This is a genomic window from Thiobacillus thioparus DSM 505 (assembly GCF_000373385.1).
GTDB classification, from domain to species: domain Bacteria; phylum Pseudomonadota; class Gammaproteobacteria; order Burkholderiales; family Thiobacillaceae; genus Thiobacillus; species Thiobacillus thioparus.
Map to the genome: position 1 here is coordinate 339,718 of NZ_KB891316.1, position 453,877 is coordinate 793,594.

Genomic DNA, 453,877 nt, shown 5'->3' on the forward strand with positions numbered 1-453,877 from the left:
ACATCAAGATCAAGGATGCCAACGTCTGTGCGACCCGCTGCACGGCCCAGCAATGCGTGGTCTGCTGCCCGGCCGGTTGCTGGAGCAGAGAGTCGGGACGCGTCAGCCTGATCACCGACGGCTGTCTCGAGTGTGGTACCTGCCGTATCATCTGCGACGAGTTCCACAATGTCGACTGGGATTATCCCCGCGGCGGTTTTGGTATCCTCTACAAGTTCGGATAAGGCGTTGCAGCCAGAAAAAATAATGAACCAGCCTCACCCGGCAAACAGCACGACCCGAGCGCTCGCCCTCGGCGCCCTAGGCGTCGTCTTCGGCGACATCGGCACCAGTCCGCTCTACACCATGAAGGAAGTCTTCAGCGGGCATCACCTGGCACTCAGCCAGGACAACATTCTAGGCATCCTCTCCCTGATTTTCTGGGAACTTATTCTGGTCGTTTCCGTGAAGTACGTCGGTATCATGATGCGTGCCGACAACAAGGGCGAGGGCGGAATCCTGGCCTTGCTCGCTCTCGTTCAGGGACAAGCCCCGCTGGCATCGCGTAGCCGCTGGATCCTGATGTCATTGGGCTTCCTGGGCGCCTCGTTTTTCTTCGGTGACAGCCTGATCACCCCGGCCATTTCCGTACTCTCCGCCATCGAGGGCCTGGAGATGGGGACGCCCGCGTTGCACCCCTTCATCGTGCCGCTTGCGCTAGGCATCCTCATCGGACTGTTCGTCATTCAGCGTCAAGGAACCAACACGATAGGCAAGTTGTTCGGCCCGGTCATGCTGGCCTGGTTCGGGGTGCTGGGCGTGCTCGGAACGCTCAGCATCCTCCAGCATCCCCAGGTTCTCGCCGCCCTGCTGCCCATCCACGCCGTACATTTCTTCGCCGCACACGGTACGGCGAGTTTCTTCATCCTTGGTGCGGTCGTCCTGGCGATTACCGGCGCGGAAGCCTTGTATGCGGATATGGGGCATTTTGGCCGCCGCCCCATCCAGTTGGTCTGGTTCGCCTATGTCCTGCCGGCGCTGGTGCTCAACTACTTCGGCCAGGGCGCACTGCTGCTCGCCAACCCGGAGGCACTCCGCAACCCGTTTTATCTGCTCGCGCCGGAATGGGCGCTCTACCCCATGATCGGCCTGGCCACCGCGGCGACCGTGATCGCCTCCCAGGCCGTCATCTCGGGCGCGTTCTCGGTGACCCGCCAGGTCATCCAGATGGGCTATGCGCCGCGCCTGATCATTCGCCACACTTCCGCCACCGAAGTGGGTCAGATCTATATCCCCTTTGTGAACTGGGCCTTGGCGGTCGGCATCGCCCTGCTGGTATTGGTCTTCCGGAGTTCGAGCAACCTGGCCGCCGCCTACGGCATCGCCGTAACCGGCACCTTCGCCATCAGCACCATCCTGATGTTCATGGTCATGCGCGTGCGCTGGGATCTCGGTCTCGGTGTAACCTTGGCCGGCCTGATGGTCTTTCTCACCATCGACCTTGCTTTTTTCGGCGCCAATGCAGTCAAGATACCGGACGGCGGCTGGTTCCCTCTGGCAGCTGCCCTGCTGGTTTTTACCCTGCTGGTGACCTGGAAGAGCGGCCGTGAGATTGTGCTGGAGCGCTTGCGGGAAACTGCGCAGCCACTCGCCCCTTTCGTGGAAATGCTTCTGGCGCATCCACCGGTTCGTGTGCCGGGAACCGCCGTATTCATGACTGCCGATGCGAACGGGGCACCCTCAGCCCTGCTGCACAACCTCAAGCACAACAAGGTGCTGCACGAACGTGTGGTGATCCTGAATGTGCGCTATGCCGAAGTGCCGTATGTCCCTGCCGACAGACGGCTGGAGATGTCACAACTGGCCGAGGACTTCTACCACGTCGTCATCCGCTACGGGTTCATGGATGACATCGACATTCCCAAGGCCTTGTCGAAATGCCCCTGTGGCATGCAGTTTGATCTGATGGATACCACTTTCTTCTTCAGCCGGGAGAACCTGATCCCCACGCGAGGCGAGGGCATGATGCTCTGGCGCGAACATCTTTTCGCGACCATGGCACGCAACGCTGCCAGCCCCATGACCTTTTTCCAGATCCCCGCCAACCGGGTGGTCGAACTCGGTGCCCAGCTTGAGATATGATCGACACCGCGACTACTTTGGATAGCTGTTCAAATTTCTGAGCAGCCGCCAGCGTCGGCCAGCCTTGGCTCCACCTTCACCGCGTAGCCGATTCCGACAGTGCGCGGTACATCGCGCTGCCGGCGGGGCTGGCGCGCATGAATCTCGCCGTGTTCAGCTTCCACACCAGACCGGTGCCGGAATCCGGGTCACCATCCTGGCCGTGCTGGAGTATACGATCAGGCGATCCGCTGCAATCTGCATATCATCACCCTCATCCTGCTGGACGCCGTCGCGGTCATCGTGCTGCAGTACATGCGCCTCAAGCTGAAGAAGAAACTGCTGCGCCAAGGAAAGTCCGTTGACTGAAAAGGCAGTGGTGAAGCAGCCCGTAGAGAAGGCACCTCAAGCTGGCCGATTGTTCGACAGGCTGTTTTCGGTGAAATAACTGATGCGGGTGCGCGGGTCGAGGTAGGCGATCACCGCCACATCCAGTTCCGCAGGACGCAGGGTTTTGACCACGGAGAGTTCGGGCGCTTCGCGCATGTCCAGCCATAAGGCTTCTTCCTTGGGCACATCGGGATCGTAGATCAATAACGAAGGGTGCAAGAGCCGGCCCGGATTGACGCTCATGATCAGGCCAATCTGGCCATTGTTCAACTGCACGACGCTACCGGGCGGATAGATCCCCATGCAGCGAACGAACAGCTGCAGCAAGACCGGATCGTATTTGCCCGGTTCCTTCTTGAACATGAAGGCAATGGCCTCGGCTGGCGTCATGGACTCCGCCGGGTTGATACGGTTGCAGTAATGGTCGAAGGCATTGGCAATGCAGGCAATACGGGGCAGCCGCCCGATCTGCCCGCCCGCGAGTCTGCCCGGATAGCCACTGCCGTCGAGCAGTTCATGGTGCATGGCAATGACGTTCAGTGCGGCGACAGGCATGCCGGGCAGGCGTTGCGCCATGTCGATGCCATACGCCACGTGCTGCTGGTAGAAGCTGAGCTCGGCTTTCGTCCAGGGGCCTTTATTCAGAAGAATCTGGCTGGGTATCTTTTCCCTGCCGATATCGTGCAGTAGCGTGCCGAGTCCCAGCGTGCGCATTTCCTCGACACCCAGTTGCGCTTCCTTTGCCAGCACCAGCGACAGCATCGTGACATTGAGGGCATGGTAGTACGCGTTTTCGTCCCCTGCCTTGGTATTCACCAGATGGAGCGCAACGTCCTTGTCTGCCAGCATCGAGTCCACCATGTCCGATACCAGTGTCTGCGCTTGCTGGACCGATTCATCCGGGCGGGAAAAGAGGTTGCGCAACAACGACTTGACGGTTGAGGCTCCGGTAGCGAACTGTCGTTCGCAGCGCCCGAGTGCCTCGCGTTGGCGCGAAAGCTGCTCCCGCCGTTTCCTTTTTTCTGCCCACATCGCTTCCATTTCCGGATCTGGCGGCAATGGGGGCGGCGGCAAGGCACTCGCTTTGGGCGCCGGCAAAGGGGGGAAATCACTTTTGCTGCTGTCGTAGAACACATGCGAAATCCCGAGGGAACGCAACTGCTGCAATTGTTTTTCGCTGCGAATCTTGAAGCTGCTGAAAAGAAAAGGATGATCCGTCCAGGAATCCAGCCGGATGTACAACCCCACTCTTATCTGCTCGATGCCTATGCGTTGTTCCAGCTCGTTCATTGGTCAAACGATCCTGCAGCCTGTTCGCCTGTCACCCTCTGCATCCACGATCATGAAGGGCAGACGAAGCCATCAGCCTGCGGCCTCCACCATCAATCGCTTCATCTCGGCCACCGCCTCCTTCCAGCCGACGAACAGCGCCTGCGCCACGATCGCGTGGCCGATGTTGAGTTCGTGTATGCCGGGCAGTGCAGCGATAGGCTGGACATTGTGATAGGTGAGACCATGGCCGGCGTTCACCGTCAGCCCGATGCTGCGGCCATAGGCAACGGCCATGCGAATGCGCTCGAATTCGGCGATGCGCGCTTCGTCGGTCTCCGCGTCGGCATAATGCCCGGTATGAATTTCGACCACCGGCGCGCCGGCCGCATGGGCCGCGTCAAGCTGGGCGAAATCGGCGTCGATGAACAGTGAGACACGGATACCCGCATCGCCGAGCCGTTTGCAGGCAGCAGCCATTTTCTGCATCTGGCCCTTGACGTCGAGCCCGCCTTCGGTCGTGAGTTCCTCGCGCTTTTCCGGCACCAGGCAGACGTCCTGCGGCCGGGTAGCGACGGCGATCGCGAGCATCTCCTCGGTCACCGCCATCTCCAGATTCATCTTGGTTTTCAATACCTGGCGCAGAATCGCCACGTCGGCATCCTGGATGTGGCGGCGGTCTTCGCGCAGGTGCAGCGTGATCGAATCGGCGCCGGCGGTTTCGGCCGCGAGCGCCGCCTCGACCGGGCTGGGGTAGCGGGTCTTGCGCGCCTGGCGCAGGGTGGCGATATGGTCGATGTTGACGCCGAGGAAGATGCTCATTGTGTCAGTTCGGTGAGTTCGCGTAACAGCTGGCGAGTATAAAGCGGCTTCGCGCCCAGCGTATGGTTGATCAGGGTGCGCATCAGCGCCTTGGCCTCGACCAGTGTCGCCGGCCGCTCGAAGCGGTCAGTGGCCAGGTCGATCAGGGTCTGGCCGGACACCGGGCAGCCCGGCTGTCCGCTCGCCTGCAGGGCGCCACGCTCGGGTTGAAACACATAGCGCACCTGCGCCTGCACCGGTGCACCGCTGTCGGCATCGACGTCGAAGGTGGCGCCATAGCCGATTTCGCTCAGCAGGTTTTTTTCGAAGCGCCGCAATATGCGCTCCAAGTAAGTGGCACGTTCGTAATCGGATCTGCCGGCCTCGCCGGCCAGTTGCTCGAGGGTGGCGACATAGCGGTCATACAGCGTCTCGTGCGCATCACCGCGTGCAAGCAGGCGCAGCAGCAATTCGTTGAGATAAAAGCCGCACATCAGCGCGCGCCCCTGCGGCGCCAGCAAGCCGCCCTGCCATTCTGCGGCATGCAGGGTTCTCAGTTCGGACTTGCCGAACCACGACAATAGCAGCGGGGTGAAGGGCTGCATCAGCCCGCGCAGGGTCGAAGTCGGGCGCCGGGCGCCGCGCGCAATCAGTGCCACCCGCCCGTGGTCGCGCGTGAACACTTCCGCCACCACGCTGGTTTCCTTGAAAGGATACGTGTGGAGGACGAAACCGGGTTCGTTGTTGACGCGCGCGTCTGCGGACATCGCCCACTCAATCCAGTCCGAGCGATTTCAGCATCCGCACGTCGTCGGCCCAGCCGCCCTTGACCTTGACCCAGACCTCCAGATACACCTTGCTGTCGAAGGCACGCTCCATATCGAGGCGTGCCTGGGTGGAGATGGTTTTGAGCTTTTCGCCGCCCTTGCCGATGACGATGGCCTTGTGGCTGTCGCGGTCGACCAGGATGGTGGCGAAGATGCGGCGCAAGTTGCCTTCCTCCTCGAACTTGTCGATGGTCACGGCGACCCCATAGGGAATTTCCTCGCCGCACAGGCGGAACACTTTCTCGCGGATCAATTCCGCCGCCAGCTGGCGCTCGGTCTGGTCGGTGACATCGTCCTCGTCGAACAGCGGCGGATTCTCCGGCAGATGGGATTGCAGCGTCTTCAGCAGTTCGTCCAGATTGCTGCCCTGCTTGGCCGACACCGGCACGATCTCGGTGAACGCGTGCGCGGCGGCCGCTTCCTGCAGAGATGCCATCAGCTCGGCTCGGTCCTTGACATGATCGATCTTGTTCACCACCAGGATCAGCGGGCGATCCTTGGGCAGCAGGTCCATCACCTGGCGATCCTCTTTCTTCAGCCGTCCCGCCTCCACCAGCATCATCACCACGTCGGTATCCGACAGCGTTTCGCGCACCCGCTTGTTCATCGCACGATTCATGGTGCCGGCATGGCGGGTCTGGAACCCCGGGGTGTCGACGAACACGAATTGCGCTTCATCGGTGGTGTGGATGCCCATTACGCGGTGGCGCGTGGTCTGCGCCTTGCGTGAGGTGATGCTGATCTTCTGACCGACGATACGGTTGAGCAACGTCGATTTGCCGACGTTGGGACGCCCGACAATGGCGATGAGGCCGCATTTGAATTCACTCATGTCGCATGCCTTTTCATTTCTGTAATGCGGTGCACGCCTGGCGGGCGGCTTCTTGTTCAGCCGCGCGGCGGCTTTTGCCGATGCCGCGTGTGCTGAGCACGGGCTTGGCCAGCACGCACTCGACGATAAAACTCTGGTCATGCGCTTCGCCCTGGGTACCGATCAGGCGGTAGTCCGGCAGCGGAAGCCGTCGTGACTGAAGTATTTCCTGTAGCTCGGTCTTGGGGTCCTTGCCCGAGGCCCGAGGATCGATTCTTGCCACCAGCGGATCGAACAATCCACGCACCACGCGTTGCGCAGCCTCGAATCCGGCATCGAGGAAAATGGCGCCAAACAGCGATTCCAGCGCGTCGGCAAGGATCGAAGGACGACGAAAGCCGCCGCTCTTGAGTTCGCCTTCGCCCAGGCGCAGGCTTTCGCCCAGTTTCAGGGTGGCGGCAATGTCTGCCAGCGTTTCCTGCCGCACCAGGTTGGCGCGCAGGCGTGACAGGCTGCCTTCCGGCAACTCGGGAAACGCATCGTACAAGGCCCGGGCGACCGTGCAGTTCAATACCGAATCGCCGAGGAATTCGAGCCGCTCATTGTTGAGCGCACCGTAGCTGCGGTGCGTCAGCGCCTGGGTCAGAAGATCGGAGCGGACAAAGGTATAACCCAGCACCTGTTGCAGGCGCTGGTTCAGCAAGGCGTTATTCAACCTCGACCGGGGCCGCGTTTGGGTCGGAACTGGCACTGAAATCGACCACCAGACTGACATTGCCGACAAGCTTGGTACGGAAGGTGTAGTCGGTGGAAATGACCGGAACGGCTCCGTGACGATCGATGGCGATGTCTTCGGGCTTGACCACGGTCACATACCCGACATTGGCGCGCCGTGCGAAGTCACTACGGATATCGGCATTGCTCTTGGATTTGAGGTCGGATTCCTGCCCCATCGTGGCGAGGATCTTCTTCACCGAGAAATACTCGATATAGGCCGGCACCAGTTTCATCGCCAGCATGGCTACCATAACCAGCACGACGGCGACGAACAGGAAGCCGAACATGGTCAGTCCGCGTTGTTTGGATTTCATGGCGCGCGTGCGATACATGTTCTCTCCTTATCGAATGGTGGTGCCGATGCGGCCGAATTCGTCGAAATTCATCCAGATGAAGAAGGCCTTGCCGACGATGTTCCTGTCCGGGACAAATCCCCAGTAGCGGCTGTCGTTGCTGGCATCGCGATTGTCGCCCATCATGAAATACTGCCCCTGCGGCACCTTGCAGACGAAGCCTTCGCCCTCGGCATTGTATGAGCAGTTCTCGCGGTAGGGGAAGTCCACCACCTGGGTCGGATAGACCGAAGGCTTGTCCGGCTCCGTCATCATGGTGTGGTCGGCGCCGTTGAGACGCTCCTTGTACACCATCGCGGTAATGTAATTCAGGCCATTGCCCACATAGTTGTAGGTGCCGGTATTGGTAGCGGGAACGGGCTTGCCGTTGATGGTGAGCTTCTTGTTGCGATACTCGACCACGTCGCCCGGCACGCCGATCACGCGCTTGATGTAGTCGAGGCTGGGGTCGCCCGGATAGCGGAACACCATGACGTCGCCGTGTTTGGGATCGTTCAGTTCGACGATTTTCTTGTTGATGACCGGCAGGCGGATGCCGTAGGTGAATTTGTTGACCAGGATGAAGTCGCCGACCAGCAGCGTGGGCATCATCGAGCCGGACGGAATCTTGAACGGTTCGACCAGGAACGAGCGCAACGCGAACACGACGAGGATGACGGGGAAGAAGCTCTTGGCGTATTCCACCAGCAGCGGTTCCTTGGCATCCCGGTCGCGGCCGCGTTTGAGCAGCAGCAGGTCGAGCAGCCAGATGCCGCCGGTGACGACGAGCGCAACGAAAAGAATGAGGGCAAAGTTCATGTTGAGGAGTCCACTGCTTATTTATCGGAGACCTGGAGGATCGCAAGGAAGGCTTCCTGCGGGATTTCGACGTTGCCGACCTGTTTCATGCGGCGCTTGCCGGCCTTCTGCTTTTCCAGCAGTTTCTTCTTGCGCGTGATGTCGCCGCCATAGCATTTGGCCAGCACGTTCTTGCGCAGCGCCTTGACGTTCTCGCGCGCGATGATGTTGGCGCCGATCGCCGCCTGCACCGCCACGTCGAACATCTGGCGCGGAATCAGCTCGCGCATCTTGGAAGCGAGTTCGCGACCGCGATAGACGCTGCTGGCGCGGTGCACGATCAAGGACAACGCATCGACCTTCTCGTTGTTGACGAGGATGTCGAGCTTGACCAGATCGCCCGCACGATATTCCTTGAATTCGTAGTCGAGCGAGGCATAGCCGCGGCTGGTGGATTTCAGCTTGTCGAAGAAATCCATTACCACTTCGTTCATCGGCAGGTCGTAGCGCAGCATCACCTGGCGGCCGTGGTACTGCATGTCGAGCTGCATGCCGCGTTTCTGGTTGCACAGGGTGATCACGTTGCCGACGAACTCTTCCGGCACGAAGATCGTCGCGGTGATGATGGGCTCGCGGATTTCCTCGATCTTCGACAGCTCAGGCAGCTTGAACGGGTTCTCGACGTTGATCAGGGTGCCGTCCTTCATCAGCACTTCGTACACCACCGTCGGCGCGGTGGTGATGAGGTCCATGTCGTACTCGCGTTCGAGCCGCTCCTGCACGATGTCCATGTGCAGCAGGCCAAGAAAACCGCAGCGGAAGCCGAATCCAAGCGCCTGCGACACCTCGGGCTCGAACTGCAGCGCGGCATCGTTCAGCTGCAGCTTGGTCAGTGCGTCGCGCAGCGCCTCGAAGTCGTGGGATTCGACCGGATATAGGCCGGCGAACACCTGAGACTGCACCTTCTTGAAGCCCGGCAGCGGTTCACGGGCGGGACGGTCGAGCAGGGTGATGGTGTCGCCCACTTGGGCGGACTTGAGTTCCTTGATGCCGGCGATCACGAAACCGACTTCGCCCGCCGAAAGCTGGGGCCTGTCGACCGACTTGGGCGTGAACACGCCGACGTGCTCTGTCAGATGTTGCGCACCGCTCGCCATGAAGCGGATCTTGTCCTTGGGTTTCAACACGCCGTCGACCACGCGCACCAGCATCACTACGCCGACGTAGTTGTCGAACCACGAATCGATGATCAGCGCCTTCAGCGGCGCGGATTCGTCACCGCGCGGCGGCGGCACCTGCTTCACCACCACTTCGAGGATTTCGGGAATGCCGATGCCGGTCTTGGCCGAGGCGCGCACCGCATCGCTCGCATCCAGCCCGACGATATCCTCGATCTCTTCTGCCACCCGGTCGGGATCGGCCGCCGGCAGGTCGATCTTGTTCAGCACCGGAATGACCTCGACGCCGAGATCGATCGCGGTGTAGCAATTGGCTACCGTCTGCGCTTCCACGCCCTGCGAAGCGTCGACCACCAGCAGCGCCCCCTCGCAGGCGGACAGCGAGCGGCTGACTTCGTAGGAGAAGTCGACGTGGCCGGGAGTGTCGATCAGGTTCAGGCGATAGGTCTGGCCGTCCTGCGCCTTGTAGGTGAGCGCGGCAGTCTGCGCCTTGATGGTGATGCCGCGCTCCTTTTCCAGATCCATCGAATCGAGCACCTGCGCCTCCATCTCGCGCTCGGACAGCCCGCCGCAAAACTGGATCAGACGGTCGGCCAGCGTGGACTTGCCGTGGTCGATGTGGGCGATGATGGAAAAATTGCGGATCAGATTCTGGGACACAACAAAACGGGCACGCTTCCGTGCCCGATCAGGGATTCGATAAGACCCCGGATTTTAACGGATTTCAAGGATTGAAGCGCAGCCATTCCTGAAACGCGGGCAGATTGAGTTGGTGGCGGCAAATCTCGGTGTCGCCGTCAAACAACAGCGGAACCTCCCAGCCGTATTCTGCCTTGAGTGCCGGATCGGCATCCACATCCACGGGGGCCAGGACGTGCCCCGTTTCTGCGAGAAGGGCATGAACCTCGGTCGCCAGTTCCTCGCAGAGCGGGCAACCTTTCCGCGTATAGAGCGTGAGCGCCTTACCCACCCGAAATCTTCAAGGGGATGTAGAGCGAATCGTCGCCGCGCCGCACCAGGATCGCCGCACTTTTGCCGGCTGGGATCGTGGCAATGGCCTTGCGATAAACCGCCACGCTGGTGATCTTGGTGTTGTTGACCGCCAGAATGACGTCTCCCGTCCGAATGCCGGCACGTGCCGCATCGCCCGTTGCATCCGCAACCAGCACGCCATAGTCGAGGTCGAGCGCCCGCCGCTGATCCGCACCCAGTTCGGTCAGGACGAGCCCGCCGCGCAAAATAGCCTTGCCGTCATTGCTGGCCTGCTGGCTTTCAATGGGCAATTCGCCCAGTACCACGTTCAATTGCTGGACTTTACCCTTGCGCCAGACTTGCAGCGGGATCTTGGTGCCCGGCTTGGCCATGCCGACGATGCGCGGCAGGTCGCTGGAATTCTCCACGGTCTTGCCATTGAACTCCAGGATGACATCGGCCGCCTGGAGCCCCGCTTTCTGCGCCGGACTGTCTTCCTGAACCTGCGACACCAGCGCCCCACGCGGACGATCCAGGCCGAAGGAGTCGGCCAGATCGGCGGTCACTTCCTGGATCACCACGCCCAGCCAGCCGCGCGACACCTTGCCGCCGCTTTTCAGCTGAGCCGCCGCTTCCATCGCCACATCGATCGGGATCGCGAACGATACGCCCTGATAGCCGCCGCTGCGGCTGTAAATCTGCGAATTGATGCCGACCACTTCCCCCTTCATATTGAACAGGGGCCCGCCTGAATTACCGGGATTGATCGGTACGTCGGTCTGGATGAACGGGACGTAGGTCTCCGACGGCAGCGAGCGCCCCTTGGCGGAAACGATGCCTGCGGTGACCGAGTTCTCGAAACCGAAGGGCGAACCGATGGCTGCAACCGCCTCGCCCACCCGCAGTTTGGTGGGGTCGCCCAGTTTGACGACAGGCAGATTGTTGGCAGTGATCTTGATGACAGCCACATCGGTACGCGCGTCCGCCCCTACCACCTTGGCCGTGAAGGTTCGTTTGTCAATGAGCTTGACCACCACTTCATCCGCGCCTTTGACCACATGTGCATTGGTCAGGATGTAGCCATCGTTGCTGACGATGAAACCCGAGCCTTCGCCGCGCGCCGGAATCTCCTGCATGGGGCCGGGGCCTTGTCCGCCTCCCTGCCCTCCGGGCATACCCGGCATGCCCGGGAAGAAGCGGCGGAAGAATTCCTGCATGCCTTCGTCATCAAACTCTTGGCCACGCTTCACCATCTTGGTGGTGCTGATATTGACCACGGCCGGTCCCTCTTTCTCGACCAGATCGGCCACATCCATCACGTCCTTCGCCAATGCAGGTACCGACACGGCAAACACCAGCGCGATTGCCGCCAAAGCATTTTTTATCATGACTGTCCTTTCATTACTTGAAACGGAATTCGGTTTTCGCGTCTGAGCACCACCGGACGGGCCGTCCGGCCGCCACGCGCCAGTAGCCAGCCCACCGCCCCTCCGATCAGCATGCCGGCAAGCGCCGCGCCGTCACCGGGCTGGACGGCCTGCGCCAGCAGCGCACCCCCCAGCATCAGCCCCAATGGCAGGCCATAGGCGCGCATTGCGCTCTTGAGTACGCTGCCATGAGCAATCCCGATCACCACGCGATCTCCGGGTGCCAGGGCCAGATCGCAATCGACCAGGAAATTCCGGGGCTTGCGCTGGAACAGCTCGGCGATGCGTCGCGACGAACACCCTTGTCCGCCGCAGGTACCGCACCCCGACGGCTCGACGGCCTGCACCCAGACGCCATCGGATGCGGTGTGGATGACTTCAGCTGTTTGCTCCAGCATGACCGGCCTTACTTCCGGGTTGCCGAATTGCCGGTTTCGATGAGTGCCATGTTCGGCACTTCACCCAGCGTCGTCACGATGTAGCCATCCACCTCGCGGGCATAGATACCGATCGCGCCTTCAGCCGACAGGCCATGCAGGCTTTGCACCTGCGGATTCGCCGGCTCGACAAACATCGATAACACGCTCAATCCGTCCGAAAAAACCAGATGTGTGACCGGCGCCCGTTTGCCGGGCAGCACACGTACCGCTTCCTGTACCTGTTCGTATCCGGGTGGCGGGGTCACGTTCCAGTCGTTCATGACAGGTTTGCCCGGCTGTATTTTCTGGACGATCTTTCCTGCCATGTCATTGCGGATGTCCGGAGCCTTGCCGATCTGGATTTCCGAGAACACGAGGATCGAGATCACGTTGCCGCTATCGTTGACGATGCGCGCCTTGAGCGGCAAGCCTGTCCGGGTGTCCAGCCAGAAGTTGTAGGTATATCGGTATCCGTCGCGCGGCGCCAGCGTCACCACCTGGCAGGTGCGCCCTGCTACGCGCTCGATTCCGCCCAGCTTCGCCTCGTAGAAATCGAGCAGGCTTGCCGGTTGCGCAGGCAGCAAGGCCGGGAAGAAACGGCGCAGTGCATTGCGCTCCAGCCGAACGTGCTTGCCATCCGGCAAATGGCAGTACACATCGTTATTGATGCGCATGAACTGGCGCGAGGTGCCATCCATGACTTCGACTTTTTCCTGTTCGCCGTTCGTATCGGCACGGTGCTGCACACGCAATACCTCGACGTGCTCGCCATGGTGATAGACATAGATACCGCTGTAATTCTGCTGTTTGGCCGCTGCGGCCGCCCGATTGAGCCAATCGGCCGCAGCATCGGCACGCGCCCCGCCGGACAGCAAAACCAGTCCTGCGAACCCTGCAACCAGCCAACCCTGCCGCCATCCAGCCAGCGACCGCATCAGCGCGGCTCCACCGCTACGGCCACCGCCGGCTGGTAAGGGGAAACCACCGTCATCGGGGCGAATTCCTGATGCGCCACCAGATAAGGCGCAAACCGGGCGTCTTCGCTTGACGGTTCCGACGACAGCGAGGCTTGCTGAAATCCGGGGGCTGTTGCCATGGGTAGCGTGGCCGGCTCTTCCGACATCATCCGGGTGAGTGAAATCGCGCCCCACACCGCGAGCGAAGCAAACGAGGCCACGGCAACCCGTTGCGGCCACACGCTTCGGCGCGGCGCAAGCACGGTCGGCTCGGCAGACAATTGCGCCGAGAAACGTGCCATGAAGTCCTCCTGTGCCGGGGCTTCACCTCGCATCAGATCGCCGATCAGATGATAATCTGACCAACTTTGCCGCAACTCGCCGTCGCGCTTCAGGGCCGTGAGGCAGGCCTCCGTTTCGGCACGCTCCGTCTCGCCATCAAGCGCGGCTGAAAGCAACAGACGCCAGTCGTCGTCGGCCTGTTCACTCTGGGGATGGGTTTTAAGAAGTGCTGACATGGTTACCACCTTTTGTCCTGACTGGTGCCCAGCATCGGGCGTATCTTTTCGGCTATGGCCTCGCGCGCGCGGAATATCCGCGAGCGAACGGTACCGATCGGGCAATCCATCATCTGCGCGATTTCCTCGTAGCTCATGCCCTCGATCTCGCGCAGTGTGATGGCTGTCCTCAATTCCTCGGGCAACGCATCGACTGCCTCATTGACCGCTTTGGCGATCTGTTTGGTCTGGAGTTCCGCTTCCGGCGTCGCAATATCGCGCAACAGGTCGCCGTCCTCGTAATTCTCCGCATCTTCCGCCTGTACATCGCTCGATACCGGCATGCGCTTGTGCGCGACCAGGTAATTCTTGGCGGTATTCACGGCAATGCGGTACAGCCAGGTGTAAAAGGCACTCTCGCCCCGGAATCCAGGCAGCGCGCGATAGGCCTTGATAAAAGCTTCCTGCGTAATATCTTCCACCTCCGCAGCATCCCGCACCATGCGCGACAACAGCCGCCCGAGCTTGCGGTGATACTTGCTCACCAATAGCTCGAAAGCGCGCTTGTCGCCCTGCTGGGCGCGTTCGACCAACACCTGATCCAGTTCGCGGTCCGACATATCTCCCTGCTGCTTTTTGTTTGTGTTGAAAGTATACGTGACCGCACCTTCCGGAACGTGTGAGCGGTTCCAGGCAAAAAAGTTCATCCCGAGCAGGGTTATTCGGACACGGCCCAAGCCTGCTATCATCCCCCGACCACCATGCACAGACACGACGTCCTCATCCTCGGCAGCGGCCTCGCCGCGCTGACCACCGCGCTCAAGCTTGCCGACCAGCGCCGCGTCGCCATTGTCACCAAGCGCCAGATGACCGACGGCGCCAGCGACTGGGCGCAGGGCGGGATCGCCGCCGCGGTCGACAGCGGCGACTCGGTCGAGGCGCACGTCCACGACACCCTGGTCGCCGGGGCCGGGCTGTGCGACGAGGCGGTCACCCGGCTGGTAGCCAGCCGGGCGCGCGAGATGATTGCCTGGCTGACTGCCAACGGCGTCGCCTTCACCCCCGACCCGCAAACGCCGGGCGGCCTGCACCTCACCCGTGAGGGTGGACATTCCAAACGCCGGGTCGTGCACGCGGCGGACGCCACGGGACACGCGGTACAGACCAGCCTGCTCGACCGGGTGCGTGCCCATCCCAACATCGACACCTTCGAGCAGCACGTCGCCATCGACCTCATCACCGGCAAGCGCGCCGGCGGTCAGGAACGGCAGATCCATGGCGCCTATGCGCTGAACAAGGGCACCGGCGAGGTCGAAACCTTCGCCGCCGGGCACACCGTACTCGCCACCGGTGGCGCCGGCAAGGTCTACCTCTATACAACCAACCCCGATACCTCGACCGGCGACGGGATCGCCATGGCCTGGCGCGCCGGCTGCCGCGTGGCCAATCTGGAGTTCGTGCAGTTCCACCCGACCTGTTTGTACCACCCGCACGCCAAATCCTTTCTCATTTCCGAGGCAGTGCGTGGCGAAGGCGGCCGCCTGCTGCTGCCCGATGGCAGCCGCTTCATGCAGCTTCATGACGAGCGCGCCGAACTCGCGCCACGCGACGTGGTCGCCCGCGCAATCGACTTCGAGATGAAAAAACGGGGCGTCGACTGCGTCTACCTCGACATCAGCCACAAGCCGGCCGACTTCGTGCGCGAGCATTTTCCGACGATCTACGGCCGCTGCCTGGAACTTGGCATCGACATCACGCGCCAGCCGATCCCGGTGGTGCCGGCCGCACACTACACCTGCGGCGGCGTCATCACCGACATGCATGCGCGCACCGACCTGTGCAACCTGCATGCTGTCGGCGAGGTCACCTTCACCGGGCTGCACGGCGCCAATCGCCTGGCGTCCAATTCGCTGCTGGAGTGCCTGGTATTCGGCCATGCCGCCGCCGCCGACATCCTGGCTACGCCGCCCGCCCCTTCGCTCAGCCTGCCGCCCTGGGACGCATCGCGCGTCACCGACCCCGACGAGGAGGTCGTGATCTCGCACAACTGGGACGAACTGCGGCGCTTCATGTGGGACTACGTGGGCATCGTGCGTACCAACAAGCGGCTGGCGCGCGCGTCGCACCGGATTCGCCTGCTGCGCGCCGAAATCGACGAGTTTTACCGGAACTTCCGGGTTTCCAACGACCTGATCGAACTGCGCAATCTGGTGCAGAGCGCAGACCTCATCATCCGCTCGGCCCAGTTGCGACAGGAAAGCCGCGGCCTGCATTTCAGCCGCGACTATCCGGAAATCCTGCCGATCGCCGGCAATACCGTCCTCAACCCGCGTCCGGGAACCCTGTGCCCGAGCGTGTGCGGCGTGCCCAGCGAAGCGACATCCTGAGGCGGCGCAAGCTGTCAGCGTCCGCGCTGTCGGACAACAGCGTCAGGGCATGCACGCGACGGTCGGCGGTACGGTAGCGCAACACGATCAACCCGCTCGAAACAAAACTGTCGTCCAGCACCTTGACGTCGCCCCACTCGGCCCGACCATCCAGGCATTGCAGACGGCCGTCTGCCGCAATACGCAGACTCGTCATCGGTGAGGCTCGCTTCCAACCCCATACGCCCAGGCCAGTCACGGCACTCCCCAGCACAAACGCAACGCCTGCGGGGATGTCCGTCAGAAGCAGGGCAAGCCCTGCCAGCGTGGCCATGCCCAGCAGTAACAGCCCCAGTCGGCGCGAGGGTTTGAGTTCAATCTCGTGCATCAGCGTGTACACTTTTGGCCTTCATGACATCCCTCTTTGACTGGAACGCATCGTGATCGATTCCTGGAAAAACTTTCTGCAATCCCAAGGCGCGCTAATCGCAGACAGCACGGTTCTGCATTATGGCGACCCGGCGGCAGAACGCGCCGCTGCCGCTGGCGGCACCATTGTCGCGGATTTGTCGCAACTCGGCGTCATCGCTTTCCGCGGCGACGAAGCCGCCAGTTTCCTGCAAAGCCAACTCACCAACGACGTTCGCGGCCTGCAGGCCGACGCCGCCCAGTGGAACGGCTATTGCAGCCCCAAAGGACGCCTGCTCGGAAATTTTCTGGTATGGCGGCAGGGTGAGGATTACTGCCTGCAACTATCGGGCGACATCTTGCCCAGCGTGTTGAAGCGGCTGTCCATGTTCATCATGCGCGCCAAGGTACAAGGACGGGACGCCAGCGATGAAAACGTCCGATTGGTCGTCGCCGGCAAGCGGGCGGCGGCAATGGTGAGTACCACGATGGGCGTCCTCCCGAATACCACCATGCATACCGCCACCGGAGAGACCGGCCAGGTCATCCGCGTCGGCGACGACAAATTCGTCCTGTCGATCCCCCCCGAACGCGCCGCCACGGTCTGGCAGGGATTGCGCGAAGCGGCCACCCCGGTCGGCGCTCCGGTATGGGACTGGCTACGGCTCAACGCCGGCATTCCGATGATCGTTGCCGCCACTCAGGAGCAGTTCGTCCCGCAAATGGTCAATTTCGAGGTCATCGGCGGCGTCAGCTTCCAGAAAGGCTGCTACCCCGGCCAGGAAATCGTCGCCCGCAGCCAGTATCTGGGCAAACTCAAGCGCCGTATGTTCCTTGCGCACGTGGATGCCGAAGCCGCACCTGGCGACAATCTGTACAGCGCCGATATCGAGGGTCAGGCCACCGGCACGGTAGTCAATGCAGCACCGGCACCGGCTGGCGGCTTCGATGTGCTGGCCGTGGCCCAGGTCGAAAGCGCAGCTACCCAAACCCTGCACCTCAAAGCGGGCGACGGTGCCGCCCTGACTCTGAAACCCTTGCCCTACGCGCTACCCGAATAGGTGAAGCACGCCTATGTCTACTACCGAATCGATCCTGTACAGGCCGGCTTGGCCGCGCGCCGGATCGATGCGCTGCTGGACGCGCTGGCCCGGTATTGCAGCCAGCGGCCTCGTCGGTTGAGACGCTGCGACGATCCTACGACGTGGATGGAGATCTACGAAGACATTGCGGATTTTGCGGCGTTTTCCGCCGCGCTGGACAGGGCCGTGCTTGACCTGGACTGTGCCGGGACCACTGTGGGCGAACGCCACCTGGAGTGTTTCTCGGCGTTCGATCCAGCCTCATAGACCTCATGAAAAAGCCGGGCAAGCCCGGCTTTTTCACAATAGACGAAACACAAACGCCTACCTCTTCACCATCACCTTTTCCACCCAGCCTTCGCCATCCTGGCCTTGGACGGAAATAAATCCGCCCTGGTCATGGCCGGTATAGATGACCTCTTCACCTCGCGCGAGAGTCGCGACCACTTTGGAGGTTTTCTTGGGCTGGGCGTAGACCTTCAGTCCGGCAATTTTTCCGGTTACCGTGTCGCCTTCCTCGAACACGATGCCAGCCTTGGTCGGCTGGCCGGATTTGCCCTTGAGATTGATCTCCTGGCGGGCCATCTCCGGATTGTTGCGGATGGAGCGCACGATGTTGTTCCAGTTGTCCAGGTAGCTGGCCGCGATGACCTTTCCTTCCGGCGTATTGGTGTAGGCGCCGAGCCCACCGGCCGCGCCGCCGCCGACCAGCAGCCCGCCCACGCTCCAGTCCGTTTTCTCGGCATTGCCGGTGGCCGAAGCGAGCTGCAGCGAAGAACGCGAATCCGAGAGGATCATGGTGGTTTGCGCCGACTTGAACTTGAGGCCGGCCGCGACCAGGCCCGCCACGGCGCCCAACACGCCAAGGCCGCCCAGTGCGCCACCCACGCCGCCCGAATCCTTGCTGGAGAATACTGCATCGGGGGTCAGCACGTAGTCGGCCGTGACCATCTGGCCTTTACCCATGTTGGAACCCTTGCGCAGTTCGCCGGACTCGGCCAGTTGACGCTCCTGCATCAGGTTCTGCATGGCGCGACCCCGCTCCACCAGAACAAAGCAGTTGGATTGCTGCACCATCATGCGAATCAGGCCGGTCGGCGATTGCAGGCCGTATTGGAGCAGATGGGAAATCACGGCATCCTGCGGCTCGACCACGGCCAGCGTGCCGTAGGGCTTGTCGCATTTTTCAAGTTCCTTGGCTTCCCCTTGTGCCCCGTCCGGCCCCGCAGAGCCGGACGGTTGACCGGCCTCTTTTTTATCGCCACCCCCCAGTTTGAAGTCGAACAGGCCAGCATAGACCGGATTGATCGCCTGCGTCAGAAACAAGCCGGTAACGAATGCGCGTGCCATGGCTGTCATTGTTATCTCCCTTGATTGATTTAAAAAGATTATATCCATTTCAAGTGTCATCCAGACGCGTACAAAACGCCTTGGTTTCCATCGTTCACGTTCTATAAACAAGGCACGCACACCACAAGGAGGTCATCATGCTGGATATCAACAAAATGGTGGAACAAGAACATTCGGGCCCAACGGTCCGCGGTTATCTCATCGACCTGGAACCCTGGACGGAAGAACAGGCGATCGAGCGGGCACACCGGGATGGGCTGGAGTTGACCGACGGCCATTTGGCCATCATTCGCTATCTGCGCGACTGTTACGCCGATCATGGCGGCACCATCAATGCGCGCATGCTGGCGCATTCGTTGGAAGAGGAATTTGCAGGCCAGGGCGGACACAAGTTCCTGTACAACCTGTTTCCGCTTGGACCGATCGCCCAGGCCAGTCACTATGCCGGCCTGCCGATGCCGCCTGGCACCCGCGATCCCTCATTTGGTACGACGCACTAAGCCCTAGTCGGTTTCTTCCACTGGAACCCGCGCAGCCAGCGCGCACAGCAGTTCATAACTGCTGGTGCCTGCGGCTGCGGCTACCGTATCCACGGGTAAACCTTCGCCCCACAGCACGACCGGGCTCCCCACGCCGGCTTCGGGGCATTCGCCCAGATCGACGCACAGCATGTCCATCGACACCCGGCCCAGTGTCCGGCTGAGGCGTCCATCGACAAGAGCCGGCGTACCGGTCAGTGCATGACGCGGATACCCATCCGCATAGCCGCAGGCGACCACGCCCACCCGCATGGGACGGTCGGCACGAAACAACTGCCCATATCCCACGCCCTCGCCCGCTTGCAGGGTCTGCACGCTGATGATTTCCGACTGCAGGGTCATGGCCGGCCTCAAGCCCAATTGCTCGGCCGACACGTCGGCAAACGGCGACGCACCATAGAGCATCAGTCCCGGGCGCGCCCAGGCGCCGAGGGTCTGCGGATAACGCAACAGCGCAGCCGAATTGGCGCTGCTCCATGGCAGGCCGTAGGCCGACAGTTCGCGCAGGAAAGGGTGCAGCTGCCAGTCCACGCCGACCGTTTCATCCGCTTGGGCAAAGTGCGTCATCAGGGTAATGCCGGCCACCGCGCTCAGGCTTCTCGTCCGTGCGACGATGGCGGCATGATCGGCCAGCGGAAATCCCAGCCGGTGCATGCCGCTGTCGAATTTGAGGAAAACCTGAAGAGGCCGCGCGGGCGGTTGCTGCTGCAGCCAGTCGAGATGGGCGGGATGATGCAACACCGGCCACAGATCCAGGTCGGCGCAGGTGGCGATTTCGTCCGCGCCGAACATGCCCTCGAGCAGCAGGATGGGCTGGTCGACCCCCATCAATCTCAGGTTGGCTGCCTCTTCCAGTGTCAGCACGGCAAAGCCGTCGGCAGCCGCCAATGCGCGCCGTGCACGCGACAGCCCGTGACCGTAGGCATTGGCCTTGACCACTGCAAACACGCGCGCTGTACCGGCATGACTGCGTGCCACACGCAGGTTGTGCGCCATCGCGCCGATGGAGATTCGCGCCTGGATGGGCCGCATCGGTTTAGTAAGAGCCCGGCTGCGCCAGCGTTTCGAAGCGCGTGTATTCGCCGAGGAAGGCCAGTCGCACCGTGCCGATGGGGCCGTTACGCTGCTTGCTGATGATGATTTCCGCCGTGCCCTTGTCCTGGGTATCGGGGTTGTAGACCTCGTCGCGATAGATGAACAGGATGACGTCGGCATCCTGTTCGATGGCGCCCGATTCGCGCAGATCGGACATCACCGGGCGCTTGTTGGGACGTTGCTCCAAGCTCCGGTTCAACTGCGACAGCGCGATCACCGGCACATGCAACTCCTTCGCCAGCCCCTTCAGCGCGCGCGAGATTTCGGATATTTCGGTGGCGCGGTTCTCGCCGGTACCGCTGCCCGCCATCAGTTGCAGATAGTCGATCACGATCAGACCGAGCTTGCCGCACTGACGCATCAGCCGGCGTGCGCGTGCGCGCAGTTCGAGCACGTTGAGTCCTGGCGACTCGTCGATGAACACCGGTGCCTCGTTGAGCTTGCCGAGCGCGTAGGTGAGGCGCTGCCAGTCGTCCTCGCCCAGTTTGCCGGTGCGCAGCCGGTGCTGGTCGAGCTTGCCGACCGAACCGATCATCCGCATCACCAGCTGGGCACCGCCCATTTCCATCGAGAACACCGCCACCGGCAGGCCGGTGTCGAGCGCGACGTTTTCGGCGATATTGATCGAGAAGGCGGTCTTGCCCATCGACGGTCGTCCGGCGACGATGACAAGGTCGCCCGGCTGCAGGCCGGAGGTCTTCTGGTCGAGGTCGTGAAAACCAGTCGGCACACCGGTGACGCCAGAATCGTTGTCGCGGTGATAGAGCTCGTCGATACGCTCGACCACTTCCTTCAGCAAGGGTTTGATTTCGGTGAATCCCGCCTGCCCGCGGCTGCCGGACTCGGCGATCTCGAACACCTTGGCTTCGGCTTCGTCGAGCAGTTGCGAGGCGCTGCGCCCGGCAGGCGAATAGGCGGTGTCGGCGATTCCGGTCGCCACCTCGGCGAGCCGCCGCATTACCGAGCGCTCGCGCACGATTTCGGCATAACGGCGGATGTTGGCAGCCGACGGTGTGTTACTTGCCAGCGCGACGATGTAGGCGAGCCCGCCGACGTTTTCGAGCTGTCCCATGGACTGCAGCGCCTCGGACACCGTCACGGCATCGGCCGGGCGATTCTCGGCGATCTGCCGCACGATCGCGCGCAGGATCTGGCGATGATCCTGGCGGTAGAAATCGCTTTCCGATACCACGTCGCCGATGCGGTCCCATGCGCTGTTGTCGAGCAACAGGCCGCCCAGCACCGCCTGCTCGGCTTCCAGCGAGTGCGGCGGCAGACGCATCTGCGCCAGTTGGGGATCGGAATTTGCGGTCAGGGAGTGGATGGCGGCCATGGCAGGATTCTAGTCTTCAGCCTCGGACCCACCAAGGGAAAAGCTGTGGATAAGGCGTGGACAGCCGGGTATGTCCTGAGGACAAATAAAAAAGGGAGCCGAGGGCTCCCTTTCCGGGAATGGCCGGCGGATTACTGTTCGCCGACCACCACCACCGTGATGTTGGCGGTGACGTCATGGTGCAGACCCAGCACCACCGGGTATTCGCCAATGGCCTTGAACGGGCCTTCGGGCAGGCGGATTTCCGCCTTGACCACGTCGTGGCCCTGCGCTTTCAGCGCATCGGCGATATCGGCGTTGGTCACGGAGCCGAACAGGCGGCCATCGACGCCGGCCTTATGGCTGACCGTCACGCTGGCGCCTTCCAGTTTTTCGCCGCGGCGCTGGGCATCGGCCAGCTTTTCGGCGGCCACACGTTCCAGTTCGGCCTTCTGTGCGGCAAACGCTTCCATGCTGGCCTGCGTGGCGCGTCGCGCACGGCCGGTGGGAATCAGAAAGTTGCGGGCGTAGCCGTCTTTCACCTTGACCACGTCACCCAGATTGCCCAGGTTGACGACTTTGTCCATCAGAATCACTTGCATGGTCGTCTCCTCAATGCAGATCGGTGTAAGGCATGAGCGCCAGGAAGCGCGCACGCTTGATCGCCGTACCCAGCTGGCGCTGATAGTGCGCCTTGGTGCCGGTGATGCGGGCCGGGATGATGCGGCCGTTCTCGGCGATGAACTCCTTCAGCACTTCGATGTCCTTGTAATCGACTTCGACCACTTTTTCAGCAGTGAAGCGGCAGAACTTGCGACGCTTGAAGAGACCGCGATTGCCGCTGTCGCGGCGCTTGTTGGCGAACTTGCCGCCGGATTTTCCACCCATGGGACGTGCCATGATTTATTCCTTTTCGATTCGATTCAATATCAAGATCAGTTGCCGGCTGTTCATGCTGCGTCGGTTCAACGCGCCTTCTAGTTTCACCTGCGTTCCTACCACCAGCTGAGCCAGTTGGCTTGCAAGCGATCCACTCGCTTGCACCGTCAACTCGCATTCCACCTGCCGGGCCTGGGATGCCACCGCCTGACTGCTGCGATGCAGAATCACCGCTTCCGCTATCGGTACGCCAGCCGGGCTGTAACGCACAAGATCAACCTGGATGAGGACTCCACTGATGACCAGCCGGTTCACTCACTCAAGCTGCCGCGGGCTGTTCGACTGCGGCTTCCGGCTTGGCGCCTTCTGCCTTGGCGCTGTCCAGCATGTCACGCGATTTTTCTTCCTTCATCATCGGTGAAGCCGTGGTCACGGCATCGTCGCGCTTGATGGTCAGATGGCGCAGCACGGCGTCGTTGAACTTGAAGCCATGCTCGAGTTCTTCCAGCGTTTCCTGGTCGCACTCGATGTTCATTAGCACGTAGTGGGCCTTATGGACCTTCTGGATCGGGTAGGCCATCTGGCGGCGGCCCCAGTCTTCCAGGCGGTGGACGCTGCCGCCGCGCGTGGTGATGTTGCCCTTGTAGCGTTCGATCATGGCGGGCACCTGCTCGCTCTGATCGGGATGGACGATAAATACGATTTCGTAATGCCGCATCAAGTTTCCTTTCGGTTCAGCCCCCCGCTGCGGTGCGGTGGAGCAAGGTGGTAAAGTCAAAAGAACAATCCCCGGCAAACCGGGGACTGCAAATCATACGCTTTTTGCCTGGCAAATCAAGCCTCGGCCGCACGCGGCGGCCTGGTCAGATCACGCAATCGACGTAATAGCGGGGCTTGCCGTCGACCACGTCCTCGACCAGACCGTGCACATCGGTTTCGAAGCCGGGGAATTTCTCGTTGAATTCGCGGGTGAACTGCAGATAGCGCACGATGGTGCCGTTGAAGCGCTCGCCCGGGATCAGCAGCGGAATCCCCGGCGGGTAGGGCGTGACCAGCATGGCGGTGATACGGCCTTCAAGCTTGTCGATCTCGACGCGCTCGATCTCGCGGTGCGCCATCTTGGCGAAGGCGTCCGCAGGCTTCATCGCCGGGGCCATTTCAGACAAATACATCTCGGTCGTCAGACGCGCCACGTCCTTGGCCTTGTAGATGGTGTGGATCTGGTCACACAGGTCCTTGAGCCCGGTTTTCTCGTAGCGCGGATGCTTTTCGATGAACTCGGGCAGCACGCGCCACAGCGGCTGGTTTTCGTCGTAGTCGGCCTTGAACTGTTGCAGCGCGGTCACCAGGGTATTCCAGCGACCCTTGGTGATGCCGATGGTGAACATGATGAAGAAGGAATACAGCCCGGTCTTTTCCACGATGACGCCGTGCTCGGCCAGATACTTGGTGACGATCGCCGCCGGGATGCCCCAGTCGGCAAATGCGCCGTCCACATCCAGGCCGGGCGTGATGACGGTGGCCTTGATCGGATCGAGCATGTTGAAGCCGGGCGCGATCTTGCCGAACTCGTGCCAGCGCGCGCCGGTTTCGAGCATCCAGTCTTCGCGATCGCCCACGTCCTCTTCGGCCAGCTTCTGCGGTCCCCAGACCTTGAACCACCAGGAGTCGCCGAATTCCTCGTCGACCTTGCGCATGGCACGGCGGAAATCCAGTGCCTCGCGGATGGATTCCTCCACCAGCGCCGGGCCGCCGGGCGGCTCCATCATCGCCGCCGCCACGTCGCACGAGGCGATGATGGCGTATTGCGGCGAGGTCGAGGTGTGCATCAGATAGGCTTCATTGAAACGATGGAAGTCGAGCTTGCGCGTCTCCGAGTCCTGCACCAGGATCTGCGAAGCCTGGCTCAGGCCCGCCAACAGCTTGTGCGTGGATTGCGTGGCGAACACCAGCGCATCCTTCGCCCGCGGCCGGTTCTTGCCGATGGCGTGCATGCCGCGATAAAAGTCGTGAAAGGTCGCATGCGGCAGCCAGGCTTCGTCGAAGTGCAGGGTATCGATGTAGTCGCCCAGCAGTTCCTTGATCATGTCGACGTTATAGAGGATGCCGTCGTAGGTCGACTGGGTGATGGTGAGAATGCGCGGTTTGCGCTTCACATCCTTGGCGAACGGATGCGCGGCGATTTTCTTTTCGATATTCTCGGGACGAAACTCGTCCAGCGGGATCGGCCCGATGATGCCGTAGTGGTTGCGAGTCGGCGTCAGGAAGATCGGGATCGCGCCGCACATCATGATGGCGTGCAGGATGGACTTGTGGCAGTTGCGGTCGACCACGACGATGTCGCCCGGCGCAACCGTGGCGTGCCACACCATCTTGTTGGACGACGAGGTGCCGTTGGTGACGAAGAACAGGTGGTCGCAATTGAAGATGCGTGCCGCGTTGCGCTCAGACGCCCCCACCGGCCCGGTGTGATCGAGCAGTTGGCCGAGTTCGTCGACCGCATTGCAGACGTCGGCACGCAGCAGGTTTTCACCAAAGAACTGGTGGAACATCTGGCCGATCGGCGACTTCAGGAAAGCCACGCCACCCGAGTGCCCGGGGCAGTGCCAGGAATACGAGCCATCCGCCGCGTAATGCGTCAGCGCGCGGAAGAACGGCGGCACCAGGGAATCGAGATAGGCGCGCGCCTCGCGGCCAATGTAGCGCGCAAGGAACTCCGGCGTGTCTTCCAGCATGTGGATGAAACCGTTGAGTTCGCGCAGGATGTCGTTCGGGATATGGCGTGCGGTGCGGGTTTCGCCGTGCAGGAAAATCGGGATCTCGGCATTGCGGAAGCGCACTTCCTCGACGAATCCGCGGAGCTTTTGCAGTGCCTTGCTCGTATCCTCGTCGCTACCGGCAAGTTCCTCGTCATCGATCGACAGTACAAAGGCCGACGCGCGGGCCTGCTGCTGGGCAAACGAAGTCAGGTCGCCATAGTTGGTGACGCCGAGTACCTCCATGCCTTCCTTTTCGATCGCCTCGGCCAGGGTGCGGATACCCAGTCCCGATGCGTTTTCGGAACGGAAATCTTCGTCGATGATGACAATGGGAAAGCGAAAACGCATGGCGACTCCTCAGGGAGGGGCGGGAGAAAAACGCGGATTGTACGTCGCGTGCGCGGCAGCCGGATGAATTTTTGCGCGCGGGCTGAAATGGCGGCGCCGGTCAGATCTTGGGGAGCGTGACCCCAACCTGGCCCTGGTATTTGCCGCCGCGGTCCTTGTACGAGGTTTCGCACACCTCATCGGACTCGAGGAACAGCATCTGGGCCACGCCTTCGTTGGCGTAGATTCGCGCGGGCAGCGGCGTGGTGTTGGAAAACTCCAGCGTCACATGGCCTTCCCATTCGGGTTCCAGCGGCGTCACGTTGACGATGATGCCGCAACGCGCGTAGGTGCTTTTGCCCAAACAGATCGTCAGCACGCTGCGCGGGATACGGAAGTACTCCACCGTCCGCGCCAGCGCGAACGAGTTCGGGGGGATGATGCACGAATCGCCCTTGACCTCGACGAACGAGTTCGGATCGAACGCCTTCGGGTCGACGATCGTGGTGTTGATATCGGTGAACAGCTTGAATTCGCTGGCGCATCGCACGTCGTATCCGTAGCTCGACGTACCGTACGACACGATGGATCGGCCACCGGCCTGTTTGATCTGTCCCGGCTCGAACGGTTCGATCATGCCATGCTCAGCCGCCATGCGACGGATCCATCGGTCGGACTTGATGCTCATCAGGTATTGGAAATGACAATGTTGGGGAACTTGGCGGAGTGATCCACCGCGGTTTCGCCAATCTTAACAGCAACGCGACGCGCGATCTGTTTGTAGATCTCGGTCACGCGGCCATTCGGATCGGACACCACCGACGGCTTGCCGGAGTCGGTGTCGGCGCGGATCGCACCATCCAGCGGCAGCGCGCCGAGGAATTCCACGCTGTAGTCCTTGCACATCCGCTCGCCGCCGCCTTCGCCGAAGATGCGCTCTTCGTGGCCGCAGTTCGAGCAGATGTGCAGGCTCATGTTCTCGACCACGCCGATGATGGGGATGCCGACCTTCTCGAACATCTTCAGCCCCTTGCGCGCGTCGATCAGCGCGATGTCCTGCGGCGTGGTGACGATCACCGCGCCGGTCACCGGCACGCGCTGCGCCAGCGTCAGCTGGATGTCGCCGGTGCCGGGCGGGAGGTCGACCACGAGATAGTCGAGGTCACTCCAGTTGGTGTTGTTGAGCAGCTGCTCCAGCGCCTGCGTGACCATCGGGCCACGCCAGACCATGGGCGTTTCGACGTCGATCAGGAAGCCGATGGACATCGCCTGGATACCGTGACCAATCAGCGGCTCGAGGTTCTTGCCGTCGTTGGACTCGGGCTTGTCGGTGATGCCCAGCATGGTCGGCTGCGACGGGCCGTAGATGTCAGCGTCCAACATGCCGACGCGCGCGCCTTCGGCAGACAGTGCCAGCGCCAGGTTAACGGCGGTGGTGGACTTGCCGACGCCGCCCTTACCAGAGGCCACAGCGATGATGTTCTTGACGTTGGGGATCAGTTTGACGCCGCGCTGCACGCTGTGCGACACGATCTTGAAGCTGACGTTGGCGGTAGCGGCGGTGACACCGTCGATGGATTTGAGCTTGTCTTCGATCTGCTGCTTGATGACCGGCAACTGGCTCTGCGCCGGGTAGCTCAGCAGGATGTCGACCGACACGGCACCACCGTCGATCTTGATGTTGCGGGCGGATTTGGTCGAGACGTAATCCTTATGGGTGTTGGGGTCGACCAACTCTTTCAGTGCGGTCTGCACCTGAAGTTCAGAAACGGCCATGTGTGCTCCAGAGGATTAAATTAGCAATCGCTCATTTTAACGAATTCTGTCGCTTTGGGTGAACGGGAACGCAGAAAGGACGCGGGATTCCCTGCAATCTGCAGGGATATACGGAATGCACAGGCAAGCGCGGAGCTTGTCCGGCCAACCACGGAAAACCGCTAGCGCGGCTCGGCGTAATGCGCGACCAGCACGGCTTCGGGCACCCGCAAACGAATCGCTGCGGCCAGCTCGCTGATCGCCCCCGGGCGCGGGCGCAGGGACACCCACAGCAGGTTGAGTTTCAGGTTGAGATCAGCGAACACCACATCCTGATGCAGCGCCAGTACCGCCTGAATTTCGCGCGATGCCCGTTCGATCTCGACTCGAGGGCGACTGCGCAAACGCGGGATCAACATCATAAAATCGGTCAGCCGCTTGCCGGCAAGATCGCGCGTGGGCGCAATCTGCCACAAAGGCTGGCCCGGCCCGGGTCCGGAAAATGTCGTCAGCGTGGTTGAAGCATGGATTCGTATCTTCATCACGCCTCCGTCATTCCGGGTCAGGGCTTCAGCAGGAAGTCCGGTGCCGCGTCCCGCCGACCGCACAGACGGGGGGCGCGTTGCCGCACATGACGCGCATCTCTGTGCAGATAACGTTCGAGTTCCTCGAGCGCCAGACGGTAAACCTCGCGCTTGAAGTCGACCACCGCTTCCATCGGCACCCAGTATTCGTTCCAGCGCCAGGCATCGAATTCCGGATGGCTGCTGGCGCGCAGCGAGACATCGCAGTCGCGTCCGGTCAATCGCAGCAAAAACCAGATCTGCTTCTGGCCGCGATACAGACCCCGGCTGTCGCGCCGCGTCCAGTGGGGAGGCACGTCGTAGCGCAACCATTCGCGCGTGCGGCCCAGGATACGCACATGCGCCGGCAGCAAGCCCACTTCCTCTTCCAGTTCCCGGAACATGGCCTGTTCCGGCGTCTCCCCTGCGTTGATGCCGCCCTGGGGAAACTGCCAGGCGTGCTGATTGACGCGCTTGCCCCAGAAGACCTGGTTGCTCGCGTTGCACAATATAATGCCTACGTTCGGGCGGTACCCTTCTCGGTCGATCATGGCCGCCACCATCAATAAAGTTCGATTAACTGCATTCTTTCATACCCGCCGAAAATTGCAAACCTTCCATGATTCGAAGCCTGCTGTTAAGCATTGTTTTAATTGGAATTTTGAGCGGATGCTCCAATTTGATGTCGGCCGCTCCGCCCGACCGGGTGCTGGCGGGAATCCATGAATTCGGCGCCACGGCGCTCGCCTACACACCGGACGGCCGGCAATTCATCAGTGGTGGCTTCCACGGCGAGTTGCGGATGTGGGATGCGGCCACGCTGCACCCGCTCGGCGAGTATCGCGGACATCGGCGGGCGGTACGCGCGATTCTGCCGCTGGCCTCAGGCGACTTTGTCAGCGGGGGAGACGATGGCCGCCTGATCCTGTGGCAAGACAGACACATCAAGCGGCATGTCCAGGGGGGGAAGGTAACCGCGCTGGCCCTATTCCAAGGCCAGGTGGTGAGCGGTCAGCGCGATGGCCGCTTGCGTGTCTGGTCTGCGGACACGCTCCAGCCTGTGCGGGAAATTCAGTTATCCGACGATGTCGTCGCGCTGACGGCGCATGGCACCCAGCTGGCCGTCGGCCTCGATCACGCCATCCTGCTCCTCGATGCGGATTACAAAATACGACGGACGATCCGCACGCCGCATACCCCACACGATCTGCAATTCAGTCCGGATGGCCGCATCCTGGCGGCAGGCACCTGGTTCCGGCTGCTCGAATGGGACGTCGCCAGTGGAGAAGCGCGCAGTATTCCGACCGAGCACAATGGTTTGCTGACCTCGATCGCCTTCAGCCCCGATGGCCGCTATCTGGCCACCCTGGGGCGCCATACCGACTCCGCCATCCGCATCGTCGACACCACGGATTTCAGGGTCGTGCGGCGCTACCAGGCCCATGAATTGTGCGGCGCCGTCATCCGCTTCAGCCCCGACGGACAGACCCTGGCTTCCGGCTCGGATGACGAAAGCGTCCGGCTGTATCGCTTCAATCGCCCCGCCTATTCAAGCAACGGCGCTATCCCCTCGGCCCACTGAAAATCACGCGCAAAACCGCGCAGATCGAGGCCGTAGCGCTTGGACAGATCAGCCAGTTGCGGCCGCATCGCTTCAAGCCGGGCCGCAGCGCCCGGGTCGGCAAAGGCAAACACGATGACGTTGGTCTTGTTCTGGACAGAAATCCAGCCGACCTCGCCGTCGAATGCTCGCGTCAGCCGCGCGAAATACTCGGCAAATTCGCTGTCGCGCCCCCACAGATTCACCACCAGAATGCCACCCGGCCTCAACACACGGCGGCAGGCGGCATAAAACGTCTGTGTCGCCAGCGCCTCGACCTGATTGCCGGCATCGAAACCGTCGAGCAGGATGACGTCCGCGCTGCCGGGATGCTGGCGCACATACAAGGCGCCATCGGCTTCCACCACGCTGAGCGTGGCATCGTCAGGCGGCAATTCGAAGTGCGTACGCGCGGCAGCGACCACCCGCGGATCGATTTCCACTGCGGTGACATGTGTCTGCGGCCGCTGCTTGCGGATGAACTTGGCGAGCGAACCGCCGCCCAGGCCGATCATCAGCACGTCCTGCGGCATCGGGTTGAACATCAGGAACCCCATCATTGCACGCGTGTACGCCAGTTCCAGGTCCCACGGCCGGTTCACCCGCATCGCGCTCTGGATCGCGCGACTGCCCAGGTGCAGCACGCGCATGCCGCGTTCCTCGGTCACTTCCAGTCCCTCGTCGCCTGCCCGGCGTTTACCAAACTTCAAGCGCATGGCCACCCCATCCAAAAATCGAGCGCGAAAGATTACTCGTCTGCACGCTAAAATGCGCGTTTTCGTCCCGATTATTCCACCATGCGCGCCACCCAGTTCTTCATTTCCACCACCAAGGAAGCCCCGTCCGAGGCCGAACTCGTCAGCCACAAGCTGATGCTGCGCGCCGGCCTCATCAAGCGCCTGGGATCGGGGCTGTATACCTGGATGCCGCTGGGCCTGCGCGTGCTGCGCCGGGTGGAGGCCGTGGTGCGCGAGGAAATGAACCGCGCCGGCGCGATCGAACTGCTGATGCCGGCGGTGCAGCCTGCCGAACTGTGGGAGGAAACCGGACGCTGGGCGGTGTTCGGCCCGCAGATGCTGAAGATCAAGGACCGCCACCAGCGCGACTTCTGCTTCGGCCCCACCCACGAGGAAGTCATCACCGACGTCGCGCGCCGCGAGATCAAGAGCTACCGGCAATTGCCGGTCAACTTCTACCAGATCCAGATGAAGTTCCGCGACGAGATCCGCCCGCGTTTCGGCGTCATGCGCGCGCGCGAATTCCTGATGAAGGACGCCTACTCCTTCCACGCCAACAAGGATAGCCTGGCTGCTACCTACCAGACGATGTACGACGCCTACACGCGGATTTTCAGCCGGCTGGGACTGACCTTCCGCCCCGTGGCAGCCGACACCGGCGCCATTGGCGGCTCGGCCTCGCACGAATTCCACGTGCTGGCCGATTCCGGCGAAGACCTGATCGCCTACTGCCCGGATTCCGGCTACGCGGCCAACGTCGAACTGGCCGAGGCGCTTGCCCCGACGACCCCGCGCGCCGCATCGCAGGAAACGCTGCGCGAAGTGGATACGCCGAAACAAACCACCTGCGAGGACGTCGCCGCTCTGCTCGACATCCCGCTTTCCCGCACCGTGAAGCTCATCGCGGTCATGGTGGGCGAGCAGCTGGTCGTCCTGCTGCTGCGCGGCGACCACATGCTGAACGAGGTCAAGCTCGGCAAGCTCGAAGGCATGGCGGACTTCCGGCTGGCGAACGAAGCCGAAATCCGTGCCGTCTTCGACTGTCCGCCCGGCTTCCTCGGGCCGGTCGGGCTCGACCGCGCCAAAATCAGGGTCATCGCCGACCGCACGGTCGCGGCGATGAGCGATTTCGTATGCGGCGCCAACAAGCCCAAATTCCACCTCGCCGGGGTCAATTTTGGCCGCGACCTGCAGGAACCGGATGTTGTGGCCGATATACGGAATGTCGTCTCCGGCGACCCCAGTCCGGACGGCAAGGGCACGCTCGCGCTGTGCCGCGGTATCGAGGTCGGCCATGTGTTCCAGCTCGGCAGCAAGTATTCGCAGGCGATGAATGCCACCTACCTGGACGAAGCCGGCAAGGCACAGGTCATGGAAATGGGGTGCTACGGCATCGGCGTGTCACGCATCGTGGCCTCGGCCATCGAGCAGCACCACGACGAGAAAGGCATCATCTGGCCGAAGGCGATGGCACCGTTCTTGCTGGTGATCGTGGCGATCGGCTACGGCAAGAGCGAGGTGGTTAAAACCGCTGCCGATACGTTGTATGCTGAACTTTTTGCTGCCGGGTTCGACGTGCTGCTGGACGACCGCGACGAACGCCCCGGCGTGATGTTTGCCGATGCCGAGCTGATCGGCATCCCGCACCGCATCACGGTGGGCGAGCGCGGGCTGAAGGATGGCGTGATCGAATACCAGCCGCGCCGCGCCGCGCCGGGGCAGAGTGGCGAAGCGCAAAAAATCGCGCTCGCCGATGCAAGGGAATTTTTGACAGGACTGCTGGAACGCTGACATGAAGAAAACGAGGCACATCGGCCTGCTGATCGCCACTTTGCTGCTTGCCCAGCCCGCGTTTGCGGGCGGCCAGCTCGAAGAAGCGATGTCGGCCAATGTGCGCTCGTCGCTGCAGCGCGCCCTGGCGGACACGCCGGTCACCCGCACTGCATTCCGCAATCCGGCAGACGGTGCCGCCTGGCTGAAGGAAATGTCGCGCCGGCTGGCCAAGCGCATGCCCGACGAGGACGAACGGCTCGAATTCCTGACCACCCTGCACTGGGAGGCTTCGCGCGCCGGCGTCGACCCGCAATTGATGCTGGGGCTGATCCAGGTGGAAAGCGGTTTCCGCAAATATGCCGTGTCGCCGGTCGGTGCGCGCGGCTACACGCAGGTCATGCCCTTCTGGATCAAGACCATCGGCAACCCCAACCACAACCTGTTCCAGCTCCGCACCAATTTGAGATACGGCGCGCTGATCCTGCGTTACTACATCGACATCGAACACGGCGACCTGTTCCGTGCGCTGGGCCGCTACAACGGCAGCCTGGGCCAGCCGGAGTATCCGACGCTTGTCGTCAACGCCTGGAAACACAACTGGGATTACACCCCTCGCACCCAATCGGCCGACAATCGTGCCGACTCCGACTCGCGCAGCTGACGCCCCTTGCAGGGACATGCCGCACGCCAAAAACGCCTAGCCTGAAACTCCCGTTTCAGGCACGCCTTGCCCCGCGTGCCCTGTCCGCTGACGAAATTTCAACCGGCCGTCACGCCATCGACACTTTTCAACCGTTTCCTCCCCGGCCTCCTGCGCCGCATACCTTGTCAAACAAGGCGTTCGGAGCGTTTCTTCGCCTGGCACAAGCCATGCAGGATGTCCGCCACAGGCTAAATGCCTGCAATCACAACAACGGAGGCGACCATGGACATGACAATGCAATTGTCCCGTACGGTTAAGGGACAGGAAGAAATCTTCAACCTCGGCCATACCTTGCGGCCCCGACATCGACAAATCCTGTTCAGTGTGGGAAATGGCATTTCGTTTGGCGAACTCTGCAAGAAGATGCCCCACTGCGCCGAGTTGGAAGCGATGGTGAACGACTTGCTGCAAAGCGGGTTCATCCAGGCCCTACGCAACATGGCATCGCCTTCGCAGCCCGCGCCGGCCGCCTCCCGCAGCCCGGCTCCCGCAGCGGCCGCACCTGCGCAATCCGCCGCCAATCTGGAAAGCACCCGCACCTATGCGATGGAATTCCTGGCCGCCCTGGTGGGAACCAAGTCCCCGGCCTACCGGAAAATGAGCGAAGTACAGGATCTGGCCGGTTTCAACGCCGTCCTGCCGATGTGCTACAAGGTGATCGCTGCGGTGGCGTCGCCGCACCAGGCGGCTGAAATGGAAGCCGAAATCGCCCGGCGCATGATCTGACACGGCTGGTCCAGTCACGGCCACGGATGCACCAGGCCGGGACAGCCTGGTTCGATGCTTAGCGCGACAGGACGATCAGCGGCTTTGGCTGGCAATCCGCGACCACGACGGTACCGGATCCGCCTGGTATCGCACTCACCACGCCATCGAACGGCGCTTTCAACTCGGCATCCGCCAGATTTTTCTGCGCGATCACCCGGCGCGCCTGGGCAGCCGACAGCGCGGCCTGGGCTCGCGCGTAGCGCAATTCGGCGGCCTCCAGTTCGCTGGTCGACGACACCGTCCGGTCGTACAGCTCCTGCGCCCGTCCCTGTTCGCGCTTGGCATCGGCCTCATCGGCCTGCGCACGCGCATGGTCCGCTGTGGCTTCCTCAAGGCGCGCCTGCAGGATAGTCCTGTCCAGACGCAGCAGGACGGCGCCTTTCTTCACGCGCTGGCCGGGCTTGACCAGCACCGATTCCACCACGCCGGACACGCGGGTGGTGAGTTCAACCTTGTCTGCGGCCCATAGCGGGTTTGTACCCAGCAGGCTCAATCCGGCTAGTGCAATGGCCGCCATGCGCTGATTCATTTTCGTGCTCCCTCAACAGGCGGCAGATTGCCACCGGACAATGCCTGTAACCGCGTCAGCGCCAGCGCCAGTCGATATTCCACTTGCTTGCGGCGTATCTGCGCCATCTGGGTTTCCGCCATGCTGGTGCCCAGATTGGTTTTCAGTTCCAGTTCGTATTCCGCACGCGCACGTTCCAGCGCCCAGTCGCGATACTCGATCTGCTTGTCGGCCGCCGCGCGACTGCTGCCGCGCAGCCATTCGATTTCCTGCAGGGTTGCGAGCAGGGTGCCGGACAGGTCGAACTTGAGTTTTTCCAACTCGGCGGCTGTCCGTTCCTTTTGCGCCAGCTCACGCGCAATCCGGGCATCCACGCGTCCCCCTTGATACAGCGGGATCGTGAACACCAGGCCGGCGCTGGCCTCGTCGCGTGTGACCGACTCCCGGCTGTAGCCGCCGCCGATGACTTCGGCATCAAGCGTCGGATTGCGCTCCGCACGTATCGCCGCCAGCCGCGCTTCCGACGCCGACAATTGGGCACGCAGGGCAAGGATGCGAGGGTTCTTCGCCATGACCCAGGGCAGCAGGGTTTCGTAGTCCGGCACTGGGCGGGCATTACCCTTGAGCTCGGGCTCGATCAGTTCTTCAGGCAGTGTGTCGGGGCGATAGATGGCCTGGGCAAGCCGCTGCCGCGCGCTGCGCATGCGCTGCTCGCTGGCGTTTCTGCGCTCCCGGATATCCTGGTACTCGGTTTCCAGTTTCAACAGGCTGGGCTGACTGATCTGCCCCACCTTGAAGCGGTCCTTGGCGTTGTCCCACGCGACGTAGGCGACCGCCATGAATTCATTGTCGGCAGCATACTGCCGGTCGGCCATCAGCACATCGAAGTAACGCGCCATGATGTCGATGCGGCGCAGGCTTTCCACGGTGTAGAGCGCCTCCTGCCGGGCCGTGACCTCATCATCCGCCGCGGCGATGGCCTGGCTGCTGCGGCCGAAATCGAACAACGGCTTGCGCGCCACGATGCGGCCGATGTTGTCGGGCTTCCAGTCGCCACCCGGCTGACGTCCCGTGCGCAGACTGCCGTCCAGAGACAGGCTGAAATCCTGGCGGCTGTCTGCTTCTTCGCGGTTGGCACGCGCCAAGGCCAGTTCGCTTTCCGCGACCCGTCGATCGGGATGGGGTGCGGCTACGCTTGCCAGCGCCTCATCCAGCGTCAGTGGTTCTGCGGACGCCGTGGTGGACAACGTCCATGCCAGCAACGCGACCCACGCCGCGCGCCTCATTTGCCTTGCTTGTATTTGGTGAAGGGTTCGCTCGCGTAGACACCGTCGGCCACATATTTCCCGAGCAGCAGGAACTCGGCCTTGTCCTTGGTGGGGCCGACATAGCGCGTAACCAGCTTGCCGTCGAGGTCGATGAACAGCATCGTCGGCGTGGCGCGCACGCGGTTGGCGAGCGCGAATGCCTTTTCGGTGGTTTGCTTGCCCTGGAAGTCGGTCATCTGCGTATCGCCATTGACGTCGATCGGATACAGCAGGAACTGTGCACGATAGGCATCCTGGACGTCGGACTGGTTGAGGATGGTGCTTCTCATGCGTTCGCAAAATGGACAGTCGTCCATTTCAAAGAACAGGAATATGCCTTTCTTGCCCTGCTCACGGGCGGTCTGGAGTTCGGCATGAAAATCGCCGAACTTGGGCTGGAAGAAATGGCTGAGGGGGTCGCGTGTCTCCGCCCTGGCGGATACGGCAAATACCATCAGGAACGCGATGAATAGTCGACGCATGGTGTCTCCTCGTTATGCAGTGGCTTATTTTTTGGTGCGTGCACTTTTCTTGGCAATGAAGCTTTCCACCGATTCACGGGTAATCGCGCCCACTTGCTGGGCAACCATTTTACCGTCCGGGTTGTATAGATAGGTAGTCGGCAAACCCTGTACCGGTCCGATCTGGCTGGCCACCTGGGCATTACCTAGCACGATCGGGTAATCGACCAGTAGTCCGTCCGCGAAATCGGTCACCTGCTTGGCATTGCGATAATCCATGGCGATGCCGATGACGACGAGGTTGTTCTTTTTTTCGCCGTGCAGCGCGATCAGGTCTGGAATTTCCTCCTGACAAGGCGGACACCAGGTTGCCCAGAAATTCACCAGTACCCACTTGCCCTTGTAGCCGTCCAGCGTATGGGTCTTGCCGTCGGTATCGGTCAGCTTGAATCCGCCCGCCTGGGCCCAGGAGGCGAACAGCGCCAGCAACAGCCCGGCCAGCCATATCGGATAAAATCGTCCACCTTGTAATGTCTGCATTGGTTTTACCATCATGAATGAATTCGCCACGAATAAATTTCGCACTGAGAAAGACTCGCTGGGCGAAGTCCCGGTTCCCGGGGATGCCTGGTACGGCGCACAAACAGCGCGCGCCGTCGCCAATTTTCCCATTTCCGGACGCCGGCCGGATAAGGATTTCGTACTAGCCCATGTGCGAATCAAGCTCGCCGCCGCCCACGCCAACTGCCAGCCGGGCTGGTTGTCCGAGCAAAAGCGCGACGCCATCGCCGCCGCCTGCGAGAAAATCCTCGGCGGCGAGCATCTCGACCAGTTCGTCGTCGACCGTTTCCAGGCCGGCGCCGGCACCAGCCACAACATGAACAGCAACGAGGTCATCGCCAACCTCGCGAATGTGGCCCTGCGCGGCGAGAAAGGTGCCTACAAGCCGGTCAACCCCAACGACGACGTCAACATGGGGCAGTCGACCAACGACACCATTCCGACGGCGATCCGTCTGGCCGTGCTGGCCAAGCTGCCGCGCCTGACCGCTGCGGCGCACAGTATGGCCGCCGAATTCAGCCGCTTGGCCGAACGCGAGAGGGACACCGTAAAGTCGGGCCGAACCCACCTGCAGGACGCGGTGCCGACCACGCTGGGGCAGGAGTTTGCCGGCTACGCCTGGACGCTCTCGCGTTGCGCATCGGCGCTCGACGCCGTGCGCCCGGCACTGTGTGAGACCGGTCTCGGCGGCTCCGCCGCCGGCACCGGCCTCAACACTTCGCCCGATTACCCGGCGCGCGTCGCCGCCGAACTGGCGAAACTCACTGGCGAGCCGATCCGCGTCGGCCAGCTGGTCGCGCAGATGCAGTCGATGAACGACCTCGCGCGCCTGTCGGGCGAGATCCGCAATCTGGCGCTCGAACTCACCCGCATCTCCAACGACCTGCGCCTGCTCGCCTCCGGTCCACGTACCGGCCTCGGCGAAATCCAGCTGCCGCCGGTGCAACCAGGCTCCAGCATCATGCCCGGCAAGGTCAACCCGGTGATGTTCGAAATGCTGAACCAGGTGTGCTTCCAGGTGCTGGGGCAGGACGCCGCGGTGTCCTACATGGTGCAGGCCGGGCAGATGGAACTCAACGTGATGATGCCGGCGCTCGGCAGCGCGCTGTTCGACGCCATGGACTGGCTGACCAATGCGATGAACGCCGCCACCGAAAAGAACCTCAAGGGCATCGTCGTCAACCGCGAACGCTGCGCCTTCTTCATCCACCAGAGCGTCGCGCTCGCCACCCTGCTCAACACCCGGATCGGCTACAACCAGTCTGGCGAAGTCGCCAAGGAATCTGAAAAGTCCGGCCGCCCGGTGCGCGACATCGTCGCCGAGCGCGGATTGATGAGCGCCGCCGATTTCGATGCGCTGGTGCTGCAAGCGGCACACGGCGTGGGTAGCGGCGGTGGCGGCGGCTGATGCCGCACTGATGCGATAATCACACCCTTTAGCCGACACCTGCACATCATGGCGATCCAGTGGTTCCCCGGTCACATGACCACCGCGCGCAAGAAAGCCGCGGAGACGATGGCGCAGATCGACGTGGTGGTCGAGGTGCTCGACGCGCGCCTGCCGGAGGCCGGCAGCAACCCGATGATTCACGAGTTGCGTGCGCATCGCCAGCGGGCCTGCCTCAAGCTGTTGAACAAGGCCGATCTGGCCGACCCGGAGGCGACACGTGCCTGGCTGGAGTATTTCAATAGACAGCCGAACGTGCTCGCGGTAGCGATCTCAGCCAAGAAAGCCAGCGATGTCGCGAAGCTCGCCGGGCTGGCACAGAAGCTGGCGCCGCACCGCGACGATGCCTTCAAGCCTTTGCGGCTGATGATCATGGGCATTCCCAACGTCGGCAAATCGACGCTGATGAACACCTGGGTCAAGCGCAAGGTGGCGGCGGTGGGTGACGAGCCGGCCGTGACCAAGTCGCAGCAGCGCATCAACCTCTCGCCGCGCCTGATCCTGGTCGACACGCCGGGGATGACGTGGCCGAAGATCGAGCACGATGCCGACGGCTTCATGCTGGCGGCCAGCCATGCGATCGGCCGCAATGCGGTGATCGACGAGGAGGTGGCGGTGTTTCTGGCGGGGATACTGCTGGAACGCTACCCGGCCCTGCTGAAGGCCCGCTACGGCTTCGCGCTGGAGGGACTCGACGCAACCGGCGTGCTGGAGGCAGTGGCGAAAAAACGCGGCTGCCTTCTGAAAGGGCGCAGTGGCGAACTCGATCTGGAAAAAGCCGCGATGATCCTGCTGACCGATTACCGCAGCGGCACGCTCGGCCGCATCAGCCTGGAGACGCCGGCATCGCGGCAAGCAATGCTGGCGGCGGCCAAACCCCAGAAAGCCGCAGCCTCCTCCCCCGATACCGCTGCGTAATCAATCGTCCGCCGGCCAGACCAATGCATCGACCCAGCAAACGGTCTGCTGCCGGCCATGCACGGCGGCCACCGGCAGCGCTTCGCCTGCCGCCCACCGCCTCAGTGCATGCCGTTTGCCTGCCCCTGTAATCACGAACCACACGCGCCGACTGCGATTCAACCGTGCCACAGAGAGGCTCACCCGATCGGGCGGCGGTTTCGGCGCATCATGCACCGCCAGCACATCCGCGCTTTCTGACGCCGTTCCCCAGTCATGGCCGGGGAACAGGCTGGCAGTATGGCCGTCTTCTCCCATACCGAGCAGCACCACATCGAAATCGCCCACGCCCTTCAGCCAGTCGGCATAGAGGGAAGCGGCCTCGGGAGCGCCACGCTCGGACGGAATCGGACGGCGGTTTGACGGCGGAATGCGCGACGCGGCAAGCCAGGCCATTTCAGCCGTCACGCTGTTCCGCTCGGGATGATCCAAGGGTTGGCAGCGCTCGTCCCCATACCACACCTGCCATTGCGCATTGCCCACGTGCCGATCCGCCAGCGCACGATACAGGGCAAGCGGTGTGCTGCCGCCCGCCAGCACCAGGTGAAAGACCCCACGCGCGGCAATGGTCGCCTCGGCTTCGGCGCATAGTGCGTCGGCCAGCGCGGCCACCAGGCCGTCGACATCATCGAATACCCGCCATTCAGGCAGCGTCATAGCTCGTTGCGCCAGGTCTGGTCATCGCTGTCGAACAGCCGGTTTGCCTCGGCCGGCCCCCAGGAACCGGCTGAATAGGTCGGGATGAACTCGCGCTCGACCGTCCAGTTCTGGAGGATGGGGTCGACCACCCGCCACGCCCACTCGACTTCGTCGAAGCGGATGAACAGTGAGCGGTCCCCCTCGATCACGTCGAGCAGCAGGGTCTCGTAGGCATCGAGCGTCTGTTCGTCGGTCTTGAGGAAACTTGCGTTCATCTGCATCACGCGCGTGTCCATGTCGAGGCCCGGCTGCTTGACGTGGATCTCCATGCGCATCGACTCCTCGGGCTGGATCGACAGCAACACCCAGTTGGGCGCAACCGACTCGAGCGGCGTCTCCCGGAACAGCTGCTGCGGCGGGTGGCGGAAGCGGATCGCGATCATCGAGGTCTGTTTCGCCAGTCTTTTTCCGGTACGCAGATAAAACGGCACGCCACGCCAGCGCCAGTTGTCGATGTAGAACTTGGCCGCGACAAAAGTTTCGGTAATCGAGTTGGACTCGACACCCGCTTCCTGCTGATAGCCCATGGCCGGCTGGCCGTCGATGTTGCCACGCGCATATTGCGCCCGCACCGCGTGGGCATGGACCGCACGCTTGGCGATCGGCCGGATCGAACGCAGCACCTTGACCTTCTCGTCGCGTAGCGCATCGGCCTCGAGCGCGGGCGGCGGCTCCATCGCAACGACGGTGAGCAGCTGCATCAGGTGGTTCTGCAGCATGTCGCGCAGCGCCCCCGCATGGTCGTAGTAGTCGGCGCGTTGTTCGATGCCGATCGACTCGGCCACCGTGATCTGCACGTGGTCGATGAAATTGCGGTTCCACAGCGGCTCGATCAGCGTGTTGGCGAAGCGGAAAACCAGCAGGTTCTGCACCGTTTCCTTGCCGAGGAAATGGTCGATACGATAGACCTGCTCTTCGTCGAAATGCTGGTGCAACAGGCGATTCAGCATCTGCGCCGATTCAAGATCCTCGCCGAAGGGTTTTTCGATCACCACCCGGTTCATTCCCCGCGGCTTGTTGAGCCCGACGGCTTCAAGGTTCTGGATCACCGCGCTGAATTCGGCCGGCTTGATCGCCAGATAGAACACCGTGCTCGAACAGGCAGACTCCGGCGGCAGACGATCCGCCAGCGCACGGAAAGACTCGACATCGTTGAGATCGCCCTTGTGATAGGCGAAGCGCGCAAGAAAGCGCTCGAATACCGGCGTATCGAGCGAGCCCTTGATCTTGTCCTTGAGGACTTCACGCATGTATTCGCGCCAGTTTTCCGTCGTCCAGTCGCGCCGCGAAAAGGCGATGATGGTGAGCGACTCGGCCAGCCGCGCCGCTGCCTCGAGGTGATACAGCGCGGGCAGCAGCTTGTTCGAGGCGAGGTTGCCGGTCGCGCCGAAGATGACGAACGAACACGGCAGGTTGTCCAGGCTCGCGTTATGGGCCAGGTTCATCTCAGCCTTCCTTCACCGCATGACCGCCGAACCCCTGGCGCATTTTCGCCAGCATTTTCGCGGCGTAATCGTTCTTGCCCTGGCTGGCAAAACGCATCATCAGGGACAGCGTCATCACCGGCGTGGGGATGCCTTGCTCCACCGATTCCAGCGCAGTCCAGCGGCCCTCGCCCGAATCGGCGACAAAGGGCTCGATCGATTCCAGTGCCTGATCTTTCGCCAGGAAGTCTGCCGACAGGTCCAGCAGCCAGGAGCGCACCACGCTGCCGTGCCGCCACAGCTCGGCGATTTCACCGACATCAAGATCGAAGCCCGGCTTGTTCTTCATCAGCGCGAAGCCTTCGGCGAAGGCCTGCATCATGCCGTACTCGATACCGTTGTGAACCATCTTGACGAAGTGGCCGGAGCCGACCGGGCCGGTGTGCAGCCAGCCCTCCGCCGGGGTGGGCGCGAGTGCTTCCATGTAGGGTTTGAGGCGCGCGGCGGCAGCATCGCTGCCACCAAACATGATGCAGTAGCCGTTCTCCAGACCCCACACGCCGCCGGACACGCCGGCGTCGGCGAATTCGATCGCCTGTTTCGCCAACCGCTCCGCGTGACGCAGATCGTCCTTGTAATAGGCATTGGCCCCGTCGACCACGAGATCGCCTGGCGACAGCAAGGGGATGAGGGTATCCAGCGCCGTCTCGGTGGCCTCGCCCGCCGGCAGCATCAGCCAGACGATGCGTGGCGCCTGCAAGGCAGCCACCATGTCCTGGAGGGAAGCGCAGGCGAGATGCCCGGTTTCGGTTGCAATGGATTCGCTCACGTCATGGCTGCGATTGGTGACAGCTATCTTGATCCCTTTGCGGGCCAGGCGCCGCGCCATGTTGCCGCCCATGCGGCCGAGTCCGACGATTCCGAATTCCATACTTGACTCCTCATTCATTAGAGTTGGTGGAGAGTTGGTGGCTTGCATGGTGCATCAATCGCGCCAGCGCAATCGCATGATAGGACGCCTGAATGAAGAACAAGTTGCCGAACTGCGCGCCTTGCCGGTGCACGATGCACCCAATCAGGTCAGCAGGCCGGGGAACAGTTTGCCGAGTCCGTCCGCGATCATCTCGACCGAAATCGCCGCGATGATCAGCCCCATCAAGCGGGTGACGACATGAATCCCGGTTTTTCCCAGCCGCCGTGAAATCACGGGTGCGGCACGAAATGACAGCCAGACCGACAGCGCAACCAGTCCGATCGGGATCAGCAGGGCCGTCTGATGCAGCACTTCGCCCTTGGCAGCGGAAGCCGCCACGATCACGTGGGTGATCGCACCCGGTCCGGCCAGCAGGGGAATGCCCAGCGGCACCACGCCCACTGCATCCCGCTCCTCGGCCTCGACCGCTTCATCCTGAGTTTGCCGCTGCGGACTGACGCGCGCCTGCACCATCGACAGGGCCAGCAACAGCAGCAGCAAACCACCCGCCACGGCGAACGCAGCAAGACGAATGCTAAAAAACATAAGCAACGGCTCGCCCAAAAACGCGAACAGTGTCAGCACCCCCAACACAGTCAATGCGGCGATCCGAGCCGCTGCGTTGCTCTGCGCAAGCGTGTAGCCCTGGGTGGCCAGAAGAAACATCGGGATCACGCCGACCGGATCGACGATGGCAAACAGCGCAAGTGCGGCCTTGGCGAGTTCGAGGATGTCCATGGCATGCATCATAGCTGCATGATGCCATGGCGGATTTCTAAGATCGGCGGAATACCAGGTCCCACACTCCATGTCCCAAGCGAATGCCGCGCTGTTCGAACTTGGTCAGCGGACGGGTATCGGGACGCGGCGCGTAGCCTGCCACGGTGTTGGCAAGTAGCGGCTCGGCCGAAAGCACCGCGAGCATCTGTTCGGCGTAATCCTGCCAGTCGGTCGCCAGGTGAATATAGCCGCCAGGGCGGAGGCGGCTGGCGAGCAGTCGTGCCAATGACGGCTGGATCAGGCGCCGCTTGTGGTGGCGCTTCTTGTGCCAGGGGTCGGGGAAAAAGATGTGGATGCCGGCAAGGCTGTCGGGCGCCAGCATGTGGGTCAGCACCTCGACGGCATCGTGCTGGATAACGCGCACGTTGGCGAGGCCGCGTTCGCCGACCTGCTTCAGCAGTGCACCGACGCCCGGCGTGTGGACTTCCACGCCGAGGTAATCGTTTTCGGGATGGGCAGCGGCAATCTCGGCCAGTCCTTCGCCCATGCCAAAACCGATCTCCAGGACGCGGGGGACCGACCGGCCGAACACGGCATCGAGATCGAGTACGCCTGGCTGGTAAGGCAGCATGAACCGTGGCCCGATCTCGGCCAGCGCACGCGCCTGGCCGGAGCCGACGCGTCCGGCGCGCAACACATAGGAACGGATGCGCGGATGCGCGCCGGTATCGATCGCCATGCTTATTTGTTGCCCGCGCTTTTATTTCCGGTAATGAGGCCGCTGGTCGGCGAACTCGGGCTGGCCTGATAGACCTTCTTCGGCATGCGGCCTGCCAGGTAGGCCTCGCGCCCGGCCTCCACCGCCTTCTTCATCGCCGACGCCATCAGCACCGGATTGCCCGCACCCGCAATCGCGGTGTTCATCAGCACGGCGTCGCAGCCGAGCTCCATCGCGATGGTGGCATCGCTGGCTGTGCCCACGCCGGCGTCGACGATCACCGGCACCGAAAGCCGGTCGATGATGATCTGCAGATTCCACGGATTGAGGATGCCCATGCCGGAGCCGATCAGGCTCGCCAGCGGCATCACCGCGACGCAGCCGATGTCTTCGAGCTGCCTGGCGGCGATCGGGTCGTCCGAGGTGTAGACCATCACCTGGAAGCCGTCCTTCACCAGCACCTCGGCGGCCTTGATCGTTTCAGCCACGTTGGGATAGAGCGATTCGGCGTCGCCCAGCACTTCGAGCTTGACCAGGCTGTGGCCGTCCAGTAGTTCGCGCGCCAGACGCAGGGTGCGGATCGCGTCGTCCGCCGTATAGCAGCCGGCGGTGTTGGGCAGGTAGGTGTATTTCGACGGCGGCAGTGCGTCCAGCAGGCTGGGCTGGCTGGCATCCTGGCCGATGTTGGTGCGGCGGATCGCGACGGTGACGATCTGCGCGCCTGAGGCCTCGACCGCGAGACGCGTCTGTTCGAAATCCTTGTATTTTCCGGTGCCGACCAGCAGGCGGGAGGCATAGGATTGTCCGGCAATGACGAGAGGTTCCATAGGTTCAGCCAAGAGTAAAGCGCAAGAGGTGAAGGGTACGTGTGAAGCGTGATGAAAGAAGGGTGTCTTCTGACGCCCCTCTCCCGGCATCAGCCGCCGCCAACCGCGACGACGATTTCCAGGCGATCGCCGCTGGCAAGCCGGGTGTCGGCATGCTGGCTGCGCGGGACGATCTCGCCGTTTTTTTCGATGGCAATGCGTTTCCCCGCCAGGTCCAATGATTCGACCAGTTGGCTCAGGGTAAGCGGAGCGGGAAAGCTGCGGGATTCGCCGTTGATGAGCAGTTCAATCACAAATCGCTTCTTCTATCGGAGGCATGCAAGTTTCAGTATCATGCCGAATTCTACCCTGAAGGGTACCGATACCGCGCGGGCGTCGTATAGTGGCATTACCTGAGCTTCCCAAGCTCATGAGGAGGGTTCGATTCCCTTCGCCCGCTCCAGATATGGCTTGCCGCCGATTGATTGGGGTCACTCCTGATAGTGTTAAGGCCGTGAATACCAAGCCCGTCCCGCCCTCCCCCGACGCCTTGCTGCACGAGGTCGATGCGCGCATGACGCAGGCGCTGGACAATTTCTTCCAGCGCAGCCGCATCGCGATTCAGGACACCATCTTCCGGGTGTTGGCCGAACGGATGGACACCCCGCACATCGCCACGGGACAAACCTGCCTCGACCTGCTCAACGCCAGTCCGGAAGCCCTGTCCGCCGCGTTTGCCGACCAGTTCCGCCGTCACCTCGCCCGGCCCGAGACGTTTCCCAGCCACCATGGCGATCCTGCGCCCGAACTGCAACTGGTGGACGACGACACGCTCAAGCGCCAGCTGGCTGAAGAGAAACTCGCAGCCGACATGACCGAAACCCTGCGCGCCGACATGCTGCCGCTGTTCCGCCGCATCCAGGCCGTGCAACGGGCCAAGTTGGAAAACAACACGAACCTGAATCATCCCGATGTCTACGGCCCGCTTCCGGTCATTCGCGCCCTCTCGCGCGCACTCGACTCGCAGGGCATGAGTCCGGCTTGCGGCACCTTTTTGCTCGGATGCGTACGCGCGCCACTGCTCGATACGCTGAAACACACCTACACGGCGCTCAACCAATTCCTGAGCGTGGCCGATCTTCCCGACCTTCCGGTGCCGGACGTCCCCCGCCCGCCCCCGCCCCGACGAAGCGATCCCGACGCAGGGCACGATGTGCTGGCGCATATCCGATCCGCTTCATCTGCCACCGGAGGCCTCGGCCCGGCAAGCGGAGGGGTGTCAACAGGCCTGTTCCCGGCGGCCTCGCCGCACAGCCTGGTCGACAGCCTGACTGACTGGCGCGCCTTTCCTCCCGACCTCGTAAGCGCCAACGCCGAGACGCCAGCCCTGGTCCTACGACAACTGCAGCAGAATGCACGCCAGGCCGGCACCGGCGCGTTCGATCTCGCCATACTGGATGCCTTGGCTGGTCTGTTCGAGTTCATCCTCGACGATCCCGCCGTCTCGCCGCGCTACAAGGCTGAAATCGCGCACCTGCAGATCCCGGCCCTCAGGGTGGCGCTCATTTCGCCTGAGTTTTTCAGCGACGACCAGCACCCGGCACGCCAGCTTATCGACCTGATGGGCCAGTTTTCCCGGCGCTTTCCCGAAGGCGACGCAACGCACCACAACGCGCTCGAGCAAATCCATACCGCCTGTGCCACCGTTCTCGACGATGCCGATCACCCGAACGAGGCCTTTGCCCGGGCACACAGCGCACTCGCCGCCTGGCTGGCGGGCGAAAATATGCGCACAGAAGCCGCACTGAATGCTGAAGTGGCGCATCTGGAGCAGATCGAGCGGCAGGAACTGGGCACGCTGCTGGCTCTGGAAAACCTGAACGACCTGACCGAGCGTTATCCTGCCCCGGAATCCGTCCTGCGGCGGCTGGAAAACGCCTGGGTTCCGCATATGACCTCTCTATATGTGGCCGAATCCGGCGAAGGCCCCGACTGGCGGGCAGCCTGCCAGACCCTGCTGAACCTCTTCCTCAGCCTGCAACCCCCCGACAGCGACGCCACACGGGAAGCCCGACTGCAATCGATCCCGGCCATCAACGCCGCATTGCGGCAGGGCCTCCTGGCCCAGGGGGCCGAACCGGCGCAATTGAAAGATTTTTTCAGCGCCATTACCGCCACCCAGGAATGCTGGATCCGCCCTGCCCTGGGACACCGCGAAGCACGGGTCAGCACGTTTACCCCGCAGCGCATTTCGCCGGCGCAAATCGAATCATTTGCCAACCAGGCACCGGGCTCGCAGGAAAACGATCCCGCCCTGCGGCAGGCGCAGCAATTGATCGAGGGAGACTGGGTGGATTTCGACCCGCCCTACGAGGGTCTTGCGACCGCCCGCGTGGCCTGGGTCGGCGTACGCGGCTATCTGCTGTTTTGCGACAGTGAAGGCGAACAACGCTTTTCGCTGGATTGCGAGGGACTCGCAACTGAAATCCGTACCGGACGGGCACGCATTCCAGAGCAGTCACTAACCCGAAATGCCATGCTACGCCTCAAGGATAGTTTGGCGACCGGCCTCTCCTAATATTTCTGCTTCGACTACACTCAAGTTTTGTTCAGCTTGGTCGATAGGTCAGTTATGCGGTTGTGTGTCGATTTTTCGGCGCAATCGCCGACCACCGAACAGGGCAAACCCGCCGCGAGGCAGGGACGCAAAGTTACCGGTCTCGCCAGCTACATCCGGCGGACGAGATAGCGGGGCCGCCGGCAGTACTCCTGTCACGCGTATACCCTCCGTTCAGGCCGGCCAGCCGCCGATACCGCGAGGTGATCCCCATGGAGCGCGAGATGCCAGACAAATCAGTCGTAGTTAACCTCAATCAATTCGAGCGATCGCGTCGGGCGCAGGTCTCCGCCGAGACCTTGTCCGTTCTGCACGGCTGCCGCGACTTGCTGATCGAAGGTGCGACCCGTGTGCTGACCCGGCAGACCGAGGCCATGGAAAACACCCTGCTGGCAATGGCCGACCGCTCGCCTTTGCTGGACACGCGCAACACGTACTACGGTGCCCAGGGCATTCTCAACAAGCAGGCCAACGAGTTACTGAGCGCCTGCAAGGACGCCTACTGCCAGAGCTTCAGCGATTTTGCGCTCAACCGCGAGAAAACGACGGGCAGCGAATTGCTCGAACTGTCCCTGGTGGACGACCAGGATTTCGAAATCACGCTGGCGGTCGATAAAGCCACCTCGCGACTGCGCTTCAACTGCGCCGAGGAACTGGTTGCACTGGACGCCCGTATTGCCCATCTGCTGGGCCGCAGCGACCTGGCCGAGAACGACAATCCGCTTGGCCCGCGTGCGCTGTGCGAAGCGATGCTCGACGGCATCACCCGCATGCAACTGGAGCAGGACGTTCGGATCGTTCTGCTGAACCAGTTCGACCTGGTACTCACCACCGAACTCGCCCACATCTACCAGACCATCAACCGCCATCTGATCGACCGCGGCATCCTGCCGGACCTGAAGGTCGGCGCGAAAAACCGGGCACAAGGCTCAGGCTCAGGCTCCGCCCAGCACAGCACGCCCTCTGCCGGTACGGGTCCTGCCATGCAGGGACAAACCGGCGGCGACATGTTCAGGCTGTTCGAGCAGCTCGCGCACGGCGGCGCTCCGGCCACGGGCGGATATGCCGGTGGTTCCGGTACCAGCAGTGGCGGTACGCCGGCCGGGCTTGCCGGCTTCAGCCTGCTCGATTCGCTCAGCCAACTTCAATCCGGTGCCCTCATGCTGCCTGGGGGCGGACGCTTCGAACTGCCCCTCCTGGAAGCCGCCAACGTCAGCAACGTGCTGCGCAGCTTGCAGCAAAGTCCGGTCATGCAGGCAGCCAGCCCGCTCGATGCGGTGCTGGTGGACGCCGTGGCCATGCTGTTCGACGTGGTTTTTGACGAAGCCTCCATCCCCGATCGCCTCAAGGCGCAAATCGCGCGCCTGCAGATTCCGGTGCTGAAGGCGGCGATGCTGGACCGCAATTTCTTCTCGCAGTCGAATCATCCTGTGCGCCGCATGCTGGATGCGATCGCCACGCTTTCCGTGCACCTGCCCGACAACGAGACGGGCAATGCCCGTCTCGATGCCATTTCGAAAGTGGTCAGCCGGGTACTGGACAGTTTCGAGCAGGACATTGCCGTATTCGAATCCGCTGCCGCAGAGCTGGAGGCCATGGCCTCCAGCCTGGAAGAAACGCTCGAGGAGACGGTGGATGTCAGCTTGCAACCGGATATCGCCCAGATCAAGCAAAGCGAACGCGCCGAACTCGCGCCGGTCATCGTGCATGATTTCATCAATCGTGCACTCAAGGACCAGCAGGCAGGCGACGCGGTACGCGAATTCCTGCGCCGCGACTGGGCGCAGTTGCTTACCCAGGACTACATCAGCGAAGGCGAGCAGGGCGCGCATTTCAACAGCCATGTCGAAACCATGCGCGAACTGGTCTGGAGCGTGCAGCCCAAGGCGGACATGGATGCACGCCTGATGCTGGTGCGCATTCTGCCCGGGTTGCTGAAGCGCCTGCGTGAAGGTACGGCAGAAATCGACCTGCCGCAGAAGCTTTCCGATCGCTTCTTTGCCACCCTGGTCATCCTGCACGCCAACGCGGTGCGGCCCAATTCCCAACCGGTTCCGCTGCCCGACATCACACCCGAAGAAATCGAGGCGCTGGCCCCTGCGCCTGACGTCCCGGAAGCCGCCCCAGTGGTGGCAGCCGAAGCCGAGCCAGCCACGCCTGAAGTGGAAGACGAATTCACCCAGCGCGCGCGCCCTGAACAAGGGCGACTGGGTGGAATTCCACTACGACGACGGCACGTTCCGCTGGGCGCGGCTGGGCTGGGTCAGCAGCATCAAGAACACCTACCTGTTCTCGGATCAGGACGGCATGAACAGCTTTTCCATCGGCCTGCATCGCCTGGCCGACAAGCTGCGCCGCGGCGAGGCCGTGCTGGTCGAACGCAAATCGATCACCGAATCGGCGTTCGGCAAGCTGATGAACCTGTTCCGCCAGAAACTCGGCCACGCCTGAGCAGGCAACTGACATGCGGGCCGCGAGGCGCCATCTCGTGGGCTTCGCACATGCCCTCATCCGCCGTCCCTTCGCCACGGCTTGTGACCTAAAGGGTGCTACCCTGCCGGGGTGAAAAAATCATTTGCGTCCCGCATCATCCACTGGCAGCTGCACCATGGCCGCCATACCCTGCCATGGCAGGGCACACGCGATCCCTACCGTATCTGGCTGTCTGAAATCATGCTGCAGCAGACCCAGGTTGCCACGGTCATCCCCTATTTCGAGCGTTTTATCGCCTGTTTTCCCGATCTGCCGGCCCTGGCCGCCGCCCCGCAAGACGACGTGCTCGCGTTGTGGAGCGGGCTTGGCTATTACAGCCGCGCACGCAATCTGCACGCCGCGGCACGCGCCGTCATGGCCCGACATGACGGGACATTTCCGGCCCGGCCCGACGCCATCGCGCAACTGCCGGGGGTAGGACGCTCGACTGCCGCCGCCATTGCAGCGCTGGCATTCAGCCAGCCCTGCGCCATTCTCGATGGCAACGTCAAGCGCGTACTGGCACGCCATGGCGGCATCGCAGGCTGGCCAAGCGACAAAAAAGTCGAGTCGGCATTATGGACGCTGGCCGAATCGCTGCTGCCGGACAGGGCCATCGAGGCCTACACCCAGGGCATGATGGATCTCGGCGCGCTCGTCTGTACCCGCAGCCAGCCAGACTGTGCAGCCTGTCCGGTCAACGTCGACTGCATCGCCCATACGCAAGGCCGCGCCCACGAATTGCCGGCACCACGTCCCAAAAAAACGCTGCCAGAAAAGCAGGTGCAGATGCTGCTGCTGCTCGACCGCGGCGAACTCATGCTTGAAAAGCGTCCCTCGCAGGGTATTTGGGGCGGCTTGTGGAGCCTGCCCGAGTTGCCCCTCGACGTCGATGCCGCCGGCCACTGCCACGAGCGCTTCGGCTTCACCGCGTTGGCCAGGCAGGCGCTCCCGCGGTTCACGCACAGCTTCACTCACTTCAACTGCACATCCAGCCGGTTCGGCTCCAACTGGCGCCGCGCCCCGACACGCCGCCCGGCCAGATCTGGCTCCCGCTGGCTGATGCCCTGGATGCCGCGCTGCCCGCCCCGGTACGCACGCTGGTCAGGCAACTCGACCGCCAATGAATCCTCTGATTGCTGCCCGTGCGGCATTTGCCATGCTATAAAGCGGCAACCCAAATAACAACTTTCTGACGCCCAGTGGCTCAAGCGTATTTCTTTTTCTGGCGGCTGATGTTGCTGACATGTCTGTTCAGCCCGTTTGCCGCATCGGCTGGAATCATCGTCAATCCCGACGTTGAAGGCCACAGCATCAGCATCACCTCCCTGCGCAACATTTACACCCTGCGCCAGACGCTGTGGCCCAACCACCAACCCATCGTGGTTTTCGTCCTGCCGGATGACCATCCAGCGCATGTGGCCTTTGCCAAGGAAAAACTCGGCCTTTATCCCTATCGTCTGCGCCAAACCTGGGACCGGATGAGCTTCAGCGGAATGGCCGGTGCGCCGATTCAGGTAAAAGACGAGAACGAAATGCGGGCACGCGTTCGGGCCACACCGGGCGCAATCGGTTATACAAGTAAGGACATGGTTTATGACGGCATCAAGACGCTTAGGCTGGAATATCCTGCTGTTGGGCAGCCTGCTGGCCGTGTCGCCCGTCTGTTGGGCCGACGAACTGGCCGGTCCCCGCTACCAGATCCAGGGGTTCGCCGCCCAGGGCCTGATCGGCAGTACCAATAACCGTTTCTTCGGCGACAGCCGGAATGGTGTCAGTACCGAATTCACCGAAGCCGGCCTCCATGGGACCTGGCAGGCGCTCGACGCGGTGCGGCTGTCCGGCCAGATACTGTATCGGCGTGCGGGCGAAAGCGATCAGGATGGTCTGCGCGTGGATTATGTCCAGGCGGACTGGCAGTTTTACCAGACCGAAGTCAGCCAGCTCGGACTCAAGTTCGGCAAGGTCAAGCTCCCCTACGGCCTGTATAACGAAACGCGCGACGTACCGTTCACGCGTTCCGGCATCCTGTTGCCCCAATCGGTCTATGTCGACAATAGCCGCGACTTGCTGCTCGCCGCGCCCGGAGCCTTCCTGCACGGTGCCAGCGTGCAGGAATACGGCGCGTTCGACTTCCTGCTGGGTTGGGTGCGCCCCAATTTCGACAGCCCCTCAGTCGATTACAGTTTTCTCGGCAACACGCGGCCGGGCAAGCTGGAAGGCAAAGGCGCGCTCGGCGCCCGCCTGCGCTGGGATCTGCCAACCGATACCACGTTGATGCTGACGTATGCCAATGCCCGGGCCGAGTATGCGCCCGGCAGCAGCGACACGCTGGCAGCAGGCAAGGTGCAGTTCCGCAATATCCTCTTCACGGTCCAACAACGCCTCGATACCGTCACATTGACGGCCGAGTACGGCGAACCCCGCTTCGATACCGCTGGCTTCGGCCCGTTCCTGCCCAACAGCCACCGAGTCATCCAGGCGGGGTATCTCCAGGGCGAATGGCGTTTCCTGCCGGCCTGGGAACTGATGCTGCGCCATGACATCTTCTACCGGGACAAGCACGACAAGGACGGCCATCTGTTTGCCGCCGCCACCGGTCTACCGGCCCACAGCATGTTTGCCCGCGACACGACACTGGGACTGCGCTGGGACACCACGCCCAACCTGATGCTGCGTGCGGAATTCCACCATGTCGATGGTACCGGCTGGCTGCCGGGCCCGGACAACCCCGTCTTTCTCGGCCGCGAACAACGCTGGAACATGTGGCTCCTGCAGGCTGCCTACCGGTTCTAGGCCACATGCGATCGCCCGCCTTTCTCAGCCTGAAATGGAAGCTGCTGTTGCCGCTCACGCTGGCCATGGCAATTGGCACGATGGCGCTCACCTGGATCAACGACGCCAACCTGCGCCGCGAAGTCCAGCAGACACGCCTCGACAGCGCAACCCGCAACGAGGCGCTGCTACGCTTCCTGATCCAACAGAACGAACGCCAACTGGTGGATGCCGGATCGGCACTGGCCGATTTTCTGGTAGCCAGCCATGGCGGGCCACCCGATCTGAATGCCGGCTTCGCCCTGCAGCCTTACTGGGACCAACTCAGCCTCAATCAGGGGTTCGAAAGCCTGCGCCTGTACGACGCCGGTCAACGGCTGCTGACCGGTTTCGGCAGCACGCCGGCGCCCGACGCGCTGATCGCCTCCAGGCTCAGGGAAGTGCTCTCGAACGAACATCCGGCCAGCGGCCTGTACTGTGCCGAAAGCTGCCTGTTTTACGGCATGGCGCCGGTGCTGCGCCAGGGCCGTACCGCCGGCGTGGTGGTGATATCGATGGATCTCTCCAGCCTGCTGAGCACGTTTGGCCAGAGCAGCGGACACGATCTGGCGGTCGCTGTCGATCGCCAGCAGAAAACCACGCTGATCGCCGCCACCACCCCGGACATCCGGACGATGGTGGACAAGGCGGATTTCGTTCCCTATCCGCAACAGCCACAGCTCGAATCGGCGCTGACCCACAGCAAAGGCAAGGCCTATGTGTGGCAAAAGCTGAAGCCCCTTGCGAGCACGCCCGACACCCCGTATTTCATCGCGCGCAAGGACGTAACCGATGCCGAGCGCGCCATCCGGCAATCCTTCCTCACCAATCTGGTCACAGGGCTGACCGTTTTCATCCTTGCCGAAGGCGTGCTGCTGGTTTCGCTCGCCTGGCTGATGCGGCGGATGAACCGGGTCAGCACCGGCCTGCCATTGCTGGGCGACGGCCGCTGGCGCGACGCCCGCCAGCATCTGCAGTTCCGCGACATCATACCGGGCGACGAACTCTCCACCCTGGAGAAAGCTGCGCTCACGCTCGCCAGCCAGCTCGAATCGCTCGACGCCGCCGCACTCAACCAGCAGAACGATCTTGCCAAGCTGGTCGATACCCTGTCGCACGAACGCGACTTCATCTCCGGCCTGCTGGACACGGCGCAGGCGCTGATCCTGACCCAGGATCGCCACGGCGTGATCCGCATGGCCAACCATTACGTGGAAACCCTGACCGGCCTCACCGAGCAGCAGTTGATCGGGCAGGATTACTTCAAGCAGATGATCGCGCCGCAGGAAAGCCGCGACTGGCGTTCGCGACTCCTCGTCCATTTCCTCAACGACCCCGCGCCGCTGCGATTCGAGGCGCTGCTCGCCACCCCCGACGGCCTGCGCAATATCACCTGGGTGCATTCGCTGATCGGCCAGAAAGGCGACAGCGAACCCCTGATCCTGTCGGTGGGACTGGACCTGACCGAACTCAAGAGCGCGCAGGCGCGTGCCAGCTATCTGTCCGACTACGACACGCTGACCGGACTTTACAATCGCCAGGGCTTCCAGCGGCGACTGGCCCACGCCCTGACCGAACTGAAGAGCGGCGCCCTCCTGCTGATCGACCTGGATGATTTCAAGGCGATCAACGACCTGGCCGGTCACAGCGCCGGCGATGCCGTGATCCAGAACATGGCCGAACGCCTGCGCGAACTCCAGCCGGCGCCCAAGCTGGCCGCGCGACTGGGCGGCGACGAATTTGCCCTGTATTTCTAACCCTTGCCGGACGCCCAGTTGCTGCAGACTGCACGTTTCCTATGCAAGGGCGACCGCGACCAGCACATCGCCACCGCCTGCGTCGGCATCGCCGTAGTCCAGCCCGACTGCACCACGGAAAGCCTGCTGGGCCATGCCGATCTGGCGCTATCCCAGGCGCGTGCCAAAGGCCGTTCCAACTGGCATCTCTACAATCCCGGGGACGGCACCCGCGAAAGCCTGCTGGACCGCACGTCGCAGCTTGCGCTGATCACCGACGCGCTGCATGACAACCGGCTGGCGTTGTTCCTCCAGCCCATTATGTCGATCCAGGCCGGACGGGCCGTGCACTATGAGGCGCTGCTGCGAGTCCGGACGCCGGACGGCCAGATTCTGCCGCCCGCCCCGCTGATCGCTGCTGCAGAAGCCTCGGGGTTGATCCGGGAGATCGACCAATGGGTACTGCAGCATGCCATCTCGCTGATCGCGAGCCAGCCCGGTCTGCATCTCGCGGTCAACCTGTCCGCCCGCAGCCTCGACAACCCTGAATTGCCCGCCCAACTTCAGGCCATGCTGGAACAACAAGGCGTCCAGCCGCACCAGTTGATCCTGGAAATCACCGAAACGGCGACCCTCAACCAGATGACGCATGCCGAGATCCTGCTCACCGGCATTCGCGCGCTCGGCTGCAAGCTGGCGCTGGACGATTTCGGCGTTGGTTTTTCCACCTTCCAGTATTTGAAACATCTGCCGGTGGATTTTGTCAAAATCGACGGCTCGTTCATTCGCACGCTTGATCACAGCGAGGATGACCGCCTGTTCGTGAAAGCCCTGGTCGAAGCCATACACGGCTATGGCAAGCTGGCGATTGCGGAATACGTCGAGACCGAGGCCATTCTTCGGTGGGTAACGGAACTTGGCGTGGACTATGCCCAAGGCTATCACTTCGGCCGGCCGCAACCGGCCGAATCGGTACTTCCGCTCAAGCCTGGCTGATTGTGAACAGGGTGCTATACCTAACATTCCCATGTGCCGCACCAGGAGGTTGCCATGAATACACGGCTCGATTCGTCCAGCACCGCCGTCTTCGATCTCGACGGTTTCCTGATCGACCCCGCCATGTGGACTGAAAGTCTGGCCGACCGTATCGCCCAAACCGACGGCATCGGCCCCCTCAGCAAGGCACAGTTTGCCCTGCTGCAGGCCTTGCGAAGCGAGTTTTCCAAGTTCAACAACGTCACCGCGCTCAGCCATGTCTGCCACCTCGTCGGGCAAGAGGCCGACTGCATGCAACACCTGTTCCCCACCCCCCGCGAGGCCTGGCGCCTGGCGGGGCTCCCCAACCCGGGCGAGGAAGCCAAAACCTATCTTTGAAGCCGCCCGGCCGGGCGGCCTGTCCGGTAACATCCGCTGCGCGCCGGGTGCTTTTCGCCGCCCGGAATCCGGTAAGATTGGCGTTTTCCATTCGTTAGAGAATTTTCACCATGTCCATGGCCGACCGCGACGGCGTCATCTGGTACGACGGCAAGCTCGTCCCCTGGCGCGACGCCACCACCCACGTCCTGACCCACACCCTGCACTACGGCATGGGCGTCTTCGAGGGAGTGCGCGCCTACAAGGCCGAGCAGGGCACCGCGATCTTCCGCCTGCAGGAGCACACCGACCGTCTGTTCCGCTCCGCCCACATCCTCGGCATGAAGCTGCCGTTCGACAAGGCCACGATTTCAGAGGCACAGCGCACCGTCGTGCGCGAGAACAGGCTCGAATCCGGCTATCTGCGCCCGATGGCATTTTTCGGCTCTGAGGCCATGGGCATCTCGGCCAAGAACCTGTCGGTGCACGTCATCGTCGCCGCCTGGCCGTGGGGCGCGTATCTGGGCCAGGAAGCGCTGGAACGCGGTATCCGCGTGAAGACCAGTTCGTTCTCGCGCCACCACGTCAACATCACCATGTGCAAGGCCAAGGCCAACGGCAACTACATGAACTCCATCCTCGCGCACAAGGAAGCCGAAACCGACGGCTACGACGAGGCGCTGCTACTCGACGTCGACGGCTTCGTCGCCGAAGGCTCGGGCGAGAATTTCTTCATGGTCCGCAACGGCAAGCTCTACACGCCCGATCTGACAGCCGCCCTGGAGGGCATCACGCGCGACACCATCGTGCAACTGGCTGGCGAAATCGGCCTGCAGGTGATCGAGAAGCGCATCACGCGCGACGAGGTCTACTGCGCCGACGAGGCCTTCTTCACCGGCACCGCCGCCGAAGTCACGCCGATCCGCGAACTCGACAACCGCACCATCGGCGAAGGAACCCGCGGCCCCATCACCGCACGCTTGCAGGCGATGTATTTCGACTGCGTGCATGGCCGTGCCGACGCCCATGCCGACTGGCTCAGCCCGGTCTGAGCGTGCACGATATGAGCGAACGGCACGACAATACCCAGCGCGTCATCGAAATCACCGAAAGCGACCTGCCGCTGCATTGCCCGATGCCGCAGCAGAGCGACTGGAGTGCCCACCCGCGCGTCTACCTGCCCATCGAAGCGCGTGGCGATGCGCTGTGTCCCTATTGCGGCACGCTCTATCGCCTGAAAGGCAAACCCAGCGGCAGTCATCACTAGCTCTGTCGTCCCCGGCCCGGGGCGGCAGGTCCTGATTCGAGAACCATGCCCGGATCCACGTTTCCCACTCCCGAAGCCGTCGAGGCCGCGTTCTACGCGGCTTTCGAGACCCGTTCGCTCGACGCCATGATGGCGGTCTGGGCCAGCGACGACAGCATCGCCTGCATCCATCCCATGGCCGCGCCGCTGAATGGGCGGACCGCCGTGGCGGCCGGCTGGCGCAGCATGTTCGAGGCCGCTGGTCAGTTCAGTGTACGGGTGGAAGTCGCCCACCAAATACGCGAAACTTCGCAGGTCGTCCGCATCGTTCGCGAATACCTCGTCATCGGCCAGGAGACCGAACCGCGCCCGCCCATACTCGCGACCAATGTCTACCGCAAGGAAGCCGACGGCGGCTGGCGCATGGTGCTGCACCACGCCTCGCCGCTCCAGGTGGGTGGCACACCGCCCTCACGCACGCCGCCCGTGGTCCTGCATTAAGAAGGATCGGCGGCGATTTGGCTAAACCCCGCGCCATGTCCTTTCCGGAAAACATGGCTTATCGCGCCCCTGTCTGGCTGCCAGGCGGCCACCTGCAAACCATCTACAGCAGCCTGTTCATCCATGTTCCGCCGATAGTCTACCGGCGCGAGCGACTGGAACTGCCGGACGGCGATTTTCTCGATTTCGACTGGGTGGACGGCCAGGCCGGTGCACCGGCAGTAGTGCTGTTCCATGGCCTGGAAGGCAGTGCCGACAGCCACTACGCACGCGACCTCATGGCCCATGCCCGAACACGCGGCTGGCATGGCGTGGTGGCGCATTTCCGCGGCTGCTCGGGCGTGGACAACCGCCTGCCGCGCGCCTATTTTGCCGGCGACAGTAAGGACATCGAACGCATGCTGCGTCACGTCAAATCCTTGCATGCCCATGCCCCGGTTTACGCCGTCGGTGTTTCGCTCGGCGGCAACGCGCTGCTGAAATGGCTGGGCGAACAGGGCGAAGCGGCACGTACGCTGGTCGAACGTGCCGCCGGCGTTTCCGCGCCGCTCGATCTCACTGCAGCCGGCCGCACGCTTGATCGTGGCTTCAATCGCCGTGTCTACACCGCTCGCTTTCTCGTCACCCTGAAGCAGAAGGCCCTGCGCAAGGCCGCAGGCTTTCCCGGCGTCCTGGATGCGAAAGCGATTGCAGCTGCCACCACCTTCCGCGCATTCGACACGCTGGTCACAGCCCGGCTGCATGGCTTTCGCGATGCCGACGACTACTGGCTGAAGGTGTCTTCCAAACCCCTGCTGCACGCCATCGCCATCCCCACGCTCGTCATCAACGCGCGAAACGACCCATTCCTGCCTGCCAGGGCATTGCCGTCGCCTGACGAAGTCTCTCCTGCAGTCACGCTCGAACAACCTGCCACCGGCGGCCACGTCGCCTTCCCTTCCGGTCCGTTCCCGGGCAACCTCGACTGGCTTCCGCGCCGATTGATGCAGCATTTCGACACACAGCCCGGGTAAAATCGGTCCATCTGAAAACAGGGAGCGTGTTGTGGAATACCCCAAGGAAATCTTCAAGGCCTATGACATCCGCGGTATCGTCGGCACGACCTTCACGCCGGAAATCGTCGAGGCCATCGGCCACGCCATCGGTTCCGAAGCGGTCGCACGCAGCCAGACCGAAATCTGCATCGGCCGCGATGGCCGCCTGTCCGGCCCCGATCTCGCCGCAGCCCTGGCGCGCGGCATCCGCAAGGCCGGCATCGGCGTCGTCGACCTCGGCATGGTCGCCACGCCGATGACCTATTTCGCTGCCTATCAACTGGGAACGAACAGCGCAGTGATGGTCACCGGCAGCCACAACCCGCCCGACTACAACGGCCTGAAAATGGTGCTCGGCGGCGAGACACTGTCGGGCGAGGCCATCCAGAAGCTGCGCGAGCGGCTGGTGAACAACGATCTCGCACACGGCGACGGCGGCTACCGCCAGCACGACATCGCCGGAGAATATCTCACACGCATCGTCTCCGACGTCAAGCTCACGCGCCCGATGAAGATCATCATCGACTGCGGCAACGGCGTGCCCGGCGCATTTGCACCCAAGCTCTATCGCGACATGGGTTGCCAGGTGGAGGAACTGTTCTGCGAAGTCGACGGCAACTTTCCCAACCATCATCCCGATCCCTCGCAGCCCAAGAACCTGCAGGATCTGATCGCTGCGCTGAAGACCAGCGACGCCGAAATCGGGCTGGCCTTTGACGGCGACGGCGACCGCCTCGGCGTGGTCACCAAGGACGGCAGCATCATCTTCCCCGACCGCCAGCTGATGCTGTTCGCCGACGACGTGCTCAGCCGCAACCCGGGTGCCGAGATCATTTTCGACGTGAAGTCGACGCGCAACCTGTTCAGCTGGATCCGCGAACGCGGCGGTCGTCCGCTGCTGTGGAAGACCGGCCATAGCTTCATCAAGGCGAAGATGAAGGAAACCGGCGCGCTGCTGGCCGGCGAAATGTCCGGCCACGTGTTCTTCAAGGAGCGCTGGTTCGGCTTCGACGACGGGCTCTACGCCGGTGCGCGCCTGCTCGAATATTTGAGCAAACAGGCCGACATCAATGCCACCCTGCACAGCCTGCCCGACACGGTGAACACACCCGAACTCAACATCAAGATGGCCGAAGGCGAGCATTACACGCTGATGGATACGCTGCAGAAAACCGCGCGCTTCCCCGATGCCAAGGAAGTCATCACGCTCGACGGCCTGCGCGTGGAGTACGCCGACGGCTTCGGCCTCGCGCGCCCGTCGAACACCACGCCTGTGATCGTGTTGCGCTTCGAAGCCGACAATGCCGCTGCACTGGAACGGATTCAGGCCGACTTTCGCCGCGTGATCCATCAATCCGCGCCCAACCTCGCACTGCCGTTTTGAGCGCCCATCCTTGACTCATCCGGGCGAACCGCCGCGCAGCTTGCATGTCATCGGCGGCAAGCACCTGGGCGGCGCAGAACGTTTCTTCATCCGGCTGGTGAACGCGCTGGCGCGCCATGGCCAGCCCGTTGCCGCGGTCACCGTGGCCGGTGGCGAAATCGCCCGCGCCATCGACCCTGCGGTACGCCACTATCACGCGCCGATGCTGGGAGTATGGGATGTGTACTCGCGCTGGAAGATCAATCGCGTCATCGCGGACTTCCAGCCCGACGTGGTGCAGACCTATATGGGACGCGCCACACGCATCGTGCATCTGCCTGCCAACCGGCTGCCGGTACACCTGGCCAGGCTGGGCGGCTTCTACAACCTCAAGGGCTATCGCCATGCCCACGCCTGGGTCGGCAACACGCACGGCATTCACGACTACCTGACCGCGCATGGGCTGCCTGCCGACCGCGTGCATTGCATCGGCAATTTCGTCGACACACCGGAACGCCTGTCGGCCGCTGCGCTCGATGCGCTGCGCCACCAGCTCGGGCTCGATGGCTGCCGCATCCTGCTCGGCCTCGGCCGGCTGCATCCCAACAAAGGCTGGAGCGATCTGCTGCATGCCTTCGCCAGGCTGCCGGCCGAAGCCGACGACGGCATGCCGCTGCATCTGCTGATGGTGGGCGACGGACCGCTGCGCAAGGAACTGGAAGCCTTGTCGGGGCAACTCGGGATCGCTGCGCGCGTGCGCTGGATCGGCTGGAAGAACGACCCGGCGCCGTATTACCAGCTGGCCGATGTATTCATCTGCGCGTCGGTACACGAACCGCTCGGCAACGTCATCCTGGAGGCCTGGGCGAACCGTGCCCTGATCGTCGCCACGCGCGCGCAAGGTCCGCTGGAGCTGATGCAGGATGACGTCAACGGCCTGCTGGCCCCGCTGGCCGATGCGGCAGGGCTGGCCGACGTGTTGCGCACCGCACTGGCGCTCGATGCCGGTCACAAGGCCCGGCTGATCGAGGCGGGCCATGCCGACGTGACGCGCCATTATTCCGAAGCGGCGATCCTGTCGGACTACACCGCACTCTATGCAGGCCTGGTGGATCAGTCGACCGGAAGCGGCGCCGGCCGGTGCAGCAGGTAGCCCTGCACGAAATCCACGCCCATTTTTTTCAAACAGGCCAGTTCGGCTTCGGTCTCGACCTGCTCGGCGATGGTCTGCTTGCCCAACTCATGCCCCAGCGTGTGCATGGCCTTGACGATGGCAAGCTTTTCGCGGTCGTGGTCCATGCCGCGCACGAAATCCCCATCGATCTTGAGAGAGGCCACAGGCAATCGCTTCAGGTAGCCGAACGACGACTGCCCTTTGCCGAAGTCGTCCAGCGCGAACTGGATGCCTCGCGACTTCAGTGCCAGGATCAATTTCTCGCATGAATCGAGGCTGTCGATGGCGGCGGTTTCGGTCACCTCGAAACTGATCCGCGCAGGGTCGAAGTGATACTGGCCGATTTCGTCGAGTACGAATTCGGCCGTACCCGGATCGCTGAGACTGCGCCCTGACAGGTTGATCGCATAACTGGCCTCGTCTTGGGGATGCGTGTCGAGGTAGGCGAAGAAATTGCGGATCACCCAGCGATCGAAGCTGGGCGCCAGCCCGTAACGTTCGGCTGCCGGCAGGAACTCACCCGGCGAGATGATCGCACCGTCCTCGCCGCGCAGGCGCAGCAGGATTTCATAATGCTGCGTCGCGGCGTCCGGCGACAGGGCGACCTTCTGCTGGCGATACAGGACGAACCGGTGTGCCTCGAATGCCTTGGTGATCGCGCCCACCCACTGCATCTCGTCGTTGATCTTCTGCAGGGCCGGGTGGGTTTTTTCATAGACCTGGATCGCGTTGCCGCCCAGCGACTTGGCGTGGTAGCAGGCCGTGTCGGCCTGCGCCAGGATCTCGCCGATGTCGACCATGCCGCCATGCAATTCGGTTACCCCGAAGCTCACCCCGAGGCGAAACACTTTGTCGTCCCATTCGAAACGGAAGCGGCCGATTTCGTCGCGCAACCCCTGTATGTGATCCATCGCTGCGGGCAAAGCGGTGTCGACGAACAGCAGGCCGAATTCATCGCCTCCCAGTCGTGCCAGGTAATGATTCCTGCCTTCCGCACGCTGCGCCATGATGGCCGTCAGGCGTTGCAGCAAGGCGTCGCCCGCACGATGGCCGCAAGTATCGTTGACCAGCTTGAATCGATCCAGGTCGATGTAGCAGAAAATGCAATGCCGTGCCTCCTGCTGCACGCTCAGCAAGGCCTCAGTCAGCTTGTCCTCCATCATGCGGCGATTCCACAGACCGGTGAGCGGATCGCGCTCGGCCTGCCAGGCCAGCCGTTGCATCAGACTGCGGCGTTCGCTCTCGTCCTGGAACACCAGCACGCCGCCCTGCACCTTGCCGTCGCTGGAACGGATCGGCGCGGCGGTATCGCTGATCGCAATCCTTGCGCCATCCTGGCGGCGTATGACCGTATGATTGCCCAGCTCGACCACCGTATTGCGCCGCAGCGCCTGTTCGAGCGGATTCGCCACAAGCGCCCCACTCTGTTCATTGGCCAACGGCAGCACCTCGGATATCTGTCGCCCCCGCGCATCGGTGCTGCTGAAGCCGGTCAGCTCTTCCGCCCTTGGGTTGAGGAACTCGATCCGCCCTTTCGCATCGGTGACGACCACGGCATCCGCAATGGATTCGATCGTCACGCGCAGGCGTTCCTTTTCGACCAGCAAGTCGTCATGCTCACGTCCCAGCGCAGCGATCAGTCGGCTGACATGATCGGCCATGCGATTGAACATCAGCTGGGTATCGCGCACCTCCGGCGGCGAACCGTATACCAGACTGGCGCGCGCGCTGAAATCGCCATTCTCGATCGCCCGTGCCGCCGTGCGCAGGGCATACAGGCCGCGCAGATTGACCTGCAGCAGCCAGCGCAGCAACAGCATGACGCCGATCAGGCTACCGGCTGCCAGCACGGTGAAGCGCACCGCCAGGATCCACAAGCCCTGGATGGTCGGCGCATCATCCAGTGCAACCGAAACCATACCGTAAGATGCGCCGCCGACGACGAGTTCGGATTGCGCGCGGGGCGCACGGATATCCACCAGCGCGGCGAACCAGGCTGGATAAGGGTGCAGCTCAGACGGCGCGCCCGCCTCGAACGTGACCTGGTGGGTAGCGAAGCGCACATCCAGGGCATGGAAACGATCCACTCGCGCATGGATCGCCTGCTCAATCGCGGGATAATCGCGCAACAGCGCCTGATCCTGGATCGCCGTCATGATCGCGCCCAGTTCGCGTTCCGCACCCACATCGAGTTGTTGCTGGGCGCGCTCCGTAAGCGGTAGGCCCAGCACGGCCAGCGCCACCAGATACATGACGAGCACCAACACGAACACCGTGCCCAGGATGCGCATATGCAGGCTGTAATGCGTGTTGCGCATCGACTGCGGATCACTCATTCAGCGGTACCCGCGTATGCTGGAAGAACGCACGGTAGTCGGCATAATCACGATCGTCCGCCGCGACAAATCCCCGTACCTTGGCCAGCCCGAGCGACCGGGCCGACTGTTGCAACACACGCAGCCCCGCCGGGTCGCCCACCATGTTGACGAAAGCCTGCCTGACCTTCTCGCCGTCCGCCATGCTGATCCGCGGCGACGCCATCACGGCAAGGTCGAAATAGGGTTTCGATTCGGCCAGCACCCGATATTTCAGCTGGCGGCGCCGGGCGAAATCGGCCATGACCTGATCGCTGACTCCGGCGGCGGCGACCTGGCCCGATTCCAGCTGCCCTATCGCCGCTTCCTGATTGCCGGAAAACAGCGGCGTGACATTGATCTCCGCGCGCAGCAGCGCGTCCATCGGCAGGTAGTAGCCGGTGAGGCCATAGGGATTCGAGAACGCCACCGGCTTGCCGGCCAGTTCGTGCAGCGTGGTGATCGGCGAGTTGTCGAGCACCACCACCTGTCCACGGATTCCCCGCGTGTCTTGCCGGGCCAGCACACGCCAGCCCATCTTGTTTCGCTTCGGCGTAAACAGATGGTTGGTGTAGGCAAAATCCAGCTTCCCCGCGACCACGCGGTCGGTGGTTTCATTCGCGGTGCGCCCTATGTGCAATTCCAGCGGCACGCCCGAACGCGTCGAGACGTACGTCAGGATGGGGTTCCAGTACGCCGCAGTTGCTTGCAGGCTCCGGTGGTTGAGCACGCCGAAAGCATACGGTGCTGGCGGCGCAGCCTGGCATGCTGTGCCCAGCAGCAAGGCCAGGCACATCCCTGTTCTCCTCATGTTGTCTCCCATGATTTATTATTCGAACGGCAATTGTTATTGCGTGGCGAGCGCAACTTCGAGCCAGGCAATAACAAAACGGGGGCGAGATGCATGGCCCCCCACAATGACGGACAAAGCCTGCCGATCTTGAATCCGCGTGCCATCCACATGGACACGCCCTAGAATCACGACTGTCCCCGCTGTTGGAGTTCACCATCAACTGCCTGCTTTTCACCGATTCCAAAGCCCAGCCCATCGCATTCGACGACATCAGCGACCATGTCGGACACTCGGACCGGTTTATCTGGGTCGAACTGAAATCGCCCGACAGCCAAACCATCACCCGCCTTGGCCAGGAACTCGGCCTGCATGCCCTGGCGCTGGAAGACGCGATTTCCACGCACCAGCGCCCCAAGCTGGAAGAATACGATGGCCACATTTTCATCGCGGTGCGCACAGCCCAGCTATGGGAAGCGCGTCTGGAACTCGGCGAAACGCATTTGTTCGTGGGCAGGAATTATGTCGTCGCCATCCGCCACGACAGCGGCGGCGGCTACCAGCGCGTGAGCGACCGGCTACAGCGTCTTCCCAACGGGCTCAAGGCGGCCACGCCTTACGCGCTGTATCTAGTGCTCGATCTTATCGTCGACCAGTTCAGGCCGGTCATCGAAGGCATGCAGGAACGCTTCCATTCGCTGGAAAGCCAGTTGATGGGCGGTGTCGAGTCGGGGCGCGACATGCTGGAACAGCTGTACGAGATGAAACGCGACCTCACCGCGCTGCGCGACGCCACCGAGCCGATGCAGGAGATCTCGCAGAACCTCGTTCGCCTGCATCCGGAGTTGTCCACCAAGGAACTCAAGGCGTATTACCGCGACATCCATGACCACGCGGTGCGGGTGTCGGCCGCCATCGATCGCCTGCGCGCCTCGACGTCCGATGCCATGCAGTTCCACCTCGCCTCGCTGTCGGTGAAGCAGAACGAGTCGGTGCAGAAACTGGCTGGCTGGGGCGCGCTGCTCGCCTTGCCCACCGTGGTATTCAGTCTCTACGGCATGAATTTCGTCAACATGCCCGAATTGAAATGGCCATGGGCCTATCCGGCCCTGCTGGCGCTGACCGGTGCAGCCGTCCTCGTGCTGTATCGACGACTCAAACAGCGCGGCTGGATCTAGGGCACCACACCGGCGTCTTACTTCCACTCGGCATGCGCATAACGGACGCGCGTACCGGCCTGTTCATCCTGTTCCAACCAGACCACGTGCAGCCCGCCTGTGGCATCCAGTGTGACGGCCGGGTCGGACTGCACGCCAGGTCCAGCCGCACCCGGGATCGCCACATTGTCGCCGAATGCCGTACCGTCCCAGTCGGCCAGCCATACGTCCGGAGTGCCGTCGCGCGCATCGTCCCACAATGCCAGCAGCCGCCCGTCGGCACTGCCGACGATCTGCGCATGCCATTGCGCCATGTTGTCGCCGAAGCTGTCCTGCACCTTGAGGTTGGGGCCGAAGCGGCGCGCGCCCGGGTCGAATGCCGCATAGACGTCATAGCCAGACAGGAAGTCGCGCTTGTCGAGCCAGACCGCAACGATGCCCAGCGCCCCCCAGGCCGTCAGCGTCGGCCGCATCGCGCCCGTGCCCGCGCCCAGCCCCAGGGATTGGCCCAACCCGGCGCCCTTCGGCAGGTCGCTCAGGCGAACCGGTGGCGAAAAACTGCGGCCATCGCTGCTGTGGCTGGTCAGCGGCACCGTGTGGTGATCGCGGCGATCCTCCCACGCCACGGTCACGCTGCCGTCGCCCGCCACGGCCAGCGCGGGCCACCCCTGTTCGTCAGTCGGCATGGCCGCCTCGACCGGCTGCGCAGGTTCCGTCCGTAGCGTGCCAGCCGTCACGTCCAGCCGGGACACGACGATGCGCCGGAACCGCCCGGCCTGTTCTGCCCAGGCAGCGTACAGCGTGCCAGCTCCCGCTGCCAGCGTGACCTGGCCCGCTTCGGCAGTCGACAAGTTCAATGTCGCGCCGCCGGGCAGCAGCCGTGCATGAACCTTGCCCGCCTCTTCCCAGGCCGCCACGAAGCGCCCGCCGTCCAATGCGACCACGACCGGCTCATAGCACTCGGTCTGGCTCAGTTGGATTTCCGGCTGGAAACCTGCTGCAGTCGCCAGCTTCATCGCCAGATAGCATTGCGGGTTGCCACTACGGTTGTCTTCCCACACCACACCGACAGTCGTGCCCGATACCGCCACGTTGTGGCGGTTGGCCGATTCCATATGGGGGTAGATTTTCGCGCCGCGCACCGAGTTGACGGTCAGCGGCTCGCTCCACTGCCAGGCTGCATGCGCGCTGCCCGCCAGGACAGCCAGCAGCAGGAGCGCCGACCTCACGACTTGCCGTCCAGGAACTGCAGCAGGGTCTTCTGCTTGTAATAGCCGCCGCGCACGTAGCGGTCGAAATCGCGGAAATCCTGCACGGTCTTGAAACCAGGGACCTGCATGATCTTGTCGCCTTGCGGTGTCATGTAGACGAACAGCGGCGTGGCAAACGCCTGCAGGCGCGCGCCCAGTTCGGCCTCGGTGATGCGTTCGCCGGAGGGCAGCGTCAGCCGCTTGCCCGATTCGGCGTCGACATACACCAGTTCATAGTTGTCGCTGTAGAGTTTTTTCAGCGCCGCGTCGGAAAAGGTCGTCTTGTTGGTGTGTTCGCACCAGGCGCAGCCATAGCGCCCAAAATAGAGGAATATCGGCTTGCCGCTCGTGTGCGCCGCCTTCAGGCCGGCATCGAAGCCGACAAACGGGTAGCCCGGGGGCGGGTCGGCCAGTACCGCAGTCGCCCATAAACAGCCTGCCGCCAACACCATCCTGATCAGCTTCATCCCGCTCTCCTTTATCTTCATTCCCTGCATTCTGATAAATTCGGGGACTCGCGCAACCCTCTTTTATGACCACATGACTCACGATCCCGTCCGCATCGGCCTGGTTTCCATCAGCGACCGCGCCAGCAGCGGCGTCTACGAAGACAAGGGCCTGCCCGCACTCGAAGCCTGGTTCGGCGACGTGCTGCTCAATCCCGTCGAATTCGTCACCCGGCTGATTCCCGACGAGCAGGCGCTGATCGAGGCGACGCTGATCGAACTGGCCGATGCCGAAACGTGTTCGCTCATCCTCACCACTGGCGGCACCGGACCCGCGCCACGCGACGTCACGCCAGAAGCCACGCTCGCCGTGGCGCACAAGGTGCTGCCCGGCTTCGGCGAAGCGATGCGCGCGGTGTCGCTGAAGTATGTACCGACCGCGATTCTGTCGCGCCAGGTCGGCGTCACGCGCGGCGGCAGCCTGATCCTCAACCTGCCGGGGCAACCCAAGGCGATCAAGGAAACGCTCGACGGCATCTTCGCCGCCGTGCCCTATTGCATCGATCTCATCGGCGGGCCGTATCTCGAAACCCGGGCGGGGACGATCGACGTATTCCGTCCCAAGTCGGCCCTGAGGCTATCGGTATGACAACCGTACTCGATTCGCTGATGCGCGCCCTGCACGACCTGTTCCAGCCGCGGGTGCTGTGGGTGGTGATCTGGCCGATGCTGGCGGCCGGTCTGCTCTGGCTGGTGCTGGCCGTGACGTTCTGGACCACCTTTTCCGGCTGGATCGCGCTGGGGCTCGGCAAGCTCGGCATCCAGGCTTGGCTGACCGGTCTCGAGCCGGTATGGATCGCCAACGGCATCCAGGCACTGCTGCATGTGCTGTTTTACGTCCCCCTGGTCTATCTCACCGCCCTCGTCATCACCGCCTTGTTCGGCATGACCGCGCTGATCCGCATCGTGGCCGAACGCCATTACCCGGAACTCAAGCGCGAAAACGGCGGCAGCTTCGTCGGCAGCCTGTGGAATGCGCTGATCGCGATGATCGTATTCATCGTCCTGTGGATCGTGACACTGCCGCTATGGCTCATCGGCGTCGGCGTGCTCGTACCCTTCGCGGCCGCGGCCTATCTGAACCAGCGCCTGTTCCGCTACGACGCGATCGCCGAACATGCGAGCGCAGCCGAAATGGCGGTACTGTTCAAGAACGCGCGCGGCGGCTGGTGGGGATTGGGGGTACTGACCGGGCTGGTGCAGTTCGTTCCCTTGCTGAACCTGCTGGGCCCAGTCTTCGCTGCGCTGGCCTTCATCCATTACGGTCTGGCACGGCTGACGCAGCAGCGCCAGTCCTAGGGTGACGCGAAGCGCCGTTTGAAGCCTTCGTCGAGGTTGATTTCATGCGCCGTCATGGCGCCGATCACGCATTGGCCGAGACTGGGCGGCATCACCAGCCGGCCCGCGGCATCCATCAGCCGACCCGCCATGATCTCCGCCTCGTGGCGCGGCATCCGCGGCGGCCGCTCCGGTTCGGCATAGCCCTGCGGGTAAATCGGCCGGCCCTCGGCGTCGTACTTGTCGGTCGCCCCCAGCGTATGCAACAGCTCGTGCGCGATCACGATGTTATTCTGCTGCGTCTGTCGGGGATCGGCGAAGGCATGCACCACGCCGATCAGGCCTTTCTGCAATCCCAGCGAATGCGCCAGCGCGACGCCATCCTGCGGCGCGTGATACAGCACGAACAGCTTGATTCTGCCCAGTTGTGGCAGCCATTCGCCCGATTGCCGATACACCCACCACCGCAGTTTCAGGCTCCACCACACCGTTTTCAGCGCATTATGGTCGTGCGGTGGCGCTGGCGGTTGTTCATGCAGCTCCGGCAGCAGGCTGATCTGCACGGCCGGCGACTGTTTCACACCATAGCGCGCGGTCTCGCGTTCCAGAAAAGTGCCGATGTCGTCGAAATCGCTCGCCTTGAGCGCACGGATCATGCCCTCCGCCTGCGCCGAGCCGTCGCCGTTGATCGGGATGACGGCTACGTCCAACGGCCCGCCCCAGGCCCGCACCCTAGTCTGCTCCAACCAGGTCAGGCCGACTGCGGCAGCAAGAATACCCAGCAGGATGAGAATGCGAATTCGGCGAAACGTCATGGCACGGTCAACAGGTAGGAAGGCCTACCCTTAACGACGAAACGCCGACCCGCTTGAATCGGAATCAAGGCGGGGCGGCGGCGGGCATGGCGACAGGTGCAGCTTCGGCCTTGGGCTTTGCGTCAGCGCCCAGATTCAGCTTGCTCCCCACCAGTTTCTCCTTGGCGGTTTGCTTGATGGGTTCGGATACGCTCACGCGGCTGGCGTCGAGTCCCAGCTTGACCAGCGCATCGTGCATGACTTGGCCGCGCGCCTGCGCAAGTTTGAGCAGGGCTTCGTCGGCGATCTTCGCCTGCCTGGTCAGCCGTTCCAGCAGTTCGGCGTGGAAAGCGGAAATGGGACCCGTGTCGCGGGTCTTGAAGCGGCGCGCAAGGCGCTCGACCATTTCGCTTTCCAACACCCGCGCGGCGGCACCCGCATTCTTGTCCCGGAAACTGGTACGCAGTTTCTGGTAGTCCTCCTTGCCGGCGCTTGCCGCGTAGCGGTCTTCCAGCCAGGTCTGGATCTTGTAGTTGTTGACGTCGACCGGGCCGGGCGCCTCGCCCGGGGCAAGCTTGATGCCCGCGACAGCAACGGCTTCCATGCGCATCTCCTGTTCCTGCAGGGCACGCCGGTCGGCCTCGGGATCGTAGCCGGGCGCCAGGCTGAGCGTCAGCGCGGGGCGCTTGGCCAGGGCTTCGGCCAACGTCTTGAGCTTCTCCTGCTCGGGCGGCATGAGCGCGCTGCTGCCGGGGTCGAAGTTGACGGCCTCCATCTTCTCGGCACTGATCCCCATGAGCTTGCCGAGTGCACGGAAAGGGGCCGTGACAAGCTTGGTCAACACATTGACGATAGCCTTCCAGATGATCTTGCCGTAGCTGAACTGCGGGTCGTCGAGGCTGCCCGACACCGGCAGGTCGAGATCGATGACGCCGTTGCTGTCTTCCAGCAAGGCGATGGCGAGATCGAGCGGCAGATGCAGCGCATCGGGGCTGTCGACGCGTTCGCCCAGCTTGAGCTTGTTGACGACGAACTTGTTCTCGCCGGCCAGTTGGCGATCCTTGATCTTGTATTCGAGATCGACCGAGAGCCTGCCGGAATCGATGCGGCGGCCAGCGAACTTGCCCGAATACGGAGTCAGCCGCGTCATTTCTAGGTTGCGGAAAGCCAGCGTGAGATCGGTGAAGTCGGTCGCCCGGAACGGCTGGATCGAGCCGCGCACACGGGCCGACCCGTAGTCGTCCACCTTGCCGTCGAGTTCGACCTGCGCGGTGGTAGCCGGGTCGGTCGAGAGACCGGTCACGACACCGCCGAGATCGTGCATGCGGGTGCCGAACTGCGGCGTCAGCGAGAGATCCGCGAACTCCGCATTGGCGCCGACGATGCGCAGGCGCTCGATGGCCAGCGGGAATGCAGCCGCCGGCTGCGCGGACGGCGCTGGCTTGCCGGTTGCGACGACAGGTGGCTTGTCCGACGACCGCAGGATGCGCTGCAGGTTGATCGTCTTGTCCTCGAAAATGATCACCTTGCCGAACGGGTTCAGCGCCACCAGTTCGTTCATGTGCAGCCGATTGGGGCCGAGCCTGAAATCGAGGCTGCCAGACGACAGTTTCTTCCAGCCGAGGAAGGCATCCCCAGTGTCTTCTTCCGTGATGGCCAGATCGTCCACCGCAAATCCGCCGCGGAAATCCAGCTTCACGCCCCGCTTCGTCTGCGCAAACGCCAGTTTGCCGTGCGTCGATGCCGTGCCCGAACGCAGATTGAGTCGGGCGAACTGGTTGACGTAGGGCGCGAAGGGTTTCAGCGACAGCGCCGTGAGCTTGACGTCCAGTTGACCCGACGCCCGGCCCGGGACGACCGTGCCGCTGGCATCGAAACGGCCACCCTGCTTAAGCGCAAAACCGGCCTCCAGCGGCACTGCCTTGTCCAGGTCCAGGCTGAGATCTTTCAGGGTGACGAAACCCTTGGCAACATCGAGCTTGACCGGCGCAGCGGGCAACTGGTCGACGATGTCAACTTCGAGATCGGCCAGGCTGAGGCGCGCGAGTTGCACGACCACGGGCGAAACGTTTGCAGTGCCTGGCCTGGCCGGGGTAGCGGCAGGTGCGCCGGGCGCTTTTTTTAGAATATCGGCCCAGTTGAGGTTTTTTTTCTTATCCAGCGTGACGGTGGCCTTGGCGCCATTCAGCTCCAGCGCCTCGATGTCGATGCGATTTTCCGCCAGTTTCATGCCCGCGTTGACCAGCGCCGCGTGCCGCAACTCCGCCACCTGCTGCGACCCCGACTGCACCCGGACCGGGCCCAGCGCGGCGTTCACCGGACCGACGTCGATGGCGGTCCTGGCGCCCACTTCGCCTGTCAGCGCCGCGGTCAGGCCGAAGCCCTCGGCCGTCACGACCAGCGGCGTGGCAAAACCCTGATCAGTGAAACGCGACGTCCAGTCGGCCAGTTTGATTTCGCGCACGCCGATTTTCCAGGACACCATCGGTTCGGCTGTCTTGGGAGAGGCTGGTTGGGGCGGGGCCGCCCCTTGTTCTGCACCGAACAGTGTTTGCCAGTCCAGCATCCCCTTGACGTCCCGCGTCGCAGCCAGTTTGGCGCCGGTGAGATTCACGCTCGCGACATCGAGCGTACGCGTGGCCAGATCGAAATTCGCGTTGCCGACCCGCGCCTCGGCCAGCTGCAGCACTGGCTCGCCGCCGTCGCGCGGCGCCAGCGCCAGGTTCTGCACGATCAGGTTGGCGCCGTTGATCCGCACCCAGGGCACGTCTTCGCCCGCCTTGTCGCGCACCAGGGCAAAGCGGTAGCGCAGACCGGCCGCCAAGGTGCCGGAGGGCAGTTCGAAATTGCGCGGACCCTTGATCACCCGCAGCAGTTTGGCCAGCTGCACGCCCTCCAAGCCCAGTTCGCCGCTTGACGCGACAGGGTTCAGGCCGACGTCGCCTTTCCATTTGAGGGTACCGCCCTGCGCCGGCAATTTGGCGGCGATCAGGTAATCTCCGCGATCCTCGGGCAGGGTCGAAAGCCCGTCGAGTTCGATGCCAAGGGGCTCCAATACGGCGTTGAACGGCTTGCCTGCACGGTTCGCGTCGGTATAGACGATGTGGCCATCGTCGATCCGGATGTGGTCGATCAGTACCCGCGCGATCGTATCGGACGGCGGTGTCTTGTCTTCATTGAGCTTGGCGATCAGTGCCGCCCAGTTCAGCGTACCGCCGGGGCGCACCTCGACGGTGGCGTGAGGCTGATCGAGCTCGATATCCCGGATGCGCCAGGCCCAGCGGAACAGCCCGGTGGTATCGAGGTTGACATACAGCCGCTCGAAACTCGCCAGCGGCGCGCCGTTCTGCTCGGCCAGCTTGAGGTCGTCCACCGTGGCTTCCAGCGTGAGAGGATTGAACTTGACGTGGCGTACGCTCAGTTGGCTGGCGAGCTTGTTCTCGCCGATCCAGGGCAGCAGCTTCTGCGCCAGCGGGTCGATCAGGAAGAACCCGAAGATCAGATACAGCCCGAACAGCCCGGCCACGATCAGGAACGGCAGGCTCAAGGCGATTTTGACGATGCGTCCCCACATGCTGCCTCCCCTGGCTTATTTCGTTTGCATGGCCTCGCGGATCACCCGGAAGATTTCCCGGAAGGCCTTGGGCGGCTTGTTGTGCGCGGCCTCGTCGCGCGCATTGCGGATCAGCTGCCGCAGATGCGTGGCATCGGTATCCGGATGGTTGTTGAGAAACAGCGTCAGCGCCTCGTTGTCGGCAATGAGCTTCTCGCGCCACTTCTCGGCTTGGTGCAGCTTGGCGTTTTCCGCCGCGGACACGCCGTTGAAGGCGTCGATCTGCGCCTGGATCGGCGCCGGGTCGACCGACCGCATCAGCTTGCCGATATATTGCTTCTGCCGGCGCAGCGCGCCGTTCTGGGTGATCTTGCGGCAGTCGGCGACGGCGACGCGCAGGTCTTCCGGCAATTCGATGCGCTTGAACTGGGCATCGGGGAGCTTGACCAGGATTTCGCCCAGCGCTTGCAGGGCTTCGACTTCGCGTTTTTGTTGGCTTTTGCTGGGACCGTCGTAGACGTCGTCAGGGTCGAATTCCAGCTCGGCATCAGGGTCGATCAGGCGCACGGTGAGACTTTCGGTTACTGTTATTATCGCCATTGTAGTTTCTGCCCAGACAAAACGTGCCGAATCAATACAACAGCCGACCCGACTTGCGTCCCACTTCCCTTTTATAGCCCGACATGTCCCGCTCCCAATTCAGCTATACCCGCGACCAGCTCATGGCCCTCTCCCGGATCGTCATCGAGCATGCTGCCAAGCAGGGCGCCACTGCCGCCGACACCGAAATCTCCGAGGGCGTCGGCCAGAGCGTCAGCGTACGCCAGGGTGAAATCGAAACCATCGAATACAACAAGGACAAGGGCGCCGGCGTCACCGTCTATATCGGCCAGCGGCGCGGCCATGCCTCGACTTCGGACCTGTCGGAAGCCGCGCTGAAAAGCGCGGTGGAAAAAGCGCTGACCATCGCCCGCTACACCGCAGAGGACGAAGCAGCCGGCCTGCCCGACGCCGACCGGCTGGCGAAGGACATGCCCGACCTCGACCTCTACCACCCGTGGGCGCTTACCGTGGAAGAGGCCGCCGAGCGTGCCCAGGCCTGCGAAGCGGCGGCACTGGCGGTGGACAAGCGGCTGACCAACTCCGAAGGCGCCGGTGTCAGCCTGCACACCTCGCAGTTCATCTACGCGAACAGCCTCGGCTTCTGCAATGGTTATGCCGGTTCGCGCCACGGCATGTCGGTCGCCGTGATCGGCGAGGACAAGGGCGGCATGCAGCGCGATTACTGGTACACCAGTGCCCGCAATGCAAACGACCTGGACTCCGCCGAAACCGTCGGCCGCATCGCCGGCACCCGCACCGTGCGCCGGCTCAACGGCCGCAAGCTCGACACCCGCACCTGTCCGGTGCTGTTCGAGGCGCCGATCGCCACCGGCCTGATCGGCAACTTCGTCGCCGCCGTGTCGGGTGGCAGCCTGTACCGCAAGTCGTCGTTCCTGCTCGACAGCCTGGGGCAGCCGGTATTCGCCCCGCTGGTGAACATCCGCGAGCAGCCCCTTATTCCTGGCGGCCTTGGCAGCGCGCCCTTCGACAGCGAAGGCGTCGCCTGTCTCGACCGCGACGTCGTCAGGGACGGCGTGCTGCAGGGCTATTTCCTGTCGACCTACTCGGCGAAGAAACTCGGCATGAAAACCACCGGCAACGCCGGCGGCAGCCACAACCTGATCGTCACGCCAGGCGAGCACGACCTCGACGGCCTGCTCAAGCAGATGGGCACGGGGCTGATGGTCACCGAACTGCTCGGCCACGGCGCCAACATGGTCACCGGCGACTACTCGCGCGGCGCCGCCGGCTTCTGGGTGGAAAACGGCGAGATCCAGTATCCGGTCGAGGAAATCACCATCGCCGGCAACCTGGCCGCGATGTTCAAGGGCATCGTCGCCATCGGCAAGGACATCGAGCGACGCAGTTCCAAGCAGGTCGGCTCCATCCTGATCGACCACATGACGGTGGCCGGCAACTAAATGTTGGCAACCCGGCGCTATGTCCTGGCGCTGTTCGCCGTTCTCCTTCTCGCCTCGTGCGGCCGCGCGCCCACGCTGCCCAGGCTCAGCCCGCACGACGTCATCCTCGCCTTCGGCGACAGCCTGACCCACGGTACCGGTGCCAGCGAGGAGACAGCCTATCCTGCCGTGCTGGCGTCGCTGACCGGCCACACGGTCATCAACGCCGGCGTGCCCGGCGACACCACGGCCACCGGGCTGCAGCGCCTGCCCGCCGTGCTGGCCGAGCACAAGCCGCGCCTGGTGCTGCTGTGCCTGGGCGGCAACGACATGCTGCACCAGCAGCCTGCCGCCACGACCGAGAACAACCTGCGCCTGCTGGTGCAGACCATCCGCGCCAGCGGTGCCGAGGTCGTGCTGATCGGCGTGCCCGAACCCAGGCTGTTCGGCGGCGCGCCGCATTTCTACGCCCGCGTCGCCAAGGACATGAAGCTGCCGCTGGAACAGGACGCGTTCAACGAGGTGCTGAAGGACGCCCGCCTCAAGTCCGACCCCATCCACGCCAACGCCGCCGGCTACCGCGTAGTCGCCCAACGACTGGATGAATTCCTCAAGGAAGCCGGCGCGTTGTGAAGCCCCTGCTCGCCCTGGCCTGCCTGATCGACGCATTGACCGAACGAGTCGGCCGCCTTGTCATCTGGCTGGTGCTCGTCGCCACGCTGATTTCGGCCGGCAACGCACTCGCCCGTTATCTGCTTGGCGAAAGCTCGAACGCCTGGCTGGAAATCCAGTGGTACCTGTTCGGCGCGATGTTCCTGCTGGCCGCGGGCTACACGCTGAAGCACAACGGCCATGTGCGCATCGACATTTTCTACAATCGCCTGGGACCGCGCGGACAGGCCTGGATCGACCTCGTCGGCGGACTGCTGTTCCTGTTGCCGATGGCACTGCTGCTCATGTGGCTGGCGTGGCCGATGGCCCATGAGGCCTGGGTCACGCACGAAATGTCGCCCGACGCCGGCGGCTTGGTGCGCTGGCCGGTCAAGCTGTTGTTGCCCGCCGGATTCGCCCTGCTCGCGCTGCAGGGAATCGCCGAGATCATCAAGCGCATCGGCGTGCTCTCGGGCCATCTCGTGTTGCCCCACGAGGCTCCGGAGGAAGAAGTCTGATGGACGGTGCGGTCGTGGGCGATATGGCACCGCTGATGTTCCTCGGCCTGGTGGCCTTCCTGCTGCTGGGCTATCCGGTGGCGTTCGCGCTCGCGGCCAACGGCCTACTGTTCGCCGGCGTCGGCATTGCTGCCGGACTGTTCGACGTCTCGCTGCTGCAGGCGCTACCCGAGCGCGTCTACGGCATCGTCGCCAACCCCACGCTCCTGGCCATCCCTTTCTTCGCCTTCATGGGCCTGGTTCTCGAACGCTCCGGCATGGCCGAGGACCTGCTCGACACCATCGGCCAGCTGTTCGGATCCTTGCGCGGCGGCCTCGCCTACGCGGTGATCCTGGTCGGCGCGCTGCTCGCGGCCACCACTGGCGTCGTCGCCGCGTCGGTGATCGCGATGGGCCTGATCTCGATGCCGGTGATGCTGCGCTACGACTACGACAAGCGGCTGGCCGCCGGCGTCATCGCCGCCTCGGGCACGCTGGCACAGATCATTCCGCCCTCCTTGGTCCTGATCGTCCTGGCCGACCAGCTCGGCGCCCCGGTCGGCGCCATGTACAAGGGCGCCCTGCTGCCTGGCATGGCGCTGGTCGGCCTGTATCTACTTTACGTTCTGGGCGTGACGCTGGTGAGACCGCACGCCGCCCCCGCCATGCCGGCCAGCGCGCGCACCCTGCACGGCATGGCCCTCATGCTGCGCGTGCTCACCACACTGGTGCCACCGCTGGTGCTGATCTTCCTGGTGCTTGGCACCATCTTCCTCGGCGTCGCCACCCCTACCGAGGGCGGCGCCATGGGCGCGGCCGGCGCACTGCTGCTGGCGCTGGCACGCGGGCGGCTCTCCCGCCTGCAGCTGACGCAGGCGATGGACAGCACGACCAAGCTCACCACTTTCGTCATCTTCATCCTCATCGGCTCGACCATCTTCACCCTGGTGTTCCGCGGGCTCGACGGCGACGTCTGGGTCGAGCACCTCTTCAGCCGACTGCCTGGCGGCGTGCTCGGCTTCCTCGTCACGGTCAACCTGCTGGTCTTCGTGCTGGCGTTTTTTCTCGATTTCTTCGAGATCGCCTTCATCGTGGTGCCGTTGGTCGGCCCCATCGCCTACAAGCTTGGCATCGACCCGATCTGGTTCGGCGTCATGCTCGCGGTCAACATGCAGACTGCCTTCATGCACCCGCCCTTCGGCTTCGCCCTGTTCTACCTGAAGAGCGTCGCCCCCAAAGCGGTCCGCACGGCCGACATCTACTGGGGCGCGATTCCTTTCCTCCTGATCCAGCTCGTCATGGTCGTCGTGGTACTGGGCTTTCCGCAGGTCGTATTGCGCGATGCGCCGCCGGACGCCAGCAGCGTCAGGGAAGTCCCCCTGAATGTCGATCCAGACACGGGCTTCCTGCCTGCCGAGTGGCGCTGACCCGGAAACGTGAGAAAATGAGCGGCTTCGCGCAGCGCTGTCGCCTGTGCGTCCCTCGCAACCTCACATTCCAGGACTGAATCATGAGCGAACTCATCATCGAAGACATCGTCGCCGGCAGCGGCGACACCGCCAGCGCCGGCCAGTACGTGTCGGTGCACTACACCGGCTGGCTCACCAACGGCCAGAAATTCGACTCCAGCGTCGACCGCAACGATCCGTTCGAATTCAAGCTCGGCATGGGCCAGGTCATCCCCGGCTGGGACCAGGGCGTGGCCGGCATGCAAGTGGGCGGCAAGCGCAAGCTCACCATTCCGCCGGAACTGGCCTACGGCTCGCGCGGGGCCGGCGGCGTGATTCCGCCGAACGCCACCCTGGTGTTCGAAGTGGAACTGCTGGGCGTCAACTGAATCTTTCTTATCCGCCTATTTCGCGGATAAACACGCCATGACCCACGCCCTGTTCTCCCACCGCAAGCACTGGGCGGCCCGCTTCGGCACCGCCCCCTTCCTGCCGATGTCGCGCGCCGAGATGGCCGCGCTCGGCTGGGATGCGTGCGACGTGATTCTCGTCACCGGCGACGCCTACATCGACCATCCCAGCTTCGGCATGGCGCTGGTCGGGCGGCTGCTGGAGGCGCAGGGCTACCGCGTCGGCATCATCAGCCAGCCCGACTGGCACTCGGCCGACGCCTTCCGTGCGCTGGGTCAGCCGACGCTGTATTTCGGCGTCACGGCGGGCAACATGGACTCGATGGTCAACCGCTACACCTCCGACCGCAAGATCCGCTCCGACGACGCCTACACGGCCAACGCCGAGCCCAACAAGCGCCCCGACCGCGCCGTGACCGTGTATGCCCAGCGCTGCCGCGAGGCGTATCCCGGCACCCCGGTGATCATCGGCTCGATCGAGGCCAGCCTGCGCCGCATCGCGCACTACGACTACTGGTCGGACACCGTGCGCCGCTCGGTGCTGCCGGATTCGAAGGCGGATCTTTTGATCTTCGGCAACGCCGAACGCGCGCTGCTCGACGTCACCCACCGCCTCGCCAAGGGCGAAAAGATCGGCGACATCCGCGACGTGCGCGGCACCGGCTTCATGGTGGCGCACGACTGGAAGCCGCCCACGCCGGAGGCGGGGATCGAAGGCGACTCAAACTGGATCGAGGTGCTCTCGACCGAGCTCGACACCCCCGGCGCCATCGACGCCCACGTCGACCCCTACGCGATGACGCCCACCGGGCCCACCGCGCAGACGCCTGAAGGTACGGCGCCGGTGCGCATCGTCCCCAAGGCCGAGCGGCTCGCGGCGAAGCAGGAAGTGCGCGCGCGCACCGTGATCCGCCTGCCCGATTACGACCAGGTGAAGAACAACCCGGTGCTGTACGCCCATGCCTCGCGCGTGTTCCACCTCGAATCCAACCCCGGCAATGCGCGCGCCATGCGGCAGGCGCACGGCGAGCGCGACGTCTGGCTCAACCCGCCGCCAATCCCGCTTTCCACATCGGAGATGGACGCGGTGTACGACCTGCCCTACGCGCGCGCGCCGCACCCGAGTTACGGCGACGCCAAGATCCCCGCGTGGGAGATGATCCGCTTCTCGGTCAACATCATGCGCGGCTGCTTCGGCGGCTGCACCTTCTGCTCGATCACCGAGCACGAGGGCCGCATCATCCAGAGCCGCTCCGAGGATTCGGTCATCAAGGAAATCGAGGCGATCCGCGACAAGACGCCAGGGTTTACGGGCGTCATATCCGACCTCGGCGGGCCGACCGCCAACATGTACCGCATGGCGTGCAAGTCGAAGAAGATCGAGCACGCCTGCCGCAAGCTGTCGTGCGTGTTCCCCGACATCTGCGACAACCTCAACACCGACCACACGCCGCTGATCCACATGTACCGCCGCGCGCGTGCGCTGCCCGGCATCAAGAAGATCCTCATCAGTTCGGGCCTGCGCTACGACCTCGCGGTGCGCTCGCCCGAATACGTCAAGGAACTGGTGCAGCATCACGTCGGCGGCTATCTGAAGATCGCGCCCGAGCACACCGAGGCCGGCCCGCTGTCGAAAATGATGAAGCCCGGCATGGGCGCCTACGACCGCTTCAAGGAGATGTTCGAGGCGGCCTCGAAGGCAGTCGGCAAGAAGCAGTACCTGATCCCCTATTTCATCGCCGCCCATCCCGGCACCACCGACGAGGACATGCTCAATTTGGCCTTATGGCTGAAGAAACACGACTTCCGCCTCGACCAGGTGCAGACCTTCCTGCCGACCCCGATGGCGCTGGCGACCGCGATGTACCACACCGAGAGGAACCCGCTGAAGAAAGTGCTCGGCGGCAAGGCCGAGACGGTGTCTGTCGTCAAACAGGGCCGCACGCGGCGCCTGCACAAGGCCTTTCTGCGCTACCACGACGCGGACAACTGGCCGCTGCTGCGCGAAGCCCTGAAGGAAATGGGCCGCGAAGACCTCATCGGAAACAGCAAGAAACACCTCATTCCGCTTTACCAGCCCGCCGGCACCGGCAAGCAGCCGGAAGGCACGCGCACCCCGCGCGCCGAAGGCGGCCGCGCCAAGCCGGCATCCGGCAAACCCGGTTCACCCAAGCCCCATGCGGCCAAACCCGCGCCAGCCAAAGCGGGCACGAATAAATCCGGCGCCATCAAACCGACATCGGGCAAGCCCGCCTCCGCCAGCCGCGGCCGTCCGCCCCGCAAGGGGACTCCGACTTCCAGCGGGCTAAAGCCCGGGGAAGATCGTATGCCGCAAGTGCCCAAGCACCCTCTCAGTCAGCGCCGCGGCGGCGGCAAATCCCGCTAGCGTTTCCACTTGTAACTTGCACCTTGTAACCTGCATCTCGCCATGACCCCCAGCGACATCCTCCGCGCCAAGCTCAACCTCGAAACCGCCCAGCTCGCCTGGCCCGAACTCGAACGCCACTTCGCGCGCGGCGATGTCATCAAGGTCGCCCCCAGCATGGATCTGGTCGACGCCGCCCTGCACGTCGCCGAGAACAATGCCGCGACCGTGCAGGCATGGCTGACAGAAGGCCGCATCGCCCGCGCCGAGCTCAGCGACGCCGAGGACTGGCACGCACGCCAGCCGATGTTCTGGGCAGTGGTGGTGGCGCCGTGGGTGCTGGTACAGGAAGTGCTGAAGGAGCTGGATTCCTAGGTCAGCGTGTCGTCGACCGGGCGGCCGCTCAGGCCAGGTGTCTTGATTTTCAGTCCCGGAGCGCTTGCCAACCGGGATGCTGGAAATAGCGCCCATAAGCGTTCAGCGCCTGCAGGACCCCGACCGCACCGTCGTGGCGAGGACTCGCGGTTTTCCCTTCCATCACCTCGGCACCGGCCACCAGGTCTGCGAGCACAAGGTGGAGCGTGGCGTCGGCTTTCGGCTCCAGCTTGCAGTGCTCGACCGCATAGGCCACCTTCTGCTTGATCGTCGCCGCCAGCGCCGGGTACGCAGCATTGTCGAATTGATTCTTGCGGATCAACGGCACAGCCTTGGCCATCGCCTGGTTAAATCGCTCATGGCCTGGCGCAGCGGCGCGTCGGTTGCCCATTTCTTCCCTGCATTGAGCTCGAGCTTCTGCACGCCGGCGCTGCCATGGGGGTGACGGTGATCGGCGTTCGATGTGTTAATGGGAAATCCGGTTCTCAGTCTTTTCACATCCCCCGAGTCTTACAAATCTTCAGTCTTGTGGGTATCGGAAAACGACTAACCCGTCCAGGTTGGCTTCCCGGGTCAGAAAATAAGCTGCTGGTTGGTTGTATCCAATAATTGCAGTTATCCGCTTGGGCCTTGACTTCGGAACCAGCCATCCCTCGATTGCCAAGAAGCCAAAACAGATTACTTTCGTATGCGTCGCCAGCCCAGTACAACACCGCTGAACGACAACATCGCGCCGAAGAGGCATAGTGCAATCGCCACAATATCCCACACCGGACGATGCCGAGTCAGGAAAGGAAAATCGAGCCGGTGCAAGCCATTGAACAGCCAGCGATAAAGACGGCTATTGTTGTCCGCATAACCGGCGATGCGGCCACTGGCCGGGTCAAGATAAAAACTGGTGTCGTCCGTATCGTCGAAATCGACTCGCAAAACCGGAAGCACGGGATCGTCGTCGTGATGACGGTAGTAATAAAAATCGCCTTCGGATATCCATGTACTGCCAATGACAGGGAGATTGGGGCGAAGCCGTTTCGCTGCGGCAAGCAACCGTTCTCGAGAAAATGTCGTCGACGAAAAGTCAGCCGCCGACACGAGGATGCTTCGTTCGCTGCCTTGCCGATACAGGCGCAAATAGCCTTGGCCGGAAAATCTCAGCCATTCGATCTCGACAATCGGTTTAGACTGTCGCGCTAACAACGTTGCTGGCGCCAGTGACAATTCTGTTCTTCCCAGCTCGCCACCGGAAATGGCCATGCGGTCCGCGTGTGTAATACCGCCACGGTCAAACAGGTGGAAAGGATTGACGGAAAGCCAACCGCTGAACAGCCATGTCAGCGAGAACAACGCCGCGCCGAGGCCAAGGAAATGGTGCCAACGCTGCCAGCCGCGATACGGTGTGACGCGATTGCGTGAATAGCGTTTCCGCCAACGAATACGAAGCCAGCCGACACTGGCGCCTGTCAGTGCCAGCGCGAAGGCGATACCTGAAGTCCACATTACGACTTGTCGCCAGGGTTCGCGCAGCATGCGCAAAGGCGTGAAATAAATCCAGTGGATCACCGAACCAAGCCAGTTCCATGCACGCTCGGACCGACCGGTATCGCGCACGACTTCGCCGGTACGCGACGATACGTACACTATGCTGCCAATGGCATCGTTCAGTTCAATGCGATACAGCGGCCGATGGGCATCGAGACCACCCAGGCTCCATTGATCGATATCGATCTTGTTGATTGCCTTGACTGCTCCGCCGCGCATTGCCTGCGCGGCATGCATAGCTTCTGCAGCGACGACCTCGGAACGCAGTTTTCCGTTGTCGGCCCAAACTACAAAGGGACGGTCTGTCTTCATGAACAGATAGCCGGGGCGAGCAGCGTTGAGAGATGCGAAGTTGACCAGACGCACCGAGTCCGGCGCGCCGGGTTCTCCCACAGCCTGCCATGCGGTTGCAGCATCGACCTTGATCTGCTCTGCCGCCAGCGGCATGAGTGCGGCACGGCGTTCCGCATCGTCGAGATGCGGATACGCCACGTACATCATCACAACGCCGGAAACAAACCATAGCAGCACCATGGCGCCAATGGCGATGCCTAGCCACCGATGCGTCAGATACAAGATGCGCCGCAGGGACATACTTTAGAATTTGAACTCGGCCGTCAATTCCACATGACGCGGATCGCCAAGACTAACTTGCGTAGAGGTATAGGCCGTGGTCGCATATACGCGATCACCAAGGTTGCGCACGATAGCGCGGAACGTGGTGTTTCGACCCTTATGCCATGCCACACTCGCGTCCACTACCGTGTAGGCGGGCAGCGCCTGCGTATTGCCATTGTCGGCATAGCTCTTGCCGACATAGCGTGCGCCGATGCCGCTTTGCCACGCGCGCTTATCGTAGTTCAGCCACAGGTTGGCAACCTGGTTGGCGACATTCGGCGGTCGCTTGCCCGCGAACGAAGTTCCCGTGCCATCGGTCAATTCGTCGAATTGCGCATCCAACAAGGCGACGTTGCCATCGATACGCCAGCCCTTGCCGACAACGAAGCTGGTGGAGAATTCCGCGCCCTTCGATGATTGGCTGCCCCCTTGAATCGACAGCGCCAGATTGTTCGGATCTCGGGTGATAATGTCGTCCTTCTTGATGTGATAGAACGCCGTCGTCCATTCGCCGCGACCACCCGCGAAGCTCTGTTTGAGTCCAGCTTCGACTTGCCTGCCTTTCGTCAGCTCAAAACGACTGTTTGCCAAGCTGATCGAAAGCAGACTGCCGATTGGGTCGCTACCCGTGCTGGCCTGCGCATAGATCGAAGTGTTCGGCGTCAACCGGTAGGTAAGGCCGAGGCGCACCGCGGTGCTGTCGAGGTCGGTATCGAAACTGGCGCCGGTGCTGGAGGTAATACGCGTGTAATCGTAATTGTCGTAACGCACTCCCGCGAGCAGCAGCAGGCGTTCGGTCATATCGTAGGCATCTTCGGCGTAGAACGCCAGGCCGCGCGTATGCGAACTGAAATTCGGTATGGCGGGGATCCCTTGGGGGGCAAAACTGCCCGAGTCGAAATTTTGCAACGGCACCGAATCACTGCCGCCAAAACCGTTGCTGTAGTGGTGAAAATCAAACTCTGAAATTTCCCAACCGGCGACGAAGCGATTGCCCTTGGTCTTATAGGCGGCCTCAAGACGGTTCGCGACCTGTTGTTGCCAATGGCGGATTTCGCCGAAGCTGGCTCGGTCGACCTGATTGGTCAGTGAGTTATACGCGTACTCTTCGGCGTCGCGCCAGTGTCGCTTTGCGGTGAAATAGGTCACTTCGTCGCGCACTGTCAGATTTGACGCGGCTTCCCAAGTAACACGGCCGAGCAAGCGGTCATCGACGTATCTGATCTTGGCATCTCCGACATTGTAGTTGCGTCTGCGGATCGAGTCGTCGATAGCGCCATTGATTAGCGGCATACCCCAGTATCGAGTAGGGTTCTGGTCGGCATGGTCCAGCTGCACTTCGATGCGCAGATCGCTGCGCGGATCAAGGCGAAAACTGGTCATGAGTTTGTTGGCTTTCGAATCGCCACGATCGATGAAACCATCGCTGCCCTCCGTATAAGCGTCGATACGAAAAGCACCGGCTGACCCAAGCGCACCGGTACCGCCCAAACCGACGCGGTAGGTATTGCCCTCACCAATGCCGATCAGCGCCTCCCCCGTCGATTCGGCGAGCGGCGCCTTGCGGATGGCATTGATGGTGGCACCGGTCGCGCCGGTGCCATAGAGAATGGAGCCCGGCCCACGCAATACTTCGATGCGCCCATAACCCCAGGTGTTAGATGGATCGGTCACGGTGCCGGCACCGACCATCATTTGGCGACCATCAAGCAAAACGGCGACCGAGTTGTTACCGGTAAAGCCACGCGCCGAATAGGCAACACCGCCATCGCCTTGCGTGGCAATGTCCGTGAGGCCGGTGGTCCGGGTGATGGCATCGCGCACACTGAAATCGCCGCGTTCGCGCATGGTTTCCTCGTCAACACTTTCCACGCTGGCTGGTGTATCACGCGTGCTTAGCTTGAGGCGACTACCGGTGGACGATGGTGCATTGAGGTCCAGGTTGGGTTGTTCGCGGTCGCCATCGACCTCGATCGTCGGCAATACTGTATCGCTGGCGTAGGTATTGAATGTGAACAGAATTGCTGACGCAATTGTGGCGCGTTTCAAATGGTAATACATGGATCGCTCTCCCTATTTCCAGTATGCGTCCCCGCATCCGGTAATTTATGAATATGGAAACGCGTTGGGGAAAAACGCAAGCAATGAGAAGTGCCCCATCGTTACATCCCCGCAACGCTTCCAAACCGGCAGACGCTGGCAATGAAGTGATTGTTTGCGTCAATCGCCAATCATCAATTATTCGATTACGGTTTTCAAAGACTTAATGTCAATAATTTATATAGCGAATGACTATGGACCAACCTTTTTATCCCTAGGGAATCCCTGAACAAGTTCCCTACGTTTTAGAGTTCTGACTTCATCATCTACGCGTGTTACCGATGAAGCAGCCAAGCCTTGCCGCCACCGACTTTGCGAAGAAATCCAAACAGAGCGGCGCGGGAAGTTTCTGTTGGAGATGGAAGCCGTCGTGCCGTGGTCAAGGCTGCAGACAGTCATCGAACCCGTTTACCCAAGGCCGGCAATGACTGGCGTCTCTACGAGCTGTCGACCATACTGCGCATCCACTTTATGCAGCAGTGGTTCTACTCCGACGCCACCATGGGAAAAACCCTGCACGACGCCCTCATTACTGCCCCGCCGTCGACCAAGAGCCGGGATGGCCAGCGCGATCCCGAGATGAACCACACGAAGAAGGACAACCAATGACATGTCGGCATGAAAGCGTACATCGGCGTCGACGATCGAAGCGGGCTGGGGCATACCGTCATCAGCACCGCCAAGACATCCGACATGCCGCAGTTCGGCGATTTACTGCATGGCGACGAGGAACGTCTCAGTGCCGACCGGGGTCAGGCTATCCACAGATCCATGCGCGACTTGAAGAGAACCTGATCGAGGACCGAGTAGCCCGCAAGGCCAAGCCTAGCAAGTCGCGAATGCCTGGACGCGCGGACTCAACCATGCGATTGCCAGGCTGCGTGCGATAGGCGAGCATCCGTTCCGGATTCTGAAGCGGCAGTTCGGCTATACGGAGCTTTGCTATCGCAGACTGGCGAAGAGCACTGAGCAACTCGTCACGTTGTTTGCGCTGGGCAACTTGCATCAGGCGAGACGGGCGTTACTGGCGATGGGATGAATCCGCCTGCGATTTGGCGGTTTGCTCCGAAAAAGAGCAATCTGCGAGGAAGGCGGGCGATGATGCGCACGCAAACCTCGTGTCCACTGGTGGAACCGCTCGTTCGCCGGACCGCAGGTTCGGGATCGGCACTTGTTCAGGGTTTCCCTTACGGGTAATACCGTGAGCCTCAAGCTTTCATGGGCCCGTTCGCGGAAACAAAAAAGCCCGCAGTTGCGGGCTTTTTTCTGGCCCTCAAACCGTTCAGGCGGCCAGGCTGTCCTTCACCCGCATCAGGCGCGCACGCGCTTCAGTCGCGACATTGTGCACAGCGGTGTTGCTCACCAGCTTCACCATGATGCCGGGGTCGAGGAAAGACACGGTCACCTTGCCGTCTTCTTCCTCGCGCACGACGACGTTGCAGGGCAGCAGCATGCCGACGTCGGGTTCTGCGGTGATGGCCTGGTGCGCCAGCGGCGGATTGCAGGCGCCGAGGATGCGGTAGGGACGGCCGTCGACGTTGAGCTTGGCCTTCATGGTGGCCTGCACGTCGATGTCGGTGAGCACGCCGAAGCCTTCGGTCTTGAGGGCGGCGGTGACCTTGTCGACGGCTGCGTTGAAAGGACCGCTGATGGTGGTTTCGAATCCGTATTCGCTCATGGGGTTGCTCCAGATGGGTAGGGTTTCAATGGCAGGTATTTTACCTGTCGTCCTCCGCTGACGGCAGAAACGCCAACAAGTTTCACGGCTCCAGCGATTGCTGTTCCATCTTCCACCATAAACGGTACACCGGATCGGACCACAGCGACTTGATATAAGCGACCACGTCCTGCATGTCCTGCTCCGAGAGCTTGCCTTTCCAGGCCGGCATCTTGCCCTGTCCCTGCGGGCTGCCGTCGCGGATCACTTCCAGCAGGGCTGCGGTGGGGTGGTGCCAGGCATGCGCGCTGTCGTCCAGTGGCGGCGGCGGGAACATGCCTTCGGCATCGCGCACGCGCCAGTCGCCCGGCTGTCCCTTGCCCCCGACACCGTGACATTCCATGCAGTGCTTTTCATAGACTGCCTTGCCGCGCGCCACCTGGGTGGTATCCAGCTTGCGATCGAGCGGCGCGGCCTCCGCATCCGCCGCGCCGGACGAACCGGAAGGGGCGTCGTCACAACCGGTCAGCGCCAGCCCGGCCAGCAGGGATGCAAGGATTTGCAGCTTCAAATTTCTCATAGATCCTCCTCCAATCCCACGATGGACCGAACGGCACCGCTCAAGTTTCATGGCGACAGCACGCCATCCAGCATCTGCCGCATATGAAGCCAGTGCGATCCTTCCCAGTACACGCGGCCGCACATGTCGCAGAGGCTGAAACGATCGTAATGCATCCGCACCCTGGGCGGCAGCCGGTCCACCACGCTGGCCTTGTCGACCGGACGCAGCGGCACATTGCAATGCAGGCACAGGGCGAATGGCCGCGCGCTGCGTGCCAGGTCGAGCCGTTCGACAATCTCCTGCAACTGAGCTTCCGGTTTCAGCGCATGCACGTAGCAGCCGTGCGTCACCGCGCGGCGCTTCAGCAGTTCGCGATCGCGCGTCAGTACGATGCGGCCGTCCTGCTCGCATATCGCCACGATGGCGTCGTCGTGGATGTGGTTGTCGTACAAGGTGTCGAATCCCAGCATGCGCAGCATGCGGGCCAGTCCGCCGAGATGCGCATCGGCGACGAAACGGGGAGTACGCAAAGGATACTCGCGCACCCGCACACGGGGTGCCACGTCCATCGCCTCGAAGCGCGGATACGCCTCCACCCGGTCGCCGTCCTGCAGCAATCGGCCGAAGCCGACCGATTCGCCATTCACCAGGATCAGCTCCACTTCAGTGTGCGGCACGCCCAGCGCCTCGATCATGTGCTTGGTCGTGGCAGCCTCCGCGCACGGCACGGTGAACGCCTGCCTGCGCCGCGCCGGCGCCAGGAAGTCGTTCAGTTCCTCATGGAAGCGGAAGGTGGCGGTCACCATAGGCCACTATTTTCACCTTTTGCGGCTGCCCGTAAAACCTGTTCTCCCAGCCCGACCGATGCCCCCAATGCAAAAACGCCACCTGGGCGGTGGCGTTTTTCGGTTCCATCAACGATCAGTGCGGGACCTTGATGGGCTTGCCTGTTTTGGAGGGGGCAGTGATGAACGATCCGACAGGAACCACAACCTGTTTGGGTTTCTTGGGTTTCTTGGCTTCCTTGTTTCCGCGTAACTGGCCTTTTGCCATGATGATGCTCCTTGCAACGTCTTCAGAAAACCGTGCCGCCTCAACGGCAACACAGCACAGACCGATCATAGGCGCTTGCGCAGGAAAACCTAGCGTTATCTTGCAACCCCGGACTCGCATGCCAGATAAGCCTGGGCGAACCCCGCAAACGCCGCCACTTCACGCGCCTGCCAGGCAGTGTCGCGCCCCAGTGCGCCGGCCAGCAAGGCCGCCACATTAGGCGCAGCCTCGATGCTGGCGCGCGCGTCGAGCAGCAATGCGCGGGTACGCCGCGCCAGCACGTCCTGCACGCTGCGCGCCATTTCGTGACGGGCCGCCCATTCCACTTCGGCACCGATATAGGGCAGCCTCGGATGCAAACGAGCCGCCCACTCCGGTCGTGTCTGCGCCAGCGCCAGTATCGCAGCAGCATCCGAACCATAGGCACGCAACGGGGCCGGCGCGGGATCGGGGGTAGCACCGTGCAGGAGCAGGTCCGCCGTCCGGCCGGGACGGTCAGGCAACTGCGCGACACGCGCGGCAAGGTCGACGGCCTGCTCGGCCATCTCGCGATAAGTCGTCCACTTGCCGCCGGTGATGCTGACCAGACCGGATTCCTCGCGCAACAGGTGGTCGCGTGCCAGTGCCGCAGTGTTGTGTCCACTGCCGACGCGCACCAGCGGACGCAACCCGGCGTACACGCTCAGCACGTCCTTTCTCTGCGGCACGTCCTGCAGGTAGCGTCCGGCGTGTTCGAGCAGGAAATCGATCTCTGCCGGCTGCGCGCGGGGCTCGGCCGTTGCATCGTCGACCGGCACGTCGGTGGTACCGACCAGCAGGCGGTCCTGCCAGGGAATGATGAAGAGCACGCGGTCGTCGTCGGTGCGCGGCACCATGAGCGCATTGCGCCCGGGCAGGAAGCGCCGATCCAGCACGATGTGCGCCCCCTGGCTGGGCACCACCCACGCGGCGGTTCCGGGTTCGGCCATGCGGCGGATCGAATCGCAGAATACCCCGGTCGCGTTGACGACCACGCGCGCAGGCATCTCGTGCTCCGTGCCGGTCTCGCGATCGCGCGCCACCACGCCGCTCACCGGCGTGCCCGGCCCGCTGGTGCGCAGCAAACCCACTACCGTGCAATAGTTGACGAGCGTGGCGCCGTGGTCCCAGGCACTTTGCGCCAGACAGACCGCGAGGCGGGCGTCGTCGAACTGGCCGTCGTGATACAGCACGCCGCCGCGCAAGCCGCTGGCGCGCAGCGTCGGCAGCTCGCGGCGGGTCTCGGCCGCGCTGAGCCGCCGCGAGCGCCCCAGGCGGGCGCGCCCGGCCAGGCGTTCGTAGAGCCCCAGGCCGAAGCCGTAGTACAGACTTTCGCCGCGCTTGTAAGCCGGGATGATGAAGGGCTGCTCGCTGGACAGATGCGGGGCGTTGGCCAGCACACGGGTGCGTTCGCGCAGCGCGCCCATGACCAGCTTGATGTTGCCCTGGCGCAGGTAGCGCACGCCGCCGTGCAGCAGCTTGGTACTGCGGCTGGAGGTGGCCTGGGCAAAATCGTCGCGTTCCAGCAGCAGCGTGTCGTAGCCGCGCGTGGCAGCGTCGAGCGCGATGCCGAGGCCGGTGGCGCCGCCGCCGATCACGATCATGTCCCAGGGCGTGCGCCGCGCCGCGAGACGCCCGATCGCCTCATCCCGGTTCATGGCTCGGCCCAGCCCTTGGAACGCTCCACCGCGCGCGCCCAGTTTCCGCGCAGCTCGGCGACCTGATCGCGCCCCATGGCCGGCTCGAACACGCGCTCGACCTGCCATTGCGCGGCGACCTCGTCCAGCCCGCCCCAGTAGCCCACCGCCAGGCCGGCCAGGTAGGCCGCCCCCAGCGCCGTCGTTTCGGTGACCATCGGACGCAGCACCGGCACCCCCAGCAGGTCGGCCTGGAACTGCATGAGCGCATTGTTGGCGGTGGCGCCGCCGTCTACCCGCAGCTCGCCGAGGGCGAGACCGGAATCAGCCTGCATCGCGGCGATCAGGTCGCTCACCTGGTAGGCAATCGATTCCAGCGCGGCACGCGCCAGATGGCCGGCCGTGGTGCCGCGCGTGATGCCATGGATGGACCCGCGCGCGTATGGGTCCCAGTGCGGCGCGCCGAGGCCGACGAACGCCGGCACCAGATAGATCCCGCCATTGTCCGGCACGCTCGCCGCCAGTGCTTCCACCTCGGAGGCGTGGCGGATGATGCCCAGCCCGTCGCGCAGCCATTGCACCACTGCGCCGGCGATGAAGATGCTGCCTTCGAGTGCATAACTCGGGCGGCCCGCGATGCGCCACGCCGTGGTGGTGATCAGGCGGTTGCGCGAGGGAATCGGCGTGTCGCCGGTGTTCATCAGCATGAAGCAGCCGGTGCCGTAGGTATTCTTGACCATGCCGCGCTGCGTGCAGGCCTGGCCGAGCAATGCGGCGTGCTGGTCGCCCGCCATTCCCGCGATGGGGATGCACCCCGCGCCCAGCAGATCGGTGTCGCCGTACACGTCGCTGGAGTCGCGCACCTCGGGCAGCATGGCGCGCGGCACCCGCATGCATGCCAGCAGCTCGTCGTCCCATGCCTGCTGCGCGATGTCGAACAGCAATGTGCGCGAGGCATTGGTCGCGTCGGTGACATGCAGCGTACCGCCGCTGAGCTTCCACAACAGCCAGCTGTCGATGGTGCCGAACGCCAGTTCACCCGCCTCGGCGCGGCGCCGCGCATCGGGCACGTTGTCGAGTATCCAGCGCAGCTTGGTGCCCGAGAGGTAAGCGTCGAGCACCAGCCCCGTCTTGCGCTGGAACAGCGCTTCGTGACCCGCCGCGCGCAGTTCGTCGCACAGGCCCGCGGTGCGCCGGTCCTGCCACACGATGGCACGGTACACCGGCTGTCCGGTGCGCCGGTCCCACACGACCGTGGTCTCGCGCTGGTTGGTGATGCCGATGGCGACGATGTCGCGCCCCGACAAGCCGGCCTGTGTAATCGCCTCGGCGGCGACGCCAAGCTGCGTCGACCAGATCTCGTTGGGGTCGTGCTCGACCCAGCCCGGCTGCAGGAAGATCTGCCGGAACTCTTTTTGCGCGATGGATTTGATCTGGCCTGCATGATCGAACACGATCGCGCGGGAACTCGTGGTGCCCTGGTCGAGCGCGAGCACGTATTGCATGTTCACCTCCGGTTGTGAGCCGTGAGCCACTCTTGTTGTCGTCAAACGATATTCGCGGTGTCGTTCAGCACTACGAAGACGGATTGATACAGCGCCTATCGGCGCAAGGATGTGTTGCGACTTGTCTAACGCTACCTTGATGTCATGCTAACACGCGGGATTTTTCTGCTTATTCGAATTGGCAATGAAATACCCAGTTTCACCAGAACAAGACCGACCATGCAACGGAGCGTGCTATAAACCTTTTGGATTTCTGGATAGACACCTATTCAAATGTTTATTTAATATTATGTTGCTAGGAGTACTCAGGGAAGATGAGCATCGATTGGAACTTGGTTGCGGCGGTAGGTATGCCAATTGTCACGCTGTTTCTTGGTGCCTTCATAAACCATCTCGTGGAGAGTCGGCCAAAGCTTATCTCTCACTTGGGGTTCATCTCATCGCACCGGCTGGAACCGCAAGCAGATGGGACGCTGGGAGCAATCGTCAATACTCACTCCGTTATCATAAAAAACACGGGGCGTAAGGCTGCAACCAATGTTCGACTCGGGCACAACTTTCTGCCAAACGTTAACGTCTATCCCGATGTTGCGTACGAAATCAGAGACCTTCCTGGGGGCGGGAAAGAAATGGTATTCCCAACCCTTGTGCCTAGGAAGGAGGTAAGCGTCAATTATCTGTACTTCGCGCCTGACACATGGGAGCGCGTGAACACACACGTCGAGTCAGATGATGGCCCAGCCAAAGTTGTGACTGTACTTCTTCAGCCCCAGCCTAAACCGTGGCTGCTTAGGCTTGTATGGACATTGATAGTTATTGGCGTAATTACGTGCTGTTATCTTTTTTTCACGGCCATTCGTTCGCTCGCAACATAACCAGCATCTTCAAGCGATGCACTGACGCGAGCGCCTTAACCGAGCCAAGCCGTTAATGCTCGTAGCAGCCGCCCTCCCCCAATGTTAAATCCGACTCGCCGTCTGCCGCATCACGTTGGCAGCAAAGCGCATCGCCTGCTTGACCGGAAACGGCAACGGCGCACCGCCATGATCGACCGCGGTCTGCGCGTGCTGCGCTTCGTCGACTTTCATCTGTTCGACCACCGCACGGCTCTTCGCGTCGGCTTCCGGCAGTTTCTGCAAATGGCCATCGAGATGCGCCTCGACCTGACGCTCGGTTTCGGCGAGGAAGCCGAGGTTCCATTTGTCACCCAGCAGTCCGGCGACGACACCCATACCGAACGCGCCGCCGAACCACAGCGGATTCAACAGGCTCTTGCGGCCGCCGAGTTCGTTGATGCGCGTCTCGCACCAGGCGAGGTGGTCGGTCTCCTCGCGCGCCGCCTGTTCGAGTTCGGCACGCACACCCTCATTCTTGGCGGTCAGCGCCTGACCGGCATACAGCGCCTGGGCGCAGATTTCGCCGACATGGTTGACGCGCATGAGCGCGGCGGCCTGGGCTTTTTCCGCCTCGCTCAGGTCGGCTTCCGGCCCGGCGCCGGGATAGGGGCGGCCGGCGTGGGGGCTGGCGAAGACGGTGCGCAAGCCGAGGTCGAAGGTGGTGATGAGCTGGTCGAGTTTGTTCATGGTGCCTCGGTTTTCTCTCTGGCGAGCATGCCCTTCGACAAGCTCAGGGCGAACGGTGCTCGGGGTGAGCACCGGAATCATTTTACAAAGTAATTGAAGTTGGCATACGCCGCTTCCGCAACCTTGAACCACTGGAACTCGGTATCGCGGAACTGCTTCCACGCACGGTAGATCGCGGCGAAGTCGGGGTCGGTCCGGGCCTCTTCCTCATACATCTGGAAGCTGGCGCGGCGGGCGGCGAGCATCACGTCCTTGGGATAGGCGTGCAACTTGACGCCCTGTCCCACCAGGCGAAGCAGGGCGGGCGGGTTCTGGACGTCATATCGCGCGAGCATCAGCTGGTTGGCCTCGGCGCTGGCCGCTTCGAAGGCCTGGCGATACGATTCGGGCAGGGCGTGCCACGCAGCCTGGTTGACGTAGAAGGAGAGCTGCGCTTCCCCTTCCCACCAGCCGGGGTAGTAATAGTGCTTGGCGATCCGGTGGAAGCCGAGCTTTTCGTCATCGTAGGGGCCCACCCATTCGGCGGCGTCAATCGCGCCGCGTTCGAGCGCGGGATAGATGTCGCTGCCGGGCAGGGTTTGCGGGACCACGCCGAGCCGCGCCATGATCTGGCCGCCGATGCCGGGGATGCGCATTTTCAGGCCCTTGAGATCGGCCAGCGACTTGATCTCCTTGCGGAACCAGCCGCCCATCTGGGTGCCGGTGTTGCCGCCGGGGAACTGCACCACGTTGTATTTGGCGTAAAGTGCGCGCATCGCCGAGAGGCCGCCACCGGCGTACATCCAGGCATTCTGCTGGCGCGCGGTGAGGCCGAACGGCACCGCGCAGTCGAAGGCCAGCGCCATGTTCTTGCCGACGTAGTAATAGCCGGCCGAGTGCCAGCACTCGACCGTGCCATTGCCGACCGCGTCGAGCACCTGCAGGCCGGGCACCAGTTCGCCGCCAGCGAACACGCGGATCTGGAATTTGCCGCCGGTGAGCGCGGCCACGCGTTTGCTCAGGGTTTCCGCCGTGTCATACAGGATGGTCAGGCTCTTGGGGAAGCTCGACGCCAGCCGCCAGCGAATCGACGGCAACTGCGTCCCTTCGGCAGGCGCGGCCTGTGCGGCGGACAGCGGCAGCACGGCGGCCACGCCGGCACCCGCCAGAAAGTCTCGTCTTTGCATGAATCCACTCCGGTTTTGGCCGATTATACGAGCCGCCGCGAAACCGCTGCGTGTTAAAATCGCGTTCTTTCAAGCCCTGCCCGACTGCCATCCATGTTCAACCGTCAAGACACCCTCGCCAAGACCGATCCCGACCTGTGGGCCGCGATCCAGAAAGAAGACCAGCGCCAGCAGGACCACATCGAGCTGATCGCGTCGGAAAACTACACCAGCCCGGCGGTGATGCAGGCGCAGGGCTCGCAGCTCACCAACAAGTACGCCGAGGGCTATCCCGGCAAGCGCTACTACGGCGGCTGCGAATACGTCGACATCGTCGAGCAGCTGGCGATCGACCGCGTGAAGGCACTGTTCGGCGCCGAAGCCGCCAACGTGCAGCCCAACTCCGGCTCGCAGGCCAACCAGGCGGTGTTCATGGCCTTCTTGAAGCCCGGCGACACCATCATGGGCATGAGCCTGGCCGAAGGCGGCCACCTCACCCACGGCATGGCGTTGAACATGTCGGGCAAGTGGTTCAACGTGGTGGCCTACGGCCTCAACGAGAAGGAAGAGATCGACTATCCGAAAATGGAAGCGCTGGCGCGCGAACACAAACCGAAGCTGATCATCGCCGGCGCCTCGGCTTATGCGCTGCGCATCGACTTCGAGCGCTTCGCCAAAATTGCGAAGGAGATCGGCGCGATCTTCATGGTCGACATGGCGCACTACGCGGGCCTGATCGCCGCGGGCGTCTACCCCAGCCCGGTGCCGCACGCCGACGTCGTCACCTCGACCACCCACAAGACCCTGCGCGGCCCGCGCGGCGGCATCATCCTGATGAAGGCCGAGCACGAGAAGGCGATCAACTCGGCGATCTTCCCCGGCCTGCAGGGCGGTCCGCTGATACACGTCATCGCCGGCAAGGCGGTGGCGTTCAAGGAAGCGTCGACCAAGGCATTCAAGCTCTACCAGGAGCAGGTCATCGACAACGCGCTGGTGATGTGCAAAGTGCTGGTCGAGCGCGGCCTCAGGATCATCTCCGGCCGTACCGAGAGCCACGTCTTCCTGGTCGATCTGCAACCCAAGAACCTCACCGGCAAGGAAGCCGAAGCGCTGCTCGGCCGCGCCCACATCACGGTCAACAAGAATTCCATCCCCAACGACCCGCAGAAGCCTTTCGTCACCAGCGGCATCCGCATCGGCACCCCGGCGATGACCACACGCGGCTTCAAGGAGCTCGAAGCCGAGCAACTGGCGAACCTGATCGCCGACGTGCTGGAAGCGCCGAATGACGAAGCGGTGATCGAACGGGTGAAGGGTGAAGTGGCGAAGCTGACGGCGAAGTTTCCGGTGTATGGGTGAGCGGTAAGCAGGAAGCGGTGAGCGGAAAAAACCTCACCGCTAACTTATCTACCCACCGCTTACTGCTCGCTGCTTACCGCTCACCAAAATGAAGTGTCCCTTCTGCGGCTCCCTCGACACCCAGGTCATCGACTCCCGCGTCAATGAGGCGGGCGATGCGATCCGCCGCCGCCGCCGCTGCGCCGCGTGCGACAAGCGCTTCACCACCTGGGAGACCGCCGAGCTGCGGCCGCCGCAGATCGTCAAGTCCAACGGCACACGTGAAGACTTTTCCGAAACCAAGCTGCGCGAGGGTTTCCGCCGCGCACTGCACAAGCGCCCGGTGTCCACCGAACTGGCCGACGCCGCGGTCGACCGCATTCGTCAGCGCCTGCTGACGCTGGGCGAGCGCGAAGTGCCCGCGCGCGAAGTCGGCGAACTGGTAATGAGCGAACTGAAGAAGCTCGACAAGATCGCCTACATCCGCTTCGCCTCGGTGTACAAGAGCTTCCAGGACCCGGACGATTTCCGCGAGATGCTGCAGGACCTGGAACGCACGCCGCCGCAGGGCGTGGACGACCTCTTCGAATAGTCTGCCGTGCGTGCCGACCGCCACTCCGCCGCCGATCACCTGCACATGACCCGCGCGCTGCAACTTGCCGCGCACGGGCTTTACACCACCAGTCCCAACCCGCGCGTCGGCTGCGTCATCGTCAAGGACGGGCGCATCATCGGCGAAGGTTGGCATGAACGCGCCGGTACCCCGCACGCCGAAATCCATGCCCTTCAAGCCGCGGGCGAGGCGGCACGCGGCGCGACGGTGTACGTCACGCTCGAACCCTGCTCGCACCACGGCCGCACGCCGCCCTGCGCCGAAGCGCTGATCAACGCGGGCGTGGCGCACGTGGTGGCGGCGATGAGCGACCCCAATCCGCTGGTCGCCGGTGGGGGCATATCGATGCTGACGCTGGCCGGCATCCAGGCCGAAGTCGGGCTGATGGAGGCCGAGGCGCGCGCACTCAATCCCGGTTTCATCTCGCGCATGACGCGGCAGCGCCCCTGGGTGCGCCTCAAGACCGCATCGACGCTCGATGGCAAGACCGCGCTCGCCAACGGCGCGTCGCAGTGGATCACCGGCGAGGCGGCCCGCACCGACGTGCAGCGCCTGCGCGCACGCGCCTGCGCCATTCTCACCGGCAGCGGCACTGTGCTGGCCGACAATCCGCGCATGAATGTGCGCGATCTGGATATCGGCCGCCAGCCGCTGCGGGTGGTTGTCGATTCGACCCTGCGCACGCCCGCGGATGCCGCCATCCTGCCCGCGCTGATCGCCTGTCACCATGCCGACCCTGCTGCGCGCGCCGCGCTCGAACAGGCCGGTGCGGAAGTGATCGCGTTGCCGGGGACGGGCGGCCGCGTCGACCTCGCCGCACTGCTCGTGCTGCTGGCGCAGCGCGGCGTCAACGAACTGCACGTCGAAGCCGGCGCCGCGCTCAATGGCGCGCTGATCAAAGCCGGGCTGGTCGACGAATGGGTGGCCTACATGGCGCCGATGGCGGTTGGCGACGCCGCGCGCGGGCTGTTCGCGATGCCTCCGCTGGCAACGCTGGCCGACGCCGCCCGCTTCAAACTGGCCGATGTGCGGCAGATCGGCGACGATCTGCGCCTGACGCTGCTGCCGGCGTGAGCGGATTCAAGGACCACTTCTCCAGCGCGTCCGACCGCTACGCGGCCTATCGCCCCGACTATCCCGCTCCGCTTTTTACCTGGCTTGCCGGCCGATGCGCGGAACACGATATCGCGTGGGATTGCGCCACCGGCAGCGGCCAGGCCGCGCTGGGGCTGGCACCGCATTTCCGGCGGGTCGCCGCCACCGACGCTTCGGCCGAGCAGATCCGCCACGCCGCGCCCCATCCCGCGATCGAATTCCGGGTAGCCCCCGCCGAAGCCAGCGGCCTGGCGGAGCGCAGCGTCGATCTCGTCACCGTCGCGCAGGCGGCGCACTGGTTCGACCTGCCGCGTTTTTACGCCGAGGTGGCGCGCGTGCTGAAACCCGGCGGCGTACTTGCCCTGTGGGGCTACGGCCGCATGGTGCTGCCGGGGGAATTGGATGCGCCGTTCCAGCGCTTTTATGCCGAAACGGTCGGCCCCTACTGGCCGCCCGAGCGCGCGCTGATCGACAACGGCTATCGCAGCCTGGATTTTCCGTTTGCGGAAATCGAAGCGCCCGCATTTCGAATCGACGTTGCGTGGAGCCTGCCCCGGCTGATTGCGTATCTCTCCACCTGGTCGGCGGTCAAGCGTTACCAGGACGCTCAAGGGCTGGATCCGCTGCCGGCGCTGATGGCCGAACTGGCGCCCGCGTGGGGCGATATGGACACGGCCCGGCCGTTGCAGTGGCCGCTTTTCCTGCGCGTCGGCCGGCGTTAAGCCCTCACCCGAAAATCCTCGAACAACCCGGCCAGATCGTCGCCCACCGCCTGCAGGGGACGGTCGCGTTCCGTGTTCCCGCACAAGCCTTTATCCTGGCACCCCTGGCTACGGAAAGCCTGGATGACGTAATGCTTCACGCCGCGTGCGGCAAGGTCGCGCGCCATGTCTGCCAGGTCTGAATCGCTCAACAGGACAGGATGCACGGTCGTGCGGACCTCATGGTCGACGCTGGACGCCAGGACCTGCTGCAAGCCGGCCAGAGCGCGCGCCCCGCTGCCGGCTGCGCCGGTGATGCGCGGATACGCTGCAAACGGCGCCTTCACGTCCATCCCCACCCAGTCGACCAGCGGCAACACTGTCTCCAGTTTCTCTGGATACATGCCGCCGGTGTGTAGACCGATCTGGAACCCGAGCGTACGCACTTCGCGTATCGCATCTGCCAGGCTCGCCTGCAGCGTCGGTTCGCCGCCGGAAAACACCACGCCGTCGAGCAGTCCCTGACGGCGATGCAGGAAGGCCAGCACCGCCTCCCAGGGAATTTCGTGTTCGCCGCGCGCAGGAATCAGGTCGGGATTATGGCAATAGCGGCAACGCCAGGGGCAGCCCTGGCAGAACACCACCGCAGCCAGCATGCCGGGCCAGTCTGTGGTGGACAGCGGCGTGAAGCCGCCGACACGAAGCACGGTCATCCCATCCTGCAACGGCTTTCGACGAAGAAGCGCCGTTCGCGGTGCTCGCTCTTCTTGCCCGTGTTGAAACTCGTCACCGGGCGGTGATAGCCCATCACCCGGGTCCACACCTCGCAGCGGGTGCGTTCCGCGTCCGTCAGGGCGGCGGCGTTAAGGGCTTGGGTCGGAACAGTCATATCATTCATCTCGGTCTCCTTGGGTTAAACAGCGACGGCACGTTTGCGGGACAGGGCTTCCTCGTCGCATGCCGGGCAGAACTCGTGTTCGCCGGCGAGATAGCCATGCTTGGGACAAATCGAAAAGGTCGGCGTGATGGTGATGTAGGGCAGGCGGAAGCGTTCCAGCGAACGACGCACCAGTTTCTTGCACGCCTCGGCGGACGAGATGTGCTCCGACATGTAGAGATGCAGCACGGTACCGCCGGTGTACTTGCGCTGCAGATCGTCCTGCCGCTCCAGCGCCTCGAAGGCATCGTCGGTGAACCCCACCGGCAGCTGCGACGAGTTGGTGTAATACGGCGCGTCAACCGTGCCCGCCTGCAGGATGTCCGGATAGCGCTTGGCGTCTTCCTTGGCGAAGCGGTAGGTGGTGCCCTCGGCCGGGGTGGCTTCCAGGTTGTACATGTGGCCGGTTTCTTCCTGGTACGCGGCGATGCGGCCACGGATGTGGTCGAGCAGGCGCACCGCGAAATCGTGGCCCCATTCAGTCGTGATGTCGTGCTCGTCGGCGGTGAAGTTGCGGATCATCTCGTTGACGCCGTTGACGCCGATGGTCGAGAAGTGGTTGCGCAGCGTGCCGAGATAGCGCTTGGTATAGGGAAAGAGGCCGTTATCCATCAGGCGCTGGATTTCCTTGCGCTTGATCTCGAGGCCATTGCGCGCCATGTCGAGCAACGCGTCGAGGCGGCGCAGCAGCGCGGCTTCGTCACCTTGGTATTCGTAGCCGAGACGCGCGCAGTTGACCGTCACCACGCCCACGCTGCCGGTCTGCTCGGCCGAGCCGAACAGACCGTTGCCGCGCTTCAGGAGCTCGCGCAGGTCGAGCTGCAGGCGACAGCACATCGAGCGGATGTGGTTCGGCTTCATCTCCGAATTGATGAAGTTCTGGAAGTACGGCAGGCCGTAGCGCGCGGTCATGGCGAACAGGCGCTCGGCGTTTTCCGACTCCCAGGGGAAATCGGGCGTCATGTTGTAGGTGGGGATGGGGAAGGTGAAGACCCTTCCTTTCGCGTCGCCCGTGGTCATCACCTCGATGTAGGCGCGGTTGATCATGTCCATCTCGGCCTGCAGTTCGCCGTAGCTGAAGGGCATTTCCTTGCCACCGATCACCGGCACCTGCTCGCGCAGATCCTCCGGGCAGGTCCAGTCGAAGGTGAGGTTGGTGAACGGCGTCTGCGTGCCCCAACGCGACGGCACGTTGAGGTTGTAGATCAGTTCCTGGATGCACTGGCGCACCTGGTCGTAGCTCATCGCGTCGTTGCGGATGAACGGCGCCATGTAGGTGTCGAACGAGGAGAAGGCCTGCGCCCCCGCCCATTCGTTTTGCAGCGTACCGAGGAAATTGACGATCTGGCCGACCGCCGAGGACATGTGCTTGGGCGGTCCCGCCTCGACCTTGCCGGGCACACCGTTGAGGCCTTCATGCAGTAGGGTGCGCAACGACCAGCCGGCGCAATAACCCGCCAGCATGTCGAGATCGTGGATGTGAAGCGAGCCGTCGCGATGCGCCGCGCCCAGTTCGGGCGGGTAGACGTGGTTGAGCCAGTAGTTGGCCACCACCTTGCCGGAGACGTTGAGGATGAGGCCGCCCAGCGAGTAACCCTGGTTGGCGTTGGCGTTGACGCGCCAGTCCTGGCGCGACAGGTATTCGTTGATCGACGCTTCCACGTCGACCAGCGTCTTGCGGTCCTCGCGCAGCTTCTTGTGGCTCTCGCGATAGGCGATGTAGGCGCGTGCCGTGTGAAGGTGATTGGCGGCGATCAGGCTTTGCTCGACGACATCCTGAATGCGCTCGATGTCAGGCGGCGCGTTGCGGAAGCTATGCATCAGTACCTTCATCACCTGGGCGGTCAGCAAATCGGCTTCGGCCTCGCCGAATTCCCCGCTGGCCTGTCCGGCCCGCAGCAGGGCCGAACGGATCTTCGCCACGTCGAATCGCGCCCGCTGGCCGTCGCGCTTGATGACTTCGCCTGGCATTGCTGCTATTACTGAATTCATCCCACCCTCCTTTTAAACAACATCTTGTGTGTTGCGTGCATGAACCATACGACATCTTGTGGGACAGTCAAGAAGAATTTAAGGTTAGGAAGTCCTGATATACTTAAACATGTATTTTTTCATCATCTTATGGAGGGTTTAACATGGACACGATTCTGAAATTCCTGGGTAGCGACCATCGCGCCTGCGACGATTTATTCGCCTCCGCCGAAGCCGCCGCCGCGCAAAAAAACTGGGACAGCGCGCGTACGCTGTTCGACCAGTTTCAGGCGGCCATGGCCCACCACCTGTCGATGGAGGAAACGGTGCTGTTCCCCGCCTTCGAGGCCCGTACTGGCATGCGCGAGGGACCGACACAGGTCATGCGCATGGAGCACGAGCAGATGCGCGGTCTGATCCAGGATATGGCGGGTGCGTTCGCGGCGGGCGACCGGAATGCCTGCCTCGGCCTCTCCGAAACGCTCAACATGTTGATGCAGCAGCACAACCTGAAGGAGGAGAACATGCTCTATCCCATGTCGGACCAGGTGTTGAGCAACAGCCGCGACGACCTGATCCGTTCCATGCAGGCCGTCGCATGACCGTGCTGGCCGACGAGATCCTCGTCGACGCACGCGAACTGGAACCACCCGAGCCGATGGAAAAAGTCATGCAGACGCTGGCCCTGCTGCGTCCCGGCCAGTCGATCCGCCTGCTGCTGCACCGGGAGCCGTTTCCGCTCTATCCCCTGCTCGCCGAGCGCGGCTACCGCCACGCCACGCGAATGGAAGCCGATGGCAGCTACGTCATCCTGATCCATCCGGCCGGCACGGCGGATGCACGCTGACGCGCTCGCCGTCCGATGAGCACGCAAGCCGGCCTGTCCTTCGAGCAGGCGCCGCCGTTCTCGCTGCCGCTGCAGTTTTTCCTGACGGCTCCGCTGTTTCTTCTGGTTGCCGCACTGCTGATCGTCATGGATCCGGCGTCGCTCGCATCGCGTTGGACGCCGCAGGCACTTGCCCTCACCCACGCACTCACCCTGGGGTTCCTCGCCATGGCCATGCTGGGGGCGCTGATGCAGATGCTGCCAGTGGTGGCCGGGTCGCCCTTGCCCATGCCCCGCGCGGTGGCCTGGTTTACACAGGCGCCGCTCGTTCTGGGGACGCTATCGCTGATGATGGGCTTCCTGTCCGCCGGGCCGCTTGCATTCGGTATCGCTATCGTCCTGCTGGGCATCGGTTTCGCCGTCTTTCTCGCAGCCGCCACCGTCAGCCTCGTGCGCGCGACCGGCAACGTCACGGTCTGGGGCATGCGGCTGGCGGTGTTGAGTCTGGGCCTGACGTTCACGCTCGGCTTGGCGCTCGCACTGATGCGCGCAGGCGTATGGATCGCGCCAGCCCGCGCGGCCACGCTCGCTGCCCACCTCGCGTTCGGCCTGCTCGGCTGGGTCCTGCTGCTGGTCGTCGGCGTCGCCTTCCAGGTCGTCCCGATGTTCCAGATCACGCCGCCTTATCCGCCGCTGCTTGGCCGCTGGCTGACACCCGGACTGTTCGTCCTGCTGCTGATGCACGCAGCCGCGCCGGGACTGCCGCCGCGCCTGGGGGTGCTCGTCGAGGCAGGCCTTGCCGCCGGCATCCTGCTGTTTGCCGTCGCCACCCTGAGGGTGCAAGCGCGGCGGCGCCGGAAACTGCCTGACGTCACACTCGATTTCTGGCGCCTGGGCATGGCCAGCCTGATCGCCAGCGTGACCGTCTGGATCGTGGCGCAGTTCAGCCCGACCTGGGCGGACAGCGACGCCTATCCGCTATTGCTGGCCATGCTGTTCATTGGCGGGTTCGCGGTGAGCGTGGTGAACGGCATGCTCTACAAGATCGTGCCTTTCCTGGCGTGGTTTCATCTGCAGGCGCAGCTGCAGGCGCGCGCGGGCAGCATCCCCACGATGAAGGACATGATTGCGGAAGACCGCACGCGCTGGCAATTCCGCTTTCACCTGGCCGCCTGCGGATTGCTCGCGGTGGGCCTCTTCTGGCCATTGCTCGCGCGCGGAGGCGGCCTGATGCTCGCGTTGTCGGCGCTGTTGCTGGCGTTCAACCTGCTGTCGGCAGTCCGCCAATTCTTCCGGCATGGCGGACGTTTCACCTGACGGACGTGTACACGCCCCGAAGGGATCAGCCTGTGCTCCAGGCGCGCGGCCGCTTCATCCCGGCGATCTTGCATGCCTGCTTGACGTAGCCATAGGCAAACAGCTTGAAGAGTGCGTTGCGCGCGTCGGCGCCCAGGCGATTCGACAAATGCTTGATCACGTAACGCGCATCCGGCGCGATCTGATGTTCTTCATAGTACTCACGCATGAAGCGTATGACATCCCAGTGTTCGTCGGTCAGCCTGACGCCTTCCGCGCGTGCGAGGTGTTCGGCCACGGCTTCGTTCCAGTCCCCGGGCTCGACCAGATAGCCCTCTTCATCGAGAGCGGGCAAGCTAACTGTTGCATCCATCGTTCAACCTCCTCAGAAATGCCCGGCGCAGGATGCCGGGCGGCCAGAAAATGCAGGCGTTCGCATCAGGCCAGAGCCGGGATGAGTCCGAGCATGACCAATACCACCCATGCGATGAGACCGAGCGCTGTGACGGTGTAGGCAATGTCGATGGCGATGAGGCCTTCGTCGACGTTCAGGATGCTTTGCACGCCGCGAAAAATCAGGACGACGGACCCGACCAGTCCCAGAGTGACGCCGGCCATGATCAACAGGATCTGGTCGTAGAAAAGCACCAACGACGACAGCCAGAGCGGAACCGGCGCGATCGCCGCCAGCATGAAGGCCGCCCGGTCGCTGCTCTCGATTCCCTTGCTGCGCGCGACCGACTTGATCGTCCACGCCATGAGCGGAACCGTCAGCAATTCGGCCATCAGGAAGAACAGGGCTGCCAGGCTCCACGCCATGCCGGGCGTATCCGGAAACAGGATGGCGCCTACATGATGGCCGGCGTACTCGAGCATCAGGGGCGGAACCAGCGAAAACGGCAGGACGAGCAGGATGAACAGCTTGAGTGCGGATGGCTGGGTCTGCGACAACGCATTCCAGCCATGGGGGGAAGTGAAAAGCTTGTGGATATGCAGGATACTCATGCGAATCTCCTCTCTGGACGGCCACCACGACAGCCATTCCCGACCGCGGCATCAAGACCCACCTCGGCGAATACGGCCACGGTCTATTTATATCACAGCATGATATAAAATCCAGCCCATCTTTATGAGCACTGAACATGACGTCATCCCGCCTCAGCAAAAAGGATTTCGAAGCGCTTTCCCATTTCCGCTACCAGCTCCGGCGTTTCCTGCGTTTCAGCGAAGAGGCGTCTCGTCTGCGCGGCATCACCCATCTTCAATACCAGCTGCTGTTGCATATCCGCGGCTTTCCAGGCCGTGAATGGGCTACGGTCAGCGAGCTGGCCGAACGCCTGCAGGCCCATCATCACGGCGTGGTTTCGCTGATCTCGCGGTGCGAGAAGCTGGGACTGGTGAAACGCCAGACCGGGCGTACCGATCGGCGCGCGGTCGAGGTGCATCTGACGCGCGCAGGCCACACGATACTGAACGACCTGGTGACACAGCATCGTGAGGAATTGCTTCGACTGCAGGGCATTTTCCGCGTGCCCGGCGCGGATGAGCTGGACGCCGGTCCGTAGCTCACACAAGGCGCGCGAGCTGTCCGCCGTCGGCGCGCAAGGCCTGGAATCGGCATCCACCCACAGGAAAAAGTTGCACACGGAAACCGGCTCCTGCGTCTATAATATGTATTCCATTTACATCTTTAAGGACGACAGCCATGAATGCCCATCTCCATCTTCGCCAGGATCAGGTCTATCCCTTCGACGCACGCGGAATCGCCAAGCGTTTTCGGCATGCCGCCATTTTTGGCGCGCTGGACGCACTGAACGCCGGCGAACGCATGCGCTTCGTCAACGATCACGACCCCCTGCCCCTGCTCGACCAGCTCCGCAACCGCTACGGTGAAACGGTCGACATCCAGTATCTGCAGCGCAACTCCGGCGAGATCGTGATCGACTTCATCCGCAACTGAGAACGCACGGTGTTGCCGGCGCTGGTGTGCCTTGCCCTGGCTGCATTCGTCGCAGCCCTGCTGGGTTCGCTCCACGCCGGACGCCTCGTCACCCTCCACCTGATCCTGGCGGTGGGCGCGATGCCGCTGATCTTCGGCGCCATGAGCCATTTCATTCCGGTGCTTACCCGGACGCGCGCGCCCGGCGCAGGACTCGCCGGCCTGCCAGTCCTGGCGCTGGCGGGTGGCGTCCTGGCCGTGGCTGCATTCGGTCTCCCCGGCATGGCATGGGGGCGCTACGCGGGTGCATTTCTCGCGCTGATGGCCGCCGGCCTGCTGCTCGCCTGGAGCCGGCGCCGGCGGACCGGAATGCTCGGCCGCCCCCATCCGGGCCTGGCCTGGTACGAAGCCGCCCTGGCCTGTCTCGCATGCGCCCTGCTCGCCATACTCGCGAACGTATTCTGGCCGCAACAATGGGCGGGATTGCGGCGCCTCCATCTTCATCTCAACACGCTCGGATTCATCGGATTGACGGCCGTGAGCACGCTTGCGGTGCTGTTGCCGACCGTGGCCGGAAGGCCCGACCCGCAGGTCGGCCCGTGGTTGCGCCGCAACCTGCCGTGGGCCATGACCGGCACGGTGCTGGTTGCAGTCGGCGCGGCATGGTTCGGCCCTCCGCTTGCCGGGATCGGCGCGGTGTTATGGGCGGTTCCGCTAGGGCGGCTGGGAACCCGCTGGCTGCGGCTTTATCGTGCTGAAATTTTTGCGTGGCACGGCGCCGCGCCGCTGCTCGCCGCCGCATTGGCCGGATTCGCTGCCAGCATGCTGTTCGGCGCCGCCGCAGTCGCTTTCCCGGCGTCGACCCCCACGTCGGCCTTCGTCACCGGCTTCCTGCCGCCCCTGGTATCCGGCGCGGCCAGCCAGCTGTTGCCGGTATGGCTGCATCCGGGCATGCAAGGCGATTGGCATGCCGTGCTGCGCAGCCGCCTGGGACGCTACGGCAGCGCTCGCGCCGTGCTGTTCTGCCTCGGCGGCATTGCAGGCGGGATGGGTCGGGAATGGGGTCTGTTCCTGAGTGCGGCCACCCTGCTGTGGTTCATGTTGCAGGCCGTCACGGCACTGGTGAACGTGCGGGCCATTCGTCGGGGCAATCCTGCATGATCCAGGCGGCTTGCCACGATGCCGCTGCACGTGTTGTCTGCCCCGGCCCGCCCGGCGGATTTCTCGCCGCCCGAACTCATCCTGAACGCGCCGCCTGGGCACGCCTGGACTGACTGTCATCCAGAATCGTTTCGTTGGCTGGCCCGGACGTCATTGTGCTGGGCAAGGCGACAATGACGCGTACAGAAATGGACAATGCAACGAACTTACCGGTGCCTTAAGCATGGCGTATGGATACAATCCGGTTTGCGGGGAATGTCCGACCCTGTGAACGCGACCCTCGATACGCTTGTGCCAGGGGACTGCGCCAACCCGGGAAAGACAAGGGATAGTTGCGCCACCTCAGTCAGATAGACGTTCCAGCGTCTGCTCACCGAGGGAACGGCCCGACTGCCAACAGCACTCAATAAGGAACAGAATGAAACGTGTGGATGATTTCCGCCTGCGCTTCGGCAGGCAGGAACTGGTGCCGATCATCATCGGCGGCATGGGCGTGGATATCTCCACCGCTGAGCTGGCGCTCGAAGTCGCGCGTCTCGGCGGCATCGGCCACATCTCCGATGCCATGGTGCAGACTGTGTCCGACCGGCGTTTCGACACCAAGTTCGTCAGCGAGAAGCTGAAAAAATACAAGACCAACGCCGCCAACAGCGACAAATCCAATGTGCACTTCAACCTCGCCGTGCTCGAGGAGGCCACGCGCTACCACGTCGGCCGCACGATGGAAGCCAAGCGCGGCGACGGCATGATCTTCATCAACTGCATGGAGAAGCTCACCATGAATGCGCCGCGCGAGACGCTGCGCATGCGCCTGTCTGCCGCGCTCGATGCCGGCATCGACGGCATCACGCTTTCCGCCGGCCTGCATCTCGGCTCGTTCGCGCTGATCGAGGACCATCCGCGCTTTCGCGACGCCAAGCTCGGCATCATCGTCTCCTCGCCGCGCGCGCTGGCGATGTTCCTGCGCAAGAACGCCCGGCTGCAGCGCCTGCCGGACTACATCGTGGTGGAAGGCCCGCTCGCCGGCGGTCATCTCGGCTTCGGCATCGAGGACTGGGCGAAATACGATCTCGCCACCCTCGTCGACGACGTACTGGCCTACCTCAAGGCCGAGCATCTCGACATCCCGGTGATCGCCGCCGGCGGCATCTTCACCGGCAGCGACGCCGCGGCCTTCCTCGAGCAGGGCGCCGCCGCCGTACAGGTGGCCACGCGCTTCACCGTCACCGAGGAATGCGGCCTGCCCGACAAGGTCAAGCAGGAATACTTCAAGGCCAGCGAGGACGACATCGAGGTCAACACGATCTCGCCGACTGGCTACCCGATGCGCATGCTCAAGGGCAGCCCCGGAATCGGCTCGGGTATCCGTCCCAACTGCGAGGCCTACGGCTACCTGCTCGACGCCAACAGCCGCTGCGCCTACATCGACGCCTACAACCGCGAAGTGGAATTGCATCCGACAGCCAAAAAGGTGAAGGTCATGGACAAGACCTGCCTGTGCACCCACATGCGCAACTTCGACATCTGGACCTGCGGCCAGACCGCCTGGCGGTTGAAAGACACCACCCGGCGCGCACCGGACGGCAGTTACCAGGTGCTCAGCGCGGAACATGTCTTCCACGACTACCAGTTCAGCGTCGATCAAAAGATCACGCTGCCGCATCTCGCCTGATCCCGCTGTCTGGTCGTCCGTGCCCGCGCCTACCCTGCCATCAGGCGCCGCGCCGCACGCGCCAGCGGCGCGGGCAGGCGGGACAGCACCGTATCGGGATCCAGGGCGTCGAGCAGATTCTTGACGATCAAGCCAAGCTCGGTATCGCCCTCGCTCACCAGACGGCGGCTGAAGAACAGGGTGTCCGGGTCTTCGCGGCGGGCGAGCAGCAGCAGGAAATCGCGTGCAGTCGCGCTGATGGTGAGATCAGGTGTGCCGTTGTCCGGGGCAAAACCATGCGGGCCGACCGTGAAACGCAGACTGAGCCCAAGGTCATTGATGCGAATGGCATAACGCCGACCGACCAGCGGTTCCCAGTCGAGCGTTTGCAGCGCGGGCCACAACAGGCGATTGGCTGCCAGCGAAAACGCCAGACTGGGCGGGGCGGACGGCAGCCTGGCAAGCAGGCGACTCGGGAATGTCGGGACGGCAAGCGTCAGCATGATTGCTCCTTTCGTCAAAGCGGTCGCACCGCGTCGGCCCAGTTGTTGGGGGTTTCGTACAGCCGCACCCTTTGCAGCCTGAGCTGGTTGCCATAGGTATCGACATAGGCAGCGTCGAGGATGCGGAAGGCCTCGGCCGCCAGGTTTTCAGCGGTCGGCACCACCGGCAGCACCACGGTCTTGTGATCGGGAAACGACGCGAGAAACCGGGTCACGGCTTGATCGCCCCGGTACACCAGGAAAGCATGATCCCAATGATCGATGAGCACCGCGTGGGCAATCGTCTTCACGTCGGAGAAATCCATCACCATGCCCTGCTCCGTCGCGCCTTCGGTGCGAATGATCTCGCCCGCAAGCGTGATCTCGATGACGTAGCGATGGCCATGCAGATGGCGGCACTGGCTGGTGTGATTGGGAATGCGATGGCCGGCATCGAACTCCAGTCTGCGCGTGATCAACATCTCAGGCCAGTCGCGCCGCGCTGTGGTCCAGGCCGGCCTGGCCATGCCAATATCCGTCGACCGCCGGCCCGGGCATGACGCGCGCCAGCTTTTCCGCTGCACGAGCCTCGCCCGCCAGTGCAGCCCGGAAGGCATCGATCACACGTTCCATGTGGCGCGACTGCGGCGACAGGCGCAGGCTGACGACGCCAAGGTTGCGCAGGGCTGGCAGTTCGCCGATCAGGGTGTAGACCCCGGCCGACTGCGTCTGGATGCCATTGAGCGTGAGGAAGGGCTCGCCTTCGCGGGTGGCCAGCGCCAGCCCGTCCGGGTGGTCGAGACAGCGGAACTGGCAGTCGTCCTTGGGCAGGTTGTAGTGGCGCGCGGTGAAGCAGCGCGCGGAATACGCCAGCGGCAGTCGACCATAGGCGAATACCTCGGTTTCCATCCCGTCGGGCACCTGTTCGAGCAGGGATGCCAGCGTGGCGTGCGACATCTCCACCGGTGGCAACCAGCGCCGCGCGCCCAGTTCGGCGAGTGCGCCCAGCGTTTCGGGGTTGTAGACATTGAGCGTGGATCCGGCGATGAACGGCGCGCCTGCTCCAGACAGCAGCCGCACCGCACCCCATTCGTTGGCCTCGACCAGAAAGCGGCCATCGGAAACCAGTCGGCGCAGCGTTTTCAGGTCGGATTCCGACTCGACCAGCGTCTGGGTGGAAAGCACGACTTCCTTGCCGGCGGCGGCGAGCTGCTCCGCCAGCGCCAGCCAGTCAGGCAGGCGCAGCAGGTGGCGACGCGAGCACACGCTCTCACCCAGATAGACGCGCGCCACCGGCCAGTGTTTCGCTTCGTCGTAGAAGGCGAGCACGTCGTCGCGCGACCAGTAATACAGCAAGGGACCCAAGCTCAGATTCATATCTGTCTCACTTCCAGGGCCGGTGGTAGGCGCCGAGCGTATGGCTCTGCCCTTCCGACAGTTTGTTGAGTTCGGCCTGCCAGGCGGGCGCTGGTTTGAAGCCGTCGGCATTTTTCTTCACTGCGTCGATGGCGGCACGCCACACTTTCGTCACCTGCGCGACGTAGGCCGGGCTGCGCTGGCGTCCTTCGATCTTGATCGCTGCGATGCCGATTTTCAGCATCTCGGGCAACAGGTCGAGGGTATTGAGGCTGGTGGGTTCCTCGATGGCGTAATAGGTCTCGCCTCCGACCTCGAAGCGGCCCTTGCACAGGGTCGGATAGCCGGCCTTTTCGCCCTTGCCGTAGCGGTCGAGCAGCACGCCGTTGAGGCGCGACTCCAGCCCGGCCGGCGTGTCCGTCCACTGCACCGCTTTGGCCGGCGAACACACGCCGGCCGAGTTGGGCGATTCGCCGGTGCAGTAGGAGGAGAGCAGGCAGCGCCCTTCCACCATTACGCACAGGCCGCCGAAGCCGAACAGTTCGATCTCGGCATCGGTGTGCTTAACCACGTTTTCCACCTGCGGCAGCGACAGCACGCGCGGCAGCACGGCGCGCTGGATGCCGAAATGCTCGCGGTAGAAATTCACCGCCTCGTAGCTGGTGGCTGAGCCTTGCACCGACAGATGCAGTCGCAGATGAGGATGCTGCTTGACCGCGTAACGCATCAACCCGGCATCGGCCAGGATCACCGCATCCATGCCCAGCTTCGCCGCACGGTCGACCGCATCGGTCCAGCGGGTCCAGGTATCGGGCTGCGGATAAGTATTGAGCGCGAGCAGGACCTTGCGGCCGCGGTCATGCGCATAGCGCAGCCCCTCCGCCGCTTGGGCCTCGTCGAAGTTGAGTCCAGGGAAGGCACGCGCGTTGGTGTTGTCGCGGAAACCCATGTAGACCGCGTCGGCGCCGTGATCGATGGCGACCTTGAGTGAAACCAGGTTACCCGCCGGGCAGATCAGATCAAGTGGCATATATATTCTCCATCCACGCCTGGCCCGCACGCGCGCCCTGCCGGCTGCCGCGCCGCGTCAGTTCACTGGCGATACCGTTGAGTACATCCCATTTCTTCGCGCACCAGGCAGGCGCCAGCAGGATGTCGGGCGCAGCGGTGCCGGTGACGCGGTGGTACACCACCTCCCACGGGGTGCGCTCGATCAGGTCGGCGGCGATGCGCGTGTAGGCCGCCTCGTCCAGCGGCTCGTACTCGCCGCGTCTCCATTCGATGGCCAGCCGGGTGTGCTTCACTACGTGCAGCGGATGCAGCTTGAGGCCGTCCACGCCGACGTCGAGCACGCGATCGAGGCTGACATGGCTGTGCGATGCATCCTCGCCGGGGAGACCGACAATGAGATGGCAGCACACCGGGATACCGCGCGCCCGGGCCGCCCGCGTCGCCGTCTCGTACTCGGCAAAACCGTGGCCGCGATTGACGCGGGCCAGCGTGGCGTCGAAGGCCGACTGCAGGCCGAGCTCCAGCCACACTTCGTGGCCCAGCGCACGATATTCCGTCAGCAGGTCGAGCACCGGCGGCGGTACGCAGTCGGGCCGCGTGCCGATTGCCAGCCCCATCACGTCAGGTGCGGCCAGCGCCATATCGTAGAGCGCGCGCAGTTCGTCCACATGCGCATAGGTGTTGGTATACGCCTGGAAATAGGCGATGAAGCGGCGTGCGCCGGTGCGACGCGCGATACGGCCGCGCGCCCGGTCGAACTGCGCGGCAAGCGGCGCCGGATCCCGCGCCCCCGGGGCAAAGGACTTGTTGTTGCAGAAGGTACAGCCCCCGATGCCTTTGCTGCCATCCCGATTGGGGCAGGTAAAGCCGGCGTCGAGGGCGATCTTGTGCACCCGTTCGCCATAGCGCTCCAGCATGGCGCGGCCAAAGGTATGGATATGGTCGGTGAGGACGCTCACGCCGCCAGCATCTCCGGCTGTATTGCGACCGGATGCGGCATCACGCCGGTCTGCAGGTAGTCGATCAGTTGCTGCACTGTGCGGATCTCGCGGCCGAAGGGCAGTGGTTCCGAACCGCGGAAGAACAGGCCCTTGCCGACGTCGCCCTTGAGGGCGGCGACCAGTTGCGAATCGATGCAGAACTGCCCGGCCTTTTCGAGGCCGTCGCGCAACCCGCACTGTGTCAGACAGTGCAAGCCGATGGCGCAACGCTCGGGATCAGCCTTGGCGCACGCCTGCAGCCGGGGTTCGCGCTTGAGGTAATTGGCGAGCCATGGTGTTTTCACGGCGCGCGCAGGCAGGCCGGCCACACTCATGAAGGTGACGATGTCTTCGGGTTTCGCATCCAGCAACACGCGCTTGAAGTTGGGGTGGGCGTCGCCCTCCTCGGTGACGGCGAACGGCGTGCCGAGCTGCACGGCGCTGGCCCCCAGCGTCAGCGCGGCCAACAGTTTTTCGTGGCTGTTGATGCCGCCGCCGACGATGACGGGTATCTGCCCGCGCGCGATGCCCATGTCCTCGAACACTTTGAAGATGCCGGGCAGCACTTCGGCGAAATCGAAGCGCGCGCTGGCAAGGTCAGCCGGGGTCGGCGCACCGAGGTGGCCACCCGCGTATCGGGGATGCTCGATCACGATGGCGTCTGGCAACCGTCCGTCGCTCCCGAATTTCTTCAGACGCGACCATTTCTTCAGCAGGATGGCGACGCCGCGCGCGTCGGACAGGATCGGGACCAGCGCGACATCGGGATAGCCCTCAGTCAGTTCCGGCAGGTCGAGCGGCAGCCCTGCCCCCATCACGATCGCCTGTACACCCGAGGCACAGGCCTGGCGGACATAGGCGGCATGCGCGTCCACCGCCTTCATCACGTTCGCCGCCACCAGACCACGACCGGATGCAATTTCCAAGGCCGCCTTGATCTCGCGATCAAGCGCGATCAGATTCAGGCGATTGAGCGTGTCCTTGTCGCGGCAATGCTTCGCCGCTTCCATCAGGTCTGCGTGATGGTGCCGCAGGTCGATGCTCGCGATCGTACCCATCGCACCGGCGCGCGCCACTGCGCCGGCCAACCGATGTGCCGAGACCCCAACGCCCATACCGCCCTGCACAATGGGCAAAAGGGTGTGGCCCCGTATGGACAGGGAGGGAAACGCCGTCATGCCAAGCCTTCGATTCCTGCAAAGCGCTCATTATAACAACTTGAAGACCCTCTTATCTTTATAATGTCACCCATCCTTGCTATGGCGATGACGCGCCGGGGTTCACCCGCCCCGCCTAAACGCCTACAATGCCGGGTCTTACTGGCTGGCCTTTACACGCATGTTCACCGGCATCATCCAATCCATCGGCCGCATCCACGAATACGAAGCACACGGTGCCGACGCGCGTATGGTCATCCTCGGTGGCGGGCTGGATTTTTCCGACGTCGCCATCGGCGACAGCATCGCTGTCAACGGCGTGTGCCTGACCGCAGTGGCGCTGACGACCGACAGTTTTACCGCCGACGTTTCTGCCGAGACCCTGCGCGTCACGGCGGGTTTCGTGCCCGGCGCCGAGGTCAATCTGGAGAAGGCGTTGCGGATGGCCGACCGACTGGGCGGCCATCTGGTATCCGGACATGTCGACGGCGTCGGCAAGGTGCACCGCTTCGCGCCGGCGGGCGAATCGCATCTGCTGGAAATCGATGCGCCCCCCGCACTTGCGCGCTACATCATCCGCAAGGGTTCGATCACGGTGAACGGTGTGTCGCTGACGGTCAACCACGTGGACGGTACGCGCTTTGCGCTGAACCTCATCCCGCATACGCTGGAGATGACCATACTCAAGCACCTGCAAACGGACAGCCGCGTCAACCTGGAAGTCGACATGATCGCGCGCTATGTTGAGCGCATGATGCAATTCACCCAAACAACGGACAAAGACTGATGAGCCTCGCCTCCACGCTGGAAATTATCGAAGAACTCAAGGCCGGGCGCATGGTCGTGCTGGTCGACGAGGAAGACCGCGAGAACGAGGGCGACCTGGTGATGGCGGCCGAGCACGTCACGCCCGACGCGATCAACTTCATGGCGAAATACGGGCGCGGCCTGGTCTGCCTCACCTTGACCGACGACCGCTGCCGCCAGCTCGGCCTGAAGCAGATGGTGAACGACAACCAGACGCCGCACGGCACCGCATTCACCGTGTCGATCGAGGCCGCCGAGGGCGTGACCACCGGCATTTCCGCTGCCGACCGCGCGGTCACCATCCAGGCCGCGGTGAAGGAGCACGCCAAGCCGACCGACATCATCCAGCCCGGCCACATCTTCCCGCTGCGCGCGCAGCCCGGCGGCGTGCTGGTACGCGCCGGCCACACCGAAGCCGGCTGCGACCTCGCCGGGCTCGCCGGACTCGAACCCGCCTCGGTGATCTGCGAAATCCTCAAGGACGACGGCACCATGGCGCGCCTACCCGACCTGATCCCGTTCGCGCAGGAACACGGCCTGAAGATCGGTGCCATCGCCGACCTCATCCATTACCGCAACCAGACCGAAAGCCTGGTCGAGCGCGCCGCCGACCGCCTCATCCAGACGGTGTACGGGGCCTTCCGCCTGGTCGCCTACCGCGACAAGTGCGCCAAGGAAACCCATCTTGCACTGGTCAAGGGCGAGATTCACGCCGACCGCGAAACCCTGGTGCGCGTGCACGAGCCATTAAGCGTGATGGACTTTCTCGATGTCACCGGCGGCGGCCATTCCTGGCCGATCATGGGCGCGATGGAGCGCATCGCCGAATCGCAATCCGGCGTCATCGTGCTGCTGCATCGGCCGGAAACCGCCGAGGCGCTGCTGCACCGCATCAACCCGCCGCGGGCCGACAGCCGCAAGTATGATCTGCGCGATTACGGTATCGGCGCGCAGATCCTGCGCGACCTCGGCGTCGGCAAGATGAAGCTGCTGGCGAGCCCGCGCAAGATGCCCGCAATGGACGGCTTCGGGCTGGAAGTCACCGGCTATTCCGAAAAAGCATGAGCCACTGAAAAAAGGACGCACCATGGGAACCAACAAGGACTATTTCTCCGAACTCGACCCCGCCTACCAGGGGCAGGGCCTGAAATTCGGCATCGTCATGAGCCGCTTCAACCGGGACATCTGCGAGGGTCTGCTGTCGGCCTGCGAAGCGGAACTGCTGCGGCTGGGCGTGGCCCGTGAGGACGTGCTGCTGGTCAACGTGCCCGGTGCGCTCGAACATCCGCTGGCGCTGCAGGAACTGGCGCTGTCCGAGAAATACGATGCGCTCATCGCACTCGGCGCCGTGGTGCGTGGCGACACCTACCATTTCGAAGTGGTCTCGAACGAATCCGCACGCGGCATCCTCGATGTGCAGCTGAAAACCGGCGTACCGATCGCCAACGCCATCCTCACCGTGGACACCGAAGAGCAGGGCCACCGGCGCATGGCCGAGAAAGGCCGCGACGCTGCGCGCGCCGCGATCGAAATGGCCAACCTGCTGAAACGCCTTTGAGATGGCCGGTTCCCGCAAGACCGCACGCGAATTCACGCTGCAAGGCGTCTACGCCTGGCTGGTGGGCGGTGCAGACGTCACCCTGATCGCCGCCAATCTCAAGGAGGACGAGCAGTTCAAGCGCGCCGACGAGGATTATTTCCGCACGCTGCTCTACGGTGTACTCAAAGAGGAGGACATGCTGAGTTCGCGGATCGCGCCGCTGCTCGACCGTCCGCTCGCCGAACTCTCGCCCATCGAGCGCGGCATCCTGCTCATCGGCGCATATGAGTTGCTGCATTGCCCCGACGTGCCGTGGCGCGTCGCCATCAACGAAGGCGTCGAACTCGCCAAGAAGTTCGGCGGCACCGACGGCCACAAATACATCAACGGCGTGCTCGACAAGCTGGCGCAGGACGTGCGCGCGGTGGAGATCGCGCATGCGAAGAAGAAAGGCGTGAGCGGGGAGCAGTAGGCAGCCAGCGGAAAAACCACTTACTGCTCACCGCTCACCCACATGGAATTCGACCTCATTGCCAAACACTTCACCCGCGCCACCCCCGGCGCGGTGCTGGGGGTCGGTGACGACTGCGCGCTGCTGGCACCCACGCCGGGCATGCAGCTCGCAGTATCGTCCGACATGCTGCTCGAGGGCCGCCATTTCTCGCCGCAGGACAGCCCGGCCGGGCTCGGCCACAAGTCGCTGGCGGTGAACCTGTCGGACCTCGCCGCGATGGGCGCGACGCCACGCTGGGCGACGCTGGCCATCGCGCTGCCTGACGAGAACGATGCCTGGCTTACCGCATTCGCGCGGGGGTTTTTCCGCATGGCCGATATGCACGCCATCGAACTGGTCGGCGGCGACACCACGCGTGGCGCGCTGACGATCAGCATCACGGTGATGGGCGAAGTGCCGCCGGGGCAGGCGCTGCGTCGTGACGGCGCCCAGGTCGGCGACGACATCTGGGTGTCCGGCGTGATCGGCTCGGCTGCGCTGGCGCTGGCCTACAGGCAAGGACGCCTGTTCATGGAACAGATCGACGCCGCCAAGGTGCTGCCGGCGCTTTACCTGCCAACGCCGCGTATCGAGCTTGGCATGGCGTTGCGCGGGCTCGCATCCAGCGCGATCGACATTTCGGATGGATTGCTGGGCGACCTCGGCCACATCCTGGAACGCTCGCGCGTCGGCGCCACACTCGAATTTTCCGCACTGCCGACATCGCCAGTGGTGCAGGCCTACCAGCATGAAGCCGTGGCGCGCGATTGCGTGCTGGCAGGCGGCGACGACTACGAATTGTGTTTCACAGCTCCCACTGGCCAACGCAATGCGGTGCTGGCAGCCGCCGCATCCACAGGCGTGGCCGTCACGCGCATCGGCCACATCCATGCCGAGCCCGGCCTCACTGTCCTCGATGCCGAGGGTCAGCCGCTGCCTGTCGACAAAACGGGATACGACCATTTTGCAACCTGATCTCCGGTTCCTGCTTGCCCATCCGGCTCACTTGGTCGCCCTCGGTTTCGGCAGTGGACTCGCGCCCAAGGCGCCTGGCACCGTCGGCACCGTACTCGGCCTGCCGCTGTTCTGGTTGATTGCCGCCGCCGCACCTGACCTGCCGAACCGGATCATTCTGCTGGTCGCCGCATTCCTCCTGGGAATCTGGGCCTGCGGCCGCACCGGCCGCGCACTGGGCGTCGCCGATCACGGGGGCATGGTGTGGGACGAAATCGTCGCCTTCGCTCTGGTGCTGCTGTTTTCGCCGCCGGGCTGGCCATGGATCGCGTTGGCCTTTGCACTCTTCCGGCTGTTCGATATCCTGAAACCTTGGCCGATCCGGTTTGCCGACACGCATCTGAAAAACGGCTTCGGCGTGATGTTCGACGATCTTCTGGCGGCAGGCTATGCCATCGCCGTGATCAAGGGATTGCAATGGCTCGTGTAAGCGACGAAGAACTCCATCAACTCGCCATCGAACTCGGCGACAAACTGCGCGCACGCGGCTGGATGCTGGCCACCGCCGAGTCGTGCACCGGCGGCTGGGCTGGACAACTGCTCACCTCGTTGCCTGGTAGCTCGGAATGGTACGAGCGCGGCTTCATCACCTATGCCAACGCCGCCAAAGTCGAAATGCTGGGCGTGCCCGAAGAAACCCTCACCACCCACGGTGCGGTTTCCGAGCAAACTGCCGGTGCCATGGCGGCCGGCGCCCTGAAACATAGCCACGCCCAGGCAGCTCTCGCCATTTCCGGCATCGCCGGCCCCGGCGGCGGCACCCCGCAAAAACCCGTCGGCCTGGTGTGCTACGGCTGGGCGCTGGCGGACGGCACGGTCATGTCGTCTACCTGCCGCCTTGATGGTGACCGCGAGGAGATCCGCTCCCGCGCGGTCGCCGCGGCCTTGCGCGGATTGATCGAATTGATTGGGTGAGCGGTGAGCGGGCGGACTTTACTGCTTTTGTTCACCGCTTACCGCTCGCTGAAGGCCCAAGCCGCGAACGGCTCGATCTCGTCGCGGTTCAGCAGCATCAACTGGTAGGCGTTCGGGTTCAGGCTGTGGTCAGGCGTGGTGTCGACCCTGAGCCGCTGCAGCACATAGCCGAGCAGGGCGCGCCGCACGTTCACTTCGATGAACTCGCCGCTCGCGCCGTAATCCAGCAGCAGGCTCTCGCGCCCGGGCGCATCGAGTCCACTGTGCGGAGCAAGCCGCAGGCTCACCTGTTCCACCCAGTCGTCGTCATATTGCTCGCCGGATTCGGCGGGCGCCTCCAGGCACTCGGCCGCCATCACGCGCGACAGCACGAAATCGCGAAAGTCGCAGGTTTCCTCGCTATACGCCCGCACATGCCAGCGCAGTCCGGTATTGACCAAGGTGTGGGGCTCGAGCACCCGCTCCGCACCGCTCTCGCGCCGGGAGAGGGAACGGTAGCTGACGCGCAGCTTGCGCCGGCCGTAGATGGCACGGGTGATCTGCGCCAGGGTCTGCGGACCGGGTAAGCGGGCCGGCAAGGGCAGCGACGCTGTCGGCAGGCCGTAAACCAGTTCGCCGCCATACGGCCCGTTCGCCACCGCGAGGTTGGCGGCGATGATCGGCAGCACGGCGACGGGCGCCAGGTCGGTGAACACCGCGGCAAACCCCGCGCCCGGAACGAAGCCGAACACGCTGTGGTTGTAGACGAGGTTGCCGGGCGCCAGGTCGCCGTAGAGCTTGAGGTCCTTGGTCGCGGCTGGGTCGGACAGGCCGAAGGCGCGGGCGACGTCGCTACGGGTCACCACCCCGGCATACCAGGCCATGATCTCGATGTACTGCAGCCGCTGGCGCGTTGCCCACTTCACGTCCAGGTGCATTTTTTCCTTTGTAATCATGTCGCTCGCTCCGCTCGAGCCGGTTTGACCGGAATTATAGGGCGGCACGCATCAAATACAATCTATCAAGTTGTACTTTTTATGTAGGTGATATTTTTTATTGACACTTAAAAATATATCGCCTACATTGCACCCCATGCAGACGCGACGCCGCCTGCCTTTCACGCAAACCGATCATCAGGAGAGAGAACCATGGCATCCCCCGCATTGGCAGAAGACAAATCGAAGGCGCTCGCCGCCGCGCTCGGCCAGATCGAGAAGCAGTTCGGCAAGGGCTCGGTGATGCGCCTGGGCGACCACGACATCGCGCGCGACATCCAGGCCGTCTCCACCGGCTCGCTGGGGCTCGATATTGCACTGGGCGTCGGCGGTCTGCCGCGTGGCCGCGTGGTCGAAATCTATGGTCCGGAATCGTCCGGCAAAACTACGCTCACCCTGCAGGTCATCGCCGAAATGCAGAAAATGGGTGGCACCGCTGCCTTCATCGACGCCGAACACGCGCTCGACCCCAACTATGCGCAAAAGCTCGGCGTCGACGTCGACAACCTGCTGGTCTCGCAGCCGGACACCGGTGAACAGGCGCTGGAAATCGCCGACATGCTGGTGCGTTCCGGCTCGGTCGACGTGGTGGTAGTCGACTCGGTCGCCGCGTTGACCCCGAAGGCCGAAATCGAAGGCGAGATGGGCGATTCGCACATGGGTCTGCAGGCGCGATTGATGAGCCAGGCACTGCGCAAGCTCACCGCCAACATCAAGCGCACCAACACGCTGGTGATTTTCATCAACCAGATCCGCATGAAGATCGGCGTCATGTTCGGCAACCCCGAGACCACCACCGGCGGCAACGCGTTGAAGTTCTACGCCAGCGTGCGCCTCGACATCCGCCGCATCGGCGCGATCAAGAAAGGCGATGAAATCGTCGGCAACGAAACCAAGGTCAAGGTCGTCAAGAACAAGGTCTCGCCGCCGTTCAAGGAAGCCTTCTTCGACATCCTCTACGGCCAGGGCATCTCGCGCGAAGGCGAAATCATCGAACTCGGCGTCGCCCACAAGTTCGTCGACAAATCCGGCGCCTGGTACGCCTACAACGGCGAGAAGATCGGCCAGGGCAAGGACAACGCGCGTGAATTCCTCAAGGAACATCCCGAGATCGCGCACGAAATCGAAGCCAAGATCCGCGCCGCGGTCGGCGTCAACAATCCGACCGCGATGGTCGAGGACGAGGATGAAGTCGAAGCCTGAACCTGGCGACCTACGTGAACATGCCCTGCGCTTCTTGGCGCGGCGCGAGCACAGCCGCTTTGAGCTCGCCCGCAAGCTCAGGCTGACGGGCTTCGCGCAGCACGACATCGACGTGTTGCTGGATGAGTTCGAGGAAAAGAAGTGGCTGTCGGACCGGCGGTTTGCCGAAAGTTACGTGGCCGATCATCGCACGCGCGCGGGTAACGTCAAACTCGCTTATGACCTGCGGCAGCGGGGTGTGAATGATGCCATCATCGAAAGCGTATTACGCGAAAACCGCGACACTGAACTAGAACGTGCCCACCAAGTCTGGCAGAAGAAATTCGGCTCAGCACCTGCCGACTCGGCTGAGAAAGCCCAGCAGATTCGCTTCATGCAAACCCGCGGCTTTACGCTTGAGACGATACGGATAATATTGACTACAGACTGAATATACCTGACAACCGGACATTCCAATATTGACCACACACACGCAATGCCTACCCCCGGCCAACCTCATGGAATCCAGCCCACCGCCCAGTAGCGCGGCGGCACTAACCGGTTTCCGGCATCAACGAATGCCTTGGTCGCTTCAGCGCGATTCAGTATCTCGGGGTAAACACCATTCAGTAACGCAACAAGCGCCACTAAGGATAAAGTCGGCACAACTAGACGTATTGGCCGAGAAGCGGCGACAATTTGTACCTTATCCCGGAAATGTACTCCAAGCGCCCACCCCGAGATCAACACCAGCCACACTTGCGTGTAGGGAATAACGATGACGCCGTCCACCATGGATTGAACACCGGCCGCCAATAGACTGGCAGTCAGACACACCAGGAGGAAATTGTGTGAAACAGCGGGGCGGCGTAAATCGGCCAGCAAAACAAGCAATCCCGCCACAGCAGGCAAAACGAGTCCCAACGTGGCAGGTATACCCCACTCAGCCGCCAATTGCAGCAGCGCATTGTGCGGATGGGCACCGAAGTCATTGTGAATAGTTGCAAAATGCATGGGTCCGATACCCAGCCAGGGATGTGCCGCAATCTGTATCCAGGCAAGGCGCCACAACTCGTGGCGCCCGCTCAGGGTTGCCAGATTGGACAGGCGATTCTCAACCGATGCGCCCTGATCCAACAAGAATCGTCGGCGAAGCGATACCGAGCTGGTTGGTGTTGGTGCCGTATGCCGTGCAGTTAGTGTTACTGCTCGCGTTGTTCTGGAGGCACTCCGCAATTGCCATCTTGGTGGGCTCCATTTGCGAAATGACATCTGACCACTTGGCACGAGTGACGTAATCCTGATAGGCAGGAATCGCGATTGCCGCCAGAATACCAATGATCGCCACGACGATCATCAGTTCGATTAGGGTAAAACCCTGTTGAACTTTACGCATTTCAAATCTCCTTAAGTTGGGCAAGTTGAACACGAGCCTCCCGTGTCTGGAGCTATAACGAGCAGCAGCCATGCCAACTTTAGGGCCAAGATCTGATTTTGTGAGCCCAACTTCTGGGAAGCCCACCCATCCTAGCTTTGAGGCGCACATTGATTTTCATGCGTCGCATTCCCAATACTATTCCCTAGAATTAAGCCCCCTCCAGCATGACCAACCATGGCACGAGGTGACATTTTTCGTCACCCGGTCAGCACCATAGCAGTAAGTCGACAATAAAAAAGCCACGCTTCCGCGTGGCTTTTTGGATGTGGTGGGTCGGGCGAGATTCGAACTCGCGACCAACGGATTAAAAGTCCGCTGCTCTACCGGCTGAGCTACCGACCCTTTTACCTGACAAGTGTCGTGTCCGGCAAAGCGCAAAATTATACTGGATTTTGAATTCGCGTCAAAGCCAAATGTGCTTTAAACCGCCTCCAGCTTGCGCATTCCAGCGGGCAGCAGCCTGAGGTCGGCCAGCGCGGTGACGAATGCCTTGAAGAAAGTCGCCTCGCTCTCATACACCATCTTGTAGTACTGCACTTTCATCGTGATTGCGCTGCCGAGCACGATGGCGACGAAGGTGAGGATGGAACCCAGCGCCAGGGTGGAGAAGCCGGTGACGCCCTGGCCGATGGTGCAACCCATCGCCAGCACGCCGCCAAATCCCATCAGGATCGCGCCAACCAGGTGGTTGAAGAAATCGCGGACGGAGGCGAACCACTCGATGCGAAAATTGCGAGAAATCAGCGACCACAGCAAGGAACCGGCGATCACACCAGCCAGCGCCATGATGCCAAACGTGAGCAGCGTACGGTCGAAGCCGCTCGCCACGTAGCCGAGGGTTTGCCCCATGGGGTTGATGAAGGTGAAGGACTGTGCGGCGAGCGGACCGGCTGCGGCGGGCCTGACCGCGTCGGCCGGCGCATACAGATCCCAGTCCTGGACAAAGGATTGCAGCGTGAGAATGTCGCCGCTGGCATCCACCCGGATGTTGCTGGTGACATACCAAGCGGCAAGCACCGCCAAACCGACCACGAGGCCGCCGAGGATGTTGTCGAAACTGCTGCGGAAATCGGCCGACTTGAAGGCCCAGATCAGCAACAGGCCGCCGATGACGGCCCCCATCACCATGCGGCCGGTGGCGGCCTTGTCGCCAAAGAGCATCGCACCGAGGTCCTGGTTGGTCGTCAACGCAACGGCAGTCGGGTTGGTCCACGGATAGAACAGGGTGGAATAGAGCGTCTTGTCGCTGCCCGGGAAGGGATTGATCATGAAATACGCGATCAGGGCGATGACCAGCAACACCATGACCGACTTGAGATTGCCGCCACCGATACGGATCAGCGTCTTGTTGCCGCAGCCCGAGGCAAGCGTCATGCCGATTCCGAACAAGGCGCCGCCCAGTACGTTTTCAAGCCAGACGAAGTTGGTCTGGCGATAGGGCGGGAAGGTGCCGGTCACGTTCACCAGACCGGCGGCTTCCAGAGCTGTCACGCCCAGTACGCCGACCGCAATGGCCAGTATCCAGGCGCGCATGCGGCCGGTGTCGCTCATGTTGACCCAGTCGGACACGGCACCCATGGTGCAGAAATTGGTCTTGTTGACCACGGCGCCCATGATCAGTGCGATCGCGAAGGTCGACCACAGAAAAATCGATTGCGCGCTTGCGAAATTGTCGTAGGTCATGAATCTATTCCTCTCTCAGGAAAGGGAAGTGCGGATTGCCGCCTTGCCCGGACAAATAGGCGGATTTTAATGCGTACGCGCGGAACCGAAGCTGGATAATAAATACCATTGAGCGCCTCCGCGCAAGTCCGCCCACAATCGATAGCCGGGAGACAAACAAGCCTCTCGCCGGCTAACGCGTTTCCTGCGCGTAGCGCGTTGGGTCGGGAATGCCCGCGGCGAGGAAACCCTCGCGCCGGAGGCGGCAGGAATCACAGCGCCCGCAGGCCAGGCCTTCGGCATCGGCCTGGTAGCAGCTCACCGTCTGCGCGTAATCGACCCCGAGCGCGGTGCCCTGCCGGATGATGTCGGCCTTCGACAGGGTTTGCAGCGGCGCATGAACCTGCAATCGCTCGCCCTCGACTCCGGACTTGGTCGCCAGGTTGGCCATGCGCTCGAATGCTTCGATGAACGCGGGGCGGCAATCGGGATAGCCGGAATAGTCGACGGCATTGACGCCGATGAAGAGGTCGCGCGCACCGAGCACTTCGGCCCAGGCGAGCGCCAGCGCCAGCATCACGGTATTGCGTGCGGGCACGTAAGTGACCGGAATGCCGTCGGTCGGGCTTTCGGGCACGGCAATGGAGACGTCGGTCAGCGCCGAACCGCCGATGTCACCCAATCCGAGGCGCATCACCCGATGTTCGACGGCGCCCAAACTCCTGGCCACGCGCGCGGCGGCGGCAAGCTCGGCCGTATGGCGCTGGCCGTAATCCAGGCTCAGCGCGTAGCAGGCATAGCCCGCTTCACGGGCAATCGCCAGCACGGTGGCGGAATCCAGGCCGCCGGAGAGCAGGATGACTGCGGGTTTCATGTGCCTGGCGTGTTGCCCCACAGGATCTTGTGCAACTGCACTTGCATACGCACCGGCAGGCGGTCGGCCAGAATCCACCCCGCCAACTGGGCGGGTGGCAGTTCACCCTGCACCGGAGAAAACAAGATAGGGCACACCTGCGCAAGCTTCTGTGCCTGGACGACCTCGCGTGCCCATTCGTAATCGGCACGGTTGGCCAGCACGAACTTGATTTCGTCACGCGACGTCAGGTGGGCGACATTCTCCCAGCGGTTGCGTGCCTCCTCGCCCGACTCCGGCGGCTTGATGTCGACGATGCGCGACACCCGCGGATCCACTTTGCTGACGTCGAGTGCACCACTGGTTTCCAGCGACACCGAATAACCGGCGTCACACAGCGCGGTCAGCAGCGGCAGACAGTTTTTCTGTGCCAGCGGTTCGCCCCCCGTGACGCAGACGGTCGGCACGCCATAGTCCGCTACCCGTGCCAACAGCGACGTCAGCGTAACGGTTTCGCCGCCCTGGAAACTGTAGGTCGTGTCGCACCAGCGGCAACGCAGCGGACAGCCCGTCAGGCGGACGAACACGGTCGGCAGGCCGGCTCGACTGGTTTCGCCTTGCAGCGACAGAAACACCTCCGTCAGGCGAAGCGTGGCTGTTGATGCTTTAGTATCATTAGTGCGTGGTTGTTGCCGACTTGTCGGCTCTACAGCCGCGGTCTCCCCTTTGTGCTCTTCAGGGTGCTCGCGGGGACACCCACGGCCTACCCCTTGCGGGTGGAGCGTGGCGGTCGGCGGCTGCGCGTCATGACAGTCATGGCCACCCTCCAGCGGCTGGAGCGTCAAGGACTCGGACACGGCGTTTACTTGATCGCAGCCAGCCGGCGCGCGGCAAGTTTGGCCGCCGGCGTACCGGGATGCTTGGCCACCAGATCCTTGAGCGTCTTGCGCGCAGCGGCCATGTCATTCAGTTCGATCTGGTTGGTGGCGACATTGAGCAGCGCATCGGGTACCTTGGGGCTGTCGGGATAGGTCGCCACGAGCTTTTGCTGATGCGCCAGCGAGGTCTTGTAATCCTTCAGCGCGTAATACGAATAGCCAACCCAATACTGCGCGTTGGCTGCCAGCGCGCTCCCCGGATAGGCCTTGAGGAAGCTCTTGAAACCGGCGATGGCGTCTGTGTACTTGGCGTCGCGAAACAGGGCGAGCGCGCCTTCGTAACTGCGGGACTCGGCCAGCGGATCGGCTTGCGCAGATCCGTCTGCTGTTGGCTTGGCTACCGCTCCGGAAGCAGCCTGCGAGTCGGGTGCAACTGGTTGCGCCGCATCAGCCGCCGGCACCGGCTTGGCCGCCTTGGCGAGCTCGACAATGCGCTGATCGAGATCGGCATACAAGTCGTTCTGTCGTTTGCCCAGCGTGTCCAGCTGATTCGCCTGGACCTCGGACTGGCCGCGCAGCCTGGCCACCTCGGCCTTGAGCGCTTCCACATCCTTCAGCATATCCAGCATGGACTGATTTTGCTGTATTGACTGCTCCAGCTTGGCCAGCCGCGCATCGAGCGCCTCCACGCGCTGCTGCAATGCCTGCATCTGACGGGTCACTTCCTCGTCATTGCCGAACAGTGCCGCCCATGCCGGCTGCGCCAGCATGAGCATCGAAACGAGGATCAGCCCATTACGTCGAAGCAAGGTCATTTCTCGTCGCTATACACCACGTCGGTGCGACGGTTTTCGGCATACGCTTCTTCGGTATGGCCTTCGTTGCGCGGTTTTTCCTCGCCAAAGCTGATCGCTTCCATCTGCGCGTCGCTTACGCCCAGTACGGCCAGCGCCTTGCGCACGGCCTCAGCGCGCTTCTGTCCCAGTGCCAGGTTGTATTCGCGGCTGCCGCGCTCGTCGGCATTACCCTGCAGGATCACGTGCGCATCGCGCTTCGACATCAGATAGCCGGCGTGCGCTTCGAGCATCGGACGGTACTCGTCCTTCACCACGAAACTGTCGTAATCGAAGAAGACACTACGCTTGGACAGGGGGCTGGCCGGGTTCTTGCGCGGATCGCCGGAATATTGGCCACCCATCGCATTGCCTGCGACGCCGCTACCGCCCACGCCCGTGGTTTCGGTGCCCTGGCCGGTACTTGCCGTGCCGGCCGTGCCGCCGGTGCGGTCTTCGACCGTCGCTTGCGTGCCGCCGGTCGTACCACATGCAGACAAGGTCAACGCAACCAGAATGGGCCATAAAATCTTGTTCATTTATCTCTCCTTATGAATAAATACAAAAATACAATCCGAATGAATACAATCCGACATGAGCGGTACTTGTCTACTCCCAGCAACCGCCCAACCGACATCCAACATCAAAAAATGCGCGTTTTCACGGGCCCCAGACCGGCTCGCGCGCATCCACACCCGATTCCGACAGGCGTGCGCGCGTTTTACCGTCCAGGCTCACCGTGCCGAGTATTCCTTGTTCACCCTGCACCGTGGCATACAACACGGCCTGGCCATTCGGGGCGAAGCTGGGTGACTCGTCGCGCGCGGTATCGGTCAGCACACGGGTCTGTCCCGAGGCCAATTCCTGCAAGGTCACGCTGAACCGCCCGCCGTCGCGGCTGATGTAGGCCAGATACCGTCCATCCGGGCTGATCGCGGGGGAGACATTATAGCTGCCATTGAAGGTCACCCGTTTGGCTTCGCCGCCGCTGGCCGCCATGCGATAGATTTGCGGGCTGCCACCCCGGTCCGAGGTGAAATACAGGGTTTGTCCGTCAGGGGAGAATACCGGTTCGGTGTCGATATTGCTGCCCCGCGTCAGACGCGCCAATCCACCGCCATCGGCATTGATCATATAAATCTGCGAAGCGCCGTCGCGCGTCAGCACGACAGCCAGCCGCCGGCCGTCCGGCGTCCATGCCGGGGCCGAGTTGGACCCCTTGAATGCTGCGATCTTGCGGCGTTGGCCATCCCTGAGCGACTGCACATATACGACAGGCTTCTTGTCCTCGAACGACACGTACACAATCTGGTTGCCGTCAGGCGAGAACATCGGCGAAATCACCGATTCGTTGGAGCGCACGACCGTGCGCGGGTTTTGTCCATCCGCATCGGCCACTCGCAATTCATAGCGACGGCCCTGCTTCTGTACGTAGGCGATGCGGCTGCTGAATGCGCCGGGAATGCCCGTCAGCTTCGCGTAGATGAGGTCTGCAATCTGGTGTGCCGTGGCGCGCCACTGGCCGGCCGTGATGGTGTAGCTGTAGGCCGCGAGCTGGGTCTGCTTGAGAACGTCAAGCAGATAGAAGCGGATCTCGAGACGGCCGCCCGGCTGCGCAGTGACCTGGCCAACCACCAGCGCGTCCGCGCCCTTGCCGCGCCAGACGCCGTAGTCGACCTGTGCGGGCACGACAGGCTGCGGCGCCCCGCCCACGTCCACCAGCCTGAACTGGCCGCTGCGATTGAGGTCGTCTCCGGCAATCTGGGTCAGTGCAGGGCTGGGCTGACCGGGCACGGCCTGAAACGGCACTATGGCCACGGCAATCTTGTTGGCCGCGCCCCCGATGACCTGGATTTCCATCGCAGCGCGCGCGGAAAACGGCGCACTCAGCAAGGCCAGACAGAACAGGGGAAACAACAGAACGGCACGCAGCATGGATACGGACATCGGGCTCACAAACGCTTTCTCGATTAGGCAGTCTAGCATAGGCTGCACGCGGCTCGGACCGCGTACCGGCCCGTCAAGGCCTACTCTTTGGGGCGGTGGACGAAGGAAAGTTCCGGGACAAACGCGGCGCGTGCATCGCGGTCACTCGGCAAGGGCAACGGTGAGGACTTTTCGATGGCGCGTACCACTGCATCGTCATACGCAGGATTCCCGCTGGATTTCGTCACCCGCACGCTCTGGACCTCGCCAGTGGGCAGCAGTTTCACCAGGCAACGGACTTCAGGATTGCCCTTCAGATTGTCGGGTAGCCGGGTGTTGCCCCGCACCTTGGCGCTGATCTGGTCGCGGTACTGTCCCACGACACTCGCCATCTCGGCCTGACGCTTGTTGGCTGCCGCCTGCGCCTGGGTCAGCCTGGCCAGACGGGCCTCGTTTGCCGCAGCCTCAGTCGCCACGCGCTGCTTCAGGTCCTCTTCTTCCATCTGCCGCAGCAATGCCTGCCGCTTCTGTTCGGCCTGTTGTTTCTCACGCCAGGCCTTGGCCGCTTCGGCCCGCGTCTTTTCTTCGGCCGCCTGCATGGCCTGCAGTTTTTTCAGGCGTTCGGCCTCAACCTTTTTCTTTTCCAGGGCAATGTCGGGCGTCTTTGGCGGCGGCGGTTCCTTTTCCACCGGTTTGGGGGCGGGTGCGACAGGCTCCGGTTTGGGCGCTTTCACGGGCGGCGGGCGAGGCGGGGCCGGAGGTGGCGGCGTGTCCGGCAAGGTTTCCCATAGATCGACCATGACTGCCTCTGGATGGTGGGTCTGCCATGACACGCCGAACACCAGCATCAGAACGAACAGCACATGCACTCCCACCGCCAGCGCAGCCGCAAGGAGGTTGGGAACGGGACGCGAACCAGGCGGGGCGTCTGCCGTGAAATTCATGGGGCCGGGCGGGCAAGCAGGCCGATACGCGTGATCCGGGCCTGTTGCAGGAGCGTCATCGTATGCATCACCTCCTCGTAGCGGACTTTCTTGTCCGCCGCGATCACCACCGGCTGGTCCGGCTGGGTGCGATGAAACGCGGCAATTTCATCAGGCAGCGCCGATTTCGCCACCACCCGTTCGCTGCCACCGGACGCACGGTCGCGCAGCAGGTATTCACCGGATTCCTTGATGATGATTTCGAGCGGTTTCTGCGGCGTCTGCGAGGTCTTGCCGACGCTCGGCAATTCGACCTGGGCCGGGTTGATGAATGGCGCGGTCACCATGAAGATCACCAGCAGCACCAGCATCACGTCGATCATCGGCACGACGTTGATCTGGGCGACCTGTTTGCGGGTCCGTGCCACGGGCTATACCGATTTGGCCGTCGCCTGCTGCCGCTGCAGGATGTTGGAGAACTCCTCCATAAAGCTTTCCATGCGGTTGGCCAGGCGATCGATGTCATGGGTGTAGCGGTTGTAGCCAACCACGGCGGGAATTGCCGCGAACAGGCCCATGGCCGTGGCGATCAGCGCTTCGGCAATACCAGGCGCGACCTGCGCCAGCGTGGCCTGCGCCACGCTCGACAGCCCCATGAAGGCGATCATGATGCCCCACACCGTGCCGAACAGGCCGACGTAGGGCGATACCGATCCAACGGTGGCGAGGAAGGCCAGATGCGACTCGAGGCCGTCGAGTTCGCGCTGGTAGGTCGCACGCATCGCGCGCCGGGTGCCGTCGATGACGACGTTGAGCGACAGTCCGGTCTGATGTCGCAGTTTCATGAATTCGCGAAACCCGGCTTCGAAGATGCGTTCCATTTCGCCCGCGCCTTCGCGCTCGCCGGCCACCCGCTGATAGATGGCGTTGATGTCGCCGCCACCCCAGAATTCGCGCTCGAAACTGTCGGTCACGCGCAGGGCCCGCTTGAGGGCGAACATCTTGATGAAAATGTACCACCACGACATCAGCGAAGCGCCTAGCAACAGTGCCATGACAACCTGTACCGGCAGCGAGGCATGGAGGACGAGATGAAACAGCGAGAGGTCTTGACCGAGTTCAGGGTTCACGTTGCGGGGGCCAATGCTTGAAGAATGGGCTCAGGTATTTTAACGGGTTTGAAACGTATCGCATCGACGCATGCAAGCGTCACGACGGCCTCTGCCAGACGGGTGGACCCGCGCATAAGTTCCTGTCGTACGCTGAGGCTGGCACGTCCGGCTTCGTGCAGCACTACTGACACCTCGAGCTGCTCGTTGAAGCGTGCCGGCGACAGGTAATCGATTTCCACCCGCCGCACCACGAACACGACGCCCGCCTCGTTGCGCAGGACATCCTGCTCGACGCCGAATGCGCGCAGCCATTCGCTGCGCGCGCGTTCCATGAACTTGAGATAGTTGGCGTAATACACGACACCGCCCGCGTCGGTATCTTCCCAGTACACCCGGACCGGCCAGACAAACGTCATCAGAACAGATCCGCGCTCGGTTCGGTGGGCGCAGCAAACCCAAGATGGCGATACGCCAGCGGCGTGGCGATGCGGCCGCGCGGGGTGCGCTGCAGATAGCCCTGCTGGATCAGGAAAGGCTCGAGCACGTCCTCGATGGTGTCGCGCTCCTCGCCGATGGCGGCAGCGAGGTTGTCCAGCCCCACCGGGCCGCCCATGAATTTCTCGACCACGGCCGACAGCAGTTTCCGGTCCATCACGTCGAGCCCGGCGCGATCCACATCCAGCATCACCAGCGCCGCATCGGCTACCGCACCGGTGGCCTGCCCGTCCGCCTTGACGTCGGCATAATCGCGCACCCGGCGCAGCAGACGGTTGGCGATGCGCGGCGTGCCGCGCGAACGGCGGGCGATTTCCAGTGCGCCGGCCTCATCCAGATTCATCTGCAGCAACCCCGCCGAGCGGTGGACAATGAAGCCCAGTTCTTCCGCGGAATAGAACTCCAGCCGCGCAACGATGCCGAAACGGTCGCGCAGCGGGTTGGTCAGCATGCCGGCCCGGGTGGTGGCGCCGACCAGGGTGAACGGCGGCAGGTCGAGCTTGACCGAGCGCGCCGCCGGGCCTTCGCCGATCATGATGTCGATCTGGAAATCCTCCAGCGCGGGATACAGCACTTCCTCGACCACCGGCGAGAGACGGTGGATTTCGTCGATGAAGAGGACGTCGTGCGGTTCCAGGTTGGTCAGCAGCGCCGCCAGGTCGCCCGCGCGCTCGAGCACCGGGCCCGAGGTCTGGCGCAGGTTGACGCCCATCTCGCGCGCGATGATGTGCGCCAGCGTGGTCTTGCCCAGCCCGGGCGGGCCGAACAGCAGCACGTGGTCGAGCGCCTCGCTGCGCTTCCGCGCGGCATGGATGAAGATCTCGAGCTGTTCACGCGCCTTGGCCTGGCCGACGTATTCGGCCAGCGTGCGCGGCCGCAGCGCGCGTTCGATCTGCTCTTCCTGTGGGCTGACGGCTGCGGGTGCGATGAGACGGTCGGTTTCGATCATGGAGCCGGAAACGGCGTTACGGAATACAATCGGATTCTACTCCGTGGCGTCTTCCCCCGGCGCCACGTCCTGTGCCAGTTGGCTCCGCCCGCGCGCTTTCGCGCGATAAAGCGCCCGGTCGGCGCGGGCAAGCGCGGCGTTGAGCGTGTCGCTGGCGGCACTGCCCAGCCAGGTCTGCCCCGCGCTGAGACCCGTATCCAGCTCGAGGCCGAAGGCATTCAGCTCGCTTCTGAAATGATCGCTCAGGCGCTGGTACCACGCGTTCACACCGGCGGCATCAAGCCCCGACAGGAGCACCGCAAACTCGTCGCCGGCCAGACGCGCGGCCAGATCGGCACGTCGGGTCAACGCTTTCAGCGACTGCGCCAGGGCCAGCAGGACCTGGTCGCCCACCCCATGCCCATAGCGATCGTTGACTCCTTTGAAATGATCGATGTCGAGCATGACCAGGGCGACGGCGTGCTGCCGCTCCGCGAGCCCCTGTGCCAGGGGAAAACGGGTCTCGAATGCGCGCCGGTTGGGCAGTCCCGTGAGCGGGTCGGTCAGGCTCAGATGCTCCAGCCGCGCACGCTGCTCCTGCACGTGCAAGGCGATCATGTTGATGTCGGCCGCCACCGTCTCGAACTCGATGTAGTGCGGCACGATGGTAGGGACCGGTTCGTCATGCGCCAGGGCCGTCAGGGCGTCGACTGTGGACACGATGTCGCGCAGCATGGTGTGGCGCAGCCGGATCATGGCGACGATCAGCACGCCCAACACGGCGCCCAGGGTCAGCAAGCCCGCCACCACCTGCCGCCAGCCGCTGCGCGTCAGCCATTGCACCGGGGTCTGCACGATCAGCGTCCAGTCCGTGTCTGCCACGGGCAGACGAATTTCACGCACATGACCGCTTATCTCGCCACGGCTGACAATTGTTTTCTCGCGTGCATCGACGAGCGCGGCGGCATGACCCGGCTGGATCGAATCATCGAGCACGCGCTGGAATTGTGCCAGGCGCACGCTCAAGAACACGCCGCCCAGCAGATCGCCCCGGGCGTCACGCACGGGTGCGAGCAGGTCGACATGCTCGGCGCCGGTGATCTCGCGATGGATCCGCGGACGGCCGTCCGTCAACGCGCCCGCGCGCTTCATGTCCTGACGGCAGGCCGGGCTGATGCGCAAGGACCCCGCGTCGCCCAGTACATTGCCGTGTAAATCGACCAATGCCACGCCCGATATCTCTGGCAGCAGCAGCTGGCGCGAACGTGCCCACTGCTGCTTTGGCTCGATCGTGCCGTTGCGCATCAGGCCGACCAGCTCGGGCGCGCGCGCCGAGTTATCGAGCAGCCTGCGGTAATACTCCAGTTGCCGCACCAGGCTGGTACGCGTCTGTTCGGCCTCATGCTGGATGAAGCGCTGCTGGTCCTCACTGCTGGACTCCAGGCTGAACCACAGGCTGAGGCCGATTCCCGCACCAAACATGCCTATCACGCTCAGCAGCAGCCATACCAGCTGGTGTTGCAGCGATGCCGACGGCCGATGTCGTGGAGCGGGCTGCGTCATGCGGGAATTCAGGTCTTGGACAAGGCCCGCAGCGCCTGTCGGATCGCCTCGCCCACCGGCAGGTCGGGGGGCAACTGGCGTACGGCCTCGGTGGTTTCGCGTTCGTTGTAGCCCAGTGCCAGCAGGGCCTGGCGCACATCGTCCGATACGCCGGGCGTTTCCGGGCTGGCGATCGCGCCCGCGAATACCGGCTTGCCCTTGAGTTCCAGCAGCAGACGCTCGGCGGTTTTTTTGCCGATGCCCGGGACTTTGACGATGCGGCCAATTTCCTGCGCCGCGATCGCCGCCGACAGATCGTTGACCGACAGGCCCGACAACACCGACAGCGCCGTCTTGGCGCCGATCCCAGAGACCTTCAACAGTTCGCGAAACGCCGCACGTTCGACTTCGCTGCCGAAGCCATACAGCAGATGCGCATCCTCGCGGATGGCCAGATGGGTGAGCAGGCTGATCTTCTCGCCGATCGGCGGCAGGTTGTAGAAGGTGCTCATCGGCACGTCGATCTCGTAGCCGACGCCGTTGACATCCACCAGCACCTGCGGCGGCTGTTTGGCGGAAAGGGTGCCGGTAATCCTGCCTATCATGTGGAATCCTTGTTCATACCAGTCGCCCGCCCTTGACGCGGTAGCCTGAGGTGGAGTGTGTGCCCAATCGGCTGCCATGTGCATGGGTGATGGCACAGGCCAGCGCATCGGCGGCGTCGGCCGTCGGCGCGACAGGCAGGCTCAGCAGGCGCTTGACCATCTCCTGCACCTGTTCCTTGGCGGCCTTGCCGTGGCCGACCACCGCCTGCTTGATCTGCAATGCGGTGTACTCGGCGACGATCAGTTCGCGCGACACCGCCGCGCAGATCGCCGCGCCGCGTGCCTGCCCCAGCAGTAGCGTCGACTGCGGGTTGACGTTGACGAAGACGATTTCCACCGCACAGGTATCGGGCCGGTAGGCGGCGATCACCTCGTTCAATCCGGCGAACAGCACGCCCAGCCGCTGCGGCAGGCTGCCCTCGCCGCTCTTGATGACGCCGCTGGCGACGTAGGCCAGCTTCTGGCCCGTCTGCTCGATCACGCCGAAGCCGGTGAGGCGCAGACCGGGATCAATGCCGAGGATGCGCAATGGGTGGATTACTCCGGCAAGACCGCGTTGGTGTAGACCTCCTGCACGTCGTCGAGGCTTTCGAGCGCGTCCAGGATTTTCTGCATCTTCACCGCGTCGTCGCCCGCGAGCTCGGTCTCGGCTTCCGGGCGCATGGTGATCTCGGCGACCGCCGGCTTGAAGCCGGCCTTCTCCAGTGCCTCCTTCACCGCTTCGAAGGCCTTGGGATCAGGCGAGGTCAACACTTCGATCGAACCATCCTCGTTGGGAATGATGTCGTCGGCACCGGCGTCGAGCGCGGCTTCCATCACCGCCTCTTCGCTCGCACCCGGCTCCAGGATGATCTGGCCGCAATGCTTGAACTGGAATGCCACGCAGCCGTCGGTGCCCATGTTGCCGCCGTGCTTGACGAAGGCATGGCGAACGTCAGCGACGGTGCGCACCTTGTTGTCGGTCAAACAGTCGACCATCACCGCGACGCCACCGATGCCGTAGCCTTCGTAGCGCGCTTCCTCGTAGTTCACACCTTCGAGCTGGCCGGTGCCACGCTTGATCGCGTTCTCGATGTTGTCCTTCGGCAAGGACTCGGCCTTGCCCTTCTCGATCGCCAGCCGCAGGCGCGGGTTCATCGCGGGATCGCCGCCGCCCATTTTCGCGGCGACGGTGATTTCCTTGATAAGCTTGGTGAAGATCTTGCCGCGCTTGGCATCCTGGCGTCCCTTGCGGTGCTGGATGTTGGCCCATTTCGAATGTCCTGCCATGTCGATTCCAACGCAAAAATAATGCGCAATTTTAGCACCCCGGCCCCGTCCCCCCGCCTCGGCGTCGACCTCGGCGGCACCAAAATCGAGCTCATCGCGCTCGACGCCGGCGGCGGCGAAGTCCTGCGCCGCCGCGTGCCGACCCCGCAGAATGACTACCTGGCCACCGTGGCGGCCGTCGCCGCGCTGATCCATCAGGCCGAAAGCGAACTGGGCCGACAGGGCAGCATCGGCATCGGCACCCCCGGTGCCATCTCGCCCGCCAGCAGTCTGATGAAGAATTGCAATTCGACCTGCCTCAACGGCAAACCCTTGCAGGCAGACCTCGAACGCGCCCTGAACCGCGAAGTGCGGCTCGCCAACGACGCCAACTGCTTTGCGCTGTCGGAAGCCATCGACGGCGCCGCAGCCGGCGCCACCAGCGTATTCGGCGTGATCCTCGGCACCGGCGTCGGCGGCGGCGTGATAGTGCGCGGCCACGCACTTGGCGGCGCCAATTCGATTGCGGGCGAATGGGGACATTCGCCGCTGCCCTACTTCCAGTTCGCCCATGCCCAGGCGGATCGCGCCGGCACCGGCCAGCATCCGGCCACCGGCGAGGCGATCCTGCATCCGTGGCCGAACCCGCGCGAGCTCGACGCCGCGCCGGCCTGCTATTGCGGCAAGAAGGGCTGCATCGAAACCTGGCTGTCGGGCCCGGCGCTCGCGGCCGACCATGTGCGCTATGGTGGCGAGGAATTGCCCGCACACGAGATCGTGCAACTGGCCAACGCGGGCTACGGCCCCTGCAGCGCCACGCTCGCGCGCTACGAGGAACGGCTGGCGCGTGCGCTGGCCGGCGTGATCAACCTGCTCGACCCCGACGTCATCGTGCTCGGCGGTGGGCTCTCCAACATCGCCCGCCTCTACGACACCGTGCCACGGCTATGGCCGCGCTACGTATTTTCCGATCGCGTCGATACCCGGCTGGTACCGCCGAAATACGGCGACTCCAGCGGGGTGCGCGGAGCAGCATGGTTGTGGGATGACTAATGCAGCTTGATGCGCGCCCGCGTTGGCGTGCTGATGAAATGGGCATAGGTCGTGAGCGAGGTCTTGAACCAGCCATGCAGTGCAATCTGGTGCATCTTGTGCAGCGACCAGTAGACGAAGCGCGCCATCACGCCTTCGATCATGATACTGCCGCCGGACAGTCCGCCCATCAGATTGCCGACCGTGGAGAAACGGCCCAGCGCGACGAGCGAACCGTAGTCGCGATAGACATATTCGGGAAGCGACCTGCCACGGAAACGCCGGCAGATCGATTTCACCAGCATCGAGGCCTGCTGGTGCGCGGCCTGTGCGCGCGGCGGGACGAAGCCCTTGCCGTCGGGCAGTGCACACGCCGCACAATCGCCGAAGGCGAAGATGTTGTCGTCGCGGGTGGTCTGTAGCGTGGGACGCACGATCAGCTGATTGCTGCGGTTGGTTTCCAGACCGTCGATGTCCTTCAGGAAATCCGGCGCCTTGATGCCGGCCGACCACACCATCATGCTGGCAGGGATGAACTTGCCGTCGGCGGTCAGCATGCCGTCGGCACGCACTTCGACCACCCGTTCCCGGGTATGCACCTCGACCCCCAGCTCGGCCAGGCGATCGGCCGCTGCGGCCGACAGGCGGGGCGGCAGCCCCGGCAGGATACGGTCGGACGCCTCGACGATCAGCAGTTTCAGGCTCTTGTCCGGCTCGATGTGATCCATGCCGTAGGACGACAGCTCGCGTGTGGTGTCGTGCAATTCGGCCGCGAGTTCGACCCCAGTGGCGCCGGCACCGACGATACCGACGGTCAACTGGCCGGGCGCAACGGCCTCGGTCTGGGTGTTGGCGCGCAGACAGGCGTTGATATGACGGCGATGGAACTCGCGCGCCTGCTCCGGCGTGTCGAGCATGATGCAGTGTTCCTTCACGCCGGGCACGCCGAAGTCGTTGCCGACCGAGCCGACCGCAATGATCAGCGTGTCATAGCGGAAGCTGCGGCGCGGGATGATCTCGATCCCGTTCTCGTCCAATGTGGGTGCGACGCGGACTTCCTGGCGTTGTCGGTCCAGCCCGTCCATGCGGCCGAGACGGAACGTGAAATGGTGCCAGTGTCCCTGCGCCAGGTACTCCAGCCGCTCGGCATACGAATCGAGGCTGCCCGCTGCGACTTCGTACAGCAACGGCTTCCACAGATGCGAAGGCGAGGCATCGATCAGTGTGATATTCGCGCGCTTCTTGTTTCCCAGCTTGTCACCCAGGCGGGTCGCCAGTTCCAGTCCTCCTGCTCCGCCGCCCACGATGACGATTTCATGCACCTGCTGTTCCATTGCCACAAACTTTCCTCCTGTTTTCATAATAGCGAGATGATACCCGGAGTATTAGCGTTTACTTCTATTCTTTGCCCGGTACGCGTTGCCATCGAACTCGATAGAATCCGCATATCGACACCCCAGGATGCACCATGACCGAACCGCTGCTCGTCGCCCGGAACGCCACCACCGACCTCGTCCTGCTGCCGCAGATGGCCAACCGGCACGGGCTCATCACCGGCGCCACCGGCACCGGCAAGACCGTCACCCTGCAGACGCTGGCCGAACATTTCTCCAGCATAGGCGTGCCATGCTTCATGTCCGACGTGAAAGGCGACCTGTCCGGCGTATCGCAGGCCGGCGGCGGCAACGCCAAGGTGGCCGAGCGGGTCGCATCGCTCAAGCTCGAAGGCTTTGCCTACCAGGGCTATCCGGTCACCCTGTGGGACCCCTTCGGCAGCAGCGGGCATCCGGTGCGCGCCACCGTGTCCGACATGGGCCCGCTGCTGCTGGGGCGCATGCTGGACCTCAACGACACGCAAAGCGGCGTACTCAATCTGGTGTTCAAGGTGGCCGACGACAACGGCCTGCTGTTGCTCGACCTGAAGGACCTGCGCGCGATGCTCGCCTTCGTCGGCGAGAACGCCAAGCAATTCACCACCGAATACGGCAACGTCTCCTCCGCCTCGATCGGCGCCATCCAGCGCGGATTGCTGACGCTGGAATCGCAAGGCGGTGAACAGATTTTCGGCGAGCCGATGCTGAACATCGCCGACCTGATCCAGACCGACCGCGGCCGTGGCGTCATCAACATCCTGGCGGCCGACCGCCTGATGCAGTCGCCCAAGCTGTACGCCACGCTGCTGCTGTGGCTGCTGTCCGAACTGTTCGAACACCTGCCCGAGGCTGGCGACCTCGACAAGCCGAAGCTGGTGTTCTTCTTCGATGAAGCCCACCTCTTGTTCAACGATGCGCCCGACGCGCTAGTGGAGAAAATCGAGCAGGTGGTGCGGTTGATCCGCTCCAAGGGCGTTGGCGTGTACTTCGTCACCCAGAACCCGGCCGACGTGCCCGACAAGGTGTTGTCGCAGCTCGGCAACCGCGTGCAGCATGCGCTGCGCGCCTTCTCGCCGCGCGACCAGAAGGCCGTGAAGGCCGCCGCCGAGACCATGCGCGACAACCCGGCGCTGGACGAAGCCGCCGCCATCACCGAGCTGGGCGTAGGCGAGGCGCTGGTATCGCTGCTCGACGCCAAAGGCCGGCCCGGCGTGGTCGAACGCGCCTTCGTCGTCCCGCCGCAGGGCCAGATCGGGCCGATCACCGACGCCCAACGCGCGCAGCTGATCCAGTCCTCGCTGGTCGCGGGCGTCTACGACAAGACCGTCGACCGTGAATCCGCCTACGAAACACTGAAGGCGCGCGCGGAACAATCGGCGCAGGCGGCGCAGCAGGCCAAGACCGCAGCGCAATCTCCAACGGGAGGCGGGCTCGGCGGGGTGCTAGGTGAGATCCTGACCGGGAACGGTCGCCGCCAAGGCGCGGCCGAAGCGCTCGCCAAATCGGCTGCTCGCGCCATCGGCAGCCAGGTCGGTCGCAGCCTCATACGCGGCGTGCTCGGCAGCCTGTTCGGCAGCAAGCGCTGAACGATTTTAATCAGGCGAAGAGACGGGCCAGCTCGGCGCCCGGGTCGGCCGCGCGCATGAAGGCCTCGCCGACCAGGAAGCCGTTGACCTGATGGCTGCGCATGGTCGCGACATCGGTCGGCGCGAGGATGCCGGACTCGGTGATGACGATGCGGTCGTTGCCGATTTTGGGCAACAGCGCCAGCGTGGTACCGAGGCTGACTTCGAAGGTGCGCAGGTTGCGGTTGTTGATGCCCTGCAGCGGCGTTTTCAATTGCAGCGCGGCATCGAGTTCATCGGCGTTGTGCGACTCCACCAGCACCGCCATCCCCAAGTCGAACGCCAGCGCTTCCAGTGCCTGCATCGCCGGCAACTCCAGCGCGGCGACGATCAATAGAATGCAGTCCGCCCCCATCGCCCGCGCCTCGTAGACCTGGTAGGAGTCGACGATGAAATCCTTGCGCAGCACCGGAAGCCGGCACGCGGCACGTGCCGCCTGCAGGTAGTCGGCACTGCCCTGGAAGTAGTCGCGATCGGTCAGCACCGACAGGCACGCGGCCCCGCCCTTCTCGTAACTGGCCGCGATCTCGGCCGGTCTGAAATCGGGCCGGATCACGCCCTTGGACGGACTGGCCTTCTTGATTTCGGCGATCACCGCCGGAAAACCAGCGGCCAGCTTCGCACGCAGGGCGCCGACGAAATCGCGTGGCGGCGCGGCGGCTTCGGCGCGTGCGCGCATCTCGGCCAGCGGCACTGTGGCGAGCCCCGAGGCGATTTCGTCGCGCTTGGTGGCGAGGATCTTTTCGAGGATGTCGGACATCGTGCTCAACCCCCCGTGGCGTGCCGGGAGAACGCCACCAGCTGCCGCAGCTTTTCGCGGGCGGCGCCGCTCCCAATTGCCGCGCGCGCCAGTTCGATGCCCTCGCCCAGGGTATCGGCACAGTCGGCCACGTAGATGGCGGCGCCGGCGTTGAGCAGCACGATGTCGCGCGCCGGCCCAGGCAACCCGTCGAGCACGGACAGCAACATATCCTTTGCCTGTGTCGCGTCCCACACCTTCAGCACCTCGCTGCCGCTGGTCTCCAGCCCGAACTCGCCCGGACGGATCGTGTATTCGCTGACTTCGCCGTCCTTCAGTTCGCCGATCAGGGTCTCGCCACTCAGGGTGATCTCGTCCATGCCGTCGGAGCCATGCACGACCATGACGTGGCGGCTGCCGAGCCGCTGCAGCACGCGCACCAGAATGCCGACCAGGTCGGGATGGAACACGCCCAGCAGCTGGTGCGGCGCGCCGGCCGGGTTGGTGAGCGGGCCGAGGATGTTGAACAGCGTGCGCACGCCCAGTTCGCTCCGCACCGGCGCGGCGTGCTTCATGGCGCCATGGAAATTCGGTGCGAACATGAAGCCGATGCCGATGGCATCGATGCTCTCGGCCACCTGCTCAGGCGTGAGATTGAGGTTCACGCCCAGCGCCTCCAGCACGTCTGCACTGCCGCTGGTGGACGACACCGAACGCCCGCCATGCTTGGCGACCCGCGCGCCGGCGGCGGCGGCAACGAAAGCCGCCGTCGTGGAAATGTTGAAGGTATGCGCCGCGTCGCCCCCTGTGCCACAGGTATCGACCAGATGCGCGCTGTGCTGCGCCGGCACCTGGGCGGCGAATTCGCGCATCACCTGCGCGGCGGCGGCGATCTCGCCGACGGTTTCCTTCTTTACCCTGAGGCCCGTGATGATGCCGGCGATCTGCACCGGCGTGAGCTCGCCGCGCATGATCTGGCGCATCAGCGACAGCATCTCGTCGTGGAATATTTCGCGCTGCTCGACCAGCCGGGCGAGTGCCTGCTGCGGCGTGATCATCGCGCGCCTTTCAGGAAATTCGCCAGCATGGTGTGACCGTGTTCGGTAAGGATGGATTCGGGATGGAACTGCACCCCCTCGACCGCCAGCGTCTTGTGGCGGACCCCCATGATCTCGCCGTCGTCGGTCCAGGCGGTGATATCCAGGCAGTCGGGCAGCGACTCGCGTTCGATCACCAGCGAGTGGTAGCGGGTGGCACGGAAGGGATTGGGCAGACCCTTGAACACGCCCACATCCAGGTGGTGGATCATCGAGGTCTTGCCGTGCATCAGTTCCTTGGCACGCACGATCCGGCCGCCGAAGGCCTGGCCGATGCTCTGGTGGCCGAGGCAGACGCCGAGGATGGGCACCTTGCCGGCGAACTCCTTGATCAGCGGCACCGACACGCCCGCCTCGTTGGGTGTGCAGGGGCCGGGCGAGACGACGATGTGGTCGGGTTTCAGCGCCGCGATGCCGGCAAGGTCGATTTCATCGTTGCGGATCACCTTGACGTCTTCGCCCAGTTCGCCAAAATACTGCACGAGGTTGTAGGTGAAGCTGTCGTAGTTGTCGATCATCAGCAGCATATCGCGGCCATCCTATTGATTTGCATAGCCCCTGCTGCTTCGTCTGGAGAGGGATACCCGGCCGATCGTCCGGTTATTCTGTCGCTGCCGGGGAGGGCATCATTGAAAGGGGGCATTATCCCCTGCCGGCGCATACCGCGACAAGTTCAGGATGGGTGTCCCGACTTGCCGGACGCCCTGATCTCCACATGACCATCCCCCATGCCAGCCCACCGCTGGCCTGCATGAAAAAGGCCAACCGTGTGGTTGGCCTTTTTCATGGCGCCATTTCATCACACTGGAAGCGTGCAACGCGCACGCCCAGGCTGGCATCGGCGATCGCTAGTTGGGCGAGACACTCTGCAGGTAGGTCGTCACCGCCACCAAATCTGCGGACGTCAGGCCATGGACCAGGGGCTTCATCATCGCGCCTGCGGGACGCTGGTTGGTCTCCGACAGGATATGCAGCTGCTTCATCATGTAGTTGGCATGCTGGCTCGCCAGGCGCGGGAAGGTGTCCTTGCCCATGCCCATCGCGCCATGGCAGCCCGCGCAGGCGGCCACTCCCTTGTCAGGGATGCCGTTCTCGAAAATCGCCTTTCCGGCTGCAACCGTTGCGGGGTCGCCCGTGACATTGGGCGCATCTTTCTGCTGCGAGAAATAACGGGCCAGCCCCGCGATCTGTTCGTCGGTCAATTTTCGGGTAATGCCCCACATATATTCCGAACCCGCAGGATCGATACGGTCATGCCCGCGGAAGAATTTGAGCTGGGCAATCAAATACGCTTCCTGCTGCCCGGCCAGCTTGGGAAAAGCGGGCGAAGTCGAATTGCCGTCCACACCGTGGCAGCTCGAGCAGACCTGCAACGCCAGTGTCCGGCCCGATACATTCGGATTGCCGATATCGCGCGAGCGTTCCAGATTGACGCATCCACTCCCCAGGCTCGCGATAGCCAGCGCCAACATCGTGTACACGGCTGTCTTCATATTGGAATCCCTTCAGGTCAGAAAAGTGCGTTGCCAGGCCTGCTTTAGTAGGCGCCCCATACATAAACGAACAGCGTGTCGTTGTCGCTGGCACTGCGGCCAAAGCCATCGTAGTTGCTGTGGCTGCCACTGAATTTCGTGTAATGCCAGTATTGCGCGCCAATGCGAAGGTACTGGACGGGCGTCCAGAACACCTCGGGAATCCAGGCAGTCGTATCCGGACTCCCGCTTAAGTTGCCCGTGATGTCCGCCGGCCCGCCGAAAAATCCGGCATCGGTCGAGCCGGTGGTCTGCTGGTAGGCCAGACTGGCGCCATACGTGGCGTTGTAGACATACGCCCCCTTGATCTTGAGTTCCTTCAGGGTATCGCTCGCATTGTCGTAGCCCAATGCCAGCGGGTCGCCCCACTTCACGTTTTCGTGGATGTAGCTGATGTGGGCCGTGACCGTGTGCGGGTCGAGGATGTATTGATATTGCGCATCCAGCCCGTAATCCCGGTAGCGGTCGGTCGGCTGGTTGACGTCGTTGTTCTCGTGGATCTCGGCGACCAGGCCCGAGGTGCCGATCATCAGGTCATGCGGCCCGAACGCCTTGGTGTAGGCCAGTCGCCAGTAGGGCGCGCCGTCCTTGATCCTCGCGATGCCGGAGTTGTCCCCTGGATGCAGGAATCCGAAAGGGCCGTTGGCCGTCTTGTAGAGCGCGAGTTCGCCATAGAGGCTCCTGTTCCAGTAGGCATAGACACCGGCACCCACCGCGTCTTGCCCAAGCCCGCCGTCAAGCAGGGGCGAAGCGGGCGCGCCGAGCGCGAACGTCGGCCCAACATAGGGATAGCTCCAGGCCGGCGCACTGTTCCACACATCCTGCATGCTCGGGTTGTTGTTGGCGAAAGCGCCGACGATGAGGTCGCTGCCCGGCGAGATGAAACGATCGGCATAGCGAAACTCCGTGTTGTCCGGACTCAGGTGGCCCACCCAGTCGCCGTTGTCCTGCTGGTGGTCATAGTTCGCGTAGGTCGCCTGCGCGAACAGGCCGAGGTTGTCGGTAATCTTGCCCGCAAGAAAAACGCTGCCGACGTCGAATATCGGCGTGCCCTGCTTGTGGAAGTCCACGGTGTCCTTCACCCCGGTGGAGTCCTTGGGGTTGCGTACCCGGGTGTAGTCGAGGACCGCCATCACCGAGAGGGGCATGGCACGGGCCCCCATCGTATAACCTGTGAGCTTGAACAGCCGCCCGTATGGGGTCAGTTCCGGAAACTGGCCACCGGCATGGCAGGCTAGGCAGTTCTGCCCTGTCTGCCGGGCAAAAGCCGGAAGCGCATAGCTGGGGAAAGACCACATCCCCAACAAGACAAGGGCAAGCAACGTTGGGAGAACGTCCTGCACCCTCAAAATATGGCGCCAAACTGATTTGGTTATCAAGTGCGTTCTCCCCAAAAAAATCGACGTTGAAAACAGCTTGCTTATTCCAGCAATGACGCGGCGCCTATTGTGTTGCAAAAAATATCAACGTTGCATAATTGAAAAATAAAAACAAAATGTGTTGCATAAATGAACAGTTTTAATTAATAGGACATGGGTATCCGTTGTTCAAGGGCTCCCCATAAAATTAAACGGCCCCGGTCATCGCCGCATCTCCATACATGACTCACCCCCATAAAAAAAGCGCCCGAAGGCGCTTTGATGCCGGGCATCGAGGGAATTATTTGAGCTTCTTGATCCCCATCAGGCCCAGCACATATTTTTCATACAGCGGCTCGGTCGAGCCTTTTTTCATTTTGCGCATGAAGTATTTCTCGAATGCCACCTTGGCCAGGTGCACCCACTTGCCTTCCTTGAACCAGTTGACGTTGCGCGGCGGAATCTGCGGCAGCGCGACGAAGGCCGCACCGGTGTCGCCGAAATCGGCCAGGCAGATGGCATTCCAGGAGGCTTTCTCGGTGGGCTCGCGACCATCGAGTACGGCACGGATGTTGTGTGCCGTGGCCGTGACCATGGACTCGATCATGTAGCCGGTCTTGGGCGTACCGGTGGGTACCGGCGTGGGCTCGACCGGCGGAATGGCGACGCACACGCCGACCGAATAGATGTTCGGGAACTTGGGATTGCGCTGATAGGGGTCGATGACGATGAAACCGCGCGGGTTGGTGAGCCCCTCGATGCCGAACACGGCGTCGATGCCCTTGAACGCCGGCAGCATCATGGAGTAGGCGAACGGCAGTTCATGCTCCTTGATCACCTCGCCTTTTTCGTTGTGCTCGGAGACGAACATCTTGCCGGCCTCGACCTTGGTGACCTTGGCATTGCAGATCCACTTGATGTGGCGGTCGCGCATCACGGACTCCATCATGCCCTTGGAGTCGCCGACGCCGCCCAGGCCCAGGTGGCCGATGTAGGGCTCGGCGGTGACGTAGGTCATCGGCACCTTGTCGCGAATTTTGCGCTTGCGCAGATCGGTATCCATGATCATGGCGAACTCGTACGCCGGGCCGTAGCACGAGGCGCCCTGCACCGCACCGACCACGACGGGCCCCGGAGCCTGCACGAAATCGTCCCACACCTTGCCTGCCGCCACAGCGTGCTCGACCTGGCAGATTGACTGGGTGTGGCCTTCCGGCCCCAGTCCGGGCACCTCATCGAAGGCCAGCTTGGGGCCGGTCGCGATGACGAGGAAGTCGTAGTCCACGATCTGGCCGTCGGTGAGCTCGAGCTGATTCTTCTCAGGGTGCACGCGCGCCGCGCCGACCGCAATAAAATCGATGTTCTTCTTGTTCAGATACGGCGCGGCGGGAATTGTGATGTCGTCGCGCTTGCGCCAGTTCACCGCCACCCAGGGGTTGGACGGCGTGAACTGGAAATACGGCAGATTCGAAATCACCGTGATCTTGTCTTCCGCCCGCGCCGATTCGCGCATTTCGTAGGCCATGGTCATGCCCCCCACGCCCGCACCCAGAATAACGATATGTGCCATGTTTCGCCTCAGTGGTTGATGTTGCACACCTATACAGCAACAGGCATGCCACCCCATAAAGAACGCCCCGCATGCGGGTTACCCGGGATAAACAGATTTGACATGGCCATTTCGTCATGCCATTTTCCATCATTGTCATGACGAAAGTGTCAGATATGAACATCGAACTTCAAAGCCTGATCGACACGCACGAGCAGCCGTTCGTGGTGATCGACCGCAGCTACCGCATCGTCGCCGCCAACCAGCGTTACTGCGATGCCTACGGGATGACGCCCGCCGCCATCGTTGGCCAGCAATGCCATGCGGTCTCCCACCACTCGCAGCGACCCTGCCACGAAAACGGCGAACATTGCCCGCATCAGGCCCTGTTCACGCAGGGCGAGACGGTCGAAGTCCTGCACACCCATTACCACGCCGACAACCAGCCCGAACGCACTCGCATCCGCGGACACCGCTTGCACGGCGCGGATGGCGAGCTCTACCTGGGCGAGCAGCTGTTTCCGCTGGAGGCCGAGGCGGGCAGCGAATGCGACGCCATGCAGATGATTGGACAGTCGCCTGCTTTTCTCACCTGCGTCGACAACCTTGCACGCGTGGCCGAAAGCGAGGCGTCGATCCTGCTATACGGCGAGAGCGGCGTCGGCAAGGAACTTGCCGCACGCTTTATTCATGCGCGTTCCAATCGCGCAGGCACGGCATTCATCGTCATCAATTGCGCAGCCGTGCCGGAAAGCCTGTTCGAGAGCGAGCTCTTCGGCCACGAACGCGGTGCGTTTTCCGGCAGCAACGGCCTGAAGAAAGGCCTGTTCGAACTCGCCGACAGCGGCACCCTCTTCCTCGACGAAGTGGGCGAGATCCCGCTGGCCATGCAGGCCAAGCTGCTGCGCGTACTGGAAACCGGCGAATTCCGCCGAGTCGGCGGCACGCAGACGCTGACTGCAGACGTGCGCGTGGTATCGGCCACCAACCGCAGACTGCTTGACGAAGTCGATGCCAAACGCTTCCGGCTCGACCTCTATTACCGCCTGGCCGGCATCGACGTCACCCTGCCGCCGCTGCGCGAGCGCGCCGCCGACCTGCCCGACCTGGCGAACTTCCTGCTGAAGCGGCTGACCGGCGGGCAAAGCCCCTGCCGGCTCGCGCCGGACGCCGTCTCGGCATTGCAGGCCTACGACTTCCCCGGCAACGTGCGCGAACTGCGCAACCTCCTGCAGCATGCCGTGCTCAGCTGTCGCGACGGCACTATCCGCGCAGCCGACCTGCGGCTGCCCCCGCGCGTCGCACACGCGCGCCCCGACGCCGCCAGCGCCTCGCTGCGCGACATGGAACGCGCGCACCTGCGATCCCTGCTCGACGCGCACCAGGGCCATCGCGCCCGCGTCGCCGCCGCGCTGGGCGTCACCGAGCGCACGCTGTATCGCAAGCTCAAGCAGCACGGCTTGGGAAAGAACTGAATCCGTTCCCGGCTTCCCTTCAAGAAGCGGTGCAAAACACGAAATCGCGTTGGTGGCGGTCGGAGCAGGGTTGAAATCGGCGATCTGACACGACGAGGCGTATGGGAAATGGATGACGACGGTGGCAGGGAAAGCCACGGGAACTCCGTCTCTATGGGGCCGCTACTCGGCCAGAGCCGCCGTTGGTGTACTGCGCCAACCAGATCAGCTAAGCACCGCACACCGGCCATTGACTAGAAATGCCGATGAATGACCAACTCCAGCAAATGCGTACGATCGAACTCTTGGTGAATACGCTGGAATCAGTACAATCCGATCCATGCGTCGTCTCATCGCCCTGATTATCATGCTCGTCGTTCCCCTCCAGTTCGCCTGGGCAGCGGCGGCCGGCCTGCATGAGCACGTGGCGATGGACACGGTGGGCGCACATGTCCATGATCACGACCATCACGATGCCGAGCATGCCAGCCATGGCCTCGACGCTCTCGGCAGTACCGACGGCGAACCGTGCAATGAAGACGATCATCATGGCAGCCACTGCCACCATGTGTTTTCCTTCATCTTCCATCAGCCCAGCTCCCTGCCCGGACTGGAACTGAAGGGCGGTCCGCTTAAACACGCGCCAGCCGCCTTCCTCAGCCGCATCCCCCCTCTGCTCGACCGCCCCCCTCTAAAGCGCGCCTGACCGGCGCCCCCGTCTGATTTGTTCGATGCGGCCTTGTGCCGCGATCCCGTCGCGCGCCGGTGTTCTTCGCCCTGTTTCTTACACGAGGAAAACCATGCGACTTACGCTATCCGTATTCTTGCTCGCGCTGCCGTTGGCGACGTGGGCGCAAATCCCGCAAACCGGTCTGGAACAAGGCGCGCCACGCGCCAGCGAACCGGCTGCCCCACTTACCCTGAATGCGGCACTGGAATTGGCACTTGGCGCCAACCCAGAGTTGTCGGCGGCGGGCCGCGAACTGGAGGCACTCGACGCCACCATCACCCAGGCACAAGCCCGGCCCAATCCAGTGCTTTCGGCCTTGATCGAGGACACGCTCCGGGAGGCGCGGACCACGACGCTACAGTTGAATCAACCGATCGAACTGGGCGGCAAGCGTGGCGCCAGGATCGAAGCTGCCGAGCGCGGCCGCGATGCTGCATCCCTGGAGTTGGAAGCCAAACGTGCCGAGATTCGTGCGGCGGTAACGGCGGCATTTTTCGACGTGCTGGTTGCGCAGGAACGTCTGCGGCTTGCCCAGGCGTCGGTCGAGCTTGCGCAACGCGCCAGCGCTGCCGCCGCGCGGCGAGTCACAGCTGGCAAGGTGTCCCCGGTCGAAGAAACCAGGGCGCGCGTGGCCGAGGCCGCCGTACGTGTTGAACAGGCGCAGGCAGCAAGCGAGGTCGCGACCGCACGCCGCCGACTGGCTGCCACCTGGGGCAATTCGTCACCGCGTTTCGAGCGCGTCGAAGGCGACCCCGAAGCCCTGCCGCCACTCCCCGCCATGGCAGACCTGAACGCGCGCCTCGCCGCTTCCCCCAACTTGCTGCGAGCCAGGATTGAGGTTGATCGTCGGCAATCGCTGGCGGAAGTTGAACGAAGCCGGAGCGTTCCGGACATGATTGTCATCCTGGGTGGCAAACGCATCGAAGAACTGGATATCAACCAGGCGATCCTCGGCGTTTCGATTCCGATCCCGATCTTTGATCGCAATCAAGGGAACCTGCTTGAAGCGCTTCGCCGCACCGACAAGGCGCGCGACGAACTGTCCGCCACCGGGATCCGCCTGTCCAATGAGCTTGTGCAAGCGCATGAACGCCTGAATACGGCACGCCAGGAGGTGGCGTCGCTACAGCGGGACATTCTGCCGGGTGCGCAGAGCGCCTACGACGCCGCGACCAAGGGCTTCGAACTGGGCAAATTCAGCTTCCTCGAAGTGCTGGACGCCCAGCGCACTTCATTCCAGGCCAAATCCCAATATCTGCGCGCACTGGCTGAAGCGCATCGATCCGCCGCCGAAATCGAACGCATTCTCGGCGCGGCATCGACCCAATCGACTCTAGCGCCAGCCGCCACTCAGCAGTAGGAGCCCACATGAAACTCAATCTGAACAAAAAACAGACCCTTTCCATTGCCGCTGTCCTGGGGATCGGCGTCGTGTTGGCCGGGCTGATTCTCGGCACGGGCAAGCAGCAGTCCGCAGACGACGGGCACGGGCAAGAAAGTCATGCCGAAGCGTCGGGTCACGACGACGAAGAAGCGCACACGGCAGAAGCTAGTCCAGCCAAGGGCCCGCACGGCGGCAAGCTTTTTAACGACAACGGCTATGGGCTGGAAGTAACCATCTTTGAACAAGGCGTGCCGCCGGAGTTTCGCGTCTATCTCTACCGCGACGGCAAGCCGGTCGATCCGTCGTCAAGCCAGGTTGTCATTACGCTGCACCGCCTCGGGCGCGCGCCGGAGGCCATCCAGTTTGCCAAGGTAGGTGATTACCTCAAGAGCGACGCCGAGGTGGTCGAGCCGCATTCGTTCAAAGTGGAGATTGCCGCGCAGTCCGGAGGCAAGGCGTACCGCTTCGGCTACGACCAGATTGAAGCGCGGGTGAGCCTGAGCGATGTGCAGCTCAAGCAAAACGGCGTGAGCCTGCTGACTGCGGGCCCGGCACGGATCAATGCCGTGCTGCAACTAATCGGTGAGATTCGCCTGAACGAAGACCGCATGGTGCATGTGGTGCCTTTGCTGACCGGGGTGGTGGCGGCTTCGCCGGCCAATGCAGGTGACCTGGTGAAAAAAGGCCAACTGCTGGCGGTGATTTCCAGCCAGGCGCTGGCCGACCAGCGCAGCGAACTGCTGGCGGCACAAAAACGCCTGGCGCTGACGCGCACGACGTTTGAGCGGGAGAAGCAGTTGTGGGAAGAAAAAATCTCAGCCGAGCAGGACTACCTGCAAGCGAAGCATGCCATGCAGGAAGCCGAAATTGCCATGCAGAACGCGCGGCAGAAGCTGGCGTCGCTGGGTGGCGCGGGACAACCGGGCGGCGCGCTGACGCGCTACGAAATCCGCGCGCCGATCGACGGCGTGGTGGTCGAAAAACACCTCTCGCTGGGCGAAGCCGTGCAGGGCGACGCGAAGATTTTCGTTATCGCCGATTTGTCCACGGTGTGGGTGGACATGACGGTCGCGGCCAAGGACCTCGGTGCAGTCAGGCCCGGCCAGAAAGCTGACATCCAGGCCACAGCGTTTGCGGCGCGGGGCAGCGGCACGATTTCCTATGTTGGCGCGCTGGTCGGCGAAGCGACGCGCGCGGCCACCGCGCGGGTGGTGTTGCCTAATCCGAACGGGGTCTGGCGCCCGGGCTTGCAGGTCAAGGTACAGCTGGTCACCGGCTCGGTCGAGGTGCCGGTCGCGGTGGCCGCTGAAGCCATTCAGAGCGTGCGTGACTGGACGGTGGTGTTCGGACGCTACGGCAACGATCTGGAAGCGCGCCCGCTGGAACTCGGGCGCAGCGACGGCAAGTTCATCGAGGTCGTCAGCGGGCTGAATGCGGGCGAAGTGTATGCCGCGACGAACAGCTTCCTGATCAAGGCCGATCTGGAAAAATCCGGCGCGAGCCATAACCACTAGGAGACCCCGATGAAACAGATCATCGCTATCGTGCAGCCGCATCGTCTGGACAGCATTGAACAGGCACTGTATGGCCTCGCCCATTTGTCCGGCTTCACCTACTTTCCGGCGTACGGCCATTTCCGTGGACAGGGGCCGCACCACGCCTTTGTGCCCACCGAGTGGAACCCGCACGCCCACGAGCGGCTGGGCTGGTGCTGCTGATGTTTTGCGCAGATGAACACGCGCAGACGGTGGTGGAAGCCATCCGCGCAGCGGCTTGCACAAGCAATCCCGGCGACGGTTTGATCGTTGTTTCTGAACTTGCAGACGTGCTGCGCATTCGCTCCGGCAAGCGCGGCGACGCGGCGCTTTAGGAAAAATCCCATCATGTTTGAAAAAATCATCCGTTTTGCCATCGACCAGCGCTGGCTGGTTCTGCTGATGACGCTGGGCATGGCAGCGCTCGGTGTGTACAACTACCAGCAGCTGCCGATCGATGCCGTGCCTGACATCACGAACGTGCAGGTGCAGATCAACACCGCCGCTCCCGGTTATTCCCCGCTTGAATCCGAGCAGCGCATCACCTTCCCGATCGAAACCGTCATGGCCGGGCTGCCCGGTCTGGAGCAGACGCGCTCGCTGTCGCGCTATGGCCTGTCGCAGGTGACGGTGATCTTCAAGGAGGGCACCGACATCTACTTTGCGCGGCAACTCGTCAACGAGCGTATCGGCCAGGCGCGCGCGCAATTGCCCGCCGGCGTCGCGCCGGGAATGGGTCCGATTTCGACCGGCCTGGGCGAGATTTACATGTGGACGGTCGAGGCCAGACCCGGCGCGAAAAAAGCCGACGGCAGCGCCTACACGCCGACCGACCTGCGCGAGATCCAGGACTGGATCATCAAGCCGCAATTGCGCAACGTGCCGGGGGTGACCGAGATCAACAGCATCGGCGGCTATGCCAAGACGTTTCAGGTTGCGCCGCTGCCCGACAAGCTGATGGCCTACGGCCTGACGCTGCACGACCTGGTTGCCGCCATCGAGCGCAACAACGGCAACACGGGCGCGGGCTACATTGAAAAAAGCGGCGAGCAATACCTGATCCGCGCGCCCGGCCAGGTCGCCAATCTGGCCGACATCGGCAATATCATCGTCGGCAGCCGGGAAGGCGTTCCGATTCGCATCGGCGACGTGGCCGAAGTCGGTATGGGCAAGGAACTGCGCACCGGCGCCGCGACCGAGAACGGGCGCGAAGTCGTGCTTGGAACGGTGTTCATGCTGATCGGAGAAAACAGCCGCACCGTGTCGCAGGCGGTGGCCAAGCGGCTGGAGGAAGTCAACCGCACGCTGCCTGCCGGGGTGGTTGCGCAGACGGTGTACGACCGCACCATCCTGGTCGACAAGGCGATCGACACGGTCAAGAAAAACCTGATCGAAGGCGCGCTGCTGGTGATCGCGGTGCTGTTCCTGTTCCTGGGCAACATCCGCGCCGCGATCATCACCGCCATGGTCATCCCGCTGGCGATGCTGTTCACCTTTACCGGCATGGTCAGCAACAAGGTCAGCGCCAACCTGATGAGCCTGGGCGCACTCGACTTCGGCATCATCATCGACGGCGCGGTGGTGATCGTTGAGAACTGCGTGCGCCGGCTGGCGCACGCGCAAGCTGCTGCGGGGCGAGCCCTGACCCGCAACGAGCGCTTTCACGAAGTGTTCCTGGCGTCGTGCGAAGCGCGGCGGCCGCTGCTGTTCGGCCAGCTCATCATCATGGTCGTCTACCTGCCACTCTTCGCGCTCACTGGCGTTGAGGGCAAGATGTTCCACCCGATGGCGTTCACCGTGGTCGCGGCCCTGCTCGGCGCGATGATCCTGTCGGTGACGTTCATCCCCGCCGCCGTCGCGCTACTGATCGGCGATAAGGTCAGCGAGAAGGAAAATCGCCTGATGGGCTGGGCGCGGCGCGGCTATGCGCCGATGCTGGATTTTTCGCTGAAGAATGCCCCCCTGGTGCTGAGTTTTGCGGGCGTCGCAGTGGTTTTGTCGGCGCTGCTGCTCACGCGCATGGGCAGCGAATTCGTGCCCAGCCTCAACGAGGGCGACATCGCGCTGCACGCCTTGCGCATTCCCGGCACCAGCCTGTCGCAGGCAGTCGAGATGCAGACCGAACTCGAACGCACGATCAAACAGTTTCCAGAAGTCGAGCGGATTTTCGCCAAGCTCGGCACAGCGGAAATCGCCACCGACCCGATGCCGCCCAGCGTCGCGGATAACTTCATCATGCTCAGACCGCAGTCGGAATGGCCCGATTCGACGCGCAGCAAGGCCGACCTGGTGCAGGCGATGCGGGAGGTGACCGCCAGGGTGCCCGGCAATAACTACGAGTACACCCAGCCGATCCAGATGCGCTTCAACGAACTGCTGTCTGGCGTGAGGAGCGACGTGGCGGTCAAGGTGTTCGGCGACGACATGGACACCATGAACGCCAGCGCTGAAGCTATTTCCCAAGTGCTCGAGAGCGTGCCAGGCGCGGCCGACGTCAAAGTTGAACAGACCACCGGGCTGCCGATGCTGACGATCCAGATCGACCGCGAAAAAACCGCGCGCCTCGGCATCAATGTCGGCGACGTGCAGGATGCAGTGTCGATCGCACTCGGCGGGCGCGAAGCTGGCGTGCTGTTCGAGGGCGATCGGCGCTTCGACATCATTGTCCGTCTGCCCGAGCGCCTGCGCAACGACCTGGCGGCGATGCAGCAGTTGCCGATCCCCCTGCCATCCTCAGCGGACAATGCGCAAGCCAACTTCGTGCGACTGGGCGAGGTGGCGAACATCAACGTTGCCCCCGGCCCCAACCAGATCAGCCGCGAAGACGGCAAGCGTCGGGTGGTCGTCACCGCTAACGTACGCGGTCGCGACATCGGCTCGTTCGTCAGCGAAGCCACCCAGAAAATCCAGGCCGACGCGCCGGTCCCAGCCGGCTACTGGACAACCTGGGGCGGCACCTTCGAGCAATTGCAATCGGCCGCCAAGTGCCTGCAAATTGTCGTCCCGGTCGCGCTGCTGCTGGTGTTCATGCTGCTGTTCGCCATGTTCAACAACGTCAAAGACGGGCTCTTGGTGTTCACCGGCGTGCCGTTCGCGCTTACGGGCGGCATTCTCGCGCTGTGGCTGCGCGATATTCCGCTGTCGATCTCTGCGGGCGTCGGCTTCATTGCGCTGTCGGGTGTGGCCGTTCTGAACGGTCTGGTGATGATCGCCCACATCCACAGCCTGCGCGAAGGCGGAAAACGGCTCGACGAGGCGATTGTCGATGGCGCGCTGACCCGCCTGCGTCCGGTGCTGATGACCGCGCTGGTCGCATCGCTCGGCTTTATCCCGATGGCGATTGCGACTGGCACCGGCGCCGAAGTGCAGCGCCCACTCGCTACCGTCGTCATCGGCGGCATCCTGTCTTCGACAGCGCTGACCCTGCTGGTCCTACCGGTCCTGTATCGGCTGGCCCACCGTAAGGAGGAAGAGGAAGCGGGCAACCTGAAGTGAGCCAGCCTGTCCGATGGATCCACATCTTGAAAGAAGTTCGTAATGAAACACTGGAAAATTTCCACTCTGTTCGCTCTGAGCCTGCTCACCGGCTGCGCCTCTACGGATGTCGCGCTGTCGTCCGCCGACAAACCAGAGGCTGGTGCTGGCACATTAAAAATCGGCTGGTCGCGCTTTAGCAGCGTCCAGATTCGCCTGGACGGCAAGATTTATGTTGGCGAATGGCGCGACAGCCGTTGCTTCACGCGAGAATGTTTGGGCGAGTTCAGGAATATCCAGAGGATATATCGTAAACATATTCGCAAAGGCGCTGCCGAACTTGTGGCTAAAGACAATACGTGCCTGAATTGCGAATGGGGCAGCCACGGTATGAAAGTAATCGGTGCCTGCAGGGCCGACGATGGCCGTGTATATCATCTGCAAGCGGGCTAATTGCTGGTGTGCAATGCATAGCCGACCTGGGCCACGCAGTACGCCACCGGCGGCTCAGGCCGAATCAGACCCACTGCAAGTCGGCCCATATCACTGAAACAAGTGAAATAAGGCTTTGCCACTTGTCGTTGTGCCAAACTACCGCCCACCTCCCAACAAGTCATCCCCATGACCGACCGCCCCCGCTGCACCTGGTGCGGCACCGATCCGCTCTACTGCGCCTACCACGACGAGGAATGGGGCGTGCCGCTGCACGACGAGCGCGCGCTGTTCGAATTCCTGATTCTGGAAGGCGCGCAGGCGGGCTTGTCGTGGTTCACCATCCTGAAGAAGCGTGAAGGCTACCGGCGCGCATTCGACAATTTCGACGCCGAGCGCATCGCGCGCTACGGCGAGGCGGACGTGGCGCGGCTGATGGCGGATGCGGGCATCGTGCGCAACCGGCTGAAGATCGAATCGACGATTACCAATGCGCGCGCGACGCTGGCGCTGCGCGAGACGGCGGGCGGGCTGGATGCCTACTTCTGGAATTTCGTGGACGGCCGCCCCCTCTCCAACGCGTGGAAAAACATCGGGCAGGTGCCGGCGAGCACGCCGCTGTCCGACACGATCAGCAAGGATCTGAAAAAACGCGGCTTCAAGTTCGTGGGCTCGACCATCGTGTATGCGCACATGCAGGCCACGGGTATGGTCAACGACCATACGGTCGATTGCTTCCGCTATCGCGAGGTGGCCGGCGCGGCTCAGCGGAAGTAACCGCTGGGCGATGCGCCGAACTGGCGCTTGAACATGGTGGCGAAGGCGCTCGGGCTGTTGTAGCCCAGGTTGAGTGCGACGTCGACGACCTTCACGCCCGCGGCCAGTTGCTCCAGTGCAGTGATCAGGCGCGCCTGCTGGCGCCATTGGCCGAAGGTCATGCCGGTCTGGCGGGCGAAGCGGCGCTGGATGGTCTTGGCGTCGACGCCCAGGCGACCTGCCCAGTCGCCCAGCGTGGAGGCATCGTCGGGCGCATCGGCCAGGACGCGGCAGATGGTCAGCAAATCCGGATCGCTGGGCTGCGGCAGATGCAGCGGCAGGCTGGGCAGCACCGCCACTTCGTCGAGCAGCAACTGCATCAGGCGGCCGTCGCGCATATCCGGATCGTAGGGCTGCGCCACCTCGATGGCCGCCAGGATCAGTTCACGCAACAGCGGCGAGATGCCGACCACCTGGCAGTCGGCCGGCAGGTTCGGGCTGGCGTCGGGACGGATGTAGACGGTGCGTATCTTCACGTCGCCAACCATGCGGATGCCATGCGGCTCGCGGGCCGGCACCCAGAGGCCGCGCGTGGGCGGCACCACCCATTGGTCGCCCCGGGCGGCAACCACCATGACGCCCTGGACAGCATGGATGAGCTGGGCGGTGGGGTGGCTGTGGCTGGGCACCACGTGGCCGGTGGGATAGTCGATGGCCTTGCCGGTGACGGGCATCCGGCCCTGGTCCAGGTCTTGGCCGCCGTGCAGGTGAATGTCCATTTCGAAAAGGTCACTGCCTTATTTCAGTGAGACGGACAAGCATCTTAGCCCTAAATTGACGGTTCGTTCATCCTCGAACCCTTCGCCATGACGACCGCGCATTCCGACGCCGACCGCACCGCCTTCAAGGTACTGGGCGCGATCAGCTTCTCGCATTTCCTCAACGACACGATGCAGTCGCTGCTGATCGCGAGCTATCCGCTGTTCAAGCATGAACTCGATCTCAGCTTCGCGCAGATCGGGCTCATCACGCTGGCCTTCCAGTTCACTGCCTCGCTGCTGCAACCGCTGGTGGGCGCGTATACCGACCGCCATCCGAAGCCGTTCTCGCTGTCGCTGGGCATGGGCTTCACCCTGGCCGGGCTGCTGTTGCTGTCGCAGGCGACCACGTTTCCGCTGCTGCTGGCCGCGGCCGCGCTGATCGGCAGCGGCTCGTCGATCTTTCATCCGGAGGCCTCGCGGGTGGCGCGCATGGCCTCGGGCGGACGGCACGGCCTGGCGCAATCGATCTTCCAGGTCGGCGGCAACGCAGGCGCGGCCTTCGGCCCGCTACTCGCGGCCTGGGTCGTGCTGCCGCACGGCCAGAAAAGCCTGGCCGTATTTTCGCTTTTCGCGCTGCTGGCCATGATCGTGCTGGCGGGGGTCGGCATCTGGTACCGCGACCAGCATCGCAAGCCGAAAAAGGCCGCATCCGCCGCCAGCCACGACCTGCCGCGCGGCCGCGTGCTGCGCACGCTGGCGGTGCTGATGGCGCTGATGTTCTCGAAGTTCTTCTACCTGGCCAGCATCAGCAGCTATCTGATCTTCTACCTGATGCAGCACTACGGCATCGACGCGCAGGAAGCGCAGTACCACCTGTTCTACTTCCTGTTCGCGGTGGCGGCGGGCACGCTGCTGGGTGGGCCGATCGGCGACCGCATCGGCCGCAAGCGGGTGATCTGGCTGTCCATCCTGGGCGTGGCGCCGTTCACGCTGGCGCTGCCCTACGTGGGGCTGGCCGCGTCGGCGGGGCTGACGCTAGTCATCGGCTTCATGCTGGCCTCGGCTTTCCCGGCCATGGTGGTCTACGCGCAGGAACTGATGCCGGGCAAGGTCGGCACCGTGTCGGGGCTGTTCTTCGGATTGGCCTTCGGCCTGGCCGGGATCGGCGCGGCCGTGCTGGGCGGGCTGGCCGACCGCTGGGGCATCGAAACGGTCTACATGCTGTGTTCGTTCCTGCCGCTGATCGGCCTACTGGCGGTGTTCCTGCCTGACCTGCGCAGTCAGGCAGGCGCCGTGCGGGCGACTCCCATGCCGGCCACGATTCCGGTCAAATGACGCAGGCCGGGTCTTCGCTCATCCGGAAAAACCGGTACGACTGACAGTCCAGGCCGGCGCTAGGCAGCGCGCGCCAGCTCGCCGAGTTTGCGCACGGTGTTCCAGTTGCGGCTGGTCATCGGCACGCCCAGCAGACGTTCCAGGGCGGCAGCGAGCTTGGATCGGCCGATGCCGTCCGGCGCATGCAGGTAGAGCACGTCGTCCGCCAGCTGAAAACGTTCGCTCGCAGCCCGGAGTTTTTCCAGGCCCTCGAGATTGGGCTGGGGCGGAACGGTTGCGAGGAAATTCACATACAGGGTGCCGGGCACGGACTCCGCTTCAGGATAGGGATTGCCCTGGATCACCTGTTCCAGCGTCGGCATATCGAGCAGCCGCACCCAGGGTTCGAAGCCGTGGCTTTTGCCGATGGCAGTGCCGATTTTTTTCGACAGCAGCGCAGGATCGACAGCCTTGCCCTGGAATACCACGTTGCCGCTCTGAATGTAGGTCGCGATACCTTGCAGACCGAGCCCTTCCAGCACTACTGCCAGTTCTTTCATCGGCAGTTTGTTGTTTCCGCCAACGTTGATGCCGCGAAAGAGTGCGATATACGTTTTCATCGCGTTGCCTCACCCGAGCGCCCGGCCGGGCCGGGTTCGCGCTAGTCGACCGCTTCTCCGCCGAAGCGCGCCTGGGCAAGCTCGGCGGCACGCACGACGGCACGGGCCTTGTTGAGCGTTTCCATCCATTCGTTGTCGGGCACCGAATCGGCGACGATGCCGGCGCCGGCCTGGGCGTAGAGCATGCCGTCCTTGACCACGGCCGTGCGGATGGCGATCGCCAGATCCATGTCGCCATTGAATCCCAGGTAACCCACCGCGCCGGCGTAGATGCCGCGCTTGCTCGGTTCGAGTTCGTCGATGATTTCCATCGCCCGCACCTTGGGCGCACCCGACACCGTGCCGGCCGGGAAACTGGCGCGCAGCACGTCGAGCGCGGTGAGGCCGGGCTTCAGCTTGCCTTCGACGTTGGACACGATGTGCATGACGTGCGAGTAGCGCTCGATCTGCATGTTCTCGGTGACCTTGACGCTGCCGGTGACGGCGACACGACCGGTGTCGTTGCGGCCCAGGTCGAGCAGTTGCAGATGCTCGGCGCATTCCTTGGGATCGGCCAGCAGTTCCTCGGCCAGGCGCTGGTCGTCCTCGCGCGTGAGTCCGCGGGGGCGTGTGCCGGCGATGGGGCGCAAAGTGACAAGGTCGCTTTCGAGCCGCACCAGGATTTCCGGCGACGAACCGACGACGTGGAACCCGCCGAGATCGTAGAAGAACATGTAGGGCGAAGGATTCAGACTGCGCAGGGCGCGGTACAACGACAGCGGCGAGGCGGCGAACGGGCGCGCCATGCGCTGCGAGAGCACCACCTGCATGACGTCGCCTGCAGCGATGTAATCCTTGGCCTTCTGCACCGCCGCCTTGAATTCGGTCTCGCCGAATTCCGAACTCGGCTCTGCCGTATCCGCAACAGGTTCGGCCGGCACGATCACCGGTGCGCTCAGTTTGTCGGTCAGCTCGGCCAGGCGCAGATGCCCTTGCGCATACGCATCTGCCTGCATCGGGTCGGCATGCGTGACGAGATAGAGTTTGCCGGCGAGGTTGTCGAACACAGCGAGCTCCTCGGTCAGCATCAGGAGAATGTCCGGCGTGTGCAGCACATCGTCCTTGCGTGTATCGGCAAGGCGTTTCTCGATGTAGCGGATGGTGTCGTAGCCGAAATAGCCGGCCAGTCCGCCGGTAAAGCGCGGCAGTCCTGCCACCGGCGCGGCCTTGAAGCGCGCCTGGAACTCGGCGACGAAAGCCAGCGGATCGGGCAGGTTGTATTCCTCGATCACCTTGCCGTCGGTTTCCACCGTCAGCAGATGGGCGCGCACGCGGATCACGGTGCGCGCCGGCAGGCCGATGAAGGAATAGCGCCCGAAGCGCTCGCCGCCCACCACCGATTCGAGCAGATAGGTGTAGGGCGCGTTGGCCAACTTGAGATACACCGACAGTGGCGTTTCCAAGTCGCCGGGCAGTTCGCGCACCAGCGGAATGCGGTTGTAGCCCTGACGGGCGAGGCCGAAAAAGTCTTGTTCAGTCATGGAGAGTCCGTGAAAAAGTGAATGGCAAAAAGGCGAAACGTGCGGATGCGTTCCACCTTCACCATCGCCTGTCGTTCACGGCGCCCCCCATGATCAGACTGCCTTCACCACCATCTTGGCTGCCTCAGCCAGGCTCGGCACCACGGCATCCAGGTCGAGTTCGGTCACCGGGCGGCCGCGATTGTAGCCGTAGGGTACGCAGAACACTGCGCTGCCGGCGGCACGCGCGGCCTGGGTGTCGTTGAGCGAGTCGCCGATCAGCAGCAGATCGGTCGGTTTGATCTTGAACACCTCGCAGGCATGCAGCAAGGGCAGCGGGTCGGGCTTGCGCTTCGGCAGCGTGTCGCCGGACAGGATCAGCTCGAAATAATCGAACAGTCCCGTGTCCTTCAGCAGCGGATGGGTGAACGCTTCGGCCTTGTTGGTGATGCAGGCCACGTGCAGCCCCATCGCCTTGAGTGCCTGCAGGCCTTCGACCACGCCGGGGAAAGGGCGGGAGTGCAGGGACACGTGGGCGCTGTAATGCTTGTTGTACGAAGCGATGGCTTTCTCGAACAGCGCCGCATCCGGCTCGGCGTCCATGTCACCGGTCAGCACGCGCTTGACCAGCCGCGACACGCCGTTGCCGATGTAGGTGACGATCGTGCCCTGCGACGGACACGACAGGCCGAGTTCGGCCATCATCAGTTCGGCGGCGTAGGCCAGATCGGGCGCGGTATCGAGAAGGGTGCCGTCGAGATCGATGACGACGGCTTTGATTGCAATTGGGAAATTCATTTTGGGTAAGTAGTGAGTGGTGAGCAGTGAGTGGCAAGCAGTGGCTTGAGCGGCTTTTCCACTCACGACTCGCTGCTCACCGCTTACCGATTTTCAGACCTTCTCGAGTTCCGCGCGCATCGCTGCGATGATGCTGTTGTAGCGCTGCGGGTCGCTGTCCTTGGCAGCGCCGAACACGGCCGAACCGGCAACGAAAGTGTCGACCCCGGCGCGCGCGACTTCGGCGATGTTGGCGGGGCCGACGCCTCCGTCGATCTCGATGTTCACCTTGAGGCCGCGGTCGTCGATCATCTTGCGCACGGCGCGTGCCTTATCCAGCACATAGGGGATGAACTTCTGGCCGCCGAAGCCGGGGTTCACGCTCATCAGAAGCACCATGTCGAGCTTGTCCAGTGTGTATTCCAGCACGTCCAGCGGGGTGGCCGGGTTGAACACCAGGCCGGCCTTGCAGCCGTTTTCCTTGATCAGGCCGATGGTGCGGTCGATGTGCTCGGAGGCTTCCGGGTGGAAGGTGATGTAGGTTGCCCCGGCTTTGGCGAAATCGGGAATGATGCGGTCGACCGGCTTGACCATCAGGTGCACGTCGATCGGCGCTGTGACGCCATGCTTGCGCAGGGCCTCGCACACCAGCGGACCAATGGTGAGATTGGGAACATAGTGGTTGTCCATCACGTCGAAATGGACGATGTCGGCGCCGGAGGCAAGTACGTTGTCGACTTCCTCGCCCAGCTTGGCAAAGTTGGCGGACAGGATGGACGGGGCGATGCGGTACGTCATGGGAAGCTCCGGGATTTTTGGGAAAACCCGGCCATTTTACCAGCCCGTCACGTCATTGCGTTACACTCGACGCATTCCATCCCGTCGAGCGAACCCGTGGCAGAAGGCAAGAAATATCAAATCAGCATCAGCGTCAACACCGCGTATCTGGCCGACCAGAGCGACCCGTCCGCCGACCGCTACGTGTTCGCCTACACCATCACCATCGCCAACAGCGGGACGGTAGCGGCGCAGCTGATCTCGCGCCACTGGATCATCACCGACGCGGAAAACGTCACACAGGAAGTCAAGGGACTCGGCGTGGTGGGCGAACAACCGCTGCTGCGGCCAGGCGAGAGTTTCGAGTACACCAGCGGCACCGCGATGGCGACGCCGGTCGGCACGATGCGCGGCACCTATCAGATGGTGGCGGAAGACGGCAACAAGTTCGAAGCCGAAATCCCCCCGTTCACCCTGTCGATGCCACGGGTACTGCATTAGGGTGAGCAGTAAACGGTAAGCAGCCACTTGGTTTATCCACTCACCACTTAGTGCTTACCCATTCTCACTTCTTCATCGTCCACCACACGATGAATGCCAGCAATCCCGCCGCAATGGCAGCTTCCAGTATCAACCAGCCCAGTCCTTGGGTTTCCATTTGGCGCGATGCTCCCTTGATATACTCGACAGGTGTTTTCGATGTGAGCCATCTTCACCCGTGATGCCGTTACGCGCAAGCCCGTGGCTGTTCGTTCTGTTGCTGTCAGCCTGTGCGGTATCGCCTCCCATGGCGCCGCCGGTGCCCAGCCCCATTCCCCGTCCGGCACCGGAGCCGGTGCCGCCTGCAGCGCCCATCCCCACGCCGGCCATCACCTATCCCACGCTCAAACCGGTGAGCTGGTCGTCGGTCGGTCTGGGAAAGGACGAGCAGATCGGCGAAGCCTGGATCGCTTTCCTGCGCAGCTGCGCCACGCTCGTCAAGCAAAGCGGCTGGCAGGCGGTGTGCAGCGAGGCGATATCCATGCCTCCGCCCGATGACAAGGCTGCGCGCGTCTTTTTCGAGCAGCGGTTCCAGCCCTACCAGGCCACGCAGGAAGACGGCAGCACCGACGGCATGATCACCGGCTACTACGAGCCCCTGCTGAAAGGCGACCGCGTGCGCACCGAACGTGCGCGCTATCCGCTCTATGCCGCGCCGGACGATCTCATCACGGTCGATCTGGCGAGCATCTATCCCGAACTGAAAAGCCTGCGCCTGCGCGGCCGCCTGGTCGGCAACAAGATCGTGCCCTACCTCACCCGCAAGGAAATCGAACAGCCTTCTGCCAACGGCAGCGGCGGCAGCTTCAAGGGCAAGCCCATCGCCTGGGCCGAGGATCCGGTCGACCTGTTCTTCCTGCAGATCCAGGGATCGGGCCGCATCGAGCTCCCCGACGGTTCGCATATGCGGGTCGGCTATGCGGACCAGAACGGCTATCCCTACCTGTCGATCGGAAAACTGCTGGTCGAACGCGGCGAACTCAAGCTCGAACAGGCTTCGATGCAAGGCATCAAGGACTGGGGCGCGAAGCACCCGGACAAGCTGCCCGAACTGCTTGCCAGCAACCCGAGCTTCGTCTTTTTCCGCGAACTGCCCGACGGCCTGCCCGGGCCACTCGGTTCGCTGGGCGTGCCCCTGACCGGCGGCCGCTCGATCGCCGTCGACCCGAAGTTCATTCCGCTCGGCGCGCCGGTCTTCCTGGCCACCACCCGGCCCAATTCGACCCAGCCGATGAACCGGCTGGTGATGGCGCAGGACAGCGGCGGTGCGATCAAGGGCGGCGTACGTGCCGATTTTTTCTGGGGTTTTGGCGACGAAGCCGGTGAACTCGCCGGCCGCATGAAACAGCGCGGCCGCATGTGGGTGCTCTTACCCAAGGCCTTGTCCGGCATCGTCGCGAGACAGACCCCGCAGAATCCGAAAGACTGAGGCACGCGCTCCAGTCAGGGAATTTCCATTAGTGCAGCAAGTCCGACAGTTCGTCGGCGTGCTCTTCCTCGATCGCCAGGATTCCTTCCAGCATGGCGCGCGTCGTCGGATCATGCTGCGCAAAATACCGCACCATTTCCCGATAGCTCTCGATTGCAATTCGTTCGGCCACGAGATTTTCACGGATCATCGCTTCCAGCGTGTCGCAGATTCGGTATTCGGCATGCGACAGCTTCGCAAGCCTGTCGGGGTTGAACTCTGGCGTACCCCCCAACTGCACGATCCGTTTGGCAATCAGGTCGGCATGGGCCAGTTCCTCGTTGGAGTGCACCAGGAATTCCTGCGCGATCGGCTCGGAATTGATCCCTTTGGCAACGAAGAAATGCTGGCGATACCGCAGGGTGCAGACAAGCTCGGTAGCCAGCGCATCATTCAGTATTTTGACCGCGGCCTTCGCGTTCATGCCGTAGTCGTCGGTCACGGCGCCTTTCTCGATATGCTTGCGGGCTCGGGCCCTGAGTGTTTTTACATCGGACAGGAAACCTGCCGGATCGGACGTTTCGCCGGACCGGCTCTGCCGGCTCGCTTGAGTGGATGCGCTGCGCATGGATGAACTCCTGTGGGAAAGCAATAGGTCCCGGTCCTTACATCTTGTTTTGAACGTCCTTCGCCGTATCTTGGACTTTTTCGCCGCCCCGCTCCATATCCTTGCCGGCGCCCGCCACGGTATTACAACCTGCCAGGACGACAAATACCGAGGACATTAAAAATGCAAAAAGTGTTTTCATGGTGTTCTCCCGAAGTCAAGAAATAGGCTGTGGCCCTTGCAATCCGTCACGGTCCGTCTTTTCGCCGGATCGTGAAAACATCATATAACCCGACGACATGGCGATTCTGTCGGATGGAACGGATTGACCTGTCGGATGATTCCTGCAATAAACAAACGCACATCATGAGCGCGAGCGAAGCCTGATCATGCCGAATACGTCTCCCCCCGCCCCATTGAATGAAGGGCCGCTACCCGACGATGGGTTGCGGCGCAGCACCCATCTCTCCCTGGCAGTCGGCATGGCGCTTCTGATCGGACTGTTGGTGGCGAGCTACATGCAGGCCTCGGCAGGCCTCGACGCCCTGAAAGAGTTCGGCTTGATGAATCAGCGGGCCGATCACCTGGACCGTTTGAGCCAGCTTCTGGTCGAGGCACAATCCTCGGTTCGCGGCTACGCACTCACCCACGACCAGGCCTATTTCGATGTCTACAAGACCGTCCGCCCAAAAATCCACGACACGCTGGAAACCATCAAGCGTGACGAGCAGGACGGTCCGCAGGCAGGCAATGTCGACCAGCTCGTCAAACGGGCGGAAAACCTCGCAGCTCGCATGGAACTCACCGCCCGTCATGTGGAAGGCGGGATAGCGCTGGACACCAACTGGTTTGATCAGGACTCGCTGGCGATGGACGCCTACCGGCAGCAACAAGCCACGATAAAAGTTTCCCTGCTCACGAAAAACCTGCAAAACGTCAAACAATCCACCAGCGGCTTCGAGAATGCCCGCCTCAGCGCGATCGTCCTGGCCGGCGCTTCGCTCTTGCTGCTGATGCTGGTCATCTCGCAGCAGCAGAAGAAACAGGATCTGCGGGAAAGAATCCATCGCATGCTGGCGCAGGAAAACGAGCGGCTCGAAGACGAAGTGCGTAGCCGCACCGAAGAATTGACCAATCTTGCCACCTACCTGACCACGGTACGGGAGACGGAAAAACTGGATCTGGCGCGCGAGATGCACGACGAGCTCGGAGCGCTTCTGACCGCAGCCAAACTCGACGCAGACTGGATCGAACGCAAACTTCCATCCGACGCGCAGGCGCTGGTGGCACAACGTCTGGTGCGTCTCCGCCAGAGCCTGGCCAGCGGGATCACGCTCAAGCGCCGCATCACCAACAATCTGCGGCCTGCCCTGCTATACGATCTTGGGCTCATTGAAGCGCTGAAAGCGCTTATCGAAGAATTTCGGCAGGGCGAGGAAAAGATCGACGTCGTCGTGGCATTGCCGGAGTCCGAGCCCGAGCTCTCCGAGGACGTCTCGCTGAGCCTGTTCCGTATCGTCCAGGAGGCGTTCACCAATATCCGCAAGTATGCCCAGGCCCGTCATGTCAAGGTGGCGCTACGCATGAGCCCGGAAACCATCGAACTGGAGGTCGAGGACGATGGCGTCGGATTCGATCCCGGTTCGCCCAAGCTCGCCCGGCATGGGCTGGCAGGCATCAAACACCGCGTTTTCACGCATGGAGGACAGCTCGATATCCGCTCCGCGCCGGATGCAGGCGTCACGATCCGGGTGAAACTTCCAGTCTGAGGCGCAGACGCCGGTCCGGTTCAGGGCGAAGATCGCTTCCGTGCGGCAGCTTCGTTGACGTACTCGACCAACTGGTTGATCTGCATGGATTTGTCGAAGAAGGCGTCCATCCCGAAACGGTCGCAGCGCTGGCGCATGGTGGTGTGCGCGTAGTTGGTCAGCACCACCTTGCCGGGGGATCCATACAGGCCGGAATCCGTCTGCAATGCGTCCAGCACGCCGATACCGCTGCCCTGTTTGAGTTCGATATCGATAATCACAAGGTCGACGGGTGTCTCGGCCAGGCGGTTCAGGGCCTCGGTTTCTCCCTCCGCGCAGCCGCAGAATTCGACCCCGTCGAGTTCGCCCAGTATGCCCCCGAGGAGCTCCTGCAATAAAAGCGAATCCTCGATCAGAAAAACTTTCAACATGGAGGTATCGGAAAGCATGGGATGGGTACTCGCCCTGTGAGACGCCGTCTTATTGAGCAATGAGTCCGTGTCGTATTGCATAGGTTGCCAATTCCGCGTTGCTGGTGACATTGAGCTTCTCTGTCAGCCGCGAACGATAGGTACTGATGGTCTTGACGCTGAGATGCAGCTGTTCGGCGATGTCGGACACGGATTCGCCGCGCACCAGCCTCAAGAAAACCTGAAGTTCGCGATCCGACAGAATTTCATGCAGTTCACCGCTGCGCCCGCCGCTCATTTCGTCTGCAAGCAATTCCGCAGTGCGCGACGATACATAACGGCGCCCGAGCGATACCGTATGAATCGCCTTCAACAACTCGGCCTGTTCGCAGTCCTTGCACAAATAGCCGTTGGCGCCATTCTTGATCATGGCCAACGCATAGCTTTCCTCTGGGAAGCCGCTCAGAATCAGCACCTTGAGGTCCGGGTGGCGCTGGCGTACGGTACGCAACACATCCACCCCGCTCTTGCCAGGCAATGAAATATCAAGCAGCAGCACGTCGCATGGCGTGGTGCGCAAGAGTGCCAGCGCATCGTCGCCGTTCGCCGCCTCGAAACTGATGCTGATCGCTGAATCTTCATTCAGCAGTTCTCGGAAACCGGTTCGAACAATCTGGTGATCATCCACGATGGCGACCTGGATCATGCCATGCTCCCGCTCTGTAGGACTTTCGTCGATCTGGGCCCGGTCATGTCAACGACCCCGCATGAGATTGACCACGAAGGTGGCGAGTGCCATCACCAGAAACACGATGAACAGAATCTTGGCGATGCCGGCCGCACCGGCCGCCAGCCCGGAAAATCCGAACACGGCAGCGATGATGGCGATAATAAAAAATACCAGCGCGTAATACAACATGAGCATTCTCCTGGATTTTCCGCACGGGAAATGGAAAGGGCATAACAGGACGGGATTCCCCACTGTGGATGCTTACCAGCTTAAGCCGGGCCCCAGCCTGTACCATCGGCCCCCACTGAAAGGCCTGTCAGATAACGCTTACACACAGGCGCAGCAGGCAGGCATGCTTACTTGATTGCCCGTGCTGCGAACACCCCCAGCAGCAGAAACACGACGAAAAGAACGACCGCGATGTAGAACAGGATCTTGGCCGCAGCGGCAGCGCCCGCGGCAATGCCAGTGAATCCGAACAGGCCGGCAATCAGCGATACGACGAAAAACAACAGCGCCCATTTAAGCATGGCGATCTCTCCTTACAGGATATTGCGGTAAAAAACGCTGGCACAGCACCGGCGCACGACAAGCGCCTTCCGCAGGAGGCTGCGAAGGCGCAAGAACGGTGACTCCAGACCGACCTTCATACGCCCGCCCCAACGAGGATGAGGGGGCGTGATCGCGTCCGGTTGAAGATCGGCAGCATCGACATGTTTTTTTCCAGGTGGTGTCGTTACGGCAATGCTTCATCCTGGACCGGGGAACAGGAAGTGTCTGTCGGAGAACGCCACGACGCATCGCGGCAAACGGTGCGCCCCCCCGTAAGCGTCGTCCGACACCACTCAACCTGCGGCAGTCCGTCGGAGGCCGCCTACAAACGATCAAAGCATTGACGGACAAGGGACTGCGGCATACGCCCATTCGAATCCCTCATGCCGGGGCTTACGATCACTCCAGGCCTGTAATCAGATGCTGGCTCACATTTTTCTTTCCCACGTTTATTAATTAAAGGAACGCTTCCATGGAACCGACAAACCTCAATCCCAAGACCCCGACTTCGCAGAACGACACCGGCAACAACACAGCCAAAGAGCACATTCACCGTTCGCTGGACGAGGCACAGGCGGGCGCGGCCGAAGCTGCCGCCCAAGGCAAGGAAATTCTTCGCGACAGCGCTGCGCAAGTCCGCGAAGCCCTCAGCCACACGACCGACCAGGCCGCCCAATATGTGCAGGCCCAGCCCCTTAAGTCCCTGTTGATGGCGGCCGCGGCAGGCGCCGCGATCGCCATGCTCGCCGGTACGGTCGGCAAGCGTCACGGACATTCGTGATGGATCTACGCCACGGGAAGGGGCGCTGAAGGATGTGGCCGCCTTTGCTCAGGATATTGCTGGACGAGCCGGCCCTCTTGGCCGAGCATGCTGCCGCCTATTCCGCGCTCATTCGGCAGGACGCGATGCGCTTGCAGGCGCGCCTGCTCCGGCGCCTGGGTTATTTGTTACTGCTGGGTGCGGGCGTCCTGCTCGCCGTGATTTTTGCAGGCATCGCACTGATGCTGCATGCGGCTAACGCAGGCTTGTATTGGCTACTGTGGGCAGTGCCTCTCATTCCCATGGTCGCCGCCGCGATCGGCGCCTGGCGCCTGAAGGGCGACACGCCGGGATGCCCGGCGTTTTCGCGCGTGCGCACCCAAGTCGCGGACGACATGCAATTAGCCGGCTGGAAGAAACCGCAATGACGACTCCTGCACCTGGAATCCCAACGAACCCTCCCACCAAGCCGGAGGATCGGCTAGCGCTCAACCGCGCCATCCTGCGACAACGGCTCACCCGCATGCAAGCTCATCGCGCACCCGGCGCGCTGGATGCGCTCGATCAACTTGCCCGAACCGCTCTCCCATTTGCACGCCGGGTGGTGGCAGAAAACCCGTATGCCAGTCTCGGCGGGGGGATGCTGGCAGGCATGATACTGATGTACTGGAAACCCTGGCGCAGTTTGAGCGGATCGGTACTGGTCGGCTTGCTTGCGCGGCAGGCACTTGCCCTTGTGCCATCGCCCGGCGCTCACGCTTTCCAGTGGTTGATGGCGGCAGCCCGCGCCGGCCGTAAACCGATCAATCCCGCTCACGCGAGCGGATCCGGAAAATGAAACATGCGGAGATTGAATTCATCCGCGGTCGGCCATTCCCGAATCCTGCCCTTTCCCGGCCTGTTCCAATGGTTGGCCCTACTCGCCATCGCCTCGCTTTCAGCCTGCGCCACGCCGCCCGAGACGGTGCATCCGATACCCGAAGCCGGGCCCGTGGCATTTGAAAGCGCTCACGGCCCGGTTTCGACGCAAAAAAGCAAGCAGATCATCGATACCCTGGAAGACGCCTCAGGCGATAACGCCATTCTGAAAAAACATCTCGCCGTCGAGGAAGCGCTGAACCAGGACAGTCCGCTGGTTCTGGGCAACAAACTCAGCCTCCTACAGGACGGGCCTGCCACCTATGCCGCCATGTTTGCGGCCATCCGTGCCGCCAGGCATTCCATCAACTTGGAAACCTATATCTTCGATGACGGCAGGATCGGTACCGAATTTGCCGACCTGCTGCTGGCCAAACAGGCGTCGGGAGTTCAGGTCAATGTGATCTACGACAGCGTCGGCTGCCTGGATACCCCTGCGGAATTCTTCGATCGTCTGCGCGATGGCGGCATCCGGATTCTTGAGTTCAATCCGGTCAACCCGGCGAACGCACACAAGCGGAAATGGCGGCTCAACAACCGCGACCATCGCAAGCTGCTCGTGGTGGATGGGCGAATTGCCTTTCTGGGCGGGATCAATATCAGCGAGAGCTATTCAAGTGGTTCCTTCTCGCGATCAACGAAGAAGGGCGGCAAATCCCAGGTCGGGTGGCGCGACACGCAACTGCAGGTCGAAGGACCGGTAGTCGCCGAGCTCCAGAAATATTTCATGGACACCTGGGCACGGCAAAAAGGCCCGCCGCTGCCCGAGAAACACTATTTCCCGAAACTCGTCACCGAGGGCAAGGACATCGTGCGAGCCATCGCCAGCGAATCGGACGAACCTGCCAGTCCGATTTATCTCACCCTGCTGTCCGCCATCGACCACGCGGAGCGTTTCGTCCATCTGACCAATGCCTATTTCGTGCCGGATCCTCATCTGGTTCACGCCTTGATCGGCGCGGCACGTCGCGGAGTGGATGTACAACTTATCCTGCCCGGAAAAAGCGATTCATGGCTGGTCTTCCAGGCCGGGCGGTCGCATTACACCGAACTGCTACGCGCCGGCATCCGGATCTACGAACGTCGCGATACCGTCCTGCATGCCAAGACGGCGTCGATTGACGGTGTATGGGCCACGATCGGCTCGACCAATCTCGACTGGCGAAGCTATTTGCACAACGACGAAATCAATGCCGTGATTCTGGGCGCCCATTTCTCACGTCAGATGGAAGCCATGTTCGACCAGGATCGGGCGGCTTCCACCCTGATCGAACCCGCCCGCTGGCAACGCCGCTCTCCCCTGCAGCATATGAAGGAATGGGTCGCACGGCGGTTCGAATACTGGCTGTAGCCCGCTTCCGCCATTTCATTCCCGCAACCATAGAAAGGAGCTTGTGATGAGTACATTGATCGTCGGCCGTTTCCATCAACTGACCAGCGCGGATTCTGCTGCCCGCGACTTGGGGCGTGTCGGATTCGGCAAGCCTGAGATGTGTCTGGTGTACGTCAACCCTCACGGCCAGCACGCCATCCATCCGATGGGCGGCGATGTGGACGAATCCCCGGGCACGCACGAAGCCGGTTCCGGCGCGATGACGGGTGCAGCCGGCGGACTGGGGGCCGGCACGCTGGTCGGTGTGGCGACGCTTCCCGCGCTCGGGCCGGTGGGTCCCTTGCTCGGAGCCGCAGTTGGCGCCTATGCCGGCGCTCTGGTCGGCGCGCTGAAAAACATGGACGAAAACGAGACGCAGGAGCCGGGCAATCCGCTGCCTCGTGAACCCGGCATGCTGCTGGCGGTTGCGGCCGATGCCCCGGCCCGTCGAGACAGTGCGATCGAGATCCTGAGCGAATATGCAGATGAAGTGGAGGAAATCGATGGCACGTTGCGCGACGGGGACTGGGTGGATTTCGATCCGCTCCAGCCGGGCAAAACCATCGGGTAAGACCTGCAACTGCCGGCTTGCAACGCTTCGCAAGCGTATCCCGGCATCCCGTGGACGCGCTGCCGTCGGACATATCCTACTGCGTGCCTGATGCTAGCCTGACTGCAGGCCCCTCGAGGTTCCTCTATTCTGTTATTCTGTCCACTCGGCCAACCAATGGGAGCCCCTCCATGCCACTGCCGTTCATCGTTGCCTGGATGCCGGGATCAAGGAAGCGCGTTCCGCCTCGCCCTGCGCACCTGCCCGCCGGCGCCACGGATTTCCGGTCCCGGCTCGCAGGCGTCGTGTCGATTGCGTGGGTCGCGACAGGCGCGTCGCTGGCGCACGCCGATCGTCTTGCCGGCGCCACACTTGCACAGCAAGGCGGCGGGGGCGTCCCCGCCTGCATGGCCTGTCATGGCGCCAAGGGAGAAGGCCAGGCAGCCGCCGGGTTTCCGCGGCTCGCAGGCCAGGGCCAAGCCTATCTGCTGAAACAGCTCCAGGCATTTGCCGACGGAACGCGCAAGAATCCCCAGATGGCGCCGATCGCCCGTTCGCTCAGCGCCGCACAGATGCGTGATGCCGCCGACTACTATGCCAGCCTCCCGGGCTGGAGGCAGGCGGGCGCGCCGCACACCCCTTCGGCTCAATACGCGCAGGGGCTGAAAATCGCCACGGAGGGCGACTGGACCAAGGAAATGCCCGCCTGTTTCGCCTGTCACGGCATAGCGGGTGATGGGGTTCCGCCGCATTTCCCTGCCCTCGCCGGCCAGCCCATGGCCTACACCCAGACCCAGCTGAACGCCTGGAGAAGGGCTCAGCGAACCAATGATCCGCTGGGCCTGATGCAGGCCGTCGCCGAAAAAATGAGCGACGCGGAAATCGCTGCCGTCAGCCGGTATCTCGAAAACCCGTCGCGCCCGGGGGAGGAGAAATAATGTCATTCAGGACCTGGTATGAAAGCCAGAAGCGGACGCGCAAATTCCATCCCGGCTGGATCGTGATGACCGTCGGCGGAACGCTCCTCGTGGCAGGCGTCATCGCAGTACCGGCCACCCTCGTTGCCGAGACCGCTCCGCCGCCCGCAGCGGCCCCTTCACTGCCAGGTGCCTCGGGCCATGGCAAGGCACCCGGCGAGGCCATGCCCAAAGTGATCGAGCAAACGCCCAGCCCTGCCAGGCTGCGTAACGCAAAGGCCATTCAGGTCGACTTTTCGCCTCCGTCCGACGAGGCCATGCCCACCGGCGAATTCGGCAAGGCCGTTCGTTTGGGCAAGGCCATCTTCACCGACACCCAGACGTATGCGCGCCAATATGTCGGCAACAAGCTCAATTGCGTGAACTGCCATCTGGGCGCGGGCCGCAAGGCGGATTCGGCCCCCTTGTGGGCCGCGTATGGCATGTTTCCGGCCTATCGCGACAAGAACAAGCACGTCAACACCTATGAAGAGCGTCTCGCCGGATGCTTCCGCTTCAGCATGAACGGAAAAGCGCCGGCCCCCGACAGCAAGGAAATGGTGGCGCTGGTCAGCTACAGCTACTGGCTGGCAAAGGGCGCGCCGCTCGGCGTCGAGCTCAAGGGCCGCGGCTATCCCCAGCTTGCCGAACCGTCGCAGAAGCCGGACGCGGCACGCGGGAAGCAGGTGTTCGAGGCCAATTGCGCCCTGTGTCATGGCGCCGACGGACAGGGAACGGAAATGGGCGGTCGCTACGTATTCCCGCCGTTGTGGGGAAAGAACTCGTTCAACGGCGGGGCCGGCATGTCTACGGTCAAGAATGCCGCCGCATTCGTCCACGCGAACATGCCCCTTGGCAAAGGCAGCTCGTTAAGCGAGCAGGAAGCCTGGGATGTGGCGAAATACGTGGACAGCCAGCCGCGGCCGCCCGATCCGCGCAAGGGAAAATCCTCCTAGCGTGAGGGATCGTCGGCTCAGCTTTGCGAGAACAGCGCGCCAAAACGTATATCCGGTTTGCCACTTCAGGCCTGTTGCGGCGGGCCTACCGGTACCGCCCACGCTGCGAATAAACCATGAATTTCCGGGAGCTTAAAGCCCGCCGCTTACGCTCCGGCGTGCTTCTTTTTCTCCGTGCTGCCACTTATAGGGATTGTCTGACACGCAGTTGGGGGGAAGGCGATTGTGTACAGGCGGAGTACCCCGTTTAATGCAAAATACCTTGTCGGACAACTGTCTGGAGGTTCGTTTGTTCATCCCTTTTCCAGAGGAAAAAATATGGCTGCCACCAAACAGAAAGACGCATGCGATTTCCTTGACGCCGACCACAAGGCCGTCAAGAAGTTGTTTACAGAATACGAGGAATTGGCCGAAGCGCGTGGCAGTTCCAAGGAAAAGAAACGTCAGCTGGCAGAAAAAATCTGTCGGGAACTGACCGTGCATGCACAGCTGGAGGAGGAAATTTTCTACCCGGCGGTGCGCAAGGCGATCAAGGAAGATCTCATGATGGAGGAAGCCGGGGTTGAACACGCCAGCGCCAAGGACCTGATCGCCCAGATCCAGGGAATGACACCGGGCGACACGCTCTATGACGCCAAAGTGACGGTACTGGGCGAATACATCGACCACCACGTCAAGGAAGAGCGCAACGAAATGTTTCCGAAAGCACGTGCGTCGAAAGTCGACCTGGTGAAAATGCGTGACATCTTGCAAGCCCGCAAGGAAGAATTGATGACGGATGCGGAGGCGTTGGCTGGCTGAAGCCGGGTGGGCCTGCTCAGCGAAAACCGGATCATCGCGGAAGCAGTCTGGGGGCGATCTGAATGGCGCCCCATCCGGCGCTTGCCTGACCCGATTTTCGCCATGGTCTTCCTTACGGGCGCTGCTTCATCGACTGACGCGAGCGACACATCCTGCCGCCCGCTGGTGGATCCGATGCAGGCGATACAACTGGTGGGTGACCTCCGCTCCGTAGAGCATGATCAGCGAAACGTAATAGACCCACAGCAGGATCACCGCCAGCGAACCGGCCGCCCCGAACGTGCTCATGATCGCCCCTCGGCCCAGATACAGTCCGATTCCCCATTTGCCCACCTCGAACAGCACCGCGGATACCGCGGCACCCGTCAGCAGAATGCGGCGCGGAAGCCGTACCGGTATGAGCAGACGGTAGAGCAGCAGCACCAGCGCGGTCATGGAGGCCAGCGAGACCAGGGTCTGGAACACGCCGGCCAGTCCTAACCAGGTACCGAAGCCGCGTGTGAGATAGTTACCCAATGCAATGGTCGCGGTACTTGCCAGCAGCGAGACGATGAGCAAAAAGCCGACGCCGATGAGGATGGCCAGCCCGCGCAGGCGATCCATCAGCAGCACTGTCATCACGTGACGGTACTCGCGTTTCGCGCCGAAGATCCGTTCGAAGGCCACGCTCATTTCAACGAACAGCCCCGTGGCGCCCATCAGCATGCCAGCGAGCCCAAGCAGGATCGCAATGCCGCTCTGGCCGGACAGATAGCTCGCTTCCAACAGTCTCTGCACCAGACTGGCGCCCGCGTGGCCCAGTAAGCCTTCCATCTGGACCACGATCCGTCCCTCGACGGCATCCCGACCAAAAAACAGGCCGGAGATCGACACGGCGATGACGAGTATGGGCGAGAGCGCGAAGACGGCGTAATAGGCCAGCGCTGCGCCATGCGTCGTCAGGCGGTGTGCCGCCCAGCTCCGGCCGGCGCGGATGGGAACCCGCAGATAACGCATCCGCCACCGACTCCGACTATTCCTTCCGGCCATGCGTAGGCGTCCTCTTTGTATGTGCTGATTCTAGTGCAGCCCCATGTCGGCTTTCGCCGCGCAAACGTGCATGCAGGTGCTCCCCACGCGCTATCGGGATGCACCCACACACACATGGGAAGCCTCCTACAAAGTGCTCGGCGGTGACTGGTGATGGGGACACATCTTTCTCCCTAACATACCGGCACGATGTGCGAAAACGTGCAAAAGGATCGCCATGAGACACAGCCCGGGGCGTAACCCGTCCACGCAATATTGCGACAAGGAAACCGTGGGCGCCGGGTGCGGTGTGCTTCTGCCCCGGAAAGCAAAATGAGCGCTCTCAACAACGGCAGCCGGTTTTCGCGCTTCGCCCAGACTGCAGCCCGCATGATGGGGGGGCCCCGTGCGTTTATGATTGCCCTGTGCATCGTCGTTGTCTGGGGGCTGAGCGGGCCCTTCTTCGACTTCAACGACACCTGGCAACTTGTCATCAATACCGGCACCACCATCATCACGTTCCTGATGGTGTTCCTCATCCAGAACACGCAAAACCGTGACGCCGAAGCGATGCAGATCAAGCTCGACGAACTGATTCGCACGGCGCACGACGCGCACAACTCTCTGCTCGATCTGGAAGAGCTCGAGCCGGAGGATCTGGAACGCATCCGGGCCCGTTACACGGACCTGGCGAAGCAGGCCCGGCATGAATTGCGCAGCAAGGCCTACCCCGGTACGCACCACGGCAAGCCGTAACAGTAGCCACGCAGGATATGAACATGAGAAGGCCTTCCTGGCCACGCACGCGAAGCAGAAAAAGTCGGTTGCTCTAGCCATGCTATCGACGCGCTGCGCGGCACTTTGCAAATTCTGAATGTATGACGTAAGCCGTTTTACTCAGGTGGACGCACGTTTAATGACGCTGATTCGCCCGTCGCCTTCCAGATAGCATTGACTGATTTCCGCCAACCCGCGTTCACTGATACCGTGTTCACGCAACTTCGCCATTAGTTCTTCTTCCCGAATCAGTTCGCGTTTCATGTTTTGCCTGAGCAGACGACCATTCTTGATCAAGAGAAGCGGAGCAGGGCGAAGGAAGCGTTCGGCGCAGGCAAACCGGTAACCGATCCAGTCCAGAAAGAAGTCCCAGAATGCGATCGTCGCCACCAGTACAAGTCCCTCGGTGATCGACTTGTACTCACTGGCCATGGCGTTTTGCGAAGCATCGGCGACAAGCACCACCACCAGCAGATCGGAAATCCCCATTCCACCCATCTCACGCCGCGAGACCCGCAGCATGAAAAAGAGAAAAAGATAAATCACCGTACCGCGAAGTACGATCTCCAGAAGTGGGATAGAGGGAACGAAAACTGAACGCCAATCCATGCCACCGTCCCCTCCCATTCGCCATGCCTGTGCCTGATGCGAACCTGGGCATGGCTGCCTTCACAGGCTACGCACGACGCGATAGCCGCGTCCACGGAGTTCGTTCACGGCCCGGTCGATCTGGGCTTGCGTCACGGGATGAATGACCACGGCCCAGCGGCCCTTTCGAATGGCCCGTCGCACGGACGTGATCACGAGGAGATGGTCGGGACGCACCGTCAGCAAGCCGCCAACCAGAAGCCCGAGCAGCCCGCCGAAGAAAACAAAGGCCATCAGGCTCATGCCGGGCGTGCTCATGACCGCGGGGTTGCCCGCCACGATGAACCCTAGATAAAGCAGGACGCCTACCGCGATGCCCGCGGTTCCGGAGGCTACGTGCGCTCTCACCAGGGTACGCCAGATGCCCGCCTGTTCGGGTTCCAGCTTGCTGGAAAATGCGGGGCTGCCGGGAGCGTCTCCATCGGGCGGGCCCACCAGATTGACCTGGGCATCGTCGAGACCCGCCGTCCGTTTCACTTGCTGCGCGGCATCTTCCGCCCCGCTCCGGTTCATGAAGAGGCCGGCCACCTTGGTCAATGACCGTTCGCCGAATATCACATGCTTGATTTTCATGGTCGCTCCTTTCGTGGATACCGATCCGTCCGTGCGACGGGGAAACGCGATGCCGGTATTCGCCGGCACCAGGCCGCATCGGCGCGGTCTATTTGGGACGGGGATTACGCCCGGCCGGTCGACAGGATGTCCATTTCCCGCCACGCAGGGCCTTCACCGCATGCATAACCGCGCGGCCGACATTGCCGGCTTCCTCCTGTACGGCCGAATCCCGGTCCAGCGTTTCATGGCTGTTGGCATACGGTTCGTAATAGCCGATATAGCGATCGAGTCGCGCCTGCGGGCCAGCATCGATCAATCCCATCCAGTCGAGCCAGTCGGCCAGCGCACGGCGCGAACCTTCTATCCCCGCCACGTCGCCGTGCACCATCAGTCCATACACTCGACCCGCCAGATGCTTGGGATAACTCCATCCGGCCATTTCCAGGTCCTTGGCCCGGACAGGATCCTTGCCGGCCGTGCGTGTGGGATCGGGATTTCCCCCATCCGCGCACACCAGACGATCGATCATCAATTTGAGCGCGCTCGGACTCTGGTACCAGTAAACCGGCGTGACGATGACGACGGCATGGGTGGCCACCCAGCGCTCGTAGATCTCCGCCATCCAGTCGTTCGTCTGATTCAGCCCGTGGTTCGGATAACAGGAACAGGGCCAGTGGCACAACGGCATGGCGGTGGACACGCAGCCTTTGCACGGGTGGATGCGGCGGCCATACTCGGACACCAGGAGACTGAGGTCGAGCACGTCGGTCTCCGCCCCGTCCTGCATGACGATTTCCCGAATGCGGCCGAGCAGGCGAAACGTCTTCGACATCTCGCCGGGACAGGTCCCGTCGTTCCGGGCCGCACCGCAAACCAGCAGGACGCGTGTGGGCGTCTCCGGGCAGCCCCATTTCTCCTGTGCCTGCAGCAAACGGCGCCGGGTAGCCAGCCATTCGCTCGACAGTTCGAAATCGGGGTTCTCGAAATCCGCACCGGCACGCTCGGTGCGAGGCGATTTTCTGCCTGCGACATACGCCTGCCAGGCGACTTCCTCGACGCGTTCGAGTGCGTCGGCAACCTTCCCGTACAAGGGATCGGCATAGGCCATACGGAATCGCTGGCCGAAGGCCTGGCGATCCAGCATCGCAGGCGCCTGGCCTGTGCGGATCGTGATCATGGGATGTCACCGTGCGGCGGCGCAACGGGATGCTCCGACATCGAGCCGATCCCGCCTGCCTGCCGTTTCCATGAAGACCGCCGACGATATCAATGGAACCAGTCGTCCTTGGCCTTGCTTTGCCATTCCTTGACCTGCTTCTCGGCGTCATCTCGGGTCACGCCATAGCGTTCCTGGATCTTTCCGGTGAGCTGTTCGCGACGGCCCTCGATGGCGTCGAAATCGTCGTCGGTGAGCTTGCCCCACTGCTCCTTGAACTTGCCTTTCACCTGCTTCCAGTTGCCTTCGATAATGTCCCAATTCATGGCTCTCTCCTTTTCAACACTCACTACACAATCGCGCACCAAGGGATTGGGTGCGCACCCACTGCTTACGGTTTGACGACGATGTCGTTCTTGACCGTCTTCACGTTCGGCACCTTGCGGGCAATCGATTCGGCCGTATCCCGTTCCGTCGCATTCTTGGCAAAGCCGGAGAGCTGGACGGTCCCATTCAGCGTTTCAACCTTGATCGCCATGGCGCTGACCACGGGGCTTTCCGCAAACCGGGCCTTGACCTGGGTCGTAATCGTCGAATCGTCCACATACTGTCCGACGGTCGACTGCTCTCGCGTCACCGCACACCCTCCCATCGTCAGGGCGCTGACGGCGAGCATGGCTGCAAATAATTTGCTGGCATTCATGATGGTTTCCTTTTTGCTGGTTAATGGATGCGGGGCCGGTCGGGTCGACCGCTTTTTCGGCCGATCCTCAGCCAATCAACCGGCTTCCGGCCTTGCATCCCGTGATATCAAATACGGCGACGCCTGATCTTCCAGCCGATCAACCCAAGCCCGGCAAGCATCATGGCGCTGACCTGCGCTTCGGGAACGGGCGTCACCGCAGCTGTGGTAGCCGTCAAGCCACCATACTTCTTGTCCACATAGGCCAGTGATGACGATCCGCTCGTCGATGCCACGAGAAGATTCTGGAACGACACATTCACTGTCCGGGTACCGGTCCACCCGGACAGATCGGTGGATGCCGAAGCGGTCCACGGGTGCGTGTTGTCCCCCGTCTGATCCATGGCTGCATCGGGCGCTATGCTGGTCGTCGTGTCCTTCGCAGGATCGAGCACGTCATAGACCCGTACCTGGCCTGCGACGTCAGCCGTACTGCCGCCGCCAAGCAGCATGTAATCGCCCCGTTCGGCAAGATCGATGCTCGAGAATGAAAAGCCATTGTGGGCCGTCATCTGGATATTGGCGGTGTTGGCGGTAAGCGTATAACCCGCGCCGTTGGTGGACGACGCCTTGAAATCCACCGGCGTGAAAGACAGGATGTCGCCGCTCAGAACGGGCTGGCCAAAGAGCCCCATCAGCGTATCGTCGAACGTGAAATCAACGCTATCGCCACTCAGGGTGACCGACGCGGCAAAAGCCGCTCCGGAGAATGCCTGGGCCAGCAAAAAGACGCCTGCCGCCATATGATTCACTCGCTTCATGTGTTGCTCCTTCCCGGTTGTCATGGAATCGAAATAGAAAGACCACTTACCTATACGGTTTCAAGTTCAAGAAAAATCCGGATGGCCCTGCACGCCCTCCGCCGTGGTGTAGCTACCTGTCCGCTCGGCGGAAATCCTCGCCACGGCCGTGGAGACCCGTACTGGATGGCAGGATCCTTTCGCCAATACCGACTCGTGGACGCGGTTGACGACAGCAGATAGCTACACGTCCACTTTAAGCAGGGTCCGTGACTACAGGTATAAGAAGGAAACGCTTCCGCATGTAGGAATGAAGGAAGCGCGTGTCGGATGACCTTGATCGCATGCGGATCGCGGTGCAGGAAAGGATGTACGCCGGGCAGGCGGGCACTTCCGGAAGCCTTAGCCCGCCATGAATTCGCCGACGGACTTGAATTCCTCGACGCGATCGCACACCGACTTGATGACCATCATGATCGGCATGCCGAGCAAGAGTCCCCACGCACCCCACAACCATCCCCAGAACAACACGCCGACGAAAACAACCACCGCATTCATGCGGCTCGCACGGCCGGTGAGCCAGGGCGTCAGCAAATTTCCTTCCAGGCCGTGGATGGCGAGCGAGATCGCAGCGACCGTAAGCGCCATGCCCATGCTCTCGAATTGCAGAAAACCCACCAGCGCCGTCCCGCCGATGATGATGATGGCGCCCAGGTAGGGAACGAGGTTGAGGATGGCGGCCGCAATGCCCCACACGGCAGCATGCTCCAGACCGATCCAGAGAAAGGCGAGCCAGCTTGTGATCCCGACGAGAATGCTGGTGAAGACCTGAACCAGCAGGTAACGCTGAATTTGGACGCTGATCTCGTCCAGCATCTGGACAGTGATCTTCTTTCTGCTGAGGGTTGGACCGGAGAGCCTGACGAGCTTGCGCCGGAACGCGTCGCCCGAAAGCATCAGGAAGTAGGCCAGGAACAACACCATCACAGCGAGGCTCAGGAAGGACAACGCGCCTCGGGTGCCATTCCACAGATAGTCCCGAATATTGAGCTTGGGCTGCTCGATCTGGACGCGGGTCACCCCGCGCGGCGTCGGCGACGTTGCCGCAGCCGTCTCGCTCGCGGCGTGTTCGATCTGATCCGCCGCTTTTTGTACATTATCAATCGCGCCCTTGGAACCGCGCCATTCCTGGTTCAGGGTATGGCGAAATTTCTGCGCCGCCTCGGGCAGGGTTTCAATCATGCTCGCAGTTTCATCCTGCAGCGAATACGCCATGAAGCCACTGCCGCCCACGATCATGAGCAACAACACCGCGGCTCCGACCGCGCGCGGCACATGCCATTTCTGCAACTGCTTGACCAGTGGGGAAAGCGCATAGCTGATGATGATGCCCAGGACCAGCGGAATGAAGAAATCCTCGGCCCAGTCGAGAATGAATACGCTCGCGAATATGGTCAGCAGGATGAGCGGAAGGCTGTGGATGTCGGTGGAAATCCGGGCGGGTTCCGGCGTCTCGGCGAAACCGCTTTCTCCCCGGCCTCGCGCAAGGTCGACAGGGGTTTCGTGCGCATTGTCCATCATGCCTCCGATAGGGATTGATCAATGAGGTTATACGTCATTCCGGACGGGTTCGGGTGCAGTTAGCGACCGGACGTTCTTACCTCCTCGATCAGGCGTCGGCACTCGCTCTCGACGCTGTGCCCGACATCGATCAGCGGGAGGAGTGCCAGTGCGGGATTGACCGCGCCCAGTGCAAGCGCACCGAGACCGCGCATGGCCAGCTTGCCTTTGTCCAGGCTGGCCTGCGGATGGGCGAAGCTGCCTTGCACGTGGATGGGCGTACGCAATGCGACCAGACTGAGCTTTCGGCTTTTCGGCACGACGGTGAGGTCGAGGCGTTCCTGCCCGAGATCGATCCGCCCGCTTCCGTCGATGCGACTGACGTCGGTATCGAGGGCCAGGATGTCGGGCTCCATGACGCCCTGCTTCACGCCGAAATCGGCGATTCCGCAGCGGATCCGGACGGGTTCGTCGCCGGCGAGTTTCAGTTGCATAATTTCAAGCAGATGAAGGCTGACTGTCTCCATCATCAGTTTGCTGACTTCACCGCCGTCCATCAGAAGCGACACCCTCCCGTCCGCGCTACCGAGCATCGCCGCGACAGTATCGCCCTGCCCTTTTAGATCGATGTTTCCATTGAATTCGCCGATGCTCGTCATGGTGCGGTCGAAGGTGGGAAACAGCCCGGCCAACTGCAGCTTGCGCGCCTTGAGTTTCGCCGCCGCGCGGATCGGCGATGCGCGGCCATCCAGCTCCACCGAGCCCGCCAGCGTCCCGCCCGCCACGTCAAACTGCAAGGGATCCAGCCTCAGGCGCCCGTCGCGCAATTGCAAACGCGTCGACAACCTATGGAGCGGCAACGCTTCCGGGCGATCGATCGATCCGGCATTGAGGGTCACATCCGCGTCCATATGGTTCCAACGCTCGGTCCGAAAGGCCTTGCGAGGCAAGATGCCGGCTGGTGCACGTTGGGCCGCCGCAGCCCCTCCGTTTGCGCGCCCGGCCCCGACGAGGGGTCCCAGATCGGAAATGTCGAGGCGCGTCGAATCGAGTCTGGCAACCAGGGTGGGACGCCTGCCCTCCGTGTCGACGCTGAGACTGCCTGCGATATCGCTTCTGCCCATTTCGCCGGTGAATTTTTCGTAACGCCACTGGCGGGGACCATGCACCAGGCGGCCGTGAGTTCGATAGGGCGGCGTATCCGGGAAGACGACGCCGACCAATGGATAGAGCTGCGCAAGGCTGGCGCCACTGATCACGATCTGGAGATCGACCGCGGACAGCTTGAGCAGATCGGTGATGTGACCGTCTGCGCCGACCGCGGTCTGGCCGATCTTTCCGGACACATTCAGATGGTACGGCCGCGTTTTGTCACGCAACGCCAGCACGGGGTCACCGGCGCCCTGCGCGACAAGGGACTCGCCCTTGTAGCGCCCCTGCACGGTGAACGTCAACGGCGCGGATGCGCCGTCCGGCCCGCGCTTCGCGGTCGCGATCCGGGCGCTCAGACGCGTATCCTGCGCAGGCTCGTCGTACTCGACGCGCCCGTCGCTGACAGCAAGATGCCGGATGACGACACGGGCCTCGCTGTCGCGCTGACGCCGATCGAGCAGCCAGTTCCTGCGGCCGTCCCGGCTCTTTTCAAAGGCAAGCGCGGCATGATCGAGCTGGACATCCTGAAACACGATCCGGCCGCGAAAGAGCGGGGAAATGGCGATGTCGACCGTCGCATGTCGCACTTCGATCATGTTCGTCCGCCTGGCCCAGGATGGATTTGAAAACGTCACATCGGCCGCGCGAACCTGCACATACGGCCATCGCAATCCAATGTCGAGATCACCCCCGATCCGCAATGTGCGGTCCGTCTTGACGTGAACCGCATGAGCAATCGGCTCGCGCAGACCATTCCAGTTCCGCACGCTCGCCGCCCCCACGAGCAGGACTGCCACCGCCGCGAGCGACAGGGCGACCACTGTCTTCGCGCGTGGTGTCATCGAGCAACCGGATCGGCTTCACTGAGCGACGCACCTGGCAATGGGTGCTTATCCGTTCAGAACGCCGTTCCGAATCCCTTGTCTTGTTCCAGCCTGAGGGTAGGTAATCCTGCGAGCTCATGAATCGGCATGAGGACGCCGCGCGTGCCTGGCACGGCGTCGAACAGCCGGTACAGATATTTTCCGCCTCCCTTGAACTCATACGCTTCCTCAAGGAAGCGCATGTGTTCGTGCGCGGCAAGACAGTCGCGTGACCTGCAATCCTGTTTGTAGTGTTCGATCAGGGAATGGATCACGCTCATGTGTTCGTCGGTGACGTCAAAGTCTCGGGCGGCTGCGTTATCCCGGACCGTCTTCTCGACCTCGTCCCGCGCGAGGTGCCTGACCGCGTCGTAAATCGGGATCTCTCCGTCGCGGGCGATGCTTTCGCTGTTATTCATGGGATTAATTCCTTGACGTGATGGCTTCGGGTTTCAGGCGAGATTGTCGGCGGCAAACTTCCAGTTGATGAGTTTGTCGATGACTCCGGCCACATGGTCCTTGCGCCGGTTCTGGTAATCGAGGTAATACGCGTGTTCCCATACGTCAATGGCGAGCAGGGGCTTCATGCCCGACGTCAGCGGCGTATCCGCGTCCTCGGTCTTCATCACGCTGATTTTCTTGCCTTCCAGAACCAGCCAGGCCCAGCCGGTTCCGAACTGGGTCACGGCGGCATGCAGGAGTTCCTGACGGCACGCCTCGACCGAACCAAAGGATGCGTCGATCATCTGCTTCAGGATCGGCGACGGATCGCCTCCTCCTTTTTCGCAGAGACTGTCCCAGTAGAACGCGTGGTTCCAGGCCTGAGCCGCATTATTGAAAATCTCGGTTTTTCCGCCCGCGCCGGAAGCCAGGATCATGGCCTTGATCGGCATGGCCTGGAACTCGGTGTCGTCGATCGCCTTGTTGAGGGCATCGATATAGGTTTGATGATGCTTGCCATGGTGGAACCTGAGCGTGTTTTCGGAAATGACCGGGCTCAGCGCATCCATGGCATAAGGCAAGGCCGGAAGTTCGTAGGGGAAACTCATGTTCTCGAGCATGGCCGTACTGATGCCGCCGGATGTCGCCAGGGTCGAGGAAGGGAAAGCACGTTGCGGGAAATTCATATAGGAGCTCCTTTCAAAGATTGAGTGAGAGTGGCCAGCGGGTGCTATGCCTGGACAAGCACGGCTCGCGACCAGACGCGTCCGTATTTGGCTGCGTCGATATAGGAGGTCACGCCTCCTCGAGTATCTATCTCCACGATGCCGTCGTCGATTGCGGCTTCAGCCCGGTCCAGAAGAGGCATCGCATCGGGCGTGTACCCGATGATTTTCAGATGCGCATAGGCATCGAGAATGAAATTCATCACCGCCGCCTTCTGCTTCATGGCATCGACAACCGGCCCGGAAATGGCCAGAACGACCGTATCGAACAGGACCGAGGGAGCGGCCGCCACGGCGTGGTGCGGCGTGAGTGTCTGGCCAGAACTGGATTTGATTTCGCCGACATGCGGACCGATCAGTTCCAGAACCGCGCCTTCGGTCTCGGCCGCGGTCTGCAGGGCATCCAGAATGGCGGAGTCGTAGCCCTCGCTGACCAGGACGCCGATCTTGCGGCCTTCCAGCGTGGGCTTAGCCTTCGCCAACAGACTGAGGGTCGGGGAAAGGTCCAGATCGACCGGCGGTGCAGCCGGAGCAATCGCGTCGGCCTGGCCTTCCATGCCCAGCCCCCGCTCCACCCTGTCGCACAGTTCCGGATCGACATGGCGGAGATGGCCGAGTACGCGGCGACGTATGGCGACGGTTTCCACCTTGCCGAGCTCGAAGGCAAAAGCGCTGGCGATATGATCCTGTTCCGGCGCGGTCATCGAACGGTAGAACAGGCGCGCCTGGCTGTAATGGTCCCTGAAGGACTCCGGTCGCACCCGCATCTTATCGCCGCTTTGGGTGGCAGGATGCGTGGCAAATCCGGCGGCCGGATTTTCTTTCGGCGATTCGGGTGCAAGGCTGTTCGGCTCGTAGTTCACCCGCCCCTGGGGAACGTCCGTCTGCATGAGGGCATCGCGCTGAAAGTTGTGCATCGGACAGCGCGGCCGATTGATGGGCAGCTGATGGAAATTGGGACCGCCAAGCCGAGACAGCTGGGTGTCGAGATAGGAAAAGAGCCGCCCCTGCAGCAGGGGATCGTCGCTGAAATCGATGCCCGGCACGACATGTCCCGGATGGAAGGCGACCTGCTCGGTCTCGGCAAAGAAATTGTCGGGATTGCGGTTCAACACCATTTTCCCGATCGGCTGCAACGGCAGGGTTTCTTCCGGAATCAGCTTGGTCGGATCCAGTACGTCGAAGGGCAAGGACTCGGCGGTGGCCTCGTCGAATGTCTGCACCGACAGCTCCCATTCCGGGAAGTCGCCGCGCTCGATCGCCTCGTACAGGTCGCGCCGGTGAAAGTCGGGGTCTGCGCCGCAAATCTTCACGGCCTCGTCCCACAGGACGGAAGCCGAGCCGATGCGGGGACGCCAGTGGAACTTGACGAAAATCGACTTTCCCTCCGCGCTGACAAAGCGAAAGGTATGGACCCCGAACCCTTCCATCATGCGCAGCGAACGCGGGACCGCCCGATCGGACATGGCCCATAGGATCATGTGCATGCTCTCGGGCATGAGGGAAACGAAATCCCAGAACGTGTCGTGCGCAGTCGCCGCCTGGGGATAGCCGCGGTCGGGTTCCATTTTGGCGGCGTGGACCAGATCGGGAAATTTCATCGCATCCTGGATGAAGAACACCGGGATGTTATTGCCCACCAGATCGAAATTGCCTTCTTCCGTGTAGAACTTGACGGCAAACCCACGCACGTCGCGCGGCAGATCGACGGATCCCGCCCCGCCGGCGACCGTGGAGAAGCGTGCAAACACGGGCGTCAGCACATCCGGGTTGCGCAGGAAGGCCGCGCAGGTCAGTTCGCCAAGATCGCGATAAGCCTGGAAATAGCCGTGCGCGCCCGAGCCGCGCGCATGCACGATCCGCTCGGGGATGCGTTCGTGGTCGAAGTGGGTGATTTTCTCCCGCAGGACAAAGTCCTCGAGCAGCGTCGGCCCCCGTTCGCCGGCGGTGAGCGAATTCTGATCGTCCGCAATCACCACGCCCTGATTGGTCGTGAGCGAATGACCGCGCTGGTCGGTCGTCTGATGCAATTCGCCACCGTTACCCGCCTGCTCGAACGGATGCGGGGCGGTATTCCTTTTCGCGGGCGTAGGGGACGTATTCTTCGGCTTGGTCATGGACTCTCTCTTCTATGCGATCAGGGTTCGTCCGCAAGAACAGCGGGCGGGGGGATCGGGAAGTCGTCCGGTCGCGACGTGGCGCCCGATCCGCTGATAGGCGCCAGGGGACGCACACCGGAACTCGCCTGCTATTGCATGTATTTCATTTTCGCCTCGCTGACGCAGGCATCCTTCGCGCTGCCCGACAGGCTGTCGCAACGCTCCTTGGCGGCCTTGTAGTCGGCTTTCATCTTGTCTTCGTTGGCTTCGGCCTGGCTATCGGTCGCTTTCTCATCTGCCTTGGCCTGGGCCTTGGCGCCGACATAGGCGGCCTTCGCATCCTTCATGCATACGTCCTTCGCATTGCCAGCCATTTTTTTGCAATTGTCCTTGGCTATGTCGTAGTTCCTTTCTGCCTGATTCTTGGCGGCGTCGTGGCGGGCCTCGGCTCGATCTTCCATGACATCCTTCATATCGGCGGCATAGAGCGGAGCCATGGCGGAAAGCCCCAAGGCAATGAACATCGCGTTGCGTAATTTCATTTCAAACTCCTTCAAGTGGATTTGGGTGGCGAACTGGCCGGAGCGTCCGATGGCTGGCATGCTGCCTGTCGGTCGGCTCGGCGTGATCACCACTCTAGGTCCCGCGGCTTGTGTCCACCATCCGCATTCGCCGAGAAAATTGTCAGTTTCCGTTCTCGGCGATGTAGGCAGATGCTGACGCCCCACACGCCTCATGCCCTGTGCACAGGCGTGCACCGATAGGAAAGAACGTGGCGCACGCGGAGAGCGGCCTCTGGGGCCACGACCTCCGTGCGATCGCTATTTATAAGAACCGTTGGACGAACCGGCTGGCGAGCCGGGCTGCCCGGATGAGCCGTCAGTGGGTCCTCCCATGGGGGACTCACCCGGCATATCGGTGCGACCGCCATCCTGCTGGCGTTTCATGCCCGGTGAATCGACGGACGAACGGGGATGTTTGCTCGTCGCATCCTTCATACACGTCGACTTTGCCGTTCCAGTCAGATCCTTGCACTTTTCCTCAGCTGCGCTTTTCATGCATTTTGACTTGGCCGCCCCGGTCTTTTTCTTGCAGTTATCCAGGGCATCCTGGTAGTTCTTTTGGGTCGCGTCACTTGTCATGCCGGTCGACGTACTGGATTGATCCTGTTGGTGGCCGCTTGAATCGGCGGCATACAGCGGCCCGGCGGCAGAAACGGCAAAACCGAGCGCCAGGAATATTGCGGGATTGAGCTTCATGGATATCTCCTTCAATAATGGGTTTGAACACGACCCAATCGGATTGGCGCGCCATGAGCAGAGACTCGTGCCGCCGGCCTCACGCTCGATTCGGTGTTTTGAACGTTAATTCCTGCGCAGGGAGGGCGGTATCCGACACTGCCGATAAAACTGTAAGTTTCCCGGCACGGCAATGTAGGTTCTCGCTGACGGACAACTGGGCGCCCGTTTCCGGTCCGGACGCGCCAGCGGGACGCTCGGTAACCGCCCTTCTGGGGGTTCGCTGCGGAAGAGATCGCGCGTCGATTTCATCCAGACCGTTCGGCTTCCGGCTTCTTGGCTGCGGCATGACGGGCGCGTGTTTGGGCAGCCTTCTTCGCCGAGGCACTACGTTCGGCTGCCGTGCGCGCGGCAGAGGCAGCGCCACCCTTTCTGCCGCCCGACCTGGCGGGAGACGGATCGATTTCCTTGCCTCGCCCCGAACCGCTTTTCTTGCCTCCTCCCGTCATTTTGTTGACGGTGGCCCAAGCACGCGCTTCGGCTTCATCCTGCGGGACACCGCGCTCGCGGTAGCTGTCTTCGATGTGCTCAGCCTGGCGTTTCTGTTTGTCGGTGTACTTCGCTTTGCTTCCTCTTGGCATGACGGCCTCCTTCCTCTGCGTGATCACGCTGTATCGGCCCCCACTCTCCGGCTAACCGGAAGGGACGATGGCCCGCACGCTTCAACGAACCGGCTCCGCGGTGGGCGGACACGCTCCGGAGCCTTCGGCTCGTGCTGGTTCGCCCTGCGCGAAGCGGGTACATCCGCTGCGACCCGATACGCGCAACATATAAGGCTGGAGCGTTGCGTCGATGCACAGGCCGTGGGTTGCGCTCTCCAGATGGGCACTCGGTTCGATCTGCCACCATTTGCAAGACATGCAGACGCCCCAGTGGCTCGTACTGTTCATGTGAACTCCTCGAATAAGCCGGAAAATCCTGCGGGCAATCCCGCCCGGCGGATAGAAGACGCCGCCCCTCTCCATACAGACAAGGACGGAAGTCCATCACTCCCAGTACGGGCGGACGCCATAATGCGCATGGACATTCGTACCCCAATCGCGATCGGAGAAATTCGGCCAGTTGTCCTTGTCGAACCCGGGTGCGTTTTTCAGCGTTTCCTTGCTCTGGTCGAAGATGAAGCGGTGGTTTTCCGGATCGACTTCCATCGCCGAAAGGGGGACGGCAAACAACTTGCTGCCTAAGCCGAGGAAACCGCCGAATTCCAGAACCGCATACGCGACGCGACCGCTATCGACATCGATCATCAGGTCCTTGATGTCGCCCAGATCCTCGCCTTGGCGATTGACGACCTTGTCGCCCGAGATCGTACTGGATGAAAGGATGGGGCTGGATGAAAACATATTCATGGGTATCTCCTGATTCATTGGATAAATTCAACGCGTGACAAAGCGGAGGGCTCAACGTCCGGGCAGCTTTTCAGGAGCGGGGTTGCGTCCTTGAGGATGCTTTCCGGGCGCTTCCTTGACCGGCTTGGGACGACTGGGCGACCCATTGTCCTTACTGCCTTTTGGATCGACCTTGGCGTGCGATCGTCCTTCGGCTTCGGCCCTGCGCATGTCCTCCTTCTCCTGTGCATTGCGCGGTGCGGCCGCTTTCGCCGCCTGCTCGACCTTGCCGGACTCGGCAAAGGCACGCGCTTGCTCATCGTATTTTTTGGCAGAGTCGTAATCGCCCTCGCCCTGTATTCCGGATTTGCTCGTATTGGGTTTCATGACATGTTTCTCCTGTCCAGAATGCACGCCCGGCGGATGCCGGCATGACAGACCACGGCTCGCCCTCCGCATCTGCGGCGAGATGGAGCCGGTCCGAGCCTGTAGGGGCAGTGTGGATGAGTGGCGGGGCGGCTGCAGTCGGAGGCAGTTGCAAGCCCGCGTAGGAATCAGCCGAAAAATACCGGTAGGAATTTACTGATCGGGGCGGACCGGCTCCCGATCCAGTCCGGGCAACAGCCCGGAGAGCAGGGCAAGGGCTTCCGGACCACGTGCTGCTTCGAGGCAGCTCAGGCCATCGTCATAGCTCAGGGCATAGTCGAGACTGCTCCGGCCAAACAGATTCACTGCCGTCGATTCCGCCCGATACAGCACCCGGAAGCCGGTATGTCGTTCATCCATACGAATGCGATCGGCCAGGTCGCATACTGCCGCATACTCGCCCTCGAGCGTCTGGCAAAAGCGCCAGCCGTCGAATACAAGCAGGCTGTTGATGTGGGAAGCCAGATTGCGCTGGCGCGCCATCCGTACAATTTCTGCCACACAGGCAGGCGAGGCCGCCTCGGTCAGGCGGCTCAGATAGATCAATTGATAGACATTGGGCATGCGATGGGTTTCCGGTAGCGGAAGTGCAACATAATCGATGGCCGAGATAGCGGCAATGTGAAAAGACATACCTGCCGTTACGCGAAATCCCTTACGATTCCTTCGGCCCGTTTACCGGTATCGATTGATGAATCAGCCAATCCCATGCAGCGCCTGCCCTTTGCGCAAAACCGGCGCGTTTTCCGCCAATAGCGAAGCGGAAATCGAATTTATCCAGGCCATCAAGCAACGCCAGACACCGGTGCGGGCAGGCAAAGTAATCGTGCGCGAAGGTGGTGCCAGCAACACGCTCTATACACTGTTGTCAGGCTGGGCTTTCCGCTACCGCACGCTGAGCGACGGCCGGCGCCAGATTTTCAATTTTCTTTTGCCGGGCGACTTCGTTGGCCTGCAGCATCAACTGGGGCAGGCCTCGCCGCACGGTGTCGAGGCCTTGACCGACGTCTCCTTGTGCGTTTTTCCGAATGAGCGCCTGTGGGACATTTACCGCACCCACCCGGGACTGGGATTCGACATCACATGGCTGTCCGCGGCTGAGGAATTGATCGTCGACGAAAATCTGCTGTCGGTGGGACGACGTTCGGCGGCAGAACGTATTGCCATGCTGTTGATCCATCTATACAAACGTGCTGAGCACATCGGCCTGGCCGGCCCCGACGGCGTGCCCCTTCCGCTGAACCAGCAACACATCGCCGACGCCCTCGGCCTGTCGCTGGTGCACACCAACAAGACCCTGAAACGTCTGCAGACGATGGGGCTCTATACCCTTGGCAATGGCCGCCTAAGACTCATCAACCCGGCTGCGATGGCTCGGCTCGCCGATTACTATGCCCTGCCGCTGCGTGCCCGCCCCTTGATCTGACCCGCGGCAGATTGGCTTGACCTTGCCATGATGGCAAGGTTTATGGTGCACTCAACCGTATCCACAGGAGTTTGCACATGACCAACCCATTATCTGTCGGCATCCAGGGCATGACCTGCGCGAGCTGCGCCGCGCGGGTGGAAAAAGTGCTCAAGCAACTGCCGGGCGTGACCGAGGCCACCGTCAATCTGGCGACCGAGATCGCGACGGTTGTGGGCGACACCGATATGGCGTCGGTGCAGCGTGCCATCGAGAAGGCCGGCTTCAGCGTGCCGACCGAATCGCTGAAACTCGACATCATCGGCATGACCTGCGCAAGCTGTTCGGCACGGGTGGAAAAAGCCTTGAACAAAGTACCCGGCGTGCTCGATGCCAGCGTCAATCTGGCCACCGAGCAGGCGACAGTGAAGCTCACGCAGGGCACGTCGACGGCCGCGCTGATTGCCGCAGTGGAGCGCGCCGGTTATGAGGCGCGACTGCCGCAAACCACTGCAGCACCCACGACCCTCCCGGCGCGCACCCTGCCCGACTGGTGGCCGGTTGCGCTGGCGATCGGGCTGTCGCTGCCGCTGATCACCCCCATGTTCGCCAGCCTGTTGGGGGCGCACTGGATGCTGCCGGGCTGGCTGCAACTGGCGCTCGCCACCCCGGTGCAGTTCTGGCTGGGCGCGCGCTTTTATCGCGCCGGCTGGAAAGCCCTGCGCGCCGGCAGCGGCAACATGGATCTCTTGGTTGCGGTCGGCACCAGCGCGGCCTATGGCCTGAGCCTGTACCTGCTGCTGACGCGTGCCGACGCGATGCACCTGTATTTCGAAGCCTCGGCGGTGGTGATCAGCCTGGTGCTGCTCGGCAAATGGCTGGAGGCGCGAGCCAAGCGCCAGACCACCGAAGCCATCCGCGCCCTGCAGGCCCTGCGCCCGACGACCGCGCGCGTGCGCCTCGACGGCGTCGATCGCGATATGCCCATCGACGCGATACGCGTAGGCGACCTCGTGGTGATCCGCCCCGGCGAGCGGGTGCCGGTGGACGGCGAAGTGGTCGAAGGCGAGAGCCAGGTCGACGAATCCCTGCTCACTGGCGAATCGCTGCCGGTCGACAAGCAGCCGGGCAACACGGTGACCGGCGGTGCGATCAACGCGCAGGGCGTGCTGGTGGCGCGCACCACGGCGGTGGGAACGGAAACCACGCTGGCACGCATCATCCGCCTGGTGGAGAACGCGCAGGCCGCCAAGGCGCCGATCCAGAGACTCGTAGACAAGGTCAGCGCGGTGTTCGTCCCGGTGGTGATGGGCATAGCCCTGATCACCTTCGTCGCCTGGTGGGCGCTGGGCGGCAACGCCGAACAGGCCATCCTCAACGCGGTGGCGGTGCTGGTGATCGCCTGCCCGTGCGCGCTGGGGCTTGCCACCCCCACCGCGATCATGGCAGGAACCGGCGTTGCCGCCCGCCACGGCATCCTGATCAAGGACGCCGAAGCGCTGGAACTGGCGCACAAGATCGGCACGGTGGTGTTCGACAAGACCGGCACGCTCACCGACGGTACGCCGCACGTGGCGGCCTACCTGGCGATCGACGATAGCGATAAGAACAGGGTGCTCGCCATCGCTGCCGGATTGCAGGCCGGCAGCGAGCACCCGCTGGCGCGCGCGGTGCTGGAGGAAAGCGCGGCCCGCGCGATCCCGCCGCAACCTGCGCGTGCGCAACAGGCGCTGCCGGGGCGCGGCATCGCCGGCGAGGTGGCAGGCGAAACCTGGTGGCTGGGCAATCGTCGCCTGATGAACGAGAACGGCGTCGACACCGCCGCGCTCGACGCCAAGGCCGCCGAACACGAAGCCGCAGGCCGCAGCGTGTCGTGGCTGGCGCGCGCCCGCGATCATCATGCGCTCGGCTTGCTGGCCTTCGGCGATGCGGTCAAACCCAGCGCAGCCGCAGGCGTGGCGCGTCTGAGGGAACAGGGCATCACGACCGTCATGCTCACCGGCGACAATCGCGGCGCTGCCGAGGCGGTGGCCCGCGAACTGGGCCTCGACAACGTGCTGGCCGAGGTATTGCCGGCCGACAAGGCTGCACACGTGAGCCAGCTCAAGACTGCGGGCAACACCGTGGCAATGGTGGGCGACGGCATCAACGACGCACCCGCACTCGCGGCGGCCGACGTCGGCATCGCCATGTCCTCCGGCAGCGACGTCGCCATGCACACCGCCGGCATCACGCTGATGCGCGGCGACCCGGCGCTGGTGGCCGACGCCATCGACATTTCCAAGCGCACCTACGCCAAGATCCGGCAGAACCTGTTCTGGGCTTTCGTCTACAACGTGGTCGGCATTCCGCTCGCGGCATTCGGTTTCCTGAACCCGGTGATCGCCGGTGCGGCCATGGCCTTCTCCAGCGTCAGCGTGGTCACGAACGCGCTCACGCTCAAGCGCTGGCGGCCCCGCACATGAACATCGGCGAAACCGCCCGCGCCAGCGGCGTGTCGGCCAAGATGATCCGTCATTACGAACATATCGGCCTCATCCGCGAAAGCAACCGCACGTTCTCGGGCTACCGGCAATACAACGAACGCGATGTGCACCTGCTGCGCTTCATCCGCCGCGCCCGCGACCTCGGGTTCTCGCTTGAGCAGATCCGGCAGTTGCTGTCGCTGTGGGACGACCCCGGCCGCGCCAGTTCCGACGTCAAACATCTGGCCGAGGCCCATATCGCCGACCTCGACGCGCGCATCGCCGCGCTGAGCGAGATGCGTGCCACCCTGGTCGCGCTGGCGCAGGCCTGCCACGGCGACCACCGCCCCGACTGTCCCATCCTGCAAGGACTTGCGGCGCCGCCCGATTCCTGAGGCATACGGTCTGCCCCCTCCTAGCGAGGCTGGCCCGCCCAGTCGTACACCACTTCGATCACCACCAGCGCGCGTACCGGGCGGCCGTTCTTCTGTGCCGGCGCAAAACGCGCATCGCGAAACGCCTTGATCGCGGAGTCCTCGAACACGCCGGGCGGCGTCGCGCTCACGACCTCGATGTCGCTGACGCGCCCGTCGGCTTCCAGCTTCAATTGCAGGCGGAGCGTGCCGGACACGCGCTGGCGGTCGGCTTCGGCCGGATAGTCCGGCCGGATGACACGCAGCGCGTGCGGCTGCACATCGAGATCGCGCGCGTTGTAATAGGTGAGGTCGACCGAACTGGTGAGCGCGGCGGCCGGCACCGGACCCACTGTCGGCGAAGGGGCCGGCGCCGTAGGCAACGGCGCGTCATGCGGCGGCGTGGCGGCGGGCGGCGGGACAACGGGCGGTGGCGGCGCCACGGGCAAGGCCTTCGGCGCAGGGCTCGGGGCCAGCCGCGCAGCGGACGCGACATCCGGCTCCGGCGCGACAGGCGATGGCGGCGGCGGTGCATTGACCGCAGGCGCCGGGGGTGGCGCCACCAGGCGCACCTCGATCACCGGCGCTTCCACGCTGACGCCCGCTGGCGGCACCACCTGCACCAACGCGATCACGGCCGCATGCAGCCCCAGCGAAATCCACAGGGCCGCAAGCGGTCGCCGCAGCCGCGGCGGGATCGACGGCTCGTCGAAAGACGCACTCACGGCGAACCGTACCCTTCAAGGGATCGACGCCCGGCAGGCTCGACCCCCGCCGGGTACTTTTTGACTGCACGTGAAATCGAAGGCACGGGCCTAGAATAAGGGCCAGAAAAACGACAGGAGAAGACCATGAGAAGACTCGCCATTGCGGGCGCCATCTTAGCATCGGCGCTGGCGGCCCCGGTCCTCGCCCAGGCCGTCGATCTGAGCAAAACCACCATCCAGTCCGCCGACGGCACCGAGGTGCCTGTGGAAATCGCCACGCCTGCCGGCAAAGGCCCGTTCCCGCCAGTGCTGTTCATCCACGCCAAGCGCGGCTATGAAGGCGACGAACGCGCCCACGTGCGCGAACTCGCCGAACAGGGCTTTCTCGTCGTCGCCCCCGACTGGCAGAGTGGGCGCTTCATCGAACGCTGGCCCTCAGCACACAACCCCGACACCGAAATGGATGTGGAGGCCGGGCTCGATTACCTGAAGTCGCTGCCCAATGCCTGCAAGCAACCGGTCGGCATCGTCGGCCTGTCGCGCGGCCCGTATTACGCGATCCGCCTGGCCGCCAAGCGCGGCCCCGATATCGCCGCCATCGTCAGCTACTACGGCCACATGCAGAACCCCAACGCGCCCGAGCCGGATCAGCTGTTCCGCGTGGCGCCGGAGATCATGCAGATCACCACCCCTGTCCTCTACCTGATCGGCGACGCCGACTACGAGCTGCGTCGCATGAACGGCGGGCGGGCATTCTATGCGTTATGGGAACGCGGCGTCCCGGTGGAATGGCAGGAATATCCGATGGCACGGCGTGCGTTCGATTTCCGCCCCGACCAGACGCCCGAGGAGAAAATCGCCACGCGTCATGCCCGGGCGCGGGCACAAGCCTGGCTGATGAAATGGATGAAACTGACGCCGCAGATGCGATGCTCGTAAGCCGGAACCGGCTGGCCGGACATTCCGTCCCCACCTTCCAGAATGGAAACGGGATGGCGATTCCCGGCGCGCGGGAATCCCGACCGGAGCCACGATGATTCCACTCAAGTTACTTTGTTTGCTGCTTGTCGGATTTGCCTGCCAGGCGGCGCATGCCGCACCGCTGTATAAATGGCGGGACAGCGCGGGGCGTGTCACGTATTCCTCCCTGCCGCCGCCGGCCGGCTTCAAGGCGGAGCAGTTGAAGGACGCGGCGCAACCCGACGCGGAGGCCATCGGCCAAGCCGAGGCACGAGCGAAAAAGGCACAGGAACTGGCCCGCGAAATGGAAGCCGCCCGTCGCGCGGAGGAGGCCGAAGATGCCCGGCGCCGTGCGTTGCAGCCTCCGGCTCCCATTGTGATCGAGAAACCGGTTTACGTGCCCCAGCCGATCTATTACCCGCCCGTCCGGCATCCGCCGCGGCGGCACCCGTCCGACAGGCCGCCCCACGATCAACCACGTTGATACGTAAGCGATGACCGGACATTCGGGTAGCAAGATGCCCGGCCGCCTCGCATGCGCCCCGTTTTGATTCCGATTGTCCGTTTCATGCACCACAAGCGTACATCCCAACCAACCGGTTCACCCCCTCGATTATCAATAAGCATTTGATTATTAATCAATCTGCAAGCTGGCACGCCCCCTGCTACACCCTGACTGAGTATCCAAACCGCAAGGCCAGGTTGCTCAGGCAGTCTCCTCCGACTTGGCGGCCTCTCCGGAGGCCGCGTTTTTTTGGAGGCAACCCAGAACATGAAACAAGCATGCGCATACTGATTGTCGAGAACCAGCCGGATCGGCTGGCAATGCTGGTACCGGCACTGGAAGCGGCGGGCTGCGTGGTGACGGCCACGCTGAATTCGGCGCGCAGCCTGGATGTGCAGATCCAGGCGCTGCGCCCGGACGTGGTGATCATCGCGCAGGACTCGCCCGACCGCGACACGCTGGAGCACATCTGCGTGGTGAACCAGGACTGTCCGCGTCCGATCGTGATGTTCACCGGCGACGGCAGCGCAGAGTCGATCCGCGCGGCCACGCAGGCGGGGGTGACGTCGTATGTGGTCGACGGGCTCGACCCCGCGCGCATCCGCCCGATCCTCGACGTCGCGGTGTCGCGCTTCGAGGCATTCCAGGCGCTGCACGACCAGCTGGAACAGACGCGCCTCGAATTGTCGGAACGCAAGCTGATCGACCAGGCCAAGGCGCTGCTCATCAAGCAGACCGGGGCATCGGAGCCCGAGGTATACCGCGAGATGCGGCGTGCGGCGATGGATCGCGGCCTGAAGCTGGCGGACATTGCGCGGCAGATTCTGCAGAAGCCGCTGGCGTGAGGCGTGCCGCCCCGATTGGTGCACGGCAGTGAAAACATGCACCGCGTGGGTGCACAAATTCCCGGTGCGCAACTGCACATGACCGGGCCGATTTCCATAAAACGCATGCAATACAAGGCACTTGAATAGCTGGCACAGCGGTTGCTAAACCTGAACTGAACAGTCGCAACGATGTGGCTTTCAGCGTGACCGTCAAATCATTCATCACTGGACAAAGGCGTCCGCCCTGAAGGCGACGCCTTTTTTATTTATGCCCTCCGGGCATTTGGAGAACACACCGTGAGCGACATCCAGGACAAATCTCATGTGCAAGACCAGAGCAAGCGTGACTTCATGAAAAAGACCACCGGACTTTCCGTCGCCGCCGTCCTCATGGCCATGGTGCCGCCGGGCGTGCGCCAGGGTGCGTGGGCCGCCGGTTCCGATGCCCCCGAAAAACCCAACCTCAACATCGGCTTCATTCCGCTCACCGACTGTGCGTCGGTCGTGATGGCCTCGGTGAAGGGATTCGACAAGAAGTACGGCCTCACCATCACGCCCTCGAAAGAAGCCTCGTGGGCGGCGGTGCGCGACAAGCTGGTCAACGGCGAGCTCGACGCGGCGCATGTTCTGTACGGCCTGATCTACGGCGTGCAGATGGGAATCGGCGGGCCGAAGAAGGACATGGCGGTGCTCGCCACGATCAACAACAACGGCCAGGCGATCACGCTGTCGAACCAGCTCAAGGCCAAGGGAGTGACCGACGGCGCCTCGCTCGCCAAGCTGATCGCCGCCGAGCCCAAGGAATACACCTTCGCCCAGACCTTCCCCACCGGCACCCACGCGATGTGGCTGTATTACTGGCTGGCGGCCTATGGCATCAACCCCTTCACCCAGGCCAAGGTCATCACCGTGCCGCCGCCGCAGATGGTCGCCAACATGCGCGTCGACAACATGGACGGCTTCTGCGTGGGCGAGCCGTGGGGTGCGCGCGCGATTCACGACAACATCGGTTTCACCGCGGTGACAACGCAGGACATCTGGAAGGACCACCCGGAGAAAGTGCTCGGCACCACCGCCGAGTTCGTACAGAAGTATCCGAACACGGCTCGCGCAATGGTCGCGGCCATTCTCGATGCATCGAAGTACATCGACACCATGTCGAACCGCTCGGAGGTCGCGAAGATCATCTCGGCCAAGTCCTACGTCAACACCGACTTCGACTCGATCGAGGACCGCATGCTCGGCCAGTACGACAACGGCATCGGCAAGAAGTGGACCGACCCCAACTACATGAAGTTCTACAACAACGGGCTGGTGGGTTTCCCCTACCTGTCCGACGGCATGTGGTTCCTCACCCAGCACAAGCGCTGGGGGCTGCTGAAGGAGCATCCGGATTACCTGGCGGTGGCGAAGAAGGTCAACCGCATCGACATCTACAAGCAGGCCGCAGCCCAGACCAAGACACCGCTGCCGAAGTCCGACATGCGCAGCAGCAAGCTGATCGACGGCGTGGTGTGGGACGGCAAGAACCCCAAGGCCTACGCCGACAGCTTCAAGATCAAGGCCTGATTGAAGAAAGGAAGGCCATGACGCCGGAAACAATTGCACTGGTATGCAGCAGCTGGCGGCAGGTGCTGCCGATCAAGGACACGGCAGCCCAGCTGTTCCATGGTCAGCTGTTCGAGGCGTGGGCGGAAGCCGCCGGCACGCTGGCATCCGCCATGAAGCAGGCCACCACCGCCGTCGCGTAAACATTCAGGAGTGCGATATGAGTGCAGTCAATGCAACAACCGAAAATCTGAACGACCTCCTGTCCGGCGAGGATATCGCTCCGACGCCGCAGGTGTCGACGGCGGCAGCCCCCACCCGCCGCACCCCCTATTTCGAAACCGAATCAGGCAAGCGCCTCGTCGAGAACGCGCTGACCCTGTTCAGGAACGCCATCCCGCCCCTGCTCGGCATGCTGCTGTTCGTCGGCCTGTGGGGGCTGATCTCCCATAGCATCAAGAACATTCCCGGCCCCTACGAAACCTGGATCTCGGCGGTGGAACTGTTTTCCGACCCGTTCTACAACAACGGCCCCAACGATCAGGGCATCGGCTGGAACATCCTCAACTCGCTGTATCGCGTCGGGATGGGTTTCGGTGCCGCCGCCCTGGTAGGGATTCCCCTCGGCTTCATGGTGGGGCGCTTCGACTTCCTCAACCGCATGCTGTCGCCCATCATCAGCATCCTACGTCCGGTGTCGCCGCTGGCCTGGCTGCCGATCGGCCTGCTGGTGTTGCAGAAGGCCGAGCCGGCATCGATCTGGGTGATCTTCATCTCCAGCATCTGGCCGATGGTGCTCAATACCGCTGCCGGCGTGCAACGCATCCCGCAGGACTATCTGAACATCGCGCGCGTGCTCAACCTGTCTGAGTTCAAGGTGTTCACCAGGATCCTGTTCCCGGCTGTACTGCCCTACGTCCTGACCGGGGTACGGCTCTCCATCGGCGTGGCCTGGTTGGTCATCGTCGCCGCCGAAATGCTCACCGGCGGCGTCGGCATCGGCTTCTGGGTGTGGGACGAATGGAACAACCTCAACGTCGCCCACATCATCATCGCCATCTTCGTCGTCGGCATCGTCGGGCTGCTGCTCGAACAGGGGCTGATGCTGCTGGCGAAACGGTTTAGTTATGAGTGAGAGGTAAGCGGGGAACGGTGAGCGGAAAAGGCAGCCCCCCGCTCACCGCCAACCCCTCACCGTTTACTGCTCACTGCTCACTGCTCACTGCTCACGGAGAAAAACATGCAAAGCTACGTCCAGATCGAAAACGCCGGCATGGTGTTCAGCACCAAGAAGGGCAAGTTCACCGCGCTCACCGACATCAACCTGAATGTCGAGCAGGGCGAGTTCATCGCGCTGATCGGCCACTCGGGCTGCGGCAAGTCCACGCTGCTGAATCTGGTGGCGGGCCTGCTCGACGCCACCGACGGCGTGCTGCTGCTCGCCAACAAGGAGATCAAGGGGCCGGGGCCGGAGCGTTCGGTGGTGTTCCAGAACCATTCGCTGCTGCCCTGGCTTACCGCATTCGAGAACGTCCATCTCGCGGTGGAAAAAGTATTCGGCGGCAGCGAATCGAAAGCGCAACTGAAGGCGCGCACCTCGGCAGCGCTGGAACTCGTCGGCCTGACCCACGCCGCGACCAAGCTGCCGGGCGAAATCTCCGGCGGCATGAAGCAGCGCGTCGGCATTGCGCGCGCGCTGGCGATGGAGCCGAAGGTACTGCTGATGGACGAACCCTTCGGCGCGCTCGATGCACTGACCCGTGCCCACCTGCAGGACGAGCTGATGAAAATCGTTGCAGCGACGCAAAGCACGGTCATCATGGTGACCCACGACGTCGACGAGGCGGTGCTGCTGTCCAACCGCATCGTGATGATGACCAACGGCCCGGCCGCGACCATCGGCGAAATCCTCAGCGTCGACCTGCCGCGCCCGCGCGATCGACTGCAGCTGGCGCACGACCCGCGCTATCACGCGCTGCGCAGCCAGGTGCTGGAATTCCTTTACAGCCGCCAGATGCGACCGAAAGAGGCCGCCTGAGTACACGCACAGAGCAACGCGCCTTGCCCCGTGTGGCAGGTGCGGCTAGACTCTCGGGGTTGCTTTCGAACCCTCCGCTTTGTGAATTTCCATCCCCCTGCCCGCCATGCCGCGCCGACGTGAGCCCCGTCCCGCGCCCGCGCTGGAACTGAAGACCACGCGACTCGCCGGGATACAAGTCATCCTCAACAGCGCCGAGCACGCCGCGCTGGACACCCACATCTCCACGCTGTTTGCCGCGACGCCGGACTTTTTCGGCGGCGAGGCGGCGGTATTCGAGTGCGGACGCCTGCCGGTCGACGCCCCTTCGCCCGACTGGGCGTGGCTGGTGCGGGAACTGAAAAGCCGGGGACTGAACCCGTTCGCAGTGCAGAACGCATCCGCCGAACTGGCCACCGCCGCCCAGCAGACCGGGCTACTGGTACTGAACGATGTCGCGCCGGCTCCCACTACCATCGCAGCCGAACCGGAACCCGTGCCCGAACCCGAAGCGGTGCCGGCACCGGAACCTGCAGCGCCCGCCACTCCCACCCGCATCATCGACAAGCCGCTGCGTTCGGGCCAGCGGGTGTATGCGGCGGGTGGCGACATCGTGGTGCTCGCTGCGGTCAATCCCGGCGCGGAAGTCATCGCCGACGGCAGCATCCATGTGTATGCGCCGCTCAAGGGCCGGGCGCTCGCCGGTGCGCGCGGCGATACCTCGGCACGGATCTTCACCACGCACCTCGAGGCCGAACTGGTCTCGATCGCCGGCGTCTATCGCACCTTCGACGCCGCCCCGGACGCCGCCGTGGCGCGCAAACCGGCGCAAATCCGGCTGGCCGATGCCAGCCAGATCGTCATCGAACCTCTCTAAACCATGCAAAAAGAAGGAAGCTCCGTGACCACCATCATCACTGTCACCTCCGGCAAGGGCGGCGTCGGCAAGACCACCACCAGCGCCTCGATCGCCAGCGGCCTGGCACTACGCGGTTTCAAGACGGCCGTGATCGATTTCGACGTCGGCCTGCGCAACCTCGACCTCATCATGGGCTGCGAACGCCGCGTGGTGTATGACTTCGTCAACGTCATCCAGGGCGACGCCAACCTCCACCAGGCGCTGATCAAGGACAAGCACTGCGACAACCTGTTCGTACTGCCCGCCTCGCAGACGCGCGACAAGGACGCGCTCACCGAGGAAGGTGTGGAGAAAGTGCTGAAGGAGCTGGAACACCAGGGCTTCGACTACATCATCTGCGACTCGCCTGCCGGCATCGAGCACGGCGCGGTGATGGCGCTGACCTTCGCCGACGAGGCCATCGTCGTCACCAACCCGGAAGTCTCGTCGGTACGCGACTCCGACCGCATCCTCGGCATCATCCAGTCGAAAAGCCGCCGCGCCATCGAAGGCCGCGAGCCGGTGAAGGAGCACCTGCTGGTCACGCGCTATTCGCCGAAACGCGCGCACGAAGGCGAAATGCTGACCTATACCGATATCCAGGAACTACTGCGGATTCCGCTGCTGGGCGTCATTCCCGAATCCGAGGCCGTGCTGCAGGCCTCCAACCAGGGCATCCCGGCGATCCACCAGAAAGCCACGCCGGTGGCCGATGCCTACCAGGATGCAATCGGCCGCTTCCTCGGCGAAACCCACCCGCTGCGTTTCGTCGAGTACGAAAAACCGGGCCTGATCAAGCGTCTGTTCGGAGGCAAGTGACATGTCCTGGCTCTCCCTCATTTTCGGCGAAAAAAAATCCACCGCATCGGTCGCCAAAGAGCGGCTGCAGCTCATCATCGCGCACGAACGCACCTGCGCGTCCGGCCCGGAGTTCCTGCCCGACCTGCAGAAGGACCTGGTCGCGGTGATTTCCAAATATTTCCCGGTCAATCCCGACGACATCAAGGTGGGACTCGAGAAGCAGGGCAACTACGAGGTGCTGGAAGTCAACATCGTGCTGCCCGAAGGGCGCTGACCCCCCGTTCGCTTCGGGGCATCACGCAGCGGCGCAGGCCGCTTCAGCGAAGTCCAGCCACACCCGGCCGTCTTCGACCTTGACTGCGAACTCGCGCGCGCAGCCATGATCCGGCGCCACGGCGCAGCCGGAATCCAGCTCGATATTCCAGCTATGCATCGGGCAGGTCACCTTCCTGCCGTGCACGATGCCCTGCGACAGCGGCCCGCCCTTGTGCGGGCAGCGGTCTTCCAGCGCGAAGACCTCGTCGTCGGCGGTGCGGAACACCGCGATGTCGAGGCTGCCGTGGCGCACCACGCGTGCGCCGAGTTTGGGGATGTCGTTCACATCCAGGATGTCAGTCCAGTTATTCATCGTGTGCTTCCTTCATGCGGCGACGGTTTCGAATTCATGCTTGAGCTTGCCTTCCCTGGCGCGCTCGACCCAGGGATCGCGCTCGACCGACAGCGCGAACAGCAGGCGCTCGTATAGCGCGCGCCGGTTGTCGGCGTCGTCGAGAATTTTCTTTTTCACGTAGTCGAGGCCGACGCGCTCGACATAGTGCACGGTGCGGTCGAGATAGCGTGCCTCTTCGCGATACAGCTGCAGGAAGGCGCCGGAGTATTCGAGCACCTCGTCGGGCGTCTTCACCTTGACGAGGAACTGCGCGACCTCGGTCTTGATGCCGCCGTTGCCGGCCACGTAGATCTCCCAGCCGGAATCGACGCCGATGATGCCGACGTCCTTGATCGCGACTTCGGCGCAGTTCCTCGGGCAGCCCGACACCGCGAGCTTGACCTTGTGCGGCGCCCACATCTTGAAGAACACCTTCTCGAGGTCGATGCCCATCTGGGTCGAGTCCTGGGTGCCGAAACGGCACCACTCGGAGCCGACGCAGGTCTTCACCGTGCGCAGCGCCTTGCCGTAGGCGTGGCCGGACGGCATGTCGAGGTCGGCCCACACCTTCGGCAGGTCCTCCTTCTTCACGCCCAAGAGATCGATGCGTTGGCCGCCGGTGACCTTCACCGTCGGGATGGCGTATTTCTCGGCGACGTCGGCGATGCGGCGCAGCTCGGCCGGCGTGGTCTGTCCGCCCCACATGCGCGGGATCACCGAATAGCTGCCGTCGCGCTGGATGTTGGCATGGGCGCGCTCGTTGATGAAGCGCGACTGCGGATCGTCCTCCGCCTCGCCCGGCCAGGTCGAAATGAGGTAATAGTTGAGCGCCGGCCGGCAACTGGCGCAACCGTTGGGTGTGCGCCATTCCATGAACGTCATCACCTGCGGGATCGTCAGCAGCTTGTTGTCGCGGATTGCCTCGCGCACGGCTTCATGGGTGTGGTCGGTGCAGCCGCACATCGATTTGGTCTTCGGCGCAGCCGAGTAATCGCCGCCTGCGGTGACCGCCAGGATCTGCTCGACCAGCCCGGTGCACGAGCCGCAGGAGCTCGACGCCTTGGTGTGCTTCCTCACGTCCTCCAGCGTGAACAGGCCCTTCTCGCGGATCGCCTTGACGATGTCGCCCTTGCACACGCCGTTGCAGCCGCACACTTCCATGTCGTCGGTCATGGTCGCGGCCTTGTTGACGCCTTGGTGGCCGAGGTTGCCGCAGTGGTCCTGGCCGAACATCAGATGGTCGCGCAGTTCGGACACGTTCTTGCCGTCGCGTAGCAGCGCGAAATACCAGGCGCCGTCGACGGTGTCGCCGTACATCACGCCGCCGACCAGCCTGTTGTCCTTGATGACGAGCTTCTTGTAGACGCCGCCGATAGGGTCGGAATACAGGATGGATTCGGTGCCCTCGCCGCCGATGAAATCGCCGGCCGAGAACAGGTCGATGCCGGTGACCTTGAGCTTGGTCGAGGTCACCGAGCCCTGGTAGCGGCCGATGCCGTAGTGCGCCAGATGGTTGGCGCACACCTTGGCCTGCTCGAACAAGGGTGCGACCAGGCCGTAGGCGACGCCGCGATGCGCGGCACACTCGCCGATCGAATAGACGCGCGGGTCGAAGGTCTGCATCGTGTCGTTGACGACGATGCCGCGGTTGCAGTGCAGGCCGGCCGATTCGGCAAGCTCGGTGTTGGGGCGGATGCCGACCGCCATCACGACCAGGTCGGCGGGCGCGGAATCGCCGTCCTTGAACTTGATCGCGGCGACTCGTCCACTCTCGCCGCGCACCAGTTCCGCCGTCTGCTTCTGCAGCAGGAACTTCATGCCCTTCTCTTCCAGGCTCTTCTGCAGCAGGCGTGCAGCGGGTTCGTCGAGCTGGCGCTCCATCAGCCACGGGCCGATGTGCACCACGGTCACGTCCATGCCGCGCTTCATCAGGCCGTTGGCCGCTTCCAGCCCGAGCAGGCCGCCGCCGATGACAACGGCGTGCCGGTACTGGCTGGAGGCGCGGATCATCGCGTCGACGTCGGCGATGGCGCGAAAGCTGATCACGCCCGGCAGGTCGGCGCCCGGCACCGGCAGCATGAAGGGATTGGAACCGGTGGCAAGCAGCAGGCGGTCGTATTCGGCGCGGGTGCCGTCCTCGGCTTCCACATAACGCGCCGAGCGGTCGATCTTCACTACCTTCTTGCCGAGATGCAGGTGGATGGCGTTGTCCGCGTACCAGTCGGTCGGGTTGAGGATGATGTCGTCGACCGTCTGCTCGCCAGCGAGCACCGGCGACAGCAGGATGCGGTTGTAGTTGGGGTGCGGCTCGGCGCCGAACACGGTGATATCGTAGAGGTCGGGTGCCAGCTTCAGCAATTCCTCGAGGGTGCGCACCCCCGCCATGCCATTGCCGACCATGACCAGCTTCATTTTGGGACCGTGTCCCATGGGCGTACTCATATCCATATCACCACTCCAAACGGAAGACCAAAAGTGATGACCGAGATACGCCGTTGCATTCGGTCTGCTTGCTACAACATCTAGCAATCGTTATGCCATGGTGCAGGCACCTGGCTGGCACCTTGTTTTTACTGGGTTCCAGAACCGCGGGTCAGCAACGCATTCAGAGGCCGCGCACCATCTCGGTGCCTGAACGCGTGCCATGCACCGCAATCATGCCGCCACCCGTCCGAACCCATTGATCGCGGTGATGGCGCGCGCCTGGTTGAGGTCTTCGGTATACCCTGCCGCATACAGGCAGACCGCCAGTTGATTGCGGATCGGCAACGGCAGCGGCAAGTGTTCGTGCATGACCTGGTCGATCCATGTACCGGTTGCCCGCGCCTCCATCCCGGGCAGATTCGCCAGCATGGCGGTGGCGGATTGCGCCTCGTACACGCGCTGTCCCTGTCCGTCCTGCACCAGCACCATGTCCGGCCGCTGCAACGGATCGGCAAACGCCTCGCCCTCGCAGCCCTGCAGCAGCACGGCGTGTCCCCCCAGGGCTTCCAGCACCGCACGTGTCGGCGCAACCTCTCCCTCCGAGATCACGGGTGTCACGCGTACCGAACGCTCGCCCAGTACGTCGGCCAGCGCCGCCAGCCGCGTCACCCAGCCGTCGATACCCAGCCGCGCGCGCAGGGCCAGCAGCGCGGCCAGGCCGGGACTCAGCAACGCCACCGGCGCGAAGGCGATACCGTCATCCTGCAGCGCCGCATTGACCTGGGCCGTCGTACTGCAAGGCATGATGCCGAGTTCGCGCAGGACGTAAGCCGCGGCCGTCCCGCCGCCGCCTTCGAGCACGCCGTGGATCAGTACCGGTATGCCGAAACTCCTCAACAGCAATGCGAGCAGCGGCGTGAGATGCGGCTGCGTACGCACGCCGTGATAGGTAGGAAGCACCACGGTACGGAACGGTCCTGTCGGTGCAACGAAATCCGGCAGGCGTTCGGCCAGCGCGGCATGCATGCCGAGCCAGGCGTCCAGTCCCGGATCGTGCTGGTTGAATGCAACCAGGAAAGCCGCCGTTTCCAGCTCCGGCACGCCGCCATCGAGCAGGGCTGCGCCCAGTGCACGCGCATCGACAAAGCCCAGTCCTTCGCCGGCTTCGATCTGGCGGATCAGGGTCGCATAGCTCATGCCGCCGCCCGATTCCCGGCAAGCAGCCGTTTCAATTCCGGCACGCACGAGCCGCACTCGGTACCGCATTTCAGCGTGGCCTGCAACGCGGCCAGGTCGGCGCCGGCCGTGATCGCGGCGACGATGTCGGGCTCGGCCACGTTCAGGCAATTACACACGATGCGACCGCGGCCGGCCCCGCCGGCCGGCGGGCGCGCCACCGGCGCCAGCATCCAGCTGCGCAACGAAGCGGCATCCACGCCTTCTACGATGACATCGCGCAGCCAGTCGAAGGCGGCGGTTTCGCCGGTGAGCCGCGCGGCGACGACCTTGTTGGATTCGACACGTACACGTTTGGAAATGCCGCGCGGACTGTCCTGGTAATGCATCACCGCAAGCGGATCGTCCAGCCCCAGCGCGGCATCGAGCGCCGCCAGCAGGGATGCCGGCAGCGGCTGCGTATGCGCCAGGCGCAGGGTCAGTACGTCGCGTTCGCGCCCCGCCAGTCCGGCGGCCGCGTAATCGCACGCGCGCAGCAGCGGCTGCACGACATCGAGCAGCTTCGCGCCGTCGCCTATCGCCAGCGCGGCCATGCGCCAGGGCAGGTCGGCCTTCGCCACCTGCACGGCGGCATGCTTGAGTTCCGGCTGCTTCGACATCGCATCGAAAGTCGGCAGGGTCAACGCATTGATCCCCAGTCCGCCCATGAAGCGTGCGCCCCAATGCATCGGCAGGAAACATTGCCCGGGACGCAGGCTCTCGCTGGCCTCAACCGCCACCACCACGTCGCCGCGACGGCTTTTCACACGCACCAGATCACCTGGGTTCAACCGACGCAGTTCCATGTCGCGCGGCGCCATCGACAGCAGTGGCGTGTCGGCGTGGGCGAACAGGCGCGCGACGCGGCCGGTGCGGCTCATCGCGTGCCACTGGTCGCGCAGGCGGCCGGTATTGAGGTGCAAGGGATAGCGCGCGTCGATCGCCTCGGCCACCGGACGATACGGTACGGCATGAAAGTGCGCCCGTCCGCTGGCGGTGGGATAGACGCCGTCGGCGTACAAACGCATCTGGCCGGCGGACGCGCCCTCGGGAAACGGCCATTGCTGCGGCGCCTGGTCCAGCCGCGCATAGGACAGGCCCGTGATGTCGAGATCGCGCCCGCGCGTGGTCTCGCGATGTTCGTTGAACACGGCTTCGGCGCTGTCGTAGGGGAACAGCCGCGCGCCCTCGCCCGGCATCAGCCGGCGCGCGAACGCGGTCACGATGGCCCAGTCGGCATGCGCCTCGCCCGGCGGCGGCACCGCCGCATGCACGCGCGAAATGCAGCGTTCGGAATTGGTCATGGTGCCGTCCTGCTCGCCCCAGCTGGCAGCCGGCAGCAGCACGTCGGCAAAGGCCACGGTCTCGGTATCGGCAAACGCCTCCTGCACCACTACGCATTCGGCCGCCTGCAGGGCGTCATGGACCCGATGCTGGTTGGGCAGCGATTGCGCGGGGTTGGTGCAGGCGATCCAGATCGCCTTGATCTCGCCGCTGCGCACGGCCTCGAACATTTCCACCGCGGTCTTGCCCGGCGTCGCCGGCACCGCGTCCACCCCCCACAGGCGCGCGACCTCGGCACGGTGCTCGGGGTCGGCAAGATCGCGATGCGCGGACAGCAGATTGGCGAGCCCGCCGACCTCGCGTCCGCCCATCGCGTTGGGCTGGCCGGTGAGCGACAGCGGAGCGGCGCCCGGCTTGCCGATCTGGCCCGTGGCCAGATGCAGGTTGATCAGCGCGGCATTCTTGTCGACACCGCAGCTCGACTGGTTCAACCCCTGGCAATACAGCGACAGCGTCGGCCCGGCGGCGAACCAGCGCGCCGCCTGCACGATGTCGGCCGCCGCCACGCCGCAGATCGGTGCCATTTTTTCCGGCGTGTAGTCGCGTACCTGGTCGCGCAACGCCTCCCAGCCCTCGGTGTACGCCGCAATGGCGTCGCGGTCGATCAGCTCCTCCCACAGCATCACGTTGAGCATGGCGTGATACAGCGCGACGTCGGTGCCGGGCAGGATGGCGAGATGCAGGTCGGCCTCGGCCGCGGTGTCGGTTCGGCGCGGATCGACCACGATCAGCTTCAGGTCCGGGTTGGCCTTGCGCGCCGCCTCGATGCGGCGGAACAGGATCGGATGCGCATAGGCCGTGTTCGATCCGGCGATGAAAATCGTGCCGGCGTGATCGATGTCGTCGTAGCAGCCCGGCGGCGAATCGGCACCCAGCGTGACCTTGTAGCCCGCTACCGCAGACGACATGCACAGACGCGAATTGGTGTCGACGTTGTTGGTGCCGATCAGCCCCTTGGCGAGCTTGTTGAAGACGTAATACGCCTCGGTGGTGAGCTGGCCGGAAATATAGAACGCCACCGCATCGGGGCCGTGTTCCCGGATGACGGCGCGGAATTTCTCGGCAACATGATCAAGCGCCACACCCCAGTCCACGCGCCGGCGCGGCGCGCCCTTCCCGGTACGCAGTGCGGGATACAGGACACGTCCGCTCGCAGCCGCCGACAGGGCGAGCGTCGCGCCCTTGGTGCAGAGCTTGCCCCGGTTCGCCGGGTGCGCGGGATCGCCGCGCACGCCGGTGATCTTCCCGGCGCCGGTTTCGATCAGCACCCCGCAACCGGTGCCGCAATAACAGCAGACAGATGAAACGACAGACATGATGACTCCTTGCCCTGTCCGTCAGCAGGGTCTGTGCCAAGGCGGCACAGCGTAATGAATTCAAGGGCTTGATGAAGCTCGGCAGGGCACGATATGGGGGGTGCGCTCAACTGCAGTGCATGGATCAGGGGATGTGCTGCAAATTGGTGCGGCGGCTGACGGTCAGAAACCGACCTTCAGGTATTCTGCAGAATGGTCATTTGGATGGCAGCCTCACTCAAAAACTTCTCTACGGCCAATGCGTACTTCTCGGCCGAAGCAGACGAAGAAGCTCCGGACAAGTGTAGGCGGCCAATTTTCGTCGAGCGGACATTCGCTCTGTCGACCCACCTGGTTTCTGCAGAATCTAACCGGCCAATATCACACCCTTAAAATTAATTTAATTTATAAACAGTTGGTTACATGTAACTACAACTAAAGTTGTATTGACGAGTTTCCGTCGAGATCGCGTAGTATCTGACCTCAGACTTGAAGTTGTTTCTCAAACTTTGGTCAGCCAGCCAAGTTGCTCACTGCAGCTAGCCAGCCATTTTCCCTGTGCTGTCGCTAGGTGCCATTAATGTTTCATACCTTTTAATTTTTGCAAATCCTTAACGCTCATGATTGAGTATGGGCTAAGGGCGTTGCATCCCATTTCTATACAACATCCTATCTATGCCAAGGAAAATTGTGTAGGTCCTAAACAAACGAAGAAATGTTATGAATTATTCGACTTTCAAAACTACTCAAAACTCCTGGCTCATCAAAATTGGAAATAGGTTTAATGCCTCCAACAAGCTTGGAATTGGTCATGCTACCTTAATTGTATTTCTTGGTCCCCAGGCAATTTGGTTTGGCACGCTAATCGTTTTTCGCGCATTGGATGTAGACGTAAAGACCACCCTATCTTCATCATTTGTTTTTTCAAGTATGGCTATTTCTTTTTATGTATTTCTACCTGTTGCATTCATTGCCCGAAGGATGTCAGACAAGCTATTTGGAGACATGTTCTGGAGGCAGAAAAACGGGGTGAATAACGTAACAACAATGGAACATTACAACCAATCCGTGAATGATCAGGATTATAGAAGGGCAAGGTTAATAGTCATATATCAGGTTATTTATACATTTTGTTTTCTATTGTTAGGTTTTCTTTTTGGTGCCGCAATGTTTCATTTTCTTGCTTACTGAATAAATTAGGGGGATTAATATGACCGCCAATGGCATGGAACCTTTGTTGGAATTTGGTAATAGCTTAACTGATACATTTAACGCAATTGTGTCCTACGATTCTCAGCATCCGAACTCTTCGGAATCGGTGGCCGCAGTGGCGACACTTGTCCAATTTGGTACAACGCTGGCTAACGGACTTGCAACTAACTCCCCATTCGCTCAGTTACTTCTGACAGTCACGGGTTCTCAAGCGGCTTTACTTGCACTCACGACTACTGCCAGTGAATTTCAACTGGCTCTAACGACGTATCAGAACAATCCGAATGACGCAAATTTCAATATGGTGCTACAACGTGGTGCAGGATTAGTTGCGGCAGGAGGTGGCCTTCTATCTACATTGCCAATCCCGCAAGTCAGGCTGGCTGGTTTGGCAATCCAATTTTCTGCCATCGGTGCACAAAATGCATTGAATGGAAACTTGAGCAATTTGGGGGAAATATTAGGGAACGAAATTTATGAATTGTTAAATCCGTCTGAAAATGGTGGGGATTTGACCATCCGACAATATTCGACTGGTTCAAGTGAGTTTCTTACTTTTGAACTGCTTGGCCAAAGCGGTATCGGATACGGAGAGGTCGGCTTAATTTCTGGGCAGGCAACAGATGAATGGGTTCCAGAAGGGACGGTACAGGTTCTGGGGCAGGACGCTTCCGGGAATGAAATTGTTCTCCAAAGCTGGACGGATGCGGGGTATTGGTTAAGTAATTCCTCCGTTACGGAAATTAATTCCACTACATTCAATTTGAGTAGCTCAGGATTTTTGGACGCTTATTGGGCGTTATTTGACGCAGCGGATTTTGCAGGAAATACGCTGGATTTTGCGCAGTCTGTTACAAATAGCGCCGGAATTACTGGCAACTACTTGGCGCCTAATTCACTTCTAGACGTATCCACGCACGTCAATGATTTCTTTAGTGAATATAATTGGTTTGAGTATCTTGATCCATTGCCAATCGACCCGGTAATTGAAACCTATTTAAATCCTAATTTCAATCCCAATGGGTATGGCTGGGACACTGTGACTGTTGGCTACGCGCAAGCTTATTACGGTCTGCAGTATCTTCTCGGAGAAACCAATCAATATGTTCAAGGTGCATGGAGCCGCCTTCCCCTTACAGATTATGTTGAATCTCTTGAGAGTGATTTTAATGCGAATGGCTCCCCGATTGCTATCGACCTTGATGGTGATGGGGTTGAGACCGTATCCATTGGCCAATCGGGGGTGGATTTCGATATAACAGGCGATGGTGTTGCAGAAAGGACAGGCTGGTTGTCGCCTGACGATGCGTTCTTGGTAATGGATCGTAATGGCAACAAAAAAATTGATGGCGTCAGTGAAATGTTTGGAGGCCTTAATCGTGGTGATGGCTTCGCAGAACTTGCCCTGTTGGATAGCAATGGTGACGGGGTAATCAACAAAAAGGATAAGAGCTTTTCTTCATTAAGGCTGTGGCAAGACAAGAATAGCAACGGGACAACCGACAAAGGGGAATTGCTCAAGCTTAAGTCTCTTGGCATTACTGAATTAAGTTTGGATTATGCAAAATCTGAATATATCGAGAATGGCAATCTTTTTGGAGAGGTCTCGCATGCCATAGTGAACGGGGATGAACATGACATGGTTGATGTGTATTTTAGATACCATCAACTTCCGTCTTCTCCAAATAAAACCCCGGAAGAATATGATTCTAATATCAGCGAATCGGCTCTAAATTTCAATTGGACCATGAAAGTGGCTCAATCGCCGACAACTTCGGGGATTGGTGACGGGGTTGATGGCAAATTAGAAAATCTTGTAGCAGCCATGGCCAGCTTTGCCCCGCCGGCTGCCGGGCAGACCACCCTGCCGCAGAACTATCAGGATGCCCTCGCGGGCGTCATCGCCGCCAACTGGCAGTAACCTCTGGCGGTGTGTCATCCTCCTGTCCCAGCAAAGGGATGGGGGATGATCGGCCCGCGGATTGCATATGCAAACGGAACCAACCTCTCTACCGCCATCGGTGGACACCGGCCTAACCTGCTTGGTCATGCTCGCGCGCTTCCACCAGATCGCCGCCGATCCTGAGCAGCTCGCGCATCAGTTCAAGGCGTCGGCCGAGCCACTCGGCAAGAGCGACATCCTCCTTGCCGCCAGGCAACTGGGTTTGCAGGCCAAGCCGGTCAAGACTTCTCTTGATCGCCTCGATCGCACCCCTTTGCCGGCGATGGCAATGGATAGTTCAGGTGGATACTTCATCCTCGCCCGCTTCGATTCAGATAAAGCGCTGATCCACGACCCCAGGGCCGAACGGCCGCAGGTGATCTCGCGCGATGAACTGTTAGCGCGCTGGTCCGGCGAACTCATCCTCTTCACCTCCCGCGCCTCGCTGATCGGGGAGATGGCGAAGTTCGATTTCTCCTGGTTCATCCCCGCCGTCGTCAAATACCGCAAGCTTCTGGGCGAAGTGCTGCTGGTGTCGTTTGTGTTGAACCTGTTTGCACTCGTTACCCCCTTGTTCTTCCAGGTAGTGATGGACAAGGTGCTGGTGCATCATGGGCTGACGACGCTGGACGTGATCGCCGTCGGCCTCTTGGTGGTGTCGATCTTCGAAGTGGTCCTGTCGGGCCTGCGCAGCTACGTCTTCGCCCACACCACCAGCCGCATCGACGTCGAACTCGGCGCACGCCTGTTCCGTCATCTGCTGCATCTGCCGCTGGGCTACTTCCAGGCCCGCCGGGTCGGCGATTCGGTCGCCCGCGTCCGGGAACTGGAGAACATCCGCGCCTTCCTCACCGGCAACTCGATCACCGTCGTGCTCGACGTGCTGTTCTCGGTCGTCTTCATCGGCGTCATGCTGTTCTACAGCGACTGGTTGACCCTGGTGGTGTTGGCGTCTCTGCCGTTGTATTTCGTGATTGCGCTGCTTGTCACGCCGCTGCTGCGCGCCCGCTTGCACGAGAAGTTCAACCGCGGCGCCGAGAACCAGGCCTTCCTGGTCGAGACCGTCTCCGGCATCGACACCCTAAAAAGCATGGCGGTCGAACCACAGATGCAGCGCCGCTGGGATACCCAGCTGGCAAGCTATGTGTCCGCCGGGTTCAAGTCCGCGACGCTTTCCACCCTGGCGCATGAGAGCACCAACCTCATCGGCAAGCTCGTCACCGTGGGGACCCTGTGGCTCGGCGCCAAGCTGGTGATCGAGGGCCAGCTCACCGTCGGCCAGCTCATCGCCTTCAACATGCTGGCCGGCCGCGTGGCGCAGCCCATCATGCGGCTGGCGCAGCTGTGGACGGATTTCCAGCAGACCGGAATTTCCGTGCAACGTCTGGGCGATATCCTTAACTCTCCCACCGAAGTGGCTGGTGCCAAGAGCAGCCTGCCGCCGATTGCCGGCCGCATCCGCTTCGATCAGGTGCAGTTCCGCTACCGCCCCGATACACCCGAAGTGCTCAAAGGTATCAGCCTCGATATCCAACCAGGCGAAGTCATCGGCATCGTCGGCCGCTCCGGCTCCGGTAAAAGTACGCTGACCAAACTGATCCAGCGGCTGTACGTACCCGAACGCGGCCGTGTGCTGATCGACGGCCTGGATCTGACGCTGGCCGATTCTTCCAGTCTCCGACGGCAAGTCGGCGTAGTGCTGCAGGAGAACGTGCTGTTCAACCGGACGTTAAGAGAGAACATCGCGCTGGCCGACCCCGGTGCGCCGCTGGAGCAGGTCATGGCCGCCGCCAAGCTCGCTGGCGCGCACGAATTCATCCTGGAACTGCCCGAAGCTTACGACACCATGGTCGGCGAGCACGGTTCGACCCTGTCCGGCGGCCAGCGCCAGCGCATCGCCATCGCTCGTGCCTTGATGACGCAGCCGCGCATCCTCATCTTCGACGAAGCCACCAGCGCGCTGGATTACGAATCCGAACGCATCATCCAGAACAACATGCAGGCCATCTGCCAGGGACGTACCGTCATCATCATCGCTCATCGGCTGTCTGCGGTACGCCATGCCAATCGCATCCTGGTGATGGATCATGGACAGATCGTCGAGGCCGGCACGCACGCCGAACTGCTGGAACACGAGGCGGGGCATTACTCCCGCCTGCATCGCTTGCAACACGCCTGAGGCAGACACATGAAACGACACGCCCTGGCCGATCTGCTCAAACGCTACATCAAGGTCTTCCGTCACGCCTGGTCGCTGCGGAAAGAGACCGACGCCCCCGACCTGCAACCCCACGAAGCCCAGTTCCTGCCCGCCGCACTTTCCTTGCGCGATACGCCGGTGCATCCCGCCCCGCGCATCACGCTGTGGCTCATCATGGCCTTCGCCCTGATTGCGCTGCTGTGGGCGATCTTTGGCCGCATCGACGTGGTGGCCACCGCGGTCGGCAAGATCATCCCTAACGACCGCACCAAAGTCATCCAGCCGATGGAGACGGCCGTGGTCAAGGCCATCCATGTGCGCGACGGACAGGAAGTCAAACCGGGCCAGCTGCTGATCGAGCTCGATGCCACCAGTGCCGCCGCCGACAGCGATCGGCTGCGCAACGAAGCGTTGACCGCGCAACTGGAAGCGCTGCGCACACAAGCGCTGCTATCCGCGCTTGAGCACGGCGCGCCACCCAAGCTGAAACTGTTGGCCGGTGTAGATGCAGACCGCCTTCTGGCCGAACAAAGCCAGGCTACCGGCCAGTACCGTGAATATCAGGCTCGCCAACTGCAATTGCAGGCCGAGATCACCCGCCGCCGGGCGGAGCTCCAGACCACCCAGGAACAAGTCAGCAAGCTCGAACAAACCGTCCCTATCGCCCGCCAGCGTGCGCAGGATTACCGGAAGCTGATGAAGGAGCAGTTCATGTCCCAGCATGGCTATCTGGAACGCGAGCAGGCGCGCATCGAGCAGGAACAGGACCTGGCCAGCAGTCGATCGCATGTCGTGGAAATCCGTGCCCAGCTGGTGGAATCGCAACGCCAGCAAGCCACGCTCGAAGCCGAGACGCGCCGCCAGCTGCTGGATCAACTCAACCTGGCATCCCAGAAAGCCGTGTCATTGGAACAGGAGTTGATCAAGGCGGAACAGCGTAGCCGCTTGATGCATTTGACCGCACCGGTCGCCGGCACGGTACAGCAACTTGCAATCAGTACGGTTGGAGGTGTCGTTACGCCGGCACAACCTTTGATGGTGATCGTACCCAAAGAGAACGTGCTGGAAGTCGAAGCCATGCTGCCGAACAAGGACATCGGCTTTGTGAATCCCGGGCAGGATGCCGAAGTGAAAGTGGAGACCTTCCCGTTCACCAAATACGGCACGATCCACGGCACCATCACTCAGGTGTCGTCCGACGCGATCCAGGACGAGAAGGTTGGATTGATCTACTCGACCCGGGTGAAGCTGAACAAGGACACCATCAGGGTGGAGAACAAGACCGTACGCCTGACCCCAGGCATGGCGGTGACGGTCGAGGTCAAGACCGGCACGCGGCGCGTGATCGAGTATTTCCTGAGTCCGTTGATGCAGGTGACGAGTGAAAGTTTAAGGGAACGGTAAACCAGACTCTTGGCCAGCATGGTAACGTCTGCGTCCTGTCCCCAAGCTGACGGTAAACCAGAAGGCATTTATTAATAGCTGCTTCGGCCGACGACCCGCCCGTCTACATGGATTGTCGACCGTCACATCCTTGGCCATTTCGGCCATTCACCCAGATCTGATTGCTGTCCATCGTGAATGGCCGCTTTTTCAGCTTTGAATGAGCCTTTGTAGTTAGGAACGGTGATTTGGACCACGCTTATAACCGTGGCCTGCTCCATATTGGTCAATAGGGATTTTCGGAATTACGAAGGCGTCAGTTGGCCGAGATCGCCAAAATGGAGAATATCCTCTGGCTTGATTGGCAGGTCTTGTAGGTATCTAAATGGCACCGGGGCACTTGTCACCAAAGGAGCCCGTAGCTTAACGGCAGCTTCTGGCAATCCAGTGAATTTGGCTAGCATGGCACGGTTCTCCACAAGCCAGCGTACGCGGCGCAGATGTTTGTCAAGCCGATCGTTTGCGTACCCCCTAAAGCGATCGCAGGTCAAGGCAATTTCGGATATGGTCCTCGCCTTTTTCAGGCGCTTACATTCGATGGCAAGAACCTGACCATTTGGAGCCCAAGCAAGTACGTCAATATCGCCCAAATTCGGATTCTTGCTGGCGCCTAGTTTTGTCATAAGCAATTCCGGCTCCGCTTGCCATCCTAGTTCTATCAGACGATCTGCAACACTGCGAGTGAATTCGTAGCCAAGTGCCTCGTTGCGAGCACCAATGTAGCTACGCATTAAGGGAGACGAAAAGCCCTTGTCGTCAAAACGACCATCAAATAAGGAGTCCAAGACATAAGCAATCGCCTCGCGGAACGTTCCTGCACCAATTGCATATGTTTTTGGTTCTGCCGGGTCACATTCAATAATCGGACGCAGCATTACTGACAGCCGTCGGCCAAATGACCATGGCTCCACATCCTTCGGTGTTGAGTGCGGCTGCTTCGGGGGCCAAGTTGGACGCGATGGTAAGGCAAACGACAACAGCAATGCATCCACCTCAGCTTCGGTCAAACCTCTTACGAGACAGCATTCAAGGATTTCCTGTCTCGTTAGTGTGACCACAACCGAGTTACGCTCAACTATGGCATCTAGTAGCGCACCAACGGCATCTAGGAAGTGGTCGAAACTAATATCGTATTCAGCTTCGAACGCCCGTAAGAATTCGGGCGATTGAGCCTCTGTGCGGGAATTTTCTGCAGCATCTGGGTCTTTGGGGATGACCCAATTTTCATAGTCGGCTGCGGCTGCAGCATACATTACCCTAAAGCTCTCCATTGTGTAGGGCTGGCCGATTTTGCCAAGGATATCGGCATCAAAACTATAGCTGCCATTCGGGTATATGGAAATGCCAGCTGATGCCATGCCGTGGTAAATCGTTTCTGAATCTCTGCCAAGCTCAATCAGGGCGCACATCAAACCAAACAATTCATCCACCGAATATCCATCTGGCTGCAGCCCACCTTGGGAAGGGCATTCGCAAATTGCCGCCTCTACCAATGCCCGCAGCGTCAAAGTTGATTGCGAGCGTTCTTTTTCTATTTGCTCTGCGGCATCGGTTCCATCGTCCACGCCATATAGAGCCCTAACGGCCCGAGCCGTAGAACGCCATCGACTCTTGTCCCGAAGCAAAGTCTCGTGGAAATGAAGAAGCTCAACCACCATGGCTTGTCGATTAAACCGAGAAAGCCCTTTAATGATGGACTGCATTAGATGCTTAACGGCTTCATTCAGCGCAATTCGGCTGGCTTCCAAATCTAATACTACCTTCTTATTGCTTGACGGCCTCCATGAGAATACCGAGCGCAATACAACATCGACATGCTCGCCTGGACGGTGAAAGATTGGTCGCTGATCGTTCGAAAGCAAAAACTCTATGGGGCTGAAAGTCTCGAAAGAATGGATAATTTTGGCGTCATTCCCTCCCAAGATTTGGATGGCTTCTTCCTCACAATCTTCCAAGAGAGGACATTGATGTCCAGAAAGCGTTCTGAATGCGAGAATGAATTGGGCAAGGAGCCCCTTCTCACCCTGATTGCCCACGCCCGAAAATGAGCATAGAAACCCTGGCTCGGCAGCAATCTTAGCTACAGGCCTCTCCCGGTGATAACGAACTTCAAATCCTTTCCCATGAGTAGGGTTGTCACGGGCTTCCTGCGGCGCGGCAACCCTATGCATATCGAAAATGATTTCAATTGCATGATAGGGAAACCATATGGGCGGGTTGCACAATCTGAGTGCCCGGAATACCAAAACCTGCAAGCCCTCCCATAGTTTGTATGCCAGTTCCTTTACTGTAGGGTTGTTGCCGGCCAGGAACGTAATCCATACCGTAGTTTGGCCATGATCTAGGCAGAAACTTAACACTCCAGTTTCCAGATGAGTGATGCTTGCGAACACAGGAATCGACTTAACTGATCCATATACCGAGTCCGAATTGGCATGAACGACAATGATCGGCTTGCCATCGATATGTAGTTCACAATGTTCGTCGATTTCCTTGCGCCTAGATCGACGAAGCTCCATCACAAAGTCGGTGGCAATTTGCAGATAGGCCGGTTTGTCATGGGGAATATCGGCGGCCCGCAGCGAATGGCCTTCCCTCAACCAGTATGCAAAAAGGTTGGGCAGGCCGTTGATGTTGGGGAGATGAAGGTCCGTTTGCTCTTCACTTTGCCTTTGTGTCAGCAAAAGCAAGAGTTTGTCCAATGGCGCATCGGAATTGCGCAGAAGATGATCCAGGTCATGCAGACGACATGGATCGAAAGTCCAGCGCGCTCGCGGTGGCGGCGGGCTAAAGATATAGGCTTGCCCAAGGTGCCCAAGCAGCAAGAATGTGTGCGCGGAATCAATTTCTTCTGTCGACTCTAGGTATGACCGAAGATCGGCAATATGCTGATCGACGGCTGCGATTTCGCTTTCGACGAAGTCTGTAGGATTAAGAAGCCCCGTTGAAGCGAACTGCTCAAGCGAATCTGGCATTACCAATAAGTGGATAATCCTGCGCTTGTCGACTCTATAAGCGAGGCTTTGACAAATACTAGGTACTCCATTGAGGTAGCGCGGCAGTTCAATTTGCTCGACTCCATGCCGGCTACCGCTTCGCATCACCCGGTGAGCTTGACTCAATACAGAGTCCATCAGCACCTTTTCGAGGGTGCTTAATTGATTCGCTGCCCTAGCACGTTTGACAATGAACCGACGTACGGCATACGTAATGGCAGTAGGTAGAGCCAGAACTATTTCCGATCCGAATCGAAGTAGCGGCTTTTCATGCAGCAGCGACTCCTGGTTGCTCTGAAACATCAGGTGCACCACTTCGTCTTCCGGTAAGACAAACTCCTCCAACATTGCGAGAGAGATGTGCTCGGCCTCCAAGACTTCGGGCGAAATGACCCCCCGTTCCCCCCACTCGTGAATTGGCATCTTGGCGTTTAATGGCACTTGCCTCTTTGGAATCGAAGATTCGCTTTGCCAGCGAACAAGGCCTGAGCGGCGCAAGACCATATCTGAGAGGTCTAGCAAGGCATAAACAGGCTTCAACCATTCGAGCTGTTCGTCTCCTCCGTATCGCTCGACGCACTCGATTAACAGGCGTGTTGCCGAATCAGGAACCTCCCAAAGTCCTCCGAGTACAAGAAAATCTTTAGAACGAGTGATGACGTTGGAAACGAATACATCTTCGGGTGGGTCTTCTGCCCAAGCGACTGCGCTTAACTGGCGATTAAGCCAATGAGAAATGTGTTGCCATGTAGGTTTTTTGCTTCCATCACAGTTTGCTGCAATTAACTGGGCCAGCAGTTCAAGCCGGAAGCAATTTGCTTGTAGTCTCGGAACAGTAAGGAGTCCTGCTACCAGAGATATGGCCTCTCTCTTGTCGTATCCTCGGAGCACGTTTGCAAGCTTTTGCACTTCTGGCGTGTTCATCTGCCCTTCGCCAGCAAATAAGAAAGGAGGGCGTGCCATTCGATTGAAAATGGATTGAGCGTCAGTCATGAGTCTTGAGGGTAGTGGTTGATTGCTTACACAGCCATAGTGGCTGGGCGCTCCCAGCGCCGTTGCTTGAAATCCCCGATTACTTCTCACTACCGGGCAGGGTTGATACCTGGAAGCGGTTGCCGCCGTTCCGCTTGGCTTCATACATCGCCTGGTCGGCATGACGGATCAACTGCGTGTAATCGCCGGAATGTTCGGGATACAGCGCGATGCCGATGCTCGGCGGGACGTGTACCCGATGCCCGGCCAGATCAAAAGACCGGTCGAGGGCTATCCGGATTTTATCGGCGACGACCAAGGCGCACTCCGGAGGCGAAATGTCATTGAGCAGCACCAGGAACTCGTCGCCTCCGACGCGGCCGATGGTGTCCGATTCACGTACGCACTGCCTGAGGCGATGGGCCACTTCCTGCAGAAGAAGGTCGCCGACGGGATGCCCCAGCGCGTCGTTCACCTGCTTGAATTTATCCAGATCGAGATAGAGCAGGGCAAGCGGGGTACGGTGCCGCTCTGCATAGCGCAGCGCAGCCTGCAGGCGATCATGGAACAGTTCGCGGTTGGGCAGGCCGGTCAACGGATCGTGACGCGCGATGTGCTGCAGCCAGGCTTCCATCTGTTTGCGCTCGATCACGGGCGCAACCTGGTTAGCGACGAACTGCAGCAGTTCGACATCTTCCACGGTATAGCGGGCCTCGGCGTGATAGTTCTTCACCACGAGTGCCCCGATGACGCCCTTCTTCGCCTTGAGCGGAACGCCCAGCCAGTTCAATGCATTTCCCTTGGCATCGGGCGTCAGCAGCAAAATTTGCCCGCCCCGGATGATCTCCTCGCTCAGTGCCGCCGCATCCGGTTCCCTGTGCAACGGGTCGTGTTCGTCGACCAGATACGGAAAGCTCAACGCGTCCTTGTCTTCATCGTAAAGCGACACGAAGAAATTGGCGGCGGGCAGCAAGCCGCCGATGATCTGGTGGATTTGCTGAAACAGGGTGACGAGATCTTCCGCCCAGTGCGCGGCCTCGGAAATGGCATACAGGGCCGCCTGCATGGAGTCGGCGCGCTTGCGTTGGGTCACGTCGCGTGCCACGGCGACCCGTACCAGGTCCGTCTCGGACCATCGGGCTGACCACATGACATGGACGATCTGGCCGTCCTTGCGTACATAGCGGTTCTCGAAATGGGGCTGGGGGTGACCGGCGACGATCTCGGCAGCGGCCTGCAGCGTTCGCGGCCGGTCTTCATGAAACACAAAATCGATCATCGGCTTGCCGATCATCTCTTCGGGGGTGTAACCGAAAATACGCTCGCACGCGGCGCTGACAAACACAAAGTGCCCCTGCCTATCCACGACGCAGATGGCGTCGAGCAGCAGATCCAGAACATTGTTCAGGGAAACGGGGCTATTCGTCTTCATACAAGCGCAGCCATGGGGCGAGCAACCGATCCGAATCGGTCATGGGTCTTCATTGTTGCTGCATAAGATTTCTCGCTGCATATCCTGTCGAGTCACGGATCGCTCCCTGGAGCAGCCTTCAGGCGCCCCTATTCTAGCCTGCGCGGCCGCGAAACCGACACGCTGTCAGCCGCCAGATAGCGCGAATGACAAAAGTCATTCCACAGTAGAAGATAGCCGTATTTGCATTGTCCCCGACTATTCGTCGTCAACCCATTCATTAGTCCGGAATAACCATGCCGCGCTCGCCCGATACGTTCACCCAGGCCCACGCCATTCTGGCCGGGGCACAGGAAAAAATCGACAGGCTCCGCAACCTCCAGCCGTACCTGATCGACCTGTCCCTGCGGGAAAACCCCGTTGGCGCACGCATTGGCCAGACACTCGCAGACAAGCTGGCCATCCTCCCCAGGCTGCGCGAGTTCGGTTTCCGCAACATCCTTCTGGGCACGCTGGATTACGCCATGCCGGATGAACTGGAGGTCGATGACGATTTCATGATGTATCTGCGCGACCACCAGGCCAACATGAACAGCTGCTTCGCGTTCACCGACATCGGCCTCGCGGCGGCCGACGGCACGTTCACGCCCTCGCCTTCGCAACGCAAGCTGCAGGCCTATGGCGTGCCCAACACCCTGCACGAAATCTATCTGAGCAAGGCGGGCATGGCCGGGCAGTATGACGTGGAGACACTGCGCCGCAGCCTGCCGGCCAGCATCGCGTGGCTCAACGCCAACATCCGCGGCGACGATGGCGGCAAGCCGCGCATCCTGATCAATATCGTGGACGGCTGCGATGCCTTCGCGGAAGATCCCGATACGGCCTGTTCCATCCTGAGCCTGCTGGCCGAACAGGCCATCGAAGGGATCAGCATCGAAGACGACCGTGGAACCTACCTGCCCTTCCAGGTGGGTGCGTTCGTCGCGGTGGCCCGCAGTTTCCTGCCGCCGCCGCTGAAACTGCTGGTGCACATGCATGCCGGCGGCGGTTTCGAGAATGCGTCCGTGATCGAGGCACTGCTCAGCGGCGCGGATGGCGCCTGGGGCGGGCTGCCCAAGCGGGCGGCGATCATCGGCCATGCCTCGCTGGGCGAATTGATCGCCAATCTGGTACGCGTGGGCAATCCCCACATGCAGGCGAGCTATCGCGTGGACCAGCTGCTGCAGCTGGCCACGCGGCTTCAGGTGCTGGACGAGGAGGAGCCGGTCCCCGACGACCTTCCGATACTGGGCAACAACGCCTACCGCCTGCCTTTGAGTTTCTTCCGCCAGCAGGCGGGGCGCTTCATGGACCTGCCGCCGGAAGCCATCGGCGGCGCCTACCGGTATCGCATCTGCGCGGTCGTCAGCGATGCAGCGGTGATCGCCGGGCGCCTGGCCGAGGTCACAGGCCAGGCTGCGGAAAGCTTCCCGGAAGACGTGCTGGACCGCATGATCCGCCTGATGCGCCGCGACCTGCGCGCCGGCAAACGGATCGCCTACGACGAGCCGGAACAGTTGTTGCAGCTTTTTGCTCGCGCTTCGCGACTCTGAGGTGTATGGTCGCCCTCCGGGCGTGCGGAATTCCACGCCTCGATGCGTCGTAGTATGCTGAACGGCGCGAACACATTCCCCTGCAGATCGGGTGCCTCCACATGACTGACAGTTCAAAAGACACGGAAATCGACAGCGCGGTCTACAAGACCCTGCTGGAATCGACCAGGGCCATCCCCTGGAAGATCGACTGGCAAACCATGCGTTTCGCCTACATCGGGCCGCAGATCGAGAGCCTGCTCGGCTGGTCGCCGGCAAGCTGGGTGACCGTGGAAGACTGGGCGACCCGGATCCATCCCGAGGACCGGGAGCGGGTGGTCAATTTCTGCGTCGCGCAGTCCAAGGCGGGAACCGACCACGAAGCCGACTACCGCGCCCTGACGCAGGACGGCGATCACGTCTGGATCCGCGACGTGGTGCACGTGGTCCGCAACGATGCCGGCGAAGTCGACGCCCTGGTCGGATTCATGTTCGACATCAGCGAGCGGAAAAAGACCGAGGAACAACTGGTCATCCTGCAGAAGGAACTGGAGGCGCTGTCTTTCAAGGACGGTTTGACCGGCGTCGCCAACCGGCGCATGTTCGACTCCATCCTGGAAGTGGAATGGGCCCACGCACGGCGCAACAACCAGCCACTGTCGGTCATCATGCTCGATATCGATTACTTCAAGCAGTACAACGACTGCTATGGCCACATCGAAGGGGATGCCTGCCTGAAACGGGTCGCCCAGACCCTGAATTCGGCTGCGACCCGGGCGCGCGACCTCTTCGCCCGCTTCGGCGGGGAGGAATTCGTGCTGGTGCTGCCCGGAACCGACGAAGGGTCGGCGGCGAAGATCGCCGAGCGCTGCCGCAGCCTGATCTTCAAGGAACAGATTCCGCATGCGCAATCCCCGGTCAGCCAGATCCTCACGGTCAGCCTCGGGGTCGGCACGATCATCCCCTCGCATCAGGACGACCCGCTTGTATTCATTGAAGCGGTGGACAGACGGCTTTATCAGGCAAAGCAACACGGTCGGAACTGCATCGTCAAAGGTCATTGAGCGCGACCTAATGGCGCGCCCTGCTTTCTCTCGGCTCTCCCCCTCCTGGCCGCTGCCTTGCGCGCCTTTTCACGCCGTCCGTCAGGCGTGCCCGCGCCACGGAAGAAACCTGCCTTCGCCCCTTACCCGCCTGGCCCCTCATAAGGAGATGCCCGGGTCTTGATTTGGCGGGATATGGGTCTAGATTGAATGTGTAGCCGCACGTGCGGCTGGCGTCCGTTGTATGACAACCTGTTTCATAGGAGACCATCATGGCCAACCTCTCGCGTTACGATCCGTTGAATCTTGCCCGCATCGACCCCTTTGGCGATATCGACGACCTGTTTAAGGGCTTTTTCGTGCGCCCCGCGCTCTTCGAAGGCCAGCCGCAGATGCAGATCAAGATGGATGTGAAGGAAAACGACAATGCCTATACCGTGCATGCCGACATTCCGGGCGTGAAGAAGGAGGATATCCACGTCAGCATCGAAGGCAACCAGGTTTCGATCAGCGCCGAAACCAGGATGGAGAAAGAAGAGAAGGAAGGCGAGAAAGTGCTGCGTTCGGAACGTTACAGCGGCAAGGTGTCGCGTAGCTTCACGCTGGCCCACGACGTCGACGAAACCAAGGCCCAGGCCAAATACAACGATGGCGTGCTGGAGCTGACCCTGCCGAAGAAAGCAGCTACTTCAGCCAGGAAGCTGGCAATCCAGTAAGCCCCGCCACGAGAACCCGGTGCGGCGCCATTTATTTATGGACGCCGCACCTCGATCGGCGTCCTCAAGCACATCATTGGCCAGGCCGTACAGGCCAGGATGCTGCCCACCCGGTTTCGGTATCAAGCCCTCTCGCCGGTCGCTAGCAGCAGTCCGCCCCACAGCAGCTTGGTTGGCATCCCCGGTTCCAGTCGGCGAGCCAGACGCATAGCTAAAGGCAAGAAAACGGCCGAGTTCAAGGTCAGTTTGGAGACCGGCAGACCGGTGAAGAATGCACGCACTTCGCCTGGAGTATGCCAACGGGCACCGCGATAGGCGCCGCTTCCGCCGTCGCGCCCTTTTTCGCGATACAGAAGACTGGATCGGTTGAGCCAGCCGATGGCAAAGCGGCGGCGCGCCACCCGCACGATCTCGGCCACGGCCTGGCGTTCGTCGTCAATAAAGCACAGCGCGGCGATGGACAGCACATGGTCGAAGCTGGCATCGGCGAAGGGCAGGTCGCGCGCATCGCCTTCCACCCAGTTCAGTGCCGGACTGCTGTGGGCATGCGCGTAATCCAGCCAGTCCGGATTCGGGTCGAGTCCCGTTGCGACAAGATGGTCGGCCGCGGCGCGACGCGTGAACCAGCCGGTGCCGCAGCCGACGTCGAGCAGGCTGTCACCGGCCTGCGGCGCAAGCAGGCGCGAAGCCAGTGCGTATTCGGTTTCGCCGATCCAGCGGCCGCGCGGGGTGGCGTACCAGGCGTCGTAGTCGGCGGGGTTCACGCCGGCTCAGTGGCCTGCGGGCTGGCGGGCGCGCGCGTAAGCCTCGAAGCCGTCCTTTTTCTTCCAGCCCTCGATGCCGTCCTGCAGAACTTTCACGTTGTCGTAGCCCAGCAGGCGTAGGGCGAACACTGCCTGCGCCGACAGCGAACCGGAGTTGCAGTACACCACCACCATGCGGTCGCGCGGCAGCTCGGCACGTCGAGCCACCGCCTGCCGCCAGTCGATATTGACGGCGCCGGGAATATGTTCCTTTTCGTATTGGGCGGAGTCGCGCGCATCGACGACGAAAACCTTCTTCCAGTCGTCAGCCGGAATCTGTTCCGGCCAGATCAGGCTGCTGCCGTATTCGGCGAAGTCCATATAACCGGACAACACGTCGACCACGGCAGGGTTCTCTTCCGCCCGGGCGGGCGCGGCCAGCACGACGAGGCTGGCAAACAGGGCGCCGAGTTTGATCATGTAAGGGGTTTTGTTCATGGTTGAAGCAGGCTCAGGCGTCGGCCGGGTTGAGGCGCGGGTGAGTTTCCTCGCACGCCATCAGGACAATGAGGCCCGAGACGAACATGGCGGCGGCAGTGAACCAGAATCCCGCCTCGATGCCGCCGAACAGCGCGGCCACCGCACCCAGCAGCAGCGCGCCGATGCCGTAGCCGAGGTCGCGCCAGAAGCGGTAGATGCCGATGGCCGAGCCGCGCCAGTTGGGGTGGGCGATATCGGAGACGGCGGCGGACAGCGTGGGGTACAACAGCGCCATGCCGAAGCCCATCACCGCAGCGGCGAACGACCACCACAGTTCGCCGTCGCCCAGCAGCACCAGGGCGACCCCGGTTCCGCATAGCCACATGCCCCAGACGATGGGCTTTTTGCGCCCGATGCGGTCGGACAGATGGCCGGTGAAGAACTGCGACATGCCCCAGACGAAGCCGTACACGCCGACCACCCAGCCGATGCCGGGCAGGGACAATCCCCGCTGATGCAGGTAGACCGGGAAGAACACCCACACCAGCGCGTCAACGAATTTCTCCACCAGGCCGGCCTGGCTGATCGACGCCATGCGCACATCGCGCCAGGACATCAGGGTGAACACGTCCCAGGTGCCGGGCTTATCCGCGATGTTGGCGGGATAGCGCGGCTTCGGACCGGTCATCTGCCCGGCCGCGTGTTTTTTGCCTTCGGCCTGCGCCCACGGCAGGGTGTCCTTGACCCACAGCAGCGTCAGCAGCCCGGCCAGCAGGATGACGGTGAGACCGAACAGCATCAGGCCCTGGCGCGGTCCGAAGGCGGTGGCCATATAGCCGGTGACGATGCCTGCGATCGCCACGCCGAAGTAGCCGGAGAATTCGTTGAGGCCGATGGTGAGGCCGCGCTGGTTGGCGGTGGTGAGATCGAGCTTGGACGTCTGCGTCATCGACCAGGTGAGGCCCTGGTTCACCCCCAGCAGCACCGTCGCCGCCACGATCCAGTTCCAGTTCGGCGCATAGAGGATCATGAAGGGCATCGGCACCGCTGCCAGCCAGCCGATGAACAGCACCTTCTTGCGGCCCATGCGCTCGGACAGGCGGCCGGCGACGAAGTTGAGCGTGCCCTTGACGAAGCCGAAGGCGGTGACGAAGGCCATCAGCATCATGAACGAGCCCTTGGCCACGCCGAACTCGGTTTCCGCGAGCGCCGGCACCACGGTGCGGAACATGCCGATGGTGAGGCCGACCAGGAACACCTGCACCAGCTGGTGCGAGAACTGGGCGAAGTTATGGCGGATGCCGTAGCGGTACTCCGCCACGCCCTGAGTCAGCGACATGTATCAGTTACCCAGGTTGAAGGCGACCATGCGGTCCATTTCCGCAGGGCGCGGCGGAATGGCTTCGGTCAGCGCGATAACGAACGCATCCCGGCTCATCGCGAGCATGGGATTCCAGCGTTTTTCGAAACCGAGCGTCGACATCGGCTTGCCCGACATACCGGCGCCGCAGGCGCTGCCCGAGGTGTGCCCGGGATAAAGCTCGACCTCGGCCGGCAGCGTCAGCAGGCGTTTGTGCAGCGTGTCATAGAGCTGTCCCGCCATTTCGGTTTCCTTGCCGGCGAGATCGGGCCGTCCGGCACTGCCGACGAACAGGGTGTCGCCGGTCAGGACGAACCATGGCGTCTCGGTGCGGCGCTTGTCGGTCACCAACAGACAGATCGAATCCGGTGTATGACCCGGGGTATGCAGGACATCGACAAAGACGTTGCCAACCTCGATGCGCTGGCCATCCTTCAGCGGCTCGAAGAGGTAGTTCACGCGCCCTGCATTGGACTCGTGTAGGCAGTAGGCTGCCCCGGTCTTTTCTGCCAGGGCACGCGCGCCGGAAAAGTGGTCGGCGTGGACATGCGTGTCGATGACGTGGGTGATCTTCACGTCCTGTTTTGCCGCTTCCTCGAGGAACCACAGCTCATCGCCCAGAACGGGATCAACGACGACACCGACATGGCATGACCCGCAGCCGAAGAAATAGGACAGGGTGGCGTCCCTGGCCAGCAATTGACGGAAAAACATGTGAAGTCTCCTTGGTATTGATTTTGTGCACGCAGAATGGTCAGGACTCGGCCAGTGGCAAGCCCGCCGCCTGCCATTCTGGAATACCGTCGGCGATCTTCCGCGCACGATAGCCATGCGATTTCAACAAGGCCACCGCCTCGGCAGACATCATGCAGAACGGTCCGCGGCAGTAGGCGACGATATCCTTGTCGGCGGGCAGCTCCTTGATGCGCTGGCGGATTTCGTCGAGCGGCATCGAACGTGCGAAGGGCAGGTGGCCGCTGGCGAATTCGGCGGAGGGACGCACGTCGATCACCACCACGTCGCCACGCCGCGCCTTCTTCATCAGCGAACGCCGCGTTTCGGTATCGAGCTTTTCCGGCGCGGCAAAGATCTGGTCCATGGCCACTTTCAGTTCGACCAGATGTTCTTCCGCCACGGTGCGTAGGTTGACCCACAGCGCGCTGACGTCCTCGCCCGACAGCCGATAGGCGATGAAGCGGCCGTCGCGCTGCGCCTCGACCAGGCGAGCCGCCTTCAGCACCTTGAGGTGTGCGCTCGCCAGCCTGATGTCGATATTGGCTTCGGCAGCCAGGACATCCACGGTTTTCTCGCCCTGGGCCAGTATTTCCAGAAGCTCCAGCCGTTTGGGGCTGGAGACGGCCTTGCCGATGCGGGCGACCTGTTCGTAGAGCAGGTCCTTGGTTTGTCGTTTGTTCATGAAGCGTACATTCGCACGATTATTAGATTAATACAAGCCGCTCTTGCGGCCCTGCGCACTTGATCGCCACGCCCGTGCGCTTGCTGCGGATTGATTTTTCGCAATTGCAGTTGACCTATAGTGTGGTAAATACGTGCCGCCCATCCGGGCTGTCTGACCGCAGACACCAGACCCGGCGCCCGAGGACACGGCATGTCCACAACAACACAGAATGGAATTTGATGTTCGCAAATTGTCGCCCGCATGATGACGCCTCCTGCTACAAGGCCACTCTCCCATGAAAACGAATTGCACCAATCCCCAGTGGATCGGCCGCGCGAAATGCACTGTGTGCGACGTACGCAACTTCGTCCTGTTCTCGGGCTTGTCCATGCCCGAGCTGGATACGATCCTGCAGCCCATCGACAATCTGCATGTCCTGCAGAATGCAGTGCTGTACGAGCAGGGGGCGGCGGCACCCTACGTCTACACCCTGCGTCACGGACTCATCAAGCTCAAGGTCGACCTGCCCAACGGCGGGCAGCGCATCGTGCGCTTGCTGCGCCCTGGCGATGTGGCCGGCATGGAAACGCTGGTGGGCGAGCGCTATCACCACTCTGCCATCGCCCTGCATGACGCCGACGTCTGTCGTATCCCGCGCGAGGTGGTGCTGCAACTCGACAAGACCAACCCGAGCGTGCACCAGGCCCTGCAGCAGCGCTGGCAGCGCTCGGTCGACCAGGCCGACCATTTCATCGTGGCGCTCTCCACCGGCCCGGCGGAAGCCCGCATGGCCCGCCTCCTGATCACCCTCGGCTGCGACGGCACACTCTCCGAGACGCTGTTGCCCAGCCGCGAGGACATGGGCGCCCTGCTCGGCATCACGCCCGAAACGGCCAGCCGCATCATGGCCGAATTCAGGCGACGCGGCCTGATCCATATCGAAAAGGGCGGCTGCATCGACTACGACTACAACGGATTGACACGACTGGCGCAGGGCTGAATTGCCTGTCGCCTAATTGATACGTTTATCGCATTGACAATTCTCAATTCGAGCAGACAACAAAAATTATTCTCTTAGAATTGGACTCCCTTTTTGCTTGACCCGTTGAAACCCCAATAACGAGAGGGGGGGCGCCAACAGGCGGTGTGCCCCGGAGAATACGAATGAAATATGCTTTGAAGCCGCTGGCCGCATGCATGGCCACCCTGTTTGGCGCCGCGTCGTTCAACGTGTGGGGTGCGCCGCCGGCCGCGCCCCCGATTCAGACCCAGAACCAGAGCCCGAGCGGCGTCCAAGGCGGCGCACCCGTCGCCACGGTTCCCCCCGTGCTGGCGACCCGCCCGATGACTTCGGTCTTCCCGACACAGCCGAACGAGTTTCCCGGCATTCCCTGGGGCTCGTTCCTGGTGTTCCCGGAAGTGTCGCTGGCTGCCACCTACGACGACAACATCTACGCCGAGCGCCCCTACACTGCCCCGCGCACCTACGTGACCGATGACGTCGTCTACACACTGTCGCCGTCGATCGCGCTGAAATCCAAATGGCAGCAACACGCGCTGAACTTCGATGCGGGCGGCGACTTGGACCGTTACCGCAACCACGACTCGGAAAACGTCAACGACTACTGGCTCGGCTTCGACGGCCGCTATGACCTCAGCCCGACGACCAACGTGTTTGGCGGCGCCCGCCACTCGCGCGATCACGAAGACCGTTCCACTCCGGGTAGCAATATCGGCCAGATCAAGCCCACCCTGTATGATCACGACGAAGCCCATCTCGGCGTGGCCCACGCGTTCGGCGCCTTCCGTCTGCGTCTTGGCGGCACATACGATCGTTACGACTACAAGAATGGCGCGCTCGCCTCCGGCCTGCCGACCAACAACGACTATCGGGACCACAACCTGAATTCGCTGGGCGTACGCCTGGGCTACGTGCTGTCCCCCCAATACGAGCTTTTTGGCCAGGTGGCGACCGACAATCGCCGCTACGACAACCTGATCCCCGGCCAGACCTTCAATCGTGACTCGGACGGTTACCGTGCCGCGGCCGGGGTGAAATTCACCCTGCAGCCCCAGCGCCTGACGGGCGAAGCCTTCGCCGGCGTGATGGGCCAGAATTTCGACTACAGCGGGTTCTCCGACATCACCAAGCCGTATTTCGGCTTGCTGACCGTCTGGAAACCGACATCGCTGACAACCGCGACCCTCTTCATCGACCGCTCGCTCGAAGAAACCACCGTCTTCAGCGGTCCCAGCTATGCCTCCAGTTCGACCGACACCACCTACGGCTTCGAGGTCGAGCGCCACCTGACCAGCAGGCTGTCGGTCAACGGCCGCGCCGCCTACACGCATAGCGACTTCAACGACTTCGCCCGCGTCGACAAGATCGTCGACGCCGGTGCCGGCCTGCGCTACTACGTGATGCCCAACGTCTATCTGGGTGCCGACCTGCGCATCGTCGACCGGGCCTCCAGCGACATCGCCGCGCAATACAGCCGCAACCAGATGCTGGTCAGCGTCGGCTACACCCCGGCACGCAACCGCGACTACGCCATCATCCCTGAACGCGAGGCCGGCGCCCCCGAAGCGCCGCGTGCGCAAGGCATATATTCCGGTTTCTACCTGGGCGCCCAACTCGGTCATGGCGGGTTGACCACGGCAACCTGGGGGCCGCGCGGCGGCGGCGGCAGCGACACCGCCGGCATGGGCGGCTTTGGCGCCAGCTACGCGCTGTTCGGCGGCTGGGGCACCGAGCTCGCCGACAACTGGTATCTCGGCGTCGAACTCGACGGCGGCGACAGCAACGCCAACTGGAAACACCGCAAGATCAAGAACGACGCCCCCACCGTATTTGTGGACAAGGACAGCAACTATGGACTGAGTCTGCGCGCCGGCTACCTGCTCGACGGCGGCATGCTGTATGGCAAATTCGGCAAGGTGCGTACCGATTTCCATACCTACTACACCGAGAACCAGTTCAGCACGGGCGCCTACGACCGGGATCAAACCCTGACCGGCAACCGTGTCGGCCTGGGCCTGGAAATCCCGGCTTCGCGCAACCTGTTCGTGCGCACCGATTACAGCGTCACCCGCTATGGCAGCTATGACGTGCCTTATCAGTCTTCCGGCGGCGGCGCGACCACGACAGAAACCTTCAAGACCGGCGACGCCGTCTTCAGCCTCGGCCTCGGCTGGCGCTTCGGCGGCCAGCGCCCCCTCGTCGCCACGCGCCCGGCCACCGAACTGCGCGGCCTCTATATGGGCGCCAACCTCGGTCACGGCACCCTGGGTACCCGGCTGACCGGCACACAGTACGATAGCGGTGTCGGCCCCTATGACTTCACTGGCGATTTCGCCCGCTCCGGCTTCACCGGCGGCTTCTTCGCCGGCTACGGCTACACCTTCAACCAGATCTATGTCGGTCTGGAACTGGAGGCGGAGGCAGCCAATTTCGGCTGGGAGCACGAACGGGATACCGCAGGCTCGGGCGGCCGTGACTTTGCCTCAGAGAAACGCGGCGGCTATGGCGGCAGCGTACGGATCGGCTATGTGCTGCCCAACGGCAGCCTGCTCTACGGCCGCATCGGCCAGGTGCAGACCCGCTTCAATACGTTCTACAGCCGGGGCGCCGGTACGCCGGTCAACCAGAGCGACAATTTCGACGGCACACGCGTCGGCCTCGGCGCCGAGATTCCGGCCTCGCGCAACACCTTCGTTCGCATGGACTACAGCTATACCCGTTACAACGATCCGGTGACGGTCAGCCCCCAGCAACCGACAGCGGACATCATGCGCTTCGACAACACGGAAAACCTGGCCCGTGTTGGTCTCGGCTATCGCTTCTAAGTTACTGAATCCGATGAAAATTTAATGGGCGGCCATTGAGAAAAATCAATGGCCCTTTTAAAGGGACCTGCTAGTCTTCAATTGTAGTGAATGTAATGTTGGCCTCGTTACAAGATCGGGGCCAAAGGTCAAAGTGATCAGTCATCAAATTTGAATATGGAGAGATACATGACACACCCCACATACAACTTCAAAAAAATGATTCTGGTAGGTGGCACCATGTTTGCAATGCTGGCTGTTCCGCTGGCGGTCAACTCGGTCACAGGTCTGGATCTGGGCGTGATTTCGGCCGCTCATGCAGCGGAAGACGGCGGCACCAAAAAAGGTAGCGCCAACAAGGGCGGTGCCAAAAAAGGCTCGGCCAACAAGGGCGGTCAGGGCCAGGGCGGCGCATCGAGCAACAAGATTTTCCGCATTCCGGCCGCAGAAGAAGACAGCGACCGTCCGGTATGGGCGGGCGTGAAGGGCGGCAAGTCCGGCGGCGGCGGCAAGCCTGCCGGTGCGGGCACCAAGAAGGGTGATCTATTCGGCGACATGGTTGTCGTGCTGCGCGACGCCAACGGTGTGCCCATCCTGACGTCCAGCGGCTTGGTGCAGGTCATCGCCTACGTCTACGATGCGTCCGGCAATCTGGTTCCGCTGAAGGATGCGTCCGGCAACCCGGTGGTGATCCCTTACGATGCAGAAGGCAACCTGCTGACCACGGTCACCCTGGGCACGACGACGTACAACGTCTACTCGGCTGAAGTCGATCTGGGCCGTCTGAGCGTGGCGCGCGCGCCGGACAAAGTGCTGCAGCATTCGCTGGATGAAGCGCTTGCCAAACTCACGACATCTGGCGCGGTGATTGCGCTGGACGCCGCCGGTCGCCTGACGGTAAACGGCACGGCCATCGACTCGCCGCTGGAAAACCTGGCGCTGTATGACACCTACATGAAGACCGGTACGTTGCCGGGCGTGACATTGCCGGCCAACTTCAATCCGGCTGCGCTGCTGGCCGCCGCTGCGGACAAGACCGGCAACATCAGCGTGGATACCGTGGTCTACATGGACTCCATCCTGGGGATCAACAGCAGCACTACGTACTATGACTTCTCCTCCGTCAACTACGACCGCTACACCACTTGGAAGAATGCGACCGCAACCGTGCTGGTCCTGCAGTCGGATGGCGTGACGTACAAAGCGGAAACGGTGAATCTGTACGACGCGGTGTTCAACAGCACCAACTGGACCGACCCGACGCCTGTGGGTGGCGCGGACGACTTCGCAACCGCTGCGGACGACTACCTGAAGGTGATCGAGTTCGTTCACGACAACGGCGTTCGTTGATCGCTTGACCGGGCGGTTGCCGCCCGGTGTTTGCACACGCAACAGGAGTTTTGATTCATGAATGCTTACAGCAAATGGGCAACGATGGTGTTGCTGGCTGCCGGCCTTGCAACGGGCAGCGTAGTGACTTATGCAGCCGAGGGCCACACCGACGGCCATTCCGATAGCGGCCATTCGGACGGCAAGAAGGGCCCGAAGTACATGGGCGGCGGCAACAAGGGGGGTAGCCACAGCAGCAGTGCCCACAAAGGCGGCAGTTCACACCATGACAGTTCGGAAGGCGGCAGCAAGTCGACGGAAAGCAAGATTTTCCACGGCAAGTCCGGCGGCCACGACGAGGCCAGCGCCGAAGCCGGCCATGAGAGCAGCGGCACCGAGCACACGCATTGATCGTTGATTCGTTGCAGGAAAAAGGGCACACGGTTCGTGTGCCCTTTTTTTGTTACGGAGCCCGCTGAGACACACTGCCACACACTGATGCCGGCAGGACACACGCCCGACACGCCCGCTGCCTAAGATGCTTTCCATCGGCCGGCGCGAACAGCTCGATACGCGATCGCAGCACGCCGAGCGACGTTTCACACTCAATTCTTTAAAGGAATCCGGTTATGAAAAGCATGCTTCAAGCTGCAGTACTCACCTCCCTGCTCGCCTCGTTTTCGGCTTTTGCTCATCACCCCGCCGAAGACATTGTCGATGAAGAGACCTGGGCGATGATCGACGAGAATGTGGCCGACACGCCGCATGCCGATCTGGATTTTTCCAGCATGGGTCTCTGATCTCCGGGAGCCGCTTCAAGCGGCCTATCCTCGACAACCACGCCGGCCTCCTGATGTCCTGTGTCAGGGGGCTGGTTGCGTGTTGCGCCTGGTCTGCATTGTGCAGCCGTCAGCCGCAGTAGATACAACCCGCGTCGTGAGCCTCCATGACCGAGATAGCGCTCAAGCCGGGTAGCGCCGGCTTGAGTTGCCGCCACAGCCACACGGCCAGATTTTCGCTGGTCGGGTTGTCCAGGCCGTCGATGTCGTTGAGGCAGCGATGGTCGAGCGCGGCATGGATGGGGCGCCAGGCCGTCTCGATGTCGGCGAAGTCGAGCACCCAGCCCAGCACGGGATCGATGTCGCCGCTGACGGTCAGCTCGACCTTGAACGAATGGCCGTGCAGGCGCGAGCAGGGATGGGATTCCGGCAAGGCGGGCAGGCGACGCGCGCATTGCAGGTGAAAGATGCGGAAGATGTCCATGCGGCATTTTCGCGCATGTCGCCCGCACTGGCTATGCGGCGGCTATCGGACACCGTTCGCCACGGCTACACTATGCGCCGTCCTGTCTTGCTGTGGAGCGATCATGTCGGTGTCTCGTCTGTCGATTGCTGCGATCGCCGCGTTCACGCTGTTGTCGCTCGGCGCATGCTCCCGCGACGGCGGACCCACGCTGTCCGCGCCCGATGCCTATGCCCAGGCCCAGGCCGGCACGCTCACGCTGATCGATGTGCGCACCTCCGACGAATGGCGGCAAACCGGCGTGGCCCAAGGCGCGCTGCGCATCAACATGGCGAACGCGCAGGGTGAGGCCGGATTCGTTGGGCAGGTGGACACGGCACTGGGCGGCGACAGGAATGCGCCGATCGGTCTGATCGGTCTCGCTGGCAGTCGCGCCACCAATGCCCAGAAAGTGCTCCGCGAGTCGGGTTTCAACCATGTCTACACCATCAAGGAAGGCATGCTGGGAAGCAGCGCCGGGCCGGGCTGGATCGCACGCAAACTGCCGGTTGAGCCCTGCCCGCGTTGCTGAAGCCCCGTACACAATCTCAAGCCCGACAATACCCACCGTGCTGGCCGTGCGCTGGTGATGGGCGGACAGAGTACAGTGCGGTACGTGCAGAAGATGCGAAAGCCCGTTATGGTGCCTCCCCTTTTTCAGGATACAGGGAAGGAAGCCCCCTTATTTATTTTAGAACCGTGATTCTCGTAATCGTGCCCCCCATCCCGTTGGCCACCAGCTCAAACGCCACGTGCTGGCCGGGTTTGACGGTTGAGGCAAGCGGTTTGTCGATCTTGAACGACATCGTCATCGCGGGCCATTTCAGCGCGGGGATGGCTTGATGCGCGATCGTGATGCTGCCTTTGACTGGGTCGATGGCCTTCACGACACCCGTCCCCTGCACGGCCTGATGCTTGCTATCGCCCTGCATGCCGGATGGGGCATTCATCTTCATGTCGCCCATGTCTGCGGCAAGCGCCGGGGTGCCCGCTATCAGTGCGACCATCGTGGAAGTAACCAGTGCATTCATTTTCATTCTCCAAGGATTCATGAGTTAACGGCTGAAGGAAGCTGTCGGCGGCGCATCAGCCGGTACGCAGCCGGAATCACGAACAGGGACAGGAGCGGCGCGGTGACCATGCCGCCCACCATGGGCGCGGCGATGCGGCTCATGATTTCGCTGCCGGTACCGCCGCCCCATAGAATGAGCAAAAGACCGGCAATGATGACCGCCACGGTCATGGCCTTGGGCCGTACGCGCAGCACCGCCCCTTCCCGAATGGCATCGAGCAGGGCCGCGCTCGTCTCGTTGCCGTCTTCGATTCGACTGTGCCAGGCCTGCTTCAGGTACAGCAGCATGATCACGCCGAACTCGGCCGATACGCCGGCCAGCGCAATGAACCCGACGCCGGTGGCAACCGACAGGTTGTAGCCAAGCAGGTACAGAAACCACACTCCGCCGGTGAGTGCGAAGGGTAGCGTGACCATGATGAGCAAGGCTTCGTCGAAGCGCCTGAAGGTGAGATACAGGAGCACGAAGATGATCAGCAAGGTGGCCGGCACGACCAGCTCCAGACGCGCATTGGCCCGTTCCATGAATTCGAACTGCCCCGAGTAGGCCAGACTCATTCCGGGTTCGAGCTTGACCTCGTGCGCCACGGTGGTGCGCAGGTCCGCCACGATCGAAGCCAGGTCGCGTCCGCGTACGTCCACATACACCCAGCCCGAGGGGCGCGCGTTTTCGCTCTTGAGCATGGGAGGGCCGTCCACCACCGCGACCCGCGCCACCATGCCCAGCGTGATCTGGCTGCCCATGGGCGTGACGATGGGCAATTGCGTCAGTCGCGCGACGGTGTCGCGCCATTCGCGCGGGTAGCGCAGGTTGATGGGATAGCGCGCCAAACCCTCGACCGTCTCGCCGATGTTCTCGCCGCCGACGAGCCCGGACACGACCGCTTGCACATCGGCGATATTGAGTCCGTAGCGGGCGGCCGCGGCGCGGTCGATATCGACATCGACATAGCGGCCGCCGGTGAGCCGCTCGGCCAGCGCGGACGAGACGCCCGGCACCGCCTTGGCGACCTGCTCGACTTGCCGGGCAATGCGGTCGATGTCGGCCAGGTTGCCGCCGGAAATCTTGACGCCGATAGGGCTCTTGATCCCAGTGGCCAGCATGTCGATGCGGTTGCGGATGGGCGGAATCCAGATGTTGGTGAGCCCCGGAACCTTGACCGTGCGATCCAGTTCCTCCACAAGCCTCTCCGGCGTCATGCCTGGCCGCCACTGGTCGTGCGGCTTGAACTGGATAGTGGTCTCGAACATCTCCAGCGGCGCCGGGTCGGTGGCGGTTTCGGCGCGGCCGGCCTTGCCGAAGACGTGGGCCACTTCGGGCACGGTCTTGATCATCCTGTCCGTCTGTTGCAACAACTCGCTGGCTTTTTGCGCCGATAGCCCAGGCAGCGCCGACGGCATATAGAGCAGATCGCCTTCGTCCAGCGGCGGCAGAAACTCGCCGCCGATCCGGCTGATCGGCCAGGCCGCGGTGAGGAACAGCAACGCGGCCACTGCGAGCGTCGTCTTCGGCCGTGCCAGCACCGCATCCAGCAGCGGCCGGTAGGCGCCGATGAGCCAGCGGTTGAGTGGATTCTTCGCTTCATCCGGGACCTTTCCGCGTATCCAGTAGCCCATCAGCACGGGAATCAGCGTCACTGACAGACCGGCCGCCGCGGCCATGGAGTATGTTTTGGTGATCGCAAGCGGCCCGAACAACCGACCCTCCTGCGCTTCCAGCATGAACACCGGCACGAAGGAAATGGTGATGATCAGGAGCGAGAAGAACAGCGCGGGCCCGACCTCGACGGCGGACTCGGTCATGACCCGCCAGTGCGCCTCGCCCTGGAGCGTCTGGCCGGGATGTTCGCGCTTCCATGTTTCGACATGCTTGTGGGCATTCTCGATCATGACGATGGCCGCATCCACCATCGCCCCGATGGCGATCGCGATGCCGCCCAGCGACATGATGTTCGCGTTCACGCCCTGGTAGCGCATGGCGACGAACGCCGTCAGCACGCCCAGCGGCAGGGAGACGATAGCCACCAGCGACGAGCGCACATGCCACAGGAACAGGGCACACACCAGTGCGACGACAATAAATTCTTCGATGAGTTTATGGGTGAGGTTTTCCACCGCGCGGTCGATCAGCTTGCTGCGGTCGTAGGTGGTGACGATCTCCACGCCCTTGGGCAGGCTGGCCTTGAACTGTTCCAGCTTGGCGTGCACCGCCGCTATGGTTTCATGCGCGTTCTTGCCGCTGCGCAGAATGACCACGCCACCAACCGTTTCGCCCTGGCCATCCAGCTCCGCGATGCCGCGCCGCATTTCCGGCCCGAACTGGATGGTTGCCACGTCGCCGAGCAGGACCGGCACGCCGTTCGCCAGCTTGAGCGGAATGGCCCGGAAGTCGGCGAGCGATTTGAGATAGCCGCTGGCGCGCACCATCAGTTCGGCTTCGCCGAGCGTCAGTACCGAGCCGCCGCTCTCCTGATTCGCCTTGCCGATGGCGTCCTTCACCGCGGCCTGCGTGATGCCGAAGCTGGCCAGCTTCACCGGGTCGAGCACGACCTGGTACTGCTTGACCATGCCGCCCACCGTGGCCACTTCGGCCACGTTCGGCAGGGTCTTCAACTCGAATTTCAGGAACCAGTCCTGCAAGGCGCGTAACTGCGCCAGATCATGGCGCCCCGTCCTGTCAACCAATGCATATTCGTAAATCCAGCCCACGCCGGTGGCGTCGGGGCCGAGACTCGAGCGGGCCGTGGCCGGCAGCCGCGCCTGGATCTGATTGAGGTATTCCAGCACGCGCGAACGCGCCCAATAAAGATCTGTGCCGTCCTCGAACAGCACATAGACGAAGCTGTCGCCGAAAAAGGAGAAACCGCGCACCGTCTTGGCTCCCGGCACCGATAGCATGGTGGTGGCCAGCGGATAGGTGACCTGATTCTCCACGATCTGCGGCGCCTGGCCAGGATAGCTGGTGCGGATGATGACCTGCACGTCGGAGAGATCGGGCAGCGCATCGACAGGCGTCGTCTTGACCGACCCGATGCCCCAGGCGACGAGGAACAGCGTGCCCAGCAGCACCAGGATGCGATTGGCGACCGACCAGCGAATCAGCTTGGCAATCATTGTCCGACTCCTGACCGCTCGATGCGTTCGACAACCAGTCCATCGTCGGTCTGGCGCACGCCGACGCGCACCTTGTCGCCCGCCTTGAAACCCTGGGCCAGGTCCGGTGTCCCCAAGGGAAAGGTCATGGTCATGCCCGGCATGCCCAGCATCTTGAACGGTCCATGGGTCAGGGTGATCTCGCCCGGGGCGATGCCCTTGATGGTGGCCTCCGCCTCGTCCATTGCAGGTGATGCCGACATGGCTGTTTTCTCCGCCGGCCGTGCCGCGATCCCGCTGAGACTGGCTTCGGAGTCGAGCAGGAACTGCCCGCTCGCGACCACTTGCTGTCCTTCGTCCAGTCCGGCCGTGATGACCGTCTGGTCGCCGACCTCCTCGCCCAGCGACACCTCGACCGGCGTGTACCGGCCTTGTTCGCCCGCGAGCATGACCAGCGCGCGCCTGCCGGTGCGGATGACGGCCTCGGTGGGTACGGCAAGCGCCGTGCCTTTGGACTTGCCTTGCAGGGACACCTGCGCGGACATGCCCGGGCGCAACTGTCCATTCCGGTTCGGCAACTCGATCCGTGCCTGCAGGGTGCGGGTGGCGCCTTGAAGGACGGGCACGATGCTGGCGACGTGGCCCTCGATGGGGCTTGCTTCTCCTGCCACGGTCGCGGTCACGCGGTCGCCTGTGTCCACCCGGTCCGCCAGCGCCTGCGGCACCGCTGCTTCCAGCCAGACGCTCGACAGCCCGTTGATGCGTGCCAGCGTCTGTCCGGCCATCAATGTCATGCCTGCGCGTACGTCGAGCGACTGGATCACCCCGCCAATCGGCGCGGCGACCGTATAGCGCGACTGCACGACGCCGGTTTTCTCTACCGCGCCGATCATGCGCTCGGGCATGCCCAGCAAGCGCAGGCGGTCGCGCGCCGCGGTCAGCAGACCCGCATCGCCGGATCGCCGGATCGCCAGCAGCTCGTATTGCGCCGCCGCCCACTCGGGGACCAGGAATTCCACCAGGGGCTGCCCGGCGCGCACCATGTCGCCCGGCGCCAAGGGCCAGACGCGCTCGACAAAACCGACGCTGCGATTTTGCACCACCGCCACGTCGCGCTCGTTGAAGCCGATGATCCCGGTCACCTCGGCCTGGAAGGCAAGCGGAATATGCTCCACCTTCGCCAGCCGCACGCCGAGATTCTGTGCGACGGCCGGATCGATCTTCACGCCCGTCTCTTCGCCGCTGGCATCGGCATACTTGGGCACCAGCGCCATGTCCATGAAAGGCGACTTGCCCGGCTTGTCGAAATGCTGCTGGGGAACCATCGGGTCGTACCAGTACAGTACCTTGCCTGCACCCTGTCCGGGTTGGAGACTGGCGGGTTCTGTTTTGGCCGCCCTAGGTGCCGGCTGGCTGGCCCACCACCAGCCGCCGGTTGCGCCGAGCGCGAGCAAGGCGGTACCGAGTGCGACGAACAGCAGGATTTTCTGGGGCTGTCTCATTGTTGTTCTCCTGGGTGATCGCCGTAGGCGTAATACAGACGTGCAGCGACTTGCCGGCGCTGCCCTTCCAGTTCGATGACCTTGAGTTCCGTATCGATGCGTTCGCGGCGCGCGGCAATCACCTCGGCCAGACTGCCTTTGCCGCCGCACCAGGCCGCCATCGCCAGTTCGACCTTCTCGTCGGCGAGCGGCAGCAACACCTCGCGCTGGCGCTTGACGGTATTCGCAAGTCGCTGGTGCTCGGCCAGGTCCGACTCCAGCATGGCGGCGTGTTCGCGCAGCGTGGCCTCGCGCTCGGCATCCAGACCCGCACGCTCGGCGCGTTTGGCGGCGATTTTCGGGTCCTGGCGCGACCCGGGGAAGATCGGCAGGTCGAAGCTCATCTGCAGCGAAACCATGTCGCTGAACTGCGGGCCGCGCTGCTGGTAGGCCAGCTCCAGCGCCCAGTCCGGCCTTTTTTCGGCCTGCGCTTCGCCGATCTCGGCGTCGAGCATGCGTTCCTGCGAATCGAACCCGGTCAACTCCGGATGCCGGTGCAGGCTGTGCGCCAGCACGTCGTGCGAGATCGGCCAATCCGGTGAAGTGCCTTGCAAGGGCTCTTCGGCTGCGGCACCGATCCACCGCTTGAGGGCAGCAATGGCCTGTTCGCGCCGCGTGCGCAGCTCGTCCGCACGGTCCTCGATCAGGGCCGCCTCCTGCCGCGGCATGACTGCGTCTGTCGGTGTCCCTTTGCCACCGGCGAGCATGGCCTTGACTGCCGAATCGAGCAGCCGGTTTTCTGCGCGCAAGTCATCCATGCGGACGAGCGCTTGTTCGACACTTGCGCGCGCGATCCATGCGATGGCCGCTTCGCGTAAGACGGTAAGGCGGGTAATACGGGTCTGCGCTTCGGCGACCGCCACCTTGCTCTGCGCTACCGCGATACGCGCCTCCCGCTTGGCGCCATTGGGAAACTCCTGCATCACGCCGATGCGGCGCATGGTCATGAAGTCGCGGGACACGCTGTAACGGTCGGGCCCGCTGATCGGCAGGTTATCGATGCCAAGCTCGAGTTTCGGGTCGGGCAACTCGCCCGCGGGCAATGAATTCGATTGCGCTGCCGCGGCGTCTTCTTCGCGGGCTTTGAGTTGAGGCGCATCCGCCTGGGCAAGGCGCAGCGCTTCGTCGAACGTCAGCGAGTGGCCAAGCGTGCTGAAACCGGCAAGCAGCATGGCGACGACCATACGCTTCCCGGGTTGAAACGGGATGAGGGAGAACATGACGACCTCTCTTCGGCTGAACAAGACAAGGCGCCGCGCGAACGCAGCACCGCCCGTCACGACCGAAGCGGTCTAAATGCGGAAAACCTGGTATTGGATACGAAGCGGGGGCGAAGCGTCCGCCAGCCACATCGGGCTGTCACGGAGGCTCCGGGAGGAAGAACGATCGCCTGCGTCAAGATGCGGCACGATCCAGAATCCCAACCATGCGAACGGCAGGAGATCGATAGCCGGAACCTGATTCGACTGCGCGGACTGGTCACAGTGCGCCTTGCATAACGGAGTCGGTTTGCTCGCCATTTCGCGCGCACAATCCGGCGACATGTCGGCGTCCTCGGCCGCGTTCGGTGCCGCGAAAAGCATCATCTGCAGCGGGCATGCATACGCCGCGACCGCGAGCTGGCCCGAGATCAGGATCACGGCACAGAGAAAAGCGATTGATCGGCGTATTTTCTTGCGGAACATGACTGCACTATAAACCGATGCGTTTCATTTAGGAAACCCCGCTTATCCCTCCCGGAGTTGGTGCTGCAAACCCCAGCACAAGCAACCCCGGCAACGACCACGTGGTGGATCAGCCCGCGCAGCAGGACAACTGTTTCACGTCCCTGGTGAAAGTTTGGGCGCATAGCTTGAGCCCTTCCACCATGGTGAGATAAGGGAACAACTGCCCCGCCAGATCCGCGACAGTCATGCGGTTCTTTATCGCCATCGCGGCGGTCTGGATGATCTCGCCACCTTCTCCCGCCAGCACCTGCGCACCCAGCAGGCGTCCGGTGTCTCTGTCCGCCACGAGTTTGATGAAGCCGCGGGTATCGAAGTTGGCCAGTGCGCGCGGCACGTTGTCCAGCGTCAAGGTGCGGCTGTCGGTTGCCATGCCTAGCCTGCTTGCCTGCGCTTCGGTGAGACCCACCGTGGCCACCTGCGGATCGGTGAACACGACCGCCGGCACGGTGGACAGATCGAGCGCGGCATCGCCGCCGGTCATGTTGATGGCAGCGCGGGTGCCCGCGGCCGCGGCCACGTACACGAACTGCGGCGCGTTGGTGCAGTCACCGGCCGCGAAGATATGCGGCTGGGAGGTGCGCAGGTGGTCGTCCACGACAATGGCGCCCCCGGCATCCATGGCCACGCCGGCACGCGCGAGATCGAGCCCCGCCGTATTGGGCGTGCGCCCGGTGGCGACGAGCAGCTTGTCGCCGCCGATGAGCCCCGCGCTGGTTTCGAGCGAGAACAATTTGCCGTCGAAGCACACGCCGGTCACTGCGGTATCCGTGAGAACCCGCATGCCTTCCTCGATCAGAGCGGCCTTGAGCCCTTCGCCAATCGCCGGGTCTTCCTTCGACAGCAGCGTGCCGCGTGCTACGAGGGTGACGCGGCTGCCCAGGCGCAGATACGCCTGCGCGAGTTCCAGCGCCACCACCGAGCCGCCGTATACGATCAGATGGGCTGGCGTTTCCTCGGCGATCAAGGCCTCGATCGACGTCCAGAACGGCGTTCCGGCAAGACCTGGTACGTCCGGAATATACGGCGAACGGCCGGCGGCGATCAGGATGCGGTCGGGCGTGAGGCGCGTCTCGCTGCCGTCGGCCTGGTGCACGACGAGGGTCCTGGCATCCTCGAAGTGAGCCAAGCCGCGCAGCAGCGTGATGCCGGGGTTGGCTTCCAGAATGCTTTCGTATTTGGCGTGGCGCAGTTCTTCCACGCGCGCCTGCTGCTGCGCGACCAGCGCCTTGCGATCCAGCAGGGGCGCGTGCCGGGCCAATGCGGGAAACGGATGTTGGGCTTGCAGGTGCGCCACGTGGGCGGCGCGGATCAGGATTTTCGACGGCACGCAGCCGACATTGACGCAGGTGCCGCCGATGACGCCCGCTTCGATCACCGTCACCGCCGCGCCTTCCTCCGCTGCGCGGATGGCGGCGGCGAAGGCTGCCGAACCGGTGCCGATGATGGCGATCGTGAGTCTGGAATCGGCCGCGGGCGAAGCGCCGCAGCATGTTTCACCCGCGAGTTCCGCGCCATAGCCACTGGCGCGCACGGCGTCGAGCAAGGCGGCTGCAGGGGTGTCTGCCTCGGCATCCACGCGGGCCGTGGCATCGGGATAAGACACCTCCGCACGGGTCACTCCGGCCACCGTCAGCAGCGCCTGCCTTACGGATGCGGCGCAGTGGTCGCAGCTCATGCCCGTCACGTGGAGAACGTGTTCGCTCATTTGGGCTGCCCGTCACGGGCAGCGGCCTTGACGGTGGATTCATAGCCGGCTTCGAAAGTGGCATCCTCCAGCGCGTTGATACTGGCCCTGGCGTCGTCGAAGGTCACCACAGCTTCCTTTTTCTCGAAGGACACGTTGACCTTGGACACGCCGGGCACTTTTTCCAGGGCCTTCTTCACCGTGATCGGGCAGACCGCGCAGTACATGCCGGGAACCGACAGCGTGACCGTGCGCACTGCAGCGAACGCGGCATCGGTGAAGGAAAACGCGAGGATCGACGCGAGAATCAGTTTTTGCATGGCCAGACTCCTTCAATAGAACAGCGGGGCGAGATACGGGAAGATCACAGCGAGCGCGATGAGCGCTGCCACGATCCAGAACAGCACTTTGTAGATCCGGTTGGTCTGAGGCATCGCGCATAGGGAGCCGGGCGTGCAGGCGGCTGCGGCCGGTGCCCGGTAGATCTGTTTCCAGGCGAAGAACAGGGCGATGATGGCTGCCCCGAGGAACCAGGGGCGGAATGGTTCCAGCACCGCGAGATTGGCGACCCAGACGCCGCCAATGCCAAGCACGACCAGCACCAGGGGGCCGACACAACACAGGGAGGCGGCGATGGCGGCGATGACGCCACCGATGAGAGGCAAGCGCCCAGCCTTCTCTTGCGACATGGCTTCTCCTTTCCGGGATAAGATGGCGCAAGCTTAAAGTCCGTACCATGCTACGGTGTCAAGCGGGGTTTACTGGAGAGGAAAACGATCCATCGGATGCCAACCATGCAAGGACTCACGATTTCACAAATGGCACGCGAGTCGAGCGTCAACGTCGAGACGATCCGCTTTTATCAACGTCGTGGCCTGCTGGCGGAACCCGACAAGCCGCTGGGCGGCATCCGCCGCTACGGCCGGGCGGACGTGGCGCGCGTGCTGTTCATCAAGGCGGCGCAGCGCATCGGATTTACGCTGGACGAGGTTGCACAACTATTGAGGCTGGATGACGGCACCCAGTGCTCGGATGCCCGCGCCATCGCCGAGCGCAAGCTCGCCGATGTGCGCACGCGTCTGGCCGACCTGCAGCGCATCGAGGGTGTGTTGACGCAACTTGTCGGCCGCTGCGCCACCAGGCGGGGCAAGGTGCGCTGCCCTTTGATCGACGCGCTGCAACCGCCGCTTGCGCATGACGACACGTAGCGTCCGCGCCAGACTCAGGTAGCCAGTTCCTTCACCAGCGTATTGCGGCGACCGGTTTCGCTGCCGGTGAGCGCGAAGCCCTGCAGGCGACCACAGTCGTCGACATGCAGTGCGCAGATGCCGGTATCGCCGCACGCCACTTTCCAGCCCCCTGCCGCGCCGAGTTTGGGCGGCAGCACGGCCACGGGATGCGCCGGCGTCTTCACCATCACCGGCATCGCCGGGTACACCACCGGCGTCGGCGTGCCGGCGAGCGTGGCGGCCAACGCGCGCGCCTGCACCATCAGCGGCTGCACATAAGGCAGGTTGAGCCCGTCGACTTCGGCGCAGTCGCCCATCGCGTACACATTCGCCACCCCGGTTTCCAGCAGACGATTGGTCCGGATGCCGCGCCCGACCGGGATGCCCGCCGCCTGCGCCAGCCTGGTGCGCGGGCGCAGGCCGATCGCCGACAGCACGACATCCGCCGCGACGGCTTCGCCGTTGTCCAGCCCGACCTGATACCCGCTTGCTGTCGGCTCGACGCTTCTGGCGGTACATCCGAAATGCCAGTTCACCCCAAGTGCGGCAAGGCTATCGGCCAGACGCCGGCCGGCCTCGACCGGTAACAGCCGCTCCAGCGGCCATTCACCCAGGTGGACCACATCGACCGTGAAGCCGGCGTGCACCAGATCGTTGGCGAACTCGCAGCCGATCAGTCCGCCGCCGAGCACCGTGACGCGCTTTTTGCCGTCGAGGGCATCGCGGAAGGCGGCGTAATCGGCCAGATCATTCACCGCCAGCACTGCGGCAGCGCCGCTGCCGGACAGGCCGTGCGGGATCGGATCGGCCCCCAGGGCGAGCACCAGCTTGCCGTAGTCGAGCGCACCGCTGCCGGTTTGCACGCGTTGGTTCTGCATATCGATCGCGGTCACGCGCGCATGCGTGAGCACCGTTGCATGCTGGTCCGCCGCCATTTTCTCCGCACTGGCGCCTGCCAGTGCGGCCGCAGACCTGCCTGCCGCAAGAGCGTTCGACAGGTTCGGCTTGGAATAGAAGGCCCCGTCGTCCGCCGTGACGAGCGTGACGGGCGTGCTCGTGTCGCGCTTGCGGATTTCCTTCAGCAAGGTGTAGCCGGCAAGACCCGAGCCGACAATGACGATGGGGGGCATAAAAAGCTCCTGGAGAATGGAGGCCGCATCGTGCGGCCCCGGTTACATTCAATGGCGTTCAGGCAGCCGTGATTTCAACCATCTCGAAATCCGCCTTGGCCACGCCGCAGTCGGGGCATTCCCAGCCTTCCGGCACGTCCTCCCAACGGGTGCCGGGGGCGATGCCATGCTCCGGGTCGCCTTTGGATTCGTCATAGATGTAACCGCAAACGATACATTGCCAAGCTTTCATGTTATTTCCTTTCAATCGACCAAGTCGTCTTCAATAATTCATTCAGGCGGCAATCGCGTCTTTTTGCGCCTGGTAGTGCATCGCGTGCTTCTCTTCCACCTTGATCAGCGCGGCGAAACGCTTGGCGGCCTTGTCCAGCACTGCCTTGAAGATCTCGGCGTGCACCTTCGATTCGGCGATCTGCTCGTCCATCTCGGCCACCGCAGCGGTGTTGCCTTCGGTCATCGCCTCGTGGCGGAACTTGGGGTACATCTCGGTGTACTCGCGGGTTTCGCCGTCGATCGCATACTGCAGGCACTTGGCCGGCGTCATCGTTTCGTCGGCGAACAGCAGCTCGGCGTGGCCAAAGGCGTGCAGCATTTCCTGCGCGGCGGTGTCTTCGAACACCCTTGCCGTGGCCTCGTCGCCGGCCTTGCGGCACTGGCGCGCAAACCACATGTACTTGATGTGGGCCATCGATTCGCCGGCAAAGGCCGCTTCGAGGTTCTGGATGGTGGGGGACGTCGTGTACTGCATGATTTGCTCCTGTTCGGTTGATTTACGATGCCAATCAAGACAGGAGCAATGTTAGAGAAAACAAATATATCGATCCAACGGAAATCTTGGATGAAAACGATTGATGATATCGATCGGCCTGCCTGAGCAACTCAAGCGAAACGGGCGCGCCAGCGCCGCAGGACCGCCTCCATCCGCGCCATGCTGACGTAGAAGGTGGGGGTGATGTAGAGCGTCAGGAACTGCGAGAAGAACAGGCCGCCGACCACGGCGATACCGAGCGGACGGCGCGCCTCGCCGCCGGTACCGAAGCCGATGGCAATCGGCAGGGTAGCGAAGATGGCGGCGAAGGTGGTCATCATGATCGGCCGCAGACGCACCAGGCAGGCCTCGACGATGGCATCCTCGGCGCTCATTCCCGCGCGCTGCCGGGCCAGGGCGAAGTCGATCATCATGATGCCGTTCTTCTTCACCAGTCCCACCAGCAGGATGATGCCGACGAAACTGAAGATATTGAGTTCGTCGTTGGCCAGCAGCAGCACCAGCAACGCGCCGAATCCCGCCAGCGGCAGCGCGGTGAGGATGGTCAGCGGATGGCCGAGATGCTCGTACAGTACGGCCAGCACCATGTAGATGATCACGACGGTGAACAGCAGCAGCAAAGGCAATTGGACCGTCGATTCCTGGAACTTCTGTGCCGCACCAGTGAATTCCAGCGCCACCTCGGGCGGCACGACTTCGCTGGCGGCATCGTATGCCGCGGCCAGCGCGGCATCGAGCGAGGCGCCCGGCGCGAGATTGAAGGACAGGGTGACGGCCGGTTGCTGGCCGTAGTGGTAGACCGCGATCGGACCCACGCCCGGATCGACCCGTGCCACGGCATCCAGCCGCGTGATCCCGCCCGCTGCCGTTTTCAGGGGCAGCTGGCCGATGACTGCCGGATCCAGCTGGGCTTCTGGCAGCGCCTTGACGTTCACCACGTACTGGTCGCTCGTGCCGTAGATCTCGCTGATGCGGCGCCCGCCCAGTGCGTCGTACAGCGTTTGCTGAACCTGCTGGGAGGTGATGCCGAGCCGGGCGGCTTCCAGCGGATCGAGCGTGACGCGCAATTCGGGATTGCGCAGTTCGAGATTGCTGTCGACGTCCTCCATCTGGGGCAGCGCTTCCAGCCGCTTCTCGACCTCGGCCGACGCTGTCTTCAGCGCCTCGAAATCGCCCGATATGAGCGTCAGCTGGTAATCGCTGCTGGAGGCCAGCGCGCCGACGTTGATCGAAGCCGGGTTCTGCAAGGTGACGTTGACGCCGCTGACCTTGCGGGTGATCGCGCGCAGTTCGTCGATCACCTCGTCTGCGCTCTTGCGCGTCCCGCGCGGCGTCAGCCGTATCACCAGCCGCCCGATGTTGCCGCCGGTCACGCCGCCGCCGCCCTGACCTGCGCTCGACATCAGGCCTTCGACGGCCGGGTGCTTCTGCACGAGTGCGGCGAGTGTCTGTTGGCGCTTGGTCAGCTCGTCGAACGGAATGCCTTCCGGATACTGCACGCTGGCGAAAATCATTCCGGAGTCGACGCGCGGAATGAATCCCTGCTTGACGTGACCGGACAGCCACAGCATCGCGGCCAGCACGATCACCGAGAACAGCAGCATGCCCCCTCGGTGGCGCATCGACACGCGCAGGGTGTCGCCATAAAAATCACGGAAACGATTGAAACCGGCATCGAACAGGCGCGACAGGCGATTGTTGAGCGGCTCGTTGACCAGCCCGCGCGCGCACAACATCGGCGTGAGCGTCAGCGCCACCACGCCGGAGAGCAGCACGGCGACGCCGATGCTCACCGCAAACTCCTGGAACAGCCGCCCGATCATGCCGCCCATGAAGAGGATAGGCAAGAAGACAGCAGCGAGCGAAATCGTCATCGACAGCACGGTGAAACCGATCTCCTGCGCGCCGTCGAGCGCGGCCTGCATGCGCGGCTTGCCCATTTCCAGGTGGCGCGCGATGTTCTCGATGACCACCACCGCGTCGTCGACCACGAAACCGATCGCCAGCGTGATCGCCATCAGGCTCAAATTGTTGAGGCTGTAGCCCAGCAGGTGCATGAAGGCGAAGGTGCCCAGCAGCGAACTGGGCAGCACCAATGCGGCGATCAGCGTGGCGCGGACATTGTGCAGGAAGGCGAAGATGACGAGGATCACCAGGCCCAGTGCGAGCAGCAGGGTGAAGTTCACCTCGTGCAGCGAATCCTTGACGAAGCGCGAGCGGTCGAAATGCACCTGCAGGCGAACGCCGTCGGGCAGTTCCGCTTCGATCTGCGGCAGCATCGCGCGAATGCGGTCGGCCACCGCGACCGTATTCGCGCCCGGCTGGCGCTGCACCGCCAGCACGATGGCGCGAGTGCCGTTGTACCAGGTGAGCGCCTTGTCGTTTTCCACGCTGTCCTCGGCACGGCCGAGATCTTTCACCCGCAATGCAGTACCGTCGTGATAGGCCACGACGATGTCGCCGAAGTCCGCCGCATTGGCCAGCGCCACCGGCGCCTTCACCGTATAAGCGCGGCTGGCGCCGTCCAGCGTGCCGGACGGCAGGTTGGCATTGGCATTCTGTACTGCCTGGATCACATCGGCGAAAGTCAGCCCGCGCTGCTGTAGCTTGGCGGGATCGAGATACAGGCGCAGCGCGTATTTCTGCGAACCGAACACCAGCACCTGCGCCACCCCGGACAAGCCGGACAGCTTCTGCGCCACGCGCGAATCGGCGATGGCGTCGAGCTCGGTCAAAGGCAGACGCTCGGCCGACAGCGCCAGATACATGATGGGCGAATCGGCCGGGTTGATCTTCCTTAATTGAGGCGGGTCCATGCCCTGCGGCAGGTTGCGTGCCGCCTGCGCGATTGCGGTCTGCACGTCCTGCGCGGCGGCATCGATGTCGCGCCCGAGCTCGAACTGCAGCGTGATGCTGGTCGAGCCCTGGCCCGATTGCGAACTCATCGACTCGATCCCCGCCACGGTCGCCAATTGCCGCTCCAGTGGCGTCGCCACGGTGTTGGCCATGGTCTCGGGGTTGGCGCCGGGCAAGGAGGCGCTGATGCGCAAGGTCGGAAAATCCACTTGCGGCAGATCGTTTACCGGCAGCTGCATGTAGGCGATCGCGCCGAACAGCGCCATCGCCAGCACCAGCATCAGCGTGGCGACCGGGCGCTCGATGAAGAGCCGCGACAGATTCATCGATGCGTGCCTTCGAGCTTGACCTTGCTGCCTGTCTTGAGGCGTTGCGGAATCTCGATCAGCACCGGCTCGCCGGCGCGCAGTTCGCCTTCGACCACCTCTTCGCCGTCGAGGCTGCGCGTCACGTTCACCGTCTGCACGACAGCCTTGCCGCCGCGCACCACATACACATACGAGCCGATCTGGGCGTGCTGCAGCGCAGCCTCCGGCACCACCTTGGCGTTCGGCTCAATGCCCAGACGCAGACGCACCCGCACGCCCTGTCCCGACAGCAGCGCGGTCGGCGCCCCGGCCAGCCGCACCTTGATCGGGACCGCGCCCGTGGTGGCATCGATCTGCGAATCGACGAACACGAGCTCGCCCTGCGCCCGGACAGTGCGATCCGTATCCCGGAACACCTCGGCCGTCACCTTGCCATGCGCCCGTGCAGCCGCAAGCTCGGGCCAGTCCTGCTGCGACACGCTGGCCCGCACGTCGAGCGTGCCGGGCGCCAGGATCGTCGTGAGCGGCGTACCACCCGCCTGCACCAGCGTGCCGGGGCGTACGGCGATACGCCCGACGCGCCCGTCGATCGGCGCGCGAATCTGTCCGTATGCCACGTCCAGTTGCGCCGCCTCCAGCTCGGCGCGCGCGGTGCCTGCGCGCGCGCGCGCGGATTCCAGTGCCAGCTGCGCGTCGGCGAACTCCTGGCGGCTGATGTAGCCCGACTTCATCAGTGGACTGAGGCGATCGAGTTTCTGGACAGCATCGGCCGTTTCGGCGCGAGCGCCGGCCAGCGTGGCCTGGCTTTGCGCGATACGTGCCTGCGCGGGGCGGCTATCCAGGCTGAAAAGGACCTGCCCTGCTCGCACGGCGTCGCCTTCCTGTACATGCTGGCGCAACACCGTCCCGCTGGTCTGGGCGACGATGGCGACCTGCTGTGCCGCTTCCAGCGTGCCGGGCAGGTCGATCACCCGCGGAAAGTCGCGCACTGCCACCGGGACCGTCCTGACGCTGAGCGCACGATCTCCGCCGCCCTTCTTGTCGCCGGATGCTGAATGCTGGATGCGATAGGCCACCCCGGCCATCAATCCGAGTACAACGACGACCAACAGGATACGCATTTTCATGGGGGGCTCGCAGGAGAGGTGGCGGGCAGGCGGCCCAAGGCATGATTCAAACGGGAAAATGCCGCCAGCCAATCGCTATCGGCCTGCGCCTGCGCCTGGCGCGCGCGCGCCAGGTCGGCCTGGGCGGTCAGCCATTCGAGCAGGCTGCCGACACCGGTCTTGTAGCGCGCTTCGGCCGCCTGCGCCGATTCGCTGGCGCTGTCGAACTGCGCTCCCACCCCCTCGCGCTGGGCTTGAGCCTGGCGGACATCGTAATAGGCATCGGCCACTGCCAGCGCAACCTGGCTGCGCTGCGCCTCGGCATCGGCCTGCAGACGCTCGGCATCGCGCGCGGCGGCACGCGCCTGCGCGGCCAGCCGCCCGCCGTCGAACAGCGGCATCGTCACATTCACGCCGACGCTGTAGGTCGTCGACGGCGAGCGATCGCTGTCCAGAAACAGCGTGCGCCCGGTGTTGGCCGCCAGCGACAGGCTTGGCCAGCGGGCCGCGCGTGCGCGCTCGGCCTCGAAGCGTGCGCTGGTCGCGGCAGCCTGCAGGGCTTGCAGGTCGGGGCGATTGCGCTGGGCCTCCTGCAACAGGTCGGCCAGCAGGGTCGTGGCAGCCAGAGGATCCGGCGGCACGGCCTGCCAGTCGAGTTCCAGCGTTTGCGTCTGGGCGAGGCCCGCAGCCTGTTTCAACGCGGCTTCCGCCTTGGCCCGGTCACGCTCCGCTGCCTGGCGCGCCAGTTCGGCCTCGACCAGCGCAGCTCGCGCACGCAGCTGGTCGGCACGCGAGGCCAGCCCGCCCCGCAACCTGGCGTCGACCGCGTCGAGGCTGGCGCGCAAGGCGGTTTCCTGCTGGATCTGGGCGGTGACCTGCGCACGCGCAGCCAACAAGGCAAAATAAGCGGCCTCCACTTCGGCAACGGTATCCTGCAGGGTGCGGTTGCCGGTCAGCAGACTGGCAATGAGCTGATAGCGCTGGGCATCGATGCTGGCGGCGCGTGCGCCGAAGTCGACCAGCACATAGGCCAGGCTGAGGCTGGGACCGTAGCGGTCGAGCGTGGGCACCTGCGCGCCCGAGCTGGACAACGCCCGGCTATGGGTGAAACTCAATTGCCCCGTGAGCGTCGGCCAGTTGGCCGCGCTGGCGGCATCCAGCCGCGCCGCCTCGGCCTGGATGCCGAGCCAGGCCGCGCGCGTCTCCGCCCGTTCGCGCAGCGCATGGTCGGTCAGGGCGGCCAGGCTGGCGAAGCGCACGACGCCCGTTGGCGTCGCAGCCGGAACGGGCAAGCCATCCGGCTGCGACCAGAAGGTGCCGGGACGCTCAGGCAGGTCGAGCGCTGCCGCACGTGCCCATGCCGGGCACAGCGCTAGCGGCACGCATAACAGGAAGCGATGCAGGATGGTGTTCAAAGTGAGGGGATTCTAAACGAGTCCACTAAACGACAGTGGGCGCATAACCGAGTTCCGCCCGCACCCGACGGAGAATCGGCATTTCTCCTGCAGATGGTGGAGATGCAATACGCATGACATATCGCCTCATTAGGATGCCCCGCGTACTGATTCGATCGACGTCCGGCATACGGTGCCCTCATCAGCCTGCTTCCGTAGTCGATCCGTACCAGTCATCAGTACAACCTCCATTCACGATCAAGGGAACTCCATATGACACTCAAGAAACTCTCGCTCGCAATCGGCCTGGTTCTGGCCGGTTCATCGGCCTTCGCTGGCAGCGCATCCTTCGACCACTTCGTGCCCATGACCGGCGACGTCGGCGCCGGCACGCTACCCGAGTCGGCCCCCTACAAGCTGGCCTCGCCGCATTTCAGCCAGATGACCATCGTGGCCCGCGACCCCGCCCAGGCCCACCGTTTCGACAGCGGCAACTACGACATGCACACCGTGAACGAGAATGGTCCCGAAGCCGGCCGTTTCCTGTTCACCGTGTTCGAAACCGGCCAGGCCGGCATCCAGCGCACCGATCTGCGCACCATGCAGACCGAGACCATCTGGCACAGCCCTTCTGCCGCGCCCGCACTGGACAGCCACGTATCCTTTGACGCCTCCCGCTGGACTCCGTGGGGCACCTTCCTGACCGCCGAAGAATCGTGGAGCGATCCGGCCGGCCCGACCAGCAAGTACGGCCGCCTGTTCGAAGTGGTCAATCCGCTGGCCGCACCCGCCGACATCGTGATCAAGCACCGCGACATCCTGCCGCGCGTCTCCCACGAAGGCCTGGCGTTCGACCAGAAGAACAATCTGTACTTCATCGACGAGCGCGACAATAGCCACATCTTCAAGTTCACCTCGGCCAACCCGCAGGCCGACAACGGCGACGACTTCTTCGCCGCCGGCCAGACCTTCGTGCTGCGCGTGGGAGACGGCACGGTCAAGGAAGCCACCGGTGCCGCCGCCTGGGTTCCGCTGACCGACAACAACGGCGTCGCCCTGCCCGGTGCCGTGGTCGTCACCGACCCCAACGGCCTGACCGCGATCGACGGCCGCGCCACGCCGAAGCTGCCGGCCTTCCGGGGCACCGGCTTCGATCGTCCTGAAGACCTGGAAATCAAGACGCTGAAGAACGGCAAGCAGCAGCTGTATGTGGCAACCACCACCAACCACAAGGTGTTCTCGATCGACCTGCGCAGCAACACGGTCAAGCTGTTCGCCAGCCGCGACACGCTGGACATGGCCACCAGGCAACGGGCCGGCAGCGCCTTCACCAACCCCGACAACCTGGCGATCGACGCCGACGGCAACATCTACATCGTCGAAGACCAGCCGGGCGGCATCGAGGACATCTGGTTTGCCAGGGACGAGAACGACGATGGTGTCGCCGAAGCCATCGGCAAGTGGGCCAGCCTGTCGACCAAGGGCGCGGAAAGCACCGGCCTGTACTTCGACAAGTTCAAGCCGAATGTCGCCTACGTCAACGTGCAGCATCCCGACAGCGGCGTCGATCGCACCATCATGATCAGCACACCGTGCCCGCAGGCGAAGAATGACCACGACGACGACCATGGTCGCGACCGCGATCACAATCGGGATTGAATGAGCCGGCGCTGAGCCGATCTTCAACTCGCCGTCAGTAGCTTGACGGCATCAGGCGCCCTGCCGGTGCAAGCCGGCAGGGCTTGCTTTTGCGCAGACAAACCACTGCACCGGCTATCGGATTGCGGACTGTAGCGACTGCCGCATGGTGTGGGCCGCCGCCACCATGTTGGCGAGCGCCGTTTCGGTTTCCGCCCAGCCGCGCGTTTTCAGTCCGCAGTCGGGATTGACCCAGAGCCTGTCGGGCGCGATCACCTGGGCCGCCTTCTCCAGCAGGCGCGTCATGTCCTCCACATCTGGAATGCGCGGGCTGTGGATGTCATACACGCCGGGGCCGATTTCGTTCGGGTAGCTGAACTCGCCGAAACCGCGCAACAGCTCCATGTCCGAGCGGCTGGTCTCGATGGTGATGACGTCGGCATCCATGGCCGCAATGGCGGGGAGAATGTCATTGAATTCCGAGTAGCACATGTGGGTGTGGATTTGCGTCGCATCGCTCACCCCCGACGCACTGATGCGGAATGCCCGGCTCGCCCACTCGAGATACGCGGCCCAATCTGCTTTCCTCAATGGCAGGCCTTCCCGGTAGGCTGGTTCGTCGATCTGGATGATGCCGATGCCGGCTGTTTCAAGGTCGGCCACTTCATCGCGGATCGCCAGCGCGATCTGCAGGGCAGTGGTTGCGCGCGGCTGGTCGTCGCGCACGAACGACCATTGCAGCATCGTCACCGGGCCGGTCAGCATGCCCTTCACCGGCTTCACGGTCAGCGACTGCGCATGGCGCGCCCAGGCCACCGTCATCGGCCGTGGACGCGACACGTCGCCATATATGATCGGCGGCTTGACGCAGCGGCTGCCGTAGGACTGCACCCAACCGTTCTGCGAGAACGCAAAGCCGGACAGCTGCTCGCCGAAATATTCGACCATGTCGTTGCGCTCGGCTTCGCCGTGCACCAGGACGTCGAGCCCCAGCGCTTCCTGTTTCTCGATGGCGTGCCCGATCTCGTTCTGCATGGCTGTGGTGTAATCGGCCTCGCCGAGCGCGCCCGCCTTGAAGCGGGCACGCACATGACGGATCTCCGGCGTCTGGGGAAACGAGCCGATGGTCGTGGTAGGAAAATCCGGCAGCTTGAAACGCTCACGCTGCACGGACTGACGAACCGCGAACGGGCTGTTGCGCACGTCATGGATGGAAGTCAGGGCGGCCAGCCGCGCAGCGACCGCCGTATTGTGTACGCGCGATGAAGCCCCGCGGGACGCCAGCGCCCGGGCATTGGCAGACAGTTCCGCAGCCGCCGCCTGACGCCCCTGGTTGAACGCGGTCTTGAGCGTGGACAAGGCCGCGATCTTGTCGTCGGCGAACGCCAGCCAGTTACCCAGCTCCGCATCCATTGCAGTTTCGCCCGCCAGGCTCGCCGGCACATGCAACAGCGAACACGAAGGCGCCACCCACAGCCGGTCGGCCAGGCGTGCATGCAGGCCCTCGAAGCGATCGACCACGGCGTTCAGGTCGGTCTTCCAGATATTGCGGCCATCGATCACGCCGACCGACAGCACCTTGGTGGCAGGCAGCCAGTCGATCACCTGGGCAAGCTCGTCGCCGCCGCGAACGCAATCCACATGCACGCCGGCCACCGGCAACTTCAGCGCCACCAGCAGGTTCTCGCGCAACGGCCCGAAATAGCTGGCGAGCAGGAGCTTGACGCCCGCGCCGTTGAGGGCGTGATAGGCGCGTTCGAAAGCCGATCGCCACTCGGCGGGCAGGTCGAGCGCGAGGGCAGGCTCGTCGATCTGCACCCATTCGACCCCTTGCGCTTTCAAGCGCGCCAGAATCTGCGCATAGACCGGCAACAGCCGGTCGAGCAGGTCGAGGCGATTGAAACCCGCCGCCTTTTCCTTGCCCAACCACAGGAAGGTCAACGGGCCGATCAGCACCGGCTTGGCAGCGAACCCGGCCGTCTGCGCCTCGGTCACCTCGTCGAACAGCCCTCCGGGATCGAGCGCGAAATGCGTGTCCGGTTTGAACTCGGGGACCAGATAGTGATAGTTGGTATCGAACCATTTGGTCATCTCCATCGCATGGCACGCGGCATTGCCGCGCGCCAGCTGGAAATATTCCGATAGCGCAATCCGCTCGCCAAAGCCGAAGCGTTCCGGCACGCATCCGAGCAGTGCGACATGGTTCAGCATCTGGTCGTAGAACGCAAAGTCGCCCACCGTCACGAAATCCAGCCCGGCCGCATGCTGCTGCCGCCAGTTGGCCTGGCGAATGCCGCTGGCCACGGCCTTCAGCGCGGCTTCGTCGATTTCGCCGCGCCAGCAGGCTTCCTGCGCAAATTTCAGTTCGCGATTCGGACCGATCCGCGGAACGCCCAATACGTGTGCCCGTGCCATGTGCATGCTCCCAAGAAATGATGGACGCCATGATGCCGATGGGAATACTATGAAACAAACGAATATTTTTCATTGTTTATATGAATATCAATCATATCGAGCTGCGTCACCTGCGGCTGCTGCAGGCCGTGACGGAAGCCGGCGGGCTGACTGCCGCGGCCGAACGCCTGCACCTTACGCAGTCGGCGGTGTCGCATCAGTTGAAGGCGCTGGAAGACGCGCTGGGATTGCAGCTGATCGAACGCGCCACGCGTCCGCTTGGCCTCACCGCCGCCGGGCGCCGGTTGTTGACGCTGGCGCATGCCGCACTGCCGCAGGTGGATTCGGCGCTGCGCGACCTGGCCAAGCTGAAAGACGGCGACGCCGGCGAATTGCGCATCGCCGTGGAGTGCCATACCTGCTACGACTGGCTGATGCCCGCCATGGATAGCTACCGCGACGTCTGGCCCGGGGTGGAACTCGATCTGCTGGGCGGTTTCCAGGCCGACCCGGTGGGTCTGCTGCTGGATGGGCGTGCCGATCTCGTCATCACGTCGGAAACCGTGCCGCGCGCAGGTATCGCGTATGCGCCGCTGTTCGGCTTCGAGATGCTGGCGCTGCTAACGCCGGATCATCCCCTCGCCGCGAAGAAATGGCTGTTGCCGGCCGACTTTGCCGGCCACACCCTGATCACCTACCCGGTGCCGGAAGACCGCCTCGATCTGATCCGCCGCGTGCTCGCACCGGCCGGAATCAAACCGGCGCGGCGCGAAGCACAATTGACGGTGGCCATCCTGCAACTCGTCGCCAGCCGCCGCGGACTCGCCGCGCTGCCGGCATGGGCGGTCGCGCCCTATCTCGAACGCGGCTACATCGCTGCACGCCGCATCGGCAAGCACGGCCTGTGGGCCGAACTGCACGTCGCGGTACGCGAGGCCGATGCGGCGCGCGCCTACGTCGCCGATTTCATCGAAACCGTGAAACGCGACAGCTTTGCCCGCCTGCCGGGCATCCGCCCGGCTATCATCGCACCATGACGCCCCGCCTCACCTTCCGCCTCATCCTCGGCGACGACATCGCGCTCGGACCCGGCAAAGTCCAGTTGCTCGAAGCCATCCGCGAAACCGGTTCCATCGCCGCGGCCGGCCGTGCCATGGGGATGAGCTACAAACGCGCCTGGCATCTGGTCGACACCATGAACCGCTGTTTCGTTCATCCGCTCGTCGAAGCCAGCAAGGGCGGCGCGCACGGAGGAGGAGCGCAGCTCACGCCGCTGGCCGATGAAGTGATCGCCCTGTACCGCCATCTGGAAACCCGCGCCCGCAAGACCACCGAGGCGGACATGGCCAAACTCGCCCGGCATCTGCGGACGGACGGCTAAGTCTGCAGCACGCCCATGCTGACGCTCGACAAGCTCAACATCTATCGACGCTTTGATGGCGACCTGGACGGCTGGGCACGAATCGCGAACGGCCACGACGCCACGGGCATCACGGACGCCGACTGGCTTCTGATCGAAGAATTGCGGCAGGGGCTTGACCTGATCGCTGCAGGCCAGGCGTCGCAGACGTTTACTGCCTTGCTCGAATCGCGCCTCCTCCACACTACCGCAGACGAAGCCACGCGACAGGCGTTGCGCGCGTTGCGCTAACCCGCCCGGAGATGCGTCGCTTGTTCTTTCCCCATTCGATATGACATACTGGATATATCGAAACGTGCATCTTGCCCAGGGGACCTTCATGACACGCGTATTCAGGAAACTGGCATCCATCCTTGTGCTGTCCGCATCCGCCAGCCTGCCCGCTGCGGCAGACACGGCGCATATCGCCGTTGCCGCCAACTTCACCGCGCCGATGAAGGTGCTATCCGCGCGGTTCGAACAGGCGACCGGCCACACGCTCACCCTGTCGTCCGGTTCGACCGGCAAGTTCTACGCCCAAATCAAGAACGGTGCCCCGTTCGACGTATTGTTGGCCGCCGACGACGACACGCCGGCCCGGCTGCAGCGCGAAGGCGATGCCGTCGCCACCCGCAATTACGCCATCGGCAAGCTTGCCCTGTGGAGCGCCAACGCCAATCTGATCGACGGCACCGATGCCGTGCTGAAGCAGAACCGTTTCAGCAAGCTTGCCGTCGCCAACCCGAAGCTGGCGCCTTATGGCGCCGCCGCCCGGGAAGTCCTGGCCAAACTCGGGCTCCTCGATGCAGTCGCAAGCAAATTCGTGGTGGGCGAGAACATCGGCCAAACCTATCAGTTTGCCGCCAGCGGCAATGCCGACATCGGCTTCGTCGCCCTGTCCCAGATCATGCAGAATGGCAAGCTGACTCAGGGCTCGATGTGGCTCGTACCCAGTCAGCTGTATTCGCCGATCCGCCAGGATGCCGCCCTGCTGAAGCACGGCGCCGACAATGCGGCTGCGCGCGCGCTGCTTGATTTCCTGGGAACGCCGGACGCGCAGGCTATCATCCGCAGCTATGGCTACGATCTGTAACCCATGTCCCTGACCGAGGCCGATACGTCGGCCATCCTGCTGACGCTGAAGCTGGCTGCGATCACGACCGCGCTGCTGATGCTGATCGCCACGCCGCTGGCCTGGTGGCTGACCCACACGCACGCACGCCTGCGCGCGGCCGTAACCGCGCTGGTGTCGCTGCCGCTGGTATTGCCGCCGACCGTGCTGGGGTTTTATCTGCTGGTATTGCTGGGGCCGCAGGGTGCGGTCGGACACTGGATGCAGCAACTTGGTTTATCGACTCTGCCGTTCACGTTTGCCGGGCTGGTGGTCGGATCGGTGGTGTTTTCGCTGCCCTTCGCGGTACAGCCGATCGCCAATGCGTTTGCCGCCATCGGCACGCGCCCGCTCGAAGTGGCCGCTACCTTGCGCGCCTCGCCATGGGATCGTTTCGCCAGCGTCGCCATCCCGCTCGCCCGACCCGGCTTCACCACCGCCGCCGTGCTTGCATTCGCCCACACCGTAGGCGAGTTCGGCGTGGTACTGATGCTGGGCGGCAATATTCCGGGCCAGACGCGGGTCCTGTCGGTGGCGATCTACGATCATGTCGAGGCGCTCGAATACGCCGACGCGCACCTGCTGTCGGCCGGATTGGTCGCGTTTTCCTTCCTCGTGCTGCTGATGCTGGGCCGCTACAGCGGACATTGGCAGCGGACCCCGATATGAGCCGGATCGAAGGACGCTTCCGCGCCACGCTCGGCGAGTTTTCGCTCGATGCGGATTTCAGCGTGCCGTCGCGCGGCGTCACCGCCCTGTTCGGCCAGTCCGGTTCGGGCAAGACGACGCTGCTGCGGCTGATCGCCGGGCTCGCGCGTGCGCCCGGACGCCTCGTCGTCGACGGCGAAGTCTGGCAGGACAAGTCGGTCTTCGTTCCCACTCATCGACGCGCGCTCGGTTATGTCTTCCAGGAGGCCAGCCTGTTTCCGCACCTGTCGGTACGCGCCAACCTGGAATACGGCTGGAAGCGCGTGCCGCCCGCGGAACGCACCATCCAGTGGGATGAAGTGGTCGACTGGCTGGAACTGGCGCCGCTGATCGCGTTGCGGCCGCATCAACTGTCGGGCGGCCAGCGCCAGCGCGTGGCGATCGGCCGCGCACTGCTGTCGTGCCCCCGACTGTTGCTGATGGACGAGCCGATGGCCGCGCTCGACACAGGCGCACGCGCCGACATCCTGCCGTACTTGGAACGGCTGCATCACGCACTCGAACTGCCCCTGCTCTACGTCAGTCACGCGCTCGACGAAGTCGCGCGCCTGGCCGACCATCTGCTGCTAATCGAGGCCGGCCGCCTCGTCTACCAGGGCTCCCTGACAGAAGGCCTGACCCGGCTCGATCTGCCCTTGGCGCACCGCGACATCGCCGCCACCATCATCGATGCCATCGTGATCGCACATGACCGGGCGCTCCAGCTCACCCACGTCACCCGCGGCCCTGTCGCGCTGGAATTGCCTGGCCTGCACGGTTCGCCCGGCGCGCCGCTCAGGGTGCGCGTCGCTGCACGCGACGTCAGCCTGACACTGTCCATGCCGCAGCAGACCAGCATCCTGAACCTGCTGCCGGCCCGGGTCATCGAGCTGGCCGACGATGCGCCGGGGCAGGTATTGGTGCGGCTGGCGCTGGACGACACGGTGCTGCTCGCACGCATCACCCGGAAATCGGCACTGTTACTGGGGCTTCAGCCTGGCACACCAGTGGTGGCCCAGGTGAAAAGCGTGGCCGTGGCCTGAGGAGCGGCAGAGCCTACAGTTCGGAAAATAGGTAAGCCAGCAGCGCGAAACCGAGCAGCACGACCGACAGGTTCATTGCAATCCCGCCCCAGGTGCAATAGCGCTCGGGAATTTCGATCGGCTTCAGGGTGCGCAGCACGCGCCTGAACTGCACGATGGAAAAACCGATCACGACCAACGCCAAACAGATGAAGGCGATGCCGATCCAGAAGGACAGATCCCGTCCCGCATGACCGGTCTGGCGCAACACATGCAGAAACAGACCGAAGCGTTCGAGCACGAAGCCGAAGGCCATCAGGGTCAGGCCGGTGCGGTTCCACGCCATCAGCGTGCGTTCGGCGGCGAAAAAGACGCGCGGGTCGTTGAGATCGGACATGCTCAGACAGGCTCCACTTCAGTTGGTAAAGTCGCTTTCAGCGTCGCAGCGAGGCGTTCGAATGTCTCGGGAAACGGCGCGCGCTTGCGCCACACCAGGCCGATGGTTCGGCCGGGCGCGGGTTTCTTGAACGGGCGTATTTCGACCGCCTTTTTATTGACACGTGGCGCAGCATCCACCGACAGCGCCGGCAGCAGCGTCAATCCCAGTCCCATGGCCACCATCTGGCGCAGGGTTTCCAGACTGGTCGCGCGCACTTCCTCGCGCCCGCGCGAGCCGGTGCCGCAGACATCAAGCGCCTGGTCGCGCAGGCAATGGCCCTCGTCGAGTAGCAGCAGCTTCTCCTTCATGATGTCCGACACCTTCAGTACATCCTGCTTGGCGAGCGCGTGCCCGGCAGGCAGCGCGGCGAAAAACGGTTCGTAAAACAGCGGCTCGACACGCAGGCCGTCGTCGGTCACAGGCAGCGCCAGCAGACCCGCATCCAGCCTGCCGTCAACCAGATGCTCCAGGATCTGCGGTGTCATCTCCTCGCGCAGCAAGAGGCGCAGCCCCGGATGCTTCTTGTGAACCAGGGTCAGCGCGTGCGGCAGGTAATACGGTCCCAGGGTGGGAATGACACCGAGATGAAGCGTGCGCGACATCGGATCCTGCGCGTGCTTGGCGAGTTCGCGGATACGTTCGGATTCTTCGACGATATTGCGCGCAGCCGCAAGAATTTCCCGGCCGATAGGGGTGGGCGTGACGCGCTTCAAACTGCGGTCGAACAGTGTCACGCCGAGGAAATCCTCCAGCTTCTTGATCTGCGTTGACAACGTCGACTGGGTGATGAAGCAGGCTTCGGCGGCGCGGCCGAAGTGCCCGTGATCGGCAAGGGCCACCAGGTATTTCAGCTCTTGAAGGGTCATGGAGGTTTTGTTTTTCCGTCGGCTGTCCCGAAAGCCGTATTAGACAACGGAAGCGGCCACGCATGAAGCCGGCAAATCCCATTGTGCCTTGCCCGAGAAAATGCCTATCCCCAATGCGCCATCCAGCGGCGACCGTTCAGCGCATTTTCTCGCGTAAGGTTTCCTCTTCGATCAAGCGGCGGTTAGGTCCGAGCAGGTCGCGCAGCGACAAGGTACCGATGAGATGCATGCTGACCAGATCCTTCACCACAGGCAGACATCCCATTTCAAGCTGGGCCATGCGCCCTGCGGCTGTGCGCGCGGTTGCCCCCGGCAGAAGCACATGTTCGGGCTGCAACGGAATGAGCACATCCATGCAGCGGGCCGATGAGCATGCATGTTTGCGCAGCGTCGGATAATCGAGTATCCCCAGTACACGTCCTTCGCCGATCACGGGATAGGTCCGATGCGGGTCATGATCGTCGCAATAACGCGCCAAGGCATCCGCCACTTTCAAGGCACCGTCGAGCGCTATGACGTCGGGGTTCATCAGATCGCTCACGTGCTGACGTTCCAGCGGATCGACACCATATTCGCGGAAGATGTGCAGGCCCCGACGCGCGATCTTCTCGGTCATGATGGAGCGTTTCATCGTCAGCGTGGTTAGGCCATAGGCCACGGCAGTCGTCAGCATCAAGGGCAGCAATGCCTCGCTGTCATGCGTCAGACCGAAGGCGAAAACAATCGCGGTGAGCGGCGCACCAAGCGTGCTGCCCAGCACACCCGCCATGCACACGAGCGCCCACAGGCTGGGAGAACCACCCGGCAGGTAAGGGGCCAGCAGGGTGCCCAGGCCGGCCCCCAGCATCAGCAACGGCGCGAGCACGCCTCCCGAAGTGCCCGAACCGAGCGCAACGACCCAGATGATCGCCTTCACCGTCAGCAGCGCGATCGCGGCAGCGACAAGCAGATGGCCATTGAGCAGGTCGCCTATGACGTCGTAGCCCATGCCCAATGCGCGAGGTTCGAGATAGCCCCCGATCCCTACAATCAGGCCTCCGATAGCCGGCCACCACATCCAGTGCAGCGGAAGCTTGTGGAAACCGTCCTCGATCCTGTAGAGCGCCAACGTCAACAGCGCAGCCAATACGCCGCACAATAAACCCGCGGCAACGCATGAGGCAAACGCAATCGTGGAAACCGGGTCGGTATGCAAAGGGAAGAGCGGACCGGGCGCAAACACGAGGTTACGCAGAAAGCCGGCGACGGCACAGGCAAGCGCAACCGGCAACAAGCTGCGCGGGCGCAGCTCGAACAGCAACAACTCGACAGCCAGGAGCAGCGCCGCGACAGGCGTGGCGAAGATTGCCGTCATTCCGGCACATGCGCCTGCGACCAGCAAGGTTTTACGCTCGGCGGCGGTAAGATGCAGATACTGCGCAACCAGCGAACCCAACGATCCACCTGTCATGATGATGGGCCCTTCGGCGCCAAACGGGCCACCGCTGCCGATGACGATGCCCGACGAAAGCGGTTTGAGTACCGCCACTCTCGCCGACATCTGGCTCTTGCCGAACAGGATGGTCTCCATGGCTTCGGGAATGCCATGACCCCGGATCTTTTCGCTGCCGTAACGCGCCATGAATCCCACTAGCAGCCCCCCTATCGCCGGCACCAGGATGACGCCCACTCCCAGCGCATGCTGCGCCGGCGAGATGTCGGCCCACGATAGGCGCTGGTAAAAAAACAGATTGGTAAAGAAGTGGATCAGCGCGAGCAGTGCAGCGGCCGCAAACGTACTGGCAACGCCTATCAACAAGGCAACGCCGGACACCATCACGAGCCGGCGGTCGACCGAATAATCCCGCTTGGCGTGCATCACATGATTTTCCTGGACTTCATTGGCACCTGTCCTGAAGACGTCGATTGATTCGCATAGACGAAGTCCCGCGTTAAACCCAACACTAACTCGGCTGTCCGCATGTCCCCGTAGGTACGCCAGGCTGGAGCACCTAACAATTCGAACGTCCAGAATATATCACAATGCGATATATCAATCCGACGCCCGGGCCTGTTGCGCACCCGGTCGGCCCTCGGCATGAACGGGCGCACAAAATGTACGCAGGGCCGGATGAAGCACGGACCATCCAATCCCCACTCGGAGTCAGCGATAGAAGCCCTCTCAAACCAACGACCCGGGTCCACCCATACCATTCGTTTTTATCAATGAAGGAATTTCAAACTATTCATGAGACAAATGTTCATTCATGGCCTTAAATGCAGACACTCCGCAGCGGAGCCGAATATCGATAGGAGAAGGTCATGTCTGGGAACAAATGTCCGTTTCATCACAAAGCCGGGAGCGGTATGTCGAACCGGGACTGGTGGCCAAACCAGTTACCCTTGGAAATCCTGCACCAGCATTCCCCTCAATCCAACCCCATGGACAAGGAATTCAACTACGCCGAGGCATTCAAGAGCCTCGACCTGGCGGCAGTAAAGAAGGACCTCCATGCCCTGATGACCGACTCGCAGGACTGGTGGCCAGCGGATTATGGCCATTACGGCCCTTTTTTCATCCGCATGGCGTGGCATAGCGCAGGCAACTACCGCACGGGTGATGGCCGTGGCGGCGCAGGCCACGGCAACCAGCGTTTCGCACCCCTCAACAGCTGGCCCGACAACGTCAACCTCGACAAGGCACGCAGGCTGCTTTGGCCGATCAAGCAGAAATACGGCAGGAAGATTTCCTGGGCTGACCTCATCATCCTCACGGGCAATGTCGCCATGGAATCGATGGGATTCAAGACCTTCGGTTTCGCCGGCGGGCGCGAGGATATCTGGGCGCCGGAGATCGACGTCTACTGGGGCAATGAAGAAAAATGGCTGGACGACAAGGCGCGCTATTCCGGCGAGCGGGATCTGGAGAATCCCCTCGCGGCCGTGCAGATGGGACTGATCTACGTCAACCCGGAAGGCCCGGGCGGCAACCCGGATCCGGTTGCGTCCGGCCGCGACGTGCGCGAGACCTTCGCGCGCATGGCGATGAACGACGAAGAAACGGTCGCCCTCACCTGCGGCGGCCACACCTTCGGCAAATGCCATGGCGCCGGCGATGCGGCGCTGGTCGGGCCCGAACCCGAGGCTGCCGGACTCGCCGAACAGGGGCTGGGATGGAAGAGTGCTTACCGCAGCGGCAAGGGGGGCGACCAGATCGGCAGCGGACTGGAAGGCTCGTGGACGCCGACCCCGACCCAATGGGACATGAGCTATCTCGACATGTTGTTCGGCAACGAGTGGGAACTGACCAAGAGCCCAGCCGGCGCGCATCAATGGACGCCGAAACAGGCGACCGACAGCAATATGGCGCCGGCCGCCGCCGACGCGTCGAGGAAAGTGCCCATCATCATGACCGCCGCCGACATGGCGATGCGCATGGATCCGATCTACGAGCCGATCGCACGACGCTTTCACAAGGACCCGGAAGCCTTCGCCGACGCCTTTGCGCGCGCCTGGTTCAAGCTGACCCACCGCGACATGGGTCCGCGTTCGCGCTATCTCGGCCCCGAGGTGCCCAACGAAGAGCTGCTCTGGCAAGACCCCGTCCCAGCTGTCGACCATCCCCTGATCGATGACCAGGACGCCACCGCGCTCAAGGCCCAGGTGCTGGCATCCGGGCTGTCTGTCCCAGAACTGGTCTCGACCGCCTGGGCGTCGGCGTCGACGTTCCGCGGTTCGGACAAGCGCGGCGGCGCGAACGGCGCGCGCATTCGCCTCGCGCCGCAGAAGGACTGGGAAGCCAACCAGCCGGCGCAGCTGGCAAAAGTGCTGGGCCAGCTCGAAGGGATCCAGCGTACGTTCCATAGCGGTGGCAAAAAGGTCTCGATGGCGGATCTGATCGTGTTGGCAGGTTGCGCCGGCGTTGAACAGGCCGCCAAAAATGCGGGGCACACGGTGACGGTACCGTTCACGCCGGGCCGCACGGACGCCTCGCAGCAGCAGACCGACGTCGAAGCCTTCGCTGTGCTCGAGCCGATCGCGGATGGCTTCCGCAACTATCAGAAGGCCAGATTCACCGTCTCGGCCGAGGAGCTGCTGCTCGACAAGGCGCAGTTGCTGACGCTCTCGGCGCCCGAAATGACGGTGCTGGTGGGCGGCATGCGCGCCCTGAATGCCAACGTCGGGCAATCCCCGCATGGCGTCTTCACCATGCGACCGGGGGCGCTCACCAACGACTTCTTTGTCAACCTGCTCGACATGGGAACGGAATGGAAGGCGGTCTCGGAGGCCGAGGACACATTCGAAGGGCGCGATCGCAAGACCGGCGAAATGAAATGGACCGGCACCCGCGTCGATCTGGTGTTCGGCTCGAATTCCCAACTGCGGGCATTGGCTGAAGCCTATGGAAGTTCGGATGCGCAGGAGAAGTTCGTCCGCGACTTCGTGGCGGCCTGGACCAAGGTGATGAATCTGGATCGCTTCGATCTCGGCTGATCTACTGGAAGAACGCGGTTGCCTGTATTTCGATGAAGCGTGCTTCCAGATCGGCACCGTCATCCCCGTATCGGGCAAGGCCAGCGATGGTGCCACGTTGCGCGATGCCGCGGCGGACATCGGGACGCTGCGCGGCCGCATCGAATACATGTAGACAGATGGAGGACACAACCATGCTGAAGAACTGGCAAAACGACCTACTACTCACGGCATTGGCCATGCTGGGCGTCGGCATCAAGGGCGTCGGCCTGGAGATGACATGACTGAAGCGCTGAGCCTGCCGAGCTATCGCTATCACCTGCACGACCTGGATCATCTGCACCTCGTGGTGGCGGAGGATGCCGATCGACGATCCGAAACGGGACGACCCCATCGTTTCTGGCGAATCGCCCGTTCGAGGACCGGGTCTGCCGTTGCCAACCATTGATATTGCCTATCAGAACTTTAGATTTTTTGTGTTTCCAAAATGGAATGGGATGCTGTCAAATGAATCCACGATCAACATCGTCGAGACAAACCAAGCAATCACGAGCATGGCTTCTATGCTGACACATCAGGGGTAGCGATCATGGCATTAAGTTCGTACGGCATTTATGGGAACTGGCGGTAGTGGCCTCTGGCTGTGCTGGCCAGCATCTGGCGCGTGGCCACGGGCGAGGCCGATGCCGCGTACGGCTAGGCCTGATGGCAGGATTCGCGGTGATGAAGATGCTGGATACCGCACTGGGATAATTTTTCAATCCATTTTCAAGGAGGCGACCATGGCAAAAGCCAAAGCTGCATCGACAACCAAACACCCCTTCCTCACCGACATCAAGACCTTGCGCGCCCGCGCCCGCAGGCACATCGAGAACGGCGCCGTCACCGACGGCTACCGGGCCGATCGCGCCACGGTCATCAAGCTGCTGAACGAGGCACTGGCCACCGAACTGGTGTGCATCCTGCGCTACAAGCGGCATTTCTTCATGGCCAGCGGCATCAATGCCGACGCGGTGGCACAGGAATTCCTGCAGCATGCCACCGAAGAACAGGGCCATGCCGACCTGATCGCCGCACGCATCGTGCAATTGAAAGGCGAGCCCAACTTCAATCCCGACGGTCTGGCGATGCGCTCGCATGCCGAATACGTCGAGGGCGACTCGCTCGTCGACATGATCAAGGAAGACCTGGTGGCCGAGCGCATCGCGATCGAAAGCTACGGCGAGATGATCCGCTACCTGGGCGACAAGGATGTCACCACGCGCCGCATGCTGGAAGACATCCTGGCGATGGAGGAGGAACACGCCGACGATCTATCGAGCCTGCTGGAAGATCTCGGCCGCTAGATACGCGGTCAGGCCCTGCGCTACCTCGCCGCTTCGGCAACCGGCTCAGGCGTCAGCCCTGCCGTTTCGGCAGTATGCTGGTGATGTCCCAGTGCCAGTGCATAAATTTTCTGCAGATCCTCTTCACTGACGTCGATGAAGGTATCGATCTGGCTCAATGCGTAAACCAGGTCGCTGTGCGGGATCATGCATTTTTCGTCTGTGTCGGCAGCGTCCGCCGTAGGCTCGGATACCACCGCCATACGCCACCACGCCTGCGGATAACGCCGCCAGGAAAACGGAAAATTGTAGGCCACTGCCACCAGCAGGATGATCACGGTATTCACCATGATGGGCATCACGACGAATCCGTAGCCCAGCGCATGAACCGTTTCGCCCCCCACTACGGCTGTGAGCGCGGTGGCACCGCCGGGCGGATGGAGACAACGCAGGGGGTACATCAAGGCAATGGACAGGGCGACAGCCATCGATGCGGCCAGCATCGGTTCGTGGCCCAGCCACTGCTGACTGGCGACGCCGGCCAGTGCCGACACCAGATGGCCGCCAAACACCGACCAAGGCTGCGACATCCCGCCATGCGGGGCGGCGAACAGCAGTACGGCAGAGGATCCCATCGAGCTTGCGACCAAAACGGCAACGTGGCTGCCCACCAGAAGACTGCTGACCCACCATACCAAAAGAATACCGAACAGTCCGCCGACACCCGATATCCAATGCTCGCGCTCCGAAACCGTATAACCGATCTTCAGCGCATCCCAGCCCCGCTTGAGGCCAGCCCATTTTCGCGCGACACGCTCCGAAAACGTCGAGGCAGTTTCCATTGTTCTTGGTCTCCCGCTCACACGTCGAGCATCAGTTTCAACGGCTTGCGCATGCCTGCGATGCGGCATGCCTGCTGGCCATAGCCATGCGGAAACAGGTCGTACATGGCCTGCTTGGCGGCACGCTTATCCCTTCCTCCTTCGGCCAGGTGCTGGATTACCCGGCGCGCTTCAGGCACGCTTTCGGTGTCGCCGTACCATGCACGGATGAAATCGATCACCTGCCAATGGGCGGGCGTCAGCACCAAGCCGTCTTCGGCCGCCAACAATTGAGCAACGGCCCGGCTCCAGTTGGCGGGATCGAGCAAATAGCCCTCGTTGTCGCGCTCGGGTATCAGACTGGCCAGTTCGGCTCGACGGTTCATGGCAGGCTCCTGTTCTTGAGACGAGCCCAGTTTAGAGAACTCTTATATATCCATCCAACGATAAATTTTGGTGTTTAATATCGGCAAAACCGATACTTGGAAATATGGACACCGAACTCGCTCGTACTTTCCTGGCTGTGGCCGCCACCGGCAACTTTGTCGCTGCGGCGAGCCGTCTCCACGTCACGCAGTCAACTGTCAGCGCACGCATTCATACGCTGGAAACCACGCTGGGCGCACGCCTCTTCCATCGCGGACGCAACGGCGCAGAACTGACGCCTTCGGGAAAACGCTTCCTGCGCCACGCCAAGCATCTGGTACGCACGCTGGAGCAGGCCTTGCACGACGTCGGCCTGCCGCAGGGGTTTCGCGATGTGCTGACTCTGTCCGGGCGTATCGCGTTGTGGGAAGGCTTCCTGCCGCACTGGGTGGACTGGATGCGTAAAGCCGCGCCAGACGTCTCGCTGCGCCTGGAGATCGGATTCGAATCCGACATCATGCAAAGCCTGATCGAAGGTACGGTGGACATCGGCGTGATGTATACGCCAACCTCGCGCCCCGGGCTGGTGGTGGAACCGCTGTTCGACGAAACCCTGCTGCTGGTAGCCAACGACCTTGCGCGCGGCTGGCCGGACGAAGGCTACATCCACATCGACTGGGGCCCGGAATTCCATGCCCAGTTCAGCGACCACTATCCCGATGCGCCGCCGCCCACGCTGGTCGCCAACATCGGCTGGCTGGGCGTGCAGCAGCTCCTGACGTATGGCGGCAGCGGGTATTTCCCGCAGCGCCTGGTGCGCCACTATATTAAAGATGGCCTGCTATGGCATGTGCCGGACAGCCCGCAGTTCAAGCTGCCCGCCTATATGGTGTTCCCGCGCGACAGCGAGAGCGACAGCGCCACCCTGAAGCAAGCGCTCGACGGCTTGCGTGAACTGGCCCAGGCAGAGCAGTCGTGATATTGGCAGGACATGCCGCATGAACCGGCGCCTTGTGCGCGGGTTGGGGCTGCTGGCCGCGGTGCTTTTTCTGACAGGCTGCTTCACCGACGCCGCGACCCGGCTTGCCTATGACATCGAGTCCGGCGTGAACCGCATGAACCGGCTGAACCAAGCGCGCTACAGCATCCGCCACACGCCCGCGGAATCCAGCGAATGCACAGGTCCTTACACCGTGCAGCTCGACAAGGTCGGGGCCTTGATCGTGTGGTGCAAGGATACGGCCGGAAACGTCGTCGCAAGCGGCAGCACGTCGTATCACGCGCGCTTCATCGACACGCCGACAACCTTCATTCTGGACAAGCCGGCCGGTTCAACTCTGGCGATAGACCTGGAGCGCCGCGCAGGCCGCGTGGTTGTGGCCGATGTGCACTAACCCCTTTCAGCAGGGCTGAGATTCAACTGCCCGGTTTCCGCGCCACCAGGTCGATCAGGGCCGACATGCCGTGATGATGACTGCCCTCGCGGATGACGGACTCATGTTCGGCCAGATGCAGGATGTCCCAGTCGCCGAACCAGCCGCGCAGTAAATCGGCGGTATACATGTTGGCCGCACTGGGCGGGCCGCCGGTGCCGAACTCGATCTGCTTCGGCGTGTAGCCCTGCAGAATCAGCAGCCCGCCCGGCTTCAGGCAGCGGCGGATGCCGGCGATGACATGGTCGCGCTCGGGAGGCGGCGCGAACTGGATGAAGATGGCAGCCACCAGATCGTAGGCCGCTTCCGGCCAATTCCAGCCGAGAATGTCGACCTGCTCGAAGTCCAGCGCCACGCCGCGGACGGCCGCCAGCTTGCGGGCCTTTTCAAGCGCCACCGGCGACACGTCGACCGCATGCACCCTGGCGCCCTGCTCGGCCAGCCACACGCCGTTGCGGCCTTCGCCGTCCGCGATGGACAAGGCCTGCATGCCAGGCTTGATGTGCGCAATCTGGCTTTCGAGAAATCGGTTGGGTGCGGTGCCGAAGATATAGTCGTCGGTGGCATACCGCGCGTCCCAGAAACTCGAACTCATCCCGCCATCCTTACTTGGCGTTTGCGGCGAGCAGTTTTTCGAGTTGCGCAGCCGGCACCATGCCGGGCACGCGCTGGCCGTTGGCAAAGAACAGGGTCGGCGTACCGGACACCTTCAGCTTGTTGCCCAGTGCGATGGTCTCCTCCACCGGGTTGCTGCACTTGCCGTCATTCTTGGGCACCGCACCGCTCGTGATGTAGTTTTCCCATGCCTTGTTGCGGTCGGGCGCGCACCAGATCTGTTTCGAGGTCTGGGTGGCCTGGGGATGCAGGCCTTCGATCGGATAAAGGAAGGTATACACCGTGATGTTGTCGACCTTGGCAAGCTCGGCCTCGAACTTGCGGCAATAGGGGCAATCGACGTCGGAAAACAGGACCAGCTTGCGTGCGCCGTTGCCCTTGACGGTTTTCAACGCATTGCCGAACGGAAAGTTGTCCCATTTCACGGCCTGCAATTGGTTCAAGCGCGCCTGGGTCAGGTTGGCGCGGTTCTTCAGGTCGATCACGTCGCCGGCGAACACGTATTGCGCCTTGGCATCCACATAAACCAGCTGACCGTCGAGATAGACCTCGAACAGGCCGCTGTAGGGCGTCTTCTGGACCGAGTTGATGGTGGCGCCCGGGAACTGCTGCGTCAGCGCCTTGCGGATGACCGCTTCATTGGCCTGCGCGGTCGCAGCGAACAGCAGGGTTGCGGCCAGCGCCAGGGAGGTGGATTTCATTCGAGACTCCAAAAAAACATCATAAAAACCTAGGACATCGCCTCGCGAACCAGGGCTGCCTTCATCGGCGGCAGGTGATCCACGATCCGCATCCCGGCGTTGCGCAGCCAGCCGGCGCGCTCGTCGGCAAACAGATGATGCAGGCCATGGGTGAGCGCCTGCATCCGCCGCACCGGTTCGGCACGCTCGCGGGCATAGCGTTGTAACACACGGACGTCACCGCAATAAGAACGGGCTGGACGCCGGGCCAGCACGTCAACCAGGATTTCGGCATCGCCGAAGCCCAGATTGACGCCCTGCCCCGCCAGCGGGTGCACGCCGTGGGCCGCGTCGCCGATCAGCGCCACGCCGGATGCAACGACGGCATCCACCCGGATCAACCGCAGCGGGAATGCCGCAGCAGGCGTGAGCAGACGCAGGTCGCCCAGACGATCGTGGCCCGCCGCACGCACCTGATCGGCCAGGACCGCACCGTCCAGGGCAAGCAGTTCGTCCGCATGGGCTGTCCGGGTTGACCAGACCATCGACATACGGTTCCCTCCCAGCGGGAGCCAGGCCAGGATATCGCTGTCGAAAAACCACTGGAACGCAGTGCCGCGGTGCGAACGCTCGCATTCGAAATTGGCCACCACCCCGCTCTGGCCGTAGGGTGTCAATGTCGAGGTCAGACCGGCCCATTCGCGGATGCGGGAGGCCGCTCCGTCGGCGCCGACGACGAGTTCGGCCTCCAGCGTCGTGCCGTCGCCCAGCGTCAGCCGTGTCGACGCGCCGTCCCTGACGAGCGATTCAATCGCCGCGGGGCAGTGGAGCGCCACGTTGCCGTCGGCCTCGATCGCCTGCCACAAGGCATGCTGCAACCGCCCGCTTTCGAGTATGGTCGCCAGATGCGACACGCCCGATTCGTAGGCATCGAGACGGATCGTGCCACGGGCATCGCCCGTCACGTCCATGCGATATACCGGCTGGATACGGCCGGCGTCCAGCCGCTGCCAGGCACCGATGCGTTCGAGAAAACGCTGCGGCGCCGGGCTGATGGCGTAGATGCGCGTGTCCCAGGTGTCGGTCGGGGCTTGGGGCAGCTGGCGCTCGACCAGCGCAACCCGCACACCCTGTCGCCCGAGCGCCAGGGCGGCCGCCGTGCCCACCAGCCCGGCCCCGACGATGACGACCTGATAGCGGTCGCCGCTCATCCGCGCGCACCGAACATCATGCGTCGCGCGACGAAGGTTTTGAGCGGCGGCAAGGCTTCCAGCGCCAGCAGGCCCAAGCCGCGCGCATGGCGCAGCGGCGCGACATCGTTGGAGAACATCCGCACCAGGAAATCGGTAAAACCGAGGCCGCCCATCACGTCGGTCCGACGCCCGCGGGCATAGGCCGCGAGCATGGTCGCGCCGCCCATCTCCGTCTCTGTCGTATCGCCGCACAGGCTTGCCAGTTCCCAGGCATCGCGCAGGCCGATGTTGAAACCCTGACCTGCAACCGGGTGCAGCGTCTGTGCAGCATTGCCGATGCGCACTACGCGCCCGGCCGCTTCGCTGCCGGTATACGCCAGTCTGAGCGGAAAGGTCTTGCGCGGGCCGGCCTGGAGGAACCGCCCCTGGCGACCGCCGAAGTGGCGCTGCAAGGCAGCGAGAAATTCCGCGTCCGGCAGGGCGGCGATGCGCTGGGCCTCGTCGCTGCGCGCGGTCCATACCAATGCGTACCGATCGTCCTTCGGCAGCAGTGCCGCCGGCCCTTGGGGTGTAAAACGCTCAAAAGCCTGGTTGGCGTGTGGCAGTTCGGTTTTGACGTCGCACACCACGGCCATCTGATCGTAGTCGCGTTCGAACCTGGGCGGCGGCACCTGGTCGCCGCGCCCACCGTCGGCCACCACCAGCAGCGGTGCCGCCAGCGTACGTCCATCTGCGGCATGCAGGGTCGCAGCCTCGGCGCCGGGCTCGATGCGGTCCACCGCCACACCATACTCGACCGCGACACCCGCATCGCCCAGCATCTGTTTCAAGGCGGCGGTGAGTTCGGCGTAGGGCAGCACGTAGCCCAATGCCGGCACGCCGATTTCTTCTGCCGCAAGCCGCGCCACGCCGAGCGCACCGCGCTGGGAGATATGGATACGGGTGATCGGCGTGACGCCGTGCAACCGGTCCCACACGCCGAGACGCTCGAGAATCAGGCGCGAGCCATGGGAGAGCGCCAGGGTGCGGGTGTCTGCGCGCGCATCGGCCGGCTGCGCCTCGAGCACGCGTGCGGCGATGCCCTGCTGCCGCAGCGCCAGCGCGCACACTGCGCCGACCGGACCGGCGCCAACGATCAGGACACGGCTCACGGGTTCATCCATGCCTCGATCTCCGCGACCGTTTTCGGCGGCGTGGTCAGCACCTCGCAACCCGACTCGGTCACGACCACGTCGTCCTCGATGCGGATGCCGATGTTCCAGAACGCCTCGGGCACGTCGTCCGCCGGACGGATATAGAGGCCTGGCTCGACCGTCAGGGTCATGCCCGGCACCAGCGGCCGCCATTCGCCCTGCAGCTTGTACTCGCCGGCGTCGTGCACGTCCATGCCCAGCCAGTGGCCGGTGCGATGCATGTAAAAACGGCTGTAGCCGCCCGACTCGATGAGGCCGTCGACCTCGCCCTGGAGCAGGCCGAGGTCAACCATGCCCTGCGTCAGCACGCGCACCGCCGCCTCGTGCGGGCTGTTCCAGTGGCTGCCCGGCCGGATCGTGTCGATAGCCGCCGCCTGCGCGGCCAGAACCAGTTCGTAGGCCTCCTTCTGCGCTGCCGAAAAGCGGCCGTTCACCGGAAAAGTGCGGGTGATGTCGGCCGCATAGCTGCCGAACTCGGCGGCGGCGTCGATCAGCAGCAGGTCGCCGTCGCGCAGTGGCCTGTTGTTGAAGACGTAATGCAGCACGCAGGCATTGGCGCCGCTGGCGACGATGGAGGTGTAGGCCGGCGCCTCGGCACCGCCGCGGCGGAAGGCGGAGAGCAGTTCCGCCTCGATCTCGTATTCGTGGCCGCCCGGCCGGGTCGCACGCATGGCGGCGCGATGCGCACCGGTGGAGATCTCGGCGGCGCGGCGCATCAGGGCGAGTTCGTGGGCATCCTTGACGAGGCGCATCTCGTCGAGCCAGATGCGTGCGTCCACCATGCGGTTGGGCGCATGCACACCGCTGCGCGCCTTGGCACGCACGGCGTTCAGCCAGCCCATCACCTGCGTGTCCCAGGCCATGTCGCGGCCGATGAGATAGGCCAGCATCGGCTGGTTCTCCAGCAGCCTGGGCAGTTCCGCATCCAGTGTGTCAAACGCAAAGGTGTCGTCGAAGGCGAAGACTTCGCGGGCCGCCGCGGGCCCATAACGGAAACCATCCCAGATTTCCCGTTCTTCGTTTTTCTCGCGACAGAACAGGATGTGACGCGGCGCTTTGCCCCCGACCAGCACCACCACCGCTTCCGGTTCGTTGAAGCCGGTCAGCCAGTAGAAATAGCTGTCGTGTCGATAGGGATAGTGGGTATCGCGGTTGCGCGCCACCTCCGGCGCAGTCGCGATGACCATCACGCCGTCACCCAGTTGTTCCAGGACCCGCTCGCGGCGGGCACGGTAAATTGCGGAATCAGGCTGCATGGTGTTGTCTCAGTTCCTCGTCCAGGGCCGCCAGACGGGCCGGCGTACCGACGTCGACCCACTGCCCGGAATAATGCTCGCCACTCGCCCGCCCGGCATCGATCACCAGTCGCAGCAGCGGTGCCAGCGGCGCCTTCTCGCCCGCCATCGTGTGGGCGAACAGCGCACGATGGTAGACGCCGATGCCGGAAAAAGTGAGTCGGGCCGGGTCCGGAGTCAGCGGCGTATCGGCGTTTCTCACCCGGCTGCCGTCGAGTACGAAATCCCCATTCGGATGATGCGGGGGATTGTCGACCAGCACCAGATGGGCCTGGTCGTGGCCGACGGCGAGCCGCGCCAGCGGTTCGGCAAGCCGGCTGAAATCAAATTCACAGTAAATGTCGCCATTGACCACGGGGAACACCTCGCTCTCGATCAGAGGAAGCGCGGTGGCGATCCCGCCCGCGGTTTCCAGTGCGCTGACTTCACGCGAATACTCGATCGACACGCCATACGCGGCGCCGTTCCCCAGCGCATCCTCGATCTGCTGACCAAGATGCGCATGGTTGATGACGATATGGGTAAAACCGGCCGCACGCAGGCGCTCGATGTGCCAGACGATGAGCATCTTGCCGCCCACCGACAGCAGCGGCTTGGGGGTGCGGTCGGTGAGCGGGCGCATGCGCTCGCCGCGCCCGGCCGCCAGGATCATCGCCGTAGCCGGGTTCAAAACGTATACCCCGCCTGCGGCTGCCTGTCCTGCAGGGCATCCAGCAAGAACAGCAGCGGCTTCAGTTCGTCGTAGCGTTCGCATGTCTTGCGCAGGTAGTGCATCACCCGCGGCATGTCCTTCAGATAGCCGTCCTTGCCGTCGCGGTGATACAGCCGCGCGAAAATGCCGAGCACCTTGATCTGGCGCTGCGCGCCCATCCACTCGAAATCGCGCCAGAACTCGCCGAAATCCTCGCGCACCGGGAGGTGGGCGGCACGCGCCTTTTCCCAGTAGCGGATCACCCAGTCGAGCTGCTGCTCCTCGTCCCACTGGATGTAGGCGTCGCGGTAAATCGAGGCGAGGTCGTAGGTGATGGGGCCATACACCGCATCCTGGAAGTCGAGAATACCGGGGTTGGGCTCGCTCACCATCAGGTTGCGCGAATGCCAGTCGCGATGCACGTAGACCTGCGACTGCGCCAGGTTGTTGGCGAGGATGCGCCCGAACACGGTCTCGAGGATGGCCCTCTGCTCGTCCTTCATGACGACGCCCAGATGTTTCGCCACGTACCACTCGGGAAATAGCATCAGTTCGCGGGTCAGCAGTGCGCGGTCGTATTCCGGCAGCACGCCCGGGCGGCTCGCCTGCTGGATGTGGATCAGGGCGTCGTTCGACGCCAGATACAGTTCGCGTGCCACGTCTTGATTGGATGCGGCTTCGCCGAGCGCCGACAGATAAGTGGTATTGCCCAGATCGGTCAGCAGCAGAAAGCCCCGGTCGAGGTCCTGTGCCAATACCTGCGGTACATTTACGCCGGCATCGGCAAACAGCCGGGCGACGGCAATGAACGGCCGGCAATCCTCGTGCGCCGGCGGGGCGTCCATCACGATATAATCGCGGCCTTTGGCAGTGACGCGAAAATAGCGGCGAAAGCTGGCGTCCGCCGACGCCGGGGCGATGTCCAGCGACTCGCCTCCCAGTTGTCGGGCGGCCCAGTCCTGTAAAGCTTGCAAACGTTCCACTGCCACACTGCTCCGAATAACGCTATTTCTGATAACCCTGGCCCGGATTTTACATCGCTTGTCCACCTTGCCCGGCTTTACGCTCGTTGTACTGTTGCTGACTGCCGGTTCTGCGGTGGCGGACGGGCTCGTGCTGAAGAAGGACGTCGAACTGAAAGGCTCGACGGCGGCGGGCAAGGAAGGGCCGCTGTTCCTCACTGCGGACAAGATCGAATCGACCGCCCCCGGTGTCATCGAGGCCAGCGGCAAGGTGGCAGCCCGCCAGGCCGGGCTGAATTTCTTCGCCGACTGGCTGCGCTACGACACCACGCAGAATCGGGTGGAGGCACGCGGCCGGGTTCGTCTGGAACAGCCCGCGCTGCTGGTGGATGGCGATGCGCTCAAACTCGACCTGGACGACTATAGTGGCGAACTCGCCCAGCCGGTCTACCATTTGGTCGCGCAGAATGGCCGAGGCGACGCCAGCCACATCGACTTCGTCGACAAGGAACACTACAAGCTGCAGGAGGCCACCTACACGACCTGCCCGGTGGACAACGACGACTGGTTTCTCGAGGTGGACGACCTCGACATCGACAAGAGCCGCAATGTGGGAACGGCACGCAACGCCTCGCTCCATTTCCTCGGCGTACCGATCCTGTATACGCCCTGGATGGATTTCCCGCTCAACGACGTGCGCAAGAGCGGCGTGCTCGCCCCCACCTTCGGCACCACCCAGCGCAGCGGCGTCGACTTCCTGGTGCCCTACTACCTCAACCTCGCACCCAACTATGATGCCACGCTGTATCCGCGCCTGCTGTCCAAGCGTGGTGTGCAGCTGGGCGGCGAATTCCGCTATCTACTGAACGACGTCCATGGCGTGAACCGCCTGGAGTACCTGCCCAACGACAACGTCGCAGGCCGTTCGCGCTGGAGCGCCGCGCTGAACAACATCTACCGCCTGAACGACACGACCGAGGCCGGCATGCTGTTCAACCGCGTGTCGGACAACGATTATTTCCGCGACCTGTCCAACCTGCTGGCCGTCACCTCGCTCACCCAGCTCAACCGCGAATTCTGGGTGAGCACCCAGCACGCCAACTGGAGTGCGGACATTCGCGCGCAAAGCTACCAGACCCTGCAGGACTCCACCTCCGCCACGCCCATTCTCGAACCTTACGCACGGCTGCCGCAGGCGCGCCTGGGCATCTCGAAAACGTTCGAGAACGGGCTGGAATTCAAGATGGACAGCGAAGCCACCCATTTCGCCCATCCCACCATGGTCGAAGGCACGCGGGTGCTGGCCTATCCGACGCTGCGCCTGCCGCTCACCAACTCGTTCGGGTTCCTCACGCCGCAGATCGGCTGGCACAGCACCTACTATGCGCTGGACGATCGCGCGCCGGTGCAACACATCAGCCGCAGCCTGCCCATCTTCAGCCTCGACAGCGGCGTGACCTTCGAGCGTCCGTTCCATTTTGCCAGCCAGGATTACACGCAGACGCTGGAACCACGCGCCTACTACGTCTACGCGCCCTATCGCGATCAGTCGGCGATTCCGGTATTCGATACCGCGCTGCTGGATTTCAGCTACGCGCAGATGTTCACCGAGAATCAGTTCATCGGCGGCGACCGCATCAACGACGCCAACCAGCTGACGGTTGCCGTCACCAGCCGGTTCACCGAGGCGACCAGCGGGCTGGAGCGGCTGCAGGTCACCCTCGGCCAGCGCTATTATTTCGGCACGCAGCAGGTCACGCTGCCCGGCATCGCGCCGCGCAGCAGCAATGCCACCGACCTGCTGGCCGCGATCAGCGGGCAGGTCACACGCAACTGGCGCATCGACACGGCATGGCAGTTCGACACCCAGAACGGCACCACCATCCGCCAGAACCTCGGTGCGTCCTACCGGCCCAGCCCCGGCCGCGTGATAAATCTGGGTTACCGCTTCATCGATCAGACCACGGAACAGGTCGACCTGTCCGCGCAGTGGCCGCTCGCCCAGCGCTGGTACGGCATGGTCCGCTACAACTATTCCTTCAAGGACAACAAGCTGGTCGAAGGCCTGGCCGGGTTTGAATACAATGGCGGATGCTGGGCGCTGCGCGCGGTACTGCAACGACTGGCAACCAAGGAAAACCAGTCCACCGATGCGTTGTTCTTCCAGCTGGAGTTGAACGGAATGGGGCGCATCGGCTCCAATCCTCTCGACGTTTTGAAACATAGTGTTCCCGGATACAGGCCTAGCAATGAAATTATTCAAACGCCCTGAATGGCGCCGCCCGCACTGGGTCCTGGCGCTGCTGATCGCCGTGTCGGTCCTGTCGCCGGCTCACGCAGCCGTACAGGAACTCGACCACATCGTCGCCGTCGTCAACGACGAGGTCATCACGCGCCAGGAACTCACCCGGCGCTACGACGAGGTCGTGCGCAATCTGTCGCGGCAAAACACGCCGCTGCCGCCGCGCGATGTGCTGGAAAAACAGCTGCTCGAACGCATGGTGACCGAGCTTGCGCTACAGCAACACGCCCGCGCCACCGGCATTCGGGTCGACCCGACGCAGGTTGAGCATGCCCTGCAGCGCATCGCCGCCCAGAACAAGCTCGACATGGCCGGGTTGCAGGCCGCGCTTGAGAAGGACGGCCAAAGCCTCGACAGCATGCGCAACACCATCCGCAACGAGCTCCTGATTGCCCGCGCGCGTGAACGCGACGTCGACAACCGCATCTCCGTCAGCGACGCCGAAATCGAAGGCTACCTGCAGACGCAGGCCCAGCAAGGCGTGGAAACCGAATACAACTTCGCCCACATTCTGGTCACCGTGCCGGAAAACGCCTCACCCGAACAGATCCAGGCACGCCATGCGCGTGCCGAGGACATCGTCGCCCAGCTTGCCAAGGGTGCCGATTTTGCCCAGTTGTCGGCCAGTTATTCCGACGCCTCCAATGCGCTGCAGGGCGGCGAATTCGGCTGGCGCGCCAGCGGCAAGATTCCGACCCTGTTCGCCGATGCGCTGAAATCGATGCAGCCGGGCCAGATCAGTCCGATCCTGAGGAGCAGCAACGGTTTTCACATCCTCAAGCTCATCGACAAGCGCGGGCTCGATGCCACGCTCACTGTGATGCAGACGCACGCGCGCCACATCCTCATCAAGACCAACGAACTCACCTCGGAAGCCGACGCCCGCAACCGCCTGCTGCAACTCAAGGAACGCATCGAGAACGGTGCGAAATTCGAAGACATGGCGCGCCTGCAATCCGAGGATGCCAGTGCTTCCAAAGGCGGCGATCTCGGCTGGATCAATCCGGGCGACACCGTCCCCGAATTCGAGAAGGCCATGAATGTGCTGAAGCCCGGCCAGATCAGCGACCCCGTTCAGAGCCCCTTCGGCTGGCACCTGATCCAGGTGCTGGAGCGCCGCAACCAGGATGTCACGCAGGAACGCCAGAAGCTGCTGGCGCGCCAGGCCATCCGCGAACGCAAGGGTGATGAGGCCTTCCAGGACTGGGTGCGCCAGATCCGCGACGCGGCCTATGTCGAAATCCGCCCGATCGACTGACCGACCCGGATTACGCGAAGCCGTGGATTTACCCCACCTCGCCCTGACGGCAGGCGAACCCGCGGGAATCGGGCCCGACCTGTGCATCGCCCTGTCGCAACACGCCCTGCCATGCCGGCTGTCGGTCGTCGGCGACGTCGAGGTGCTGCGCGCCAGGGCGACCCGGCTCGGCATCGCGGTCGACTTCAGCTGCGGCGACACTGCGCCGGTGCACCAGCCTGGCTGGCTGCATGTGCGCCACATCCCTGTGGCCGCCCCCGTTACGGCAGGCACGCTCGACACCCGCAACAGCGCCCATGTACTGGCCCTGCTCGACGCCGCTCTCGCAGGCTGCCTAGACGGATCATTTCACGCCGTCGTCACGGCACCGGTGCACAAGGGCATCATCAACGATGCCGGCTTCGCCTTCACCGGCCACACCGAATACCTGGCCGACCACAGCGGCACGCACCGGGTCGTCATGATGCTCGCCGGCGGCGGCCTGCGCGTCGCACTCGCCACCACCCATCTGCCCTTGCGCGCCGTCGCCGACGCCATCACGCCCGACCTGCTCGTCGAGGTGATCCGCATCCTGCATGCCGACCTGCAAAGCAAGTTCGGCATCGCCCGGCCGCGCATCGCCGTCGCCGGCCTCAATCCCCACGCCGGTGAATCCGGCCATCTGGGGCATGAAGAGATCGACGTCATCGAACCTGTGCTCGACCGCCTGCGCAGCGAAGGCCTGGACCTCGTCGGCCCGCAGCCTGCCGACACCCTTTTCTCGCGCATTCGCCACGAGCCCTGCGACGCCGTACTGGCGATGTATCACGACCAGGGGCTGCCGGTGCTCAAGTACGCCAGTTTTGGCGCCGGCGTGAACGTAACACTCGGGTTACCGTTCATCCGCACTTCGGTCGACCACGGCACGGCACTCGACCTCGCCGGCAGCGGGCGCGCGGAAGTCGGCAGCCTGATCGCCGCGATTGAAATGGCGCTGGAGATGGTGAACAGTGAACGGTAAGCCGTGAGCGGATAAAACACCCCTCGTTCCACACTCACCACTCACCGCTTACCGTTCACCGCCATGCACACGCCCCGCAAACGCTTCGGCCAGAACTTCCTCATCGACGACGGCATCATCCACGCCATCGTCAACGCCATCCATCCGCAACCGACCGACATCGTCGTCGAGATCGGCCCCGGCCTCGGCGCGCTCACCCAGCCGCTGCTCGAACGCCTGCCGCACCTCCATGCCGTCGAACTCGACCGCGACATCGTCGCGCGCCTGCAAAGACGATGGCCGGCCGAGCGACTCACCGTACACAGTTGCGATGCGCTGAAGTTCGATTTTGCGCAGCTGGGCCACGACCTGCGCATCGTCGGCAACCTGCCGTACAACATTTCCACGCCGCTGCTGTTCCACCTGATGGATTTCGCCGCGCACATCCGTGACATGACCTTCATGCTGCAGAAGGAAGTCGTCGAACGCATGGTCGCCGCGCCGTCCACTCCCGACTTCGGACGGCTATCGATCATGTTGCAGCGCCGTTTCCATCTCGAATGGCTGCTCGACGTTCCGCCCACTGCCTTCGACCCGCCGCCCAAGGTCGACTCCGCCGTGGTCCGGCTGATCCCCAAGACGCCGACTGAGATCGTCTCGCTCGACGAGGCGCTGTTTTCGCGTGTCGTCGCCACCGCGTTCTCGCAACGCCGGAAAACGCTCAGGAACACGCTCGGCAACCTGGTGAAGCCGGAAGACTTCACTACGCTCGGCATCGATGCGGGACTGCGCGCCGAAGCGCTGGCCGTGGCCGACTATGAGGCCCTCACCCTGCACCTGGCCAAGCGGTCCGATTGAACACACCTGCCCATGACGGCGTCGAACCCTGTGGGAGACAAGCGCGTTCCGTCAGGGATCCCATGACTATTGGCGCCGGAACCACCTTGCGCATCGCGTCTCGAATGAGGACGCCGCATCACGCTTCAGTTTCAACCTGCCTGAAAGGAATTCCCATGCACAAGCCATACATCGTCTTCCCCCTACTGTCCGCCTTGCTGCTTTCCGCCTGTGCGACCAACGATCTGGGCGAACCGCGCGATCTGAACAAGACCCAGACGGGGGCGATCATCGGCACGGTCAGCGGCGCCGCGCTCGGCGCGATCATCAACCACAGGAACCGTGGCAAGGGCGCGTTGATCGGCGCGGTCGGCGGCGGCCTGACGGGCGCAGGCGTCGGTTACTACATGGACCAGCAGGCCAAGGACTTGCAGAAGCAGTTGCAGCCGGAAATCCAGCGTGGCGACATCAGCGTGGAGAAACGCCCAGGAGACAACGCCCTTCTGGTCAGCATGACGTCCAACACCGGTTTCGATACCAACTCCACCGTCCTGAAGCCGGGCTATCTCCCGACGCTGAACAAGATCGCCCATGTACTGAATCAATACGGCAAGACCACGGTGACCGTGGTCGGCCATACCGACAGCGTGGGCACGCACACATACAATCAGGCCTTGTCCGAACGGCGCGCGCAGTCGGTGCTGGATTACTTCGCCAGCCAGAACGTCAATCCGCTGCGTCTGGAGTCCTACGGCAAAGGCGAAACGGAACCGCGCGCGGATAACGTCACCGAAGCCGGTCGCCAGTTGAATCGCCGGGTCGAATTATGGATCCTCCCGGTGGTCGCCAATTGAATCCGCACCCTGTCCAGGCGCCCGCTATGATCGACCACTCCGCACGCTTCAATCAGGCCTTAGCCCTGTTCGACATGGCCAATGCGGAAGACCCCAACCTGGACGAAGGCCAGCCCAAGGAACTGCTCTACGGCCGCCGCATGTCGGAGATGATCGGCCGCTTTGCGCCGGACGCATCAGAGGCGGCGCAGCTGGCGGTCCGCGCCCAGCACATCCGTCGCTGGACGGTGCCGCGCAGCAGTTACCCGATGACCAAAGTAGGCTACCACGCGTGGCGCACCGGCCTCTACACCTTCCACGCCAATACCGCCGGCGAGCTGATGCGCCTGGCCGGCTATGACGACGCGATGATCGAACACGTCAAGAAAGCAGTGAGCAAGCGCGGCATCAAGGTCAATCCGGACTCGCAACTGCTGGAGGACATCGCCAATCTGGTGTTCATCGAGCACTACATGCTGGCGTTTGCCCAGAGCAAACCCGATTACGACGAGGCGAAATGGCTGGAGATCATCCGCCGCACCTGGGGCAAGATGTCAAAAGACGCGCAGGCCTTTGCCCTGTCCGGCAAGATTCAGCTGCCCGAGCCGCTCGTGCCGCTGATCACCAAGGCAATTGCCGGGGCGTGAGTGGTAAGTGGTGAGTGGCAAATGCTACTCGTCACTTACCACTTACTCCTTGTTCCATCCCGCCGTGCCCTTCTGGATGAACTCGATCGGGTAGCCGTCCGGATCCTCGATGAAGGCAATGACCGTCGTGCCGTGTGACATCGGACCGGCCGGGCGCAGCACCTTGCCGCCCTTCGCGGCGGCAGCGTCGCATGCGGCGTGGGCGTCGTCGACCTCGATGGCGATATGGCCGTAGCCGCTGCCCACCTCGTACGTGCCGACGCCCCAGTTGTAGGTCAGTTCAAGCACGGCTGACCTGTCCTCGCTGTCGTAGCCGACGAAGGCCAGGGTGAACTTGCCGCCCGGGTAATCCTTGCGGCGCAGCAGTTTCATGCCGAGGACGTTCGTGTAGAAATCGATCGAGCGGTCGAGATCGCCCACTCGCAACATGGTATGAAGGATTCGCATGATGATTACACCTGGCTGGTGTTATACAAGAAACAGGGAGTTGCCCATTGTGCGCAACTCGGCGCGCCTTGCCAATGCATCGGGACACAGCTCGGCAACCACCGCCCAGAAACGCGGCGAATGATCGAGATGGACGAGATGGGCCAGCTCGTGCGCGGCAACGTAGTCGATGAGCGCAAGCGGCGCCTGCACCAGCCGCCAATTGAGACGGATATGGCCGCGCCGGGTGCAGCTGCCCCATTGCGTCTGCGCGTCGGACAGCGCAAAGCGGCTGGGCGCGCGCCCCAGTCTGCGCGCGATGCGCGCAAGCCGCCAGGCCAGCAAACGTTCGGCACGGGCAAGTAGCCAGTCGCGCACCAGTTCATTGGCATCCGTGCCCAGTGGCGCATATACCCGCAGGGTGTTGCCGTGCCGGCGTACCTCGTGAAACAGCGAGGACCGGATATCGAGCCTCAACCTGCGTCCCAGATAGCGCAGTTCGTTCGCAGGCGTCGACTCCGCTTGCCGAACGTGTGCATGCATGCGCGCCCAGGTCCGATGCAGCCAGTCATGCTGTTGCAGCACATAAGTTTCGATTTCGGCACGCGGGGTCCAGCTCGGGGCATGGATGCGCACTTCGTACGCGGTAACCGTCAAGCCCAGCGTGCGGCGGCGGCGCGAGCGTCGCAACAGATAGGGAACGGCGGCGTCGCCGATCTGCAGGACGCCGCTATTGGCGTGCGGCAGCAGGAGGCAGCCTCCCCATTTCGGTTTCGATCCAGGCTTCGACCATGCGCGTGAGTTCGGCGGCACTCTTGCCCGTGGTAGGAATTGCCGGGCCGATACGGACAGTCACCGTGCCGGGATGCTTGATGAAGGCATTCTTCGGCCACACTTCGCCGGCATTGTGCGCCACCGGCACGATGGGCGCGCCGGTTTCCGCCGCCAGCCAGCTGCCGCCGATGCCGTACTTGCCTTTTTCGCCCGGCGCCACGCGCGTACCTTCGGGAAACACCAGCACCCAGAATCCCTGTGCCAGCTTCTCCCTGCCCTGGCTGACGATCTGCTTCAGCGCCTCGCGCCCGGCGCTGCGGTCGATGGCGATGGGCGAGAGCATGCGGAATGCCCAGCCAAAGAACGGCAGCTTCAGCAGTTCCTGCTTGATCACCGGCGAGACCGGCGGAAACAGACACAGGAAGGCCACGGTCTCCCATGCCGACTGATGTTTGGCGAGAATGATTGCGGGTTGCGCGGGCAGGTTCTCACGCCCCTCCACCACATAGCGGATCCCTACAACCCAGCTTGCCAGCCAGATCACGGTATGGTTGTAGCCGGTAATCAAGCGGTAGCGCACGTGCGCTGAAAAAGGGAAGCTGAAGAACGCCACCACACTGAAGAAAATCGTCAGCGCAGTCTGCAGGACCGCGAAAATCACCGACCGGATCAGGCTCATGCCGCAGTCTTGAGCAGGTGATCGACAGCCTCGCCCAGGTCGGCGTAGACCGGCGTGTTCTCGGGCAGCCCGCCGGCCGCCAGGGTTCGCTCGCCTTTCCCGGTGCGCACCAGCAACGGACTTGCCCCCACGCTGGCGGCCGCCAGCAGATCGCGCAGCGAATCACCTATCGCCGGAACGTTCCGCAGATCATGCCCGTAGCGTGCCGCGATCTCGTCGAACAGCCCCGGCTTGGGCTTGCGGCAGCCGCAGTTCATGTCGGCCGCATGCGGGCAGTAGAACACCGCCTCGATGCGCCCGCCCGCCTGCGACACCGCCTTGTGCATCTTGGCGTGGATGGCGTTCAGCGTCGCCATCTCGAACAGGCCGCGCGCCAACCCCGACTGGTTGGTCGCCACCACCACGCGCCAGCCCTCGCGCGTCAATCGCGCGATCGCCTCCAGGCTGCCGGGAATGGGTTTCCATTCGTCGGGAGACTTGATGAACTGGTCGGAGTCGAAATTGATGACGCCGTCGCGGTCGAGAATGATGAGCTTCATGGGTGAAATATTACGCCGCCAGACGCGACAAGTCCGCAACCCGGTTCATGGTCCGGTGCAGCTGGTTCAGCAGGGCCAGGCGGTTGGCTTTCAGGGCAGGATCGTCGGTGTTGACCATCACGCTGTCGAAGAAGGCGTCGACCGGGGCCTTGAGGGCGGCGAGTGCCTGCAGCGACGCTGTGTAGTCACCGCTTTCAAAGGCCGCATCGGCCTGCGGTGCGATCTCGTTGACCGACGCAAACAGTGCCTTTTCCGCGGCCTCGACGAGGCGGTCCGGGGCGACGTCCGTCCCCATTTCGCCCTCGGCTTTCTTGAGGATGTTGCCGACGCGCTTGTTGGCGGCAGCAAGCGCAGGCGCTTCAGGCAAATCCGCAAAGGCACGTACCGCAGCGAGTCGCTTGGGTATTTCGCCCAGGCGTTGAGGTTTTAGGCTGACGACTGCATCGACTTCCTGCGCTGAGTAACCTTGTTCACGCAGCATCCCGGACAGGCGCTCGAACACGAAGGTCTCGACTTGGCCCGCGACATCTTCGGAGAAGCCGCGAATACCTGCTGCCACGAAAAGCAGCGCATCAAGGTTCAATGGCAGATCGCGCTCGATCAGCATACGGATCACACCCAGTGCATGACGACGCAGAGCGAACGGATCCTTGTCCCCAGTCGGCTTTTCACCGATGCCAAACAGCCCGACCAGCGTTTCCAGCTTGTCGGCTAGCGCCACACACACGCCGACATCGTTACGCGGCAGCTCGTCGCCGGCAAAACGCGGCTTGTAGTGGTCTTCGATGGCAAAGGCAATATCGTCCGAAAGGCCATCGTGCTGCGCATAGTAGCGCCCCATGGTGCCCTGCAGTTCGGGAAACTCACCCACCATGTCAGTAAGTAGATCAGCTTTGGCAAGTTTCGCTGCCGTGCCGACTGCTGATTCGAGTTTTTCGTTGCCGAGCATTGCTGCAATCCCAACGGCAATAAGTTCGACCTTGTTGCTACGTTCGCCTTGTGTCCCAAGTTTATTGTGATAGACCACTTTCGCCAGTCCTGATACACGGCTTTCCAGCGTCTTCTTGCGATCCTGGTCGAAGAAGAACTTGGCATCGGCCAGACGCGGGCGCACCACGCGCTCGTTGCCACCGATCACGGCCGACGCATCATCGGGCGAGATATTGGAGACGATGAGGAACTGGTTGGTCAGCTTGCCCGCCGCGTCCAGCAGCGGGAAATATTTCTGGTTCGCCTTCATGGTCAGGATCAGGCATTCCTGCGGCACCTCGAGGAAGGCTTCCTCAAACTTCCCGACCAGTACATTGGGGCGCTCGACCAGCGCGGTGACCTCGTCCAGCAGGGCGTCGTCCTCAACCGGCTTCAGACCAAGCGGCGCAGTAGCCGCCTGCAGTTGGCGGACGATCTCGGCGCGACGCTCGGCGAAGTTGGCGATCACTGCACCCTCGTCTGCCATCTGCAGGGCATAGCAATCGGCGTTGGTGAGCGCGACTGGATCGACGCGCGCCTCGAAGCGATGCCCCTGAGTCATGCGGCCGGCCTCGAGGCCGAGCACTGAAATCGGCACAACGTCAGCGCCATGCAGTGCGACCAGCCCATGCACCGGACGCACAAAGTTGACCGTGGTCCAGCCGTCTTCCAACTGATAGGTCATCACCTTGGGGATCGGCAGCTTCGCCATTGCATCCTCTAGTGCGCCCTCTAGCCCCACCAGCAAACTTGTTCCCTTTGCCATTGAACGCAGAAAAATGGCGTCAGCTTTACCGTCATTTGCAACATAGAGTTGATCAGGCCCGTCCTCAGCGTTCGGCCATTTTTCAATTAGATCTGCACACCCAGCTTTGGCAGCACTCTTCTTAAATGCCTCAGTGGGTTTTCCGTCCGCACCCAACGCGATAGAAACAGGCATCAGCTTCTTCTTGATTTCCTGATCAGGCGCTGTCGCGAAGACATTACAAACATGCACCGCCAAGCGGCGAGGTGATGCGTATGAGGTCACCGTCTCGTCAGCCCCAACCAGTCCCCTGGATTTCAGTCCCTCAAACAACTGGCTGGCAAAGCTCTCGCCCAGCTTTTTCAGCGCCTTGGGCGGAAGTTCTTCGACAAACAATTCAACAAGCAAATTTTCGGTGGTCATGCTGCGGCCGCCTTCTTTTCGGTCTGTTTTTCGATTTGCGCCAGCACTTCCTCGGCCCACTCCCTGGGCGCCATCGGGAAGCCGAGCCGCGCGCGGCTGTCGAGGTAGCTCCTGGCCACGGCGCGCGCCAGATTGCGGATGCGGCCGATGTAGGCGGCGCGCTCAGTCACCGAAATGGCGCCACGTGCGTCGAGCAGGTTGAAGGTGTGTGCGGCTTTCAGCACCTGTTCGTAGGCCGGCAGCGCGAGCTGCGCCGCCATCAGTTCCTGCGCCTTCCTCTCATATGCGGAAAAGGCGATAAGCAGGAAATCGACGTCGCTGTGCTCGAAGTTGTAAGTCGACTGCTCGACCTCGTTCTGGTGATAGACGTCGCGGTAGGTCAGGCCTTCGGTCCAGACGAGGTCGTACACGCTCTCGACGCCCTGCAGGTACATGGCGAGGCGCTCGAGGCCGTAGGTGATTTCGCCGGTGATCGGCTTGCAGTCGATGCCGCCGACCTGCTGGAAGTAGGTGAACTGAGTCACTTCCATGCCGTTCAGCCACACTTCCCAGCCCAGGCCCCAGGCCCCAAGCGTGGGGTTCTCCCAGTCGTCCTCGACAAAACGGACGTCGTTCTTCTTCAGGTCGAAACCCAACGCTTCGAGCGAGCCGAGATACAGCTCCAAAATGTCGGCCGGCGCCGGCTTCAACACCACCTGGAACTGGTAGTAATGCTGCAGCCGGTTGGGGTTGTCGCCGTAGCGGCCGTCCTTGGGGCGGCGGCTCGGCTGCACGTAGGCGGCCTTCCATGGCTCGGGGCCGAGCGCGCGCAGGAAGGTCGCGGTGTGGGAGGTGCCGGCGCCGACTTCCATGTCGTAGGGCTGCAGCAACGCGCAGCCGCGCTCGCCCCAGTAGCGTTGCAGGGTGAGGATGATGTCCTGAAAGGTGGGTTTCACGGCGAATAAACGGCTTTTCGGGAAAGCGGCATTTTACCGTGCTTGGCTGACGTTTCCAGGCGAAACGCTGAAAATCGGAGCTTATTGCATGCCAGGCGGATCAGATGCCGGCATACCATTCGTAGCCTTGATCCTCCCAGTAGCCGCCCTTGCCGCCTGCGATGGTGTCCAGGCGGTCGACCAAGGCTATCTGCATGACATATTTGGCCATCTTGTAGCCCAGCTGGCGCTCGACGCGCACGCGGATCGGCGCGCCATTCTTGATAGGCAACGGCACATCGTTCAGTTCATAGGCAAGCAGGGTCTGGGCATGCCAGGCGTCTTCCATGTCGATGCTCTCGTAGTAGCGTGTTCCCACGTCGTCCATCGGGTCCGCGCAGTAGAACACCACGTAGCGTGCCGACGGATGCGGCTGGACCTGTTCCAGCACCCGGCTTAACGGCACGCCTTTCCATTTTCCGATCGCGCTCCAGCCTTCCACGCAATCGTGGCGGGTAATCTGGGTTCGGCTGGGCAAGGCTTTCAAATCGTCGAGCGAATAGGTGCGCGGCTGCGCCACCAGGCCGCCGACCTGCAGCCGGTAATCGGCAAACTGGTTGCTTGCCAGGGCCTGGTAAAGCGGGTCGGCTGGGTTGCTGGTGCCGTTGCTGCGGAAATCCGGAGACAGGTCGGCCGCGGTGAACTCCTGCGCCATGGCCTTGCGCGGCAGCAACAGGCGTTGTGCGCCAAATGTCAGTTTCTCTGCGCTGTCCAGCATGCGTGTGAACCAGCCGCTGCGCGACAACTGATCGCACCCTGACAGCAGCAGCGTACCGCCGGCGGCCAGCGCGCGCAGCAAGAACTGCCGGCGGCCGTTCCCTTGACTAGGCATGCTTGTCCTCGTCGGCCGCAATCCGGTAGCGGCCGGTCAGCATCGAGCGCAGATTGTTCCAGAAACCGCTGACGATCACCTCGAACACATGAATGAACACGAATGCCACCAGCGCCCAAGCCACCAAGAAATGGAGCGTGCGTGCCGACTGGCGACCGCCGAACACGTCGATCCAGCCTGGAACCAGCGAATCCAGGCCCGGCGACATGGCCCATCCCATCAGGATCAACAGGGGAAACAGCACGAATATCACGCCGAGGTATGCGAGTTTCTGCAGGATGTTGTAGCGTCGGGCGGCCTCACCTCGCGCATGCCGCAGCAACAGGTGATCCTTGATGGACCGCCCGATCGAACGCCAGTCGGTTCGGGTTGGTGTGAGGTCGCGCATCAGGTGACGGCTGGCCAGCGTATAGGCCAGGTAGGCCAGGCCGTTGATGACCAGCACCCAGGCAAAAAAGAAATGCCAGCGCCGTGCCATCGCCAGCCATTGCCCGCCCGGAAGCGTGATCCACGCGGGAAAACCGCGCTGGACCGGCAGGCCGTCCATGCCGGCCGACAATCCCAGCACGCCAGTCGTGTCGAATTCATGGCCGAGGATACGCGTGACGCCCTTCGGATTGCCCTGCGCATCCATGCGTGCAGCCATGTGCAGAATCGGCGGACGACCGTTATAGGAAGACTTCCCCCAGTTCAGCGCCGGGTGCGCGTTGAATATCTGCAGCCCGCTCATCAGCAGCACAATAAAGGCGAGCACGTTGACCCAGTGCAGGAGGCGAACCGGCCAAGCGTGCCGCCGGTACCAACCGGTCTGAACACCTGCAGCGGTATCGTGTGGCGGCATTCTGGACCCCTCAGCCGGGTACGCGGGCAACGTTCAACATAGGCGAGAAGCGCATAAAACCCAAGCCCAGGCCAGGGGTCCGCCCCGGTCAGATGTTTTCCGCCTCCAGCGCCTCGATCTGTCCGGACAGGTCGAACCATTTTTCTTCCTCGCGCTCCAGTTCGTCGTTGACGTGCTGGAGTTGCCGGCCCGTTTCCGTGATGTCCTCGACCGACAGGGTTCCAGCCAGCCTCGCTTCAAGCGCGGCTTTCTCGGCCTGCAGCGCGGCCATGCTCTTGTCGAGCTTTTCCAATGCCTGTTTCAGCGGTTTGAGTTTCCCCGAAGGCGCAGCGCGTTTCGCAACGACAGACGGCATCTCGATCTTGGGCGGCTCGGCGGCTTTGCCTGCCTCTTTCAAGCTTTCACGCAGGCGCTTGCCCTCATCCAGCAGATAGCGCTGGTAATCGTCCAGATCGCCGTCGAATGGCTCCACGCCACCGCGCGTGACCAGCCAGAATTCGTCGCACACCGCGCGCAGCAACGCGCGGTCGTGGCTGACCAGTATCACGGTGCCTTCGAACTCGTTCAAGGCCATCGCCAGCGCCTCGCGCGTGGCCAGATCGAGATGGTTGGTCGGTTCGTCCAGCAGCAGCAGATTGGGGCGCTGCCAGACGATCATGCACAACACCAGCCGCGCCTTTTCGCCGCCGCTCATGGTGCCGACCGCCTGCTTGACCATATCGCCGCTGAAGTTGAAGGTGCCGAGGAAGTTGCGCAGGTCCTGCTCGCGGCTGCTGAACTGGCCGGCGCCGCCGTTGGCGATGGTGTCGCGGGCGAGGCGGATCATGTGCTCCAGCGGCGTGTCCAGAGGGCGCAGGACGTCGAGTTCCTGCTGCGCGAAGTAGCCGATGTTGAGGCCCTTGCCCTCGGTCACTGCGCCCGCCACCACCGGCAGTGTGCGCGCGACGGTCTTCACCAGCGTCGACTTGCCCTGGCCGTTGGCACCGAGGATGCCGATGCGCTGTCCGGCGAAGACCGATTTGCTCACATGCTGCACGATCACTGTCGGCGGCGTGCCGGGCGGCGCGTCGGCCGGCGGCGGGTAGCCGAAGCTGGCGTCGTCGATCGTCAGCATGGGATTGGGCAGATTGAGCGGCTCCTTGAATTCGAAGGTGAAATCCGCGGTGGCCAACAGGGGCGCCAGCTTTTCCATGCGGTCCAGCGCCTTGACCCGGCTTTGCGCCTGCTTGGCCTTGCTGGCCTTGGCCTTGAAACGGTTGATGAATTCCTGCAGATGGGCGATCTTGTCCTGCTGGCGGGCGTACGCCGCCTGCTGCAGCGCCATCTGCTCGGCGCGCATGTCCTCGAAGGTGCTGTAGTTGCCCCCGTAGCGGGTGAGCTGGCCGTTTTCGATATGGATGGTGACGTTGGTCACGGCATCGAGAAACTCGCGGTCATGGCTGATCACCAGCATGGTGCCGGGATATTTCTTCAGCCAGGCCTCCAGCCATACCAGTGCATCGAGATCCAGGTGGTTGGTGGGCTCGTCGAGCAGCAGCAGGTCGGACGGACACATCAGCGCGCGCGCCAGCTGCAATCTCATGCGCCAGCCGCCGGAAAAGCTGTTGACCGGCTGATTCAGTTCGCGCACCTGGAAGCCCAGTCCCAGGATCAGCGCCTGCGCGCGCGACTGCGCGTCGTGGGCGCCGGCGTCGTGCAGCGCCATATAGGCGTGCGCCATGCGCTCCCCGTCGTCGCTCGCCTCGGCGGCAGTCACCTCGGCCTGCGCCTCGGCCAACTGGGTGTCGCCGGCGATGACGAAGTCGGTGGCGGATTCGGCGGTTTCCGGCATGTCCTGCGCCACCTGCGCCATGCGCCACTGCGACGGCATGGAAAAGTCGCCCTTGTCTTCGTGCAGGGTGCCGTTCAGGAGCGCGAACAGGCTGGACTTGCCGGCGCCGTTGCGGCCGACCAGGCCGACCTTTTCGCCGGGGTTGATCGACACCGACGCGTTGTCGAGCAGGACCTTGGCGCTACGCCTAAGGCTGAGATTCTTGAGGATGATCATGCAGACGATGCGGTGCGCCGAAACGCCCCGCCCAAACCGAAAGCCGGATTCTACCTTGCCGCCCCGATTCGCCCGGCCGGCGTGTCGACTGTTTAACGCTTCGACACGGGATGACGGTTTTCCGTCAATTCACGCCATGGCTTGAACCTGCACTCCAAGCAGGGATCGCGCATCCATTTGTTTTGTTTATATTTTTTTCGCCATGAGCCCTGCCGTCCAGGTGGCACAGGCATTGCAAGTATTCAGGCAAGCAAGCCAACCAAGGAGCACATCATGAAACTGCAATTCGGCAAAAAACAACTGGTCCTCGAACTCAGCGCCTCGCCCTTTGCGTGGTTCCACGGCCAGACCGAACGCATGAGCCTCACCAGCCTGTCGCTGCTGTTCGTTCAGTTCTCCCTGTTTGCCCGTCAGCCTGCCGTCTGATGCAAGTAGGTCGAGCAACCAGCGTGAGCATCAATCTGTCTCGCTCACCGTTGGGATTCTTCAGCGGCAGCACCTGTCGCATGTCGATGTTCAGCCTGACGCTGCTGTTCGTCGAATTCCGGGTGCTGCGACGCACGACCGCGCAGTGCGCGTAACCGCCTAACGGCGGATTTCCAGCATCGCCTCCAGCCCGCCTTGCGGGCGATTGCGCAACACCACCTTCAAACCGTTCGTTTCCGCCAGCTGCCGCACGATCGCCAGCCCGAGGCCCGTTCCTCCGGTGGCCTGCGAACGCGACGTTTCCAGCCGATAGAACGGCCTGAACACTTTCTCAAGCTGATCGTCCGGAATGCCGGTGCCGGCATCGCGCACGACGACGCGCGCCAGATTCCCGGTGCATTCCAGCACCAGTTCGACCGGCATGCTGCCGTAACGCTGCGCGTTCTGGATCAGATTCGACACGATTTGCCGCACGGCCAGATGGCTGGCCTCGATCATGCACGGTGCCGCGCCCGGCCACGCCAGGTTCGCATCGGCCGCGACCTCTTCCAGCAGGGCAGCGAGGTCGAAACGCACCCGGTTTTCCGCCTGGGTGGTGCGCGCCAGTTCCAGATACCCCGCAATCAGCTTGTTCATGTCGGCCAGATCGGCCACTGCGCGGTCGATGCGTGCCGGGCTGGGGGTATCGCGCAACATTTCCAGGTTGAGCTGCAGCCGCGTCATGGGCGTACGCAGGTCATGCGAAATGCCTGCCAGCAGGGTAGTGCGGTTATCCAGCAGGGCACGCACCTCGCCCGCCATGGTGTTGAAGCGACGGGCGAGTTCGGCGAGTTCGGCAGGCCCGGTTTCAGGCAAGGGTTCAGGCAACTCACCCGCCCCGACCTGGCTGGCCGCCCGCGCTGCACGCGCCAGCGGCACGGTAATGCGACGCACCAGGAACAAGGCAGTCAGCAGACTGAGAAACGTGCCCAGGGCGACGACCGCGATGGCTGCCAGCGGCGGCTTGACGGCGTAACGGCGCGGAAAGAAGCCGACATGCAGATCATGGCCACCCACTGGAATATCCAGCCAGGCCGCCTCGGTTCCAGGTACGCCGCGCAAGACCACGTCGTCGCCTACGCGCCGGCTCAGCGCAGCCTCGATCTGGGTGCGGAAGGCGAAATGCGGCGCGTCCGCCGTCGCGCCGATGTTCACTGTGGTCAGGCGCAGCCCGTGGCGGCGCGCCAGTTCGCGCTCGAACGCCGCGCGCGTCTGCGGCGGTAGTTCAACCCAGGTTTGTGCCGACAACACGATCAGGCCGGCCAGATCGTCGGCCGAGCGCTCCGCCACCGGCACGATCAAGGTGCGGTACACCACCCAGAACGCAGCTGCCTGAAACACGACAAACGCCAGCGCCAGCGTCAGCGCGGTGCGTGCGAACAAGGAGCGGCCCATGGATTTCATTGCCGATCTATTCCATTTCCTAACCGGAAAGATCGCGGAGGCAAGCCGAAGACAGTACAAACAGTACGGCGAGGTGCGGCCGACAAAGGGATTTCCGGCTTTGAAATGGAATCACCCCTTGCCCTGCGGCACGAACAGGTAACCCTGCCCGCGCTGGGTACGAATATAGGCTGGGTTAGCCGGATCGTCCTCGATCTTCTTGCGCAGGCGATTCACACGCACGTCGATACTTCGGTCGAACGGGTCGCGCTCGAAACCGCGCAGCTGATCCATCAGCCAGTCGCGCGACAACGCTCGATTGGCATGGGTGACGAAGATTTCCAACAATTCGTATTCGCCGCTGGTCAGTGAGATTTCGACGGCATCGCGGCTGAGGGTGCGGGCGTCGAGATTGACGCTGAACGGGCCGAAATGCACGAGCCGGGCAGTTTCCGCCACTGCCGCTGCTGCAGCACCGCCTTGCCGCCGCAGCACCGCACGAATACGGGCCAGCAATTCGCGCGGATTGAACGGCTTGGGCAGGTAATCGTCGGCGCCGACCTCGAGGCCGATGATGCGGTCGATATCCTCGCCCCTGGCCGACAACATGATGATGGGTGGAAAGCCCGGTTGCGCCCGCAAGCGTCGCGCGACCGACAGGCCATCCTCGCCCGGCATCATCCAGTCGAGCACCAGAAGATCCGGCAAACGGGTAGCCAGCAGGCGATCGAGCGCGACTGCGTCTTCTGCCGTTTCAACTTGATAGCCCTGGCTTGTCAGGTATTCCGCCACCAGTTCGCGGATGCCCGGGTCGTCGTCGGTCACATAAATACTGTCTTTTTCCATGTGGCAAATATATCAGCAGGGACGGCACGCTATCCGCCGGTTACACACTGTTACAAAATCACCCCTGCGTGAAACAGTGCGCTTACTTTCCTCAACCAAACTGCGAAGCGTGGAAGCGAAACAGGCAACCACAGAAATGGAGACCACGATGAACACACGACGAAACTGGATTGTTGGGCTGGCTGGATTGGGACTGATGATTGCCGCCCCGGTTCAGGCAGCACCGAATTTCATGGATGGCGTGATCATCGTGGCCAAGCGCGACCGCGCCGACGAGGCTCGGCAGGATGTGCGCGATGGTCGCCGGGACGAGCGACGCGACACGCGGCGCGATGTCAGGCGCGACCGCGGCGACGAGCCCCAAGGTTATGGCTACGGCTATGAACGTCGCCAGCAGCAACAATTTGAAGAGGACAACCGTACCCGCGGTCGTCGCTGAACCCCCTGCGGAGTTATAAGCCCGCATTGAATTCACTGTAGCAAGGAGAGTAAGCATGAAAACACGCCTTTTGAACACGACCCTGGTAGCTGCCTTGCTTGTCACCAGCGGCGGCGCGTACGCCGGCCCCGGCCGTTATGACGCGGATGGCTTCGTCACCCGTGCTCGCGTGATTTCGAGCACGCCGATCTACGACACGGTCAACGAACCGCGCCGCGAATGCTGGACTGAAACCGTCGGCCACGAAACCCGCAGTTACCGGGAAGGAAACGGCGGTGGCGGTGCGATTCTCGGCGCCATCGCCGGTGGCCTGCTCGGTTCTACCGTCGGCAAGGGCGACGGCCGTGTGGCAGCAGCCGCCGTAGGCGCAGCCACCGGCGCCGTGGTGGGCGACCGCTGGAATGGCGGCGGAACACGCTACGAAGAAACGCGCCCGCGTCAGGTCGAGCGTTGCCGGGTCCACGATGATTACCGCCAGGTGGTCAGCGGCTACGACGTGCGTTACCGCTTCCAGGGACGCGTGTACGCCACCCAGCTGCCGTACAACCCTGGCAAATGGCTGACCCTCAACGGGAATTTTTCGGTGAACGACGATCCGAGCGACGCGCGTTGGAGAACCCCTAATGACAACTGGGATGATTGACGCACCGACGCGTTCATCTCAAGGCTGAAAGGAGAATCATCATGTTACGCAAACTGCTATTGGCAACCGTCCTGCTCACCGCATCCGGCGCCAGCTTCGCCCATGGCGGCGATTATGGCTACGGCCGTGTGGTATCGGTCGAACCGCATTTCGTTATTTCGTTCGGCACGCGCGAGCGGGACGGATTCCGGGTCCTATATGAATCTGGCGGCGCCCGTTACTGGACGACCACCTCGTACTACCCGGGCCCCACCATCGTGCTGCCGCCGCCCTACCGGGTCGAGCGGGTTTATTACCGCGATTACCGACGTGACTGGGATGATCGCGGTTGGGGCCACCGCCGCGGCGGATGGGACGGCTGGCGCCACGAGCGTCGGGAATCTCGCCGCGAACACCGCCATCATGACGATGACTGAGCGCTGCCCTCGGGGCCGACCCGCCCCTGAAACGGGACGGACCGACTAGATTTCCACTCGCGAACCGAGTTCGATCACCCGATTTGCAGGCAGATTGAAGTATTCCACCGCACTGCCGGCATTACGCGACAGCCATCGAAACAGCTGTTCGCGCCAGTGGGACAGCCCGCTTTCGACCTCCTGGCTGGGCACGATGGTTTCGCGGCTCAGGAAATACGAGGTCTGCATGGGCTCGAACGTCAGCCCGAATTGCGGGCTCAGACCTTCGAGCGCAGCAGGCACGTCGGGACGATTCTTGAAACCGAAGGTGAGGATCACGGCATAGGCTTCGTTGCCCAATGGTTCGACCTGCATGCGTTCTTCGAACGGCACCCACGGTTCGGTCTTGATCCTGACGGTAAGGAATACCAGCCGTTCGTGCAGCACCCGGTTATGGTTGAGGTTATGCAGCAACGCATGCGGCACGGTATGAGCGCTGGCATTGAGGAATACCGCGGTTCCCGGGACGCGCGTTGGCGGATGCGCCATGAGGCCGGCGAGGAAATCGGTCAGGGGAATATCCGCCGCGCCGACCCGGGCCAATAGACAGCGCCTTCCGCGCACCCAGGTTCGCATGACGATGAACACCAGACTCCCCAGGATCAGCGGAAACCAGCCACCCTAGGTGATTTTCAGCAGGCTGGATGAAAAAAATGCGGCATCGATCAGCAGGAACACGCCGGTCGCCGCGAGGCTGCCGGACAGTCCATACCCCCATCCGTAATGAATGACGAAAAAGGTGAGCAGCGTCGTCACCAGCATGGTGCCGGTTACAGCCAGCCCGTACGCGGCAGCGAGGTGGCTCGACCCGCCAAAGCCGGCGACGACCGCCACGACGAGCACGAACAGCAACCAGTTGACGACTGGGATATAAATTTGTCCGAATGCCTTGGACGACGTCTGCACCACCTGCATGCGCGGCAGGTAGCCCAGCTGGATGGCCTGGCGCGTGAGCGAGAATGCGCCGGTGAGCGTGGCCTGGGCGGCGATCACGGTGGCGGCGGTAGCCAGCAGCACCATGGGATAGAGCGCCCATTTGGGGTACAGCAGGAAAAATGGATTGCTCAAGGCCGTGGGCACACGTGACAGCAGCGCACCCTGCCCCAGGTAATTCAGTATCAAGGCGGGAAACACCAGGCCATACCAGGCCAGCCGGATCGGCGCGCGACCGAAGTGGCCCATGTCGGCATACAACGCCTCGGCACCAGTAAAAGCCAGCAGCACAGCCCCCAACACCACGAACGACGCAAAGCCGTGCTGGGTGACGAACCACCATGCATGATGCGGAGAGAGCGCGGCAAGGACTTGTGGATGCTGGGCGATCTGGTATACGCCGCCGACTGCCAGGGCGACAAACCAAAGTACTGCGACCGGGCCAAGCCAGGCGCCGACGCTGGCCGTGCCATGCTGCTGCATGATGAACAAGCCGGTGAGCACGGCGATCGCCAGCGGCATCACATAGGGTTCGAACACATGGGTGCCGACCGACAGGCCTTCGACCGCCGACAGTACCGAAATCGCAGGGGTCAGCACGGCATCGCCATAGAACAGTGCAGCCCCCGCCATGCCGGCCAGCGCCACCATACGCAATGCGCGCGGCCGCTCCGCTACGGCTTGCCGTGCCAGCGCAAGCAGGGCCATGATACCGCCTTCGCCGTGGTTGTCGGCACGCAACACCAGCAATACGTATTTCAGGGACACCACCAGCATCAACGCCCAGAAAATTGCCGACGCGGCCCCGAGCACGGTCTCGGGGCCGGCAGGGATGCCATGGGCCGGACTCAGGGTTTCCTTCAGGGCATAGAGCGGGCTGGTACCAATGTCGCCATAGACGACGCCGAGCGCGGCAAGCGTCAGCGCTGCGCGGCTGTAGGCGTGTGCTTCCATGAAGCGGTGATGCCGGGAAGGGGCGAAGCCGGCAGATTATTCGTGATGCACGACAAACGCAACTTCAGTGGTGAAATTGCCGATGCCTCGATGATTGGTCAACGTCCAGCCTGCGTCCTTCAAATGATGCGTGAGCTCGCGCGTCATCGCCGGATTGCCGCAGATCATCACACGATCCTGTTCCGGGTCAGGCACCGGCAGGCCGAGGCGCTGCGACAACGCGCCCGAGCGGAACAGGTCGCCGCCGCGTTCGGGGGTGGGAAACGGCTCGCGCGTCACCGTTGGCACGTAATACAACTGCGGGTTGTCCATGGCCTCGATTTCGGCACGATAAGCCAGTTCGGCCACCGTGCGCACCGAATGCACCAGCACCACGCTTCCATAGCGCGCATAGAGTTCAGGGTCGCGAATCAGGCTCATGAACGGCGCCAGCCCGGTGCCGGTCGCGAGCATGTACAGCACGCGCCCTGGCAATACATGGTTCAGCGTGAGCGAACCGGTGGCCTTGCTGTTGACCCACACGCTGTCGCCGGGGCGGATGTGGACCAGTTGGCTGGTCAGGGGGCCGTCCGGCACGTGGATACTGAGAAACTCGAGGTGGTTGTGGTCGGCGGTGGAGACAATGGAATACGCACGCGCCACCAGCTTGCCTTCGCGCTTCAAGCCGATGGTGACGAATTCACCGTTTTCGAATGAAAAGTCCTGCGGACGGCTGAGGGTGAAACTGAACGTCTTGTCCGACCACGGACGCACCGACTGCACTGTTTGTTCACTGTAAGGCATGCTTCACTCCGTTGTTGATGGCAACCTGTCCAGCCTGTCCCCATGGCTGGGCGCAAAGTATAAAGATAATTCGATTTGATGTATCGGGAGCTGCGTAGTTCCAACAATGCGGGCCGGGTAGCCATTCAGCCCTTGATGCACACCAGCGGTTTCAGTCTGGCCACCTTGCGCGCCAGCCCCGCGCGGTCGGCCGCCTCCACCACGGCGCTGACGTCCTTGTAGGCGCCCGGTGCTTCCTCCGCGACGCCGCGCAGCGAAGGGCTGCGGATCAGCACGCCCTGGCTGGCGAGTTCGTCCACCAGGGCGCGACCGTGCCACTGGCGGGTGGCCTGGTGGCGACTCATGGCCCGCCCGGCCCCATGGCAGGCGGAACTGAAGGCGCGCGTCATGCCCGTCTCGGTGCCGACCAGAATATAGGACGCGGTGCCCATGCTGCCGCCGATCAGCACCGGCTGGCCGATATCGCGCAGCTCGTTGGGCAGCGCCGGATGGCCTGGCCCGAAGGCTCGCGTCGCACCCTTGCGGTGCACGTATAGGCGGCGCGACTGGCCGTCGACCGTGTGCGGTTCCAGCTTGCAGGTGTTGTGCGACACGTCGTAGATCAGGGTGAGATGCGTCCCCGGCAACAGGTCGGCAAACACCTGGCGAGTGAGATGGGCGATGACCTGACGGTTGGCCAGGGCGCAATTGATCGCCGCACGCATGGCGCCGAGATACGCCTGACCCAGCGGAGCGTTGATGGGCGCGCAGGCGAGCTCGCGGTCGGGCAGCTCGATGCCGTAACCTGGCGCCGCGATCACCATCTGCTTGAGGAATTCGGTGCCGATCTGGTGTCCCAGCCCGCGCGAGCCGCAGTGGATGCTGACCACCACCTCGCCCACGCGCAGGCGGAAGCGGTCGGCCGCTTTCGTATCGTAGATCTCGACGATTTCCTGCAGCTCGAGGTAATGATTGCCGGAACCCAGGGTGCCGATCTCGTCGCGCTGGCGGCGCTTGGCCTGGTCCGACACCTTGCTGGGTTCGGCGCCGGCCATGCAGCCCTGCTCCTCGATACGATCCAGATCGGCCGCGCTGCCGTAGCCATGCTCGACCGCCCAGCGCGCGCCGCCGCGCAACATCGCGTCCATCTCGTTCGCATTCAGCCGCAGCTGGCCGGTGCTGCCCACCCCGGCCGGGATGTGCGCGAACAGACGGTCGGCCAGCCGCTGCTTGAGCGGCGCAATGTCTGCCGCCTTGAGCCCGGTATGCAGGGTGCGTACGCCACAGGAAATGTCGAAGCCCACCCCGCCGGCGGATACCACGCCACCGGCGTCGGCATCGAACGCCGCCACCCCGCCGATCGGAAAGCCGTAGCCCCAGTGCGCGTCAGGCATGGCATAGGCCGCCTGCACGATGCCTGGCAGGGTGGCGACGTTGGTGAGCTGCTCATAGACCTTCTCGTCCATGTCGCGGATCAGCGCCTGATCGGCAAAGATCACCGCCGGAACGCGCATCTTCCCGAACGGGGCGATCTGCCATTCGACCTCCGACACCTGCTTGAACTGGGCAAGATTCATCCTGGAAACCTTAGTTGACCACCATGGCGACTAGGAAATTCAGACGTCCACCACGCACTGGGCAAACCACTGCCCGGATTCGTTCCTCCCGACCTTCAATTCAGTATAGGTGGCGCCCTTGATTTCGACGGCCGGCTGGTGCTTGTCCAGGTCGACCGGTTCGCCCCATGCGGTGGCGTGCAGCCGATGGTCATCCAGGCTGACCTCGAAGCGGCCAAACAGCAGGTGGCGCGCGGCCATCTCCAGGATCAGCGCATTCAGCCAGTCGACCAGCAGCAATTCGTCGTCCGGCGCCTCGCAGCGGATGTCCACCGCCTCGTTCGCCGCCACCCCGGTTGGGTCGGTCACCACGGCGGTCATCGCTCGCGCAGTCTGTTCGAATGCGGCCGCCAGGGTGGGCCCGATGCCGCGCACGCCGACGTCCGCCTGATGCGGAAAATGTTCCCAGTGCGCGCCGCCCTGGCTGCGCGACGCCGCTACCGCCCGTGCCCGCGCCTCGAATATCGCTTCCCGGATGCGCGCCGGCTCGACGCTGCGCGCCACGGCCCCTGCGTCAACGGCCTGCGCCGCGTGCAGCGCCTGCCGCAGGTAAGCCGGTGCGGGGAAAGGCTTGTCCTCGTAGCCAGGTCGGCCGCGGAAATCGCATTCGCAGGCCTGCAGAAAGGCCTCGAAGCGGTCGGGACGGCGGAAGGCGTCGACCCGTTCCAACAGTTCAACCACCGTTCCGGGGCGCAATTCCAGCGCGCGATGGGCGTTGCCGTGGTCGCGCGCCACCGCAACGGCGAGGTCGCGGCAATCGACCGGCACCCGGATGCGCTCGCAGAGCGCCCGCACCAGTTCGACGCTTTTGCCTTCGTGGCCGTGATGCGCCGGCCACAGTTCGGGCGGAGTGACGCCCTTGCCGAGATCGTGCGTCAGGGCAGCAAAACGCACCGGCAGGCTCATGCTCTGTTGCGCCGCCCAGTCGACGACCAGCATCACGTGAACGCCGGTATCGATTTCCGGATGGTGCTGCGGCGGTTGCGGCACGCCAAACAGGCAATCGATTTCGGGAAGCAGCCGCGCCAGCGCACCGCAGTCGCGCAGCGCCTGGAACATGCGCGAGGGCTGCGCTTCCATCAGGCCGCGTGCGATTTCCTGCCACACGCGCTCGGGCACGAGCGCGTCGATTTCGCCGTTGTCCACCATCCGCCGCATCAGCGCGTTGGTTTCCGGCGCCACGGTAAAGTCGTTGAAGCGCGCGGCAAAGCGCGCAACTCTCAAAATCCGCACCGGGTCTTCGGCAAAGGCTTCGCTCACATGGCGGAAGACCCTTGCCGCCAGGTCGCGCTGGCCGCCGTAGGGGTCGACCAGCGCGCCGGCCGCGTCCTCTGCCATCGCATTGATGGTGAGGTCGCGCCGGCGCAGATCCTCTTCCAGCGTAACTTCCGGTGCGGCATAGACAGTAAAGCCCTTGTAACCGTGTCCGGATTTGCGCTCTGTGCGCGCGAGCGCATATTCCTCGTGGGTTTGCGGGTGCAGGAAAACGGGAAAATCCTTGCCGACCGGCTGGTAGCCCAGCGCAACCATGTCGTCAGGTGTCGCACCGACGACGACGTGATCGCGGTCGGCCACCGGCAGGCCCAGCAACCGGTCTCGCACTGCGCCGCCAACGATATAGGTTTTCATGGCGGCGCGGCGGCTCCTAGCGGTGGGCGTTTTCCCGGTAATCCTCGTACCGCGCGCGCGGCGTATCGGCACGCAGGTATTCGGGGGCGATGGCCTCGAGCGACGCCGGCTGGAAATCGAATACCGACGGCCAGCCGCCGCGACATACGTTGTCCGTGCACAGGGCGTAGTAGTTGTCGCGCGTCATCAGCTTCTTGCCGGGTTTGAATTCCAGCGCCCAGGCCTGGAAATATGACATCCATTTTCCCAGCTGCACGATGCTGCGCTTTTTCCCGATCACATCGCCCACGTAGCTCACCAGCTCCTGCAGGGTATACACATTGGGCCNGCACAGATCGTAGGTCTGGCCGTAGGTGGCGGTGTTGTCGAGGCTGTCGGCAAAGGCGCGGGCGACATCGTCGACATGCACCGGTGCAAAGCGGCTGCCGGACGCGGCGAGCGGCAGTACCGGGAAGCTTTTGAGCAGCCGGGCGAACATCGACAGGAAGGAATCGCCACGGCCGAATATCACCGACGGACGGAAGATGGTGACGTTGAGGCCGTAGCCATGAATGAATTTGGGGCCGTTGAGGTACCAGTTCTCATGCTCGCTGTGGCGCATGGCGGCTTCCCGCACCAGCGCCTCGGCAATGCCCTTGGAGCGCTGGTAGGCCGAACGCGAGTTGGGATCGGCACCGAGCGCGCTCATGTGCAGCAGGCGATGCACACCGGATTCGCCGCAGGCATGAATGACCTTGCGTGGCAGTTCAACATGGACCTTCTGGAAATCGCCGCGGCGCGCACTGGGCAGGTCGACGCGACCAACCTTGTCTTCGTGCAGGATGCCGACCAGATTGATGACGGCATCCATGCCGCGGAAATGCTGGATGAGTTCCTGTTGGTCGTGCACGTCGGCCTCGATCACGTCCACCGTGGGCAGCAGGATCAGTTCCTTGGCCATTTCGCGGCGATGGGAAAGCACGCGGACCTGGAGGCCGCGCGCGGCGAGCTGGCTGACGAGCTGGGTACCGACAAAACCGGAGCCGCCGAGGATGCAGATACGTTGAATCTTCATATTGATGCTCGTTCATGTATATAAGACGATGCTGATTTTAGCTCGGAAGTTTCATAAACTCCCGCGATGATCGCGCAGGATTTATGAAACGTCCGGACTACTCGTCCGGCCGTTCGACTTGCAGCGACGTGTCCGGATCGGGTGTCGGAGCGACCGGCGTCTCGCGCGGCGGAACCAGGCCCAGTCGCTCTTTCAGCAGCACCGAGGGCTGGCCGAAACGCACTGCATAATACATGGCGTTGCTCATCACTTTCTTCACGTAGTCGCGCGTTTCGGCAAACGGGATCGACTCGATGTAGATCGCAGCTTCCATCGGTTGCGTGCTGCGCCAGCGCTGCGCACGCCCCGGGCCTGCATTGTAGGCAGCGGTAGCCAGTACTGGCGAACCGTCCAGCGTGGACAGCACGTGTTTCAGGTAATACGCGCCAAACTGGATGTTCCTGGCAGGATCGCGCATCTCGTCCACCTGGAAGCGCCGGATGCCGAGGCGCTTCGCGATCCAGCGCGCCGTGGCCGGCATGATCTGCATCAGGCCGGCAGCGCCGACGCTCGAGCGCGCGACATTGACGAAACGGCTTTCCTGCCGCATGAGGCCATACACCCACGCCTCGTCGATGTCGTTTTCGCGTGCGGCTTGATGCGCTTGCTCGCGGTAGGGCGCCAGAAAGCGTAACTCGAAATCGTGCAGTTCTCGGGTGCGCTCGGCCGTGTTGATGGCGCTGTCATACCATTCCATGCGTCGGGCGAGCTCGGCCGCCGCCAGTAACTGCGTATCGGAAAAACCTCGGACCGTCCAGTTCCATTCCTGGGTGGCATCGGTGCGCAGGCCGAGTTCGTAAAGGGCCACGGCACGGGCAATCCCCGGCTGACGGGCGATCTCGGCCACGTCGCTGCCGCCTGTCTTGATGTTGACGGCAGGCGCCGCCTGCATGACTGGCCCGAGTTCTTCCTGGGCAAGTTGGCTGTAGTAATCGTGGTCGTGCGCCAAGGCCAAAAAAACGGCCTTGGCGGCAACGTGCTGGCCGCTTGCCTGCAGGGCCCGCGCGCGCCAGTAGCGCCATACGGGCTGCGCGCGGGCAGCCTCCCCCATGCTGTCGATCGCCTGCTGAACGGTTTTCCAGTCGCCCACGCGAAGCGCTGCGCGTGCCCACCATTCACGCTGGGCGTCGTTCACCGCCACGCTCCCGGCCTGCTGGAACCAGTCCAGCGCGAGCGATTCGTGGCGGCGCGCGGCCCAGGTGGCGAGTCGTGCCCAGGCCGTGCGCAATTCCACCGGATTGAACTGCGGCGCCCATTTGCGCAATGCCTGTTCCGCCAGGGCGGAGTCGCGCCGGGCCAACTGGTCGAGTGCGTAGAGCGCGATTTCGCGGTCGCCGCGACGGGCCAGATCGAGGGCGCCCGCGTTCAATACGCGTACCGGATCGCGGGCAGCCAGGTCCAGCAACGTGGCGTTCGGGCGTTGCGCTTCGGGCAGGGCGCTCGACACCACCCTGGCCACATTGAGATTGCCCGCTTCCAGCGCCAGACGGAAACGGCGCCAGACATCTTCCGGGCCCATCAGTCCGGCCGCCATCAACTGCGTGAACAGGGGCGTACAGACCGTCGGCATGTCGCGCCCGGTAAACCACAATGAAATCGCCTCGCGCTCATGGCTGCGATTGCCCAGCGCCCATTCCGCACGGTAGGCATAGCATTGAAGCGCTGCATCGGGTTTGACGAGGCGGGGGTACTCGGCCAGGTACGCCGGCCAGGCTTCACGCGCGCCGAGCGATTTCAGCCAGTCGGTACGCAGGGATTCGGCCAGACGGCTACCGGGATAACGTGCCAGAAAATCGGCGATGCGGCCATCGTCGGTGCGGCTCGCCAGCATCAGGCGCCAGTATTCGACATAGGGGGCCAACACATGGTCGTCGGGGACGTTGCGCGCGGCACGTTCCAGATCCGCCAGCTTGCGCGCGGCATATGCTTGTTGCGCCTGTTTCACGGCAGCGTCGCCCGCTGCCGCCCACGTGGGCATGGCCAAAATACCCAGCAGAAAAAGCGTGATTATCCGAAGCATTATGCGAGGGTAACATGCTGTCTTCCGGCATTTGCCGGGCAAAACCCGCCCTATCAAACACCGCGCCCATTCGTCGCCGCGGACATTGCGAGCGCGCTGCTGCGCGCGTCGTTCAACGCGGCACCGCTCGATTTCCGGAATGCCCGCCTCGATGCAACCGCGTCTGAAGCCTGAGCTTGAGCCTGAGCTTGTCTGCGTCAAGCCAGGAACAGCGTGTAGGCCGGATTACGGGATTCGTCCCAGTAGCGGTAGCCCAGTTCATCCAGAAACTTCTGGAAACGAGGTTTTTCCTTTTCTGGCACCTGGATGCCGACCAGCACACGGCCATAGTCGGCGCCGTGGTTGCGGTAGTGGAACAGGCTGATGTTCCAGCCGCGGCTCATGCTCTGCAGGAATTGCATCAATGCGCCGGGGCGTTCCGGGAATTCGAAGCGGTACAGCACTTCGTTCACTGCTTCGGGCGCCCGCCCGCCGACCAGATGACGGATATGCAGCTTGGCCATTTCGTTGTCGGTCAGGTCGAGCGCTTCCAGCCCATGACGCTGCAAGAGATCGACCACACGCGCGCTTTCGCCCGCCCCCGGCACCGACAGGCCGACAAATACTCGCGCGATCTTGGGGTCGGAATAACGGTAATTGAACTCGGTGATGTTGCGCGCGCCCAGCAGCCCGCAAAAAGTCTTGAAGCTGCCCGGTGTCTCCGGGATGGTCACGGCCAGCACGGCCTCGCGCTTCTCGCCCAGCTCGGCGCGCTCGGCGATATAACGCAGGCGGTCGAAGTTCATGTTGGCCCCGCTGGCTACCGCGACCAGCGTCTTCCCTTTGAGCCTGTCGGCTGCGATCGCGGCCTTCATTCCGGCAATCGACAGCGCACCGGCCGGCTCCAGGATCGAGCGCGTGTCCTCGAACACGTCCTTGATCGCCGCACAGATGGCGTCGTTGTTGACCCGAATGATCTCGTCCACATAGAGCTGTGCCAGCCGGAAGGTTTCCTTGCCCACTTTCTTCACCGCCACACCGTCGGCGAAAATGCCCACGCGCGGCAGCGTGATGCGTTCGCCCTTGCACAACGAGCGTGCCATCGCGTCGGCGTCTTCGGGCTCGACGCCGACAATCTTGATTTCCGGGCGCAGGCGTTTGATATAGGCCGCCATGCCGGCGATCAGCCCGCCGCCGCCGACCGGGATGTAGACCGAGTGGATCGGGCCCGGATGCTGGCGCAGCAGTTCCATTGCCACAGTACCCTGCCCGGCGATCACATCGGGATCATCGTAAGGGTGAACGAAGGTCGCCTTGGACTCCTTGGCGAGCTGGGTCGCGTGTGCACCGGCCTCGTCGTAGTTGTCGCCATGCAGGATGACCTGCGCGCCGCGCGCCGCCACCGCATCGACCTTGATCTTCGGCGTGGTCACCGGCATCACGATGATAGCGGTCGCCCCCAATTTCTGCGCCGCCAGTGCCACGCCCTGCGCGTGATTGCCCGCTGACGCGGCGACTACGCCCCGCGCCAGCTGCGCCGCTGTCAGCTTGGCCATCTTGTTGTAGGCACCGCGGCACTTGAAGGAGAACACTGGCTGTAGGTCCTCGCGCTTCAACAGGATCCCGTTGCCGAGACGGCGCGACAGATTGTGGGCCACGTCGAGCGGCGACTCGATCGCCACGTCGTACACGCGCGAGGTGAGGATGCGTTCGAGGTAATCGTCAGGTTGGCTCATGGCGGCAGCGGATGCGAGGTTTGTAAAAAAAGGGCGATGCCGCTATCTTAGCGGGCTGCATCGAAATCGACGAAAACATCATGACTCAAGACGAAATGAAGCAAGCCGTGGCACGTGCTGCGGTGGATTATGCCAAGGGCGGCATCATCGGGGTAGGCACCGGCTCGACCGCCAACTATTTCATCGACGCGCTGGCTGATGTGAAAAGCCGCATCGACGGCGCCGTCGCCAGTTCGGAAGCCACCGCCGCCCGCCTGAAAAGCCATGGCATCCAGGTACTGGATCTCAACAGCGTGGGCGAACTTGAAATCTACGTCGACGGCGCCGACGAAATCACCGAACACTTCGCCATGGTCAAGGGCGGCGGCGGCGCGCTGACGCGGGAAAAAATTGTCGCAGCGTGCAGCAAGCAGTTCATCTGCATCGCCGACGAAAGCAAGCTGGTCGGAGTGCTCGGCAAGTTTCCGCTGCCAGTCGAAGTCATTCCGATGGCCCGCTCCTACGTGGCGCGCGAACTGGTGAAACTGGGCGGGCAACCCCGGCTGCGCGAAGGCTTCACCACCGACAACGGCAACATCATTCTTGACGTGCACGGGATGTCGATCGTCGATCCGGTGTCGCTGGAAACCGCTATCGATCACATTGTCGGCGTGGTCACCAACGGCCTGTTCGCCCGACGTGGCGCGGACGTGCTGCTGCTCGGCACGCCCAGCGGCGTCAAGACCTACACGAAGTAATCGCTACTGCGGCTGCGGGGACTCGTCGTCGGGTTCCTGCTCTTCGGCCGGCACGCGATATTTCTCGGTGGCCCACTGGCCCAGATCGATCATCTTGCAGCGCTCGCTGCAGAACGGCTTCCACTTGCTTTCCACCGTCCACGGAACGGCCGCGCCGCAGGTCGGGCAGGTCACGACCGGAGGCTTGTTGCTGGGTTTCACAGGGTACAGAAGGTCAGGTCGAAATCGATCGACTGGCCGGTACAGGTTCGCTGCGCGCCCGACCCCGCGTGTACGAAGCGGATATTGAGCATGTACTTGTTGGCCGAAATTTCGGGTACGCAAGGCAGGTCGTCGACCAGGGTGACCCGGATCAGCTGCGGATTACGCGATTCGAGCATGCGCTGGTAGCTGCCGTTGTTCGCGTGCTGCAGGTCGGGCTGCCCGCTGTCGCGCAGCAAACCGAGCACGATTTCGACTGCGGCGCGAATCGACGAGAACGGCGCCAGCCACTTGTGCAATTGACTCACGCGCGCATCCGCCGCCTGGTGCAGCCAGTAATGATAGGAGGGCAGATCGAATTCGCACATGCCGCCCGGAATGGCTGCGCGCTGCTTGATGGCCATCAGCCACTCGTCTTCGCGCAGGTGATGGCCCACTTTCCCGGGCAGCTGGTAGATGCCCTGATGGGCCGCCTCGATCGCAGCCAGCACCTGTTCCAGCGTGGCATCCTGCACATGCGGATTGCCGCGCAGCGCGGTCAGCACTGCCTTCTGCCGGTCCAGCTCCTGCAGCAGATCGGATTTGAGGTCGGCACGCGCCGCGACTTCAGCCATCTCGAACAAGGTCAGCAAAGCGGCATGATGCGCGTGCGGGTCGGGCGATGCGGCGTAGGCATCGAAACGGTCGAACAGATCTTCCAGCCGCAATAGCGTGCGGATGCGTTCGCTCAGGGGGTATTCGTAGTGGATCACGCCGCGCCGCGTTGGTTTGGTTCAGCCGATTGTCGCCGATCCATGCGGAAAATCAAGACGATGCCGCAGTAGAAAGCGCGAGGTAACGCCGATGCAGCGTCGCGACCTGGCTACGCAATGCCGCGGGAGAAGCCGTGTTGAGGATCACATCGTCCGCGGCCGCCAGGCGCTCGACGCGTCCGGCCTGCACCGCGAGGATGGCTTCCACCTCGTCCTGCGCGAGTCCGCTGCGCGCCATCACCCGCGCGATCTGCAGATCTTCCGGACAATCAACCACCAGCACGCGACTCAGCACATCCCGGTAGCCGCCGGTTTCCACCAGCAAGGGAATCACGATCAGCGCATAGGGTGCGGTCAGCGTCGCCAGCGTCTGTGCCACGATCTGCCGGATACGCGGATGCAGGATGGCTTCGAGTCGGTGTCGCGCGGCGGCATCGGAGAATACGCGCCGGCGCAAGGCGGCACGATCCAGAGTGCCATCTGCCTGCATCACCGTTTCACCGAACGCCGCATGGATCGCAGCCAGCGCTGCGCCACCCGGCGCAGTCAACTCACGCGCGACGACATCCGTATCGATCACCGGTACGCCATGGGCAGCAAAGCACTCGGCGACGGTCGACTTGCCCGAGCCGATCCCGCCGGTGAGTCCTACGGTGAACATCAGAATTGGGCGAGGTAGGCCTGCGTCAGGTCGGCGCCGAAGAACAGTGCCACCAGGCCGCCGCCCGCCAAATAGGGGCCGAACGGGATCGGCACGCGGCGGTCATGCTTCACCAGCACGATCATCGCCACACCAATGGCCGCACCAACCACCGACGATAGCAGTAGCGTGACGGGCAACATCTGCCAGCCGAGCCAGGCGCCAATGGCCGCCAGCAGCTTGAAGTCGCCGAACCCCATGCCCTCCTTGCCTGTTGCCAGTTTGAACAGCCAGTACACCGACCACAGCACCCCGTAACCGACCATGGCGCCGATCACCGCATCCGGCAGGCTGATGCCCATTCAGGTTGAACATCAATCCCAGCCACACAAGCGGCAGGGTGAGGCTGTCGGGGAGCAAGGTGGTATCGAGGTCGATGAACGCCAACGCGATCAGTGTCCATACCAGAAGTAATGCGCCCACCGTCTGTATGCTGACGCCCCATTTCCAGGCGACCGCTGCCGACAAAAGTGCGGTCAGCAGTTCCACCAGCGGATAGCGCGCACTGATCGGGGTTTTGCAGGCCGAGCAACGCCCGCGCAGCCATAGCCAAGACAGCAGCGGGATGTTCTCCAGCGCAGTAATCTGGTGTCCGCACCGGGTGCAGGCCGAGCGCGGCAGCCACAAGTTGTAGCGAGGGATTTCGGCCAGGGCTTCACCACGCAGTTCGGCGCACTGCGCCTGCCATTCGGCTTCCATCATTTTGGGCAGCCGATGGATGACGACGTTCAGAAAACTGCCCACCAGCAGGCCGAATAAAAAAACCAGCCCGGTGAAGAGGGCTGGTTCTGCGTGCAGCAGATCCATCAGACAACCGAGCCCATTTTGAAGATCGGCAGGTACATCGCGATCACCATGCCGCCGATGAGCGTGCCGAGCACCACCATGATGATGGGCTCCATCAGGCTGGACAGTGCCTCGACGGCGTCGTCGACTTCGGCCTCGTAGAAATCGGCCACCTTGCCCAGCATGGAATCGAGCGAACCGGATTCCTCGCCGATGGCAGCCATCTGCAGCACCATGTTGGGAAAACGCCCCGAGTTCTGCATCGCCGCGGTCAGCGCCGTGCCGGTCGCGACTTCGCCGCGGATCTTGTTGGTTGCCTCGACAAACACCTGATTGCCCGATGCGCCACCCACCGATTCCAGCGCCTCGACCAGCGGCACGCCAGCCGCAAACATGGTCGCCAGCGTGCGCGTCCAGCGCGCGATGGTGGCCTTCTCGATCACCGGACCGAAAATCGGGAGCTTGAGCACGAGGCGGTCCATGAACATCTGTACTTTGCGCGAGCGTCTCCACGCCTGGAAGAAGGCATACAACCCTCCGCCGATCACTCCGAAGATCGCCCACCACCATTTGACGAAGTAATCCGATATCGCCATGACTACTAAAGTCGGCCCTGGCAGATCCGCACCAAAGCTGCTGAACAGCTCCTTGAACGCGGGGATCACGAAAATCATGATGATGGCAGTGATGACGAACGCCACCACGATGATCGAGACCGGGTAGAACAGAGCCGATTTGATTTTGCTCTTGATGGCAAGGATTTTTTCCTTGTAGACCGCGAGACGATCGAGCACGCCTTCGAGAATACCGGCCGCCTCACCGGCGCCGACCAGGTTGCAGAACAATGCGTCGAAATACAGCGGATGGCGTCCGAATGCCTGCGTCAGGCTGCTGCCCTTTTCGATGTCCGCCTTGATTTCCATCAGCAGTCGCTGCATCGAGGGATTGGAATGCCCGCGCGCCACGATTTCGAAGGACTGCAGCAAGGGCACGCCTGCCTTCATCATGGTGGCCAGCTGGCGGGTGAACAGCGTGACATCCTTGTCCGTGATTTTCTTGGCGCCACTGAACAGGGCACTTTGCTTCTTGACCTTGGTGACAGTGATGCCCTGCTTGCGCAACTGCGAATTGACCACGGCTTCGCCGCCGGCCTGCATCTGTCCCTTGACCTTCTTGCCGCGCTTGTCCATCCCTTCCCACAGGAAGGTGGCGTCCTTGACTGCTTTTGCCGCTGTAGCCATAGAGGGAATTCCTTAGAGATTGGTAACGGCCTCGACCTCTTCCAGCGAGGTGAGCCCGGATTTGACTTTCAACAGACCTGCCTGCCGCAGGTCGAGCACGCCTTCGCGCCGCGCCTGGTCGGCGATGTCGGACTCGTTGCCGCCCTTGAGGATGATGCGGGTCATCTCATCGGTGATCGGCATGACCTGGTAGATGCCTACGCGCCCCTTGTAGCCGGTGCCACCGCAGATATCGCACCCCACGGGTTTATAAGGCCTCCAGCTTCCATCAAGCTGTTCCTCGGTAAAGCCTGCCGCCAACAACGCTTCCTGTGGAATATCGGCCGGTTGCTTGCAGCCGCACAACTTCCGCCCCAGGCGTTGTGCGGTAATCAGGATCACCGAGGAAGCCACGTTGAAAGGCGCCACCCCCATGTTCAGCAAGCGGGTCAGGGTGCCGGGCGCATCGTTGGTATGCAGCGTAGACATCACCATATGGCCGGTTTGCGCGGCCTTAATGGCGATGTCGGCGGTTTCCAGGTCGCGGATTTCGCCGACCATGATGACGTCGGGATCCTGCCGCAGGAAGGATTTCAGCGCCGCCGAGAACGTCAGCCCGGCCTTGTCGTTGACGTTGACCTGGTTGATCCCGGGCAACTGGATTTCCGCCGGGTCTTCCGCCGTGGAAATGTTGACGTCGGGCTTGTTGAGGATGTTGAGGCAGGTATAGAGCGACACAGTCTTCCCGGAACCGGTCGGCCCCGTCACCAGCACCATGCCGTAGGGACGTTGCACCGCATTCAGAAGCAGTTCCTTCTGCCACGGCTCATAGCCCAGTGCCTCGATCCCCAGCTGCGCGCTGGTGGGATCGAGAATACGCATGACGATCTTTTCGCCATACAGCGTGGGCAAGGTGCTGACCCGGAAATCGATGGCGCGGTTCTTCGACAGCACCATTTTCATGCGGCCGTCCTGTGGCACGCGTTTTTCGGAAATATCCAGTCGCGACAACACCTTGATGCGCGAAGCGACCTTGTCCTTGATTGCCATCGGCGGCTGGGCGATTTCGGACAGGATGCCGTCCCGGCGGTAACGAATGCGATAAAACTTCTCGTACGGTTCGAAGTGAATGTCGGATGCGCCGATGTTGATGGCATCGAGCATGATCTTTTGCAGATAGCGCACCACCGGTGCATCGTCGATTTCGATGCCGCCGGTGTCCTGTTGCGCAGCCGCTGCGCTTTCTTCGTCGAGGAAATCCAGATTGAGGTCTTCGGCGTTCAACACAGCCATCGTGTTGTCGTTCGCTTCGCCCATCTTCTCGATGAGCTTGCCGAGCTTGTCGTCCTCCACCACCACCGGTTCCACCGCCTGCCCGGTCTGGAATTTCACCTCGTCCAGCGCCTGGAGATGCGTGGGGTCGGACGTCGCCACATACAGCTTGTTGCCCCGCTGATACAAGGCGAGTACCCGCCGTTTCTGCACCAACTTCGGATCGAGCAGCCCTTGCGGCAAGCTCTCATGATCCATGGCATTCAGATCCAGATAGGGGAAGCCGAACGAGGCAGCCGCAAACTCGGCAACCTGATCCGACTTGAACCGCCGCCCTTTGATCAATTCGGTCACGAACGAATCGCCCGATTGGCTGGCGCGTTTCCAGACGCCCTCAGCGTCGTCCTCGGACAGCCAGCCATGATTGACCATGGCACGCGCCAGTCCGGTTAAATTGTTGGTGTTTGTCACAGCTGCCATAGCTCGATTCCAGACAAGTCCAGCGTCAAATTATCGTCCCTTCGCCTGCCCGGAGGGGACAGACACAGGGAATCACAGGCCTTAACGGCGATTTTTCGACTAAATTGAGGCGTTTTCGGGCAGGGCTTTCTCAGCTGCCGGCAGATAGATACGTGCCATCTTGACCGCGCGATCCTGCGTCTGCACGATTTCCACCGGTACGTCTCCCAGCTTGATACTCACACCCGCCTCGGGGATGTCCTCGAATTGCTCGAGCAGCAGGCCATTCAGCGTCTTCGGGCCGTCCAGTGGCAGCGACAGGCCCAGCTTGCGGTTCAGATGGCGCAGCAGGACGCTGCCCTCGACCAGCCAGTTGCCATCTTCCTCGCGTCGCAGGTACCCCGTATCCGACGGCGCCTGCGTGGTGAATTCGCCGACCATTTCCTCCAGCAGATCTTCCAGTGTCACCAGGCCCTGAAGTTCGCCGTATTCATCGACCACCAGTGCCAGCCGCCGCCGGCTGGACTGGAAATTACGCAACTGGGTAAACAGCGGCGTGCCTGCCGGGACAAAGTAGGGTGTTTCGAGATTGGCTTTCAATGTCTCCGTATCCAGCTCCTCGCCAGTCAGCGCGTGCAACACCCGGCGCACGTGGAGCACCCCCAGCAGATTGTCGGACGAGCCGGCATGCACCACCAGTCGAGTATGATGGCTGGTGGAAATCTGCTGCCGCATCCGTTCGGGATCATCTTCGATATCGATCGATTCGATCTGGCTGCGTGGCGTCATCACGTCATCGACCGTGATGTCCTCCAGTTCCAGCAGATTCATCAGAATCCGGTGGTGTTCGCGCGGCAGCCGCCCCGACGACTCCAGCACGATGGTGCGCAGCTCTTCCAGTCCCAGGCTATTGCCCTGCCCATGCTCGGGAGGCTTGATCCGCAGCAGCCGCAAAATACCCTGTACAAACAGGTTCACGAACCACACTACCGGATAGGCCAGCTTCAGCAGCGGCGCCAGTAGCAGCGTCGCCGGGTAGGCGACGCGTTCGGGGAAGGCGGCGCCCACCACCTTGGGCGTGACTTCGCTGAACACCAGAATCAGAAAAGTGAGCAGCAGCGTCGCCACGAACAGCACGACTTCACCCGAGCCAAACAGGCGAATGGCCAGCACGGCCGACAACGTAGCCGAGGCGGAATTAACCAGATTGTTGCCGAGCAGGATCACGCCCAGCAGCTTGTCGGTCCTGTCCAGCAGTGCCTGCGCACGCATCGCCCCCCGCACGCCGGATTCGGCGGCATGACGCAGGCGATAGCGGTTGATCGCCATCATCGCGGTTTCGGACGCGGAAAAAAATGCCGAAGTCAGCAGCAGGACAGCAAGTGCCGCAAAGAGCGTACTGGTGGAAATACTGTCCAATCAGAATTGCCTCAACGCCTGAGTATCACTTCGAGCACAAACTGGGTACCCAGATAGGCCAGCAACAGCAGGGTGAACCCGGTAATCGTCCAGACCAGCGCCGTACGCCCACGCCAGCCGCGGAAATGCCTTCCGAGGAGCAGCCCCCCGAAAACCAGCCAGGACAGAATGGCGAACACGATCTTGTGGGTAAACTGCAGCGGCGTACCGAACAGTTCCTCCGAAAAAAATACCCCGCTGAATACCGCCAGGGTCAACAGTGCAAACCCCACACCGATAGTTTTGAACAGCATCGCTTCCAGCGTCAGCAAAGGCGGTGCTCCACCCTGAAGGAACGCGCCGCGATGCAGTTGTTTTTCCAACATGGTCATCATCACCGCATGCAAGGCGGCCACCGCCAGTAAGCCATAGGCAAGGAAAGACACCACCAGATGCGCGCGCAGGGTCAGTGCCTGCGAATCGGGAATGGCGTGGGTCTCGGTAAAAACCGCCATGAGCAGCACGGATAGCGCCGCCAGGCCGCTGACCCACGACTGCAGACGCGCCAGCGGAGCGCCCTGGCTGGCCAGCCAGTACGTCAGCGCGGTCAGCCATAGGATCGTCGACAGGGAGTTGCCGAATCCCAGCCGGATGTCGCCCTGCCCCAGCGCCGAATTGAAGATCAACGCACCGTGCGCCAGCAAGGCCAGCGGCGTCAGCACGCGAACGGACGGAGCGGACGGCGTGCGTTGCAGGCGCCAGGCAATCCAGCCATACAGCGCGCTCACGCACAAAGTAACCAGCAAGAGTGGAGACATTCGTTAAAATGGATATCGGATTCAGCCAGCCTCATTATCCATGCCGCCCATAGCGGCAACAAGGAAGCCATGTTAGAAAATCTCAGCGGACGCCTCGCCGGCGTCGTCAAATCCCTACGCGGGCAGGCACGCATCACCGAGGCCAACGTACAGGACACCCTGCGCCAGGTGCGCCTCGCCCTGCTGGAAGCTGACGTTGCGCTACCGGTGGTCAAGGACTTCATCGAAGCGGTCAAGACCCGCGCGCTGGGCCAGGAAGTGCTCACCAGCCTGTCGCCTGGCCAAGCATTGATCGGGATTGTCCACGAAGAGCTCACCCGCCTGATGGGCGGAGAAAACGCCGAACTGAACCTTGCCGCCACACCACCCGCGGTGATTTTGATGGCCGGCCTGCAGGGTTCAGGCAAGACCACGACCAGCGGCAAGCTCGCGCTGCTGCTGAAAAACCGCAAGAAGAAAGTCCTGCTCGCCTCCGTCGATGTCTACCGACCCGCCGCCATCGACCAGCTGCGCCAGCTCGGCAAGCAGCTCGATGTCGCTTTCTTCGAGGCAGGCGACGAACGCGACCCGCTGAAAATCGCACAGGCCGCGCAGGATCACGCGCGCAAGCAATTCTACGACGTACTCATCGTCGACACCGCCGGCCGCCTGGCGATCGACGAGGCAATGATGAACGAGATCAAGGCGCTGCACGCCGCGGTCCGGCCCATCGAGACGCTGTTCGTCGTCGATGCCATGCAAGGCCAGGACGCCGTCAACGTCGCCAAGGCTTTCAATGAAGCGCTGCCGCTCACCGGCGTGGTGCTGACCAAGCTCGACGGCGATGCGCGCGGCGGGGCGGCGCTATCGGTGCGCCACATTACGGGCAAGCCGCTCAAGTTCATCGGCGTCGGCGAAAAGCCCACCGGGCTGGAAGCCTTCCATCCCGAACGCATGGCGCAGCGCATCCTCGGCATGGGCGACGTGCTCTCGCTGATCGAACAGGCACAAGGCTCGGTCGATCTGGCCGAAGCCAAGAAACTCGCCGACAAGGTCAAGAAGGGCAAGGACTTCGACCTCGAGGACTTCAAGGCGCAAATCCAGCAGATGCGCAAAATGGGCGGCCTCTCCGCACTCATGGACAAGCTCCCCGGCGCGGGACAGATGACCATGCCGGCAGGCGCCGACGACAAGGCGATCAACCGGGTCGAAGGCATCATCAATAGCATGACCCCGCTGGAGCGCCGCAAACCCGACATCATCAAAGCCTCGCGCAAGCGCCGCATTGCCGCCGGCGCGGGCGTACAGGTGCAGGAGGTCAACAAACTGCTGAACCAGTTTGAACAAGCCCAGAAGATGATGAAAATGATGGGCAAGGGCGGGTTGAGCAAGATGATGCGCGGCATGAAAGGCATGCTGCCGGGAATGCGGTAATCCCTGCCCACTGGCAAGACAGGGATTTTTGGGTATAATTCGCGGTTTTCTCCGTTTACCGGTGGGTTGAATCATGGTCGTTATTCGTCTTTCGCGCGGCGGCGCCAAAAACCGTCCTTTCTACAACGTAGTGGTCGCTGACTCGCGCTGCCGCCGTGATGGCCGCTTCATCGAGCGCGTCGGTTTCTACAACCCGGTGGCCGCTGAAGGCGCCGAAGCTGTGCGCCTGGATCAGGACCGCATCGGTTATTGGGTGAGCAACGGTGCCCAGATGTCTGACACCGTCGCCCGTCTGGTCAAGCAGAACAAGCCCGCTGCTGCCTGATTTGTCTGAAACCGAAGCCTGGGTCGGCTGTCTGCATTGAATAATGACTGGGTCGTTATGGGGCGCATCGCCGCCCCGTTCGGCATCAAGGGCTGGGTCAAGGTCCAGCCCTACAGCGAAGACCCGGGCGCGCTGATGGATTTCGAATCCTGGCGTGTCGGGCGCGGTGAACAGCAGACGCATTACACCGTCGAGATCATCCAGGACCACGGCAAAGCCCTGGTCGCCAAACTGGCGGGCATCGACGACCGCGACGCGGCGTATGCCCTGCGCGGACAGGAAATCTCGGTGGCGAAAAGCGCATTGCCGCCGCCAGAAGAGAATGAGTTTTACTGGTCGGACCTGATTGGCCTGACCGTGGTGAACCGTGAAGGCATCGAGTTGGGCAAGGTCGACAGCCTGATGGAAAGCGGGGCGAACGACTTGCTGGTCGTCAAAGGCACGCGCGAACACCTGATTCCGTTCGTCGCGGCCTTTGTTGGCAAGGTCGATCTGGCAGGCGGAACGATCGAGGTGGACTGGGGCGAAGACTACTGATGCGCTTCGATGCGGTCACGCTCTTCCCCGAGATGTTCGATGCCGTACTGGATTACGGCATCACGCGGCGGGCACTGGATCGCGGGGTGTACCGGTTCAAGGCCTGGAATCCGCGCGATTTCACCGATGATCCGCACCGCACGGTGGATGACCGGCCCTATGGCGGCGGCCCCGGCATGCTGATGCTGGCCGAGCCGCTGGACCGCACGCTGAACGCTGTGCAGCAGGACTTGGCCGGCGAGAATTTGACGCCGTGGGTGGTGCATTTTTCACCCCGGGGTCGTCCGCTGACGCAGCAGCGGGTGATGGAATTGAAGGAAAGGTCTGCACTGGTATTGCTGTGTGGCCGCTATGAAGGCATCGACGAGCGGCTGCTGCAGCGCCGCGTGGACGAGGAGCTTTCGCTTGGCGACTTTGTGCTGTCGGGTGGCGAACTCCCCGCGTTGGCGCTGATGGATGCCCTCATCCGGCAGTTGCCGGGCGCGCTGAACGACGCCGAATCGGCCGCACAGGATTCGTTCAGCCACGGGCTGCTGGACTGTCCGCACTACACCCGGCCCGAGGTGTGGCAGGGCCTGGCAGTGCCCGAAGTGCTGAAAAGCGGCAACCATGCGGCGATTGCCAAATGGCGGCACGAAGAAAGCTTGCGGCTCACCGCCGCACTGCGGCCCGACCTGCTGGAGCAGGCGCGGAAGTAAACGGATTGACCAGCTTGCATAAGTTAGGCTGGAAATGAGCGGCGCTGGAGTTAAAACAAACCCCTGGGCCAATGTGAAACGGCGTGACGTCCGCCCGCCAGGGTGCACCTCTCCCGCCAGATGTAAGGAAACATCATGAACATCATCGAGCAACTCGAACAGGAAGAAATCGCCCGCCTGGGCAAAACCCTCCCCGTCTTCGCCCCCGGCGACACCGTCGTCGTTCAGGTGAAAGTGAAGGAAGGCAACCGCGAACGCCTGCAGGCTTACGAAGGCGTCGTCATCGCCAAGCGCAACCGTGGCCTCAACTCCGCCTTCACCGTGCGCAAGATCTCCGCTGGCGAAGGCGTCGAGCGCACTTTCCAGACCTACTCGCCGCTGGTCGCCAGTGTCGAAGTCAAGCGCCGTGGCGACGTGCGCCGCGCCAAGCTGTACTACCTGCGCGAGCGTTCCGGCAAGTCCGCCCGCATCAAGGAAAAGCTGCCCGCCCGCAAGGCTGCGGCCACAGCTGCGGAATAGACCGTTTCCTACTGCCCGCAACTACGCCCGCATCATGCGGGCGTAGTTGTTTGATCCCTTGCCAGATTGGCCTGTTTCACCCGCCCGCAAACCGTGCTTGACCGCGACCGCGTATCGCACTAAATTAGAACGAACGTTCGTTCTAATCACAGTCCATGTCAGTAGCCGCCCTTCAGCAGGAAGACACCCGCACGCTCGTGCTGGGTGCCGCGTTGCGCCTGTTCACCGAAAAAGGGTATTTCAATACGTCGGTTCATGACATCGGCCGCACGGCCGGCGTGAGCATAGGATCGATCTATCATCATTTCGGCGACAAGGAAGGGCTGGCACGCACGTTATACGCGGCGCTCACTGCCCGGATGCAACACCTCATCGATGGCGTCGTACGCAGGGAAGGCAGCAGCCACGACCAGGCCCGTGAACTGGTGGCCCGCCTTTTCGCTTGGGCCGAAGCCGAACCACGGGAAATGGCTTTCCTTCTATATGCCCGGCATCGTGAGTTTTTGCCGAATGAACCTCCGGTCTGCGCCTCGCGGCCGTTTGCCATGATGCGCGAGATGATCACCCGCGGCATCGCGCGCGGTGAAATCCGCCAGATGGATGTCATGGTCGCCTCCGCCAGCCTGTTCGGCGGCCCCATCCGCATGATTACCTCACGCCTGGACGGAATCCTGCCTCAACCCCTGCCAGGCTATCTGGACGAAGTCTGGGACTGTGCCTGGCGGGCAGTCGCAACAGCGTAAACTGCTTGAAGGAAGCCCTATGCACGCCCCCTCAGACTGTACAACCGAAGACCTTTGCGTCGGCTGCGTGTTCTACCCGCCCAACCTGCCGGCGCAGGCCTACTCCAAAGCAGACTGGACCATGCTACAGGCGCGTTCATGTGCATTTGAATATGTCCCGGGCACGCCGGATTGCCAAGTCACGCGCAAGACAAGCTGCAGCCTGGTCGACCTTGCTGCCACCCGTCCACCCCCCTGAAAGCCGGCCTCGGAAATCAGCTTCGCACCGTGACGTCCTGACAGGCTGCGTCTCCCCGCTTAGAATGCCATCATGCTTGCGTATGACGCCATCCTACCCGCCCCGATGTGCCGTCTCGGTGCCCGCTTCACCGGCGAGGTGCTGACACGGCTGGATTTTCTGCCCATCGAGACGCCCCTCTCCGACAGGCTGGACGCCCGCGCCCACCAACTAAGCCGCGAACTCGATGCCTACTGGCGCAATCCAGCTCATGCCTTCGCCTTGACCTACACACCGTTGGGCACCCCATTTCAGTTACGCGTATGGCATGCGCTGATGGCGATCCCTCTCGGGCGACCGACAACCTACGGCGCCTTGGCCAAACAGCTCGGCACGGCTGCGCGCGCGGTGGGGCAGGCCTGCGGATCCAATCCCTTGCCCATCCTCATTCCCTGCCATCGCGTCGTGGCGGTCAGCGGACTCGGAGGGTTCATGCACGCATCGAACGGCGCGCCTCTCGACGTGAAAACCTGGCTGCTGGCGCATGAGCGACGCTCTGATTGACCGGTTTTGCGATCATCTGTGGCTGGAAGACGGCCTGGCCGACCTCACGCTGGCAGCTTATCGGCGCGACCTGGAAACCTTCGCCTCCTGGTTGGGAAAAGAACGGGCACGCAGCCTGGATATGGTCGTCTCGGGTGATCTCGAAGCTTACCTGGCGTGGCGCTTCGCCCACCGCAGCCAGCCCAGCAGTGCGGCACGCTACAGTTCGGCGCTGAAACGCTTTTACCGTTATCTGCTGCGTGAAAACCTGATCGCCAGCGATCCCACGCTCAATCTGGACCGTCCCAAACTGCCGCGGGCGCTGCCCAAGACATTGACCGAAACGGATGTCGAACGCCTGCTCAACAGCGCCGATTCCGACACAACCCTGGGCCTGCGCGACCGTGCGATGCTGGAAACGCTGTATGCCACCGGCTTGCGAGTCTCGGAACTGGTAGGGCTGAAACTGACTGCACTCAATCTCAACGACGGCGTATTACGCGTCACCGGCAAGGGTAACAAGGATCGATTGGTACCGCTGGGCGAAGAATCGGTGCAATGGCTGCGGCGCTATATGGCGGAAGCCCGCCCGCAGTTGCTGGAAAAGCGTCTTTCCGACGCCGTATTCGTCACTGCGCGCGGCGAAGGCATGACGCGCCAGGCATTCTGGCATCTCATCAAGCGCCGCGCACTGGCCACCGGAATCACCCGTCCGCTGTCACCGCACACATTGCGTCACGCCTTTGCCACCCACTTGCTGAATCATGGCGCCGACCTGCGGGTCGTGCAGATGCTGCTCGGGCACAGCGACATTTCCACTACGCAGATCTACACCCACGTCGCACGCGAGCGGCTGAAGCAGTTGCATGCACAACACCATCCGCGCGGCTGAACGTCACACGCGCGCGCTCGGCTTTGCCAGATAGAACCATTCCTGGCCAGGCTGCGCATTGGGGTTGGGAAACACGATGTAGCCTTCACGATCAGCTGCCACCGGCGCCCCGTCGTGGCGCATGCCGATGATTTCGCCGGCATGCACGCGATCGAAGCTGGCCCAGTCGCGAACGAATTGATCGTCGGCATGGCCGCGATCGACGACCTGATACAGACGTAGTGCCTCGGTATCGGCCACGGCTGCCGGCTTGGCCGACGCCGACAATCCCAGATGCGCCAGCGTATTGCGAATGGCACGATAAGCCACCTGAGGCGCGGCAGGATCGTCGTGCTGCCCGCATTCAAGGGTGAGCGCGATGCCGCCCTGCGCCCGCATGTATTCGGTGGTGCCCACGCCGTAATGCACGTCGGCCTCGCGTGCCGACACCCCGGCCGCCAAGCGGCGCGCGACACCTGCGGCATAGGTATCGAGCCAGCCGTCGACGAATCGGCGAACCCCCAGCCGCAACGCCAGCGCGGTTTCCTCCTGCGAACGTGCAAACGGCTCCAGCAAGCCCTGGTTGTCTTCTGGACCCAACATGGCGAAAGGCTCGCCCGCAGTGTGAAACGAATGCAGATCGAGCAGCGCGTCATGCTGTGCCAGCAACGGGCACAGCCAGTTGGCAATGCGATCCTCGAACTCGACCGGGGTTTCAGTGGGCACGAGATTGCGGTTGAGATTGCGGTCCCCCATGCGTTGATGGCGTGCATAGGCCAACGGGTTGGTGACCGGCACGAAGGTCACGCTTCCTGCCACGATGTTCAGTTGTCCGGACTCGATCTCGGCAATTACGCGGCGGATCGCCTGTGTCCCGCAAGTTTCGTTACCGTGCACCGCACCCAGCACGATAAGGCGCGTTCCCGACTCCAGACCGCTGAATGACACGGATTGGAAATGCAACGATTCAAGCATATTCATGCATGCAAGGCCTTGAACAAAAGCGACACGCTCGATCCCAGCAGCAGTACACCGACCAGACGCGTCATCAGCAATGGGCTCAACCCGATATGCGCGCGCCCACCCAGATAGAGTCCGCCCAGCATGAGCGGCAGCGCAGCAAAATAGGCGGTCCACACCTTGGCACTCATCAGTAGCCCAGCTATCAGGAAACTGACGATGCGGGACATGCCATCCGCGAAGAATAGTGCGGAAAACGTCGCTCGCAGATCGCTTTTGTCACGAATGCGATGGGTCAGGTAAATGACATAAGGAGGCCAGCCAGTACCGAACAACGCGCCGACCGTCCCCCCCGTCAGCGCGGCCGGCACGGCCCAGCCGCGCGCGATCAGCTTGTCGCCGCGGATATTGAATACACTGCGAACCGCAAAGACGAAGACAAACCCGGCCAGCGCAATCATCACGGGGCCGGACGGCAAATTGACCAAGAGACTGGTGCCCAGCATCACGCCGAGGATGCCGAATGGAATCAGCATCCCGATTTCGCTCCATTTCACACGCCCGAAATTGAAGCTACCCATTACCACCGAAGCAGTGAAATCCAGCAGCAGGGCCAGTGGCACCACGAATTTCAGTGGAAAAATCAGCGCCAGCAAAGGCACTGAGATCAGCCCCGACCCAAAGCCGGTGATACCACGGATGAAATACGCCACCAGCAGGATGACCGCCATGAGGGCGATCTGCTCAACGCTCACAGACGCGTGCCGCGCTCAATGGTGATGCCGAGTTCCTTGATGCCCGGCACGATGGCGAACTTGGTTACCGACACTTTCACCCACGGCGCGCCGAATTCACCGCGGATAATGGCCGCCACATGTTCGGCGACCGACTCGACCAGCGTGATCGGTTGCGGCGCGTTGTGCAGGTAGTCTTTCACCCGCACAGCCACCGCCCCATAGTCGATGGTGTCGGCCACGTTGTCGGTCCCGCTGGCCTTGCTGTCGGGCAAGCCGATTTCCAGATCGAGCCGAACCGGCTGCGGAACTTTGCGTTCCCACTCGTATATGCCGATAATCAGCTCGAGACGGAAGTCCCGCAAAAATAGAATATCCATTGTCTTGATCATCCACGGCGGCGCTCACCAACAAGCCCGCCCAAAACCCGCCATTTTACTGACTTGTTTATGACCACGCTGTTGTTTATTGCCGTTGCCTATTTGCTTGGTTCGCTGTCGTTTGCCGTGATCGTCAGCCGTGCCATGCGCCTGCCCGACCCGCGCAGCTTCGGATCGGGCAATCCCGGCGCCACCAACGTGCTGCGCACCGGACGCAAGGCTGCGGCCGCGCTGACGCTCCTTGGCGACGCGCTCAAGGGCTGGGTGGCCGTGGTGCTGGCGCGCATGCTGGCTCCGCAGTTCGATTTGTCTGAAGACATTGCTCTGCTGTGCGCGCTGGCCGTGTTCATCGGCCACCTGTTTCCGGTGTTTTTCCGCTTCAAGGGCGGCAAAGGCGTGGCCACGGCACTCGGCCTGCTGCTCGGCCTCAACCCATGGCTCGGCCTGGCATGCCTGGCAACCTGGCTGCTCATGGCCGGGTTATTCCGCATTTCCTCACTGGCCGCCTTGACCACCGCCGTGCTGGCTCCAGTCTATTCAGGCCTGCTGATGGGTTGGGGCAATACGGCCATGACCGTGTTGGTAGTCGCCCTCCTGCTGGTCTATCGTCACAAGAGCAATCTCATCAAACTGGTAACCGGCCAGGAAGGACGTATCGGCGCTCGCTCCTGACCCTATCTCACTGAACATGGCCTTCTTCGACAAAAGCATCGAGCACGCAAAGGAAAGTCTCGCCGAGGTGTCGCGCGAAGCGATCGACCACGCGGGCGAACGCCTGTCGGATGTCGTCAAGGAAGGCGTGTCGCAGGCCGGCACCGAACTGAAGGATGTCATCTGGCGCGCCAGCCAGGAGATCGACGCCAAGCTCGACAAGATTTCCGACGAACTGCATGAACAGCGCCAGTTCACCAAGGACGACGTACGCGAACTGGTCGACTATGCCGGCGAACGGCTGGGTTCCCTGATGGATGCCCGCATCGTCCACGCCAAGGCGGAATTTTCATCGCTGGTGCAGGAAAAGGTCGAATACTTCAAGCGCGAAGTCGATAGTTTCTTCATCGAACGACAGCGTGACCTCGCCCGCGAACGGCGGCGCCTGTTCATCAACGTGGCCATCGCGATCCTGGCGTCACTGTCGCTGGGTTTCGTCTCCTGGCTATACCACCAGTATCTCGGCGGCGGACTGGACGTGTTCGCCATCTTCCGCATCGTGTTTGCTTCGCTGGCCGGAGGCTACGCAGCTTACCTCGCGGTCAAGCTGCTGCGGCGCTGGCTGTCGATGTCGGAACACAAGAAGGACACGCTGTTCCTAGTTAGCCGCTACTGGGGCGTGCTGCGCCCGGAAAGCATTTTCAGCACGGTAATCCTAGTGTGCCTGATGGCCGTTCTGGTGGGGTTCTTGCTGTTCCCGGATCAGATTGCCCACTTCACCGGTGGTGAAAAATGGCTCAAGGCCTTGCGCGAGGCCTACCCAATGTTCCGCAGATAATGGTTTACACGGCATCAAGCGTCGCCAACTCCCAACGCGGTTTGACCGCAAACGTCAGGTCAGATGTCTTCATATGCGTCGCCAACCTCTGCGCGCCAGCGTAGGCGATCATCGCGCCGTTGTCGGTGCAGAACTCCAGCCGGGGATAGAACACGCTGATCCCGCGCATTGCCGCCTCACGCGTAAGCTGTTCTCGCAGATGCGCGTTGGCGCCCACGCCGCCGGCAACCACCAGCCGCGTCACACCGCTGTGGACACAGGCTGCCAGGCTCTTGCTCACCAGCACGTCCACCGCCGCCGCCTGAAACGCCGCCGCGATGTCGGCCGCCTGATCCAGCCCTTGCTTACGCACCAGTGTCAGCACCGCAGTTTTCAAGCCGCTGAAACTGAAATCGAAATCGCCCGAATTGAGCATCGGGCGCGGCAAGGTAAAGCGGCTGGCGTCGCCCGTGGCCGCCAGTTTCGACAGCGCCGGCCCGCCCGGATAGCCCAGGCCCAGCAATTGTGCAGTCTTGTCGAAGGCCTCGCCGGCCGCGTCGTCGAGCGTCTCGCCCAGCAGCGTGTAGCGGCCAACGCCCGACACCCGCATCAACTGCGTGTGCCCGCCCGACACCAGCAAGGCGACGAAGGGGAATTCCGGTGGCGTATCGGAAATCAGCGGCGACAGCATATGGCCTTCCAGATGGTGTACGCCGACTGCCGGAATATTCAGCGAAAACGCCAACGCGCGCGCCATCCCCGCCCCCACCAGCAGAGCGCCGGCAAGCCCCGGCCCTTGCGTATAAGCGATGCCGTCGAGTTCGGCCAGTGTGCACCCACTCTCAGCCAGAACCTGGCGTGTCAAAGGCAGCACGCGCCGGATATGGTCACGCGACGCCAGTTCGGGCACCACGCCGCCATAGTCGTTATGCATGGCGATCTGTGAATAGAGCGCGTGCGCCAGCAGGCCGCGCACGCTGTCATACAGCGCAACACCGGTTTCATCGCAGGACGACTCGACGCCAAGTACCAACATAGGGGAAACAGGGGACTGGAAAAATCCGTGAGGGCTTGCTATTATTGTCGTTTTTCCCGTTTCCCGGAAGCCACTGTCACATGCCTCACGTCAAAGTCAAAGAAAATGAGCCGTTCGACGTCGCCCTGCGTCGTTTCAAGCGTTCCATCGAAAAAGTCGGCCTGCTGACCGAACTGCGCGCCCGCGAGTTCTACGAGAAGCCCACCGCCGAACGCAAGCGCAAGCTCGCCGCCGCAGTCAAGCGCCAGAGCAAGCGCCTGCGCAGCCAGCAACTCCCCCCCAAGATGTATTGATTCCGCGCTGACGCGGAATCTTCCCACGCATGTCGCTCAAGGCACGCATCACTGACGACATGAAAACTGCCATGCGCGCCAAAGAGATGGCGCGCCTCGGCACGATCCGTCTACTGTTGGCTGCCATCAAGCAGAGAGAAGTCGACGAGCGTATCGAACTGGACGATGCAGCAATCAGCAACATCGTCGAAAAACTCATCAAGCAACGCAAGGATTCCATCAGCCAGTTCCAGGTTGCCGGTCGTGACGACTTGGTGGCGGCCGAACAGGCCGAACTCGCCGTGCTGCAGGCCTACCTGCCCGAACAGCTCTCCGCCGCCGAAGTCGAAGCCGCAGTTGCTGCGGCCATTGCCGAATCCGGCGCGTCCAGCGCCAAGGACATGGGCAAGGTCATGGGTCTGCTGAAACCCCGCCTTGCCGGCCGTGCCGACATGGGACAGGTCTCCGCGCTGATCAAGGCCCGTCTCGCAGGCTGATCCCATCCGGCGCGACGCGCCCGGGTTTATCATGCGGTCATCATGATTCCGCGCGATTTCATCGATACCCTGCTCGCCCGCGTCGACGTCGTCGATGTCATCGACCGCCGTGTGCCGCTGAAGAAAGCCGGGCAGAATTACCAAGCCTGCTGTCCTTTCCACAGCGAAAAAACCCCCTCCTTCACCGTCAGCCCGACCAAACAGTTCTATCACTGCTTCGGCTGCGGCGCACATGGCACCGCGCTCGGCTTCCTCATGGAATACGAGCACATGAGCTTCCCCGATGCGGTGGCGGCACTGGCCCAGGACGTCGGCCTGCCCGTGCCCGAGTCCGGCGAGCCCGAGCGCCCCAAACCGCCGCCCGCGCTGTGGGACGCGCTCGAACAGGCGGCGCAGTTCTACAAGAAACAGCTCAAACAGACCCCTCGCGCGATCGATTATCTGAAGCGCCGCGGCCTGACCGGCGCCATCGCCGCCCGCTACGGCATCGGCTACTCGCCGGAGGGCTCCCCATTGAAGCAGGTCTTCGACGACTACGCGGCGGACGCCATCGCCGCCTCGGGCCTCGTCATCGATGGCGATCACGGGCGCTACGACCGCTTCCGCGACCGCATCATGTTTCCCATCAGGAACGTCAAGGGCCAGATCGTCGGTTTCGGCGGGCGCATCCTCGACCAGGGCGAACCGAAATACCTCAATTCGCCGGAAACCCCGCTGTTCCACAAGGGTTCGGAAATCTACGGCCTGTTCGAGGCGCGCGCCGCGATCAAGACGGCCGGGCGCGTCGTCGTGGTCGAAGGCTACATGGACGTGGTCGCACTGGCACAACTCGGCGTGGAGTTCGCCGTCGCAACCCTCGGCACCGCCACCACGCCGATCCATGCGCGCACCTTGCTGCGCCACACCGACCGCCTGGTCTATGCCTTCGACGGCGACAATGCCGGGCGCAAGGCCGCCTGGCGCGCGCTTGAAAATTCGCTGGAAGCGTTGCAGGACGGCAAGGAAGTCAGTTTCCTGTTTCTGCCGGAAGGCGAGGACCCGGACAGCTATATCCGTACCCACGGCCGCGACGCGTTCCTGCACCTGCTGGACACCGACACCCTGCCGCTGTCCGCCTTTCTTGTGCGCGAACTGACACGCAACCGCAAACTCGACAGCCAGGAAGGCCGGGCCGCCCTGATCAAGGACGCCAAGCCCCTGCTGGAGAAAATCGCCGCGCCCCTGCTGGCCAGCTTGATCCAGCGACAGATTGCGGAACTTGCGCACCTCCAGGCTGACGAACTCAGCCGCCTCGGGCTCAAACCCATCGCGCCGCGCCGCCCTCTCCCGCGTCCGCAGCGCCGCCCAGCGCCATCGCGGGTGCGCAGTCTGGCACGCACCCTGTTGATGAATCCACAGCGGGTTGCCGAGGTCGAACTCTGCTGGCTCGACGTAAACGACCCGCTGAGCGGTCCTGCGGGCGAACTGATGGCCTGGCTGCGCGAGGTTGGCCCGCTCAAGCCGCAGACCCTCAGCGAAACGGCCAAAGGCAGTGTGCTGAAGCCCTTGATCGATGAGTTGATGACCGATTTGCTCGACAAAGACGACACCTGGGACTGGAACGCGGAGTTCGATGGCGCCGTCAAACAGTTACGCGACGATTGGCGCAGGCGAAGGCAACAGGAACTGGCCATGCGCCCGCTCGGCAGTTTGAGCGCCAGCGAGCGCCAGGAGTTGACTGAACTGGCACGTTCCTAGCTTGCCAGAAACGGCAAGACAAAGTGCCGGCTTGCGGTATAATTGCCGGTTTTTGAACGATTTTTTCTGTCCGCGTGCGATGCGCGGGGGCGGAACCTGAGCGGAGAATAACCTGTGGCTGTACGTGGAAGAAAACCAGGTGGTGGCGCCAAAAAACCCGAAGCGCTACTTCCCCTGAAGGAGCTGACGCCGGTGGAGGCAGAAGCGCGCCGCACCCAGCTGAAGAACCTCATCATCCTCGGCAAGGAACGGGGGTTCCTGACTTATGCCGAGATCAACGACCACCTGCCCGACGAGGTGCTGGACGCCGATCAGATCGAAGGCGTGATCAGCATGATCAACGACATGGGCATCCAGGTCTACGATGAGGCGCCCGATGCCGAAACCCTGCTGATGCAGGAGGCCGCCCCGGCCGTCGCCGACGAAGACGTGGTCGCGGAAGCCGAACAGGCCCTGACCACCGTCGATTCGGAATTCGGCCGCACGACCGATCCGGTCCGCATGTACATGCGTGAAATGGGCTCGGTCGATCTGTTGACGCGTGAAGGCGAGATCGAGATCGCCAAGCGCATCGAGGAAGGCCTGCGCCACATGGTGCAGGCCATCTCGTCGTGCCCGCTCACCATCCAGCAAATCCTGGACATGGCGGCGCAGGTCGAAAAAGACGAGATGCGCATCGACGAACTGATCGACGGCTTCGTCGAAATGGAAACCGAAGCCGCGGCTGAAGAGGAAGACACGTCCGCCGACGCAGAAGATGCGGACGAGGACGACGACGAAGAGGCCAGCGCCAAGCTTGCAGCCGCCAATCTGGCACAACTCAAAGCCGAAGCCCTCGTGCAGTTCGACTTCATCCGCAAGGCCTACAAGAAAGCACAGACCGCCCATGCCAAGTACGGCCTCGGCAGCCAGCAGCACATGAAAGCCCAGTCTGAAGTCACCGAACTGCTGATGGCGATCCGCTTCTCGGTGCGCCAGGTGGACAACCTGTGCGAACAGATCCGCAGTGCGGTGGAGGAAGTGCGTTCGCACGAGCGCAAGATCATGGAATTCTGCGTCACTCGTTCGGGCATGCCTCGCCCGCACTTCATCAAGACCTTCCCCGGCAACGAAACCAACCTGACTTGGCTGGATCGGGAGATCGCCGCGAAGAAGGCATACTGCTCGACACTTTCCAAAGTGCAGTACGAAGTCAAGGCGCACCAGGAAGCACTGATCGCGATGCAGGATCGAGTCGGCCTGCCGATCAAGAACCTGAAGGACATCAACAAGCAGATGTCGACCGGTGAAGCCAAGGCACGCCGTGCCAAGCGCGAGATGATCGAGGCCAACCTACGGCTGGTGATCTCGATCGCCAAGAAATACACCAACCGCGGCCTGCAGTTCCTCGACCTGATCCAGGAAGGCAACATCGGTCTGATGAAGGCGGTGGACAAGTTCGAATACCGCCGCGGCTACAAGTTCTCGACTTACGCCACGTGGTGGATTCGCCAGGCGATCACGCGTTCGATCGCCGACCAGGCGCGCACCATCCGCATCCCGGTGCACATGATCGAGACCATCAACAAGATGAACCGCATCAGCCGTCAGATCCTGCAGGAAACCGGCATCGAACCCGATCCCGCAACACTGGCCATCAAGATGGAAATGCCGGAAGACAAGATCCGCAAGATCATGAAAATCGCCAAGGAGCCGATTTCGATGGAAACGCCGATCGGCGACGACGAGGATTCCCACCTCGGCGACTTCATCGAGGATTCCAGTACACTGTCGCCCGACGATTCCGCGATCTACGCCAACCTGCGCGACGCCACCCGTGAAGTGCTGGACAGCCTGACCTCGCGCGAAGCCAAGGTATTGCGCATGCGCTTCGGCATCGAAATGAACACCGACCACACACTGGAAGAAGTCGGCAAGCAATTCGACGTCACGCGCGAGCGGATCCGCCAGATCGAGGCCAAGGCCCTGCGCAAGCTGCGCCACCCGACCCGTTCCGAAAAGCTGAAAAGCTTTACCGGCAGCGGCGAAGTGTAAGCCTCCGGCTTCGCCCCTCGCGGCGAGGCACCCATGTTCCGGGTCTGTAGCTCAGTTGGTTAGAGCAGGGGACTCATAATCCCTTGGTCCACGGTTCAAGTCCGTGCAGACCCACCAAATTAGAATCCAGCAACACCCAACGCCATCCATAAGCCCGCGTAAATGCGGGCTTTTTCTTTTCATTCCGTCCAAAACGGTCTAAGATCGTCCAACGAAATGCCCCCGCCACTGGGGGCATATTCGGGGGCATATTGGTTATATGAAAACACCATGCCCCCACAATGGAGGGAAACCGCATGGCGCTTAGTGATTTGGCAATCAGAACCGCGAAGCCTGGGGCAAAACCCATACGCTTGTCCGACAGTGGCGGCCTGTATCTTGAAGTCGCCCCCAGCGGGGGCAAACTGTGGCGGCTGAAATACCGCTTCGGCGGCAAGGAAAAACGGCTAGCGCTAGGCAAGTATCCAGATGTGGGACTGAAGGAAGCGCGGGAACGGCGAGACGAAGCCCGCAAGCTGCTAGCAAACGAGGTTGACCCTGGCGAGAACCGCAAGCAACAGAAGGCAGCCAGGGCAGAGCGGGCAGCCAACAGCTTTGAGGCTGTGGCGCGGGAGTGGATAGCCAGAAACACCCCCACCTGGGCAGCCACTCACACCAGCAAGATTGTGCGCCGACTGGAAATGTACGTTTTCCCCTGGCTGGGCGGCAGACCGATTGCCGAGATAACTGCACCTGAACTGCTGGCGATGGCCCGCCGTATTGAAGGCAAAGGCGCGATTGAGACCGCCCACCGGGCCATGCAAAACTGCGGGCAGATATTCCGCTACGCTGTGGCCACCGGACGCGCTGAGCGCGACCCTACAGGCGATCTTCGCGGCGCATTGCAGCCGGTCACGTCAAAGCACATGGCAGCGGTAACAGAGCCGCACAAGGTGGCAGAACTGCTACGGACATTCGACACGTATCAAGGCACGTTGACTGTGCGCTGTGCCTTGCAGCTTGCGCCGCTGGTATTCGTGCGCCCCGGGGAGCTTCGGCAAGCGAAATGGAAGGACATAGACCTAGACGCGGCTGAGTGGCGCTACATCGCATCCAAAAAGGGCAACGCTCACATTGTCCCGCTGGCACTCCAAGCTGTCGCCATCCTCCGGGAAGTGCAAGCCCTGACGGGGGGCGGGCTCTACGTTTTCCCTAGTGCGCGCACAAGCGAACGCCCTATGAGCGATAACGCCATCTTGGCAGCCATGCGCCGCTTGGGCATTGCCAAGGATGAGATGAGCGGCCACGGCTTCCGGGCGATGGCCCGCACGATTCTTGATGAGGTGCTGGGCTTTCGGCCTGACCTGATCGAGCACCAGCTGGCCCATGCGGTAAGAGACCCAAACGGCCGCGCTTACAACCGCACTGCCCACCTGTCCGATCGGCGCAAAATGATGCAGTCTTGGGCGGACTATCTGGACGAATTGAAGGCCGGAGCGGAAGTTATACCGATTCACGGCCACACTGCCGCCTGACCCATCCGTCGTGGGCTGCAATATATCGATCTAGGTCCACTTCTGAATGGCTGACAAATTATTTTGATGTAGCCCAAAGGCATCAGTGGAGACCAGGCCAGAGGGATTGGGATAGCCCGTTGGAATACCCGGACCAACGACTGTTTTGCCACCCGCCATTTCGGAGGCAACCTGCTGATTCAACTGTAGCAGTTGTTCTAGTAGGTCACGCTTTGGGCTGTAGCCGTAAGCCTTGAGCACGGCGGTGTCGAGCCCAGCATGGGCATCGCGGAGAGGGTTCTTGCCTGGCAGATCAAGTGTGCGGTAGAGCGCGCGCAGGCCGCCAGTCATGGATTGCAGAGCTTGGTCACGCAATGCGCGCAGACGACGGCCAGCCTCGGCCACAGCATCGATCTGTTTGACGGTGGCGGACTGCGGCCAAGGAAAGGTGTCGAAAACGGACTCCGAGGTATAGCGGGGGTCCGACTTCATATTCGAGCACTTGGCATGGAACCAATGATAGTGTGCAGCGGATTGCAGGATACCAAAGCTGTAATCGTCGGCCAGCGCAAACACCTGCAAGGCGTCGCCGGGGCGAACGGGCGCGTCGACGAAAACGAAGATGGGCCGCTTGGTGACGCGGGAGCATGCAAGATAGCGGGGCATTTTGCCAATAGCGCCAATCAGTTCTGCCCGGCCCCGCCAGTGGCGCCACCAGAAGTCAATCGATGAAGATCGTTCCGAATGCTCTGATTTGGCCTTGATGTCCGGTAAAACACGCTGCATAAGGAGCGTGAAGGGCACTTTAAAACGCCTTGCTTCAAGGACATTCATCGCCCCAAAGTCAATGATGTATCGCTCTATGGGCCGCCCACTAAGCAGATCGTCGCCAACGAGATAAGGATGAATAACCTCACCGTCACCTTTTTCCGCTATTAGATTGCGTTCTTCGGTTGAGATTAAGAAGCCCGAGTGTCCAGGTGTAATGCCTTGGGAAACAACGATAGCGTTGTTGCATGCCAAGCGTTCAGCACTGCCCACATCCACTTTGTCCGACAGCGACGCATTGATATGCGCCACCTCGCGCATGTTCAGCTCGTAGTCCTTGCTGGCTTGGCCGCTGCCCCGCGCGCGTTTCGCCTTGCCCGGGGCAGGCTCGATCTTGAACCACAGCCGCCGCAGCTTCGGCAGCAGCGCGTCGTCCTGCGTTTTCACCCAGTTCGCGATGGAGACGTGCACGTTCGCTTCGCCCGACCAGGGCTGGTTGTCCACCGCCTCGATCACTGTGCCGCTGGCGCAGATGGCGTCGAGCCCGCCGATGCGGCTGGCGTTGTTGCGAATATTTTGTGTACCGACCAAGCCGCCTCGGCCGGCCAGCGGGTCCTGCGTGGTGCAGGCGGACAGATGGGCCTCGGCACGACGGAACCAGTAGACGCAGAAATCCGCCATGCCCGGCACTTCAGGATAGGCCTTGCGCAGGCGGTTGACGTAATCGGTGCCGAAATTGGGCTTGAGCAGCTTGGCACCAAGGAAGGGCGGATTGCCGACGATGACGTCGGCTGCCGGCCACGGCGCACGGCTGCCGTCTTCGCGCAGCAGCGCGTCACCGACCCTGAAATTGGCGTCGAGATTATCCAGTGGCAGGGCGGCCTCTTCGATGTGCAGCTCGTCGATGGCGAGCTTGTGCGCCAGCATCATGGTGACCTTCGCGAGTTCGACCGCGAAGGGATTGATGTCCAGACCGTGGAAGTTTCGAGCCGTGACAAAGCCAAACGGGCGCTGCTCGGTGTTGACGCTGACGTATTCGCCCATGCGTTCGTAGATGCGCGCTTCCAGCCGCTTGAGCTCACGATAGGCGACATACAGAAAGTTTCCAGAGCCGCAGGCGGGATCGAGCACGTGAAAAGTCTCGATGCGCACTAGCAGCTTTTTCAGTGCGCTTAGCGATTTCGCCTTTTCAATCTGCGCTCGCCATGGCTCGACGATAGTTGGGCTGACGATCTTCATGATGTCCACTGGACTGGTGTAGTGCGCGCCGTAAGCGTGGCGTGCTTCGGCGTCCATGCTGTGCTCGAAAATGGCACCGAAAATTTCCGGCCGCACTTTCGACCAGTCGAAGCGGGCGGCGTCTCGCAGCAACTGGATTTCGTCGTTGGTCAGTTCGATGCGCGCCGGCTGGGCGAACAGCCCGCCGTTGAAATAAGGCACACCTTTGAAGCGCCCACCTGCTGTGATACCCGGGGTGTTCATCTCCACGAAAAGCTGGCCAATGAGGTCGTAAGCCAGCGTGGGGGTGGTGCAGTCTTCGAGCAGGCGAACGAAGAAGTACCTTTCCAGCAGGCCGATGTCTTCGGCGAAAAGCGCCATCAAGGCCTGCAAGGTAAAGCGCTGCGCCAGGTCGCGCTCGATGCCGCGACCAACCAGCGCCCGGAATAGAGCCACCAACTGATCGGCTGCCGCACGTGTGACCTGCTCCTGATGGTTGCCGAACACGGGCTCATCGCCTTCTGGGAACATGAAGGCGAGCGGGCCGTAACGGTCCGGCAATTCGGCAAGCTTGATCTGATCGACCGGGCTGTCCATTTGGGTTTCAAAGTCGTAAACCCAGAACTCATCGAAATTGCACAGGACGACCCAGCGTGGCCGTCCCGGAACCAGCCTCACCCAGTAATCGAAGGCCTGACGGTAATGCTTGGTGAGGTCTTCACCACGCTTTTTCATTTCAACCAGGACGAGTGGCTTCCATACCAGATCAGCGAAGCTGGTGCCTTTGTTTTCCTTCTTAATGCGTTCCTCGAACGCAGCGCCGGCTTCTTTAACTCCCGCATGGCCGAAGGCACGGAAAAACTGATCAAGAAAAATCTGTGCTTCGCCTTTTTCGTCACCTTTGATGTGCGCATCGCACCAATCCACGAAATGGCGCAATTGGTCAGAGCGAGGAGTCATTTAGGGGGTTCCATCCTTGTTCTGGAGGGTCGGCCAGAGCCGACTGTCACTGGATAATATAAACAGAAGATCGGCTAACAGATGGCGGCAAGCCCTATGTCTAGAAGATCCTCAAGTGCATGGATGACGAGGAAGTCCCTTGATGTCGGATCAACCCAAAAGAGAGCCTGTATAGGATGTACGATTGGAAAAATTATGTACCTTGATCGGATATTGTGGACATCGCCCATAGTCTGTAAGTTGTTATGGGCTGATGCATTACGAATTAATTGCAATACTTTGGCGCTCTGGCTGCCAGCCGAGAAGGCCGCAAGCAATTGATGCTTATTTGGTGGATCGAGAAGGGGAATGACTTTGATTAGCAGGTCAACATCTCCCCATGTTGGCTCATTTCTAAGTATCGTATTGCTTGCCCCCCAAATCGGCGGCCTCCCCTTTGACTTTGCACGTATCGCGGCACCTGAAACATGTGCTTCCGATATGGCTAAAGCATGCCTTGGTATTACCGCCCCTAAACCGTTAGTCGTACCTAGGCATGACTCAAAAACACATGCCCTGCAGAAAAGGCCCCAGGCTTGCCAGACTCTTGATAGCAGCCCTTCAAGTACGCACTCATCTACCAACGTGAATGCGGAAGCGGAAGAAATTGTTGTCCGGGCAAGGACAAAATCGCTCAGATGAACCGATAGCGTATCGAATTCATCGGCTAGTTGAGTCCAAGCACCATACAAAGACATCGCTACTGGGAAAATTCACCACGCAGGGCCCGGCAAAGCCACTTAATCCGCAACGCACGTTGTGGACCTCGGTTTCCTCCTTCAGAGGCTGCTTTGACGTACTCAGCAAACTCTCCTATGTCGTTCTCTTCATGAGCTGCTGCCAGGCGCCTAATTGACGCTACTGCTCGGTCAGCATCGACAAAATACTCGCCAATAGGTGCAATCCCGGTCAAATCCTCCGCACCTGGCAACCCAAATTTGTTGTGAATCAAGGCGCATAGCAATGAATGGAATACATGCGGTTTTGTAGCATGTGTTCCCTGAATGCCTGATAAGTATTCAATAGCAGAATCAAGAGAACCAATTACTCGTTGATCAATCTCTTCAAGATGATCAAACGTCTCGTCATACTTCTTATAAAGTGAGCGAAGCTTTGTCGGGCTAGTGCTTACGATGCCCTCTTCCACCGCAAGGGCTAAGTCCGCCACAAATGCCGCGTCTGCCATTCGAACAATTTGGCGACTCGTAAGTACGTTCCAATCAATCAGTACGGAACCAAAACGGTCGAGCGCGCGGTTCACCCAGTCTTTGAACTCGCCAAAGAATTCGCTATGCCGTTTTTCTGCGTCATTTAATGGAAGCGTAAACGCATTCATCCTTCGGAACATTTGCAGGATTTCATTCCGGTCGGCATTACGAATGACATCAACTGAAACTGTGTACGCCCAGAACACGTCCTGAGTTTCTTCAGGAAGATCAGAGAACTTCATGCCCGCAAATTCACGAGCGTTTCTACCTAATGGGAATTTGTCATCAGCGAACTCAACGATAGTTGTAATCCGCTGCTGCCCGTCGACAATCTCCCTTCGGGGTTTCTTTGAGGTTTTGTCGATTAGTTCGTGAAAGTAGACTTTAGGGAATGGGAAATCCCTAATTATCGTATCAATGAAGTAGCTCTTGGCTGCGGCTGGCCAAAGTCCACCGCCACGTTGGTACTGCTGATTGACCACGAGGGACCGACTACGGAACCAGTCAACCAGTTCCGCAATCGAGTACTTGCCTTCCTCGACTTTCATTTTTTCTCCCGCTGAAATGCGCTCATTGTCGCCAGAATACTAGCATTGATGGGCCGAGCTCTTGTCTACTAGCCAGTGGCGTTATCCGAAAATCACGTCGCAGGGGTAGTGGGTTGGGAAACAGATGCTCCCCTGCTATTTGCAAGGGGCAGGACGGCCGCAGCAGCGGGTCAGGTCTGGCTCGTTGTAATGTTACAGATAGCCACGAATTCCACGCGGCAGAAGGTCGACGGTGGCGGCCTTGGCTTTAGGGCCACCAGTTGCTGTTCTACCAAGGCTTCATGGGCTTTTTGATAATGGTTCGTATAAGCATAACCCCCTTGCAATACCCCCATAGCTAGCGATTTTTCGGGAGTCGCTGACCCGTATGCACGGGGTCGTCGGGAGTACCTTTTGCACCTGGGCGTAATCATTGCCCCCTCCCATCGCCATCAAGAACACGGCTTGCGAGTAGGGTTATGTCGCGTTCGATGGGTGGACCCCCATCGTTGATGCCAAGCCTTTCAGCGGCAGCATCGGCCGCCGCACGGTAGCTGTTTTGATATGCGAGTTTGGACCCTGGCCGTGGCTGCCTTGCTTCGCTTTGTCGCCTCTCGGCGTCGGCACGGTGTTGCACCGAGTCAAGCAACCACTTGGAAAACTGACTTTGCCAGTTAGCCCGAACATCGCCGGTAGCCGTGTAGTGCGCCACGAATCGCTCACGCTCTGCGTCGATGTCCAGTGCGTGGCGGTTCGCCTTGCTTCTGTTTTGCTCATCCGGCGAGAACTCAGAATCAATCTGCGTTCGCTGCTGAGAGCGCCCCGCGTCAGCGGGGGGTAGGGGGGTGATTGAATTACCCCCACTCTCTGCAGCGTGGGTTTTGTTTTTTGGTAATGGTGAAGGTGAAGGGCAATCGTCAAGCGTTGCTTGAGTAATGCTCGGAGCATTGCTTACGGCATGCTCCCCCCATCGTACACGCGCCGCGTTCTTGGCCCGTTGCGCGCTCTTTTCGCGGTTCGATCTTGCCGCTTCGAGCTCACCCGATAGACGCTTTTGTGACCAGACACCGCCATCGATGGTGAAGAATTCTGCGAGCGTGGCGCGTAATCCGTTCCACTCTCTCGGCGTGGCTTTGACGATGGCGGCGAGGCGCTTGTTATCGTCTGGCAGGCTGCCGTCGTTCCGCCAACACGCCATCAGAAGCAGCAAATACGCGCCATGCTCGCGAGTGTCGAGGTGCTGGGTTGAGGCCAGGTAGTCGCCAATGAACAGCGGCATCCAGACATCTGTCTTGCGGGCATCGCTCATGTGCGTCTCCACTCGGCAATATCATGGCGTAGGTAGGCGCCGCGCACTGCCTGGACGGCGATTTGAATGCGGCTGTCGAATGATTCGGTCAGGACGATGATCCTGGAACTGTGATCAAGCCAAATGCGCCGGATGACGTGCAACATGTTCTCGACATCGAAGGCAACCACGCACGCGACGCCAAGTTTATCGTGCCAGCGAACAGCATCAAGAAAATCGACGACCACTATGATCAGGTCGCCCGGATGCCCGATGATGTGGAAACACCCGCGGGTCTTGCCTGGCGATAGGAAACGGGCGTGCCCGTCTGCCTCGATTACCCACAAATTGCGCAACACGCCGGCACGCATGACCGGCACAAGCGTCCGCTGCCCGAGTGTGCGCACCCCATGCGAGGCCTCGATTCCCGCCTCCCATACCCTGTAGGCACGCGCTTGCCACGCAAGCCCGTTGCTGCGTCGCATTGGCTCAACGGCGCTCACGGTGTCACGTGACCGAGGTGGGAAGGGGTATCGTGTTTCGCGCTCATTTCGACACGCTGTCGATATAAGCCTGAACGTCCGACATGCGCCAGACAGTCACACGCGCCGACAACTTCACGGGCGTGGGATAGCGACCGTCTTTTACCCCGGCCCACCATCCAGACCGGGAAACCGGAATGAGCTGCAGGACTTGGGGAAGACGCAGAAAACTATTAACGGGTTGGGTGTGGCGATCCATCAGGTGGCTCCTAAATCGCGTCCAATTGGACGCCGTGGGGCCACCTTAGATATTTGGCTGTCCGGTTTTAAGGTTAAACCCGGACTTTTTTGGGTGGCCGCTTAATGTCCAACTGGACACATGGGGGCCAAGGTAAAGATTAAGTTGTCTCACTTTAAGGCGGAAGTGAGATTATTTTGTGCGCATCAGCCCGAGCGCATAAGAAACCCGGTACGGGTCTGGACTGCTAGAATTCAGCCCAGTCTAAAAGCCCTCTGCGCATCATTCATGGGGGCATATTTGGGGGCATTTTGCCAAGCCAGAAAACACAAACCCAGCATTTATCTTGCTCACGGGCTGTTGTTCAATGGAGTGCAGACCACCAATTACCCAACATCAGCGATAATCACCCCCTAATAAAAACTGGGGGTGTCAGATGCAAGGGGAAGCCAGAAAACCCGGCGAGCGCCGGTTGCAGATTCTGCAAACACTCGCCGCGATGCTGCAGGAACCACAGCCTGAAAAAATCACCACGGCGGCGCTGGCGGCCCGCATCGGGGTATCCGAAGCCGCGCTATACCGGCATTTCTCCAGCAAGGCGCAAATGTTCGAGGGGCTGATCGAGTTCATCGAACAGACCCTGTTCGGCCTGATTGCGCGCATCACCGCCGACACGCCCTCGCCATCCGCCCAGATCGAGGCCATCCTCAGCATGCTGTTGAATTTTGCGGCGAAGAATCCGGGGATGACGCGTGTACTGATCGGCGATGCACTGGTACATGAAAACGAGCGTCTGCAAAAACGCATCAATCAACTGCACGACCGCATCGAAGCCCAGTTGCGACAATGCCTGCGCTTTTGCGGCGACAAGCAGTCCGAACTGAGCGGGCCGCTGGCCAATCTGCTGCAATGCATGGTGGTGGGACGCTGGCATCAGTTCGCCAAGAGCGGATTCAGCCGCCCGCCCGGTGGCGATATCGAGCTGCTGATGGCGCGTTTGCTCGACGTTCACCCCGCCTGACGCGCAGCTTGCCCGCACACCGGACAGGCCGGGTCGTGCGGCACTTTCATCACGCGAGCCTCGGCCTGCAGGCCATCCCATAACAACAGCCGGCCGATCAGCAACTCCCCCACCTGAGCCAGATATTTCAGCGCTTCCATCGCCTGCATCGCGCCGATGACGCCGACCAGGGGAGAAAACACTCCCGCCTCGGCGCAGCGCGTCTCCGGTTCGCCGGTCTGATCCGGAAATAGGCAGTGATAGCAGGGTGTGTAGGCACGGCGGGTATCGAACACTGCCAGCTGTCCCGAAAATCCGATCGCAGCCCCCGACACCAGCGGCTTGCCCAGCTGAACGCAGGCCCGGTTGACCGCATGCCGGGTAGCAAAATTGTCCGACGCGTCGACGACCAGATCGACCGCCGTCACCACTTCATGCAGTGCTCTGCCGCTCAGCGCTTCCCGAATGGGCTGCACTTCGATTTCAGGATTGATGGCGCGTACGCTACGCGCGAGCGAATCGGCCTTGTTCTCGCCGATGGCTGCCGTGGCGTGCCCAATCTGACGCTGCAGATTGGTCAGGTCGACCGTATCGCCGTCCGCCAGCCACAACTGTCCGACGCCCGACGCCCCCAGATAAAGAGCGACTGGGCAGCCCAGCCCGCCGGCACCGATGATCAACACCGACGCTCCGGAGATGCGCGCCTGCCCGTCCACGCCAACATCGGGCAGCAGAATGTGCCTGCTGTAGCGCAGCAGCAGTGTATCGTTCAACTCCATGGTCAGCGCGGCTATTTATAGCTCCGCCACTCTTCCGGCGTTTCGTCATAATCGCCATGCAGATGGCGCTCGTAGACTTTCATGAATGCTTGCTGGGATTTGATGTCCGGCTCGTTGGCTGCGACGTTGCGTCGCTGCACGCTCTCGCAGTAATACGCCAGCGCACGCCTGAGCTTGCAGAGAAGACTGTTATCGAGATGGAATCCCTGGCTCGCCAGCGCAGTCTCCAACCCTTCCAGCGTGTACTCGCAGATGTGATACCGCACCTGTAGACGATAGAGGTCTGCACCGATGGTCACGTCCAGCCCCTCCAGGCCGGCCAAAAGCGCCAAGGCGCGTTCGGCCTGGCCGGCAGGCAAGGCATGAAAGACGATTTCGCGGTTCTTCTCGAGGTCGCACGGACGCATGGCACCTCCCGGCAGGCTAGGTCAACCAAGTATACCGCGCCGCTTGTGCTGTGGAACCCCTGCGAGCCACACAGCGCGCCGCTCAACGCCCTTGCAGGATCTGCAGGCCTTTAAGCAGGTTCAGCGCCTGGTTCACCTGGAAATCGTTCTTCGACACGATCTCGCCCGGTTCCAGCGGCACCGGCTTTTTATCCTTGCCGTCCGGGCTGGATTTGTCGGTAGGCGGGGCTTTGATGACCATCTCGTCCGGCTTGCTTGCAGGTGCCGCATCCCCGCCATTGGGATTGCTCAGATGGTGTTCGAGATCCGCCTCGCGAATGCCCAGACCTTGATCGTCGGACGGCATGGACGGATCTTCCACCACGATATCCGGTTCGATACCCTTGGCCTGGATGGAGCGCCCGCTCGGCGTAAAGTAGCGCGCCGTGGTGAGCTTGATCGCCGTGCCGTTGCCGATCGGCAGGATGGTCTGCACCGATCCCTTGCCGAAGCTGCGTGTGCCCATGATGACAGCACGTTTGTGGTCCTGCAGCGCACCCGCCACGATTTCGGAGGCCGAAGCCGAGCCGCCGTTGACCAGCACAACCATCGGCACCTGCTTGGCGCCTTCCGGCAGGCTCTTCAGGTAGTCGGACTGCATCGGACGCAGGTAATTTTCCGGGCTCGCCGTCAGCCGCATTTTCGCATCCTCGGTGCGTCCCTCGGTATACACCACCAGGCTGTCCGGCTTGATGAAGGCCGCTGCCACCGCCACTGCGCCGTTCAGCAGCCCGCCCGGGTCATTGCGCAGATCCAGGATCAGGCCCTTGAGCGGTGCCTTGTTGTCCTTATAGAGATTGTCCAGGGCCTCGGCCAGCAATTCGCCGGTATGCTCCTGGAATTGCGTCACGCGCACGTAGCCGTAGCCGTTTTCCAGCAGCTTGGATTTGACGCTGCGGATCTTGATGACCGCGCGGGTCAGGGTCAGCACGATGGGCTTGTCGACGCCCTTGCGAACGATGGTGAGCTTGATTGGCGACCCAGGCTTGCCTCGCATGCGTTTCACCGCGTCGTTCAGCGTCATGCCCTTCACCGGCGTATCGTCAAGCTTGATGATCAGGTCGCCCGGCTTGACCCCAGCCTTGAAGGCGGGCGTATCTTCGATCGGCGACACGACCTTGACGAAGCCGTCTTCCATGCCGACTTCGATGCCCAGGCCACCGAATTCGCCCTGGGTGCCCACCTGCAGATCCTTGAAGCCTTCAGCATCGAGATAGGCCGAATGCGGGTCCAAGCCGCTCAACATGCCGTTGATCGCCGAAGATATCAGCTTCTTGTCGTCGACCGGTTCGACATAATCGCTCTTGATACGGGCAAACACATCGGTGAAGGCACGCAACTCCTCGACCGGCAGCGCAGTCTCCGCATCCTTGTCGGCAATCGCCGGCAGATTGAGTGTCAATGCGGCGCCGGCCAGTATGCCAGCCAGACCGACAAGTACGAGTTTTGCCTTTTGTGTCATCTCACTTCACCCAGTCCAGGGGGTTTACAGGACGGCTCTGATGCCGCATTTCAAAATACAAGCCCGTGTCGGGTTGACCGCCACTATTGCCAACCGCAGCGATCGCATCGCCGGGCTGAACCCGGTCGCCCACCTGCTTATACAGACTTTCATTATTGCTGTACAGGCTCATATACCCCTCGCCATGGTCGACAATAATGAGGTTCCCGAAACCGCGCAGCCACTCGGCGAACACCACCTGTCCGGCTGCGATCGCCTTCACTGCCGTGCCTTGGGTAGCCCGGATGAACAAGCCTTTCCAACTCAGCCCGCCACCTTCCCTCGGAGCACCAAAGCGGTTCATCAGTTCCCCGGCGACCGGCAAATGTAGCGCCCCCTTCAACCGGGAGAACGGCTGACTCGACCGGAAGGCCACCGGCGTATCGGTATTCACCGTCACGGGACGGCGCTGCTGGCCGGTTGGGCCGCGCTCTGCCTCTCGCTGCTGCGCCTGCCGGGCCGCGCGCACGCGCTCGGCCTCACGTGCGGCCTGTTCCGCCATCACCCGGTTGAGGCGCTCGACCAGCTGGGTCAGGCTGCGTTCATTGCGCTTCAAGGTGGAAATCTCGCGCCTCTGTTGCTGGATTTGCACGGAGAGTTTCTGCAGCACCTGCTCGCGGGCGTGCTTGTCGGCCAACAGCTTTTGCTGCTCGGCTTCGTGCGCGGCCTGCAATTGCGCCAGATCGGTTGTCTTCCGCGAGGCTTGCTGCTGCAAGGCGGACAGTTGCGCCAAGTCGGCGCGCAGTGTGTCGATCATGGCTTGCTGCGCACGCGAGAGGTGTGCCAGATAGCGCAAATCACGTGCGGTCTGGTTGGGGTCCGCACCATTCAGGATGAGCTTGAGTGCATCGCCCTGTCCGCGCTGGTAAGCGCCCTTGAGCGTCTGCGCCAGATGGGCCTGCTGTGTGCGAATACGCGCCGAGGTTGCGTCGGCCTGCTGCGTCAGCGATTGCAGATCGCTTTGGGTCCGCTGGCGTTCGCCGTCCAGTTGACGCAACTGGCGCACGGAGCTGCTGATGGCACGTTCGGACTGACGCAACTCGTCAGCCGCTTCCTGACGATGCGTCTGGGTGTCGCGGAAATCCTGCTGCAGGGTTTGCAGACGCTGTTTGAGGGCGTCAAGCTCGGACTGCTTGCGGTCGGCCTGGTTGGCGCTGACGCACAACGGCCCGGAGAGTGCCAGCAGGACGAAGAGTTGTTTGAAGTTCACCCTGGCGAGCTTACTCGAACCGGACGGGCTTACTCAAACTGCACCAGGGCCTCGCCGGTCATTTCGGGCGGTTGCGCCACACCCATCATCTTCAGGAGGGTCGGGCTGACATCCTCGAGTGCGCCGGTTTCCGCCAGCGTGGCATGGCGCCGTCCAACGTAGATCAGCGGCACCAGGTTCATGGTATGCGCGGTATGCGGCTGACCGGTTACGGCGTCACGCATCAATTCGGCGTTGCCGTGGTCGGCGGTGATCAGCACCTCCCCACCTCGTGCCTGCTGCGCGTCCACCACCCGGCCCAGACAGGTGTCGACCGTCTCGATCGCCTTGATCGCAGCCTGCAGGTCGCCGGTGTGGCCCACCATGTCGGGATTGGCAAAATTGCAGACGATAAGATCGTATTGCTGGCTGCCGATCGCGGCGACCAGCTTGTCGGTCACCTCGAAAGCACTCATCTCGGGCTTGAGGTCATAGGTTGCCACGTCGGGGGACGGCACCAGCACGCGATCCTCGCCGGGAAAGGACACTTCTTCGCCGCCGTTGAAGAAAAAGGTGACGTGCGGATATTTCTCGGTTTCGGCGATACGCAACTGGCGTAAGCCGAGGTTGGCGGCGTATTCGCCCAGGCCATTCTTGATCCGCTCTGGTGGAAAGGCGACCGACACCTGGAAATCGTCGCTGTAACCGGTCAACGTGCAGTAGGTCGCCAGCCGGGGGGTGACCTCGCGTTCGAACTCGCTGAAATCGGGCTCGATGAAGGGACGCGACAGCTGGCGCGCACGGTCGGAACGGAAATTGAGAAAAATGACCGAATCGCCGTCCTCCATCTTCACCGGTTTGCCGTCGGGCGGCAGGATGGCCGTGGCCTTGACGAATTCGTCGGTTTCGCCGCGCGCGTAGGCGGCTTCCAATCCAGCCAGCGCATTCTCCGCCATGAACTCGGCGCGCCCCTGGGTCAGGAGATCGTAGGCGGATTTCACCCGCTGCCAGCGCCGGTCACGGTCCATCGCGTAGTAGCGGCCGATCATCGACGCAATGTGGCCGACGCCGCTCTGCTCGATTTTTTCGTTGAGGCGGCGCAAATAGAGCTCGGCGCTTTTCGGCGGCGTGTCACGGCCATCCAGGAATACATGCAGACAGACCTTGTGCAGCCCCTCGCGCGCCGCCAGACCGAGCAGGGCATGGAAATGCGATTCGTGACTGTGCACCCCGCCGTCCGACAGCAGGCCCAGCACATGCAGCGTCCTGCCATTGTCGCGTGCCAGATGCACGGCGTTCAGTAGGGCCGGATTGGTGTAGAAATAGCCCGATTCGATGGCGCGGTCGATGCGGGTGAATTCCTGGTACACCACCCGTCCCGCGCCGATGTTCAGATGCCCCACCTCGGAGTTGCCCATTTGCCCTTTGGGCAGCCCCACTTCCGATTCCGATGCATGAATGAGGGTATGGGGATTATTCTTCCATAACCGGTCCCAATTGGGCTTGGTAGCCTGGGCAATCGCGTTGTCCGCGCTTTCTTTGCGGCAACCAAAACCGTCGAGGATGATGAGGAGAACCGGCACGGTTTTCATGAAAAAATTTATATAACCTGACTCGTTTTCGTGGAAATATTTTAATATATGCGTGATTGCTAATCTATACGCAATCCAAAAAGTAAGATTATAAGTAGCGCACGGCTGTATTTTGACGAAGTTGGCCGCGCCGTTACGCGACCCGTAGGACCGAGGAATGAATATGGCAGCTGACTGGGATCAAGTGGACCTCATGGACAAGGACGAGCACATCGAGCAGGCCTCGCGTGCGATGAAAGCCATGTCGCATCCTCTGCGCCTGAAAATTCTTTGCGTACTGGGCGACAAGGAAGTCAGCGTCCAGGATATCGTCGACCATGTCGGCACGTCGCAAAGCAATATCTCGCAGCATCTCGCCATCCTGCGCGACAAAGGGGTGCTGCGCACCCGCAAGGATGCCAACCGCGTGTTTTATCGCGTGGGCGACACCCGCACCATGAAGCTTCTGGGTATGATGCGCGACGTCTTTTGCGGTTTCACCAAATAACTCGATTCGCACCCCAAGGCCCGGCCACGCGCAAGCGTGCCGAGCCTTGTGTCTTGAATGCGCCGCTCAATCATTTCCAGTTTGGGGATGGGCGCCACGCCCCTGCCATATCCAATACAGCGCCGGGATAACGAAAAGCGATAGCAGCGGTGCCGTCAGCATGCCGCCCACCAACGGCGCGGCAATCCGCTTCATCGCTTCGGAACCGGCGCCGTCGCTGAACATGACGGGCAGCAGGCCCGCCACGATCACCGCTACCGTCATCATCTTGGGCCGCACGCGCATGAGCGCACCCTGGATGATCGCCTGCCGGAGCGCGACACGATCAACCGACTGGCTGCCTGACGACCGGGCATCCTCGACGGCCTTGTCGATATAGAGCAGCATCACGACACCGAACTCCGCCGCCACGCCCGCCAGCGCGATGAAGCCGACGCCCACCGCCACTGACAGGTTGTAGCCTAGCCAGTAGACCAGCCAGAACCCGCCCACCAAGGAAAAAGGCAGGCAGACGGCGACCAGCAGCACCTTGCCTGGCTCGCGGAAGTGCAGGTACAGCAGCAGCAGGACCAGCAGCACGGTGAGCGGAATCAGCCACTGCATTTTTTGCCTGGCATGTTGCAGATTCGCATACTGACCGGACCAGGCGAGGGCGTAGCCAGGCGGCAGCTTGACCTGGGCGTCGACCGCCTGCCGGGCCGCTTCGACGTAGCCGCCCAAGTCCCGGCCTTCGATGTCGAGATAGACGTAACCGGTCAGGCGTCCGTTTTCGCTCTTGATTTCGGCCGGCCCGTCGGCGATGCGCAGACGGGCGATTGTCCCCAGCGACACCTGAATTCCGGATGGCGTGGCAATTCGGCTCTCGGCAAGCGTCTCCATCGAGTCACGCAAAGCGCGCGGATAGCGCAGGTTGATGGAGAACCGTTCGCGCCCGTCCACGACCGTACCGATGTTTTCCCCGCCGATGGCGCTTTGGACCAGGCGTTGCACCGCCGCGACGGTGACGCCGTAACGCGCAGCCTGAACGCGGTCGATATCGATATCCAGATACCGCCCACCGGTGACACGTTCGCCGAATACGGCGCGCGTTCCAGGGATTTTCTTCAGCGTGGCTTCGAGCGTTTCCGCCAGCGCGGCGATCCCGGCCAGATCGGGGCCGGTGATTTTGATGCCGACCGCTGTACGAATGCCGGTGGACAGCATGTCGATGCGAGTACGAATCGGGTAGCCCCAGGAATTGGTCAGCCCGGGCAACCGTACGGTGCGGTCGAGCTTCTGGATCAGTTCCTCTACCGTCTCACCCGGCGGCCACTCATTCCTCGGTTTGAGCAAGATGGTGGTTTCCAGCATGGACAACGGCGCAGGGTCGGTTGCACTGTCGGCGCGGCCGGCCTTGCCGAACACGCGCGCCACTTCCGGCATCTGGCGGATCAGGCGATCGGTGATCTGCAGGATATTGGCGGCCTCGTCGATGGATACGCCCGGCAGCGTAGTCGGCATGTACAGTAGGTCGCCTTCATACAGTGGCGGCATGAACTCGCTGCCCAAACGGGATACGGGCCATGCCGCGCTGGCCAGCAGCAGAACGGCCAGCAGCAACACCCGTTTGGGGTGATTCAGCGACGCCAGCAGTGCCGGCCGGTAAAGCGCCTGCAGCAAGCGGTTGAGCGGATTGCTGCGCTCATGGACGATGCGGCCGCGAATGAAATAGCCCATCAGCACCGGCGTCAACGTGATGGCCAGCGCCGCGCTCGCCGCCATGGCATAGGTCTTGGTGTAGGCAAGCGGCGCGAACAGTTTTCCTTCCTGGCCCGAGAGCGCAAAAACCGGCAGGAAGGACACCGTGATGATGAGCAGCGAGAAGAAGAGCGCGGGGCCGACTTCGACCGAACTGGCGCGTGCGACCGCCCAGTAGTCGCTACCAGGCCCGGCCCGCTCGAGATGCTTGTGCATGTTCTCGATCATCACGATGGCCGCATCCACCATGGCGCCGATGGCGATGGCAATGCCGCCCAGAGACATGATGTTGGCGCTCACGCCCTGTTGCTTCATCACGATGAACGCAGTCAAGATGCCGACCGGCAGGGTGAGCGCGGCAACCAGGGACGAGCGCAAATGGAACAGGAACAGCAGACAGACCAGTGCCACCATCAAGGTCTCTTCCACCAGTTTGCTGCGTAGATTGTCGATGGCGCGCGTGATGAGGCCGGAACGATCATACGTGACCACCAACTCGACGCCGGGCGGCAGGCCCGCCTGCAGTTCCTTGAGGCGGGTCTTGACGCGTGCCGCGGTTTCCAGCGCATTGTTGCCATAGCGCATGACCACGATGCCGCCGGTGACGTCGCCTTCGCCGTCGAGGTCAGCCACCCCTCGCCGCGCTTCCGGTCCTATCTGGACATGGGCCACATCCTGTAGCCGAATGGGAACGCCCTCGGCATCCGTGCCCAGAGGGATCGTGCGGAAATCGTCCAGCGTCTTGAGGTAGCCATCGGCGCGGATCATGTATTCGGCGCGCGCCATCTCCATGACCGACCCGCCGCCCGAGAGATTGCTGTCGCGCACCGCCTGGCTGACCTGTTCCAGGGAAATCCCGTAGGCGGCCAGGCGGTTCGGATCCACCTCGATCTGGAACTGGCGCGCCATGCCGCCGACGCTGGCCACTTCTGCCACGCCGGGCAGGCCCTGCAACTCGTATTTGAGGTAGAAATCCTGGACCGCCCGCAACTGGTCCGCATCGTAGCGATGGTGGCGATCCACCAGCGCGTATTCGAATATCCAGCCGGTGCCGGATGCATCGGGTCCCAGCGTGGGCGTCACGCCTGCGGGCAGGCGCGACGCCGCCTGGCTCAGGTATTCCAGCACGCGGGAACGCGCCCAGTACGGATCGACGCCATCCTTGAAAATGACGTAGACATAGGACTCGCCGAACATGGAAAAACCGCGCACCGCCGTGGCACCCGGCACCGACAACAGGCTCGACGTCAGCGGATACGTCACCGAGTCTTCCACGAGCTGTGGCGACTGGCCGGGATACGCCGTCTTGACGATGACCTGCGTGTCGGACAGATCAGGAATTGCATCCAACGCAATATTCTGTGCGGAGTACACGCCCCAGGCCGCCAGCAGCAGGGTGGCCAGCAGCACCAACAGCCGGTTGGCGAGCGACCACTCGATGATTCGCCGGATCATGCTCAGCGGCTGTTCTGCATGCGCTGCATGGAATCGTTCAGGGAGGCCGCCGCATCCAGCAGAAACTGCCCGCTCACGGCGACCTGCACACCCTCCTGCAACCCGTCGGTGATCTCGACGAGGTCACCGCTCTCGATGCCCGTTTCCACGGGAACTGGCATGAAATGCCCGCCTTCCCGCGCCAGCATGACCCGGTTGCCCCGGCCGGTACGAATCACGGCCGAACGCGGTACCGCGAGCGCCGTTCGCGGATGCGTGGCAATGACGACATCCACGAACTCGCCCGGACGAAGCTGGCGATCCGCGTTCTTCACCGTCAGGCGCGCCCGGGCCGTGCGAGTCGCGCCATCCAACGTAGGCAAGGCGAACGCGAGATGCCCAGTCAACGACGGCCGCCCCGAATGAGGAAACGTCACAGTCACGTGGTCACCTTCGCTGACCCATTCGAGCTGGTCGGGATACAGGACAATGTCGATCCAGACCGTGGCGACATCGGCCACGGTCAGCAGCTTGGTCATCGGCGTCACGTAATCTCCTTCCCGCGCGCCGATCTGGGTGACGAAGCCGGATCGGGCGGCATGCACCGGTACCCGTTCAATCGTGCGGCGGGTGGACTCGATGGTGGCGAGCGTGGCGGCACTGACATCGGCATAGGCAAACTTCTCCCGCGTCCGGATACGTTCACGCGCCAGGCTGGCGGCCATTTGGGCATTCTGGCCGGAAAAATCCGTCATGTTTTCCAGCAGTTGATCCCGCCGCTGCAGCAGTTCGATATATTCGCGCTGGCGCTGCACCAATTCGGGCGAGTAGATCTCATACAGGACCTGCCCCGCAGTGACCCGCTGGCCCGGCGCGCTGACATGCAGCTTGCGGATCCAGCCGTCGGTCTTGGGGCTGATGCTGTAAAGGGAAGTCTCGTCGATTCCCACATTGCCGTAGGTATGCACCTCCCGGCTGAGGCGGTGCATCGCCACTTCCGCCAGCCGCATGCCCATGCGCTGCTGCAATGCCGTGTCGACCCGCATGCCTGCTGCACGATGGTCATGTGCAGCGCCCGTTTCCACCAGATCCATTCCGCATATCGGACACGATCCCGGGTGGTCCTGGAGAATGTTGGGATGCATGGGGCAGACCCATGTTTTCTGCGCAGCCCCCGTTCCATCCAGATGTTCGAGGCGCTCAGCGGCCTGCGCAGATTGCACGAGGCCGTCCGCATTCGCGTCCGGGAGCCGTTCTGCAAAATACGCGACACCGGTCATGCAGACAGGAACAGCCAGCAGCACACCGTAATACAACGCACGAATAAACGACGAGGTCATGGGAGGATATCCAGCCTGTTGCTGACGCGAATCAAATGGCCATCCGGATCGGGGCGGCTAGACGTTCTTCGGCTTGGCCTTGACCAGTTTCATCTTGCACACGGGGCATTTTCCGGGTTCGTGGCGATGGACCTCGGGATGCATGGGACATGTCCAGTTGTCCTCGGCATTACGCGGTACGAGCGAATCCGGCTGGCCGCTGCCGGCAGCCCTGCTATTCGTTGCAGGCCCTCCTCTGTCCTGGCCTGCCGCTTGAGCGACATAAACCGGCGCGACGCCGGCGAGCACGGCAAGGAACGACACACTCGCCAGCACACGGGCAACGGGTTCCGACTGTCGTTTGACATTCATAGGGTGGATCTCCGTATGTTGGATGGGCGCCGAGCACCCGCCTCAGCCAAGTGCTCGGCGCCCATCACGTTCCTGCAGTCAGCGAACGAGGATCTGCTCGCCGTGGCCCATCTTGGGATCGGCATCGTTGCTGAACATGATCACTGCGATGGCGCCCGTGAGGGCAGCCTTCAGCGAGTGGGTCACAATCGCATTGGCACCTTCCTTGGGCGAGATCAGGTCGAATGTCGCTGCGTCGCCCGGCCCGACGACAAAGCTTTGCAGGCCATGCTCAATGTTTTTCGGATTGCCGCTGGGGTAGACGGCATCCCAGATGCCCGCGATGGGATGGAAGGATGAAAACTCGTTGGGGCCCGCGTTGACGAAGTAGACGCGCACACGCTCGCCCGGCTTGGCCTGCAGCCAGCGCGTAGCGGCCGGATCGTGCACCGGGTCATACTTGAAGATGCCGCCGTTGAACATGACGTTGCTCCATTTGTTCTGCATCATGTCCTCCTTCGCATCCGGATTCGGATAGAGCTCGGACTGGATCAGCACGTATTCGCGATCCGCTTTCGGCATGGCATGGGTATCTTTCGGGTCGACGATGATGGTCCCGAACATACCGCGTGCGATGTGCTGGATCATCGGATCGGAGCCGCAGTGATAGAAAAACACGCCCGGATAATCAGCGGTGAAGGTGTAGTGCTTCTCCTCGCCCGGCTTGATGGACCCGAAGTCCTTCACCACGTCCAGTCGTGCCGCATGGAAGTCCATGGAATGCGAGTTCTTGTTGGTCTTGTCGTTGATCAGCGTGAACTCGACAGTGTCGCCTTCGGTGACCCGCACCACCGGGCCCGGCACCTTGCCGTCGAATGTCCAGGTGCGGTACATCGTGCCCTTGTTATCGATCGGCAAATCCACTTCCGTTGCGTGCAGCGTGACTTGCACCGTTTTTGCCTCGGCCGGGAATGACAGCATCGACAATGCCGCCACACTCGCCAGTGCCATCCCTAGCATCCTGTTTTGTTTCATTTTGAAGCTCCTTGTTATTTACCTGAACCACAGTTGCAGACAAAGCGTAGATACGCCACCAACTCCTTGATTTCCTCGTCATTCATGACGTTGCCCCAGGCCGGCATGAGTACCGACTTGTTCACCGCCAACCCGCCGTCCTTGATGACATGGAATATTTCATCGTTGGGAATGTCGCCCATCCCCTTCGCGTCGCTGTGATCCCGTGGCTGTACGGACATATCGCGACTGTTGACCCCTCTGCCGTTACGGTTGATGCCATGGCACTGAACGCAGTAGGTGTTGTAGTTCCGAAGCGCACCCTGCGTGTACGGTCCATCTGCCGAGGCCGGACCGCCGGACACGAAACAGGTGGCTACGAGGAGTCCTGCCTGCAGGAATGCGGGCACGCGTTGACCGAAATTCATTTTCATTTCCCCTCCGATGCGCTGAGTTGCAGGATGTAACCCGTCAACCGCTGCAGATCCGGTTCGGCCAGGTTGAGCGTGGGCATCCAGATGTGCGGATCGATCGCCTGCGGGTTCTTGATGTAGCTGTAGATGTAATCGGGCTGCAGGCGCTCGCCTGCGGTGTAGAGCTCAGGCCCCGAGGAACCGCCAGTCCCAGGTTTCGCCTGATGGCAGGCGGCGCAGCCGCGGAGCTTGTTGAAGAACATCGCGCCCATGGACATGCTCACCTTTTCGCCCTTGAACGCGCCCTTGCTCAGCAGATCTGTCGGGCCCGTCAGCGCCATGAGCGCCTCGGCAGCCGCTTCGGCATCCGCTTTCGGCAGCTTCACATGAGGCGCCATGGTCGACTCGTCCACGACATCCTCCTTGTCACTGCCCTTTATATGCTTGGTATAAAACTCGCCGGCCGGCCGGATGCGTACCGGGTTCTGCAGCCACTTTTCCAGCCAGGGCCGGTTGAATTTGCTGCCTGCGTAGTACAGGTCCGGCCCCTTCCGCTCCCACAGGCGGGCGAGACTGGCGTTGTCCGGTTTCACGATGGCATGACAGCTGATGCATTGCGATTTCAGGATGCCCGTCCCGACACTGTCTGCCGCCACTGCCGGGGCTGCGACCAGCCCCATGGCCAATGCGGCCAGAAGAGATAGCTTCATCATCGATCCTTTCGCTTATTGAACGGCCTGGCCCTTGAAGGCAGGCGCGTCGTGCATGCCGTACGGCTTCTTCAAGGATTCCTCGTAGTAGAAATCCGGCACGAACGCCTTGTCTTTCCAGGCGTAGAACGGGTCGTTTCGGTTGATTTCGTTGTACTCGATGACTGTCATCAGGCCGCCCATCGGCTTGTCGCCGTTCATCGTGTGGGAGTCGACGTGGTCATGCACCATCCAGCGGCCGGGATTGTCCGCGGTCAGGATGAGGTCGTAGCGTTCGCCGGGGCCGACCATGATGGTGTCCGCCTCATAGGGGGCGGGCAGGGGGCGCCCGTCCTTGAATGCCACCAGGAAAACGTGGCCGTGGATATGGATGGAGTGGGTCAAATCACCCGCGCCGATCAGGCGGATACGCACCACGTCGCCCTTGTTCACGCGTAGTGGCTGCGAATCCGGGAAGGCCTTGCCGTTGAGGGTGAAGTAATCCCACACATCGCCCGGGACGCCGCCGTAGCCGGGCTTGAACGCCCACTTCGACGCCCAGTCGGACAACATCAGGATGTAGTCCTTCGTCACCTTCTTCTCGATCGGCTTCGGCGTTTTCGGATCGACAATGAAAGGCCCCCACATGCCGCGCATCGCCGCATGCTCGTTGACGTTGACGTGGCAGTGATACCACATGGTGCCGGAAGGTTCGGCCACGAATTTGTAGGTAAAGGTGTCCCCGGGCTTGATCGCGGCCTGGGTCGTATCCGGCACGCCATCCATGCGCCAGGTTCCCTTTTGCAGCATGCCGTGCCAGTGGATCGTGTGCGGCAGCGTGGTCAGGTTGTTGACGTTGACGGTGAGCTCATCACCTTCCTTGACGTGGATCAAGGGTCCCGGCACCTGGCCGTTGAAAGCGAACGTATGGAATTGCTGTTTGTCGACCAACGTGATCTTGGTGTCCTCGATCGTCATCTCGAACGTGCGCTTGTCGGCATACCCCGGCAGGGGATTCACCAAAAGCACTCCCAGACACAGCAGGGCCATCCCCCTTTGCACGCTGATTCGAGGGTGAAATCCTTTGTTCATATGGCCTCCCTTATAAGATATATATGAAATATATCTTAATGGATGCCACATGACAAGGACCCGGCCTTCGATTTTCTAATGGTTATAAAGTGCCAATCCGGGGCCGGACACGGGGCCAGACGCGGCCAGATATAATGACAAGCCACTCGGAACAACCCGCACAACGCCGCATGGCATAACGCAGACCGAAGGAGATGCCATGCGGCTGACCAAATTCACGGATTTTTCCTTACGCGTGATGATTTATCTGGCTCGCCACCCCGATGGCCTGGCGACCATTGCCGACATTGCCCACGAGTACGACATCCCGTCCACCCATCTGATGAAGGTGGTGCATCGCTTGGCGCAATGCGGCTATATCGTGACGGTACGCGGCAAGGGCGGCGGCATGCGGCTCGCCNNNNCGCCGGACATGATCAACGTGGGCGATCTGGTACGGGACACCGAAGACAACATGGATATCGCGGAATGCTTCAGCGCCGAACACCAGAATTGCCCGATGCTGCCGGCATGCGCCCTGAGATCCATCCTGATCGAGGCACGCAAAAGCTTCTTGGCCACGCTGGATTTTTATCGTCTGTCGGACATCACGGGCAGCTCCACGCCGCCGCTCGTGGCCCCCTTGCATATGACACGCGACATTCCATCTCCGGCGACCGCCCACAAGAAGAAGCGAAGTGCCTGAACGGATCGAGCCTGTATGCCCTGCGGCGAGACAGGCTAAGCTTGTATTCCTTTCAGCCCCCTGTCGCCCGGCGTAGAGGGAAAACACGCCACAACGTCCAACACAAGTTATTGAATTAAATAATATATTAGATTATACTGATGGACGATTTTTCTGGAGATGCGTCAGTGTCCAAGCTTGCCTGCCTACTGGCCTGTGCCGTGCTCATTGCGCAACCCGTCTGGGCTGCGCTGCCATTCACCACCGCCACTGTGAATTATCAGATGACGGATACGGGCTACAGTACCGAAGCCACCGTCGAGGCCGTCAAGCAGTCCACCGTCGCAGCCCAGGTATCGGGACGCGTGGCCGCAGTCAATTTCGATGCGGGGGATTACGTCAAGGCAGGATCGGTGATCGTGCGGCTGTCTGCGCAGGAGTTGTCCTCGGCCGCGACGGGCAGCCAGGCACAAGTGGCCCAGGCTACCGCCACGCTGGAGAATGCACGCGCCAATTACGAACGCCAGCAGCAACTGTTCCAGCAGAAATTCATCAGTCAGGCCGCGCTCGATCGCGCCACGGCCGAGTACCGTTCAGCCGAGGCGGCTGCCCGCGCTGCCCGCGCAGGCGCGGGACAAACCGCTGCGGTCAGCGGCTACACAGTCATCACTGCGCCGTTTTCCGGAATTGTGGCCGCCCGCCATGTCGAAGTCGGCGAAACCGTTACCCCCGGCAAACCGCTGATGACCGGCTTCGACCCCAAGGACATGCGGGTCATCGCCAACATCCCGCAATACAAGCTCGCCGAGGTCAAGGCGGCGCCGCGCGTCGCAGTCGAGATCCCTTCGCTCAACAAGTGGATTGCCGCCACCGGAATTACCGTGCTGCCATCCGCCGACGTGGCCACCCACACGGTCAAAGTACGCATCGACCTGCCTACGGACGTGGAAGGTGTCATTCCCGGGATGTTCGCGCGTGCGCATTTCTCCATGGCCAGCGCGCGCAAGCTCACCATTCCGCTCAGCGCCGTCGTCCGGCGTTCTGAAATCACCGCGGTCTATGTCGTCAATCAAGGCAAGGTAAGCCTACGGCAGGTCCGACTGGGCACACCCAACGCACGCGGGCAGGTGGAAGTGCTGGCCGGGCTGAACCCAGGCGACGTCATAGCGCTCGAGCCGGTCAAGGCGGGCATCTACGCCAAAAGCGCCGCCAACCAGCCCGCCAAGTAAACGGACAGACGCATGGGACTCTCCGGACGCATCGCCCGTTTCTTCCTCACGTCCCAGCTCACGCCGCTGATCGCATTGATCGCGGCCTTGCTGGGCCTGATTGCCATTCTGGTCACGCCGCGCGAGGAAGAGCCGCAGATCAACGTGACCATGGCCAACGTGTTCATCCCCTTCCCTGGCGCGTCGGCCAAGGACGTCGAAGCTCTGGTGGCAACGCCCGCCGAACAGGTGCTGTCGCAGATCGCCGGGATCGAGCACATCTACTCGGTCTCCAAGCCCGGCATGGCGATTTTGACCGTGCAGTATCTGGTCGGCCAGGACCGCACCCAGGCGCTGGTGCGGCTGTACGACACCATCCAGGCCAACCGCGACTGGGTCTCGCCCGAACTTGGCGTCGGCGAGCCCATCATCAAACCGCTCGGCATCGACGACGTGCCGATCGTCACCGTCACCCTGTGGACGCGCGACCCGACGCGCGGCGCCTATGAACTGGAACAGGCCGCACACGCGGCCGAAATCGAGCTCAAGCGCATTCCGGGCACCCGCGAAGTCACGACCATCGGCGGCCCTGGCCGCGCCGTGCGGGTGATGATGGATCCTGATCGCATGGCCGCATTCGGCATTACGCCCAAGGACATCCGCGACGCGCTGCAAGTCTCCAACGCCGCCCAACCCTCCGGTACGCTGGTCTCGAACAATCAGGAGATTCTCGTCCAGACCGGGACCTTCCTCACGGGTGCCGACGACGTCCGTCAACTCGTCGTCGGCGTCGCACAGGGCCGCCCGGTCTACATCAGCGATGTGGCCAGTGTGACCGCCGGTCCCGACCAGCCCACCCGCTACGTCTGGCACGGCCCCGGCGCCGGCGGAAAAATCAAGGCCGACAACGGCCAGACCTACCCGGCGGTCACGCTGGCGATCTCCAAGAAACCCGGCGAGAACGCGGTCGACGTGGCCAAAAAGGTCATCGCACGCGTCAACAGCCTGCAGAACAGTGTCTTGCCTGAAGGCGTCGAGGTCAGCGTCACCCGCAACTACGGCGCCACCGCCGACGACAAGGCCAAGAAGCTGATCCAGAAACTGATTTTCGCGACGGCCTCGGTGGTCTTGCTGGTGTTGTTCGCCATCGGCAAACGCGAAGCATTGATCGTCGGCGCCGCGGTGTTGTTGACGCTCGCGGCCACGCTGTTCGCCTCGTGGGCCTGGGGATTCACGCTCAACCGGGTATCGCTGTTCGCACTCATATTCTCGATCGGCATCCTGGTCGATGACGCCATCGTGGTGGTGGAAAACATCCACCGCCGCATGAACCTGGACCACGATGGCCTCGAAGCGATCATCCCGCGTGCGGTCGACGAAGTGGGCGGCCCGACCATCCTCGCCACCCTCACCGTGATCGCAGCACTGCTGCCGATGGCTTTCGTCAGCGGCCTGATGGGGCCATACATGAGTCCGATCCCGATCAATGCCTCGATCGGCATGGTGATTTCGCTTGCCATCGCCTTCATCGTCACGCCCTGGCTGGCGCTGAAACTGATCAAGCAAGAGGCACACGGCGCACATGCGGCAAGCGACAACAAGTTGCTCGCCCTGTTCCGCGCCCGCCTGACGCCCTTCCTGCGCGGCAGCGAGGGCAAGGGCGCACGACGCAAGCTGTGGCTGGGGATCGGTATCGCCATCCTGCTGTCGATCGCCTTGCCGATGGTCAAGCTCGTCATCCTGAAAATGTTGCCGTTCGACAATAAATCCGAATTCCAGATCATCGTCGACATGCCGGTTGGCACGCCGCTGGAAAAAACCGCCCAGGTCCTGAGTGAAATGGGCGCGGCAGTTGCGCAGGTCCCTGAGGTCGCCGACTATCAGGCCTATGCCGGCACCGCCGCACCGATCAACTTCAATGGCCTGGTGCGGCAGTATTACCTGCGTTCCGGCCCCGAGGTCGGCGATTTGCAGGTCAACCTGCTCGACAAGCACGACCGCGACCGCAAGAGCCACGAAATTGCACAGGCGATCCGCCCCGCGGTCGAAGCCATCGCCAGAAAGCACGGCGCCGACGTCAAGGTGGTCGAGGTGCCGCCCGGACCGCCAGTGATGTCGCCGATCGTGGCTGAAATCTATGGTCCCGATTACGACGCGCAGATCCAGGTAGCCAAGCAGGTGCGCAACGTCTTCGAGAAAACCAAGGGCATCGTCGCCATCGACGACACGGTTGAGGACGACGCCCAGCGCTTCGTGCTGCGTGTGTTGCAGAACAAGGCCGCGGTCGCCGGAGTGGCGCAGAAAGACATTGTCGCGGCGATGAAGATGGGGCTGTCGGGTGAGAATGTCACGCCCATCCACGGCAGTGGCGCCAAGTACGAAATCCCGGTACGCATCACCCTGCCCCCGGAACGCCAGAGCGGGCTCGACGATTTGCTGAAACTGACGGTGCGCGGCAACGACGGCAACCTGGTGCCCTTGTCGGAACTGATCGAAGTGATGCCGAGCTCACGCGAGAAGACCATCTACCACAAGGACCTGCTGCCCGTGGTATTCGTGGTCGGCGACACCGGCGGCAAACTGGATTCGCCGCTGTACGGCCTGTTCGAAATGCGCGGCGCACTGAAGGACAAACCGCTGGCGCAGGGCGGCACATTGTCAGAGTATTTCATCCACCAGCCCGCCGATCCCTATACCGGATTCAGCCTGAAATGGGACGGCGAGTGGCAGGTCACCTATGAGACCTTCCGCGACATGGGGCTCGCCTATGCGGTCGGGCTGATGCTGATCTATATCCTGGTCGTCGCGCAGTTCAAGAGCTATCTGACTCCGCTCGTCATCATGGCGCCGATCCCGCTCACCATCATCGGTGTAATGCCTGGCCATGCCCTCCTCGGTGCGCAGTTCACCGCCACATCGATGATCGGCATGATCGCGCTGGCCGGCATCATCGTGCGCAATTCGATCCTGCTGGTCGACTTCATCAACGAGCAGGCGGCGGCCGGCATGGATTTCCAGGAAGCGGTGATCCAGGCCGGCGCCACCCGGGCCAAGCCCATCGTGCTGACCGGTCTGGCCGCCATGCTGGGCGCGTTCTTTATCCTCGACGACCCGATTTTCTCCGGACTGGCTGTATCCTTGATTTTCGGCATCTTCGTCTCCACCTTGCTGACGCTGGTGGTGATTCCCGTGCTGTATTACGCTGCCAACTACCGCAAACATTCTTTACCGAAAGCAGGAGTTTCATCATGACTGTTGAACGCATGGTCCGTATCATCGCCGGATTTTTCATCATGCTGTCGCTGGCACTGGCCCACTTTTCCGGCAGCGTCGACATGACCCGCCTGTCGTGGCTGTGGTTTACCGCCTTCGTCGGCTTCAACCTGTTCCAGTCCGGCATCACCCGTTTTTGCCCGATGGACATCATGCTGAAGAAGGCCGGCGTCAAACCGGGCTGCGGGCTGTAAGGGGAAGACATGGACGTTCAATTCCTGCAGCAGAACTGGATGCTGGTGGCCGTGGCCGGAGTGTCCGGCGCCATGCTGGTGTGGTCCTTCCTCGGCGGCAAGCTCTCGGGCATCGAAGAAGCCGACACGCTGAAAGCCACCCGCCTTTTCAACGACGACGCGCTGATCCTCGACGTGCGCGAGGACAAGGAATTTGCCACCGGCCATATTCCCAGGGCCAAGCACATTCCCCTCGGCCAGCTGTCCGGCCGTCTCCAGGAACTCGAGAAATTCAAGGCCAAACCCATTCTCGTCACCTGCCGTAGCGGCCAGCGCTCGGCGCGTGCCTGCAACCTGCTGAAAAAGGCCGGTTTCGAGACCGTGTACAACCAGGCGGGCGGCATCATCGCGTGGGAACGCGCCAACCTGCCTGTCGCCAAGTAATCCCTGAACAAGGAGGCCCCATGGCCAAAGTCGTCATGTATTGCACCGCCGTCTGCCCTTACTGCGTCGCCGCAGAGCGACTGCTGAAGAGCCGCGGCGTCACCGAAATCGAAAAGATCCGCATCGATCTCGATCCGACCAGGCAGGACGAAATGATGACGCGCACCGGCGGCCGTCGCACCGTCCCGCAGATATTCATCGGCGACACCCACGTCGGCGGATTCGATGACACGTCCGCGCTCGATGCCGCGGGCGAACTGATACCACTGCTGAACCGCGCCTGATAGCTCCGCCTTGCCGGAACATGCTTGAATTTCCGGCGGCGCCCCCCACCTTGAAGCGAAGATCATTCGCTTCAAGGAATCCCGATGGAACTCGCCTGCCCCCACTGCCTTGCCATCAACCGCGTGCCGGATGATCGGCTGTCCAACGGGCCCAAATGCGGCCAATGCGGCACGCCCTTGCTGCCGGGCAAACCGGTGGACCTCACCGCCGACACGTTCGACCGCTTCATCGCCAAGGCCGGCTTGCCGGTACTGGTCGATTTCTGGGCCGGCTGGTGCGGCCCCTGCAAGATGATGGCGCCGGTGTTCCAGCAGGTGGCCGCCGAGATGAGCACGCGCGTGCGCTTCGCCAAGGTCGATACCGAAGCCCATCCGCAGGTATCGATGCGCCACCACATCAAGGGCATCCCCAGCCTGATCCTGTTCCGGAATGGCGCCGAGGCCGCGCGCATCTCAGGTGCGATGGAAGCCCATACGCTGAAACGCTGGCTGGCGTCGCAAGGCATCCAATAAGGCCGCGAAGCAGGCCCCGTCATCGCACGGCAGATTCATGGAGGCGACTTAAAGCCCGTGTAAAATAGGCCCATCCCCGGAGCGCAGGCTCCGGTTTTCTTATTCAGGGAGACATCATGGCCGACGCGCAACAACCCGTATTCAACATCGAAAAACTCTACGTCAAGGATCTGTCGGTGGAAGTGCCCAACGCACCCGCCATCTACCTGGAGCGCGAAGCCCCGCAGATCGACGTCAACATGTCGTCCGAAAGCCGCGCGCTCGGCGAAGACCTGTACCACGCCAGTATCACCGTCACCGTCACCGCCAAGACTGGCGACAAGACGATGTTCCTTGTCGAATGCACCCAGGCCGGCATCTTCCGCATCGAACACGTGCCGCAGGACCAGCTGCCCATGGTGCTGGGCATCGGCTGTCCCAACATCGTCTTCCCGTATCTGCGCGAGACCGTGTCCGACGTGGTGATCCGCGCCGGCTTCCCGCCGCTGCTGTTGAATCCGGTCAACTTCGAAGCCCTGTTCCTGCAACAACAGCAAGCACAGCAGCAGCAGGCCGCCCCGGCGCAAACCCATTGAAGCGGACGTGTTGACCGTGCGACGGTTTCGCGCTGGCCTGTTCCTCGCAGGCGGCCTGCTGTTTGCACTGGCGAACCCGGCCAGCGCACTGGAATACCGCAGCACCGGACATGCCGCCGTGCTGTATGACGCCCCCTCGACTGCAGCCGGCAAGCTGACGGTGGCGGGGAGCGGCCTGCCTTTCGAAGTTGTCGTCGACACCGAGGCCTGGGTCAAGGTACGCGACTACACCGGCCGTCTGGCATGGATCGAGAAATCGGCCCTGGACGGCCCCCGGAGCGTGATGATCAAGACTGAAACCGGCACCGTCCGGCAACAGCCGCGAGCCGACGCCCCCTCCGTGTTCCGTGCCGCACGCGGCGTCCTGCTCGACGTCACCGGCAAGCCCGATGCCACCGGCTGGCTGCCAGTCAAACATGCCAACGGCCTGACCGGCTGGATATCGGTGCAAGAGGTCTGGGGGCAATGAAGCTGTCGGTACTGGGTGCCGGCGCATGGGGCACCGCACTGGCAGCCAGCTGGGCTCCCCACCATACCGTCACTCTGTGGGGGCGCAATGCAGCCGAACTCGACGCCATGCGTACGACCCGCGTCAATGCACGCTATCTGGCTGACTGCAGATTACCGGACGCGCTGCACTTCAACCCCGATCTCGGCGCTGCCGTCGAGGCAGCCGACCTCATCGTCGTTGCCGTCCCCAGCGGTGGCCTGCGTCCGACGCTGGCCGCCCTGGCCGCCCATGCCAACCTGCCGCCGCTGATCTGGGTCAGCAAAGGCTTCGAACCCGGCAGCCGGAAATTGCCCCATCAACTCGTCGCCGAGCTGCTCCCCACGCACACACAGACCGGCGTGCTGTCGGGCCCCAGCTTTGCCCAGGAAGTCGCACAAGGCTATCCCACCGCACTTACGCTGGCCTGTCACGACACCGCCCTGGCGCAGCATCTGGCTGAGAGTCTGTCGGGCCAGCGCCTGCGCATTTATGCGCACGATGACGTCATCGGCGTCGAACTCGGCGGCGCGCTGAAAAATGTCATGGCGATTGCCGCCGGCATCTGCGACGGCCTCCAGCTCGGCCACAACGCCCGCGCCGCACTGATCACCCGCGGCCTCGCCGAAATGACCCGCCTCGGCGTCAAGCTCGGTGGCCACTTCGAGACCTTCATGGGATTGTCGGGACTCGGCGACCTCATCCTCACCACCACCGGCGATCTGTCGCGCAACCGCCAAGTCGGCCTGCGACTTGCCCGCGGCCTGCCGCTCGATGCCATCCTCAACGAACTCGGCCATGTGGCCGAAGGCGTCACCACCGCACGCGAAGTCGCCGCGCTGGCCGACGAACTCGGTGTGGAGATGCCAGTCGCCCGCACTGTCTACCGGGTATTGTTCGATGGCTTGCCCGCCGACCGTGCAGTCGACACCTTGTTGAACAGGGAAATCAAGGCCGAGTTTTAAAGCGCCGCTTCACTCCTTTCGAAAACCACCTCGCCTGCATCGCAGGCAGAATCGACCCGACGCCCACCTTAAAACGGCACTTGTCGTCGTGCAGGCGCCCGGCTACAGTCCAATTGACTATATCCGTTACACACCAGACGTCGTGGCCACATCATCATGCAACGACGTCCGGCACCGGACAGGCTGCCTTCAACAACACTAACGAACATAAGGATCCGCCACCGCCTAGGCCCCACCTCAGCATGAGCAGCTCCGTCAATCCGCCATCCCAAAACGATCCCAGGCCTCTGCGCGGTCTGTTCTTTGCCTTGATCGGGTTTTTCGTGCTGGCTTATTTCATCGCCGTTGCCCGGCACTGGCTCGACGCGAAACGGGATATCGAGGGGCAATTGCGCTATTTCAACAGCATCCTGGTGCAGAACACGCGCACCACATTGAAAAACTATGAACTGGTCCTGCGCGGCCTGGGCAGCGAACTCATCGCCCAGGGTGCCTTGCAGTCGCCCTCCCGCGGACGCGAACTCATCGAACGCATGAAATCGATCGATCCAGGTATGGCCGGGTTGGGGCTGGCTAGGCCCGATGGACAACTCGTCCTGGTCAGCGGCGTTCCGGATGGAAAATCCCTGCCCAACCTGCTGAGCCAGCCCGAAACCCGCGACAGTTTCCTTGCCTGCATCCGTTCCGGCCATATCCAGTTCGGCAGGCCGTACTACATGAAGGCGCTGAAGCTCTGGGTGAACCCGGTGCGGGTACCCATTCTTGATTCGCAGGGCCGGCTGGTGGCGGTCATGACGGCAGGGTATTCGATCAAGGGCGGCACCACCTTGTGGGCGCACACGACCCTGCCGCCCGAAATCCAGATGGGGCTGCTGCGCGACGACCATTACCTGCAATATTTCTATCCCCTGCCCGCAGGCGACACACGGGCCACGGTCCCAAGCACGTATGGCCAGCCGGTCTCGCCGGAAACCCTTCGGCAGCTTGCCGCAGCCAAGCACGGACGAGGCTCGATGGCCATCGACCTGCCGCGTAACCAGGGCCTCCATTATCTCGTCTACGAACGCATAGACGAGTACGGCCTGCTGGCCGGCTCGCTGATCCCCTGGCATGCCATCGTATACAGCTGGCTGCAGAGGCTGCTGTTGGCCAGCCTGCTGCTCTGCGTCTTCCTGCTGGGCGGCACATGGGTCTATCGGCGCTCGCTGGCGCGCCAGATCGAATCCGACGCAGCCGTCGCGCATCTTTCGGCCTGACAACAGGCCGTCCTGGACAGTGCCGATTACAGCATCATCTCCACCGATACCGCCGGCCTTATCGTCAGTTTCAACGCGGCAGCCCAGCGCATGCTGGGATATGCCGCGGACGAGGTGATCGGCAAGCAGACGCCGGCCCTCTTTCACGACACGGACGAAATACGTCAGCACGCGGCAGCGCTCACCCAGGAACTGGGCGAGCCGATCCAGCCCGGGTTTGACGTCTTTGTCGCCAAGGCCAGGCGCGGCCAATCCGAGGAACGCGAGTGGACCTATTTGCGCAAGGATGGAAGCCGTATTCCGGTGCGGCTGTCGGTCACGACCCTGTATGGCCCGGATGGAAAAATCGAAGGTTTCCTGGGAATCGCAGCCGATCTGGCCGCGCAAAAGCAGGCCCAGGCCAGTCTGCGCGACAGCCAGGCGCGCTATCGCACCCTGTTCGAACGTGCGGGCGACAGCATCTTCCTAATGAAGGGGGAGTACTTTGTGGATTGCAATCCGGCCACGCTGGAGATGTTCGGCTGCACACGCGATCAGATCGTCGGCACCACGCCTTATCGGTATTCCCCCGAGTTCCAGCCGGACGGCCGCCTGTCCAGGACCAAGGCGCAGGAGAAAATCACGTCGGCCTTCGACGGCGAAACCCAGTTCTTCGAGTGGCGCCACCAGCGTTACGATGGCACGCCCTTCGACGCTGAAGTGACCCTGAACATCGTCATGATCGGGGACGAACCGCACATCCTGGCGACCGTGCGCGACATCAGCGAACGCAAGAAAGCCGAGGCCGAATTGATGCTGTCGCGCCAGGCCCTGATCGAACGCAACGAACATCTACGTCTCATCAACCAGCTGTCCAATCGCCTGCACGCCTCCTTGAAGCTGGACGCGATCCTCCAGGAAACCATGGAGGCCCTGCTCGGCCTGAGCCATGCGCCCAGTATCGCGATCTATCTGCTGTCTGCGGATGCCGCCCGGCTGGATTTGGTGGCCCATCGCGGTTTTGAGGAACAGATATTGCGGCTGATCGTCAATCTGCCCGTGGCTGGAAGCCACAGCGGCCAGGCGATGACTCAAAAACGTTTGCTGGTCAGCAACGATCTTTCCCACGACGACCGCGTCCCGACTGATCTGAAGAATGTCCTGGCAGCAGCGAATCTGAACTCGGCGCTCATCATTCCCATGATTTATCACGAACAGGCACTGGGATGCATCAACCTGGCATACCGTGAGCAGCGGACATTCAGCGATGTGGAACTGGAGACCCTGAATGCCTTCAGCAATACCGTCGCCCTGGCCATCGCCAATTCACGCCATGTCGTCAGCCTGGGCTTCCAGGCCAAACACGACAGCCTCACCGCTTTGCCCAATCGCTCCGTCCTGCATGAAGAATTTACAACCCGGATCGAAGAGGCCCCGGGCGGACTGACCGCACTCCTGCTGCTGGATCTGGACCACTTCAAGGAAATCAATGACACCCTGGGCCACCACGTTGGTGATCACCTGCTGACGCATATCGGCCCGCGACTGCAGGACGCCCTGTCTGGCACTCGTGCTCTGGTCTGCCGCCTGGGCGGAGATGAGTTCGCCGTATTGCTCACGGGTCTGCCCGACAAAACCGATGCCGTCACGCTGGCCAAACACGTGACGACGGCACTGCGCCGGCCTTTTATGGTGGATGGCATGGCCTTGCAGGTGGGCGTCAGCGTGGGCGTGGCGTATTACCCGGAACACGGCGAGAGCAGCCATGCGCTGTTGCGGGCGGCGGACGTGGCCATGTATCAGGCGAAGACGCTGACAGCCGGCGTCGTGGTCTACGACCGCAGTTTCGACAATTACAGCCCGGATCGTCTCGCCCTCGCCAGCGAACTGGTGCAGGCGGTCCAAGGCGGGGAATTGGTTCTTCACTACCAGCCCAAGCTGGACATTGCGAGCGGACAGGTCACCGGTTTCGAGGCGCTGGTGCGCTGGCAGAATCCCAGTCGCGGTCTGCTGTATCCTGGCGTCTTCATCCATCTGGTGGAAATGAACGACGTCATCCACCCCTTTACGACCGCCATCATGGACCTGGCGCTGGCGGACAAGCGGCGTTTGCACGATCTGGGATATGCGCAACCCGTGGCCATCAATCTCTCCGTGCGCAATCTGATGGACACCCACTACGTGGCCCGGCTTGCGGAAGCCATCACCCGGCACGGCATTCCCGAACGGGAAGTCGAACTGGAACTGACCGAGACCGCCTTGATGCACGACCCGGACAGCTCGGTCGCATTGCTGCAGGAAATCGCGGCCATGGGCGTGAACATTGCCGTCGACGATTTCGGGACTGGCTATTCCTCCCTGGCCTATCTGCGGCGTCTCCCGCTCAGCGCCCTGAAGATCGACCGCTCATTCGTCATGGGCATGAACAACAACACCCAGGACGCGATCATCGTGCGATCCACCGTCGCCCTGGCCCACAGTCTCGGGCTGCGCGTCATCGCGGAAGGCGTGGAGAACGCGGAAGCCCTGGCCCTGCTGGCCGGCATGGGATGCGAGCAGGCCCAGGGCTATCACCTGAGCCGGCCTCTTCCTTTGAACGAACTGATCGCCTGGCTTCGGGCTCGCTGCGAGCAGGACGCCACGCTTATCGATTAAGCATCCTGCGCCCGACAGTGGCAGGCGGCCGTGGCTAGCACGCGACCGCGCGCTTTTCCGGTAGGGCCGAGGACGCAGCCGGCGCCCTCGGGTGCATGTGCAAAACCGGTCGCGTAGCGCGCTCGGGGCGGACTGACGTTCCGTCACCTTGCAGGCGGAACATGCTCACAGCCTGGGCGAGTTTGTCCGCTCGTTCATGCAGGCTCTCTGCCGCGGCTGCGGCCTGCTCCACCAGCGCAGCATTCTGCTGGGTCATTTCGTCCATCTGCCCGACTGCCTGATTGACCTGTTCGATGCCGGCGCTCTGCTGCTGGCTTGCCGTGGCTATCCCGCTCATGAGTTCGGCCACCAACTCCACCGAGGTGACGATATCTTCCATGGCCCCGCCCGCTTCGCCCACCAGTTTGCTACCCAGATCGACTTTTTCCACCGAATCGCCGATGAGCGACTTGATCTCCCGAGCGGCCCCGGCGGAACGCTGCGCCAGGTTCCTGACTTCGCCCGCGACCACGGCGAAACCACGCCCCTGCTCCCCCGCGCGCGCGGCCTCCACTGCGGCGTTCAGTGCCAGGATATTGGTCTGGAAGGCGATACCGTCGATCACGCCGATGATGTCGGCAATTTTCTTCGAACTGGCGCTGATCGAGGCCATGGTGTCGACCACCTCTCCGACCACCGCCCCCCCTCTGGCAGCGATCTCGGCAGTCGAGCCAACCAGCTGGTTGGCATGGCGGGCATGCTCGGCATTCTGTTTCACCGTACTGGTGAGCTCTTCCATGGAACTGGCGGTTTCCTCAAGGCTCGATGCCTGCGATTCGGTGCGCCCTGACAGGTCAGCGTTGCCGGAAGCGATCTCGCTGGCCGCAATCCTGATGCTCTCGACATTCAAGCCGATATCGGACACCGCACCGACCATGTTGGCCTTCATCTGGGTCAGCGCACGCATCAACTGGCCGGTCTCGTCCCAGGCGGACACCTCGAATTGAAGCGACAGGTCGCCGCCCGCGATCGCGTGCGCGACGCCCAATGCGCGATCCAGCGGGCGCAGGATCGTGCGCGAGATGAAATAGCCGAACAACAACGTCAGGAGCGCACCGATTCCACCCGCCGTCACCATCAATGCAGGAAGCGTACTCTGCACGCCGGCCGTCTTGGCCAGGGCGCTGGTTTCCCACCCGCCGAACAAGCCGACGCCTAGCATCAAGGCGGCACCGATTCCAGTGCTCAACGCAATGCGCAGATTGACGGGGATACGTCTGAAGGACATCAGCCGGCCAATCAGTCCAGTACGAACAACCATGCCATGTCTGATCGCCATATGGTCCGCTCGACCCTCCTTGAACTGCCGATAAAGGTGCTCGGCCTCGACTATCTGCGGCCGCGACAGCTTGGTCCGCACCGACAGATAGCCGTTGGCCACGCCGTTTTCATTCACCGGCGTCACGTTGGCGAACACCCAGTAGAAATCACCATTCTTGCGGCGGTTCTTCACCACGCCACTCCAGGGCAGGCCGGCTTTCAGTGTGGCCCAGAGATCCGCAAACGCTTCTTCCGGCATATCCGGATGGCGGACAAGATTATGGGGTTTCCCGAGCAGTTCGGCTTCGCTAAAACCGCTGGCCTCGATGAAGGCGAGGTTTGCGTAGAGGATTCGCCCCTTCAGATCGGTCCTAGAGACCAGCGACACGCCATCGCTCAATTCATATTCAGCATTCGTAATGGGTAAATTGACGCGCATACTTTCCTCAACTCAATCCGCTATTGCTCGATACGTTATCCGGCGACCACTCCAATGAAATCGCATATATACAGATAACGTTATCTTCAATAACGTCTTTACAGGCTGAAACTTTAGCGCGGCGGACATCTGACTGAAGCGCGGACAGGCAGCTCCCGAACCATGGGCCCCCCGGTGGGTCAATCGAGGGAGGAAAAAGTCAAGGTGAGCATGCTCATGCGACGCTTACCCGCTGTGGACTTAGGTGCCACCCGGAAAACCGTTTTGCCGCCAGGCTTCGAACACGACCACGCTGACGGCATTGGACAGGTTCATGCTGCGCGAGCCGGGCAGCATCGGCAGGCGCAGACGATGGTCCGCGTCGAACTGCGTCAGGATCTCCGGAGGCAGGCCACGCGACTCCGGGCCAAACAGCAGCACGTCGTCCGGTCGGAAAGCGATATCGGCATAGCGTACGCTGCCCTTGGTGGTGAGCGCAAACCAGCGCCGGCCAGCCAGGGCCGCCTGCACCGCGTCCCAGCCGGCATGCACCGTGACGCAGGCCATGTCGTGGTAATCCAGCCCGGCGCGCGCCACTTGCTTGTCCGACAGGTCGAAGCCCAGTGGTTCGACCAGATGCAGACGGCAACCGGTGTTGGCCGCGAGGCGGATAAGGTTGCCGGTGTTGGGCGGAATCTCGGGCTGAAACAAAACGATGTCAAACATCCGGCTTGGCCTAAAATAAAACCTTCTTCGAAAGCCCTATTCTATGGTTCCTTACCTCACCACTGCACTCACCGGTCCGCTGCTGGAACTGGAAAAACGCCTGCTTGATGCCCAGCCGACCATCGAGCACTGGTTTCGCCAGCAATGGAAGGAACAGTCGGCGCCGTTCTACACCTCCGTCGATATCCGCAACGCGGGCTTCAAGCTCGCGCCGGTCGACACCAACCTGTTTCCGGGCGGCTTCAACAACCTCAACCCGTCGTTCATGTCGCTGTCGATCCACGCGGCGATGGGCGCGGTGGAAAAAATCTGCCCCGACGCCCAGCGCCTGCTGCTGATCCCCGAGAACCACACGCGCAACACCTTTTACCTGCAGAACGTCGCGGTACTCGCACACATCCTGCGCCAGACCGGCCTCATCGTGCGTATCGGTACGCTGATTCCCGAGATTACCCAACCGACCACACTGGAACTGCCTGCCGGCGGGCGTCTCACGCTGGAACCGCTCATCCGCAAGGGCGACCGCGTCGGGCTGGAAGGCTTCGACCCCTGCGCGGTGCTTCTCAACAACGACCTCTCGGCGGGCGTGCCCGATATCCTCAAGGGCATCGAACAGACCATCATGCCGCCGCTGCATGCCGGCTGGGCGACCCGCCGCAAGTCGAGCCACTTTGCCGCCTACCAGCACGTCGCCGGCGAATTCTCCCGGCTGGTCGGCATCGACCCCTGGCTGATCGACCCTTATTTCAACCACTGCGGCAAGATCGACTTCCAGGCGCGTCAGGGCGAAGAATGTCTGGCCGAGAAGGTGGGCGAGATGCTGGACAAGATCCAGCTCAAATACGACGAATACCGCATCGACCAACCGCCCTTCGTCATCGTCAAGGCCGACGCCGGCACCTATGGCATGGGAATCATGACGGTGAAATCGCCGGACGACGTGCGCGAACTCAACCGCAAGCAACGCAACAAGATGGCCGTCGGCAAGGAAGGGCTCGCCTTCAGCGAGGTGCTGATCCAGGAAGGGGTCTATACCTTCGAGAGCATCAACGGCGCGGTTGCCGAACCGGTGGTCTACATGCTCGACCATTTCGTCGTCGGCGGCTTCTACCGCGTACACACCGGGCGCGGGTCGGACGAAAACCTCAACAGTCCCGGCATGCATTTCGTGCCCCTGGCGTTCGACGACACCTGCCTGACGCCCGACCGCAGCGCCAACCCCGACGCCGCGCCCAACCGCTTCTATGCCTACGGGGTGATCGCGCGGCTGGCGATGCTGGCCGCCAGCATCGAGCTCGACGAGGCGCTCAATCGGGCCGAGAACACCGAAAACGCGGTTGCCGCTGCATGAAACTGCTGTTCATCGTCGATCCCCTGGCGGGTCTCAAGCCCTACAAGGACAGCTCGGTGGCCATGATGCGCGCGGCGGTGGCCCGCGGCCATGCCGTGTTCGCTGCCGAGGCCAACCAGTTGCACATCGCGAGCGGCATCGCCCACACGACCTGTGTCGCGCTTGAAGTACGCACCGACGACGACTGGTACCGCGTCACGCAAAGCGATGTCTACGCGCTGAAGGATTTCGACGCCGTGGTGATGCGCACCGACCCGCCGGTGGACACCGATTATCTGCTTGCCACCCATCTGCTGGGCATTGCCGAATCCAACGGCGCACGCGTATTGAACCGGCCGGCCGCCCTGCGCGACTTCAACGAGAAACTGGCGATCCTCGATTTTCCGCAATTCGTCGCCCCCACCCTGGTTTCCGCCAATGCCGCGGATATCGGGCGTTTCCTCACCGAGCACCAGGACATCATCGTCAAGCCCCTCACCGAAATGGGCGGCAGCGGCATCTTTCGCCTCACGCAATCCGACCTCAATCGCAACGCCATTCTCGAAACGCTGACGCAGCGCGGTCGCCGCGCCATCATGGCGCAACGCTACCTGCCGGAAATCAAGGACGGCGACAAACGCATCCTCCTGATCGATGGCGAAGTGGTGCCGTGGGCGCTGGCGCGCATTCCCCTGGCGGGCGAGACGCGCGGCAACCTTGCAGCAGGCGGCACGGCCCGTGCACAACCCCTGTCCGCGCGAGATCGCGAGATCGCCGACACGATCGCACCGTGGGCGAAGACCCGCGGCATCTTCCTTGCCGGGCTCGACGTGATCGGCGACTGCCTCACCGAAATCAACGTCACCAGCCCAACCGGTTTCCAGGAGATTACTGCGCAGACCGGGTACGACGTCGCAGCGCACTTCATTGCCGCAATCGAGCGCATCCAACTCGCCGAACATTCGCCGGGATGACTGCCGACATCCTGATCCAGCCGGCCCATGCGAAGGATGCCCCCGCGATTGCCATCCTGGTCGGCGAATTGCTCGCGGAAATCATCAACGCGATCGATGCTCAGGCCTTCAATTTCAATCTCCAGGAAACCACCGCAAGACTGGAGACCTATCTGGGCAACGGGACCTATGTCGTCTTTGTGGCCCGGCCTGCCAGCGGCGACCCGGTCGGCTTCGTGGCGCTCTGCGAATGCCATGCGCTGTATGCCGAAGGCACTTTCGGCATGATCCCGGAACTGTACGTTCACCCGGCATACCGCACCCGTAGGCTGGGAATGCGGCTGGTCTCCGAAGCCAAGGCATACGGCACGGCGCGGGGATGGAAACGGCTGGAAGTCACCACCCCGCCGCTCCCGCAATTCGACAGGACCCTGGCGTTTTATGAGCGCGAAGGGTTTTCCATCGCCGGCGGCCGCAAGCTGAGAATGCTGTTGTGAACCACGTCATGTCGAACGCCAGTATCCTGAATGGACGCATCGTACGGCTCGTTCTGTGGCTTGCATTCCTTCCCTTCGCACTGGCTGCCTGCAGTTCGCCGCCGCTGGTTCAGCAGCAATCCTACGTTTTCGGCACACTGGTCGAAGTCAGCGTCTACGATGCGCCGGAAGCACAGGCCCGCCAGGCGATCGCCGCCGTGCTGGCGCGTTTTGACGCGTTGCACCACCAATTGCATGCCTGGCAGCCAAGCGAACTGTCGCGGCTCAACGCCGGACTGGCCAAAGGGGAGCACATCCCCGTCTCCCCCGAACTCGCCGCCATGCTGCGCGATGCCCAAACGGTTTCGGCGCGGTCGAACGACCTGTTCAACCCGGCCATCGGCAACCTGATTGCGCTGTGGGGATTCCATGCCGACACGCCACAGGGGAAGGTGCCGGATGCCGCCGCCATTGCACGCTGGGTGAAGGCGGCGCCACGCATGGAAGACCTGCATATCGAAAACAATCAGGCCTGGAGCGACAATCCGGCCGTCCAGCTGGATCTCGGTGGTTACGCCAAAGGCTACGCACTGGATGAGGCCGTTCGCATCCTGACCTCCCACGGCATCAAAAACGCGCTGGTGAACATCGGCGGCAATGTCATCGCGCTGGGGCAGCACGGCGACCGTCCATGGCGCGTCGGCATCCAGCACCCGCGCAAACCCGGCACGCTGGCCACGCTGGATCTGCACGACGGCAACGCAATCGGTACCTCGGGCGATTACCAGCGCTATTTCGAGGCCGGGGGGCATCGCTACTGCCACCTGATCGATCCGCGCACCGGCTGGCCGGCGTCCGGCATGCAATCGGTCACGATCCTGGTGTCGGGCGATCGCGCCGGGACACGTTCGGATGCGCTGTCCAAGCCGCTCTTCATCGACGGCGCAGCCCGGCTGGCCGATCATGCATCCCGTCTGGGTATCGCCGACTATCTGGCGGTGGACGCCGCCGGGCAAATCCATGCCTCCCCAGCAATGAAGGCCCGGCTTCGCTAGAATGCTGGTTTTGGCCTGACATCCACCCCATGATAGGCATTCTCATCGTTGCCCACGGCTCGCTTGCCGACAGCCTGGTCGAGTGCGCCACCCACGTGCTGGGGCAGCGCCCGCGCGGCCTCGCCACGATTGATTTCATCGGCCATGCCGACCCCGACGAACGGCAGAAGGCATTGCAGTCCCGCCTGGCCGAACTGGACGAAGGCGACGGCATCCTGGTGCTGACCGACGTGTACGGGGCCACGCCCAGCAATACGCTGTGCCGCCTGCTCGAACCCGCTCATATCGAAGGCGTTTCCGGTGTCAACCTGCCGATGCTGCTGAAGGCGCTGAACTACCGCGACACCCTGGCATTGCCGCAGCTCATCGAACGCATCGTCGAAGGCGGCCGCAACAGCATCAACCATATTTCCGAGACCATGTGCCATGCAGCAACGGGACGTTGAAATCGTCAACAAACTGGGCCTGCATGCGCGCCCGTCGGCCCGGCTGACCCAGCTGGCGTCGAGCTTCAAGAGCAATGTGTTCATGTCGCGCAACGGTCGCCGCGTTAATGCCAAGAGCATCATGGGCGTGATGATGCTGGCCGCGGCCAAGGGGACGACCGTGTCCCTGGAGACCGACGGCGACGACGAGGTGGAAGCCATCGACGCACTGGCCGGCCTGATTTCCAGCGGTTTCGGGGAGGAACTGTGAGCTTCTCGCTGCACGGCATCGGCGTCTCGGGCGGCATCGCCATCGGCTATGCGCACCTCACCTCCAACGCGCGCGTCGAAGTGCCGCAATACATGCTTGACCGCAAGTACATCAAGGACGAGCTGGCGCGCTTCGACGAGGCCATCTTCGCCACCCGCGCCGAACTCGAAGTGCTGCGCAGCCACATCCCGCCTAACGCGCCCGCCGAGCTGTCGGCATTTCTCGACATGCACCTGATGTTCCTCGGCGACTCGATGATCGCCGAGGCGCCCAAGCGCCTGATCCGCGAGACCCAGTGCAACGCCGAATGGGCGCTGGCGCAGCAGATGGAAGCGCTGGTGGCACGCTTCGAGGAAATCGACGACGCCTATCTGCGCAGCCGTCAGGAAGACGTGGTGCAGGTGGTTCAGCGCGTGCTGAAGGCATTGATGGGCCACCCCAGCCACCTGCCGCTGGACGTCGATTTCGACAGCGAACGCATCCTGGTCGCGCACGAGCTGTCGCCGGCCGACATGGTCATCTTCAAGAACGTGCATTTCGCCGCCTTCATCACCGACCTTGGCGGCACCACTTCGCATACGGCGATCCTCGCGCGCAGCATGGGCATGCCGTCGGTGATGGCGCTGCACAACGGGCGCGGCCTGATCCGCGACCACGACCTGCTGATCGTCGACGGCCGCGATGGCGTGGTGATCGTCAACCCGGACGAATCCGTACTGGCCGAATACCGGCTGCGGCAGAATCAATGGCGCATCGACACCGACAAGCTCAAGCGGCTGAAGACCAGCAAGTCGGCCACCCTGGACGGCACACCGGTCGAATTGATGGCCAACATCGAATTGCTCTCCGACATCGACGCTGTGAAGGCCGCGGGCGCGCACGGCATCGGCCTGTTCCGCAGCGAGTTTCTGTTCCTCAACCGAAGCGACCTGCCGAGCGAGGAGGAACAATACGCATCCTACAAGGCGGTGGCCGAAGCGCTGGACGGCAAGCCGGTCACCATCCGCACCCTCGACCTGGGCGCCGACAAGCAGGCGCCGTGGGGCCACACCGTGGCCGACAACCCGGCACTGGGCCTGCGCGCGATCCGTCTATGCCTGGCCGAGCCGGGCCTGTTCCATGCCCAGTTGCGCGCGATCCTGCGGGCATCGGTCCACGGCCAGGTGCGCATCCTCATTCCCATGCTGGCAAGTTTCATGGAATTGCGGCAGACCCTGCAACGCATCGACGAGGCCAAGGCCTCGCTGCGCAAGGATGGACTGAAATTCGACGAAGGCATCCCGCTCGGCGGCATGATCGAAGTGCCCGCCGCCGCGCTCTCGGCCAGCTTCTTCGCCGAGCAGCTCGATTTCCTGTCAATCGGCACCAATGACCTGATCCAGTACACGCTGGCGATCGACCGCGCCGACGACAGCGTCGCGCATCTGTACGATCCGCTGCATCCCGCGGTGCTCAACCTCATCCAGCTGACCATCCGGGCCGGCGACAAGGCCGGCAAGCCGGTTTCGGTATGCGGGGAAATGGCGGGCGATCCGCTGCTGACGCGCTTGCTGCTGGGGCTGGGGCTGCGGACGTTTTCGATGCAGCCCGCCAGCCTATTGCAGGTCAAGCAGCAGGTGCTGAAATCCCACCTGGACGAATTGACCTCCGCCACGCAGCGGCTGCTGAAGAACACCGACCCGGACAAGACCTCGGTGCTGTTGAACCGCCTGAACGGCTAACCGAATCCGGCGGAACCCTAAACCGTGAGCTGCTCGGACATGCGGGCAAGCTCGAGCTTGTCGTGGCGTAGCGTGCTGATCTCCTGCTTGATCTGCGCCATGCGGCTGTGCAGCGTGCCCATGTTTTCCAGGATGCGCTGCAGGCTGGCCAGCCGCGTGTCGAGATACTGCTTATGCTCGCGGATGCGCGTCATGATGGGATCGAGCGCGATACGCAGCCAGCGCTCCGCCTCCAACCGCGCGAGCTTGAATGCCTTGCGCGCCTCCTCGGCCAGGCCGGCATAAAAGCGCCGGATCATGAAACGCTTTTCCAGCATCAGGTTGGCGGGATCCTTGCAGAAAGCGTCCGTCTCGCGGGTCAGCGCATCCAGCCGGTTGCGGTAGGCCCCCAGGTCGAGCCGCGGCACCTGCATCTTCGGCAGATTGTGCTTGCGGTGAAACCGCATGTAGGCCTGCTCGAGCGCATCCAGCATGTTGTCCGCCAGACGGGTCGCCTGCTGGAAACGGCTGCCCATCTCTTCGCTCAGGTGGCGGATGCCGCCCGTCAGCCCGCGCGTGGTCCAGCTGTTCTCCATGGTGTCACGGGCCGCTTTCAGGATCGCATCCAACGTATCTTCAGACAGGTGCGACAGCAGATGCTCGCCCTGGCCCTGCACCATTTTCCGGGTCGAGCGGAACTGGTCGGCGGTGGCGTCGTAACTGTCCTTTTCCTGCTGCAGGCTGGCGCGCGTCTGTTCGATCAGCTCGCGGTTCTTGCCCGACAACTGGGTGAGCTGGATCAGTTCGTCGCTGGAGCGCTTGAGCCGTGCAGCCAGATCCGCTCGGCTCTCGTCGAGCAGCGTTGCCACCTCGCGGCTGACCGCGTGGTAGAGCATATCGCGTCGCGCCGGGATCACCTGGTGCGCCAGCAGGTATTCCAGCGATTCGATGCCGGAACGTACGCGCAGGGCGGCATCGCCGCGGATGGTGGCCGCCAGCGCTTTCTGCGCCGACACGGTGAACACGCGGCTGCGCGGCAGCTTCAGTACGCGCGCGGTTTCCTCGGCCTGGCGTTCGATGGTCGCCTGCACTTCGGCATCGCTCTTGAGTTCGTCCCACAGCATGTCGATCTTGTTGAGGACCGCCACGTGGTAGTTGGAATGGCGGTGGACATGTTTCTGCCAGATTTCGAGATCCGAGCGCGTCACCCCGGTATCGGTGGCCAGCAGGTACATCACTGCATGCGCATTCGGAATCACCGACAGGGTGAGCTCGGGTTCGGCCCCCAGTGCGTTGAGTCCCGGGGTGTCGAGTATCGTCAGTCCGGCCTGCAACAGCGGATGGGGATAATTGACCATGGCGTAGCGCCAGGCCGGCACCTCCACGGTACCGTCTGCACGCAGCAGGTGGTGCTCGCTGGCGTCCTCGCCGTTCCATAATCCCATTTCGATGGCATCCACAGCCGGCATCGATTTGGTCTCAGTCAGTTTTTTCAGGCTTTCCTGCAACTGGCGCGGATCGGCGGGATCGAGCAAGACCCGGCACCACTCGATCGGCATGTGCTTGAGCCGCGCCAGCGATTCGCTGCGGCGGCGCGTTTCGATCGGCAGCAGGCTCAGGCTGGGGAGTTCGTCCGCATTGGCAAACAGTTCGGTCGGGCACATGGTGGTGCGTCCGGCGTCGGACGGCAACAGACGCTGGCCATGGTCGGCGAAGAACAGGGCGTTGATGAGTTCGGTCTTGCCGCGCGAAAACTCGGCCACGAACGCCACCACCAGCTTGTCCTGGCGCAGGCCCGCTGCGGTATCGGCCAGGCGCAGGGTGCGTTCGGCATCGATACCGTGCTGGCGGTCGAGCCAGTCGGCATAGTCGGTAATCGCAGTCGCCAGCCGCAACCGCCGCTCGCTGTACTCGGCGACTTCCTGTTCCAGGTGGATGCTCATGTTTGACTGCTTGTCTCGATATCACGCCAGGGTGCGTCGGCGCCACACACCACTACGGTCTTCTGCCGCGAAGTTTCGCCTCGCACCAGGCGCACCGCGGATTTCGGCAGCCCCAGTTGCGCGGCCAGCCAGGCCAGCAGATGCGCATTCGCTTTATTATCGACCGGCGGCGCGGCAATCTTTAGTTTCAGGCGGCCACCATGCTCGCCAACGGCGGCGGTCACCTTCGCGCCCGGCTGCACGTGCAACTCCAGCAGCCAATCCGCACCATTGCGGTGCGCCCAGACCGGGGGGCGTTCCCGCTCAGAGTGCGCCAAGCAAGGCCCGTTCGATCGCCAGTACCGGCACCATCAGGACCAGTTGGCACAGGATGAACAGCACCAGCGGCGTCAGGTCGACCTGACCGATCATCGGAACGATGCGGCGCAGCGGGCGCAGAAACGGTTCGGTCAACTCATAGACCACCGGCATCAGCGGGGTATTCGAATTGACCCATGAGAGCACCGCACGCACGACAGTCAGGCCGATGATCATGTATACCGCCAGACTGACCAGCCGTACCGCCGCCAGGCCGAGCATGACCGGCCACACCTTGCCGCCCGCCAAGGCGAATGGAAAGCCGCTCAGCCAGTAGCCTGCCGTGACCACCACCAGTTCGACCAGCCAGGCAAGCAGCAGGCAGGCCCAGTCGAGGCCGAACAGGCCCGGCACCACGCGGCGCAGGGGCTTGACCGCGAAGTCGGTGACGGCAACGATGAATTGCGCGAAGGGATTGCGAAACGGCACCCGGTACAGCTGCATCATGAAGCGCAGCAATACGGCAATCACGAACAGGTTGCCCAGCGTCTGGATCAGGAAGGTCAGCGCGCCTGCGATCATGCGAGTCGCCCCAGTTCATCGCCCATTTCCACGCTGCGCAGGCCGGCCGCCTCCACTGCCTGCCGAATGCCCGCCTTCACGGACGCCGCCTCCAGGGCCGCGATACCGCGTTCCGTGGTGCCGCCCTTGGACGTGACGCGCTGGCGCAGGACGGCCGGTTCCTCGCCCGACTCCAGCGCCAGCTTGGCGGCGCCGAAAAAAGTCTGCAAGGCCAGCTGGCGTGCCGTGGCGGCCGGCAGGCCCTGTGCCACGGCGGCGGCCTCCAGCGACTCGATGAAATAGAACACATAGGCGGGGCCGCTACCCGACACGGCGGTCACGGCATCCAGCCAGGACTCGTCCTCCACCCACACCACGCCGCCGACGGCCCGCAACACCGCTTCGGCCTGCGAGCGCGCGTCCTGGTCGACATCCGGCGGCGCATACAGGCCGGTCACTCCCGCCTGGACCAGCGCCGGCGTATTGGGCATGGTGCGGACGATGCGGCGGTGCCCGCCCAGCCAACGCGCAAGATCGGCCACTCGAACCCCGGCAACGATCGAGATCACCAGTTGGCCCGCGAGCCGTGACGCCAGGGCGGCCGCCACCTCAGGCAGGGTTTGCGGTTTCACAGCCAGCACGATCAGGGGATGCAGCCGCGCCTGCGACAGGTCCGTATGGGTCACGACGCCGAAACGCGCGGACAGCTGTGCCCGTGCGTCGGCATTGATCTCCACCACTTCGATGTCGGTGGGTGAGGTGCCGCTGGCGATCAAACCGCCGATGATGGCGGCCGCCATGTTGCCGCCGCCGATGAAGCTCACTTTATGCATACCTACGTCCTTTCACCAAAGAGGGCGGTTCCGACCCGAACGGTGGTCGCACCCTCCAGAATTGCCGCTTCGAGATCGCCCGACATGCCCATCGACAGGGTATCGAGCGCATGGTCGCGCGTTTTCAGATCGTCAAACAGTCCACGCACCTGCCTGAATGCGGCACGCTGTGCCGCCGCGTCAGCGGTCGGCGCGGGTATCGCCATGAGGCCGCGCAAGCGCAGGCCCGGGAGCGCCGCTACCGCCGCCGCCAGCGCGGGCAGCTCGGCCGGCACCACGCCACTCTTGCTCGCTTCGCCGCTGACATTCACCTCGATGCATATCTGTAAAGGAGGCATGTCAGCTGGGCGCTGGGCAGACAGGCGCTCGGCAATCTTCAGCCGATCGACGCTGTGCACCCAGCTGAAATTTTCGGCGATCGCCCGTGTCTTGTTGCTCTGGATCGGCCCGATGAAATGCCACACCAGCGGCAGATCGCGCAACGCCGCCTGTTTTTCCAGCGCCTCCTGCACATAATTTTCGCCGAATTCGCGCTGGCCGCAGGCGGCCAGGCCGCGAACCGCCGCCGCATCGAAGGTCTTGCTGACCGCCAACAGGCATACCGCCGCCGGATCGCGCGCAGCTTCGGATGCCGCACTCGCGATCCGCGCCTGCACGGCCTGCAAACGGACACTTGCCGTGCTGCCGCAAGGCGGCAGGCCAGGCTCAAGTTTTCGTGTTTCCGGGCCGTTATCCATTGCGATTATTATTGAACACAAACCCCGTTCAATAACAGCCATGATTAAATTGTTATCGATCCGAAACGCAATCCGGCTTTCAAGGGATTTCGCCAAGCCGCCCGCCCCGGTGGTTTCAAGCGGTTTCGTTCCGGATCGATAAAGTCAAAACCCCTCCAATACTGAACGAGGCACGCGTGGATATTTCCGAACTGCTGGCTTTTGCCGTCAAGAACAAGGCGTCCGACTTACACCTCTCTGCAAGCCTGCCGCCAATGATTCGCGTCAACGGCGACATCCGCCGCATCAACTTGCCGCCGATGGACCACAAGGACGTGCACCGCATGGTGTACGACATCATGAACGACAGCCAGCGCAAGGTGTACGAGGAAACGCTGGAAATCGACTTCTCGTTCGAGATCCCTTCCCTCGCGCGCTTTCGCGTCAACGCTTTCAACCAGCAGTACGGCGCCGGCGCGGTGTTCCGGACGATTCCGTCCAAGGTACTGACGCTGGAAGAGCTCAACGCACCGCCCATCTTCAAGGAAATCTCCGACCAGCCGCGCGGCATCGTGCTGGTCACCGGACCGACCGGCTCCGGCAAGTCGACCACGCTGGCGGCGATGATGGACTACGTCAACGAGAACCAGTACGCGCACATCCTCACCGTCGAGGACCCGATCGAATTCGTGCACCAGAGCAAGAAATGCCTGATCAACCAGCGCGAGGTCGGCCCGCATACGCTATCGTTCAGTAACGCCCTGCGCTCGGCGTTGCGGGAAGACCCGGACGTCATCCTGGTCGGCGAATTGCGTGATCTGGAAACCATCCGCCTCGCGCTGACCGCCGCCGAAACCGGCCACCTGGTGTTCGGCACGCTGCACACCTCGTCTGCTGCCAAGACCATCGACCGTATCGTCGACGTGTTCCCCGCGGCAGAGAAGGAAATGGTGCGCTCGATGCTGTCCGAATCGCTGCGCGCGGTGATCTCGCAGACGCTCCTAAAGACCAAGGACGGCAACGGTCGCGTCGCCGCCCACGAGATCATGATCGGCACCCCGGCCATCCGCAACCTGATCCGCGAAAACAAGGTGGCGCAGATGTATTCGTCGATCCAGACCGGCGGCAACCTCGGCATGCAGACGCTTGACCAGTGCCTGCAGGACTTGGTCAAGCGCAACATCATTGCCTCGGGCGTTGCGCGCGCCGCGGCGCAAAACAAAGATGCCTTCATGGGTTGAGGACTGAACGATGAACGCTGAAAAAACCATCCACGACCTGCTGCGCCTGATGCTGGCGAAGAACGCCTCCGACTTGTTCATTACGGCCGGTTTCCCGCCTGCCATCAAGGTCGACGGCAAGATCACCCCGGTCTCGAACCAGAGCCTGACGCCCGCGCACACCAGCGAACTGGCACGTTCGATCATGAACGAGCGGCAATGGAAGGATTTCGAGGCGACCAACGAATCCAACTTCGCGATCAGTCCGCCCGAGATCGGCCGCTTCCGCGTCAACGTCTTCGTGCAGCAGGGCCGCGTCGGCGTGGTGATGCGGACCATCAACACCAAGATCCCGAAGATGGAGGAACTGAACCTCCCGCCCATTTTGCGCGACGTCGCCATGATCAAGCGTGGCCTGGTCATCTTCGTTGGCGGCACCGGCACAGGCAAATCGACCTCGCTGGCTGCGATGGTGGGCTACCGCAACGAAAACGCTGCTGAGCACATCATCACGGTCGAGGACCCGATCGAATACGTGCACGAGCACAAGAAATCCATCATCACCCAGCGCGAAGTCGGCATCGACACCGACAACTGGTTCTCGGCACTGAAGAACACCCTGCGCCAGGCGCCCGACGTCATCCTGATCGGCGAAATCCGCGACCGCGACACCATGGAGTACGCCATCGCGTTTGCCGAGACCGGTCACCTGTGCCTGTCTACGCTGCACGCCAACAGCGCCAACCAGGCGCTCGACCGCATCATCAACTTCTTCCCCGAGGAAAAGCGCGACCAGCTGCTGATGGATTTGTCCTTGAACCTGAAGTCCTTCATCTCGCAGCGCCTGATCCCGCGCAAGGGCACCAACGGCCGCGTCGCCGCGGTCGAGATCCTGCTCAACTCGCCACTCATCGCCGACCTGATCTTCAAGGGCCACGTGCACGAGATCAAGGAAATCATGGCGAAGTCGCGCGAACTCGGCATGCAGACCTTCGACCAGGCGCTATTCGATCTTTACGAAGCCGGGATGATTTCCTACGAAGACGCACTGCGGAACGCCGACAGCCTCAACGACCTGCGCCTGCAGATCAAGCTGCATGGCCAGGAGGCCAAGGGGCGCGACATGATGGCGGGACTGGACCATCTGGACATCGTCTGATCCCGTTCAGCCCACTCAAAAACAGGGTGTCAGGCGCCCCGTTTTTTATTCGGCTGCGGCGACCCCCTCATTCGGGGTTGATCACCACCCGTACCTCCAGCCCCTGATTGCCCGGCAACGCCTTGATGGCTTCGGCCGCAGCTTTCAGAGCGGCTTCCTCGCCACCGTATTTCACTACCAGATGATCGTCATCCGGCATCGGCGCGCCAAGCGAGAGCGGGATGATCGACGACTTGCCGCCGCCGTGCTGTCCAAAATCAGCCACCAGATAGTAGCTACGGTAGACCTCGGCGCCGTCATTGAGAGTGCCCGTCAGACGCAGCGATGCAGTCAGCATAAGTTTCTCAGGATGAACTTGCAGAAGGCTTGTTCGGCCGCATGGTGCCCGCGACGACCTTATATTGCAGGAAACGGGTTTCAATCGGGCCGTTGAACAGCGGAATGCGCCGGCTCGCCTTGAGGCCGATCAGCTTGGGCAGCAGCGGATCGCCCGAAATGATCCACGCGTCCCAGCCGCTGAAATTCTGCTTCAGCCAGTCGCCCAGCAGCGGATACCACGCGGCCAGATCCTCGGCCTCGCCCAGCCGCTCGCCATAGGGCGGATTGGTGACGATGGTGCCGGCCGGCGCGGGTGCCTTCAGCTCGAGGACATCGGATACTTTCAGCTCGACCGCCTCCGCATAGCCCGCGGCCTCAAGGTTGTTGCGTGCCTTGTCGAGCACCCAGCGATCCTGGTCGGCGCCGAAGATGGGCAGGCGCGTGAGCGGCTTTTCCTGCGCCTGCGCCTCCATCTTGATGCGCTTCCACAAGGCCACATCGAAGTCACGGTAGTGCTCGAACGCAAAATGCCGGCTGCGCCCCGGCGCGCGGCTCAGCGTCATATCTGCCGCTTCCAGCAGAATCGTGCCGGCACCGCACATCGGGTCGAGCAGCGGCGTGCCGGGTTCCCAGCCGGACAGCAGTAACAGGCCGGCGGCGAGATTTTCCTTGATCGACGCCGCGCTCGCCTCGCGCTTGAAACCGCGCTTGAACAGCGGCTCGCCGCTGGTGTCGAGATAGAAAGTCACCGCGTCCGGGGTGAAGAATGCATACACCAACACGTCGGGCGCTTCGGTGTCGACGCTCGGACGCTCGCGGGTTTCCTCGCGGAAGCGATCGCAGATGGCGTCCTTGATCTTCAGCGTGATGAAGTTGAGGCTTTTCAGGGGTGCATTCTGCGCACCGACCTTTACCGCGATGGTCTTCGTTACGTCGAACCACTCCGGCCACGGCAGATCGAGTGCGGCGCGGTAGATGTGCTCTTCCTTGCGATAGCGGGTGTAGCCGACCTTGCGCAAAATGCGGGTGGCGATGCGCGAGGTCAGGTTGGCACGCATCTCGGCGGCGGCATCGGCCATGAACAGCACGCCGGCGGGCACCTGGCGGACCACCTGCGCACCGGCTGCGGCGAGTTCGGTTTCAAGCAAGGCCTCCAGGCCGCGCGGGCAGGTGGCAAAGTGGCTGGCAGGCGGCAGCGCCTCGCGTTCGGGACGGAGGGGATGCGGCGTTTTGGTGCGACGGGATTCGGGTTTCAAACAATACTTTCAATAATTCTTAAAACGGTTTCAGCACCACCAGCAATACCACGACCAGCAGCACGATCACCGGGATTTCATTGAACCAGCGGAACCAAACATGGGATTTGATGTTCTGTCTGGCTTCGAATGCGCGCAGCAGCTTTTTGCAGACGTGGTGGTAGCCCACCAGGCCGGCAACCAGCGCAAGCTTGAGCCATAGCCACCCCATCGTCGGCAGCCAGTAAGCCAGCCACAGCCAGACGCCGGTAATCAGTGTCAGCCACATGATAGGCGTGACAAACCGATACAATTTGCGCGCCATCAGCAGCAGGCGGTCGTATGCGGCTTCGTGGGTTTCCATCGCGAGGTTGACGAAGATGCGCGGCAGGTAGAACAGTCCGGCGAACCAGCTGACCACCATCACGATATGAAACGATTTCAGCCACAACATGGATAGACGCGCCTTCGTAAAAAAATGGACACCGAGTCCGCTGACCCTGATTTTACTGGGTTTGGTCGCCTGGCTGTGGTTTCGTCCCCCCGCCGAGGTCAGCGATGAAAATCATGTCCTCCCGCCCTGGCAGGTCACCTTGACCGATGGCAGCGCGCTGACCAGCGACGCGCTCAAAGGAAAGGTCGTGCTGGTGAATTTCTGGGCGACCTGGTGTCCCTACTGCCGCAAGGAAAAGCCGGTGATCGACGCCTTCTGGCAGGATTACCGCAGCCGCGGATTCGACGTCGTTTCAATCAGCGTCGACGATCCGCCGGAGAAAATCGACGCCTGGATGAAGGACAAGGGCTATACGTTCCGGGCCGCGCCGACCAATGCCTCAGTGACCGCGGCGTTTGGCAACGTCTCGACCGTACCGACCTCGTTCATCCTCGATGCCGACGGCCACATCCGTCACACGGTCGCCGGGCAGCTGCATTACGCCCGGCTGAAAAACCTGGTCACGCCGCTGCTGGGCGCCGCCGCACAAGCAGGACACCCATGATGGAAGCACCCGACAGCCTTGCGGCTTGGGCACAAGCACCCAACAGCCTTGCGGCTTGGGCACAAGCCCGTCTGACCGAAATCGAAACCAAACTCGCTTTCGCCGAAGACCTGCTCGACACACTCAACCAGACCGTGGTCCGGCAACAGGATCAGATCGATTCCTTGCAGCAGCAGCTGCGCCTGTTGAACGACAGACTGAAGGATGCACGGCCCGACGAGACGCGCACGCCGCGCGACGACATCCCGCCGCACTACTGAGACGTCCTAATCCGGCTGCACGGCGATCTTCATCACCACCTTGCGGATCCTGCCCTGACCCACCAGCGGCGCATGTGCGTCCTCGGGGAAAAACAGGCAGAACGCCCCAGGCGGGGTGGCGATCCAGTTGGACGGCGTGTCGTTGAAGAACCGGATGTCTCGCGCTGCATCGTAATCCGTCGCAGGATCCACGCATGCGGCGACCGGCTTCCATCCCATCTCGTCGATGCCTTCCAGCACCAGCTGGATATCGATGTAACGCCGATGGCATTCCAGCTTCGCCTCCGCCCGCGTGCGGCTGTCACACACCTCGACAATGGCGAAGGCCTGCTCACCCTGCACATCGTGCTTTCCAGGTGCAAGCGTCATCAGGTCGGTACCACGCAGAAATTCGAAAGCACGCGCAAACAGCGGATGTAGAGGCAGATAGCGATCGGCGTCGGCCAACCTTGCCAAAATCATCGTGCGCTCACCGGCTGATCGGCTTGTAACGGATGCGCTTCGGCTTCGCGCCCTCTTCGCCCAGGCGTTTCTTCTTGTCGGCCTCATACTCCTGGTAGTTGCCGGGGAAGAACGTCACCTGCGAGTCGCCTTCGAAGGCAAGGATGTGGGTGGCGATGCGGTCGAGGAACCAGCGGTCGTGTGAGATCACCAGCACGCAGCCGGCGAATTCCAGCAGGGCGTCCTCCAGCGCGCGCAGCGTTTCCACGTCGAGGTCGTTCGACGGTTCGTCGAGCAAGAGCACGTTGCCGCCGGTGATCAGCGTCTTCGCCAGGTGCAGGCGCCCGCGCTCGCCGCCGGACAGATTGCCGACCCGCTTCTGCTGGTCGCCGCCCTTGAAGTTGAAGCGACCCAGATAGGCGCGCGACGGCGTTTCGTAGCGGCCGACGGTGAGAATGTCGCGGCCTTCGGCGACTTCGTCGAACACGGTCTTGTCCGCGCTCAAGGCATCGCGGCTCTGGTCGACGTAGGCGAGCTTCACCGTCTGGCCGATTTCGACCTCGCCGGAATCCGGTTTTTCCTGGCCCGTGATCATCTTGAAGAAAGTCGACTTGCCGGCGCCGTTGGGTCCGATGATGCCGACGATGGCGCCGGGTGGAATCGAAAAACTGAGATTGTCGATCAGCAGGCGGTCGCCGAACGACTTGGTCACGTTGTGGAAGTCGATGACCTTGTCGCCCAGCCGTTCGCCGACCGGAATGAAGATTTCCTGCGTTTCATTGCGCTTCTGGTATTCGACCGAATTGAGTTCCTCGAAGCGCGCCAGACGTGCCTTCGACTTGGCTTGGCGCGCCTTGGGATTCTGCCGCACCCATTCGAGTTCCTGCTTCATCGTCTTGATGCGGCCGGCTTCCTGCTTGGACTCAGTCTCCAGCCGCGCCTCCTTCTGCTCCAGCCAGCTGGTGTAGTTGCCCTTCCACGGAATGCCGTGGCCGCGGTCGAGTTCAAGGATCCACTCGGCAGCATTATCGAGAAAGTAGCGGTCGTGCGTTACCGCCACCACGGTGCCGGGGTAGCGCACCAGGAACTGCTCCAGCCAGTCGACCGATTCGGCGTCGAGGTGGTTGGTCGGCTCGTCGAGCAGCAGCATGTCGGGGTTGGACAGCAAGAGCTGGCACAGCGCGACGCGGCGCTTTTCGCCACCGGACAGGTTGCCGATCGTCGCGTCCCACGGCGGCAATCTCAAGGCATCGGCCGCGATTTCCATCTGCGTGTCGAGGTCGGCGCCGGCGGTGGCGAGGATCGCCTCGCACTTGGCCTGCTCCTCGGCCAGCTTGTCGAAGTCGGCGTCGGGTTCGGCGTAGGCGGCGTAGATTTCATCCAGCCGGGTTTTCGCGGAAACGATCTCGCCCAGCCCCGCTTCCACCGCCTGGCGCACCGTGTGCGTCGGGTCGAGTTGGGGCTCCTGCGGCAGGTAGCCGATGCGGATGCCCGGCATCGGGATCGCCTCGCCCTCGATGTCCTTGTCCACGCCCGCCATGATGCGGATCAGCGAGGACTTGCCGGAGCCGTTCAGACCCAGCAAGCCGATCTTGGCGCCGGGAAAGAAGCTGAGGGAAATGTCCTTGAGAATCTGTCGCTTGGGCGGAACGATCTTGCCAACGCGGTTGAGGGAATACACGTATTGCGCCATGAAATAAACAATCCAGAAAACTTAGTGGGAAGGGTCGCCGGAGCAGGCGTCGAATTCGCATTCCTTGGCAGGGCTGCGGCTGATGTAACGCCCGTCCGGGCAAAGCTTGACGTCGGCCGGACAGACGAGGGGGCCATCGGGCATCGGAGGAGGGGGCGGCCCGGCCGGCGCCGGTTTCCCGCTCCCTTGGGCGTGGGGCTGGGCGGGAAGCGTGTCGCACGCGGTCAGGATCAGTAGCAAGCCGCCTGCAGCAAGCGCCCGGATCACGTCAACTCCTTGTCGAGCAGGGCTTTCAGCTTGGCAAAGTCGAGGTCGCCCAGTTTCTGTTCCAGGATGTGGCCGTCCTTGTCGATGATGAAACTGGTGGGCGTGAGCTGCACGTTGCCGAATGCGCGGGCATGCTCGCCGTTGACGTCGAGTGCCACCGGAAATGGCAACTGGCGCGTCTTCGCGAAATTGGCGACGTAGTTCGGCGGATCGTAGCTCATCGCCACCGCGACGACTTCGAAGCCGCGCCCCTTGTATTGGTTGTAGGTTTCGATCAGATCGGGCATTTCCTTGACGCAGCCTGGACAGGACGTCGCCCAGAAGTTGACCAGCACGATCTTGCCGCGCAGGTCGTTGAGCGTAATGGGCTTGCCTTCCAGCGTGGTGAAAGTGGATGCAGGCGCCGTGGGCTTGTCGATGAGGGCATAGGCCAGCGCGCCCGCAATGGCGAGCACGGCCACGACGATAAGGAGGGGTTTGGCGAGTTTCATACGGATTCCCGGGGATTAAACGTCTTGATACGACCGCGCCAGCGCCACATAGTGCTGCGCGGAATAGCCGAAATAGGCAATTTCTTCGTCGGTGAGCCGGCGTACCAGCTTGGCGGGGCGGCCAAGATAGAGATGGCCGGATTCGAGCACCTTGCCTTCCGGCACCAGCGAACCGGCGCCCAGCAGCACGTGTTTCTGCACCACTGCGCGGTCCAGAATGATCGACCCCATGCCGATCAGGCATTCGTCTTCGATGGTACAGGCATGCAGGATCACCGTGTGGCCCACCGTCACGCGCGCGCCGACGACCAGCGGCCCGCCCGCAGGACTGAGCGGCGTCTTGTGCGATACGTGCAGCACGCTACCGTCCTGGATGTTGCTCGCCTCGCCGATGGCGATCGAATTGACGTCGCCGCGGATCACCGCGCCTGGCCACACCGAGGCGTCCCGCCTCAGGCTGACCTCGCCGATGACCGTGGCGCGCGGGTGGACCCAGGCGCCGGCGGCAAGCATGGGGGTGGCGCCGTGATGCGGCGCCAGTCTGTCGGCATAAACATCGTCAGTCATAGGGTTTCAAACCGGGCTTGAAAATCAGGTATCCAGCCCGAAAGTATAATTCCCCTCTCTCCTCCTTGTTGGTTATCGCCATGAATACCCCAAAGGGCAACAACCCCCTGCTCGATTTTTCCGGCCTGCCCCGCTTTGCCGAGTTCAAACCCGACTACGTCACGCCGGCAATCGACCAGCTGCTGACCGATTGCCGCGCGGCCGTGGCGCGCGCGGAGGCGGCCGACACCCCGGCTGAATGGGACGCCTTCGTCGCACCGCTCGACGACACCAATGAGAAACTGGGCCGTGCCTGGGGCCAGGTATCGCACCTGCATTCGGTGATGGATTCGCCCGAGTTGCGCGAGGTCTACAACGCCAATCTTCCGAAGATCACCGTCTATTACGCAGAACTGGGACAGAACGAGGCGCTGTTCGCCAAATTCAAGGCGCTCAAGGCCAGCCCCGGCTACGCTGCACTGTCGGCGCCGCGCAAGAAGATCGTGGAAAACGAGCTGCGCGATTTCCGCCTCGGTGGCGCCGAACTGCCGGCCGACAAGAAGGCCCGCTTCATGCAGGTGCAGGAAGAACTGGCGCAACTCTCCGCCAAGTTCGAGGAGAACCTGCTCGACGCCACCAACGACTTCGCGCTGTATATCGACGATGCCGCCCAGCTCGCCGGTGTGCCGGACGACGTGCTGGCCATGATGAAAGCAGCGGCCGAGGCCGACGGCAAGGCCGGCTTCAAGCTCACCCTGCACATGCCGTCCTACCTGCCGGTGATGCAGTACGCCGACAACCGTGACCTGCGTGAGCAGGTGTACCGCGCCTACGTCACCCGTGCCTCCGAATTCGGCAAGCCCGAGCTCGACAACACCCCGCTGATCGGCGGCATCCTCCGGTTGCGTCGCGAGGCTGCCCAGCTGCTGGGATTCCGGAGTTATGCCGAGGTATCGCTGGCAGCCAAGATGGCCGACACTCCGGCCGAGGTGCTGAAATTCCTTGACGAACTCGGCGTCCGTGCCCGCCCTTACGCCGAAAAGGATTACGCCGAACTCAAGGCCTTCGCCCGCGACGAACTGGGCCTCGCAGACGTGCAGGCCTGGGACACCACCTACGTGTCGGAAAAGCTGAGCGTCGCGCGCTACAGTTTTTCCGACCAGGAAGTGAAGCAATACTTCCCCGAGCCACGTGTGCTGGCCGGCCTGTTCAAGCTGATCGAGACGCTGTACGGCCTGCACGTGCGCGAGGACAGCGCGCCGGTATGGCACCCTGACGTGAAGTTCTACACGCTCGCCGACCACGGCGGCCAGCGCGTCGGTCAGTTCTACCTCGACCTCTACGCGCGCGCCTCCAAGCGCGGCGGCGCCTGGATGGACGACGTCATCACCCGCCGCAAGACGGCGGACGGCATCCAGACGCCGGTGACCTACCTCAACTGCAATTTCTCAGGGCCGGTGGGCAACAAACCTGCCCTCTTCACTCACGACGAGGTCATCACCCTGTTCCACGAGACCGGCCACGGCCTGCACCACCTGCTGACGCAGATCGAGGAACTCGGCGTCTCCGGCATCAACGGTGTCGAGTGGGACGCGGTCGAGCTGCCGAGCCAGTTCATGGAAAACTTCTGCTGGGAATGGGACGTGCTGAAGCACATGACCGCGCACGTCGACACGGGCGAACCGTTGCCGCGCGCGCTGTTCGACAAGATGCTGGCCGCGAAGAACTTCCAGTCAGGCCTGCAGACACTGCGCCAGATCGAGTTCGCCAGCTTCGACATGCACCTGCACGACGACTTCGACCCCAATGGCAACCGCACTGCGCAGGACCTGATCAACGACATCCGCCGCCAGGTCGCGGTCATTGTCCCGCCAGCCTACAACCGTTTCCCCAACAACTTCTCGCATATCTTCGCCGGCGGCTACGCGGCCGGCTATTACAGCTACAAGTGGGCGGAGGTGCTGTCGGCCGACGCCTATGCCCTGTTCGAGGACGAGGCTGAGGGCTACGGCGGTGTACTCAACCCGGAAGTCGGCCACCGTTTCTGGAGCGAGATTCTCGCCCAGGGCGGTGCGCGCCCGGCACTCGAGTCGTTCAAGGCCTTCCGCGGACGCGAACCGACCATCGACGCCCTGCTGCGGCACAACGGCATGACGTGAACGAGGGGCGAAAGCCGTGCAAGCGGCCTTCGTTTTCCCGGGCTGCTCTTGGATTCCCTTCTGGATATACGGGTAAAGCTCGGCGCCCTTATGTCCGTTAAGTCGGTTGATTACGTCTTAAGGGAGCACAGCATGAAAGCAGGATCCATCTTGATGGCGATTTGGCTGGCGGCGGCAAGTTTGTCGGCGGGTGCCGCCCAGCTGTATCAATGGAAGGACGCGCAGGGTCGCACGGTGTATAGCGACCAGCCGCCCCCGCCTAGCATCAAGAATGCCCAGCAAAAGGCCTTCAAGGGCAACGTCATCGAAATCGGCGAATCCTACGATGCCAAGACTGCACGCGAGAAATACCCCGTCACGCTGTATGCCAGCGCCTGCGGCATTCCCTGCGACCAGGCACGCCAACTGCTCACCCAGCGCGGGGTCCCATTCAGCGGCAAGGATCCGCAAGCCAGCCCCGAAGCCCAGGCCGAACTGAAAAAGCTCACCGGCCGCCTGAGCGTGCCGGTGCTCGTCGTCGGCAGCGAGCGGATCGACGGTTTCGAAGCCGGGCAGTGGCAGGCCGCGCTCGATCGTGCGGGCTATCCAAAAGCGCCCTCTGGCAGCAAGCCGGAGACCGTCGCCGCACCGGCACCCGCACCGACGTCACAGCCTGCACCCGCCGCGCCCCATCCCTGAACCTTCTTGCGTCCAGGGCGCCGGCTGCCCTACAGGACTCCGATCCACTATGGGCTCTTGTGCCCACATGGGTAGAAGCCCATGTGGAATCGTATGCGCTACACTCGGCGATATGAAAATCGCCGCCTGGAACGTCAACTCCCTCAAGATCCGCCTGCCCCAGTTGCTGGACTTTCTCGCCGCCCGTCAGCCCGACGCGGTGTGCCTGCAGGAAACCAAGCTCACCGACGACGCCTTCCCCATCGCTGACCTCGCTGCGGCGGGCTACCGCGTCGTGTTTTCCGGACAAAAGACCTACAACGGCGTCGCCATTCTCAGTCGCGCTGAGCCAATCGACGTACAGGCCGGCATCCCCGGGTTCGACGATGAACAGAAGCGCGTGATCGCCGCTACTGTCGACGGCGTCCGCCTGGTGTGCGTGTACTGCCCCAACGGCCAAAGCCTCGATTCCGACAAATACCCCTACAAGCTCGCCTGGTTCGATGCGCTGACTGCGTGGCTGAAAGACGAACTGACGCGTCACCCCAGGCTCGCCGTCCTCGGCGATTACAACGTCGCACCGGAAGATCGCGACGTGCACGACCCCGAAGCCTGGAAAGACAGTGTGCTGGTATCGGAACCCGAGCGCGCACGTTTCCGCGCCCTTCTGGAACTGGGTCTCAAGGACAGTTACCGCCTGTTCGAGCAGCCCGAAAAAAGTTTTTCCTGGTGGGACTACCGCATGATGGCCTTCCGCCGCAACCACGGCCTGCGCATCGATCACATCCTGCTTTCCGCGCCTCTGGCAGCCACCTGCACCTCAAGCACGATCGACCGCGACATGCGCAAGCTGGAACGACCCTCCGACCACGCACCGGTGGTCGCAGAGATCGGCGCGAACGTGTAACGCGCATGCGTCCAGCCTGCTGATATCTGCCGGAATGCCACTTGAGCGCGCGACACAGCCGCTAGCACAGGATTCCGTCCCCGTTTTCCTTCGATGTTCGACCTATAATCCTTTCAGCCCCGGCACAAGTCGGGGACTGGGTCGGTGTTTAACTTTAGGACGGAGATTGAGATCATGAAAAAAACGATATTGGCCGCTCTCGCGATGGGGTTGTTCACGTTCCAGGCGTACGCCGCGGATACAGTCAAGATTGCCCTGACCGGCCCCTTCACCGGCGGCTCTGCACCGATGGGCGTTTCCATGCGGGATGGCGCCAAACTGGCGATCGATGAAATCAATCGCGCCGGCGGCATTCAGGTGGGCGCCAACAAGATGAAAATCGAAGTGGTCGAGCGGGACGACGAAGGCAAGAACGAGCGCGGCGCGCTGATCGCCCAGGAACTCTCATCCATGGGAGACCTGTCGGGCGTCATCGGAACGGTGAATACCGGCGTCGTCCTGGCTGGGGACAAGTATTTCCAGGAAAAAGGCATCACCAAGATCATCACGCCCGCTGCCGGTTCCGCCTCCATGACCCAGTGGAGCAAGGCCGGCGTGAAGGACCTGTCGATCTTCCGGTTCTCGGCCGATGACGGTATTCAGAGCGCCATGGTCGTGGAAGACGCGATCAACCGCAAACTCACCAAGGTGGCGATCCTGCATGACTCGACCAACTATGGTGTATCGGGACGCGACGACCTGCTCGACCAGATCAAGAAGCAGGGCAACAAGCTACAGGTAGTGGCCACGGAGAAATTCAACATCGGTGACAAGGACATGACCGCCCAGTTGCTGAAAGCCAAGTTCGGCGGCGCCCAGGGCATCCTGATCTGGGGCATCGGGCCGGAACTGGCGGCCGTGTCCAACGGCATGGCGAAGCTGCGGATGAAGCAACCCCTGATCGGCGGCTGGACCCTCTCGATGTCCAACTACATCGACAACGCGGGCAAGAACGGCAATGGCACCCTGATGCCGCAGACCTTCATCGAGGATCCGATCACACCCAAGGTCAAGAGCTTCATCGACAGCTACCACAAGACCTATGGCGTATCACGCATCCCTTCTCCGATGTCCGCTGCCCAGGGCTATGACGCCGTCTATGTCTTCGCTGCCGCTGTCAAGCAGGCGCAAAGCACCGATACCCACAAGATCAAGGATGCCCTGGAGGACCTTCGCGATCCGGTCAAAGGCGTGATCGCCACCTGGAAGCAGCCCTACGGCAAATGGGATCCGGCCAACGAGCAGACCCACGAGGCATTCCGTCGCGGCCAGGTGGTGATGGGAATGGTCCAGGACGGCCGGGTGGTGTTCGCCAACAAGGCCGATCGCCAGCGCCTGATAAAGGAAGCGGGCAAATAGGATAAAGAGGGGGAGGAGCATTCCCTCCCCGGCTGCCGTCAGCCAATACGACACACGATATGTATACCCTTTTGATCGTCCAACTGGCCGTGAGCGGCGCGCTGATGGGCATGGTCTACGCGCTGATCGCCTACGGCTTCCAGCTGACCTTCGCCACCAGCAAAAGCATCAACTTCGGCCAGGGCGAACTGGTCATGCTGTCTGCCTTCTTCAGTCTGAGCCTCATCGACAGCGGCCTGCCCTATTGGCTGGTGGTCCCGGGAGGCATGCTGTTCGGCGCGGTACTGGGTCTGTTCGTCGAGCGGGCCGCGGTGCGTCTGTCGCTGGAGCAGAAGGGCGAGGGCTGGATCCTGCTCACCATCATCCTGGGCCTGCTGGGTTTCTCGGCGGCGGAAAACATCTGGGGCCGGGACGACCGGCCCTTCCCCACCCCGATCTCTTCCGATCCCCTGCATTTCTTCGGCATCGACGTCACCCCACTGGAACTGTCGGTGGCCATCGGCGTACTGGCGGTCATGGGACTGGTGGAGTTGTTCAAGCGCAAGACCTTGCTGGGCAAGGCGTTCGAAGCGGTATCGGCGGATCGCGACGCTGCCCAGTTGATGGGGATCTCGGCCACCCGCACGATCCAACTCTCCTACGGCCTGTCGGGCCTGGTCGCGGCGCTGGCGGGCATCCTGGTGGCGCCGATCACCACGGTGGGACCAACCATGGCCTCGGTGCTGATCCTCAAGGCCTTCTCGGTGGCCGTGGTGGCAGGCCTCGATTCCGGGTTCGGAATCGTGCTGGTCGGCCTCTTCCTCGGCGCGCTGGAAAGCCTGACCAGCTTCTATCTCGGCAGCGGCTGGCGTGAGGCCCCCGGCCTGATCCTGCTCATTCTTGCGCTGGCCGTGCGCCCCAACGGGGTGTTCGGCAAGGCCAGCATCCGGAAGGTATAGCGGACATGTGGAAACGCCTGCTTCTGATTCGTGGCGCCGAACTGGCCGCCCTGGCGCTGCTTGCCGCGATACCCCTGATGGTGGACAACAGCTATGTCCTGGGCTTGCTGACGCTGCTCGCCATTTACGGAATCCTGTTGATCGGTCTCGACGTCACGGTAGGCTACCTCGGTCAGGTGAACCTCGCCCAGGCCGCTTTTCTCGGTCTGGGCGCGTATGCGGCCGGCCTCAGCGTGGCCCATTTCGACTTTGGCATGCTGGCGGCACTGGCGACAGCGCTCGTCGTGGGACTCATCTTCGGTACCTTGCTGGCCTTTCCCGCGCTGCGCCTGGAAGGTCCGCAGTTCGCCCTGGCGACGCTGAGCTTCTCGGCGCTTAGCGCAACCACCCTGAACGAGTGGGAAGGCCTGACATTGGGCGCCCAGGGCCTGCAGGTCAGCCGACCGTCTTTCCTGGGGATGACCCTGGATGCGCCGGAGTTTTTCTGGCTGTGCCTGCTGCTGCTCGCCCTGGTCTGGATGGCCATGCGCAATCTGCTGTCGTCGCAGTGGGGACGGGCCTTCGAGGCCCTGCGCGACAGCCCCATCGCCACCGATGCCATGGGCGTGGGAACCTACCGCCACAAGGTGGCCGGCTTTGCCCTTGCTTCCGGGTTGGGTGGCCTGGCGGGCGGACTGTATGCCTTCAACTTCCAGTATCTCCAGCCTCAGAGTTTCGGCTGGGATCTGATGGTGATCCTGCTTCTGGGTGTGGTGCTGGGCGGACGCAAGAGCCTGTGGGGCGCGCTGGTGGGCGCCTCCCTGATCGCCCTGCTGCCCAATCTGCTGTCCAACCGGGGGCTGTTCCAGATCTTTTCCGCGATCGGCCTGCTGATCGCCCTGGCCGCGGGCGGACAAGGCCTGCTGAAGAAGACCACCCGCCCGTTCCAGGCCCTTGCGCCCGTCGTGGCCATGGGAATCCTGATGGTGGGCAGCCTGATCGTGGAGAACACCGAGGACTGGCGCAAGGCGATTTTTGCGCTGATGCTGTTTTCCGTGGTGGTGGGTTTGCCGGAGGGTCTGATGGGTTTCGCCGCCCGTTTCCTGGCCAAGCTGTTTCACATCGAGCCGCCTCGCCTGCCGGCGCCGGCCTCGCTGGATACCGTCCTGCCCAAACGAATCGCGAACGGCGGCGCGCTTCTGGAATTGCGTGGCCTGGAACGCTACTTCGGGGGCGTCAAGGCCGTGGACGGTGTGTCCATGACCGTGCAGGCCGGCGAAATCCACGGCCTGATCGGCCCCAACGGTTCCGGCAAGAGCACTGCGGTGAACGTCATTTCCGGTCTCTACGTCCCTACCGGCGGCGACATGCTGCTGCGGGGCAAGAGCCTCCCCGTCGGCAGCCTGTTCAAGGTGGCACGGACAGGCGTGGCGCGGACCTTCCAGAACCTTCAACTGTTCGGCGAACTGAGCGCCATGGACAACGTCATGGTCGCGCTCAAGGACGTTTACCGCAGTCCGCTGCCGCTTGTCCTGCTGGGGCTGGCCCGGGGCGAGGAAAAACGCGCCCGTGCCGCCGCCCTGGCCTTGCTGGAGCTGGTGGGGCTCGGAGACCAGGCCCGCAGCCTGGCCAAGGACCTGACCTACGGTGACCAGCGCTTCCTGGAAATCGCCCGCGCGCTGGCGCGCAAACCCGAACTGCTGATCCTGGACGAGCCGGCGGCAGGGCTCGCCCACCCCGATGTGAACAAGCTGATGGAAATCATCAAGCGCATTCATGAACGCGGCGTCAGCATCATCCTGATCGAGCATCACATGGACGTGATCAGCGAATTGTGCGGGATCGTGACGGTACTCGATGGCGGCAAGATCATCGCCGCCGGAACGGCGGAGCAGGTCAAGCGCGATCCCAAGGTGATCGAGGCCTATCTGGGTGTAGTGGACGATCCGGCAGGCGCCGCCGCGCCCGCGCAGGCTGGATGAAGGGAAGGACGGAGCTGTGCTGACGGTCGAGAATCTGCATGCGGGATACGGGACGAGCGAGGTGCTCGTCGGCGTGTCGCTCGAAGTGAAAGCGGGCACGGTGGTGGCCCTGATTGGGGCGAACGGCGCGGGCAAGACCACCACCATGCGGGCGATATCCGGAATGATCCGGCCGAACCGCGGGCGCGTGCTGCTGGACGGCCGACCGGTCGAGGATCAGGATGCCGCCCACATCGCCCGCCTCGGGCTGGCGCATTCGCCGGAAGGACGAAAGGTGTTCGGCCCCCTGACGGTGGAGGACAACCTGCTGCTGGGTGCCTATGGCCGCCTGCCCCGGTTCTTCGGCTTCCGCGCCCGAGCCGTCGCCGACCTGAAAAACATCTATGCGCTGTTTCCCCGTCTCGAGGAGCGGCGCCAGCAGACGGCCGGCACCTTGTCGGGCGGAGAACAGCAGATGCTCGCGATCGGCCGCGCCCTGATGTCCAAGCCCAAGGTCATGCTGCTGGACGAGCCCTCCATGGGCCTCGCCCCCATCATCGTGCAGGAGGTGTTCCACACCATCCGCCGCCTCAAGGAAACCGGCATCACCCTGTTGCTGGTGGAACAGTTCGCCAAGAGCGCCCTCGAAGTGGCGGACTACGCCTACGTGATGGATCGCGGCCGCATCGCCATCGAAGGAACCCCCGCTCACCTGCGCGAGGACGAGCGCGTGCTCGCCGCCTACCTGGGCTGATCGCCTGGACACCCCGCCCGATTCCCTGCGCGCCCCGGCCTGATGGATATCTGGCAGGGGCTTCTGCTGGTAGGTGCGGGCGCGCTCGGCGGCGCGGCTAATGCCATTGCAGGGGGCGGGACCTTCTTCACCTTCCCGGCCTTGCTGGCGGCGGGCGTTCCTCCCGTAGCGGCCAATGCGTCCAACTCCTTCGCCATCTGGCCGGGCCATGCCTTGGCCTTGCTGAGCTATGGCGAGGAACTCGGACAGCGGCGCAAGGAATTGCCTCGTCTGATGGCTGCGGCCGTGTGTGGCGGCGCGCTCGGCGGCTGGTTGATGGTGCACAGCACGGATCGCTATTTCATGCAGGCCGTCCCCTGGCTCCTCTTGTCCGCTACTCTCGCTTTCGCCTTCAAGGGACAAATGCTGTCCTTCAGCCATCAGCTTTTTTCCACACGCCACGGGGGAAAGGGCGCACTCGCCACGTTTCTCACGTTCGCACTCGGCATCTATGGGGGCTATTTCAATGCCGGGCTCGGCATCCTGCTGCTTGCCACCCTGACGCTGTCCGGCATTGAAGATACGCACGAGCTGAACGGCGTGAAGAATCTGCTGGCCACGGGCATCACCACAGTATCTCTGGTTCTGTTGGTGGCCAGTAGCGTGATCGTCTGGATTCCAGCTTTGGTGACCCTGGCGGGTGCGATAGTCGGGGGCATATTGGGAGGACGCCTGGCACGCCGCATTCCCCGGAGATGGCTGGAGGGCACCGTGATCGGGCTGGGTAGCCTGCTCACCATGGTCTATGGCTTCAAGGTTTACGCCTGAGTCCGGTTTGCCGGAACGGGCGAGGCAATCAGTACTGCACCACAGCCGGATCGAGACTGCGCCACAGATACCAGGTGGCGACGGTACGCCAGGGCGCGAAGCGCACACCATGTTCGCGCAAGGCCTGGGGCGAGGGACGCGCATCATCCAAGTAATGCCGCGCGACGGCTTTCTGCAGGCCGATGTCGTCGACCGGCCACACGTCGGGGCGGCGCAGGCTGAAGATCAGAAACATTTCCGCCGTCCAGCGGCCGATGCCGCGCACGTCGACGAGCTCGGTGATCACGGCTTCGTCGTCCATCTTCTTCCAGCGTGCCGGCTCGACGCGGCCATCGACGAAGTGTCCAGCGAGGTCGCGCAGGTACTCGGCCTTGCGACGCGACAGCCCGCACGCGGCGAGTGCCTCCAACTCCAGCGTGGCGACATGGTCAGGGGTAACGTGCCGGGCGAATCCGGCAAAACGCGCCCATACGCTGTCGGCAGCCTTGACCGAAATCTGCTGGCCGACGATGGCGCGCGCGAGCGTCTGGAAAGGGTCACCGCGGTTGCCCAGCACGGCGTCGGGATAGCGCGCGATCAGGCCTGCCATCACCGGATCGCCTGCGCCGAGTTCGGTGCAGGCCCGGTGCCAGTAGGTCGGTTGCGCCCGGGTTTTCACAGCAGGATGATGTCGTACTGCTCCTGCGGATAGGTCGTCTCGACCTGCAGCGACACCGGCTTGCCGATGAAGTCGATGAGCTGGGCGAGGCTGCCGGATTCCTCGTCGAGAAACAGGTCGATCACGCTTTGCGCGGCGACGATGCGGTATTCGCGCGCACCGAACTGGCGCGCCTCGCGCAGGATTTCGCGCAGCACGTCGTAGCACACGGTCTGCGCGGTCTTGATTTCGCCGCGCCCGGCACAGGTGGGACAGGGTTCGCACAACACATGCGCCAGCGACTCCCGCGTCCGTTTGCGCGTCATCTCGACCAAGCCCAGCGTGGAGAATCCGCTGACGGTGGTCCGGGTGGGATCGCGCGCCAGGGTTTTCTTCAACTCGGTCAGCACCGCGTCCTGGTGCTCGGCGTTGTCCATGTCGATGAAGTCGATGATGATGATGCCGCCGAGGTTCCTCAAACGCAGCTGGCGCGCGATGGCCTGCGCGGCCTCGAGGTTGGTCTTGAAGATGGTGTCATCGAAATTGCGCGCGCCGACGAAACCGCCGGTGTTGACGTCGACCGTGGTCAGCGCCTCGGTCTGGTCGATGATGAGATACCCCCCCGATTTCAGGTCGACGCGCCGCCCCAGTGCCTTGGCGATCTCGTCCTCGATGGCATACAGGTCGAACAGCGGCCGGTCGGCGCCATAGTGCTGCAGCTTATCGTGCACCGCATGCGTATAGTTCTTCGCGAACTCCGCCATACGCTGATAGGTTTCGCGCGAATCGATCAGGATGCGGCTGGTGTCGCGGTTGACGAAGTCGCGCAGCACGCGCAGCGACAGATCGAGATCCTGGTACAGCAGGCAGGGCACTGCACAGCTGCCGCGCGACTGGATGCTGCTCCACAGCCGCCGCAGGTAGTCGATGTCCGCCTGCATCTCGATGTCTTGCGCGGTTTCGGCCATGGTGCGCACGATGAAGCCGCCCGTGGCGTCCTCCGGCATCAACTGATGCAGTTTCTGGCGCAGGTGCTCGCGCTCTTCCTCGCCTTCGATCTTCTGCGAGATGCCGATGTGGGTTTCCTGCGGCAGGTAGACCAGGTAACGGCCGGCGAAGCTGATCTGGGTGGACAAACGCGCGCCCTTGGTGCCGATCGGGTCCTTGATCACCTGCACCATCAGGCTCTGCCCTTCATGCAGGATCTGTTCGATCGGGCGTTCCGTCTCGCCGTTGTGACGCTCTTCCCATATATCAGCCACATGAAGGAAGGCGGCGCGCTCCAGGCCGATGTCGATGAAGGCCGACTGCATGCCCGGCAGCACACGCACCACGCGTCCCATGTAGATGTTGCTCACCAGGCCGCGACACTGGGCGCGTTCGATGTGCAGTTCCTGTACCGCGCCCAAGTGCAGCACGGCGACACGGATTTCCTGTGGCGTGACGTTGACGAGGATTTCTTCGCTCATGGCAAATACTTGATCCATTTCTAAATCGAAACCGACACGAACGTCCACGGCAGCCACGTGGCTGCGCCCAGGAAACCGGCGCCTCAGTTTTGATTTAGGAAAGAAGTCAGCTAAACATCCTCAGACGGCGAGGCCGAAGGCCCTCAATAAAATGGCTGTGTCATATAACGGCAGACCCATGATGCCGCTGTAGCTGCCGTCGATATGCTCGACGAACGCGCCGGCACGCCCCTGAATGCCGTACGCGCCCGCCTTGCCGAGGTATTCGCCGGTTTCCAGGTAGCGGCCGATGGCCGCCGCGCCGAGTTCGGCCAATCTGACCTGGCTGGAAGACAGGCGCCTTTCCATCCGGTCTTCGTGCTGTACCGCCACGGCGGTATGTACTTGATGCGTACGCCCGGACAAGCGCATCAGCATGGCTTCGGCTTCTGCGCGATCGGCCGGCTTGCCCAGAATGGCGCCGTCGAGCTCGACCACCGTGTCCGCACCCAGCACCGGAAAACGCAACAAGCGGCGCGCATCCACCGCACGCCAGCCGCAGGCGGCCTTTTCGACTGCCATGCGCAGTGCGAAATCGGACGCCGCCTCGTCTGCGCGCGGAACCTCGACGACATCCATGCGGCCCGCCACTGCACGCAACGCCAGCACGTCGAAGGCCACGCCGATCTGTTTCAGAAGCTCGCGTCGCCGTGGCGACTGGGACGCCAGATAGATTCGTTTGTCGACCAGCATGATTCTCGTTATTCCCTCTAATCCCGATGGTAGGGATGGCCCTTGATGATGCATACGGCACGATACAACTGCTCGGCCAGCAGCACCCGCGCCAGTGCATGCGGCAAGGTCAGTTTCGACAGGCCCAGCAGCTTGCCGGCGCGCGTCTTCACGCTGGCGTCAAGACCATCCGCCCCGCCGATGACAAATGCCGGCGACAACCCTTCCGCCATCCAGCCTTGCAGCCACGCCGCAAGTTCGCGCGTGGTCGCCTGCGTGCCGCGCTCGTCGAGCACCACCGGCAGGCAGCCCGCAGGCAGCACGGCCAGGATACGCTCGGCCTCCAGTTGGCGCGCACGGGTGCCATCCTCTCCGGCCGCCCGATGCCCTGGCTTGATCGCATTCAGGAGCAGCGGCATGTCCGGCGGCATGCGCCGCGCATAATCATCGTAGCCCGCATCGATCCAGCCAGGCATCTTGTGGCCGACGGCGATCACATGGAGTTTCATCGGGCCGTGCCAATCCTAGTGGTCGGCTTGGATGTGCCGCGCGCGCGCTGCCTCGCCCGCGCCCCACAGTTCTTCCAGATTGTAATGGGCACGTGCGGCGGGCTGCATGACATGGACGATCACTTCGCCCAGGTCCAGCAGCACCCAGTCGCCGGTGTCCTCGCCTTCCGTGTTGCCCACGTATTCGCCCGCCTCTTTCATCTTGACGCGTACATTGTCGGCAAGTGCGCGCGTTTGACGGTTGGACGTGCCGCTGGCAATCACCATGCGTTCGAACAGCGAGGTGAGCTTGCTGGTGTCGAGCACGGCGATGTCCTGGCCCTTGATGTCTTCAAGGGCGGCGACGATCAGTTTAACTTTGTCTTCAATATTCATATGCGTGCGTAAAGTTGGTATTCGTGAATGTAATCCAGCACGGCGTCGGGTAGCAGGTAACGCGCACTGTCGTGTCGGGCAAGCATGCCGCGGATCGCGGTGGCCGAAATGTCCAGCAGCGGGGTTGTGCGCAGCAGGATCGCACCGGCTGGCTGGCCGGGCGGATTGCAGCTGACGACCTGACGTTGCGTCACTTCGCTTTTCAAGGGCTCTATTATGGCGCCCGGCTGCAGCAACTGCGCACCGGGCCGGGTCGCCACGGCAATATTCGCCAGTTCGAACAGCCGCCGCCAGTCATGCCAGCCAGCCAGGCCGAGAAACGCATCCGCCCCCAGCAGCAGCCAGAGCGGCTGCGTCTGGCCCAGTTCGGCACGCAAGGCCGTGAGTGTATCGACCGTGTAGCTTGGCTGTGGGCGCTGCACCTCGCGCGCATCCGCCACAAAGCGCGGATTGCCGCCGATCGCGCGGCGCACCATTTCCAGCCGATGGCCGGCCGCCGTGCGCGGCGCATCGCGGTGCGGCGGCTGCCCGGCGGGGATGAACAGGACGCGCTCAAGGCCCAGGGCATCGGCCATGTCCTCCGCCAGACGCAGGTGGCCGAAGTGGATGGGGTCGAAGGTGCCGCCCATCACGCCGATGGGCGACATGGCCTTACCCGCGGACGTGCCCATCTCCCAATACCACCCACTTCTGGCTGGTCAGGCCTTCCAGCCCGACCGGGCCGCGCGCGTGGATCTTGTCGGTGGAAATGCCGATCTCCGCGCCCAGGCCATATTCGAAGCCGTCGGCAAAACGAGTGGAGGCGTTGACCACCACGCTGGCCGAATCGACCTCGCGCAGGAAACGCCGCGCCCGGCCGTAGTCCTCGGTGACGATGGCGTCGGTGTGCTGCGAGCCGTGGGTGTTGATGTGGGTCATCGCGGCGTCAAGGTCGTCGACCACTTTCACTGCGATGATGGGACCGAGATACTCCTCGTACCAGTCCTGCTCGGTGGCGGCCTTCAGTTTGTCGGCGGCGATGCCGGCATCCTTGAGGATCGCCAGCGCTTCAGGGCAGCAGCGCATTTCCACGCCCTTGTCGGCCAGCATTTTCCCGATCTCGGGCAATACGGTCGCGGCAACGCCGCGCGCCACCAGCAACGATTCCGCGGTGTTGCAGGTGCCGTAGCGCTGGGTCTTGGCGTTTTCGACGATCTTCACGGCTTTCGCCAAGTCGGCGCGGTCGTCGACGTACACATGGCAGTTACCGTGCAGGTGCTTGATCACCGGCACCCGCGCTTCGCCGGTGATGCGCTCGATCAATCCCTTGCCGCCGCGCGGCACGATGACGTCGACGTAATCCTTCATGGTAATCAGCTCGCCCACCGCCGCGCGGTCGGTGGTCGCTATCACCTGCACCACGGTCGCGGGCAAACCGGCGGCTTCCAGCCCTTCGCGCACGCAGGCGGCGACCGCCTGATTGGAGTGCAGCGCTTCGGAACCGCCGCGCAGGATCGCCGCATTGCCGGATTTGAGACACAGCCCTGCTGCATCCGCGGTCACATTGGGACGAGCCTCGTAGATGATGCCGATGACGCCGAGCGGCACCCGCATCTTGCCGACCTGGATGCCGGAAGGACGGTATTTGAGGCCATCGATCTCGCCGACCGGGTCGGGCAGCGCGGCAATCTGCTCCAAGCCATCGGCCATGCCGGCTATGGTCCTGTCGGTCAGCTGTAGACGGTCGAGCAGCGCCGTATCGTAGCCTGAGCTGCGCGCATGCTCCATGTCGCGCATATTCGCCTCGAGCAATTTGGCGGCGTCGCGCCGGATTGCCATCGCCATGGCCTGCAGGGCACGGTTCTTCTGGTTGGTGTCGGCGCGGGCAATCACGCGCGAAGCTTCGCGCGCCTGTTTGCCCACCGTCTGCATATAGCTTTTCACGTCCATCATCTTGTCCTGTTGCCCGGCCGCCCGGAACGAGGGCGGATTAATGCTAATTTTACGCCCGCGACGAGGCCGATTCGGGATGCAGGCCGCGAAGCGCGCCGGCGCCGCAGTGTCGTTCACCGCAAGCGGTACGCGACAAAGGGATGCGCCCGAATCGGCCCGTCCCTTCGGGTTGCTGCGAGAAAGCGCGTCTGCAGCGTTGCGCCGCTTGGCAAGGGATTGCCCTTGCTTGCGCGACGCGCCTTGCATCCATCGCTTTCTCGCAGCAACGCGGGCGTGAAATTAGCATTAACCCGCCCTAGCCAGTGTCATGCCCACGCACAGCAGCGTATCCCAGGGGTCGCCCACGCGTTCCAGGCCCTTGGCCTGGCGGTCGATCAGCGCCAGATCGGCCAGTGCGGTTTCGACCTGCGCCAGGCCCAGGCGTTTCAACGCCCGCTCGATCTGCGGCGCACGCTGCTTGTCGCGCCCCCAGAGCGTGCGCATCAAACCGGGCAGACTGTCGCCCTGTGCCAACGCCAATTTTAGCCTGAGGAGCAACTGCACTGCCGACGACACCTGCCACAGGATGGCCGGAATGGCTTCGCCCGCATCCCTGAGATCGACGACCACCTGTGCAAATCGTGCGCCGTCGCCCGCATACAGCGCATCCTGCAGCACGTCGGCTTCGAGCCGGCTGACATCGACCACCGCATGTTCGACATCGGCCAGCGTCACCGTTCCTGGCGGCAGCAGCAGCGCGAGTTTGTCGATTTCCTGCTGGGCGGCCAACAGGTTACCCTCGACCTGGTCGGCCAGGAAATCCAGCGCGGCGCGTTCGGCACGCAGGCCCTGCCGGACCAGGCGCCGGTCGATCCAGTCCGGCAAGGCGGCGCGATCGACCGGCCGCGCCTCGACGATCACGCCACTTTTGGCGAGCGCCGCGAACCAGCGGCTCTGCATGGTCTTCCAGTCCAGCCCCGGCAGGCTGACGAGCGTAAGCGTATCGGCCGGCAGGTGGCCGGCATAGGTCTCCAATGCCTTGGCGCCGTCGACGCCGGGCTTGCCGGAGGGAATGCGTATCTCGGTCAGGCGGCGTTCGCCGAACAGCGAGAAGTTATCGCCGCTGGCAAAAATTCCCTGCCAGTTGGTGCGCCCCTGCGCCGTAAACACGCTGCGTTCGCTATGTCCCGCCGCCCGTGCCGCCGCACGAATGGCGTCGCCCGCCTCCTGCGCTGCCAGCGGCTCGTCGCCCACCACCACGTAAAGCGCGGCCAGGCCGCGTGCAAGCTGCTCGGGCAGGCGCTCAGCCGGGATGTTCATCGGCTGCGGAACCAGGCTTGATCGCCTGCAGACGGCGTACGATCCGCTGGGCGGCGTTGTCATCCATATCGCGATACAGCAGTTGCTCTTCGGCGCCCTTGGCCAGCACTTTCGTATCGTCGTAGGTGATATCGCGCGTAAGCTCAAGGACCTCGGGCGCCGCCAGACGTTTCCCCGCCTTGTCGTTCACCGTATACGTCAACCGCAGGCCCAGGCGGTATTCGGTGACGCGTCCCGCGCCGGACAGCGAGAGAATGACCTTGGTGCGCTCTTCCTTGCTGATCTTGAGTACCGCCTCGGCTTCGCCCGCATTCGCCGCCAGCCGGGTTTTCTTGTTCGAGGTCAGGCTGTTCCGGATGCGCTGCGCGACCAGACTGCCGGACGGCGCGTCGACATACAGGGTGGCAAAGGGGATGCCGTCGTAGCGGCGCAGCTGGAAACCGCACCCGGTCGCGAGGAGTGCCGGCACGGCAGCAAGGAAAAGTCGTCGGTTCATAGCACGATATTAACCAAACGCCCGGGCACCACCACCACTTTTTTCGGCGGCTGGCCTTCCAGGTATTTCTGCGCCGCGTCGCTCGCCAGCGCGGCGGCCTCGATCGCCGCCTTGTCGGCCGCCGCCGCCACGCGGATCTGTCCGCGCAGCTTGCCGTTGACCTGCAGCATCAGCTCGATCTCGTCCTGCACCAGCGCAGACTCGTCGACCGCCGGCCACGCCAGCGCGGCGCCCGGCTTGAGTTCGGCATAGAGGGATTCAGCGATATGCGGCACGATGGGTGCGAGCAGCGCGACCGCGGTTTCGAGCACTTCCTGACGCACGCTGCGGGTAAGCGCATCGTCGCCCTCGAGTTTGGCCAGGGCGTTCATGAGCTCCATGACCGCGGCGATCGCGGTATTGAACTGCTTGCGCCGTTCGATATCATCGCCGACCTTCTGGATGGTCTGGTGCAGCTGGCGGCGCAGGGCCTTGGCCGCATCCGGCAGTTGGCCCCCGGCAAACGCCGCCACCGCGCCGCCCTGCACGTGCTCGTAGGCCAGCTTCCACAGCCGCTTCAGAAAGCGATGCGCGCCCTCGACGCCGGCGTCCGACCATTCCAGGCTCTGCTCCGGCGGCGCGGCGAACATGGTGAATAGGCGCGCGGTGTCGGCGCCGTACTGGTCGATCAGCGCCTGCGGGTCGACGCCGTTGTTCTTCGACTTCGACATCTTCTCGGTGCCGCCGACGATGACCGGCTGGCCGTCGGATTTGAGAATTGCGGTGCCGTCGCGCAGTTCGACGTCGGCCGGGTTGAACCAGGTCTTCTTGCCGTCGGACGTTTCGCGGTAGTAGGTGTCGGCGATCACCATCCCTTGCGTCAGCAGGTTGGCGAACGGTTCGTCGCTCGCCACCAGGCCTTCGTCGCGCATCAGCTTATGGAAGAAGCGCGCGTACAAGAGGTGCAGGATGGCGTGCTCGATGCCGCCGATGTACTGGTCGACCGGCAGCCACTGGTTGGCGCGCGCATCGAGCATGCCGCCGTCGAAATCGGGGCAGGCGTAGCGCGCGTAGTACCACGACGACTCGACGAAGGTGTCCATGGTGTCGGTCTCGCGCCGCGCCGCGCCGCCGCACTGGGGACAGGCGCAGTTGACGAAGTCGGCGCGCTTGTTGAGCGGGTTGCCGGAGCCGTCCGGCACGACGTCCTCCGGCAACACCACCGGCAGCTGCTCCGCCGGCACCGGCACATCGCCGCAGCTGTCGCAATGAATGATCGGGATCGGACAGCCCCAGTAGCGCTGGCGCGAGATGCCCCAGTCGCGCAGGCGGAACTGGGTTTTCTTCTCGCCGAGGTTCAACGCAGCGAGATCGGCGGCGATGGCGTCAACGGCCGCTTCGTAGCCGAGGCCGTCATATTTGCCAGAGTTTACGCAGAAGCCTTTCTTGGTTTCATACCAAGATTTCCACTTACTAGCATCGAATTCCAGCGCTGATAATTCTGCTTCTAGGTTGGCTATTGAGTTGCCATGCTCTATGCGGCCTTGAGCAAGCGCTTGTTTAACGGCGCTAAGTTCCTCTCCTTCAATCACCGGCTTGATCGGCAGGCCGTATTTTTGCGCAAAGCCAAAATCGCGCTCGTCGTGCGCCGGCACCGCCATCACCGCGCCTTCGCCGTAGCTCATCAGCACGTAATTGCCGACCCACACCGGGACCGATTCGCCGGTGAGCGGATGGGTGACCTTGAAGCCGGTGTCCATGCCCTTCTTTTCCATCGTCGCCATGTCGGCTTCGGCGACGCTGCCCTGCTTGCATTCGACGATGAAGGCGGCAAGCGCGGGATTGTCCTGCGCCGCACGGGTGGCGAGCGGGTGCTCGGCCGCCACGGCGCAGAAGGTCACGCCCATGATGGTGTCGGCGCGGGTGGTGAACACCCACAGCTGCTCGTCCTTGCCATCCAGCTGGTACGGGAAGGCGAAGCGCACGCCAACGCTCTTGCCGATCCAGTTGGCCTGCATGGTCTTCACCCGCTCGGGCCAGCCCGGCAGGCTGTCGAGGCCGGAGAGCAGCTCGTCGGCATACTGGGTGATGCGGAAGAAATACATCGGGATGTCGCGCTTCTCGACCAGCGCGCCGGAGCGCCAGCCGCGGCCATCGATCACCTGCTCGTTGGCGAGCACGGTCGCATCGACCGGGTCCCAGTTGACCGTCGCCATCTTCTTGTAGATCACGCCCTTCTCGAACAGGCGCGTGAACAGCCACTGCTCCCAGCGGTAATAGTCGGGCTTGCAGGTGGCGAGTTCGCGCGACCAGTCGATAGCAAAGCCCAGCGCCTGCAGCTGCGTGCGCATATGGTCGATGTTGGCGTAGGTCCAGGCGGCGGGCGGGACGTTGTTGGCGATGGCGGCGTTTTCCGCCGGCAGGCCGAAGGCGTCCCAGCCCATCGGCTGCATCACGTTGTAGCCGCGCATGGCGTGGTAGCGCGCCAGCACGTCGCCAATGGTGTAGTTGCGCACGTGGCCCATGTGCAGCTTGCCCGACGGGTAGGGGAACATCGACAGACAGTAGTATTTGGGCCGGTCGGACGCGTCGCTGGCGCGGTAGACCTGGCCGGTCGCCCATTGCGCCTGCGCGGCGCGCTCGATTTCCGAGGGAAGGTATTTTTCTTGCATCAAAACCGCTCAAAATAGTGAAAATGCTGGTGGGCGATTATACCTATCGCCTTCATGCGGCCGCCGCATGGCAGGATGACTCTATTTTCGGTGCACCCGGGAGAAACCGCATGTCCTGTCGAACCCTCCGCCTGATTCTGCTGTGGCTGCTGGCCGGGTGGCAATTCGCCTGGGCGGATCCGCCGCCGGCAGAAGCTCCCGCCGCTTCAACCGATGTCCTGCAGCAGCTCAAGTCTGCACCCAGCCGGGGATTGCTTTACGAAGTCAGCCGAAACGGGAAGATCGCCTATCTTTTCGGCACGATACACGTCGGCAGGCCGGATTTCTTTCCGCTCGACCTCGTCGTCACCCAGGCCCTGGCACACTCCAGCGAACTGGTGGTCGAACTCGACGCCACCCAGAGCGACAAGATGCAGGCCGCCGTGCAACGCCATGCTGTCTTGCCCGATTCCCAACGTCTCGATTCCCTGTTGTCCCCCACCCTACGGAAACGGCTGCAAACCCAGCTCGACGCCCTGGGGATCCCCCGTGACGCGCTTCAGGCATACAAACCCTGGATGGCCTCGTTATCGCTCATGATGGGCGCCATGCAGGCATCGGGCTTCGAGCCAGCCTATGCCACCGATCTGTACCTGATCGCACTGGCGAGAGGACTCGACAAGCCGATCGATGAACTGGAAAGCATCGACTATCAGCTTGAGCTTTTCGACAGCACCACGCGCCAGGAACAACTCGCCTTCCTCGATGAAACGCTCCAGATGTTGGAACAAGGCCGGCTACGCGGCGACACCCAGGCACTCGTCGATGCCTGGCTCGATAGCGATGCGCAGGCCCTGCAGCAGCAATCGCTGGCATCGATGCGCGAGAACCCGCGCTCGGCACGCTGGATGCAGCAAAAACTGTTTACCGAACGCAACCGTCACATGGCCGCCAGTATCGACCGCATGCTCGCCGCAGGCCATCAGCCATTTGTCGCCATCGGCGCCCTGCATCTGACCGGCGCGGACGGGGTGCCTGTATTACTGGCAACGCGCGGTTATCGCATCAAGAACCTTTACCCCTGAGGAGGCCCCATGAAAAACCTGCTTTTGCCCACGTTGATCGCTCTCTCCTTCCCGGCTGCCGCCGCCCAGCCCGACGTCCTGCCGGTCAAGCAGATCAGTCTCGAACTCGCGCGCGACATCGCCATGGGTGCAGTCGAAAGCTGCCGCGGGCAGGGATTTAACGTATCCGCCGTCGTGCTCGACCGCGCCGGCAACGTTCAGGCCGCGCTGCGCGACACGCTGGCGGCGCGCCACACCCTCGAAATCGCCGAACGCAAGGCCGGCATGAGCATCATGTCCGGCATCGACTCCGGCGAATTCCGCGCCGCTCGCGGCGACATCCGCCCCGAACTCAACCATATCGACGGCCTCATCGTGATGGAAGGCGGCCTGCCGATCCGGGCTACCGGCAGCCTGATCGGCGCGGTCGGAGTGTCAGGCGCGCCCGGCGGCGACAAGGACGCCGCCTGCGCTGCCGCCGCCCTGCAGAAAGTCGAGGAACGCCTGGAATTCGCCTCGTAGCGCATTGCGGCGGGGCGCCCTCGCTGGCTGCGCCTTTGTTGGTATCCGCGATCCACTACGTATCCGAGCGCGAGTGGATCGGCGCCCGCGCGCGCGCCGCCGCTACTACCACGGCCTACGCCTTGCGGTTAAAATGGCGCGTTTCGCTTTCATCCTCATACCTCTTCAGGGAGTCCCAGCATGTCCAAGAAGCATCCCGTCATTGCGGTCACGGGTTCATCCGGCGCCGGCACCACAACCGTCAAACGCGCGTTCGAGCACATCTTCTTCCGCGAAAAGATCAACGCCGCCGTGATCGAAGGCGACAGCTTCCACAGCCTGTCGCGCGTTGAATTCAAGGAAGCAGTGAAGAAGGCCGAAGCCGAAGGCAATATGTCGTTCAGCCATTTCGGTCCGCAATCCAACCACTTCGCCAAGCTGGCCGAACTGTTCGAGACCTACGGCAAGACCGGTTCCGGCAAGAAGCGCTACTACATCCACAGCGACGAAGAGGCTGCCGAGCACAACAAGCGCCTCAACACCAGCCTCAATCCCGGCGAGTTCACCCCGTGGGAAGACGTGCCCGCCGGCTCCGATGTACTGTTTTACGAAGGCCTGCACGGCCTGGTGAAGACCGACGACGTCGACGTCGCCAAGCACGTCGACCTCGGCATCGGCGTGGTGCCCATCGTCAACCTCGAATGGATCCAGAAGATCCACCGCGACGGCGCCGAGCGCGGCTATTCGGCCGACGTCATCGTCGACACCATCCTGCGCCGCATGCCGGACTATGTGAACTACATCACCCCGCAGTTCTCGCGCACCGACATCAACTTCCAGCGCGTCTCCACCGTCGACACCTCCAACCCTTTCATCACGCGCGACATCCCGACGCCAGACGAGAGCTTCATCGTCATTCGCTTCCGCGAACCCAAGGGTGTCGATTTTCCTTACCTGCTGAACATGATCCCGAACTCCTTCATGTCGCGCCGCAACACCATCGTGGTACCGGGCGCCAAGATGGGCTTCGCCATGGAACTGATCCTGGCGCCGCTGATCCAGGACATGATCGCGAACAAGAACAAGTAAACACAGGGGTGGCAGCTTGTGAGCGGCCGCACCCCAAATGAAAACGGAGCCGCCTGGCTCCGTTTTCATTTGGGGTGCGTCGAGAGGCTCAGCCCAGCCAGGCCGCGGGGTACGCTGCGCGCGCAAACGCTTCGAACCGGCCTGCCTCAAGCGGCTTGCTGAAGTAATACCCCTGCACCTCGCGGCATCCCTGTTCGCGCAGGAAAGTCAACTGACCATCCGTTTCGACGCCTTCTGCGATGGTGAGCAATCCCAGGCTGTCTGCCAGGCTGATGATGGCGCGGACGATGGCACGGTCTTCCGGGTCCTCGGCGATTCCCCTGACGAAGGACTGGTCGATCTTGAGACGATGGACCTTGAAACGCTTCAGATAGCTCAGGGAGGAATACCCGGTTCCGAAGTCGTCGATCGACATGCGAATGCCGCGTTCATACAGGTTGTTCATGATCGCGATGGCTGCCGGCGCGTCGTCCATCGCCACGCTTTCGGTCAGCTCCAGTTCCAGGTACTGCGGCGGCAGCCCGACCTCTTCAAGGATCTGGCTGACCCGTTCAGGCAGATGGGGATGGCGAAACTGCACGGCCGACAGATTGACTGCCATCGCCATGGGCTTCAGCCCCCCGTCCACCCAGGCTTTCATCTGTTGCGCGGCACTGCGCATGGCCCATTCGCCGATCGGCAGAATCTGCCCGCTTTCTTCCGCAATCGGGATGAACTCGGTTGGCGCGATCGTGCCGATCTCGGGATGCGCCCAGCGCAGCAGCGCTTCCACGCCGATGAGCCCTCCGTCATGCAATGAAAGCTGGGGCTGGTAGTGCAGGCTCAGCTGGTTGCGTTCCAGCGCGCGGCGCAAGGCGCTTTCCATCTGCAGACTGCGTGCCGAGCGCGCCTGCATTTCCGCGGTGAAAAAACGGTAGGTATCGCGGCCGTCGTGCTTGGCGCGATACATGGCGGCATCGGCACATTTGGAGAGCGCCTCGAAGTCTTCGCCATCGCTGGGATACATGGCAATGCCGATAGACAGCGTCACGCCCAGTTCAAACCCCTCGATCTGGCAAGGCTGCGCCACGGCTTCCAGTAATTTTTCGGCCACATGCGCCGCGCCGCCGCTATCGGTGGCGGGCAGGATCAGGATGAATTCGTCGCCACCCTGGCGTGAAACCGTGTCCACGTCGCGTATGGCGTCTTTCAGGCGGCCGGCGACGGTGATCAGCAATTCATCGCCAATGCGGTGACCCAGTGTGTCGTTGACATTCTTGAAGTGGTCAAGATCGGCGAACAGGATGGCAACCTGCGTGCCATTGCGCTGGGCTGCACTGAGTTCATGGCTGATGCGGTCGCCAAGCAGTGCGCGGTTCGGCAACCCGGTAAGCGGATCGAAGTGCGCCAAGCGCTGGATGTGCGCCTGCGCCGCCTTGCGCTGGGTGATATCGCTTGAAATACCGATGTAGTGGCTCACCTCGCCCTTCTCGTCGCGCACCTGGATGATCGACAACAGCTCCGGGTACAGGCTGCCGTCCTTGCGGCGATTCCAGACCTCGCCCTGCCAGCGGCCGTGTGCGGCGATGTCGGCCCACATCGCCGCGTAGAACGCCTTGTCATGGCGTCCCGAAGCCAGCATGCGCGGATTCCGCCCCAGCACGTCGGCCTCGCTGTAGCCGTTGATCGCTGTGAATGCCTGGTTGACCATCACGAGGTTCTGCTGAGCGTCGGTGATCATGATGCCCTCGCCGCTTTGCTCGTATACCTTGGCCGCGAGGCTGACTTGCGCCTCGGCCTGCTTGCGTTTGCTGATGTCGACGAACGTCGCGATCGCACCCACCGTGACGCCGTCGGCGACGATGGGGTTGGACCAGTACTCGACCGGTATCGACGTGCCATCCTTGCGCCAGAACACTTCGTCGGACACATTGACCGCCTGGTTGGACAGGTAGGCGCGGTGCATCTTGCATTCGCTTTCCGGGTAAGGACGGCCGTCACGATAGGAATGATGGATCATGTCGTGGGTGGACTTGCCCAACACTTCCCGCTCGTCCTGATAACCCAGTAGGTGCAGGAAGGCGCGGTTGGCAAACGTGCACTTGCCCTCGAAATCCACGCCGTAGGCGGCCTCCGCCATCGAATCGAGCAGCAGTTGGAGCCGCTCCCGCGAGTCGCGCAGCGCCTGCTCCGCCCGCTTGCGCTCGGTAATATCCTCTCCTGAGGAAAGCACACCCTTCACCCTGCCAGCAGGGTCCCGCAGGAGTGCATTGTGCCAGGCCACGATACGCTCTTCTCCACCCTGGATCAGGATCGCATTCTCCGTGTATTCGACCGGCGTGACGTTCCCTTCCAGCATCTGGACGAACTTGTCCCGGACTTCGTTTCGTATGCGCTCAGGCAGAAAATGCTCGAACCAGTCCTTGCCGAGAATGTCCGTTTCCGGCACGCCCAGCATTTCACAGCCCTTGCGATTGACGAGTTCGACGCACCCCGCGATGTTCAGCGCAACCAGCATCACACCGGCAACGTTCAGGTATTGCTGGCTGCGCTCCTGGGAGTCGCGCAGCGCCCGTTCCGCCTCGACCCGCGCGGTGATATCGCGGGCGATGCCCAGCACGCCGACCAGCCGCCCCGCCATGTCGAACATGGGTGTCTTGACCGTCTCGAACAATCCGCCGCCGCCGTCGGCGAAGTCCAGCCATTCCTCGTTGGTACTCGGCTTTCCAGCCTCCATGGCCATGCGGTCGTGTGCGCGGAAAAAATCCGCCTGCTCCTTGTCGACGAAATCGTAGTCGGTCTTGCCGACGACATCGGCTTCGCTGGCGCCGACGAAGCGCTCGAACATCGGATTGCAGCCCAGGTAGACTCCCTCCGCATCCTTCAACCAGACCAGGTCAGGGATGGCATCGAGCGTAGTCCGCAGCTTGCGCTGCGTCATCAGGATTTCGGCGGTGCGCTGCTCGACGCGTGCCTCAAGCAACTGTTTGTGCGATTTCAACACAAACAGAAGCCAGGCCAGGTAGCCCAGCATCAGACTGAACGCCAGCGCCAGCACCGACATACCCCAGAATCTGAGCGGTTGCGCCCATCCTGCGACCGGCGCCACGCTCAGCATCCAGGTGGCACTGGGTACCTGTACGGCCTGCACGACGGGATTGACGAGCGGCATGCTTGAGGAACGGAGGATGACCTGCTTTCTCCCGCTGCCCGGCTGGGCGCGCCACAGTTCATATGCCAGGCCCTCTCCGTCGAGATGGCTCAGGTGGGCCTGATCGAGCGCCCCCGGCAGGCGCATCACGACCATGGTGAATCCCCAGAACGACGGATGTCCCGTACTGTCCTCCAGGAACACCGGCAAACGCCCAACGACCCCTGTCCCGCCGATCGCCAGTTCAAGCGGTCCGGCGAGGGTCAGCTTGCCGCTGTCGCGGGCGCGCAAGGCGTCATCGCGAAGCGCAGGGTCATTCAGCAGATCCAGACCGATGCCGGCCCGGATGCTGGGCGCCATGTCCCGGACAATCCCGTCAGGTGCCAGGGCCAGCGCGGATACGCCGGGATATAACGGCAGGATCGTCGCAGCCAGGGGCGCGAAATCGGGGACGCGCCCCTTCCCCTGGCGTACCAGGGCCGCCAGGGTCTGGCTGGCAGACAGCGCATGCTCGATGGCGTATTCGATCGAATGCACATGGTCAGTGGCCAGACGGGCCGCGCGCGCGCGTTCGGATTCCAGGGAATTCTGTTCAAACTGCCAGACGAGCGCACCCGACACGATGGCGGAAAGGAGAAAAACAATCACGCCCACAATCAGGGGACGGTTGAGATGGTGCGTGTCTGAAACCGCCATTGCGCTCGACCCCATCGTCATGAATAAGGATCCCCGGTAATCGTGGTGTAACGCTATTCAATTGCCACATCATAGTCGGTCTTTCCGCGCGGGAACGGCAAACCGGACGCTGCGCATTCAGATCATCGCAAACCCAACCAGCGCAATCTCGTCTCCATCCTTGACCGGCGCCGACTTTTCAGCGAACTGCTTGTTGATGGTGACGTTCAGCTTGGGATTACCGAGCAGCATTTTTTTCCATATTTCGCCGCGCTTGGACAGCACGAACAACAGGCGCTCGACGTCGATCACGTCAGGCGGCAGGGCGATCTCGTCGGATGCCATGCCGAGCGTGTCCACCAGGTCGCCAAAAAACAAAATTTTCACCATCTGTAGACCTTTATAATCTGTAATTGACTGTCTGATTTTACCCCCGTATGTCCGCCTACCCTGAAGGGCACAAGCATCTGCTGGAAAGCCTCAATCCTGAACAGCGCGCCGCGGTGACGCTGCCGCACGAGTCTGCGCTGATCCTGGCGGGCGCCGGCTCGGGCAAGACACGGGTATTGACGACTCGCATCGTGTGGCTGATCCAGACCGGCCAGGTATCGCCGCACGGCATCCTCGCGGTGACCTTCACCAACAAGGCGGCGAAGGAGATGCTGACGCGCATCTCGGCGATGCTGCCGATCAACACGCGCGGGATGTGGGTCGGCACCTTCCACGGGCTGGCCAACCGGCTGCTGCGCACCCACTGGCGCGAGGCCGGGCTGCCGCAGTCGTTCCAGATTCTGGACAGCTCGGACCAGTTGTCGGCGATCAAGCGGCTGATGAAGGCGATGAACGTCGACACCGAGAAATACGAACCGAAGAAGGTGCAGTGGTTCATCAACGGCCACAAGGAAGCCGGCCGGCGCGCGCGCGACGCCGAGGCTTTCGACGAATATTCGATGCGCATGGCCGAGCTGTTCGAGGCCTACGACGCGCAATGCCAGCGCGAGGGCGTGGCCGATTTTCCCGAACTGCTGCTGCGCTCCTACGAACTGCTGTACCGCAACGAGCCGCTGCGCCAGCATTACCGGGATCGCTTCAAGCACATCCTGGTCGACGAATTCCAGGACACCAACACGCTGCAGTACCGCTGGCTGAAGCTGTTCGCCGGCCCGCACACGGCGCTGTTTGCCGTCGGCGACGACGACCAGTCGATCTACGCCTTCCGCGGTGCCAACACGGCCAACATGGCCGAGTTCGAGCGCGAGTTCGCCCACGGCAACGTCATCAAGCTGGAGCAGAACTACCGCAGCCACGGCCACATCCTCACCGCCGCCAACACGCTGATTGCGCAGAACGCCCACCGCCTCGGCAAGAACCTGTGGACCGCGGAGGGCGAAGGCGAGCCGATCCGCATCTTCGAGGCCTACTCCGACCAGGACGAGGCGAGCTTCGTCGTCGACGAGGTGAAGGCGCTCAACCGCGAAGGTGTGGCGCTGTCCGACATGGCGCTCCTGTACCGTTCCAACGCGCAGTCGCGCGTGCTGGAACACGCGCTGTTTTCCGCCCACGTGCCGTATCGCGTATACGGCGGCCTGCGCTTTTTCGAGCGCCAGGAAATCAAGCATGCGCTGGCCTACCTGCGCCTGCTGACCAATCCCGAGGACGACGGTGCCTTCTTGCGCGTGGTCAACTTCCCCACCCGCGGCATCGGCGCGCGCAGCCTGGAACAATTGGCCGACCACGCCGCGCGCTCGGGCAGCAGCCTGTGGCAGGCAGCCTGTACCGGCGGCGGCAAGGTCGCCGGCTTCGCCAAGTTGATCGAAGACATCAAGCAGGCCACCGCCGATCTGCCACTGGCCGAGGTGATCGACCATGTCATCGAGGCCAGCGGCCTGGCGGATTACTACCGCGCCGACAAGGACGGGGCCGATCGCCTGGAAAACCTCAACGAACTGATCAACGCCGCTGCATTGTTCTCGGAAGAAGGCGGGCTTCTGGACGCGCCCGAAGCAACGCCGGACGCCCCCGTTCCCGCCGAGGCGCCGTCCGAACTGGATCGTTTTCTCGCCCACGCCGCGCTGGAAGCCGGAGAACACCAGGCCGGCGCCGGCCACGACGCGCTGCAGCTGATGACGGTGCATGCCGCCAAGGGACTGGAATTCCATGCGGTGTTCATCACCGGGCTGGAGGAAAGCCTGTTTCCGCACGAGCAAAGCGCCCATGAAGAGAACGGCTTGGAAGAGGAACGGCGGCTGATGTACGTGGCGATCACCCGCGCGCGCCGGCGCCTGTACCTGTCGCACGCGCAGTCGCGCATGCTGCATGGGCAGATCCGCTACAGCCTGCCATCGCGTTTTCTCGACGAACTGCCGGAACAGGTCCTGCTCAACCTCAACCGCCGCGATTCCGCCCATCCGTCACGCGTCCAGCAGACCACCTGCCACTATGGCACGCCAGCGCCACGCAACCCGGGCAACGACACCGGCTACAAGGTGGGGCAAAGCGTCGCCCACGCCAAATTCGGCACCGGCATCATCATCGACTTCGAAGGGCGCGGCGCGGACGCGCGTGTACAGGTGAAATTCCGTGACGCCGGAACGAAGTGGCTCGCGTTGGCCTACGCCAAATTGTCGCCTGCCTGAACCGGTGCGGTATCGTCTGCCCATACCGCGAAAATCGCCTGGTACGAGGCATACAGCGAACCGAACAGCACCGGCATCGCAACCAGCAGACCGAGCAGCAGCGGCACCAACGCGGCGATGAACAGCAGCAGGCCGAGCGCGATGCTGTTGGTCAGCATCGCCACCCAGTTGCGGGCGACGGCCTTGAGGCTCACGCCCAATGCGGTTGCTGGGCGGGCGCCACCGAACAGGATCAGCGCGGGGGCGAACCAGGTGGCCATGATCAACGGGGTAAACAGCACCATCCCGACGAGCACCGCAGGCAGGGCCTGATTCATCATGGCCTGCATCTCGGCCGGCGAGGCCTTGCCGCCTTTGGCGGTGTCCATCACGGCCTGCGGGTCGAAGCCCATGGCAAGCATGATCTGGCCGATCACCAGCGCACCCAGCAGCTGCACCGCGCCGACCGTCATCAGCGGAATCACCGGTCCACGCACGCCCGCCAGGAAGTGCGGCAACTCGAGCTCCTTGCTCCGGTCGAGCGCGCGGTATGCCGCCATGAAGCCTGCCACCATCAGGGGCGAGGCCAGATCCGACAGCGAGCCGCCCACCAGCGGAATGAGGCCGAGCGCCATGATCGCGCCGAACATCAAGCCGAACGCGGCCGACAACAACAGGGGATTTTTTCGGTACAGGCGAAAGCCCGCGACCACCCACTGGAAACCCTGGCTGGCCGCGACCTTGCGCGGGACGTCTTGATTGGAAGCAGTATTCATGCGGCCGATTTTAACCGACGCCGCATGCAAAGATTCAGAACGCCGTGATCACCATTCCTTGATCACCCACATCGGCGGCCGCATCCCGGAATCGAGGCTGTCCTGGCGGGCAAACTGGCCGTCGCCCTTTTCGTCGATGAGGTAATACGGCTTGCCGACCTTGGGAATGACTTTCAGCATATAAAGCTTGCCGTGGGCGCGATATTCGATCACGCGCCCTCCCTGGCTGCTCGGCTTGATGGTCACGGGTGGCGCATCACCGGGGCCCGGCGGGCCGTCGGGGACGGGTGTGAGCCCGGGCGGTTGCTCGGACGGGCCGGCGGCGACGGCCAGGCCGCTCAACAACAGGGTCAACAACAAAACGGGATAACGCATGGCAGGCTCCGGAATCAAGGCAAACAGAATGGACTTAAATGAACGAGGCACATCGACTCACAGATTGAACTGGATGTCGCGCTCGGCCAGCGACGGGATGAAGCCGCGTTTCTCATAGTGGCCGAAAATGGCATCGACCACCTGTTCGGGGTCGTCGATGATATGCATCAGGTCGACATCCTCGGGGGAAATCATGCCCTCTTCCACCAACCGGCTCCTCACCCAGTCGGCCAACCCCGCCCAGAATTTCGAGCCGACCAGGATGATGGGGATGCGCGCGATCTTGCCGGTCTGCACCAGCGTGAGCGCCTCGGTCAGTTCATCCAGCGTGCCATAACCGCCCGGCATGACGACATAGGCGGCGGCGAATTTGACGAACATGACCTTGCGCGCAAAAAAATGCTGGAAGGTCTGGCTGATGTCCTGGTAGGTGTTCGCACTCTGTTCGTGCGGCAGCTGGATATTGAGGCCGACGCTGGGCGATTTTCCGAAGTAGGCCCCCTTGTTGGCGGCTTCCATGATGCCAGGGCCGCCGCCGGAGATGACCGAGAAGCCGGCATCGGACAGTTTGCGCGCGATGACTTCGGTCAACATGTAATACGCGTGGTCAGGCGGCGTGCGGGCGCTGCCGAAAATCGACACGGCCGGGCGGATGAACGCCAGCCGTTCGGTCGCCTCGACGAACTCTGCCATAATTCCCAGCATCCGCCATGACTCGCGTGCCGAGTAGTCAATTTCGGCGGTGCGCCCCGGGTCAGCGGCGGCGGGCAATTTTTCCAAGTGCATTTTCGAGCGCCTCGTGAACGATTCTAATGTAAGTCAGCCAAGAAAAATCCTGCTGTTGGTGGACGGCTCATCCTACCTGTATCGCGCGTTTCATGCGCTGCCCGACCTGCGCAACTCGGCAGGCGAGCCGACCAATGCGATCAAGGGTGTGCTCTCCATGCTGCACAAGCTGCGGAAGGACCATGCGGCCGATTATATCGCCTGCGTGTTCGACGCGAAGGGCAAGACCTTCCGCGATGATCTCTATCCGGCCTACAAGGAGCATCGCCCACCCATGCCGGACGACCTGCGCAGCCAGATCGAGCCCCTGCACGAAGCGATCCGCGCCGAAGGCTGGCCGCTCGTCGTCATCGACGGCGTCGAGGCCGACGACGTGATCGGCACGCTGGTGCAGCACGCGACCGGGAAAGGCATCCGCAGCATCGTCTCCACCGGCGACAAGGACATGGCCCAGCTGGTCGACGACCATGTGACGCTGGTCAACACCATGAGTGCGGAGACGCTCGACGAGGCCGGTGTCGCCGCCAAATTCGGCGTGCCGCCCGAGCGCATCATCGATTACCTCACGCTGGTCGGCGACGCGGTCGACAACGTCCCCGGCGTCGCCAAATGCGGGCCGAAAACCGCGGTGAAATGGCTGACCGAATTCGGCACGCTCGACAACCTGATGGCGCACGCCGACGAGATCAAGGGCGTGGTCGGCGACAACCTGCGTGCCGCCCGCGACTGGCTGCCACAGGCACGCGTGCTGATCACCATCAAGACCGACGTCGACCTGCCCTTCGATTTTGACGATCTCGTCCTGAAGCCGCGCGACACCGGCGCGCTGCGGCCGCTGTTCGAGCGCTACGAATTCCGCACCTGGCTGCGCGAACTCGATGCCGCTGCGACGGCGAATCCCGACATCCCCGAACAGGACAGCAGCGGCAAGCATCGCGCCCACTACGAAACTCTCCTTACCGAGGCTCAGCTCGACGCCTGGATCGCCAAGCTGAGTTCGGCACCGACGTTTGCGCTCGACACCGAGACCACCAGCCTCGATGCCATGCAGGCCGAACTGGTCGGCATCTCGTTCGCCACGGCGCATGGCGAAGCAGCCTACCTGCCGCTGGCGCATCACTACGCCGGCGCGCCCGCGCAACTGGAGCGCGACGCCGTCCTGGCCAAGCTGAAACCCTTGCTGGAAAATCGCGAACCGAAAATCATCGGCCAGCACCTCAAGTACGACCGCCACGTGTTTGCCAACTACGGCATCGCGCTCGGCGGCGTGATCGACGACACGCTGCTGCAGTCCTACGTGATCGAAGCCCATCAGTCGCACGAGCTCGGCAATCTGGCTTCACGCCACCTCGGACTGGAAACGATCAGCTACGACGACGTCACCGGCAAGGGTGCGGCGCGCATCGGTTTCGAACAAGTGGCAATCGAACGCGCCAGCGAATACGCCGCGGAGGATGCCGACGTCACGCTGCGCGTGCGCGATGCGCTGACGCCGCAGATCGAGGCGTCCGACAAGCTGGGCTTCGTCTACCGCCACATCGAACTGCCGGTGGCGGAAATCCTGTTCCGCATGGAGCGCACCGGCGTGCTGATCGACCGTACCCTGCTCGCCGCCCAGAGCGGCGAACTCGGCCGCAAGATGCTGGAGCTGGAGCAGCGCGCCTACCAGGAGGCCGGCCAGCCGTTCAACCTCGGTTCGCCCAAACAGATCGGCGACATCCTGTTCACGCAAAAAGGCCTGCCGGTCGTCAAGAAAACGCCGAGCGGCGCGCCGTCCACCGACGAGGAAACGCTGGAACAACTGGCGCTGGACCATCCCATCGCGCGAGCGATCCTCGACTATCGCGGCATGGCCAAGCTGAAGTCGACCTACACCGACAAGCTGCCGCAGATGATCGATCCGCGGACGGGGCGCGTGCATACCAGCTATTCCCAGGCCACCGCCGTGACCGGCCGGCTGGCGAGTTCCGACCCCAACCTGCAGAACATTCCCGCGCGCACCGCCGAGGGCCGCCGCATCCGCGAGGCCTTCATCGCGCCGCCAGGGCACGTACTGGTGTCGGCCGACTATTCGCAGATCGAGTTGCGCATCATGGCGCACCTCTCCGACGACGCCGGCCTGCTGAAGGCTTTCGCCGAGGACCGCGACATCCACACCGCCACCGCCGCCGAAGTGTTCGGCGTGCCGCTCGACGACGTCAGCGCCGACCAGCGGCGCATGGCCAAGGTCATCAACTTCGGGCTCATCTACGGCATGTCGGCATTCGGGCTGGCCAGCCAGCTCAACCTCGAGCGTGCTGCCGCCCAGACCTACATCGACCGCTACTTCGCGCGCTACCCCGGGGTGGCCGACTACATGCAGCGCACGCGCGAAACCGCGCGCAGCCAGGGCTACGTCGAGACCGTGTTCGGACGCCGGCTGTACCTGCCGGAGATCAACGCGAAGAACCCGGCACGCCGTCAGGGCGCCGAACGCGCCGCCATCAACGCGCCGATGCAGGGCACGGCCGCCGACCTCATCAAGCTGGCGATGATCGCGGTGCAGAATCACCTCGACAGCCAAGGCATGCAAACCAAGCTGCTCATGCAAGTGCATGATGAACTGGTGCTCGAAGTGCCGGAGGCGGAACGCAACGCGATCTGCGAAGTGCTCCCTGCACTCATGTGCGGCGTTGCCCAGCTCAAGGTCGTACTCGATGCCAAGCTGGGCGTCGGCCCCAACTGGGAACGCGCCCATTGAAGCGTATGCCTTTCGCGGATGGCTCGTTCCTTGTGGCCTCCGGGCGCTTTAATTAAAAGGAAATCGCCAGCCTCATGGTCTATTTCGCCGCCGGCCATCCATGAGGCCACCCTCGATCGACGGCTCCTCCCCATCCAAACGAAAAACGGGCGCCAGCGCGCCCGTTCCGTTTGCCTCCTGTCCATTTACTGCAGCGGGATCAGTTCCACACGGCGGTTCTTCGCACGGCCCGCAGCGGTCTTGTTGTCGGCCACCGGCTGGGCTTCGCCATATCCCCGGGCAGTCAGGCGTTCGGCCGCGATCCCGTGCTTGATGAGATAGGCGCGTACGGTCTCGGCCCGGCGCTGCGACAGCATGAGGTTGTACGCAATGGAACTGGCCGCATCGGTGTAGCCCGCCACTTCCACCTTGACCTCGCCCCACTCCTTCAGCGTGGCGGCAGCATTGTCCAGAATCGTGATGGATTCGGGACGCAGTCTGGCGCTGTCGTTGTCGAAGTTCACGCCATCCAGCATCAGCTTCCTGGGCGCCGCGGGTACGACGGCCGGCGCCGGCGCCGGCTCGACGGCCCGGGGCGGGCAGCCATCGGTGGTACCCGGTGCGGGCACCGCCGGGCATGCGTCCCGGTGATCCGGAATCCCGTCGCCATCGGAATCCAGCGGGCAGCCCCCGGCGCCGACCCTCACGCCAGCCGGCGTATCGGGACAGCGGTCGAGGCCGTCGAACACGCCGTCGTTGTCGGAGTCCAGCGGGCACCCGCGCACGTCGACCTTGGCGCCACTCGGGGTATGAGGGCACGCGTCCAGGCGGTTGGCCACGCCGTCGCCGTCGGAATCGAGCGGCGCGCCCAGGCCCCAGGAATACCCCAGCAGCGCCTGGACGTTGATCAGCCCGGCATTCGGCAGGCTGCTGTTGCCGAACGACTGATCGGCACGCAGCTCCCAGCGGAACGCATCGTTCGCCCCCACGGCCCAGTCCTGGCCAATGCCCAACGACGCCATGGGGCGGGTGAAGTCGACGTTGCCGTCGGTGTTGACGTTCATCAGGCCCAGGCCGCCCGACAGGAACCAGTTGTATCGCTGCTGCCGGGAAAACAGCCATTCGAGGCCGCCTCTCAGCGTGGTGACATCGGCATCACCCACTCCGGCGCGATCGCCGTCATACGCCCCGTACACCAGATCGCCAAAGAGATTGAAGTCGTCATTGAGCCGCTGGCCATAACGCAGACCGAGCAGCGGGTTGGCTTCGCCATCCTTGCCTCCGACCAGACTCTTGTCTGCCCAGCCACCGCCCAGGAGCAGTCCCAGTTCGCGCTCGGGCATGTCCGCGGCGTGGGCCGCGCCGCCCAACACCCCCATGCCGGCCAGCAGCCAGACTACGCAGGATTGTTTCATGGTGAATCCCATCCCCTATAAACCGAACCCGCAGCCGCCCCCGTGCTCGGACGAATCGGATCCTTCAAGACAGACAGCGGCTCGACAATCCCTTAACCGACTCATCAGTCGGCGACCGGATTGGGCTCGCGCAAAAACGATAAAACCTATTTTTTGAGGCTGTCCCGGATCTCACGCAGCAGCACGATGTCTTCCGGCGGCGCAGCTGGTGCGGCGGGTGCAGGCGGTGTTTCCTTCTTCAGCCGGTTGATCTGCTTGACGAGGATGAAGACGATGAAGGCCAGGATGATGAAATTCAGCAGGATGGTCAGAAAGCTACCGTAGGCGAATACCGGTACCCCGGCTTTCTTCACTTCCACCAGCGTCATCGCCACGCCTTCCGGCACGGTCTTCAACGGCAGGAACAGGTTGGAAAAATCGAAGCCGCCAAATATCGCGCCCACGATCGGCATGATCAGATCGTTGACGATCGAGTCGACGATCTTGCCGAACGCCGCGCCGATAATCACGCCCACCGCCAGATCCATGGCATTGCCCTTGACCGCGAACTCCTTGAATTCAGTGACGAAACTCATGCTTACCCTCCTGATTGTTGACCCTGTACAGCCGCGTTGATGGTAGCCGCTCACGCGCCGATGCACCACCACAAAAGCGGAAATTTTCACGCTTGGTCGAGACCCGCGAGGAGGGTAAAATGCCACTCCTTATGCGTATCGGTCGCCACCATCTCAAGAACCGCCTGATCGTCGCCCCCATGGCCGGGGTGACCGATCGGCCTTTCCGCCAGCTTTGCAAGAAGCTGGGCGCGGGCATGGCCGTGTCCGAGATGGTGACGTCGAACTCGCTGCTGTACGGTTCAGCCAAGACCGCGCGACGCGCCAACCACGAAGGCGAGGTCGATCCGATCAGCGTGCAGATCGCCGGCGCCGATCCGCAGATGATGGCGGAAGCCGCGCGCCACAATGTCGACCGCGGCGCGCAGATCATCGACATCAACATGGGCTGTCCGGCCAAGAAGGTGTGCAACGTGATGGCGGGCTCGGCGCTGCTGCAGGACGAGTCGCTGGTCGGCCACATCCTCGACGCGGTGGTGAAGGCCGTTCCCGAAGTCCCGGTAACGCTGAAGATCCGCACCGGCTGGGATCGCGAACACCGCAATGCGCTCAACATCCTGAAGATCGCCGAGAACGCAGGCGTGCAGGCGCTGGCGATGCACGGTCGCACGCGCGCCTGCGGCTACACCGGCGAGGCCGAGTACGACACCATCCGCGCAGTGAAGGCGGAGGCCCGCATCCCCGTCATCGCCAACGGCGACATCACCACGCCGGAAAAAGCGCAGTACGTCCTCGAATACACCGACGCCGACGCCGTGATGATCGGCCGCGCCGCGCAGGGGCGCCCGTGGATCTTCCGCGAGATCGAACATTTCCTGGCTACCGGCACGCACCTGCCGCAGCCGGAAGTCTCGGAAATCCACGCCGTGCTGCTCGAACACATTCACGATCTGTATGCGTTCTACGGCGACGTCACTGGCGTGCGCGTGGCACGCAAGCACATTTCCTGGTACACCCGCGGACTCGTCGGCAGCAGCGCCTTCCGCCACACCATGAACCAGCTCGACTCGGTGGCCGAACAGCTCACCGTGGTAAACGATTATTTTGCCCAGGCGGCACGCGCCGACAGCCGTCTGCGCTACGAAACCAACCACGACAACAATAGCGCGCAGAACATGCCGCCTGCCTCGCGGCTCGCGGCATAAAAAGGGAACTTCAACATGATCGAAGAAAACGAAATCGCCGCGTGCATGCGGCGGTCGCTTAACCGCTATTTCAAGGATCTTGACGGCGAAACGCCGAGCGAGGTCTACAACATGGTGGTGAGCGCGGTGGAAAAGCCCCTGTTGGCCTACATCCTCGATCGTGCCGAAGGCAACCAGACCCGCGCCGCCGACATGCTCGGCATCAACCGCAACACCCTGCGCAAGAAAATGCGCGAACACGGCCTTTCCGACTGAATCCATCATGACCATCAAACGTGCGCTTCTTTCCGTGTCGGATAAAACCGGCCTCGTCGATTTCGCCCGCGCGCTGGCAAACGCCGGCGTCGAACTGCTCTCCACCGGCGGCACCGCCAAGGCGCTACGCGACGCCGGCCTCGCGGTGATCGACGTCAGCGAGTACACCGGTTTCCCCGAGATGCTCGACGGCCGGGTCAAGACGCTGCACCCGAAGGTGCACGGCGGCATCCTTGCGCGGCGCGACCTGCCGGAACACGTCGCGACCATGCAGGCGCACGACATGGGCTACATCGATCTGGTGTGCGTCAACCTCTATCCCTTCGTCGCCACGGTGTCGAAGCCGCACACGCTGGACGACGCCATCGAGAACATCGACATCGGCGGCCCGGCGATGGTGCGTTCGTCGGCCAAGAACTACCGCCATGTCGCCATCGTCACCGACCCGGCCGACTACCCGGCGCTGGTCGCGGAAATGCAGGCCAACGGCGGCGCCCTGACCGATGCCACCCGCTTCACGCTGGCGAAGAAAGCCTTCAGCCACACTGCCGAATACGATGGCGCGATCAGCAACTATCTGACCGCGCTCAACGACCGCAACGAACGCGAGACTTTCGGTGAAAAGCTGAACCTGCAGTTCACCCGCGCGCAGACCTGCCGCTACGGCGAGAACCCGCACCAGGCCGGCGCGTTCTACGTCGAGACCCATGCGCCCGCGGGCACCATCGCCACGGCCCGTCAGATCCAGGGCAAGGAACTGTCGTACAACAACATCGCCGACACCGACGCCGCGCTCGAATGCGTGAAGCTGTTCGACGCCGCCCCTGCGTGCGTCATCGTCAAGCACGCCAACCCCTGCGGCGTGGCCTACGGCGCGAACCTGCTGGACGCCTACAACCGCGCCTACCAGACCGACCCGGAATCGGCCTTCGGCGGCATCATCGCCTTCAATGGCCGCCTGGACGGCGAAACCGCGCAGGCCATCGTCGAGCGCCAGTTCGTCGAAGTCATCATCGCCCCCGAAGTCAGCCCGGAAGCGTCCGCCGCCGTCGCCGCAAAGAAGAACGTACGCCTGCTCGAATGCGGAAAATGGAGCGGTGCCGTCGCCCAGCTCGACATGAAGCGCGTGGCCGGCGGCCTGCTGGTGCAGGATGCCGACGTGCTGCTGCACGGCGAACTGAAAGTCGTCACCCAACGCGCGCCCACTGACAAGGAAATGGATGACCTGCTGTTCGCCTGGCGCGTCGCCAAGTTCGTCAAGTCCAACGCGATCGTGTACGCGAAGGAGCGTATGACTGTCGGCGTCGGCGCCGGCCAGATGAGCCGCGTCAACTCCGCCCGCATCGCCGCGATCAAGGCCGAGCACGCCGGCCTCGCGGTGCCCGGCTCGGTGATGGCGTCCGACGCCTTCTTTCCCTTCCGCGACGGCATCGACCAAGCCGGTGCCGCCGGCATCAAGGCCGTGATCCAGCCCGGCGGCTCGATGCGCGACGACGAAGTCATCGCCGCCGCGAACGAGCATGGCATCGCCATGGTGTTCACCGGGACACGACATTTCCGACATTGATTATTGGTAAGCGGCAAGCGGTGGGCGGTAAGCGGGAAACCCCGAACGCGCACTGGCCGTACCGCTCACCGCTCACTCCTTACTGCTCACCAAAATGAAAATCCTAGTCATCGGCTCCGGCGGACGCGAACACGCACTGGCGTGGAAGCTCGCGCAATCCCCGCGTGTCTCGCAAGTGTTCGTCGCACCCGGCAACGGCGGCACGGCAACCGAAGATGGGCTCGTCAACGTGCCGTTGACGGAAATCCCCTCGCTGGTCGAGTTTGTTCGCCGCGACGAGGACATCGCATTCACCGTGGTGGGCCCCGAAGCGCCGCTGGCGGCAGGCGTGGTCGACGCCTTTCGCGCCGCCGGACTGAAGATATTCGGCCCCACGCAGGCCGCCGCTCAGCTCGAAAGCTCCAAGGATTTCGCCAAGCAGTTCATGGCACGCCATGGCATTCCCACCGCTGCTTTCGGCACCTTTACCGACGCCACCGCCGCGCACGCCTACATCGACCAGCACGGCGCGCCCATCGTGGTGAAGGCCGACGGACTCGCCGCCGGCAAGGGCGTGGTCGTCGCGACGACAGCCAAGGAGGCGCACGCCGCGGTCGACGCCATGCTCGCCGGCAACAGCATGGGCGAGGCCGGCCACCGCGTGGTGATCGAGGAATGCCTGCTCGGCGAGGAAGCCAGCTTCATCGTCATGGTCGACGGCGAGCACGTACTGGCGCTGGCGTCCAGCCAGGACCACAAACGCCTGCAGGACGGCGACCAGGGTCCCAATACCGGCGGCATGGGCGCGTATTCGCCGGCGCCGGTGGTCACCCCCGAACTGCACGCACGCATCATGCGCGAGGTGATCCACCCCACCGTCGAAGGCATGGCCGCCGACGGCATCCGGTTCACCGGTTTCCTCTATGCCGGCATCATGGTCAGCGCCGACGGCGCACCCAGGGTGCTCGAATTCAACTGCCGCATGGGCGACCCGGAAACCCAACCCATCATGATGCGGCTGAAGTCCGATCTGGTCGCCCTGCTGGAAGCCGCCGTCAACGGCAAGCTCGACCAGATCGAAGCCGAATGGGATCGTCGCACCGCGCTCGCCGTGGTGCTCGCCGCCGAAGGCTACCCCGACGCGCCGAAGAAGGGTGCCGTCATCAGTGCCTTGCCCGCCGCTGCCGACGACCTGCATATCTTCCATGCCGGCACCGCCGCGCAAGACGATCGTACCGTGGTGAGTGGCGGCCGCGTACTGGCCGTGACCGTACTCGGCGACAGCGTGCGCATGGCGCAGAAACGCGTCTACGAAACGATCGCCAGCATTCATTTCGACGGCATGCAATACCGGCGCGACATCGGCTGGCGCGCGCTTGACCGGAAAAAATGAGATGGTAAGCGGTGAGCAGTGAACGGTGAGATCGACGCGCTACGCGCGCATGTGCGACGCGGCGGCCTGATCGCCTACCCGACCGAATCCTGCTACGGCCTCGGCTGCGACCCGCGCAATCCGCACGCCCTGAAACGACTGCTCCGCCTGAAGGGGCGCGACGCAGCCAAAGGCATGCTGCTGATCGCCGACCGGCTCAAGCCCCTGCAGCCCTTCATCCAGCCCTTGAATGCAGCCGACCGGGCACGGATGCTGCGCGTCTGGCCTGGTCCTGTCACCTGGGTCGTTCCCGCCTCCGCGCACTGCCTGCCCGAACTGACCGGCGGCCGCGCCACGGTCGCGATCCGCGTGACCGCCCATCCCGCCGCCATACGTCTGTGCCGCAGCCTCGGCATGGCGCTGGTTTCCACCAGTGCCAACAAAAGTGGCCGCAAACCCGCCAAAACCGCTGCGGAATGCCGCAGAATATTCGGCGCACGGGTACGCGTGATCGCCGGCCGCATCGGCCGCCGCCGCCGTCCTTCCACCTTGATCGACCTTGCCACCGGAACGATACTTCGCCCCTGATGTCTGCCACCGCCCCCGATACCGCTGCCGTCAAACCCTATCTGCTCGACCTGCAGGCGCGCATCGTCGCCGCACTGGAAGCCGCCGACGGCCTGCCCTTCCGTACCGATGCCTGGGAACGTCCCGAAGGCGGCGGCGGCATCTCGCGGCTGATCGAGGAAGGCCGGGTTTTCGAACGCGGCGGGGTGAATTTCTCGCATGTGCTCGGCAGCCAGTTGCCGCCCTCGGCCAGCGCGCATCGCCCGGAACTCGCCGGCCGCCGCTGGGAAGCAATGGGCGCGTCGCTGGTGCTGCACCCGCGCAATCCCTATGCGCCGACGGTGCACATGAACGTGCGCTGCTTCGTCGCGCTGAAGGACGACGAAGCGCCGGTGTGGTGGTTCGGCGGCGGCATGGATCTCACGCCCTATTATGGCTTCGCGGAGGACGCGCGGCATTTTCATGTCACGTGCAAGCAGGCGCTCGACCCGTTCGGTGCCGACCTGCACCCGCGCTTCAAGGACTGGTGCGACCGCTACTTCTTCCTCAAGCATCGCAACGAGCCGCGCGGCATCGGCGGCGTGTTCTATGACGACTTTTCCGAAGGCAGCTTCGACCATGCGTTTGCGATGACGAAGAGCGTGGGCAACGCCTTTCTCGCCGCCTATCTGCCCATCCTCGAACGCCGCAAGGAACTTGCCTACGGCGAGCGCGAGCGCGACTTCCAGGCTTACCGGCGCGGACGCTACGTCGAGTTCAACCTGGTGTACGACCGCGGCACCCTGTTCGGCCTGCAGTCGGGCGGCCGCACCGAATCCATCCTGATGTCGCTGCCGCCCATCGTGAAATGGCGCTACGACTGGCACCCCGAGCCGGGCACCCCGGAGGCCTCGCTGTATGCCGATTTCCTGACCGCGCGCGACTGGCATGCATAAAATCCCGCGTCGCATCCTGATCGGCCTCGGCGCCCTGTTGCTGCTCCTCGGCCTGGTTGGCCTCATCGCCTACGAATTGCTGTCGTCGGCGCTGGAAGCAAAATACATCGCGCAGGCGGCGCAAAAGATGACCTGGCAAATCCGCCCCGGGCCATCCGACCGCATCCGTTACCCGGGCCAGGGCCAGTACGACGTGCGGCTCGGCTATAGCAAGCTGCCGCATTACCTGGTGCAACTGGACAAGGCCGGCTGGAAAATCGACCAGCAGGCCCGGATCAGCATCCAGATGGCGCGCGCCAGCGACCTCGGCCTGTTCCTGCCCTATCACGAAAAAGACCAGGCCGGCCTCACCCTGCTCGACAGCGACGGCAAGCAGTTGTATCAGGCGCTGCATCCGACCCGGGTGTACCACCGCTTCGAAGACATCCCCAGGGTCCTGGTCGATTCGCTGCTCTACATCGAAAACCGCGAACTGCTGACCGAGCAGTTTCCCACCCGCAATCCGGCCGTGGAATGGGATCGTCTCGCCCAGGCGCTGATGGAAAAAGGCATCAGTCTCATCGACACCCACCGCAACGTGCCTGGCGGCAGCACTCTGCCGACGCAGATCGAGAAGTACCGCCATTCCCCCGAGGGGCTGACCAGCGACATGAGCGAGAAGCTGCGCCAGATGGCCACGGCCAGCCTGCGTGCCTATCTCGACGGACCCAATACGCTGCCGATGCGCAAGAAGACGGTGATGGCTTACCTGAATACCGTACCGCTCGCGGCCGCGCCGCGCTTCGGCGAGGTCAACGGCATCGCCGACGGACTGTGGGCCTGGTACGGGCTGGATTTCGGCGAGATCAACGCGATCCTGGAGAAAAAGACACGCATCGGCGAAACCGCCTATGCAAGCGCGCTGAAGCATGTGCTGTCGCTGATCATCGCCGAGCGCCGCCCGTCCTATTATCTGGCCGCCAACCGCAAGGCACTCGACGCCCTGACCGACGACCATCTCGACCTGCTGGCCAACGCCCACGTGATTTCGCGTGAACTCGCCGATCGCGCCAAACGGGTCAAGCTGCGCAGCACGCAGGAGCGCGTCGACCCGCCGGCGCCTCGCTTCGTCGACCAGAAAGCCACCAACGCCCAACGCATCCGTGTCGCGCAGATGCTGGGCGAGCCTCGCCTGTACGACCTCGACCGGCTGGATCTGCAGGTCGACACCACCATCAACCAGCCGGCACAAAAAATCGTCAGCCGCTATCTGCAAAACCTGGTTCATCCGGAAGCCGCCGCAGCTTCGGGCCTGATCGGATTTCGATTGCTGAAACCCGACAACGCATTCGACCAGGTGATCTACAGCTTCACGCTGTATGAAAAAACGCCATTGGGCAATGTGCTGCGCGTTCAGGCCGACAACCTCAACCAGCCCTTCGACATCAACAGCCAGGCGCGGCTGGATCTCGGCTCCACCGCCAAGCTGCGTACCCTGGTCACCTACCTGCAGATCATTTCGCAAACGTACGACACCTACCGCACGCTCGACGCCAAGACACTCAAGCAAAAAGCGCAGCCGCAACGCGACGTGCTGGCGCAATGGGTAGCCGCTACCCTGCTGAGCCAGCCGGACATCAAACGGGACGCCCTGCTCGATGCCGCGATGGGTCGCCAGTATTCGGCGGCGCGGGAAATGTTCTTCACCGGCGGCGGCCTGCACGATTTCGTCAACTTCGACGCCAAGGACAATAGCCGCGTGATGGACGTGTGGGAGGCCACGAAGAACTCGGTCAACCTCGTCTACATCCGCATCATGCGCGACATCGTGCGGCATTACGCCAGCGCTTCGCCGGGCGCAGCCGCCCGCATACTCGACGACGCCAGCAACCCGATGCGCCAGACCTACCTGATGCGCTTCGTCGACCAGGAAGGCCGTCTGTTCATCCGCCGCTTTTACCAAAACCACAAGAGCCAGACGCCTGTACAAATGGCGGAGGATGTCTATGCGCGCGTCCGCGCAACCCCGCGACGCTTCACCTCGGCGTACCGTTATCTCGAACCGCAGGCCGGATTCGAAGCCTATGTCGCCGCCTTGCACGCCAACGTGCCCGCCAGTGCCAGCCTGAGCCCGAAGACACTCAAATCGCTCTACCAGACCCACGCGCCCGACGCCTACAACTTGGCCGACCGTGGCTACGTCACGCAGATCCATCCGCTGGAGTTGTGGGTGGTGAAAGCTCTGCGCGCCGCGCCCGGGACCAGTCTCAAAACCCTCGACGACCAGGGCGCCGACGCCCGCCGCGAGGTCTACAACTGGCTGTTCAAGACCAGTCGCAAGAATGCGCAGGATATCCGCATCCAGTCGCTGCTTGAGGTCGAGGCCTTCGACGGCCTGCTGCGCGACTGGAAACGCCTGGGCTATCCGTTCGACAACATCACGCCCTCTTACGCCACCGCCATCGGCGCCTCAGGCGACCGGCCGGCCGCGTTGGCCGAACTGATGGGCATCCTGGTCAACGACGGTGTACGTGCACAGACGACGAGCCTCACCGGCATGCATTTCGCGGCCCATACGCCCTACGACACCCGCCTGTCACGCAAGCCGGCCCCGGGCGAACGCCTGCTGCCGGCCGAAGTGGCGCAAACCGTACGGCGTGCGCTGGCCAGGGTCGTCGAAGGCGGCACCGCCGGGCGGCTAGCCGGCGCCCTCAAGGACCCGGCCGGCCAGCCCATCACTATGGGCGGCAAGACCGGCACCGGCGACCACCGTTTCGAGACCTATGGCAAAGGCGGCCAGCTCATCGATTCGCGCGTCGTCAGCCGCTCCGCCACGTTCGTGTTCTACATGGGCGACCGCTACTTCGGCACGTTGACCGCCGTCGTGGAAGGCGAGCAGGCCGGACGATTCGGTTTCACCAGTTCGCTCACCGCGCAGATGCTGAAAACCCTGCTGCCGCAACTGCAGCCCCACCTGTATCCGGAGCCGCCCGCCCCGCCGTCTGCGTCCGTGCAACCCACGCCCGGACCGACGGTGGCGCCGCCTCCTGCTCCCGTTCCTGTCGCCCCGCACGCACCGATGAAGGAAAAACCCGACGGCTCCACCAGCCAGGCCGACCCGACGGTCAAGCAGCCGGTCAACCAGGGCGGTTTCCCCGAGGATCTCGAACCCAACGTGGTGCTGCCGGTTCCGGTCACGCCGCCCGCGAACCCTGCACCTGCCGTTCCGGCACCCTGACGCGGGGGGTGCAGACCAGCCCGGTGCATACAGGTGAGAATGCGCGGCATGCTTGGCTGGGCGGCGCCTGATCGGCCTTTGCGGCCAGTACTAATATTCCACCCCTCGTCTGTTTCATGACCAAGAGCAGCCTGTGACCGTGGCCCCAATAGGCTTAGAAGAGGCCGTTTCCCATGAGGTTCGCCCTGATAGTTGAGGTAAAAAATTAGGCGCATAATCCGCCGGCTTCTGCCTCCTTTTGCATTACGTAATTAAGTAACAGCTGGAAAACATCCATCGCCAAATTAAGACAATAGACCTAGAAAATTCCTGCCACTTTATTCACAAACGTCCGGACCTATGGGCCTCTCCGTAAACTGTTGGGCGTCACTAGAAAGCGACTGATATGCCTTCTGTACCTGCCTTCTGCGATACCTGTGGAACTGCGTTCAACTCCGGCTTCTTTGTCGAGAACGCGACGAACGTTACATTTACCGGAAACAGGTCAGGACCGTGCCCACGGTGCGGAGGCATGGGACATGTGCCGGATGGTGTTTTCAATTTCATCGGAAACACAATCGAAATACTGTCAGCGCCGGAGCGGACGGTCTCTGAACTACATGGCCTTGCTCGCATCATTCGAGAGGCCCGCGACAAGGGCGAAAATAAGGAGCAAGTAGCTGCGCGCATTGAGAAGGAACTTCCATCCCTGTCTTCTCTCGCTAAGCTTTTACCCACAAATAAGAACGAGCTATACGGATTCCTTGGGGTGATTATTGCTGCAGTAGCGCTCTACACGCAGTCGGGCGACAAACCGCCGTCGCAAACTATCGTCAACGTAACTCAGATTGTTCAGCAGATCACAACTTATGAACAGGCCCAGAACCAAGTTCAACCTTCGGCCTCAGCGCAGAAGCAGGGTCGTAATGAGCCTTGTCAATGTGGCAGTGGAAAGAAATACAAGAAATGCTGCGGCGCGCTGAGGTAAAGCTTGGCGGTAAGGGCGGCTGAAGATTAAAAGGACCAGCTTCGGTTCCTTATTTGGCCGCTTTGGATCGGTAGCATACCTATACGTCGAACTGCCCTGAGAGCCGCTCCGGCCGAGGATAGTACGGTCGGTGTGGCCATCCGGGTAACTAAAAAAGTCTAATGCAGCCAGCCCAATCCCAAACAACATTCCATTGCCAAACGGACGCGCCATTGGAGTTGACCGCTGGTTTGAGTTTTTTGAGGGTTGACCTCGGCGAAATGACAGCAAATCCCTGACGCCGCGATTGTATGACACAGCGCTTTATAGAAGCCCAAGGCCCAGGGTCATGCCGGAAGGCGAAATATCCTGATCGATGTTCTTGCCGCGCAGGTGCGGCAAGCGTCACTCCATATCAAACGCACGTCCAGGGAAGGGGATCCTGGGTCCCGCGTGCCAGGCCTTGCGCCTGGCCCCCTGGACTGGGCGCGTCTAGCCGTGCCGGTGCTGCTCGCGCATGCTGTGGCTCAAGTGCTTGCCGATCACCGACAGGAGGCGCAAGCCTTCCTGCGTTCCGGGGTCACGGACCACCCGCATCAAGCATCCAAGGCCGCCCGTCGCCGGCGCGGTCGCCGGGATTTCCTGGCTCGCTTCATGTATCGCGTCGGACAAGGCGATCAAAAGATATTGCGTGTCCTGGCGATCGAGGACCTTGAGCAGATGCATCAGGCCTTCGTTGCGCGTCAGACGGTCGAGCAAGGTCAAGCCCTCGCTCATCGCCCATGACAGCCGCGTGACGATTTCGTCCGACATGGCGTCCCGGGCTGCGGTGACGAGCTGCGCGACTTCGACGAGCCGCTGCAGATCTTCAGTAGCCATTGCGGGGATAGACGTTTCAGTTTGTGTTGTCATGGTTTGGCTTTCTCAGAGCAGTCCGCGTACGCTTGTCCAGTACATCTGGTTGTAAGACATCTTGAACCAGTGCATGGGTTTCGACGGCGGCTTCAGATCGGGTGGGTTCTGATAGTTGAACATCGCGTAGGTCGCGCTGTCGTGGCCTGTTTCAATGAAACAGTAGACCTTGCCGTCGTAGTCGCGGACCGGCGTGCCGATCTTGATCATCGAGGCGATGTTTTCGGCAACCACCTCTGCCTGGAAATGCGCCGCGGAGCCTGTCTTGCTGACGGGCAGATTGGTCGTATCGCCCAGCACGAAGACGTTGTCGTGGCCATTCATGGTGAGTTTGAAGCGGTCGGTCGGAATCCATCCCCCCTCGCCCAGATTGTTCTGCTCGACCACTTCCATGCCACGATGCGGCGGGATGGCGATGAGCAGGTCGTATTGGGTTTCGGTGCCTTCCTCGCTGCGTACCACCTTGTTTCCCACGTCCACTTCGCTGACGTTGAAGAGCGTCTCGTATTCGATACCCATGCGGTCGAATTCCGGCTTGGCCCAGATGGCGACTTCCTTGATCGTGTGAATGCGGCCAATCGGATAGTGGTACTTGATCTTGATCTTGTCGCGGATGCCGCGCGCCTTGAAATAATCGTGCAGTCCGAAGATGAGTTCGACCGGTGCGATCGGGCATTTGTGCGGCACGCCGACGACGACGGCAACCGTGCCCTCCTGGATCTCGCGCAGGCGCTTGAACAGCTTGACCGCGGTGGCTTCGGTGTAGAACGTCTCCGCCCCCTCCACCAGGCCGGGAATCTGCTCGGGAACGATGCGCGAACCGGTAGCCATCACGAGGATGTCGTATTCGTGCACCTTGCCGCTCTTGGTGACGACCCTGTTCTGGTCGAGTTGGAATTTTTCAACCGGGTCCACGTGAAAATCGATGGCCCCTTCGAGCAGGCTCGCCTGATCGCGATACAGCTGGTCCGGGGTCATTTGCCCGAACGCAACATACAGCAGGCCGGGCTGGTACATATGCTTGTCGGATGCCGAAAGCATCGTAATCCGGACTCTGCGGGAACGAATCTCAGCAGACAGCCGCCGTGCCAGGTTGTTGGCCACAATGGTACCGCCTGTGCCACCACCGACGACTAAGATTCTCATTGCATTCTCCTATCCAAAATTAATTACCAGGATGTCCTGGTACCTGGGCGCGACAACGTGCCCAGCCCGTAGCGTATTACTTGGCCTTGCGGATCTTGATGTGCCAGACTCCGTCGATCTTCTCGTTGCTGATGATCTCGTGGCCGACCTTGTTGACCCACTCCGGCACATCGGCACCGGAACCTTCGTCGGTCGACAACAGTTCGAGGGTATCTCCCACGCTGCTCTGCTTCATGTGGGTGATGAGTTCCATCAGCGGCCCGGGGCAGAAGGTATCGCGTGCGTCAACAATCTTGGTATCACTCATTGCAGTTCTCCAGAAAACATGTGGTTCAATTCGCCGCCCGCTCAGAACGTCAGCATCTGCCCGCCTTCGGCATCGCTCAGGAAGCGTGTCAGCCCAGTGGCCGGTCCGATTTCGGCGTCGAAGTCATCGTGCGTGACTTTCATGATGTCCATCGCCATCGAGCACGGCAGCAACTTGGCATCGCCCAGTTCGACCGCCTGCTGGAACAGCACCTTGAAGGACGGCACGCCTTTTTCCTGTGCCATCAGCGCGCCAAGTTCACCTTCGACTGGCGCATCCTCCGTGTGGCCCTTCACGAAATACGGAATGGCATTCATGGACAGGAAGACCGAAACCTCGTCTCCCGTCGCTGCGGCAACCGACGCGATCATTGCTGCCATCTGCAGTTTTTCGCGCGTACCTGTGACGCAGATGATGTTGATTTTTGACATTTGCTTCTACCTTACTTTGTGAGAATTCATGTTCGGACCGATGTCTGGCGACGGTTCATCCAATCAACCGCGATGCCAGCTGAAACGCTTGATGAGCAGGACGCAGACGCTGTCCAGCACGAAACCGACGACGCCGATCACCAGCACCAGTCCCATGAGATGCGAGTATTCCAAGCCTTCGCGCGCATCTTCGATGGCAAAACCGAAGCCGGAGGTCACCCCGAGAAACTCCGCCGGGATGATCACGATCCAGGCGACGCCCAGTGCCAGGCGGATACCAGTCAGGATGTCGAAGGTGATCGCCGGCATGATGATCCGCGTCACCATTTGCCACGGCTTCGCACCGAGGTTGCGCGCCACCTTGAACCAGGCGGGATCGACCTTGGCGAGGCCGGAGGCGGTGGCAAACGCAACCGGCCAGACGGAAGCGATCGCAATCAGGAAGATGATCGCCTGCTCCCAACCCGCGAACACGACAACCGCGATCGGTTCCCAGGACAGCGGGCTGATCATGCGCAGGAACTGGAACGGCACGTTGGTCAGTCGCTGGAACCAGCGAATGCGGCCCATGAGGATGCCGAGCGGGATACCGATGACGATCGCAAGGCCCAATCCCGAACCCAGCCGGTAGCCGGTGCTCGACAAGGCCTTGGGGATGATCCCGTTTTCCCACATCTCGGGCAGCGACTTGAGGGCCGGGATGGGTCCGAAATCGGCAAACTGCGACGTCGAGGGGTTGAGCGCGACAAAGTAGATGCCGATCCCCCAGAGCGCGAACAGTACAGCCAGACCCACGAAGAAATGCAGCGACTTGTCTGCCGTATTCTTAATGGCCCGGGAAAGACAGTTTCCACTGACGCCTGCACTGACTACGCCGCCGCCCACTGTTGCGGTTTGGCTGCTCATTGCTCATTCCCCCCCGCCCATGCAACCGGCGCGGAAAACGCCTGGCCGTGGGACACTCTTTCGATCAAATACGTGTCATTCATATCGTGTAACTTCTTATCAACGTTCATATGTATGTCCAGATGGAGCGTGGCCATCAGCCGGCAGTCCGGCGTATCCCGGAACTGCCCTGCCGAAGCGTAGGATTCCTTGCCCATCAGCCTCCCCGATGCCAGCTGTAGCGTTTGATGAGCGCCACCAGGATGCTGTCGAGGAAATAACCGACGATACCGATCGTGACCACCATCGCAGTAAGGTGGTTGTACGAAAGCGTCTCGCGCGCATCCTCGATGGCGTAGCCCAGGCCGGACGTCACGCCGAGATATTCGGCCGGGACGAGCACGATCCACGCAACCCCCAGCGCGAGGCGGATGCCCGACAACACGTCGAACGTGATCGCCGGCATGATCACCTTGGTCAGGATGTGCAAGGGCTTGGCGCCAAGATTGCGCGCCACCTTGAACCAGTTCGGGTCGACCTTGGCCAGCCCGGCCGCAGTGGCAAACATCACCGGCCAGACCGCCGCGATCGCGATCAGGAAGATGATCGACCCGTTCCACGTTGCGAACACCAGCACCGCAAGCGGCATCCAGGAGAGCGGACTGATCATCCGCACGAACTGGAACGGCGAGTTGGTGAAGTCACGGAACCACTTGATGCGCCCCATGAGGATGCCGATCGGCACGCCAATAACAATGGCGAGCAGAAGCCCTGAACCCAAACGAAAGCCGCTGGCAGCCAGCGCATTCTGGATCTTGCCCATTCCCCACAGTTCAGGGAACGCCTCGAGTGTCGGGACCAGCCCGAACTTGACGAAGGTTTTCGTCGTCGGGTTGTTGGCGATAAAGTACCCCCCGATCAACCAGAGGATGGCCAGGATCGCGATGCCGCCCGCGGCCCAGCCAAGACTCTGCACCGCCCGATGCTTCATCAGGCGGCAAAAGCCGCCCTCCTCGGCGGATGTGACTGCATAATTCATAGTTCAATCACCTCGGTACGCACAAAGGGATCGCCTTTTTGCGGCACGCTCAGATCCTTCTTCCATGCCGGGTTGGCATTGAGCGCTTTCTTGATATATGTGTAATTGACGAGGTCCTTGGCCACGAAATCGGGGGTGAGGTCGTTCAGGAATCCCAGGTCGCCGCCGACCAGTGTTTTCTTGAGTTCTTCGGTAACGTACTTGGTGGCACTCGGGTACGGCCAGCCCTGGAAATTGATACGGCTCTGGCCCCATTCCGGATGCTTGATGGCGGGCGGCGTCGCATAATCGGCCGGGCTGTAGAACAGCATCGCGCGCTCGACGACCTCGGCGGGGAACGGCATGTATTTCTTGCCGTCCTTGGACAGCATCTGCGCCATCGCCTTCTTGTTATTGGTGATATAGAGCTGCGCTTCGACAATGGCGTTATGGACACCTTGCGCCCAGGCCGCACGGGCAGGATCCATGGCATCGTCCTCGTGCATGATGACTACGCAGCAAGGATGGCCCTTCCACACGTCGCCGGTGAAGCGCAGCATCTGGCCACCCGCCTTGAGCTCCCCGAGCGCATTGAACGGTTCGGCGACGCAATAGCCGTCGATCTGTCTCGCTGCAAGCGCGGGCGGCATGTCGGGCGGGTTCAGCACGAGGAAGTTGCACTCGTTGGGTGCGAGCTTCGCGTTTTGCGGCCGGACCACGGGCGTAATTCCGGCTTCCCGCAGGATTTTCTGCGAGATGATGTTGTGGATCGAGTACCAGTACGGCACGGCGAACTGCTTGCCGCCGAAGTCCTTGGGCGAGGAAATACCGCTGCTCTTGTGGACGATGATGCCTGAGCCGTTGGTGTGGTTCCAGGCCGTGATCTTCACCGGGAACTTGTTGTTGTAGCGCATCCAGATCGGCACCGGGATGAGCATGTGCGTGAGGTTGAAACGCTGGGAAGAGAAGGCTTCGACCAGCGGCGACCAGCCGCGAATCAGCGTCGGCGGCTCCGACTGGATGCCCTCCTTCTTGAAGAAGCCCATTTCATGCGCGACCAGAAGCGTCGCCGCATCGGTAATCGGGAGATAGCCGATTTTGACCACCGGGTCGAATGGCTTGGAAAATTTCTTTTCGGCAGCGAAAGCCGATGAAGACAGCATGCCGCCCATGCCAGCCATGCCACCCAAGGCGGAGAGACCGGCCATCTTGAGCATGTCGCGCCGGCTGACGCCCGAGCCGAGGACGGAACTGAACAGCGGGTCATAGGCAAGTTCCAGATTGGGATCTTCCATGCCGTCGCCGATGTCCGGATTGTCGGGCATCATCTTCTGCATGCGCGGGTCGATCGGACGGGCCTTGCCACATGTACCGCATGAACATCCATCAACGTGCACCAGCGGACGCGGCTGGCTATGCTCTTCGTATAGATATTTCTTCATTCTCGGTCTCCTAAGGTGAGGGTCGGTATCCCGACCGGTGTTTGCTCATCCTGCCTCTTCATTTTGAGCAATTCGGGTAAGTCGCAGATCATGCAGCCAGCGTGGCCGACTCCGGTTTCTTGTAGTTCGCCGCTTCCTGGAACGTCGCCATCAGGCGCGTACGCAAAGCCTGAACCTCCGTGTCGTGACGATCGCGCGGATCGGGGAGGTCGATATCCAGTTCGTGAACGATGTTTCCGGGCGAGCCCGCCATGATCACGGCACGGTCGCCCATGATCACGGCCTCGTCGATATCGTGCGTCACGAAGACGATGTTGAAGCCCTTGCGCTTGGCGATGGAGCGCACATCTTTTTGCAGGGATGAACGCGTGAATGCGTCAAGCGCGGAGAACGGTTCGTCCAGCAGCAGGAGTTCCGGCTCCATCACCAGCGAGCGGGCCAATGCCACACGCTGTTGCTGGCCGCCCGAGAGATCCTGCACATTGGCCGCGGCGAAATCCTGCAGCTCGACCAGCTTGATCGCCTCCGTCACGCGCTCTTCGGTTTCTTCCTTGGACCAACGCCCGAAGCTCAAGCCGACGCCGACGTTCTGGGAAACCGTCATCCAGGGAAACAGGTGCGGCGCCTGGAACATCATGACCCAGCGGGGCGACGGTGCAGTAATCGCCGTCCCATTGAGCAGGACCTTGCCTTCGGTGGGTTTCAGGATGCCGGCCAGAATATGGAGCAGCGTGGATTTGCCGCAACCCGAACGGCCGATAATTGCCAGCGCCTCACCGGGCGGCGACACCAGATCAACCCGATTGAAGGTCACCCCGGTCCGCGAACTGTAACGGTGGGTCAGGCCCTGGATCTTGATTTCTGTTCCACGTATTGCCATCTACATATTCCTCTGTTTATTTCCGTCGCCCGGCCCACAAGGACTCACGGCAGGATTCTGGTTACTTTCGCGGGACGCTTCGCCCGCGGCCTGCCCGGCCCTTGCCGGGCTCCCGCCCATCAGGCGCTGTTGAGACGTTTTCCAACTTCCTCCAGACGACGGGCCAGTTCCGCCTCGTCGATCAGGCCACGCTTGATCATCGAGTGAGCCAGCGCCAGAAGCTGTCGTTCGGGGAACGGCACATCCTCGTAGAGCGTTTCCGACAAGTCGTCCTCTTCGGCGCGCCGCTCGAGTGAAGGCAGGGCACAAGAGCCCGGCTCAACCTGATCGTATGGCTTGACGCAGGAGTCGGCGGCGAGCATGTCGCACGTTGCCTCCAGGTCGATCTTCCAGGGAGGATCGGGATTCGTGACGCCGTACTGTGCCGCCAGGTCCTCCCAAACCCGTCCGCGACCGCGGACGTCCTCAAGTACGCCAATCGGCGTCAGATCGGTACCGCTCCAGCGATCGGCAGTGCCGGGAACATTTTTTTCAACTGTGGCCATGACTCGCTCCTTGCTAACGTACTGCCTGATGCTCAGTGGTCGTGATGAACCGGACGAATCGCCTTACGCACCGGACGCTTGGCGTTCGAGGTAATGCCGGGTTTCGGCACCGCTACGCCGATCAGGCAATCGCGCGTCACGATCTCGGTCAGTTGATCCTCGGTCCAGCCTTCCGTGCCTTCAGGACGGGTCGGCATGACGATGTAGCGGGTCTTCTGGTTGGAGTCGGCAACACGAACCTGAACTTCCGGCGGCAGTTGCAGACCGAACTCGGCGAGCACCTGACGCGGCCAGCGCACCAGGCGCCGACGATAGTTAGGCGTGCGATACCATTCGGGCGACTGCCCCAGGATCGGACGCGGATAGCACGAGCACAGGGTGCATACCACGACATGCTTCAAGGTGGGCGTATCCGCCAGGACGCGCAGGTTGCAGTAGTCGCTGGGGGTGCCGAACTGGGTCGGGGGACTGGTCACCCAGTTCACGCCTACGGCCTTGCTGGCCTCGACGCCATCTTCGATGCAAAGCTTTTTGTACTCGGGATCCAGCCAGGCCTTGGCAACCAGGCGCGCTGCGGGCAACGGGCCAAGGGTATGCACGTACTCCTTCCAGACGCGGTGGTCTTCAGCGGAAAAGAGTCCTTTTTCGATGGCCAGTTCACGGACAGCCATTTCGAGAATTTCGAAATCGCTGACTTCATCGACCATCGGAGCCGGCTTATGGCCGTGGTCGTGGTCATGGTCGTGGTGATGATCAGACATGTGTATTTCCTCTAGTCAATAATGTCCGCGAGTCGATTCAAGCCGACTCAAGATAACGTTCCGGGATTTCGGTCTCCAGCGTGTCATTGCCGAAGCTGTCGCTGTACTCGGGCCAAAGTTCCTTCTGCGCAAACACGATGCTGTAGAACCACTCCGGGTGATCCTCATTGCCAAATGCCTCGTCTTCGGCTGCCGGGCTCTCATACACCAGCTTGACGACGGTTCCCGTCGCGCCGCGCGTATAGGTCATGGTGCGGGTATAGAACAGATCGGGCAGATCCTTGATGCGCACGCGATCGCCTTCCTTGAACTTGGCCGGACCGGCCTTGCCCCTGAAGCACTGTGGATCGCCAATGCCGGTGGCCATCTTGGCGTGGTGGGTTCTGTCGTAAACAGGCTTATTGCTCATAGCGTCTTCACCTCTTGAAATTTACTTGGTCTTTGCGGGGAGGTATTCGCCCAGACCCTGATCTGACTTGGCGCGTTTTTTCACTTCATCGATCTTGTTGACAAGTTCGGTGAGCGTGCAGAATTGCTTGTCGACCAGGATGCGTGCCGCAGTCAGCAGCCAGCGGCCGTAGTAGGGCAATCCCAGGTATTGCGTCTGGCCGACATCCACGTTCTGCTTGCGGCGACGCTCTTCGGCAGTCCACACACCGCGCCATGCCAGGCATTCGCAAGTGGCAAAGGTATTCAGTTCCCAGACCTCTTCTTCCTTCTCGGTCCATACGATGGGCACATCCGGTTCGCCGCCGACGTCGTGCGAGGTACGCGTATAGGCGCGCCACAGCGAGTGGTCGATCTGGTCGGGTGAGGGCGCGTGCGTCTGCTTGTGCAGAGCCGGCTGCATGTAGCCGACAGTCTCGATATGTCGGAGCACCTCTTCTCTGGTTGACGATGACATTGTGTTGACTCCTTTGTGGATTACGAACAAGTCGGCTTGCCGTAATGCGATTTATGGTTGCCTTACTTCTACGCCAACTCGGCTTCTACAAATTACCAACATCAAAAACCTGAAGCGTTTCCGGTCTACACCTTCATGTTTGCGTTGCGGTGGATTCCATCGCAGATCTTTGATGGCCCAACTATGCGTCATCTAACTATTGGTTTCCAAGTCTTAATTCCGATGATCCCCATAGGGTTTTACTATAGGCCCAAGACCCGCTTGCAGACTGGATTCCAGCATTTCAGAACACATCGAAACCCGTTTGTCACAGGGCATTCAAACACCCCTCTCCAAACAATATCCAATAGATATCTTTCACATCTCCATCCGGATCGTTCCACGCTGACTTAACAATAGGATCAGATACGGTGCGCTATGTAAGTGTAGTAATTGCATGCGGCAAAGAATGTTCCGTTCTCCATTGCCTGACGCTGCTCGTTGTGCCAGACCTCCATCGCGCGTTCCGGCAGCAATCCTGCCTGTTTGACATAGGGCACATAGGTCTCGGCAAACGACTTGAAATAGCTTGCCTGGCCGATCTCGACCACGGCATCGCCCCAGGCGTCAGCCAGCTCCAAGCCGAGCTCGGGCAGGAGTCTCGGCAGATCGCGCATGATCCGCGGATTGTTGAACGTGGCGTTCGCCAGAGCTTCGTCGACAAGGCGGCCGAAGTCGTGGTCAGGGTAAGCATAGGTCAGGGAGGCGTAATCGCCATCAAAAACAACCACGGTTCCGCCAGGGCGGACAACACGCGCCATCTCGCCCAATACCGCGAGCGGTGCAGTCACATGGCTGATCAGCGTGTGCGCGATGACGACATCGAATGTCGCATCGGGAAACATGAGGCGGTGCGCGTCGCCGGTCTGGAAAGCGATCCGTCCATCGACCTTCTCGTTTCGCGCGAAACCGTTCGCCGCATCGATGAAATGGCCGCATTGATCGACTCCCAGCGCCTTGCCGGAAAAGTCGTCCCGGCGCGCGATCGACCGCAACACAGCCCCCGTGCCGCAGCCCACTTCCAGGATCTGGACGGATGGGGGCAAGGCAAGTCGAGTCACATAGTTGTCGAGCAGGCGTGCAAAGACACCATCACGTGCCCGGCTTTCAAGTCGGGCGACGAGACGTTCGAGTGCGGCCTCATCAAGTTCATTGACGAAACGGTGGGGGTCACGCGCAGCCATGCTTCACCTCATCTTTAAAACGAAGCCCGATCGTCCAACACAGTCGAATCCGAAAAGCAGGCACCCTCCCGACAACCGGAGTGGCGGATCGATGCTGAAGCCCAGGTCGCCGCACAGCACAATGGCCTGCGGCATATTCATAAAAAAAAGCCGCCTCGCGAGGAGGCGGCAACCCTAGGACATCCGGCACAGGAGGAGTAGATACCGGATTGAGGAGCCCTAACACTTATGTTCAATGAATGCTTGTTCACATGATCAGTTCTGGCAGCTTCACGGCAAACGGGACCTCACTCCCGTAACGCCCTCTCGGAGGCGTAGCCATGACGCGCTCACCAGGATTTATAGGGCAGGAACTTGCCGCTGATCGTGACCAGTACGCGATCGCCTTTCGGGTCTTCCTGTCTATCGATGTTCATGGTGAAGTCGATGGCGCTCATGATGCCGTCGCCGAATTTCTCGTTGATCATCTCTTTGATCGTCTCGCCATACACGTTCAGCATCTCGTACCAGCGGTAAATCAGCGGGTCCGTCGGAATGGGACGATCCCATGTCTTGGTCGGGAAGCACTGCAACGCGGCCGAAATCTCACCGCCAAGACCAAGCGTCTTGGCCACCGCATCGGCCTGCGGCTTTTCCAGATGGTTCATGCCCAGGCATGCCGAGCAGACAAACTCGTCGGACAAGCCCGCCGACTTGGCGATGTCGCCCCACGTCAAGCCTTTCCCGGACTTGGCCTGGAGGATCGCTTCTTTCATTTCTGTTTTATTCATCCGTACTGCTCCTTGCGTTGACCTGACGGACGGGCCGCCCGGCAACTGTGTCTCTGGTCAAATGGGTGCGGGTAATGCGTAAACGATCCGTTCGGGGAGGACATCAACTGCCCGGAAGCCCTCCCCATTGCGTTGTTCAGCTTCCCACGCGGGCCGCCGCTACCCGATAGAAACGCTGTTGGAACACCGTGCTGTCCTGAAGCTGATGCAAACTCTTCACGGCAGCGAGAATCGCCAGATCCAGCAGCGGCTCGATGAGAACGACCGACATGTAGGCGACACCGAACGTCCCGATTTGCGCCAGATTCGCGGCACCCACGCCCTGGCCGTAGATAGCCCAGAAGGCAACCCAGGCCACCACGCCACCCTGGTAGGCGGTCGACAGTGCCAGGCACTGGCTGTATTTCACATCCTTGTAAGCCGTTTTCTCAGGAATATAGCGATGCGCAATGGCACTGAGCGCGAACAGGGGCACCAGCAGCGTCGTCATGTTCATGCCGTATTGCGGCAGATCCCACGGCGCAAAGAAGAGGCCCTGCGTCAACAGTCCGAGCGCCAAACCTATGGCCGCCGGCGCCGCGCCGAACATGAGGAAGAGTGTCGAGCCCAGGATCAGGTGGACCTCGGAAACACCGATCGGATAGTGCGGAAAGACCTCGAAGAAGCTGAATACGAGGGCCGCTGCGATCAGGCTGCGAATTCCCAGGGGGAGGATCCCGTCCTGTTTGATCGAATTCAATGCCTGCTTCGCCGTATAGCCAAACACCCCGATCGCCGTAGCGTAACTCAGTGTCATTTTGGCGCCTTCAACAATACCTGGTTCAATATGCATGGTGTTTCCTCCTTTGTGCACTCTCTAACGAATCTTGTTGCCCAGCCCCAGCCAGGTAACGACCAGTAATCCAGACAGAATGACCGACAGACTGCCCCACTTCCATGTGCGCCGGCCTGCGCCGCACGCCCATGTGGCAGAACCTTGCATGTCGATCAACGTCAAACTACGACACGTGCTCGATAGTCCATAAACATTCTCGAATATGCCGATTCACTACCGGTCACCCCCCGTCCAGGCAGGTTCGGTCATAATGAAAAGCCATGTCGATCTGCTGCTCTGTCTTTAGGAACATCGATACAAATCGTATGTTCACAACAATGGACTAACTGGCTATAGTTTTCCAAGTCTTTATTCCGATTAGTGCTATAAGGTTTGGCTATGCAACGCAATCTCATCTTCCCTCGCTCCATTCGCTACCTGATCGCGGTGGCGGATATGCAAAGCTTCACGCGCGCCGCGGAACTGCTGTTCGTTTCGCAGCCCACGCTGTCGCAACAGATCAAGCACCTGGAAGATTTGCTCGACGTGCAATTGCTGGATCGGTCCGGACGGACGGTGCAACTGACTGCCGCTGGAGAGGTGTATCTGCACTATGCCCGTCGCGCCTTGCGCGAACTGGACGAAGGAAAGCGGGCCATCCATGAACTGCAGGACCTGAGCCGCGGTTCGCTTCGCCTGGGGATGACACCCATCACCGACCACCTGGTCAGCCCTCTGCTGGAATCCTTCAATACCCGCTATCCCGGAATCACCGTCAGCACACGGGAATTGCCGCAGGACGCCGTCGAGGCCAACGTGGCAGAGGGAAATCTCGATATTGGCATCGCTTTCTCCAACGTGCTCTCGACCGCAGCCCGCTCGAACGAGATCGACACCCATATCCTGTTCACTGAAACGCTGAACCTGGCCGTCGGCAAGGCGCACCCCCGCGCCGGCCAGACCGAATCGTTGAGCCCGCAGGTACTGGAAAACGAGTCGCTGGTATTGCTCAACACCGATTTTGCGCTGCGGCGCCATATCGACCTGTATTGCCTGGAGCATGGGATTACGCCGCGTATCGCGATGGAAACCAATTCGCTCAGCGTCATTGTCGAAGTCGCCCGCCTCGGCCGGCTTGCCACCATCCTTCCCCACAGCATTATCTGTTCGCAGCAGGGTCTCCATCCGGTAATGCTGCAACCCGACATGCCGCACCACACGATTACCCTGATCTGCCGCAAGTCTGGTTACAAGAGCCCGGCCTGTACGGCATTTGGCGTGCTGGCAACACTCTGGTGCCATAACCGCCCCGGTGCCAGCAAAAGCGCGCTCGCGGAGTTCGGCGCCGATTTCGATTCCCTGCTCGAAGAATCCACTTCGAGCGAATAGCCGTTTCAGGCGCGCCGGCAGGGAAATTACGTTTCCGGATGACGTGCCGACACACCATAATCCATTCCTATTAGCACGATCGAAATAAGGTCTTGGACAAGCATTTTTGCCTGGCCCATAGTATTATCCGAAGGCGACGGACAAATGAGCTCGAGCGATCTCGCTACCGCCTGCAGTGATCACGAAGGCGCAGCGCAGATCCCGCACACTGAAAACCCACCCTGTCAAACGCCGTCGCCCGAACCTCGGAACCAGACTTCAATCCCTCGGGTGAAACACGAGTTTCTACATGGAGAACGAGCATGAAAATCGAGCTGGCCGAACCCTACCGCGATACCGAGCGGGGACGCGAAGCGGAATCGCTTCTGCTTCCCTGCGTGCAATGCGGCCAATGCACCTTTACCTGCCCGACCTTCCGGCTGCTCGACGACGAGTGGGACGGGCCGCGTGGACGCATTTATCTCATCAAGCAGTTCATGGAGGGCAAGGAACCCACCCCAGACATGCTTGAGTTGCCGGCCTATTCCCTCAGCACCCTGGAAGGCCGGACGCTCAGCGCCAATCTGCAACTCCATCTCGATCGCTGCCTTGGCTGCCGGTCCTGCGAAACCAGCTGCCCGCAGGGCGTCCGCTATGGACGTCTGCTCGATATCGGGCGAGAGCTGGTCGAAAAGGAATCCCCCCGTCCGCTCAAGGAGAAACTGGCCCGCCGCGCGCTGCGTGCCGTGGTGCCCTACCGTTACCGGTTCACGGCGTTGCTACGCACAGGGCAGGCCCTGCGACGCTTCCTGCCGGATGAGCTTCGCGCGCGGATCCCGCAGCGGCGCAAGGCCGGCAGCTGGCCCGATCGGCCGCATGGCCGGCGCATGCTGATCTGGCAGGGATGCGTGCAGCCCGGCCTCGCGCCCGACATCAATGCCGCATCTGCACGCGTGCTGGATCGTTTCGGAATCCGGCTGATTCCGGCCAGCGACGGCTGTTGCGGTGCCCTGAGCCATCACATGGCCGAGACGAACGAAGCGCGTGCCTTCATGCGCAAGAACATCGACGCCTTGTGGCCGCACATCGAGGCGGGCGCCGAAGCCCTCGTGCTCACTGCAAGTGGGTGCGGCATGCACTTTCGCGAATACGGCCAGCTGCTGCACGACGATCCCCAATACCGCGACAAGGCAGCCCGCATCTCGGAACTGACCCGGGACATCGCGGAAATCGTCGCCGAGGAATGGAAAGACGACCCGCTTCACGCCCTGCCCGCACCTCAGAAGCCGCGGCGCATCGTCTTCCAGTCATCCTGCAGCCTGCAGCATGGCGAAAAACTGAACGGCGTGGTCGAAAAACTGCTGAAGCGCGCCGGGTTCAAACTCCTTCCCGTTCGCTATCCTTTCATGTGCTGCGGTTCGGCAGGGGCCTACTCTCTCCTGCAGCATACGCTCTCGGAATCGTTGCGCGAGCGCAAGCTGGAAACCCTGCTGGTCAGTCGCCCGGAGGCCATCGCAACGGCCAATATCGGCTGTCTGACCCATCTGGCCCTGGCGTCGCCGATACCGGTCAGCCATTGGATCGAATTGCTGGACAAAACATTCCAGGAAGCAGATTCCCAACTACGCGGCAATCCTGAGCCGCACATGAACCCGGCGCCCGCCAACGCCCATTCTTTACACAAGGAACGGCCTGTCTCCGAAGCGGGCACACCAAGATCATTCGATAAAAACGATCTCAGCAGGAAAAACAAGGGAATGAAGACAACAACAAGAATCGTGAGCCTCTTCGTATTGCTCATGTCCGGCCAATGGCCCGTGGCAGCGCTGGGCGCGCACCCCCTCCTTACGGAGGACACCGGCACCCAGGGCACCGGCCATGTTCAACTGGAATTGACGCACGATCTCAGCTACACGAAAGACGACTCCACCAACACACGCGATCAGCGCATCAATACCGTTCTATCCATTGGCCTCACGGACACCCTCGACGTGATCGCCTCCCTGCCGCATGATCGTCAGACCGACCGGCTGGCCAGCGCAGACACTACTGTCCGGGGGGTTTCGGACATGGAGATTGCCGCCAAATGGCGTTTCTACGATGAAGGCGCACTGAGTTTCGCCCTGCGCCCCGGGCTGGGGTTGCCGACCGGAGACGACGACAAGGGGTTGAGCGCGGGACATGTCACGCCCAGCCTGTTCGCCGTGATGACGTATGCAGGCGAACCCTGGACCTTTCACGTGCACCTTGGCTATACGCGCAACATCCACGACGGAACGGACGAGCGGAACCATATTTATCACGCTTCGGTTGCCGCGGAATACGCGCTGGGCGAATCGCTAAGACTGGTAGGCGACGCCAGCGTGGAAAACAGCGCCATCCGTTCGGGCCATCCCAACGTGGGCTCCATGGTGCTGGGGCTGGTCTATTCCGTCACCCCGAATCTGGATATCGATCTCGGATATCGCAAGGGCCTGACCCATCCGGCCGCGGATTCGGTGTGGCTGACCGGCTTGGCCATCCGCTTTTAGCGGCACGCCGCACGCAGGAAAAGCTTTTATACTACCCGGTTGATTGTTGCTGGGCAGCACAGCCATGACGCACCCTTTCCACATCGTTGACGTTTTTGCAGAACGGCCCTACGCCGGGAATCAACTGGCGGTGGTCACCCACGCCGACGACCTCTCCGACGAAACGATGCAGCAGATCGCGACCGAGATGAATTTCTCGGAAACGACCTTCGTCTACAACGCCCCAGAGCGCGATGGCGGCCACCGAGTCAGGATCTTCACGCCTGCACGGGAAATCGCCTTTGCCGGGCACCCGATCCTCGGGACGGCCTGGGTCATCCGGGAACAGATTGCGCCCGGCTCCTCGGCGCCGGTACGGCTGAATCTTGCGGTCGGCCAGGTCCCCGTCACGTTCGAAGCCGCTGCCGACGAAGCCGAGACCGCATGGTTTCGGGCACCTCAGGTGACATCCGGAGCGACATGCGACCGCGAACCCGTTGCGGCGGCGCTGGGCATCTCGCCTGACGATATCGAGACGACGTCCCCTATCCAGCAGATGACTGCCGGCATTTCAGCCATGATCGTGCCCCTGCGCAGCCTCGACGCGCTACGCCGCTGCAAACTGGATCTCGACGCCTTCGCGCCATTGACCAGGCAAGGCTTTCCTTCGCTCGTGTACCTGTTCTGCCGCGAGACGCATCACGCCCGCAATGATCTGTGCGTCAGGTTCTTTTTCGAGGCGCACGGCGTACGCGAGGATCCGGCGACGGGCAACGGGGCCGCCTTCCTCGGCGCCTATCTCCTGCAACATCCGATTCTCCCCGGGTCCAGCCTGTCACTTCGCATTGAACAGGGCTATGAAATGAACCGGCCCTCCCTTGTGAGGCTGCGTGCCGGCACGGCCGACGGAACCCCCGAAGTGAGTGTGGGCGGACGCGTGATTCCCGTCATCAAGGGGGAACTGCTTTGACGCGAAAACCCTGTCGAATCAGCCGGTTTTTTCGCGACCGACTCGCCCCGGCGGCTTGGGATCGCGCATAAATCGGATATGCTGAAAAGCTACGTCTTCTGATCGCACCATGAAAGACAACATCCACCCCCTGATCCAGCACACGGCGCCCGATTCGGGCAACGTCAGCATCCCGGCGCTGCGCGTGCTGTCGGAAATCACCACCAGCCTGTCCACCGACTCCAACGTCGAACAGCTGCTTGGACGCTTCCTGTCGACCATGATCCGGCTGGCGGGCGCCCAGGCAGGGGCGGTGCGCGTCATCACCGACGACCGCACGCATTTGCGGCTGATCGGTTCGGTGGGGCTGCCGCCCGAACTGGTCGAGCACGAAGCCATCGTCAGCGTCGATTGTGGCGTATGCGGCAAGGCCGCGCGCGAGGTGACGGTAAGCAGCTGGAACAACGTCGCCTTCTGCAAGCGGCAAGCCAACGACGCCTATTTCAGCGACAGCTGCAACACCGTGGTCGCGGTGCCGCTGATGCACAAGAATCAGGTCATGGGCGTCTACAACCTGTTCCTCGAAGAAGGCAAAACCGTCCCCGAGGATGTACGCCTCTTGTTCCGCTCGATCAGCGAACACCTCGGCATCGCGCTGGAAAATGCCCGTCTCACCCGCGAGAACATGCGCATCTCGCTGATGAACGAACGCCAGATGCTGGCCAACCAGATCCACGATTCGCTGGCGCAAACGCTGGCCTACGCCAAGATGCGGCTCACCGTATTGAGCGACGCCATGCGCCACGAGGACTACCCCAAGGCCAACCGCTATCTGGGCGACGTCGAGGAAGCGGTCGACCTCGCCTACGCCGACCTGCGCGACCTCATCACACAGTACCGCGACCGCATCAACCCGCGCGGCCTGGTGCCGGCGATCCAGGAAATGGCCAAGAGCTTCCGCAAGAAGGCCAATGCCGACGTCGATTTCCTCAATCTGGTACAGGATGTCTCGCTATCGCCCGACGAGGAGATCCAGGTCTTCCACATCATCCAGGAATCGCTCTACAACATCGCCAAGCACGCCCGCGCGCGCCATGTCGTCATCACCTTCGACCTCGAAAACGGCCAGTACATCGTCAACGTCGCCGACGACGGCGTCGGCGTGCAGAAGAAGAACGACGAATCGTCCACCATGGGCAAGAGCTTCGGTCTGACCATCATGCGCGAGCGAGCAGCCAAGCTGAACGGCAGGCTCAGCGTGGAATCCAGCCCGGCCGGCGGCACCGTCATCCGTCTCGTCTTCCCGCAACGCGCCGCATCCCATCAGCACAGCGAGCACCCCGCATGAGCCTCACCCGCATCATCCTCGTCGACGACCATACCCTGTTCCGCAAGGGACTGGCCGAGTTGCTCGAGCAGAGCGGCAGCATCGAAGTCACCGCCTTCACCGGCAATCCGGACGATGTATCCAGGCTGCTGCGGGCGCATCGCCCCGACGTCCTCATTCTCGACCTCAACATGCCGGGAACGGACGGCATCACGCTGATGCAACAGTTGCGTGCGGAGGACTTCGACCTGCCCATCCTCATCCTCACCCTGTCGGAAGCCGAGGACGACCTCGCGCGGGCGCTGCGTGCCGGCGCCAATGGCTATCTGCTGAAAAGCATGGAACCCGACGAAGTGGTCGACGCCATCCTGCGCGCCCAGCGCGGCGAGACCGTCGTCGCGCCTGCCATGACCGCCAAGCTGGTCAAGCTGTATGACCAGAAAGGCCAGGATGCGGGCTCCCTGCTCGACGCGCTGACCCCGCGAGAGCGCGAAATTCTTTCCCACCTGTCGCGCGGCGAAAGCAACAAGGCCATCGCACGCACCTTCGACATCAGTCACGACACCGTCAAGCTGCATGTCCGCCACATCCTCGCCAAGCTGAACCTGTCGTCACGGGTGGAAGCGGCAGTGTTTGCCGTCGAGCACCGGGTGGCACCCGGCGGGAGAAACGACGGACGCTAGTTCCATGGCAATCGGCCACCCCGGGAATCGGAGCACGTCCGCATACATTTGAAGACCTCTGCACTCTAAACAATGTCAATGCGCATCCGCTATTGAGCAATCATGCTTTGCTTGCGAATCAGCTGCCGTGCCCTGTTTATCTGGGTCGCATTGACCGTGTATCTGGGAATGCCGCAGCCCGCCCTGGCAATGGAAACGCTGCGCATCCTGGCGTGGCCGGGCTACGCCGACGCGGATCTGGTCAAGATATTCGAGCAGCGCCATGGCGTGCATGTGGACGTCACGCTGGTCGACAACGACGACGTCCTGCGCGAGAAGATGGCAGCCGGGCAGGGCGCACACTTCGACGTCATCGCCGCCAATACGGCAGAGATGGTGCACTACATCGACAATGGCCTCATCCAGCCGATCGACACGCAGAACATTCCCAACCTCCGCAAACAACTGCCCCGCTTCAGGCCTTTGAGCGCCATTCCCGGCATCACCCGTGCCGGCAGAGTGTACGCCATCCCTTATACCTATTCCGAAATGGGCCTGATCTACGATCGCCGGCGTTTCAAGACCGCCCCGAGCACATACGCCGACCTGTGGGACTCCCGGTATGCCGGCCAGGTATTGCTGTTCGACGGCAGTACGCATAATTTCTCGTTGGCAGCACTGGCGCTCGGCCTCGATCCGTTCCATATCCCGCCTAGCGCCAAGCAGCAGGTCCTGAAGAAACTGCTGGAGCTGCGCCGCAATGCACTGGCCTTCTACAACCTGCCCGAGGAGGCGACGCAGCTCTTCCGCGAACAATCCGCCGCCCTGCTGTTTGCCAACTATGGAAGCCAGCAGGTCAAGCAGCTGCGCGACGCAGGCGCCGACATCGGTTATGTGGTCCCGCGCAAAGGCGTACTGGCCTGGCTCGATTGCTGGGCAGTTAGCCGCGGTGCGCGCAACAAGGCATTGGCGGAAGCCTGGATCGACTACACCCTGGAACCCGCTGTCAGCCAGGCCTTGAGCGCACGCCAGGGGCTGGCCAACACGCTCGAGGCTGCCGGCGCCGCGCATGCCGGCGGCCGCGTGATCTGGCTTCAACCAGTGGAAGACGACGCCTGGCGCAACCGGCTATGGCAGCGCATCCTCTCTGGCGAGCGCGAATCCAGCCTGTTGCAATGAAGCTCGGCATCCGTACCCGTATCACCTTGCTCATGGCAGCGCTGGGCGTGCTCGCCTCGGGGCTGACTGGTTATTACGCCTACCGCTCGAGCCAGAGTCTGCTGGCCGAGGCGGCGGAACGCGAAATGCTGACGTCGACGCGCGTGCTCGGACGCCGCCTCACCCTGAACATCCGCGAGGCAGCCAAGGTGGCCACCTTGCTGGCAGAACTGCCAGCCACCCAGGCCGTGGCTGACTTGCCTGATGTGTCCTCTCACGCCATTGCTGCTCGGAACAAGCTGGCCAGGATCTTCGAATCGGTGCTCGCCATCCAGCCCGAATACTTCCAGATACGGTTGATTCAGGCGGACCGCCACGGGCTGGAGGTCGTACGGATCGATCGCGATGGTACGGACCTGACGCGGGTCGACGGCGCCGCATTGCAAGAAAAAGGTCATTTCTCCTACGTGTTCCGAACCCTGAAGCTCAAACCTGGGGAAACCTACCTTTCGCCGATCTTCGTCAATCAGGAACAGGGCGCCTACACCGGCCACGGCCAGCCCACGCTGCAGGTCGCGCGCCAGGTATTTGCCTCCAACGGCCGCCTGTACGGCCTGGTCATCATTAATATCGACCTCAACGAACTCTTCGATCTGCTGAAGGCCGATCTGCCGCCCACGCTGGGTCTTTATCTCACCAACGCCCAAGGTGATTTCCTGATCCACCCCGATCCCGAGCAGACCTTCGGCTTCCAGCACGGCCGCCGCATCCTGGCGCAGGACGTGTTTCCGCCCGTGGAAGACATCGTCGAAGGCAAAGCCGGCTACCGGGTGATTGCACTGAACAACCCGCCGCCACTGCGCGGCTACCCCACCGTACCCACGACAGCGGTCTTCCTGCGGCAGCCGCTGGGAGACTATGTGTCGGACGACCCGTTTGCGATCATCGGCCTGTCGATGCCGCAGCGGGAAATCACGCGCCCCACCCACACGCTGGCCACTGCCACCTTGAACATCGTGTTCGTCTTCAGCGCCATCGCCTTCGTATTGGCACTCTGGATGTCACGCGCGCTGACCTATCCGCTGCAGCTGATCCTGCAGGCAGTAGGGCGCGTCTCGACTGGACGCGACCTGGGAGAACTGCCGCTCAATCGCAAGGACGAGCTCGGCGATCTGGCGCGCGGGGTGGCCCATATGCACACTCAGATCCGCGACCAGATGGTGGTGCTCGACGAACACCGGCGCTCGCTCGACCATTTGTCACGACATGACACCCTTACCGGTCTGCCCAACCGGCGGATGTTCTTCGATGTATTGCAGCAGGCCATTGCACGAGCCGGGCAGGCCGGCACGCAGCTCGCCGTGATGTTCGTTGATCTCGACAATTTCAAGGACGTCAACGACAGCCACGGCCACGCCACGGGCGACCGCGTGCTGCAGGTGGTCGCCGCGCGGCTGCAGCACTGCGTGCGGGCAGTGGACACGCTGGCCCGATTGGGCGGCGACGAATTCATCGTTCTCATCGAATCGCTGGACACGCAGGAGCCGGTGACCGCGATCGCGCACAAGCTGATCGCCCAATTCAAAACGCCCATCACCGCCGGCGCGCGCGAAATCCTGATCGGCCTCAGCATCGGGATCAGTATCCTGCCGGAAGACGGTACCGATGCGGAAACCCTGGTCGCGCGCGCCGACGAAGCCATGTATGCCGCCAAGATGGCGGGGCGCAATGGCTATCGTTTCTATTCCGCCCCGCCCGGCTCGCCCTGACCGGGACACGGACCATCCGGCCAGGAAATATTGCGGAGGCGCATGCCTCATAGACACGAGGCTTACGGTGTCGCTTGCGCCGCGGCTGCAGCAAGTTCCTCCGGTTCCTCCCGGGCAGCGCCAGACTGACCAAGGTCTGCCCGGCCTGCGGCTTGATACGCTCTTCGACCGTAAAGACCTGAAGCGCGCCCTCTTCGATCATCAGGAACAGAGGCTGCACCGGACCATACGGGCCTTCAATTCCTTGAAGCCGAATTC

Annotated in this window: 457 protein-coding genes, 3 tRNA genes, 7 pseudogenes and 1 riboswitch (2 of these 468 running past the window's edge); of the genes and pseudogenes, 205 read left to right on the forward strand and 262 right to left on the reverse strand. The window is 62.5% G+C overall.

What is annotated here, in order from left to right; all coding sequences use genetic code 11:
- Window positions 1-224, forward strand: partial view of a ferredoxin family protein gene (locus B058_RS0101760; protein ID WP_018506747.1) — the 3' portion only. The gene continues 76 nt to the left of window position 1, outside the view; the window shows 224 of its 300 coding nt (coding positions 77-300); its start codon lies beyond the left edge, outside the window; it ends in the stop codon at window positions 222-224.
- 22 nt (window positions 225-246) lie between these two features.
- Complete coding sequence (locus tag B058_RS0101765; protein ID WP_018506748.1) at window positions 247-2,121, forward strand: potassium transporter Kup; 1,875 nt, start codon at window positions 247-249, stop codon at window positions 2,119-2,121.
- A 384-nt stretch (window positions 2,122-2,505) separates the two neighbouring features.
- Here B058_RS0101765 and B058_RS0101775 read toward each other — a convergent pair whose 3' ends face one another.
- The 14 genes from B058_RS0101775 to rpoE all read right to left on the reverse strand — a co-directional run bounded on the left by B058_RS0101775 (window position 2,506) and on the right by rpoE (window position 14,174).
- Window positions 2,506-3,780, reverse strand: a complete 1,275-nt coding sequence (locus B058_RS0101775; RefSeq protein WP_018506750.1) for a cyclic di-GMP phosphodiesterase — start codon at window positions 3,778-3,780, stop codon at window positions 2,506-2,508.
- A 72-nt stretch (window positions 3,781-3,852) separates the two neighbouring features.
- Window positions 3,853-4,581 carry a pyridoxine 5'-phosphate synthase gene (gene pdxJ, locus B058_RS0101780; RefSeq protein ID WP_018506751.1) on the reverse strand — a complete coding sequence of 243 codons (729 nt, stop codon included), beginning with the start codon at window positions 4,579-4,581 and terminating at the stop codon, window positions 3,853-3,855.
- Window positions 4,578-5,327, reverse strand: coding sequence for a DNA repair protein RecO (recO, locus tag B058_RS0101785; RefSeq protein WP_018506752.1), 750 nt, complete (start codon window positions 5,325-5,327; stop codon window positions 4,578-4,580). The genes pdxJ and recO overlap by 4 nt, the downstream gene beginning before the upstream one ends.
- Window positions 5,328-5,334: 7 nt before the next feature.
- Complete coding sequence (gene era / locus B058_RS0101790; protein WP_018506753.1) at window positions 5,335-6,219, reverse strand: GTPase Era; 885 nt, start codon at window positions 6,217-6,219, stop codon at window positions 5,335-5,337.
- Between the two features lie 13 nt (window positions 6,220-6,232).
- Window positions 6,233-6,901: a ribonuclease III gene (gene rnc, locus B058_RS0101795; RefSeq protein ID WP_018506754.1), complete on the reverse strand. Its 669-nt coding sequence runs from the start codon at window positions 6,899-6,901 to the stop codon at window positions 6,233-6,235.
- Between the two features lie 4 nt (window positions 6,902-6,905).
- Complete coding sequence (locus B058_RS0101800) at window positions 6,906-7,307, reverse strand: DUF4845 domain-containing protein (RefSeq protein ID WP_018506755.1); 402 nt, start codon at window positions 7,305-7,307, stop codon at window positions 6,906-6,908.
- 9 nt (window positions 7,308-7,316) lie between these two features.
- The gene (lepB, locus tag B058_RS0101805; RefSeq protein ID WP_018506756.1) at window positions 7,317-8,126 is read right to left on the reverse strand and encodes a signal peptidase I; all 810 of its coding nucleotides are present in this window, start codon (window positions 8,124-8,126) and stop codon (window positions 7,317-7,319) included.
- Between the two features lie 17 nt (window positions 8,127-8,143).
- Entirely contained in the window at window positions 8,144-9,943 is a 1,800-nt protein-coding gene (gene lepA, locus B058_RS0101810; RefSeq protein ID WP_018506757.1) for a translation elongation factor 4, read from the reverse strand.
- 64 nt (window positions 9,944-10,007) lie between these two features.
- Window positions 10,008-10,253 carry a glutaredoxin family protein gene (locus B058_RS0101815; protein ID WP_018506758.1) on the reverse strand — a complete coding sequence of 82 codons (246 nt, stop codon included), beginning with the start codon at window positions 10,251-10,253 and terminating at the stop codon, window positions 10,008-10,010.
- Complete coding sequence (locus tag B058_RS0101820) at window positions 10,246-11,643, reverse strand: DegQ family serine endoprotease (RefSeq protein ID WP_018506759.1); 1,398 nt, start codon at window positions 11,641-11,643, stop codon at window positions 10,246-10,248. The genes B058_RS0101815 and B058_RS0101820 overlap by 8 nt, the downstream gene beginning before the upstream one ends.
- Complete coding sequence (locus B058_RS0101825; protein ID WP_018506760.1) at window positions 11,640-12,080, reverse strand: SoxR reducing system RseC family protein; 441 nt, start codon at window positions 12,078-12,080, stop codon at window positions 11,640-11,642. The genes B058_RS0101820 and B058_RS0101825 overlap by 4 nt, the downstream gene beginning before the upstream one ends.
- Window positions 12,081-12,088: 8 nt before the next feature.
- A complete protein-coding gene (locus B058_RS0101830; RefSeq protein WP_018506761.1) occupies window positions 12,089-13,036 on the reverse strand; it encodes a MucB/RseB C-terminal domain-containing protein in 948 nt (315 codons plus the stop codon).
- Window positions 13,036-13,575 (reverse strand): sigma-E factor negative regulatory protein, encoded by a 540-nt coding sequence (locus B058_RS0101835; RefSeq protein ID WP_018506762.1) that lies wholly within the window; start codon window positions 13,573-13,575, stop codon window positions 13,036-13,038. Before B058_RS0101835 ends, B058_RS0101830 begins: the two co-directional genes overlap by 1 nt.
- A 2-nt stretch (window positions 13,576-13,577) precedes the next feature.
- A complete protein-coding gene (gene rpoE, locus B058_RS0101840) occupies window positions 13,578-14,174 on the reverse strand; it encodes an RNA polymerase sigma factor RpoE (protein WP_026240554.1) in 597 nt (198 codons plus the stop codon).
- A 141-nt stretch (window positions 14,175-14,315) separates the two neighbouring features.
- On the opposite strand from rpoE, the gene nadB reads away from it, so the two are divergent.
- A complete protein-coding gene (gene nadB / locus B058_RS0101845; protein WP_018506764.1) occupies window positions 14,316-15,941 on the forward strand; it encodes an L-aspartate oxidase in 1,626 nt (541 codons plus the stop codon).
- Here nadB and B058_RS17375 read toward each other — a convergent pair.
- The gene (locus B058_RS17375) at window positions 15,877-16,308 is read right to left on the reverse strand and encodes a protein YgfX (RefSeq protein ID WP_169335072.1); all 432 of its coding nucleotides are present in this window, start codon (window positions 16,306-16,308) and stop codon (window positions 15,877-15,879) included. The genes nadB and B058_RS17375 overlap by 65 nt on opposite strands.
- A 52-nt stretch (window positions 16,309-16,360) precedes the next feature.
- Between B058_RS17375 and ygfZ the strand changes: the two genes are divergently transcribed.
- A complete protein-coding gene (gene ygfZ / locus B058_RS0101850; protein WP_018506765.1) occupies window positions 16,361-17,389 on the forward strand; it encodes a CAF17-like 4Fe-4S cluster assembly/insertion protein YgfZ in 1,029 nt (342 codons plus the stop codon).
- On the forward strand, window positions 17,390-17,677 hold the full coding sequence (locus tag B058_RS0101855; protein WP_018506766.1) for a DUF4936 family protein: 288 nt from the start codon (window positions 17,390-17,392) through the stop codon (window positions 17,675-17,677). It begins immediately after the preceding gene.
- Between the two features lie 57 nt (window positions 17,678-17,734).
- On the opposite strand, the gene B058_RS16250 is transcribed toward B058_RS0101855, so the two are convergent.
- Window positions 17,735-18,760 carry an SH3 domain-containing protein gene (locus B058_RS16250; protein WP_169335073.1) on the reverse strand — a complete coding sequence of 342 codons (1,026 nt, stop codon included), beginning with the start codon at window positions 18,758-18,760 and terminating at the stop codon, window positions 17,735-17,737.
- Window positions 18,761-18,897: 137 nt separating this feature from the next.
- On the opposite strand from B058_RS16250, the gene B058_RS0101865 reads away from it, so the two are divergent.
- Window positions 18,898-19,260 carry a TusE/DsrC/DsvC family sulfur relay protein gene (locus B058_RS0101865; RefSeq protein ID WP_018506768.1) on the forward strand — a complete coding sequence of 121 codons (363 nt, stop codon included), beginning with the start codon at window positions 18,898-18,900 and terminating at the stop codon, window positions 19,258-19,260.
- A 3-nt stretch (window positions 19,261-19,263) separates the two neighbouring features.
- Here the strand turns inward: B058_RS0101865 and alr are convergent, their stop codons facing one another.
- The 11 genes from alr to B058_RS0101920 form a co-directional block, all read right to left on the reverse strand.
- Entirely contained in the window at window positions 19,264-20,331 is a 1,068-nt protein-coding gene (alr, locus tag B058_RS0101870; RefSeq protein WP_018506769.1) for an alanine racemase, read from the reverse strand.
- 4 nt (window positions 20,332-20,335) lie between these two features.
- Entirely contained in the window at window positions 20,336-21,727 is a 1,392-nt protein-coding gene (gene dnaB, locus B058_RS0101875) for a replicative DNA helicase (protein ID WP_018506770.1), read from the reverse strand.
- Window positions 21,728-21,858: 131 nt separating this feature from the next.
- Window positions 21,859-22,308: a 50S ribosomal protein L9 gene (rplI, locus tag B058_RS0101880; RefSeq protein WP_018506771.1), complete on the reverse strand. Its 450-nt coding sequence runs from the start codon at window positions 22,306-22,308 to the stop codon at window positions 21,859-21,861.
- 10 nt (window positions 22,309-22,318) lie between these two features.
- Entirely contained in the window at window positions 22,319-22,606 is a 288-nt protein-coding gene (rpsR, locus tag B058_RS0101885; RefSeq protein ID WP_018506772.1) for a 30S ribosomal protein S18, read from the reverse strand.
- A gap of 3 nt (window positions 22,607-22,609) precedes the next feature.
- Entirely contained in the window at window positions 22,610-22,900 is a 291-nt protein-coding gene (gene priB / locus B058_RS0101890; protein ID WP_018506773.1) for a primosomal replication protein N, read from the reverse strand.
- Between the two features lie 4 nt (window positions 22,901-22,904).
- Complete coding sequence (rpsF, locus tag B058_RS0101895; protein WP_018506774.1) at window positions 22,905-23,303, reverse strand: 30S ribosomal protein S6; 399 nt, start codon at window positions 23,301-23,303, stop codon at window positions 22,905-22,907.
- A gap of 145 nt (window positions 23,304-23,448) precedes the next feature.
- Window positions 23,449-25,692, reverse strand: coding sequence for an arginine/lysine/ornithine decarboxylase (locus B058_RS0101900; protein WP_018506775.1), 2,244 nt, complete (start codon window positions 25,690-25,692; stop codon window positions 23,449-23,451).
- 100 nt (window positions 25,693-25,792) lie between these two features.
- Window positions 25,793-26,359: a dCTP deaminase gene (gene dcd, locus B058_RS0101905; RefSeq protein ID WP_026240558.1), complete on the reverse strand. Its 567-nt coding sequence runs from the start codon at window positions 26,357-26,359 to the stop codon at window positions 25,793-25,795.
- A complete protein-coding gene (gene apbC, locus B058_RS0101910) occupies window positions 26,359-27,447 on the reverse strand; it encodes an iron-sulfur cluster carrier protein ApbC (protein ID WP_018506777.1) in 1,089 nt (362 codons plus the stop codon). The genes dcd and apbC overlap by 1 nt, the downstream gene beginning before the upstream one ends.
- Before the next feature lie 161 nt (window positions 27,448-27,608).
- A complete protein-coding gene (locus B058_RS0101915; protein ID WP_018506778.1) occupies window positions 27,609-27,968 on the reverse strand; it encodes a hypothetical protein in 360 nt (119 codons plus the stop codon).
- Between the two features lie 20 nt (window positions 27,969-27,988).
- Entirely contained in the window at window positions 27,989-28,540 is a 552-nt protein-coding gene (locus B058_RS0101920; protein ID WP_026240559.1) for an RNA pyrophosphohydrolase, read from the reverse strand.
- Between B058_RS0101920 and B058_RS17990 the strand changes: the two genes are divergently transcribed.
- The gene (locus tag B058_RS17990; protein ID WP_169335074.1) at window positions 28,539-28,715 is read left to right on the forward strand and encodes a hypothetical protein; all 177 of its coding nucleotides are present in this window, start codon (window positions 28,539-28,541) and stop codon (window positions 28,713-28,715) included. The two genes, B058_RS0101920 and B058_RS17990, sit on opposite strands and share 2 nt — an antisense overlap.
- Entirely contained in the window at window positions 28,672-29,571 is a 900-nt protein-coding gene (locus tag B058_RS0101925; protein WP_018506780.1) for a WD40 repeat domain-containing protein, read from the forward strand. Before B058_RS17990 ends, B058_RS0101925 begins: the two co-directional genes overlap by 44 nt.
- Here B058_RS0101925 and B058_RS0101930 read toward each other — a convergent pair.
- Window positions 29,535-30,305 (reverse strand): polyamine aminopropyltransferase, encoded by a 771-nt coding sequence (locus B058_RS0101930; protein ID WP_018506781.1) that lies wholly within the window; start codon window positions 30,303-30,305, stop codon window positions 29,535-29,537. The genes B058_RS0101925 and B058_RS0101930 overlap by 37 nt on opposite strands.
- A gap of 81 nt (window positions 30,306-30,386) precedes the next feature.
- Between B058_RS0101930 and B058_RS0101935 the strand changes: the two genes are divergently transcribed.
- From B058_RS0101935 to B058_RS0101945, 3 genes are all read left to right on the forward strand, one after another.
- On the forward strand, window positions 30,387-32,117 hold the full coding sequence (locus B058_RS0101935; protein WP_018506782.1) for a proline--tRNA ligase: 1,731 nt from the start codon (window positions 30,387-30,389) through the stop codon (window positions 32,115-32,117).
- A gap of 1 nt (window position 32,118) precedes the next feature.
- Window positions 32,119-32,760, forward strand: a complete 642-nt coding sequence (locus tag B058_RS0101940) for a lytic transglycosylase domain-containing protein (RefSeq protein WP_018506783.1) — start codon at window positions 32,119-32,121, stop codon at window positions 32,758-32,760.
- 264 nt (window positions 32,761-33,024) lie between these two features.
- Complete coding sequence (locus B058_RS0101945) at window positions 33,025-33,528, forward strand: hypothetical protein (RefSeq protein WP_018506784.1); 504 nt, start codon at window positions 33,025-33,027, stop codon at window positions 33,526-33,528.
- A 58-nt stretch (window positions 33,529-33,586) separates the two neighbouring features.
- Here B058_RS0101945 and B058_RS0101950 read toward each other — a convergent pair whose 3' ends face one another.
- The 4 genes from B058_RS0101950 to B058_RS0101965 are packed head-to-tail and all read right to left on the reverse strand — an operon-like array spanning window position 33,587 to window position 36,386.
- Window positions 33,587-34,099, reverse strand: a complete 513-nt coding sequence (locus B058_RS0101950) for an efflux RND transporter periplasmic adaptor subunit (RefSeq protein ID WP_018506785.1) — start codon at window positions 34,097-34,099, stop codon at window positions 33,587-33,589.
- Window positions 34,096-35,364: a TolC family protein gene (locus tag B058_RS0101955; protein ID WP_018506786.1), complete on the reverse strand. Its 1,269-nt coding sequence runs from the start codon at window positions 35,362-35,364 to the stop codon at window positions 34,096-34,098. The genes B058_RS0101950 and B058_RS0101955 overlap by 4 nt, the downstream gene beginning before the upstream one ends.
- Complete coding sequence (locus B058_RS0101960) at window positions 35,361-35,867, reverse strand: thioredoxin family protein (protein ID WP_018506787.1); 507 nt, start codon at window positions 35,865-35,867, stop codon at window positions 35,361-35,363. The genes B058_RS0101955 and B058_RS0101960 overlap by 4 nt, the downstream gene beginning before the upstream one ends.
- A 24-nt stretch (window positions 35,868-35,891) precedes the next feature.
- Window positions 35,892-36,386, reverse strand: coding sequence for a TlpA family protein disulfide reductase (locus B058_RS0101965; RefSeq protein WP_018506788.1), 495 nt, complete (start codon window positions 36,384-36,386; stop codon window positions 35,892-35,894).
- A 13-nt stretch (window positions 36,387-36,399) separates the two neighbouring features.
- On the opposite strand from B058_RS0101965, the gene B058_RS0101970 reads away from it, so the two are divergent.
- Both B058_RS0101970 and ylqF read left to right on the forward strand, forming a co-directional pair.
- A complete protein-coding gene (locus B058_RS0101970) occupies window positions 36,400-37,815 on the forward strand; it encodes an aspartate ammonia-lyase (protein WP_018506789.1) in 1,416 nt (471 codons plus the stop codon).
- A 48-nt stretch (window positions 37,816-37,863) separates the two neighbouring features.
- Window positions 37,864-38,772: a ribosome biogenesis GTPase YlqF gene (gene ylqF, locus B058_RS0101975; RefSeq protein ID WP_026240561.1), complete on the forward strand. Its 909-nt coding sequence runs from the start codon at window positions 37,864-37,866 to the stop codon at window positions 38,770-38,772.
- On the opposite strand, the gene pgl is transcribed toward ylqF, so the two are convergent.
- The 7 genes from pgl to thiS all read right to left on the reverse strand — a co-directional run bounded on the left by pgl (window position 38,773) and on the right by thiS (window position 44,465).
- Complete coding sequence (gene pgl / locus B058_RS0101980; protein WP_018506791.1) at window positions 38,773-39,468, reverse strand: 6-phosphogluconolactonase; 696 nt, start codon at window positions 39,466-39,468, stop codon at window positions 38,773-38,775.
- A complete protein-coding gene (gene zwf / locus B058_RS0101985) occupies window positions 39,465-40,955 on the reverse strand; it encodes a glucose-6-phosphate dehydrogenase (RefSeq protein ID WP_018506792.1) in 1,491 nt (496 codons plus the stop codon). Before zwf ends, pgl begins: the two co-directional genes overlap by 4 nt.
- A gap of 1 nt (window position 40,956) precedes the next feature.
- Window positions 40,957-41,883, reverse strand: a complete 927-nt coding sequence (gnd, locus tag B058_RS0101990) for a phosphogluconate dehydrogenase (NAD(+)-dependent, decarboxylating) (protein WP_040723189.1) — start codon at window positions 41,881-41,883, stop codon at window positions 40,957-40,959.
- Between the two features lie 126 nt (window positions 41,884-42,009).
- Complete coding sequence (locus tag B058_RS0101995; protein WP_040723393.1) at window positions 42,010-42,645, reverse strand: MarC family protein; 636 nt, start codon at window positions 42,643-42,645, stop codon at window positions 42,010-42,012.
- Window positions 42,646-42,682: 37 nt separating this feature from the next.
- Window positions 42,683-43,366, reverse strand: coding sequence for a tRNA (guanosine(46)-N7)-methyltransferase TrmB (gene trmB, locus B058_RS0102000; RefSeq protein WP_018506795.1), 684 nt, complete (start codon window positions 43,364-43,366; stop codon window positions 42,683-42,685).
- Window positions 43,367-43,368: 2 nt separating this feature from the next.
- Complete coding sequence (locus tag B058_RS0102005) at window positions 43,369-44,172, reverse strand: thiazole synthase (protein WP_018506796.1); 804 nt, start codon at window positions 44,170-44,172, stop codon at window positions 43,369-43,371.
- Between the two features lie 89 nt (window positions 44,173-44,261).
- Window positions 44,262-44,465 (reverse strand): sulfur carrier protein ThiS, encoded by a 204-nt coding sequence (gene thiS, locus B058_RS0102010; RefSeq protein WP_018506797.1) that lies wholly within the window; start codon window positions 44,463-44,465, stop codon window positions 44,262-44,264.
- A gap of 75 nt (window positions 44,466-44,540) precedes the next feature.
- On the opposite strand from thiS, the gene B058_RS0102015 reads away from it, so the two are divergent.
- The 16 genes and pseudogenes from B058_RS0102015 to B058_RS0102080 all read left to right on the forward strand — a co-directional run bounded on the left by B058_RS0102015 (window position 44,541) and on the right by B058_RS0102080 (window position 60,440).
- Window positions 44,541-44,614 (forward strand) — tRNA-Gly (locus B058_RS0102015).
- A 51-nt stretch (window positions 44,615-44,665) separates the two neighbouring features.
- Entirely contained in the window at window positions 44,666-46,729 is a 2,064-nt protein-coding gene (locus B058_RS0102020) for a DUF1631 family protein (RefSeq protein WP_018506798.1), read from the forward strand.
- A 92-nt stretch (window positions 46,730-46,821) separates the two neighbouring features.
- Window positions 46,822-46,913, forward strand: a riboswitch (cyclic di-GMP riboswitch).
- Window positions 46,914-46,992: 79 nt separating this feature from the next.
- Window positions 46,993-48,882 (forward strand): annotated as a pseudogene (locus tag B058_RS0102025) (DUF1631 family protein); the annotation flags it as partial.
- Window positions 48,883-48,979: 97 nt separating this feature from the next.
- Window positions 48,980-49,219 (forward strand): DUF1631 family protein, encoded by a 240-nt coding sequence (locus tag B058_RS18385; protein WP_281166662.1) that lies wholly within the window; start codon window positions 48,980-48,982, stop codon window positions 49,217-49,219.
- A gap of 111 nt (window positions 49,220-49,330) precedes the next feature.
- Window positions 49,331-50,425 carry an A/G-specific adenine glycosylase gene (gene mutY / locus B058_RS16255; RefSeq protein WP_245539237.1) on the forward strand — a complete coding sequence of 365 codons (1,095 nt, stop codon included), beginning with the start codon at window positions 49,331-49,333 and terminating at the stop codon, window positions 50,423-50,425.
- A 17-nt stretch (window positions 50,426-50,442) separates the two neighbouring features.
- The gene (locus tag B058_RS17380; protein ID WP_245539238.1) at window positions 50,443-50,985 is read left to right on the forward strand and encodes a type 2 periplasmic-binding domain-containing protein; all 543 of its coding nucleotides are present in this window, start codon (window positions 50,443-50,445) and stop codon (window positions 50,983-50,985) included.
- Window positions 50,894-52,036, forward strand: a complete 1,143-nt coding sequence (locus B058_RS0102035; RefSeq protein ID WP_245539239.1) for a TonB-dependent receptor — start codon at window positions 50,894-50,896, stop codon at window positions 52,034-52,036. Before B058_RS17380 ends, B058_RS0102035 begins: the two co-directional genes overlap by 92 nt.
- 5 nt (window positions 52,037-52,041) lie before the next feature.
- Entirely contained in the window at window positions 52,042-53,811 is a 1,770-nt protein-coding gene (locus B058_RS17190; RefSeq protein ID WP_018506801.1) for a diguanylate cyclase domain-containing protein, read from the forward strand.
- A gap of 18 nt (window positions 53,812-53,829) precedes the next feature.
- Window positions 53,830-54,786, forward strand: a complete 957-nt coding sequence (locus B058_RS16260) for an EAL domain-containing protein (RefSeq protein WP_018506802.1) — start codon at window positions 53,830-53,832, stop codon at window positions 54,784-54,786.
- A 54-nt stretch (window positions 54,787-54,840) separates the two neighbouring features.
- Complete coding sequence (locus B058_RS0102050) at window positions 54,841-55,164, forward strand: TusE/DsrC/DsvC family sulfur relay protein (protein ID WP_018506803.1); 324 nt, start codon at window positions 54,841-54,843, stop codon at window positions 55,162-55,164.
- Between the two features lie 110 nt (window positions 55,165-55,274).
- Window positions 55,275-56,195 (forward strand): branched-chain amino acid transaminase, encoded by a 921-nt coding sequence (locus B058_RS0102055; protein WP_018506804.1) that lies wholly within the window; start codon window positions 55,275-55,277, stop codon window positions 56,193-56,195.
- An 11-nt stretch (window positions 56,196-56,206) separates the two neighbouring features.
- Window positions 56,207-56,410 carry a zinc-finger domain-containing protein gene (locus B058_RS0102060; protein ID WP_018506805.1) on the forward strand — a complete coding sequence of 68 codons (204 nt, stop codon included), beginning with the start codon at window positions 56,207-56,209 and terminating at the stop codon, window positions 56,408-56,410.
- Between the two features lie 45 nt (window positions 56,411-56,455).
- A complete protein-coding gene (locus tag B058_RS0102065) occupies window positions 56,456-56,890 on the forward strand; it encodes a YybH family protein (protein WP_018506806.1) in 435 nt (144 codons plus the stop codon).
- Between the two features lie 35 nt (window positions 56,891-56,925).
- Window positions 56,926-57,903: a YheT family hydrolase gene (locus tag B058_RS0102070; RefSeq protein WP_018506807.1), complete on the forward strand. Its 978-nt coding sequence runs from the start codon at window positions 56,926-56,928 to the stop codon at window positions 57,901-57,903.
- Window positions 57,904-57,934: 31 nt separating this feature from the next.
- Window positions 57,935-59,308, forward strand: a complete 1,374-nt coding sequence (locus B058_RS0102075) for a phosphomannomutase/phosphoglucomutase (RefSeq protein ID WP_018506808.1) — start codon at window positions 57,935-57,937, stop codon at window positions 59,306-59,308.
- A 10-nt stretch (window positions 59,309-59,318) separates the two neighbouring features.
- Window positions 59,319-60,440 (forward strand): glycosyltransferase, encoded by a 1,122-nt coding sequence (locus B058_RS0102080; RefSeq protein WP_018506809.1) that lies wholly within the window; start codon window positions 59,319-59,321, stop codon window positions 60,438-60,440.
- Here the strand turns inward: B058_RS0102080 and B058_RS16265 are convergent.
- Together B058_RS16265 and B058_RS0102090 are read right to left on the reverse strand one after the other, a co-directional pair.
- Entirely contained in the window at window positions 60,401-62,797 is a 2,397-nt protein-coding gene (locus B058_RS16265) for an EAL domain-containing protein (RefSeq protein WP_081616707.1), read from the reverse strand. The two genes, B058_RS0102080 and B058_RS16265, sit on opposite strands and share 40 nt — an antisense overlap.
- Window positions 62,790-63,611 (reverse strand): phosphate/phosphite/phosphonate ABC transporter substrate-binding protein, encoded by an 822-nt coding sequence (locus tag B058_RS0102090; RefSeq protein WP_018506811.1) that lies wholly within the window; start codon window positions 63,609-63,611, stop codon window positions 62,790-62,792. The genes B058_RS16265 and B058_RS0102090 overlap by 8 nt, the downstream gene beginning before the upstream one ends.
- 200 nt (window positions 63,612-63,811) lie before the next feature.
- Here B058_RS0102090 and B058_RS0102095 point away from each other — a divergent pair, with 200 nt between their 5' ends.
- Window positions 63,812-64,783, forward strand: coding sequence for a magnesium and cobalt transport protein CorA (locus B058_RS0102095; RefSeq protein WP_018506812.1), 972 nt, complete (start codon window positions 63,812-63,814; stop codon window positions 64,781-64,783).
- A 17-nt stretch (window positions 64,784-64,800) separates the two neighbouring features.
- On the opposite strand, the gene B058_RS0102100 is transcribed toward B058_RS0102095, so the two are convergent.
- Window positions 64,801-65,991 (reverse strand): hypothetical protein, encoded by a 1,191-nt coding sequence (locus B058_RS0102100; RefSeq protein WP_018506813.1) that lies wholly within the window; start codon window positions 65,989-65,991, stop codon window positions 64,801-64,803.
- The gene (locus B058_RS0102105) at window positions 65,988-66,479 is read right to left on the reverse strand and encodes a thioredoxin family protein (RefSeq protein ID WP_018506814.1); all 492 of its coding nucleotides are present in this window, start codon (window positions 66,477-66,479) and stop codon (window positions 65,988-65,990) included. Before B058_RS0102105 ends, B058_RS0102100 begins: the two co-directional genes overlap by 4 nt.
- A gap of 73 nt (window positions 66,480-66,552) precedes the next feature.
- Here B058_RS0102105 and mog point away from each other — a divergent pair, with 73 nt between their 5' ends.
- Together mog and B058_RS0102115 are read left to right on the forward strand one after the other, a co-directional pair.
- Entirely contained in the window at window positions 66,553-67,107 is a 555-nt protein-coding gene (gene mog, locus B058_RS0102110; protein WP_018506815.1) for a molybdopterin adenylyltransferase, read from the forward strand.
- Complete coding sequence (locus B058_RS0102115; protein WP_018506816.1) at window positions 67,104-67,817, forward strand: EI24 domain-containing protein; 714 nt, start codon at window positions 67,104-67,106, stop codon at window positions 67,815-67,817. The genes mog and B058_RS0102115 overlap by 4 nt, the downstream gene beginning before the upstream one ends.
- On the opposite strand, the gene B058_RS0102120 is transcribed toward B058_RS0102115, so the two are convergent.
- The 3 genes from B058_RS0102120 to yjgA form a co-directional block, all read right to left on the reverse strand.
- Window positions 67,814-68,611 (reverse strand): hypothetical protein, encoded by a 798-nt coding sequence (locus tag B058_RS0102120; protein ID WP_026240566.1) that lies wholly within the window; start codon window positions 68,609-68,611, stop codon window positions 67,814-67,816. The genes B058_RS0102115 and B058_RS0102120 overlap by 4 nt on opposite strands.
- A 64-nt stretch (window positions 68,612-68,675) precedes the next feature.
- Window positions 68,676-72,164, reverse strand: coding sequence for a DUF748 domain-containing protein (locus B058_RS0102125; protein ID WP_018506818.1), 3,489 nt, complete (start codon window positions 72,162-72,164; stop codon window positions 68,676-68,678).
- Window positions 72,165-72,179: 15 nt separating this feature from the next.
- Window positions 72,180-72,710: a ribosome biogenesis factor YjgA gene (gene yjgA, locus B058_RS0102130; RefSeq protein ID WP_018506819.1), complete on the reverse strand. Its 531-nt coding sequence runs from the start codon at window positions 72,708-72,710 to the stop codon at window positions 72,180-72,182.
- 116 nt (window positions 72,711-72,826) lie between these two features.
- Between yjgA and pmbA the strand changes: the two genes are divergently transcribed.
- The 7 genes from pmbA (at window position 72,827) to B058_RS0102165 (ending at window position 79,892) form a co-directional block, all read left to right on the forward strand.
- Complete coding sequence (pmbA, locus tag B058_RS0102135; protein ID WP_018506820.1) at window positions 72,827-74,167, forward strand: metalloprotease PmbA; 1,341 nt, start codon at window positions 72,827-72,829, stop codon at window positions 74,165-74,167.
- Window positions 74,168-74,779, forward strand: coding sequence for an arylesterase (locus tag B058_RS0102140; protein WP_018506821.1), 612 nt, complete (start codon window positions 74,168-74,170; stop codon window positions 74,777-74,779).
- On the forward strand, window positions 74,776-75,315 hold the full coding sequence (locus tag B058_RS0102145; protein WP_018506822.1) for a TRAP transporter small permease subunit: 540 nt from the start codon (window positions 74,776-74,778) through the stop codon (window positions 75,313-75,315). Before B058_RS0102140 ends, B058_RS0102145 begins: the two co-directional genes overlap by 4 nt.
- Window positions 75,315-76,721 (forward strand): TRAP transporter large permease, encoded by a 1,407-nt coding sequence (locus B058_RS0102150; protein ID WP_018506823.1) that lies wholly within the window; start codon window positions 75,315-75,317, stop codon window positions 76,719-76,721. The genes B058_RS0102145 and B058_RS0102150 overlap by 1 nt, the downstream gene beginning before the upstream one ends.
- Window positions 76,722-76,804: 83 nt before the next feature.
- Window positions 76,805-77,131, forward strand: coding sequence for an FKBP-type peptidyl-prolyl cis-trans isomerase (locus tag B058_RS0102155; protein ID WP_018506824.1), 327 nt, complete (start codon window positions 76,805-76,807; stop codon window positions 77,129-77,131).
- 37 nt (window positions 77,132-77,168) lie between these two features.
- Complete coding sequence (locus B058_RS0102160; RefSeq protein ID WP_018506825.1) at window positions 77,169-79,538, forward strand: YgiQ family radical SAM protein; 2,370 nt, start codon at window positions 77,169-77,171, stop codon at window positions 79,536-79,538.
- A 42-nt stretch (window positions 79,539-79,580) separates the two neighbouring features.
- Entirely contained in the window at window positions 79,581-79,892 is a 312-nt protein-coding gene (locus B058_RS0102165; RefSeq protein ID WP_018506826.1) for a DUF2288 domain-containing protein, read from the forward strand.
- Between the two features lie 49 nt (window positions 79,893-79,941).
- On the opposite strand, the gene B058_RS17385 is transcribed toward B058_RS0102165, so the two are convergent.
- The 3 genes from B058_RS17385 to B058_RS0102180 all read right to left on the reverse strand — a co-directional run bounded on the left by B058_RS17385 (window position 79,942) and on the right by B058_RS0102180 (window position 84,110).
- Window positions 79,942-80,283: a hypothetical protein gene (locus tag B058_RS17385; protein WP_211208600.1), complete on the reverse strand. Its 342-nt coding sequence runs from the start codon at window positions 80,281-80,283 to the stop codon at window positions 79,942-79,944.
- A 287-nt stretch (window positions 80,284-80,570) separates the two neighbouring features.
- Window positions 80,571-82,025 (reverse strand): PepSY domain-containing protein, encoded by a 1,455-nt coding sequence (locus tag B058_RS0102175; RefSeq protein WP_018506828.1) that lies wholly within the window; start codon window positions 82,023-82,025, stop codon window positions 80,571-80,573.
- 3 nt (window positions 82,026-82,028) lie between these two features.
- Window positions 82,029-84,110, reverse strand: a complete 2,082-nt coding sequence (locus B058_RS0102180; RefSeq protein ID WP_018506829.1) for a TonB-dependent receptor — start codon at window positions 84,108-84,110, stop codon at window positions 82,029-82,031.
- A gap of 320 nt (window positions 84,111-84,430) precedes the next feature.
- On the opposite strand from B058_RS0102180, the pseudogene B058_RS18440 reads away from it, so the two are divergent.
- Window positions 84,431-85,188: pseudogene (locus B058_RS18440) on the forward strand (transposase).
- 243 nt (window positions 85,189-85,431) lie between these two features.
- Here B058_RS18440 and B058_RS0102195 read toward each other — a convergent pair.
- The 8 genes from B058_RS0102195 to B058_RS0102235 form a co-directional block, all read right to left on the reverse strand.
- Window positions 85,432-85,827, reverse strand: a complete 396-nt coding sequence (locus tag B058_RS0102195; RefSeq protein WP_018506831.1) for a DUF302 domain-containing protein — start codon at window positions 85,825-85,827, stop codon at window positions 85,432-85,434.
- An 82-nt stretch (window positions 85,828-85,909) separates the two neighbouring features.
- Window positions 85,910-86,386, reverse strand: a complete 477-nt coding sequence (locus B058_RS0102200) for a c-type cytochrome (protein ID WP_018506832.1) — start codon at window positions 86,384-86,386, stop codon at window positions 85,910-85,912.
- Between the two features lie 47 nt (window positions 86,387-86,433).
- Window positions 86,434-87,174 (reverse strand): Mut7-C RNAse domain-containing protein, encoded by a 741-nt coding sequence (locus tag B058_RS0102205; RefSeq protein ID WP_018506833.1) that lies wholly within the window; start codon window positions 87,172-87,174, stop codon window positions 86,434-86,436.
- A 115-nt stretch (window positions 87,175-87,289) separates the two neighbouring features.
- Window positions 87,290-87,421 carry a hypothetical protein gene (locus tag B058_RS18390; RefSeq protein ID WP_018506834.1) on the reverse strand — a complete coding sequence of 44 codons (132 nt, stop codon included), beginning with the start codon at window positions 87,419-87,421 and terminating at the stop codon, window positions 87,290-87,292.
- 95 nt (window positions 87,422-87,516) lie between these two features.
- The gene (locus B058_RS0102215; RefSeq protein WP_018506835.1) at window positions 87,517-89,097 is read right to left on the reverse strand and encodes a glycerol-3-phosphate dehydrogenase/oxidase; all 1,581 of its coding nucleotides are present in this window, start codon (window positions 89,095-89,097) and stop codon (window positions 87,517-87,519) included.
- A complete protein-coding gene (gene glpK / locus B058_RS0102220; RefSeq protein ID WP_018506836.1) occupies window positions 89,094-90,581 on the reverse strand; it encodes a glycerol kinase GlpK in 1,488 nt (495 codons plus the stop codon). Before glpK ends, B058_RS0102215 begins: the two co-directional genes overlap by 4 nt.
- Window positions 90,582-91,540: 959 nt before the next feature.
- The gene (gene coq7, locus B058_RS0102230; protein WP_018506838.1) at window positions 91,541-92,164 is read right to left on the reverse strand and encodes a 2-polyprenyl-3-methyl-6-methoxy-1,4-benzoquinone monooxygenase; all 624 of its coding nucleotides are present in this window, start codon (window positions 92,162-92,164) and stop codon (window positions 91,541-91,543) included.
- Between the two features lie 77 nt (window positions 92,165-92,241).
- A complete protein-coding gene (locus tag B058_RS0102235) occupies window positions 92,242-93,330 on the reverse strand; it encodes a TRAP transporter substrate-binding protein (RefSeq protein ID WP_018506839.1) in 1,089 nt (362 codons plus the stop codon).
- 93 nt (window positions 93,331-93,423) lie between these two features.
- Between B058_RS0102235 and glyA the strand changes: the two genes are divergently transcribed.
- From glyA to B058_RS0102255, 4 genes are all read left to right on the forward strand, one after another.
- Window positions 93,424-94,668, forward strand: coding sequence for a serine hydroxymethyltransferase (gene glyA / locus B058_RS0102240; RefSeq protein ID WP_018506840.1), 1,245 nt, complete (start codon window positions 93,424-93,426; stop codon window positions 94,666-94,668).
- Window positions 94,669-94,756: 88 nt separating this feature from the next.
- Window positions 94,757-95,239: a transcriptional regulator NrdR gene (nrdR, locus tag B058_RS0102245; RefSeq protein WP_018506841.1), complete on the forward strand. Its 483-nt coding sequence runs from the start codon at window positions 94,757-94,759 to the stop codon at window positions 95,237-95,239.
- A 45-nt stretch (window positions 95,240-95,284) separates the two neighbouring features.
- Window positions 95,285-96,334 carry a bifunctional diaminohydroxyphosphoribosylaminopyrimidine deaminase/5-amino-6-(5-phosphoribosylamino)uracil reductase RibD gene (gene ribD / locus B058_RS0102250; RefSeq protein WP_040723399.1) on the forward strand — a complete coding sequence of 350 codons (1,050 nt, stop codon included), beginning with the start codon at window positions 95,285-95,287 and terminating at the stop codon, window positions 96,332-96,334.
- Window positions 96,331-97,077 (forward strand): class I SAM-dependent methyltransferase, encoded by a 747-nt coding sequence (locus tag B058_RS0102255; RefSeq protein ID WP_018506843.1) that lies wholly within the window; start codon window positions 96,331-96,333, stop codon window positions 97,075-97,077. Before ribD ends, B058_RS0102255 begins: the two co-directional genes overlap by 4 nt.
- On the opposite strand, the gene B058_RS0102260 is transcribed toward B058_RS0102255, so the two are convergent.
- Together B058_RS0102260 and B058_RS0102270 are read right to left on the reverse strand one after the other, a co-directional pair.
- Window positions 97,074-97,769, reverse strand: coding sequence for an anaerobic ribonucleoside-triphosphate reductase activating protein (locus tag B058_RS0102260; protein WP_018506844.1), 696 nt, complete (start codon window positions 97,767-97,769; stop codon window positions 97,074-97,076). The two genes, B058_RS0102255 and B058_RS0102260, sit on opposite strands and share 4 nt — an antisense overlap.
- Window positions 97,766-99,985 (reverse strand): annotated as a pseudogene (locus B058_RS0102270) (ribonucleoside triphosphate reductase). Before B058_RS0102270 ends, B058_RS0102260 begins: the two are co-directional and overlap by 4 nt.
- Window positions 99,986-100,128: 143 nt before the next feature.
- Here B058_RS0102270 and B058_RS0102275 point away from each other — a divergent pair.
- From B058_RS0102275 to B058_RS0102285, 3 genes are read left to right on the forward strand one after another with little or no spacing between them, the layout of a single operon-like run.
- Window positions 100,129-100,566 carry a hemerythrin domain-containing protein gene (locus tag B058_RS0102275; protein ID WP_018506847.1) on the forward strand — a complete coding sequence of 146 codons (438 nt, stop codon included), beginning with the start codon at window positions 100,129-100,131 and terminating at the stop codon, window positions 100,564-100,566.
- On the forward strand, window positions 100,563-100,811 hold the full coding sequence (locus tag B058_RS0102280; RefSeq protein ID WP_018506848.1) for a DUF2249 domain-containing protein: 249 nt from the start codon (window positions 100,563-100,565) through the stop codon (window positions 100,809-100,811). The genes B058_RS0102275 and B058_RS0102280 overlap by 4 nt, the downstream gene beginning before the upstream one ends.
- A 15-nt stretch (window positions 100,812-100,826) precedes the next feature.
- Window positions 100,827-102,107 carry a hypothetical protein gene (locus tag B058_RS0102285; RefSeq protein WP_018506849.1) on the forward strand — a complete coding sequence of 427 codons (1,281 nt, stop codon included), beginning with the start codon at window positions 100,827-100,829 and terminating at the stop codon, window positions 102,105-102,107.
- A gap of 25 nt (window positions 102,108-102,132) precedes the next feature.
- On the opposite strand, the gene B058_RS0102290 is transcribed toward B058_RS0102285, so the two are convergent.
- Together B058_RS0102290 and B058_RS0102295 are read right to left on the reverse strand one after the other, a co-directional pair.
- Window positions 102,133-102,459 carry a TusE/DsrC/DsvC family sulfur relay protein gene (locus tag B058_RS0102290; protein WP_040723220.1) on the reverse strand — a complete coding sequence of 109 codons (327 nt, stop codon included), beginning with the start codon at window positions 102,457-102,459 and terminating at the stop codon, window positions 102,133-102,135.
- A 65-nt stretch (window positions 102,460-102,524) separates the two neighbouring features.
- Window positions 102,525-103,091 (reverse strand): YIP1 family protein, encoded by a 567-nt coding sequence (locus B058_RS0102295; protein ID WP_018506851.1) that lies wholly within the window; start codon window positions 103,089-103,091, stop codon window positions 102,525-102,527.
- Window positions 103,092-103,228: 137 nt separating this feature from the next.
- Between B058_RS0102295 and B058_RS0102300 the strand changes: the two genes are divergently transcribed.
- From B058_RS0102300 to B058_RS0102315, 4 genes are all read left to right on the forward strand, one after another.
- The gene (locus B058_RS0102300) at window positions 103,229-103,651 is read left to right on the forward strand and encodes a MarR family winged helix-turn-helix transcriptional regulator (protein WP_018506852.1); all 423 of its coding nucleotides are present in this window, start codon (window positions 103,229-103,231) and stop codon (window positions 103,649-103,651) included.
- Window positions 103,652-103,791: 140 nt separating this feature from the next.
- Window positions 103,792-104,046: a DUF2249 domain-containing protein gene (locus B058_RS0102305; RefSeq protein ID WP_018506853.1), complete on the forward strand. Its 255-nt coding sequence runs from the start codon at window positions 103,792-103,794 to the stop codon at window positions 104,044-104,046.
- Window positions 104,047-104,055: 9 nt separating this feature from the next.
- Window positions 104,056-105,186, forward strand: a complete 1,131-nt coding sequence (locus B058_RS0102310; protein WP_018506854.1) for a hypothetical protein — start codon at window positions 104,056-104,058, stop codon at window positions 105,184-105,186.
- Between the two features lie 418 nt (window positions 105,187-105,604).
- On the forward strand, window positions 105,605-106,858 hold the full coding sequence (locus B058_RS0102315) for a nitronate monooxygenase (RefSeq protein WP_018506855.1): 1,254 nt from the start codon (window positions 105,605-105,607) through the stop codon (window positions 106,856-106,858).
- A 29-nt stretch (window positions 106,859-106,887) separates the two neighbouring features.
- On the opposite strand, the gene ubiT is transcribed toward B058_RS0102315, so the two are convergent.
- The 6 genes from ubiT to B058_RS0102345 are packed head-to-tail and all read right to left on the reverse strand — an operon-like array spanning window position 106,888 to window position 111,844.
- Window positions 106,888-107,340, reverse strand: coding sequence for a ubiquinone anaerobic biosynthesis accessory factor UbiT (ubiT, locus tag B058_RS0102320; RefSeq protein ID WP_018506856.1), 453 nt, complete (start codon window positions 107,338-107,340; stop codon window positions 106,888-106,890).
- A gap of 14 nt (window positions 107,341-107,354) precedes the next feature.
- The gene (queD, locus tag B058_RS0102325) at window positions 107,355-107,801 is read right to left on the reverse strand and encodes a 6-carboxytetrahydropterin synthase QueD (RefSeq protein WP_026240570.1); all 447 of its coding nucleotides are present in this window, start codon (window positions 107,799-107,801) and stop codon (window positions 107,355-107,357) included.
- A 1-nt stretch (window position 107,802) separates the two neighbouring features.
- Complete coding sequence (locus tag B058_RS0102330; RefSeq protein WP_018506858.1) at window positions 107,803-108,696, reverse strand: U32 family peptidase; 894 nt, start codon at window positions 108,694-108,696, stop codon at window positions 107,803-107,805.
- A gap of 7 nt (window positions 108,697-108,703) precedes the next feature.
- Window positions 108,704-109,705, reverse strand: a complete 1,002-nt coding sequence (gene ubiU, locus B058_RS0102335) for a ubiquinone anaerobic biosynthesis protein UbiU (protein ID WP_018506859.1) — start codon at window positions 109,703-109,705, stop codon at window positions 108,704-108,706.
- Window positions 109,695-110,645: a tRNA modification radical SAM protein MnmL/YtqA gene (mnmL, locus tag B058_RS0102340; RefSeq protein ID WP_018506860.1), complete on the reverse strand. Its 951-nt coding sequence runs from the start codon at window positions 110,643-110,645 to the stop codon at window positions 109,695-109,697. The genes ubiU and mnmL overlap by 11 nt, the downstream gene beginning before the upstream one ends.
- Window positions 110,642-111,844: an NAD(P)H-dependent flavin oxidoreductase gene (locus tag B058_RS0102345; RefSeq protein ID WP_081616709.1), complete on the reverse strand. Its 1,203-nt coding sequence runs from the start codon at window positions 111,842-111,844 to the stop codon at window positions 110,642-110,644. The genes mnmL and B058_RS0102345 overlap by 4 nt, the downstream gene beginning before the upstream one ends.
- Before the next feature lie 160 nt (window positions 111,845-112,004).
- On the opposite strand from B058_RS0102345, the gene B058_RS0102350 reads away from it, so the two are divergent.
- The 7 genes from B058_RS0102350 to B058_RS0102380 are packed head-to-tail and all read left to right on the forward strand — an operon-like array spanning window position 112,005 to window position 116,592.
- Window positions 112,005-112,610 (forward strand): riboflavin synthase, encoded by a 606-nt coding sequence (locus B058_RS0102350; RefSeq protein ID WP_018506862.1) that lies wholly within the window; start codon window positions 112,005-112,007, stop codon window positions 112,608-112,610.
- The gene (gene ribBA, locus B058_RS0102355) at window positions 112,610-113,695 is read left to right on the forward strand and encodes a bifunctional 3,4-dihydroxy-2-butanone-4-phosphate synthase/GTP cyclohydrolase II (RefSeq protein ID WP_018506863.1); all 1,086 of its coding nucleotides are present in this window, start codon (window positions 112,610-112,612) and stop codon (window positions 113,693-113,695) included. Before B058_RS0102350 ends, ribBA begins: the two co-directional genes overlap by 1 nt.
- Before the next feature lie 22 nt (window positions 113,696-113,717).
- Window positions 113,718-114,188 (forward strand): 6,7-dimethyl-8-ribityllumazine synthase, encoded by a 471-nt coding sequence (ribH, locus tag B058_RS0102360; protein WP_018506864.1) that lies wholly within the window; start codon window positions 113,718-113,720, stop codon window positions 114,186-114,188.
- 1 nt (window position 114,189) lies between these two features.
- On the forward strand, window positions 114,190-114,642 hold the full coding sequence (gene nusB / locus B058_RS0102365; RefSeq protein WP_018506865.1) for a transcription antitermination factor NusB: 453 nt from the start codon (window positions 114,190-114,192) through the stop codon (window positions 114,640-114,642).
- Between the two features lie 42 nt (window positions 114,643-114,684).
- The gene (thiL, locus tag B058_RS0102370; protein WP_018506866.1) at window positions 114,685-115,638 is read left to right on the forward strand and encodes a thiamine-phosphate kinase; all 954 of its coding nucleotides are present in this window, start codon (window positions 114,685-114,687) and stop codon (window positions 115,636-115,638) included.
- Window positions 115,628-116,107, forward strand: coding sequence for a phosphatidylglycerophosphatase A family protein (locus B058_RS0102375; RefSeq protein ID WP_026240571.1), 480 nt, complete (start codon window positions 115,628-115,630; stop codon window positions 116,105-116,107). Before thiL ends, B058_RS0102375 begins: the two co-directional genes overlap by 11 nt.
- The gene (locus B058_RS0102380) at window positions 116,095-116,592 is read left to right on the forward strand and encodes a CinA family protein (protein WP_018506868.1); all 498 of its coding nucleotides are present in this window, start codon (window positions 116,095-116,097) and stop codon (window positions 116,590-116,592) included. Before B058_RS0102375 ends, B058_RS0102380 begins: the two co-directional genes overlap by 13 nt.
- A 38-nt stretch (window positions 116,593-116,630) precedes the next feature.
- Here the strand turns inward: B058_RS0102380 and B058_RS0102385 are convergent, their stop codons facing one another.
- Entirely contained in the window at window positions 116,631-117,527 is an 897-nt protein-coding gene (locus B058_RS0102385; protein ID WP_040723229.1) for a helix-turn-helix transcriptional regulator, read from the reverse strand.
- Between the two features lie 207 nt (window positions 117,528-117,734).
- Here B058_RS0102385 and recA point away from each other — a divergent pair, with 207 nt between their 5' ends.
- Entirely contained in the window at window positions 117,735-118,769 is a 1,035-nt protein-coding gene (gene recA, locus B058_RS0102390) for a recombinase RecA (protein WP_026240572.1), read from the forward strand.
- Complete coding sequence (gene recX / locus B058_RS0102395) at window positions 118,753-119,199, forward strand: recombination regulator RecX (RefSeq protein WP_018506871.1); 447 nt, start codon at window positions 118,753-118,755, stop codon at window positions 119,197-119,199. The genes recA and recX overlap by 17 nt, the downstream gene beginning before the upstream one ends.
- 65 nt (window positions 119,200-119,264) lie before the next feature.
- Here recX and B058_RS16280 read toward each other — a convergent pair whose 3' ends face one another.
- From B058_RS16280 to B058_RS0102485, 18 genes and pseudogenes are all read right to left on the reverse strand, one after another.
- On the reverse strand, window positions 119,265-120,020 hold the full coding sequence (locus B058_RS16280; RefSeq protein ID WP_088178095.1) for an O-antigen ligase family protein: 756 nt from the start codon (window positions 120,018-120,020) through the stop codon (window positions 119,265-119,267).
- Between the two features lie 12 nt (window positions 120,021-120,032).
- Window positions 120,033-120,144, reverse strand: a pseudogene (locus tag B058_RS18490) (prepilin-type N-terminal cleavage/methylation domain-containing protein); the annotation flags it as partial.
- Window positions 120,145-120,452: 308 nt separating this feature from the next.
- Window positions 120,453-120,528 (reverse strand) — tRNA-Lys (locus B058_RS0102410).
- A 78-nt stretch (window positions 120,529-120,606) separates the two neighbouring features.
- Window positions 120,607-121,869 (reverse strand): YeeE/YedE family protein, encoded by a 1,263-nt coding sequence (locus B058_RS0102415; RefSeq protein ID WP_018506874.1) that lies wholly within the window; start codon window positions 121,867-121,869, stop codon window positions 120,607-120,609.
- A 172-nt stretch (window positions 121,870-122,041) separates the two neighbouring features.
- Window positions 122,042-122,722 carry a 7-cyano-7-deazaguanine synthase QueC gene (queC, locus tag B058_RS0102420; RefSeq protein WP_018506875.1) on the reverse strand — a complete coding sequence of 227 codons (681 nt, stop codon included), beginning with the start codon at window positions 122,720-122,722 and terminating at the stop codon, window positions 122,042-122,044.
- On the reverse strand, window positions 122,719-123,345 hold the full coding sequence (gene queE / locus B058_RS0102425) for a 7-carboxy-7-deazaguanine synthase QueE (protein WP_026240575.1): 627 nt from the start codon (window positions 123,343-123,345) through the stop codon (window positions 122,719-122,721). Before queE ends, queC begins: the two co-directional genes overlap by 4 nt.
- A gap of 218 nt (window positions 123,346-123,563) precedes the next feature.
- A complete protein-coding gene (gene ybgF, locus B058_RS0102430; protein WP_245539240.1) occupies window positions 123,564-124,388 on the reverse strand; it encodes a tol-pal system protein YbgF in 825 nt (274 codons plus the stop codon).
- Between the two features lie 2 nt (window positions 124,389-124,390).
- Window positions 124,391-124,951, reverse strand: coding sequence for a peptidoglycan-associated lipoprotein Pal (pal, locus tag B058_RS0102435; protein ID WP_018506878.1), 561 nt, complete (start codon window positions 124,949-124,951; stop codon window positions 124,391-124,393).
- Between the two features lie 121 nt (window positions 124,952-125,072).
- Entirely contained in the window at window positions 125,073-126,359 is a 1,287-nt protein-coding gene (gene tolB, locus B058_RS0102440) for a Tol-Pal system beta propeller repeat protein TolB (RefSeq protein WP_040723230.1), read from the reverse strand.
- An 80-nt stretch (window positions 126,360-126,439) separates the two neighbouring features.
- Complete coding sequence (tolA, locus tag B058_RS0102445) at window positions 126,440-127,282, reverse strand: cell envelope integrity protein TolA (protein ID WP_018506880.1); 843 nt, start codon at window positions 127,280-127,282, stop codon at window positions 126,440-126,442.
- Complete coding sequence (gene tolR, locus B058_RS0102450; RefSeq protein WP_018506881.1) at window positions 127,279-127,689, reverse strand: protein TolR; 411 nt, start codon at window positions 127,687-127,689, stop codon at window positions 127,279-127,281. The genes tolA and tolR overlap by 4 nt, the downstream gene beginning before the upstream one ends.
- Before the next feature lie 3 nt (window positions 127,690-127,692).
- On the reverse strand, window positions 127,693-128,391 hold the full coding sequence (gene tolQ, locus B058_RS0102455) for a protein TolQ (RefSeq protein WP_018506882.1): 699 nt from the start codon (window positions 128,389-128,391) through the stop codon (window positions 127,693-127,695).
- Window positions 128,388-128,789 (reverse strand): tol-pal system-associated acyl-CoA thioesterase, encoded by a 402-nt coding sequence (gene ybgC / locus B058_RS0102460; RefSeq protein ID WP_018506883.1) that lies wholly within the window; start codon window positions 128,787-128,789, stop codon window positions 128,388-128,390. The genes tolQ and ybgC overlap by 4 nt, the downstream gene beginning before the upstream one ends.
- Window positions 128,789-129,817 (reverse strand): Holliday junction branch migration DNA helicase RuvB, encoded by a 1,029-nt coding sequence (ruvB, locus tag B058_RS0102465; protein WP_018506884.1) that lies wholly within the window; start codon window positions 129,815-129,817, stop codon window positions 128,789-128,791. The genes ybgC and ruvB overlap by 1 nt, the downstream gene beginning before the upstream one ends.
- A gap of 36 nt (window positions 129,818-129,853) precedes the next feature.
- A complete protein-coding gene (locus B058_RS0102470; protein WP_018506885.1) occupies window positions 129,854-131,359 on the reverse strand; it encodes a sensor domain-containing diguanylate cyclase in 1,506 nt (501 codons plus the stop codon).
- A gap of 8 nt (window positions 131,360-131,367) precedes the next feature.
- The gene (ruvA, locus tag B058_RS0102475) at window positions 131,368-131,943 is read right to left on the reverse strand and encodes a Holliday junction branch migration protein RuvA (protein ID WP_018506886.1); all 576 of its coding nucleotides are present in this window, start codon (window positions 131,941-131,943) and stop codon (window positions 131,368-131,370) included.
- 13 nt (window positions 131,944-131,956) lie between these two features.
- On the reverse strand, window positions 131,957-132,472 hold the full coding sequence (gene ruvC / locus B058_RS0102480; RefSeq protein ID WP_018506887.1) for a crossover junction endodeoxyribonuclease RuvC: 516 nt from the start codon (window positions 132,470-132,472) through the stop codon (window positions 131,957-131,959).
- A gap of 8 nt (window positions 132,473-132,480) precedes the next feature.
- The gene (locus B058_RS0102485) at window positions 132,481-133,212 is read right to left on the reverse strand and encodes a YebC/PmpR family DNA-binding transcriptional regulator (RefSeq protein ID WP_018506888.1); all 732 of its coding nucleotides are present in this window, start codon (window positions 133,210-133,212) and stop codon (window positions 132,481-132,483) included.
- Window positions 133,213-133,233: 21 nt separating this feature from the next.
- Here B058_RS0102485 and B058_RS0102490 point away from each other — a divergent pair, with 21 nt between their 5' ends.
- Window positions 133,234-134,244, forward strand: coding sequence for an ROK family protein (locus B058_RS0102490; RefSeq protein WP_018506889.1), 1,011 nt, complete (start codon window positions 133,234-133,236; stop codon window positions 134,242-134,244).
- On the opposite strand, the gene B058_RS0102495 is transcribed toward B058_RS0102490, so the two are convergent.
- Complete coding sequence (locus tag B058_RS0102495; protein WP_018506890.1) at window positions 134,241-135,557, reverse strand: NAD(P)/FAD-dependent oxidoreductase; 1,317 nt, start codon at window positions 135,555-135,557, stop codon at window positions 134,241-134,243. The genes B058_RS0102490 and B058_RS0102495 overlap by 4 nt on opposite strands.
- A gap of 134 nt (window positions 135,558-135,691) precedes the next feature.
- On the opposite strand from B058_RS0102495, the gene B058_RS0102500 reads away from it, so the two are divergent.
- A complete protein-coding gene (locus B058_RS0102500) occupies window positions 135,692-137,182 on the forward strand; it encodes a helicase HerA-like domain-containing protein (RefSeq protein WP_018506891.1) in 1,491 nt (496 codons plus the stop codon).
- Between the two features lie 10 nt (window positions 137,183-137,192).
- Here B058_RS0102500 and trpC read toward each other — a convergent pair whose 3' ends face one another.
- The 6 genes from trpC to B058_RS0102530 form a co-directional block, all read right to left on the reverse strand.
- Window positions 137,193-137,981: an indole-3-glycerol phosphate synthase TrpC gene (trpC, locus tag B058_RS0102505; RefSeq protein ID WP_018506892.1), complete on the reverse strand. Its 789-nt coding sequence runs from the start codon at window positions 137,979-137,981 to the stop codon at window positions 137,193-137,195.
- Window positions 137,982-137,986: 5 nt separating this feature from the next.
- Window positions 137,987-139,018 (reverse strand): anthranilate phosphoribosyltransferase, encoded by a 1,032-nt coding sequence (gene trpD, locus B058_RS0102510; RefSeq protein WP_018506893.1) that lies wholly within the window; start codon window positions 139,016-139,018, stop codon window positions 137,987-137,989.
- Window positions 139,015-139,584 carry an anthranilate synthase component II gene (locus B058_RS0102515; protein ID WP_018506894.1) on the reverse strand — a complete coding sequence of 190 codons (570 nt, stop codon included), beginning with the start codon at window positions 139,582-139,584 and terminating at the stop codon, window positions 139,015-139,017. Before B058_RS0102515 ends, trpD begins: the two co-directional genes overlap by 4 nt.
- Window positions 139,585-139,905: 321 nt before the next feature.
- Window positions 139,906-140,550, reverse strand: a complete 645-nt coding sequence (locus B058_RS0102520; RefSeq protein ID WP_018506895.1) for a c-type cytochrome — start codon at window positions 140,548-140,550, stop codon at window positions 139,906-139,908.
- Window positions 140,551-140,594: 44 nt separating this feature from the next.
- The gene (locus tag B058_RS0102525) at window positions 140,595-141,911 is read right to left on the reverse strand and encodes a cytochrome C (RefSeq protein ID WP_245539241.1); all 1,317 of its coding nucleotides are present in this window, start codon (window positions 141,909-141,911) and stop codon (window positions 140,595-140,597) included.
- Window positions 141,912-142,248: 337 nt separating this feature from the next.
- Window positions 142,249-143,517 carry an NAD(P)/FAD-dependent oxidoreductase gene (locus tag B058_RS0102530; protein ID WP_018506897.1) on the reverse strand — a complete coding sequence of 423 codons (1,269 nt, stop codon included), beginning with the start codon at window positions 143,515-143,517 and terminating at the stop codon, window positions 142,249-142,251.
- A 155-nt stretch (window positions 143,518-143,672) separates the two neighbouring features.
- Here B058_RS0102530 and B058_RS0102535 point away from each other — a divergent pair, with 155 nt between their 5' ends.
- From B058_RS0102535 to B058_RS0102570, 9 genes are all read left to right on the forward strand, one after another.
- On the forward strand, window positions 143,673-144,971 hold the full coding sequence (locus B058_RS0102535; RefSeq protein ID WP_040723411.1) for a sigma-54 interaction domain-containing protein: 1,299 nt from the start codon (window positions 143,673-143,675) through the stop codon (window positions 144,969-144,971).
- A gap of 319 nt (window positions 144,972-145,290) precedes the next feature.
- Window positions 145,291-145,656 (forward strand): hypothetical protein, encoded by a 366-nt coding sequence (locus B058_RS17720; RefSeq protein WP_157265473.1) that lies wholly within the window; start codon window positions 145,291-145,293, stop codon window positions 145,654-145,656.
- A gap of 94 nt (window positions 145,657-145,750) precedes the next feature.
- Complete coding sequence (locus B058_RS0102545; RefSeq protein WP_026240578.1) at window positions 145,751-147,040, forward strand: TolC family protein; 1,290 nt, start codon at window positions 145,751-145,753, stop codon at window positions 147,038-147,040.
- Window positions 147,041-147,048: 8 nt separating this feature from the next.
- Window positions 147,049-148,578: an efflux RND transporter periplasmic adaptor subunit gene (locus B058_RS0102550; protein ID WP_018506901.1), complete on the forward strand. Its 1,530-nt coding sequence runs from the start codon at window positions 147,049-147,051 to the stop codon at window positions 148,576-148,578.
- A 9-nt stretch (window positions 148,579-148,587) separates the two neighbouring features.
- On the forward strand, window positions 148,588-148,782 hold the full coding sequence (locus B058_RS18090) for a P-II family nitrogen regulator (protein ID WP_211208601.1): 195 nt from the start codon (window positions 148,588-148,590) through the stop codon (window positions 148,780-148,782).
- Window positions 148,773-148,934, forward strand: a complete 162-nt coding sequence (locus B058_RS18095) for a P-II family nitrogen regulator (RefSeq protein ID WP_211208602.1) — start codon at window positions 148,773-148,775, stop codon at window positions 148,932-148,934. Before B058_RS18090 ends, B058_RS18095 begins: the two co-directional genes overlap by 10 nt.
- A 13-nt stretch (window positions 148,935-148,947) precedes the next feature.
- Window positions 148,948-152,094, forward strand: coding sequence for an efflux RND transporter permease subunit (locus tag B058_RS0102560; RefSeq protein ID WP_018506902.1), 3,147 nt, complete (start codon window positions 148,948-148,950; stop codon window positions 152,092-152,094).
- Window positions 152,095-152,136: 42 nt separating this feature from the next.
- Complete coding sequence (locus B058_RS0102565) at window positions 152,137-152,526, forward strand: hypothetical protein (protein WP_018506903.1); 390 nt, start codon at window positions 152,137-152,139, stop codon at window positions 152,524-152,526.
- Between the two features lie 168 nt (window positions 152,527-152,694).
- On the forward strand, window positions 152,695-153,282 hold the full coding sequence (locus B058_RS0102570; RefSeq protein WP_018506904.1) for a DNA-3-methyladenine glycosylase I: 588 nt from the start codon (window positions 152,695-152,697) through the stop codon (window positions 153,280-153,282).
- Here the strand turns inward: B058_RS0102570 and B058_RS0102575 are convergent.
- Window positions 153,270-154,040: an AraC family transcriptional regulator gene (locus B058_RS0102575; RefSeq protein ID WP_018506905.1), complete on the reverse strand. Its 771-nt coding sequence runs from the start codon at window positions 154,038-154,040 to the stop codon at window positions 153,270-153,272. The two genes, B058_RS0102570 and B058_RS0102575, sit on opposite strands and share 13 nt — an antisense overlap.
- An 87-nt stretch (window positions 154,041-154,127) precedes the next feature.
- Between B058_RS0102575 and B058_RS0102580 the strand changes: the two genes are divergently transcribed.
- The gene (locus B058_RS0102580) at window positions 154,128-155,357 is read left to right on the forward strand and encodes an MFS transporter (RefSeq protein WP_018506906.1); all 1,230 of its coding nucleotides are present in this window, start codon (window positions 154,128-154,130) and stop codon (window positions 155,355-155,357) included.
- Window positions 155,358-155,416: 59 nt separating this feature from the next.
- Here B058_RS0102580 and B058_RS0102585 read toward each other — a convergent pair whose 3' ends face one another.
- The 4 genes from B058_RS0102585 to rpe all read right to left on the reverse strand — a co-directional run bounded on the left by B058_RS0102585 (window position 155,417) and on the right by rpe (window position 159,030).
- Window positions 155,417-155,956, reverse strand: a complete 540-nt coding sequence (locus tag B058_RS0102585; RefSeq protein WP_018506907.1) for a DUF1697 domain-containing protein — start codon at window positions 155,954-155,956, stop codon at window positions 155,417-155,419.
- A 41-nt stretch (window positions 155,957-155,997) separates the two neighbouring features.
- The gene (trpE, locus tag B058_RS16295; RefSeq protein ID WP_018506908.1) at window positions 155,998-157,476 is read right to left on the reverse strand and encodes an anthranilate synthase component I; all 1,479 of its coding nucleotides are present in this window, start codon (window positions 157,474-157,476) and stop codon (window positions 155,998-156,000) included.
- Between the two features lie 93 nt (window positions 157,477-157,569).
- On the reverse strand, window positions 157,570-158,253 hold the full coding sequence (locus B058_RS0102595; protein ID WP_018506909.1) for a phosphoglycolate phosphatase: 684 nt from the start codon (window positions 158,251-158,253) through the stop codon (window positions 157,570-157,572).
- A 93-nt stretch (window positions 158,254-158,346) separates the two neighbouring features.
- Window positions 158,347-159,030 (reverse strand): ribulose-phosphate 3-epimerase, encoded by a 684-nt coding sequence (rpe, locus tag B058_RS0102600; RefSeq protein ID WP_018506910.1) that lies wholly within the window; start codon window positions 159,028-159,030, stop codon window positions 158,347-158,349.
- Between the two features lie 96 nt (window positions 159,031-159,126).
- Between rpe and apaG the strand changes: the two genes are divergently transcribed.
- Window positions 159,127-159,510, forward strand: a complete 384-nt coding sequence (gene apaG, locus B058_RS0102605; RefSeq protein WP_018506911.1) for a Co2+/Mg2+ efflux protein ApaG — start codon at window positions 159,127-159,129, stop codon at window positions 159,508-159,510.
- Window positions 159,511-159,730: 220 nt separating this feature from the next.
- Window positions 159,731-160,978: a murein transglycosylase A gene (mltA, locus tag B058_RS16300; RefSeq protein WP_040723236.1), complete on the forward strand. Its 1,248-nt coding sequence runs from the start codon at window positions 159,731-159,733 to the stop codon at window positions 160,976-160,978.
- A 28-nt stretch (window positions 160,979-161,006) separates the two neighbouring features.
- Here mltA and B058_RS0102620 read toward each other — a convergent pair whose 3' ends face one another.
- Together B058_RS0102620 and B058_RS0102625 are read right to left on the reverse strand one after the other, a co-directional pair.
- Window positions 161,007-161,585 (reverse strand): ferritin-like domain-containing protein, encoded by a 579-nt coding sequence (locus B058_RS0102620; RefSeq protein WP_018506914.1) that lies wholly within the window; start codon window positions 161,583-161,585, stop codon window positions 161,007-161,009.
- Between the two features lie 37 nt (window positions 161,586-161,622).
- Window positions 161,623-161,766 carry an entericidin A/B family lipoprotein gene (locus tag B058_RS0102625; RefSeq protein ID WP_018506915.1) on the reverse strand — a complete coding sequence of 48 codons (144 nt, stop codon included), beginning with the start codon at window positions 161,764-161,766 and terminating at the stop codon, window positions 161,623-161,625.
- A gap of 187 nt (window positions 161,767-161,953) precedes the next feature.
- On the opposite strand from B058_RS0102625, the gene B058_RS0102630 reads away from it, so the two are divergent.
- Window positions 161,954-163,333, forward strand: a complete 1,380-nt coding sequence (locus B058_RS0102630) for a sensor histidine kinase (RefSeq protein WP_026240579.1) — start codon at window positions 161,954-161,956, stop codon at window positions 163,331-163,333.
- Between the two features lie 20 nt (window positions 163,334-163,353).
- Here B058_RS0102630 and B058_RS0102635 read toward each other — a convergent pair whose 3' ends face one another.
- From B058_RS0102635 to B058_RS17405, 4 genes are all read right to left on the reverse strand, one after another.
- The gene (locus B058_RS0102635) at window positions 163,354-163,743 is read right to left on the reverse strand and encodes a response regulator (protein ID WP_245539242.1); all 390 of its coding nucleotides are present in this window, start codon (window positions 163,741-163,743) and stop codon (window positions 163,354-163,356) included.
- Between the two features lie 49 nt (window positions 163,744-163,792).
- A complete protein-coding gene (locus tag B058_RS0102640) occupies window positions 163,793-164,428 on the reverse strand; it encodes a response regulator (RefSeq protein WP_018506918.1) in 636 nt (211 codons plus the stop codon).
- Between the two features lie 48 nt (window positions 164,429-164,476).
- Window positions 164,477-164,641 (reverse strand): DUF1328 domain-containing protein, encoded by a 165-nt coding sequence (locus B058_RS17400; RefSeq protein ID WP_018506919.1) that lies wholly within the window; start codon window positions 164,639-164,641, stop codon window positions 164,477-164,479.
- Between the two features lie 167 nt (window positions 164,642-164,808).
- Window positions 164,809-164,982, reverse strand: coding sequence for a DUF1328 domain-containing protein (locus B058_RS17405; RefSeq protein ID WP_018506920.1), 174 nt, complete (start codon window positions 164,980-164,982; stop codon window positions 164,809-164,811).
- A 494-nt stretch (window positions 164,983-165,476) separates the two neighbouring features.
- On the opposite strand from B058_RS17405, the gene B058_RS0102655 reads away from it, so the two are divergent.
- From B058_RS0102655 to B058_RS0102685, 8 genes are all read left to right on the forward strand, one after another.
- On the forward strand, window positions 165,477-165,785 hold the full coding sequence (locus B058_RS0102655; RefSeq protein WP_018506921.1) for a hypothetical protein: 309 nt from the start codon (window positions 165,477-165,479) through the stop codon (window positions 165,783-165,785).
- A 32-nt stretch (window positions 165,786-165,817) separates the two neighbouring features.
- Window positions 165,818-166,192: a hypothetical protein gene (locus tag B058_RS0102660; RefSeq protein ID WP_026240580.1), complete on the forward strand. Its 375-nt coding sequence runs from the start codon at window positions 165,818-165,820 to the stop codon at window positions 166,190-166,192.
- Entirely contained in the window at window positions 166,189-166,602 is a 414-nt protein-coding gene (locus tag B058_RS17725; protein ID WP_018506923.1) for a hypothetical protein, read from the forward strand. Before B058_RS0102660 ends, B058_RS17725 begins: the two co-directional genes overlap by 4 nt.
- A 3-nt stretch (window positions 166,603-166,605) precedes the next feature.
- Window positions 166,606-168,033 carry a phospholipase D-like domain-containing protein gene (locus B058_RS0102665; protein WP_157265477.1) on the forward strand — a complete coding sequence of 476 codons (1,428 nt, stop codon included), beginning with the start codon at window positions 166,606-166,608 and terminating at the stop codon, window positions 168,031-168,033.
- Between the two features lie 46 nt (window positions 168,034-168,079).
- Window positions 168,080-168,625 (forward strand): hypothetical protein, encoded by a 546-nt coding sequence (locus tag B058_RS0102670; RefSeq protein WP_018506925.1) that lies wholly within the window; start codon window positions 168,080-168,082, stop codon window positions 168,623-168,625.
- 170 nt (window positions 168,626-168,795) lie between these two features.
- Entirely contained in the window at window positions 168,796-169,542 is a 747-nt protein-coding gene (locus B058_RS16305) for a c-type cytochrome (protein WP_018506926.1), read from the forward strand.
- The gene (locus B058_RS0102680; RefSeq protein ID WP_018506927.1) at window positions 169,542-170,516 is read left to right on the forward strand and encodes a c-type cytochrome; all 975 of its coding nucleotides are present in this window, start codon (window positions 169,542-169,544) and stop codon (window positions 170,514-170,516) included. The genes B058_RS16305 and B058_RS0102680 overlap by 1 nt, the downstream gene beginning before the upstream one ends.
- Window positions 170,517-170,834: 318 nt before the next feature.
- Complete coding sequence (locus tag B058_RS0102685) at window positions 170,835-171,317, forward strand: hemerythrin domain-containing protein (RefSeq protein ID WP_018506928.1); 483 nt, start codon at window positions 170,835-170,837, stop codon at window positions 171,315-171,317.
- A 126-nt stretch (window positions 171,318-171,443) separates the two neighbouring features.
- Here the strand turns inward: B058_RS0102685 and B058_RS16310 are convergent, their stop codons facing one another.
- Window positions 171,444-172,313: a YihY/virulence factor BrkB family protein gene (locus tag B058_RS16310; protein ID WP_018506929.1), complete on the reverse strand. Its 870-nt coding sequence runs from the start codon at window positions 172,311-172,313 to the stop codon at window positions 171,444-171,446.
- A gap of 345 nt (window positions 172,314-172,658) precedes the next feature.
- Here B058_RS16310 and B058_RS0102695 point away from each other — a divergent pair, with 345 nt between their 5' ends.
- A complete protein-coding gene (locus tag B058_RS0102695) occupies window positions 172,659-173,081 on the forward strand; it encodes a low affinity iron permease family protein (RefSeq protein ID WP_018506930.1) in 423 nt (140 codons plus the stop codon).
- A gap of 141 nt (window positions 173,082-173,222) precedes the next feature.
- Here B058_RS0102695 and B058_RS0102700 read toward each other — a convergent pair whose 3' ends face one another.
- The 18 genes from B058_RS0102700 to B058_RS0102780 form a co-directional block, all read right to left on the reverse strand.
- Complete coding sequence (locus B058_RS0102700) at window positions 173,223-173,711, reverse strand: DUF421 domain-containing protein (RefSeq protein ID WP_157265479.1); 489 nt, start codon at window positions 173,709-173,711, stop codon at window positions 173,223-173,225.
- A 60-nt stretch (window positions 173,712-173,771) separates the two neighbouring features.
- A complete protein-coding gene (locus B058_RS0102705) occupies window positions 173,772-174,323 on the reverse strand; it encodes a hypothetical protein (protein WP_018506932.1) in 552 nt (183 codons plus the stop codon).
- 88 nt (window positions 174,324-174,411) lie between these two features.
- The gene (locus B058_RS0102710) at window positions 174,412-175,482 is read right to left on the reverse strand and encodes a flavodoxin family protein (RefSeq protein ID WP_018506933.1); all 1,071 of its coding nucleotides are present in this window, start codon (window positions 175,480-175,482) and stop codon (window positions 174,412-174,414) included.
- Between the two features lie 89 nt (window positions 175,483-175,571).
- Window positions 175,572-175,787 (reverse strand): CsbD family protein, encoded by a 216-nt coding sequence (locus B058_RS0102715; protein ID WP_018506934.1) that lies wholly within the window; start codon window positions 175,785-175,787, stop codon window positions 175,572-175,574.
- A 65-nt stretch (window positions 175,788-175,852) separates the two neighbouring features.
- Window positions 175,853-176,164 (reverse strand): BON domain-containing protein, encoded by a 312-nt coding sequence (locus B058_RS0102720; protein WP_018506935.1) that lies wholly within the window; start codon window positions 176,162-176,164, stop codon window positions 175,853-175,855.
- A gap of 107 nt (window positions 176,165-176,271) precedes the next feature.
- Entirely contained in the window at window positions 176,272-176,964 is a 693-nt protein-coding gene (locus B058_RS0102725; RefSeq protein ID WP_018506936.1) for a PEP-CTERM sorting domain-containing protein, read from the reverse strand.
- Window positions 176,965-177,345: 381 nt separating this feature from the next.
- Window positions 177,346-178,524 (reverse strand): AI-2E family transporter, encoded by a 1,179-nt coding sequence (locus B058_RS0102730; RefSeq protein WP_157265481.1) that lies wholly within the window; start codon window positions 178,522-178,524, stop codon window positions 177,346-177,348.
- Window positions 178,525-178,583: 59 nt separating this feature from the next.
- Entirely contained in the window at window positions 178,584-180,497 is a 1,914-nt protein-coding gene (locus tag B058_RS0102735) for an AsmA family protein (RefSeq protein ID WP_026240581.1), read from the reverse strand.
- A 56-nt stretch (window positions 180,498-180,553) separates the two neighbouring features.
- Complete coding sequence (locus B058_RS0102740; RefSeq protein WP_018506939.1) at window positions 180,554-180,937, reverse strand: hypothetical protein; 384 nt, start codon at window positions 180,935-180,937, stop codon at window positions 180,554-180,556.
- A gap of 33 nt (window positions 180,938-180,970) precedes the next feature.
- Complete coding sequence (locus B058_RS0102745; protein WP_018506940.1) at window positions 180,971-181,645, reverse strand: Fe-Mn family superoxide dismutase; 675 nt, start codon at window positions 181,643-181,645, stop codon at window positions 180,971-180,973.
- 44 nt (window positions 181,646-181,689) lie between these two features.
- A complete protein-coding gene (locus tag B058_RS0102750; RefSeq protein WP_018506941.1) occupies window positions 181,690-183,801 on the reverse strand; it encodes a catalase in 2,112 nt (703 codons plus the stop codon).
- A 131-nt stretch (window positions 183,802-183,932) separates the two neighbouring features.
- The gene (locus tag B058_RS0102755) at window positions 183,933-184,325 is read right to left on the reverse strand and encodes a hypothetical protein (protein WP_026240582.1); all 393 of its coding nucleotides are present in this window, start codon (window positions 184,323-184,325) and stop codon (window positions 183,933-183,935) included.
- Between the two features lie 279 nt (window positions 184,326-184,604).
- Window positions 184,605-185,042 carry a hypothetical protein gene (locus B058_RS0102760; RefSeq protein ID WP_018506943.1) on the reverse strand — a complete coding sequence of 146 codons (438 nt, stop codon included), beginning with the start codon at window positions 185,040-185,042 and terminating at the stop codon, window positions 184,605-184,607.
- A 287-nt stretch (window positions 185,043-185,329) separates the two neighbouring features.
- Window positions 185,330-185,662 (reverse strand): hypothetical protein, encoded by a 333-nt coding sequence (locus B058_RS0102765; RefSeq protein ID WP_018506944.1) that lies wholly within the window; start codon window positions 185,660-185,662, stop codon window positions 185,330-185,332.
- 81 nt (window positions 185,663-185,743) lie between these two features.
- Window positions 185,744-185,971, reverse strand: coding sequence for a hypothetical protein (locus B058_RS17730; protein WP_157265483.1), 228 nt, complete (start codon window positions 185,969-185,971; stop codon window positions 185,744-185,746).
- Between the two features lie 96 nt (window positions 185,972-186,067).
- Window positions 186,068-186,430, reverse strand: a complete 363-nt coding sequence (locus B058_RS0102770) for a PRC-barrel domain-containing protein (RefSeq protein ID WP_018506945.1) — start codon at window positions 186,428-186,430, stop codon at window positions 186,068-186,070.
- Between the two features lie 51 nt (window positions 186,431-186,481).
- Window positions 186,482-186,796: a hypothetical protein gene (locus tag B058_RS0102775; RefSeq protein ID WP_018506946.1), complete on the reverse strand. Its 315-nt coding sequence runs from the start codon at window positions 186,794-186,796 to the stop codon at window positions 186,482-186,484.
- A gap of 192 nt (window positions 186,797-186,988) precedes the next feature.
- Complete coding sequence (locus B058_RS0102780) at window positions 186,989-187,468, reverse strand: BLUF domain-containing protein (protein WP_018506947.1); 480 nt, start codon at window positions 187,466-187,468, stop codon at window positions 186,989-186,991.
- Window positions 187,469-187,526: 58 nt separating this feature from the next.
- Here B058_RS0102780 and B058_RS0102785 point away from each other — a divergent pair, with 58 nt between their 5' ends.
- The 3 genes from B058_RS0102785 to cueR all read left to right on the forward strand — a co-directional run bounded on the left by B058_RS0102785 (window position 187,527) and on the right by cueR (window position 191,100).
- Window positions 187,527-188,261 carry a Crp/Fnr family transcriptional regulator gene (locus B058_RS0102785; RefSeq protein ID WP_026240584.1) on the forward strand — a complete coding sequence of 245 codons (735 nt, stop codon included), beginning with the start codon at window positions 187,527-187,529 and terminating at the stop codon, window positions 188,259-188,261.
- 77 nt (window positions 188,262-188,338) lie between these two features.
- Entirely contained in the window at window positions 188,339-190,705 is a 2,367-nt protein-coding gene (locus B058_RS0102790) for a heavy metal translocating P-type ATPase (protein WP_018506949.1), read from the forward strand.
- Window positions 190,702-191,100 carry a Cu(I)-responsive transcriptional regulator gene (gene cueR, locus B058_RS0102795; protein WP_018506950.1) on the forward strand — a complete coding sequence of 133 codons (399 nt, stop codon included), beginning with the start codon at window positions 190,702-190,704 and terminating at the stop codon, window positions 191,098-191,100. The genes B058_RS0102790 and cueR overlap by 4 nt, the downstream gene beginning before the upstream one ends.
- 20 nt (window positions 191,101-191,120) lie before the next feature.
- On the opposite strand, the gene B058_RS0102800 is transcribed toward cueR, so the two are convergent.
- Window positions 191,121-191,843 (reverse strand): energy transducer TonB, encoded by a 723-nt coding sequence (locus B058_RS0102800; RefSeq protein ID WP_018506951.1) that lies wholly within the window; start codon window positions 191,841-191,843, stop codon window positions 191,121-191,123.
- Window positions 191,844-191,969: 126 nt separating this feature from the next.
- Here B058_RS0102800 and B058_RS0102805 point away from each other — a divergent pair, with 126 nt between their 5' ends.
- The 10 genes from B058_RS0102805 (at window position 191,970) to minE (ending at window position 199,655) form a co-directional block, all read left to right on the forward strand.
- Window positions 191,970-192,764: a dienelactone hydrolase family protein gene (locus B058_RS0102805; protein ID WP_018506952.1), complete on the forward strand. Its 795-nt coding sequence runs from the start codon at window positions 191,970-191,972 to the stop codon at window positions 192,762-192,764.
- A 94-nt stretch (window positions 192,765-192,858) separates the two neighbouring features.
- The gene (locus tag B058_RS0102810; RefSeq protein WP_081616712.1) at window positions 192,859-193,269 is read left to right on the forward strand and encodes a DUF4124 domain-containing protein; all 411 of its coding nucleotides are present in this window, start codon (window positions 192,859-192,861) and stop codon (window positions 193,267-193,269) included.
- Window positions 193,270-193,568: 299 nt separating this feature from the next.
- Window positions 193,569-194,135: an ANTAR domain-containing response regulator gene (locus B058_RS0102815; RefSeq protein ID WP_018506954.1), complete on the forward strand. Its 567-nt coding sequence runs from the start codon at window positions 193,569-193,571 to the stop codon at window positions 194,133-194,135.
- 333 nt (window positions 194,136-194,468) lie between these two features.
- Window positions 194,469-195,686: a CmpA/NrtA family ABC transporter substrate-binding protein gene (locus tag B058_RS0102820; protein ID WP_245539256.1), complete on the forward strand. Its 1,218-nt coding sequence runs from the start codon at window positions 194,469-194,471 to the stop codon at window positions 195,684-195,686.
- A gap of 17 nt (window positions 195,687-195,703) precedes the next feature.
- Window positions 195,704-195,868, forward strand: a complete 165-nt coding sequence (locus B058_RS18100) for a globin family protein (protein WP_018506956.1) — start codon at window positions 195,704-195,706, stop codon at window positions 195,866-195,868.
- Between the two features lie 17 nt (window positions 195,869-195,885).
- On the forward strand, window positions 195,886-196,800 hold the full coding sequence (gene ntrB / locus B058_RS0102830; RefSeq protein ID WP_018506957.1) for a nitrate ABC transporter permease: 915 nt from the start codon (window positions 195,886-195,888) through the stop codon (window positions 196,798-196,800).
- Window positions 196,801-196,905: 105 nt separating this feature from the next.
- Window positions 196,906-197,703: an ABC transporter ATP-binding protein gene (locus B058_RS0102835; protein ID WP_018506958.1), complete on the forward strand. Its 798-nt coding sequence runs from the start codon at window positions 196,906-196,908 to the stop codon at window positions 197,701-197,703.
- 106 nt (window positions 197,704-197,809) lie between these two features.
- Window positions 197,810-198,559, forward strand: a complete 750-nt coding sequence (gene minC / locus B058_RS0102840; RefSeq protein ID WP_018506959.1) for a septum site-determining protein MinC — start codon at window positions 197,810-197,812, stop codon at window positions 198,557-198,559.
- Between the two features lie 24 nt (window positions 198,560-198,583).
- A complete protein-coding gene (minD, locus tag B058_RS0102845) occupies window positions 198,584-199,399 on the forward strand; it encodes a septum site-determining protein MinD (protein ID WP_018506960.1) in 816 nt (271 codons plus the stop codon).
- A 1-nt stretch (window position 199,400) separates the two neighbouring features.
- Window positions 199,401-199,655, forward strand: coding sequence for a cell division topological specificity factor MinE (minE, locus tag B058_RS0102850; protein ID WP_018506961.1), 255 nt, complete (start codon window positions 199,401-199,403; stop codon window positions 199,653-199,655).
- 21 nt (window positions 199,656-199,676) lie between these two features.
- Here minE and nirD read toward each other — a convergent pair whose 3' ends face one another.
- The 4 genes from nirD to B058_RS0102870 all read right to left on the reverse strand — a co-directional run bounded on the left by nirD (window position 199,677) and on the right by B058_RS0102870 (window position 206,329).
- Window positions 199,677-200,009 carry a nitrite reductase small subunit NirD gene (gene nirD, locus B058_RS0102855; protein ID WP_018506962.1) on the reverse strand — a complete coding sequence of 111 codons (333 nt, stop codon included), beginning with the start codon at window positions 200,007-200,009 and terminating at the stop codon, window positions 199,677-199,679.
- Between the two features lie 12 nt (window positions 200,010-200,021).
- Entirely contained in the window at window positions 200,022-202,478 is a 2,457-nt protein-coding gene (gene nirB / locus B058_RS0102860) for a nitrite reductase large subunit NirB (protein WP_026240586.1), read from the reverse strand.
- Between the two features lie 207 nt (window positions 202,479-202,685).
- The gene (gene ybiB / locus B058_RS0102865; protein WP_018506964.1) at window positions 202,686-203,651 is read right to left on the reverse strand and encodes a DNA-binding protein YbiB; all 966 of its coding nucleotides are present in this window, start codon (window positions 203,649-203,651) and stop codon (window positions 202,686-202,688) included.
- A complete protein-coding gene (locus B058_RS0102870; RefSeq protein WP_026240587.1) occupies window positions 203,648-206,329 on the reverse strand; it encodes a nitrate reductase in 2,682 nt (893 codons plus the stop codon). The genes ybiB and B058_RS0102870 overlap by 4 nt, the downstream gene beginning before the upstream one ends.
- Before the next feature lie 699 nt (window positions 206,330-207,028).
- On the opposite strand from B058_RS0102870, the gene B058_RS17735 reads away from it, so the two are divergent.
- The 4 genes from B058_RS17735 to B058_RS0102885 all read left to right on the forward strand — a co-directional run bounded on the left by B058_RS17735 (window position 207,029) and on the right by B058_RS0102885 (window position 213,066).
- Complete coding sequence (locus tag B058_RS17735) at window positions 207,029-207,499, forward strand: hypothetical protein (protein WP_157265485.1); 471 nt, start codon at window positions 207,029-207,031, stop codon at window positions 207,497-207,499.
- Between the two features lie 19 nt (window positions 207,500-207,518).
- Entirely contained in the window at window positions 207,519-209,441 is a 1,923-nt protein-coding gene (locus B058_RS17740) for a hypothetical protein (protein WP_157265487.1), read from the forward strand.
- Window positions 209,442-209,508: 67 nt separating this feature from the next.
- Window positions 209,509-211,641 (forward strand): type I secretion system permease/ATPase, encoded by a 2,133-nt coding sequence (locus tag B058_RS0102880; RefSeq protein WP_026240588.1) that lies wholly within the window; start codon window positions 209,509-209,511, stop codon window positions 211,639-211,641.
- Between the two features lie 9 nt (window positions 211,642-211,650).
- Entirely contained in the window at window positions 211,651-213,066 is a 1,416-nt protein-coding gene (locus tag B058_RS0102885; protein ID WP_018506968.1) for an HlyD family type I secretion periplasmic adaptor subunit, read from the forward strand.
- Window positions 213,067-213,350: 284 nt separating this feature from the next.
- Here the strand turns inward: B058_RS0102885 and B058_RS0102890 are convergent, their stop codons facing one another.
- Both B058_RS0102890 and B058_RS0102895 read right to left on the reverse strand, forming a co-directional pair.
- A complete protein-coding gene (locus B058_RS0102890; protein WP_157265489.1) occupies window positions 213,351-217,094 on the reverse strand; it encodes a hypothetical protein in 3,744 nt (1,247 codons plus the stop codon).
- Window positions 217,095-217,173: 79 nt separating this feature from the next.
- Window positions 217,174-218,505, reverse strand: coding sequence for a diguanylate cyclase domain-containing protein (locus B058_RS0102895; protein WP_018506970.1), 1,332 nt, complete (start codon window positions 218,503-218,505; stop codon window positions 217,174-217,176).
- 275 nt (window positions 218,506-218,780) lie between these two features.
- Here B058_RS0102895 and B058_RS0102900 point away from each other — a divergent pair, with 275 nt between their 5' ends.
- The 3 genes from B058_RS0102900 (at window position 218,781) to B058_RS0102910 (ending at window position 221,814) form a co-directional block, all read left to right on the forward strand.
- Window positions 218,781-220,076: a hypothetical protein gene (locus B058_RS0102900; RefSeq protein ID WP_018506971.1), complete on the forward strand. Its 1,296-nt coding sequence runs from the start codon at window positions 218,781-218,783 to the stop codon at window positions 220,074-220,076.
- Window positions 220,077-220,177: 101 nt separating this feature from the next.
- On the forward strand, window positions 220,178-221,119 hold the full coding sequence (locus B058_RS0102905) for a GGDEF domain-containing protein (protein WP_018506972.1): 942 nt from the start codon (window positions 220,178-220,180) through the stop codon (window positions 221,117-221,119).
- A gap of 251 nt (window positions 221,120-221,370) precedes the next feature.
- A complete protein-coding gene (locus B058_RS0102910) occupies window positions 221,371-221,814 on the forward strand; it encodes an Hsp20/alpha crystallin family protein (RefSeq protein WP_018506973.1) in 444 nt (147 codons plus the stop codon).
- 122 nt (window positions 221,815-221,936) lie between these two features.
- Here the strand turns inward: B058_RS0102910 and B058_RS0102915 are convergent, their stop codons facing one another.
- Genes B058_RS0102915 through B058_RS0102935 form a run of 5 tightly spaced genes read right to left on the reverse strand, consistent with a single transcriptional unit; the run spans window position 221,937 to window position 225,814 of the window.
- Window positions 221,937-222,578, reverse strand: coding sequence for a class I SAM-dependent methyltransferase (locus tag B058_RS0102915; RefSeq protein WP_018506974.1), 642 nt, complete (start codon window positions 222,576-222,578; stop codon window positions 221,937-221,939).
- A gap of 6 nt (window positions 222,579-222,584) precedes the next feature.
- Window positions 222,585-223,055 carry a rhodanese-like domain-containing protein gene (locus tag B058_RS0102920; RefSeq protein ID WP_018506975.1) on the reverse strand — a complete coding sequence of 157 codons (471 nt, stop codon included), beginning with the start codon at window positions 223,053-223,055 and terminating at the stop codon, window positions 222,585-222,587.
- Window positions 223,056-223,068: 13 nt separating this feature from the next.
- Window positions 223,069-224,376, reverse strand: coding sequence for an MFS transporter (locus B058_RS0102925; RefSeq protein ID WP_018506976.1), 1,308 nt, complete (start codon window positions 224,374-224,376; stop codon window positions 223,069-223,071).
- A gap of 3 nt (window positions 224,377-224,379) precedes the next feature.
- Window positions 224,380-225,111 (reverse strand): MBL fold metallo-hydrolase, encoded by a 732-nt coding sequence (locus B058_RS0102930; RefSeq protein ID WP_018506977.1) that lies wholly within the window; start codon window positions 225,109-225,111, stop codon window positions 224,380-224,382.
- Between the two features lie 40 nt (window positions 225,112-225,151).
- On the reverse strand, window positions 225,152-225,814 hold the full coding sequence (locus B058_RS0102935; protein WP_018506978.1) for an ArsR/SmtB family transcription factor: 663 nt from the start codon (window positions 225,812-225,814) through the stop codon (window positions 225,152-225,154).
- A 277-nt stretch (window positions 225,815-226,091) separates the two neighbouring features.
- On the opposite strand from B058_RS0102935, the gene B058_RS16325 reads away from it, so the two are divergent.
- The 5 genes from B058_RS16325 (at window position 226,092) to B058_RS17745 (ending at window position 231,750) form a co-directional block, all read left to right on the forward strand.
- Entirely contained in the window at window positions 226,092-226,796 is a 705-nt protein-coding gene (locus B058_RS16325) for a Crp/Fnr family transcriptional regulator (protein ID WP_018506979.1), read from the forward strand.
- 164 nt (window positions 226,797-226,960) lie between these two features.
- Complete coding sequence (locus B058_RS0102945) at window positions 226,961-229,642, forward strand: outer membrane beta-barrel protein (RefSeq protein ID WP_018506980.1); 2,682 nt, start codon at window positions 226,961-226,963, stop codon at window positions 229,640-229,642.
- Window positions 229,643-229,810: 168 nt separating this feature from the next.
- Entirely contained in the window at window positions 229,811-230,971 is a 1,161-nt protein-coding gene (locus tag B058_RS0102950) for a hypothetical protein (RefSeq protein ID WP_018506981.1), read from the forward strand.
- A gap of 57 nt (window positions 230,972-231,028) precedes the next feature.
- Entirely contained in the window at window positions 231,029-231,361 is a 333-nt protein-coding gene (locus B058_RS0102955; RefSeq protein WP_018506982.1) for a hypothetical protein, read from the forward strand.
- A 218-nt stretch (window positions 231,362-231,579) separates the two neighbouring features.
- On the forward strand, window positions 231,580-231,750 hold the full coding sequence (locus B058_RS17745) for a hypothetical protein (protein ID WP_018506983.1): 171 nt from the start codon (window positions 231,580-231,582) through the stop codon (window positions 231,748-231,750).
- A 109-nt stretch (window positions 231,751-231,859) separates the two neighbouring features.
- On the opposite strand, the gene queD (B058_RS0102965) is transcribed toward B058_RS17745, so the two are convergent.
- Window positions 231,860-232,213: a 6-carboxytetrahydropterin synthase QueD gene (gene queD / locus B058_RS0102965; protein ID WP_018506984.1), complete on the reverse strand. Its 354-nt coding sequence runs from the start codon at window positions 232,211-232,213 to the stop codon at window positions 231,860-231,862.
- A 103-nt stretch (window positions 232,214-232,316) separates the two neighbouring features.
- Here queD (B058_RS0102965) and B058_RS0102970 point away from each other — a divergent pair, with 103 nt between their 5' ends.
- On the forward strand, window positions 232,317-232,763 hold the full coding sequence (locus B058_RS0102970) for a rhodanese-like domain-containing protein (RefSeq protein ID WP_018506985.1): 447 nt from the start codon (window positions 232,317-232,319) through the stop codon (window positions 232,761-232,763).
- Window positions 232,764-232,917: 154 nt separating this feature from the next.
- On the opposite strand, the gene B058_RS0102975 is transcribed toward B058_RS0102970, so the two are convergent.
- The 8 genes from B058_RS0102975 to merT form a co-directional block, all read right to left on the reverse strand.
- Window positions 232,918-233,262, reverse strand: a complete 345-nt coding sequence (locus B058_RS0102975) for a copper-binding protein (protein ID WP_088178099.1) — start codon at window positions 233,260-233,262, stop codon at window positions 232,918-232,920.
- Between the two features lie 17 nt (window positions 233,263-233,279).
- Window positions 233,280-236,417, reverse strand: a complete 3,138-nt coding sequence (locus tag B058_RS0102980; RefSeq protein WP_018506987.1) for an efflux RND transporter permease subunit — start codon at window positions 236,415-236,417, stop codon at window positions 233,280-233,282.
- Entirely contained in the window at window positions 236,414-237,898 is a 1,485-nt protein-coding gene (locus B058_RS0102985; protein WP_018506988.1) for an efflux RND transporter periplasmic adaptor subunit, read from the reverse strand. Before B058_RS0102985 ends, B058_RS0102980 begins: the two co-directional genes overlap by 4 nt.
- The gene (locus B058_RS0102990) at window positions 237,895-239,157 is read right to left on the reverse strand and encodes a TolC family protein (RefSeq protein ID WP_157265491.1); all 1,263 of its coding nucleotides are present in this window, start codon (window positions 239,155-239,157) and stop codon (window positions 237,895-237,897) included. The genes B058_RS0102985 and B058_RS0102990 overlap by 4 nt, the downstream gene beginning before the upstream one ends.
- A gap of 72 nt (window positions 239,158-239,229) precedes the next feature.
- A complete protein-coding gene (locus tag B058_RS0102995) occupies window positions 239,230-239,622 on the reverse strand; it encodes a hypothetical protein (RefSeq protein WP_018506990.1) in 393 nt (130 codons plus the stop codon).
- A 109-nt stretch (window positions 239,623-239,731) separates the two neighbouring features.
- A complete protein-coding gene (gene merA, locus B058_RS0103000) occupies window positions 239,732-241,369 on the reverse strand; it encodes a mercury(II) reductase (protein ID WP_026240590.1) in 1,638 nt (545 codons plus the stop codon).
- Window positions 241,366-241,668 carry a mercury resistance system periplasmic binding protein MerP gene (gene merP, locus B058_RS0103005; protein WP_018506992.1) on the reverse strand — a complete coding sequence of 101 codons (303 nt, stop codon included), beginning with the start codon at window positions 241,666-241,668 and terminating at the stop codon, window positions 241,366-241,368. Before merP ends, merA begins: the two co-directional genes overlap by 4 nt.
- A gap of 12 nt (window positions 241,669-241,680) precedes the next feature.
- A complete protein-coding gene (gene merT / locus B058_RS0103010) occupies window positions 241,681-242,037 on the reverse strand; it encodes a mercuric ion transporter MerT (RefSeq protein ID WP_018506993.1) in 357 nt (118 codons plus the stop codon).
- Between the two features lie 105 nt (window positions 242,038-242,142).
- Here merT and merR point away from each other — a divergent pair, with 105 nt between their 5' ends.
- Window positions 242,143-242,556: a mercury resistance transcriptional regulator MerR gene (merR, locus tag B058_RS0103015; protein ID WP_425425216.1), complete on the forward strand. Its 414-nt coding sequence runs from the start codon at window positions 242,143-242,145 to the stop codon at window positions 242,554-242,556.
- A 14-nt stretch (window positions 242,557-242,570) separates the two neighbouring features.
- On the opposite strand, the gene B058_RS0103020 is transcribed toward merR, so the two are convergent.
- The 6 genes from B058_RS0103020 to B058_RS0103045 all read right to left on the reverse strand — a co-directional run bounded on the left by B058_RS0103020 (window position 242,571) and on the right by B058_RS0103045 (window position 250,161).
- Window positions 242,571-243,707, reverse strand: a complete 1,137-nt coding sequence (locus B058_RS0103020; RefSeq protein ID WP_018506995.1) for an NAD(P)/FAD-dependent oxidoreductase — start codon at window positions 243,705-243,707, stop codon at window positions 242,571-242,573.
- A gap of 58 nt (window positions 243,708-243,765) precedes the next feature.
- Complete coding sequence (locus B058_RS0103025; protein WP_018506996.1) at window positions 243,766-243,939, reverse strand: rubredoxin; 174 nt, start codon at window positions 243,937-243,939, stop codon at window positions 243,766-243,768.
- A 42-nt stretch (window positions 243,940-243,981) separates the two neighbouring features.
- Window positions 243,982-244,455 (reverse strand): rubrerythrin family protein, encoded by a 474-nt coding sequence (locus tag B058_RS0103030; protein WP_018506997.1) that lies wholly within the window; start codon window positions 244,453-244,455, stop codon window positions 243,982-243,984.
- A gap of 131 nt (window positions 244,456-244,586) precedes the next feature.
- Window positions 244,587-247,658, reverse strand: coding sequence for an efflux RND transporter permease subunit (locus B058_RS0103035; RefSeq protein WP_018506998.1), 3,072 nt, complete (start codon window positions 247,656-247,658; stop codon window positions 244,587-244,589).
- Complete coding sequence (locus B058_RS0103040; protein ID WP_018506999.1) at window positions 247,655-248,767, reverse strand: efflux RND transporter periplasmic adaptor subunit; 1,113 nt, start codon at window positions 248,765-248,767, stop codon at window positions 247,655-247,657. Before B058_RS0103040 ends, B058_RS0103035 begins: the two co-directional genes overlap by 4 nt.
- Window positions 248,764-250,161: a TolC family protein gene (locus tag B058_RS0103045; RefSeq protein ID WP_018507000.1), complete on the reverse strand. Its 1,398-nt coding sequence runs from the start codon at window positions 250,159-250,161 to the stop codon at window positions 248,764-248,766. The genes B058_RS0103040 and B058_RS0103045 overlap by 4 nt, the downstream gene beginning before the upstream one ends.
- 252 nt (window positions 250,162-250,413) lie before the next feature.
- Here B058_RS0103045 and B058_RS16330 point away from each other — a divergent pair, with 252 nt between their 5' ends.
- Entirely contained in the window at window positions 250,414-251,799 is a 1,386-nt protein-coding gene (locus tag B058_RS16330; protein ID WP_051082005.1) for an alkaline phosphatase PhoX, read from the forward strand.
- A 114-nt stretch (window positions 251,800-251,913) separates the two neighbouring features.
- Here B058_RS16330 and metE read toward each other — a convergent pair whose 3' ends face one another.
- Entirely contained in the window at window positions 251,914-254,193 is a 2,280-nt protein-coding gene (gene metE, locus B058_RS0103055; protein ID WP_157265493.1) for a 5-methyltetrahydropteroyltriglutamate--homocysteine S-methyltransferase, read from the reverse strand.
- Window positions 254,194-254,273: 80 nt separating this feature from the next.
- On the opposite strand from metE, the gene B058_RS0103060 reads away from it, so the two are divergent.
- From B058_RS0103060 to modC, 6 genes are all read left to right on the forward strand, one after another.
- On the forward strand, window positions 254,274-255,209 hold the full coding sequence (locus B058_RS0103060) for a LysR family transcriptional regulator (protein WP_018507002.1): 936 nt from the start codon (window positions 254,274-254,276) through the stop codon (window positions 255,207-255,209).
- Window positions 255,206-255,553 (forward strand): winged helix-turn-helix domain-containing protein, encoded by a 348-nt coding sequence (locus tag B058_RS0103065; RefSeq protein WP_018507003.1) that lies wholly within the window; start codon window positions 255,206-255,208, stop codon window positions 255,551-255,553. Before B058_RS0103060 ends, B058_RS0103065 begins: the two co-directional genes overlap by 4 nt.
- 15 nt (window positions 255,554-255,568) lie before the next feature.
- Window positions 255,569-255,823: a hypothetical protein gene (locus B058_RS16335; protein WP_018507004.1), complete on the forward strand. Its 255-nt coding sequence runs from the start codon at window positions 255,569-255,571 to the stop codon at window positions 255,821-255,823.
- Window positions 255,824-255,911: 88 nt separating this feature from the next.
- Window positions 255,912-256,664 (forward strand): molybdate ABC transporter substrate-binding protein, encoded by a 753-nt coding sequence (gene modA / locus B058_RS0103075; RefSeq protein ID WP_018507005.1) that lies wholly within the window; start codon window positions 255,912-255,914, stop codon window positions 256,662-256,664.
- 3 nt (window positions 256,665-256,667) lie between these two features.
- Window positions 256,668-257,351 carry a molybdate ABC transporter permease subunit gene (gene modB / locus B058_RS0103080; protein WP_018507006.1) on the forward strand — a complete coding sequence of 228 codons (684 nt, stop codon included), beginning with the start codon at window positions 256,668-256,670 and terminating at the stop codon, window positions 257,349-257,351.
- A complete protein-coding gene (gene modC, locus B058_RS0103085; protein WP_018507007.1) occupies window positions 257,348-258,412 on the forward strand; it encodes a molybdenum ABC transporter ATP-binding protein in 1,065 nt (354 codons plus the stop codon). The genes modB and modC overlap by 4 nt, the downstream gene beginning before the upstream one ends.
- Window positions 258,413-258,425: 13 nt before the next feature.
- Here modC and B058_RS0103090 read toward each other — a convergent pair whose 3' ends face one another.
- The 3 genes from B058_RS0103090 to B058_RS0103100 form a co-directional block, all read right to left on the reverse strand.
- Complete coding sequence (locus B058_RS0103090; protein WP_018507008.1) at window positions 258,426-258,788, reverse strand: YidH family protein; 363 nt, start codon at window positions 258,786-258,788, stop codon at window positions 258,426-258,428.
- A gap of 2 nt (window positions 258,789-258,790) precedes the next feature.
- Entirely contained in the window at window positions 258,791-259,696 is a 906-nt protein-coding gene (locus B058_RS16340) for a hydrogen peroxide-inducible genes activator (protein WP_018507009.1), read from the reverse strand.
- 136 nt (window positions 259,697-259,832) lie between these two features.
- The gene (locus B058_RS0103100) at window positions 259,833-261,554 is read right to left on the reverse strand and encodes a chloride channel protein (RefSeq protein WP_018507010.1); all 1,722 of its coding nucleotides are present in this window, start codon (window positions 261,552-261,554) and stop codon (window positions 259,833-259,835) included.
- A gap of 443 nt (window positions 261,555-261,997) precedes the next feature.
- On the opposite strand from B058_RS0103100, the gene katG reads away from it, so the two are divergent.
- The gene (gene katG / locus B058_RS0103110; RefSeq protein ID WP_026240592.1) at window positions 261,998-264,169 is read left to right on the forward strand and encodes a catalase/peroxidase HPI; all 2,172 of its coding nucleotides are present in this window, start codon (window positions 261,998-262,000) and stop codon (window positions 264,167-264,169) included.
- A gap of 1 nt (window position 264,170) precedes the next feature.
- Here katG and B058_RS17750 read toward each other — a convergent pair whose 3' ends face one another.
- A complete protein-coding gene (locus B058_RS17750) occupies window positions 264,171-264,338 on the reverse strand; it encodes a hypothetical protein (protein ID WP_157265495.1) in 168 nt (55 codons plus the stop codon).
- A gap of 90 nt (window positions 264,339-264,428) precedes the next feature.
- Here B058_RS17750 and B058_RS17755 point away from each other — a divergent pair, with 90 nt between their 5' ends.
- Both B058_RS17755 and B058_RS0103130 read left to right on the forward strand, forming a co-directional pair.
- The gene (locus B058_RS17755) at window positions 264,429-264,596 is read left to right on the forward strand and encodes a hypothetical protein (RefSeq protein WP_018507015.1); all 168 of its coding nucleotides are present in this window, start codon (window positions 264,429-264,431) and stop codon (window positions 264,594-264,596) included.
- Window positions 264,597-264,930: 334 nt separating this feature from the next.
- A complete protein-coding gene (locus B058_RS0103130) occupies window positions 264,931-265,494 on the forward strand; it encodes a ferritin-like domain-containing protein (protein WP_018507016.1) in 564 nt (187 codons plus the stop codon).
- A 20-nt stretch (window positions 265,495-265,514) separates the two neighbouring features.
- On the opposite strand, the gene B058_RS16345 is transcribed toward B058_RS0103130, so the two are convergent.
- The gene (locus B058_RS16345) at window positions 265,515-266,315 is read right to left on the reverse strand and encodes an HPP family protein (protein ID WP_018507017.1); all 801 of its coding nucleotides are present in this window, start codon (window positions 266,313-266,315) and stop codon (window positions 265,515-265,517) included.
- 17 nt (window positions 266,316-266,332) lie between these two features.
- Entirely contained in the window at window positions 266,333-266,680 is a 348-nt protein-coding gene (locus B058_RS0103140) for a TusE/DsrC/DsvC family sulfur relay protein (RefSeq protein ID WP_018507018.1), read from the reverse strand.
- Window positions 266,681-266,784: 104 nt separating this feature from the next.
- Here B058_RS0103140 and B058_RS0103145 point away from each other — a divergent pair, with 104 nt between their 5' ends.
- Both B058_RS0103145 and B058_RS0103150 read left to right on the forward strand, forming a co-directional pair.
- Window positions 266,785-267,639 carry a LysR family transcriptional regulator gene (locus B058_RS0103145; protein WP_018507019.1) on the forward strand — a complete coding sequence of 285 codons (855 nt, stop codon included), beginning with the start codon at window positions 266,785-266,787 and terminating at the stop codon, window positions 267,637-267,639.
- A 19-nt stretch (window positions 267,640-267,658) separates the two neighbouring features.
- Window positions 267,659-268,054: a hypothetical protein gene (locus B058_RS0103150; RefSeq protein ID WP_018507020.1), complete on the forward strand. Its 396-nt coding sequence runs from the start codon at window positions 267,659-267,661 to the stop codon at window positions 268,052-268,054.
- Between the two features lie 22 nt (window positions 268,055-268,076).
- Here B058_RS0103150 and B058_RS0103155 read toward each other — a convergent pair whose 3' ends face one another.
- The 7 genes from B058_RS0103155 to B058_RS0103185 are packed head-to-tail and all read right to left on the reverse strand — an operon-like array spanning window position 268,077 to window position 274,743.
- Window positions 268,077-268,688 carry an SAM-dependent methyltransferase gene (locus B058_RS0103155; RefSeq protein ID WP_018507021.1) on the reverse strand — a complete coding sequence of 204 codons (612 nt, stop codon included), beginning with the start codon at window positions 268,686-268,688 and terminating at the stop codon, window positions 268,077-268,079.
- A gap of 10 nt (window positions 268,689-268,698) precedes the next feature.
- A complete protein-coding gene (locus B058_RS0103160) occupies window positions 268,699-269,409 on the reverse strand; it encodes a DsbC family protein (RefSeq protein ID WP_018507022.1) in 711 nt (236 codons plus the stop codon).
- A gap of 29 nt (window positions 269,410-269,438) precedes the next feature.
- Window positions 269,439-270,599 carry a UbiH/UbiF family hydroxylase gene (locus tag B058_RS0103165; RefSeq protein WP_018507023.1) on the reverse strand — a complete coding sequence of 387 codons (1,161 nt, stop codon included), beginning with the start codon at window positions 270,597-270,599 and terminating at the stop codon, window positions 269,439-269,441.
- Window positions 270,596-271,744, reverse strand: coding sequence for an FAD-dependent monooxygenase (locus B058_RS0103170; RefSeq protein WP_026240593.1), 1,149 nt, complete (start codon window positions 271,742-271,744; stop codon window positions 270,596-270,598). The genes B058_RS0103165 and B058_RS0103170 overlap by 4 nt, the downstream gene beginning before the upstream one ends.
- Window positions 271,729-273,030, reverse strand: a complete 1,302-nt coding sequence (locus B058_RS0103175) for an aminopeptidase P N-terminal domain-containing protein (protein ID WP_018507025.1) — start codon at window positions 273,028-273,030, stop codon at window positions 271,729-271,731. Before B058_RS0103175 ends, B058_RS0103170 begins: the two co-directional genes overlap by 16 nt.
- Complete coding sequence (gene murU, locus B058_RS0103180; RefSeq protein WP_018507026.1) at window positions 273,020-273,721, reverse strand: N-acetylmuramate alpha-1-phosphate uridylyltransferase MurU; 702 nt, start codon at window positions 273,719-273,721, stop codon at window positions 273,020-273,022. Before murU ends, B058_RS0103175 begins: the two co-directional genes overlap by 11 nt.
- Before the next feature lie 14 nt (window positions 273,722-273,735).
- Complete coding sequence (locus B058_RS0103185; RefSeq protein ID WP_018507027.1) at window positions 273,736-274,743, reverse strand: aminoglycoside phosphotransferase family protein; 1,008 nt, start codon at window positions 274,741-274,743, stop codon at window positions 273,736-273,738.
- A gap of 58 nt (window positions 274,744-274,801) precedes the next feature.
- Between B058_RS0103185 and B058_RS0103190 the strand changes: the two genes are divergently transcribed.
- From B058_RS0103190 to B058_RS0103215, 6 genes are all read left to right on the forward strand, one after another.
- A complete protein-coding gene (locus tag B058_RS0103190) occupies window positions 274,802-276,994 on the forward strand; it encodes an LPS-assembly protein LptD (protein ID WP_018507028.1) in 2,193 nt (730 codons plus the stop codon).
- Entirely contained in the window at window positions 276,972-278,282 is a 1,311-nt protein-coding gene (locus tag B058_RS0103195) for a peptidylprolyl isomerase (RefSeq protein ID WP_018507029.1), read from the forward strand. The genes B058_RS0103190 and B058_RS0103195 overlap by 23 nt, the downstream gene beginning before the upstream one ends.
- A gap of 22 nt (window positions 278,283-278,304) precedes the next feature.
- Complete coding sequence (gene pdxA, locus B058_RS0103200) at window positions 278,305-279,282, forward strand: 4-hydroxythreonine-4-phosphate dehydrogenase PdxA (RefSeq protein WP_018507030.1); 978 nt, start codon at window positions 278,305-278,307, stop codon at window positions 279,280-279,282.
- 63 nt (window positions 279,283-279,345) lie between these two features.
- Window positions 279,346-280,119 (forward strand): 16S rRNA (adenine(1518)-N(6)/adenine(1519)-N(6))-dimethyltransferase RsmA, encoded by a 774-nt coding sequence (gene rsmA / locus B058_RS0103205; RefSeq protein ID WP_018507031.1) that lies wholly within the window; start codon window positions 279,346-279,348, stop codon window positions 280,117-280,119.
- A gap of 155 nt (window positions 280,120-280,274) precedes the next feature.
- Window positions 280,275-280,952 (forward strand): YiaD family glycine zipper/OmpA-like lipoprotein, encoded by a 678-nt coding sequence (locus tag B058_RS0103210; RefSeq protein ID WP_018507032.1) that lies wholly within the window; start codon window positions 280,275-280,277, stop codon window positions 280,950-280,952.
- Window positions 280,953-280,978: 26 nt separating this feature from the next.
- Window positions 280,979-281,578, forward strand: coding sequence for a DUF4202 domain-containing protein (locus B058_RS0103215; RefSeq protein ID WP_018507033.1), 600 nt, complete (start codon window positions 280,979-280,981; stop codon window positions 281,576-281,578).
- A 42-nt stretch (window positions 281,579-281,620) separates the two neighbouring features.
- Here B058_RS0103215 and gloA read toward each other — a convergent pair whose 3' ends face one another.
- The 9 genes from gloA to B058_RS0103260 form a co-directional block, all read right to left on the reverse strand.
- Entirely contained in the window at window positions 281,621-282,025 is a 405-nt protein-coding gene (gloA, locus tag B058_RS0103220; protein WP_026240594.1) for a lactoylglutathione lyase, read from the reverse strand.
- A 21-nt stretch (window positions 282,026-282,046) separates the two neighbouring features.
- On the reverse strand, window positions 282,047-282,817 hold the full coding sequence (locus B058_RS0103225; RefSeq protein ID WP_245539243.1) for a M48 family metallopeptidase: 771 nt from the start codon (window positions 282,815-282,817) through the stop codon (window positions 282,047-282,049).
- The gene (locus tag B058_RS0103230) at window positions 282,735-283,457 is read right to left on the reverse strand and encodes a lysophospholipid acyltransferase family protein (RefSeq protein ID WP_018507036.1); all 723 of its coding nucleotides are present in this window, start codon (window positions 283,455-283,457) and stop codon (window positions 282,735-282,737) included. Before B058_RS0103230 ends, B058_RS0103225 begins: the two co-directional genes overlap by 83 nt.
- On the reverse strand, window positions 283,454-283,996 hold the full coding sequence (gene gmhB, locus B058_RS0103235; RefSeq protein WP_018507037.1) for a D-glycero-beta-D-manno-heptose 1,7-bisphosphate 7-phosphatase: 543 nt from the start codon (window positions 283,994-283,996) through the stop codon (window positions 283,454-283,456). The genes B058_RS0103230 and gmhB overlap by 4 nt, the downstream gene beginning before the upstream one ends.
- Window positions 283,997-284,006: 10 nt before the next feature.
- A complete protein-coding gene (glyS, locus tag B058_RS0103240) occupies window positions 284,007-286,133 on the reverse strand; it encodes a glycine--tRNA ligase subunit beta (protein WP_026240596.1) in 2,127 nt (708 codons plus the stop codon).
- On the reverse strand, window positions 286,130-287,068 hold the full coding sequence (gene glyQ, locus B058_RS0103245; RefSeq protein WP_018507039.1) for a glycine--tRNA ligase subunit alpha: 939 nt from the start codon (window positions 287,066-287,068) through the stop codon (window positions 286,130-286,132). The genes glyS and glyQ overlap by 4 nt, the downstream gene beginning before the upstream one ends.
- Before the next feature lie 100 nt (window positions 287,069-287,168).
- A complete protein-coding gene (locus B058_RS0103250) occupies window positions 287,169-287,939 on the reverse strand; it encodes a molybdopterin-binding protein (RefSeq protein ID WP_026240597.1) in 771 nt (256 codons plus the stop codon).
- Complete coding sequence (locus tag B058_RS0103255; protein ID WP_026240598.1) at window positions 287,932-288,780, reverse strand: cytochrome b/b6 domain-containing protein; 849 nt, start codon at window positions 288,778-288,780, stop codon at window positions 287,932-287,934. The genes B058_RS0103250 and B058_RS0103255 overlap by 8 nt, the downstream gene beginning before the upstream one ends.
- An 88-nt stretch (window positions 288,781-288,868) precedes the next feature.
- A complete protein-coding gene (locus tag B058_RS0103260) occupies window positions 288,869-290,827 on the reverse strand; it encodes an ABC-F family ATP-binding cassette domain-containing protein (protein ID WP_018507042.1) in 1,959 nt (652 codons plus the stop codon).
- A gap of 273 nt (window positions 290,828-291,100) precedes the next feature.
- On the opposite strand from B058_RS0103260, the gene B058_RS17995 reads away from it, so the two are divergent.
- Both B058_RS17995 and B058_RS18395 read left to right on the forward strand, forming a co-directional pair.
- Complete coding sequence (locus tag B058_RS17995) at window positions 291,101-291,253, forward strand: hypothetical protein (protein WP_018507043.1); 153 nt, start codon at window positions 291,101-291,103, stop codon at window positions 291,251-291,253.
- A gap of 23 nt (window positions 291,254-291,276) precedes the next feature.
- Complete coding sequence (locus B058_RS18395) at window positions 291,277-291,408, forward strand: hypothetical protein (protein WP_281166656.1); 132 nt, start codon at window positions 291,277-291,279, stop codon at window positions 291,406-291,408.
- Between the two features lie 4 nt (window positions 291,409-291,412).
- Here the strand turns inward: B058_RS18395 and B058_RS0103275 are convergent, their stop codons facing one another.
- Both B058_RS0103275 and B058_RS0103280 read right to left on the reverse strand, forming a co-directional pair.
- Window positions 291,413-292,696, reverse strand: a complete 1,284-nt coding sequence (locus B058_RS0103275) for an ATP-binding protein (protein WP_018507045.1) — start codon at window positions 292,694-292,696, stop codon at window positions 291,413-291,415.
- Window positions 292,697-292,807: 111 nt separating this feature from the next.
- Window positions 292,808-293,521 (reverse strand): response regulator, encoded by a 714-nt coding sequence (locus B058_RS0103280; RefSeq protein ID WP_018507046.1) that lies wholly within the window; start codon window positions 293,519-293,521, stop codon window positions 292,808-292,810.
- A gap of 148 nt (window positions 293,522-293,669) precedes the next feature.
- On the opposite strand from B058_RS0103280, the gene B058_RS0103285 reads away from it, so the two are divergent.
- From B058_RS0103285 to B058_RS0103295, 3 genes are read left to right on the forward strand one after another with little or no spacing between them, the layout of a single operon-like run.
- Window positions 293,670-293,960 carry a hypothetical protein gene (locus B058_RS0103285; RefSeq protein WP_040723434.1) on the forward strand — a complete coding sequence of 97 codons (291 nt, stop codon included), beginning with the start codon at window positions 293,670-293,672 and terminating at the stop codon, window positions 293,958-293,960.
- 55 nt (window positions 293,961-294,015) lie between these two features.
- Window positions 294,016-294,603, forward strand: coding sequence for a glycine zipper 2TM domain-containing protein (locus tag B058_RS0103290; RefSeq protein ID WP_018507048.1), 588 nt, complete (start codon window positions 294,016-294,018; stop codon window positions 294,601-294,603).
- A 41-nt stretch (window positions 294,604-294,644) separates the two neighbouring features.
- Window positions 294,645-295,019, forward strand: coding sequence for a hypothetical protein (locus B058_RS0103295; RefSeq protein ID WP_018507049.1), 375 nt, complete (start codon window positions 294,645-294,647; stop codon window positions 295,017-295,019).
- 45 nt (window positions 295,020-295,064) lie between these two features.
- Here the strand turns inward: B058_RS0103295 and B058_RS18495 are convergent, their stop codons facing one another.
- The 9 genes and pseudogenes from B058_RS18495 to ilvA all read right to left on the reverse strand — a co-directional run bounded on the left by B058_RS18495 (window position 295,065) and on the right by ilvA (window position 305,780).
- Window positions 295,065-295,646, reverse strand: coding sequence for a KUP/HAK/KT family potassium transporter (locus B058_RS18495; RefSeq protein WP_081616714.1), 582 nt, complete (start codon window positions 295,644-295,646; stop codon window positions 295,065-295,067).
- A gap of 33 nt (window positions 295,647-295,679) precedes the next feature.
- Window positions 295,680-296,945 carry a KUP/HAK/KT family potassium transporter gene (locus B058_RS16350; RefSeq protein WP_018507051.1) on the reverse strand — a complete coding sequence of 422 codons (1,266 nt, stop codon included), beginning with the start codon at window positions 296,943-296,945 and terminating at the stop codon, window positions 295,680-295,682.
- Window positions 296,946-296,981: 36 nt separating this feature from the next.
- Entirely contained in the window at window positions 296,982-297,728 is a 747-nt protein-coding gene (locus tag B058_RS0103305; RefSeq protein WP_018507052.1) for a ferredoxin--NADP reductase, read from the reverse strand.
- A gap of 125 nt (window positions 297,729-297,853) precedes the next feature.
- On the reverse strand, window positions 297,854-299,284 hold the full coding sequence (locus B058_RS0103310) for an RtcB family protein (RefSeq protein WP_018507053.1): 1,431 nt from the start codon (window positions 299,282-299,284) through the stop codon (window positions 297,854-297,856).
- A 39-nt stretch (window positions 299,285-299,323) separates the two neighbouring features.
- Window positions 299,324-299,719: pseudogene (locus tag B058_RS18260) on the reverse strand (archease); the annotation flags it as partial.
- A 33-nt stretch (window positions 299,720-299,752) separates the two neighbouring features.
- A pseudogene (locus B058_RS0103315) lies at window positions 299,753-300,952 on the reverse strand (multifunctional CCA addition/repair protein); the annotation flags it as partial.
- Window positions 300,953-300,968: 16 nt separating this feature from the next.
- Window positions 300,969-302,006: a complex I NDUFA9 subunit family protein gene (locus B058_RS0103320; protein ID WP_018507055.1), complete on the reverse strand. Its 1,038-nt coding sequence runs from the start codon at window positions 302,004-302,006 to the stop codon at window positions 300,969-300,971.
- A gap of 97 nt (window positions 302,007-302,103) precedes the next feature.
- Entirely contained in the window at window positions 302,104-304,023 is a 1,920-nt protein-coding gene (locus tag B058_RS0103325) for a transglycosylase SLT domain-containing protein (RefSeq protein WP_245539244.1), read from the reverse strand.
- A 239-nt stretch (window positions 304,024-304,262) separates the two neighbouring features.
- Window positions 304,263-305,780: a threonine ammonia-lyase, biosynthetic gene (gene ilvA, locus B058_RS0103330; protein WP_018507057.1), complete on the reverse strand. Its 1,518-nt coding sequence runs from the start codon at window positions 305,778-305,780 to the stop codon at window positions 304,263-304,265.
- 80 nt (window positions 305,781-305,860) lie between these two features.
- Between ilvA and rpiA the strand changes: the two genes are divergently transcribed.
- A complete protein-coding gene (gene rpiA, locus B058_RS0103335) occupies window positions 305,861-306,517 on the forward strand; it encodes a ribose-5-phosphate isomerase RpiA (protein WP_026240599.1) in 657 nt (218 codons plus the stop codon).
- Between the two features lie 3 nt (window positions 306,518-306,520).
- Here rpiA and B058_RS0103340 read toward each other — a convergent pair whose 3' ends face one another.
- From B058_RS0103340 to B058_RS0103375, 8 genes and pseudogenes are all read right to left on the reverse strand, one after another.
- Entirely contained in the window at window positions 306,521-306,718 is a 198-nt protein-coding gene (locus tag B058_RS0103340) for a DNA gyrase inhibitor YacG (protein WP_018507059.1), read from the reverse strand.
- Complete coding sequence (gene zapD / locus B058_RS0103345; RefSeq protein WP_018507060.1) at window positions 306,715-307,470, reverse strand: cell division protein ZapD; 756 nt, start codon at window positions 307,468-307,470, stop codon at window positions 306,715-306,717. Before zapD ends, B058_RS0103340 begins: the two co-directional genes overlap by 4 nt.
- Window positions 307,471-307,522: 52 nt before the next feature.
- Window positions 307,523-308,131 carry a dephospho-CoA kinase gene (gene coaE, locus B058_RS0103350; RefSeq protein WP_018507061.1) on the reverse strand — a complete coding sequence of 203 codons (609 nt, stop codon included), beginning with the start codon at window positions 308,129-308,131 and terminating at the stop codon, window positions 307,523-307,525.
- Window positions 308,131-308,977: pseudogene (locus B058_RS18450) on the reverse strand (prepilin peptidase). Before B058_RS18450 ends, coaE begins: the two are co-directional and overlap by 1 nt.
- Window positions 308,977-310,197: a type II secretion system F family protein gene (locus B058_RS0103360; RefSeq protein WP_018507063.1), complete on the reverse strand. Its 1,221-nt coding sequence runs from the start codon at window positions 310,195-310,197 to the stop codon at window positions 308,977-308,979. Before B058_RS0103360 ends, B058_RS18450 begins: the two are co-directional and overlap by 1 nt.
- A gap of 12 nt (window positions 310,198-310,209) precedes the next feature.
- Window positions 310,210-311,928 carry a type IV-A pilus assembly ATPase PilB gene (gene pilB / locus B058_RS0103365; RefSeq protein ID WP_018507064.1) on the reverse strand — a complete coding sequence of 573 codons (1,719 nt, stop codon included), beginning with the start codon at window positions 311,926-311,928 and terminating at the stop codon, window positions 310,210-310,212.
- Window positions 311,929-312,027: 99 nt separating this feature from the next.
- Entirely contained in the window at window positions 312,028-313,326 is a 1,299-nt protein-coding gene (locus B058_RS0103370) for an HlyC/CorC family transporter (protein ID WP_018507065.1), read from the reverse strand.
- Window positions 313,327-313,337: 11 nt separating this feature from the next.
- On the reverse strand, window positions 313,338-314,123 hold the full coding sequence (locus tag B058_RS0103375) for a cytochrome C assembly family protein (protein WP_040723251.1): 786 nt from the start codon (window positions 314,121-314,123) through the stop codon (window positions 313,338-313,340).
- 69 nt (window positions 314,124-314,192) lie between these two features.
- Between B058_RS0103375 and ffh the strand changes: the two genes are divergently transcribed.
- The 9 genes from ffh (at window position 314,193) to xerD (ending at window position 320,010) form a co-directional block, all read left to right on the forward strand.
- Window positions 314,193-315,536 (forward strand): signal recognition particle protein, encoded by a 1,344-nt coding sequence (gene ffh / locus B058_RS0103380; RefSeq protein ID WP_018507067.1) that lies wholly within the window; start codon window positions 314,193-314,195, stop codon window positions 315,534-315,536.
- Window positions 315,537-315,609: 73 nt separating this feature from the next.
- Window positions 315,610-315,861 (forward strand): 30S ribosomal protein S16, encoded by a 252-nt coding sequence (rpsP, locus tag B058_RS0103385; protein WP_018507068.1) that lies wholly within the window; start codon window positions 315,610-315,612, stop codon window positions 315,859-315,861.
- A gap of 57 nt (window positions 315,862-315,918) precedes the next feature.
- The gene (gene rimM, locus B058_RS0103390; RefSeq protein WP_018507069.1) at window positions 315,919-316,398 is read left to right on the forward strand and encodes a ribosome maturation factor RimM; all 480 of its coding nucleotides are present in this window, start codon (window positions 315,919-315,921) and stop codon (window positions 316,396-316,398) included.
- The gene (gene trmD / locus B058_RS0103395; RefSeq protein WP_018507070.1) at window positions 316,398-317,096 is read left to right on the forward strand and encodes a tRNA (guanosine(37)-N1)-methyltransferase TrmD; all 699 of its coding nucleotides are present in this window, start codon (window positions 316,398-316,400) and stop codon (window positions 317,094-317,096) included. The genes rimM and trmD overlap by 1 nt, the downstream gene beginning before the upstream one ends.
- A 135-nt stretch (window positions 317,097-317,231) precedes the next feature.
- A complete protein-coding gene (gene rplS / locus B058_RS0103400; RefSeq protein ID WP_018507071.1) occupies window positions 317,232-317,615 on the forward strand; it encodes a 50S ribosomal protein L19 in 384 nt (127 codons plus the stop codon).
- A gap of 155 nt (window positions 317,616-317,770) precedes the next feature.
- On the forward strand, window positions 317,771-318,358 hold the full coding sequence (locus tag B058_RS0103405) for a TetR/AcrR family transcriptional regulator (protein ID WP_018507072.1): 588 nt from the start codon (window positions 317,771-317,773) through the stop codon (window positions 318,356-318,358).
- Window positions 318,359-318,377: 19 nt separating this feature from the next.
- Entirely contained in the window at window positions 318,378-318,596 is a 219-nt protein-coding gene (locus B058_RS18000; protein WP_081616715.1) for a hypothetical protein, read from the forward strand.
- Window positions 318,597-318,668: 72 nt separating this feature from the next.
- Complete coding sequence (locus B058_RS0103410; RefSeq protein ID WP_026240600.1) at window positions 318,669-319,139, forward strand: methylated-DNA--[protein]-cysteine S-methyltransferase; 471 nt, start codon at window positions 318,669-318,671, stop codon at window positions 319,137-319,139.
- On the forward strand, window positions 319,120-320,010 hold the full coding sequence (gene xerD, locus B058_RS0103415; protein ID WP_018507074.1) for a site-specific tyrosine recombinase XerD: 891 nt from the start codon (window positions 319,120-319,122) through the stop codon (window positions 320,008-320,010). The genes B058_RS0103410 and xerD overlap by 20 nt, the downstream gene beginning before the upstream one ends.
- 3 nt (window positions 320,011-320,013) lie before the next feature.
- Here the strand turns inward: xerD and B058_RS0103420 are convergent, their stop codons facing one another.
- The 3 genes from B058_RS0103420 to B058_RS0103430 are packed head-to-tail and all read right to left on the reverse strand — an operon-like array spanning window position 320,014 to window position 322,063.
- Window positions 320,014-320,964: a M14 family metallopeptidase gene (locus B058_RS0103420; protein ID WP_018507075.1), complete on the reverse strand. Its 951-nt coding sequence runs from the start codon at window positions 320,962-320,964 to the stop codon at window positions 320,014-320,016.
- Window positions 320,965-320,966: 2 nt separating this feature from the next.
- On the reverse strand, window positions 320,967-321,704 hold the full coding sequence (locus tag B058_RS0103425) for a sulfite exporter TauE/SafE family protein (protein WP_018507076.1): 738 nt from the start codon (window positions 321,702-321,704) through the stop codon (window positions 320,967-320,969).
- Entirely contained in the window at window positions 321,701-322,063 is a 363-nt protein-coding gene (locus tag B058_RS0103430; RefSeq protein ID WP_018507077.1) for a dihydroneopterin aldolase, read from the reverse strand. Before B058_RS0103430 ends, B058_RS0103425 begins: the two co-directional genes overlap by 4 nt.
- A 69-nt stretch (window positions 322,064-322,132) precedes the next feature.
- Between B058_RS0103430 and plsY the strand changes: the two genes are divergently transcribed.
- Window positions 322,133-322,735 carry a glycerol-3-phosphate 1-O-acyltransferase PlsY gene (plsY, locus tag B058_RS0103435; RefSeq protein ID WP_018507078.1) on the forward strand — a complete coding sequence of 201 codons (603 nt, stop codon included), beginning with the start codon at window positions 322,133-322,135 and terminating at the stop codon, window positions 322,733-322,735.
- 16 nt (window positions 322,736-322,751) lie between these two features.
- Window positions 322,752-323,552 (forward strand): hypothetical protein, encoded by an 801-nt coding sequence (locus B058_RS0103440; protein WP_018507079.1) that lies wholly within the window; start codon window positions 322,752-322,754, stop codon window positions 323,550-323,552.
- 4 nt (window positions 323,553-323,556) lie between these two features.
- On the opposite strand, the gene tsaD is transcribed toward B058_RS0103440, so the two are convergent.
- Entirely contained in the window at window positions 323,557-324,567 is a 1,011-nt protein-coding gene (gene tsaD, locus B058_RS0103445) for a tRNA (adenosine(37)-N6)-threonylcarbamoyltransferase complex transferase subunit TsaD (RefSeq protein ID WP_018507080.1), read from the reverse strand.
- An 80-nt stretch (window positions 324,568-324,647) separates the two neighbouring features.
- On the opposite strand from tsaD, the gene rpsU reads away from it, so the two are divergent.
- The 6 genes from rpsU to B058_RS0103475 all read left to right on the forward strand — a co-directional run bounded on the left by rpsU (window position 324,648) and on the right by B058_RS0103475 (window position 330,621).
- Window positions 324,648-324,860 (forward strand): 30S ribosomal protein S21, encoded by a 213-nt coding sequence (rpsU, locus tag B058_RS0103450; protein WP_011312897.1) that lies wholly within the window; start codon window positions 324,648-324,650, stop codon window positions 324,858-324,860.
- Window positions 324,861-324,889: 29 nt separating this feature from the next.
- Window positions 324,890-325,336: a GatB/YqeY domain-containing protein gene (locus B058_RS0103455; protein WP_018507081.1), complete on the forward strand. Its 447-nt coding sequence runs from the start codon at window positions 324,890-324,892 to the stop codon at window positions 325,334-325,336.
- Between the two features lie 42 nt (window positions 325,337-325,378).
- Entirely contained in the window at window positions 325,379-327,073 is a 1,695-nt protein-coding gene (gene dnaG / locus B058_RS0103460; protein WP_018507082.1) for a DNA primase, read from the forward strand.
- Window positions 327,074-327,265: 192 nt separating this feature from the next.
- Window positions 327,266-329,107, forward strand: coding sequence for an RNA polymerase sigma factor RpoD (gene rpoD / locus B058_RS0103465; RefSeq protein WP_018507083.1), 1,842 nt, complete (start codon window positions 327,266-327,268; stop codon window positions 329,105-329,107).
- 40 nt (window positions 329,108-329,147) lie between these two features.
- Window positions 329,148-329,224, forward strand: a tRNA-Ile gene (locus B058_RS0103470).
- A gap of 179 nt (window positions 329,225-329,403) precedes the next feature.
- On the forward strand, window positions 329,404-330,621 hold the full coding sequence (locus B058_RS0103475) for a tyrosine-type recombinase/integrase (RefSeq protein WP_018507084.1): 1,218 nt from the start codon (window positions 329,404-329,406) through the stop codon (window positions 330,619-330,621).
- A gap of 30 nt (window positions 330,622-330,651) precedes the next feature.
- Here the strand turns inward: B058_RS0103475 and B058_RS0103480 are convergent, their stop codons facing one another.
- The 5 genes from B058_RS0103480 to B058_RS17425 form a co-directional block, all read right to left on the reverse strand.
- On the reverse strand, window positions 330,652-333,546 hold the full coding sequence (locus B058_RS0103480) for a DNA methyltransferase (RefSeq protein WP_040723261.1): 2,895 nt from the start codon (window positions 333,544-333,546) through the stop codon (window positions 330,652-330,654).
- Window positions 333,547-334,285: 739 nt separating this feature from the next.
- On the reverse strand, window positions 334,286-335,341 hold the full coding sequence (locus B058_RS0103485; protein WP_018507086.1) for a DUF262 domain-containing protein: 1,056 nt from the start codon (window positions 335,339-335,341) through the stop codon (window positions 334,286-334,288).
- Between the two features lie 409 nt (window positions 335,342-335,750).
- Window positions 335,751-336,629: a YdaU family protein gene (locus tag B058_RS17205; protein ID WP_018507087.1), complete on the reverse strand. Its 879-nt coding sequence runs from the start codon at window positions 336,627-336,629 to the stop codon at window positions 335,751-335,753.
- On the reverse strand, window positions 336,626-337,111 hold the full coding sequence (locus tag B058_RS0103495; RefSeq protein WP_157265497.1) for a primase/helicase family protein: 486 nt from the start codon (window positions 337,109-337,111) through the stop codon (window positions 336,626-336,628). Before B058_RS0103495 ends, B058_RS17205 begins: the two co-directional genes overlap by 4 nt.
- Before the next feature lie 43 nt (window positions 337,112-337,154).
- A complete protein-coding gene (locus tag B058_RS17425) occupies window positions 337,155-337,349 on the reverse strand; it encodes a helix-turn-helix transcriptional regulator (protein WP_081616716.1) in 195 nt (64 codons plus the stop codon).
- Window positions 337,350-337,764: 415 nt separating this feature from the next.
- Between B058_RS17425 and slmA the strand changes: the two genes are divergently transcribed.
- Window positions 337,765-338,349, forward strand: a complete 585-nt coding sequence (slmA, locus tag B058_RS0103500; protein WP_026240603.1) for a nucleoid occlusion factor SlmA — start codon at window positions 337,765-337,767, stop codon at window positions 338,347-338,349.
- Here the strand turns inward: slmA and B058_RS0103505 are convergent.
- From B058_RS0103505 to gpmI, 5 genes are all read right to left on the reverse strand, one after another.
- A complete protein-coding gene (locus tag B058_RS0103505) occupies window positions 338,337-339,107 on the reverse strand; it encodes a HesA/MoeB/ThiF family protein (RefSeq protein WP_018507090.1) in 771 nt (256 codons plus the stop codon). The two genes, slmA and B058_RS0103505, sit on opposite strands and share 13 nt — an antisense overlap.
- Window positions 339,108-339,118: 11 nt before the next feature.
- Window positions 339,119-339,514 carry a hypothetical protein gene (locus B058_RS0103510; RefSeq protein WP_018507091.1) on the reverse strand — a complete coding sequence of 132 codons (396 nt, stop codon included), beginning with the start codon at window positions 339,512-339,514 and terminating at the stop codon, window positions 339,119-339,121.
- Window positions 339,515-339,596: 82 nt separating this feature from the next.
- Window positions 339,597-341,015 (reverse strand): S41 family peptidase, encoded by a 1,419-nt coding sequence (locus tag B058_RS0103515; RefSeq protein WP_018507092.1) that lies wholly within the window; start codon window positions 341,013-341,015, stop codon window positions 339,597-339,599.
- A 1-nt stretch (window position 341,016) separates the two neighbouring features.
- A complete protein-coding gene (locus B058_RS0103520; RefSeq protein WP_018507093.1) occupies window positions 341,017-342,264 on the reverse strand; it encodes a murein hydrolase activator EnvC family protein in 1,248 nt (415 codons plus the stop codon).
- A 29-nt stretch (window positions 342,265-342,293) separates the two neighbouring features.
- Window positions 342,294-343,835, reverse strand: coding sequence for a 2,3-bisphosphoglycerate-independent phosphoglycerate mutase (gpmI, locus tag B058_RS0103525; protein ID WP_018507094.1), 1,542 nt, complete (start codon window positions 343,833-343,835; stop codon window positions 342,294-342,296).
- Window positions 343,836-343,992: 157 nt separating this feature from the next.
- Between gpmI and B058_RS0103530 the strand changes: the two genes are divergently transcribed.
- Window positions 343,993-344,322 (forward strand): ArsR/SmtB family transcription factor, encoded by a 330-nt coding sequence (locus B058_RS0103530; protein ID WP_040723264.1) that lies wholly within the window; start codon window positions 343,993-343,995, stop codon window positions 344,320-344,322.
- A 66-nt stretch (window positions 344,323-344,388) separates the two neighbouring features.
- On the opposite strand, the gene B058_RS0103535 is transcribed toward B058_RS0103530, so the two are convergent.
- The 7 genes from B058_RS0103535 to B058_RS16365 all read right to left on the reverse strand — a co-directional run bounded on the left by B058_RS0103535 (window position 344,389) and on the right by B058_RS16365 (window position 352,299).
- Window positions 344,389-347,514, reverse strand: coding sequence for an efflux RND transporter permease subunit (locus B058_RS0103535; protein ID WP_018507096.1), 3,126 nt, complete (start codon window positions 347,512-347,514; stop codon window positions 344,389-344,391).
- Window positions 347,515-347,516: 2 nt separating this feature from the next.
- The gene (locus B058_RS0103540) at window positions 347,517-348,833 is read right to left on the reverse strand and encodes an efflux RND transporter periplasmic adaptor subunit (RefSeq protein WP_018507097.1); all 1,317 of its coding nucleotides are present in this window, start codon (window positions 348,831-348,833) and stop codon (window positions 347,517-347,519) included.
- Between the two features lie 57 nt (window positions 348,834-348,890).
- Window positions 348,891-349,184: a heavy metal-binding domain-containing protein gene (locus B058_RS0103545; protein WP_018507098.1), complete on the reverse strand. Its 294-nt coding sequence runs from the start codon at window positions 349,182-349,184 to the stop codon at window positions 348,891-348,893.
- 78 nt (window positions 349,185-349,262) lie between these two features.
- Window positions 349,263-350,198, reverse strand: coding sequence for a multicopper oxidase domain-containing protein (locus B058_RS0103550; protein WP_026240606.1), 936 nt, complete (start codon window positions 350,196-350,198; stop codon window positions 349,263-349,265).
- 14 nt (window positions 350,199-350,212) lie between these two features.
- Window positions 350,213-350,611 (reverse strand): c-type cytochrome, encoded by a 399-nt coding sequence (locus tag B058_RS0103555; RefSeq protein ID WP_018507100.1) that lies wholly within the window; start codon window positions 350,609-350,611, stop codon window positions 350,213-350,215.
- Complete coding sequence (locus B058_RS0103560; RefSeq protein ID WP_018507101.1) at window positions 350,608-351,300, reverse strand: c-type cytochrome; 693 nt, start codon at window positions 351,298-351,300, stop codon at window positions 350,608-350,610. Before B058_RS0103560 ends, B058_RS0103555 begins: the two co-directional genes overlap by 4 nt.
- A 15-nt stretch (window positions 351,301-351,315) precedes the next feature.
- A complete protein-coding gene (locus B058_RS16365) occupies window positions 351,316-352,299 on the reverse strand; it encodes a multicopper oxidase domain-containing protein (protein WP_245539245.1) in 984 nt (327 codons plus the stop codon).
- A 271-nt stretch (window positions 352,300-352,570) separates the two neighbouring features.
- Here B058_RS16365 and B058_RS0103570 point away from each other — a divergent pair, with 271 nt between their 5' ends.
- From B058_RS0103570 to B058_RS17210, 12 genes are all read left to right on the forward strand, one after another.
- The gene (locus B058_RS0103570) at window positions 352,571-353,056 is read left to right on the forward strand and encodes an RrF2 family transcriptional regulator (RefSeq protein WP_018507103.1); all 486 of its coding nucleotides are present in this window, start codon (window positions 352,571-352,573) and stop codon (window positions 353,054-353,056) included.
- 167 nt (window positions 353,057-353,223) lie between these two features.
- On the forward strand, window positions 353,224-354,264 hold the full coding sequence (locus B058_RS0103575) for an efflux RND transporter periplasmic adaptor subunit (RefSeq protein ID WP_040723270.1): 1,041 nt from the start codon (window positions 353,224-353,226) through the stop codon (window positions 354,262-354,264).
- A gap of 12 nt (window positions 354,265-354,276) precedes the next feature.
- Entirely contained in the window at window positions 354,277-357,495 is a 3,219-nt protein-coding gene (locus tag B058_RS0103580; RefSeq protein ID WP_018507105.1) for an efflux RND transporter permease subunit, read from the forward strand.
- Window positions 357,492-357,710 carry a YgaP family membrane protein gene (locus B058_RS0103585; protein WP_018507106.1) on the forward strand — a complete coding sequence of 73 codons (219 nt, stop codon included), beginning with the start codon at window positions 357,492-357,494 and terminating at the stop codon, window positions 357,708-357,710. Before B058_RS0103580 ends, B058_RS0103585 begins: the two co-directional genes overlap by 4 nt.
- A 9-nt stretch (window positions 357,711-357,719) precedes the next feature.
- Entirely contained in the window at window positions 357,720-358,133 is a 414-nt protein-coding gene (locus tag B058_RS0103590) for a rhodanese-like domain-containing protein (protein WP_018507107.1), read from the forward strand.
- A 20-nt stretch (window positions 358,134-358,153) separates the two neighbouring features.
- Entirely contained in the window at window positions 358,154-358,417 is a 264-nt protein-coding gene (grxC, locus tag B058_RS0103595; protein ID WP_018507108.1) for a glutaredoxin 3, read from the forward strand.
- A gap of 84 nt (window positions 358,418-358,501) precedes the next feature.
- Entirely contained in the window at window positions 358,502-358,930 is a 429-nt protein-coding gene (gene trxC / locus B058_RS0103600; RefSeq protein WP_018507109.1) for a thioredoxin TrxC, read from the forward strand.
- Between the two features lie 116 nt (window positions 358,931-359,046).
- Window positions 359,047-359,505 carry a protein-export chaperone SecB gene (gene secB, locus B058_RS0103605; RefSeq protein WP_018507110.1) on the forward strand — a complete coding sequence of 153 codons (459 nt, stop codon included), beginning with the start codon at window positions 359,047-359,049 and terminating at the stop codon, window positions 359,503-359,505.
- A gap of 16 nt (window positions 359,506-359,521) precedes the next feature.
- On the forward strand, window positions 359,522-359,974 hold the full coding sequence (locus tag B058_RS0103610) for an SH3 domain-containing protein (protein WP_245539246.1): 453 nt from the start codon (window positions 359,522-359,524) through the stop codon (window positions 359,972-359,974).
- Window positions 359,971-360,957, forward strand: a complete 987-nt coding sequence (locus tag B058_RS0103615) for an NAD(P)H-dependent glycerol-3-phosphate dehydrogenase (protein WP_018507112.1) — start codon at window positions 359,971-359,973, stop codon at window positions 360,955-360,957. Before B058_RS0103610 ends, B058_RS0103615 begins: the two co-directional genes overlap by 4 nt.
- 242 nt (window positions 360,958-361,199) lie before the next feature.
- Window positions 361,200-362,213 carry a PDC sensor domain-containing protein gene (locus B058_RS0103620; protein WP_018507113.1) on the forward strand — a complete coding sequence of 338 codons (1,014 nt, stop codon included), beginning with the start codon at window positions 361,200-361,202 and terminating at the stop codon, window positions 362,211-362,213.
- 12 nt (window positions 362,214-362,225) lie between these two features.
- Window positions 362,226-364,847, forward strand: a complete 2,622-nt coding sequence (locus B058_RS17210) for a sensor domain-containing protein (protein ID WP_281166663.1) — start codon at window positions 362,226-362,228, stop codon at window positions 364,845-364,847.
- A 34-nt stretch (window positions 364,848-364,881) separates the two neighbouring features.
- On the opposite strand, the gene B058_RS18400 is transcribed toward B058_RS17210, so the two are convergent.
- Both B058_RS18400 and B058_RS0103635 read right to left on the reverse strand, forming a co-directional pair.
- Window positions 364,882-366,585: a methyl-accepting chemotaxis protein gene (locus tag B058_RS18400; RefSeq protein ID WP_018507115.1), complete on the reverse strand. Its 1,704-nt coding sequence runs from the start codon at window positions 366,583-366,585 to the stop codon at window positions 364,882-364,884.
- Window positions 366,586-366,825: 240 nt separating this feature from the next.
- Entirely contained in the window at window positions 366,826-367,290 is a 465-nt protein-coding gene (locus tag B058_RS0103635) for a tRNA (cytidine(34)-2'-O)-methyltransferase (RefSeq protein ID WP_018507116.1), read from the reverse strand.
- Between the two features lie 43 nt (window positions 367,291-367,333).
- On the opposite strand from B058_RS0103635, the gene gshA reads away from it, so the two are divergent.
- Genes gshA through ptsP form a run of 7 tightly spaced genes read left to right on the forward strand, consistent with a single transcriptional unit; the run spans window position 367,334 to window position 373,521 of the window.
- The gene (gene gshA, locus B058_RS0103640; RefSeq protein ID WP_018507117.1) at window positions 367,334-368,641 is read left to right on the forward strand and encodes a glutamate--cysteine ligase; all 1,308 of its coding nucleotides are present in this window, start codon (window positions 367,334-367,336) and stop codon (window positions 368,639-368,641) included.
- Entirely contained in the window at window positions 368,638-369,594 is a 957-nt protein-coding gene (gshB, locus tag B058_RS0103645) for a glutathione synthase (protein WP_018507118.1), read from the forward strand. Before gshA ends, gshB begins: the two co-directional genes overlap by 4 nt.
- A complete protein-coding gene (locus B058_RS0103650; protein WP_018507119.1) occupies window positions 369,591-370,070 on the forward strand; it encodes a GNAT family N-acetyltransferase in 480 nt (159 codons plus the stop codon). Before gshB ends, B058_RS0103650 begins: the two co-directional genes overlap by 4 nt.
- Window positions 370,067-371,104 carry an FAD:protein FMN transferase gene (locus tag B058_RS0103655; RefSeq protein WP_018507120.1) on the forward strand — a complete coding sequence of 346 codons (1,038 nt, stop codon included), beginning with the start codon at window positions 370,067-370,069 and terminating at the stop codon, window positions 371,102-371,104. Before B058_RS0103650 ends, B058_RS0103655 begins: the two co-directional genes overlap by 4 nt.
- A gap of 29 nt (window positions 371,105-371,133) precedes the next feature.
- On the forward strand, window positions 371,134-371,550 hold the full coding sequence (locus B058_RS0103660; protein WP_018507121.1) for a PTS sugar transporter subunit IIA: 417 nt from the start codon (window positions 371,134-371,136) through the stop codon (window positions 371,548-371,550).
- Complete coding sequence (locus B058_RS0103665) at window positions 371,531-371,800, forward strand: HPr family phosphocarrier protein (protein ID WP_018507122.1); 270 nt, start codon at window positions 371,531-371,533, stop codon at window positions 371,798-371,800. The genes B058_RS0103660 and B058_RS0103665 overlap by 20 nt, the downstream gene beginning before the upstream one ends.
- On the forward strand, window positions 371,797-373,521 hold the full coding sequence (gene ptsP / locus B058_RS0103670; protein ID WP_018507123.1) for a phosphoenolpyruvate--protein phosphotransferase: 1,725 nt from the start codon (window positions 371,797-371,799) through the stop codon (window positions 373,519-373,521). Before B058_RS0103665 ends, ptsP begins: the two co-directional genes overlap by 4 nt.
- A gap of 17 nt (window positions 373,522-373,538) precedes the next feature.
- Here ptsP and B058_RS0103675 read toward each other — a convergent pair whose 3' ends face one another.
- From B058_RS0103675 to B058_RS0103695, 5 genes are read right to left on the reverse strand one after another with little or no spacing between them, the layout of a single operon-like run.
- A complete protein-coding gene (locus B058_RS0103675) occupies window positions 373,539-375,443 on the reverse strand; it encodes a dynamin family protein (protein ID WP_018507124.1) in 1,905 nt (634 codons plus the stop codon).
- The gene (locus B058_RS0103680) at window positions 375,440-375,760 is read right to left on the reverse strand and encodes a DUF167 domain-containing protein (RefSeq protein WP_026240609.1); all 321 of its coding nucleotides are present in this window, start codon (window positions 375,758-375,760) and stop codon (window positions 375,440-375,442) included. Before B058_RS0103680 ends, B058_RS0103675 begins: the two co-directional genes overlap by 4 nt.
- Window positions 375,747-376,322 carry a YggT family protein gene (locus tag B058_RS0103685; RefSeq protein WP_018507126.1) on the reverse strand — a complete coding sequence of 192 codons (576 nt, stop codon included), beginning with the start codon at window positions 376,320-376,322 and terminating at the stop codon, window positions 375,747-375,749. The genes B058_RS0103680 and B058_RS0103685 overlap by 14 nt, the downstream gene beginning before the upstream one ends.
- The gene (gene proC, locus B058_RS0103690; RefSeq protein WP_018507127.1) at window positions 376,319-377,134 is read right to left on the reverse strand and encodes a pyrroline-5-carboxylate reductase; all 816 of its coding nucleotides are present in this window, start codon (window positions 377,132-377,134) and stop codon (window positions 376,319-376,321) included. Before proC ends, B058_RS0103685 begins: the two co-directional genes overlap by 4 nt.
- Window positions 377,135-377,136: 2 nt before the next feature.
- On the reverse strand, window positions 377,137-377,871 hold the full coding sequence (locus B058_RS0103695; RefSeq protein WP_051082008.1) for a YggS family pyridoxal phosphate-dependent enzyme: 735 nt from the start codon (window positions 377,869-377,871) through the stop codon (window positions 377,137-377,139).
- Window positions 377,872-378,047: 176 nt separating this feature from the next.
- Here B058_RS0103695 and B058_RS0103700 point away from each other — a divergent pair, with 176 nt between their 5' ends.
- Both B058_RS0103700 and B058_RS0103705 read left to right on the forward strand, forming a co-directional pair.
- Window positions 378,048-379,091 carry a type IV pilus twitching motility protein PilT gene (locus B058_RS0103700; RefSeq protein WP_018507129.1) on the forward strand — a complete coding sequence of 348 codons (1,044 nt, stop codon included), beginning with the start codon at window positions 378,048-378,050 and terminating at the stop codon, window positions 379,089-379,091.
- Between the two features lie 10 nt (window positions 379,092-379,101).
- Window positions 379,102-380,229 (forward strand): PilT/PilU family type 4a pilus ATPase, encoded by a 1,128-nt coding sequence (locus B058_RS0103705; RefSeq protein ID WP_018507130.1) that lies wholly within the window; start codon window positions 379,102-379,104, stop codon window positions 380,227-380,229.
- A gap of 67 nt (window positions 380,230-380,296) precedes the next feature.
- On the opposite strand, the gene B058_RS0103710 is transcribed toward B058_RS0103705, so the two are convergent.
- The 3 genes from B058_RS0103710 to B058_RS0103720 are packed head-to-tail and all read right to left on the reverse strand — an operon-like array spanning window position 380,297 to window position 382,236.
- Entirely contained in the window at window positions 380,297-380,566 is a 270-nt protein-coding gene (locus tag B058_RS0103710; RefSeq protein ID WP_018507131.1) for a hypothetical protein, read from the reverse strand.
- A 7-nt stretch (window positions 380,567-380,573) separates the two neighbouring features.
- Window positions 380,574-381,803: a THUMP domain-containing class I SAM-dependent RNA methyltransferase gene (locus B058_RS0103715; RefSeq protein ID WP_018507132.1), complete on the reverse strand. Its 1,230-nt coding sequence runs from the start codon at window positions 381,801-381,803 to the stop codon at window positions 380,574-380,576.
- A 19-nt stretch (window positions 381,804-381,822) separates the two neighbouring features.
- Window positions 381,823-382,236, reverse strand: coding sequence for a CopD family protein (locus B058_RS0103720; RefSeq protein WP_018507133.1), 414 nt, complete (start codon window positions 382,234-382,236; stop codon window positions 381,823-381,825).
- Here B058_RS0103720 and B058_RS0103725 point away from each other — a divergent pair.
- Window positions 382,235-382,780, forward strand: a complete 546-nt coding sequence (locus B058_RS0103725) for a TlpA family protein disulfide reductase (RefSeq protein WP_018507134.1) — start codon at window positions 382,235-382,237, stop codon at window positions 382,778-382,780. The genes B058_RS0103720 and B058_RS0103725 overlap by 2 nt on opposite strands.
- Window positions 382,780-383,040: a SlyX family protein gene (locus B058_RS0103730; RefSeq protein ID WP_018507135.1), complete on the forward strand. Its 261-nt coding sequence runs from the start codon at window positions 382,780-382,782 to the stop codon at window positions 383,038-383,040. The genes B058_RS0103725 and B058_RS0103730 overlap by 1 nt, the downstream gene beginning before the upstream one ends.
- Window positions 383,041-383,046: 6 nt before the next feature.
- On the opposite strand, the gene B058_RS0103735 is transcribed toward B058_RS0103730, so the two are convergent.
- From B058_RS0103735 to B058_RS0103755, 5 genes are read right to left on the reverse strand one after another with little or no spacing between them, the layout of a single operon-like run.
- Window positions 383,047-383,502 (reverse strand): NanQ anomerase/TabA/YiaL family protein, encoded by a 456-nt coding sequence (locus B058_RS0103735; RefSeq protein ID WP_026240612.1) that lies wholly within the window; start codon window positions 383,500-383,502, stop codon window positions 383,047-383,049.
- 7 nt (window positions 383,503-383,509) lie between these two features.
- Complete coding sequence (gene ettA, locus B058_RS0103740) at window positions 383,510-385,174, reverse strand: energy-dependent translational throttle protein EttA (RefSeq protein ID WP_018507137.1); 1,665 nt, start codon at window positions 385,172-385,174, stop codon at window positions 383,510-383,512.
- Between the two features lie 21 nt (window positions 385,175-385,195).
- The gene (locus tag B058_RS17760) at window positions 385,196-385,441 is read right to left on the reverse strand and encodes a hypothetical protein (protein ID WP_018507138.1); all 246 of its coding nucleotides are present in this window, start codon (window positions 385,439-385,441) and stop codon (window positions 385,196-385,198) included.
- Complete coding sequence (locus tag B058_RS0103750) at window positions 385,438-385,932, reverse strand: peroxiredoxin family protein (RefSeq protein ID WP_018507139.1); 495 nt, start codon at window positions 385,930-385,932, stop codon at window positions 385,438-385,440. The genes B058_RS17760 and B058_RS0103750 overlap by 4 nt, the downstream gene beginning before the upstream one ends.
- 15 nt (window positions 385,933-385,947) lie before the next feature.
- Complete coding sequence (locus B058_RS0103755) at window positions 385,948-386,499, reverse strand: gamma carbonic anhydrase family protein (protein ID WP_018507140.1); 552 nt, start codon at window positions 386,497-386,499, stop codon at window positions 385,948-385,950.
- A gap of 80 nt (window positions 386,500-386,579) precedes the next feature.
- On the opposite strand from B058_RS0103755, the gene B058_RS0103760 reads away from it, so the two are divergent.
- The 8 genes from B058_RS0103760 (at window position 386,580) to B058_RS0103795 (ending at window position 396,038) form a co-directional block, all read left to right on the forward strand.
- Window positions 386,580-388,637 (forward strand): M3 family metallopeptidase, encoded by a 2,058-nt coding sequence (locus B058_RS0103760; protein WP_018507141.1) that lies wholly within the window; start codon window positions 386,580-386,582, stop codon window positions 388,635-388,637.
- Window positions 388,638-388,769: 132 nt separating this feature from the next.
- Window positions 388,770-389,315, forward strand: coding sequence for a glutaredoxin family protein (locus B058_RS0103765; protein WP_018507142.1), 546 nt, complete (start codon window positions 388,770-388,772; stop codon window positions 389,313-389,315).
- A 112-nt stretch (window positions 389,316-389,427) separates the two neighbouring features.
- On the forward strand, window positions 389,428-390,201 hold the full coding sequence (gene xth, locus B058_RS0103770) for an exodeoxyribonuclease III (protein ID WP_018507143.1): 774 nt from the start codon (window positions 389,428-389,430) through the stop codon (window positions 390,199-390,201).
- Between the two features lie 174 nt (window positions 390,202-390,375).
- Complete coding sequence (locus B058_RS0103775; RefSeq protein WP_026240613.1) at window positions 390,376-391,599, forward strand: ABC transporter substrate-binding protein; 1,224 nt, start codon at window positions 390,376-390,378, stop codon at window positions 391,597-391,599.
- Window positions 391,600-391,658: 59 nt separating this feature from the next.
- On the forward strand, window positions 391,659-392,537 hold the full coding sequence (locus B058_RS0103780; RefSeq protein ID WP_018507145.1) for a branched-chain amino acid ABC transporter permease: 879 nt from the start codon (window positions 391,659-391,661) through the stop codon (window positions 392,535-392,537).
- A 5-nt stretch (window positions 392,538-392,542) separates the two neighbouring features.
- Window positions 392,543-394,498: a branched-chain amino acid ABC transporter ATP-binding protein/permease gene (locus B058_RS0103785; RefSeq protein WP_018507146.1), complete on the forward strand. Its 1,956-nt coding sequence runs from the start codon at window positions 392,543-392,545 to the stop codon at window positions 394,496-394,498.
- A 16-nt stretch (window positions 394,499-394,514) separates the two neighbouring features.
- Window positions 394,515-395,231, forward strand: coding sequence for an ABC transporter ATP-binding protein (locus B058_RS0103790; protein ID WP_018507147.1), 717 nt, complete (start codon window positions 394,515-394,517; stop codon window positions 395,229-395,231).
- A 42-nt stretch (window positions 395,232-395,273) separates the two neighbouring features.
- A complete protein-coding gene (locus B058_RS0103795) occupies window positions 395,274-396,038 on the forward strand; it encodes a sulfite exporter TauE/SafE family protein (protein ID WP_018507148.1) in 765 nt (254 codons plus the stop codon).
- A gap of 28 nt (window positions 396,039-396,066) precedes the next feature.
- Here B058_RS0103795 and B058_RS0103800 read toward each other — a convergent pair whose 3' ends face one another.
- The 10 genes from B058_RS0103800 to leuS form a co-directional block, all read right to left on the reverse strand.
- Entirely contained in the window at window positions 396,067-396,696 is a 630-nt protein-coding gene (locus B058_RS0103800) for a DNA-3-methyladenine glycosylase family protein (protein WP_018507149.1), read from the reverse strand.
- Window positions 396,693-398,144, reverse strand: coding sequence for a ribonuclease G (gene rng / locus B058_RS0103805; RefSeq protein ID WP_018507150.1), 1,452 nt, complete (start codon window positions 398,142-398,144; stop codon window positions 396,693-396,695). The genes B058_RS0103800 and rng overlap by 4 nt, the downstream gene beginning before the upstream one ends.
- 120 nt (window positions 398,145-398,264) lie before the next feature.
- The gene (locus tag B058_RS0103810; protein WP_018507151.1) at window positions 398,265-398,876 is read right to left on the reverse strand and encodes a Maf family protein; all 612 of its coding nucleotides are present in this window, start codon (window positions 398,874-398,876) and stop codon (window positions 398,265-398,267) included.
- A gap of 17 nt (window positions 398,877-398,893) precedes the next feature.
- Complete coding sequence (gene rlmH, locus B058_RS0103815; protein WP_018507152.1) at window positions 398,894-399,364, reverse strand: 23S rRNA (pseudouridine(1915)-N(3))-methyltransferase RlmH; 471 nt, start codon at window positions 399,362-399,364, stop codon at window positions 398,894-398,896.
- A 15-nt stretch (window positions 399,365-399,379) separates the two neighbouring features.
- Window positions 399,380-399,739, reverse strand: coding sequence for a ribosome silencing factor (gene rsfS, locus B058_RS0103820; protein ID WP_018507153.1), 360 nt, complete (start codon window positions 399,737-399,739; stop codon window positions 399,380-399,382).
- A complete protein-coding gene (nadD, locus tag B058_RS0103825) occupies window positions 399,736-400,386 on the reverse strand; it encodes a nicotinate-nucleotide adenylyltransferase (RefSeq protein WP_026240614.1) in 651 nt (216 codons plus the stop codon). The genes rsfS and nadD overlap by 4 nt, the downstream gene beginning before the upstream one ends.
- 4 nt (window positions 400,387-400,390) lie before the next feature.
- On the reverse strand, window positions 400,391-401,668 hold the full coding sequence (locus B058_RS0103830; protein ID WP_018507155.1) for a glutamate-5-semialdehyde dehydrogenase: 1,278 nt from the start codon (window positions 401,666-401,668) through the stop codon (window positions 400,391-400,393).
- 288 nt (window positions 401,669-401,956) lie between these two features.
- Window positions 401,957-402,970 (reverse strand): DNA polymerase III subunit delta, encoded by a 1,014-nt coding sequence (gene holA, locus B058_RS0103835; RefSeq protein ID WP_018507156.1) that lies wholly within the window; start codon window positions 402,968-402,970, stop codon window positions 401,957-401,959.
- Window positions 402,954-403,466 carry an LPS-assembly lipoprotein LptE gene (locus B058_RS0103840; protein WP_026240615.1) on the reverse strand — a complete coding sequence of 171 codons (513 nt, stop codon included), beginning with the start codon at window positions 403,464-403,466 and terminating at the stop codon, window positions 402,954-402,956. The genes holA and B058_RS0103840 overlap by 17 nt, the downstream gene beginning before the upstream one ends.
- Entirely contained in the window at window positions 403,463-406,117 is a 2,655-nt protein-coding gene (gene leuS, locus B058_RS0103845) for a leucine--tRNA ligase (protein WP_018507158.1), read from the reverse strand. The genes B058_RS0103840 and leuS overlap by 4 nt, the downstream gene beginning before the upstream one ends.
- A 110-nt stretch (window positions 406,118-406,227) precedes the next feature.
- Here leuS and B058_RS16375 point away from each other — a divergent pair, with 110 nt between their 5' ends.
- The 3 genes from B058_RS16375 to B058_RS0103860 all read left to right on the forward strand — a co-directional run bounded on the left by B058_RS16375 (window position 406,228) and on the right by B058_RS0103860 (window position 408,750).
- Complete coding sequence (locus B058_RS16375) at window positions 406,228-407,181, forward strand: TraB/GumN family protein (RefSeq protein WP_018507159.1); 954 nt, start codon at window positions 406,228-406,230, stop codon at window positions 407,179-407,181.
- A 9-nt stretch (window positions 407,182-407,190) separates the two neighbouring features.
- Entirely contained in the window at window positions 407,191-407,682 is a 492-nt protein-coding gene (locus B058_RS0103855) for a GlcG/HbpS family heme-binding protein (RefSeq protein WP_018507160.1), read from the forward strand.
- Window positions 407,683-407,862: 180 nt separating this feature from the next.
- A complete protein-coding gene (locus tag B058_RS0103860; RefSeq protein WP_018507161.1) occupies window positions 407,863-408,750 on the forward strand; it encodes a phosphoribulokinase in 888 nt (295 codons plus the stop codon).
- An 88-nt stretch (window positions 408,751-408,838) separates the two neighbouring features.
- On the opposite strand, the gene B058_RS17215 is transcribed toward B058_RS0103860, so the two are convergent.
- Both B058_RS17215 and B058_RS0103870 read right to left on the reverse strand, forming a co-directional pair.
- Window positions 408,839-412,576 carry a bifunctional diguanylate cyclase/phosphodiesterase gene (locus B058_RS17215; protein WP_018507162.1) on the reverse strand — a complete coding sequence of 1,246 codons (3,738 nt, stop codon included), beginning with the start codon at window positions 412,574-412,576 and terminating at the stop codon, window positions 408,839-408,841.
- 117 nt (window positions 412,577-412,693) lie between these two features.
- The gene (locus B058_RS0103870) at window positions 412,694-412,945 is read right to left on the reverse strand and encodes a MoaD/ThiS family protein (RefSeq protein WP_018507163.1); all 252 of its coding nucleotides are present in this window, start codon (window positions 412,943-412,945) and stop codon (window positions 412,694-412,696) included.
- Between the two features lie 47 nt (window positions 412,946-412,992).
- On the opposite strand from B058_RS0103870, the gene B058_RS0103875 reads away from it, so the two are divergent.
- Window positions 412,993-415,191, forward strand: a complete 2,199-nt coding sequence (locus B058_RS0103875; RefSeq protein WP_018507164.1) for a UvrD-helicase domain-containing protein — start codon at window positions 412,993-412,995, stop codon at window positions 415,189-415,191.
- Here B058_RS0103875 and B058_RS0103880 read toward each other — a convergent pair.
- Genes B058_RS0103880 through B058_RS0103890 form a run of 3 tightly spaced genes read right to left on the reverse strand, consistent with a single transcriptional unit; the run spans window position 415,167 to window position 417,107 of the window.
- Entirely contained in the window at window positions 415,167-415,946 is a 780-nt protein-coding gene (locus B058_RS0103880; RefSeq protein WP_026240616.1) for a BPSS1780 family membrane protein, read from the reverse strand. The two genes, B058_RS0103875 and B058_RS0103880, sit on opposite strands and share 25 nt — an antisense overlap.
- Before the next feature lie 48 nt (window positions 415,947-415,994).
- Window positions 415,995-416,321, reverse strand: a complete 327-nt coding sequence (locus B058_RS0103885) for a DUF2782 domain-containing protein (RefSeq protein WP_018507166.1) — start codon at window positions 416,319-416,321, stop codon at window positions 415,995-415,997.
- 57 nt (window positions 416,322-416,378) lie between these two features.
- Window positions 416,379-417,107: an LOG family protein gene (locus B058_RS0103890; RefSeq protein ID WP_018507167.1), complete on the reverse strand. Its 729-nt coding sequence runs from the start codon at window positions 417,105-417,107 to the stop codon at window positions 416,379-416,381.
- 55 nt (window positions 417,108-417,162) lie between these two features.
- Here B058_RS0103890 and polA point away from each other — a divergent pair, with 55 nt between their 5' ends.
- The gene (gene polA / locus B058_RS0103895) at window positions 417,163-419,847 is read left to right on the forward strand and encodes a DNA polymerase I (RefSeq protein ID WP_018507168.1); all 2,685 of its coding nucleotides are present in this window, start codon (window positions 417,163-417,165) and stop codon (window positions 419,845-419,847) included.
- A gap of 185 nt (window positions 419,848-420,032) precedes the next feature.
- On the opposite strand, the gene B058_RS18405 is transcribed toward polA, so the two are convergent.
- Complete coding sequence (locus B058_RS18405) at window positions 420,033-421,241, reverse strand: OmpA family protein (protein WP_157265499.1); 1,209 nt, start codon at window positions 421,239-421,241, stop codon at window positions 420,033-420,035.
- A 146-nt stretch (window positions 421,242-421,387) separates the two neighbouring features.
- Window positions 421,388-421,816, reverse strand: a complete 429-nt coding sequence (mscL, locus tag B058_RS0103905) for a large conductance mechanosensitive channel protein MscL (protein WP_018507170.1) — start codon at window positions 421,814-421,816, stop codon at window positions 421,388-421,390.
- Window positions 421,817-421,947: 131 nt separating this feature from the next.
- On the opposite strand from mscL, the gene dusB reads away from it, so the two are divergent.
- The 8 genes from dusB (at window position 421,948) to B058_RS17660 (ending at window position 431,859) form a co-directional block, all read left to right on the forward strand.
- Complete coding sequence (dusB, locus tag B058_RS0103910) at window positions 421,948-423,000, forward strand: tRNA dihydrouridine synthase DusB (RefSeq protein ID WP_018507171.1); 1,053 nt, start codon at window positions 421,948-421,950, stop codon at window positions 422,998-423,000.
- Window positions 423,001-423,015: 15 nt separating this feature from the next.
- Window positions 423,016-423,255: a helix-turn-helix domain-containing protein gene (locus tag B058_RS0103915; RefSeq protein WP_018507172.1), complete on the forward strand. Its 240-nt coding sequence runs from the start codon at window positions 423,016-423,018 to the stop codon at window positions 423,253-423,255.
- Between the two features lie 7 nt (window positions 423,256-423,262).
- Complete coding sequence (gene purH / locus B058_RS0103920; RefSeq protein WP_018507173.1) at window positions 423,263-424,822, forward strand: bifunctional phosphoribosylaminoimidazolecarboxamide formyltransferase/IMP cyclohydrolase; 1,560 nt, start codon at window positions 423,263-423,265, stop codon at window positions 424,820-424,822.
- Between the two features lie 94 nt (window positions 424,823-424,916).
- Window positions 424,917-426,194 carry a phosphoribosylamine--glycine ligase gene (gene purD, locus B058_RS0103925; RefSeq protein ID WP_018507174.1) on the forward strand — a complete coding sequence of 426 codons (1,278 nt, stop codon included), beginning with the start codon at window positions 424,917-424,919 and terminating at the stop codon, window positions 426,192-426,194.
- 18 nt (window positions 426,195-426,212) lie between these two features.
- A complete protein-coding gene (tsaC, locus tag B058_RS0103930; protein WP_018507175.1) occupies window positions 426,213-426,761 on the forward strand; it encodes an L-threonylcarbamoyladenylate synthase type 1 TsaC in 549 nt (182 codons plus the stop codon).
- Window positions 426,761-427,675 carry an oxygen-dependent coproporphyrinogen oxidase gene (gene hemF / locus B058_RS0103935; RefSeq protein WP_018507176.1) on the forward strand — a complete coding sequence of 305 codons (915 nt, stop codon included), beginning with the start codon at window positions 426,761-426,763 and terminating at the stop codon, window positions 427,673-427,675. The genes tsaC and hemF overlap by 1 nt, the downstream gene beginning before the upstream one ends.
- Window positions 427,668-430,892, forward strand: coding sequence for a transglycosylase domain-containing protein (locus B058_RS16390; RefSeq protein ID WP_018507177.1), 3,225 nt, complete (start codon window positions 427,668-427,670; stop codon window positions 430,890-430,892). The genes hemF and B058_RS16390 overlap by 8 nt, the downstream gene beginning before the upstream one ends.
- Window positions 430,893-431,403: 511 nt before the next feature.
- Window positions 431,404-431,859, forward strand: a complete 456-nt coding sequence (locus B058_RS17660) for an SEC-C metal-binding domain-containing protein (RefSeq protein ID WP_018507178.1) — start codon at window positions 431,404-431,406, stop codon at window positions 431,857-431,859.
- Window positions 431,860-432,330: 471 nt separating this feature from the next.
- On the opposite strand, the gene B058_RS0103950 is transcribed toward B058_RS17660, so the two are convergent.
- From B058_RS0103950 to B058_RS0104020, 16 genes are all read right to left on the reverse strand, one after another.
- A complete protein-coding gene (locus B058_RS0103950) occupies window positions 432,331-432,717 on the reverse strand; it encodes a helical membrane plugin domain-containing protein (RefSeq protein WP_018507179.1) in 387 nt (128 codons plus the stop codon).
- Window positions 432,718-432,762: 45 nt separating this feature from the next.
- The gene (locus B058_RS0103955; protein WP_026240619.1) at window positions 432,763-433,896 is read right to left on the reverse strand and encodes an NAD(P)/FAD-dependent oxidoreductase; all 1,134 of its coding nucleotides are present in this window, start codon (window positions 433,894-433,896) and stop codon (window positions 432,763-432,765) included.
- A 76-nt stretch (window positions 433,897-433,972) separates the two neighbouring features.
- Window positions 433,973-434,203, reverse strand: a complete 231-nt coding sequence (locus tag B058_RS0103960) for a sulfurtransferase TusA family protein (RefSeq protein ID WP_018507181.1) — start codon at window positions 434,201-434,203, stop codon at window positions 433,973-433,975.
- A 41-nt stretch (window positions 434,204-434,244) separates the two neighbouring features.
- A complete protein-coding gene (locus B058_RS0103965; protein ID WP_018507182.1) occupies window positions 434,245-434,634 on the reverse strand; it encodes a DsrE/DsrF/DrsH-like family protein in 390 nt (129 codons plus the stop codon).
- A 63-nt stretch (window positions 434,635-434,697) separates the two neighbouring features.
- Window positions 434,698-435,540 carry an ABC transporter permease gene (locus tag B058_RS0103970; protein ID WP_018507183.1) on the reverse strand — a complete coding sequence of 281 codons (843 nt, stop codon included), beginning with the start codon at window positions 435,538-435,540 and terminating at the stop codon, window positions 434,698-434,700.
- Window positions 435,537-435,737 carry a hypothetical protein gene (locus B058_RS0103975; RefSeq protein ID WP_018507184.1) on the reverse strand — a complete coding sequence of 67 codons (201 nt, stop codon included), beginning with the start codon at window positions 435,735-435,737 and terminating at the stop codon, window positions 435,537-435,539. Before B058_RS0103975 ends, B058_RS0103970 begins: the two co-directional genes overlap by 4 nt.
- Window positions 435,737-436,558 carry an ABC transporter permease gene (locus tag B058_RS0103980; protein ID WP_018507185.1) on the reverse strand — a complete coding sequence of 274 codons (822 nt, stop codon included), beginning with the start codon at window positions 436,556-436,558 and terminating at the stop codon, window positions 435,737-435,739. The genes B058_RS0103975 and B058_RS0103980 overlap by 1 nt, the downstream gene beginning before the upstream one ends.
- Window positions 436,555-437,979, reverse strand: a complete 1,425-nt coding sequence (locus B058_RS0103985) for an ABC transporter substrate-binding protein (protein ID WP_018507186.1) — start codon at window positions 437,977-437,979, stop codon at window positions 436,555-436,557. Before B058_RS0103985 ends, B058_RS0103980 begins: the two co-directional genes overlap by 4 nt.
- Before the next feature lie 88 nt (window positions 437,980-438,067).
- Window positions 438,068-438,859, reverse strand: coding sequence for an ABC transporter ATP-binding protein (locus B058_RS0103990; protein ID WP_018507187.1), 792 nt, complete (start codon window positions 438,857-438,859; stop codon window positions 438,068-438,070).
- 119 nt (window positions 438,860-438,978) lie between these two features.
- Window positions 438,979-439,404 carry a hypothetical protein gene (locus B058_RS0103995; protein ID WP_018507188.1) on the reverse strand — a complete coding sequence of 142 codons (426 nt, stop codon included), beginning with the start codon at window positions 439,402-439,404 and terminating at the stop codon, window positions 438,979-438,981.
- A gap of 32 nt (window positions 439,405-439,436) precedes the next feature.
- Complete coding sequence (gene scnC / locus B058_RS0104000) at window positions 439,437-440,165, reverse strand: thiocyanate hydrolase subunit gamma (protein WP_018507189.1); 729 nt, start codon at window positions 440,163-440,165, stop codon at window positions 439,437-439,439.
- Between the two features lie 37 nt (window positions 440,166-440,202).
- On the reverse strand, window positions 440,203-440,574 hold the full coding sequence (locus B058_RS18455; protein WP_211208604.1) for an SH3-like domain-containing protein: 372 nt from the start codon (window positions 440,572-440,574) through the stop codon (window positions 440,203-440,205).
- Between the two features lie 21 nt (window positions 440,575-440,595).
- Window positions 440,596-441,069 (reverse strand): SH3-like domain-containing protein, encoded by a 474-nt coding sequence (locus tag B058_RS18460; protein WP_211208606.1) that lies wholly within the window; start codon window positions 441,067-441,069, stop codon window positions 440,596-440,598.
- A gap of 401 nt (window positions 441,070-441,470) precedes the next feature.
- Complete coding sequence (locus B058_RS17220) at window positions 441,471-442,292, reverse strand: methyltransferase domain-containing protein (protein ID WP_018507192.1); 822 nt, start codon at window positions 442,290-442,292, stop codon at window positions 441,471-441,473.
- Between the two features lie 329 nt (window positions 442,293-442,621).
- The gene (gene cynS, locus B058_RS0104015) at window positions 442,622-443,062 is read right to left on the reverse strand and encodes a cyanase (protein WP_026240622.1); all 441 of its coding nucleotides are present in this window, start codon (window positions 443,060-443,062) and stop codon (window positions 442,622-442,624) included.
- A gap of 136 nt (window positions 443,063-443,198) precedes the next feature.
- Window positions 443,199-443,894, reverse strand: coding sequence for an energy-coupling factor ABC transporter permease (locus tag B058_RS0104020; RefSeq protein WP_018507194.1), 696 nt, complete (start codon window positions 443,892-443,894; stop codon window positions 443,199-443,201).
- A gap of 381 nt (window positions 443,895-444,275) precedes the next feature.
- Here B058_RS0104020 and cynR point away from each other — a divergent pair, with 381 nt between their 5' ends.
- From cynR to B058_RS16410, 7 genes are all read left to right on the forward strand, one after another.
- A complete protein-coding gene (cynR, locus tag B058_RS0104025) occupies window positions 444,276-445,265 on the forward strand; it encodes a transcriptional regulator CynR (RefSeq protein ID WP_018507195.1) in 990 nt (329 codons plus the stop codon).
- 302 nt (window positions 445,266-445,567) lie between these two features.
- Window positions 445,568-447,775 (forward strand): glycolate oxidase subunit GlcF, encoded by a 2,208-nt coding sequence (gene glcF, locus B058_RS18465; RefSeq protein ID WP_018507196.1) that lies wholly within the window; start codon window positions 445,568-445,570, stop codon window positions 447,773-447,775.
- A gap of 46 nt (window positions 447,776-447,821) precedes the next feature.
- Complete coding sequence (locus B058_RS0104035) at window positions 447,822-448,724, forward strand: PhzF family phenazine biosynthesis protein (RefSeq protein ID WP_211208608.1); 903 nt, start codon at window positions 447,822-447,824, stop codon at window positions 448,722-448,724.
- Window positions 448,725-448,833: 109 nt separating this feature from the next.
- Complete coding sequence (locus B058_RS0104040) at window positions 448,834-450,051, forward strand: GAF domain-containing sensor histidine kinase (protein WP_018507198.1); 1,218 nt, start codon at window positions 448,834-448,836, stop codon at window positions 450,049-450,051.
- Window positions 450,048-450,713 (forward strand): response regulator, encoded by a 666-nt coding sequence (locus tag B058_RS0104045; RefSeq protein ID WP_018507199.1) that lies wholly within the window; start codon window positions 450,048-450,050, stop codon window positions 450,711-450,713. Before B058_RS0104040 ends, B058_RS0104045 begins: the two co-directional genes overlap by 4 nt.
- A gap of 102 nt (window positions 450,714-450,815) precedes the next feature.
- Window positions 450,816-451,871: an extracellular solute-binding protein gene (locus B058_RS0104050; RefSeq protein WP_018507200.1), complete on the forward strand. Its 1,056-nt coding sequence runs from the start codon at window positions 450,816-450,818 to the stop codon at window positions 451,869-451,871.
- Window positions 451,868-453,619, forward strand: coding sequence for a GGDEF domain-containing protein (locus B058_RS16410; protein WP_018507201.1), 1,752 nt, complete (start codon window positions 451,868-451,870; stop codon window positions 453,617-453,619). The genes B058_RS0104050 and B058_RS16410 overlap by 4 nt, the downstream gene beginning before the upstream one ends.
- Window positions 453,620-453,820: 201 nt before the next feature.
- Here the strand turns inward: B058_RS16410 and B058_RS17225 are convergent, their stop codons facing one another.
- Window positions 453,821-453,877, reverse strand: the end of a protein-coding gene (locus B058_RS17225) for a hypothetical protein (protein ID WP_157265501.1). The gene runs 222 nt beyond the window's last position; 57 of the gene's 279 nt are visible here — the last part of the coding sequence; its start codon lies beyond the right edge, outside the window; the stop codon is at window positions 453,821-453,823.

Excerpts from the sequence above, each read along its gene's own strand:
- B058_RS0102885 (WP_018506968.1), top strand. The coding sequence starts at position 211,651 with ATGAAACGACACGCCCTGGCCGATCTGCTCAAACGCTACATCAAGGTC.
- B058_RS0103980 (WP_018507185.1), bottom strand. The coding sequence starts at position 436,558 with ATGAATTATGCAGTCACATCCGCCGAGGAGGGCGGCTTTTGCCGCCTG.
- rimM (WP_018507069.1), top strand. The coding sequence starts at position 315,919 with ATGGGGCGCATCGCCGCCCCGTTCGGCATCAAGGGCTGGGTCAAGGTC.
- B058_RS0102215 (WP_018506835.1), bottom strand. The coding sequence starts at position 89,097 with ATGAACCGGGATGAGGCGATCGGGCGTCTCGCGGCGCGGCGCACGCCC.
- B058_RS0103710 (WP_018507131.1), bottom strand. The coding sequence starts at position 380,566 with ATGCTGACTGCATCGCTGCGTCTGACGGGCACTCTCAATGACGGCGCC.
- B058_RS0102890 (WP_157265489.1), bottom strand. The coding sequence starts at position 217,094 with ATGACTGACGCTCAATCCATTTTCAATCGAATGGCACGCCCTCCTTTC.
- B058_RS0103510 (WP_018507091.1), bottom strand. The coding sequence starts at position 339,514 with ATGCGTCCGTGCGACCTCGAGAAGAACCGCGAAATCGTCTTTCATGCC.
- B058_RS0102785 (WP_026240584.1), top strand. The coding sequence starts at position 187,527 with ATGAATCAGCCAATCCCATGCAGCGCCTGCCCTTTGCGCAAAACCGGC.
- rpiA (WP_026240599.1), top strand. The coding sequence starts at position 305,861 with ATGACTCAAGACGAAATGAAGCAAGCCGTGGCACGTGCTGCGGTGGAT.
- B058_RS0103970 (WP_018507183.1), bottom strand. The coding sequence starts at position 435,540 with ATGAGCAGCCAAACCGCAACAGTGGGCGGCGGCGTAGTCAGTGCAGGC.
- B058_RS0101765 (WP_018506748.1), top strand. The coding sequence starts at position 247 with ATGAACCAGCCTCACCCGGCAAACAGCACGACCCGAGCGCTCGCCCTC.
- ribD (WP_040723399.1), top strand. The coding sequence starts at position 95,285 with ATGACCCGCGCGCTGCAACTTGCCGCGCACGGGCTTTACACCACCAGT.
- B058_RS0103535 (WP_018507096.1), bottom strand. The coding sequence starts at position 347,514 with ATGATCCGGCGAATCATCGAGTGGTCGCTCGCCAACCGGCTGTTGGTG.
- B058_RS0102520 (WP_018506895.1), bottom strand. The coding sequence starts at position 140,550 with ATGAAGACAGCCGTGTACACGATGTTGGCGCTGGCTATCGCGAGCCTG.
- zwf (WP_018506792.1), bottom strand. The coding sequence starts at position 40,955 with ATGAACCTGGCCCATAACGCGAGCCTGGACAACCTGCCGTGTTCGTTC.
- rpsR (WP_018506772.1), bottom strand. The coding sequence starts at position 22,606 with ATGGCACGTCCCATGGGTGGAAAATCCGGCGGCAAGTTCGCCAACAAG.
- B058_RS0102910 (WP_018506973.1), top strand. The coding sequence starts at position 221,371 with ATGGCCAACCTCTCGCGTTACGATCCGTTGAATCTTGCCCGCATCGAC.
- B058_RS0102385 (WP_040723229.1), bottom strand. The coding sequence starts at position 117,527 with ATGATTACAAAGGAAAAAATGCACCTGGACGTGAAGTGGGCAACGCGC.
- B058_RS0102715 (WP_018506934.1), bottom strand. The coding sequence starts at position 175,787 with ATGAATTGGGACATTATCGAAGGCAACTGGAAGCAGGTGAAAGGCAAG.
- B058_RS0103325 (WP_245539244.1), bottom strand. The coding sequence starts at position 304,023 with ATGCCCACGTGGGCGGCAGCGGGCGACGCTGCCGTGAAACAGGCGCAA.
- B058_RS0103150 (WP_018507020.1), top strand. The coding sequence starts at position 267,659 with ATGAACCGGCGCCTTGTGCGCGGGTTGGGGCTGCTGGCCGCGGTGCTT.
- B058_RS0102090 (WP_018506811.1), bottom strand. The coding sequence starts at position 63,611 with ATGTGCCTGGCCTTGCTGCTGGGCACAGCATGCCAGGCTGCGCCGCCA.
- B058_RS0103175 (WP_018507025.1), bottom strand. The coding sequence starts at position 273,030 with ATGCAGCCTGATTCCGCAATTTACCGTGCCCGCCGCGAGCGGGTCCTG.
- dnaG (WP_018507082.1), top strand. The coding sequence starts at position 325,379 with ATGATTCCGCGCGATTTCATCGATACCCTGCTCGCCCGCGTCGACGTC.
- tolB (WP_040723230.1), bottom strand. The coding sequence starts at position 126,359 with ATGTCCGTATCCATGCTGCGTGCCGTTCTGTTGTTTCCCCTGTTCTGT.
- B058_RS0102235 (WP_018506839.1), bottom strand. The coding sequence starts at position 93,330 with ATGCAAAGACGAGACTTTCTGGCGGGTGCCGGCGTGGCCGCCGTGCTG.
- B058_RS0102545 (WP_026240578.1), top strand. The coding sequence starts at position 145,751 with ATGCGACTTACGCTATCCGTATTCTTGCTCGCGCTGCCGTTGGCGACG.
- B058_RS0102950 (WP_018506981.1), top strand. The coding sequence starts at position 229,811 with ATGACACACCCCACATACAACTTCAAAAAAATGATTCTGGTAGGTGGC.
- B058_RS0101955 (WP_018506786.1), bottom strand. The coding sequence starts at position 35,364 with ATGAGGCGCGCGGCGTGGGTCGCGTTGCTGGCATGGACGTTGTCCACC.
- B058_RS0103230 (WP_018507036.1), bottom strand. The coding sequence starts at position 283,457 with ATGAGCCTGATCCGGTCGGTGATTTTCGCGGTCCTGCAGACTGCGCTG.
- queD (WP_018506984.1), bottom strand. The coding sequence starts at position 232,213 with ATGGACATCTTCCGCATCTTTCACCTGCAATGCGCGCGTCGCCTGCCC.
- coaE (WP_018507061.1), bottom strand. The coding sequence starts at position 308,131 with ATGTTCACCGTAGGACTCACCGGCGGGATCGGCTCGGGCAAGTCGACC.
- gnd (WP_040723189.1), bottom strand. The coding sequence starts at position 41,883 with ATGAATGAGGAGTCAAGTATGGAATTCGGAATCGTCGGACTCGGCCGC.
- B058_RS0102815 (WP_018506954.1), top strand. The coding sequence starts at position 193,569 with ATGCGCATACTGATTGTCGAGAACCAGCCGGATCGGCTGGCAATGCTG.
- B058_RS0101965 (WP_018506788.1), bottom strand. The coding sequence starts at position 36,386 with ATGCAGACATTACAAGGTGGACGATTTTATCCGATATGGCTGGCCGGG.
- B058_RS0103285 (WP_040723434.1), top strand. The coding sequence starts at position 293,670 with ATGAACACACGACGAAACTGGATTGTTGGGCTGGCTGGATTGGGACTG.
- B058_RS0103875 (WP_018507164.1), top strand. The coding sequence starts at position 412,993 with ATGTCCGCCTACCCTGAAGGGCACAAGCATCTGCTGGAAAGCCTCAAT.
- B058_RS0103855 (WP_018507160.1), top strand. The coding sequence starts at position 407,191 with ATGAAAAACCTGCTTTTGCCCACGTTGATCGCTCTCTCCTTCCCGGCT.
- glcF (WP_018507196.1), top strand. The coding sequence starts at position 445,568 with ATGAAAATCGAGCTGGCCGAACCCTACCGCGATACCGAGCGGGGACGC.
- B058_RS0102735 (WP_026240581.1), bottom strand. The coding sequence starts at position 180,497 with ATGACACCACGCGCGAAGACAGTGGTCGCCCTGTCGCTCGCGGCGGTG.
- alr (WP_018506769.1), bottom strand. The coding sequence starts at position 20,331 with ATGCGGCCCATCCAGGCGCGAATCTCCATCGGCGCGATGGCGCACAAC.
- B058_RS0102485 (WP_018506888.1), bottom strand. The coding sequence starts at position 133,212 with ATGGCAGGACATTCGAAATGGGCCAACATCCAGCACCGCAAGGGACGC.
- pgl (WP_018506791.1), bottom strand. The coding sequence starts at position 39,468 with ATGACGCTGCCTGAATGGCGGGTATTCGATGATGTCGACGGCCTGGTG.
- B058_RS0102630 (WP_026240579.1), top strand. The coding sequence starts at position 161,954 with ATGCCGAATACGTCTCCCCCCGCCCCATTGAATGAAGGGCCGCTACCC.
- B058_RS17745 (WP_018506983.1), top strand. The coding sequence starts at position 231,580 with ATGAAAAGCATGCTTCAAGCTGCAGTACTCACCTCCCTGCTCGCCTCG.
- B058_RS0101970 (WP_018506789.1), top strand. The coding sequence starts at position 36,400 with ATGAATGAATTCGCCACGAATAAATTTCGCACTGAGAAAGACTCGCTG.
- B058_RS0102570 (WP_018506904.1), top strand. The coding sequence starts at position 152,695 with ATGACCGACCGCCCCCGCTGCACCTGGTGCGGCACCGATCCGCTCTAC.
- trmB (WP_018506795.1), bottom strand. The coding sequence starts at position 43,366 with ATGGCGATCGATACCGGCGCGCATCCGCGCATCCGTTCCTATGTGTTG.
- B058_RS0103590 (WP_018507107.1), top strand. The coding sequence starts at position 357,720 with ATGGACGTTCAATTCCTGCAGCAGAACTGGATGCTGGTGGCCGTGGCC.
- ubiT (WP_018506856.1), bottom strand. The coding sequence starts at position 107,340 with ATGCTGACGCTTGCCGTCCCGACATTCCCGAGTCGCCTGCTTGCCAGG.
- plsY (WP_018507078.1), top strand. The coding sequence starts at position 322,133 with ATGACCACGCTGTTGTTTATTGCCGTTGCCTATTTGCTTGGTTCGCTG.
- B058_RS0103280 (WP_018507046.1), bottom strand. The coding sequence starts at position 293,521 with ATGGAAAAAGACAGTATTTATGTGACCGACGACGACCCGGGCATCCGC.
- rpsF (WP_018506774.1), bottom strand. The coding sequence starts at position 23,303 with ATGCGGCATTACGAAATCGTATTTATCGTCCATCCCGATCAGAGCGAG.
- B058_RS0102765 (WP_018506944.1), bottom strand. The coding sequence starts at position 185,662 with ATGCCAAGAGGAAGCAAAGCGAAGTACACCGACAAACAGAAACGCCAG.
- B058_RS0103455 (WP_018507081.1), top strand. The coding sequence starts at position 324,890 with ATGTCGCTCAAGGCACGCATCACTGACGACATGAAAACTGCCATGCGC.
- B058_RS0103620 (WP_018507113.1), top strand. The coding sequence starts at position 361,200 with ATGAGCAGCTCCGTCAATCCGCCATCCCAAAACGATCCCAGGCCTCTG.
- B058_RS0103360 (WP_018507063.1), bottom strand. The coding sequence starts at position 310,197 with ATGGCTACAGCGGCAAAAGCAGTCAAGGACGCCACCTTCCTGTGGGAA.
- cynR (WP_018507195.1), top strand. The coding sequence starts at position 444,276 with ATGCAACGCAATCTCATCTTCCCTCGCTCCATTCGCTACCTGATCGCG.
- scnC (WP_018507189.1), bottom strand. The coding sequence starts at position 440,165 with ATGTCTGATCATCACCACGACCATGACCACGACCACGGCCATAAGCCG.
- proC (WP_018507127.1), bottom strand. The coding sequence starts at position 377,134 with ATGCATAAAGTGAGCTTCATCGGCGGCGGCAACATGGCGGCCGCCATC.
- merR (WP_425425216.1), top strand. The coding sequence starts at position 242,143 with ATGCAAGGACTCACGATTTCACAAATGGCACGCGAGTCGAGCGTCAAC.
- B058_RS17190 (WP_018506801.1), top strand. The coding sequence starts at position 52,042 with ATGCGATCGCCCGCCTTTCTCAGCCTGAAATGGAAGCTGCTGTTGCCG.
- B058_RS0103065 (WP_018507003.1), top strand. The coding sequence starts at position 255,206 with ATGACGCCCCGCCTCACCTTCCGCCTCATCCTCGGCGACGACATCGCG.
- B058_RS16330 (WP_051082005.1), top strand. The coding sequence starts at position 250,414 with ATGACACTCAAGAAACTCTCGCTCGCAATCGGCCTGGTTCTGGCCGGT.
- B058_RS0103720 (WP_018507133.1), bottom strand. The coding sequence starts at position 382,236 with ATGTTGTGGCTGAAATCGTTTCATATCGTGATGGTGGTCAGCTGGTTC.
- recX (WP_018506871.1), top strand. The coding sequence starts at position 118,753 with ATGAAGTCGAAGCCTGAACCTGGCGACCTACGTGAACATGCCCTGCGC.
- B058_RS0103440 (WP_018507079.1), top strand. The coding sequence starts at position 322,752 with ATGGCCTTCTTCGACAAAAGCATCGAGCACGCAAAGGAAAGTCTCGCC.
- B058_RS0102980 (WP_018506987.1), bottom strand. The coding sequence starts at position 236,417 with ATGATTGCCAAGCTGATTCGCTGGTCGGTCGCCAATCGCATCCTGGTG.
- B058_RS0103155 (WP_018507021.1), bottom strand. The coding sequence starts at position 268,688 with ATGAGTTCGAGTTTCTGGGACGCGCGGTATGCCACCGACGACTATATC.
- B058_RS0103030 (WP_018506997.1), bottom strand. The coding sequence starts at position 244,455 with ATGCAGTACACGACGTCCCCCACCATCCAGAACCTCGAAGCGGCCTTT.
- B058_RS0102305 (WP_018506853.1), top strand. The coding sequence starts at position 103,792 with ATGAATGCCCATCTCCATCTTCGCCAGGATCAGGTCTATCCCTTCGAC.
- B058_RS0103420 (WP_018507075.1), bottom strand. The coding sequence starts at position 320,964 with ATGCTTGAATCGTTGCATTTCCAATCCGTGTCATTCAGCGGTCTGGAG.
- B058_RS0103750 (WP_018507139.1), bottom strand. The coding sequence starts at position 385,932 with ATGAAACTCGCCAAACCCCTCCTTATCGTCGTGGCCGTGCTCGCCATT.
- ylqF (WP_026240561.1), top strand. The coding sequence starts at position 37,864 with ATGGCGATCCAGTGGTTCCCCGGTCACATGACCACCGCGCGCAAGAAA.
- pal (WP_018506878.1), bottom strand. The coding sequence starts at position 124,951 with ATGAACAAGATTTTATGGCCCATTCTGGTTGCGTTGACCTTGTCTGCA.
- queC (WP_018506875.1), bottom strand. The coding sequence starts at position 122,722 with ATGAAACCCGCAGTCATCCTGCTCTCCGGCGGCCTGGATTCCGCCACC.
- B058_RS17755 (WP_018507015.1), top strand. The coding sequence starts at position 264,429 with ATGACTGAAGCGCTGAGCCTGCCGAGCTATCGCTATCACCTGCACGAC.
- rlmH (WP_018507152.1), bottom strand. The coding sequence starts at position 399,364 with ATGAAACTCCATGTGATCGCCGTCGGCCACAAGATGCCTGGCTGGATC.
- B058_RS0102775 (WP_018506946.1), bottom strand. The coding sequence starts at position 186,796 with ATGAAACCCAATACGAGCAAATCCGGAATACAGGGCGAGGGCGATTAC.
- B058_RS0102635 (WP_245539242.1), bottom strand. The coding sequence starts at position 163,743 with ATGTTGAAAGTTTTTCTGATCGAGGATTCGCTTTTATTGCAGGAGCTC.
- coq7 (WP_018506838.1), bottom strand. The coding sequence starts at position 92,164 with ATGAACAAACTCGACCAGCTCATCACCACCTTCGACCTCGGCTTGCGC.
- B058_RS0102665 (WP_157265477.1), top strand. The coding sequence starts at position 166,606 with ATGCGGAGATTGAATTCATCCGCGGTCGGCCATTCCCGAATCCTGCCC.
- trpC (WP_018506892.1), bottom strand. The coding sequence starts at position 137,981 with ATGTCCGACATCCTCGAAAAGATCCTCGCCACCAAGCGCGACGAAATC.
- B058_RS0102205 (WP_018506833.1), bottom strand. The coding sequence starts at position 87,174 with ATGGTGACCGCCACCTTCCGCTTCCATGAGGAACTGAACGACTTCCTG.
- B058_RS0102955 (WP_018506982.1), top strand. The coding sequence starts at position 231,029 with ATGAATGCTTACAGCAAATGGGCAACGATGGTGTTGCTGGCTGCCGGC.
- B058_RS17205 (WP_018507087.1), bottom strand. The coding sequence starts at position 336,629 with ATGAGCGATGCCCGCAAGACAGATGTCTGGATGCCGCTGTTCATTGGC.
- B058_RS0103560 (WP_018507101.1), bottom strand. The coding sequence starts at position 351,300 with ATGAAGCTATCTCTTCTGGCCGCATTGGCCATGGGGCTGGTCGCAGCC.
- B058_RS0103555 (WP_018507100.1), bottom strand. The coding sequence starts at position 350,611 with ATGAAAATGAATTTCGGTCAACGCGTGCCCGCATTCCTGCAGGCAGGA.
- B058_RS0102580 (WP_018506906.1), top strand. The coding sequence starts at position 154,128 with ATGACGACCGCGCATTCCGACGCCGACCGCACCGCCTTCAAGGTACTG.
- modA (WP_018507005.1), top strand. The coding sequence starts at position 255,912 with ATGACACGCGTATTCAGGAAACTGGCATCCATCCTTGTGCTGTCCGCA.
- nadB (WP_018506764.1), top strand. The coding sequence starts at position 14,316 with ATGCACAGACACGACGTCCTCATCCTCGGCAGCGGCCTCGCCGCGCTG.
- B058_RS0101940 (WP_018506783.1), top strand. The coding sequence starts at position 32,119 with ATGAAGAAAACGAGGCACATCGGCCTGCTGATCGCCACTTTGCTGCTT.
- B058_RS0104045 (WP_018507199.1), top strand. The coding sequence starts at position 450,048 with ATGAGCCTCACCCGCATCATCCTCGTCGACGACCATACCCTGTTCCGC.
- queD (WP_026240570.1), bottom strand. The coding sequence starts at position 107,801 with ATGTTGATCACGCGCAGACTGGAGTTCGATGCCGGCCATCGCATTCCC.
- B058_RS0104020 (WP_018507194.1), bottom strand. The coding sequence starts at position 443,894 with ATGCATATTGAACCAGGTATTGTTGAAGGCGCCAAAATGACACTGAGT.
- rplS (WP_018507071.1), top strand. The coding sequence starts at position 317,232 with ATGAACATCATCGAGCAACTCGAACAGGAAGAAATCGCCCGCCTGGGC.
- B058_RS0103475 (WP_018507084.1), top strand. The coding sequence starts at position 329,404 with ATGGCGCTTAGTGATTTGGCAATCAGAACCGCGAAGCCTGGGGCAAAA.
- B058_RS0102745 (WP_018506940.1), bottom strand. The coding sequence starts at position 181,645 with ATGAATTTCCCGCAACGTGCTTTCCCTTCCTCGACCCTGGCGACATCC.
- B058_RS0103530 (WP_040723264.1), top strand. The coding sequence starts at position 343,993 with ATGAATATGGCAGCTGACTGGGATCAAGTGGACCTCATGGACAAGGAC.
- B058_RS0103960 (WP_018507181.1), bottom strand. The coding sequence starts at position 434,203 with ATGAGTGATACCAAGATTGTTGACGCACGCGATACCTTCTGCCCCGGG.
- B058_RS0102065 (WP_018506806.1), top strand. The coding sequence starts at position 56,456 with ATGCCCGGATCCACGTTTCCCACTCCCGAAGCCGTCGAGGCCGCGTTC.
- B058_RS0102905 (WP_018506972.1), top strand. The coding sequence starts at position 220,178 with ATGACTGACAGTTCAAAAGACACGGAAATCGACAGCGCGGTCTACAAG.
- B058_RS0103785 (WP_018507146.1), top strand. The coding sequence starts at position 392,543 with ATGTGGAAACGCCTGCTTCTGATTCGTGGCGCCGAACTGGCCGCCCTG.
- B058_RS16340 (WP_018507009.1), bottom strand. The coding sequence starts at position 259,696 with ATGACCCTTCAAGAGCTGAAATACCTGGTGGCCCTTGCCGATCACGGG.
- B058_RS0102655 (WP_018506921.1), top strand. The coding sequence starts at position 165,477 with ATGGAACCGACAAACCTCAATCCCAAGACCCCGACTTCGCAGAACGAC.
- B058_RS0103650 (WP_018507119.1), top strand. The coding sequence starts at position 369,591 with ATGACTGCCGACATCCTGATCCAGCCGGCCCATGCGAAGGATGCCCCC.
- B058_RS0103090 (WP_018507008.1), bottom strand. The coding sequence starts at position 258,788 with ATGTCCGATCTCAACGACCCGCGCGTCTTTTTCGCCGCCGAACGCACG.
- B058_RS0102945 (WP_018506980.1), top strand. The coding sequence starts at position 226,961 with ATGAAATATGCTTTGAAGCCGCTGGCCGCATGCATGGCCACCCTGTTT.
- B058_RS0103685 (WP_018507126.1), bottom strand. The coding sequence starts at position 376,322 with ATGATCGCAGGCGCGCTGACCTTCCTGATCCAGACGCTGGGCAACCTG.
- B058_RS18460 (WP_211208606.1), bottom strand. The coding sequence starts at position 441,069 with ATGTCATCGTCAACCAGAGAAGAGGTGCTCCGACATATCGAGACTGTC.
- hemF (WP_018507176.1), top strand. The coding sequence starts at position 426,761 with ATGTCTGCCACCGCCCCCGATACCGCTGCCGTCAAACCCTATCTGCTC.
- metE (WP_157265493.1), bottom strand. The coding sequence starts at position 254,193 with ATGGCACGGGCACACGTATTGGGCGTTCCGCGGATCGGTCCGAATCGC.
- B058_RS0102160 (WP_018506825.1), top strand. The coding sequence starts at position 77,169 with ATGACCCACGCCCTGTTCTCCCACCGCAAGCACTGGGCGGCCCGCTTC.
- B058_RS0101915 (WP_018506778.1), bottom strand. The coding sequence starts at position 27,968 with ATGAAGATACGAATCCATGCTTCAACCACGCTGACGACATTTTCCGGA.
- B058_RS0103885 (WP_018507166.1), bottom strand. The coding sequence starts at position 416,321 with ATGCGTTATCCCGTTTTGTTGTTGACCCTGTTGTTGAGCGGCCTGGCC.
- B058_RS0103955 (WP_026240619.1), bottom strand. The coding sequence starts at position 433,896 with ATGAGAATCTTAGTCGTCGGTGGTGGCACAGGCGGTACCATTGTGGCC.
- B058_RS0102760 (WP_018506943.1), bottom strand. The coding sequence starts at position 185,042 with ATGAAGCTCAATCCCGCAATATTCCTGGCGCTCGGTTTTGCCGTTTCT.
- cueR (WP_018506950.1), top strand. The coding sequence starts at position 190,702 with ATGAACATCGGCGAAACCGCCCGCGCCAGCGGCGTGTCGGCCAAGATG.
- B058_RS18000 (WP_081616715.1), top strand. The coding sequence starts at position 318,378 with ATGCACGCCCCCTCAGACTGTACAACCGAAGACCTTTGCGTCGGCTGC.
- modC (WP_018507007.1), top strand. The coding sequence starts at position 257,348 with ATGAGCCGGATCGAAGGACGCTTCCGCGCCACGCTCGGCGAGTTTTCG.
- B058_RS0101920 (WP_026240559.1), bottom strand. The coding sequence starts at position 28,540 with ATGATCGACCGAGAAGGGTACCGCCCGAACGTAGGCATTATATTGTGC.
- B058_RS0102870 (WP_026240587.1), bottom strand. The coding sequence starts at position 206,329 with ATGTCTGTCGTTTCATCTGTCTGCTGTTATTGCGGCACCGGTTGCGGG.
- ruvB (WP_018506884.1), bottom strand. The coding sequence starts at position 129,817 with ATGATCGAAACCGACCGTCTCATCGCACCCGCAGCCGTCAGCCCACAG.
- B058_RS0103665 (WP_018507122.1), top strand. The coding sequence starts at position 371,531 with ATGCAGCAACGGGACGTTGAAATCGTCAACAAACTGGGCCTGCATGCG.
- B058_RS0102780 (WP_018506947.1), bottom strand. The coding sequence starts at position 187,468 with ATGTCTTTTCACATTGCCGCTATCTCGGCCATCGATTATGTTGCACTT.
- B058_RS0102415 (WP_018506874.1), bottom strand. The coding sequence starts at position 121,869 with ATGACCTACGACAATTTCGCAAGCGCGCAATCGATTTTTCTGTGGTCG.
- B058_RS0103860 (WP_018507161.1), top strand. The coding sequence starts at position 407,863 with ATGTCCAAGAAGCATCCCGTCATTGCGGTCACGGGTTCATCCGGCGCC.
- B058_RS0102820 (WP_245539256.1), top strand. The coding sequence starts at position 194,469 with ATGAAAAAGACCACCGGACTTTCCGTCGCCGCCGTCCTCATGGCCATG.
- B058_RS0102995 (WP_018506990.1), bottom strand. The coding sequence starts at position 239,622 with ATGTTCCGCAAGAAAATACGCCGATCAATCGCTTTTCTCTGTGCCGTG.
- B058_RS16390 (WP_018507177.1), top strand. The coding sequence starts at position 427,668 with ATGCATAAAATCCCGCGTCGCATCCTGATCGGCCTCGGCGCCCTGTTG.
- B058_RS18390 (WP_018506834.1), bottom strand. The coding sequence starts at position 87,421 with ATGGCAAAAGGCCAGTTACGCGGAAACAAGGAAGCCAAGAAACCCAAG.
- B058_RS0103585 (WP_018507106.1), top strand. The coding sequence starts at position 357,492 with ATGACTGTTGAACGCATGGTCCGTATCATCGCCGGATTTTTCATCATG.
- B058_RS0102985 (WP_018506988.1), bottom strand. The coding sequence starts at position 237,898 with ATGAGACAGCCCCAGAAAATCCTGCTGTTCGTCGCACTCGGTACCGCC.
- B058_RS0102295 (WP_018506851.1), bottom strand. The coding sequence starts at position 103,091 with ATGAGTATCCTGCATATCCACAAGCTTTTCACTTCCCCCCATGGCTGG.
- B058_RS0102350 (WP_018506862.1), top strand. The coding sequence starts at position 112,005 with ATGTTCACCGGCATCATCCAATCCATCGGCCGCATCCACGAATACGAA.
- ribH (WP_018506864.1), top strand. The coding sequence starts at position 113,718 with ATGGGAACCAACAAGGACTATTTCTCCGAACTCGACCCCGCCTACCAG.
- B058_RS0102695 (WP_018506930.1), top strand. The coding sequence starts at position 172,659 with ATGAGCGCTCTCAACAACGGCAGCCGGTTTTCGCGCTTCGCCCAGACT.
- B058_RS0103140 (WP_018507018.1), bottom strand. The coding sequence starts at position 266,680 with ATGAACCGTCGAGCCGAACTGGCCAGTCTGATACCCGAGCGCGACAAC.
- B058_RS0103705 (WP_018507130.1), top strand. The coding sequence starts at position 379,102 with ATGAACGCTGAAAAAACCATCCACGACCTGCTGCGCCTGATGCTGGCG.
- B058_RS0102120 (WP_026240566.1), bottom strand. The coding sequence starts at position 68,611 with ATGACGTTTCGCCGAATTCGCATTCTCATCCTGCTGGGTATTCTTGCT.
- B058_RS0103755 (WP_018507140.1), bottom strand. The coding sequence starts at position 386,499 with ATGACTGACGATGTTTATGCCGACAGACTGGCGCCGCATCACGGCGCC.
- B058_RS0102670 (WP_018506925.1), top strand. The coding sequence starts at position 168,080 with ATGAGTACATTGATCGTCGGCCGTTTCCATCAACTGACCAGCGCGGAT.
- B058_RS17400 (WP_018506919.1), bottom strand. The coding sequence starts at position 164,641 with ATGTTGTATTACGCGCTGGTATTTTTTATTATCGCCATCATCGCTGCC.
- merA (WP_026240590.1), bottom strand. The coding sequence starts at position 241,369 with ATGAGCGAACACGTTCTCCACGTGACGGGCATGAGCTGCGACCACTGC.
- B058_RS0102895 (WP_018506970.1), bottom strand. The coding sequence starts at position 218,505 with ATGAAGACGAATAGCCCCGTTTCCCTGAACAATGTTCTGGATCTGCTG.
- B058_RS0102705 (WP_018506932.1), bottom strand. The coding sequence starts at position 174,323 with ATGAAAATCAAGCATGTGATATTCGGCGAACGGTCATTGACCAAGGTG.
- rpsU (WP_011312897.1), top strand. The coding sequence starts at position 324,648 with ATGCCTCACGTCAAAGTCAAAGAAAATGAGCCGTTCGACGTCGCCCTG.
- B058_RS0103160 (WP_018507022.1), bottom strand. The coding sequence starts at position 269,409 with ATGAAATCCACCTCCCTGGCGCTGGCCGCAACCCTGCTGTTCGCTGCG.
- B058_RS0102585 (WP_018506907.1), bottom strand. The coding sequence starts at position 155,956 with ATGAAAACGTATATCGCACTCTTTCGCGGCATCAACGTTGGCGGAAAC.
- B058_RS0103995 (WP_018507188.1), bottom strand. The coding sequence starts at position 439,404 with ATGGCCACAGTTGAAAAAAATGTTCCCGGCACTGCCGATCGCTGGAGC.
- mltA (WP_040723236.1), top strand. The coding sequence starts at position 159,731 with ATGCCGTTACGCGCAAGCCCGTGGCTGTTCGTTCTGTTGCTGTCAGCC.
- B058_RS0102470 (WP_018506885.1), bottom strand. The coding sequence starts at position 131,359 with ATGACGCAGCCCGCTCCACGACATCGGCCGTCGGCATCGCTGCAACAC.
- B058_RS0102935 (WP_018506978.1), bottom strand. The coding sequence starts at position 225,814 with ATGAACAAACGACAAACCAAGGACCTGCTCTACGAACAGGTCGCCCGC.
- B058_RS0102280 (WP_018506848.1), top strand. The coding sequence starts at position 100,563 with ATGACCGTGCTGGCCGACGAGATCCTCGTCGACGCACGCGAACTGGAA.
- B058_RS0102625 (WP_018506915.1), bottom strand. The coding sequence starts at position 161,766 with ATGAAAACACTTTTTGCATTTTTAATGTCCTCGGTATTTGTCGTCCTG.
- B058_RS16305 (WP_018506926.1), top strand. The coding sequence starts at position 168,796 with ATGCCACTGCCGTTCATCGTTGCCTGGATGCCGGGATCAAGGAAGCGC.
- B058_RS16310 (WP_018506929.1), bottom strand. The coding sequence starts at position 172,313 with ATGCGTTATCTGCGGGTTCCCATCCGCGCCGGCCGGAGCTGGGCGGCA.
- B058_RS0103915 (WP_018507172.1), top strand. The coding sequence starts at position 423,016 with ATGATCGAAGAAAACGAAATCGCCGCGTGCATGCGGCGGTCGCTTAAC.
- B058_RS0103840 (WP_026240615.1), bottom strand. The coding sequence starts at position 403,466 with ATGAACCGACGACTTTTCCTTGCTGCCGTGCCGGCACTCCTCGCGACC.
- B058_RS0102125 (WP_018506818.1), bottom strand. The coding sequence starts at position 72,164 with ATGTGGGGACGCATCGTCAAAATCGCCTTGAGCCTGCCGTTCCTGATC.
- B058_RS0102810 (WP_081616712.1), top strand. The coding sequence starts at position 192,859 with ATGATTCCACTCAAGTTACTTTGTTTGCTGCTTGTCGGATTTGCCTGC.
- B058_RS17720 (WP_157265473.1), top strand. The coding sequence starts at position 145,291 with ATGCGTCGTCTCATCGCCCTGATTATCATGCTCGTCGTTCCCCTCCAG.
- B058_RS0101900 (WP_018506775.1), bottom strand. The coding sequence starts at position 25,692 with ATGCGTTTTCGCTTTCCCATTGTCATCATCGACGAAGATTTCCGTTCC.
- B058_RS16325 (WP_018506979.1), top strand. The coding sequence starts at position 226,092 with ATGAAAACGAATTGCACCAATCCCCAGTGGATCGGCCGCGCGAAATGC.
- lepB (WP_018506756.1), bottom strand. The coding sequence starts at position 8,126 with ATGAACTTTGCCCTCATTCTTTTCGTTGCGCTCGTCGTCACCGGCGGC.
- B058_RS0102490 (WP_018506889.1), top strand. The coding sequence starts at position 133,234 with ATGCGCAATTTTAGCACCCCGGCCCCGTCCCCCCGCCTCGGCGTCGAC.
- B058_RS0102275 (WP_018506847.1), top strand. The coding sequence starts at position 100,129 with ATGGACACGATTCTGAAATTCCTGGGTAGCGACCATCGCGCCTGCGAC.
- B058_RS0103975 (WP_018507184.1), bottom strand. The coding sequence starts at position 435,737 with ATGGGCAAGGAATCCTACGCTTCGGCAGGGCAGTTCCGGGATACGCCG.
- dusB (WP_018507171.1), top strand. The coding sequence starts at position 421,948 with ATGCGTATCGGTCGCCACCATCTCAAGAACCGCCTGATCGTCGCCCCC.
- B058_RS18100 (WP_018506956.1), top strand. The coding sequence starts at position 195,704 with ATGACGCCGGAAACAATTGCACTGGTATGCAGCAGCTGGCGGCAGGTG.
- B058_RS0102070 (WP_018506807.1), top strand. The coding sequence starts at position 56,926 with ATGTCCTTTCCGGAAAACATGGCTTATCGCGCCCCTGTCTGGCTGCCA.
- B058_RS0103405 (WP_018507072.1), top strand. The coding sequence starts at position 317,771 with ATGTCAGTAGCCGCCCTTCAGCAGGAAGACACCCGCACGCTCGTGCTG.
- B058_RS0102195 (WP_018506831.1), bottom strand. The coding sequence starts at position 85,827 with ATGAGCGAATACGGATTCGAAACCACCATCAGCGGTCCTTTCAACGCA.
- trmD (WP_018507070.1), top strand. The coding sequence starts at position 316,398 with ATGCGCTTCGATGCGGTCACGCTCTTCCCCGAGATGTTCGATGCCGTA.
- tsaD (WP_018507080.1), bottom strand. The coding sequence starts at position 324,567 with ATGTTGGTACTTGGCGTCGAGTCGTCCTGCGATGAAACCGGTGTTGCG.
- B058_RS0102680 (WP_018506927.1), top strand. The coding sequence starts at position 169,542 with ATGTCATTCAGGACCTGGTATGAAAGCCAGAAGCGGACGCGCAAATTC.
- B058_RS0103810 (WP_018507151.1), bottom strand. The coding sequence starts at position 398,876 with ATGCTGGTCGACAAACGAATCTATCTGGCGTCCCAGTCGCCACGGCGA.
- gshA (WP_018507117.1), top strand. The coding sequence starts at position 367,334 with ATGGTTCCTTACCTCACCACTGCACTCACCGGTCCGCTGCTGGAACTG.
- B058_RS0103410 (WP_026240600.1), top strand. The coding sequence starts at position 318,669 with ATGCTTGCGTATGACGCCATCCTACCCGCCCCGATGTGCCGTCTCGGT.
- B058_RS0102105 (WP_018506814.1), bottom strand. The coding sequence starts at position 66,479 with ATGAAGCTGATCAGGATGGTGTTGGCGGCAGGCTGTTTATGGGCGACT.
- B058_RS0103765 (WP_018507142.1), top strand. The coding sequence starts at position 388,770 with ATGAAAGCAGGATCCATCTTGATGGCGATTTGGCTGGCGGCGGCAAGT.
- B058_RS0102720 (WP_018506935.1), bottom strand. The coding sequence starts at position 176,164 with ATGAATGCCAGCAAATTATTTGCAGCCATGCTCGCCGTCAGCGCCCTG.
- B058_RS18400 (WP_018507115.1), bottom strand. The coding sequence starts at position 366,585 with ATGCGCGTCAATTTACCCATTACGAATGCTGAATATGAATTGAGCGAT.
- glpK (WP_018506836.1), bottom strand. The coding sequence starts at position 90,581 with ATGCAATACGTGCTCGCGCTCGACCAGGGCACCACGAGTTCCCGCGCG.
- B058_RS16335 (WP_018507004.1), top strand. The coding sequence starts at position 255,569 with ATGCTGACGCTCGACAAGCTCAACATCTATCGACGCTTTGATGGCGAC.
- B058_RS0103145 (WP_018507019.1), top strand. The coding sequence starts at position 266,785 with ATGGACACCGAACTCGCTCGTACTTTCCTGGCTGTGGCCGCCACCGGC.
- trpE (WP_018506908.1), bottom strand. The coding sequence starts at position 157,476 with ATGACTGAACAAGACTTTTTCGGCCTCGCCCGTCAGGGCTACAACCGC.
- trxC (WP_018507109.1), top strand. The coding sequence starts at position 358,502 with ATGGAACTCGCCTGCCCCCACTGCCTTGCCATCAACCGCGTGCCGGAT.
- B058_RS0101960 (WP_018506787.1), bottom strand. The coding sequence starts at position 35,867 with ATGCGTCGACTATTCATCGCGTTCCTGATGGTATTTGCCGTATCCGCC.
- B058_RS0102180 (WP_018506829.1), bottom strand. The coding sequence starts at position 84,110 with ATGTATTACCATTTGAAACGCGCCACAATTGCGTCAGCAATTCTGTTC.
- ubiU (WP_018506859.1), bottom strand. The coding sequence starts at position 109,705 with ATGCCACTTGATCTGATCTGCCCGGCGGGTAACCTGGTTTCACTCAAG.
- B058_RS0102620 (WP_018506914.1), bottom strand. The coding sequence starts at position 161,585 with ATGCGCAGCGCATCCACTCAAGCGAGCCGGCAGAGCCGGTCCGGCGAA.
- B058_RS0103870 (WP_018507163.1), bottom strand. The coding sequence starts at position 412,945 with ATGGTGAAAATTTTGTTTTTTGGCGACCTGGTGGACACGCTCGGCATG.
- grxC (WP_018507108.1), top strand. The coding sequence starts at position 358,154 with ATGGCCAAAGTCGTCATGTATTGCACCGCCGTCTGCCCTTACTGCGTC.
- B058_RS0102165 (WP_018506826.1), top strand. The coding sequence starts at position 79,581 with ATGACCCCCAGCGACATCCTCCGCGCCAAGCTCAACCTCGAAACCGCC.
- B058_RS0102155 (WP_018506824.1), top strand. The coding sequence starts at position 76,805 with ATGAGCGAACTCATCATCGAAGACATCGTCGCCGGCAGCGGCGACACC.
- B058_RS0103305 (WP_018507052.1), bottom strand. The coding sequence starts at position 297,728 with ATGCCTTACAGTGAACAAACAGTGCAGTCGGTGCGTCCGTGGTCGGAC.
- B058_RS0101925 (WP_018506780.1), top strand. The coding sequence starts at position 28,672 with ATGTCGGCCGCTCCGCCCGACCGGGTGCTGGCGGGAATCCATGAATTC.
- B058_RS0103550 (WP_026240606.1), bottom strand. The coding sequence starts at position 350,198 with ATGAAACAAAACAGGATGCTAGGGATGGCACTGGCGAGTGTGGCGGCA.
- B058_RS0103985 (WP_018507186.1), bottom strand. The coding sequence starts at position 437,979 with ATGAAGAAATATCTATACGAAGAGCATAGCCAGCCGCGTCCGCTGGTG.
- B058_RS17660 (WP_018507178.1), top strand. The coding sequence starts at position 431,404 with ATGGGACATGTGCCGGATGGTGTTTTCAATTTCATCGGAAACACAATC.
- B058_RS0103290 (WP_018507048.1), top strand. The coding sequence starts at position 294,016 with ATGAAAACACGCCTTTTGAACACGACCCTGGTAGCTGCCTTGCTTGTC.
- B058_RS0102260 (WP_018506844.1), bottom strand. The coding sequence starts at position 97,769 with ATGACCGTGCTTCGTGTCGGCGGCTTCACGCCGCTGTCCACCACAGAC.
- B058_RS16375 (WP_018507159.1), top strand. The coding sequence starts at position 406,228 with ATGTCCTGTCGAACCCTCCGCCTGATTCTGCTGTGGCTGCTGGCCGGG.
- B058_RS0103695 (WP_051082008.1), bottom strand. The coding sequence starts at position 377,871 with ATGGATAACGGCCCGGAAACACGAAAACTTGAGCCTGGCCTGCCGCCT.
- tolA (WP_018506880.1), bottom strand. The coding sequence starts at position 127,282 with ATGAATTTCACGGCAGACGCCCCGCCTGGTTCGCGTCCCGTTCCCAAC.
- B058_RS0103165 (WP_018507023.1), bottom strand. The coding sequence starts at position 270,599 with ATGAGCGGCGACCGCTATCAGGTCGTCATCGTCGGGGCCGGGCTGGTG.
- B058_RS0104040 (WP_018507198.1), top strand. The coding sequence starts at position 448,834 with ATGAAAGACAACATCCACCCCCTGATCCAGCACACGGCGCCCGATTCG.
- B058_RS0103725 (WP_018507134.1), top strand. The coding sequence starts at position 382,235 with ATGGATAGACGCGCCTTCGTAAAAAAATGGACACCGAGTCCGCTGACC.
- B058_RS17385 (WP_211208600.1), bottom strand. The coding sequence starts at position 80,283 with ATGGGCAACCGACGCGCCGCTGCGCCAGGCCATGAGCGATTTAACCAG.
- B058_RS0103990 (WP_018507187.1), bottom strand. The coding sequence starts at position 438,859 with ATGGCAATACGTGGAACAGAAATCAAGATCCAGGGCCTGACCCACCGT.
- mog (WP_018506815.1), top strand. The coding sequence starts at position 66,553 with ATGACTCACGATCCCGTCCGCATCGGCCTGGTTTCCATCAGCGACCGC.
- B058_RS0102285 (WP_018506849.1), top strand. The coding sequence starts at position 100,827 with ATGAGCACGCAAGCCGGCCTGTCCTTCGAGCAGGCGCCGCCGTTCTCG.
- B058_RS0102750 (WP_018506941.1), bottom strand. The coding sequence starts at position 183,801 with ATGACCAAGCCGAAGAATACGTCCCCTACGCCCGCGAAAAGGAATACC.
- B058_RS0103215 (WP_018507033.1), top strand. The coding sequence starts at position 280,979 with ATGATCGACCACTCCGCACGCTTCAATCAGGCCTTAGCCCTGTTCGAC.
- B058_RS0102700 (WP_157265479.1), bottom strand. The coding sequence starts at position 173,711 with ATGGATTGGCGTTCAGTTTTCGTTCCCTCTATCCCACTTCTGGAGATC.
- B058_RS17375 (WP_169335072.1), bottom strand. The coding sequence starts at position 16,308 with ATGCACGAGATTGAACTCAAACCCTCGCGCCGACTGGGGCTGTTACTG.
- B058_RS16265 (WP_081616707.1), bottom strand. The coding sequence starts at position 62,797 with ATGAGTGATCCGCAGTCGATGCGCAACACGCATTACAGCCTGCATATG.
- B058_RS17215 (WP_018507162.1), bottom strand. The coding sequence starts at position 412,576 with ATGGCGGTTTCAGACACGCACCATCTCAACCGTCCCCTGATTGTGGGC.
- B058_RS0102550 (WP_018506901.1), top strand. The coding sequence starts at position 147,049 with ATGAAACTCAATCTGAACAAAAAACAGACCCTTTCCATTGCCGCTGTC.
- xerD (WP_018507074.1), top strand. The coding sequence starts at position 319,120 with ATGAGCGACGCTCTGATTGACCGGTTTTGCGATCATCTGTGGCTGGAA.
- B058_RS0103540 (WP_018507097.1), bottom strand. The coding sequence starts at position 348,833 with ATGACCTCGTCGTTTATTCGTGCGTTGTATTACGGTGTGCTGCTGGCT.
- B058_RS0103020 (WP_018506995.1), bottom strand. The coding sequence starts at position 243,707 with ATGCCCCCCATCGTCATTGTCGGCTCGGGTCTTGCCGGCTACACCTTG.
- B058_RS0103260 (WP_018507042.1), bottom strand. The coding sequence starts at position 290,827 with ATGATCATCCTCAAGAATCTCAGCCTTAGGCGTAGCGCCAAGGTCCTG.
- dcd (WP_026240558.1), bottom strand. The coding sequence starts at position 26,359 with ATGAGCATCAAGTCCGACCGATGGATCCGTCGCATGGCGGCTGAGCAT.
- rpsP (WP_018507068.1), top strand. The coding sequence starts at position 315,610 with ATGGTCGTTATTCGTCTTTCGCGCGGCGGCGCCAAAAACCGTCCTTTC.
- B058_RS0103035 (WP_018506998.1), bottom strand. The coding sequence starts at position 247,658 with ATGAATCTGTCGCGGCTCTTCATCGAGCGCCCGGTCGCCACGCTGATG.
- B058_RS0103515 (WP_018507092.1), bottom strand. The coding sequence starts at position 341,015 with ATGACACAAAAGGCAAAACTCGTACTTGTCGGTCTGGCTGGCATACTG.
- B058_RS17405 (WP_018506920.1), bottom strand. The coding sequence starts at position 164,982 with ATGCTTAAATGGGCGCTGTTGTTTTTCGTCGTATCGCTGATTGCCGGC.
- B058_RS0102515 (WP_018506894.1), bottom strand. The coding sequence starts at position 139,584 with ATGCTGCTGATGATCGACAACTACGACAGCTTCACCTACAACCTCGTG.
- ribBA (WP_018506863.1), top strand. The coding sequence starts at position 112,610 with ATGAGCCTCGCCTCCACGCTGGAAATTATCGAAGAACTCAAGGCCGGG.
- B058_RS16345 (WP_018507017.1), bottom strand. The coding sequence starts at position 266,315 with ATGGAAACTGCCTCGACGTTTTCGGAGCGTGTCGCGCGAAAATGGGCT.
- B058_RS0102835 (WP_018506958.1), top strand. The coding sequence starts at position 196,906 with ATGCAAAGCTACGTCCAGATCGAAAACGCCGGCATGGTGTTCAGCACC.
- B058_RS0103775 (WP_026240613.1), top strand. The coding sequence starts at position 390,376 with ATGAAAAAAACGATATTGGCCGCTCTCGCGATGGGGTTGTTCACGTTC.
- B058_RS0102710 (WP_018506933.1), bottom strand. The coding sequence starts at position 175,482 with ATGATCACGATCCGCACAGGCCAGGCGCCTGCGATGCTGGATCGCCAG.
- B058_RS0103965 (WP_018507182.1), bottom strand. The coding sequence starts at position 434,634 with ATGTCAAAAATCAACATCATCTGCGTCACAGGTACGCGCGAAAAACTG.
- B058_RS18455 (WP_211208604.1), bottom strand. The coding sequence starts at position 440,574 with ATGAGCAATAAGCCTGTTTACGACAGAACCCACCACGCCAAGATGGCC.
- B058_RS0102055 (WP_018506804.1), top strand. The coding sequence starts at position 55,275 with ATGTCCATGGCCGACCGCGACGGCGTCATCTGGTACGACGGCAAGCTC.
- nrdR (WP_018506841.1), top strand. The coding sequence starts at position 94,757 with ATGAAGTGTCCCTTCTGCGGCTCCCTCGACACCCAGGTCATCGACTCC.
- B058_RS0102380 (WP_018506868.1), top strand. The coding sequence starts at position 116,095 with ATGGCTCGTGTAAGCGACGAAGAACTCCATCAACTCGCCATCGAACTC.
- apbC (WP_018506777.1), bottom strand. The coding sequence starts at position 27,447 with ATGGCCGTTTCTGAACTTCAGGTGCAGACCGCACTGAAAGAGTTGGTC.
- ybiB (WP_018506964.1), bottom strand. The coding sequence starts at position 203,651 with ATGAGCTATGCGACCCTGATCCGCCAGATCGAAGCCGGCGAAGGACTG.
- B058_RS0103580 (WP_018507105.1), top strand. The coding sequence starts at position 354,277 with ATGGGACTCTCCGGACGCATCGCCCGTTTCTTCCTCACGTCCCAGCTC.
- B058_RS17425 (WP_081616716.1), bottom strand. The coding sequence starts at position 337,349 with ATGGATCGCCACACCCAACCCGTTAATAGTTTTCTGCGTCTTCCCCAA.
- B058_RS0103130 (WP_018507016.1), top strand. The coding sequence starts at position 264,931 with ATGGCAAAAGCCAAAGCTGCATCGACAACCAAACACCCCTTCCTCACC.
- merP (WP_018506992.1), bottom strand. The coding sequence starts at position 241,668 with ATGCAAAAACTGATTCTCGCGTCGATCCTCGCGTTTTCCTTCACCGAT.
- B058_RS0103880 (WP_026240616.1), bottom strand. The coding sequence starts at position 415,946 with ATGAATACTGCTTCCAATCAAGACGTCCCGCGCAAGGTCGCGGCCAGC.
- trpD (WP_018506893.1), bottom strand. The coding sequence starts at position 139,018 with ATGATCACGCCGCAGCAGGCACTCGCCCGGCTGGTCGAGCAGCGCGAA.
- gpmI (WP_018507094.1), bottom strand. The coding sequence starts at position 343,835 with ATGAAAACCGTGCCGGTTCTCCTCATCATCCTCGACGGTTTTGGTTGC.
- B058_RS17730 (WP_157265483.1), bottom strand. The coding sequence starts at position 185,971 with ATGAACAGTACGAGCCACTGGGGCGTCTGCATGTCTTGCAAATGGTGG.
- B058_RS0103760 (WP_018507141.1), top strand. The coding sequence starts at position 386,580 with ATGAATACCCCAAAGGGCAACAACCCCCTGCTCGATTTTTCCGGCCTG.
- B058_RS17735 (WP_157265485.1), top strand. The coding sequence starts at position 207,029 with ATGAATTATTCGACTTTCAAAACTACTCAAAACTCCTGGCTCATCAAA.
- B058_RS18090 (WP_211208601.1), top strand. The coding sequence starts at position 148,588 with ATGAAACAGATCATCGCTATCGTGCAGCCGCATCGTCTGGACAGCATT.
- B058_RS17220 (WP_018507192.1), bottom strand. The coding sequence starts at position 442,292 with ATGGCTGCGCGTGACCCCCACCGTTTCGTCAATGAACTTGATGAGGCC.
- merT (WP_018506993.1), bottom strand. The coding sequence starts at position 242,037 with ATGTCGCAAGAGAAGGCTGGGCGCTTGCCTCTCATCGGTGGCGTCATC.
- B058_RS0102805 (WP_018506952.1), top strand. The coding sequence starts at position 191,970 with ATGAGAAGACTCGCCATTGCGGGCGCCATCTTAGCATCGGCGCTGGCG.
- B058_RS0102175 (WP_018506828.1), bottom strand. The coding sequence starts at position 82,025 with ATGTCCCTGCGGCGCATCTTGTATCTGACGCATCGGTGGCTAGGCATC.
- B058_RS0102500 (WP_018506891.1), top strand. The coding sequence starts at position 135,692 with ATGACCGAACCGCTGCTCGTCGCCCGGAACGCCACCACCGACCTCGTC.
- cynS (WP_026240622.1), bottom strand. The coding sequence starts at position 443,062 with ATGAATAAAACAGAAATGAAAGAAGCGATCCTCCAGGCCAAGTCCGGG.
- murU (WP_018507026.1), bottom strand. The coding sequence starts at position 273,721 with ATGATCCTGGCGGCCGGGCGCGGCGAGCGCATGCGCCCGCTCACCGAC.
- B058_RS0102290 (WP_040723220.1), bottom strand. The coding sequence starts at position 102,459 with ATGGATGCAACAGTTAGCTTGCCCGCTCTCGATGAAGAGGGCTATCTG.
- gmhB (WP_018507037.1), bottom strand. The coding sequence starts at position 283,996 with ATGAAGCTCATCATTCTCGACCGCGACGGCGTCATCAATTTCGACTCC.
- B058_RS0102595 (WP_018506909.1), bottom strand. The coding sequence starts at position 158,253 with ATGAATTTCCCAATTGCAATCAAAGCCGTCGTCATCGATCTCGACGGC.
- B058_RS0103795 (WP_018507148.1), top strand. The coding sequence starts at position 395,274 with ATGGATATCTGGCAGGGGCTTCTGCTGGTAGGTGCGGGCGCGCTCGGC.
- purH (WP_018507173.1), top strand. The coding sequence starts at position 423,263 with ATGACCATCAAACGTGCGCTTCTTTCCGTGTCGGATAAAACCGGCCTC.
- pilB (WP_018507064.1), bottom strand. The coding sequence starts at position 311,928 with ATGGCAGCTGTGACAAACACCAACAATTTAACCGGACTGGCGCGTGCC.
- B058_RS0102790 (WP_018506949.1), top strand. The coding sequence starts at position 188,339 with ATGACCAACCCATTATCTGTCGGCATCCAGGGCATGACCTGCGCGAGC.
- B058_RS0102115 (WP_018506816.1), top strand. The coding sequence starts at position 67,104 with ATGACAACCGTACTCGATTCGCTGATGCGCGCCCTGCACGACCTGTTC.
- gloA (WP_026240594.1), bottom strand. The coding sequence starts at position 282,025 with ATGCGAATCCTTCATACCATGTTGCGAGTGGGCGATCTCGACCGCTCG.
- B058_RS0103255 (WP_026240598.1), bottom strand. The coding sequence starts at position 288,780 with ATGCCGCCACACGATACCGCTGCAGGTGTTCAGACCGGTTGGTACCGG.
- B058_RS0102880 (WP_026240588.1), top strand. The coding sequence starts at position 209,509 with ATGCAAACGGAACCAACCTCTCTACCGCCATCGGTGGACACCGGCCTA.
- B058_RS0103310 (WP_018507053.1), bottom strand. The coding sequence starts at position 299,284 with ATGAATCTTGCCCAGTTCAAGCAGGTGTCGGAGGTCGAATGGCAGATC.
- B058_RS0103025 (WP_018506996.1), bottom strand. The coding sequence starts at position 243,939 with ATGAAAGCTTGGCAATGTATCGTTTGCGGTTACATCTATGACGAATCC.
- gshB (WP_018507118.1), top strand. The coding sequence starts at position 368,638 with ATGAAACTGCTGTTCATCGTCGATCCCCTGGCGGGTCTCAAGCCCTAC.
- xth (WP_018507143.1), top strand. The coding sequence starts at position 389,428 with ATGAAAATCGCCGCCTGGAACGTCAACTCCCTCAAGATCCGCCTGCCC.
- B058_RS0103615 (WP_018507112.1), top strand. The coding sequence starts at position 359,971 with ATGAAGCTGTCGGTACTGGGTGCCGGCGCATGGGGCACCGCACTGGCA.
- B058_RS0102200 (WP_018506832.1), bottom strand. The coding sequence starts at position 86,386 with ATGAGAAATTTGAAGCTGCAAATCCTTGCATCCCTGCTGGCCGGGCTG.
- B058_RS0103060 (WP_018507002.1), top strand. The coding sequence starts at position 254,274 with ATGAATATCAATCATATCGAGCTGCGTCACCTGCGGCTGCTGCAGGCC.
- rpoE (WP_026240554.1), bottom strand. The coding sequence starts at position 14,174 with ATGTCGGACCGCGAACTGGATCAGGTGTTGGTCGAACGCGCCCAGCAG.
- B058_RS0102990 (WP_157265491.1), bottom strand. The coding sequence starts at position 239,157 with ATGTTCTCCCTCATCCCGTTTCAACCCGGGAAGCGTATGGTCGTCGCC.
- B058_RS0103210 (WP_018507032.1), top strand. The coding sequence starts at position 280,275 with ATGCACAAGCCATACATCGTCTTCCCCCTACTGTCCGCCTTGCTGCTT.
- nirD (WP_018506962.1), bottom strand. The coding sequence starts at position 200,009 with ATGAATAACTGGACTGACATCCTGGATGTGAACGACATCCCCAAACTC.
- rsmA (WP_018507031.1), top strand. The coding sequence starts at position 279,346 with ATGCACACGCCCCGCAAACGCTTCGGCCAGAACTTCCTCATCGACGAC.
- minC (WP_018506959.1), top strand. The coding sequence starts at position 197,810 with ATGCCGCGCCGACGTGAGCCCCGTCCCGCGCCCGCGCTGGAACTGAAG.
- B058_RS0102930 (WP_018506977.1), bottom strand. The coding sequence starts at position 225,111 with ATGTTTTTCCGTCAATTGCTGGCCAGGGACGCCACCCTGTCCTATTTC.
- rpe (WP_018506910.1), bottom strand. The coding sequence starts at position 159,030 with ATGACGTACCGCATCGCCCCGTCCATCCTGTCCGCCAACTTTGCCAAG.
- pdxJ (WP_018506751.1), bottom strand. The coding sequence starts at position 4,581 with ATGAGCATCTTCCTCGGCGTCAACATCGACCATATCGCCACCCTGCGC.
- ybgC (WP_018506883.1), bottom strand. The coding sequence starts at position 128,789 with ATGACGTTTGTCTGGCCGGTCCGGGTGTACTGGGAAGATACCGACGCG.
- B058_RS0101950 (WP_018506785.1), bottom strand. The coding sequence starts at position 34,099 with ATGAATCAGCGCATGGCGGCCATTGCACTAGCCGGATTGAGCCTGCTG.
- B058_RS16350 (WP_018507051.1), bottom strand. The coding sequence starts at position 296,945 with ATGGAAGCACACGCCTACAGCCGCGCAGCGCTGACGCTTGCCGCGCTC.
- B058_RS0103890 (WP_018507167.1), bottom strand. The coding sequence starts at position 417,107 with ATGCACTTGGAAAAATTGCCCGCCGCCGCTGACCCGGGGCGCACCGCC.
- B058_RS18405 (WP_157265499.1), bottom strand. The coding sequence starts at position 421,241 with ATGAAACAATCCTGCGTAGTCTGGCTGCTGGCCGGCATGGGGGTGTTG.
- B058_RS0102725 (WP_018506936.1), bottom strand. The coding sequence starts at position 176,964 with ATGAAGCGAGTGAATCATATGGCGGCAGGCGTCTTTTTGCTGGCCCAG.
- minE (WP_018506961.1), top strand. The coding sequence starts at position 199,401 with ATGTCCTGGCTCTCCCTCATTTTCGGCGAAAAAAAATCCACCGCATCG.
- B058_RS0102900 (WP_018506971.1), top strand. The coding sequence starts at position 218,781 with ATGCCGCGCTCGCCCGATACGTTCACCCAGGCCCACGCCATTCTGGCC.
- ilvA (WP_018507057.1), bottom strand. The coding sequence starts at position 305,780 with ATGAGCCAACCTGACGATTACCTCGAACGCATCCTCACCTCGCGCGTG.
- slmA (WP_026240603.1), top strand. The coding sequence starts at position 337,765 with ATGCAAGGGGAAGCCAGAAAACCCGGCGAGCGCCGGTTGCAGATTCTG.
- B058_RS0103275 (WP_018507045.1), bottom strand. The coding sequence starts at position 292,696 with ATGAAATCCATGGGCCGCTCCTTGTTCGCACGCACCGCGCTGACGCTG.
- B058_RS0102640 (WP_018506918.1), bottom strand. The coding sequence starts at position 164,428 with ATGATCCAGGTCGCCATCGTGGATGATCACCAGATTGTTCGAACCGGT.
- nirB (WP_026240586.1), bottom strand. The coding sequence starts at position 202,478 with ATGGATATGAGTACGCCCATGGGACACGGTCCCAAAATGAAGCTGGTC.
- B058_RS0102920 (WP_018506975.1), bottom strand. The coding sequence starts at position 223,055 with ATGAACAAAACCCCTTACATGATCAAACTCGGCGCCCTGTTTGCCAGC.
- B058_RS0103505 (WP_018507090.1), bottom strand. The coding sequence starts at position 339,107 with ATGGAGTTGAACGATACACTGCTGCTGCGCTACAGCAGGCACATTCTG.
- B058_RS0103545 (WP_018507098.1), bottom strand. The coding sequence starts at position 349,184 with ATGAATGTCAAACGACAGTCGGAACCCGTTGCCCGTGTGCTGGCGAGT.
- B058_RS0102330 (WP_018506858.1), bottom strand. The coding sequence starts at position 108,696 with ATGAATCTGAGCTTGGGTCCCTTGCTGTATTACTGGTCGCGCGACGAC.
- B058_RS0102685 (WP_018506928.1), top strand. The coding sequence starts at position 170,835 with ATGGCTGCCACCAAACAGAAAGACGCATGCGATTTCCTTGACGCCGAC.
- B058_RS0102575 (WP_018506905.1), bottom strand. The coding sequence starts at position 154,040 with ATGGACATTCACCTGCACGGCGGCCAAGACCTGGACCAGGGCCGGATG.
- B058_RS0101775 (WP_018506750.1), bottom strand. The coding sequence starts at position 3,780 with ATGAACGAGCTGGAACAACGCATAGGCATCGAGCAGATAAGAGTGGGG.
- B058_RS16250 (WP_169335073.1), bottom strand. The coding sequence starts at position 18,760 with ATGGCACGCGCATTCGTTACCGGCTTGTTTCTGACGCAGGCGATCAAT.
- rsfS (WP_018507153.1), bottom strand. The coding sequence starts at position 399,739 with ATGAATATTGAAGACAAAGTTAAACTGATCGTCGCCGCCCTTGAAGAC.
- B058_RS0101835 (WP_018506762.1), bottom strand. The coding sequence starts at position 13,575 with ATGTCAGCACTTCTTAAAACCCATCCCCAGAGTGAACAGGCCGACGAC.
- B058_RS0102495 (WP_018506890.1), bottom strand. The coding sequence starts at position 135,557 with ATGGAACAGCAGGTGCATGAAATCGTCATCGTGGGCGGCGGAGCAGGA.
- B058_RS0102300 (WP_018506852.1), top strand. The coding sequence starts at position 103,229 with ATGACGTCATCCCGCCTCAGCAAAAAGGATTTCGAAGCGCTTTCCCAT.
- B058_RS0103040 (WP_018506999.1), bottom strand. The coding sequence starts at position 248,767 with ATGAAAATGCGTATCCTGTTGGTCGTCGTTGTACTCGGATTGATGGCC.
- B058_RS0103375 (WP_040723251.1), bottom strand. The coding sequence starts at position 314,123 with ATGTCTCCACTCTTGCTGGTTACTTTGTGCGTGAGCGCGCTGTATGGC.
- B058_RS0103195 (WP_018507029.1), top strand. The coding sequence starts at position 276,972 with ATGAAATTATTCAAACGCCCTGAATGGCGCCGCCCGCACTGGGTCCTG.
- holA (WP_018507156.1), bottom strand. The coding sequence starts at position 402,970 with ATGAACATCCCGGCTGAGCGCCTGCCCGAGCAGCTTGCACGCGGCCTG.
- B058_RS0103780 (WP_018507145.1), top strand. The coding sequence starts at position 391,659 with ATGTATACCCTTTTGATCGTCCAACTGGCCGTGAGCGGCGCGCTGATG.
- B058_RS0101865 (WP_018506768.1), top strand. The coding sequence starts at position 18,898 with ATGCTGGATATCAACAAAATGGTGGAACAAGAACATTCGGGCCCAACG.
- secB (WP_018507110.1), top strand. The coding sequence starts at position 359,047 with ATGGCCGACGCGCAACAACCCGTATTCAACATCGAAAAACTCTACGTC.
- B058_RS0102535 (WP_040723411.1), top strand. The coding sequence starts at position 143,673 with ATGAACATCGAACTTCAAAGCCTGATCGACACGCACGAGCAGCCGTTC.
- glyA (WP_018506840.1), top strand. The coding sequence starts at position 93,424 with ATGTTCAACCGTCAAGACACCCTCGCCAAGACCGATCCCGACCTGTGG.
- mscL (WP_018507170.1), bottom strand. The coding sequence starts at position 421,816 with ATGAGTTTCGTCACTGAATTCAAGGAGTTCGCGGTCAAGGGCAATGCC.
- B058_RS0101935 (WP_018506782.1), top strand. The coding sequence starts at position 30,387 with ATGCGCGCCACCCAGTTCTTCATTTCCACCACCAAGGAAGCCCCGTCC.
- B058_RS0103170 (WP_026240593.1), bottom strand. The coding sequence starts at position 271,744 with ATGGATGAACCCGTGAGCCGTGTCCTGATCGTTGGCGCCGGTCCGGTC.
- B058_RS0102660 (WP_026240580.1), top strand. The coding sequence starts at position 165,818 with ATGTGGCCGCCTTTGCTCAGGATATTGCTGGACGAGCCGGCCCTCTTG.
- B058_RS0102925 (WP_018506976.1), bottom strand. The coding sequence starts at position 224,376 with ATGTCGCTGACTCAGGGCGTGGCGGAGTACCGCTACGGCATCCGCCAT.
- B058_RS17725 (WP_018506923.1), top strand. The coding sequence starts at position 166,189 with ATGACGACTCCTGCACCTGGAATCCCAACGAACCCTCCCACCAAGCCG.
- B058_RS0101945 (WP_018506784.1), top strand. The coding sequence starts at position 33,025 with ATGGACATGACAATGCAATTGTCCCGTACGGTTAAGGGACAGGAAGAA.
- B058_RS0102315 (WP_018506855.1), top strand. The coding sequence starts at position 105,605 with ATGAAACGTGTGGATGATTTCCGCCTGCGCTTCGGCAGGCAGGAACTG.
- B058_RS0103480 (WP_040723261.1), bottom strand. The coding sequence starts at position 333,546 with ATGACTCCTCGCTCTGACCAATTGCGCCATTTCGTGGATTGGTGCGAT.
- katG (WP_026240592.1), top strand. The coding sequence starts at position 261,998 with ATGTCTGGGAACAAATGTCCGTTTCATCACAAAGCCGGGAGCGGTATG.
- B058_RS16410 (WP_018507201.1), top strand. The coding sequence starts at position 451,868 with ATGAAGCTCGGCATCCGTACCCGTATCACCTTGCTCATGGCAGCGCTG.
- B058_RS0102560 (WP_018506902.1), top strand. The coding sequence starts at position 148,948 with ATGTTTGAAAAAATCATCCGTTTTGCCATCGACCAGCGCTGGCTGGTT.
- B058_RS0102150 (WP_018506823.1), top strand. The coding sequence starts at position 75,315 with ATGGACGGTGCGGTCGTGGGCGATATGGCACCGCTGATGTTCCTCGGC.
- B058_RS0104050 (WP_018507200.1), top strand. The coding sequence starts at position 450,816 with ATGCTTTGCTTGCGAATCAGCTGCCGTGCCCTGTTTATCTGGGTCGCA.
- B058_RS0101830 (WP_018506761.1), bottom strand. The coding sequence starts at position 13,036 with ATGCGGTCGCTGGCTGGATGGCGGCAGGGTTGGCTGGTTGCAGGGTTC.
- B058_RS0103250 (WP_026240597.1), bottom strand. The coding sequence starts at position 287,939 with ATGCCTAGTCAAGGGAACGGCCGCCGGCAGTTCTTGCTGCGCGCGCTG.
- nusB (WP_018506865.1), top strand. The coding sequence starts at position 114,190 with ATGGCCGGTTCCCGCAAGACCGCACGCGAATTCACGCTGCAAGGCGTC.
- B058_RS0101995 (WP_040723393.1), bottom strand. The coding sequence starts at position 42,645 with ATGGACATCCTCGAACTCGCCAAGGCCGCACTTGCGCTGTTTGCCATC.
- B058_RS0102005 (WP_018506796.1), bottom strand. The coding sequence starts at position 44,172 with ATGGAACCTCTCGTCATTGCCGGACAATCCTATGCCTCCCGCCTGCTG.
- B058_RS0103830 (WP_018507155.1), bottom strand. The coding sequence starts at position 401,668 with ATGGACGTGAAAAGCTATATGCAGACGGTGGGCAAACAGGCGCGCGAA.
- modB (WP_018507006.1), top strand. The coding sequence starts at position 256,668 with ATGTCCCTGACCGAGGCCGATACGTCGGCCATCCTGCTGACGCTGAAG.
- B058_RS0101820 (WP_018506759.1), bottom strand. The coding sequence starts at position 11,643 with ATGATAAAAAATGCTTTGGCGGCAATCGCGCTGGTGTTTGCCGTGTCG.
- purD (WP_018507174.1), top strand. The coding sequence starts at position 424,917 with ATGAAAATCCTAGTCATCGGCTCCGGCGGACGCGAACACGCACTGGCG.
- B058_RS0101930 (WP_018506781.1), bottom strand. The coding sequence starts at position 30,305 with ATGCGCTTGAAGTTTGGTAAACGCCGGGCAGGCGACGAGGGACTGGAA.
- B058_RS0102975 (WP_088178099.1), bottom strand. The coding sequence starts at position 233,262 with ATGAATGCACTGGTTACTTCCACGATGGTCGCACTGATAGCGGGCACC.
- B058_RS0102050 (WP_018506803.1), top strand. The coding sequence starts at position 54,841 with ATGAATACACGGCTCGATTCGTCCAGCACCGCCGTCTTCGATCTCGAC.
- dnaB (WP_018506770.1), bottom strand. The coding sequence starts at position 21,727 with ATGGCCGCCATCCACTCCCTGACCGCAAATTCCGATCCCCAACTGGCG.
- B058_RS0103100 (WP_018507010.1), bottom strand. The coding sequence starts at position 261,554 with ATGCACGCCAAGCGGGATTATTCGGTCGACCGCCGGCTCGTGATGGTG.
- B058_RS0103660 (WP_018507121.1), top strand. The coding sequence starts at position 371,134 with ATGATAGGCATTCTCATCGTTGCCCACGGCTCGCTTGCCGACAGCCTG.
- glyS (WP_026240596.1), bottom strand. The coding sequence starts at position 286,133 with ATGACCACCGAAAATTTGCTTGTTGAATTGTTTGTCGAAGAACTTCCG.
- B058_RS0103430 (WP_018507077.1), bottom strand. The coding sequence starts at position 322,063 with ATGGATATTCTATTTTTGCGGGACTTCCGTCTCGAGCTGATTATCGGC.
- ettA (WP_018507137.1), bottom strand. The coding sequence starts at position 385,174 with ATGGCGCAATACGTGTATTCCCTCAACCGCGTTGGCAAGATCGTTCCG.
- B058_RS0103295 (WP_018507049.1), top strand. The coding sequence starts at position 294,645 with ATGTTACGCAAACTGCTATTGGCAACCGTCCTGCTCACCGCATCCGGC.
- recO (WP_018506752.1), bottom strand. The coding sequence starts at position 5,327 with ATGTCCGCAGACGCGCGCGTCAACAACGAACCCGGTTTCGTCCTCCAC.
- B058_RS17995 (WP_018507043.1), top strand. The coding sequence starts at position 291,101 with ATGAAACTGCAATTCGGCAAAAAACAACTGGTCCTCGAACTCAGCGCC.
- B058_RS17740 (WP_157265487.1), top strand. The coding sequence starts at position 207,519 with ATGACCGCCAATGGCATGGAACCTTTGTTGGAATTTGGTAATAGCTTA.
- thiL (WP_018506866.1), top strand. The coding sequence starts at position 114,685 with ATGGAATTCGACCTCATTGCCAAACACTTCACCCGCGCCACCCCCGGC.
- B058_RS0103675 (WP_018507124.1), bottom strand. The coding sequence starts at position 375,443 with ATGAGCATCCACCTGGAACAGGAAGTCGCCGAGTACAGCGAGCGGCGG.
- B058_RS0102140 (WP_018506821.1), top strand. The coding sequence starts at position 74,168 with ATGTTGGCAACCCGGCGCTATGTCCTGGCGCTGTTCGCCGTTCTCCTT.
- leuS (WP_018507158.1), bottom strand. The coding sequence starts at position 406,117 with ATGCAAGAAAAATACCTTCCCTCGGAAATCGAGCGCGCCGCGCAGGCG.
- B058_RS0102565 (WP_018506903.1), top strand. The coding sequence starts at position 152,137 with ATGAAACACTGGAAAATTTCCACTCTGTTCGCTCTGAGCCTGCTCACC.
- B058_RS0102740 (WP_018506939.1), bottom strand. The coding sequence starts at position 180,937 with ATGAATAACAGCGAAAGCATCGCCCGCGACGGAGAGATCCCGATTTAC.
- rng (WP_018507150.1), bottom strand. The coding sequence starts at position 398,144 with ATGAGCGAAGAAATCCTCGTCAACGTCACGCCACAGGAAATCCGTGTC.
- rplI (WP_018506771.1), bottom strand. The coding sequence starts at position 22,308 with ATGCAAGTGATTCTGATGGACAAAGTCGTCAACCTGGGCAATCTGGGT.
- B058_RS0102970 (WP_018506985.1), top strand. The coding sequence starts at position 232,317 with ATGTCGGTGTCTCGTCTGTCGATTGCTGCGATCGCCGCGTTCACGCTG.
- B058_RS0103730 (WP_018507135.1), top strand. The coding sequence starts at position 382,780 with ATGGAAGCACCCGACAGCCTTGCGGCTTGGGCACAAGCACCCAACAGC.
- B058_RS0102530 (WP_018506897.1), bottom strand. The coding sequence starts at position 143,517 with ATGGCACATATCGTTATTCTGGGTGCGGGCGTGGGGGGCATGACCATG.
- B058_RS0102770 (WP_018506945.1), bottom strand. The coding sequence starts at position 186,430 with ATGAATATGTTTTCATCCAGCCCCATCCTTTCATCCAGTACGATCTCG.
- B058_RS0103485 (WP_018507086.1), bottom strand. The coding sequence starts at position 335,341 with ATGAAAGTCGAGGAAGGCAAGTACTCGATTGCGGAACTGGTTGACTGG.
- B058_RS0102755 (WP_026240582.1), bottom strand. The coding sequence starts at position 184,325 with ATGAAATTACGCAACGCGATGTTCATTGCCTTGGGGCTTTCCGCCATG.
- B058_RS0102060 (WP_018506805.1), top strand. The coding sequence starts at position 56,207 with ATGAGCGAACGGCACGACAATACCCAGCGCGTCATCGAAATCACCGAA.
- B058_RS0101800 (WP_018506755.1), bottom strand. The coding sequence starts at position 7,307 with ATGTATCGCACGCGCGCCATGAAATCCAAACAACGCGGACTGACCATG.
- ntrB (WP_018506957.1), top strand. The coding sequence starts at position 195,886 with ATGAGTGCAGTCAATGCAACAACCGAAAATCTGAACGACCTCCTGTCC.
- B058_RS0103635 (WP_018507116.1), bottom strand. The coding sequence starts at position 367,290 with ATGTTTGACATCGTTTTGTTTCAGCCCGAGATTCCGCCCAACACCGGC.
- pmbA (WP_018506820.1), top strand. The coding sequence starts at position 72,827 with ATGTCCCGCTCCCAATTCAGCTATACCCGCGACCAGCTCATGGCCCTC.
- B058_RS17990 (WP_169335074.1), top strand. The coding sequence starts at position 28,539 with ATGGCCGCCACCATCAATAAAGTTCGATTAACTGCATTCTTTCATACC.
- B058_RS16280 (WP_088178095.1), bottom strand. The coding sequence starts at position 120,020 with ATGTCATTTCGCAAATGGAGCCCACCAAGATGGCAATTGCGGAGTGCC.
- era (WP_018506753.1), bottom strand. The coding sequence starts at position 6,219 with ATGAGTGAATTCAAATGCGGCCTCATCGCCATTGTCGGGCGTCCCAAC.
- B058_RS0102345 (WP_081616709.1), bottom strand. The coding sequence starts at position 111,844 with ATGACGGCGTTTCCCTCCCTGTCCATACGGGGCCACACCCTTTTGCCC.
- B058_RS0103950 (WP_018507179.1), bottom strand. The coding sequence starts at position 432,717 with ATGGCTACTGAAGATCTGCAGCGGCTCGTCGAAGTCGCGCAGCTCGTC.
- B058_RS0101825 (WP_018506760.1), bottom strand. The coding sequence starts at position 12,080 with ATGCTGGAGCAAACAGCTGAAGTCATCCACACCGCATCCGATGGCGTC.
- ffh (WP_018507067.1), top strand. The coding sequence starts at position 314,193 with ATGTTAGAAAATCTCAGCGGACGCCTCGCCGGCGTCGTCAAATCCCTA.
- ruvA (WP_018506886.1), bottom strand. The coding sequence starts at position 131,943 with ATGATAGGCAGGATTACCGGCACCCTTTCCGCCAAACAGCCGCCGCAG.
- B058_RS0103735 (WP_026240612.1), bottom strand. The coding sequence starts at position 383,502 with ATGATTTTGGCAAGGTTGGCCGACGCCGATCGCTATCTGCCTCTACAT.
- nadD (WP_026240614.1), bottom strand. The coding sequence starts at position 400,386 with ATGTCGCCCATCGGCGTGATGGGCGGCACCTTCGACCCCATCCACTTC.
- B058_RS0102730 (WP_157265481.1), bottom strand. The coding sequence starts at position 178,524 with ATGATGGACAATGCGCACGAAACCCCTGTCGACCTTGCGCGAGGCCGG.